The organism is Paenibacillus apiarius (assembly GCF_017052585.1).
GTDB lineage: Bacteria > Bacillota > Bacilli > Paenibacillales > Paenibacillaceae > Paenibacillus_B > Paenibacillus_B apiarius.
Window position 1 is genome coordinate 2,522,501 of record NZ_JAFFHZ010000001.1, and the last position, 461,373, is coordinate 2,983,873.

405 protein-coding genes, 10 tRNA genes, 1 rRNA gene, 1 other RNA gene, 7 pseudogenes, 2 CRISPR repeat arrays and 1 riboswitch (2 of these 427 only partly in view) are annotated in these 461,373 nt (G+C 50.8%); of the genes and pseudogenes, 321 read left to right on the plus strand and 103 right to left on the minus strand.

Features of this window, described 5'->3' with window-relative positions; all coding sequences use genetic code 11:
- The 36 genes from JSQ80_RS11520 to JSQ80_RS11695 all read left to right on the plus strand — a co-directional run.
- A 23S ribosomal RNA gene (locus JSQ80_RS11520) occupies nt 1-1,784 on the plus strand; it begins 1,144 nt to the left of the window's first position.
- Between the two features lie 125 nt (nt 1,785-1,909).
- Nucleotides 1,910-1,998 (plus strand) — tRNA-Ser (locus JSQ80_RS11525).
- A 23-nt stretch (nt 1,999-2,021) separates the two neighbouring features.
- Nucleotides 2,022-2,098: transfer RNA gene (locus JSQ80_RS11530), tRNA-Met, on the plus strand.
- 30 nt (nt 2,099-2,128) lie between these two features.
- Nucleotides 2,129-2,204 (plus strand) — tRNA-Val (locus JSQ80_RS11535).
- A 6-nt stretch (nt 2,205-2,210) separates the two neighbouring features.
- Nucleotides 2,211-2,286, plus strand: a tRNA-Thr gene (locus tag JSQ80_RS11540).
- 9 nt (nt 2,287-2,295) lie between these two features.
- A tRNA-Asp gene (locus JSQ80_RS11545) sits at nt 2,296-2,372 on the plus strand.
- Nucleotides 2,373-2,425: 53 nt separating this feature from the next.
- Nucleotides 2,426-2,501: transfer RNA gene (locus JSQ80_RS11550), tRNA-Phe, on the plus strand.
- 9 nt (nt 2,502-2,510) lie between these two features.
- Nucleotides 2,511-2,596: transfer RNA gene (locus JSQ80_RS11555), tRNA-Tyr, on the plus strand.
- A gap of 6 nt (nt 2,597-2,602) precedes the next feature.
- Nucleotides 2,603-2,678: transfer RNA gene (locus JSQ80_RS11560), tRNA-Lys, on the plus strand.
- A gap of 371 nt (nt 2,679-3,049) precedes the next feature.
- A complete protein-coding gene (locus JSQ80_RS11565; protein WP_206097558.1) occupies nt 3,050-4,585 on the plus strand; it encodes a chitinase in 1,536 nt (511 codons plus the stop codon).
- Between the two features lie 179 nt (nt 4,586-4,764).
- Complete coding sequence (locus tag JSQ80_RS11570; protein ID WP_206095378.1) at nt 4,765-6,420, plus strand: RNA polymerase sigma factor; 1,656 nt, start codon at nt 4,765-4,767, stop codon at nt 6,418-6,420.
- A 137-nt stretch (nt 6,421-6,557) separates the two neighbouring features.
- Nucleotides 6,558-7,979, plus strand: a complete 1,422-nt coding sequence (locus JSQ80_RS11575) for a VOC family protein (RefSeq protein WP_206095379.1) — start codon at nt 6,558-6,560, stop codon at nt 7,977-7,979.
- A gap of 132 nt (nt 7,980-8,111) precedes the next feature.
- Nucleotides 8,112-9,224 carry a PucR family transcriptional regulator gene (locus JSQ80_RS11580; RefSeq protein ID WP_206095380.1) on the plus strand — a complete coding sequence of 371 codons (1,113 nt, stop codon included), beginning with the start codon at nt 8,112-8,114 and terminating at the stop codon, nt 9,222-9,224.
- A 103-nt stretch (nt 9,225-9,327) separates the two neighbouring features.
- On the plus strand, nt 9,328-10,449 hold the full coding sequence (locus JSQ80_RS11585; protein WP_087434393.1) for an ABC transporter ATP-binding protein: 1,122 nt from the start codon (nt 9,328-9,330) through the stop codon (nt 10,447-10,449).
- 492 nt (nt 10,450-10,941) lie between these two features.
- On the plus strand, nt 10,942-11,880 hold the full coding sequence (hprK, locus tag JSQ80_RS11590) for an HPr(Ser) kinase/phosphatase (protein WP_087434394.1): 939 nt from the start codon (nt 10,942-10,944) through the stop codon (nt 11,878-11,880).
- A 43-nt stretch (nt 11,881-11,923) separates the two neighbouring features.
- Nucleotides 11,924-13,099, plus strand: coding sequence for a prolipoprotein diacylglyceryl transferase (gene lgt / locus JSQ80_RS11595; RefSeq protein WP_206095381.1), 1,176 nt, complete (start codon nt 11,924-11,926; stop codon nt 13,097-13,099).
- Nucleotides 13,100-13,104: 5 nt separating this feature from the next.
- Nucleotides 13,105-13,758, plus strand: a complete 654-nt coding sequence (ppaX, locus tag JSQ80_RS11600; protein ID WP_087434396.1) for a pyrophosphatase PpaX — start codon at nt 13,105-13,107, stop codon at nt 13,756-13,758.
- Complete coding sequence (locus tag JSQ80_RS11605) at nt 13,755-14,249, plus strand: acyltransferase (RefSeq protein WP_087434397.1); 495 nt, start codon at nt 13,755-13,757, stop codon at nt 14,247-14,249. The genes ppaX and JSQ80_RS11605 overlap by 4 nt, the downstream gene beginning before the upstream one ends.
- Before the next feature lie 206 nt (nt 14,250-14,455).
- On the plus strand, nt 14,456-15,694 hold the full coding sequence (locus JSQ80_RS11610; RefSeq protein ID WP_206095382.1) for a polysaccharide deacetylase family protein: 1,239 nt from the start codon (nt 14,456-14,458) through the stop codon (nt 15,692-15,694).
- Nucleotides 15,695-15,728: 34 nt separating this feature from the next.
- On the plus strand, nt 15,729-16,913 hold the full coding sequence (locus tag JSQ80_RS11615; protein ID WP_206095383.1) for an acyltransferase: 1,185 nt from the start codon (nt 15,729-15,731) through the stop codon (nt 16,911-16,913).
- Between the two features lie 525 nt (nt 16,914-17,438).
- Nucleotides 17,439-18,581 carry an ATP phosphoribosyltransferase regulatory subunit gene (locus JSQ80_RS11620; protein ID WP_240463626.1) on the plus strand — a complete coding sequence of 381 codons (1,143 nt, stop codon included), beginning with the start codon at nt 17,439-17,441 and terminating at the stop codon, nt 18,579-18,581.
- Nucleotides 18,582-18,619: 38 nt separating this feature from the next.
- Nucleotides 18,620-19,258, plus strand: coding sequence for an ATP phosphoribosyltransferase (gene hisG, locus JSQ80_RS11625; RefSeq protein WP_206095384.1), 639 nt, complete (start codon nt 18,620-18,622; stop codon nt 19,256-19,258).
- A gap of 55 nt (nt 19,259-19,313) precedes the next feature.
- Nucleotides 19,314-20,591, plus strand: a complete 1,278-nt coding sequence (gene hisD, locus JSQ80_RS11630; RefSeq protein ID WP_206095385.1) for a histidinol dehydrogenase — start codon at nt 19,314-19,316, stop codon at nt 20,589-20,591.
- Nucleotides 20,592-20,666: 75 nt separating this feature from the next.
- Nucleotides 20,667-21,275 carry an imidazoleglycerol-phosphate dehydratase HisB gene (gene hisB, locus JSQ80_RS11635; RefSeq protein ID WP_206095386.1) on the plus strand — a complete coding sequence of 203 codons (609 nt, stop codon included), beginning with the start codon at nt 20,667-20,669 and terminating at the stop codon, nt 21,273-21,275.
- A 3-nt stretch (nt 21,276-21,278) separates the two neighbouring features.
- Nucleotides 21,279-21,902 carry an imidazole glycerol phosphate synthase subunit HisH gene (hisH, locus tag JSQ80_RS11640; RefSeq protein ID WP_206095387.1) on the plus strand — a complete coding sequence of 208 codons (624 nt, stop codon included), beginning with the start codon at nt 21,279-21,281 and terminating at the stop codon, nt 21,900-21,902.
- Nucleotides 21,903-21,956: 54 nt separating this feature from the next.
- Entirely contained in the window at nt 21,957-22,697 is a 741-nt protein-coding gene (hisA, locus tag JSQ80_RS11645; RefSeq protein ID WP_206095388.1) for a 1-(5-phosphoribosyl)-5-[(5-phosphoribosylamino)methylideneamino]imidazole-4-carboxamide isomerase, read from the plus strand.
- 26 nt (nt 22,698-22,723) lie between these two features.
- Entirely contained in the window at nt 22,724-23,482 is a 759-nt protein-coding gene (gene hisF, locus JSQ80_RS11650) for an imidazole glycerol phosphate synthase subunit HisF (RefSeq protein WP_206095389.1), read from the plus strand.
- A complete protein-coding gene (gene hisIE / locus JSQ80_RS11655) occupies nt 23,479-24,174 on the plus strand; it encodes a bifunctional phosphoribosyl-AMP cyclohydrolase/phosphoribosyl-ATP diphosphatase HisIE (RefSeq protein ID WP_206095390.1) in 696 nt (231 codons plus the stop codon). The genes hisF and hisIE overlap by 4 nt, the downstream gene beginning before the upstream one ends.
- 366 nt (nt 24,175-24,540) lie before the next feature.
- On the plus strand, nt 24,541-25,491 hold the full coding sequence (locus tag JSQ80_RS11660; RefSeq protein ID WP_206095391.1) for a ribose-phosphate diphosphokinase: 951 nt from the start codon (nt 24,541-24,543) through the stop codon (nt 25,489-25,491).
- 204 nt (nt 25,492-25,695) lie between these two features.
- On the plus strand, nt 25,696-27,612 hold the full coding sequence (locus tag JSQ80_RS11665; RefSeq protein WP_206095392.1) for a tetratricopeptide repeat protein: 1,917 nt from the start codon (nt 25,696-25,698) through the stop codon (nt 27,610-27,612).
- 109 nt (nt 27,613-27,721) lie between these two features.
- A complete protein-coding gene (gene trxB / locus JSQ80_RS11670; RefSeq protein WP_206095393.1) occupies nt 27,722-28,687 on the plus strand; it encodes a thioredoxin-disulfide reductase in 966 nt (321 codons plus the stop codon).
- Between the two features lie 194 nt (nt 28,688-28,881).
- Nucleotides 28,882-29,832, plus strand: coding sequence for an ROK family glucokinase (locus JSQ80_RS11675; protein WP_087434411.1), 951 nt, complete (start codon nt 28,882-28,884; stop codon nt 29,830-29,832).
- 28 nt (nt 29,833-29,860) lie between these two features.
- Nucleotides 29,861-30,757, plus strand: a complete 897-nt coding sequence (gene rapZ, locus JSQ80_RS11680) for an RNase adapter RapZ (RefSeq protein WP_087434412.1) — start codon at nt 29,861-29,863, stop codon at nt 30,755-30,757.
- Nucleotides 30,758-30,768: 11 nt separating this feature from the next.
- The gene (locus JSQ80_RS11685; RefSeq protein WP_087434413.1) at nt 30,769-31,755 is read left to right on the plus strand and encodes a gluconeogenesis factor YvcK family protein; all 987 of its coding nucleotides are present in this window, start codon (nt 30,769-30,771) and stop codon (nt 31,753-31,755) included.
- Between the two features lie 6 nt (nt 31,756-31,761).
- Nucleotides 31,762-32,694, plus strand: coding sequence for a DNA-binding protein WhiA (gene whiA / locus JSQ80_RS11690; RefSeq protein WP_087434414.1), 933 nt, complete (start codon nt 31,762-31,764; stop codon nt 32,692-32,694).
- Between the two features lie 138 nt (nt 32,695-32,832).
- Complete coding sequence (locus tag JSQ80_RS11695) at nt 32,833-33,099, plus strand: HPr family phosphocarrier protein (RefSeq protein ID WP_019421956.1); 267 nt, start codon at nt 32,833-32,835, stop codon at nt 33,097-33,099.
- Nucleotides 33,100-33,290: 191 nt separating this feature from the next.
- On the opposite strand, the gene JSQ80_RS11700 is transcribed toward JSQ80_RS11695, so the two are convergent.
- Nucleotides 33,291-33,782 carry a hypothetical protein gene (locus JSQ80_RS11700; RefSeq protein WP_087434415.1) on the minus strand — a complete coding sequence of 164 codons (492 nt, stop codon included), beginning with the start codon at nt 33,780-33,782 and terminating at the stop codon, nt 33,291-33,293.
- Between the two features lie 301 nt (nt 33,783-34,083).
- Here JSQ80_RS11700 and JSQ80_RS11705 point away from each other — a divergent pair, with 301 nt between their 5' ends.
- The 6 genes from JSQ80_RS11705 to JSQ80_RS11730 all read left to right on the plus strand — a co-directional run bounded on the left by JSQ80_RS11705 (nt 34,084) and on the right by JSQ80_RS11730 (nt 40,151).
- The gene (locus JSQ80_RS11705; protein ID WP_087434416.1) at nt 34,084-34,854 is read left to right on the plus strand and encodes an SIMPL domain-containing protein; all 771 of its coding nucleotides are present in this window, start codon (nt 34,084-34,086) and stop codon (nt 34,852-34,854) included.
- 375 nt (nt 34,855-35,229) lie between these two features.
- A complete protein-coding gene (locus JSQ80_RS11710; protein WP_272491117.1) occupies nt 35,230-36,201 on the plus strand; it encodes an ABC transporter ATP-binding protein in 972 nt (323 codons plus the stop codon).
- Complete coding sequence (locus JSQ80_RS11715) at nt 36,198-37,049, plus strand: ABC transporter permease (RefSeq protein WP_087434418.1); 852 nt, start codon at nt 36,198-36,200, stop codon at nt 37,047-37,049. The genes JSQ80_RS11710 and JSQ80_RS11715 overlap by 4 nt, the downstream gene beginning before the upstream one ends.
- Nucleotides 37,046-37,864, plus strand: coding sequence for an ABC transporter permease (locus JSQ80_RS11720; protein WP_087434419.1), 819 nt, complete (start codon nt 37,046-37,048; stop codon nt 37,862-37,864). The genes JSQ80_RS11715 and JSQ80_RS11720 overlap by 4 nt, the downstream gene beginning before the upstream one ends.
- A 59-nt stretch (nt 37,865-37,923) precedes the next feature.
- Nucleotides 37,924-38,967, plus strand: a complete 1,044-nt coding sequence (locus tag JSQ80_RS11725) for an ABC transporter substrate-binding protein (protein ID WP_272491118.1) — start codon at nt 37,924-37,926, stop codon at nt 38,965-38,967.
- Between the two features lie 146 nt (nt 38,968-39,113).
- Nucleotides 39,114-40,151 (plus strand): hypothetical protein, encoded by a 1,038-nt coding sequence (locus JSQ80_RS11730; protein ID WP_206095395.1) that lies wholly within the window; start codon nt 39,114-39,116, stop codon nt 40,149-40,151.
- Here JSQ80_RS11730 and JSQ80_RS11735 read toward each other — a convergent pair.
- On the minus strand, nt 40,137-40,292 hold the full coding sequence (locus tag JSQ80_RS11735; protein WP_206095396.1) for a hypothetical protein: 156 nt from the start codon (nt 40,290-40,292) through the stop codon (nt 40,137-40,139). The two genes, JSQ80_RS11730 and JSQ80_RS11735, sit on opposite strands and share 15 nt — an antisense overlap.
- A 235-nt stretch (nt 40,293-40,527) precedes the next feature.
- Between JSQ80_RS11735 and JSQ80_RS11740 the strand changes: the two genes are divergently transcribed.
- The 6 genes from JSQ80_RS11740 (at nt 40,528) to JSQ80_RS11765 (ending at nt 48,452) form a co-directional block, all read left to right on the plus strand.
- On the plus strand, nt 40,528-42,834 hold the full coding sequence (locus JSQ80_RS11740; protein ID WP_206095397.1) for a helix-turn-helix domain-containing protein: 2,307 nt from the start codon (nt 40,528-40,530) through the stop codon (nt 42,832-42,834).
- A gap of 489 nt (nt 42,835-43,323) precedes the next feature.
- Nucleotides 43,324-44,070: a hypothetical protein gene (locus tag JSQ80_RS11745; RefSeq protein ID WP_240463627.1), complete on the plus strand. Its 747-nt coding sequence runs from the start codon at nt 43,324-43,326 to the stop codon at nt 44,068-44,070.
- A 59-nt stretch (nt 44,071-44,129) separates the two neighbouring features.
- Complete coding sequence (locus JSQ80_RS11750) at nt 44,130-44,411, plus strand: hypothetical protein (protein ID WP_206095398.1); 282 nt, start codon at nt 44,130-44,132, stop codon at nt 44,409-44,411.
- 424 nt (nt 44,412-44,835) lie between these two features.
- Nucleotides 44,836-45,795, plus strand: a complete 960-nt coding sequence (locus JSQ80_RS11755; protein WP_206095399.1) for an ABC transporter permease — start codon at nt 44,836-44,838, stop codon at nt 45,793-45,795.
- 16 nt (nt 45,796-45,811) lie between these two features.
- Nucleotides 45,812-46,723, plus strand: a complete 912-nt coding sequence (locus tag JSQ80_RS11760; RefSeq protein ID WP_087434426.1) for a carbohydrate ABC transporter permease — start codon at nt 45,812-45,814, stop codon at nt 46,721-46,723.
- A 124-nt stretch (nt 46,724-46,847) separates the two neighbouring features.
- Nucleotides 46,848-48,452, plus strand: coding sequence for an extracellular solute-binding protein (locus JSQ80_RS11765; RefSeq protein WP_206095400.1), 1,605 nt, complete (start codon nt 46,848-46,850; stop codon nt 48,450-48,452).
- A gap of 62 nt (nt 48,453-48,514) precedes the next feature.
- Here the strand turns inward: JSQ80_RS11765 and JSQ80_RS11770 are convergent, their stop codons facing one another.
- The gene (locus tag JSQ80_RS11770) at nt 48,515-50,815 is read right to left on the minus strand and encodes a helix-turn-helix domain-containing protein (protein WP_206095401.1); all 2,301 of its coding nucleotides are present in this window, start codon (nt 50,813-50,815) and stop codon (nt 48,515-48,517) included.
- Between the two features lie 784 nt (nt 50,816-51,599).
- Between JSQ80_RS11770 and JSQ80_RS11775 the strand changes: the two genes are divergently transcribed.
- From JSQ80_RS11775 to JSQ80_RS11805, 7 genes and pseudogenes are all read left to right on the plus strand, one after another.
- A complete protein-coding gene (locus JSQ80_RS11775) occupies nt 51,600-52,379 on the plus strand; it encodes a response regulator (RefSeq protein ID WP_206095402.1) in 780 nt (259 codons plus the stop codon).
- Nucleotides 52,380-52,809: 430 nt separating this feature from the next.
- Nucleotides 52,810-53,538 carry an ABC transporter ATP-binding protein gene (locus JSQ80_RS11780; protein ID WP_206095403.1) on the plus strand — a complete coding sequence of 243 codons (729 nt, stop codon included), beginning with the start codon at nt 52,810-52,812 and terminating at the stop codon, nt 53,536-53,538.
- Nucleotides 53,535-54,362: an ABC transporter permease gene (locus JSQ80_RS11785; protein ID WP_206095404.1), complete on the plus strand. Its 828-nt coding sequence runs from the start codon at nt 53,535-53,537 to the stop codon at nt 54,360-54,362. The genes JSQ80_RS11780 and JSQ80_RS11785 overlap by 4 nt, the downstream gene beginning before the upstream one ends.
- A 10-nt stretch (nt 54,363-54,372) precedes the next feature.
- On the plus strand, nt 54,373-55,140 hold the full coding sequence (locus tag JSQ80_RS11790; protein ID WP_206095405.1) for a hypothetical protein: 768 nt from the start codon (nt 54,373-54,375) through the stop codon (nt 55,138-55,140).
- A 236-nt stretch (nt 55,141-55,376) separates the two neighbouring features.
- Nucleotides 55,377-58,556: a lantibiotic dehydratase gene (locus JSQ80_RS11795; protein ID WP_206095406.1), complete on the plus strand. Its 3,180-nt coding sequence runs from the start codon at nt 55,377-55,379 to the stop codon at nt 58,554-58,556.
- Between the two features lie 1,079 nt (nt 58,557-59,635).
- Nucleotides 59,636-60,151: pseudogene (locus tag JSQ80_RS29990) on the plus strand (ATP-binding cassette domain-containing protein); the annotation flags it as partial.
- A gap of 278 nt (nt 60,152-60,429) precedes the next feature.
- Nucleotides 60,430-61,818, plus strand: coding sequence for a lanthionine synthetase C family protein (locus JSQ80_RS11805; protein WP_206095408.1), 1,389 nt, complete (start codon nt 60,430-60,432; stop codon nt 61,816-61,818).
- A gap of 202 nt (nt 61,819-62,020) precedes the next feature.
- Here the strand turns inward: JSQ80_RS11805 and JSQ80_RS11810 are convergent, their stop codons facing one another.
- Together JSQ80_RS11810 and JSQ80_RS11815 are read right to left on the minus strand one after the other, a co-directional pair.
- Nucleotides 62,021-62,614, minus strand: coding sequence for a hypothetical protein (locus JSQ80_RS11810; protein WP_206095409.1), 594 nt, complete (start codon nt 62,612-62,614; stop codon nt 62,021-62,023).
- Between the two features lie 67 nt (nt 62,615-62,681).
- Entirely contained in the window at nt 62,682-63,326 is a 645-nt protein-coding gene (locus tag JSQ80_RS11815; protein ID WP_206095410.1) for a M23 family metallopeptidase, read from the minus strand.
- Nucleotides 63,327-63,540: 214 nt separating this feature from the next.
- Between JSQ80_RS11815 and JSQ80_RS11820 the strand changes: the two genes are divergently transcribed.
- From JSQ80_RS11820 to JSQ80_RS11850, 7 genes and pseudogenes are all read left to right on the plus strand, one after another.
- Nucleotides 63,541-64,854, plus strand: a complete 1,314-nt coding sequence (locus tag JSQ80_RS11820; protein WP_240463628.1) for a helix-turn-helix domain-containing protein — start codon at nt 63,541-63,543, stop codon at nt 64,852-64,854.
- A 461-nt stretch (nt 64,855-65,315) separates the two neighbouring features.
- Entirely contained in the window at nt 65,316-65,564 is a 249-nt protein-coding gene (locus JSQ80_RS11825; protein ID WP_206095411.1) for an aspartyl-phosphate phosphatase Spo0E family protein, read from the plus strand.
- 106 nt (nt 65,565-65,670) lie between these two features.
- Nucleotides 65,671-65,809, plus strand: a pseudogene (locus tag JSQ80_RS29995) (IS4 family transposase); the annotation flags it as partial.
- A 373-nt stretch (nt 65,810-66,182) separates the two neighbouring features.
- Nucleotides 66,183-66,614 carry a hypothetical protein gene (locus tag JSQ80_RS11835; RefSeq protein ID WP_206095412.1) on the plus strand — a complete coding sequence of 144 codons (432 nt, stop codon included), beginning with the start codon at nt 66,183-66,185 and terminating at the stop codon, nt 66,612-66,614.
- Between the two features lie 139 nt (nt 66,615-66,753).
- Nucleotides 66,754-67,719, plus strand: a complete 966-nt coding sequence (locus JSQ80_RS11840; protein WP_206095413.1) for an ABC transporter permease — start codon at nt 66,754-66,756, stop codon at nt 67,717-67,719.
- The gene (locus tag JSQ80_RS11845; RefSeq protein ID WP_206095414.1) at nt 67,716-69,005 is read left to right on the plus strand and encodes a hypothetical protein; all 1,290 of its coding nucleotides are present in this window, start codon (nt 67,716-67,718) and stop codon (nt 69,003-69,005) included. The genes JSQ80_RS11840 and JSQ80_RS11845 overlap by 4 nt, the downstream gene beginning before the upstream one ends.
- Nucleotides 69,006-69,019: 14 nt before the next feature.
- A complete protein-coding gene (locus tag JSQ80_RS11850) occupies nt 69,020-69,688 on the plus strand; it encodes an ABC transporter ATP-binding protein (protein ID WP_206095415.1) in 669 nt (222 codons plus the stop codon).
- A gap of 774 nt (nt 69,689-70,462) precedes the next feature.
- Here the strand turns inward: JSQ80_RS11850 and JSQ80_RS11855 are convergent.
- Nucleotides 70,463-70,918, minus strand: coding sequence for a hypothetical protein (locus tag JSQ80_RS11855; protein ID WP_206095416.1), 456 nt, complete (start codon nt 70,916-70,918; stop codon nt 70,463-70,465).
- A 505-nt stretch (nt 70,919-71,423) separates the two neighbouring features.
- Here JSQ80_RS11855 and JSQ80_RS11860 point away from each other — a divergent pair.
- The 7 genes from JSQ80_RS11860 (at nt 71,424) to JSQ80_RS11890 (ending at nt 78,179) form a co-directional block, all read left to right on the plus strand.
- Nucleotides 71,424-72,449 (plus strand): LacI family DNA-binding transcriptional regulator, encoded by a 1,026-nt coding sequence (locus tag JSQ80_RS11860; protein ID WP_240464060.1) that lies wholly within the window; start codon nt 71,424-71,426, stop codon nt 72,447-72,449.
- Nucleotides 72,450-72,543: 94 nt separating this feature from the next.
- On the plus strand, nt 72,544-73,197 hold the full coding sequence (locus tag JSQ80_RS11865; RefSeq protein WP_206095418.1) for a histidine phosphatase family protein: 654 nt from the start codon (nt 72,544-72,546) through the stop codon (nt 73,195-73,197).
- 38 nt (nt 73,198-73,235) lie between these two features.
- Entirely contained in the window at nt 73,236-73,859 is a 624-nt protein-coding gene (locus JSQ80_RS11870) for a histidine phosphatase family protein (RefSeq protein WP_206095419.1), read from the plus strand.
- 33 nt (nt 73,860-73,892) lie between these two features.
- A complete protein-coding gene (locus tag JSQ80_RS11875; protein WP_206095420.1) occupies nt 73,893-75,188 on the plus strand; it encodes an extracellular solute-binding protein in 1,296 nt (431 codons plus the stop codon).
- A gap of 90 nt (nt 75,189-75,278) precedes the next feature.
- Nucleotides 75,279-76,580, plus strand: coding sequence for a carbohydrate ABC transporter permease (locus JSQ80_RS11880; RefSeq protein WP_272491119.1), 1,302 nt, complete (start codon nt 75,279-75,281; stop codon nt 76,578-76,580).
- On the plus strand, nt 76,580-77,422 hold the full coding sequence (locus JSQ80_RS11885) for a sugar ABC transporter permease (RefSeq protein ID WP_087434449.1): 843 nt from the start codon (nt 76,580-76,582) through the stop codon (nt 77,420-77,422). The genes JSQ80_RS11880 and JSQ80_RS11885 overlap by 1 nt, the downstream gene beginning before the upstream one ends.
- A gap of 40 nt (nt 77,423-77,462) precedes the next feature.
- Nucleotides 77,463-78,179, plus strand: coding sequence for an MgtC/SapB family protein (locus JSQ80_RS11890; protein ID WP_206095421.1), 717 nt, complete (start codon nt 77,463-77,465; stop codon nt 78,177-78,179).
- A 62-nt stretch (nt 78,180-78,241) separates the two neighbouring features.
- On the opposite strand, the gene JSQ80_RS11895 is transcribed toward JSQ80_RS11890, so the two are convergent.
- On the minus strand, nt 78,242-79,276 hold the full coding sequence (locus JSQ80_RS11895; RefSeq protein ID WP_336245844.1) for a LacI family DNA-binding transcriptional regulator: 1,035 nt from the start codon (nt 79,274-79,276) through the stop codon (nt 78,242-78,244).
- A 215-nt stretch (nt 79,277-79,491) separates the two neighbouring features.
- Nucleotides 79,492-80,073 (minus strand): ATP-dependent Clp endopeptidase proteolytic subunit ClpP, encoded by a 582-nt coding sequence (clpP, locus tag JSQ80_RS11900; protein ID WP_087434452.1) that lies wholly within the window; start codon nt 80,071-80,073, stop codon nt 79,492-79,494.
- A 314-nt stretch (nt 80,074-80,387) separates the two neighbouring features.
- On the opposite strand from clpP, the gene JSQ80_RS11905 reads away from it, so the two are divergent.
- The 3 genes from JSQ80_RS11905 to JSQ80_RS11915 all read left to right on the plus strand — a co-directional run bounded on the left by JSQ80_RS11905 (nt 80,388) and on the right by JSQ80_RS11915 (nt 83,929).
- Nucleotides 80,388-81,347 (plus strand): ABC transporter permease, encoded by a 960-nt coding sequence (locus JSQ80_RS11905; protein ID WP_206095423.1) that lies wholly within the window; start codon nt 80,388-80,390, stop codon nt 81,345-81,347.
- 84 nt (nt 81,348-81,431) lie between these two features.
- Nucleotides 81,432-82,973 (plus strand): extracellular solute-binding protein, encoded by a 1,542-nt coding sequence (locus JSQ80_RS11910; RefSeq protein ID WP_206095424.1) that lies wholly within the window; start codon nt 81,432-81,434, stop codon nt 82,971-82,973.
- An 80-nt stretch (nt 82,974-83,053) separates the two neighbouring features.
- The gene (locus JSQ80_RS11915; protein WP_240463629.1) at nt 83,054-83,929 is read left to right on the plus strand and encodes a carbohydrate ABC transporter permease; all 876 of its coding nucleotides are present in this window, start codon (nt 83,054-83,056) and stop codon (nt 83,927-83,929) included.
- Nucleotides 83,930-84,074: 145 nt separating this feature from the next.
- On the opposite strand, the gene JSQ80_RS11920 is transcribed toward JSQ80_RS11915, so the two are convergent.
- Complete coding sequence (locus tag JSQ80_RS11920; protein ID WP_206095425.1) at nt 84,075-86,417, minus strand: AraC family transcriptional regulator; 2,343 nt, start codon at nt 86,415-86,417, stop codon at nt 84,075-84,077.
- A gap of 121 nt (nt 86,418-86,538) precedes the next feature.
- Here JSQ80_RS11920 and JSQ80_RS11925 point away from each other — a divergent pair, with 121 nt between their 5' ends.
- On the plus strand, nt 86,539-88,599 hold the full coding sequence (locus JSQ80_RS11925) for a heparinase II/III domain-containing protein (protein WP_240463630.1): 2,061 nt from the start codon (nt 86,539-86,541) through the stop codon (nt 88,597-88,599).
- A gap of 596 nt (nt 88,600-89,195) precedes the next feature.
- Here the strand turns inward: JSQ80_RS11925 and JSQ80_RS11930 are convergent.
- The 4 genes from JSQ80_RS11930 to JSQ80_RS11945 all read right to left on the minus strand — a co-directional run bounded on the left by JSQ80_RS11930 (nt 89,196) and on the right by JSQ80_RS11945 (nt 90,732).
- Nucleotides 89,196-89,270, minus strand: a tRNA-Arg gene (locus JSQ80_RS11930).
- A gap of 166 nt (nt 89,271-89,436) precedes the next feature.
- Nucleotides 89,437-89,751, minus strand: a complete 315-nt coding sequence (locus tag JSQ80_RS11935) for a DMT family transporter (protein ID WP_087434456.1) — start codon at nt 89,749-89,751, stop codon at nt 89,437-89,439.
- Nucleotides 89,751-90,086, minus strand: coding sequence for a DMT family transporter (locus JSQ80_RS11940; protein WP_087434457.1), 336 nt, complete (start codon nt 90,084-90,086; stop codon nt 89,751-89,753). Before JSQ80_RS11940 ends, JSQ80_RS11935 begins: the two co-directional genes overlap by 1 nt.
- 61 nt (nt 90,087-90,147) lie before the next feature.
- A complete protein-coding gene (locus JSQ80_RS11945) occupies nt 90,148-90,732 on the minus strand; it encodes a TetR/AcrR family transcriptional regulator (protein WP_087434458.1) in 585 nt (194 codons plus the stop codon).
- A gap of 345 nt (nt 90,733-91,077) precedes the next feature.
- On the opposite strand from JSQ80_RS11945, the gene JSQ80_RS11950 reads away from it, so the two are divergent.
- From JSQ80_RS11950 to JSQ80_RS12060, 23 genes and pseudogenes are all read left to right on the plus strand, one after another.
- Nucleotides 91,078-92,133, plus strand: coding sequence for a sugar-binding transcriptional regulator (locus tag JSQ80_RS11950; RefSeq protein WP_206095426.1), 1,056 nt, complete (start codon nt 91,078-91,080; stop codon nt 92,131-92,133).
- Between the two features lie 36 nt (nt 92,134-92,169).
- Nucleotides 92,170-93,174 (plus strand): type I glyceraldehyde-3-phosphate dehydrogenase, encoded by a 1,005-nt coding sequence (gene gap / locus JSQ80_RS11955; RefSeq protein WP_087434460.1) that lies wholly within the window; start codon nt 92,170-92,172, stop codon nt 93,172-93,174.
- Nucleotides 93,175-93,490: 316 nt separating this feature from the next.
- A complete protein-coding gene (locus JSQ80_RS11960; protein WP_206095427.1) occupies nt 93,491-94,672 on the plus strand; it encodes a phosphoglycerate kinase in 1,182 nt (393 codons plus the stop codon).
- A gap of 78 nt (nt 94,673-94,750) precedes the next feature.
- Entirely contained in the window at nt 94,751-95,503 is a 753-nt protein-coding gene (gene tpiA / locus JSQ80_RS11965) for a triose-phosphate isomerase (RefSeq protein ID WP_087434462.1), read from the plus strand.
- A 1-nt stretch (nt 95,504) separates the two neighbouring features.
- Nucleotides 95,505-97,046 (plus strand): 2,3-bisphosphoglycerate-independent phosphoglycerate mutase, encoded by a 1,542-nt coding sequence (gene gpmI, locus JSQ80_RS11970; RefSeq protein WP_206095428.1) that lies wholly within the window; start codon nt 95,505-95,507, stop codon nt 97,044-97,046.
- Nucleotides 97,047-97,118: 72 nt separating this feature from the next.
- Nucleotides 97,119-98,405, plus strand: a complete 1,287-nt coding sequence (eno, locus tag JSQ80_RS11975; RefSeq protein WP_087434464.1) for a phosphopyruvate hydratase — start codon at nt 97,119-97,121, stop codon at nt 98,403-98,405.
- A gap of 301 nt (nt 98,406-98,706) precedes the next feature.
- On the plus strand, nt 98,707-99,030 hold the full coding sequence (locus JSQ80_RS11980; protein ID WP_418888900.1) for a PadR family transcriptional regulator: 324 nt from the start codon (nt 98,707-98,709) through the stop codon (nt 99,028-99,030).
- A 35-nt stretch (nt 99,031-99,065) separates the two neighbouring features.
- The gene (locus tag JSQ80_RS11985) at nt 99,066-99,761 is read left to right on the plus strand and encodes an HAAS signaling domain-containing protein (protein WP_206095430.1); all 696 of its coding nucleotides are present in this window, start codon (nt 99,066-99,068) and stop codon (nt 99,759-99,761) included.
- Nucleotides 99,762-100,619 (plus strand): DUF4097 family beta strand repeat-containing protein, encoded by an 858-nt coding sequence (locus tag JSQ80_RS11990; protein WP_206095431.1) that lies wholly within the window; start codon nt 99,762-99,764, stop codon nt 100,617-100,619. It abuts the gene before it with no gap.
- A gap of 79 nt (nt 100,620-100,698) precedes the next feature.
- The gene (gene pdxK, locus JSQ80_RS11995) at nt 100,699-101,520 is read left to right on the plus strand and encodes a pyridoxine/pyridoxal/pyridoxamine kinase (protein ID WP_087434468.1); all 822 of its coding nucleotides are present in this window, start codon (nt 100,699-100,701) and stop codon (nt 101,518-101,520) included.
- 97 nt (nt 101,521-101,617) lie between these two features.
- Nucleotides 101,618-101,854, plus strand: a complete 237-nt coding sequence (gene secG, locus JSQ80_RS12000; protein WP_087434469.1) for a preprotein translocase subunit SecG — start codon at nt 101,618-101,620, stop codon at nt 101,852-101,854.
- Nucleotides 101,855-102,088: 234 nt separating this feature from the next.
- Nucleotides 102,089-105,190: a ribonuclease R gene (gene rnr, locus JSQ80_RS12005; protein WP_206095432.1), complete on the plus strand. Its 3,102-nt coding sequence runs from the start codon at nt 102,089-102,091 to the stop codon at nt 105,188-105,190.
- A 435-nt stretch (nt 105,191-105,625) separates the two neighbouring features.
- Nucleotides 105,626-106,465, plus strand: a complete 840-nt coding sequence (locus JSQ80_RS12010) for an MgtC/SapB family protein (protein ID WP_206095433.1) — start codon at nt 105,626-105,628, stop codon at nt 106,463-106,465.
- Between the two features lie 145 nt (nt 106,466-106,610).
- On the plus strand, nt 106,611-107,084 hold the full coding sequence (gene smpB / locus JSQ80_RS12015; protein ID WP_087434472.1) for an SsrA-binding protein SmpB: 474 nt from the start codon (nt 106,611-106,613) through the stop codon (nt 107,082-107,084).
- A gap of 273 nt (nt 107,085-107,357) precedes the next feature.
- Nucleotides 107,358-107,722: a transfer-messenger RNA gene (gene ssrA, locus JSQ80_RS12020) on the plus strand.
- A 901-nt stretch (nt 107,723-108,623) separates the two neighbouring features.
- Nucleotides 108,624-109,436 (plus strand): hypothetical protein, encoded by an 813-nt coding sequence (locus JSQ80_RS12025; protein ID WP_206095434.1) that lies wholly within the window; start codon nt 108,624-108,626, stop codon nt 109,434-109,436.
- 24 nt (nt 109,437-109,460) lie between these two features.
- A complete protein-coding gene (locus JSQ80_RS12030; protein ID WP_206095435.1) occupies nt 109,461-110,255 on the plus strand; it encodes a hypothetical protein in 795 nt (264 codons plus the stop codon).
- Nucleotides 110,256-110,962: 707 nt separating this feature from the next.
- Nucleotides 110,963-112,150 (plus strand): IS110 family RNA-guided transposase, encoded by a 1,188-nt coding sequence (locus JSQ80_RS12035; protein WP_206095436.1) that lies wholly within the window; start codon nt 110,963-110,965, stop codon nt 112,148-112,150.
- Nucleotides 112,151-113,243: 1,093 nt separating this feature from the next.
- On the plus strand, nt 113,244-114,629 hold the full coding sequence (locus JSQ80_RS12040; protein WP_240463631.1) for an amino acid permease: 1,386 nt from the start codon (nt 113,244-113,246) through the stop codon (nt 114,627-114,629).
- Nucleotides 114,630-114,799: 170 nt separating this feature from the next.
- The gene (locus tag JSQ80_RS12045) at nt 114,800-115,099 is read left to right on the plus strand and encodes an AbrB/MazE/SpoVT family DNA-binding domain-containing protein (protein ID WP_206095437.1); all 300 of its coding nucleotides are present in this window, start codon (nt 114,800-114,802) and stop codon (nt 115,097-115,099) included.
- The gene (locus JSQ80_RS12050) at nt 115,099-115,491 is read left to right on the plus strand and encodes a type II toxin-antitoxin system death-on-curing family toxin (RefSeq protein WP_206095438.1); all 393 of its coding nucleotides are present in this window, start codon (nt 115,099-115,101) and stop codon (nt 115,489-115,491) included. Before JSQ80_RS12045 ends, JSQ80_RS12050 begins: the two co-directional genes overlap by 1 nt.
- A gap of 284 nt (nt 115,492-115,775) precedes the next feature.
- Complete coding sequence (locus JSQ80_RS12055; RefSeq protein ID WP_206095439.1) at nt 115,776-116,495, plus strand: YebC/PmpR family DNA-binding transcriptional regulator; 720 nt, start codon at nt 115,776-115,778, stop codon at nt 116,493-116,495.
- A gap of 128 nt (nt 116,496-116,623) precedes the next feature.
- A pseudogene (locus tag JSQ80_RS12060) lies at nt 116,624-117,266 on the plus strand (class I SAM-dependent methyltransferase).
- A gap of 7 nt (nt 117,267-117,273) precedes the next feature.
- Here JSQ80_RS12060 and JSQ80_RS12065 read toward each other — a convergent pair.
- Nucleotides 117,274-117,873, minus strand: a complete 600-nt coding sequence (locus JSQ80_RS12065) for a TetR/AcrR family transcriptional regulator (RefSeq protein WP_206095440.1) — start codon at nt 117,871-117,873, stop codon at nt 117,274-117,276.
- Nucleotides 117,874-118,204: 331 nt separating this feature from the next.
- On the opposite strand from JSQ80_RS12065, the gene JSQ80_RS12070 reads away from it, so the two are divergent.
- A complete protein-coding gene (locus JSQ80_RS12070; RefSeq protein WP_206095441.1) occupies nt 118,205-119,428 on the plus strand; it encodes an MFS transporter in 1,224 nt (407 codons plus the stop codon).
- Nucleotides 119,429-119,815: 387 nt separating this feature from the next.
- Here the strand turns inward: JSQ80_RS12070 and JSQ80_RS12075 are convergent, their stop codons facing one another.
- Entirely contained in the window at nt 119,816-121,252 is a 1,437-nt protein-coding gene (locus JSQ80_RS12075; protein ID WP_206095442.1) for an alpha/beta hydrolase family protein, read from the minus strand.
- Between the two features lie 987 nt (nt 121,253-122,239).
- On the opposite strand from JSQ80_RS12075, the gene JSQ80_RS12080 reads away from it, so the two are divergent.
- Complete coding sequence (locus JSQ80_RS12080) at nt 122,240-122,443, plus strand: hypothetical protein (protein WP_206095443.1); 204 nt, start codon at nt 122,240-122,242, stop codon at nt 122,441-122,443.
- A gap of 334 nt (nt 122,444-122,777) precedes the next feature.
- On the opposite strand, the gene JSQ80_RS12085 is transcribed toward JSQ80_RS12080, so the two are convergent.
- Entirely contained in the window at nt 122,778-123,278 is a 501-nt protein-coding gene (locus JSQ80_RS12085) for a hypothetical protein (RefSeq protein ID WP_206095444.1), read from the minus strand.
- Between the two features lie 135 nt (nt 123,279-123,413).
- Between JSQ80_RS12085 and JSQ80_RS12090 the strand changes: the two genes are divergently transcribed.
- Nucleotides 123,414-123,710 carry a hypothetical protein gene (locus JSQ80_RS12090; protein ID WP_206095445.1) on the plus strand — a complete coding sequence of 99 codons (297 nt, stop codon included), beginning with the start codon at nt 123,414-123,416 and terminating at the stop codon, nt 123,708-123,710.
- Between the two features lie 70 nt (nt 123,711-123,780).
- On the plus strand, nt 123,781-124,545 hold the full coding sequence (locus JSQ80_RS12095; RefSeq protein ID WP_206095446.1) for an exodeoxyribonuclease III: 765 nt from the start codon (nt 123,781-123,783) through the stop codon (nt 124,543-124,545).
- 141 nt (nt 124,546-124,686) lie between these two features.
- Here the strand turns inward: JSQ80_RS12095 and JSQ80_RS12100 are convergent, their stop codons facing one another.
- Nucleotides 124,687-125,448 (minus strand): YheC/YheD family protein, encoded by a 762-nt coding sequence (locus JSQ80_RS12100; protein WP_206095447.1) that lies wholly within the window; start codon nt 125,446-125,448, stop codon nt 124,687-124,689.
- A gap of 94 nt (nt 125,449-125,542) precedes the next feature.
- Between JSQ80_RS12100 and JSQ80_RS12105 the strand changes: the two genes are divergently transcribed.
- The 5 genes from JSQ80_RS12105 (at nt 125,543) to rnhA (ending at nt 128,243) form a co-directional block, all read left to right on the plus strand.
- Nucleotides 125,543-126,049, plus strand: coding sequence for a TetR/AcrR family transcriptional regulator (locus JSQ80_RS12105; RefSeq protein ID WP_206095448.1), 507 nt, complete (start codon nt 125,543-125,545; stop codon nt 126,047-126,049).
- Nucleotides 126,046-126,471, plus strand: coding sequence for a DUF3995 domain-containing protein (locus tag JSQ80_RS12110; RefSeq protein WP_206095449.1), 426 nt, complete (start codon nt 126,046-126,048; stop codon nt 126,469-126,471). Before JSQ80_RS12105 ends, JSQ80_RS12110 begins: the two co-directional genes overlap by 4 nt.
- A 312-nt stretch (nt 126,472-126,783) precedes the next feature.
- Nucleotides 126,784-127,170, plus strand: coding sequence for an aspartyl protease family protein (locus JSQ80_RS12115; protein WP_206095450.1), 387 nt, complete (start codon nt 126,784-126,786; stop codon nt 127,168-127,170).
- Between the two features lie 135 nt (nt 127,171-127,305).
- On the plus strand, nt 127,306-127,542 hold the full coding sequence (locus JSQ80_RS12120) for a DUF6953 family protein (RefSeq protein ID WP_087432243.1): 237 nt from the start codon (nt 127,306-127,308) through the stop codon (nt 127,540-127,542).
- 65 nt (nt 127,543-127,607) lie between these two features.
- Complete coding sequence (rnhA, locus tag JSQ80_RS12125; RefSeq protein ID WP_206095451.1) at nt 127,608-128,243, plus strand: ribonuclease H; 636 nt, start codon at nt 127,608-127,610, stop codon at nt 128,241-128,243.
- Between the two features lie 41 nt (nt 128,244-128,284).
- On the opposite strand, the gene JSQ80_RS12130 is transcribed toward rnhA, so the two are convergent.
- Entirely contained in the window at nt 128,285-128,707 is a 423-nt protein-coding gene (locus JSQ80_RS12130) for an Lrp/AsnC family transcriptional regulator (protein ID WP_206095452.1), read from the minus strand.
- A gap of 119 nt (nt 128,708-128,826) precedes the next feature.
- Here JSQ80_RS12130 and JSQ80_RS12135 point away from each other — a divergent pair, with 119 nt between their 5' ends.
- Nucleotides 128,827-129,597 (plus strand): MBL fold metallo-hydrolase, encoded by a 771-nt coding sequence (locus JSQ80_RS12135; protein WP_206095453.1) that lies wholly within the window; start codon nt 128,827-128,829, stop codon nt 129,595-129,597.
- A gap of 63 nt (nt 129,598-129,660) precedes the next feature.
- On the opposite strand, the gene JSQ80_RS12140 is transcribed toward JSQ80_RS12135, so the two are convergent.
- On the minus strand, nt 129,661-130,263 hold the full coding sequence (locus JSQ80_RS12140; RefSeq protein ID WP_206097564.1) for a DUF1349 domain-containing protein: 603 nt from the start codon (nt 130,261-130,263) through the stop codon (nt 129,661-129,663).
- Between the two features lie 134 nt (nt 130,264-130,397).
- Entirely contained in the window at nt 130,398-130,835 is a 438-nt protein-coding gene (locus JSQ80_RS12145; RefSeq protein ID WP_206095454.1) for a DUF7832 domain-containing protein, read from the minus strand.
- Nucleotides 130,836-131,068: 233 nt separating this feature from the next.
- Here JSQ80_RS12145 and JSQ80_RS12150 point away from each other — a divergent pair, with 233 nt between their 5' ends.
- From JSQ80_RS12150 to JSQ80_RS12210, 13 genes are all read left to right on the plus strand, one after another.
- Nucleotides 131,069-131,683, plus strand: coding sequence for a TetR/AcrR family transcriptional regulator (locus tag JSQ80_RS12150; RefSeq protein ID WP_206095455.1), 615 nt, complete (start codon nt 131,069-131,071; stop codon nt 131,681-131,683).
- A gap of 4 nt (nt 131,684-131,687) precedes the next feature.
- Nucleotides 131,688-132,599: an alpha/beta fold hydrolase gene (locus JSQ80_RS12155; protein WP_206095456.1), complete on the plus strand. Its 912-nt coding sequence runs from the start codon at nt 131,688-131,690 to the stop codon at nt 132,597-132,599.
- A gap of 45 nt (nt 132,600-132,644) precedes the next feature.
- Complete coding sequence (locus JSQ80_RS12160; RefSeq protein WP_206095457.1) at nt 132,645-133,478, plus strand: MerR family transcriptional regulator; 834 nt, start codon at nt 132,645-132,647, stop codon at nt 133,476-133,478.
- Between the two features lie 101 nt (nt 133,479-133,579).
- Nucleotides 133,580-134,608, plus strand: coding sequence for an NAD(P)H-dependent amine dehydrogenase family protein (locus tag JSQ80_RS12165; RefSeq protein ID WP_206095458.1), 1,029 nt, complete (start codon nt 133,580-133,582; stop codon nt 134,606-134,608).
- 28 nt (nt 134,609-134,636) lie between these two features.
- Nucleotides 134,637-134,990, plus strand: coding sequence for a hypothetical protein (locus JSQ80_RS12170; RefSeq protein WP_206095459.1), 354 nt, complete (start codon nt 134,637-134,639; stop codon nt 134,988-134,990).
- A 4-nt stretch (nt 134,991-134,994) separates the two neighbouring features.
- Entirely contained in the window at nt 134,995-138,099 is a 3,105-nt protein-coding gene (locus tag JSQ80_RS12175; RefSeq protein ID WP_206095460.1) for a stalk domain-containing protein, read from the plus strand.
- Nucleotides 138,086-138,304 (plus strand): hypothetical protein, encoded by a 219-nt coding sequence (locus JSQ80_RS12180; protein WP_206095461.1) that lies wholly within the window; start codon nt 138,086-138,088, stop codon nt 138,302-138,304. Before JSQ80_RS12175 ends, JSQ80_RS12180 begins: the two co-directional genes overlap by 14 nt.
- A gap of 162 nt (nt 138,305-138,466) precedes the next feature.
- Nucleotides 138,467-138,781 (plus strand): heavy metal-binding domain-containing protein, encoded by a 315-nt coding sequence (locus JSQ80_RS12185; RefSeq protein WP_019419785.1) that lies wholly within the window; start codon nt 138,467-138,469, stop codon nt 138,779-138,781.
- A 476-nt stretch (nt 138,782-139,257) separates the two neighbouring features.
- Complete coding sequence (locus JSQ80_RS12190; RefSeq protein ID WP_206095462.1) at nt 139,258-140,154, plus strand: YwqG family protein; 897 nt, start codon at nt 139,258-139,260, stop codon at nt 140,152-140,154.
- Nucleotides 140,155-140,192: 38 nt separating this feature from the next.
- Nucleotides 140,193-140,897 carry a response regulator transcription factor gene (locus JSQ80_RS12195; RefSeq protein ID WP_087432249.1) on the plus strand — a complete coding sequence of 235 codons (705 nt, stop codon included), beginning with the start codon at nt 140,193-140,195 and terminating at the stop codon, nt 140,895-140,897.
- A gap of 1 nt (nt 140,898) precedes the next feature.
- Nucleotides 140,899-141,834, plus strand: coding sequence for a sensor histidine kinase (locus tag JSQ80_RS12200; RefSeq protein WP_206095463.1), 936 nt, complete (start codon nt 140,899-140,901; stop codon nt 141,832-141,834).
- A gap of 127 nt (nt 141,835-141,961) precedes the next feature.
- Complete coding sequence (locus JSQ80_RS12205) at nt 141,962-142,885, plus strand: ABC transporter ATP-binding protein (protein ID WP_206095464.1); 924 nt, start codon at nt 141,962-141,964, stop codon at nt 142,883-142,885.
- Nucleotides 142,878-143,573: an ABC transporter permease gene (locus JSQ80_RS12210; RefSeq protein ID WP_206095465.1), complete on the plus strand. Its 696-nt coding sequence runs from the start codon at nt 142,878-142,880 to the stop codon at nt 143,571-143,573. Before JSQ80_RS12205 ends, JSQ80_RS12210 begins: the two co-directional genes overlap by 8 nt.
- Nucleotides 143,574-143,659: 86 nt before the next feature.
- Here the strand turns inward: JSQ80_RS12210 and JSQ80_RS12215 are convergent, their stop codons facing one another.
- From JSQ80_RS12215 to JSQ80_RS12225, 3 genes are all read right to left on the minus strand, one after another.
- Nucleotides 143,660-144,016, minus strand: a complete 357-nt coding sequence (locus tag JSQ80_RS12215; protein ID WP_206095466.1) for a DUF1904 family protein — start codon at nt 144,014-144,016, stop codon at nt 143,660-143,662.
- Nucleotides 144,017-144,188: 172 nt separating this feature from the next.
- Nucleotides 144,189-145,379 carry an MFS transporter gene (locus JSQ80_RS12220; RefSeq protein WP_206095467.1) on the minus strand — a complete coding sequence of 397 codons (1,191 nt, stop codon included), beginning with the start codon at nt 145,377-145,379 and terminating at the stop codon, nt 144,189-144,191.
- Entirely contained in the window at nt 145,360-145,998 is a 639-nt protein-coding gene (locus JSQ80_RS12225; protein ID WP_206095468.1) for a winged helix-turn-helix domain-containing protein, read from the minus strand. The genes JSQ80_RS12220 and JSQ80_RS12225 overlap by 20 nt, the downstream gene beginning before the upstream one ends.
- Nucleotides 145,999-146,282: 284 nt before the next feature.
- On the opposite strand from JSQ80_RS12225, the gene JSQ80_RS12230 reads away from it, so the two are divergent.
- Nucleotides 146,283-146,975, plus strand: coding sequence for an HAD family hydrolase (locus JSQ80_RS12230; protein WP_206095469.1), 693 nt, complete (start codon nt 146,283-146,285; stop codon nt 146,973-146,975).
- A 52-nt stretch (nt 146,976-147,027) separates the two neighbouring features.
- The gene (locus tag JSQ80_RS12235) at nt 147,028-147,804 is read left to right on the plus strand and encodes an endonuclease/exonuclease/phosphatase family protein (RefSeq protein WP_240463634.1); all 777 of its coding nucleotides are present in this window, start codon (nt 147,028-147,030) and stop codon (nt 147,802-147,804) included.
- Between the two features lie 86 nt (nt 147,805-147,890).
- On the opposite strand, the gene JSQ80_RS12240 is transcribed toward JSQ80_RS12235, so the two are convergent.
- Entirely contained in the window at nt 147,891-148,085 is a 195-nt protein-coding gene (locus JSQ80_RS12240; protein WP_087432257.1) for a cold-shock protein, read from the minus strand.
- Nucleotides 148,086-148,513: 428 nt separating this feature from the next.
- Here JSQ80_RS12240 and JSQ80_RS12245 point away from each other — a divergent pair, with 428 nt between their 5' ends.
- The 4 genes from JSQ80_RS12245 to JSQ80_RS12260 all read left to right on the plus strand — a co-directional run bounded on the left by JSQ80_RS12245 (nt 148,514) and on the right by JSQ80_RS12260 (nt 151,636).
- Nucleotides 148,514-148,714: a cold-shock protein gene (locus tag JSQ80_RS12245; protein ID WP_087432258.1), complete on the plus strand. Its 201-nt coding sequence runs from the start codon at nt 148,514-148,516 to the stop codon at nt 148,712-148,714.
- Between the two features lie 84 nt (nt 148,715-148,798).
- Entirely contained in the window at nt 148,799-149,029 is a 231-nt protein-coding gene (locus tag JSQ80_RS12250) for a cold-shock protein (RefSeq protein WP_087432259.1), read from the plus strand.
- Nucleotides 149,030-149,535: 506 nt separating this feature from the next.
- Entirely contained in the window at nt 149,536-149,976 is a 441-nt protein-coding gene (locus tag JSQ80_RS12255) for a MarR family winged helix-turn-helix transcriptional regulator (protein ID WP_087432260.1), read from the plus strand.
- Between the two features lie 10 nt (nt 149,977-149,986).
- Nucleotides 149,987-151,636, plus strand: coding sequence for a DHA2 family efflux MFS transporter permease subunit (locus JSQ80_RS12260; protein ID WP_206095471.1), 1,650 nt, complete (start codon nt 149,987-149,989; stop codon nt 151,634-151,636).
- Nucleotides 151,637-151,823: 187 nt separating this feature from the next.
- On the opposite strand, the gene JSQ80_RS12265 is transcribed toward JSQ80_RS12260, so the two are convergent.
- Entirely contained in the window at nt 151,824-152,546 is a 723-nt protein-coding gene (locus JSQ80_RS12265) for a M50 family metallopeptidase (RefSeq protein ID WP_206095472.1), read from the minus strand.
- Nucleotides 152,547-152,938: 392 nt separating this feature from the next.
- Here JSQ80_RS12265 and JSQ80_RS12270 point away from each other — a divergent pair, with 392 nt between their 5' ends.
- The 11 genes from JSQ80_RS12270 to JSQ80_RS12320 all read left to right on the plus strand — a co-directional run bounded on the left by JSQ80_RS12270 (nt 152,939) and on the right by JSQ80_RS12320 (nt 165,717).
- Nucleotides 152,939-155,209, plus strand: coding sequence for an EAL domain-containing protein (locus JSQ80_RS12270; protein WP_206095473.1), 2,271 nt, complete (start codon nt 152,939-152,941; stop codon nt 155,207-155,209).
- A 26-nt stretch (nt 155,210-155,235) separates the two neighbouring features.
- A complete protein-coding gene (locus JSQ80_RS12275; protein ID WP_206095474.1) occupies nt 155,236-156,987 on the plus strand; it encodes a thiamine pyrophosphate-binding protein in 1,752 nt (583 codons plus the stop codon).
- Nucleotides 156,965-157,375 carry a carboxymuconolactone decarboxylase family protein gene (locus tag JSQ80_RS12280; protein ID WP_206095475.1) on the plus strand — a complete coding sequence of 137 codons (411 nt, stop codon included), beginning with the start codon at nt 156,965-156,967 and terminating at the stop codon, nt 157,373-157,375. The genes JSQ80_RS12275 and JSQ80_RS12280 overlap by 23 nt, the downstream gene beginning before the upstream one ends.
- Nucleotides 157,376-157,580: 205 nt before the next feature.
- A complete protein-coding gene (locus JSQ80_RS12285; RefSeq protein WP_206095476.1) occupies nt 157,581-158,081 on the plus strand; it encodes a mismatch-specific DNA-glycosylase in 501 nt (166 codons plus the stop codon).
- 221 nt (nt 158,082-158,302) lie between these two features.
- Nucleotides 158,303-158,476 (plus strand): hypothetical protein, encoded by a 174-nt coding sequence (locus JSQ80_RS12290; RefSeq protein WP_176392732.1) that lies wholly within the window; start codon nt 158,303-158,305, stop codon nt 158,474-158,476.
- A gap of 406 nt (nt 158,477-158,882) precedes the next feature.
- Nucleotides 158,883-159,497, plus strand: coding sequence for a sterol desaturase family protein (locus JSQ80_RS12295; protein ID WP_206095477.1), 615 nt, complete (start codon nt 158,883-158,885; stop codon nt 159,495-159,497).
- A gap of 164 nt (nt 159,498-159,661) precedes the next feature.
- On the plus strand, nt 159,662-160,597 hold the full coding sequence (locus JSQ80_RS12300) for an ABC transporter ATP-binding protein (protein ID WP_206097565.1): 936 nt from the start codon (nt 159,662-159,664) through the stop codon (nt 160,595-160,597).
- An 11-nt stretch (nt 160,598-160,608) separates the two neighbouring features.
- On the plus strand, nt 160,609-161,373 hold the full coding sequence (locus JSQ80_RS12305) for an ABC transporter permease (protein WP_206095478.1): 765 nt from the start codon (nt 160,609-160,611) through the stop codon (nt 161,371-161,373).
- Nucleotides 161,370-162,344, plus strand: a complete 975-nt coding sequence (locus tag JSQ80_RS12310) for an ABC transporter permease (RefSeq protein ID WP_176392733.1) — start codon at nt 161,370-161,372, stop codon at nt 162,342-162,344. The genes JSQ80_RS12305 and JSQ80_RS12310 overlap by 4 nt, the downstream gene beginning before the upstream one ends.
- A gap of 301 nt (nt 162,345-162,645) precedes the next feature.
- A complete protein-coding gene (locus JSQ80_RS12315; RefSeq protein ID WP_206095479.1) occupies nt 162,646-165,258 on the plus strand; it encodes a winged helix-turn-helix domain-containing protein in 2,613 nt (870 codons plus the stop codon).
- Nucleotides 165,259-165,717 carry a MarR family winged helix-turn-helix transcriptional regulator gene (locus tag JSQ80_RS12320; RefSeq protein WP_206095480.1) on the plus strand — a complete coding sequence of 153 codons (459 nt, stop codon included), beginning with the start codon at nt 165,259-165,261 and terminating at the stop codon, nt 165,715-165,717.
- An 87-nt stretch (nt 165,718-165,804) separates the two neighbouring features.
- On the opposite strand, the gene JSQ80_RS12325 is transcribed toward JSQ80_RS12320, so the two are convergent.
- The gene (locus tag JSQ80_RS12325; protein WP_206095481.1) at nt 165,805-166,716 is read right to left on the minus strand and encodes a DUF3895 domain-containing protein; all 912 of its coding nucleotides are present in this window, start codon (nt 166,714-166,716) and stop codon (nt 165,805-165,807) included.
- 148 nt (nt 166,717-166,864) lie between these two features.
- Complete coding sequence (locus JSQ80_RS12330; RefSeq protein ID WP_206095482.1) at nt 166,865-167,518, minus strand: TetR/AcrR family transcriptional regulator; 654 nt, start codon at nt 167,516-167,518, stop codon at nt 166,865-166,867.
- Between the two features lie 226 nt (nt 167,519-167,744).
- On the opposite strand from JSQ80_RS12330, the gene JSQ80_RS12335 reads away from it, so the two are divergent.
- The gene (locus tag JSQ80_RS12335; RefSeq protein ID WP_206095483.1) at nt 167,745-169,382 is read left to right on the plus strand and encodes a formate--tetrahydrofolate ligase; all 1,638 of its coding nucleotides are present in this window, start codon (nt 167,745-167,747) and stop codon (nt 169,380-169,382) included.
- A 333-nt stretch (nt 169,383-169,715) separates the two neighbouring features.
- On the opposite strand, the gene JSQ80_RS12340 is transcribed toward JSQ80_RS12335, so the two are convergent.
- Together JSQ80_RS12340 and JSQ80_RS12345 are read right to left on the minus strand one after the other, a co-directional pair.
- Nucleotides 169,716-170,978 (minus strand): DUF438 domain-containing protein, encoded by a 1,263-nt coding sequence (locus JSQ80_RS12340; RefSeq protein WP_206095484.1) that lies wholly within the window; start codon nt 170,976-170,978, stop codon nt 169,716-169,718.
- Nucleotides 170,971-171,219 (minus strand): DUF1858 domain-containing protein, encoded by a 249-nt coding sequence (locus JSQ80_RS12345; RefSeq protein WP_206095485.1) that lies wholly within the window; start codon nt 171,217-171,219, stop codon nt 170,971-170,973. Before JSQ80_RS12345 ends, JSQ80_RS12340 begins: the two co-directional genes overlap by 8 nt.
- A gap of 274 nt (nt 171,220-171,493) precedes the next feature.
- On the opposite strand from JSQ80_RS12345, the gene JSQ80_RS12350 reads away from it, so the two are divergent.
- Nucleotides 171,494-171,799, plus strand: a complete 306-nt coding sequence (locus JSQ80_RS12350) for an MTH1187 family thiamine-binding protein (RefSeq protein WP_087432277.1) — start codon at nt 171,494-171,496, stop codon at nt 171,797-171,799.
- A 71-nt stretch (nt 171,800-171,870) separates the two neighbouring features.
- Here the strand turns inward: JSQ80_RS12350 and JSQ80_RS12355 are convergent, their stop codons facing one another.
- Nucleotides 171,871-173,697, minus strand: a complete 1,827-nt coding sequence (locus JSQ80_RS12355) for a glycerophosphodiester phosphodiesterase (protein WP_206095486.1) — start codon at nt 173,695-173,697, stop codon at nt 171,871-171,873.
- A gap of 327 nt (nt 173,698-174,024) precedes the next feature.
- A complete protein-coding gene (locus tag JSQ80_RS12360) occupies nt 174,025-175,290 on the minus strand; it encodes a Glu/Leu/Phe/Val family dehydrogenase (RefSeq protein ID WP_240463635.1) in 1,266 nt (421 codons plus the stop codon).
- A gap of 691 nt (nt 175,291-175,981) precedes the next feature.
- On the opposite strand from JSQ80_RS12360, the gene JSQ80_RS29015 reads away from it, so the two are divergent.
- The 3 genes and pseudogenes from JSQ80_RS29015 (at nt 175,982) to JSQ80_RS12375 (ending at nt 179,403) form a co-directional block, all read left to right on the plus strand.
- Nucleotides 175,982-176,386 carry a hypothetical protein gene (locus JSQ80_RS29015; RefSeq protein WP_240463636.1) on the plus strand — a complete coding sequence of 135 codons (405 nt, stop codon included), beginning with the start codon at nt 175,982-175,984 and terminating at the stop codon, nt 176,384-176,386.
- Between the two features lie 246 nt (nt 176,387-176,632).
- Nucleotides 176,633-177,919: pseudogene (locus JSQ80_RS30190) on the plus strand (IS1182 family transposase); the annotation flags it as partial.
- A gap of 536 nt (nt 177,920-178,455) precedes the next feature.
- On the plus strand, nt 178,456-179,403 hold the full coding sequence (locus tag JSQ80_RS12375) for an ETX/MTX2 family pore-forming toxin (protein WP_206095487.1): 948 nt from the start codon (nt 178,456-178,458) through the stop codon (nt 179,401-179,403).
- A 290-nt stretch (nt 179,404-179,693) separates the two neighbouring features.
- Here JSQ80_RS12375 and JSQ80_RS12380 read toward each other — a convergent pair whose 3' ends face one another.
- Nucleotides 179,694-180,806 (minus strand): citrate synthase/methylcitrate synthase, encoded by a 1,113-nt coding sequence (locus JSQ80_RS12380; protein WP_206097566.1) that lies wholly within the window; start codon nt 180,804-180,806, stop codon nt 179,694-179,696.
- Nucleotides 180,807-180,914: 108 nt separating this feature from the next.
- Between JSQ80_RS12380 and JSQ80_RS12385 the strand changes: the two genes are divergently transcribed.
- The 3 genes from JSQ80_RS12385 (at nt 180,915) to JSQ80_RS12395 (ending at nt 183,709) form a co-directional block, all read left to right on the plus strand.
- Nucleotides 180,915-181,790, plus strand: a complete 876-nt coding sequence (locus JSQ80_RS12385) for a LysR family transcriptional regulator (RefSeq protein WP_206095488.1) — start codon at nt 180,915-180,917, stop codon at nt 181,788-181,790.
- Between the two features lie 124 nt (nt 181,791-181,914).
- Nucleotides 181,915-182,616 (plus strand): response regulator, encoded by a 702-nt coding sequence (locus tag JSQ80_RS12390; protein ID WP_206095489.1) that lies wholly within the window; start codon nt 181,915-181,917, stop codon nt 182,614-182,616.
- Nucleotides 182,597-183,709, plus strand: coding sequence for a sensor histidine kinase (locus tag JSQ80_RS12395; RefSeq protein WP_206095490.1), 1,113 nt, complete (start codon nt 182,597-182,599; stop codon nt 183,707-183,709). The genes JSQ80_RS12390 and JSQ80_RS12395 overlap by 20 nt, the downstream gene beginning before the upstream one ends.
- A 50-nt stretch (nt 183,710-183,759) precedes the next feature.
- Here JSQ80_RS12395 and JSQ80_RS12400 read toward each other — a convergent pair whose 3' ends face one another.
- Entirely contained in the window at nt 183,760-184,053 is a 294-nt protein-coding gene (locus JSQ80_RS12400; RefSeq protein WP_087432284.1) for a hypothetical protein, read from the minus strand.
- 311 nt (nt 184,054-184,364) lie between these two features.
- On the opposite strand from JSQ80_RS12400, the gene JSQ80_RS12405 reads away from it, so the two are divergent.
- The 5 genes from JSQ80_RS12405 to JSQ80_RS12425 all read left to right on the plus strand — a co-directional run bounded on the left by JSQ80_RS12405 (nt 184,365) and on the right by JSQ80_RS12425 (nt 189,980).
- A complete protein-coding gene (locus JSQ80_RS12405) occupies nt 184,365-185,324 on the plus strand; it encodes a D-alanyl-D-alanine carboxypeptidase (protein ID WP_206095491.1) in 960 nt (319 codons plus the stop codon).
- Nucleotides 185,325-185,368: 44 nt separating this feature from the next.
- Entirely contained in the window at nt 185,369-186,142 is a 774-nt protein-coding gene (locus tag JSQ80_RS12410; protein ID WP_206097567.1) for an ABC transporter ATP-binding protein, read from the plus strand.
- Nucleotides 186,114-188,057: an FtsX-like permease family protein gene (locus JSQ80_RS12415; protein ID WP_206095492.1), complete on the plus strand. Its 1,944-nt coding sequence runs from the start codon at nt 186,114-186,116 to the stop codon at nt 188,055-188,057. The genes JSQ80_RS12410 and JSQ80_RS12415 overlap by 29 nt, the downstream gene beginning before the upstream one ends.
- A 154-nt stretch (nt 188,058-188,211) precedes the next feature.
- Nucleotides 188,212-188,604 (plus strand): hypothetical protein, encoded by a 393-nt coding sequence (locus JSQ80_RS30000; protein WP_206095493.1) that lies wholly within the window; start codon nt 188,212-188,214, stop codon nt 188,602-188,604.
- A 683-nt stretch (nt 188,605-189,287) separates the two neighbouring features.
- The gene (locus JSQ80_RS12425; RefSeq protein ID WP_206095494.1) at nt 189,288-189,980 is read left to right on the plus strand and encodes a hypothetical protein; all 693 of its coding nucleotides are present in this window, start codon (nt 189,288-189,290) and stop codon (nt 189,978-189,980) included.
- 823 nt (nt 189,981-190,803) lie between these two features.
- Here JSQ80_RS12425 and JSQ80_RS12430 read toward each other — a convergent pair.
- Both JSQ80_RS12430 and JSQ80_RS12435 read right to left on the minus strand, forming a co-directional pair.
- Nucleotides 190,804-191,793, minus strand: a complete 990-nt coding sequence (locus tag JSQ80_RS12430) for a glycoside hydrolase family 130 protein (protein ID WP_087432288.1) — start codon at nt 191,791-191,793, stop codon at nt 190,804-190,806.
- Nucleotides 191,794-192,169: 376 nt separating this feature from the next.
- The gene (locus JSQ80_RS12435) at nt 192,170-193,213 is read right to left on the minus strand and encodes a LacI family DNA-binding transcriptional regulator (RefSeq protein WP_206095495.1); all 1,044 of its coding nucleotides are present in this window, start codon (nt 193,211-193,213) and stop codon (nt 192,170-192,172) included.
- Between the two features lie 356 nt (nt 193,214-193,569).
- Between JSQ80_RS12435 and JSQ80_RS12440 the strand changes: the two genes are divergently transcribed.
- From JSQ80_RS12440 to JSQ80_RS12480, 9 genes are all read left to right on the plus strand, one after another.
- The gene (locus JSQ80_RS12440) at nt 193,570-194,097 is read left to right on the plus strand and encodes a hypothetical protein (RefSeq protein ID WP_087432290.1); all 528 of its coding nucleotides are present in this window, start codon (nt 193,570-193,572) and stop codon (nt 194,095-194,097) included.
- Between the two features lie 117 nt (nt 194,098-194,214).
- A complete protein-coding gene (locus JSQ80_RS12445; protein ID WP_336245728.1) occupies nt 194,215-195,693 on the plus strand; it encodes a methyl-accepting chemotaxis protein in 1,479 nt (492 codons plus the stop codon).
- A 104-nt stretch (nt 195,694-195,797) separates the two neighbouring features.
- A complete protein-coding gene (locus tag JSQ80_RS12450) occupies nt 195,798-197,435 on the plus strand; it encodes an extracellular solute-binding protein (RefSeq protein WP_206095496.1) in 1,638 nt (545 codons plus the stop codon).
- Entirely contained in the window at nt 197,347-199,233 is a 1,887-nt protein-coding gene (locus tag JSQ80_RS12455; RefSeq protein WP_240463640.1) for a cache domain-containing sensor histidine kinase, read from the plus strand. The genes JSQ80_RS12450 and JSQ80_RS12455 overlap by 89 nt, the downstream gene beginning before the upstream one ends.
- A 68-nt stretch (nt 199,234-199,301) precedes the next feature.
- On the plus strand, nt 199,302-200,933 hold the full coding sequence (locus JSQ80_RS12460; RefSeq protein WP_206095497.1) for a response regulator transcription factor: 1,632 nt from the start codon (nt 199,302-199,304) through the stop codon (nt 200,931-200,933).
- A gap of 292 nt (nt 200,934-201,225) precedes the next feature.
- Nucleotides 201,226-202,182, plus strand: coding sequence for an ABC transporter permease (locus JSQ80_RS12465; protein WP_087432295.1), 957 nt, complete (start codon nt 201,226-201,228; stop codon nt 202,180-202,182).
- A 57-nt stretch (nt 202,183-202,239) separates the two neighbouring features.
- A complete protein-coding gene (locus JSQ80_RS12470) occupies nt 202,240-203,163 on the plus strand; it encodes a carbohydrate ABC transporter permease (protein WP_206095498.1) in 924 nt (307 codons plus the stop codon).
- Between the two features lie 52 nt (nt 203,164-203,215).
- Nucleotides 203,216-204,691, plus strand: a complete 1,476-nt coding sequence (locus tag JSQ80_RS12475) for an extracellular solute-binding protein (RefSeq protein WP_206095499.1) — start codon at nt 203,216-203,218, stop codon at nt 204,689-204,691.
- A 259-nt stretch (nt 204,692-204,950) separates the two neighbouring features.
- Entirely contained in the window at nt 204,951-206,732 is a 1,782-nt protein-coding gene (locus JSQ80_RS12480; RefSeq protein ID WP_206095500.1) for an RNA polymerase sigma factor, read from the plus strand.
- Nucleotides 206,733-206,849: 117 nt separating this feature from the next.
- On the opposite strand, the gene JSQ80_RS12485 is transcribed toward JSQ80_RS12480, so the two are convergent.
- From JSQ80_RS12485 to JSQ80_RS12510, 6 genes are all read right to left on the minus strand, one after another.
- On the minus strand, nt 206,850-208,436 hold the full coding sequence (locus JSQ80_RS12485) for an FAD-dependent oxidoreductase (protein ID WP_087432299.1): 1,587 nt from the start codon (nt 208,434-208,436) through the stop codon (nt 206,850-206,852).
- A gap of 229 nt (nt 208,437-208,665) precedes the next feature.
- On the minus strand, nt 208,666-210,537 hold the full coding sequence (locus JSQ80_RS12490) for a bifunctional metallophosphatase/5'-nucleotidase (protein WP_206095501.1): 1,872 nt from the start codon (nt 210,535-210,537) through the stop codon (nt 208,666-208,668).
- Between the two features lie 195 nt (nt 210,538-210,732).
- Nucleotides 210,733-211,785, minus strand: coding sequence for a ribonucleotide-diphosphate reductase subunit beta (locus tag JSQ80_RS12495; protein ID WP_206097570.1), 1,053 nt, complete (start codon nt 211,783-211,785; stop codon nt 210,733-210,735).
- A 60-nt stretch (nt 211,786-211,845) separates the two neighbouring features.
- Nucleotides 211,846-214,200 (minus strand): ribonucleoside-diphosphate reductase subunit alpha, encoded by a 2,355-nt coding sequence (locus tag JSQ80_RS12500; RefSeq protein WP_206095502.1) that lies wholly within the window; start codon nt 214,198-214,200, stop codon nt 211,846-211,848.
- A 52-nt stretch (nt 214,201-214,252) separates the two neighbouring features.
- Complete coding sequence (locus JSQ80_RS12505; RefSeq protein WP_206095503.1) at nt 214,253-214,462, minus strand: hypothetical protein; 210 nt, start codon at nt 214,460-214,462, stop codon at nt 214,253-214,255.
- A gap of 852 nt (nt 214,463-215,314) precedes the next feature.
- The gene (locus tag JSQ80_RS12510) at nt 215,315-216,223 is read right to left on the minus strand and encodes a transposase (RefSeq protein WP_206097571.1); all 909 of its coding nucleotides are present in this window, start codon (nt 216,221-216,223) and stop codon (nt 215,315-215,317) included.
- Nucleotides 216,224-216,756: 533 nt separating this feature from the next.
- On the opposite strand from JSQ80_RS12510, the gene JSQ80_RS12515 reads away from it, so the two are divergent.
- Nucleotides 216,757-217,773, plus strand: a complete 1,017-nt coding sequence (locus tag JSQ80_RS12515) for a carbohydrate-binding family 9-like protein (RefSeq protein ID WP_206095504.1) — start codon at nt 216,757-216,759, stop codon at nt 217,771-217,773.
- Nucleotides 217,774-217,870: 97 nt separating this feature from the next.
- A complete protein-coding gene (locus JSQ80_RS12520) occupies nt 217,871-220,450 on the plus strand; it encodes a transglutaminase-like domain-containing protein (protein ID WP_206095505.1) in 2,580 nt (859 codons plus the stop codon).
- Nucleotides 220,451-220,639: 189 nt separating this feature from the next.
- Here the strand turns inward: JSQ80_RS12520 and namA are convergent, their stop codons facing one another.
- Nucleotides 220,640-221,647: an NADPH dehydrogenase NamA gene (gene namA, locus JSQ80_RS12525; RefSeq protein WP_206095506.1), complete on the minus strand. Its 1,008-nt coding sequence runs from the start codon at nt 221,645-221,647 to the stop codon at nt 220,640-220,642.
- 122 nt (nt 221,648-221,769) lie between these two features.
- On the minus strand, nt 221,770-222,723 hold the full coding sequence (locus tag JSQ80_RS12530; protein ID WP_206095507.1) for an alpha/beta hydrolase: 954 nt from the start codon (nt 222,721-222,723) through the stop codon (nt 221,770-221,772).
- Between the two features lie 189 nt (nt 222,724-222,912).
- On the opposite strand from JSQ80_RS12530, the gene JSQ80_RS12535 reads away from it, so the two are divergent.
- The 5 genes from JSQ80_RS12535 (at nt 222,913) to JSQ80_RS12550 (ending at nt 226,585) form a co-directional block, all read left to right on the plus strand.
- A complete protein-coding gene (locus JSQ80_RS12535) occupies nt 222,913-223,401 on the plus strand; it encodes a GAF domain-containing protein (RefSeq protein WP_206095508.1) in 489 nt (162 codons plus the stop codon).
- A gap of 142 nt (nt 223,402-223,543) precedes the next feature.
- Entirely contained in the window at nt 223,544-224,836 is a 1,293-nt protein-coding gene (gene hcp / locus JSQ80_RS12540) for a hydroxylamine reductase (RefSeq protein WP_206095509.1), read from the plus strand.
- A 194-nt stretch (nt 224,837-225,030) separates the two neighbouring features.
- A tRNA-Thr gene (locus JSQ80_RS12545) sits at nt 225,031-225,105 on the plus strand.
- Nucleotides 225,106-225,582: 477 nt separating this feature from the next.
- Nucleotides 225,583-225,687 (plus strand): YjcZ family sporulation protein, encoded by a 105-nt coding sequence (locus tag JSQ80_RS29045; protein ID WP_240463641.1) that lies wholly within the window; start codon nt 225,583-225,585, stop codon nt 225,685-225,687.
- A 379-nt stretch (nt 225,688-226,066) separates the two neighbouring features.
- Complete coding sequence (locus JSQ80_RS12550) at nt 226,067-226,585, plus strand: DUF3231 family protein (protein ID WP_087431822.1); 519 nt, start codon at nt 226,067-226,069, stop codon at nt 226,583-226,585.
- A 78-nt stretch (nt 226,586-226,663) separates the two neighbouring features.
- Here JSQ80_RS12550 and JSQ80_RS12555 read toward each other — a convergent pair whose 3' ends face one another.
- Nucleotides 226,664-226,906 (minus strand): putative holin-like toxin, encoded by a 243-nt coding sequence (locus tag JSQ80_RS12555; RefSeq protein ID WP_206095510.1) that lies wholly within the window; start codon nt 226,904-226,906, stop codon nt 226,664-226,666.
- Between the two features lie 56 nt (nt 226,907-226,962).
- On the opposite strand from JSQ80_RS12555, the gene JSQ80_RS12560 reads away from it, so the two are divergent.
- Nucleotides 226,963-227,835, plus strand: a complete 873-nt coding sequence (locus tag JSQ80_RS12560) for an N-acetylmuramoyl-L-alanine amidase (protein WP_206095511.1) — start codon at nt 226,963-226,965, stop codon at nt 227,833-227,835.
- A gap of 67 nt (nt 227,836-227,902) precedes the next feature.
- On the opposite strand, the gene JSQ80_RS12565 is transcribed toward JSQ80_RS12560, so the two are convergent.
- From JSQ80_RS12565 to JSQ80_RS12575, 3 genes are all read right to left on the minus strand, one after another.
- Nucleotides 227,903-228,199 (minus strand): phosphatidylinositol kinase, encoded by a 297-nt coding sequence (locus tag JSQ80_RS12565; RefSeq protein WP_087431820.1) that lies wholly within the window; start codon nt 228,197-228,199, stop codon nt 227,903-227,905.
- Between the two features lie 225 nt (nt 228,200-228,424).
- A complete protein-coding gene (locus tag JSQ80_RS12570; protein WP_206095512.1) occupies nt 228,425-228,763 on the minus strand; it encodes a L,D-transpeptidase in 339 nt (112 codons plus the stop codon).
- Nucleotides 228,764-228,925: 162 nt separating this feature from the next.
- Nucleotides 228,926-229,780, minus strand: a complete 855-nt coding sequence (locus JSQ80_RS12575) for a CPBP family intramembrane glutamic endopeptidase (protein ID WP_206095513.1) — start codon at nt 229,778-229,780, stop codon at nt 228,926-228,928.
- Between the two features lie 178 nt (nt 229,781-229,958).
- Between JSQ80_RS12575 and JSQ80_RS12580 the strand changes: the two genes are divergently transcribed.
- The 6 genes from JSQ80_RS12580 (at nt 229,959) to JSQ80_RS12605 (ending at nt 235,740) form a co-directional block, all read left to right on the plus strand.
- The gene (locus JSQ80_RS12580) at nt 229,959-230,654 is read left to right on the plus strand and encodes a response regulator transcription factor (RefSeq protein ID WP_240463642.1); all 696 of its coding nucleotides are present in this window, start codon (nt 229,959-229,961) and stop codon (nt 230,652-230,654) included.
- Nucleotides 230,651-232,111 (plus strand): ATP-binding protein, encoded by a 1,461-nt coding sequence (locus JSQ80_RS12585; protein WP_206095514.1) that lies wholly within the window; start codon nt 230,651-230,653, stop codon nt 232,109-232,111. Before JSQ80_RS12580 ends, JSQ80_RS12585 begins: the two co-directional genes overlap by 4 nt.
- A gap of 120 nt (nt 232,112-232,231) precedes the next feature.
- Entirely contained in the window at nt 232,232-233,206 is a 975-nt protein-coding gene (locus JSQ80_RS12590) for a diaminopimelate dehydrogenase (protein WP_206095515.1), read from the plus strand.
- Nucleotides 233,207-234,176: 970 nt separating this feature from the next.
- Nucleotides 234,177-235,043: an Mbeg1-like protein gene (locus JSQ80_RS12595; protein WP_206095516.1), complete on the plus strand. Its 867-nt coding sequence runs from the start codon at nt 234,177-234,179 to the stop codon at nt 235,041-235,043.
- Nucleotides 235,044-235,114: 71 nt separating this feature from the next.
- Nucleotides 235,115-235,279: a stalk domain-containing protein gene (locus tag JSQ80_RS12600; RefSeq protein ID WP_240463643.1), complete on the plus strand. Its 165-nt coding sequence runs from the start codon at nt 235,115-235,117 to the stop codon at nt 235,277-235,279.
- Nucleotides 235,280-235,524: 245 nt separating this feature from the next.
- Nucleotides 235,525-235,740 (plus strand): hypothetical protein, encoded by a 216-nt coding sequence (locus tag JSQ80_RS12605; protein WP_206095517.1) that lies wholly within the window; start codon nt 235,525-235,527, stop codon nt 235,738-235,740.
- Nucleotides 235,741-235,883: 143 nt separating this feature from the next.
- On the opposite strand, the gene JSQ80_RS12610 is transcribed toward JSQ80_RS12605, so the two are convergent.
- Together JSQ80_RS12610 and JSQ80_RS12615 are read right to left on the minus strand one after the other, a co-directional pair.
- Nucleotides 235,884-236,186 (minus strand): immunity 53 family protein, encoded by a 303-nt coding sequence (locus JSQ80_RS12610; RefSeq protein ID WP_087431812.1) that lies wholly within the window; start codon nt 236,184-236,186, stop codon nt 235,884-235,886.
- Nucleotides 236,187-236,191: 5 nt separating this feature from the next.
- On the minus strand, nt 236,192-237,076 hold the full coding sequence (locus JSQ80_RS12615) for a polymorphic toxin-type HINT domain-containing protein (RefSeq protein ID WP_206095518.1): 885 nt from the start codon (nt 237,074-237,076) through the stop codon (nt 236,192-236,194).
- 277 nt (nt 237,077-237,353) lie between these two features.
- Here JSQ80_RS12615 and JSQ80_RS12620 point away from each other — a divergent pair, with 277 nt between their 5' ends.
- From JSQ80_RS12620 to JSQ80_RS30015, 8 genes and pseudogenes are all read left to right on the plus strand, one after another.
- The gene (locus JSQ80_RS12620; RefSeq protein WP_206095519.1) at nt 237,354-237,611 is read left to right on the plus strand and encodes a copper amine oxidase N-terminal domain-containing protein; all 258 of its coding nucleotides are present in this window, start codon (nt 237,354-237,356) and stop codon (nt 237,609-237,611) included.
- 154 nt (nt 237,612-237,765) lie between these two features.
- On the plus strand, nt 237,766-239,631 hold the full coding sequence (locus tag JSQ80_RS12625; protein WP_206095520.1) for a DEAD/DEAH box helicase family protein: 1,866 nt from the start codon (nt 237,766-237,768) through the stop codon (nt 239,629-239,631).
- Between the two features lie 13 nt (nt 239,632-239,644).
- Entirely contained in the window at nt 239,645-239,971 is a 327-nt protein-coding gene (locus JSQ80_RS12630) for a hypothetical protein (protein WP_206095521.1), read from the plus strand.
- A 264-nt stretch (nt 239,972-240,235) separates the two neighbouring features.
- On the plus strand, nt 240,236-241,546 hold the full coding sequence (locus JSQ80_RS12635; RefSeq protein ID WP_206094201.1) for an IS4 family transposase: 1,311 nt from the start codon (nt 240,236-240,238) through the stop codon (nt 241,544-241,546).
- Nucleotides 241,547-241,755: 209 nt separating this feature from the next.
- Nucleotides 241,756-242,208, plus strand: a complete 453-nt coding sequence (locus tag JSQ80_RS12640; RefSeq protein WP_206095522.1) for a helix-turn-helix domain-containing protein — start codon at nt 241,756-241,758, stop codon at nt 242,206-242,208.
- 12 nt (nt 242,209-242,220) lie between these two features.
- Nucleotides 242,221-242,427 (plus strand): annotated as a pseudogene (locus JSQ80_RS30005) (helix-turn-helix domain-containing protein); the annotation flags it as partial.
- 146 nt (nt 242,428-242,573) lie between these two features.
- Entirely contained in the window at nt 242,574-242,711 is a 138-nt protein-coding gene (locus JSQ80_RS30010) for an IS3 family transposase (RefSeq protein WP_418888902.1), read from the plus strand.
- A gap of 72 nt (nt 242,712-242,783) precedes the next feature.
- The gene (locus tag JSQ80_RS30015; RefSeq protein WP_206095524.1) at nt 242,784-243,053 is read left to right on the plus strand and encodes a DDE-type integrase/transposase/recombinase; all 270 of its coding nucleotides are present in this window, start codon (nt 242,784-242,786) and stop codon (nt 243,051-243,053) included.
- A 220-nt stretch (nt 243,054-243,273) separates the two neighbouring features.
- On the opposite strand, the gene JSQ80_RS12665 is transcribed toward JSQ80_RS30015, so the two are convergent.
- From JSQ80_RS12665 to JSQ80_RS12685, 5 genes are all read right to left on the minus strand, one after another.
- Entirely contained in the window at nt 243,274-243,522 is a 249-nt protein-coding gene (locus JSQ80_RS12665) for a helix-turn-helix domain-containing protein (RefSeq protein WP_087431807.1), read from the minus strand.
- 9 nt (nt 243,523-243,531) lie between these two features.
- Nucleotides 243,532-244,008, minus strand: coding sequence for a DUF2975 domain-containing protein (locus tag JSQ80_RS12670; protein ID WP_206095526.1), 477 nt, complete (start codon nt 244,006-244,008; stop codon nt 243,532-243,534).
- An 86-nt stretch (nt 244,009-244,094) separates the two neighbouring features.
- A complete protein-coding gene (locus JSQ80_RS12675) occupies nt 244,095-244,895 on the minus strand; it encodes a DUF817 domain-containing protein (RefSeq protein WP_206095527.1) in 801 nt (266 codons plus the stop codon).
- Nucleotides 244,896-245,920: 1,025 nt separating this feature from the next.
- Complete coding sequence (gene msrA / locus JSQ80_RS12680) at nt 245,921-246,502, minus strand: peptide-methionine (S)-S-oxide reductase MsrA (RefSeq protein ID WP_206095528.1); 582 nt, start codon at nt 246,500-246,502, stop codon at nt 245,921-245,923.
- A gap of 177 nt (nt 246,503-246,679) precedes the next feature.
- Nucleotides 246,680-247,759, minus strand: a complete 1,080-nt coding sequence (locus JSQ80_RS12685; protein ID WP_087431803.1) for a M42 family metallopeptidase — start codon at nt 247,757-247,759, stop codon at nt 246,680-246,682.
- Nucleotides 247,760-247,928: 169 nt separating this feature from the next.
- Between JSQ80_RS12685 and JSQ80_RS12690 the strand changes: the two genes are divergently transcribed.
- Nucleotides 247,929-249,788 carry a cation:proton antiporter domain-containing protein gene (locus JSQ80_RS12690; RefSeq protein ID WP_206095529.1) on the plus strand — a complete coding sequence of 620 codons (1,860 nt, stop codon included), beginning with the start codon at nt 247,929-247,931 and terminating at the stop codon, nt 249,786-249,788.
- 232 nt (nt 249,789-250,020) lie between these two features.
- Here the strand turns inward: JSQ80_RS12690 and JSQ80_RS12695 are convergent, their stop codons facing one another.
- The 4 genes from JSQ80_RS12695 to JSQ80_RS12710 form a co-directional block, all read right to left on the minus strand.
- A complete protein-coding gene (locus JSQ80_RS12695; RefSeq protein ID WP_206095530.1) occupies nt 250,021-251,739 on the minus strand; it encodes a phospho-sugar mutase in 1,719 nt (572 codons plus the stop codon).
- 223 nt (nt 251,740-251,962) lie between these two features.
- Nucleotides 251,963-252,682 (minus strand): pirin family protein, encoded by a 720-nt coding sequence (locus tag JSQ80_RS12700; RefSeq protein ID WP_240463644.1) that lies wholly within the window; start codon nt 252,680-252,682, stop codon nt 251,963-251,965.
- Nucleotides 252,683-252,754: 72 nt separating this feature from the next.
- The gene (locus tag JSQ80_RS12705) at nt 252,755-253,156 is read right to left on the minus strand and encodes a DoxX family protein (RefSeq protein ID WP_087431849.1); all 402 of its coding nucleotides are present in this window, start codon (nt 253,154-253,156) and stop codon (nt 252,755-252,757) included.
- Nucleotides 253,157-253,264: 108 nt separating this feature from the next.
- On the minus strand, nt 253,265-253,729 hold the full coding sequence (locus JSQ80_RS12710; RefSeq protein ID WP_206095531.1) for a MarR family winged helix-turn-helix transcriptional regulator: 465 nt from the start codon (nt 253,727-253,729) through the stop codon (nt 253,265-253,267).
- A 143-nt stretch (nt 253,730-253,872) separates the two neighbouring features.
- Between JSQ80_RS12710 and JSQ80_RS12715 the strand changes: the two genes are divergently transcribed.
- The 5 genes from JSQ80_RS12715 to JSQ80_RS12735 all read left to right on the plus strand — a co-directional run bounded on the left by JSQ80_RS12715 (nt 253,873) and on the right by JSQ80_RS12735 (nt 259,247).
- The gene (locus JSQ80_RS12715; RefSeq protein WP_240463645.1) at nt 253,873-255,426 is read left to right on the plus strand and encodes a spore germination protein; all 1,554 of its coding nucleotides are present in this window, start codon (nt 253,873-253,875) and stop codon (nt 255,424-255,426) included.
- Nucleotides 255,427-255,447: 21 nt separating this feature from the next.
- Nucleotides 255,448-256,656, plus strand: a complete 1,209-nt coding sequence (locus JSQ80_RS12720; protein WP_206095533.1) for a Ger(x)C family spore germination protein — start codon at nt 255,448-255,450, stop codon at nt 256,654-256,656.
- Complete coding sequence (locus JSQ80_RS12725) at nt 256,657-256,884, plus strand: hypothetical protein (protein ID WP_206095534.1); 228 nt, start codon at nt 256,657-256,659, stop codon at nt 256,882-256,884.
- Between the two features lie 11 nt (nt 256,885-256,895).
- Complete coding sequence (locus JSQ80_RS12730) at nt 256,896-258,020, plus strand: GerAB/ArcD/ProY family transporter (RefSeq protein ID WP_206095535.1); 1,125 nt, start codon at nt 256,896-256,898, stop codon at nt 258,018-258,020.
- Between the two features lie 108 nt (nt 258,021-258,128).
- Nucleotides 258,129-259,247, plus strand: a complete 1,119-nt coding sequence (locus tag JSQ80_RS12735; protein ID WP_206095536.1) for an endospore germination permease — start codon at nt 258,129-258,131, stop codon at nt 259,245-259,247.
- A gap of 115 nt (nt 259,248-259,362) precedes the next feature.
- Here JSQ80_RS12735 and JSQ80_RS12740 read toward each other — a convergent pair whose 3' ends face one another.
- The 3 genes from JSQ80_RS12740 to JSQ80_RS12750 form a co-directional block, all read right to left on the minus strand.
- Nucleotides 259,363-260,139: a tryptophan-rich sensory protein gene (locus tag JSQ80_RS12740; RefSeq protein ID WP_206095537.1), complete on the minus strand. Its 777-nt coding sequence runs from the start codon at nt 260,137-260,139 to the stop codon at nt 259,363-259,365.
- 119 nt (nt 260,140-260,258) lie between these two features.
- Nucleotides 260,259-261,905: a response regulator transcription factor gene (locus tag JSQ80_RS12745; RefSeq protein WP_206095538.1), complete on the minus strand. Its 1,647-nt coding sequence runs from the start codon at nt 261,903-261,905 to the stop codon at nt 260,259-260,261.
- On the minus strand, nt 261,902-263,734 hold the full coding sequence (locus tag JSQ80_RS12750; protein WP_206095539.1) for a sensor histidine kinase: 1,833 nt from the start codon (nt 263,732-263,734) through the stop codon (nt 261,902-261,904). Before JSQ80_RS12750 ends, JSQ80_RS12745 begins: the two co-directional genes overlap by 4 nt.
- Before the next feature lie 153 nt (nt 263,735-263,887).
- Between JSQ80_RS12750 and JSQ80_RS12755 the strand changes: the two genes are divergently transcribed.
- From JSQ80_RS12755 to JSQ80_RS12795, 9 genes are all read left to right on the plus strand, one after another.
- On the plus strand, nt 263,888-264,769 hold the full coding sequence (locus JSQ80_RS12755; RefSeq protein ID WP_206095540.1) for a carbohydrate ABC transporter permease: 882 nt from the start codon (nt 263,888-263,890) through the stop codon (nt 264,767-264,769).
- Nucleotides 264,769-265,605 (plus strand): carbohydrate ABC transporter permease, encoded by an 837-nt coding sequence (locus JSQ80_RS12760; protein WP_087431795.1) that lies wholly within the window; start codon nt 264,769-264,771, stop codon nt 265,603-265,605. The genes JSQ80_RS12755 and JSQ80_RS12760 overlap by 1 nt, the downstream gene beginning before the upstream one ends.
- A 233-nt stretch (nt 265,606-265,838) precedes the next feature.
- The gene (locus JSQ80_RS12765; protein WP_206095541.1) at nt 265,839-267,140 is read left to right on the plus strand and encodes an ABC transporter substrate-binding protein; all 1,302 of its coding nucleotides are present in this window, start codon (nt 265,839-265,841) and stop codon (nt 267,138-267,140) included.
- Nucleotides 267,141-267,611: 471 nt separating this feature from the next.
- The gene (locus JSQ80_RS12770; protein ID WP_206095542.1) at nt 267,612-267,779 is read left to right on the plus strand and encodes a hypothetical protein; all 168 of its coding nucleotides are present in this window, start codon (nt 267,612-267,614) and stop codon (nt 267,777-267,779) included.
- Nucleotides 267,780-267,958: 179 nt separating this feature from the next.
- Nucleotides 267,959-268,624 carry a response regulator transcription factor gene (locus JSQ80_RS12775; protein ID WP_206095543.1) on the plus strand — a complete coding sequence of 222 codons (666 nt, stop codon included), beginning with the start codon at nt 267,959-267,961 and terminating at the stop codon, nt 268,622-268,624.
- Nucleotides 268,611-270,002 (plus strand): sensor histidine kinase, encoded by a 1,392-nt coding sequence (locus JSQ80_RS12780; protein WP_240463646.1) that lies wholly within the window; start codon nt 268,611-268,613, stop codon nt 270,000-270,002. Before JSQ80_RS12775 ends, JSQ80_RS12780 begins: the two co-directional genes overlap by 14 nt.
- Before the next feature lie 99 nt (nt 270,003-270,101).
- The gene (locus tag JSQ80_RS12785; protein WP_206095544.1) at nt 270,102-272,426 is read left to right on the plus strand and encodes a glycoside hydrolase; all 2,325 of its coding nucleotides are present in this window, start codon (nt 270,102-270,104) and stop codon (nt 272,424-272,426) included.
- 268 nt (nt 272,427-272,694) lie between these two features.
- Nucleotides 272,695-274,083: a dicarboxylate/amino acid:cation symporter gene (locus tag JSQ80_RS12790; protein ID WP_206095545.1), complete on the plus strand. Its 1,389-nt coding sequence runs from the start codon at nt 272,695-272,697 to the stop codon at nt 274,081-274,083.
- A 208-nt stretch (nt 274,084-274,291) separates the two neighbouring features.
- The gene (locus JSQ80_RS12795) at nt 274,292-275,155 is read left to right on the plus strand and encodes a M15 family metallopeptidase (protein WP_206095546.1); all 864 of its coding nucleotides are present in this window, start codon (nt 274,292-274,294) and stop codon (nt 275,153-275,155) included.
- Between the two features lie 198 nt (nt 275,156-275,353).
- On the opposite strand, the gene JSQ80_RS12800 is transcribed toward JSQ80_RS12795, so the two are convergent.
- The 4 genes from JSQ80_RS12800 to JSQ80_RS12810 all read right to left on the minus strand — a co-directional run bounded on the left by JSQ80_RS12800 (nt 275,354) and on the right by JSQ80_RS12810 (nt 279,273).
- A complete protein-coding gene (locus tag JSQ80_RS12800) occupies nt 275,354-275,578 on the minus strand; it encodes a small acid-soluble spore protein Tlp (RefSeq protein WP_087431790.1) in 225 nt (74 codons plus the stop codon).
- A 233-nt stretch (nt 275,579-275,811) separates the two neighbouring features.
- On the minus strand, nt 275,812-276,009 hold the full coding sequence (locus tag JSQ80_RS29050; protein WP_336245730.1) for an AbrB/MazE/SpoVT family DNA-binding domain-containing protein: 198 nt from the start codon (nt 276,007-276,009) through the stop codon (nt 275,812-275,814).
- A gap of 230 nt (nt 276,010-276,239) precedes the next feature.
- Entirely contained in the window at nt 276,240-276,923 is a 684-nt protein-coding gene (locus tag JSQ80_RS12805; RefSeq protein WP_087431788.1) for a GTP pyrophosphokinase, read from the minus strand.
- A gap of 112 nt (nt 276,924-277,035) precedes the next feature.
- Nucleotides 277,036-279,273, minus strand: a complete 2,238-nt coding sequence (locus JSQ80_RS12810) for an ATP-dependent helicase (RefSeq protein WP_206095547.1) — start codon at nt 279,271-279,273, stop codon at nt 277,036-277,038.
- Between the two features lie 335 nt (nt 279,274-279,608).
- Between JSQ80_RS12810 and JSQ80_RS12815 the strand changes: the two genes are divergently transcribed.
- The 3 genes from JSQ80_RS12815 to JSQ80_RS12825 all read left to right on the plus strand — a co-directional run bounded on the left by JSQ80_RS12815 (nt 279,609) and on the right by JSQ80_RS12825 (nt 281,944).
- Nucleotides 279,609-280,373 (plus strand): zinc ribbon domain-containing protein, encoded by a 765-nt coding sequence (locus JSQ80_RS12815; protein ID WP_087431786.1) that lies wholly within the window; start codon nt 279,609-279,611, stop codon nt 280,371-280,373.
- A 241-nt stretch (nt 280,374-280,614) separates the two neighbouring features.
- Nucleotides 280,615-281,403 carry a TrmB family transcriptional regulator gene (locus tag JSQ80_RS12820; protein ID WP_206095548.1) on the plus strand — a complete coding sequence of 263 codons (789 nt, stop codon included), beginning with the start codon at nt 280,615-280,617 and terminating at the stop codon, nt 281,401-281,403.
- 229 nt (nt 281,404-281,632) lie between these two features.
- Nucleotides 281,633-281,944 (plus strand): dipeptidyl aminopeptidase, encoded by a 312-nt coding sequence (locus tag JSQ80_RS12825; RefSeq protein ID WP_087431784.1) that lies wholly within the window; start codon nt 281,633-281,635, stop codon nt 281,942-281,944.
- Nucleotides 281,945-282,091: 147 nt separating this feature from the next.
- Here the strand turns inward: JSQ80_RS12825 and mscL are convergent, their stop codons facing one another.
- Both mscL and JSQ80_RS12835 read right to left on the minus strand, forming a co-directional pair.
- On the minus strand, nt 282,092-282,595 hold the full coding sequence (mscL, locus tag JSQ80_RS12830; protein ID WP_206095549.1) for a large conductance mechanosensitive channel protein MscL: 504 nt from the start codon (nt 282,593-282,595) through the stop codon (nt 282,092-282,094).
- A gap of 140 nt (nt 282,596-282,735) precedes the next feature.
- Nucleotides 282,736-283,635, minus strand: coding sequence for a diacylglycerol/lipid kinase family protein (locus JSQ80_RS12835; RefSeq protein WP_206097575.1), 900 nt, complete (start codon nt 283,633-283,635; stop codon nt 282,736-282,738).
- A 258-nt stretch (nt 283,636-283,893) separates the two neighbouring features.
- Here JSQ80_RS12835 and JSQ80_RS12840 point away from each other — a divergent pair, with 258 nt between their 5' ends.
- Complete coding sequence (locus tag JSQ80_RS12840) at nt 283,894-284,670, plus strand: sporulation protein (RefSeq protein WP_206095550.1); 777 nt, start codon at nt 283,894-283,896, stop codon at nt 284,668-284,670.
- A 76-nt stretch (nt 284,671-284,746) separates the two neighbouring features.
- Here JSQ80_RS12840 and JSQ80_RS12845 read toward each other — a convergent pair whose 3' ends face one another.
- From JSQ80_RS12845 to JSQ80_RS12860, 4 genes are all read right to left on the minus strand, one after another.
- Nucleotides 284,747-285,028 (minus strand): transposase, encoded by a 282-nt coding sequence (locus JSQ80_RS12845; RefSeq protein WP_087431780.1) that lies wholly within the window; start codon nt 285,026-285,028, stop codon nt 284,747-284,749.
- A gap of 137 nt (nt 285,029-285,165) precedes the next feature.
- Nucleotides 285,166-285,771: a TVP38/TMEM64 family protein gene (locus tag JSQ80_RS12850; protein WP_240463647.1), complete on the minus strand. Its 606-nt coding sequence runs from the start codon at nt 285,769-285,771 to the stop codon at nt 285,166-285,168.
- A gap of 82 nt (nt 285,772-285,853) precedes the next feature.
- Complete coding sequence (locus JSQ80_RS12855; protein ID WP_206095551.1) at nt 285,854-287,032, minus strand: MFS transporter; 1,179 nt, start codon at nt 287,030-287,032, stop codon at nt 285,854-285,856.
- 140 nt (nt 287,033-287,172) lie between these two features.
- Nucleotides 287,173-288,198 (minus strand): serine hydrolase domain-containing protein, encoded by a 1,026-nt coding sequence (locus tag JSQ80_RS12860; RefSeq protein ID WP_206095552.1) that lies wholly within the window; start codon nt 288,196-288,198, stop codon nt 287,173-287,175.
- A gap of 240 nt (nt 288,199-288,438) precedes the next feature.
- Here JSQ80_RS12860 and JSQ80_RS12865 point away from each other — a divergent pair, with 240 nt between their 5' ends.
- Nucleotides 288,439-288,627, plus strand: coding sequence for a hypothetical protein (locus JSQ80_RS12865; protein WP_087431778.1), 189 nt, complete (start codon nt 288,439-288,441; stop codon nt 288,625-288,627).
- 268 nt (nt 288,628-288,895) lie between these two features.
- A complete protein-coding gene (gene map, locus JSQ80_RS12870) occupies nt 288,896-289,678 on the plus strand; it encodes a type I methionyl aminopeptidase (protein ID WP_087431777.1) in 783 nt (260 codons plus the stop codon).
- Between the two features lie 67 nt (nt 289,679-289,745).
- Here the strand turns inward: map and JSQ80_RS12875 are convergent, their stop codons facing one another.
- Nucleotides 289,746-290,525 (minus strand): hypothetical protein, encoded by a 780-nt coding sequence (locus tag JSQ80_RS12875; RefSeq protein ID WP_206095553.1) that lies wholly within the window; start codon nt 290,523-290,525, stop codon nt 289,746-289,748.
- Between the two features lie 502 nt (nt 290,526-291,027).
- Between JSQ80_RS12875 and coxB the strand changes: the two genes are divergently transcribed.
- From coxB to JSQ80_RS12930, 11 genes are all read left to right on the plus strand, one after another.
- Complete coding sequence (coxB, locus tag JSQ80_RS12880; RefSeq protein ID WP_206095554.1) at nt 291,028-292,101, plus strand: cytochrome c oxidase subunit II; 1,074 nt, start codon at nt 291,028-291,030, stop codon at nt 292,099-292,101.
- 62 nt (nt 292,102-292,163) lie between these two features.
- The gene (gene ctaD, locus JSQ80_RS12885; protein WP_087431845.1) at nt 292,164-294,014 is read left to right on the plus strand and encodes a cytochrome c oxidase subunit I; all 1,851 of its coding nucleotides are present in this window, start codon (nt 292,164-292,166) and stop codon (nt 294,012-294,014) included.
- Nucleotides 294,011-294,631, plus strand: coding sequence for a cytochrome (ubi)quinol oxidase subunit III (locus JSQ80_RS12890; RefSeq protein WP_087431774.1), 621 nt, complete (start codon nt 294,011-294,013; stop codon nt 294,629-294,631). The genes ctaD and JSQ80_RS12890 overlap by 4 nt, the downstream gene beginning before the upstream one ends.
- 4 nt (nt 294,632-294,635) lie before the next feature.
- A complete protein-coding gene (locus JSQ80_RS12895) occupies nt 294,636-294,956 on the plus strand; it encodes a cytochrome C oxidase subunit IV family protein (RefSeq protein ID WP_087431773.1) in 321 nt (106 codons plus the stop codon).
- 113 nt (nt 294,957-295,069) lie between these two features.
- Nucleotides 295,070-295,978, plus strand: coding sequence for a cytochrome c oxidase assembly factor CtaG (gene ctaG / locus JSQ80_RS12900; RefSeq protein ID WP_087431772.1), 909 nt, complete (start codon nt 295,070-295,072; stop codon nt 295,976-295,978).
- Between the two features lie 85 nt (nt 295,979-296,063).
- Nucleotides 296,064-296,528, plus strand: coding sequence for a DUF420 domain-containing protein (locus JSQ80_RS12905; RefSeq protein WP_087431771.1), 465 nt, complete (start codon nt 296,064-296,066; stop codon nt 296,526-296,528).
- 238 nt (nt 296,529-296,766) lie between these two features.
- Nucleotides 296,767-297,495: a hypothetical protein gene (locus JSQ80_RS12910; RefSeq protein WP_206095555.1), complete on the plus strand. Its 729-nt coding sequence runs from the start codon at nt 296,767-296,769 to the stop codon at nt 297,493-297,495.
- Between the two features lie 49 nt (nt 297,496-297,544).
- Nucleotides 297,545-297,931: a GntR family transcriptional regulator gene (locus JSQ80_RS12915; protein ID WP_206095556.1), complete on the plus strand. Its 387-nt coding sequence runs from the start codon at nt 297,545-297,547 to the stop codon at nt 297,929-297,931.
- 29 nt (nt 297,932-297,960) lie between these two features.
- Entirely contained in the window at nt 297,961-298,866 is a 906-nt protein-coding gene (locus JSQ80_RS12920; protein WP_206095557.1) for an ATP-binding cassette domain-containing protein, read from the plus strand.
- Nucleotides 298,863-299,768 carry an ABC transporter ATP-binding protein gene (locus tag JSQ80_RS12925; RefSeq protein WP_206095558.1) on the plus strand — a complete coding sequence of 302 codons (906 nt, stop codon included), beginning with the start codon at nt 298,863-298,865 and terminating at the stop codon, nt 299,766-299,768. The genes JSQ80_RS12920 and JSQ80_RS12925 overlap by 4 nt, the downstream gene beginning before the upstream one ends.
- Entirely contained in the window at nt 299,761-301,026 is a 1,266-nt protein-coding gene (locus JSQ80_RS12930; protein ID WP_206095559.1) for an ABC transporter permease, read from the plus strand. Before JSQ80_RS12925 ends, JSQ80_RS12930 begins: the two co-directional genes overlap by 8 nt.
- Nucleotides 301,027-301,305: 279 nt before the next feature.
- Here the strand turns inward: JSQ80_RS12930 and JSQ80_RS29055 are convergent, their stop codons facing one another.
- Nucleotides 301,306-301,515 carry a CPBP family glutamic-type intramembrane protease gene (locus JSQ80_RS29055; protein WP_206097577.1) on the minus strand — a complete coding sequence of 70 codons (210 nt, stop codon included), beginning with the start codon at nt 301,513-301,515 and terminating at the stop codon, nt 301,306-301,308.
- A gap of 229 nt (nt 301,516-301,744) precedes the next feature.
- Here JSQ80_RS29055 and JSQ80_RS12940 point away from each other — a divergent pair, with 229 nt between their 5' ends.
- The 5 genes from JSQ80_RS12940 (at nt 301,745) to JSQ80_RS12960 (ending at nt 308,447) form a co-directional block, all read left to right on the plus strand.
- A complete protein-coding gene (locus JSQ80_RS12940) occupies nt 301,745-302,722 on the plus strand; it encodes a Gfo/Idh/MocA family protein (protein WP_206095560.1) in 978 nt (325 codons plus the stop codon).
- Nucleotides 302,723-302,754: 32 nt separating this feature from the next.
- Complete coding sequence (locus JSQ80_RS12945) at nt 302,755-303,741, plus strand: Gfo/Idh/MocA family protein (protein ID WP_206095561.1); 987 nt, start codon at nt 302,755-302,757, stop codon at nt 303,739-303,741.
- A gap of 744 nt (nt 303,742-304,485) precedes the next feature.
- On the plus strand, nt 304,486-306,129 hold the full coding sequence (locus tag JSQ80_RS12950; RefSeq protein WP_206095562.1) for a spore germination protein: 1,644 nt from the start codon (nt 304,486-304,488) through the stop codon (nt 306,127-306,129).
- 24 nt (nt 306,130-306,153) lie between these two features.
- Nucleotides 306,154-307,239, plus strand: a complete 1,086-nt coding sequence (locus tag JSQ80_RS12955) for a spore germination protein (protein WP_206097578.1) — start codon at nt 306,154-306,156, stop codon at nt 307,237-307,239.
- Entirely contained in the window at nt 307,236-308,447 is a 1,212-nt protein-coding gene (locus JSQ80_RS12960) for a Ger(x)C family spore germination protein (protein ID WP_336245731.1), read from the plus strand. Before JSQ80_RS12955 ends, JSQ80_RS12960 begins: the two co-directional genes overlap by 4 nt.
- Before the next feature lie 88 nt (nt 308,448-308,535).
- Here JSQ80_RS12960 and JSQ80_RS12965 read toward each other — a convergent pair whose 3' ends face one another.
- Nucleotides 308,536-310,530, minus strand: coding sequence for a methyl-accepting chemotaxis protein (locus JSQ80_RS12965; RefSeq protein ID WP_206095563.1), 1,995 nt, complete (start codon nt 310,528-310,530; stop codon nt 308,536-308,538).
- 369 nt (nt 310,531-310,899) lie between these two features.
- Here JSQ80_RS12965 and JSQ80_RS12970 point away from each other — a divergent pair, with 369 nt between their 5' ends.
- The 8 genes from JSQ80_RS12970 (at nt 310,900) to JSQ80_RS13005 (ending at nt 322,848) form a co-directional block, all read left to right on the plus strand.
- Nucleotides 310,900-312,285: an Ig-like domain-containing protein gene (locus JSQ80_RS12970; protein ID WP_206095564.1), complete on the plus strand. Its 1,386-nt coding sequence runs from the start codon at nt 310,900-310,902 to the stop codon at nt 312,283-312,285.
- Between the two features lie 180 nt (nt 312,286-312,465).
- Nucleotides 312,466-314,136 (plus strand): SWIM zinc finger family protein, encoded by a 1,671-nt coding sequence (locus JSQ80_RS12975; RefSeq protein ID WP_206095565.1) that lies wholly within the window; start codon nt 312,466-312,468, stop codon nt 314,134-314,136.
- Nucleotides 314,133-317,072 carry a DEAD/DEAH box helicase gene (locus tag JSQ80_RS12980; RefSeq protein WP_206095566.1) on the plus strand — a complete coding sequence of 980 codons (2,940 nt, stop codon included), beginning with the start codon at nt 314,133-314,135 and terminating at the stop codon, nt 317,070-317,072. The genes JSQ80_RS12975 and JSQ80_RS12980 overlap by 4 nt, the downstream gene beginning before the upstream one ends.
- 145 nt (nt 317,073-317,217) lie before the next feature.
- A complete protein-coding gene (locus tag JSQ80_RS12985) occupies nt 317,218-317,892 on the plus strand; it encodes an SOS response-associated peptidase (protein ID WP_206095567.1) in 675 nt (224 codons plus the stop codon).
- Between the two features lie 216 nt (nt 317,893-318,108).
- The gene (locus JSQ80_RS12990) at nt 318,109-319,056 is read left to right on the plus strand and encodes a PD-(D/E)XK nuclease family protein (protein ID WP_206095568.1); all 948 of its coding nucleotides are present in this window, start codon (nt 318,109-318,111) and stop codon (nt 319,054-319,056) included.
- A 74-nt stretch (nt 319,057-319,130) separates the two neighbouring features.
- Nucleotides 319,131-319,880 (plus strand): DNA-3-methyladenine glycosylase, encoded by a 750-nt coding sequence (locus JSQ80_RS12995; protein ID WP_206095569.1) that lies wholly within the window; start codon nt 319,131-319,133, stop codon nt 319,878-319,880.
- A 312-nt stretch (nt 319,881-320,192) separates the two neighbouring features.
- Entirely contained in the window at nt 320,193-320,633 is a 441-nt protein-coding gene (locus JSQ80_RS13000; protein WP_206095570.1) for an ArsR/SmtB family transcription factor, read from the plus strand.
- A complete protein-coding gene (locus JSQ80_RS13005) occupies nt 320,599-322,848 on the plus strand; it encodes a heavy metal translocating P-type ATPase (protein ID WP_206095571.1) in 2,250 nt (749 codons plus the stop codon). The genes JSQ80_RS13000 and JSQ80_RS13005 overlap by 35 nt, the downstream gene beginning before the upstream one ends.
- Before the next feature lie 69 nt (nt 322,849-322,917).
- Here the strand turns inward: JSQ80_RS13005 and JSQ80_RS13010 are convergent, their stop codons facing one another.
- Nucleotides 322,918-323,460: a GNAT family N-acetyltransferase gene (locus JSQ80_RS13010; RefSeq protein WP_206095572.1), complete on the minus strand. Its 543-nt coding sequence runs from the start codon at nt 323,458-323,460 to the stop codon at nt 322,918-322,920.
- Nucleotides 323,461-323,648: 188 nt separating this feature from the next.
- Between JSQ80_RS13010 and JSQ80_RS13015 the strand changes: the two genes are divergently transcribed.
- The 7 genes from JSQ80_RS13015 (at nt 323,649) to JSQ80_RS13045 (ending at nt 332,338) form a co-directional block, all read left to right on the plus strand.
- Nucleotides 323,649-324,944: a cell wall-binding repeat-containing protein gene (locus tag JSQ80_RS13015; RefSeq protein ID WP_206095573.1), complete on the plus strand. Its 1,296-nt coding sequence runs from the start codon at nt 323,649-323,651 to the stop codon at nt 324,942-324,944.
- Nucleotides 324,945-325,214: 270 nt separating this feature from the next.
- Nucleotides 325,215-325,931, plus strand: coding sequence for a DsbA family protein (locus JSQ80_RS13020; RefSeq protein WP_336245732.1), 717 nt, complete (start codon nt 325,215-325,217; stop codon nt 325,929-325,931).
- A gap of 22 nt (nt 325,932-325,953) precedes the next feature.
- Nucleotides 325,954-326,376, plus strand: a complete 423-nt coding sequence (locus JSQ80_RS13025) for a disulfide oxidoreductase (protein ID WP_087431750.1) — start codon at nt 325,954-325,956, stop codon at nt 326,374-326,376.
- A gap of 38 nt (nt 326,377-326,414) precedes the next feature.
- Nucleotides 326,415-327,689, plus strand: coding sequence for a methyl-accepting chemotaxis protein (locus JSQ80_RS13030; protein ID WP_240463651.1), 1,275 nt, complete (start codon nt 326,415-326,417; stop codon nt 327,687-327,689).
- A 212-nt stretch (nt 327,690-327,901) separates the two neighbouring features.
- A complete protein-coding gene (locus JSQ80_RS13035) occupies nt 327,902-329,644 on the plus strand; it encodes a glycoside hydrolase family 35 protein (RefSeq protein ID WP_206095574.1) in 1,743 nt (580 codons plus the stop codon).
- Between the two features lie 80 nt (nt 329,645-329,724).
- Nucleotides 329,725-330,567: an alkaline phosphatase family protein gene (locus tag JSQ80_RS13040; RefSeq protein ID WP_087431748.1), complete on the plus strand. Its 843-nt coding sequence runs from the start codon at nt 329,725-329,727 to the stop codon at nt 330,565-330,567.
- Nucleotides 330,551-332,338 (plus strand): DUF4091 domain-containing protein, encoded by a 1,788-nt coding sequence (locus JSQ80_RS13045; RefSeq protein WP_336245733.1) that lies wholly within the window; start codon nt 330,551-330,553, stop codon nt 332,336-332,338. Before JSQ80_RS13040 ends, JSQ80_RS13045 begins: the two co-directional genes overlap by 17 nt.
- A 409-nt stretch (nt 332,339-332,747) precedes the next feature.
- Here the strand turns inward: JSQ80_RS13045 and JSQ80_RS13050 are convergent, their stop codons facing one another.
- On the minus strand, nt 332,748-333,776 hold the full coding sequence (locus tag JSQ80_RS13050) for an alpha/beta hydrolase (RefSeq protein ID WP_206095575.1): 1,029 nt from the start codon (nt 333,774-333,776) through the stop codon (nt 332,748-332,750).
- 148 nt (nt 333,777-333,924) lie between these two features.
- Between JSQ80_RS13050 and JSQ80_RS13055 the strand changes: the two genes are divergently transcribed.
- The 5 genes from JSQ80_RS13055 to JSQ80_RS13075 all read left to right on the plus strand — a co-directional run bounded on the left by JSQ80_RS13055 (nt 333,925) and on the right by JSQ80_RS13075 (nt 338,575).
- Complete coding sequence (locus JSQ80_RS13055) at nt 333,925-335,481, plus strand: cobyrinate a,c-diamide synthase (RefSeq protein WP_087431745.1); 1,557 nt, start codon at nt 333,925-333,927, stop codon at nt 335,479-335,481.
- 157 nt (nt 335,482-335,638) lie between these two features.
- Nucleotides 335,639-337,489 (plus strand): asparagine synthase (glutamine-hydrolyzing), encoded by a 1,851-nt coding sequence (gene asnB / locus JSQ80_RS13060; protein WP_206095576.1) that lies wholly within the window; start codon nt 335,639-335,641, stop codon nt 337,487-337,489.
- Between the two features lie 152 nt (nt 337,490-337,641).
- Nucleotides 337,642-337,848 carry a spore coat protein gene (locus JSQ80_RS13065; protein ID WP_087431743.1) on the plus strand — a complete coding sequence of 69 codons (207 nt, stop codon included), beginning with the start codon at nt 337,642-337,644 and terminating at the stop codon, nt 337,846-337,848.
- Between the two features lie 13 nt (nt 337,849-337,861).
- Complete coding sequence (locus JSQ80_RS13070; protein ID WP_087431742.1) at nt 337,862-338,158, plus strand: spore coat protein; 297 nt, start codon at nt 337,862-337,864, stop codon at nt 338,156-338,158.
- A gap of 132 nt (nt 338,159-338,290) precedes the next feature.
- Nucleotides 338,291-338,575: a WGxxGxxG family protein gene (locus JSQ80_RS13075; RefSeq protein ID WP_087431840.1), complete on the plus strand. Its 285-nt coding sequence runs from the start codon at nt 338,291-338,293 to the stop codon at nt 338,573-338,575.
- Between the two features lie 92 nt (nt 338,576-338,667).
- Here JSQ80_RS13075 and JSQ80_RS13080 read toward each other — a convergent pair whose 3' ends face one another.
- Nucleotides 338,668-340,305 (minus strand): MDR family MFS transporter, encoded by a 1,638-nt coding sequence (locus JSQ80_RS13080; protein WP_206095577.1) that lies wholly within the window; start codon nt 340,303-340,305, stop codon nt 338,668-338,670.
- A 316-nt stretch (nt 340,306-340,621) separates the two neighbouring features.
- Between JSQ80_RS13080 and JSQ80_RS13085 the strand changes: the two genes are divergently transcribed.
- The 5 genes from JSQ80_RS13085 to JSQ80_RS13105 all read left to right on the plus strand — a co-directional run bounded on the left by JSQ80_RS13085 (nt 340,622) and on the right by JSQ80_RS13105 (nt 346,256).
- A complete protein-coding gene (locus tag JSQ80_RS13085) occupies nt 340,622-341,551 on the plus strand; it encodes a TetR/AcrR family transcriptional regulator (RefSeq protein WP_087431740.1) in 930 nt (309 codons plus the stop codon).
- A complete protein-coding gene (locus tag JSQ80_RS13090; RefSeq protein ID WP_206095578.1) occupies nt 341,533-342,270 on the plus strand; it encodes an energy-coupling factor transporter transmembrane component T family protein in 738 nt (245 codons plus the stop codon). Before JSQ80_RS13085 ends, JSQ80_RS13090 begins: the two co-directional genes overlap by 19 nt.
- 132 nt (nt 342,271-342,402) lie before the next feature.
- Nucleotides 342,403-343,011, plus strand: a complete 609-nt coding sequence (locus JSQ80_RS13095) for an ECF transporter S component (RefSeq protein ID WP_206095579.1) — start codon at nt 342,403-342,405, stop codon at nt 343,009-343,011.
- A gap of 15 nt (nt 343,012-343,026) precedes the next feature.
- Nucleotides 343,027-344,652, plus strand: a complete 1,626-nt coding sequence (locus tag JSQ80_RS13100) for an ATP-binding cassette domain-containing protein (RefSeq protein WP_206095580.1) — start codon at nt 343,027-343,029, stop codon at nt 344,650-344,652.
- Nucleotides 344,653-344,705: 53 nt separating this feature from the next.
- A complete protein-coding gene (locus JSQ80_RS13105) occupies nt 344,706-346,256 on the plus strand; it encodes an MDR family MFS transporter (protein ID WP_206095581.1) in 1,551 nt (516 codons plus the stop codon).
- Between the two features lie 109 nt (nt 346,257-346,365).
- Here the strand turns inward: JSQ80_RS13105 and JSQ80_RS13110 are convergent, their stop codons facing one another.
- Complete coding sequence (locus JSQ80_RS13110) at nt 346,366-346,839, minus strand: MarR family winged helix-turn-helix transcriptional regulator (protein WP_087431735.1); 474 nt, start codon at nt 346,837-346,839, stop codon at nt 346,366-346,368.
- 152 nt (nt 346,840-346,991) lie between these two features.
- On the opposite strand from JSQ80_RS13110, the gene JSQ80_RS13115 reads away from it, so the two are divergent.
- The 4 genes from JSQ80_RS13115 to JSQ80_RS13130 all read left to right on the plus strand — a co-directional run bounded on the left by JSQ80_RS13115 (nt 346,992) and on the right by JSQ80_RS13130 (nt 350,504).
- Nucleotides 346,992-347,987: an NAD(P)H-quinone oxidoreductase gene (locus JSQ80_RS13115; protein WP_240463652.1), complete on the plus strand. Its 996-nt coding sequence runs from the start codon at nt 346,992-346,994 to the stop codon at nt 347,985-347,987.
- A 23-nt stretch (nt 347,988-348,010) separates the two neighbouring features.
- Complete coding sequence (locus JSQ80_RS13120; RefSeq protein ID WP_206095582.1) at nt 348,011-348,709, plus strand: ABC transporter ATP-binding protein; 699 nt, start codon at nt 348,011-348,013, stop codon at nt 348,707-348,709.
- Nucleotides 348,709-350,019 (plus strand): ABC transporter permease, encoded by a 1,311-nt coding sequence (locus tag JSQ80_RS13125; protein WP_206095583.1) that lies wholly within the window; start codon nt 348,709-348,711, stop codon nt 350,017-350,019. The genes JSQ80_RS13120 and JSQ80_RS13125 overlap by 1 nt, the downstream gene beginning before the upstream one ends.
- A 68-nt stretch (nt 350,020-350,087) precedes the next feature.
- Nucleotides 350,088-350,504, plus strand: a complete 417-nt coding sequence (locus JSQ80_RS13130; RefSeq protein ID WP_206095584.1) for a DNA/RNA helicase — start codon at nt 350,088-350,090, stop codon at nt 350,502-350,504.
- A gap of 103 nt (nt 350,505-350,607) precedes the next feature.
- On the opposite strand, the gene JSQ80_RS13135 is transcribed toward JSQ80_RS13130, so the two are convergent.
- The gene (locus JSQ80_RS13135; protein ID WP_206095585.1) at nt 350,608-351,885 is read right to left on the minus strand and encodes a BaiN/RdsA family NAD(P)/FAD-dependent oxidoreductase; all 1,278 of its coding nucleotides are present in this window, start codon (nt 351,883-351,885) and stop codon (nt 350,608-350,610) included.
- A 139-nt stretch (nt 351,886-352,024) separates the two neighbouring features.
- On the opposite strand from JSQ80_RS13135, the gene JSQ80_RS13140 reads away from it, so the two are divergent.
- The 5 genes from JSQ80_RS13140 to nadE all read left to right on the plus strand — a co-directional run bounded on the left by JSQ80_RS13140 (nt 352,025) and on the right by nadE (nt 356,278).
- Complete coding sequence (locus JSQ80_RS13140; RefSeq protein ID WP_206095586.1) at nt 352,025-353,782, plus strand: two-component system sensor histidine kinase NtrB; 1,758 nt, start codon at nt 352,025-352,027, stop codon at nt 353,780-353,782.
- A gap of 36 nt (nt 353,783-353,818) precedes the next feature.
- The gene (locus JSQ80_RS13145) at nt 353,819-354,601 is read left to right on the plus strand and encodes a hypothetical protein (protein ID WP_206095587.1); all 783 of its coding nucleotides are present in this window, start codon (nt 353,819-353,821) and stop codon (nt 354,599-354,601) included.
- Nucleotides 354,602-354,664: 63 nt separating this feature from the next.
- Nucleotides 354,665-354,784: a spore protein gene (locus tag JSQ80_RS13150; protein WP_206095588.1), complete on the plus strand. Its 120-nt coding sequence runs from the start codon at nt 354,665-354,667 to the stop codon at nt 354,782-354,784.
- A gap of 160 nt (nt 354,785-354,944) precedes the next feature.
- Nucleotides 354,945-355,379, plus strand: coding sequence for a BrxA/BrxB family bacilliredoxin (locus JSQ80_RS13155; protein ID WP_087431729.1), 435 nt, complete (start codon nt 354,945-354,947; stop codon nt 355,377-355,379).
- A gap of 89 nt (nt 355,380-355,468) precedes the next feature.
- Nucleotides 355,469-356,278, plus strand: a complete 810-nt coding sequence (nadE, locus tag JSQ80_RS13160; protein ID WP_206095589.1) for an ammonia-dependent NAD(+) synthetase — start codon at nt 355,469-355,471, stop codon at nt 356,276-356,278.
- 582 nt (nt 356,279-356,860) lie between these two features.
- Here the strand turns inward: nadE and JSQ80_RS13165 are convergent.
- The 3 genes from JSQ80_RS13165 to JSQ80_RS13175 form a co-directional block, all read right to left on the minus strand.
- Nucleotides 356,861-357,274: a hypothetical protein gene (locus JSQ80_RS13165; RefSeq protein ID WP_087431727.1), complete on the minus strand. Its 414-nt coding sequence runs from the start codon at nt 357,272-357,274 to the stop codon at nt 356,861-356,863.
- A gap of 176 nt (nt 357,275-357,450) precedes the next feature.
- On the minus strand, nt 357,451-358,806 hold the full coding sequence (locus JSQ80_RS13170) for a Na+/H+ antiporter NhaC family protein (RefSeq protein ID WP_206095590.1): 1,356 nt from the start codon (nt 358,804-358,806) through the stop codon (nt 357,451-357,453).
- Nucleotides 358,807-358,902: 96 nt separating this feature from the next.
- Nucleotides 358,903-359,766, minus strand: coding sequence for an alpha/beta hydrolase (locus JSQ80_RS13175; protein ID WP_206095591.1), 864 nt, complete (start codon nt 359,764-359,766; stop codon nt 358,903-358,905).
- 225 nt (nt 359,767-359,991) lie between these two features.
- Here JSQ80_RS13175 and JSQ80_RS13180 point away from each other — a divergent pair, with 225 nt between their 5' ends.
- The 5 genes from JSQ80_RS13180 to JSQ80_RS13200 all read left to right on the plus strand — a co-directional run bounded on the left by JSQ80_RS13180 (nt 359,992) and on the right by JSQ80_RS13200 (nt 364,187).
- Complete coding sequence (locus JSQ80_RS13180; protein ID WP_206095592.1) at nt 359,992-360,381, plus strand: GntR family transcriptional regulator; 390 nt, start codon at nt 359,992-359,994, stop codon at nt 360,379-360,381.
- The gene (locus JSQ80_RS13185) at nt 360,378-361,253 is read left to right on the plus strand and encodes an ABC transporter ATP-binding protein (RefSeq protein ID WP_087431723.1); all 876 of its coding nucleotides are present in this window, start codon (nt 360,378-360,380) and stop codon (nt 361,251-361,253) included. The genes JSQ80_RS13180 and JSQ80_RS13185 overlap by 4 nt, the downstream gene beginning before the upstream one ends.
- On the plus strand, nt 361,243-362,244 hold the full coding sequence (locus tag JSQ80_RS13190; protein WP_206095593.1) for an acetoin ABC transporter permease: 1,002 nt from the start codon (nt 361,243-361,245) through the stop codon (nt 362,242-362,244). The genes JSQ80_RS13185 and JSQ80_RS13190 overlap by 11 nt, the downstream gene beginning before the upstream one ends.
- A gap of 67 nt (nt 362,245-362,311) precedes the next feature.
- The gene (locus JSQ80_RS13195; RefSeq protein ID WP_206097584.1) at nt 362,312-363,235 is read left to right on the plus strand and encodes an ABC transporter ATP-binding protein; all 924 of its coding nucleotides are present in this window, start codon (nt 362,312-362,314) and stop codon (nt 363,233-363,235) included.
- Nucleotides 363,219-364,187, plus strand: coding sequence for an ABC transporter permease (locus JSQ80_RS13200; protein ID WP_336245734.1), 969 nt, complete (start codon nt 363,219-363,221; stop codon nt 364,185-364,187). The genes JSQ80_RS13195 and JSQ80_RS13200 overlap by 17 nt, the downstream gene beginning before the upstream one ends.
- Nucleotides 364,188-364,312: 125 nt before the next feature.
- On the opposite strand, the gene bioA is transcribed toward JSQ80_RS13200, so the two are convergent.
- The gene (gene bioA / locus JSQ80_RS13205; protein WP_206095594.1) at nt 364,313-365,674 is read right to left on the minus strand and encodes an adenosylmethionine--8-amino-7-oxononanoate transaminase; all 1,362 of its coding nucleotides are present in this window, start codon (nt 365,672-365,674) and stop codon (nt 364,313-364,315) included.
- A 233-nt stretch (nt 365,675-365,907) separates the two neighbouring features.
- On the opposite strand from bioA, the gene JSQ80_RS29490 reads away from it, so the two are divergent.
- Nucleotides 365,908-366,033 (plus strand): hypothetical protein, encoded by a 126-nt coding sequence (locus JSQ80_RS29490; RefSeq protein ID WP_272491121.1) that lies wholly within the window; start codon nt 365,908-365,910, stop codon nt 366,031-366,033.
- A 171-nt stretch (nt 366,034-366,204) separates the two neighbouring features.
- Entirely contained in the window at nt 366,205-366,612 is a 408-nt protein-coding gene (acpS, locus tag JSQ80_RS13215; protein ID WP_206095595.1) for a holo-ACP synthase, read from the plus strand.
- A 228-nt stretch (nt 366,613-366,840) separates the two neighbouring features.
- Here the strand turns inward: acpS and JSQ80_RS29495 are convergent, their stop codons facing one another.
- Nucleotides 366,841-366,972 carry a hypothetical protein gene (locus JSQ80_RS29495; RefSeq protein WP_272491122.1) on the minus strand — a complete coding sequence of 44 codons (132 nt, stop codon included), beginning with the start codon at nt 366,970-366,972 and terminating at the stop codon, nt 366,841-366,843.
- 180 nt (nt 366,973-367,152) lie between these two features.
- Between JSQ80_RS29495 and JSQ80_RS29060 the strand changes: the two genes are divergently transcribed.
- Genes JSQ80_RS29060 through JSQ80_RS13230 form a run of 3 tightly spaced genes read left to right on the plus strand, consistent with a single transcriptional unit; the run spans nt 367,153 to nt 370,025 of the window.
- Nucleotides 367,153-367,566: a response regulator transcription factor gene (locus JSQ80_RS29060; protein WP_240463653.1), complete on the plus strand. Its 414-nt coding sequence runs from the start codon at nt 367,153-367,155 to the stop codon at nt 367,564-367,566.
- Between the two features lie 12 nt (nt 367,567-367,578).
- Nucleotides 367,579-369,543, plus strand: a complete 1,965-nt coding sequence (locus JSQ80_RS13225; protein WP_472850238.1) for an ATP-binding protein — start codon at nt 367,579-367,581, stop codon at nt 369,541-369,543.
- Entirely contained in the window at nt 369,540-370,025 is a 486-nt protein-coding gene (locus JSQ80_RS13230) for a hypothetical protein (protein ID WP_087431716.1), read from the plus strand. The genes JSQ80_RS13225 and JSQ80_RS13230 overlap by 4 nt, the downstream gene beginning before the upstream one ends.
- A 65-nt stretch (nt 370,026-370,090) precedes the next feature.
- On the opposite strand, the gene JSQ80_RS13235 is transcribed toward JSQ80_RS13230, so the two are convergent.
- The 4 genes from JSQ80_RS13235 to JSQ80_RS13250 all read right to left on the minus strand — a co-directional run bounded on the left by JSQ80_RS13235 (nt 370,091) and on the right by JSQ80_RS13250 (nt 372,340).
- Nucleotides 370,091-370,441, minus strand: a complete 351-nt coding sequence (locus JSQ80_RS13235) for a c-type cytochrome (protein ID WP_206095597.1) — start codon at nt 370,439-370,441, stop codon at nt 370,091-370,093.
- 140 nt (nt 370,442-370,581) lie between these two features.
- On the minus strand, nt 370,582-371,058 hold the full coding sequence (locus JSQ80_RS13240) for an Lrp/AsnC family transcriptional regulator (RefSeq protein ID WP_206095598.1): 477 nt from the start codon (nt 371,056-371,058) through the stop codon (nt 370,582-370,584).
- 71 nt (nt 371,059-371,129) lie between these two features.
- Complete coding sequence (locus tag JSQ80_RS13245) at nt 371,130-371,504, minus strand: DUF1634 domain-containing protein (protein WP_206095599.1); 375 nt, start codon at nt 371,502-371,504, stop codon at nt 371,130-371,132.
- Complete coding sequence (locus JSQ80_RS13250) at nt 371,504-372,340, minus strand: sulfite exporter TauE/SafE family protein (protein ID WP_206095600.1); 837 nt, start codon at nt 372,338-372,340, stop codon at nt 371,504-371,506. Before JSQ80_RS13250 ends, JSQ80_RS13245 begins: the two co-directional genes overlap by 1 nt.
- A 279-nt stretch (nt 372,341-372,619) precedes the next feature.
- On the opposite strand from JSQ80_RS13250, the gene mutY reads away from it, so the two are divergent.
- The 3 genes from mutY to def all read left to right on the plus strand — a co-directional run bounded on the left by mutY (nt 372,620) and on the right by def (nt 377,437).
- Complete coding sequence (mutY, locus tag JSQ80_RS13255) at nt 372,620-373,723, plus strand: A/G-specific adenine glycosylase (RefSeq protein ID WP_206095601.1); 1,104 nt, start codon at nt 372,620-372,622, stop codon at nt 373,721-373,723.
- Nucleotides 373,724-373,975: 252 nt separating this feature from the next.
- Nucleotides 373,976-376,753: an endo-beta-N-acetylglucosaminidase gene (locus JSQ80_RS13260; protein ID WP_206097586.1), complete on the plus strand. Its 2,778-nt coding sequence runs from the start codon at nt 373,976-373,978 to the stop codon at nt 376,751-376,753.
- A 153-nt stretch (nt 376,754-376,906) separates the two neighbouring features.
- Nucleotides 376,907-377,437: a peptide deformylase gene (gene def, locus JSQ80_RS13265; protein ID WP_206095602.1), complete on the plus strand. Its 531-nt coding sequence runs from the start codon at nt 376,907-376,909 to the stop codon at nt 377,435-377,437.
- Between the two features lie 58 nt (nt 377,438-377,495).
- On the opposite strand, the pseudogene JSQ80_RS13270 reads toward def, so the two are convergent.
- The 4 genes and pseudogenes from JSQ80_RS13270 to JSQ80_RS13285 all read right to left on the minus strand — a co-directional run.
- Nucleotides 377,496-378,341: pseudogene (locus JSQ80_RS13270) on the minus strand (formylglycine-generating enzyme family protein); the annotation flags it as partial.
- Between the two features lie 301 nt (nt 378,342-378,642).
- Nucleotides 378,643-379,854, minus strand: coding sequence for an ROK family protein (locus tag JSQ80_RS13275; protein ID WP_206095603.1), 1,212 nt, complete (start codon nt 379,852-379,854; stop codon nt 378,643-378,645).
- On the minus strand, nt 379,847-380,383 hold the full coding sequence (locus JSQ80_RS13280) for a chromate transporter (protein ID WP_206095604.1): 537 nt from the start codon (nt 380,381-380,383) through the stop codon (nt 379,847-379,849). Before JSQ80_RS13280 ends, JSQ80_RS13275 begins: the two co-directional genes overlap by 8 nt.
- Nucleotides 380,384-380,428: 45 nt before the next feature.
- Nucleotides 380,429-381,106 (minus strand): chromate transporter, encoded by a 678-nt coding sequence (locus tag JSQ80_RS13285; RefSeq protein ID WP_206095605.1) that lies wholly within the window; start codon nt 381,104-381,106, stop codon nt 380,429-380,431.
- A gap of 345 nt (nt 381,107-381,451) precedes the next feature.
- Between JSQ80_RS13285 and JSQ80_RS13290 the strand changes: the two genes are divergently transcribed.
- The gene (locus JSQ80_RS13290; RefSeq protein WP_206095606.1) at nt 381,452-382,930 is read left to right on the plus strand and encodes an arylsulfatase; all 1,479 of its coding nucleotides are present in this window, start codon (nt 381,452-381,454) and stop codon (nt 382,928-382,930) included.
- Nucleotides 382,931-383,491: 561 nt separating this feature from the next.
- Here JSQ80_RS13290 and JSQ80_RS13295 read toward each other — a convergent pair.
- Nucleotides 383,492-384,391 carry a transposase gene (locus tag JSQ80_RS13295; protein ID WP_206097588.1) on the minus strand — a complete coding sequence of 300 codons (900 nt, stop codon included), beginning with the start codon at nt 384,389-384,391 and terminating at the stop codon, nt 383,492-383,494.
- Nucleotides 384,392-384,988: 597 nt separating this feature from the next.
- Between JSQ80_RS13295 and JSQ80_RS13300 the strand changes: the two genes are divergently transcribed.
- Nucleotides 384,989-385,621, plus strand: a complete 633-nt coding sequence (locus JSQ80_RS13300; RefSeq protein WP_206095607.1) for a TVP38/TMEM64 family protein — start codon at nt 384,989-384,991, stop codon at nt 385,619-385,621.
- 137 nt (nt 385,622-385,758) lie between these two features.
- Here the strand turns inward: JSQ80_RS13300 and JSQ80_RS13305 are convergent, their stop codons facing one another.
- Entirely contained in the window at nt 385,759-386,376 is a 618-nt protein-coding gene (locus JSQ80_RS13305) for a superoxide dismutase (RefSeq protein WP_206095608.1), read from the minus strand.
- A 445-nt stretch (nt 386,377-386,821) separates the two neighbouring features.
- Here JSQ80_RS13305 and JSQ80_RS13310 point away from each other — a divergent pair, with 445 nt between their 5' ends.
- From JSQ80_RS13310 to JSQ80_RS13340, 8 genes and pseudogenes are all read left to right on the plus strand, one after another.
- Nucleotides 386,822-387,259, plus strand: a complete 438-nt coding sequence (locus tag JSQ80_RS13310) for a GNAT family N-acetyltransferase (protein ID WP_087431699.1) — start codon at nt 386,822-386,824, stop codon at nt 387,257-387,259.
- A gap of 134 nt (nt 387,260-387,393) precedes the next feature.
- A complete protein-coding gene (locus tag JSQ80_RS13315; protein WP_087431698.1) occupies nt 387,394-387,963 on the plus strand; it encodes a DUF402 domain-containing protein in 570 nt (189 codons plus the stop codon).
- Nucleotides 387,954-388,050 (plus strand): annotated as a pseudogene (locus JSQ80_RS29070) (ribonuclease HI); the annotation flags it as partial. The gene JSQ80_RS13315 and the pseudogene JSQ80_RS29070, both read left to right, overlap by 10 nt.
- A gap of 75 nt (nt 388,051-388,125) precedes the next feature.
- The gene (queG, locus tag JSQ80_RS29500) at nt 388,126-389,850 is read left to right on the plus strand and encodes a tRNA epoxyqueuosine(34) reductase QueG (RefSeq protein WP_272491123.1); all 1,725 of its coding nucleotides are present in this window, start codon (nt 388,126-388,128) and stop codon (nt 389,848-389,850) included.
- Nucleotides 389,851-390,001: 151 nt separating this feature from the next.
- Entirely contained in the window at nt 390,002-390,214 is a 213-nt protein-coding gene (locus JSQ80_RS13325) for a YneF family protein (protein WP_087431697.1), read from the plus strand.
- Nucleotides 390,215-390,265: 51 nt separating this feature from the next.
- Complete coding sequence (gene folE, locus JSQ80_RS13330; protein WP_206095609.1) at nt 390,266-390,859, plus strand: GTP cyclohydrolase I FolE; 594 nt, start codon at nt 390,266-390,268, stop codon at nt 390,857-390,859.
- A gap of 92 nt (nt 390,860-390,951) precedes the next feature.
- The gene (locus JSQ80_RS13335) at nt 390,952-392,016 is read left to right on the plus strand and encodes a DUF7309 domain-containing protein (RefSeq protein WP_206095610.1); all 1,065 of its coding nucleotides are present in this window, start codon (nt 390,952-390,954) and stop codon (nt 392,014-392,016) included.
- A gap of 134 nt (nt 392,017-392,150) precedes the next feature.
- A complete protein-coding gene (locus JSQ80_RS13340; protein WP_206095611.1) occupies nt 392,151-392,972 on the plus strand; it encodes a PhzF family phenazine biosynthesis protein in 822 nt (273 codons plus the stop codon).
- Nucleotides 392,973-392,985: 13 nt separating this feature from the next.
- Here JSQ80_RS13340 and JSQ80_RS13345 read toward each other — a convergent pair whose 3' ends face one another.
- From JSQ80_RS13345 to JSQ80_RS13360, 4 genes are all read right to left on the minus strand, one after another.
- Nucleotides 392,986-394,296, minus strand: coding sequence for a type II restriction enzyme (locus JSQ80_RS13345; RefSeq protein WP_206095612.1), 1,311 nt, complete (start codon nt 394,294-394,296; stop codon nt 392,986-392,988).
- A gap of 16 nt (nt 394,297-394,312) precedes the next feature.
- Nucleotides 394,313-395,149 carry a DNA adenine methylase gene (locus JSQ80_RS13350; RefSeq protein ID WP_087431692.1) on the minus strand — a complete coding sequence of 279 codons (837 nt, stop codon included), beginning with the start codon at nt 395,147-395,149 and terminating at the stop codon, nt 394,313-394,315.
- A 187-nt stretch (nt 395,150-395,336) separates the two neighbouring features.
- Complete coding sequence (locus tag JSQ80_RS13355; protein WP_087431691.1) at nt 395,337-396,773, minus strand: Fe-Mn family superoxide dismutase; 1,437 nt, start codon at nt 396,771-396,773, stop codon at nt 395,337-395,339.
- 132 nt (nt 396,774-396,905) lie between these two features.
- Nucleotides 396,906-397,928 carry an alpha/beta hydrolase gene (locus JSQ80_RS13360; protein ID WP_206095613.1) on the minus strand — a complete coding sequence of 341 codons (1,023 nt, stop codon included), beginning with the start codon at nt 397,926-397,928 and terminating at the stop codon, nt 396,906-396,908.
- 343 nt (nt 397,929-398,271) lie between these two features.
- Here JSQ80_RS13360 and JSQ80_RS13365 point away from each other — a divergent pair, with 343 nt between their 5' ends.
- Complete coding sequence (locus JSQ80_RS13365; RefSeq protein WP_206097590.1) at nt 398,272-399,021, plus strand: IclR family transcriptional regulator domain-containing protein; 750 nt, start codon at nt 398,272-398,274, stop codon at nt 399,019-399,021.
- A 33-nt stretch (nt 399,022-399,054) separates the two neighbouring features.
- Here the strand turns inward: JSQ80_RS13365 and JSQ80_RS13370 are convergent, their stop codons facing one another.
- Complete coding sequence (locus tag JSQ80_RS13370) at nt 399,055-401,418, minus strand: helix-turn-helix domain-containing protein (protein ID WP_206095614.1); 2,364 nt, start codon at nt 401,416-401,418, stop codon at nt 399,055-399,057.
- 445 nt (nt 401,419-401,863) lie between these two features.
- Between JSQ80_RS13370 and JSQ80_RS13375 the strand changes: the two genes are divergently transcribed.
- From JSQ80_RS13375 to thiC, 29 genes are all read left to right on the plus strand, one after another.
- Entirely contained in the window at nt 401,864-402,862 is a 999-nt protein-coding gene (locus JSQ80_RS13375; protein WP_206095615.1) for an ABC transporter permease, read from the plus strand.
- Between the two features lie 24 nt (nt 402,863-402,886).
- Nucleotides 402,887-403,768 (plus strand): carbohydrate ABC transporter permease, encoded by an 882-nt coding sequence (locus JSQ80_RS13380; protein ID WP_206095616.1) that lies wholly within the window; start codon nt 402,887-402,889, stop codon nt 403,766-403,768.
- Nucleotides 403,769-403,868: 100 nt separating this feature from the next.
- The gene (locus JSQ80_RS13385; RefSeq protein WP_206095617.1) at nt 403,869-405,368 is read left to right on the plus strand and encodes an extracellular solute-binding protein; all 1,500 of its coding nucleotides are present in this window, start codon (nt 403,869-403,871) and stop codon (nt 405,366-405,368) included.
- Nucleotides 405,369-405,402: 34 nt separating this feature from the next.
- Nucleotides 405,403-406,686: a Gfo/Idh/MocA family oxidoreductase gene (locus tag JSQ80_RS13390; RefSeq protein ID WP_206095618.1), complete on the plus strand. Its 1,284-nt coding sequence runs from the start codon at nt 405,403-405,405 to the stop codon at nt 406,684-406,686.
- A 194-nt stretch (nt 406,687-406,880) separates the two neighbouring features.
- Complete coding sequence (locus tag JSQ80_RS13395; protein WP_087431684.1) at nt 406,881-407,939, plus strand: PTS sugar transporter subunit IIC; 1,059 nt, start codon at nt 406,881-406,883, stop codon at nt 407,937-407,939.
- An 894-nt stretch (nt 407,940-408,833) separates the two neighbouring features.
- Nucleotides 408,834-409,847 carry an ABC transporter substrate-binding protein gene (locus JSQ80_RS13400; RefSeq protein ID WP_206095619.1) on the plus strand — a complete coding sequence of 338 codons (1,014 nt, stop codon included), beginning with the start codon at nt 408,834-408,836 and terminating at the stop codon, nt 409,845-409,847.
- A gap of 41 nt (nt 409,848-409,888) precedes the next feature.
- Entirely contained in the window at nt 409,889-410,836 is a 948-nt protein-coding gene (locus JSQ80_RS13405) for an ABC transporter permease subunit (protein ID WP_206095620.1), read from the plus strand.
- Complete coding sequence (locus tag JSQ80_RS13410; RefSeq protein WP_206095621.1) at nt 410,823-411,611, plus strand: ABC transporter ATP-binding protein; 789 nt, start codon at nt 410,823-410,825, stop codon at nt 411,609-411,611. Before JSQ80_RS13405 ends, JSQ80_RS13410 begins: the two co-directional genes overlap by 14 nt.
- A 93-nt stretch (nt 411,612-411,704) precedes the next feature.
- Nucleotides 411,705-412,799: a pyruvate dehydrogenase (acetyl-transferring) E1 component subunit alpha gene (pdhA, locus tag JSQ80_RS13415; protein WP_240464102.1), complete on the plus strand. Its 1,095-nt coding sequence runs from the start codon at nt 411,705-411,707 to the stop codon at nt 412,797-412,799.
- Complete coding sequence (locus JSQ80_RS13420; protein ID WP_206095622.1) at nt 412,796-413,779, plus strand: alpha-ketoacid dehydrogenase subunit beta; 984 nt, start codon at nt 412,796-412,798, stop codon at nt 413,777-413,779. Before pdhA ends, JSQ80_RS13420 begins: the two co-directional genes overlap by 4 nt.
- Before the next feature lie 25 nt (nt 413,780-413,804).
- A complete protein-coding gene (locus JSQ80_RS13425; protein WP_206095623.1) occupies nt 413,805-415,133 on the plus strand; it encodes a dihydrolipoamide acetyltransferase family protein in 1,329 nt (442 codons plus the stop codon).
- Nucleotides 415,134-416,576, plus strand: coding sequence for a dihydrolipoyl dehydrogenase (gene lpdA, locus JSQ80_RS13430; protein ID WP_206095624.1), 1,443 nt, complete (start codon nt 415,134-415,136; stop codon nt 416,574-416,576).
- The gene (gene paaA / locus JSQ80_RS13435; protein ID WP_206095625.1) at nt 416,569-417,555 is read left to right on the plus strand and encodes a 1,2-phenylacetyl-CoA epoxidase subunit PaaA; all 987 of its coding nucleotides are present in this window, start codon (nt 416,569-416,571) and stop codon (nt 417,553-417,555) included. The genes lpdA and paaA overlap by 8 nt, the downstream gene beginning before the upstream one ends.
- Entirely contained in the window at nt 417,552-417,893 is a 342-nt protein-coding gene (paaB, locus tag JSQ80_RS13440; RefSeq protein ID WP_087431676.1) for a 1,2-phenylacetyl-CoA epoxidase subunit PaaB, read from the plus strand. Before paaA ends, paaB begins: the two co-directional genes overlap by 4 nt.
- A 1-nt stretch (nt 417,894) precedes the next feature.
- Nucleotides 417,895-418,728 carry a 1,2-phenylacetyl-CoA epoxidase subunit PaaC gene (gene paaC / locus JSQ80_RS13445; protein ID WP_206095626.1) on the plus strand — a complete coding sequence of 278 codons (834 nt, stop codon included), beginning with the start codon at nt 417,895-417,897 and terminating at the stop codon, nt 418,726-418,728.
- 32 nt (nt 418,729-418,760) lie between these two features.
- Nucleotides 418,761-419,234 (plus strand): 1,2-phenylacetyl-CoA epoxidase subunit PaaD, encoded by a 474-nt coding sequence (paaD, locus tag JSQ80_RS13450; RefSeq protein WP_206097592.1) that lies wholly within the window; start codon nt 418,761-418,763, stop codon nt 419,232-419,234.
- 89 nt (nt 419,235-419,323) lie between these two features.
- Nucleotides 419,324-420,784 (plus strand): NAD-dependent succinate-semialdehyde dehydrogenase, encoded by a 1,461-nt coding sequence (locus JSQ80_RS13455; RefSeq protein WP_206095627.1) that lies wholly within the window; start codon nt 419,324-419,326, stop codon nt 420,782-420,784.
- A 31-nt stretch (nt 420,785-420,815) separates the two neighbouring features.
- Nucleotides 420,816-421,118, plus strand: a complete 303-nt coding sequence (locus JSQ80_RS13460) for an EthD family reductase (RefSeq protein WP_087431673.1) — start codon at nt 420,816-420,818, stop codon at nt 421,116-421,118.
- Nucleotides 421,115-421,513: a PaaI family thioesterase gene (locus tag JSQ80_RS13465; protein ID WP_087431672.1), complete on the plus strand. Its 399-nt coding sequence runs from the start codon at nt 421,115-421,117 to the stop codon at nt 421,511-421,513. Before JSQ80_RS13460 ends, JSQ80_RS13465 begins: the two co-directional genes overlap by 4 nt.
- Nucleotides 421,514-421,558: 45 nt before the next feature.
- Nucleotides 421,559-422,344, plus strand: a complete 786-nt coding sequence (locus JSQ80_RS13470) for an enoyl-CoA hydratase-related protein (RefSeq protein WP_206095628.1) — start codon at nt 421,559-421,561, stop codon at nt 422,342-422,344.
- 12 nt (nt 422,345-422,356) lie between these two features.
- On the plus strand, nt 422,357-423,712 hold the full coding sequence (locus JSQ80_RS13475; protein ID WP_206095629.1) for a phenylacetate--CoA ligase family protein: 1,356 nt from the start codon (nt 422,357-422,359) through the stop codon (nt 423,710-423,712).
- On the plus strand, nt 423,709-424,482 hold the full coding sequence (locus tag JSQ80_RS13480; protein WP_087431670.1) for an enoyl-CoA hydratase-related protein: 774 nt from the start codon (nt 423,709-423,711) through the stop codon (nt 424,480-424,482). Before JSQ80_RS13475 ends, JSQ80_RS13480 begins: the two co-directional genes overlap by 4 nt.
- Before the next feature lie 12 nt (nt 424,483-424,494).
- Nucleotides 424,495-425,286, plus strand: a complete 792-nt coding sequence (locus JSQ80_RS13485) for an enoyl-CoA hydratase-related protein (RefSeq protein WP_206095630.1) — start codon at nt 424,495-424,497, stop codon at nt 425,284-425,286.
- Between the two features lie 3 nt (nt 425,287-425,289).
- Nucleotides 425,290-426,150 carry a 3-hydroxyacyl-CoA dehydrogenase family protein gene (locus tag JSQ80_RS13490; protein WP_206095631.1) on the plus strand — a complete coding sequence of 287 codons (861 nt, stop codon included), beginning with the start codon at nt 425,290-425,292 and terminating at the stop codon, nt 426,148-426,150.
- Nucleotides 426,140-426,883 carry a 3-hydroxyacyl-CoA dehydrogenase family protein gene (locus tag JSQ80_RS13495; protein ID WP_206095632.1) on the plus strand — a complete coding sequence of 248 codons (744 nt, stop codon included), beginning with the start codon at nt 426,140-426,142 and terminating at the stop codon, nt 426,881-426,883. The genes JSQ80_RS13490 and JSQ80_RS13495 overlap by 11 nt, the downstream gene beginning before the upstream one ends.
- Before the next feature lie 4 nt (nt 426,884-426,887).
- Nucleotides 426,888-428,087 carry a thiolase family protein gene (locus tag JSQ80_RS13500; RefSeq protein WP_206095633.1) on the plus strand — a complete coding sequence of 400 codons (1,200 nt, stop codon included), beginning with the start codon at nt 426,888-426,890 and terminating at the stop codon, nt 428,085-428,087.
- A 67-nt stretch (nt 428,088-428,154) separates the two neighbouring features.
- On the plus strand, nt 428,155-428,586 hold the full coding sequence (locus JSQ80_RS13505) for a thioesterase family protein (RefSeq protein ID WP_206095634.1): 432 nt from the start codon (nt 428,155-428,157) through the stop codon (nt 428,584-428,586).
- Between the two features lie 168 nt (nt 428,587-428,754).
- Nucleotides 428,755-429,591, plus strand: a complete 837-nt coding sequence (paaX, locus tag JSQ80_RS13510) for a phenylacetic acid degradation operon negative regulatory protein PaaX (RefSeq protein WP_206095635.1) — start codon at nt 428,755-428,757, stop codon at nt 429,589-429,591.
- A 425-nt stretch (nt 429,592-430,016) separates the two neighbouring features.
- Nucleotides 430,017-430,130: riboswitch (TPP riboswitch) on the plus strand.
- A 391-nt stretch (nt 430,131-430,521) separates the two neighbouring features.
- The gene (thiC, locus tag JSQ80_RS13515) at nt 430,522-432,321 is read left to right on the plus strand and encodes a phosphomethylpyrimidine synthase ThiC (protein ID WP_240463655.1); all 1,800 of its coding nucleotides are present in this window, start codon (nt 430,522-430,524) and stop codon (nt 432,319-432,321) included.
- 183 nt (nt 432,322-432,504) lie between these two features.
- Here thiC and JSQ80_RS13520 read toward each other — a convergent pair whose 3' ends face one another.
- Nucleotides 432,505-433,134: a flavin reductase family protein gene (locus tag JSQ80_RS13520; RefSeq protein WP_206095636.1), complete on the minus strand. Its 630-nt coding sequence runs from the start codon at nt 433,132-433,134 to the stop codon at nt 432,505-432,507.
- Nucleotides 433,135-433,252: 118 nt separating this feature from the next.
- Between JSQ80_RS13520 and JSQ80_RS13525 the strand changes: the two genes are divergently transcribed.
- Nucleotides 433,253-433,951: an ArsR/SmtB family transcription factor gene (locus tag JSQ80_RS13525; protein WP_206095637.1), complete on the plus strand. Its 699-nt coding sequence runs from the start codon at nt 433,253-433,255 to the stop codon at nt 433,949-433,951.
- Nucleotides 433,952-434,168: 217 nt separating this feature from the next.
- On the opposite strand, the gene JSQ80_RS13530 is transcribed toward JSQ80_RS13525, so the two are convergent.
- Nucleotides 434,169-435,008 (minus strand): helix-turn-helix transcriptional regulator, encoded by an 840-nt coding sequence (locus JSQ80_RS13530; RefSeq protein WP_206095638.1) that lies wholly within the window; start codon nt 435,006-435,008, stop codon nt 434,169-434,171.
- 265 nt (nt 435,009-435,273) lie between these two features.
- Between JSQ80_RS13530 and JSQ80_RS13535 the strand changes: the two genes are divergently transcribed.
- From JSQ80_RS13535 to JSQ80_RS13550, 3 genes are read left to right on the plus strand one after another with little or no spacing between them, the layout of a single operon-like run.
- Nucleotides 435,274-436,503, plus strand: a complete 1,230-nt coding sequence (locus JSQ80_RS13535; RefSeq protein ID WP_206095639.1) for an N-acetylglucosamine-6-phosphate deacetylase — start codon at nt 435,274-435,276, stop codon at nt 436,501-436,503.
- A gap of 3 nt (nt 436,504-436,506) precedes the next feature.
- Nucleotides 436,507-438,231 carry a TIM barrel protein gene (locus JSQ80_RS29735; RefSeq protein WP_336245735.1) on the plus strand — a complete coding sequence of 575 codons (1,725 nt, stop codon included), beginning with the start codon at nt 436,507-436,509 and terminating at the stop codon, nt 438,229-438,231.
- Nucleotides 438,228-439,280: a Gfo/Idh/MocA family protein gene (locus tag JSQ80_RS13550; RefSeq protein WP_240463656.1), complete on the plus strand. Its 1,053-nt coding sequence runs from the start codon at nt 438,228-438,230 to the stop codon at nt 439,278-439,280. Before JSQ80_RS29735 ends, JSQ80_RS13550 begins: the two co-directional genes overlap by 4 nt.
- Before the next feature lie 974 nt (nt 439,281-440,254).
- Here JSQ80_RS13550 and JSQ80_RS13555 read toward each other — a convergent pair.
- Both JSQ80_RS13555 and acnA read right to left on the minus strand, forming a co-directional pair.
- Nucleotides 440,255-441,664: a hypothetical protein gene (locus JSQ80_RS13555; RefSeq protein WP_206095640.1), complete on the minus strand. Its 1,410-nt coding sequence runs from the start codon at nt 441,662-441,664 to the stop codon at nt 440,255-440,257.
- 230 nt (nt 441,665-441,894) lie between these two features.
- Nucleotides 441,895-444,621 carry an aconitate hydratase AcnA gene (acnA, locus tag JSQ80_RS13560; protein WP_206095641.1) on the minus strand — a complete coding sequence of 909 codons (2,727 nt, stop codon included), beginning with the start codon at nt 444,619-444,621 and terminating at the stop codon, nt 441,895-441,897.
- A 335-nt stretch (nt 444,622-444,956) separates the two neighbouring features.
- On the opposite strand from acnA, the gene JSQ80_RS13565 reads away from it, so the two are divergent.
- The 13 genes from JSQ80_RS13565 to JSQ80_RS13625 form a co-directional block, all read left to right on the plus strand.
- The gene (locus JSQ80_RS13565) at nt 444,957-445,952 is read left to right on the plus strand and encodes an amidase domain-containing protein (protein ID WP_206095642.1); all 996 of its coding nucleotides are present in this window, start codon (nt 444,957-444,959) and stop codon (nt 445,950-445,952) included.
- Nucleotides 445,953-446,089: 137 nt separating this feature from the next.
- Nucleotides 446,090-447,205, plus strand: a complete 1,116-nt coding sequence (locus JSQ80_RS13570) for a D-alanine--D-alanine ligase (RefSeq protein ID WP_206095643.1) — start codon at nt 446,090-446,092, stop codon at nt 447,203-447,205.
- 330 nt (nt 447,206-447,535) lie between these two features.
- Nucleotides 447,536-448,240: a response regulator transcription factor gene (locus JSQ80_RS13575; RefSeq protein WP_087431653.1), complete on the plus strand. Its 705-nt coding sequence runs from the start codon at nt 447,536-447,538 to the stop codon at nt 448,238-448,240.
- Nucleotides 448,237-449,715: a sensor histidine kinase gene (locus JSQ80_RS13580; protein ID WP_206095644.1), complete on the plus strand. Its 1,479-nt coding sequence runs from the start codon at nt 448,237-448,239 to the stop codon at nt 449,713-449,715. The genes JSQ80_RS13575 and JSQ80_RS13580 overlap by 4 nt, the downstream gene beginning before the upstream one ends.
- A complete protein-coding gene (locus JSQ80_RS13585) occupies nt 449,712-450,782 on the plus strand; it encodes a LolA family protein (RefSeq protein WP_206095645.1) in 1,071 nt (356 codons plus the stop codon). The genes JSQ80_RS13580 and JSQ80_RS13585 overlap by 4 nt, the downstream gene beginning before the upstream one ends.
- 26 nt (nt 450,783-450,808) lie before the next feature.
- Nucleotides 450,809-451,288: a PH domain-containing protein gene (locus JSQ80_RS13590; protein ID WP_206095646.1), complete on the plus strand. Its 480-nt coding sequence runs from the start codon at nt 450,809-450,811 to the stop codon at nt 451,286-451,288.
- Nucleotides 451,281-452,738 (plus strand): PH domain-containing protein, encoded by a 1,458-nt coding sequence (locus JSQ80_RS13595; protein ID WP_206095647.1) that lies wholly within the window; start codon nt 451,281-451,283, stop codon nt 452,736-452,738. Before JSQ80_RS13590 ends, JSQ80_RS13595 begins: the two co-directional genes overlap by 8 nt.
- Before the next feature lie 196 nt (nt 452,739-452,934).
- Nucleotides 452,935-453,230: direct repeats of the CRISPR family, unit length 30 nt.
- 359 nt (nt 453,231-453,589) lie between these two features.
- A CRISPR array of direct repeats spans nt 453,590-454,084; the repeat unit is 30 nt; unit sequence GTTTGTATCGTACCTATAAGGAATTGAAAC.
- 757 nt (nt 454,085-454,841) lie between these two features.
- Nucleotides 454,842-455,801 carry a hypothetical protein gene (locus tag JSQ80_RS13600; RefSeq protein ID WP_206095648.1) on the plus strand — a complete coding sequence of 320 codons (960 nt, stop codon included), beginning with the start codon at nt 454,842-454,844 and terminating at the stop codon, nt 455,799-455,801.
- A gap of 446 nt (nt 455,802-456,247) precedes the next feature.
- Nucleotides 456,248-456,643, plus strand: a complete 396-nt coding sequence (locus JSQ80_RS13605; protein WP_206095649.1) for a DUF3221 domain-containing protein — start codon at nt 456,248-456,250, stop codon at nt 456,641-456,643.
- A gap of 975 nt (nt 456,644-457,618) precedes the next feature.
- Nucleotides 457,619-458,533 (plus strand): phosphotransferase, encoded by a 915-nt coding sequence (locus tag JSQ80_RS13610; protein WP_206095650.1) that lies wholly within the window; start codon nt 457,619-457,621, stop codon nt 458,531-458,533.
- 304 nt (nt 458,534-458,837) lie between these two features.
- Nucleotides 458,838-459,098, plus strand: coding sequence for an LPXTG cell wall anchor domain-containing protein (locus tag JSQ80_RS13615; RefSeq protein WP_206095651.1), 261 nt, complete (start codon nt 458,838-458,840; stop codon nt 459,096-459,098).
- 286 nt (nt 459,099-459,384) lie between these two features.
- Complete coding sequence (locus JSQ80_RS13620; protein ID WP_206095652.1) at nt 459,385-460,062, plus strand: N-acetylmuramoyl-L-alanine amidase; 678 nt, start codon at nt 459,385-459,387, stop codon at nt 460,060-460,062.
- A gap of 218 nt (nt 460,063-460,280) precedes the next feature.
- Nucleotides 460,281-461,373, plus strand: the 5' portion of a protein-coding gene (locus JSQ80_RS13625; protein WP_206095653.1) for an FAD-dependent oxidoreductase. Its footprint extends 266 nt past the window's final position; 1,093 of the gene's 1,359 nt are visible here — the first part of the coding sequence; it begins with the start codon at nt 460,281-460,283; the stop codon falls past the right edge of the window.

The window sequence follows — 461,373 nt, forward strand, 5'->3', positions numbered from 1 at the left end:
TAGCTCACTGGTCGAGTGAATCTGCGCCGAAAATGTAACGGGGCTAAACGTATCGCCGAAGCTATGGCTTGCATCGTAAGATGCATGGGTAGGGGAGCGTTGTGTATCGGGTTGAAGGTAGACCGGAAGGACTGCTGGACTATACACAAGTGAGAATGCCGGTATGAGTAACGAAAAGACATGTGAGAATCATGTCCGCCGAAAGCCTAAGGGTTCCTGGGGAAGGCTCGTCCGCCCAGGGTAAGTCGGGACCTAAGGCGAGGCCGAAAGGCGTAGTCGAAGGACAACAGGTTGAAATTCCTGTACCACCGTAAGCCGTTATGAGCAATGGGGGGACGCAGAAGGATAGGGACGCGAGCTGATGGATGCTCGTCCAAGCAGTGAGGCCGGTCAGTAGGCAAATCCGCTGACCATAAGGCTGGGCTGTGACGGGGAGGGAAATTTATAGTACCGAAGGTCTTGATTTCATGCTGCCAAGAAAAGCCTCTAGCCAGGTGAAGGTGCCCGTACCGCAAACCGACACAGGTAGGCGAGAAGAGAATTCTAAGGCGCGCGGAAGAACTCTCGTTAAGGAACTCGGCAAAATGACCCCGTAACTTCGGGAGAAGGGGTGCCTCGGTAGGGTGAATAGCCCGAGGGGGCCGCAGTGAAAAGGCCCAAGCGACTGTTTAGCAAAAACACAGGTCTGTGCGAAGCCGCAAGGCGAAGTATACGGGCTGACGCCTGCCCGGTGCTGGAAGGTTAAGGGGAGTGGTTAGCCGCAAGGCGAAGCTATGAACCGAAGCCCCAGTAAACGGCGGCCGTAACTATAACGGTCCTAAGGTAGCGAAATTCCTTGTCAGGTAAATTCTGACCCGCACGAATGGCGTAACGACTTGGGCGCTGTCTCAACGAGAGATCCGGTGAAATTTTAATACCTGTGAAGATGCAGGTTACCCGCGACAAGACGGAAAGACCCCATGGAGCTTTACTGCAGCTTGATATTGGACTTTGGTACGGTCTGTACAGGATAGGTGGGAGCCTGCGAAGCCGGTGCGCCAGCATCGGTGGAGGCATCGTTGGGATACCACCCTGATCGTATCGGAGTTCTAACCTAGGACCGTAATCCGGTTCGGGGACAGTGTCAGGTGGGCAGTTTGACTGGGGCGGTCGCCTCCTAAAGAGTAACGGAGGCGCCCCAAGGTTCCCTCAGAATGGTTGGAAATCATTCGAAGAGTGCAAAGGCAGAAGGGAGCTTGACTGCGAGACCTACAAGTCGAGCAGGGACGAAAGTCGGGCTTAGTGATCCGGTGGTACCGCATGGAAGGGCCATCGCTCAACGGATAAAAGCTACCCTGGGGATAACAGGCTTATCTCCCCCAAGAGTCCACATCGACGGGGAGGTTTGGCACCTCGATGTCGGCTCATCGCATCCTGGGGCTGAAGTAGGTCCCAAGGGTTGGGCTGTTCGCCCATTAAAGCGGTACGCGAGCTGGGTTCAGAACGTCGTGAGACAGTTCGGTCCCTATCTGTCGCGGGCGTAGGAAATTTGAGAGGAGCTGTCCTTAGTACGAGAGGACCGGGATGGACGTACCGCTGGTGTACCAGTTGTCTCGCCAGAGGCATGGCTGGGTAGCTACGTACGGAAGGGATAAGCGCTGAAAGCATCTAAGCGTGAAGCCCCCCTCAAGATGAGATTTCCCAATTAGTAAGACCCCTTGAAGACGACGAGGTAGATAGGTTCGGGGTGGAAGCACAGCAATGTGTGGAGCTGACGAATACTAATCGGTCGAGGGCTTATCCTACTAACACAATTGATTCTAGAGCAAATGAAACTTTCGCGTTCAGTTTTCAAGGCGCAATGCCTTGTGTATTACTCGTAAATCACTTATAATACGGTGGACATGCGTTATTAGCACCTTAACTATGTGGGGAGATACCCAAGAGGCCGAAGGGGATGCTTTGCTAAAGCATTAGGGTGTAACAGCCGCGAGGGTTCGAATCCCTCTCTCTCCGCCAGAGTGATTACAAGTTTATAATATGGCGGTGTAGCTCAGCTGGCTAGAGCGTACGGTTCATACCCGTGAGGTCGGGGGTTCGATCCCCTCCGCCGCTACCATTACTTTCTTTAATTGAATACTTTAATTGTGGACGCTTAGCTCAGCTGGGAGAGCATCTGCCTTACAAGCAGAGGGTCGGCGGTTCGATCCCGTCAGCGTCCACCATATTATGCCGGTGTAGCTCAGTTGGTAGAGCGGCTGACTTGTAATCAGTAGGTCGTGGGTTCGACTCCTATCGCCGGCACCATTTTCTCAAGGAGCTGTGGTGTAGAGGCCTAACATGCCTGCCTGTCACGCAGGAGAACGCGGGTTCGAATCCCGTCAGCTCCGCCATTTTTATTTTTGAATGAAGATGGACGATATATAACCGTATTTCAATTAAATACGGCTCGGTAGCTCAGTCGGTAGAGCAGAGGACTGAAAATCCTCGTGTCGGCGGTTCGATTCCGTCCCGAGCCACCATGTAATTATGGAGGATTAGCGAAGTGGCCAAACGCAGCAGACTGTAAATCTGTTCCCGTACGGGTTCGGTGGTTCGAATCCATCATCCTCCACCATAGTAAGAGCCATTAGCTCAGTTGGTAGAGCACCTGACTTTTAATCAGGGTGTCGAAGGTTCGAGTCCTTCATGGCTCACCAGTTATGCCATCAACTTCAGTATATGCTGAAGTTTTTTTGTTTTATACGTTTTTGCACCGTAAGGACATGATATATGAACATGATTACAGCCGGGCTTGAGACAATCAAGCCCGGCTTTTTGATATGTGCGGATAAATAGAATAATATCCCTTTCTATAGATATTTATCCTTGCAACTATCTCCTGAAAAGTAGTTTATTAGAGATACAACATTTGTGACTATACTTTGAACTTTCGGAGACGTCTTCGGTGCCGCATGCCGAATTACGCAGCATTCCGGAAGCGAATGTCATTCTGACGGGGAGGTGATATTTGGCGGAAGCCTATCATCCTTAAAGAGCAAGATATCGAATTGATTGAGGGAGGAATATGATGAAAAATAAGGCAACGAAGAAAAAAACGTTTGTTTTTCTGTTCGTGTTGATCCTCTTGTTTTCCTTACTACCTGTAAGCGCTTTTGCAGCGCCGCACTGGTCGCCAAACATCTCTTATCAGACTGGCGATGTGGTCAATTACAGCGGCACTGCTTATAAATGCCTGCAGCCTCATACCTCGCTTCCGGGCTGGGAGCCGCCGAACGTGCCTGCACTATGGTCGGCGCAAGGGGGAGGAGATCCCGGCCCGGAACCGGATACTCAGGCGCCGTCCGCTCCGGCGAATCTCGCTGCTACCGGGTCTGCTTCGACGACCGTTTCGTTAAGTTGGAGCGCAGCTACGGACAATGTCGGCGTGACTGGCTACGATGTGTTAAAGAACGGGACGCTTGCCGGAACGACGCCTTCTACTTCCTATACAGTGACGGGGCTGACGCCGAATACGTCTTATACGTTCACGGTTAAGGCAAAGGATGCGGCGGACAACGTGTCCGCTGCAAGCAACGCCGTAACCATCACGACCGGCTCTGGAGAGCCGAATCCCAATCCGATAGCGGAAAAATTACTGATCGGATATTGGCATAATTTCGATAACGGCTCGACCGCCTTGAAGCTAAGAAACATATCGCCGTTGTATGACGTCATTCAAGTCGCTTTCGCCGAAACGACGGGAGGCGACCGCGCCACATTAAGCTTTACGCCGTACAATGCGACTGTCGCCGAATTCCAATCGGATATTGCCCACCTTCACAGTCAGGGCAAAAAGGTGCTTATTTCTATCGGCGGACAGAACGGCTCGGTCGAGCTTCATAACAATACCGACATACAAAATTTTGTGAGTTCTATGACGAACATCATTCAAACCTATGGGTTCGACGGGCTTGACATCGACTTGGAGGGCGGCTCGATTTCCCTTGGCGGCGGGGATACGGATTACCGCAATCCGACGACACCGAAAATCGTCAACCTGATCACCGCCGTCCGGCAGCTCAGCAACAATATCGGACCGAACTTTATGCTGACAATGGCGCCGGAAACCGCGTACGTGCAGGGAGGCATCGTTTCATACGCCGGGCCGTGGGGGGCGTACTTGCCCGTTATCCACGGGCTGCGCGATAAGCTGACATTTATTCATGTGCAGCATTATAACGCTGGCGGCAACGAGGCGCTGGACGGACGTGTCTATAATCAGGGCACGGCGGATTTCCATGTTGCCATGGCGGAAATGCTGCTGTATGGCTTCCCGATTAATCGCAATCCGAGCAACATATTCCAACCGCTTCGGGAGGATCAGGTGGCGATCGGCATGCCTTCCGTACCAAGCGCAGCACCGTCAGGCGGGTACACCTCGGCTGCGGACGTCGCCAAAGCGCTCAAATATCTGGTGAAGGGCACGCCGTATGGAGGAACGTATTCCTTGCAAAGACCGGAAGGTTATCCGAACTTCCGCGGTGTGATGACCTGGTCGATCAATTGGGATGCGACGAGCGGATACGCGTTCGCCAACAACGTAAAATCGGCTTTCAACTTTTGAGCGCTGAGAACATGAACATGGTTATCGGATTATGCAGCCGGACTTGAGAACAAACAAGTCCGGTTTTTTTAATTTTACGAAATCGTTGCAGAAGGATATGGGTCTCTAACGTTAAATATATGATACGAAGACAAGAACGGATGAGAGAATGCTTGGTGGTGAAAAACGGAGGGGTCATCATGAGGATTGAAGACTTGCGTTCGGAAAATCTAACAGATCTGGTTGCTCAGGCACGTCTTGGAGATCGGGAAGCATTCGGCGAATTGGTTCGGCGTCATCGGACCCAGATGCTGACGTGGGCTCGCCGAATTACAGGAGACGCTGAGACAGCCGAAGATATTGTGCAGGATGCGCTTCTGCAGACGCTGCAAAAGCTTAGCACGCTGAAGGAGCCGGATAAATTCATCCCCTGGCTGCGCACGATCGTGCGCAATCGCGCTTTGATGGAGTTAAGGAGCTCGGCCAGAGCACGCTTAACCGGATGGACAGGCTGGACAACGGATGACCGTATTGACTCGCCGGAGCAGACGATGCATCTGGCACAGCAGGAGGTCGAACGGCGCGCACACCTGATAGACCCTGCAGATGCAGCACTCAAGCGGCAAGCGTTGGCACAATTTGAACGGTTGTTCGAACGGCTTGGTGAGCGGGAGCGTGCTGTATTGCTGGCGCATGGATTTGCCGAATTGCCGATCCCGGAGGTGGCCGTCCTGCTGGGCATGAAGAGCGGCGCCGTCTATACTGCGTTGTCGCGTGCGCGCCGCAAGCTGACGGATGCGAACTTTCAAGCAGAGGTATCTCAATATGTAGCTGGCCGCCGTCAACGGGGGCTTCAGCGCTCCGGGATGGTAAGCGGGGCAAGATATCACTGGTTCGCTGGCGCGCGCAACACGATGGCCGCTACAATATTGGAGACGCTTCTGGCTACGGGCGTGCGCAACGTTTCCTTAGCCGATGTAATGGGGCTCTCTGGGCAAGCATTCAGCCTATACGCGACCCCCGGTATCGGGCTCAGCAGCGCGTATGCTTTCGATTGGGCGAAGGCCTCGAGATTCGGTTGGGGGAACCTGGGTTACTCGGCAGCCATATTTGGCGGAGCCGGTCTAGCTTTGCAGCGGCCGGACGATCTTGTTGGAGCAATGGAGCAGATGCAGGATTCTATTGTGCGCGGGACTCCGATTATCGCTTGGAACGTCTCGAGCGCTGAATTCGGCCTCATCTGCGGATTCGATGACGAAACAGGCGAATGGATGGTGACGGATACGACGGTAAGCGGCAAGCGCTTGCCATATGCCAAGCTCGGTCGCAGTCAACCGGGTGCCGAATGGTTCGTGGTTATACCAGGCACGCGTTATCCGGTGTCATGGCGGGATTCGCTGCACCGTGTCCTCGCACAAGCCGTTCGCCATATCCGCGGCCATGAGCAGGCCGTTCTGCCCGATTGCGCAGCCGGATTGAATGCATACGCGACATGGATAGAGGCTTTTCGTGAAAGCAGGACAGCCGAACCGCTATCTATTGCGTATCATGCGTCCTATACGGCTGAGGCGAGACGCAATGCAGCGCGGTTCCTGCAGGCACGACTTGCGGACGGCACGATACGTCACGTATGTAAGGAGACAGAGCCGGCCGTTCATCATGCCCGTGTCAGCTACACCATCGTAGCAGAGGCGTGGACTGCATTATCGCATTTGTTTCCACTGCCCTTCGGAGGCAATCCGCTTGGACCGGGGCTGGCCGAACGTGCTGTGCGGCTGCTGGAACGGGCGGCGGCGGAAGAGCGGCAAGCGGCGGACGCGTTGGAAGAAGCCGCAGATTGGCTGGATCGCAGGTAGTACAAAGCTGAATGTTACCATTCAAGAACGCCCTCATTAAAATATACGGCGATATGATGTAAGAAATAGCAAGGCAGGCGCATCCATATGAATGGAGGCTCTTACAGCCGAATCATAACCGTTCAGGAGGAGAAGCTATGAATCGAACGACAATCGCGGCAAAACAAGTTCATCCGGTTAAAAACCATATCGGTGGGGTATTCATGCATGTCAGCAATATGGAACGCTCCGTAAACTGGTATCACAAGTTATTCGGCCTGCCCAATCGCTCATCTGTAACCGACAAGGTGCATGAGATCGCCATGAACGGGGGAAGCGGCCTCGTGCTTGATCAGCACGGATATGATCGGGGACTATCGATGGCAGAACGGCCGATCCTGATGCTGCAATCCCCGGACGTGCATGCCGCATACCGATTCGCGAAGCAGAACGGTATACCGATCGAGTGGGAGATTGAACAATATCCGGGTATGGCGTTCTTCACGCTGCGCGATCCGGATGGCAATCTGCTTATGATTTGCGGCAATCCGGGCGAGACAGTAACCGGTCACGAAGAGGAGCCGGCGGGGACGGCAGCCGTCCAATACGATGGCGGCGGGACATGGCTTACGGTAAGAGGCAGCTCTACCCAGGGAAGATTGACACCGGAAGGTCTGGCGTTAACGGGCAGAGCGGTAACGGATGAAACCTTTCACACTCCGATTCGGATAGAGACAACGCTCCGCTTAGAGGCTGGATGCTTGCGTTTGCTATTTGGACCCCATGGTGAATTGACCTTTAACTATGGCGCATCTGCAAACGGGGGAGCAGGTGAAGAATTCTACGTCAATCACCCAAGCTTGCATAAGACATTCAGCTATACGGATAAAGGGGCTGTGCCATATGGGCAATGGGTGCGCATAGAATGGACGATTCGGGAACGTTCTATGGAAATTCACCTCGACGATCAATTGTTCCATGCTCAAGAAGGTTACTTCGGTGACACAGTCGGATTAGCCGGCATTGGATGTGACAATGGTCAAGTGACGGTTCGTTCCTTCTTCGCCGAGCCGCTTGCGGTGACCGCAGAAGTGCCTCATCTGGCCGTCTCAGGCGGTGGAGAGCCAATAGACGAATTGATTCCAGATCAAGTATGTCATCCGGTCATGACGGGAGAAGGACTCTGGTTGTCTTATAATGAGCACTGGGGAGATGCGCGCACGAAGGCGGAATACCCGGTCCCGTTTCAATGCCGGCTCAACATCCGGACCGATACGAACTCCCTCGTCCTGTATGGAGGCACTTCGGCAAAGGTCAAATTTCATACCAGCGGTGCCCTTAGCTTCATCGACCCGGTTACCAAAGAGGAAGCTTGGGCGGAAGGAAAGGGCGTGTTGCCGAATAAATGGACGGAAGTGGTATGGACAATGGAATCTGACCGGACGACGATTGCGGTGGATGGAGAAGTTAGGCTGGAGAGATCAGGCGATTTCTCAGGATGCACCTTCCGCCTTGGGGTTGGACCAGATCAAGGCAGCGCGCTCGTAGTGAATGCGATGGAGGTGGCAAGACTATCTTAATGTGCTGCAGCTTGAGACTCTGAGAGGAGGATCAAGCTGCTTTTATTATGCGAATGGGGATGCTGAAGGAAGACGCTCAGTTATGATACAATGGGACAAAAGAAGACGGACGAATGGGCGGAGTGAACAGTCATGGAAAAACAAGCTTTGCAGCTGCATATCGAACGAATTCTCGGCAAGAAATTGGTGCCGTTGTCAGTACCTGCCGAAGAGTGGCACGATTGGACGAAGGCGCGGGGCAAGGGGCGGCAGCCATCCGCACCTGCCGTTATGCATCAGCGTGACGGCAGGTGGCTGCTGCTATGGAAATCAGGTAAATCGACAACAGAACTCATGCAGATAGATGAACCTGCTTTAACGGAACAGGAACGGCAATGGATTGAGCTCGTCCTCTGGATGGAGCACCAGCCGAAGCCTTTGCATCCCAGCACGCATGCGGGCGATGAGCAGCAGGCGCTTATGTTGGGGCAATGGATTGCCGAACGGATGAGGGAAGGCGATGGAAGCGCAGAGGTTCCCGATACATTTTCCTGGAAAAACAAACTGTTCACTCAAGTCGTACCGTTTCTGCTGGTTGCCGAACATGCGCACCGGGAGGGACCCGGTTATAAGGATTTGTATAAATTGATGAAATCCTATTTTGGCGGCGAGCTTATTTTGATTCCGTTATCGGAAAAAGAATGGTTTATTTTATGCCCGGAGCAGCTTACACAAGCAAGCGAGAGCGATGATGACGATGATGAAAAGGAAACGATGGAAGAACTGCTGACATCGTTCTGTTACGGATTGTATGAACTGCTCGCCAATGAATGGGTGGGTGAAAGCCATTTTTCTATCGGGTATCCGTTTTCGCCGGTGAAGGGCATGCCCGCCGTCGTCGCCCAGCTGCGGGAAACAATCTATCTCGGGCGAACGTTTCATGTGACGGACAATATCCATCTGCCATGGGACCTGCATCTGGAGCGCTTGGTGAACAGCATTCCGGACGAAGTTCGCAAGCAATTCCTGCAACGGGTTGTGACGAAGGCGGACAGCTTCACGGATGTGGAGACGATGGCAACGCTTGAAACCTTTTTCCAATACGACTGCAGTGTAAGCGAGACGGCCAAACGATTGTATATCCATCGTAATACTTTACTGTACCGACTGGACAAGATAAAGCATGAGACAGGTCTGGATGTGCGCAAATTTACGGACGCCGTATTAGTGAAGCTCATTTTGCTATTGTACAAAGTCACGAAATAGGACATTCATTTTTTGTGCAACTTGTGTATAGTTATTTGTACATGGTTTAGTTAAGATATAAGTAACCGATTTCACGATAAACATGTTTAAGGGGGAAACGCACATGGCAGGCGTACGCTTAGAGCACATTTACAAAAAATATCCGGGTTCCGATAATCCAACAGTTAAGGACATCAATCTGGACATCCAAGACAAAGAGTTTCTCGTATTGGTAGGTCCATCCGGTTGCGGTAAATCTACAACGCTTCGTATGATTGCGGGTCTTGAAGAAATATCCGAAGGTAAATTGTACATTGGCGATCGCCTAGTTAATGATGTGGCTCCAAAAGACCGCGACATCGCGATGGTATTCCAATCCTACGCGTTGTACCCGCACATGAACGTGTATCAGAACATGGCGTTCGGTCTGAAACTTCGTAAATTCAAAAAAGAAGATATCGATAAGCGTGTGCGTGAAGCAGCTCGCATTCTGGATATCGAGCACTTGCTTGACCGTAAACCTAAGGCGTTGTCCGGCGGTCAGCGTCAGCGTGTTGCCCTTGGTCGTGCAATCGTCCGTGAACCTCAAGTGTTCTTGATGGACGAACCGCTTTCCAACTTGGACGCGAAATTGCGCGGTCAAATGCGCTCTGAAATTTCCAAACTGGCAAAACGTCTGCAAACGACAGTTATCTATGTAACGCATGACCAGATCGAAGCAATGACGATGGGTGACCGTATCGTTGTTATGAAAGACGGTATCATTCAGCAAGCGGCTGCTCCAGACATCCTGTACAATAATCCATTGAACATGTTCGTTGCAGGCTTTATCGGATCCCCGACAATGAACTTTATCAATGGTACGCTGTCCGAAGAAGGCGGCAACTTCCGCTTTAAAACAACGGGATTGGATGTTGTCGTGCCAGCTGGCAAAGCACAAGTGCTGAAAGAAAAAGGCTTCATCGGCAAAGAAGTTATACTCGGCGTGCGTCCTGAGGATATCCACGAAGAGCCTGTATTCTTGGAAGCATCGCCTACCAGCATCTTCACCGCTTCCATTGATGTTACGGAGAACATGGGTCATGAAATGTTCCTTTACTTGACAGGTATCGGCAAAGAGACGGTTATCGCACGCGTTGACGGCCGTTCCAATTCGAAAGATGGTCAAAACGTGAAGCTTGCCATCGATATGAACAAAGTTCATGTCTTTGATAAAGACACAGAATTGAACCTGTTCGAAAACTAATCAACGATTATACTGAGGCTAGCCATTCCGGCTAGCCTTTTTTGGTTTTTTTCAAACGTATACGACTGGAAGTGAATTTCCATTGTAAAATATGACAGTGAAATGTGCGGCTTGAGCGGTAAAATGACAAGGAGACTGTATTTGTCCAGTGGATCAGACTGTTTACCTGCAACCGCTGTGGAATTAGTTCAAACCAGTGTGCGAAATCCGATGAAACCAGCCGTAATGGGATGCGCCGCTGATCCGTTGCACAAAATCCAATGGATGATGCGATTGGGGAATTTGGTTGCGGTGTGGCTGTCAACAAGATTTCTAGATTTTTAGCATATAGAATGGTGATATGATGCTTGTCCCGCTTGCGCTGACATTGCGAGAACTGGCACATTGATCTGTGCGTCATTTTCCTTTACGATGATTACAATGAGGTAAGGGCACTTCGCCCCAAGGGGTATACAGATAATGAAGTGCCGCCAGACGAAGGAGTGAACGACGATGGCCAAGAAGGTGAAAGTTGCCGAAATGGTGGAGCAGTGCCACCTGGAGGTATTGGCTGGCGAGCAAGGCTTGAAACGACTGATTACAGTCGATGATCTGCATCGTCCTGGGCTGGAGATGGCCGGGTATTTTGAATACCATCCGAAGGAACGGGTTCAACTCATTGGCAAGACGGAATTATCTTTCTTTGAAACGTTATCGCCGGAAGCGAAGCGTGAACGGATGCAATTGTTCTGCTCTGAGGAGATGCCGTGCATTATCGTGACGAGAGGGCTCGAAGTGCCTCAGGAGCTGATGGACGTCTGCCAAGAACAGCAGGTTCCATTGCTGCGCTCTCAAATGGCGACGACGATTCTGTCGAGCCGCATTACGAACTTTCTGGAGAAAAAGTTGGCGCCGACCGCGACGATTCATGGCGTTTTGGTCGATGTATACGGTGTTGGAATGCTCATTTCGGGAGGCAGCGGAATCGGGAAAAGCGAAACCGCGTTGGAGCTAGTCAAACGTGGACACCGGCTTGTGGCGGACGATGCCGTAGAGATTCGGCAAACTTCCGATTTTCAACTGCATGGCTCCGCGCCGGAACTGATTCGGCATTTGCTTGAAATTCGCGGTATCGGCATTATTAACGTCATGACCTTGTTCGGGGCAGGAGCGATTCGGAACAACAAGCGCATCAGCGTGGTCATTAAATTGGAGAATTGGCAACAAGATAAGCAATATGACCGTCTCGGCATTGACGAGGAGACAACGCGCATCATTGATACCGATGTGCCGCTTGTGACGATTCCAGTGCGTCCCGGACGGAACTTGGCCGTAATTATCGAGGTTGCTGCGATGAACTATCGGTTGAAGCGCATGGGGTACAACGCGGCGCTGCAGTTCACCAATAAGCTGACGGAAACAATTGCTGAGGATATGGAAGATTTTGATTAATATCGATTCGTATGCATACTGGATAAATGAAGGAGTGTGAAGGATGGCAACACTGTTGCTCGATCCGATAGCCTTCCAGCTAGGACCGCTGAAGGTGCATTGGTACGGCTTGATTCTCGGCACGGCTGCGCTGGTCGGACTGTTGTTGGCTATTCGTGAAGGGAAGCGCTTTGGTGTTTCTCAAGATTTTTTCATGGATTTATTATTGTTCGGTGTACCTTCCGCTCTTGTCGGGGCGCGTGCGTATTATGTCGCGTTCAAATGGGATGACTATAAGGATGACTGGCTTGAAATATTTAAAATTTGGCATGGAGGCATTGCGATATATGGCGCTTTAATCGGTGCGGTCATCTGTGCCTTGATCTATGTAAGGAAAAAGGGTTACAGCTTCTGGCGCATCGCCGACTTCTGCGCGCCCGGGCTGCTGATCGGACAAGCGATCGGACGCTGGGGCAACTATGTCAACCAAGAAGCTTACGGCGGACCAGTCTCGGAGTCTTTCTTGCGCAACACGCTTCATTTGCCTGACTTTATCGTTAATCAAATGAATGTGAACGGCACGTTCCATCATCCCACGTTCTTATACGAATCAGTATGGAGCTTCGTGGGCGTCCTGCTCTTGTTCGGACTGCGACGCTTGCGCGGTGTTCGAAGCGGCGAGGTGTTCATCAGCTACTTGATCTGGTATTCAATTGGCCGATTCTTCATCGAAGGCTTGCGCACAGACAGCTTGGCCTATCAAGGAGCGGATTGGGTCGTATCCTTGGTGGATGCATTATGGTCGCCGATGTATGTCTTATTTGAACCAGGCTTCTTGGATCCCGAGTATGGCAACGTGCGGATTTCCCAGCTGCTGGCCATCTTCCTTATCGTAGCGGGAGTTATTCTGATTATAGTCCGCCGTGCAACGGGGGCGGCGAGCACCCTGTACAGCTCGCCGATTGTATCTGCGCCCGGACAGGCCCATGCTGCGCCTGTACAGAGTGAAGGCAACGGCAGCCCTCAGGCTGGTGACGCCAAGTACAATGCCGTCAATTCTGCGGCAGTGCAGGAGAATAAGTTCGAGCCCGATCGGGAGCCGGAAAAGGAACACATTGCGGATACCGATTCCGGGGCTCTCGAAGCGGACGCTGTCCCTGAACAGGTGAGCGAGGAGCCTGCGGCGGGCGATGCTTCCAGCCAAGCGCCGGGGGCTAACAGTGAAACAAAGGAGAATTAGCATATATGATTCAAACGGTATTATTTGATCTGGACGGCACCATTATCGACACGAATGAGCTTATCATTCAGACCTTCCTGCACGTGCTGAAGGATAAGACGCCGTCTCCGTTCGCGCGCGAGTCGATCATTCCGAGCATGGGGCTTCCGTTGGAGCATCAAATCCGTATTTTTACCGGGTTGGAGCAGGTGGATGATCTCGTGGAGGCTTACCGGGAATATAACATTGCCCGCCATGACGAGTTGGTGCGCGAATTTCCCCACGTTACCGAAGTCATTGAGACGCTGCATCGACATGGAATTCGGCTCGGGGTCGTAACGACGAAGATGCGCCTTACGACCGAGCGGGCGCTGCGCATGTTCGGACTGTATGAGCAATTGGGAACGATCGTTACCATTCAGGACGTGACGCAGCCTAAGCCTCATCCTGAACCGGTTCTTCGAGCCATCGAGGCGCTGCAGGCCGATCCGGCCACCACACTCATGGTAGGGGATAGTCCTGCAGATATTCAATCCGCTAATGCGGCAGGTGCGATATCGTGCGGCGTGGCTTGGTCGTTGAAGGGGGAAGCGGTTCTGCGGCAGTACGACCCTCGCCATATTATCCATGATATGCGCGATTTGTACGCGCTCGTCGGATTGGAGCGGGATGAAGGGTGAGAGACGTTGAGCGGCATCCCGTAGAAGGTCCGAACAGCTTGTGGCAAATATACCGTACGGTCAGTCCTTGGAAAGGCATGTGGAATTTCATATGCATCCAACTGGCCCGATATTGCCCCTCCTTGCGGGTCAAGCTGTGGATCTACCGCCGGCTGCTTCGTATGAAGGTGGGGCAGCACACGGCGTTCGGTCTGATGGCGATGGTGGATGTATTTTTTCCGGAGCGCATCGAGATTGGGGACAACACGGTTATCGGGTATAATTCTACCATTTTGGCGCATGAGTATTTGATTCATGAGTATCGGCTCGGAGCCGTTCGGATCGGCAGCAACGTCATGATCGGAGCAAACAGCACCATTTTGCCCGGGGTGACCATTGGAGACGGCGCCGTGGTAGCTGCGGGAACTGTTGTGCATAAGGACGTCTTGCCTGGTCACATGGTCGGCGGCAATCCGATGCAGGTGATCCGTGAGTCCTCCCGTTCATCTTAGAAACACAACGCTTCTAACAGACTAAATAGTATACCTGCAGACCGGAAGAAATGGCTAAGCCACAGCTTCCGGTTTTTGGTTTGTACCTCTATGTTTGATAAACGTGGACGCAGCGCAGAGCCGACTGAAAAATGGGAATGACATTGAAGGAGAATTATGCTAGTTTTGTATGTATGTAATGATAGGAAAATGAGGGAAATGGCATCATGTGGATGAAACGTATAGCAGTCGTATTACTGCTCATTGCTGTCTTGTGCTCCACTTTGCTTATTATGGACACGGATAGGGCAAGGGTATTATCGTACCGAATCGAATGGGAAGGCAACGCGCGGGAAGATAGAAACGCTATTCAGATTGGAGATGAATGGTACATTCCGACCGACGTGCTGGCCCAAGCCTACGGGATTCAAGTGCAGGCGAGGGGCAGCGAATTGCAGCTGTCAACAACGGCGAACGGGAAATCACATTGGAATTACAAGCCTATTCATTATCGAGATGAAGTCATTACTGTGATGTACCACAACATTGAGAAAAATCCGAGCCACGTGACGTTCATCTCGCCATACCAGTTGGAAGATCAATTGCAGCACATGCTGAATGACAATTTTCACTTTATTACGATGGAACAATACATAAATTTTATGCTCCATGGGGGAGCGGTACCGCCGAATGCTGTTTTATTGACTTTTGATGACGGGTATGAGTCTTTTTATAGCGAAGTATATCCTATCTTGTTAAAATATCGTTTAACCGCTGCCAACTTCGTCATCGTATCCTCGATCGACAACCGCAAGCAGATAGGGCGTCCCAAATTGAGTTGGGCGCAAATGCGGGAAATGAAGCAGCACGGGATGAGCTTTTATAGCCATACTTATGATTCACATGCGTACGCTTCCATCGATCAACGCGGAAAACAGAGGCCGATGTTGACTCACCAGCTGTATCTGGCGAAAGAACGGAGGCTGGAAACGGACAAGGAATATATAACCCGAATTAAGCATGATCTGGGAAAAGCTGAATTGCGGTTAAAGGAGATGCTCGGGAATGAGAGGAGCGTGCTTGCGTTTCCGTATGGTGCCTATAACCAGGACGTGCTCAAGGTGTGCAAGGAGCTTGGCATCGATCTTACATTTACGGTCAAGCCGGGCATTAACCAGCGCACGAGGCCGAATGGTTTCCGAATCAATGCCGGTAACCAGCAGATTCTTTCGGCTGATTTAATCGAACAAATGCGCAACCGGGGCCTAAGGACGAAGCTGTCACGCGCCAAGTCGCCGAACGTCGTCAAATGGAATGGTACGGCGTTGGGCTTCGAACGAACACCTGTCGTAAAGAATGGACAGTGGTATTTGCCGCTAGGCGAGCTTCGAAACGTCTTCGGACTGCGCTACCAAATCGATTCCTCTTTGCAAAGGGTGCGATTATTTACTGAAACCCGACAATAGAGAACAAAAGACAAACCGAATAGGGGGGATGGGAATGGCGGCACGCAAGGAGCGCATTACAACGATACCTATCGTTCGTGCGCTGGCCATGCTTGGTGTAATAAGTGTCCATGCAACCTCGGATGCGGCCGTAGAAATGACTCGATCGAAAATGTACTATGGGTACACGTTCTTTAATATTTTTTTTAAATACGGCACGCCGACGTTCATTTTACTGAGCAGTTTTGTTTTATTTTATAATTATGGCGGGCGGGAAATGCTCCAATCGTCTGTGCTCAGGAAGTTTTATCGCAATCGTCTGCGGTATGTCATTATTCCGTACATGCTTAGTTCGATCTTTTATTTTACGTTCGTACATACGACGATCTACACGGATCGAGGCTGGGATGAGATGATGCGCATATTTGCCGCTCAGATTCTAACCGGTTCAGCGTATACTCACTTATATTTTGTTTTCATCAGCATCCAGTTCTATCTTTTGTTTCCGCTCATGCTGCAGCTGTTTCGCTCACGTAAAGTTACGGCTTGGGCGATACCCCTTGGGCTGTTGCTCCAATGGATATTCGTCGTGTGGAATAAATACGACTTGCAAGTCGTGGCGAAGGGCAGCATAGCGTTATCGTATATGAGCTATTATTTCTTGGGCGCTTATTTGGGCTTGAATTACGAGCGCGTTCGTCCATGGTTAAGCTCGTTGGGGATGAAGGGCACGCAAACGTCTTACCGTATCGGAACGGCACTTCTGTGGGCAAGTTGGCTCGTGTGCGCGCTTCTGCATGTGCAGATTTGGTTCTGGACCCGTTCTACAGGGCAAATCATGAATTCGTTAGTTTACGAACTGTTATGGAATATCCATACGCTGTTATCGGCCATCGTTCTCATGCAATTGGCCTTTTATTTGGAACGCCGGCTTCCGGACTTGCTGCGCCGCGCGATGGTTCGATTAGGGGAGTTGTCCTTTGGCATCTATTTGGTGCATCCCTTCTTCCTTGCCGCGTATCGGCAGGTACCGTGGCATCAGGGCAAATCGCTGCTGTATCCGCTCTATTTGGCGGGCGGATATATGTTTGCTCTCGGCATGTCGTGGCTCGTCGTGTCGCTCGCGTTCAGTTATATTCCCTTTGCATGGGTAGGGTTGGGTGCTCCTCCAAGCCGTTCCTTGGCCAATAGACGCCGAAGCTCGATGGTATCTGTAAGCTCAACCAGCTCGGGCGCCTGAGAAACGTTCGAAAAGATGGATAAGTCGTCTGCGCATGTGCGCAGGCGGCTTTTTTCTTAACGTTGGATGAAACCATTCTCTGTATACGGTCATTTATCCTCTTGAAGCGTTGCGAAGGTGCCTTGAGCCGAGAAAAATGGGGCGTTAACGCTTTTTCTATATTTACCCTTTTGGCCACTCTCCCAATGTCTCAGACTGTGTGATGAAAGCTTGGTGCGTGGTGATTGAATTAAGAAGGATCAATCGATGTTTACCTACTCTGAAGCGATTAAAATCCGAATAGTTGGGAGAGTGGACAAAAGGTCGTTTCAATTCCCGCCTTAGCGGCAGAACGCGCGGTTTCCCACAAATGAACAGACTGAATAAGCCCTTCCTTAGGAAGGGGGCTCTGGAAACAAACTAGGGACGGGAAGGATTGACGCGTCGTTCGTTCCGTGATAATATACTTTTAAATTTCTTCATTTTGCTAATAAGGTAACTTGGTAATATATTAACACACTAAAGCGTTAAGAGCGGAGTGACAGGATGACAAAGCCAAGAATGTTCGAGAAACCTTCCGGTGTGCGTGATTATTTGCCAGAAGCCGTGCGCAAGCTGCGATATATCGAGCGCGAAGCGCTCCATACGATGGAATGCTGGGGATACAAGCAGCTTATTACGCCTACAATGGAGTTCTATGATACGGTAGGCACGGCAAGCTCCACTTCGGACCATAAGCTGTTCAAGCTCCTGAATCAACGAGGAACGACGATGGTGCTTCGTTCCGATATGACGGCCCCGATAGCGCGCGTTGTTTCTTCGCTGCTTGGCAAGGAGCCATTTCCGATTCGGCTGTCCTATCATGCCAACGTGTTTCGTTCCATGGAGGAGGAGGCGGGTCGGGAAGCCGAGTTCTATCAGACGGGGGCCGAACTGGTCGGGGACGGATCTCCGGAAGCGGATGCGGAAGTGATTGCACTGGCGATAGCGTGTCTGAAAGCGACGGGCATCGAACGATTTAAGGTTGCTCTAGGTCACCACGGATATTTGCAGGGTTTATTCCAATATACGCTGCCGCAGGGCGAGGAACCGCAGACAAGGCTTAAGCAGTGCCTGGTACAACGGGATGTGGTCGGCTTCCGCGAGCAGGTGAGCCTTTTGGATGTGACGGCTGAACGGAAGGAACGATTGGAAGCCGTGCTTCAGCTGCGGGGCGGCCGGAGCGTGTTGGCAACCGCGCGGGGCATCGCCGATGAGCCTGTGATGGAGGCTTCCCTTCTTCATTTGGAGCAGGTGTGGGAAGTGCTTGAAGCTTACGGTGTCAGCGAGCATATTGTGCTTGATCTGACGATGATGGGCGATTTTTCTTATTATACAGGCATGATTTTCGAGGGGTATGCAGCCGAGATGGGTTTTCCGGTAATGAGCGGAGGGCGGTATGACAATTTGCTGCAGCAATTCGGGCGTTCGGCGCCGGCTACCGGCTTCGCTCTTAAGACGACGCGCATTATGGATGCCATATCGTTCGATCGGCAGGATAACGAACGCGAAGCGGCCGCCATGCTCATCCAATATGACGTGCTGTGCCGCAGAGAGGCGTTGATGGAAGCGGCCCGGCTTCGGGCCGAAGGCAGAATCGTCATTACGCAGCGCGTGGATCGGTTGGATAAGCCGATTGATGTTGACTGATTGGGAATTGACCATAATACGGAAAGAGGGTGACGCTTGTGCAGGACTGGCTGAAGGTAGCTATGCCGAAGGGGCGTATTTACAAGCAAGCATCGGCTTTATTTCGCGAGGCCGGGCTGCCTGTCCCTGAGGATCTGGATGATTCGCGCAAATTAATTATCGACGTTCCTGCGGCGCAGATGCAGTTCATCATGGCGAAGCCGGTGGATGTGCCTACGTATGTGGAGTATGGCGCGGCGGACGTCGGTATCGTGGGTAAAGACGTGCTGATGGAGGAAAGCAAGGACGTATACGAGCTGTTGGATCTCGGCATTGCCCGCTGCCGCATGTCGGTTATCGGACTCCCTTCGTGGAAGCCGGTTATTCATTTGCGCGTCGCAACGAAGTATCCGAATGCCGCCTCCCAATATTTTCGGGAACAAGGCCAGCAGGTTGAAGTGATTAAGCTGAACGGTTCGATAGAACTGGCTCCGCTCATCGGGCTGGCGGATCGGATTGTGGATATGGTGGAGACGGGGAAGACGCTGAAGGAGAACGGCTTGGTGGAGCTGGAAGAAATGTTCGGCATCACGAGCCGCCTTATCGCGAACCGAGTGAGCTACCGCATGAAAAATGAATCTATTCAAGGGTTGTGCGATCGGCTCCAAGCCGTCATTCCACGGCAGGGGACATTGTAATTGCAGGGATTGTGTCATAGTAAGACATTGGATGGTGAAAATGGAGGGAGAAACGATGCGGATAGTGAAGGCGGCTGACTGGGGAATGACGCGTCAAGCGGACTATGGCACCCCTGAACAGATTGAAACGGTAAAGCGCATTGTGCGCGATGTGCGGCTAAAGGGAGATAAGGCTGTTCATGAGTACACCCTCATGCATGATAAGGTGGCGCTCTCTTCCGAACAGCTGCGCATTGCGGAGTCTGAAGTAGAAGCGGCATATAAGAGGGTGGAGGAATCCTTCCTTATTGCTATTCGTCAGGCCGCGGATAATATTCGCCGCTTCCATGAGAAGCAGAAGCGCGCCTCCTGGATGGAATTCCAGCCGGACGGTACGCTGCTCGGGCAGATTGTGCGTCCGCTCAAGCGTGTGGGTGTCTACGTTCCCGGAGGCAAAGCAGCCTATCCGTCCTCCGTTCTCATGAACGTTATTCCGGCGCAGGTGGCAGAGGTGCCGGAGATCGTCATGGTTACCCCTCCTGCAACCGGCGGCACAGATGGCATCGACCCGTATATTCTTGTGGCCGCGGCAGAAGCAGGCGTGAAGGAGATGTACCGGGTCGGCGGCGCACAGGCCATAGCCGCGCTCGCATACGGCACGGAGACGATTGCGCCGGTCGACAAGATTTGCGGACCAGGCAACATTTATGTGGCGCTCGCGAAGCGGGAAGTGTATGGCGCCGTAGATATCGACAGCATCGCCGGTCCTTCCGAGATTGTCGTGCTGGCCGATGAGACGGCCCGACCGTCTTACGTCGCGGCAGATCTGCTCTCGCAGGCAGAGCATGACGAGATGGCGTCAGCAATGCTTATTACGAATTCCCCTTCGCTTGCCGATGCCGTATCTGCGGAAGTAGAGCGCCAGCTTGCCGTACTGCCGCGCCGCGATATCGCTGCGAAGTCAATCGAGCAATACGGAGCGATTCTCGTCGTGGACGATTTGCGTGAAGGCGTGAAGCTGGTCAACAAGATAGCGCCCGAACATCTGGAGATCTTGACGGAAGATCCGATGGAATGGGTCGGGTCGATTGAGAACGCAGGGGCCATCTTCCTCGGCGCTTATAGCTCCGAGCCGGTTGGGGACTACTTTGCCGGCCCGAATCACATTATCCCGACGAACGGGACAGCCCGGTTCTCTTCTCCGGTCGACGTCGATATGTTCCTTAAGAAATCGAGTCTGATTCGCTACAGCAAGGAAGCGCTCCTTGCGAACGGCAAGATGATTATGGAGCTGGCGCGTCATGAAGGACTGGAGGCGCATGCCCGCGCCATTGAGGTTCGGCTGCTGACATGAACCTCGCGTCGAATGGAACATTGCGATAATCTGCAATCTGCGAATAATTTTTGGGATAGAAGGGCGGAACCCCACATGACACAAAATAATGCTAATCGCGTTCGCCAAGCGGAGATCGCTCGCAAGACGAACGAGACGGACATACAATTATCATTTCACGTTGATGGCTCAGGCAACAGCCGGCATGACACCGGCGTTCCGTTTTTGAATCATATGCTCGATTTGTTTACGAAGCACGGACATTTCGACTTGCAGGTCAAAGCGGTAGGAGACATCGACATTGACGACCACCATACGGTGGAGGATGTCGGCATTTGTCTCGGGCTGGCGCTGAAGGAAGCGCTTGGCGACAAGGCGGGCATTCGGCGTTACGCCTCCGTATTCGTGCCGATGGACGAGGCGTTGGCACAAGTAATCATTGATGTAAGCAATCGGCCGCATTTCGAATATCGCGCTTCCTATCCTTCTGCGCAGGTCGGCACGTTCACAGTGGAGCTTGTGCATGAATTTCTATGGAAGCTGGCGCTGGAGGCCAGGATTACCCTGCATGTCATCGTGCATTACGGTCAGAACACGCACCATATGATAGAAGCGGTATTCAAAGCGTTGGGGCGCGCATTGGATGAAGCGACCTCCATCGATCCCCGGGTGCAAGGGGTACCTTCCACGAAAGGGGTGCTCTAGCCCATGATCGCCGTCATCGATTACGGGATGGGCAATTTGCACAGTGTGAGCAAAGCGGTGGAGCGGCTTGGGTATGAGGTTAAGGTAACAAATTCCCTTGAGGAGATGTTAGCGGCGGACGGGATTATTCTTCCCGGAGTCGGGGCCTTCGGCGATGCCATGCAGGCTTTGCAGGACAATGGCTTGGACGTCGCCCTCCGCAAGGCGGTCGAGGCCGGAAAGCGGACGCTAGGTATTTGCCTTGGCATGCAGCTGCTCTTCAACGAAAGTGAAGAGCACGGGCAGCATAGAGGGCTTGGACTTCTGTCCGGACGGGTCGTGCGATTCGAAGGGGGTTCCTACAAGGTGCCTCATATGGGCTGGAACCCGCTCACATGGCGGCAGCCGGCGCACCCGTTGACGGAAGGGCTGGAGGAGGGACACGTCTATTTCGTCCATTCCTTCCATGTGCTTCCGGACTCGGCAAGCGATGTGATCGCAACCTGCTCGTATGGCGGGCATCAGGTCGCTTCCATAGTCGGGCGGGATAATGTATGCGGCATGCAGTTCCATCCGGAGAAGAGCGGTTCGCTCGGGCTGCAGCTTTTGGAGCGGTTCCTGAAGCTGACGGACAACGCAAGGAACTAAAAGAACAGAAACAGAAATGACTCGGTTACATCCAAACTAGGAGGCGAGCAGCTTATGGCGGCATTTACGATATATCCGGCCATCGATATACGAGGCGGCCGATGCGTGCGATTGTTGCAAGGCGATTACGGCCAGGAGACGGTCTATGACGATCAACCGGTGGAGGTAGCCCGGCGTTGGGAAGCCGGCGGGGCCGCTTGGATCCACCTTGTCGATCTGGACGGCGCGAAGGCCGGGCATCCGGTAAACGACAGCCTCATTGCCGGCATTGCGCGTACCGTCAGCGTGCCGGTTCAAGTCGGCGGCGGCCTGCGCACGCTACCCGATGTGGAGCGCCTGCTTGAAGCCGGCGTGGCGCGCGTCATCCTCGGCACGGCTGCCATCGAGGACCGCGGGTTCGTGGAAGAAGCGCTTGCGCGTTATGGAGGGAGCATCGCGATCGGGATCGACGCCCGCGATGGATATGTTGCCACGCGCGGCTGGCTCGAAACATCGGAGGTTAAGGCCGAAGCGCTTGCCGCCGAGCTTGCCGGCGTCGGTGCGGAGACTTTTATTTTCACCGATATTTCGCGCGACGGCATGATGAAAGGCCCGAACGTCGAGGCGATCGTCTCCTTGGCGAAGTCATCCGGCCGGACCGTCATCGCTTCCGGAGGAGTCAGCAATCTGGATGACCTGCGCAAGCTGTCCGCGCACGCGGCAGATGGCGTCGGCGGAGCTATTGTCGGCAAAGCGCTGTATACAGGCGACATTGCCTTATCGGAAGCGGTAAAGCTTGCGCTCGCCGCACAATAACGAATAGATGAGACGGAGGGGATGACATGTTAGCGAAACGGGTAATTCCATGTTTGGATGTAAAGGACGGCCGGGTCGTCAAAGGCGTTAACTTCGTCCAACTGCGCGATGCCGGAGATCCGGTGGAGCTGGCGGCGCTGTATGACCGAGAAGGCGCTGACGAGTTGGTGTTTCTCGATATTTCCGCTTCGGTGGAAGGCCGGGCGACGATGGTTGAGGTCGTTCGTCAGACGGCAGGGGAAATCTCTATTCCATTCACCGTTGGCGGCGGCATTTCCCATATAGATGACATGATGCGAATTTTGCGCGCCGGAGCGGACAAGATCGGCATTAACACGGCTGCGGTCAAGCAGCCTTCGCTTATTACGGAAGGGGCGCGCCGCTTCGGTTCCCAATGCATTGTCGTCGCGATTGATGCAAGGTATAACGATGCATGGGGCGATTGGGAAGTATATACGCACGGAGGGCGTACTCCGACCGGCATGCGTGCCGTAGCATGGGCTCAGGAAGCGGAGCATCTCGGTGCCGGCGAGATATTGCTCACGAGTATGGATGCGGATGGAACGAAGGATGGCTTTGACATTGGGCTTACCCGTGCCGTATCGGACAAGGTCGGCATTCCGGTCATTGCGTCCGGCGGAGCGGGGAATGCGGCGCATTTTGCGGAAGCTTTCGCGGAAGGATATGCCGATGCGGCGCTTGCGGCTTCTATTTTCCACTATAAAGAAGTATCGATAGCAGAGGTGAAGGCGGCGCTGCGAGAAAAAGGGGTGAATGTGAGATGACAGCAAACCAGACAGCTATTCAGTGGGAGGAGCTGGCAGACCGGCTGCGATGGAACGAGCAAGGCTTGGTTCCGGCGGTCGTGCAGGATGCGGCTTCCAAGCAAGTTCTGATGGTGGCATATATGAATCGGGAGTCGCTGCGTCTATCGTGCGAACTGGGGGAGACGGTATTTTGGAGCCGATCCCGCGAAGAGATATGGCATAAAGGAGCCACCTCCGGCAATACCCAGCGCATCGTGTCGATAGCGGCGGATTGCGATCAAGACACGCTGCTCGTGCAGGTGGTGCCGAACGGACCGGCCTGCCATACGGGAAGGTATACGTGCTTCTTCAATGCGTGCGCGGAGCAGGAGAGCAGCGGATCTGCCTCGCCGTTATCCATCATCTCCGACTTGGAAAGCATGATCGCCGAGCGTGAGGCGGAGCGGCCGGAAGGGGCCTATACGTCGTATCTGTTCGACAAAGGCGTCGATAAAATATTGAAAAAAGTCGGGGAAGAAGCAGCCGAGGTCATTATTGCCGCCAAGAACGGCGATAACGCCGAGCTGAGGAATGAGACGGGCGATCTGTTGTTCCACCTGCTTGTCCTGCTGCGCGAGCGCAAACTGCCTCTGGATGAGGTGCTGGCCGAGCTGCAACGGCGCCATCAGACACCACGGCGGGATACGTATGACGAGCATGGAAAAGTATAAGAGTATGCATTATCCAAGGCAGGACCGAAATTTCCAAAAAAATGATCCGATTTTTTATTTAACGGCTGTTCAGATACGGAGAAACTTGTTACGATAGATATAACAAACATCCATCTTTGGTAAGGGGGCGTGACGATTACTAAAGGAGTTATGGGTGTTTTTCTGTTGCGTTCTTTATGACTGGCTTTTCAGGAGTCAAGGGGTTGTCCGTTGCTAGAATACGGAAATCCAGGTATAATAAGATTAGAATTATTATTAATTGAAAACAGGAATCATTTAGAGCGGTTCCAACGCAAGCAGTCATGTCGTTGGGTGGAGTTTGAGGCCGAGGCATTCATTTTCTCAAATGAGGAGGAACCTTACCGTATGCCGAGTAGTAAATTACGCATTTTCTCCGGCTCGTCCAATCCGAAGCTAGCCGCACATATCTGCTCGGAATTGGGTGTGGCGCTCGGAAATGTGAAGCTGTCCCGCTTTCAGAGCGGAGAAATTTACGTCAACTTTGAAGAGACGATCCGCAATTGTGATGTGTTTCTCGTTCAATCCTTCTCCCATCCGGTTAATGAGCACTTCGTGGAGCTGCTCGTCATGATCGATGCGGCGAAGCGGGCCTCGGCCCGTACGGTGAACATTATTGTTCCTTATTACGGCTATGCTCGTCAGGAGCGGAAGTCGGCTCCAAGAGAGCCGATATCGGCTAAAATGGTAGCGGACGTCTTAACGACCGTCGGAGCGGGCCGCGTTATGACGATTGACCTGCATGCTCCCGCCATCCAAGGCTTCTTCAACATCCCGGTCGATCACTTGACAGCGCTTGATTTGATTAGCGGCTACCTGAAGGAGAAACAGATAGCCAGCCCGATTATCGTATCTCCGGATGCCGGACGGGCATCTACAGCAGAGAAGCTTGCCAATCAACTGGATTCACCGTTCGCTATTATGATTAAGAAACGACCCGCTCATAATGAAGCGGTCATTACGCATGTCATCGGAGACGTGAAGGGACGCACTCCGATTATTATCGAGGATTTAATTGATACCGGTTCCACGATTGTGAACGTGGTCGAAGGATTGAAGGAGCGCGGGGCGGAAGATGTGTTCGTATGCGCCACGCATCCGCTCTTTAGCGGGGAGGCGCTGCAGAAGCTTCGCCATCCGAGCATTCGCGAGGTTATCGTGACGGACTCGATAGCGCTGCCGGAGGGCCATTCCGGGGTCATTCGCGTGTTGTCGGTTGCGCCCATGCTTGCGGAAGCGACGCGTATCATTACGAACGGGGGCTCTATCAGCACGTTGTTTAAATATAAAGGCGTATAGGTAATTAATAGCAGGGGATTGTTTTCACCGATGGGACTTGTTCGGTGCTAACGCAGGCATCTTCCGTAACGGGGCTGTCTGCGGCAGCTTCAAGGACTCTTTTTTCCTGATGAAGGTTCGTGAAAGGGATGAGGGAAATGCGCGTCATTATGGTATACTGGAGGGTATGTGTACAAAAATGACGTGTCAGGAGGTGCCTTGGCGATGGCAGAACAGAAGCCACTGTGTACAAAAGAGAATCATGTGATGGAACAGGACAATGTGGTAGGGTTCCCGGCCGATGCTGTCGCGTTCTCGGAGCGCGCGGTAAAGTCGCTGGATCGGCTGCACTACGACAAGGCATTGAGATATTTTCGCAAGGCGGTTGAATGCGAGTCGGACAACCCGATTCACCAATGCAACTTGGCAGGGGCGCTCGCGGAAACGGGCCGCTTTGAAGAGTCGAATCAGATCTTGGCCTATATCGTAAATGAGCTCGATCCGGATATGAATGAGTGCTACTACTATATGGCAAACAACTTCGCTTATATGGAACAGTTCGAGGAGTCCGAAATGATGCTTGGGATGTATCTGTCCCGAGAGCGACACGGCGTCTACGCCGAAGAGGCGGAAGAGATGCTGGAAATGCTTCATTACGAACTGAATCGGCCTTTTGATCCGGCTCGCCGAACGAAATCAGCAGGAGACGCGGCTGCGGAAGACGAGTTGGCAGAAGGAAAAGATAGCGGAGCTGCTGATAGTGTGCACGGTGCCGGGGGGAATGGAACGGCGAATGAGCCGGATGAGCGGGGTACGTTAGAACAGACGGCCGAGGATCATGAGCAGGCCCGCCTGCTGTTGGAAGCAGGGCGATTTGTCGAAGCGGAGAAGGTTTTGCAGCGGATTTTGGAGGCCGATCCCGATTTTTTGGCTGCACGCAACAATTTGGCGTTAGCCTATTATTACATGGGCCGCTTCGACGAGGCGCGTGAGACGCTGAACGGAGTTTTGGAGCGGGACTTGGGCAACCTGCATGCATTATGCAATTTGGCCATTTTCGAGCGTCATGCCGGTCACGAGGATACGGTGCGGTCGCTGCTTGATATACTGGTCAAAATCGAGCCGTTCCATCGCGAGCATGTGTTCAAGTTGGCTACGACGATGGGCATACTCGACGAACACGAGCAAGCTTATCGCCATTTGCACCGCTTGGTCGCCAGAGGAATGCAGCGTGAGCCGAGCTTGTATCATTATGCAGCGGTGGCGGCATGCCATATGGGCCGATATGACGAGGCTGCCCGGTGGTGGGCGTCTTGCCGCCGGCTGGACCCTGAATCAGGGGTGGCGACATATTTTTTGGAGCAACTGCAGCAGCGGGGAGAAGGCGGACTCGATCCAATGCCAAGCTATCATTATCGCCTGCCATACGAGGAGACGAGCCGGAAGGCGCAGGAGCGCGCCGCTCGCTCTGCGGCCCGCAAACGGATGGAAGATCAGGCATCAGCGGTCGATGGCGAGGACTGGGAGCAGCAGATCAAATCCGATCCGCTCGTGCGCTCCTCCCTGTTCTGGGCGCTTCGGTTCGGCGAGCCGGAAGTGAAGCTCCAAGCGCTGCAGGCCATGAGCCTGCTGGCAGATGAGGAAGCGAAGGAAGCGCTGCGGACGCTGCTGCTTGACCCGGGCCAAGACGCGTATATGAAGCAGGTAACGCTATATGTCCTCCGCTTGCTGGGGGTTAAGGGACCTATCGACGTGCAGTGGGACGACGAACGGATACAAATAAGCAGCAATCATATCGCCAATCGTCTGCCAACTTGGGAGCCGCATTGGCAGCAGGTATTGGATACGGTGCGCGATTATATGAAAGAGGAATATGATCTCTTTCAAATGCACGATGCCGAGACACTGTGGATTGAATTCATAACTCGCCTCTATCCCGATGATGTGCCTCGCATTGCGAAGGCTTCGAGCTGGGCGGCCGCATTGGAATATCTTATTGCGAAGATGTACCGCCGTCCTCTTTCTTATCAGGACGTTGCCGTGCGCTACGAAGTGTCGGCGGCGACGGTTGCCAAGCATGTAAAGCGTATGGAAGATACCTGTCAGGTGGAAGATAGATTAAAGCAAACGTTAAAGTTCTAAAGATCACTTTTTTTAGACAAACTCTTAAACCTGATAATCGCGGAATACACTTTCCCTTTGCAAGCAAGCATTTGTTAGACCACACTATACTGAGGGAGGCCTCACTTCTATGGAAAACAAAGTATACAAATCGGTTGTAATCGGCACGGGTCCTGCAGGATATACTGCGGCCATCTATTTGGCGCGCGCCAGTCTGAACCCGCTCGTAATTGAAGGCCCGCAGCCAGGCGGCCAGTTAACGACGACGACAGATGTAGAGAATTTCCCAGGCTTCCCTGAAGGCATCATGGGGCCTGAACTCATGGACAATATGCGCAAGCAAGCCGAACGCTTCGGCACGGAGTTCAAGTCAGGCTGGGTTACGGGCGTGGACTTCTCCAAGCGCCCGTTCAAGCTTCAAGTGGAAGGCATCGGGGAGATCGTTACCGAGTCGTTAATCGTGGCGACCGGCGCTTCCGCACGATATTTGAACATTCCGGGCGAGCAGGAGAACTTGGGTAAAGGCGTCAGTGCCTGCGCGACTTGCGACGGCTTCTTCTTCCGCGGGAAGAAAATCATCGTTATCGGCGGCGGAGACTCCGCGATGGAAGAAGCGAACTTCTTGACCCGCTTTGCTTCCGAGCTGACGATCGTGCATCGCCGCGATGAACTGCGCGCTTCAAAGATTATGCAGGATCGCGCGAAGGACAACAGCAAGATCAAATGGGCTTTGAACCGGACGCCGCTTGAAGTCGTTGGAACCGGCATGGGCATTACCGGCTTGAAAGTGAAGAACAACGAGACCGGCGCCGAGGAAATGATTGAGACGGACGGCTTGTTCGTCGCTATCGGCCATAAGCCGAATACCGATTTCTTGAAGGGGCACGTTGAGCTGAACGACCAAGGCTATATCGTCGTGAAGCCAGGCACGTCCGAGACGAACATTCCGGGCGTATTCGCAGCCGGCGACGTCCATGATATGAAATATCGCCAAGCAATCACCGCCGCGGGCTCCGGATGCCAAGCCGCCCTCGACTGCGAGAAATTCCTCGAAGGCAGCATGGCGCATGACTGGAGCAGCACGTTGAGCAATTGAATCTGCTGGCAGTTCCGTCGGTTTACCCTATCACATTTTACATGAACGGAGCCCGCGGGCTCCGTATTTTTCATTATGATTTTCCGATTTTCGGATCCGTTTCGGCGGCAGGCCGTTCTCTTGACCTGACTAAAGGGTTCGCGTATAGTGGGAACTGAAGTACCATACGATTATGAGTAAAAGGTGGATGACGCATGTCTGAGCAAATCTACGTGGGTGTCGATTTGGGAGGTACGGCTATCAAAGTCGGTATTTGCGATGCGGAAGGACGACTTCTGCAAACGTTTGAAGGGCCGACAGAGGTTCCCAAAGGTCCCGATATCGTCATGGATAACATCGAAAAATATATTCGCCAAATCGTGGAGGAGTCGCCTTACGATTGGAGCCAAGTGGCTGGAGTCGGCGCGGGAGTTGCAGGATTTACGAATGTAAAGGAAGGCGTTATCGTGCTGGCGCCCAACGTAGGATTTAAGGATGTGCCGATTCGTTCCATATTGGAAGAACGTCTTGGCAAGCCGGTCAAGATCGATAATGATGCGAATGTTGCCGCGCTTGGCGAAGCATGGAGCGGAGCGGGCAAAGGAATCGACCACTGTGTATGCTACACGCTGGGTACAGGTGTCGGCGGCGGAATTATTATTCATGGAAAGATCGTTCAAGGTTTTGCCGGATTAGCTGGAGAGCTCGGCCATATCGCCGTTATTCCAGATTTGGAAGCGATTCAGTGCGGATGCGGCAAAATGGGATGCTTGGAGACCGTATCTTCGGCAACAGGCATTATCCGCATGGCGAAAGATGCCGTGGAACGCGGTGATCGCACTTCGCTTTCCTTGGTGGAAGACATTGCGGCCAAGGACGTGTTCGACGCTGCCAAAGCCGGCGACGAAGTGGCCAGCCGAATTGTTTCCCGCGCTGCTTATTACTTGGGGAAATCGATGGCCGCTGTTGCAGTGACTCTGAACCCAGAACGGTTCATTATTGGCGGCGGCGTGTCCAAAGCAGGCGAGTTCTTATTTGACCAAATCCGTGAAACGTTCATGAAACTAACACCAGATCCGGTTACGCGCGGCGTATCGATTGTTCCAGCGGAGCTTGGCAATGATGCAGGCATGATTGGTGCGGCAGGTTTGTTCTTGCGTTCGTAGTCGGCAACGGTAAGGGAGAGGACGAACGATGATCGAATCGACAGAGATGACAGCACTCGCGAAACTCGTCATTATTACTGGGATGTCCGGTGCGGGAAAGACAATAGCGGTCCAAAGCATGGAAGATCTGGGCTTTTTCTGCGTGGACAATTTGCCTCCGGTTCTCATACCGAAGTTTGCAGAGCTTATTGAGCAATCCAAAGGGAAGATTGGGAAAGTCGCGCTCGTTATTGATTTGCGGGGGCGCGAATTTTTTACGGCCTTATCTGAATCCTTAAATTATATCCGAGAGCACTATACGATTAATTGTGAAATTTTGTTCTTGGATGCGACCGACGCGGTATTGGTGCAACGCTACAAGGAAAGCCGCCGTCGCCATCCACTCTATCCGAACGGGCTGCCGCTTGACGGCATCAAGCAGGAGCGGAAGCTGCTGGAGGATCTAAAAGGCTGGGCGACTCAGGTTGTCGATACGAGCAATCTGAAGCCGGCACAGCTGAAAGAACGAATCGTGTCCCGGTTCACGCATGCGGATCAGAACACGATGTCGGTCAATGTGACCTCGTTCGGTTTTAAATACGGTGTTCCCATCGATGCGGACTTGATTTTTGACGTACGCTTTTTGCCGAATCCTCACTATGTCGAACAGCTCCGTCCTCGAACGGGACAGGATATTGAAGTATACGACTACGTCATGAAATGGCCGGAGACGCAGGCTTTTTTGACGAAGCTGCTCGATATGCTTAATTTCCTGCTGCCACAGTACCGAAAAGAAGGAAAAAGTCAGGTCGTAATCGGTATCGGATGCACCGGTGGAAAGCATCGTTCCGTAGCCGTGGCTGAATATTTGGGTCGTATGATCGGCGCCAGCGACACGGAAGTCGTTCGTGTGAGTCACCGTGATGCCGAGCGGGATCGACATTAGTGGAGGTCGCTATGGCACGAAAAGGAGAAGAGCGCAAGCTTCCGCGCATCGTAGTGATGGGAGGCGGAACGGGTCTGTCCGTCATGCTGCGCGGGCTCAAAGAGAAGCCCCTTGATATTACCGCTATCGTGACGGTAGCGGATGACGGGGGCAGTTCGGGCATTCTGCGCAGTGAATTGCAGATGCCGCCTCCGGGAGATATTCGAAGCGTGTTGACGGCGCTGGCCGATGTCGAGCCTTCATTGTCTGAAATGCTGAAATATCGCTTTCAGAGCGGTTCCGGTCTGGCTGGACATAGCCTCGGGAACTTGATTCTTGCGGCGATGACCGATATCACCGGAGACTTTGTATCGGGAATTCGGGAATTAAGCCGTGTATTGGCTGTACGGGGACGCGTGCTTCCGGCGGCTGCTCAAGCCGTGGTGTTGAAGGCGGAGATGGCCGATGGAACGATTATCGAAGGTGAATCGTCCATTCCGAAGGCAGGTCAACGGATTAAGAGGGTGTTCCTTGAGCCTGGGTACGTAGAGGCGCTGCCGGAGGCGGTCGAGGCGCTGAATCAAGCTGATGCCATTCTGATGGGTCCGGGGAGCTTATATACCAGCATTATTCCAAATCTGCTCGTTCCTAAGCTGGCCCAAGCAGTACGAGAATCCGATGCGGTCAAAATATTCGTATGCAACGTAATGACCCAGCCGGGGGAAACCGATGATTACGCCGTGAGCGACCATTTGATGGCCGTGCAGCAGCATGTCGGCACACAGATGTTCGACTACGTTATCGTCAACGACGGCGAAATACCGCCGCAAGTCCAGGATCGTTACGCTGAACAAGGCGCAAAGGCGGTTCATTTGGATTTGGATGAAGTAACGAAGCGAGGCTACAAGGTTATCGCGGACTCGTTGGTGTTGTTCCGAACATATTTGCGCCATGACGCGGATAAGCTTAGCCATCACATCTATCAGCTGGTGGAGAATTGGATGTTACGAAAGAGGTGAGTAAAGATGTCTTTTGCGGCACAGACGAAAAAAGAATTAACGATGGTTGAATCCGAACCGTGCTGCGAAAAGGCGGAACTGTCGGCGCTCATGCGCATGAACGGTTCAGTACAGCTCTCCTCGAATCGCAAAATCATTTTGGATATTTCAACGGAAAATGCAGCGATTGCCCGCCGCATTTATACGTTGATTAAAAAATATTTTCAAGTGCATACCGAACTTCTCGTTCGTAAAAAAATGCGCTTGAAGAAAAACAACGTCTATATCGTGCGCATCCCTACGCGCGTGCAGGAGATGCTCCATGAGCTGCACATCGTATCGGAAGGATTTCAGTTTACGGATGGTATAGAGAAGCGGATAATCGCGCACAATTGCTGTAAGCGTGCCTATTTGCGCGGGGCATTCATGGCAGGAGGATCGGTCAACAATCCCGAAGGATCCTCTTATCATCTGGAGATTTCTTCGATGTATGAAGAGCATTGCAAGGCGTTGGTGGATCTGGCCAATGAATTCCATCTGAATGCCCGATTCATTGAGCGCAAAAAGGGCTTCGTCCTATACATTAAAGAAGGCGAGAAGATCATTGAGTTCCTCAATATAATCGGTGCGCATCAGGCTCTGTTCAAATTCGAGGACGTCCGGATTATGCGCGACATGCGCAATTCCGTGAACCGCATCGTGAATTGCGAGACCGCCAACTTGAATAAGACGATAGGTGCTGCTGTCAGGCAGATTGATAATATCCGCTTGATTGAAAAGGAAATGGGCTTGGAGCAGCTCCCGGAGAAGCTGCGCGAAGTAGCTGAGGTTCGTCTTGCGCATCCGGATATTAACCTGAAGGAAGTGGGAGAGCTTCTTAAAGGAAAGGTGAGCAAGTCAGGCGTCAACCATCGCCTGCGCAAAATCGATGAGCTGGCCGAGCGGATCCGCAATGGATAACGAGTTGGGACATGAAGGGGAACACCTTTATTCCTAGTTTAAAATCGTTTATAATGCTATAATGTGATAAAATGAAGCAAAGTGGCGTAAATTTGTGTTAAAGTAAACTATACATGAAATATAGGGGGTATGATTCGCATGGCTCAACAACCAGTTGTCGTACGTTTGAAGACAGGATTGCACGCTAGACCTGCGGCCTTGTTCGTTCAAGAAGCGAATAAATATTCTTCGGATATCTTCGTTGAGAAAGAAGATAAGAAAGTGAATGCGAAGAGCATTATGGGGATCATGAGTCTCGCAATCAGCTCCGGTACGACCATTACCATTACGGCCGACGGTGCGGACGCCGATCAGGCTGTAAGCGCTTTAGTCGTGCTTGTGAGCAAGGAAGAATTGGAGAACTAATCATTACTTACGTGTTGTGACTTTTACGTATGAATGATACGCAGCTGTTACCCACAGCTACCCACAGAAGAGAAGAGCCTCAAGGCTCTTTCTTTTTTTGTGTTGCAGCCGATTAGGATGGCAGTTAGACATAACAAGGACCTGGACGAATGCCCAGGCCCTTGTTGCCGATTATGTTATGTGATCATGAATTATTGATTGAATACATCGATTGAGCCCTTAACGTTCCCTTTGATGCGCAGACGGTACGTTTCTCCGGCTTTCACTTTGTAAAAATAAAACGGTTCATTTTGCCAGCCGATTTTACCTGATATCGTTTGCTGATGGATCCAGCCGCTCCACGGAACATACCTTTCCAACTGTATTTCATAATTGGTGCTGTCTCCCGTATTTTTCTCCGAGCTGGCATTCACATAAATGGTATCCCGCACGGAGTCGCTCGGAATCGTGATATCCTCTTTAATTTGATGGCTGGATGTGGTTGAGAATGAGGACGACCATAAATATAAAGCCGGTCCGAGCGTCTGAAACGGTTTCTTGTAAGTCGCGGAGTAGCCGCTTTCGGGACCGTAGATGCGATCCGACTGGGCTTGATTGGCCGACTCGGCAAACAGAGAGGCAGGTGCTAGCATGCTGACGGCGAGCGCAACCAATAATGTTTGTTTTACCTTATTCTTGAACAACAGAAATTACCTCCTCTTTCAACAATTAGGGAAATGTTTGCGCTTCTAACATACCATGACCTGAAAGTTAGAAAAAGGTTAATCAAAGTAAAATATGAAAATTTATGTATTCTATTTCAAATATTTTATATCGAAATTTAAAATAACTTGCGTGGAGTCTGAACATTTCTGTTTTTTCAGTTACACCCGATTGATTTCTGAATCTTTGTTATGGAACGTGTGCAACATAATTTCCCTTGGGAACGTTTAGAAGACAAGAGGTTAGCCAATCTTATATCTAAACGATGCGGAGGGAATGGATATGGGTCAAGTTGGAGTGCAAATGACGCCTTGGCGTCGGACGGCTGTTGCTGTCGTGTTGGTTGGTGCGATGTTGGCAGGTGTATCAGGGGCGATTGCGCCTAATCCAGTGCATGCGGCAGGAGAGCAAACGATGCTGAAGGATACGATTAACGTGTCTGGCACAGGCGAGCTGGAAGTGACGCCGGATGTGGCGTACGTGGATATTGCGGTGGAGACCCGCGCCAATACGGCTGCGGAAGCGCAGCAAAAAAACGCGGCTGCATTCGATAAGGTGAAGCAGGTGCTCACCCAAAAATACGGGGTGCAGGACAAAGATTTGAAAACAACCAATTTCTCTGTAGATCCGGTGTATAAATATGCCGAGAATACGGAGCCGAAGGTTGTGGCTTATCAAGCGCAGCATGCCGTACGAGTGACTTATCGCGACCTTGCCCGCTTGGGCAATCTGGTCGATGCCGCTACGAATGCGGGGGCGAACCGAATTACGCAGATTAATTACGACACTGAGAAACGCTCCGAGTATGAGACCCAGGTGCTGGAACAAGCGGTGCAGCATGCGACGAAGAAGGCTCAAGCATTAGCGAAAGCGGCCAAACGGGAAGCAGGCACGGTGATTACGATTGTCGAGTCCGGGGCCGATTGGACCCCGGTGCGAATCATGACGGAGCAGATGAAGACGGCAGATTATGCATCGAATAGCTCTTCGGCTCCGCAAGGCGGATTGGTGAAGCTGCGCGCGCAAGTGCAGGTGCAATTTCAAATGAAATAATGAGGAATGAGAATAGCCCCCGAACGCAGATGAAATAGAATGCGGTTTGGGGGTTGTTTTTTGATGCCATAAGCCCTAGAATGTGAAAGGGGATTCGGAAAATACCGATTTCCTTCAAATAAGTGGATTGCAGACCTTAACATGGTGGAAATGCGTCAATCCCTTGAAGTTGGATGTATGTTTTTGTCGAAATTACGTAAAAATAGTTGTATCGTCAGAAAAAACGATGTATATTGGATATGCAAAAACGCCAACGTGATCTGGACGGAAAGCCATACCAATGGATATGGCTTTTTTTGCTTAATGGATAAGAACGTTACATTTCTCACAATACAGCATCGTTTCTACTTGATAGGCTGATGATATAAGGGGTTGATGCTAATGATTGAACTGGTAAATGTGGAAAAGCATTTTGCCGGGCAACCCGTTGTGCATCCTTTGTCGCTTACGATTGACGAAGGGGAATTTTTAACGCTGCTCGGTCCGAGTGGTTGTGGTAAGACGACCATTTTACGCATGATTGCAGGCTTTGAACAACCAACGACAGGCGAGATTCGGCTAGACGGAGAAAATGTTACCGATTTACCTCCGAATAAGCGCAATTTGAATCTGGTCTTCCAACATTATGCGCTGTTCCCGCATATGACCGTGGAGCAGAACATTCAGTTTGGCCTGAAAATGAAAAAAATTCCGCAAGCGGAGCAGCGCGAGCGGATTGCGGAAGCGATTCGGCTGACCCAGCTTACGCCGCTGGCCAAACGTTATCCGCATCAGCTGTCAGGCGGACAGCAGCAACGTGTCGCGATTGCGCGCGCCATTGCGAATCATCCCAAGGTGCTGCTGCTGGATGAGCCTCTCGGCGCTCTGGATCTGCAGCTGCGCAAAAATCTGCAGGGCGAATTAAAACAATTGCAGCGCAATTTAGGGATTACCTTCGTCTATGTGACACATGATCAAGAAGAAGCGATGATGATGTCGGATCGTATCGTTATTATGAATAATGGACGTGTGGAACAAGTGGGTTCCCCCAAAGATATTTACGAACGCCCGGAGACGTTGTTTGCAGCGACGTTTGTTGGGGAGAATAATGTATTTCATAAAGATCATATGTTTGCCGTTCGTCCGGAGAAGATTCGCGTTACGGCTGAACCGGAGGATGGGCGCAAATCGGGCATTATACAAGATATTGTCTATTTAGGAAACATTCATAAGCTAATTGTGCACCTTGCGCATGAGCAGACGAATGTGACCGCCGCCTTGGACTTCACGGATGAACGGAAATGGGAAATTGGACAACGCGTCGGTGTAAACTGGAACGCTCAGGATGAGGTGATGATCGGCCCATGAAACGCTCCTTCGGCATCATTGCGCCGGTCGTGTTGTGGCTAACGGTCTTTCTCGTCGTGCCGATGGTGGCCGTCATTGCCGTTTCTTTCATGCAACGCGACGAGTTGGGCAATGTCGTATTTTCGTTTACGTTGGATAATTACGCGCGCTTTTTTGACCCGCTTTACTTGGGCATTTATTGGGATACGCTGTGGCTGTCTGTATTGACGACGGTCATTTGTCTATTGCTAAGTTATCCGCTGGCCTACTATATATCGAATGCAAGTCCGAATCGGCAGAAGCTGTGGCTCGTTCTGATTACGGTTCCATTCTGGATTAACTTCCTCATTCGGACATACGCATGGGTGCTGCTGTTGCGGACGCAAGGCGTGGTGAACAATGCCTTAATCGACATTGGGCTTATCCAAGAACCGCTTCAAATGCTCTACACGAAAGGAGCCGTTCTGCTCGGGATGGTCTACACGTTCATCCCGTACATGGTGCTGCCCATTTACGTCGCTCTGGAGCAGATGGACAGCCGTTTGCTGGATGCGGCGAGCGATCTGGGCGCCACTAGGTGGAAGTCCTTCTGGCATATTACGCTGCCGCAGACGAAGTCGGGCATTATGACCGGAAGCGTGCTCGTGTTCATTACCACGGCAGGCATGTTCGTCGTTACCGATATTCTCGGCGGCGCCAAAGCGCAGATGCTGAGCAATATTATTCAGAATCAATTCCTGGGCGCGCGCGATTGGCCTTATGGCTCTGCGCTGTCGGTGCTCTTCGTGCTGAGCTCGCTCATTATTATTGCGCTGTTCAACCGGGCTCTTCGCTCCAATTATGAATCATCGAAGGAGGCGAGAGTATGAAGGCTGCAGGCAAAGGAAAGCAGCATCCGCTGCTCGCGTTTCATTCAGCATTGCTGATTCTGTTCATATATGTGCCGGTCTTGATGATTATCATCTATTCATTCAACGACTCGCGCATTAATTCGAACTGGAGCGGATTTACACTTAAATGGTACGGTTCGTTGTTCGATAACCGCCAAGTCATGGAAGCGCTCGGGAACAGCCTATCGATTGCCGTCATTTCGACGGTTGTGTCAACCATATTCGGAACAATGGCTGCACTTGCGCTGCGCCGTATGGCAAGCCGCAAGAAGCAAGGTGTCGTCGGCCTCCTGTATTTGCCGATTATTGTGCCGGATATTATTATGGGGCTGTCGCTGCTTGTCTTGTTCAGTCAATTCCAGATTCCGCTCGGGAAGCTGACGGTCATTATCGCGCATATTACGTTCAGTATCTCGTATGTGTACGTTATCGTATCGTCTCGCTTGGCCAATATGGGCAAGCAGTTGGAGGAAGCGGCTTCCGATCTCGGGGCATCGCCGTGGCAGACGTTCCGCTTCGTGACGCTGCCGTCCATCTGGCCAGGTGTTCTGGCTGGGGCGATCATGGCCTTTACCTTGTCGATTGACGACTTCATGATCAGCTTCTTTGTCGCCGGTCCGAACTCGACCACCCTGCCTATTTACATTTACGGCTTGGTCAAGCGAGGGATTTCGCCGGAGATCAATGCGCTGTGCACGTTGATGATTATCGTCAGCGTTGCGCTCATTGTGCTGGCCCAGTGGTTGTTGAACCGCGGCAACGGAAACGAACGGAGTTCCATGTTGCCGTTCTAATTTATTTTTTTCATAATGAAAATCTGCAGGAATATGCAGGATCAGAGAGGGGTAGTAAATTGAACAAAAAGAAATGGTTCGCGGTCGTATTGGCCGGGATGTTGGCACTTACCGCACTGGCAGGCTGCTCTTCGAAGCAAGAGACGCTCAATCTGTATAGCTGGGCGGACAACTTCGATATGGACATGATTAAGAAGTTCGAATCGGAGAATAACGTAAAAGTGAACTATGCCATTTTTGCCAACAACGAGGAACTGCTGGCGAAGCTGAAAGCCGGCGGGGCGAATTATGATTTAATCCAACCTTCCGATTATATGGTGGCAAGCATGATTAAGCAGGATCTGCTTGAGCCGCTTGACTTAAATCAAATTCCGAATTTCCAATACGCAGCGGATCGTTTCAAGAACCCTGAATTTGATCCGGGCAATAAATATTCCATCACGTATACGTGGGGCGTTACGGGGATCGCGTATAACAAAAAGTACGTGAAAGAAACGCCTGCGAGCTGGTCTGATCTGTGGAAGGAAGAGTATAAAGGCAAAGTGCTGCTGCTCGATGACAACCGTGAAATTATCGGCATGGCGCTGAAGAAAGCGGGCAAGTCGAATAGCTCGCAAGCTGAAACCGACATCCATGCAGCGGCTGACGATTTGCGCAAGCTGGTGCCGAGCGTGCTGGCCTTTGACACAGATAACATTAAGCAGAAAATGATCGCGGAAGAAGGCTGGATCGGAACGGTATGGTCTGGCGATGCGGCGGTTATCGCAGCAGAGAACCCGGATGTGGCGTATGTGGTGCCTGAAGAGGGCGGCACGATCTGGTCGGATAACTACGCGATTCCGAAGGGTACGAAAAATAAAGAGCTGGCCCAAAAGTTCATTAATTTCATGCTGGATCCGGAAAACAGCGCCAAGAACTATGAATCGATCGGCTACAGCAACCCGATCGTGAAGGCGAAGGAATTCCATAGCAAGGAATACTTGGACAATCCAATGATCAACCTGTCGGAAGATGAGCTGAAACGTACGGAATGGCTCATTGATGTCGGCAAGCATCTTCAATTGTATGACCGTCTCTGGACGGAATTGAAGAGCGGTCGGTAATAGAGATTCAAGAAGCTTGGTGGCGTAGACTCATAGTCTGCGCTATCAAGCTTTTTCTTTTTGCAAGATCTTGGGTTATGATGTCCTGTATAGGTTAGCCGCCGATCTTACCGGCAACAATACAAGCAGTAAAGGAGATTCTCTTGATGAAGAAACAAATTCTTGCAGCAACAGTTTTGGCCTTTGGCTTGCTCTCGGCCGCTCCGGTGTATGCCGAACAGCCTCTGGGTTTCCCGAAACCGGGTCTCATTGCTATCGCCGATCTGAAGAAAAGCTATGCAGAGGCAGCGACTAAAGCGGTGAAAGCATACGCGGACGGCAAAGTCTTTACGTTGGAAGAGGCATACAAGAACAAGTATAATGTCGATGACAAGACGGAGAAAGAGGTTTGGATTGTGCAGTCGAAAGACAGCGATGCCGTTGTGACTATTGATATGGATTCAGGTAAGGTGAAGAACGTATCGTTACATTTTGCGCCAGACGAGATAACGGGCAAATATGCGACACATGAAAAGAAGGTGCAGGCGTTTGTTAAAGAGCAGCAATTGCCTGAGTTTTCTCTTAAGGAAATGAAATTCGTCAAGTATGAAGACGGACCGAGAAAAGGCGAAGAAACTCTTCGCTTTGCAGGCGAAAAAGGACTGCAATTCATAATAATCAATGTTAAAACAGGCAAAATCGAAGATTACTTCGGCCTTATCTATAAGCTGGAGAAGGTGGACAATAAGCTGAAGCAATCGGCGGAGCAAGCGTTAAGCAAATTGATGGACAGGAAAGTTCAGCCGTTTACGGATGTGGAGCGGGAGATGACCAAGGGTGAGGAGCGATATGTGTTCAAAAGAATGGAAGATATGAAAAATGCCAAAGGCCGGGATGGCAAGCCGGTAAAACAAGCGACGCAAAACGTGCTCGTTAACTCCAAGGGCAAAGTGCTGCGAGCTTCCTTCATTTCAGAGCCCGAGGGGAAAGAACGGAAGAAAATCTCCCAAAAAGAGGCTGTTGCTGCCGCTGCGCCTGTCATCAAAACAATATTGGGCGTGGATGTCGGAACGCACAATGTAGAATTCGATTCCGATATTAGCATCTTAAGCTTCACCAGCAAAGGAAAAGACAAAATCGTCGCAGATTTCGATAGATTCGGTACATTGACGATGGTGGGCTACGACTTTTCAACCATTTGGTAGACGCCGAACCATATGAAGGTTAATGAGGCTGCCGGAGCGATGTTCCGGCAGCCTCAAAACATGTCCACAGGTGTCATATACAATCGTCCATACATAGCTGCCATCCCATGCGCCATGTACCAACACAAAGCTTGCCATCATTAAAGTCTCCTCTCATTATTTCTATTGTTCGATTATATTAGAATAATAATATAAATGACGTGATTACGCAACAATTATCATATGCTTGTCGATCAGATATAGTCGAAATTTGTCGAATTTTATATAGCGATAGAAATAAATATGTTATAATATAAAACGCTTACAACAGAAAGTATCCTTTTTCCTAGAACTCACATGCGCGAATTGACATAAACCGATGGAGGGGGACTGGAAAATGAGATGGAATCATTTTAAATCCAAGCTGCTGTTCAAGTATATTTTGTCGTACTTGTCGATCTTTCTGGTTCCTTTAATTATTATGACGGTTATCATTTATGAGAACGCGGTCAGCAACCTCCGCTCCGAAATCGAGCAATCGGGCATAAGCCACCTAGAGCAAGCTAAATTGAATATTGATGGCAGGATGGCAGAATTGAGCGATATCGCCGCGCGAATAAGCTTCGACGGCAAGCTTACGCCTTATATGGTGCGGCACTTCTATTATAGCGGCGAAGCGATCGAGGCACTGGACAAGTACAAAGCGAACAGTTCCATCATTAATGAGCTGTTCTTATATTTTCGCGGCGATGATATCATATATTCTTCAAGAGGGCTGATGTCGATTGATACGCTCGTCGATCACAGCTTTCCATTCATGAATTGGAACAAAGAGACATTCGTCAAGGATTTGAACTCGGTCCATATTCCGACGCTTCGTCCGTCCGATTCGGTTGCGGTGAATAACCAATACGGGAAAGATCGGCTGCTCGCTTATCTTGTTCCGATCCCGCCGAATCAGACCTATTCTCATGGCACGGTTCTGTATTTCATTGAAGAATCGATGCTCACCGGGCTGATGGACTCGGTACTCGGGAACTTTAAGGGGAATGCATATATCTTTGATATGGATGGCCATGCGCTTGCCGCGACAAGCCGTGGGGATGAGATGACTGAAGCGGATATGGCCAAGCTGGCCTCGATGCCGCCCGGCATTCATAGCGCAACATTCGGCAATGTGGATCATTCCGTCGTTGCGGTCAAGTCGGAAGCGAACGGTTGGACTTATGTGACAGCGATGCCATCGGAACAGTTTTTTGGCCGCGTCGTGCATATCCAGACGTTTATCTTCCTGATATTTGGCGTCGTCCTTATCTTCGGATCTATTCTGGCGGTGCAGTTGGCTCGGCGGCAGTACCATCCCATCCGCGACTTGATGGAATTCGCCAAGCTGAAGACGAACCCGGATAACGTTCTGCCGTCAGGGAAGTCCGAGTTGGAGTGGATACGGGAAACGCTGCTATCCTATCGGAATCAGGTTGATCTGCAGGAGCCGTATGCACGGAATCAGTGTCTGCTGACGCTGCTGAAACACGGGGCGCCGAGCCGTCAGGAAGCGGAGGATATGCTGCGCATGATCGGCGTATCCATGCCTGGGAACCGTTGGTTCGTCATCATTGTGGCTTGGGATTATAGTGAGGTATTGCCTTTATCCACGCGCAATCGGGGAATGCTATTGCAGAAGCTTGCCGAACTTCAACGAAGCGATGCGCAAGCGGCCGTATATGGCGTGGAATTGTCGCAGCCCGATCAACTTGCTCTTATCGTAAGCCTGACCGCGGATGAGACAGAGAAGGAACAGTTCCGGATGGAAGCAGTCGTCGAGGAGATGCAGCGCGCCATTTTGGAGCATGCTCAGGTCGTGCCTACGATGGGCGTCGGAGGTTGCCATGCCGGACCCGAGCAGGTGAATCAATCTTATATCGAAGCTGCTTCTGCGCTCGAATATCGGATCGTGAACGGGAAGGGCAGCGTGACCTTCTTTACACATCTGTCTCATGAGCGGGATCATCATTTCTGGATTGCCAAGGACTCGCTCATCAAGCTTGCACAGAGCTTGAAGCAAGGCAATGCCAACGTGGCGGTCGCAACTATCGGGGCCTTGTTCAGCAAGCTGCATAGTCAAGATATGCCGATCGCGCTTCTGCGCTGCATGTGCTTTGATTTGCTTAATACGGTGCTGAAGGCCGCATCTGAACTGGGGCTTGCCGAAATGGCCCAGCGCGTGCCGGATCTGGCGGGCTTCGAGACGCTGGAACAGCTGGAAGCGAAGCTGTGCGAGCTGGCGCTCTACATTTGCGGTCAAGTGGAACAGCTGCAAGAGACCGAGCAGCGCTCGCTCGCCGATGAAGTCATTGCATACATTGAGCAGCATTATACCGATTATGAGCTTAGCCTCGAGCGGCTTGCCGGGATTTATCGGGTGTCTGTCTCCTATTTGAGCCGTTCGATTAAGGAGAAGAGCGGACGGACATTCTCGCAATATGTGTGGCAGCTGCGGATGGATGATGTCGTCCACCAGCTTAAGAGCGGCGACGAGCCGCTGAAGGACATTATTTTGCGCGTCGGTTATTTGGATGTGCCGAACTTTATCCGCAAGTTCAAGAAGGAGACCGGCTATACTCCGGGCCAATACCGGAGGCTGTACGGGGCAGGCGAAGTCTCTGCCGACTTGGACGAGGATGGAATGAAGACAATCGTATAAAAATATCGGACCTATCTCCTCCTTGTAGTACGGCTAAGTCATTGTTTTCACCGCCAATCACAGGAGGAGAATTTGTCATGTGCAGTATCATTTTTCATTTGTGAATTGCAATTCTCTTTCTGCGGCAACGGGGTGCCGTTATCTTCAGTGTTATTTCGCTTTACAAATTAGAGGAAATATTATATATTATTTACAATTCCAACAAAAACGATAAAAGCAATCCTTAAACCCGCTTCCTTTACTCAACTCAATTTCCCCCTTATTTAAGGCACAACAGAATGAAAGTAATTTACTCGCTAACCATGAATGATCCCCTCAGATTTTCTTATCAAAGGACTCCATAGCCATTCTGTATTTGGCATTTCAACCAGATTTACAGATCAGAACATACACTCGGAAACTAAATCCTACAATAAAACTCTTTTTAATGGGGATTTCTTTGACGCTTTCGAAGTGGATTTATTTTACATTTCTATAAAAAGGAGGCTAATGAAAGTGAAAGGAAATAGGATCGAAAAAACGTTACGTATGTTGTTGGCTGTGCTTGTGATCGCCAATGTCTTTTTCAGCGCAAATTCTTTTGCCAAGGAGAGGAGTGTATTTCCCAGTAAGGAACAGTTTCTTCAAATGGTAAGAAGTGATTTCAATTATGTAAAATACAAAAAACAGTTGCTGAACGTTGAACCTAAACTGGTGAATGATCTTCGTGATGAGAACAATAAACCGTACGGTTATATTGCTCAATTTGAATTTGAATATGGGAATGAGGCAAAGAATACGATTCAATTCGCTTCGCTTCTCGCTTTTGCCTATGATGAGAACAAACAAGAAGTTGAAACTTTCATAATAGACTATAGTAATTCATATCCTGATGGAAAAATATACGTAAGAGATCATACTGAAAGTATTCTGCATTCTTACGCAATCAATGAAAACCTCAAAAAATATTTCTCGGATATTACTAAAGAAGCTCAAGTGTTACAAGAATTAAACAGCGATAGCGATAATATCTTATCCAATACATATTGCTGGCAATGTACAAAATATGAGGACAGAGGGGACAACTATGATGGAAAATGCGGGGCGCTGGTAGGAACAGCCTGTCTATTTGCAGACAAAATACCCATATACGGAAAACTTATATGTGCAGGGGCTACAATTATAGGTTGTTATGTGCCTCCTTATAAAATTTGTGTTGAGGGAAGATGGAATAGCAGGTGTCCTGTTGAGGATTGAAAAGGATGTTGTGCATGAATGTCCGATTTTTTAAATGCCTTTAAAATAAGGGGGTATTCATGAAAATTAAAGAATGGGCGCTTTCAATCGTTATACATGCTTTTTTAGGTTATCTATGGGTTCTTTTTGTTGATCATGTCTGGGGCATTGCTAATTCCATGGATAATATGATCTTAAGCGGTCTTATCTTATTATTAGGCACTTTTTTGTACGGACACATTGTAAATCGAATTACTCCGTTTAACAGCTACCAACTGACTCACCCTGTTAAGATTGCAGGTATCATTTCTTTTGGATTGGTCGTCATCGTCCTTGTGTTGGTATGTAAAGTCATAACTTGACCATCAATGACAATCGGCTTCGAGAAGCTGCATACCAGAATAAACATACGTGTGTGTTACCGGGCCGCCAAAGGTTCTCTTACAGGCGGTCTTTTTGCCTGCTTTCCGGGATTTTGAAGCAGCAAAGCAGGCAAATGTGTTGAATTTGTAGGTTATCGATAACATCAATTTTGACCAATTTCAATCCTTAAAAGCTCTTTCTTCCATTACTGTCCAAAAGCTAAAAATCCAGTAACTACGCGGGCTGAGAGCGCTTTTAAAATGACAATGCGGAATCTACATATTTACGGTACACCAGGTGGCTGCCTACAATAATACATGTAAGCGCTAGCAAAGAACGGAGCAACAAATTGCAAACGCAGCTGGCGCAGCGACAATTACAATTCATAGATACGCGAAACTTTGAAAGGAGGGAGTGGACACGATGCAAGGAAACGGACAGAGTGCCCTTTCAATGAACGTGGAACCGATCATAAAAAAGAAATCAACCTGGAGAAAAATGCTGCAAAACTGGGAGCTGTATTTGTTTATAGCACCTGCATTTTTTTACTTCCTTATTTTCCACTATGGTCCAATGTACGGGATTCAGATTGCTTTCAAAAACTTTATCCCGGCAAAGGGTATCTTAGGGAGTCCATGGGTAGGATTCGATCACTTCGAACGATTTTTTAACTCCTACTATTTCTGGGATCTGTTGTGGAACACGCTCAGCATCAGCCTGTACGAATTGGCGATTGGCTTCCCGCTTCCCATTATACTGGCATTGGCATTTAACGAAGTGAAGGACGGCTTCTTCAAGAGAACCGTGCAAACGGTAACATACGCGCCGCACTTTATTTCCGTGGTCGTTATGGCTGGTATTATCATTACGTTCTTGTCGCCTTCTTCTGGAATTATTATTCACATTTTAACTTCTATGGGCATCGATGCGCCAGCCTTCCTGACGGATCCAGCGTGGTTCAAAACCATGTACGTCCTGTCCGGTGTGTGGCAGAGTACAGGATGGGGAACCATCATCTATTTGGCAGCCTTGTCTGGTGTCGATCCACAGCTGCACGAAGCGGCGGTTATGGACGGTGCGAGCCGGTGGCAGCGAATTTGGAACATTAACATTCCGACCATTGTGCCGACGATTACGATTTTGCTTATTTTGAACATGGGCAGCATTCTGGGCGTAGGCTTCGAGAAAATCTTGCTCCTCCAGAACCCGCTTAACATGGAAGCATCGGACGTCATTTCGACCTTCGTGTATCGTTCCGGTCTTGTAGATGCTCAGTACAGCTTCTCCACCGCTGTAGGCTTGTTCAACTCGGTGGTGAACGCTATCTTGCTCGTTACAGTCAACCAAATCGCGCGTCGTACTAGCGAAACAAGCCTGTGGTAGAAGGAGGGAACGGCACATGGCTGCTGTCGTGAAAGAAACAAGAGCGGACAAAATATTTATTGTATGCAACTATATTTATCTTCTATTGGCATTCGTTATTGTAGCGTATCCATTGTTGTACATCATCAGCGCATCCATCAGCGATCCGAAGCTGGTCAACTCGGGTGAAATGTGGTTATTGCCGAAAGGAATTACGTTCGACGGTTACTTGAGGGTGTTTGAAAATGCCAAAATATGGTCCGGATATAAAAACACCATTATCTATACGGTCGTCGGTACGGCGGTCAACTTGTTCGTGACCTTGCCTGCAGCATATGCGTTGAGCCGTAAAGACTTCATCGGCCGCGGCTTCTTCATGGCCATGTTCATGTTCACGATGTTCTTCGGCGGTGGTCTCGTACCTGGATACTTGCTCATTAAAAACTTGGGACTCATCAACAGCATGTGGGCGCTCATTTTGCCAGGGGCGGCTTCCGTATGGAACATCATTGTGGCGCGGACCTTCTTCCAGTCCACGATACCGAAGGAACTGCAGGAGGCAGCGCATATCGACGGCTGTACCAACATGAGGCTGTTCATCAAAATCGTATTGCCGCTATCTGCTCCAATTATCGCCGTTATGGCCTTGTTCTATGGTGTTGGTCATTGGAACAGTTACTTCGGAGCTCTCATTTATTTGAATGAAGAGGCTAAATACCCGCTGCAAATGATTTTGCGCCAAATTCTCGTATTGCAAGAAATGTCGGCAGAGACAACGGGTGCGGCGGTTAACGCTTCGGTCGCTGCGGCGCTCAACAATAAAGCGGATGTCGCTTCGCTGGTCAAGTATGCGGTCATCATCGTCTCGACCTTGCCGGTCATCGCCGTCTATCCATTCCTTCAACGCTATTTTGTACAAGGGGTTATGATCGGTTCCGTCAAAGGTTAATCGTTATATCTTCGAAAGCATCAAGTTAACGTCAATAATAACCAAAGACTTCCAGGCTTTGATTATTATAAATATGCAAGTCCAAGAGGTATAATGATATTCATGAAAAAGGGAGGATCTTGCAATGCAAAAGCTAAAAAAGACATGGGCGCTTCTGTTGTCTATGACGATGATCTTCACACTTCTTGCCGGTTGCGGCAGCGCTTCTTCGGATACTGCTGGCGGAGGCAACAAGAGCGGTGAGGAAACTGCAAGCAATGTAAACAAGGAAGGCTTCCCGATCGTTAAAGAACCGATCACGTTGACGATGATGGGTCAAGATGCAGGTATTCAAAACTGGAAAGACATGGAGTTTTTCAAGAAAATGGAGGAAAAAACGGGCATCAAGTTTGAATTCCGCAACGCTCCTATTGACAGCTTTGATACAAAAAGAAACCTTGTATTTGCGAGCGGCGACTATCCGGATGTGTTCTTCTCGGGACAACTTCAAGCGTCAGACGAAGTAAACTACGGCGGACAGGGTGTCTTGATTCCATTGGAAGGCTTGATTGACAATTACGCGCCAAATCTGAAGAAGATTCTTGACGAGAATCCAGACATCCGCAAATCAATTACGACGCCAGACGGACATATCTACAGCTTGCCGAACATCGATTTGGATGCGGGATGGTATCGGGGTCCATTGTGGTACAATGGCAAGTTCCTGAAAGCTCTTGGAATGGACAAGGTTCCGTCGACGGTTGATGAGTTGTACACTTACTTGAAACGTGTCAAAGACGAGGATCCGAACGGCAACGGCAAGCAGGATGAAATTCCGCTCATTTCCGTTAAGCTGGATGATCTCCGGATGTGGCTGCTGGGATCCTGGGGGATTTATAACGAAGTCATTTATTCCGATAAGGAAGATAAAGTCCACTATACGCCGATGGAACCAGGATACAAAGAGTATTTGACATTCCTGAACAAACTGTGGAGCGAAGGATTGCTGGATAAGGAAACGTTCTCGCAAACGGACGAACAGAAGAAAGCGAAAGGTAAAAACAACCAAGTCGGCTTGTTCTCTGACTACCATGCGTACTTCACATTGGGTGGAGAACCTAGTATGACGGATCCGATGTACGCTCCAGTGAATAGTGACGTTCCAGCGGTAGCAGCGAAGCACCCGGGTCTGGCTAAAGGCGCATTTGCGATTACGAACAAAAACAAAAATCCAGAAGCTACGATGCGTTGGGTTGATTACCTGTACTCCACAGAAGGAGCAGAGTTGCTCAGCAACGGTCCAGAAGGCATACTGTGGGAATATACGAACAAAGACGACCATACGAAGAAATGGCTGGACGTGCCGGGCGGAGGCGATCGTGAAGAGTATCGTGCCACGTTGACACCAGACTACGGCGTTGTTGTTCCTAAGATTACGAACGCAGATACAAAACGAGGCTTCGGCGGGGAATTCGATGATTGGTTGAAGAAAGAAACCGATGAAAAGATTCTGCCTATTGCCAAAGTTCCATTCCCAAGCGTGTACTTGTCTCAAGAAGACCAAGCAGAAATGTCCAGCTTGCGTTCCGACCTGGATACGTATGTGAAGCAAATGGAAGCGAAATTCGTAACGGGACAAGAACCTCTCAGCAACTGGGATAAATATATTGAAACTTGCAAGAAAATGGGCGGCGATCGCATCGTAGAGATTTACCAAGCTGCCTATGACCAATGGAACTCCAATAAGTAATGGAATGAAAAATAACCGGGAGCCTTATGCTCCCGGTTATTTCTATATTACGGAACCTTATATCAATCTTCGTCGGCGTTTGCTGCTGCCGCTGACGCGTCGGTGGCATGCAGCTTGCGGTATTGGCCCGGGGTATACCCGGTTTCCTTCTTGAACTTGCGGATGAAGTTCGGCGTATCCATGTAACCGACGCGCACGATGATATCCTTCAATGGATCGTTGGTCGTCAGCAGCAGCCGGATGACTTCATCCATGCGGCGCTGCCAGATGTATTGCGAGAAATTGCTGCCTGTCTTCTCTTTGAAGGCGCGGCTCAAGTAGGATGAAGAGATAGAGTATTTCTGCGCGAGCTGCTCCAGGCTAAGATTGTAATTGGCATATTGCTCGTCGACATGGGTGATAATTTGATCCATGAGCGAATGCTGCTCTGATTCTGTATTCTGTTCCACTCTTTTACAGATCCTGGATGCAAGCGCGCTGAGCTTCTGCTCCAGCTCCTCCAATGATTCAAAGGAGGCCAGGTTCGGTATATCGTGAACGAACTCATCCATGCCAAGCTCTGCTGCTGACTTGAGCAGGGTGTTCAAAATATCGAAGCAAATGCAGCGCAAGAGCGAGATGGACAAAGACTGCATTTTCACATTGGCGAAAATGGTTCCAATCATCTGGACGGCGACGATCTCATTGCCGTGCTTCAAGCTCTGGACGAGCTTGAGCAGCGCATCCTTCGGTATCCAGAATGTGTCGTTAGCCGTCTGGGACAGCTTCTCGAAGTAGGTCGTGCTGCCCTTGCCGCTCGCCATGCGGCATTCCAATGCAGACGCCGCTTCGATGTAGGATTGATCCAGCGTCTCCGGACTTGGATAGCTGGTGCCAATTCCGAATGAAGGGATAAGGTGGGAACTTTCCATCACAATAACGCGCAGCGCTTCGACGATCTGCTCCATCCGGTAGTTCTGCGACAGCTTACCCTCCTCATCCTCGTACATGTTGACGATGAGCGCAATCTGATCCGACTGCGGCAGCTCGACGCCGTAAGCGTGCGCCTTGTATTCGGGAATCTCCACTTCGGTCAGGAGCTGAACGATTTCTTGGCGATCCTGAGCCGATTGCGGCATGCCGGGATATTCATCCCAGGCCATCGCAATGACGAAGTGATAACTGCCGGGCAGCTCGATGCCGAACATCTCCATCAGCCGCTCCGACTCCTGAGCCTCCGGTGTTCCATGCTTCAAGAGCATGAGCAGGAATTGATTCCGCGCATACGGCTCCTGAATATCGGCACGGGCGCTGTACTCGTGCAGCATCTGCCGAATCCATTCCAGCTCGTTGCGTGATTTTGCCGGAGCGGGAGCGGCGGAATCTGTGTTCAGCTTGGCGAATTCCATCAGATCATGGATCGGATGATACTGTCTCTTGGCTAGCAAGACTGCTGCCAAAATGCCGGCCAAGACGACCACAATGAAGGCAAGAATGAAGAACGTCTGGATATGAAAGACGCGCCCGAAAAACTGATCGCTCGGCATGGCGGTCACATACGTCCATCCGTTCAATTCGGATTTGACCGCGACGACGGAATGCGGACTGTTGCCGAGCGCCAAGCTATGGATGCCAGGCCCCAGTTCTGTCAGGACGTGCACCTCATCTGCGGGAATTGCGGTCCCATTATTGTTGCGCGCCAGAACCCGGCCGTCCTGATCGAAAATGTAGCTATTGCCATTAAAGTCATTCAAGATGGAGTCCATTAGTCCCGTAAGCTTGGATTCCTCCATTAAAAACAGCACGGTTCCATGCGGATAAGAGCTGTTCGGTGTAACAGGCACGAGATAAGCGAGCAACGACTTCTTGAGGTGCATGTTCGTGCTCACCGATTCCGCCGGACGCACCGTAGGATATCCAACTTCATTCAAATCCTTGACAATGTTTTCCCGGCTCCAATCCTCGAAGAGGTACGATTGATCGAACATCACATCCAGACTCGTTAACCCCCGGGAGGAATAAATGACGTCATCGCCGCGGAAATACAAGAAGACCTCGTCCAGGATTGAACTGTTCGCCTTGTACTTGTCCAGCGCTTGAATCGCTTCGCGTGTATAGTAAGGATGGCGCACCATATAGGGAGTCAGCTGCTCGTCGTAAGTAATCCGGGTGGCGATATCGCGCAGTTCGGTCATGCGGGTGTCGATATTTAGCTTCACTTGGTTCAACTGATTGACATTCGCTTGCTCGATTTCGGAGCGCAAGTTATTGACGGCGTTCTGATAAATGAAGAAGGTCAGCACTACCAACGGGATGAGAAAGATTAAAATATATGAAAAGATATACTTTAACAACAACTTCGACTTGAAGTGATTCCAGTTCATTCTGCATCCCCCTGTGATTCATGTCTGTATACAAAAAAACGGATATGACCGATAGCTCGTCGGGATCCGATAAAGTGCGCAAAGAGGCGAGATTGTTCAGATTGTTATAAGAACGGCAACAGTTTAATTGTAAACGATTGCACCTGTAAAGGGAATGGCAATGCTTATGGAGGCCGTTGAAAAAGTCCCTTTTTGCCTACGAAGCATATCGAAATAGGCGTTAATCATCTGTTTTTATCTAATTTTAAGGTTCACTTCAGTTTTCTTTAATGTAGCTCTAGTATTCTGATTATGGACCGAATGACAGATGAGTTCTTGCAGAGGAGGGTTGCCAAGCAAACGATTACTGACCTTGGTCAGCCGGAGTCATCCGTTGCACAAGGAATCCGTTTCATCTTTCTCATGGTTTACAGTTTACCCCTAGAACATATATAGGCCGCATCGTTTCGGAAGCGATGCGGCCCTTTTTTTGTTTTTTCCGTTTTCGTGACGGGAATGGGGCTGTGCTTTTATAGGTGAAAATTGCAGCGAGTACAATAATAATTTACAAAATAGGGGGTTGGAGGTAATATAATAGTAAACTGCAAGGGAATATTTGTATAATCAAAAATAACGCAATTATCCGACGGTTGCATACACCCTCATCTTTATACTACTGGAATCCACTAAGCTAACTTACACTTTCAAGTCACAGACCTATCTTTCAGCTTCATTGAAGACTAACGCAGGAGATTAGACCCGCATATCCTATAACATTTTTCAAAAACCAAGAAATAGGCCAATAGTGCGGAATGTTTTTGAAAAAAAGTGGAAAAAAGGAGGATTCTTTGGCCCCAATGATGTACATTTAAGCGTAATATTTGGAAATATTTATGCGGAAGGTGCGTGTATGGAAAGTATCCATGTTTTACATGTCGAAACGGATCCGGAATGGCGTCAATTAATCGGCGAATATGTGAAGCAGCAGCACGATATGACCTATGTCGCAAGTGTAGAGACAGAAGAAGAAGCGATTCGTTGCGTAGAACAGTCAACTGTGAATGTAATTGTTATAGATGTAATGTTGACCCCGCCACATTACGACGGACTTGATGCCGTGCAAAAAATTTTGGAGAGAAAGAATATTAGTGTTATCTTCTTATCCTCAGTCAGTAATTTCGAAGTGATTGCAGACACCTTCAATGTTGGAGCAGTTAATTTTATTATGAAACACCATTATAAAGACGTCATAGAAGCGATTCGCGACGCATATCATCATCGTGTGGCGATTCATCCCGACGCTGCTCCAGTTCTTTGCGATGAGTTCCGAAGGCTAAGACTGGAAGTGCTGCAACGCTTGCTTACACCGACTGAGAGGCAGGTTATAACTTATTTACATGAAGGCTATTCGAAAAAAAAAATAAGTGAAATGATGCATGTAGGATTCGAAACTACCAAAACACATGTGAAACATATTCTTTCAAAGTTACAAGTGTGTAACAGTAAAGAAGCGGTTAGAGTTGCAAAACATCGGGGTTTTTTTGGAATGAATCTAATTGACAGAGAGAGTGGGAGGAAAACATAACCCTATGAAAATATTATAAGTTGGTTAATATAGGAAGGGGAGACCTGTTCAAGGCTTCCGTGGGATGCTGGGTTAGATGTACCTGGCATTTTTACATGCACACGAGTATGCACCATTCATAAGAAGGGAGGGATAAAGATGGCTAACAATCCGTTCGATTTAGATGTTCAGGTAAATAAATCAAGTGATAAGTTCGAACCAATGTTTACGAGCCTGTCAGGTTGTGATAAAAGATTTACTACGGGCTGCACGGAATCGTGTATAACGAAAGATAAAGGTTGTTTCACCAACACTTGTTTTAATTTATGCTAATTACGGTTTCTCGGTTAATACTTAATGAGTGAATTTGCGATAGCGTTCCATGTTAGATGTCCTCACTCTGTTAAGTGTTTGAGTGAGGACATCTAACGTCTGGACGAGGAGGTTGTACATGTCTGATTTCATTCTTGAAGTGGAGAATGTAACAAAAAAAATAGGGAAGAGAACCATCGTGACTGAAAGTTCCTTTACGCTGGAAAAAGGAAAAATTTATGGGTTTATAGGTCCGAATGGTGCCGGAAAGACGACGTTAATGCGTATGATGACAGGACTAATACAGCCGACCAGCGGGCATATTCGCATTGGCTCATTCGATCTGTACAAAGAGCGCGCGCAAGCTTTATCCCGAATTGGCGGTATTATTGAATCCCCAGTATTTTTTGAATATATGACCGGGAGACAAGTGCTGCGTAATTTATCTCGCCTCCATCCTGATATTTCTTCATCTGACAGGGAAGCTCATATTAAGAATTTGTTGGAATCTGTGGGGCTTGAGTCCAGAGGGGATGACCGCGTTAAAACTTATTCTCTCGGGATGAAGCAACGTCTAGGCATTGCCCAAGCGATGTTAGGTACCCCTGAAATATTACTATTAGATGAGCCTTCGAATGGTCTTGATCCCATGGGGATGCACGAATTGCGCAACATTATCTTCAACCTGCGCGATACGAAAAACTTGACTTTTTTTGTGTCCAGCCACTTGCTTGATGAGCTGCAGCAAATGTGTGATCAGCTTATTATTATTCGGGAAGGGACGATCATTTGGATGGGGAATATTGGAGATATGGTGTCAGATGGAATGCGATTAGAAGATGCATTCATTGAGTTGATGAAATCATGACTTCATTGATATACAGTGAATTTGAGCGATTATGGCAAAGGAAATGGGTGTGGATCATTTTCCTTGCAATCCCTGTTGTCTCCTATTTTACAGCAAGTTATTTCTTATGGCTTAATAGCATGACTTCGCCTGAAAGTATGAATTATACGCCATCAAGCAAGCTTATGTTCTCGGGACTAAGTTTGTATCTTCCTATTATTTGTAATTTTGCGGTTTTACCTTTTGTTACAACTATTTTTACTGAAGAATTCCGGAGAGGTCAACTTCGTCTCCTTTTTTTGCGTCAGTATTCAAGGGGAAGAATTTTTATTAGTAAGATGATTGTGCTCTGTACCACCGTATTGTTGCTGTTAATCGTATTTGGAATATGTATGGGAATAACTGGTCTAGTAAGACTTCCGGCAGCAGTTGGCATTACGCAGGGTGTATATAATCCATCCATTGCAACCGACACCATTTTCCAAGATACATTGAAACAATATTTACTTGCTTATGCAACGCTGCTTGGGCTTTGCAGTCTAACGTCATTTATTGCCATGTACTGTAAGGACGTTACTTATGCCATAGGTATTGGATTCGGCTACATCATTATTCCATTGATCTTTGAACGGCTTATTTACGATTTTGGCGCTGGGATGCCACCCTTATTGAATGGTATTATTGCACTTGTTTTTATCCCGCTTATGCAGAGATACGGGATTCATCATGCGTTGGTTGGAAATAACTTTGTGCTTGTACTTCTACTTATCATATTGCTTGTCCATATTGTAGCGTGTGTATGGCTCGCATATCGTCGGTTCGTTTACGAAGACTACATGCATTAGGAGTGGTGTCATGATTGGATTATGGATGAGTGAGCGGGAACGAATCTGGAAGAAGAAGAGAGTGCTCATCTTATGCAGTGCGTATTTGCTTATTCTTGCAATATATATAGCAAAACTTATATATAGTGGTGTGGGGTTATACGATTATGGCGAGGGTAAGGCTGCATTGCACAACCTCAACTTGTCTTGGTTTGTTCTGCAGGATATGTCATTTATCATTCAAGCCATCATACTGCCTATATTTGCTGTTAGCACCTTGTGCGATGAGCTTCATTCAGGTTGTTACCGACTGTATATGCTGCGTCCGTATCGGCGATATCAACACTGGAGTATCAAATTGATTGCGTTGTTAGAGGTTGTTTTGGTTTTTATCATAGGTACATACGTTATTTCAATGATTTCAGGATGGATATTTTTGCCGCATTCTCAATCGGCTATTCTCTATCATACCACCGAACCAATTGGTTTTTGGGAAGCTAATTTGTATACCATAAAGCTGTATTTGATGCATGTCCTTACATGCTTATTAATGATCATGATGAGTAGTGTGATTTGCTTTTTTGTCCCAGTGTCCGTTGTAGCTTTTATGATCATATTTTGCTTTCCTTTCCTAATGAGTGTTATCAATTCAGAGTTCATTATTATGAACAACCCCTTTTCTATAGTCCTTGATGTGTTGAGTCCGACGGGTCATTCCATTTTTTGGGTGTATATACTTGGCAGTTTGATGGTGACTTCTTTTATAAGTTTTGTGCGGTGGCAAACGAAGAGTATTTAAAGTTTGTTTTAACAACAGCATTTAATTGGGATTTCGTTCGCAGTAAGGGGAATTCCTGAAACCCTTGTTCCTATATTTTGTAGTGAAAGTCAGCCGGCTTTTAGGATAGCCAATGGATGGAGCTTCAACGATTGCTAGAATCGGAAGGCTTCTTTTTTTTTAGACATTTCGGTAATGTATTCAAATCCGTTCTGATAAGCGCAAGCTCCGATAAATCGATTTTGGAGGAATTATACATGTCACGGGAATTATTTTCTTATCGAACTTTAGATTTTTTTATGTTACGTGCTCCTCTGTTAACTCTGGAACGATTCAAGGAATACTTTTCTCCTGATTGGGAAGATCCAGAGGAGTTGCGACGGGCTTCCATTGCTCATCTCATCGAGTTATCCCAGACTCCTGTAATACGAGAAGCGATAGCGGTCTCTAGTCCAAGCTTGCTAGAGTCGTTAGGCCATCTGAGTAACGAAGGAAATCCCCGTAAGCAGGGACAAGTAATTAAAGGTTTTATGCGGTATTTAATTCGAATGATGACTCGGCCTACACCGTTTGGCTTATTTTCTGGCGTTACCTATGGACAGTTCGGTGAACAGTCTCAAATTGAGCTTGAAGATATCTCTGCCTATCGTAAGCGGGTCCGACCGGATATGGAATGGTTGTTGAAGGTTGTGGAGAAGATAGAGCGTCAACAAGCGGTTGTCAAGCAGCTTAGAGTGCAACGTAATTCTCTCATATACAGACAAGGGGAGAGAGCGAAGATTCCGTATACGACGCGATATGGAACTCTTAGTCTGGGAGAGAATGATAGCGTTTCAGTACGTGCTTCGATGGTATTCGATGTGGTCATGGAGGTATGTGCGACACCCATTTCTTATCTTGAACTCGTTAACCATCTCCAATCTCAGTTTGGAGAAGCGAGTGAAGAGACAATTCATCGCTACGTTTGGGAGCTGTTCGAGCAGGAATTTTTGGTTTCTTCACTACGTCCTCCAACTACGACAACCGATCCCTTTACTTATATCTTATCTATTTTGGAACCTGTGCAGGGTATGGATGAACTGAAGAGAGAGTTACTCCAAATATGTGATGAGATTCGGAGTTATGAAAAACTATTGATTGGCGAAGGGGAAGAGATGCTGCAGACCTTGCAGCAGAAGATGAAACAGATCGTTGATGTCTCTTCCACGCTGCAGATTGACATGTCTCTAGAAGATCGTTCTATAGTGTTACCTGAACGAATTCGCAAAGATGTGGAGCGTGTTGCGGAGTTATTGTCTTGCCTCTCTTCGGGCGAGCGCGATAATCAGCATTTAGAAGAGTACCGCTTTGAATTTTTAGAAAGGTATGGTCCGTATCGTGAAATTCCGCTATTGGAGATGCTCGATGATGAAATCGGACTAGGGCCGCCAGCGACGTATCGTTATCCCAAGAGCAGAAAAAATATAAAAAATCCCCCACCTGCTTATGATACGAAACAGCAACAATGCATGATGAGATGGTTAGTAACTTGTTTAAAAAGGGGAGAGTGCGAACTGGTTCTGACTGAAGATATGATCCAAGAAATGATGGAGGAGAAAAGCGGTAACGTGCGTCCTTCGTTACCATCGATGGAACTGTATTTTTTACTTCAAGCACGCCATGCACGAGATCTGGATAGTGGGGACTATACATTAATCTTAGGGCCAAATCCGGGATCGACCGGAGCAGGGATGACGTTTGGCAGATTTATTGATATGTTCGGAGATTCATTCAAGGATATGTTTGGCCTCATTCAGCAAGAGGAACAACGGTTAACTGCGGACAAATTGATTACGGAAATTTCATATTTGCCAAGTGCAGGGAGAGCAACAAATGTAGTCTTGACAGAGAATTTCCGGGAGTACGAAATGGGGATTGGTACAAATCCAAGGTTGTCGGACGACCGGGAAATCTATATAAATGACTTGGTCGTTGGGGTTGACAACGATCGTTTCTACATCAAGTCGCTTCGTCATAATCGAGAAGTTATTCCCACGGCTGGGCATATGCTTAATATTATAGATACCCCCAACGTGTATCGTTTCTTGCGCGAAGTCAAGCAGCAAATGTATCGAAGATGGAAGATGGTGGATTTTGGAGCGCTTGCCGAGTCGCCATACATACCGCGTATCCGTTATAATAATGTAATTTTGAGTCCTTCGACATGGAAAATCAGGATAGACAAGGAACAAGAGGGAGAAGCGACATTAGAATTGAAGCTGCGGGCTTTCTGTAAAGAATGGAACGTACCGCGATATGTGCATATGATTCAGTTCGACAATCGAATCTTGCTTGACCTAGAGAATCCTCTGCATGTGGATGAGGTGTGTAAAGACTTGAAGGCCGAAGGTGAAATCGCGTTGATTGAACATCTTGGCGGATTTGATAAACATCCGATTCAGCGTAGCGATGGCCGCTTGATGGCCGAATTTGTATTTCCGCTCGTTCGACGAGTTCCGGGCGAGGAAGAAATGATGGAAGAAGTCTCGGTTGCAAGACAATCGGATTTGAAGGCAGAGGGATGCTCCAACCGACACATTGAAGCCGGACAACGAATCGTTCTTCCGGGCGGCTCTTGGTTTTATGCCAAATTATATGGATTGGACAGCCGCCAAGATGAATTTTTAGGGCGATATTGGGAAGCATTCTGTCGACAGTGCAGAGAAGTTGGCATCATAGATTATGCATATTATATCAGATATACAGATCCCGATCGACATATTCGGGCGAGGTTTCACGTGCGTTCTGAACAGGGAAGTGTGGATCTACTGCCTTTATTCTACCAATGGACGACTACTTTACTCCACGAAGGGATGATTTCAAAAATTGTCATTGATACGTACGAGCCAGAAATTGAACGTTATGGCGGGCCGCAGTTAATGCCTTTGGCAGAAGCAGTATTTTCATATGATAGCGATGTCTCCGCACAATTGGTGTATTTACTAAGATTTAATCAGATTCAGATGAGCCAAGAGACGGTTGCGGTGCTGAGCGTGGTAGAACTATTCCGCCAATTCGGCTACTCTGATGAAGAAATGAATGCTGTACTTAATAAGCAATATGATGTGAAGGAATATCTGGATGAGTTCCGTCAGGAGCGGAGAATGTTGATCCAATTGTTAGGGGGGGAGCATGAAGATTTACAGTCCGCTCACGCTGATGCTTTCGCTGTTTATAATGTATTGAACGTAAGAGCAGAAGCTGTTAAACGTTATGCGGGTGAAATATACAAGCAGCAGGACGCGTTGACGAACACGATGGAAAATATCCTGCTTAGTGTCATCCACATGCATATGAATCGTCTGCTTGGGGTTGATCGGGATAAGGAACGGAAGATCATGATTCTGGTTCGACACGCGGTGAATAGCTTGATTCAATATCGGAGGAAAAGGGGATGACTCAGCAACAAGAAAACTCAGAGGCGGGAAACCCAACGATGTGGAGGTCTTTCAAACAAGGCTGGAAGTTACTCAAAATGATGTTTCAGATGAGTAAACGATACACGATATTAAGTTTGATTTTTTACATCCTCCAAGGGGTTACGCCCGTCGTTACACTGCTGGCAACTCAGAATCTATTGAATAGTGTTTCTATGGCTTGGGAGTTGGGAGAAGCGTGGTTGATGAAGCAATTCATCTTTTTCATGCTTGTCTATGTCTTCAAGAACATTATCGAAGCTGTTCATCGATATGTAGAAGGCAATTTCCAGAACTATATCACTCAATCCTTAAACGTTATGATTTGCAAGAAATCAACTACGCTTGGGTTACAGGACTATGAAAATCCTACAGTATCTGATCAACTAAAGCGTGCGCAACAAGAGGCGGGTTACCGCCCTTATCAAATGCTGACTCTAATGATGGGAATTGCTTCAGGCGTCATTACAGTAATTTCATCGGCCGTGCTGCTGATTTTATGGAAATGGTGGGTCATGCTTGTATTGATTCTGATATCTACCGTGTCCATTTATTCTATATTGAAGATAAATCGGGAGCAATTCAAGATTGACATGGAGCGTACGCCATTGAGCCGCCAAACGTGGTATACGACGTATTTATTGACGAATGACCGTAGCTTTAAGGAAATAAAAATGTTTAAGTTAGGCTCCTTTTTATTACAACGATATCGTGATCTGATGCAAAGTTTCTTTATTATAGATCGGCGTATGCTGGCAAAGCGCATGCGGATTACGCTCATTTATGACTTGTTGGAGTTAGTTGTTTTGATATGGTTGATCGGTCTTGCCTTGGGGGAGGCGTACATGGGAGAGATTCTGATTGGCAGTTTATTCGGATATATTCAAGCAATCACATTGACACAAAGTCAGATGCACTCGATTGTGCAAGGGGGCGTGCAATTTACCCAAAACAATCGTTACTTGGATCAATTATTTCTTTTCCTGACGCTCCCCAGCTCAGACCCCGCACAACTTCAGTTGCAACTGTCTCCCCAATCGGAAGATTGTAACGAACCCAGTATGCGAATTGAGCAAATTTCACTGGAGAATGTGTCATTCCGATATCCGGGTAAGCCATACGATGCGGTTCAGAATGTTTCACTGACGCTCGAGAGGGGGAAGACAGTGGCGTTGGTTGGGAAAAATGGATCGGGAAAGTCTACATTGGTTAAATTGCTGATGCAGTTATATGGAGGATATAACGGTGTCATGAAAGTAAATGGCCGTAATTTGCTTGAGGTGGACCTTCGGGAATTCCAGGAACGAATTGGTGTTGTTTTTCAAGACTTTGTACAGTATGAGATGTCGGCCCGACACAATATTGGATTTGGTTCGCTTGAGAAGTTGACGAATGATTCTGAAATAATGAATGCGGCTAAGTATGCAGCGATTGATGATATCATTGAACAATTACCCGAGGGATTGGGTACGCAGCTTGGAAGATGGTTTGAAGACGGGCACCAGCTCTCGGGAGGACAATGGCAGCGGATCGCCATTGCGCGTGCGTTTATGCGAAATGCTGACGTATACATTTTGGATGAACCCAGTTCCTTCCTGGACCCGATATCGGAACGAGATTTGTTCATGTTATTCCGTGATCTGATGAAGGAGCGGATTGGTATTTTTATTACTCATAGATTTGGTTCAGCTCGTCTGGCGGATCAGATCTTAGTTATGGATCAGGGGCGTATTATTGAATCAGGAACGCACCAGGAGCTCATGACGCTAGGGGGAGTATATGCAGAGATGTTTAATGTGCAGGCCAGTCCCTTTAAGAATGAAGAAGATCCAGAAATGTTGGAAAGGGTTGGTTCATGATGGTAGAACTAGTACGTAATGATTCTGCACAATGGCTACCGGTGGGATGTGAGTTAAGAGAGAGGGTAGAAGAGGTTCTTCGTGACATCGCAGAGCGGTACAAGGACCCAGAGCAAGTACGCCAACGAATGCGCGAAGTACCGCCGGAACAATTGGATGGAATGAATTATGCTAGGTGGAGAGATGGTAGCTTGGCAAGTGGATTTCCAGGAATATGTTTATTGATGGGACAAATGGATCACTTGTTTCCACATGAGGGTTGGGATCTGATCGGGCATAGGTATTTAGAATTACTCCAGAAAACGATTGAAGAAGAAGGGATACAACATTTATCCCTCTATAACGGTTTGGCTGGTATCTTGGTCGGGATCCACTCTTTATCACGTAAACGGACACGTTATCTTAAAATGATGGATACTCTCGCAGATTTGTATGAACAAAAGATGGGGTTTATCATTGACCGTATCCGATTTAACTGGAACGAGGGAAATATGATGATGGGGGATTACGATGTAATCCAAGGGTTATCTGGGATGGGTCGTGTTGCCCTGTTGTTCAGTGAACGTCCCGGGATGAGGAAGATATGGGAGGATACAGTGACACTATTTCATCTGTATTGTGGAGAGAAGGAGATTGCAGGGCAGCTCGTTCCTTCATGGCATGTATCTTCCATGAATCAGTTTCGGGAAGAGGAGAAAGTGAAATATCCGAATGGAAACTTCAATCTGGGCTTGTCTCACGGGATATCCGGACCTCTAGCTTTCTTGAGTGTTTCCTATTTACATGGGTTACAAGCTGAGTCAGTCGCGTCTGATCTTCATACGTTAGCGGAATTCGTATGTAAATGGTCTATAAGGAAGGAGAAGGGTACCTTCTTTGCAGGTCGAATCTCGTTCGAAGAGTGGGAGCAGGAGCGGCTATTGCCTAGTGCCGAACTAGAATATCGAGATTCTTGGTGCTATGGTGTGCCAGGAATTGCGAGGTCGCTATGGTTGGCAGGGAAAGCCTTGCAGAATGAGAAATGGTTAGAAATAAGCTTGCGGGCGTACATGGAAATTTCCAATCGAGCGCATATGAAGGGAGGCTTGACATCAGGGACGTTGTGTCATGGTGTTGGTGGATTACTTCATTTAATCCAACGCATGTATTCGGATACGGGGCATGAAACATTGCGTTCCATGCGCGACCGATTTGCCAAGGATGTGCTCGACTTGTACGAGCCAGGTTCGTTATTCGGTTATTATGATGAGAGTTATCAGATGGGTGATTATACGAAAGTGGACGAGGCAGGGTTTCTGACAGGGGCGTCGGGTGTGGCTTTGGTTCTTGCTTCTTTACTTAGTGACCAGAGTCCAGATTGGGATCTAGTGCTTATGATACAATAGCGCCTCGCAGGGTAATCGTTAGAGATGTATTGAAAATCGTTGTTCTCACACAATACAAGGGAGAGAAGAAGTAAGAATACGGATACCAAGGGCTTCGTTAATGAAGCCCTTTTCGTTGCAGCGTGCCCAGAGGCACGCATTATTTAGTTGGTGAAAGTCCAACCGAAAGAGGGACTAAGCCACCGGCCCATCCTGGAGCTTGTTATTTAGCGAGCGTGCCGGTTACAGGCTCCACGCTATCGATAAGCAGTGTGTCTTGCAGCACCGTTACGCGCTCTTCAACTTCCGACTCCATTAATTCCTCGAGGCTGTCACTGTATTTGCCTGTTATGCCGATGTGATACCGTCCATCCGCCTCTTTCAGATTGACCTGCAAGGCGAATTGAACAGAAGCGAGCACGCCGAACGATTCCTGTTCCTTGAACGTGTATGTTCCGTCAGATCCCTTCTGAAAGTAGGAGTCAAATATTCGCAGGGCTTGTTCCGCGCTATAATAATCCTGCAGCGATTCCGTGAGTATTTGTTTGTCTGTCTCCGTCAAGGTGAGACGCTGCGAGTAACGGAGCAGTTGATTTGTCCAATTCTCAACGTCCCGCAACCATAAGAACAAGGAGATTTTGTTCGAGGTTTGAAGCAGATCGCCTGCTAGCTTGTCAGGAGCCGTCACACGGATGACATCCAAAATAGTGGCGACCGTTACGGATGTGTTCTTCTGTTCCTTCGCTCCCGTTTGCATGGAGGAGCTGCACCCTGTAATAAGCAAGATTGCCATACATACCGCAATTATTTTTTTCATTTTTCATGCACCTCGGTTAACAACATCTGCCGTACCCATCAGAGGACGGGAATGGCACTGTTTATTTTCATGTGATGGATTCGAACGGAATGCCTTTGGCCACTCGTTCTTCCATGCTCATGTCACGGATCTCCTCCATGCTGTAGAACACTTCAAGTTCATTGTCGTGATCGGCTTTTTCAACGGGGGCAGTGGAGGCAGGAACGTTATTTTTATATCCGGGAAAGAAATTGGAGATTGGATCTACTGCAGTCGAAGAATTATCAGTCAAGCAAGCTCCGCTGCATTTTCTCGTTTCGAAATGCAAATGAACCCCCTGCGCTTGGCCCGAGCTTCCCATTTCCCCCAGCTTGGTCCCCTTTCCCACGTTATTATTCGTTGATACCACGGGGGCTTTGTTCATATGTGCATATCTGGACTGATAATTTGTATTATTAATGGAATGATGAATGTAGACAACCCATCCATAACTGGTGGACCAACCGGCTCGCGCGACTCTTCCGCCATAGAAGGCCACGATAGTGTCGCCGGCTACACCGGCCCTTCTGCCTCCGATATCGATGCCTTTGTGAGCATTTCCCTTAAAGCCTTGTGTAATTCGGGTTGAATCAGGCACCGGCCAATGGTATGTGCTCGCTGCGGATGCCGTTGCCGAAAGGGAAGCAAAGCTTAATGCAATCAGTACGAACACAGTCACAAGCCTTCTCACCATAACAAATGCCTCCTTTGTAGTTAAATTTACCCATATCATAATGGGTACTGCTTGTGTCTGTATATCAATTGTTGGGCTTTAATTTATTGAATGTTTTTATCGGCGAGTAGAAAATGAAAAATTCTGTTGATGGGTTGAAAGCATATGGTTTTTGATGTGCTTATTGACCAGTGGACGTTTACAGAGATTGGGATTTATAGTAAGGTGTTAATAAATGAATAGGGAATATTTGTATGTAAAATGGGGCTCGAAAGAAGGTGATGATATGGGTTCTGAGCTGAGGCGCGTAGGTGAATTGATTCATGATTATCGGAAGAGGGCGGGCTTCACACTCCATCAGTTGTCAGCCCTCTCGGGCGTTCCAAAAGGAACAATTTCGAAAATCGAGAGAGGCGAAACGAAACATCCCGAATTAGACACCGTTCTGGCGTTATCATCTCCATTATCGATTTCATATGAAGATGTTGTGAATCATTACGTTGTAATGGAGAAACGAAAAAATATTTTGCACCATATGCTGTTAGAGGCCGTTCGGGTTAGCGACATGAATATCATTGCGAAGGTAGCCGCCCGTTTTCTAGAATGCGACGGTGTGGATAGTTATGACCTAGTAGAGGAACTCTACAACATAACCGGTTCGGTAACTGATGAAATGATCAAACTTGGTTTATTTGAACTTCTCTCGAAATATGCCAGAGAGCACGGAATACAACCTTTTGTGGCGAAAGCTTTATTCCAAAAGTACTTGATTGAACGAAATGATTTCAGCAAACTGGATCTTACTTTTCAAGCCGGAACATATTTATTACTTTACGTCAATTTTTTATCGGAAGAAGAGAAGGTACTGTTACATTTCAAACTAGGTTTTCATGCATACGCGCTGCAACTTTATGAGAAGTGTATCCATCTGTGTACTTATATCACCAAAGAGAATGATGGCGACCGTCTCACGAAAGCGCGTGCCCTACTCCTTATCTGCAATTCATACTACTATTTAGGCGAATACTTTATGGCTGAACAGTATCTATGTGAATGCAAAAAGTACCCTTTTCCCGAGATTCAAGAAAATATTAAGCTTAACGAGGCTGCAATACAAGGTAAAAAGGGAAATAGAGATCACGCAATATTGCAACTTAAAATATGTTTAGATCAATCCTCACCAAATACTGCGATTCATGTTATTAACGAACTTCTCGAACTATACCTCCAGAATAAAGATATCGAAGCAATAGAACACTTGATAGGAGATGAAACTCGAATACTGAACGCTGATTATCATACACCGTTTAAAAAATCAGAGTTGGCTTTATATTTTAAATTAAAAGCCGGTTACTTAATATTAAAAAAGCGATTTGAAGATGCAATTGATTGCTATATAAAGAGTGCAGTATATTACTCAGAAATAAGAGCTTATAGCGATTCAAATGAATGCTTTTATTTAGTGTTCAAATTGCTATCCAATGAAACAGTTAATGTATCAGTAACTGCTCAGTTAAAAGAAGCATATAATATGCTGCGTAAACTGTAATTACTGCAAAGGCGGTGATTGGTATGTACCAGAAAGTTCTGCAAATAGGGTTAATAATTACAACTTTGCTGTTTTGCGTATCACCTTTCATAAGTAATCAAGATAGGAATAACATTACGTTAGATAATAGTATTAACAAGTTCGGATATAGTTCTTTTTTTGGGGGCGATATTGGTGAGCCCGGCGGCTGGTGATAATATAAGATGTGCGAGGTGTAAGATCGAAACTCAATCGATCTTACATCTTTTTTTGTGCGTTTATGGTAAGTAACCTTCATTTTTTCTTTAAACTAATAATCAAAAAATGTCTAATTATTAGAATTAAAGTCGAAAAGTTTTAAAATATGAAAAATTTTAGAGAATATTGAAACATGTTTTAAATTGAATATATAAGTACTACTTCAAGTTAACTCTGATTTGCTTTTAAATTCGTTGTGAAGGGAGGGGGCCAATCCAATTTCGATGAATACGCAGGATGAAGAATTAGTACTTATACAAAAAGTTGAAGATTTACGTCAACGCTTGGTAAGAACAGTAGGTAGCATTAAAAGCTTTAATGATGAGTATGTTGTTGAACTTAGTCAGGAACTTGATTCATACGTGTTACAGCTTCAAAAAAAGAATTACTCTCTTAAACTAAAAGATAAGGGAAAGGCAGGACCTTTGTATCCTCCGTTCTATAGGAAATCAAAATTGGAAAATTTAGACTAAAAATCAATGGGATATAAAAGAATTTAAGGGGGTGATAGATGAATTAAGTAGCCAAATGTAAGGCTGGAAAATATGTTGAACTTTGGCGATTCATTTTTTCCATGTACGTAGTAAGACCGTAGAACTGTTAGCCAATGTCCATGATCACACGACCGGAAAGTATGTCCGGGGATTTCGTATGCTAACCCTAGGTTGATGGAAACATGTTTATCCCGCTACGCTTTTCGCTGCTCGTTCGGCTAAAAACAATCGTTCTTGTTTGTTCGTGACCGTCGCAACAAGCAACACTGCCTTGCGTTGTTGTCAAAGGATCTTGAGCTGCCTGATGAAGAGATCATTCGGATTTACAGTACCGTTCAAGAGGTACTGATTCTTACGGAAAAGAAATTTTCTAGAGCTTTTCGACAAGTTTATCTCCGTTTTTCCCGAGTATATCAAGGGTTTGTTAGCTAGGTATGAGAAAGTTGAGTTATATAATATTCATTTAATGTACTTCTTTGTGATAACATAGAATGTGTAGGGAATTATTGGAAAGAAGCATGTGTAGATGCTAACGTGCATCTAATCCGTAGTTAATATTTTTTTGTATCATATCAAAACTAGGGAGGTAACTTTTCTATGAAAATGAGTGTTAAATTAATGTTTGGAACAGCAGTATTGAGTCTCTCTCTTGTGGTTGCTGCAGTTCCTGGATTTGCCTCGACTTCACACCACAAGGTTTCGGGCGGCTGGAGTGAAACGGGAGGATATTATATCAATGTTCCTAGTGGTTTTGTTGGTACTTTAGCTTCTAGTTCTCCTGAGAAACATGAAGGTAAACGACTATCGCAAGAGATTACAGGCAGTGGTGACTACCGTTATGCGGCATATGGCGAAACTACATGGAAAGATACTTATCATTATACAACTGCTCGAATGGAAGATAATAAGGACAATGTTCGGTCGACAAGTGGGAGACAATGGGGTACCGGCTACACCACTGCACAGTCCCCTTGGTACACTCCTAAATTATTTGAATGGACACAAGCCCGAACTTATTGGGGAAATTAATTTTTAAACCGGCTAGAGGGCTGCTGCATGTGACTCGTTTACAAAGATAATTTGCTAGGAGGCTACTTTATCTCGAAGAAAAGGGAGATAAAGCAGCCTCTAGTATAATGCTTAATCTGTAGTGAAATGAGGAAAGCAGATGTTTACACTGAGAAGAAAAGATATTATTTTCACCTTGCTTTTTTTATGCCTTTATATAATTTGTTACCTTTTTCTAACTTATATCGATAAGCAAGAAAGGTTCAACGAATTGTCCAATGGATTCTATTCTAATCATCATGCTGTATTAATTAATAACGGTGATAACGATTGGGTCGAAACTGAGCTTTCACAATCCAGTTATCGACTGTTCATAGAATATAATGATACCTACCGCTTTTTTATAGATCATAGTAGTGATTGGTCCCCTCCAATCGAATCTGGTCGTTTTTTTAGTCATGAAGAAAAGAAGCCGGTAGCGGTTATTGGAAGGGAAATGTTAGAGTACTCCAAAGATAGTAACGGTGGGAAGCATATATCGTTTAATGGAGAAAGCTATGAAGTAATCGGAATTATGGGTGCATCATTCGCGAGTCCAGTTGACTATCTAATCTTGCTATATCAACCTGGTCAGACGCCTTTAACACCTGATATGCGAATTATTATTGATAGTGATCATAAATCAACGGTGACTGAAATCACCGAAAATCTAATCAAAAAATTTCCTATGATCACTCTGATTGAAAGTGCACAAAAAGGGCTATCGAGAACGGCAAATATCCCCTTTCTATATCGTTTGCTAATTTTTGAGTTTTATCTCCTTTTGTTCCTTAGTGCATTAGCATTTATACGGTATTGGTACGAATCAGAAAAGAAAAAGCTGTATATTTTATTCATTATGGGCATTTCGAAAAATAAAATTAATCAACAGTTATTCTTTAAAGTCTCCATGTATATTACTGTCCCGGGAGTTATGATGTGTTTATTCATTTCTATTTTTGATTCTGGATCATTTTTAAAACAACTGATAGGGATAGCCATTCTTTTCCTGATTAGCGCCTGCTCTTTGTTAAGCCTGTTTCTCAGAACTAATTCTTCATCAAAAGGTGGTGCAATCAGCAAATGATCCTAAACGAACTAAAAATTTTTTTAAAAAAGCATAAATTATTAACGATGATTCTTTATCTTCAGCTTACTTTATTTTTTATAATTATAGGAACCTTCATTTCTTTTATCGAACAGCTTAATTATGAAAGTAATGGTCTTCAACAAATCTATGAAGGAAAGTCCATCTATCAGTTACTTGATGGTTATTATGATGGTGAAGTGTACCAAGATTTTGTTAGCCAGCCGGGTTATCTCGAACGATTAAAAAACTATTACAATGAACTAAATAATACAAATGATTTTGAATATCTAGCTATGTTCAATCACCATATCCTATTAAACGATAATGGGCTACCTGATGAGTTTATTGAGGGTTATGAACAAGGCAACAGGAAGTACCAGACAAAGATAGAAAATGCTACATTTACCGCTGTTAAATCGTTTCAAATGAATAAGCAGGCACTTGACTTTTTTGGGTTAGTTGCAGCAGAAGGAACGATTTGGAGTGAACATGATTTTAAGGGGTTCGAGGATACTGTACCAGTATTGTTGGGAGCTTCTTATCGAAATGTGTTTCACATTGGCGATGAAACTACTATCAATTTCTATAATAAGTCATTTAATATCAAAATTATTGGGTTTTTAAAGGAAAACAGTAAGCTTTACTTTAATAATGATACGGAGTTTTACTTAGACAAATATATCCTACTTCCTTATAGAGAGTATGATAATAAGCCTATTTCAGAAGTAGATGAATTATTCCAACAAGCTAGCTATTTTGCTATGATCAACGGCTACATTGTAACAGACAATGACCCATCAAGTATCGAATCAATGATGCAGCGGATTAACGCGATTGCTCAAAAATCATCTATTGGAAGTTATTCTTTTATCGGTCTGAATCCACATATCCTAAAATACAGGGGTTTAATGACCGTTTTACAAGAAGATAAAACCTTAGTCCAAACTGTATTTCTCTCTACAGCTCTATTAAATTTAATTATTATAATTAGCATTTTATTTCTACAACAGAAAAAGAGATTATCATTTTTCGCAATTCATTATATCAATGGGGCTACTAAAGTTGGACTTATAAAAATGCAGTGGATCGAAATATTTAGTGTTATACTGGCTGCTTATTTAACAAGCTTCATTGTTTTAGATCAGATTCTTAAAATCGGTGATTTTAAGACACAGTTTATTATGTTTTTAATTTGTATCTCTATGAGTATTATCATTTGCCTGTTGCTGGCGATTAAGCTTTGGTTTCGCCCAATTATGAAAGATATAAATATCGGGGATTAAGGAGGTACAATACGATGATTGAACTCGTAGAAATAAAAAAAAGATTTATTGATGGGAAACAGTACACGAACATCTTAGAGAATGTAAATATTCATATCCATCAAGGAGAATCTATCGCTATTAAGGGTAAGAGCGGTTGTGGAAAATCTACTTTACTCAATATTTTAGCAGGCCTGCTTCCATTCGAAGAAGGTGACATGCTTTTTAACAGAACCAATATTTCACGGTTTACAGCAAAGCAACTGGCAGAATACAGAAGGAATCACGTGGCTTATATAACGCAAAAGTTCCACTTGCTAGATGATCGAAATGTTTTCGATAATATTGCACTACCACTGCAATATCTCAGGATACCTAGAGGAGAAATAAAAAGTAGGATTGAAGAAGTTCTACATGATTTGGATATGGAAAATCACATCAAAAAAGACATATCATCATTATCAGGTGGAGAACGTCAGCGAGTAGCAATAGCCCGTGCCATAGTTAAAAAACCTTCAATATTACTAGCTGATGAACCTACTGGTTCATTGGATGAGGTAACCGAAGAATCCATATTGAGGATATTCCATGCCCTTCATCAGAAAGGAATGACAATAGTGATCGTTACTCACGATGATACTGTTTCAAGTCATTGTCAACATATATATGAGCTTCACCATAAGAGACTGCATCTTGTGAGTTAGTCTGAGTCCGATAGTCAAGAATACATCTCGAGAACTTTTATTTATAGAAATCTCCTTTGTTGAGGCGTTTATTGATAACGCGAAAGTAACTCAACAACAGGAGATTTTTTTACTTTTTTCACGAAGCAATAGCAATTTTTATATACATGAATCAGTCAATTATTCATTAACGATCTATTCACTTATCGTCAGGATTATAGAACGGATCTACTTCATGTTAATAAACGGTTTTTTGTTTGTTTCAGTTTTGGTGTAACAAAAATCGATTTGTCTCATGGTACTCATCAGACTCTTATTCATATGTTTTTCATGTAATACGTAAAAATATAGCGTAAAATAAATTAACCCTTTTCATTTATGTTTTTCGATACAGGAATTACCAACAAGCGATTGCTCAAGCTTATTCGTAAAATTCCGGGGTAATGGAAGAAGACAGTGGGCGAATACGAGAAGATAATTAAATTATCGCCTCCAAGCATGAGATCATGTTCAATAGACGAGCATATTGTACAGGGCTGGCGCAACTACTCTATCAGCCAGACTGGCTTAGCTAAGCTGGATTGGGTATATCATATAACGATTCGCCCGATGATAGGCCAAGAAGAAGAGACAGCGAAAAGGCGGATGAGTTCGATGCAAAGAGTACGGCACTTAGTTAAACAATATGGATTAAAAGGCTGCTATAATCTGTATGCATATGTATGACGAATATCGGAAGCTGGATAAGGGAAACCTCGCGTATGGTTTGAAGAGGAGGGGCTAAAAAAAGTCCTTTTACTCTGGGCTTACTTTATTCAGTATGTCCTTTATTTTATCTAAATCAAAATTATTTTCTATTTCATAATAATTAATTATATCATTTTTATCCCTGTAATTAATTATTGTTATTTGACTTTTATCGTCGCTCAGAGCCAACAGATACCTTCTTTCACCTTGTACTCTTACATCTATCCAAATTTCTTTATCAGTAGTATTTTTACCTCTCTTCAAATTCATTTCAGATAATATCTCCAAAATTCGGTTGATATCCTTTTTGTCTTTTGTGATTATTTCATTCTCGTTAGAGGAAAAATAAAATTCTAAAGATGAAACTTCTTTGTCTTCTATATTATCCATAATTGATTTCTTAAAAGTAGTACTAGGCTCCATTAAGTTTTGAATATCCTGAAAATTTAAGATAATGACCGTACCAATTAGTATACAAGCACATATAATTAAACGACGTATCATAAAAAACCTCCATAGCTTGTAACGAAATGATATTCCCCCTCTTCAAGGCCGGCTAGTATTTTTGCGGGAAGGTACCTTGAATAGTTCGATACGGCAGTATAAAAATCCTTTGGAAAAGACCAGTTAACCAGGTAATAATTCCGTTCTTAGCCTTACTTGTTATTGTTTATGGTTTTAATCAGCCATGAGCTGAATATATCTGACTGTTCCACATAAAAGCCTCCTTTCTATATATATTTAAGGAGATTTTTATTTATAACTAACAATTAAATGTATGAATTCCTATGATGTAGAATTGTTTCATCATATATGCAACAGAAACATGACTTGTTTCAGAGAAAGAGGGACGTTTCTCATTTGTTTTTCACGGAATACATAAAAATATAGCCTGAAATAAATTAACCCTTTTCATTTATGTTGATGTGTGGTTTAATGTTTATGAAACATGTTTCAGTAATTTCAGATTTTTGTTTCATGGTAATATAGGGGGTATTTCGTGGCCAATATGAAGGATGTCGCCAAATTGGCTGGTGTATCTCCAGCAACTGTATCAAGAGTATTGTCGAATAAAGGAAACACATCGCAAGAAACAAGGGCGAAAGTCCACATGGCGATACGGGAGACCAATTATGTGCCTCCTGGGAACGCCAAGACTCCGTCAACCAACAGCAGGACCATATGCTTAACCATCGCAAGGAATTCGATGGACATTTTCGGGAACCCGTTCTTTGACAGCGTGCTATATGGGTTATCGAGCGCAGTCGAACAGCATAACATGGATTTGCAGTTTGCAGTGTTTCACTGTGTAGAGCGGCAGATACAGAAATGCTTGCGATTGTACAAAGAAAAGAAGGTAGATGGATTCATATTGACCGGGGTGTTGTCGGCCGACAAGGAACAGCTGTTGAAAGCGCTTCATAAGGAGTATATTCCCTTCGTGCTGATCGGACGCACGTTCCATCACGACGTGTTCTCCGTCCATAATGATAACATGCGGGACGGATACATGGCGGCCAGACATCTGATTGAAGCAGGGTACCGGAAGATCGTCGTATTTACGCAAGATACGAAGCTGGACGTGTTCGGAGCGCGAATTTCCGGTTATAGGCAAGCCGTGCAGCAATTCGGATTGGATGCCGGCCCGCAACGCATCGTCCAGGTTGGTTCGGAAGAAGACGACATTATGGAAGCGCTGCAACGTCTGCTGGAGGAAGGGATTGCTTTCGACAGCGTCATGGCGACAGACAGCGTGGTGTCGCTCAGCGTGCTGAAGTTCTGCCAGCTTAAAGGGCTGCGCGTGCCGGAAGATGTGGGGATTATCGGATTCAACGACGCGCCATACTTGGTCAAAGTATCTCCTACGCTAAGCTGCGTGGAGATGAACGGGGCCAGCTTGGGAGCGGAGGCATTTCATCTATTGAACGAGCTTATCGATCAGCCTCAAGCGATGAGTCTCAAAAAAAATGTAACGCTGCCATCAGAGCTCGTGATTCGCCAATCGACCGGCAGGATCGAATCCAAGGATAAATAAGACAAAGACACAACAGGCATAAGAACATAGACGCTGCGCGGCAGTACCTGCAGGAGTCACAATTCAAGCAACGGAAGTGAACAAGGGAGCGATTATGGAACTGTATCTTGTGCGGCACGGGCAGTCGGTCGGCAATACGATGCCGGACCGGGATATGCCTGATTCGCCGCTAACCGAGCGCGGACTCGCGCAAGCCGGGCGCGTGGGGATGTATTTGCGAGACAGAGGGATTGCCGGCATATTTGCCAGTCCATTAATTCGGGCGCTGCAGTCGGCGCAGCCTCTGGCTCAACTGCTTCAATTACCGGTTCAAGTACGGAAGGAATTATACGAAGTGAGGGAGGGCGGCCAGTACATAGGGCCTTCGCTGCAATCGTTATCGGAATGCGTCCCGGAGGCGGCGTTCCAAAATACGATGGAGAAAGACGGATGGGTGTATCCGGGAGGAGACAATCACGAGATCGTCGTGCAGCGTGCGCGCGAAATGCTGCGGCAGCTAAACATGTGCGGCGAGGAGCGGATCGCGGTGTTCTGCCATGGGAATTTTAACGAGTATTTGATACGTGAGGCGTTAGGTATCGCTTCTTCGGCGCATATTCGGTTTCCCCAAGCGAATACGGGCGTTACCCATATCATCTTCCGCGAACATGCAACAGAGCTAATCAAGCTGAATGATACGACTCACCTTGAAGCCGGTCAACTATCCGATCAACAGAGCAGCGTGAATACAAAGAGAGCTGCCCGCTAAGCGGATGATGATTTCAATGAAGAGGAGAACATTTTATTATGCACTTATATGTAATTCGACATGCGCAATCGACGATGAATATCGGACAGGGAGGCGGACCGAACTGCAACTTATCGGAAATAGGACGCTGGCAGGCGGATCAACTTCCGCCCTTGTTCGGGAATATTCCGTTACAGGCCATCTTCTGCAGCCCGCTGCGCAGAGTGATTCAGACGGCAACGCCGCTTGCGGAGGCCAAAGGCTTGGATATCGTGCTCATTCCCGAAATGTCTGAAATCTTCAATGAGGAATGGAAAGATTACCGCGATTATGAGTGGGAAAGCTGCGGGCAGGTGCTGGCTGAATTCCCGCATGCGCAATTTGCGGATTACCAAGATGTAAACCAAAAGTGGTGGCCGGCTTGGCCGGAAAATCACGCAATCGTTCGAAAGCGCGTACAAAAGTTTGTCGACGCGAAGCTCAAGGCTTATTACGGGACGGATGCGCACATTGCCGTATTCGGGCATGGCCAGACAACCGCCGATATGAAACAAATCGCCAATCCAGGCGACACGTACCCTGTCTACAATGCAGGTGTTGTGCACTTTATTCTTGATTCCGAAGGCCAATGCGAATCGGTAACGTTGCATAAAGACCACCTCGGTCAGCACGTCTACGAATAATAACGACGTTCATTTCAAGGGGGACAACTCATCATGGCTAAGAAAATGGTATTGCTGCTGCTCTCATTGACGGTCATCTTGTCGCTTACGGCTTGCGGCCCGAAGCGTGACGCTGAACAAGCGAAGCCAAATGCGGACGCGAAGCAGCAACAACAGGAAGGCGACATGCCGCCAAAACCGGACAAGCTGAAAGTGTGGGGGGCGGAAAATGAGCCGGAATTAAAATCGTTGCGGGCCATTACGGCGAAGTTCACGGAGAAGACCGGCATTGCGGTCGAGGTTGTTCCATTCAACCCGCGCCAACAAGCGAAAGCCTTTTCACTCGATGGCCCTTCTGGCCGTGGTCCCGATCTATGGAGCGCCACGCATAACTCGATGGGCCGCAATGTTCTGCAAGGCCTGGCTGAACCATTCCAAATCAGCGCGGAGCAAATTAGCCAGTACTCGCCAGAAGCCATTCAAGCCGTTACGGTCGATGGCCAAATCTACAATCTGCCGATGGTTGTCGAAACGACAGCGTTGTTCTACAACAAGGAGCTGATGCCGAAAGCTCCGGAGACATGGGCCGAGCTTGAAAAATTCGCGCTGGAGTTTACGGATGCATCGCAAGATAAATACGGCTTCCTATTTGATGCAACGAACTTTTATTACTCTAACATGTTCCTGCAAGGCAATGGCGGTTACATTTTCGGATACAACAAGGATAAGGGCTATGATGTCGATGATATCGGATTGAATAATGAAGGCTCCGTAACAGGTGCAGAGCTTGTGAAGTCATGGTTTGAAAAAGGACTGATCCCGGCGTCGATCAATGGGGACGTGCTCGATGGCCTGTTCAAGGAAGGGAAAGCCGCCGCCGTCATCTCGGTTCCATCGTCGATCAAGAACTACGAGGATGCGCTGGGAGACAAGCTGGGCGCCGTTCCGCTGCCGAAGCTGGATAACGGGCAACGTCCTCCTTCCTTCCTCGGAGTGAAGGGTCTGGTGCTGTCTCCGTTCTCCGACCATAAAGAATGGGCTACCGAGCTGGCATTGTTCATTACGAACGATGAGAACGGGGCGAGCCATTTCCAAGCTGCCGGTGAAATCCCGGCGCGCCCCGGCATTCTGGAGAGCGATCTTGTCAGGAAGCATCCGTATTTCTCGGCGGTTGCGGAGCAAGCGAAATTCGCTACGCCGACACCGAACAATCCGGAAATCTCTCAAACGTGGGAGCCTATGAAAAATGCGCTTGTCTTCTTGGCAAAGGGACAGAACACCAAGGAAGTATTGGATGAAGCTGTCGTGCAAATTAAAGAACAAATCGCCATCAATAACGCAAGCAAATAGGACGGAAGCAGTCGGATGGGGATACTTCTGCCGTATCCCCATCCGCATCATGGATGCTTCAAGGGATACACATTAGGAGGCTTGATTAGATTGGGAGAACTACATGCGCGAACCGACAAGCCGCAAATAAGCGCACATCATCCAAATTTGGCGATGCTGCTGTCCATCATTCCGGGATTGGGGCAAATCTATAACCGAAGATATATCAAAGGAACTCTCTTTTTCGTTTTGTTTTTATCATTTTTGGGAGCTTTTTCCGACTTTTTGAATATTGGTTACTGGGGGTTATATACGCTGGGGACGATTCAAGGGGTTGATGATTCCCGGTCGCTTCTCATTCAAGGCATTATCTCGGTTATATTGACGGTGTTTCTCATCGGGTTCTATTGGATCAACCTGACCGATGCGCGGAAGGAAGCCTGCAAGATTCGCGAAGGCTGGAAGATTACCTCCATGCATGAAGGCTTCAAGCAGGCATGGGATAAAGGGGTTCCGTATGTGCTTGTCGGGCCGGGGATCTTCATGATTATTTTCGTGCTTATTTTGCCGCTACTGTTCATGGTTTCATTGGCATTTACGAATTACAACATATATAACTCGCCGCCCCGCTTTCTGCTGGATTGGGTGGGGCTCGACAACTTCAAAAATATTTTTGCCGTGCCGATATGGCGCAATACGTTCTTCTCTGTCCTCTCGTGGACGATCGTGTGGACGTTTGTGGCGACGACGCTGCAAATTTCGCTGGCGCTGTTTTTGGCGGTCGTCGTTAACGACAAGCGCGTCAAATTCAAAAAGTTTATTCGGACGATGCTCATTTTGCCGTGGGCGGTGCCCGCATTCGTCTCCATTCTCGTATTCGCCGCGATGTTCAACGACCAATTCGGAGCCATTAACCGGCAAATACTGGCGCCGTTCGGCTTGGCGATTCCATGGATGTCTGATCCGCTATGGACGAAAGTCGCGATTATTATCGTGCAGGTATGGCTTGGCTTCAGCTTCGTGTTCGCTTTGTTTACAGGCGTGCTGCAAAGTATTTCAAGTGACTGGTATGAGGCAGCCGAAGTCGATGGCGCAACCAAATGGCAAAGATTCCGCTTCATTACGCTGCCGCACGTCCTGTTCGCGACCGCGCCGCTGCTCATTATGCAGTATACGGGCAATTTCAATAACTTCAACTTGATTTACTTGTTCAACCAAGGCGGGCCTCCGGTTCGCGGGCAGACGGCAGGTTCGACGGATATCGTTATCTCGTGGGTATACAAGCTTACCTTTGAAACATTGAATTATAACATGGCTGCGGTCATTTCCATCATCCTTGGTCTGATTGTGGCAACAGTCGCCTTTTTCCAATTCAGGAGGACTCGTTCGTTCAAGGAGGAGGGTAACGTCTAATGGGTGCGAAATGGAAATCAAGACTGGAGCTTACCGGGATTTATGCGTTCATTCTGTTCATGTTTATCGTCATTATGTATCCGCTTTTATGGGCTTTGGGTGTCTCTCTGAATCCGGGCACAAGCTTGTACAGCGCCAAGATCATTCCTGAAAATTGGTCGTTGGAGCATTATTCGTGGCTGTTCACGGACCCGAATAGTCAATACATGCTGTGGTACAAAAATACCCTCATCGTAGCCAGCTGGAAAACCGTATTGTCGCTCATCGTGACGACGTTTTTAGCGTATGCGTTCTCGCGGTACAACTTCAAAGGGCGCAAGCATGGCTTATACGCGATTTTGCTGATCAAAATGTTCCCGGTGCTTATGGGGATGGTTGCCTTATATATTTTGCTGAACATTTTGGGGCTGCTGGACACGCTCGCGGGCTTAATCTTGATTTACGTCGGGTCGTCGATACCGATGCATGCGTTTTTGATCAAAGGTTATTTCGACACGATTCCGCGTGACTTGGATGAATCTGCGAAAATTGACGGCGCGGGCCATTTTCGAATTTTCTTTCAAATTATTTTGCCGCTGGCAAAACCGATCTTGGCTGTCGTGGCCTTGTTTAATTTCATGACGCCGTTTATGGATTTCTTGCTGCCGCGCATCGTGATCCGCAGCTCGGAAAACTATACGCTTGCCGTTGGTTTGTTTAACCTGGTCAATCAAGAATTCAGCAACAACTTCACTCGTTTTGCCGCGGGATCGATGCTGATTGCGATTCCGATCGCTGCCGTATTCCTGTTCCTGCAGCGATTCCTCATTTCCGGCTTGACGGCGGGCGCGACGAAAACGTAATTGAACTTGGCATTGGGAGCGGCGAGGGAGGGGGAGATGAATGACAAGCCCTTGGATTGTGGATCCAGCGAGCATAGGCTTGCGGCTGATTCTCTCGCTTGTGCTCGGAGGCATTATCGGATTCGAACGAGAGATGAACCAGCATGCCGCCGGATTCCGCACCAATATATTGGTATGCATCGGTTCTACGCTCATTATGCTGCTGTCTGTCTATGGCTTCAACGCCTTCGTCGATGAACCGAATGTCCGGATCGATCCGGCCCGTCTTGCTGCACAGGTCATTAGCGGCATCGGGTTTCTCGGCGCAGGAACGATCATTCGTACGGGAACCTCGGTAAAGGGGTTGACGACAGCGGCTACGCTATGGGTGATGGCTGCGATCGGCTTGGCGGTAGGCGCCGGTTTTTATTTTCCGGCAATCCTGACGTGCGGGCTCGTATTCGCCTCTTTGCAAGTGTTGAACAAGGTGGAGCTTCGGTATGTAGCGGTGAATAAAGCGCATTCGATTCACCTGATTACCACTGGCGCAGCCGGGGCGCTAGGCACGATATCGGAGCAATTGCTCAGCGCGCGGATAGAGATTAAGAAATTGAATGTGGAAGATGGCATAATAGACGCCGCTGCAGCCTGGGGAGAGAAAGAAACGCTGCCGTTGCACATTGCGATGACGGTCGTGATTCCGAAGAAAATGCCGCTTGGCGAGTTTGCCGAGCTGCTGAAAGCAATACCGGGTGTGAAGGCAGTCAAGGTTGATTGAATTGCCGCGGCAATAGATGATGACGCCGGAGTATCATATCCCGGCGTCTTTCTCATCAAATATTAGGTTTTCGACAGACTGTTTCTTCGCTGTGTGGATTGCCGCACGATTAGCTCTGAAGGCAGAGTGACCGTTTTGTTCTTGTTGATGCGCTCGGGGTCGTCCAGCAGCTCGATCAGCAGTTCAAGCGCTTCTAAACCGAGGTGCTCCCCTCTAATCGTGGTACAGCTAATCGATGGCGATATTTTATTGAGGAATGCCGCGTCATTGAAGCCGATAATGCCGACATCTTCCGGCACGCGCAGGTTGCGTTCGCGGCAGTATTTCAGCACGCCGAGCGCCATGACGCTGTCGGCTGCGATGATCGCATCGAATCCTTTTCCGCCGGAGGTATACCGATCCAGAGCCTCCATCATGTGCGCTTCTTCCGATCCGAACAAGATAACGCTGTCGTCACCCGATTCCAAGCCATTGTTGTGCAGCGCCTGCTTATATCCCGCGATCCGATCGCGCACGACATCCAAATCCAAGCTTTCGGTCAAAAAAAGAATGTGCCGATATCCTTCGTCAATTAAGTGCTGCGCGGTAACGTATCCGTCACGAAAATTATCGCTATGGATGCAAAAGATGTTATGCTGCAGACTGCGTCCGATCATGACAAAAGGGACGGAATGCTGTTGCAGGCTTTGAATCAGCGTGCTTTTATCCGCCGACAGCACTCCTGACAAAATAAAGCCGTCCACTCTTTTATCTTTAAACAATTTCAAACATTTTTCGACTTGTTGTTCAACAGAGCGAAACGTTGAAATTTGCAAATCGTATCCGTATGTTTGGGTAGCGTTAGATAAACCTAGAAGCACATTGGCATAGTATGGATTGCCGAAAATTTCACCCGGATCGCGCGCAATCGTGTAGCATATGGTTCGAGGTCCGGCTGCGGGGAACCTTTGCTGTATATGTTGAGTGGGCACGTATCCCAGCTCTTGTATCGCCTTTGCCACTTTTTCGTTCACTTCGGAGGATGTGTTCCCCTTGCCTGTAAGCACCCGCGATACGGTCGCTGGCGAAACACCCGCTACACGCGCTATATCTCTCACCGTTGGCAAGTTCCCACCTCCTATTCTGCAAGGAAATTATCATTGAAGCATCTCTATTATTTAAGCACATATTGTAATACGGTGAAAGCGGATAGAAGGTCCATTGATATTTCAGCATACAGCAAACAAAAAGCTGCCGTCTGCGACGATACGCAACACGAGCAGCTTATTTATGTTCATTTTGCTGTGATGAAGGATGAAGCCGATGCGGCCAATTAAACGCTGCCGAGCACTTTGTCGACCAGGCCGTATTCCAGCGCTTCCTCCGCCGACATGAAGTAATCGCGATCGGTATCTCTCTCGATTCGTTCGAGCGGCTGACCTGTGCGATCCGCCAATATTTGATTCAGCTTGTCGCGCATCTTCAGGATGCGGCGGGCCCGGATTTCAATATCCGACGCTTGCCCTTCGGCGCCGCCGAGCGGCTGGTGAATCATGATTTCGCTATTCGGCAGCGCAAATCGCTTGCCCTTCGCTCCGGCATTCAGCAGGAATGCGCCCATGGAAGCGGCCATGCCTACGCAAATGGTAGAGACGTCCGGCTTGATGTGCTGAATCGTATCGAAGATGGCCATGCCGGCCGAGATGGAGCCGCCTGGACTGTTGATATACAGATGAATGTCTTTCTCCGGGTCGTCAGCAGCCAAGAAGAGCAGCTGTGCGATAATCGAATTCGCCACTACGTCATTGACTTGAGTTCCAAGAAAGATAATGCGGTCTTTCAGCAGTCTGGAATAAATGTCATAGGATCGTTCTCCTCGATTCGTCTGTTCGACAACTACAGGTACGTAACTCACGATAATCCCTCCTCAGCTTCCTTAACTAGAATATTAACCAAATCCTGGACCGTTAAACGTAAGTCCGATCCAATGAATTACGAGCTATAGCCATATCATAACGAATTTTTTTTAAAAAGTCAAAGATGGTCAAACTATTTTTTATTTACGAATCACGGGCAAATGTGTTTCTATTAACGAAAAAATATAGGCTGGCCTATGTTATCATTTTTTGCACTGCATTTTTAATGGCACAAAAAATGAGCATCAAAAAGTGAACGTTTCCATGCCATGAGCCTGTGACCTAAAATGGGGACACAAAGGAGGTGACGTCAATGTCAGCAAGAGCATCCTCTTACACTCCGGACATTCAGGCAAGAGGGAACGGAAGATGGAGACGCATAGGCAAGGTGTTTTGGAACGAGAGGTTTCTGTGGCTGATGGCCCTGCCAGGCCTATTGTTTTTTATTGTGTATAAGTATCTTCCGATGCTTGGTGTAGCAATCGCCTTCAAGGATTACAATTTGATGCTCGGCATTTGGGACAGCAAGTGGGTGGGCCTGAAGCATTTCTACCGCATATTCGAAAATCCGGATATCGGCCGCATTTTTTTGAATACGCTCATTATTAGCTTCTATCAAATTGTATTCGCTTTCACGATTCCGATCTTCTTGGCGATTATGATTCATGAGGTATCCAAAAGGTCGTTCAAGCGCGTGCTGCAGACCGTCTTCTACATGCCTCACTTCCTGTCTTGGGTGGTCGTGGCCGGTATCTTCTACCTGATGTTCCAAAGCGACGGCGCCGTGAACAACCTGTTGCTGGATATGGGCTTATCGAAAATCGATATTTTGTCCAATTCGGACAACTTCCGGTTCATGCTGGTGCTGCAGGTGATCTGGAAGGAGTCGGGCTGGGGCACGATCATTTACTTGGCGGCGCTCTCCAGCATCGATATGGAGCTGTATGAAGCGGCGAAGATGGATGGTGCCGGACGGCTGCGCCAGATATGGAACATCACGCTGCCGGGCATACGCAGCACGATTGTCGTCCTGTTCATTTTGCGGCTGGGCAGTGTGCTGGATGTCGGCTTCGAGCAGATCTTCCTGATGCTGAACCCGTCCGTCAGGGACGTCGGGGAGGTCATCGAGACGTATGTCTATCAAGCGGGGGTCGTCAACGGCAACTTCAGCTTCTCGACGGCGGTGGGGCTGCTGAAAGGCTTGATTGGGCTGATTATGATTTTCGGCGCCAACAAGCTGGCGAAACGCATGGGGGAGCGCGGCGTATTCTAAAGCCGGTTGCTTCCGCAATTTGTAAGTGCTTACATCATAGAATGCCCATCATGATTTTACAATGAACCTAGGGAGGATGTAATCATGAAATTACCGGGTAAAAAAGTGTTGTCTCTCATCTTGGCATGTACAATGGCGGCCAGCCTGCTGGCGGCTTGCGGCAATGGAGGAGGCGCCAAGGAATCGAATGCGGGCGGAGGTCAGAGCGCGGGCGAGGACGGCAAGAAATACAGTGTCTCGGCGATGAATATTTTGTTCGGCGCGGCGCCTCCGACAACGAACAGCACGGGCATTAAGGCGATTGAGGACAGATACGGCATTGAATTCAAATATATTCCGGTGGCCGCTGGCGATTACACAAATAAGGTCGGCGTGACAGTAGCATCGGGCGACATGCCCGATTTGATGCTGATGGAAGACCCGAACGCCAATTACTTCAACTGGGCGGGCAGCGGCATGTTTTTGCCCATCGAAGACTACATCAAGGATTATCCCAATCTGAGCAAGATTCCGCAGGAAATCTGGGACATGCTGACGTATGAAGGGCATATTTACGGCGTTCCGCGTCTGCGCGGCATTCCGTTCCACGCGATGGTCATTCGTCAAGATTGGCTCGACAAGCTGGGCTTGAAGATGCCTGCCAATTACGATGAGCTGTATGAAGTAATGAAGGCGTTCACGCTGAACGATCCAGACGGGAATGGGAAGAAAGATACGTATGGCTTTGCGTTGGATGGCACGTTCAGCGGCTTCAACGGCCTGTTCGGTTCATACCGGGCGCTCCGGTTCGGCTGGTTCGAGGATGGGCAAGGCGGCATCACGCATGGGTACATGATGCCGAACGCGAAGGATGCGGTGGCATTCCTGGCGAGAGGTTATAAGGATGGCCTGTTCAGCCCGGACTATACGATCAAGAAAGGCACGCAGGCCGACGAGGACTTCTTGACCGGCAAAGCGGGCATTATCGGCAACTGGGCGTACACCGCCTTCAGCAAAGCCCGCTTCGACAAGGCTTACAGCGTCAACAAAGATTTTCGCGTCGCATCGGTTCCGCCGCTGACGGGCCCGGACGGCTATAAAGGCTATGGGAAGTATCACGGTTTCTATGGGTTCTTCGTTATGCCGGCAAGCCTTGGCAAAGACGAAGATAAGGTGAAGAAGCTGCTCTCCATCCTGGACGATCAGATCGGTGACGAGGGCGCCGAGTTCATGAAGTGGGGCGTGGAGAATGAGCATCATAAGCAGGAGAACGGACAGAACGTCCTGACCGACAAAGGCTTGATCGAAGGCACAGGCAAATATGTGCTTACCAACCATGCGGCAGAGGGAGAATGGATATATAACCCGGACGATTGGGACGAATTGAAGAAAATGAAGGATGAGAACTTCAAAGTCGCGATGGAAGGCGAACCGTACAGCGATCAGTCGATCGGCCTCTTCTCGCCGACATACAGCGAAAAAGGAAAAGAGCTGGATCAATTCCTGACGGACCAAGTGAACAAGATCATTCTTGGCGAACGCCCGGTTGACGATTACGACAAGATCATCCAGGAGTGGAAAGGCAGAGGCGGAGAGCAGATCATTAAGGAATTCAACGAGGCTTACCAGAAGCGGAAGCAGGGCTGATGGAACAGGCTAGGCAATAGTCCGTTGCCGCCGTGCGCAATGCTTGAACCGGCGCGGCGGCAGGAAAGGAGTGAGCATCATTGTTACAGCGCATGAGGAGCGGGGATCGGTGGTTTAACGCCATCAACATGACTTTGCTTACTGTTTTGGCCGTGGTCACGATACTTCCGATTATTCACGTATTCGCGATGTCGTTCGCAACGACGGAGGAATCGCTGTCAGGCCGGTTCATCCTCTGGCCGTCGACATGGACGACCGAGGCATACCGTTACATCTTTGATACGGGCGTATTCTTCATTTCCTTGAAAAACACGGTGTGGCTGACCGTTATCGGGACGCTCATCAATGTCATCCTGACCGCACTGCTGGCCTATGTGTGCTCTAGACCGCAGTTCAGCGCCCGGCGCGTCATTATGTTCCTGGTGCTGTTCACGATGCTGTTCGGCGGCGGCATGATTCCGACGTACTTGGTGGTCAAGGGCACCGGGCTGATTAACTCCCTGTGGGCGCTTGTCCTTCCGGGAGCGATCTCCGCCTTTAACATGCTCGTTATGCGGGATTTCTTCGAATCGTTGCCGGAGAGCGTCATCGAGTCGGCCCGAATCGACGGCTGCGGAGATCTGCGGATATTGGGGCACATCGTATTCCCGTTGTCGCTGCCCATTCTGGCTACGTTCACTTTGTTTTATGCGGTGGGCAACTGGAATCAATATTTTTCGGCGATTTTGTATTTGAACGATCCGGACAAATGGCCCTTGCAAATTTTATTGCGGCAAGTGGTGCTCGTCGGTCAAGCCGACATCTTTTCCAATCTGGATCCGAACGTGCCGCTCCCGCCTTCGGTATCGATTCAGATGGCGACGGTCGTGCTGGCTTCGTTCCCGATCGTCGTGCTTTACCCGTTCCTGCAGCGTTATTTTGTGCAAGGGTTGACGCTCGGCGCGGTAAAAGGATAGTGATGAGCGAAGCAGCAGGCGTTCTCAGGTAACGTCTGCTGCTTATTGGCTTGGATGCGGGAGGCGCTGCGAACGCTGGAAGAACTCCGGCAGGGGGCCGTCCCGGCAGCCTGTGCAAGCCAGTGTCCGGTATCCGGATATTCGGCTATTTCTCTGACATCTGTTTGCGATATTGCCCCGGTGTCGTTCCGGTCGTTTTCTTGAATGTGCGGATAAAGTTCTGGACCGACGTGTAGCGGAGCTTCTCGGCAATGTCCTGAATGCGCATATCAGTCTGGAGCAGCATGTCCTTCGCCCGATCGATGCGGTACGTAATGACATAGTCCACGAAGTTGCGGCCGGTATGCTTCTTGAACAGCCGGCTGACCTGGAATGTATTCAAGCCGATGGCGTCTGCGCATTGCTGCAGCGAAATGTCTTGATCGTAGTGCTCATGGATGTAGGTGACGATGCGCCCGATCAGCTCCGTGTGCTTCGGATGAGCCTGTTCGTCAAGCGCCGCCTTCAGACGTTGGAACACCTCCGTCAGGAAGAAGGCTTCCACATCGCCTAATGTCTGCTGCGCGGACAAGGTGCTGAGCAGCAGACGCTGCAGCTCCGGCTTGAATTCCATGCCGTGATGCTGCTGCATGCAGCGCAGAATAGAGCCGAGCAGCTGGGAGAAGAAGCCGTGCACCGAATCTACGGAGAAGACGGCGCCTTCCTTCAGGCCCTCCATGAGATGAATGAATTCGGCCTGCGCCGGCTCGAGCTTCGCAGCTTTTAAGCCATCCAGAATCTTATAGGTGGACTCTGCAATATCCTCCAGCTGGATGCTCATGGCAGGGTCCAGCTCATGGATGAAGATGGCCTGGTCTTCGTGCAGCACGAACCGGTAACGTGAAGCTTGTTCCGCTTGCTTGTAGGCATCAGGCAGCCCGCCGAGTCCTTGCAGCGAATAGGAGACGGACAAGGTGACGGTTAGTTGCAGATACGTCTCAATGGCATGCAGCAGGTCGGCGCTGGCTTGCTTCAGCACCTCCGGCTCCAGCGGTGTCTGATTGGCAATAAAAACGGCGAATTGCCCCGGCTTCATCATGAGCGAGTGCGCTTGGCCATAACGATCCGCCAGCTCAAGCGCCATGTTCTCGACGGCGAAGTAGAGCAAATATTGATCATCATGCGGATATTTGGCATGCAGCTTCCATGTATCAAAGGTGAGCAGCATGATGGCGATATAGGAGGCATTTTGGCCGTATTGGATGTCGGCGCGCGCCTCATGCTCTTGAATGCTGCCGAGCAAATATTGATGCAGCGTATGCTGCTCCATCTTGTCGCGATAGCGGATCAGGCTGGTTTCGAGCTGCTGGTTTTCGCGTATTATCGTTTCGATGGCCCGGTGTGCTTGCTCCATTTCATTGCATCGTTCCTGGCCAGCCGGTTGATCGGATGAACGGAGCGGCTGAATGGCCTGAGTCAGCTTGCGGACCGGTCGGTACAAGTTCGTTGCGGCGCGCAGAGACAGAAATGCGGCGATGGCAACGAAGCTTAACGAAATGCCGATGGTCAGCCACTGCACCCGGTTCGCGCTCCGGTTCAGCTCGGCTTCCGAGATCGCGGATATGTAGTACCAATCCTGATTCCGGGAAGGGAGAACGCTCAGAACGGAAGAGACTCCATTCAGCCGGGTGCGAATCTGTGCCAACGGCTCGGCGGTCTTGATCTGCTCCAAGTTGTCGAGGCTGATTGCTTTGCCGATCTGCTTGCGGTCGGTATCCAAAATGATCTGGCCATGCCCGTTTACCACGAAGAGGGAGAGTGTGGAATACGTATTTTTTGCCGACATCTGATTGCCGAGCGTATCGGCATCGAGATAAGCGATAATGGCACCGGTAATCGACTTCTTCTCGGTGGAATCCTCGGCTACGGGCCGGATCAGCGTCAATACGTTCCGGTCGATGCGCTTGTTGGCCGGAATGCTGGTGCGCGTGTCGATCCACACGCCTTGCAGCGAGATGCGTCTGGCCATGTCCAACGCGAGCGGGTCGCGGAACTCTTCCTCGCTCAGCAAGTGATTGTCCGAGGTCAATATGCGCGCGGACTGGAAGGAATAAAAATCGAGCTCGATGACATGCTCCATGCCGCTGCGGATGTTAACGAGCACGTTCTGAAGCTGCCGCACCACTTCAGGGTGGCGCGCGGACAGCTCCTTCATCGCGAATTGGGCCAGTATGCCGGGATAGGAGCGTTTATCGGAATATGTGTATTGAAGCAGGAGCTCGTCGATTTTTTTTATCTGGTCGTTCATCTTGCTCTGGGCGTGCCGGAGCAGAGTCGTATTATACAGAGTGGCTTGCTCCCGTATCGTAGAAGTGAGGACATTCGAGATGGTCAGCCCCAATACGAGTACGGGAATGGTCGCCAATAGCAGCATGGAAATGAGCATCTTTTGTTTATGATGGACAGGACGCAGCAGATGGGAGACTTTTTTGGTCATGGCGGCAAGCAACGGGCGGCCCCTCCTAACATGATCTAGAAGATGTTGGGGTAAATATGCTTTAGTATAGCACAAATGTAAGCGCTTGCGTTTAATTCCAATGCAAATCAAATGATAATAAGGAGAGGATTATATGCTGGTTGAACGGTATAGTCTGGACCTGCTACGAGAGAAGCTGATTCCATCCGCTCGATTTGAGCCATTTCCTAAGGCGGCATGCCGGGAAAGCTGGTTGCGGCTGCCCGGTGATATCCGGGCGTACTGGATTGCGCAGGGAGAGATGTTTTTTCATGCAGAGTGGCCTATGCTGCCGGCTTCGTTGTACATGGATTACGTCCGTACAGGCAATCGCACGCGATACCAGGAGGTCCATTTTGCGCGCCGCAAGGCGTTGGTCCGCCTCGTCTTGGCCGAGAGCATGGAATACGATGGGCGCTTTCTCGACGATATCGTGAACGGCATCTGGGCAATATGCGAGGAGAGCACGTGGTGCTGGCCGGCTCATTTAAGCGATATTAAGCGCGGGGAGGTCTGGGCGTTGCCCGATATCGACGAACCGGTCATCGACTTGGGGGCGGGGGAGACGGCTGCGCTGGTGGCTTGGGCGTACTATTTGCTGCGGGAAGCGCTGGATGCTCATTGTCCGCAGCTAGGCAAGCGCGTCCGCCGGGAGCTTCATGCGCGAATGATAGATTCGTACGAGCGGGAGGATGGTTACTGGTGGATGTCCTTCCAGCCTGACATGCTCGTCAACAATTGGAATCCGTGGTGCAATTCCAACTGTCTGGCTGTGCTGCTGCTTATCGAGGAGGATGAGGGCCGCCGCGTCTCCCTCGTCCACAAGGCGCTTCGCAGCTTGGACCGCTTTATCGCTTCCTATGAAGAGGATGGCGGATGCGATGAAGGGCCGGCTTATTGGAGCCGCGCGGCTGCATCGCTTTACGATGCCCTGCAATTGCTGCATAGCGCGACAGGCGGAATCGTATCCGTGTTCGATGATGTGAAAATTAAGAACATGGCCAACTATATTTTGCATATGCACATTGGCGGAGATGCGTATGTGAACTTTGCCGATTCTGCCGCGAAGCTCGCGGTTCCGGCCGGATTAATCGCTCAATTCGGACATGCCATCGGGGATACGCGATTGCGGGCGTTCGGGCAGCATGCATATCGGCAGCAGCGGGAGTACCGCTACTGGGAAAGGGAGGAAATCCCGAGCCTGCAGCGGATGGTGTCCGAGCTCTTCTCGATGCCGGAAGCCGATGGGAGCGAGTCGAGGTTGGAGCTGCCGCTTGATATATGGATGGCTGGCGTGGAGGTGATGGCGGCGCGGGAGCGGGGGAACGGGCAAGGCTGGTTCCTTGCGGCCAAGGGCGGTCATAATGGAGAAAGCCATAATCATAACGATATTGGCAGCTTCATCGTGTATGCCGACGGCAGTCCGCTATGGATCGATGCAGGGGTCGGCACATATACGGCGAAGACGTTCAGCCCGGATCGCTATTCGATCTGGACGATGCAGTCCGGCTATCACAACGTTCCGTCCGTGAACGGAATCGAGCAAGCGGCGGGCAGTCAATATCGAGCCGGTTATGTCCGTCATGAAGCAGACGGTGAGGTGTCCCGTCTTGCCATGGACATTGCTTCGGCCTATCCCGCCGCTTCCGGCATACGTCAATGGACACGCACGTATACGCTGCATCGGGAGTCAGACTGTGATGCCCGCACCGGGGAGTGCAGGGGAAGTGAGGCTGCAAGCGCCCCGCCGTACGCCATGCTTGAACGAGAGGGAACTGCTGCAAGCGCCCAACCGTACGCCGTGCCTGAACGAGAGGAAGAGACTGTACGCGCCTCGGCTCAGAATGCGCAGGAGCAGGGTGTCGGTATCCCATCCCATATCGTTTTGGAAGAGGCGGTGGAGCTTGCCGAGCCGAGCCGGAACGTGGTGCTGAACTGGATGTGCGCTCATGAACCGCACGTACTGGCCGGGACCATTGTGCTGCATCATGAAGCGGGCAGAGGGAAGGCGCGCATGTCTTACGACGAGACGTTGTGGGATATCCGGGTGGAGCCGATTGCATTGGAAGACGAGAGGCTGCGCGCCGCATGGGGCGACACGCTCTATCGTCTGATCATGTCCGCGCGGCGTCCGATACATGCGGAGAGCTGGCAGTTCGTGCTGAAGCGGGCGTAGGATTTCACTAAAGTGCGAAGTCGTCACTGAACAGACCAGGCCGGATTCGGGTTGTCATCATGCGCCGTTGGGCTGCGAGGACGGATTTCCGCCTCCCTTGGACAACTGCTGAACTGCAAATGTGCATCTGTTTTCGGGATATAGAGGACTTTTAGGCAATTGAACTGCAAAAGTACAGCAGATTTCTTGATTCAAGCCATTTTGGTAGTTTCAGGGTGATTTTAGCTGTAGATTTGCATTTCGTTGGGTGAAAAAAAGAAAAATAATAAATTAAGATGTACATTTGCAGTTCGTAGCGCTCGAAATCGGTTACGAGTGTGCGAGATTAGGGAGGAACTGCTCGAATCAGCTATTCGATTAGGCTGCTATAGAAAGCACGTGCCTTCGAACATCTGAGTTCTGAACAATAGGAGAGAATGAGGAGCGATTGGGATACGCGCGTGAGTTTTGCAGAGTCGCCTTCTGCCAGAATGGTATAATTGAAAAAAACACCCTTCTCCGTCCCCCTATGCGTAAGGAGAGGATCAAGATGCTTTCGACTTATGTAGCCTATATACGTACGAATGCTTCATATCAAGGCACCAAGAAGATGCAATTGGCGCGCCCGCAAGGAATCGAACCTTGATCTCAGGCTCCGGAGGCCTACGTCATATCCATTGGACCACGGGCGCATGTGTATAAAAGGTGCAAGAGTTATTATAAAACAACTATGCGTAAATTGCAAGCAGAGGTTGTTCTATAATGTTGGAAAATTTCCTGTTTGAACAGGCGGACAGGGAGCCCTCGCTTTCATACTGAATTCGAACAAAGCAAGGGACCCATTCTAAACAACAACCTCTAAGTCGTGAGACGAAGACCGATAATGCCGATAACGATGAGGCCTAAATATATGAATTGCGTCCGGCTGTATTTCTCCTTGAACCAGAACAAGCTAACCAGCGTAATGCCGACCGCGCCGACGCCGGCCCATACCGCGTAAGCCACTCCGGACGGGATAACGGACATGGCGTGCGTGAGCAGCCAGATGGAAGCGGCCAGTCCAAGCGTGATAATGACGAGCGGCGTTTTTTTCTTAAATCCGTCCGCATATTTCATGGCAATGACCGCAATAATCTCTTCAAATCCCGACAGTATCAAATATAACCAAGCCATTATGCGCCTTCCTTTCCATTCTTCTCTTCATTGGGAGTAGCCAGCTTCATGCCGACGATGCCCCCGAGCAGAATGAGCAAGAACATAATTTGCAGGGCGTTGAAATCCTCGCCTAAAAAAATCCCTGTTACATAAGTGCCTATCGTTCCGATGCCGACAAACACCGTATAAGCGATTGCGACGTTAAGCTTTTTATACGATTGGATGAGCATTAAGTAGCTCACGGTAATCAAGATGACGACGATGATCCATTCCCACGTGTGGGTTGCATACTTCAGACCGGACGCCCAAATGATTTCCAGTATCGCAGAACCAAGCACGAGTAGCCAAGCCACTTTTATTACCCCCTGTGTCTGTATCGAACTGGATGACTCGCGTAAACATGACAGCCGTTAGTTATTTCAGCGAGCGCTGAATAAAGGAGAAGAGTTCATCCTTCAACGGCTGCGGGTCCACACGGCCCTGTTGAATATCTACAAAATAATAGGTTTCCGCCGTCTGCTCGATCATGTTGATGATCATGCGCACGACGGACATGCTGTCGGATTGCAGTGACACCTCCCCATTCTGCCGCGCTGCCGCAAGCTGCTCCGCGAACCAATCATAATAAGGCTGATAGATGGCTTCCCACTTCGGAAAGGAATGATGGAGCGCGAGGCCGGAGTAGCATAAGAGAATGACCTCCTTGTACTTGGACGTCATGTCAAAAGATGCGCCGATGACCGCCTTTAATTTATCCCAGAAGCTGTCGAGCGGTTCGGCTTCCGCCTGTACCAACGACAATAAATGCTCAAGAATATGCTCGGCTACGGCCGGAACGATATCATTCTTAGTCGGAAAATAGATGTAGAAGGTTCCTTGTGCGACGCCTGCCTTTTTCACGATGTCACCGACGGAAGTCTTTTGGTAGCCTTTTTCGGAAATAAGTTCGATTGCGGATTGCAGCAGCGCTTCGTATTTTGCTTCTTTCTTATAGTTCACGTATACACCGCCCACTTTTTCAAAAATGACTGACTGTCATTCATTTTACACGACATGAACTAAAAAGTAAAGCAGGCACAACTCATTGTGCGCAATCCAAAACGGAATTATATAAAATGAATGAAAATTTGTCGTTTTAACACGAAAAAATGATTATTGAAGGGATAGGCGATTTTATCCTGCAAAGCTAAGATGTAAACCTATGAATAAGTTTCACGATGCTTGTCCATTCTAGATGCGGGACACTTGCAAGATGCACAATTATTCGGTAGAATAGTGGTGGGACAAAAAAAGTTGTGATGGGACGTTTTGAGTCCAATGGTTGGGAGATCAGGAGTGGAGAGAATGCGTGATTGGTTAGAGATACAGAAACGACTTCTGCCCGAACTCATTGAACTGTTGAAGAAGCGTTACACCATCCTGCATCAAATCATGTTGTCCGAAAGCATCGGAAGAAGAACGCTGGCAACATCATTGCAGATGACCGAGCGTGTGCTTCGTGCCGAAACCGACCTCTTGAAGGCGCAGGGCCTGATTGAAACGGATAGCACGGGTATGCGAATCAGTGAAGAGGGACGGCAACTTGTTAAACAACTGGAGCCCTTCATGGGCGAGCTGCTCGGAATGCGCCAGCTGGAGGAGAGTATCCGCCAAGCATTTGGTTTGAAGCAGGTTATTGTCGTACCGGGCAATTCGGATGTATCGCCTGCCGTGAAGCAAGAGTTGGGCCAAGCGGCGTGCAAGGCGCTCAACAGCGCTATGGGCAAGGAAGACGTTGTCGCAGTAACCGGCGGCTCCACGTTGGCTGCCATGGCAGACCAATTAACGAGTTCATCGCCGCTGAAAGGAATCTGGTTCGTTCCGGCGCGTGGAGGGCTTGGCGAGAGCTTGGAGCATCAAGCGAACACCATTGCTTCCACGATGGCGAAACGGCTGGGCGCGCAGTATAGATTGCTGCACGTTCCCGATTTGCTGAGTGAAGAGGCATACCAGTCATTGAAGCAAGAGCCTAACATCCAAGATATATTGCAGGTTATCCGTCAAGCGCGAATCGTCGTGCACGGGATCGGCGATGCCTTGGTGATGGCGAAGCGGCGCAGTGTGGATGATGCCACTGTGCAGCAGCTAGTGGAGGCGGGAGCGCTCGCCGAAGCGTTCGGGTACTATTTTGACCGGGACGGGCGTGTCGTACATACGATGCTTACACTAGGCTTGCGTCTAGAAGACATTTCCCGCACCGAGGTCGTCATTGCTGTCGCGGGAGGCAAGAGCAAGGGCGAGGCTATTACCGCAGTGCTTCATTCGGGTCATGAAGACATTCTGGTCATCGACGAAGCGGCAGCGGAAGAAGTTGTGAACCAATGTGGTCTCGATGTGCCTTCGGGCCGTCTTGAGCTATAAATAATTAAACCTTTTACGGAAATGGGAGGAATCATCATGGTGAAAGTTGGTATTAACGGCTTTGGTCGTATCGGACGTAACGTATTCCGCGCGGCTCTGAACAATTCGGAAGTAGAAATCGTTGCAATCAACGATTTGACAGATGTAAAGACACTGGCTCACCTGTTGAAATATGACACAACTCACGGCGTTTTTGACGCTACGGTTGAAGCTAAAGAAGGCGCGCTGATCGTTAACGGCAAAGAAGTTAAAGTATTTGCAGAGCGCAACCCTGAAAACCTGCCATGGGGCGCTAACGGCGTAGAAATCGTTGTTGAGTCCACTGGTATCTTCACAGCGAAAGACAAAGCAGAAATGCACTTGAAAGGCGGCGCGAAGAAAGTTATCATCTCCGCACCAGCTACTAACGAAGACATTACAATCGTTATGGGCGTTAACGAAGACAAGTATGACGCAGCTAGCCATACTATCATCTCCAACGCTTCTTGCACAACGAACTGCTTGGCGCCATTCGCTAAAGTATTGAACGACAAATTCGGCATCGTTAAAGGTATGATGAACACCATTCACTCCTACACTAACGACCAAAACGTGCTTGACCTGCCGCACAAAGACCTTCGCCGCGCGCGCGCAGCAGCTCAAAACATCATTCCTACAACGACGGGCGCAGCGAAAGCCGTATCCCTCGTATTGCCTGAATTGAAAGGCAAATTGAATGGTATGTCCATGCGCGTTCCTACACCTAACGTGTCTGTTACAGACTTGGTTGTAGAACTTGAGAAGAACGTGACGGTCGAAGAAGTGAACGCAGCTTTGAAAGAAGCGGCTAACGGTCCTTTGAAAGGCATCATGAACTACTCCGAAGAGCCATTGGTATCCAGCGACTACAACGGCAACCCAGCTTCCTCCACTATCGACGCGTTGTCGACGATGGTAATTGGCGACAACATGGTTAAAGTTGTATCTTGGTACGACAACGAGTGGGGCTACTCCAACCGCGTAGTTGACTTGACAGCTTACATCGCCAAAAAAGGTCTGTAATTATATAGCTTGACAATCAAAGAGGAGTAACCGAATGCGGTCTCCTCTTTGATCCATAAGCAAGGCATGTCGAGAACCGATACGGAATATTGCATCGTCATAGTTATAGCGAAGCCTGTCATTATGCGATGATAACGAATTTTTATTATAGATAGAACCGATTGATACAGAATCATACACATATCGAACACCGTAATGTAAATACAGATGATATAGAGAAAGAATGATGGAACCATACAGAATAACAGAACCTGACAACGATTCTTTCTAAGAGAGGCGTGAAGCGGTTCAAGCACACGATAGGAGGAACACGGGGATGAACAAGAAAAGCGTACGTGATGTAGACGTAAAAGGTAAGCGCGTATTTGTGCGGGTAGATTTCAACGTTCCATTGGAAGATGGGAAAATTACGGATGATACACGGATTCAAGAAACGCTGCCAACCATTAAATACTTGGTGGAGCAAGGTGCGAAGGTCATTCTGGCCAGCCATATGGGCCGTCCAAAAGGCGAAGTGGTTGATTCCATGCGTCTGACGCCTGCTGCGATCCGCTTGGGCGAATTGCTCGGCAAACCCGTCAAGAAGCTCGATGAGTCGATTGGCGAGACCGTGAAGGCCGAGATTGCTACAATGGAGAACGGCGACGTGGTTGTATTAGAGAACGTTCGTTTCCATAAAGGCGAAGAAAAGAACGATCCAGAATTGGCTAAAGCATTCGCGGAGCTCGCGGATCTGTATGTGAATGACGCGTTCGGTGCAGCGCACCGTGCCCATGCGTCCACAGAAGGTATCGCGCATCACTTGCCAGCCGTGTCCGGCCTGTTAATGGAAAAAGAACTGTCGGTATTGGGCAAAGCATTGTCCAACCCGGAACGTCCGTTCACCGCTATCGTCGGCGGATCGAAGGTAAAAGACAAAATCGATGTTATCAACAAAATGCTGGAGATTGCTGATAACGTAATCATCGGCGGCGGCTTGACGTATACGTTCTTCAAAGCGCAAGGCCACGAAATCGGCAAATCGTTGGTCGACAACGAGAAGCTGCAGGTTGCGCTTGGCTTTATCGAGAAGGCAAAAGAACTCGGCAAAAACTTGTACCTGCCTGTTGATATCGTCGTATCTGATGACTTCAGCGCAGATGCAAACACCCAAATCGTGCCAATCGACAGCATTCCAGCTGAATGGGAAGGCATTGACATCGGACCGAAGACGCGTGAAATTTTCGCTGATGTCATTAAGAACTCCAAGCTCGTCGTATGGAACGGACCAATGGGCGTGTTCGAAATTGAACCATTCTCTCACGGCACGCGCGCAGTAGCCGAAGCATGTGCGGAAACGCAAGGCTATACGATTATCGGCGGCGGCGACTCCGCAGCGGCAGTAGAGAAATTCAAGCTGAAAGACAAGATGGACCACATCTCCACAGGCGGCGGCGCTTCCCTTGAGTTCATGGAAGGCAAAGTATTGCCGGGCGTTGTGGCGCTGAATGATAAGTAATCTAAGCAGTTAGCAACTAAACAAGTAGGCGGCAGCGGCTATTAAGCCGCTTCCCTTACGTGTAGAGGAGTGATTCACGTGAGACAACCGATTATCGCAGGGAACTGGAAAATGTTCAAAACGGTACCGGAAGCGACTGCCTTTGTAGCGGAAGTGAAGGGCAAAGCGGAAGTAGAGGGCGTGGAAAGCGTCATCTGCGCGCCATTTACGAACTTGCCTGCGCTTGTTGAAGCGGTGAAAGGCACGAATATCAAGATTGGCGCACAAAATCTTCACTTTGAAGATTCCGGCGCATTCACAGGCGAAATCAGCGGTGCGATGCTGAAGGACCTTGGCGTACATTACGTCATCATCGGTCACTCCGAGCGCCGCGCTTATTTCGTTGAAACGGACGAAATCGTGAATAAGAAGGTGCACGCGGCATTCCGTCACGGATTGCTGCCAATCGTATGCGTGGGCGAATCGCTCGAAGAGCGTGAATCCGGCAAGACGAACGACGTCTGCAAAGTGCAAACGGAAGCTGCTTTCCAAGGCGTGTCTGCGGAGCAAGCGAAAGATGTCGTCATCGCATATGAACCAATCTGGGCGATCGGCACAGGCAAATCTTCTACTGCGCAGGATGCGAATGAAGTCATCAGCTACATCCGCAGCGTTGTTAAAGGTTTGTACAACGATGAAGTGGCTCAAGCGGTCCGCATTCAATACGGCGGCAGCGTGAAGCCGGAGAACGTGCGCGAATATATGGCGCAAAGCGACATTGACGGCGCATTGGTAGGCGGCGCGAGCTTGCAGCCAGCTTCCTACGTCTCCTTGGTGGAAGGGGCGAAGTAGAATGTCTGCACCCAGACCTGTTGCACTCATCATCATGGACGGCTTCGGACTGAGAAACGTAACTGAGGGCAACGCCGTTGCTCAAGCAAAGAAACCGAACTACGACCGCTATATGGACATGTACCCGCACACCACACTGACAGCTTGCGGCGAAGCGGTGGGCTTGCCTGAAGGGCAAATGGGCAACTCCGAGGTAGGACATTTGAATATCGGCGCCGGCCGTATCGTGTATCAAGACTTGACCCGGATTACGAAGTCGATTCGCGAAGGCGAATTTTTCGATAACGACACGCTGCTCGGCGCGGTACGCCATGCGAAAGACAATAACAAAAACTTGCATCTGTACGGACTGTTGTCTGACGGCGGCGTGCACAGCCACATTGACCATACGTTGGCCATGTTGGAACTGGCAGCAAAGGAAGGGCTGAAGAATGTGTACATTCACGCCTTCCTGGACGGCCGTGACGTAGCTCCGGATAGTGCGATCAAGTATATCGAGCGTCTGCAAGCGAAGATTGACGATATCGGCGTCGGACAAATTGCAACGGTTCAAGGCCGCTACTATGCAATGGACCGCGACAAGCGGTGGGAGCGTACGGAGAAATCCTACCGCGCCATGGTATATGGCGACGGACCGAAATACAGCGATCCGATTCAAGCGGTGAGGGAATCGTATGAGAACTCCGTATTTGACGAGTTCGTCATGCCGACGGTTATCGTCGACGAGCAGGAGCAACCGGTAGGTCTCGTGCAAGACGGCGATGCGGTCATCTTCTCGAACTTCCGTCCGGACCGCGCGATTCAATTGTCGCAAGTATTTACGAACGAAGACTTCCGCGGTTTTGATCGCGGGGACAAGTGTCCGAAGGATCTGTACTTCGTCTGCCTGACGTTGTTCGCAGAGACGGTCGGGGGCTTCGTAGCCTACAAACCGAAGGAGCTTGACAATACGCTTGGCGAAGTGCTTGTCCAACATGGCAAGAAACAGTTGCGTATTGCCGAGACGGAGAAATATCCGCACGTTACGTTCTTCTTCAGCGGCGGCCGCGACGTGGAACTCCCTGGCGAAAAACGCGTGCTTATCGCGTCGCCTAAAGTTGCCACGTATGACCTGCAGCCTGAAATGAGCGCGTACGAAGTGGCGGAAGCTGCGGTGCGCGAGATCGAATCCGGCGTGCACGACACGATCATTTTGAACTTTGCGAACCCGGATATGGTCGGACACTCCGGGAAGCTGGAGCCGACGATCAAAGCTGTGGAAACAACGGACGAATGTATGAGCAAAGTCGTGGAAGCGGTGCTTGCTCAAGGGGGCGTCTGCTTGATTACGGCGGACCACGGCAACGCGGATATGGTCTTTGACGAAGAAGGCCGTCCGTTTACGGCGCATACGACAAATCCGGTTCCGTTCATCGTAACGGACAAGAACGTCACGTTGCGTGAGGGCGGCATTTTGGCCGATATCGCACCGACGATTCTCGATTTGATGCAGCTGCCGAAGCCGGTCGAAATGACTGGCGAATCAATGATTTCCAAGAAATAATCGGATGGATTTTGTACGTTGCCTATCATGCATTATAATAAATACAACAAAGAATAAAGGAGTTGTACAACCATGACAATGATTATGGACGTTTATGCACGCGAAGTGCTTGACTCTCGTGGTAACCCTACAGTTGAAGTAGAAGTGAAATTGGAATCCGGCGGATTTGGCCATGCTATCGTGCCATCTGGCGCATCCACTGGCGCTCATGAAGCAGTTGAGCTTCGCGACGGCGACAAAGGCCGTTTTTTGGGCAAAGGCGTAGAAACTGCCGTTAAAAACGTAAATGAAATTATCGCGCCTGAAATTATCGGCATGGACGCTCTTGATCAAGTGTTGATCGACCGTACGATGATCGAGCTTGACGGCACGCCTAACAAGGGCAAATTGGGCGCTAACGCGATTCTGGCTGTATCCATGGCCGTAGCGCGCGCAGCGGCTCATGCGCTTGACATGCCTCTCTACACATACCTGGGCGGATTCAACGCGAAACAATTGCCAGTGCCAATGATGAACATCATCAACGGCGGCGAGCATGCGGACAACAACGTAGACGTTCAAGAATTCATGATTCTGCCTGTTGGCGCTCCTAACTTCAAAGAAGCGCTTCGCATGGGCGCTGAAATCTTCCACAACCTGAAATCCGTACTGCAAGGCAAAGGCTTGAATACGGCTGTAGGTGATGAAGGCGGCTTCGCGCCGAACCTCGGTTCGAACGAAGAAGCTATCCAAATCATCATTGAAGCAATCGAAAAAGCCGGCTACAAACCAGGCGAAGAAGTATTCTTGGGCATGGACGTAGCTTCCACCGAGTTCTACAAAGACGGCAAATACACGCTGGCTGGCGAAGGAAAATCCTTCACTTCCGCTGAATTTGTTGACTTGCTCGCTTCTTGGGTGGACAAATACCCAATCCTTACCATCGAAGACGGCTGCTCCGAGGACGATTGGGAAGGTTGGAAATTGCTCACTGACAAATTGGGCGGCAAGGTTCAACTCGTGGGTGACGACTTGTTCGTTACGAACACAGAGCGTCTGGCAAGAGGTATTTCCGAAGGCATCGGTAACTCCATCTTGATTAAAGTGAACCAAATCGGTACGCTGACAGAAACGTTCGAAGCGATCGAAATGGCAAAACGCGCAGGCTACACTGCAGTTGTATCCCACCGTTCCGGTGAATCCGAAGACAGCACAATCGCAGACATCGCAGTCGCGACAAATGCGGGTCAAATCAAGACGGGTGCTCCTTCCCGTACGGATCGCGTGGCGAAATACAACCAATTGCTCCGCATCGAGGACAACTTGGGCAGCGTATCCCGCTATGATGGCTTGAAATCCTTCTACAACTTGAAAAAATAAGACGTGACCGCGTTAGCGTAACGTTATATGAGAAGCCGGACTCCATTGGAGTTCGGCTTCTTTGTTATGCCTGTGCCTGCTGAATCGCCTCCATCGCGCACTCGCCGAAAGGCGGGATCGATCTGGACCTGAGGCTAGTTTTGATGAATATCCCTTGTTGAATGGAAGGACGGACGATATAATTATTGCTAGCTACTATTTAATGAACAATACTGAATGATGTATATAACGATTGGCTCAGGGGGTGACGGATTTGAAAGAGATCATTCAATTTAAAAAGGGCGTGCTCGGTCTATGCGTCATGGTGCTCATTAATCAACGCGACCGTTATGGCTTTGAATTGGCGCAGCAGATCTCGAAGCATGTGGAAATCGCCGAAGGGGCCTTATATCCGGTACTCCGCCGCATGGTAGCGGATGGACACTGCACCACTTATTTGCAGGAATCGACGGAAGGGCCGCCGCGCAAGTATTACAAGCTTACTCCGGCAGGCAAGTCGTATATGAATGAGCTGGTGTCGGAATGGGAGAGCTTCGTGTCGGGAGTAGCTGTATTGCTGGCGGAAGCCGCGGATGGAGATGCAGATGTAAATTTGGAAGCTAATCCAGAAGCAGACGGGAAATGAACAAGACTAAACGATAAGATTTAGGGGTGAGACAGGTGCATAAAGAATATTTTCTATTAAAGCTGAAGCTTGGACTGCTGCCGCTTCCTGAGGAGGACCGGAATGAAATACTGGCGGAATATGATGCGCACTTTGAATTCGGCAAGCAGCAGGGACGCACGGAGGAAGAAATCGCGAAGGAATTGGGCGATCCGGAAGAGCTTGCAGTCGAGTTGTTAGGGGACCGGGACGAGAAGCCTTCCTTCTCTAGTGGACCCATGAATGCCCAACCTATGAACGGAGGCAATGACATGCCGCCGCCTTGGCAAGGGATGAATCCTCAGCCAGGGATGCAGCATGGCTATGGCAACCATTGGGACCATGGGCAAGGGAACCATTCGATGCCGTATCCCCCGGGGCCTGATGCGGGCGCAATTCGTTCTCGCACCGTATTCGGAATCATAGGCGTGATCTTTGTCAGCATAATGATCGTGCCGTTGTTAATCGCGGGCTGGGGGGTATGCATTGGCATGGGCGCCGCAGCAATCAGCTTGTTAGTTTCTCCGCTACTGTATGTCGTCAAGCTGGCGTTGGGCGGAGTCTTTTATGGGGCGGAAATGTCATTGATCGTTCTCGCGTTCGGAATTGGCATTTTCCTGGCTCAAGCAATGGTCTTTTTGTTCCGTATTTATGCGCGGATCAATATGGGCTATATCCGCTGGGTTGCTCATGTGGGAAGGGAGAGAAGATAGATGAAAAAAGCATGGTTGAATCTGCTGGGCATCGGCTGCGTCGTGGCAGGCATCGCAGGCCTATTCTATTTTGGAATGGATAAACTATTATATTCCCAGCTTCCCGGCTATAACTACAGCATTGCGATAGAGCCTGATTTGAAGCAGATTGCAATGGAAGCGGGCCGGGGCGATATTAAAGTGAATTGGCACTTTGACGACCAACGTAAAATTGAACTATACGGGCAGGCGCCTGAACAGACGATACAGAAGCTTGGCAATACAAAGGTTGAAGATGGCGTGCTCCACCTTGTATTTTTCGATACCGAAAGTGAGGAATGGATGAATTTGTTCGAGTTCAATTCCCGTCAACAGCACCATGAGATTCATATTCATGCGCCGAAGGAATTCGTTCTGGATCGTTTTCAAGCACGGCTCTCGATGGGGTCGTTCGTGATGACGAACGGACAGGTCAAGCACCTCGATGCCGAGAGCAACTTGGGTCAGGTGATTGTGAAGCAGGTGAAGGGTGAACAGGTGAAGTTGAAATCGGATGCCGGGAAAATCGTAGCCGAGAACGTGGATGCTGCGATTACAGCCAATGCTTCGTTGGGTGAAGTAAAGCTGCTGAACACGGTGAAACCGGTCGAGGTAGAAGCGAGTGCGGGCAACGTATTTATTGAACAGCAGAATCCTCATCCGATACAGGCATCAAGCAATTTAGGCAACATCAAAATATTGGTTTCCCCTTTGTTCGACGGAGTGTATGATGCAAGAGCGAATTTGGGCAATGTATCCTCGCCGGAATCGAAGATGAAGAGCAATATGGTCATTCAAGCGCGCACGGACGCCGGCAATATTTCCATTGTCGAAAAATAGCTTGTCAACTCGAGATATGCCGCTATAATTCGGTTATAATGGATGTATACAATGCGGCATATAAAGGGGTTACGAAACGATGAAACCAATCATGAAAGTTCTTACGTTAGCAGGCTCTGATTCCAGCGGCGGCGCCGGCATTCAAGCAGACTTGAAAACCTTCCAAGAACGCGGAGTATACGGTATGACCGCGTTGACGACAATCGTGACGATGGATCCGGACGATAATTGGGCGCATCGCGTCTTTCCGGTGGAGCTGTCCACGATTGAAGAGCAGTTGAAGACGATTCTGAGCGTCGGTATCCAAGGGATGAAGACCGGCATGCTTGGTTCTATCGATATTATTGAGCTTGCGGCGCGCACGATCGAACAGCATGACATACCGAATATCGTCGTTGATCCGGTTATGGTGTGCAAAGGCGCGGACGAAGCGCTTCACCCGGAGACGAATGATGCGCTGCGCGACATTCTCGTGCCGAAGGCAACGGTAGTGACGCCGAACCTGTTCGAGGCGGCACAGCTTGCGGGCACAGCGCCGATTCGTACCTTGGACGATATGAAGCAGGCGGCGGCGGTTATTCAGGAGTTGGGCGCGCGCTATGTGCTGGTGAAAGGCGGCTCCAAGATTGGCTTGCCGACGTCGATCGACTTGCTGTATGACGGCAAGGACTTTGAAGTGCTGGAGGCCGATTTAATCGACACGACATTTACTCACGGAGCAGGATGCACATACTCGGCGGCGGTGGCCGCAGAGCTGGCGAAGGGGCATGGCGTCATCGAAAGTATCCATACGGCTAAACGCTTCATTACAGAGGCGATTCGGCATTCTTTCCGCCTGAACCAATATGTGGGCCCTGTGCGCCATAATGCGTTGCGTTTGGTGGAGCACGGAGAGGAATAGAGTTATAGGGTTCTTGCCGGCTGCATAACGTTGTGTTACAATAAGAATACTGTTTTTATGCTTTTCGGACGTGTAACACGCATTAGGAGGTGTAACTATGACAATTTTTTTGAAAATTCTGCTTGTCATCTTTTCGATTGGCTTGATTAGCATTGTGCTTCTGCAGAAAGGGAAAAGTGCCGGCCTGTCAGGCGCCATCTCCGGCGGTGCGGAACATCTCTTCGGAAAGCAAAAGGCACGTGGTCTGGAGCTGTTCCTTCAGCGTGCGACAGTCGCTTTGGCGGCTGGATTCTTTATACTTTCTATGGTAGTTGCTTATTTTGTAAAAGGATAACGTATATATGCGAACGCAAGGCGGGGACGAGGTCCTCGCTTTTTTGTATTTGGCGTGGATTTTTCCACAGTAAGGAGGCATTATTGGTGCAAATAAGAACATTTTCAGGTTTTTGTCCCAATGGGCTGAACATGGTGGCGATGAGCCGGGATGTAACCATTTAATTTCGTGTATACTAGGTTATATATTGGTATACTGTATCATGCAGGTCATGGCAAGGTGTGAGGTGAGGTTATGATATCGGAACAACAGTTGTTGGACTTTATGCGTGAAACCGCTTATAAGCCGATGACCTATCAGGAATTGGAACAGAATTTTTCGATTGAAGGCGCGGCTGAATTCAAAGCCTTCTTAATTATGCTTAATCAGTTGGAGGAAGAAGGAAAGGTCATTCGTACCCGTTCGGATCGCTACGGGGTGCCTGAGCGCATGAATTTGCTCCGGGGACGCCTGCAAGCGCATGCGAAAGGATTCGCCTTTCTTATTCCCGAAGAAACGGGTCATCCCGACGTATATATTCATGCGAATGATTTGAAGACAGCGATGCATGGGGATACGGTGCTTGTTCGCATCACGAACAAAACGTTTGAGAGCACGCGTATGGAAGGTGAAGTGGTGCGCATCGTCAAGCGCGCCGTCGAGCAGATTGTTGGAGTGTTTCAGCATTATGAATCGTACGGCTTTGTAGTGCCGGACGACAAGCGGATTAACCGCGACGTATTCATTCCGTTGGAGGATACGCATGGAGCCGTTACCGGACAGAAGGTTGTTGTCCGTATCGTCAATTATCCGGAAGGCAGAGCGGCGGCACAGGGGGAAGTCATTGAGATTCTTGGGCATAAAGACGACCCAGGCGTCGATATTTTGTCGATCATCCGCAAGCATCAACTGCCGGAAGCCTTTCCTGATGAGGTGATGGCGGAGGCGGAGTCTGTTCCGGATTCCATCACGGAAGACGAGATTGTAAGCCAGCGCCGCAGAGATTTGCGCGGTTTGAATATTGTGACGATCGACGGCGAGGACGCGAAGGACTTGGATGACGCCGTCTATGTGGAGAGGCTGCCGAACGGCCATTACAAGCTCGGCGTCCATATCGCCGATGTCGGCTATTACGTTCGTGAAGGTTCGGCGCTTGACCGCGAAGCGTATGCGCGCGGTTGCAGCGTCTATCTGGTTGACCGCGTCATACCGATGCTGCCGCATCGGCTGTCGAACGGTATTTGTTCGCTTCATCCGCGGGTGGACCGCTTGACGCTGTCCTGCGAGATGGAGTTCGACGAGAAGGCGAAGCTCGTCAAGCACGATATCTTTCCGAGCGTGATCCGGACGGTAGAACGAATGACGTACAATAATGTGCGCAAGATTGTCGAGGACGAGGACCCGGAAGTGTCGGCGCGATACGCCTATTTGGTCGACAACTTCATGCTCATGAAGGAGCTGGCGCTGAAGCTTCGCGGCAAACGGATGAATCGCGGCGCCATTGATTTCGACTTTCAAGAATCAAAGGTTATTGTGGATGAGCAGGGCAAACCGATCGACATTATTAAGCGCGAGCGCTCGATCGCGGAGCAAATGATTGAAGAGTTCATGCTGGCGGCGAACGAAACGGTTGCGGAGCATTTTCATTGGCTGCGCGTGCCGTTCTTGTATCGGATTCATGAGGAGCCGAATAGCGAGAAGCTGTTCAACTTCATGTCCTTTGCCGCCAACTTCGGCTATGTCGTGCGCGGCAAGGGCAACTCGGTCCATCCGCGCGCGCTGCAAATGTTGCTGGAGGAAATTGAAGGGACACGCGAACAGACCGTCATAAGCACGATGATGCTCCGTTCGATGAAGCAAGCGAAGTATGATGCGGAGAGCACCGGCCACTTTGGCTTGGCGGCAGAGTTCTACTCGCACTTTACTTCGCCGATTCGACGCTACCCTGACCTCGTCATTCACCGTGTCATTCGCGAAGTAATCGACAGCGGCGGTACTCTTCCTGAAAAGCGGTTGGAGCAGTTGCATGCGCGCATGCCGGACATAGCCCAGCAATCATCGGAACGGGAACGCGTCGCAGTAGATGCCGAGCGGGATACGGAAGCGCTCAAGAAGGCCGAATTTATGCTGGACAAGGTGGGCGAGGAATTCGACGGCATCATTAGCAGCGTGACAAGCTTCGGCATGTTCGTAGAGCTGGATAATACGGTCGAAGGGCTGATTCGTCTCAGCGAATTGTCAGATGATTACTACCATTTCCATGAACAGCATATGGTGCTTATCGGCGAGCGGACGGCGAATATGTTCCGGATTGGCGACGAGGTCCGCATTCGCGTGGGCCGCGTCAATATGGAGGAGCATACGATTGACTTTGAGCTAGTGGCAAGCACGCCACGCTACGGCGGACGTGATGCGCGGGAATTCGGCTTTGAGCAGCGCAAGCGAGGCCGTGGCGGCGCAGGCGGCGGAGAGCGAAGAGGCCGCGGCAACGGACGCGATTCTCGTGAAGGACGCGGAGGATCGCGTGAAGGACGCGGAGGGCCGCAACGTGGAGGGCGTGGTGCTCAGCGCAACGGGCAAGCAGAGCGGACAGGTCGGGGCGGCGCGCCAGATCGAGGACGCCCGAATCGACCTGAAGCGAATCGGCCGCAATCCAATCTTCAAGAGCGACGCGGAACCGCGCAGGCGGACGAAACGATATATAATGAGTACGGCGCAGGCGGAGAGCAGCATGTCCGCGGCGGACATGGACGTTCTCATGTGCAGGAACGCATGGAGGATGAGCATACGGAACGCTTTGAAGGCCAGATGACTCATGCTGCTGAAGCTGATGAGTTTGACGGTGAATGGTATAACCAAGGCGAATTCCGGGCGCGTCAGAACCAGAATGGCCGTAACGGACGCCGCAGCGGAGATAGACCTTCAGGAACCCGTTCGCGTGGCAAGGGAGGTATTCACCTTGGTCAAGGCAATGGAGCCGAACAGTCTCAGCGTTCCCGTGGCGAGAAAAACAACAACGATAATGCGAACTGGGTTGACAACCTAATCGCGAATGCGGAAAAAGAGGCGGATCGCGGTCCACGCTCTTTTGACTTCGGTTCCGGTCGCGGCGGTTATGGGCGTTCGAGCCAGAACGACAATAACGACCAGAGTGGCGCCCGTGTCGGGGACTACCGCTCAGGCCGGGAGAAATTCGGCGCTGGCAAGAAAGGGCGCAAAAGCACCTCCGAGAGCGGAATATTCATTGGCGAATCTGCCGCAAAAGCACGCAAGCAAACGAAGGAAGCGGGGCAAGCTGCACGTAAGAAAGGCAAAGCGAACAGCAAAACCGCCAAGTTTGTGCGCAAGAAGGGATAAGCTAGCCGTTTGGAAGCTCGTTTTTTAGGTCGAAAATGAACAATGGGGCGGTCCTCTGCGGAGGGCCGTTTTCATGAGGGAAAATGTTTTACTGACGAGGTCGGTTTTTTTACTTCATCCTTCAGGATAAGGAGTGGGATTCTTTCTTAGTCTCACTCTCCCCTTTATTCAGAAGAGCAGGAATAACAGCATTCATTCATGCAATTGCAATGTTCATTGAGGCCGGACTTCCCTTCCGTAACTGGACCTTATCATCATTCTCCCGTAGCAACGAAGAGGTTAGCATTGAGGATAACACTTACTTTTCGTATATACAAGTGACATGAAAAGTTTGAGTTGAAAAATCACTATGGGAGTTATCATATAAGCCCTTTCTGCATACTATGATATAATGTACATAATCTACATTGAGTTACAGAGATGGGGTGAAGCCAGATGAGTCCTTCAGATATTTCCGTCTACCACGTCGTGCTGCGCATGGTGCTCGCCTTAATATTGGGCGGCTTTATCGGATTGGAGCGGGAGAAACGAAGTCAAGCTGCCGGGCTTCGCACTCATATGTTGGTGAGCTTGGGATCGGCTTTGGTTATGCTTATTTCGGTGTACGGCTTTCCTAAGCTTAGCGGCGATGACAAGGCAGATGTCGATATCGCGCGTATTGCCGCTCAGGTAGTCAGCGGTGTGGGTTTCTTGGGAGCGGGCACGATAATCCGCAATGGCACAAGCGTCAAAGGGCTGACGACGGCAGCTTCGCTGTGGGTATCCGCTGCGATTGGGCTGGCCTGCGGTGCAGGGTTTATTTCGGCTGCGCTTGCAGGGTGTGGATTATCTCTGGTCGCGTTATGGGTATTGAACAAGTATGACATTAAGAACCGCGTGGCGCACCGCATTCATCAGCTTGAAGTAATCGCTGAAGAGCGCGAAGGATGGCTGACCGAGATGACGGCGGAGGTGGAGCTGCAGGGAATGTCGGTTCGCAGCATCCGTATGCGCAAAGAAAGCAATGGCTTGAAGTCGTGGACGAAGCGGTTGAGTCCCGAAAAAGACGAAGAACACTTCGATGAACCTGAACATGATAACGACGATGAGGTTGATATGGAAGGTGAAGGCGAGGCAAGCTCTTCTGTTATCAATCCACGATCGGATGCTTCGAATGAACCGCGCCAGGTAAGCATTGAATTAAAGGTGTTGGCTGAGGATATGAAATCGATCGCGGCATGCTGTGAGTCGCTGCTTAGCATGGAAGGCGTCAAGGATGTTCGGATGATTTCGTAAAGCGGGTTTGAATACATTAGTAACTCTCTTGAGTCTGATGGCTCTTTTTTGATACAATATAAGAAGTTGTATACTTATAGAGGTACAATAGCGAATCGTATTCTCGCTCGGAGATTGTATTTTGTTGTAACGTTGGAGGACAATCATGGGTAAAAAAAGTGAGAACAGAGTGCTGGCCCAGAACAAGAAGGCGTCCCATGATTATTTTATCGAGGACACTTATGAAGCAGGCATGGTGCTGACAGGTACGGAAATTAAGTCGCTGCGGATGGGGAAAGCTAATATTAGCGATTCGTTCGCGACGATTCGTAAAGGCGAGGTATTCATCCATAATATGCACATCAGTCCGTTTGAGCAAGGGAATCGGTACAATCCTGCGGATCCGACGCGTGCGCGCAAGCTGCTGCTGCACAAGGCGCAGATTAGCAAGCTCATCGGGCAGACGAAGCAGGAAGGGTATACGCTTGTTCCGCTTAAGATATATGTGCGCAACGGCTTTGCGAAGCTGCTGATTGGCCTCGGCCGCGGGAAGAAGAATTATGATAAACGCGCAACAGAAGCCAAGCGTGATGCGGACCGCCAGATTCAGCGGGCGCTGCGTGAGAGGCAGAAGTATTAAGGGCTATGGTGCTGGCTTATATCATTTCTCAGAAGTAACCAAGGAAAAGGCATGTAGCGTTGGCAACAAGTTGACTAACATCTTTGCCTTTCATGTGTTATAATAAACGTGTCGGCAACGATAAGAAGCTTATGCATCAAGCCGTTGCTGCTAATCGAGTGGATAGCTTTGACAACTGAATAGTGTGGAATGTTACACTATCTATGTCTTAACTTTTTCTCTTAATTCAAGACCCAACTCCCCAGATGGGCGAGATGTGTCGCTTATCATTATGGGGGCGTTCTTGGATTCGACGGGGATAGTTCGGGCTCGGGTAGCGGGTAGTGGGGCTGCGGCCACTTCAACAACGCGAACGCCAATTTAAACGGCAAACAACAAAACAACTACGCTTTCGCAGCTTAATAACCTGTGAGCGTGCTCCTGCTCTGCATCGCCCATGTGCCGGGATAGGGGCTCAACTTTAGTGGGATACGCTGTCACATCTCCGCCTGGGGTGTGCTGAAGAAGACAATCAGGCTGACCCAAAGCATAGCCGGTTACGGGGCGATGCTCGGGTGACATCAAAACTGTGACTACACCCGTAGAAGCCTTTGTTGCGTTATCTTCGGACAGGGGTTCGACTCCCCTCGCCTCCACCAAAACCTGAAAAAACCGACCGCATGAGGTCGGTTTTTTGTGTTTTGGTGGAGGTAATAAAGGGAGTAGAACCCCTGAGCGGGTTCGCCCGCGCGCAGGCAGTGGATGAGAAGCTACGAAGGAAAGCCTCAGCGAACGAGCACGGCGTTGATATCCAACCTCTAATATCGTCGACGGAGGATAGGCATCGGCAGCAAGTGAATGGAGATATCAACACCCCCTCGCCTCCACCATCATGAAGCCGACCGCGCGAGGTCGGCTTTGTGCTTTGAACTATAACATTGCTGGACTGGCAAGCTTATGCTTCAAAACAACAACGGCAACATTATACTTCAAACTTCAGCGCTACATATTTATGATTAAAAACGTCGCTAATTAGAGATCCCTTAAATAGTTCTTTATAAAAAACTCATCCGTCAGAGAAAACGAGTCTCTAGAATCACTTCTAAGGCTCGTTTCGTGTTTAAGGAGACATATTTGTATCCCCTAAAATCTTCAGTTTCTAAAGATACGAACTTTTGCATAGTCTCTAAAATAGCGGCTTGGTTTTATTTTATGTCCCCAAGTTCTTGTCATTTTGATTTGACAAGAACTTGGGGACATTTCCATTCTTGACAAGAAGGTGAGGACATTACCGATTAACAAATAGCGATGTCGAATAATGATCTTACAAGGCAACTCACTGATAGATCATCACAAGCTGGGTAAATTAATTACTTTTTACGGACGACAAGAACATATTTGCTATTGTTCTCTCAGGTTTCTACCGAGGCCGAGTACAAACCAGAGAGATGATCGCAGGAATACTTTCGTCCATATTTTTGATCCGGTAATCTGGAATATTTCGGTTTACATATAAATACATTTAAGGCGTATACCATTCTATTTGTGGAGGAATTGCTCATGCCTATCTTTTATCCCGACAATGAAAAACGCAAAGTCCGACTTCTGGAACTGGCCACCGATACGCAAAACTTTTTCTACGAAGCGACGGCCGACTATGAGGACTTCAAAAAATTATGCGAGGTAGTGAATAAGCAAATTGTTGCCGTTTACAATGAAGCTGGATTGAAAGCGCCTGGCATCAAGCAGGTTGATGTGATCGAGCTAGCTGGTATCACAAAAGACATTAGCAGTAAGGATAAGAATTTGGAAATTGCTGAGATACTTCTCGACGTCGCCAGCTTCGCTGGAACTATCAAATATTTCGCGCCCGCTGCTACCAAATTGCTGGTGCGCTCAGGTGTGATGGCGGAGGAGACCGCGGCAAGAATCCTGGCTTCCTTCACTGTGCCTTTTATCGGCAAAGAGGTGGAGATTACAGCCGGAGGTTTGGCCGGCAGTTTATTGAGCGGCATCTTAGGGGGAATAGCCGTGGGCGGCATAGATCTTGGCCTCGACGCCATCAATGGAGCCAAAGCCAAAGAAAAATTGCGGGGCGGGCTGCATACGCTGTATCCAGTGCGGACCAGCACGCGTCTTTCCCTCGACAAGTCGAAGGGTCTACTTGATTCGATACGTTCAGTAAAAACAACGCTCGATGCGATCAGCGGTGCCGGGTTGCCTCTTACCGATGCCGTGATTAAAAACCTGATCAAAAAAGACGTGCAACCGGCAGTTGAGGCCGATAAAAATATTACAAAAGGTACTGTTACAGTCGAACTGAACAAATTTGACCTTTCGAGAACTTCATGGACTGCAGAGGATATTCATTGATCGTCATCAGAGAAGGAGAACGATATGTCCATCTTTTTTCCAGATAATGAGAAGCGGAAAAATCGGCTGCTGGAACTGTCGGCCGACACACAAAACTTCATCGCCGTTTCAAAACAAGATTACGAACAGTTTAAAAACCTAAATGCGGTAATCAATCAGAAAATTGCGCAATTGTATGCCAATGCCGGATTGACGCCTCCTGGAATAACACAGCTCGATATATTAAAAGCCGCGGGCGCTGCTCAGGAGGTCAACACGGCTGATACGGCCGTCGAAATTTCCACTATCTTTCTGGATGTGGCCGGCATGGCCGCAACGACGCTTTACCTTGCTCCCGGAGTCACCAGTTTCTTGGTCGGATCAGGTATTCTAGAAGCGGAAACGGCCGCAACAGTACTAGGTACGGTATTCGGCACGGAAATCGCAGTCGGCACTATTGCCGGAGGATTGATCGGCGGACTCATAGCAGGCGCCGTCATCATTGGTATCGGCCTTGCTATCGACGCTATTAAAGGCGCAATATTACGCGGAAAACTGCGTGAAGGCCTCCATAAGTTGGTACATATCCGCACCAAGGCCAAACTACATTTGGATAAAGCGGCGAAGCTGGTCGCATCCCTAGACTCGGTCAACCGCACTTTGGACGCCTTGCTTTCCAGCCATATTCCTTTAACCGATCAAGTGATCCGAAACTTGCTGACAAAGGATGTCGTCCCCGCGATCGAAGCGGCCAACGCAATTACGCTATCTACCGTCACCATTGAATTGAATGTTCTTGATCTACACCGCAGGTCTTGGACAGCCGAAGATTACGAGTGACATACAATCGGCTTCCGGCAGAAAGTATTCTTTATCGAACGGGTATCTTCCGTTAGCCCTTCTTCCGTAGCAGGTGATTTAAAAGTGGTTTGTCTCGCAGATCCGAATACGCTGCAGTTCAGTACCACATGCCCGGTTATCAAAGCCGATGGTTACGTTTATTGGCCATACAGCTTTATGGATAATCGTTACGGCATGGCGATCGTTGCCTACGACCAATCAGGCCAGGCCGTAAAGCGTTGGGATAAAAAAGGCGCTCGTTATATCAAGAGATATGATACAGAGCTGGTAAACCAATTGCTTAATTCTGGGAGGCCAGTCCAGCGCGGAAATTTTCCATACAAACCGGCAGACCGAGATTCCTTTGGTTCAATGCTTCTCTGTCTGCTGGTTTCCGTCAAACCGATCACAAAGTGTCCGTTATATGCTGCTCTCCGCCTTTGTCCTTCAGACATTACATGCCGCTTTTCGTATTATTAGGTCAACCGGAATTTCTGGTTGGCCTATTTTTGTAGGTGTATAAAGATGGCGGTAGCCGGGAGAACGTGCGGCTTTTAGGGGGAAACCCCGGAATAAAAACTGTTCTCCCACTACCCCCAATGACCATGTTTGAGCTGGTTGAGACATTGAAGATCTCGTATCACAAGCGAAGCTATGGGTTTGGAGCCATCGTGGGAGTGCCGGCGAGTATCATTAAGGAGGGTATTATGGAACCGGTAATAGGAATGGATGTATCAAAAGGAAACAGTGTCATTCAAGCTTTTTTATGGCGAAATGAACCCTACGGGAAAGCAGAAAATATTCATCATAATGAGCAAGGGTTAGAGCGGCTCAGCGCTTTGTGTACAGAATTAAAAGCAAGAACAGGAACAGAGCCGGTAGTTATCATGGAAGCTACGGGGCATTATCACCGAGGGGTTGTTGGTTATCTGACTCGGAAGGACATTCGTCATATCATCCTTAATCCGCTACAGTCCAAGCGAGCAAAAGGAATGGGGCTTCGTAAGGTGAAAACCGACGAGGCAGATGCTTGGAGCTTAGCCGAAATGTTTTACAGAGGAGATGTATTGCCACACCGTGTCTGGGATGAGTCGTACATGGAACTTCAACACGCTACCCGCCAGCATGAGTTTGTTACATCGTTATATGTACAAGCCAAACTCAACACTAGAGCACTGTTAGATCAAGTAATTCCGGCTTATGAAGGAGTGTTTAGTGACCTGTACTCGGCTACATCACTACAAGTGTTGCAGAGCTGTTTACAAGGGCAAGTGGATGATGTCGAGATTATAGAGAAGCTCCTAACAAAACATGCTGGAAGATCTCGCAGTCAAAGCGGGATAAGAGAGAAGTCGATACGAATAGAAGAGGTAATAAGTAAGTGGAAGGAAAAGTGGACAAGTCCATCTCAAACGGAAGCGCTGAAAGGGATGATTACGCTGCTTCTAACATTTCAAGCCCAATTGAAGCAGCTAGAACAACAAATGGAGGATATATCTGTTCAACTACCAGAGGTGGATTTATTGAAATCCATTCCTGGGATTGAAGAAAAGCTTGCAGCGGCTATAGTAGCGGAGATAGGAGATATTAAGCAGTTTAGCCATGCTAAGCAACTGGTGGCTTATGCGGGGCTAGATCCGAGTGTGCATAGTTCAGGGAAATTTACAGCTAGCAGTAACCGAATAACGAAGCGTGGGTCAAAACGTCTGCGTAGATCGTTATATCTAGCGGTACAGTGTGGACTTCGGCAAGGAAATAACAGACGGTTAGCATCGTACTATGAACGAAAAAAGAAAGAAGGCAAGCCTTACAAGGTAACGGTGATCGCTTGCGCCAACAAGCTACTGCATCACATTTACGCTATCTTGAATAGAGGCCAGCCTTACCAAGCATAAACTTATTCAATTTTAAAAAAACTCCACGCCAATGGAGTTTTTTTGCCATGCTCAAAAACCAGTATATCAGTAAATCATTAAATCACCAAGAGGATAGCTTGCCAAATATTAGCTGGTTTTTATTTTATTCCACAAGTTCTTGTCATTTTAGTGCTTCCGAAAGATCCAGAAGAAGCCAAATGGTCATCACCGATATGATGAAGCCTCAAGCCGGAATGAACACCGTTTGAATAATTTGTTGTATCCCATTTGTCCAATGATAAAATGAAGAAGTAGGAATTTCCGCTTTGAACAATAATATTGCCGTAGCGGCAAACTAATGCTTCAAAGGACACTAGATGCCCTACTTAACCAGTTACATGAGAATTCTATGTAACATGCATTATGTTATGTAAGACGCAAATGTAATTGTAAATAACGACAGGATATGATTCAAAAAATTACTACCGGCAGTATTATGGTTCAATAATTATGTCGTTGTCTCATAATCAAGTGATTCATCCTTATAAATTCGGCAATTTATTGCTTCAAAAAGCGGCAATATAATAGTTCAAATCACAGGCTTTTTGCATTGGAGGCGGGATAAAGGGAGTAGAACCCCTGAGCGGGTTCGCCCGCGCGCAGGCAGCGAAAGAGATGCTTCAAAGGAAATCCTCAGCGAACGAGCACGGCGTTGATATCCAACCTCTAATATCGTCGACAGAGGATAGGCTTCGACAGCAAGTGAAATGGAGATATCAACACCCCCTCGCCTCCACCAAAAACCTGAAAAAAACCGACCGCATGGAACCCCTGAGTCAAACATACAACACAGGATTAGCAGATGTTTTCCATTTTCGACCTCAGTTTATATCGTTAAAATACAGATTTCGGATTTGAACCTTAATAATTTATGGTTAGAGAGTAATAATCGGTTATAACACAATAAATGGATGGTATCCAGTGTGATCTAGCTCACAAATAACATATTTCTTCCTATGATAAATTCTTAAAAAGAATGTCAGCATGGAAGTGGTGCGCAAAATAATGAATGGTTCAATTGTTGGAATACTATATATGTCTTTTGCGTGCGCACTGCATAGGAGGAATAAAATTGAATCAGCTTTTCCGAAAAAAATCACTGAACCTCATGCTTGCTCAAAGTGAGAAAAAAGAATTAGCACGGGCGATGTCTTTGCTGGATTTAATCTTCCTTGGCGTAGGCTGTGTAATCGGGACTGGGATCTTTGTTGTTACAGGTGTCGTTGCGGCAGAATCTTCAGGACCAGCAATCATGTTATCATTTGTTATAGCAGGTATTGCCTGTGCGCTCGCTGCATTCTGTTATGCAGAGTTTTCTTCAGCCGTACCCGTCTCAGGAAGTGTATACACATACACGTATGCGACATTAGGTGAATTGTTTGCTTTCCTTATTGGATGGGATCTCATGCTTGAATATGTTATGGCTATTTCTGCCGTTTCTACGGGTTGGTCTGCATACTTTCAATCATTGCTCTCAGGCTTTCATATACAAATTCCCGCCATTATCTCCTCCGCTCCTGGTGTTGGAAAAGGGGGAATCATTGATTTACCAGAAGTTCTGATCATATTGTCCATCACAGCACTCGTTAGTAAAGGCGTGAAGGAAAGTATTAAGTTTAACAATATGATGGTTTTTGTAAAAATAGCTGTTATCTTACTATTTATTTTTGTGGGGATCTGGTATGTAAAACCTGAAAACTGGGTGCCTTTTGTACCCTTTGGATTTAATGGGGTTATAACAGGTGCAGCTACGGTGTTCTTTGCCTATATCGGGTTCGATGTTATTGCTACGGCATCGGAAGAAGTGAAGAATCCTAAAAAAACGATGCCCATTGGGATTATAGTGTCCTTGCTCATTTGTACCATTTTATATATGACCGTATCTGGGGTATTAACAGGGATGATTTCGTATACCAAGCTAAATGTTGGCGCACCTGTTGCATTGGCATTAGAATCGGTAGGACAAAACTCTATAGCGGGCATCATTTCAGTTGGGGCGGTATTTGGCATTACAACCGTTATCCTTGCATTAATCTATGCGCAAGTTCGATTATCCTACGCAATGAGCCGTGATGGATTATTACCGAAAAAGTTCTCAAAAGTAAATGCAAAGACCCAGACTCCATTCGCTAACACGTGGTTAACCGGGTTTGTTGCCGCAGGCATTGCAGGTTTTATTGATCTAACAACACTTGCGCATTTAGTGAACATGGGCACATTAGCTGCGTTTACTTTAATATCCATCGCAATTATCGTCTTGCGCAAGAAATTCCCTGAATTAAAGGCTTCATTCCGAGTCCCGTTCGTGCCAGTGCTGCCAGCCATTAGCGCGTTGCTTTGTCTTTACCTTGCGTCCAGTTTGCCCTTAATCACTTGGATTTCATTTGTCATATGGATTGGTATTGGTGCGATTATATACTTTATTTATTCACGTAAGCATAGTAACTTGAATCCATAAATTGTTGTATTCTGAATATCCAATTGTTTATTCACTTGAAGCCGGCCGTGCAAGGTCGGCTTTTTGCTTTACTCCTTGATATGTTAGAATGTTATTAAGTTATTACATTAGTACATTAGTAAGGTATAACTTTGTGCGTATGGATCATACTATGAGAGGAGTACTTTATTATGAATGGTGTGGTCAATATGGAAAAAGGTCGTGATAGAACGAAGACGACTCGATACTCTCGCAAAATAGGCCGAATGGGAAATAGTTTAGGGATTAGTTTGCCAAAAATGCTTGCAGAGAAACTGAATGTTGTACAGGGTGACGAAATTGAATTTATCGAAAACGACCAGGGAGAAATCGTAATCAAAAAGGTTCGAAAACCGAATCTGCCTGAGAATGTGCGGCCTGAAGTGCTTGAGGCGTTTTATGATGTTTTTAATGAAGATCAGAACATATTCAATGATCTAAGGGACCGATAATGGTAAAGTATTTGACCAAAGAAGAAGTGATTGCCGGGCATTATTTCATGATGAAGCAGATGCAGGATATGGAACAAGCGGGTGTTAAGGACCATTCTCTTCTTGAATCGGCCGTTTATAGACCGCAGCAAAGCCTATTTGGTGAGGATGCGTATCCGACATTATTCGAGAAAGCAGCTGCGTTGGTGGATTTTTTGGCTAAAAACCATTGCTTTCACAATGGTAATAAACGAACCGCTTATTTGTCTGTAAAATCATTCCTTCAAATAAACGGCTATCAACTGAAAATGGAACGGGAATTTGCAGTAAATTTCATGGTGGATCTTGTGAATGGGAAGTACTCTGTTGAAGATATGGCTCAAATTTTTGTAGAAAATGGTATCAAGAAGTGAAAACGGGGCGTCTGGGGAGTGTAAGGGCATGAGTAAACAGGATATCTTGTTCAAAACGGAGAAGTATGTATATCGAGTGGCTGGCCTATTAATGCAGAACGACAAGATTTTTATTACAAAGACCGAAGAATGAGACAGGCTATGCTTTTCCAGCACCTCCAATCCCACGCAAGTTAAAGCGCAATCCATAAATACCTAAAGTTTTGATATTTGCCCAAGCCCTTTTTACGAGATATAATTATGATGATTGTGCACATTCAATGTGGAAAGAGAGCGAGAACAGTATGGGGCGTAAATGGAACAACATTAAGGAAAAGAAAGCATCCAAAGATACTAATACAAGTCGTATATATGCTAGATTCGGAAGAGAAATTTACGTGGTGGCGAAGCAAGGCGAGCCGAATCCGGAATCGAATCAAGCTTTAAAATTCGTTGTTGAGCGTGCCAAAACATACAACGTGCCAAAAGCGATCATTGACCGTGCGATTGAGAAGGCAAAGGGCGGTTCGGATGAAAACTACGATGAACTCCGTTATGAAGGCTTCGGACCTAACGGCTCCATGGTTATCGTGGACGCATTAACGAATAACGTGAATCGTACGGCATCTGAGGTTCGTGCCGCATTTAACAAAAACGGCGGCAGCCTTGGAGTGAGCGGATCTGTAACTTATATGTTTGAACAGACGGCGGTCATTGGTTTGGAAGGCAAGACAGCAGATGAAGTGCTGGAGATCTTAATGAATGCGGACTTGGACGTTCGTGATATCTTGGAAGAGGATGAGGCGGTCATTATTTACGCTGAGCCGGATCAGTTTCATGCTGTTCAAGAGGCATTCAAGAATGAAGGCATCACGGAATTTACCGTAGCGGAGCTGACTATGCTTCCACAGAGCTATATTACGATTACAGAAGACGTTCAGGCTCAATTCGAGAAAATGATAGATGCGCTGGAAGATCTGGACGATGTTCAACAGGTGTACCACAACGTTGACCTTGAAGACTAATGTAAATAAGGAGGTTTCTCGGACAGGAATTTCATTCCCTGACCTCCACCATTAAAAAGTCGGCCGAAAGGTCGGCTTTTTGCAATGACGCGCGAGAGTTGAACCCCTGTCAGAAGGAGGTACATGCTATGGAAACAACAAACAAGTTTACCGGTAAAGCAGATACGTATTCGAAATATCGCCCGAATTATCCGCAAGAATATATGAATTATTTGATTTCATCGAACCAATTAAATTCCAACCATAATATTGCAGATATAGGTTCAGGTACGGGGATTTTTACTCAACAGCTGCTCGACAGAAACTTTAAAGTATTTGCGGTTGAGCCGAATCGCGATATGAGAACGATTGCAAAAAAAGCATTAAGCAGCTATGCAAATTTTATTTCGATACCAGGAACGGCCGAGCACACCGGTATCCCGAGTTCCAGTGTTGATCTGGTAACGGTTGCGCAGGCTTTTCATTGGTTCGACAAAGATAGATTTAAAATGGAATGCCAGAGAATATTGAAACCAAATTCGAATGCAGCCCTTGTTTGGAACAGCAGGGATACCTCAAGCCTTTTCGTACATGAAAATGCGGAGATATGCAAAAAGCTCTGCTCCGGGTTTAAAGGCTTCAGCGGTGGCATAGATGCATCGCCGGACATATACAAGGACTTCGAATTACAACCCATTTATTGAAGCAGTGACTGAGCTTTTCATAAAATATAGCAGGGACAACATGATTGTCATTCCCAATATTACACGAAGCTACATAGGGAAAGTGTAGGTGACCGCTACAAAGTCTTCTCTAAAAGCAAGCCGTTCAATACAAGTGATAGGCTGTGTAACGCTTTGGGCAAGCCCGCCTCGGCATCCTCGGAGTTTGCGATCCAAAAAGCAGTGTCCATGAGTCCCCCATTCAATAGACGGGCTAAAGCTTCAGGGTCCGTCGTTGCAATAATCCGATCCTTCATCAATTGCCCAAGCATATCAGCCATCGTCGCCAGGCAGTGCGACTGAGATGATTGAGAATAAGCATTGCCCAGTACCGAAGGCGCGTCTCTTAGCACGATTCGTTGGATTTCCGGCTCAAGCGCCATGGCGAGATAGGCGCGGCAACGACCAACAAAGCCCTCCCAAGTTCCTTCCGCCGTATCAGAGATACTTTCCAATCTGCTATCCATTTCAGCATCGATTTCTTTGACAACAGCTTCCAATAAGCCTTTTTTGTCTCTAAAGTGATGATACAGCGCACCGCGCGTCAGGCCCACAGAAGCTGTGAGGTCATCCATGGATGTGTCTGCATACCCAATCGTGCCAAAAGCTTGCCTTGCCGCGCTCACCAATTTGGCGCGTGTTTCTGCAATCATTTCCGATCGTGCTTTTCGAGCCATTGTGCCTCCTGCTTTCATACGTTTTTTATGATAATCTTCTTCGTTGGTAACCAACCACGTGTTTCATATTGTTCGACATCCGAAAGAACAAGTCCTTTGAAATTCAGCAGTTGTATCGGTGTTCCCCCGCAGGGAAGCCGATACTAGAGATATTAAAATTCACGTTGACATACGTCGCGTATGTTTATATAGTAATCACATACATCGCGTATGTCAATTTATTTCACCTGCAGGATAGTATAAGTTTTTTACATCTAACTCTAATTAAAAACGAGGGGAGTTCAAGAAATGAAGAACGTAATTCCAATCGGCGTCTATTCGGGGGTGCATTATGCCTAATCTATATCGTGAGATATTCGAAGCCCCTGGTGCAAAGGGATTCTCGGCGGCAGGCTTTGTCGCTCGGATGCCTATATCCATGATGGGCATTGGCATTGTTACTATGTTGTCGCAGTTGCGCGGCGAGTACTGGCTCGCTGGTGCTGTTGCAGCTACCTTTGCGTTGGCGTCAGCTTTAATGGCCCCTCAAATTTCCCGCATGGTGGACCGATTGGGGCAGTCCCGCGTGCTGCTGCCGGCCACAGGGATCAGCGTAGTATCCATTGTCTGCTTGCTGCTGTGCACTAGATATCAAGCACCGGACTGGACCCTGTTCCTGTTCGCATTACTGGCCGGGTGTATGCCCAGTATGTCGGCCATGGTACGCGCGCGCTGGACCGAATTGTATCGGGGTTCGCCTAAGCTGCATACTGCCTTTTCCTTTGAGTCCGTTGTAGACGAACTCTGCTTTATTATTGGTCCGGTCATTTCTGTTGGATTGAGTATTATGCTCTTCCCTGAAGCGGGTCCGCTTCTGTCGTGCGTATTTCTAACGATAGGGGTATTTCTGTTCACGATGCAAAAGAGTACCGAACCAACCGTGCGTCCCCTTAACCCTAACAGCAAAGGGACCGTGATCAAGATTGGTTCATTGAGGGTGCTTGTGTACACGCTGGTTGCCATAGGCACCATATTTGGCACAGTGGACGTCGTGAGTGTGGCTTTTGCAGAGAACCAGGGAAATACGATAGCCGCTAGTATCGTACTTTCCGTCTACGCTATCGGTTCATGCTTGGCTGGCCTGGTTTTCGGCACGCTTAGACTGAGCACTCCGCCACACCGCCAGTTTTTGCGGGCTGTTGCAGTATCGGCCGTCACGATGCTTCCGCTATTCTTCGTGGACAGCATAGCTAAGCTGGCATTCGCTGTCTTTTTTGCTGGGATGTCCGTGGCTCCGACTATGATCATCACTATGGGGTTGGTAGAAAAAATCGTTCCCGAATCCCAGGTAACGGAAGGAATGACCTGGGCAATTACAGGCTTGGGCATCGGGGTTGCTCTAGGCTCGGCCGCAGCAGGATGGGTTGTGGATGGCCTTGGCGCACGGGCAGGGTTTACTGTGGCCATTGCAGCGGGATTGATTGCTCTGGCCATCGTGCTGCTTGGTTACAGATCCCTCCGGTCAGCATACAATCACGCATTCATGAGCCCGGAGGATCGTTCACTCAAGTACTAACACCGAATAAGTATCACGCATCGCAGATAGCAGGCTGGAGCAGGTCGGCCCCGGAGCCCTTCAGCACGATCTGCTTCCGTCCGGCGTTCAGCCAGACTTGAAAGGTCTCGTTCGTATTTCTGCGAATGGTTGTAACCAACTCATCAAATGTGTATCTCCAAACGGGGCTGGCGAGCGCCAAGGCTGGGACTTTTCACGCCGATCTGTTCCCACTTCCTCCGCAGATCAGGAGAGACGGTCAAATATGAGGCAGCTGCAAGCAGATCTACCCGCCAATCGATCCATCCATCAAAACGGTTCTGCATAGCAACACCCATTAACACCAAACAAGATTTCAGTTTCCCCGGATAACAGCAGCGACCGCTGAGGTCGGAGGAGCACCACTAGTTACTGAAATTTTACTTCCGGATATTGCGCATTCGGTTCATCAACCAGATTGCCTCCGCTTTCTTTCAAATGCTTGTTGAAGAAATCCAGCACATATTGATTCGTGATGAAGGCGCCCCGTTTGCCATTGATTTTTCCCGTCATCCCGGTTAGTTGAATCAGGTCCGAAAAAAGCTGAAGGTCGGTGAAATTATAGTGGGCGGCTCCTTCCACATAAATCACGCTTCCCTCATGCTGCTTCACATTCTCCATAATGGACAGCTCATTTGCAATTTTGTCCCGCAGCCCTTTTTTATTTTTGTATTTTTTTACATTGTCGATAAAATCGCCTGCTTGCATGAACAAAAACGGTTTGTTTATATGCTCTCTATTCTTCAACTCATACAGCGTGCCATCCATATTTATTCCGGCTCTGATGTCGTCATTCAAATACAAGGCATTGAAAGCCGTTGCGCCTCCAAAAGAATGCCCCATCATTCCGATGTTGTTCACATCCACTTTTCCTTCAAATATGCTCCGTATCGAGCCAGAATTCATTTTTTTGAATCGGCTGATAACAAACTTCACATCTTGAGTCCACACCTTCCCAATCCTGCTGCCCTTATCATAAAAATTATCTCCGGTCAACACCGTTTCGAAACCAGTCACTCTTCCGTCAGGAAAAGCCGTAGCCGTGGTGCTATACGTATGATCGATTGCCGCCACAATAAAGCCGTGACTGGCCAGATTCTCGGCTTGCGAGGTATGCAGCACCCTGCCGGTTCCCATGCCATGACTGATCAGCACCAAGGGGTAAGGCTGTGCAGTAGGCCGTATTTCGGCATCTTCATAAGAATTGCTGCGGATATATCTCCAGTAATCGAACGCAAATTCAGGAAGTTTGAAATTTTGGGAGTATGCTTGCATGTACTTTCTAAATACCGTTTTATCTTCGGGAAAAAGCAAGCTGCTCTTTTTATGTTTCACATGCCCGGCCGGATACCAAACTTGAACCATTAGTTCTCTCTTGTCGCGGTGGTTTTCGGTGAAGATCTCAGCGCGGTCGTCATCAATAAAATGCAATGTTTGAGTGCCTACTTCATATAAACCATCGGGCTTAGGCAAATTGAAAACAGGCAGATATAAGGATAAGCAGATGGATACGCCAATAAGAACGATTGTTAATGAATAGAAGCCATATTTTAATGGCCTCCACATCTTTAGATTGGCCGTGTTTTTTGAACGCCTGAACAACACTGCACATAACAATAATACAGCCATGATATATACAAAAACCAACTGCCATCGATACCCCTCAAAACACAATTGAACGAGTAAAATGATGCTGCTTGCCATGCAGATAACCGTGCTTGTTTTCCGGGTTATACTTTTGGAGAACCACAGGTCTGACAGTAAAGCCAAACAAGAAAAAATTAAAAGGATTTCAAATAATCTCATATGGTCCCTCCTTGTACTCAAGTAGGTCTTGCCATTAACGGTTCTATTGTAGGGCTTGAAGGTTAACTTGAAAGAATGGTTCGTTTAAAAATCGTTTAAATTACCGGATAAACGCGGCTTTATGTTTCCTTAACCAAAGTAAGCCCTGTTGCAAAATAGGCAGTGGAATAAGGGGGGGCAGGTGGTGAAATAGCATATGCATTGTATTTTATGCAGCAAATTGGCCTTGTTGCAGTGATTGGAGCGGAATTAAGGTTAGGCCCTTAGACATAATCCAATGAAACCGGCTGGAGTGAGGAATACGCCGCTGTTTCACTTACAAAATCCAATGGATGTAAGAAAGGGGAGGATAGACAGGCCTTTTGGACTATCTCTTGAGGGGTTTATATACATATATCCAGGAACGCGGGTGTTGCGAGATGGATCCGCTGCTTGTTCAGAGCTTGAATAAGGAGCGGGCGATTGCCGTTTCTTACGCTGAGAACGATCCGGAATTAGTCTGGTTTTGGGCTACCTTCCTTTATCACCTTCACCTATTATCGCGAAGAGTGATGTCTTGGATGGAAGAATGTATAATAGGCGGTCATTTTGCGCGCAAGATCATAAGACTCCGATCACTGAAAGTTAAAATGCGAAAGGTAGAACTCAACAAAGAAGAGAATTATTATCCACAAAGTTTCTGCTCTTTAATCTCTATTGCATGCAGTTAGTATACCTAGAGATTTGCTTATGTGAGCCAACATTTTCTGTTATATGGGAGATGCCCAATGTACAGTACTTTATACATTCTTAATATATCGTGTCTCGTGAGTGATCGGTATTAATAGATAATCGATTCCCAATAAATTCACTTTGCACCAATGTCTTTTTTATAGGCGTTTCTTTCTGAATATTTTTTAATATAGAAGTGAAAATCATGGAAGACATATACCAATAGTTGACAAAAAAACATTACATTGTATACAATGTAATGTTGAGGTGGATTAGATGTCGGTTGGTTCAAAACCTGAAACTTTCCGTCGTACGAAACTATTGAATTTTCTACGGAATCAGATGCAAATTGTTCAGGAAGCATCCATGTCCATACAGATGACAGGTAGCGATCCGAGTGATTATGTTGAGATGAAAATGAGTGTTTTGCGACCATTAATGGATGAGTTTGGTGTAACAGATGAAGAGATATACCTATAAACCCATTCCCGAATAGAACATTTCAATTTGAGACGTTTTATAATTTGATTTTTTATGTCCATAGCATGTCTTTCATCAAGTTATGACTAGTGTTGATCAATGTACGCTATTAAGAGAAGGAGGTTAAAAGGAATGGATAAATCGAAACTTTATTTCATTTCCGATCTACTACTTACAGTTTTAGTTTTTTATACTATTTGTAGTCTTGTAAGTAGTTTGACGGTAGGATTACTTTCTTCGGTGCTTATAGTATTTTTGATAGTCAGACCATTATTAAAAAAGCTGTTTAAAATAGAATTTAAATAACCCCCCAGCAATGGGGGGGATTTTATAGTTATTTAACTTCTTCGTATTTGACAAATGCAGCAGGGTAAGAAGACTTTGTATTTTGAGTAATTGTGACTCTCAAACCTTTTATTTCACCTTTGGCTATCCGTTTTAAGACACCTTCATAATATTCGGCTTTTCTGCTGGCTAGATCTTGTGAAAAACCTGCTACAGCTGACACTGCTAAGCTAGTCCAAAAATTAGCTTTTGTCATTGCAAGTGCAATACCAACAATAATTGCATCGAAACCAGCGCTTCCAGTAGATGGTACCTTTTTGTCAGCAAGCTTTTCAATTGTCTCTTTAGTTAACATGGAAGATTGAGTTATTGGTGTTTTGTCATCTCCTGGCTTGTTCGGATCACAGGAAGTAGCAGGGTACCACCTTGAAGCAAGAGCCTGATTTGAACCAAATGGTACTGTTACAGCAAAAGCAACAGTAAAAGCAACACAACCAAGAATGATTTTTTTTAAGAATGAAGCCTCCCTAACTAATTTATTTATGCTCATACGAACATAATCCATATATTCCCTATTGATACTGAAAAATCCTTCTTAAATTTTATTAAAATTGGGATTTATTTGATTTTTTTGGAGTTTCAAGGTGTTCAGGGTATCGATAGGCCTAGCAAAGGAGAAATAACGTTGAAGAAATATAAAATGATGTTCGCAGTTCTGCTGACATTAATCCTATTCGCATTGGCCGTATCCCAATCCACTTTTCTCCAGCGTGCCACGGCTCGATTTACAGCTTCCATCTATGTCACTTTTCAGCATTATGATATGAATTTGGAGTTTCAAAAAGTAGAGTATGCTGGTGCATTTGGCGGTTATTCCGTTAGATATAAAGATAAAAAAAGCGGTAAGGCTGTCTCTCTGCTGGTTGAATCCGATACGCTGCCCATCGTGGTAGGATATGATTCTCTCGATACTCGGCCTTAACCGGCTCCCAGTCTATCATCCAGCTATGTTACACTAATGAAAATAGCAGACAGCAAGGAGATAGACGCGAATGAAGCTGGTATCTTGGAATGTGAACGGCCTGAGGGCGTGCGTGAAAAAAGGATTCAATGACTATTTCCGCGCGACGGAAGCCGATGTATTTTGCGTGCAGGAGACGAAGCTGCAGGAAGGCCAGATTGCCATGGAGCTTGGCGATGAATATGAGCTGTATTGGAATTATGCGCTGAAAAAGGGGTACTCGGGAACTGCCGTTTTCACTAAAATAAAGCCTGTATCGGTACGATATGGGATAGAAGAAGATGAAGAGCCGGAGGGGCGGATCATCACGCTTGAGTTCGAGTCCTTCTATCTCGTGAATGTATATACACCCAATTCCAAGCGAGATCTGTCCCGGCTGGAAGAGCGGCTGGAATGGGAGGAACGGTTCAGACATTACGTTCAGCAGCTGGATGCCTGCAAGCCTGTCATTCTGTGCGGGGATATGAATGTGGCCCACCAAGAGATCGACTTGAAGAATCCGAAGTCCAACTGGAACAATTCCGGCTTTACTCCGGAAGAGCGGGAGAAGATGACCCGATTGCTGGACGCTGGATTTACCGATACGTTCCGGCATTTCTATCCGCAGAAGACCGATGCCTATTCGTGGTGGTCTTACATGCCCAAGGTGAGGGAGCGGAACATTGGGTGGAGAATTGATTATTTCCTAGTCTCCTCAAGATTGAATCCCTTATTAATCGATGCGCAAATCGATTCTACTATTCTAGGCAGTGATCATTGCCCTGTTATTCTCAATATGGCCGACATTGAAACATAAATCCGAGGGCTGGCGCCTCTTCTAGCGAGAGGGGTTCCAGCCCTACGGAGCATCGGGACCGTCCTATTATGACAATCATGAAGACAGATAGAACCGACCACGATAGGTCGGCTTTTTTGCATGTCTAACGAGCGGAGGAAGTTAAGCAGGACCGAGCCTGTTATACAGTTTGCGGATGCAGTCCCAACATATTTTCTCGGGCCGCATATTTACTTCGATAATCCATGGTTTTACTTGTTGATCCATTCCGATATCGATTCCCAACAGCTGAATCCCCTCATATTTCTTTTCCAACCGCTTGCAAATGTGCGCTCCCAATCGATTTAATGCTTCCTTCGTATATTGGATACCGAACGGGCTGGTGTAGGGAGCCAATAAGTCCTCAATGGGCATCGGGGTTCCGCCGCTGCGTATATTCGTGACGATTTTGTCCGGCTGGGCGACGCGGCCAAGAAATCCTTCATTTTTCCAAGTGCCGTCGCTTTGTTTCTTAATCATCATCCGAATGTCAAAGGGGCGTCTGTTCCATTGGAGCAGATTGATTCCTTGCTGGACGATATAATTTTTGTTCACCTGATTTGCCAATACATAGGAGTATAGCTGTTTCTCGGAATTAAATGTTTCTTGCCGAGTTCCCTTATGAACGCGGAAGAGCGGTTGATTATTAGAGCCCTTGCTGTCAACCTGCATGACTCCCACGCCAAAAGCGCCTCGATTGGGCTTTACATAGACAGATGGAAACAGCGACAGCATGGAATGCAGGGAAGCTTTGTTTAATTTCATCGTGTAGGGCAAATGAACGCTAATATCATGATCCTTCTTTAGTTCAACATAATGGTCCCACTTGGGCCCTTTTGCAGGCACTCTCGGTTGGGCAGGAACGTCGGCAGTCCTTTTATTCACGGTTTAGTCCCCTCGCTTCGGTATTTAGAATATCGTATTCGGCTGTGTGCACAGGATTGCGAAAAGGAGCCAGAAAGGCCAGAAGTACTTTGCAATGGGGGGAAGCGAGTCCCTTCTGATTGAAAAAATGGCGAGGGAGCTAGGCTGCAGCAAAAGCAGCTTCTATTGGTACTTCGGCAACCGGGAAGAGTTCATTACATGCATCGTAAATGACTGGGTGGAGCGAGCGACTAATGAAGTAATTGATCGCACCCTCACCGAAGAGAGCATTGATACTCAGATTAAAAACCTGCTGACAGCGATGTTTTCGACAACGGAAGCTGGAGACTTTGTTTTTTATTTGCGGAGGTTAGGGCAAGAACATGAACGATATCAACAATGGTTAGATACGATAGAACACAAAAGGATAGATTTCATGCTCTTTCTTTTGCAGGCAAAAGGGCTGTCCTATCAATCCGCCCAACAAAAAGCGTTCGTCATTTATCACTTTTACTTAGGCTGGCATGAAAGAAATAAACATCGTAAACATTTGGATGACACCGCCAAGCTGGTCGAGCTGTTATGGAATACCACAATTGAAACGAGCGAGGTGTCCGAATGACGAGCGTATTATCCACTTTTGCAGGCTGTATCTTTACTGGTTTAAGCATCTTGCACTTGTATTGGATGTTCGGGGGGAAATGGGGCAAGGCGGCCGCTATACCTTGCAACGGAAGCAGGCCGTTGTTCACTCCAAGCACATTCTCGACTTTTATAGTTGCCTTGTTATTGGCAGCTGCAGCTGTTATCGCCTTCGGTCTTTCGGGAGGAACGAACGTCATTTTGCCTGCATGGATGTACCGCTGGGGCGGGTGGAGCATCGGAATCGTGTTTTTGCTGCGGTCCATCGGCGAATTCCGCTGGGTCGGTTTTTTCAAAAAGAAGAAGGGAACTGCCTTCGCGAGATGGGACTCTATGTTATTCTCACCTTTATGCCTGCTATTGGCGATTTCTGTAATAACAGTCCTCGTGTTTGAACCGTAAGAGCTATCATCGGATGTGGTTCATGGTATAATAAGGCTGAGAAAATGGAGGTGATAAGATGCGTTGGGCAGAGGTGCAAGAGAGGTTTCCAAATGAATGGGTTGTGTTAGAAGCGACGAAGGCGCATTCCAAGGAAGGACAACGATACATTGAAGAAGTCGTAGTGATAGACAAGTTCGATGACTCAACATCTGCAATGCGTCGGTATAGCGAATTGCACAAGCAGGAGCCTCATCGCGAATACTGTTTTTTTCATACTTCACGTCCCGCTTTAGTGGCACGTGAACGTTACGTTGGAGTGCGAGGGCCTAAATGAAAATAAATATAAATCATGGTCTTCCTTTTGTAACCGTCACCATTCAATTTCGTGGACAGAAACTGACGCTTAGGAAAGTTCTGTTAGATACAGGTTCCGCAGGAACTATTTTTAACGCTGATGTCGTTGGGACGATCGGAGTTATACCTGAATCTGAAGATATCGTAGATACCATCCGAGGTGTCGGTGGTGTGGAATACGTATACACGAAAAATTTTGATGCTATTTACCTCGATAGGGTCTGTTTAGAACATTTCCAAGTGGAGATCGGGAGTATGGACTACGGAATGGAGATTGAAGGAACCATTGGTTTTGATTATATTCAAGCTGCAAATCTGATAATAGATTCGTCCAGCATGCAGATCTATTCACTCACGCGATGACTTTATAATTATCACGCTCGAGCGAATCACGTTGCACAACAAGATTCTACTGCGTTACTCTTGAAAGAGCCGACCGCATGAGGTCGGCTCTTTGCGTACATACTTTGGATTAGAAACATAAGGAGTGGAACCCGCATGGAAGTGACAGCGCAACAGGTTGCCGAATGGATGGTAGCAGAAATTAAATTCAAAGGGGTCGTCTATCAAAGCGATGTGATCGCTTATGTAAAAACGCATTTTGGAGAAGAGTTTGTGTTTGTGAATGAAAATGGGAATGCCTCGCTGTCCAAAGATGTGAAGAAAGCTTTTCGCAAGCTGCATGGCGGCAAAATCGCATGGGACAGAGACGGTTTTTCCTGGGGGTGGACGTAATATCATTCGATATGCAAGTATAGAGAGGAAGCAGTGACAGCGCGGAGGAAGAGGGAGATAGGCAAATGGCAAAACAAAAGTACTATGTCGTATGGGTCGGCAATCGGCCAGGCATTTATACGAATTGGACAGAATGTAAAGAGCAAGTGGACGGACGCAAGGATGCGAAGTATAAATCCTATCCTTCTAAAGCGGAGGCGGAACAAGCCTATCGTGAAGGTTGGACCAAGCATTGGGGCCAGAAGGGGTCCGCTAAGAAACAGACTCAACCTGCCTCACCCAAGTCCAAAGAAACGATTGATTATGATAGCATTTCAGTTGATGTAGGAACGCAGGGGAACCCGGGGCCGATTGAATATAGAGGCGTGAATACGCAAACCGGCGAGGTCATATTTGCCCGTGGTCCCATTCCGAACGGTACGAATAATTTAGGTGAATTTTTAGCTATCGTCCATTCCTTGGCTTACTTGAAAAAGAAGGGCAGTACCCAGACCGTATATAGCGACTCCAGAACCGCTTTAAAATGGGTGAGAGAGAAGAAAGTAGCTACGACATTAGAGCGGAATGAATCCACAAAAGAAGTATGGGATCTGGTGGACCGAGCTCTGAAATGGCTGCAGACCAATAGCTATGACAACAAGGTATTAAAGTGGGAGACCCAAGACTGGGGAGAAATTAAAGCCGATTATGGAAGAAAATAACCATAAGAGCACCATGCCAGGTGCTCTTGTTTGTATTTCGCTCATGTTAAGTTGTTCTTATTAATCACAATAGACAACTTATAATTTACATATTTATTTAATTCAGTCAGGAACAGATCCAATTCCTCATTAGACGGAAACCTGCACTCTAGCAGATAGCAGCCCTCGCCGCTAATTTTGAAGTTGTTCACCAAATAAGAACGTTGTGTCTCGATAAACGAGAGAAAGGGACGGTGATTGAATTCCTTTGTATAAATATTGATAAAAGTATGGACGGGTTTTCCTGCTTTGGCATGGTTCAGCCGAATGGTATATCCTTCGATTACCCCTTCTTCCTCCAGCTTAAGCAAACGGTTGGCGGTTGCCTGGCCGGTCATGTGAATTTTTTGCCCCAATTCCTTCATCGACATGCGGCCATTCTGCAATAGTTCTTCCACAATTCGTCTGTCCGTGTTATCCAGCATTCCTACCAACCTCTTTCATTTTTCAAGTAAACCGTACATTATTCATGATTTGATCGATGTTCCGTATTATTGCTTTCATATTATCCTATAGGAGGAGGTTGTTAAAGGAGGAGTAGACCGTGCAGATTAGACAAATAAGAAACGCCACCATCGTTCTAAACTATGGTGAGATGACCTTTTTAATCGATCCATTTTTAGCCCCGAAAGGGGCATATCCACCGTTTCCAAACACTCCGAATCAAGAACTGGCAAATCCGACCGCCGAGCTGCCAATTCCAGTGAATGAAATTATTCAAGTCGATGCGGTTATTGTAACCCACTTGCATCCGGATCATTTCGATGCGGCTGCTGTCGAAGCGCTGCCTAAGGATATTCGCATGATTGCGCAGTCCGCACAAGATGCGAAGGTCATAGAGGAAGCGGGATTTCATAACGTGGAATGGTTGGATAGCATATCCGAGATTGGGGAAATTCGGCTGCATCGGACGGCTGGAAAACACGGGGTGGGCCAGATCGGCCACTTAATGGGCGAAGTATCGGGAGTGGTCTTTTCACATGCGGATGAACCGACGCTCTATATTGCAGGCGATACCATTTGGTGCAATGATGTTCACGCAGCGATCCACGCGCACCATCCTGAAGTGATTGTCGTCAATGCAGGCGCAGCCCAGTTCCTAGAGGGCGACCCCATTACGATGACGAAGGAAGATGTCTATCGAACATATAAGGAAGCTCCACAATCGACCATTATTGTGTCCCATATGGAGTCTGTCAATCATTGCTTGTTAACAAGAGAGGAATTGAAAGGCTACATTGCAGACAAGGGGCTCTCCTCTCATATACTCGTGCCTACCGACGGAGAATCGCTTTCCTTCTGTTCATCGCACTAATAGGTAAGCACCCGACCGCATGCGGTCGGGTGTTGAAGTTCTATATGCTTGTGATACAACAAGTTATCTATTCTCAATGGAAAAAGAATGAAAGCGCGTCTCGAAACCGCCATTCGGGGTCGGGCTGCAGCAATAGATGCCTACTTTGACGGATTGTGGATGCTGGTCTTCATGCAGATGAGCGATTCGGATCTGTTCCCACTCATCAGGGTTACCCTGCGTCTTGGCCGATACGATATAATCGCCGTTCTTGCGCTCGACTCGGAATGCCAGAGGTTCCGTGACATATGCATTCTGGTAATTCCGAGTGGACCAGTCCGAATACCCATAATTCGTGACGACCGCTCCCAAGTGTGATGGGCCGTCCGGTATATATTCAAGCGATGTCTTTAACCAACATGTGTCCGACACCATTACGAATAGGCCTGCTTGATCATAGGTTGACATGGGCTTCATGCTCAGCGATGCCTCTGCTGTGAAGTCCGTCTCAACCGACTCGTAAAAGACATGTCCGTTCATTACTTCGAAGCCATAATGGGTTTTCAACCAAAAGTCGGTTTCGGATTGCGTATGGACGCGCAAAGCATCATCTGTCACGTTCCAATGCTGCGGTTCGTTCATTATCGTAAGCTTACCAACGGAATCAGGGATATAAGATATATTTATCATGGAATTACAGCCTCCAGCTTAATCATTTCATATGTTTCATCGTCCAGCGCGTGCATTCAACTGTACATTGTCCAGTGGGACCCACTGACACTGCGGAGAATAGTCCAGTTCAGCTCTTGAATAGACAAGGCTTACTTCGCGTTCGTGTTTTTCCAGTCCATAAACCGTTGATCGATTACTTCTTTCAACTGAAAATAATTGTCCCACGTATCCTCTACATGATAGAGAGTAGAGGCATCCGAAAATGTATCTTGATAGTCTTCTAAATAGGTGCCATTCTCAAAATCAAAATAAACCGTTGCAAATCGATTTCCCTCATCGCTTAACATATCATCGGCCAGAACCCCGTCCCAGTTCATATAAATCTGTGTTCCGGTTAGTTGTCTTTGCTTGAAAGCCGCAATATCTTCTTCGGCATCTTCCTCAAAATCAATGCTATATAACCCATGCTCTATCATCCATCCTAAAAACAAACCAGTATGGACAAATGCTTGCTCGTTAGGCAAATCTGCGGGAAAATCACCGTCGTAATGATATTTAGCCTTGTCGTAGACGCACGTATCCGACATTTCGTTCAGCTCCTCTGCAACTATTGGAAACGTTTCGTTTAGATTAAAACGCAATGTTTTCCAGTATTATAGAACATCCGTTCGCGAATATCAAATATCAACTGTAAAAATAACCGTCATACGTATTTTTTTAGAAGATGTGCTTTTTTAAATCATATTTTTGATTGACTAATTAATCAAAATTAATTACGATTGCCTTATGAAGAACACTTCTGTCAAGGAGGATGAACACCATGTCGCCCAGAGTGAATGAACAGAATCAGCAAATTCGTGATAAACGCAAACAGCAGCTGCTGGCAGCCGGAGCGAAGGTATTTGGAGAGCGGGGCTATGCAGGCACGAAAGTCAGCGATATTGTAGGGGAAGCTCAGCTAAGCCACGGCTTGATTTATCATTATTTTTCTTCCAAGGAAGATATATATATGGAGTTAGCAAAGATGGCATTTACTACTTCCTATGACACGATTCATCAGGCTGTGAACAGCAATGGAAGTCCTTATGAACGTCTAAAGGCAATGACGGAAGAGATTCTTGCTCACACCCGGGAGAGCGGTTATTTCTTTCTGATCGCGCTGCAAACCAATACGTCCAAGACGGTCCCGGAGCAGGCATCAGCGATCTCAGCAGAATATTCGGCCAAGAGCCTGGAGTTGCTCACGCATCTGTTCCAGCAAGGTCAGAAGCATGGGGAATTCATCAAGGCGGATCCATCACAGCAAGCTCTTATGTACACTTCGATGCTGAACGGTGTTGTGTTTACCCGGTTAACCTATCCGTCGTTGGAACGCTTTCCGCAAGTAGATCAAATCTTGAGAGCTTTCATTAATACTTCGTCTGTAAAGGAGTGAGTTGATGGATACGAAGGTTTCATCCATATTTAGAAGCGATAGTATGCGAGCACACTTTACAGCTGCTTATGACCAAGCGCTGAGCGAGTGGCCAGTTTCTTACGAATCCTGCTTAGTTACAACTGACTTCGGAACTACTCATATGATCAAATGCGGCAATAAGTCGAATCCGCCTCTGCTGCTCATTCACGGAATGACCGCGACTTCTCTCATGTGGAGCGCAAACATTGCCGAATGGTCCAAGGACTATTATGTTCATTGCATTGAAGTCCCTGGAGACTTTGGCAAAAGCACGCTCGTCAAGCCGCTATCAAGCAGAGCAGCAGCAGCGCAATGGCTGTTGGAGCTGGTCGGGGAGCTGCATTTGGGCGCGTTTCATTTATTGGGGCATTCCATGGGCGGTTTTTTGTCTTTGAATTATACGGTAGCGCATCCGTTGCGGGTACGTTCGCTGGGGCTGCTGGCACCTGCCGGCTCCTTTGCGCCGCTGTCAAGGATGTTCTATGTAAAGATGTTCCCTGCTGTGATGTTCCCAATACAGTGGTTTATTGATCGCGCATTCAAGTGGTGCATGTCGAAGCATAATAGTCTGGAGCTGCTGCCAGAGTCTTACAGAGCGCTCCTTGCAGCGAGCTACCAGAGCTGTGCTCCTCGGCTCGGGCTGCTTCCTGCCGAATTTACAGAGGGAGAACTATCGCAGCTTCCAGTCCCTACCTTATTCGTGGTCGGGGAAGACGAAGTCATTTACCGCCATTCCATCAAGACGGTTCAAGCGAAGGCGAGCCTCATTCCAGATGTCACAATCGCAACCATCCCTAGGGCAGGGCATTTCTTAAGTATCGAACAGAAACAACGGATTAACGAGCTTGTCATTGAATTTCTCAGGCAACACCCTATCAGTACCCACAACGTATAGGATTAGGCGGATGTATCGCATTAATCGAGAGGGGGTATCCTCGTCATGGATAAATTATCAATCGGCCGCATGGCCGAATTGAACCACACCTCTGTCCAAACGCTGCGTTATTATGACAAGCTGGGTCTGCTAAAGCCTGAGTACGTCGAAGAGAGCACCGGTTACCGCTACTATGCGATTAAACAATGCGCCAGACTGGACATGATTAACTATATGAAGTTTTTAGGCATGTCATTGGACAACATTAAGGCATGGTTCGATACCGAAGACGTCGAATCTATCCCCGCGATGCTGCGGCAGCAAGCGCTCCTCATCGAACACAAGCTGAAGGAACTGGATCAGATGAAAAAAGCGGTCCATGTCAGCATCAAAAATTACGATACCTATATGAATGCTCCGGGAGACGGGCACATCGTTCTGCAGCATGTCCCAGCGCGCAAAATTTATTGTTACGACAGCAAGGTGAACATTTATGAAAATACGCTGGAGACGTACGAATACATTTTACGGGAACTGCGGGCGCAAGCACTCGTCAACCATTTGCCGATGGCTTACTTTTGCAATGTCGGCTCCATTATCCGTCAGGAAGCGATGGAACGGGGACAATTCGTATCGACAGAAGTTTTTCTGTTTGTAGATTCCGATTTTGAGATGCAAGCAGGTGTTGAGATTATCCCGGAACACGACTACCTGTGCATTTATTGCGATAGTTTCTTTCATGAGCGGGAGTATGCGGGCAAACTGTTCGAGCAGGTTCAAGAGCACGGCTACGAAGTGATTGGCGATTACATTTGCGAAGTGGTGGTGGAGCTGCCGGTATTTCATCATGACGAGCGGAATATGTTTATGAAATTACAAGTTCCTATCAAAAGGGATTGACTCTATAGTAACTATAGAGTTTATGATAAGGACATAGGAGCTCCCAAGTATCAATCGCATAATAGTTTGTGAAAAATATAACAATACAGGAGGTTGTCCACATGAAGGAAAAAATTAGAGTCATTCAATACGGCTGCGGTAAAATGGGACAGTTTTTTCTAAGATATCTGTATGAAAAGGGTGCGGAAATCGTAGGGGCGATCGACGTGAATCCGAACGTCGTCGGCAAAGATGTGGGCGAGGTTGCAGGCTTGGGCGTGAAGTTGAATGTGCCTGTCCGTTCCGATGCCGAGCAAGTATTCAGGGAATGCGATGCACAGGTTTGCATTATTTCGACGACAAGCTTGCTGACGGATACGTATGCTGCGTTTGAGCTGGCGGCCCGCTATGGCGTGAACGCGATTAGTACTTGCGAAGAGGCGTTTTATCCATGGACAACCTCTCCAGCCCTGACTAACCGTCTGGACCGGCTTGCCAAAGAAAACAATTGCACCTTAACCGGATCAGGCTACCAGGATGTGTTCTGGGGCAACTTAATTACGGTATTGGCGGGCGCGACGCATCAGATCACCCGAATTGAAGGCAAATCCAGCTACAATGTCGAAGAGTACGGCATTGCGCTTGCGGAAGTCCACGGCGCTGGCTTGACGCTCAAGGAATTCGAGGAGAAAATCGCAAGCAACAACGATCTCCCGTCCTTCATGAGAAACGCCAACGAGTGGCTGTGCTCGCAGTTCGGATGGACCATTAAATCAATGGATCAACAATTGATTCCGATCACGCACGATCAAGATCTGCATTCAACTACGCTCGGCAGAACGATTCCTGCTGGCGATGCCACCGGCATGACCGCCGTCGTCACGACCGTCACTCATCAAGGTCCGGTCATCGTGACGGAGTGTATCGGCAAGGTATACGCCGAGAACGAAGTGGACCACAACGATTGGGTCATCAAAGGCGAACCGAAAACGGAGGTTAACATCTCTTGCCCGGCCACTGTCGAGCTTACATGCGCTACGGTCGTCAACCGCATTCCTGATTTGCTCCAAGCTCCGGCTGGCTTCTACACCACCGAGAAAATGGCGCCGGCCCAGTACCGCACCTATCCGCTTCATTACTACGTAAAATAAACCGAATAGTGCAGAAGAAGGCGACAGCTTGTCACTGTCGCCTTTTTTAGCCGCAGCAGGAACGCCATTAATGGTGTTCTTTTTTGTATCAAGAGGCGTTGGCGGAGAAGCCCGCCTCCGCCCAACATGCGCCAACCCTTTAGGGCAGCGCTCTGGTCAAGCTGCAGAAGAACCGAAAATATGCGCAGTTATGCCGCCTCAAGGGAGTATCGCGGCAGCATTCATCGAAGCCCAGCCCGTTTCCTTAAGAAAAGGGTTAAGAAATCCGCCGCGGATTTGTCACAATTTATTCAGAAAATACGCAACATTTTCCTGCTCCCGTACGTCTAATTATGAAGGGAAAATTTTCTTATGGAAAGATGAAAGTAAACTGGGAGGATGAATACGTGAGAAAGCTATTATCTGGAATTGTGGCAACGTCACTGGTATTTTCTTTAATACTGCCGACCACACAATTGAATGCGGCAGCTGCCATTTCCGTCTATGTTGACGGATCGAAGCTGGCGATGGATCAACCGCCCGTGCAGTCTAGAGGACGGGTGCTGCTGCCTATGCGCGCCATTTTTGAATCATTGGGCGCAAGAGTGTCTTATAACTCGAGAACGAAAACGGTGACGGGCAGCAAGGACGGCACGACCGTTGTGCTGAAGCTTGGCTCCAAGTCGGCGACCATCGACAATATGAACGTAAGCTTGGATGTGCCGGCCAACACGCTGAGAGGCAGAACGATGGTGCCTGTCCGCTTCGTCAGTGAGGCATTGGGCGCCTTGGTGAGCTGGAACGAGAGAGGCAAAACGGTTACAATTACGACTCCGGACCGACCAAGCACTCCGGATAGACCGAATAGACCTGATACATCCGATGACGTAAGCGGAGTGAATAACGTATATGCGCAGGTGGTAGGGCAACAGGGCGATGGAAGCGACTTGAAAGTGAGCTTCTCCAGAGCGCCGTATGAATACAACGTGGATCACTACCGTGTCCTAGTTGTCAAATCGTCGAGCTCGTCTTCCTTTAATTTGTCCAAGGCTCGCTCCGTGTCTTCCAACAATTATACGACGGCTTATCCGCAAGGCGATGATCCGAGCGTGCGGCTGGATTCCCGCGCGCGCGACGTGGACGGGGATTATATCCGCAACAACCAAACGTACAACGTGTACGTGGTGACGGTTGGCAAGAGAAGCAGCCAGATGGCGCTTTCTTATCCGTCCTCGCAGATTTCGCTGTCTGACAACGGCGTGTCGGCGGCGAGCAATGTTCAAGTGCGCGATGTCGCGGACTATGGCGACGGACGGGACATGAATGTAAGCTTTACGAGACCGCAAAACGACAACAATATTTCGAACTACCGCATTCTGGTCGTGAAGACCAGAGACGCGAATCGATTCGATACGTCAATAGCGAATGGCGTCTCCAGCCAGAACTATACGACCGTGTACAAATCGGGCGGCACAACGCTGACATCGACGCTAAGCTCGACCGCAAGAGACACTTCGGGAGATTATATCCGCAATGGAGTGCCATATACGGTATTTGTGTTGTCGGTCAGCAATACGAATTCGTACTCGAATAAGCTGTCTTCAGGATCTGCCTCGATGACATTGGGTCAATCGGTCGGCTTGCCTGTCATTACGAAGGTTAGCGATGTAAGCAACTATGGAGATGGCCGTGATTTACAGATTAGCTTTAATCGGGCATCCGACGAATCGAAAGTAAGCTATTACCGGATTTTTGCCGTGAGATACCAAGATGCCAGCAGCTTCGATCTGACGGAGGCCAACAAAGTATCTTATGGCAGATACCATGACGTGTCTAAGACCGGATACAGCATCACGACTACGCTGCCTTCCAGCATGCGGGATGTGCATGGATCCTCTATCCGCAACGGAGAAACGTACCGCCTATTCGTAATGGCGGTGTCCAATAGCGGGGGCTCCTATAACAATGCGTTGTCAAACGCTTCGGATACGGTTACGCTGTCGAACAATAGTATCGTCAGCGGCGTAACCAATGTAACGGCCAGCGACGTGAGCGACTACAACGACGGCCGCGACCTGCGGGTATCGTTCAACCGGGCTTCGGATGAATCGGACATCAGCCAATACCGCATCATGGTCGTGAAGGCATCCAATGCGAACCGCTTCGATCTGTCAGCGGCGAACAACGTATCGAGCTACAATTATACGGCTGTGAACAAGACCGGTGGAAATATTAGCTTGGCGCTGAATTCCAATGCAAGAGATGTGGACGGATCGGCTATCAGGAACGGTGTGAGCTACCAAGTATTCGTGTTGTCCGTAGGCCGAGGCAGCTATAACAATGCGTTGTCCAGCCCGTCCGGAACGATTACGTTGTCGAACAATTCGACGGTGTATTCGGCAACGAACGTGTCGGCCAGCGACGTGAGCGACTACAACGACGGCCGCGACCTGCGGGTGACGTTCACGCGTGCCGCTGATGAAGCGAACATTAACCATTATCGCGTCATGGTTGTGAAAGCCGACAAGGCAGGCTGGTTCGGCGTTTCGGATGCGAATAATGTGTCCAGCTGGAATTCTACAGTCGCGAACAGAACAGGCGGCAACCTTGGCCTGACGCTGGCTTCCGATGCCAAAGACGTTGATGGCGATCGGATTCGCAACGGCATCAGTTACCGTGTATTCGTATTGTCCGTAAGCACGGGCAATCAGTCGAGCAACGCTCTGTCGTCTCCATCCCCGGCGATTACGCTTGCGGGCACTGCTGCAGTGGACGCCGCGGCGAATGTAACGGCGAATGTGACGGGCAGCTACGGCAGCGGACGTGATATCGAGGTAAACTTCATGGTGCCGTCCAACGAAGCGAACGTTGCTGAATACCGCATCATGGCTGTTCGTTCAGATCAAGCGTATGCGTTCAATCTGTCGAGTGCCAATAATGTCTCCGCCTCGAACTATACGAGAGTATCGAAACAGGGCGCATATATCAGGCAACAATTAACGGACTCGACTCGTGATATATACGGTGATGTGATTCGGAAGGGCGTGCCGTACCGCTTCTTTATTTTGACGGTGGCCGATGGAAGAACAGGCACGATTAACGCGCTGTCATCCTCGTCCGGAGATGTCACTCTCGCTGATCAATCCGTGCAGGCGGTTAGCGGTTTATATGCTCAAAGAGAGGGCAACAACGACTTTAGTGTCACTTTTGTCAAACCAAGCAATGAGAGCGGCATCGCTTACTATAAAGTAATGGCCGTTCCTTCCGGCAGCGCGAGCAGCTTCACGCTGGCCGATGCGGACCGGACGAATTCGAATGCTTCCAAGATGGTGAGCGTTAATGGCGACACCAAGGCATGGTTTAGTTTGTATGATACGGATGCATTCGGCAACCCGCTTACAACGGGCACTGCTTATAGAGTATTCATCTCGTCTGTCGTAGACGGGCGCACTACATCCATTAATGCGTTATCCGCTTCATCCAACGAGATTATTATAGGTGAAGGTTACTAAGAAGCATGTATTATCCATGCACCTGACCGTACCAGACGAAGCCCCGGAATCTATTTCCGGGGCTTATTTCTTTATTTTTATAGAACACGAAAAAGGAGGGGAAGAGGAAGACGGGAAGGTGTCGGACTGGCAAAATGCTGACGATACGGCTTCATGCTTGCACGCCTGCCATGCGATGATTGCAGTCAGGGCTTATCCTTGCTAAATTGTCACGTTCGGACTCCGTTTTGTCACCATAATCGATGTATATGAAACGAAAGGAACAAGTAAAATATACTTATAGATACGGGATACAGCCTTGTGCTCATATGAGCAATGTATAACAACTTGATTCAATCCACATCTATACTATTGGAGGAATGGCAAAATGATTATAACGACAACTTCTACGATACAAGGTAAAGAAATTGTGGAATACATTGACGTTGTCGCAGGTGAAGCGATTATGGGCGCCAATGTGGTGCGGGATATTTTGGCCTCCGTGCGCGATATCGTGGGCGGCCGTTCCGGAGCTTATGAGAGCAAGCTGAAGGAAGCGCGTGACATCGCCATGGAAGAAATGAAGGTTTTGGCCAAGCAAAAAGGAGCGAATGCGGTCGTCGGCATTGACGTTGATTATGAGGTCGTGCGTGAAGGCATGTTAATGGTCGCGGTCAGCGGGACGGCAGTCATTGTGCGCTAATTATGAAATGGTATTGAGATTTTGTGCATGTTGAGGGGACACCTAATGGGGTGTTCCTTTTTATATTGTAACGTGATCGCAGAGGGCTGCAGTGAAAAGCCTGTACATTTTCCAATGGAATGGATGGAGCGGAACGGTAGACGGTAAGTGCTGCAGGAACAGGCTGTTTATCGGCCCGCATCCAATTGGTCTGAGCTGGGAAGCGTGGATGAAAGGATAGCTCGTAGGAGAGACCCGCCGCAAACGATCGGCCTTGTAGTATAGAAAGCCCCCGCCACACATTCAGCCTCCGACGACGCCACTGGGGCACCTGGCATTCCTCCTCGCTCAGCAGACCATGCCCAGCCTCGGCAGTCCCCGGAACACCATAAATGCAACCTGCGGCTTCCTCCTGCGACCCTTTGTTAAAACAGTTGCAACGAAGGTTCGGTCGTAGGACAATGGAATCAAGGGAGATGTAATAGGGAGGCCACAAAATGAGCATGAATTTGGACAATCCAATGACGATAGAGTTAAAGAGGCATCTGGAGGAGCGAGAGCTAACCGCGGCAGAACACTACTTGTTCTCCGCGTGCAAGCAAGGAGTTCGGCTTGACTTGGCGCAACCGGACGAGTACGAACGGACTGGCGGCTCGCGCGTCGGCGGATATCCGGATCTGCCGGAGCTTACGGCTTGGCCGGTGACGGAGGACGGCACGAAGATGACGTTCCTCGCCCAGCTCAATCTGGCGGACATTGCGCCGCATGACAACGCCCAGCTGCTTCCGCAGCAGGGGATGCTCTATTTCTTCCTCGGCATGGATGAGCCGGCCTACAATATCGAGCACCGGGTCATCTACGCAGAACGGGCCGGGACACTGCAACTGCAGAAGCCAGATGGCATTACCGCGCTGCAGGAAGACAAGGACGGTGAGGAATTCCGGCCGTACACGGTACGCGCACGATCCTCGCTGGAGCTGCCGAACTATGCGTATGTGGATGAAGATGCGCTTGATATCGAAGACATCGAGAGCTATTACGATCTGATCGATGAACTGGCTGACACCTCGGCGCACAATTGGGGCTGCATGTTCGGCTATCCGGAAGGACAGCACGACGACGCGGAGGTGGAAGCGGCATTGATGCTGATCCTGAACGAAAGTTATGATTACAGCCCGGAACGATCGCTTCAGAAGCTGACGGCTCATTTCGGCGGTGACCGGGAGCGTGCGGAACAAGAAGTAAAGGATACCATAATGCTGCTTGAGATCGACAGCAGCGATCCGGTTGGCTTTTCATGGTGGGACTGCGGGGTCATCCACTTCTTTATGCGCAAGGAAGATATGCTGAAGCGCGATTTTTCCCGTACTTATTGCTCGCTGTATTCGAGCTGAACCGCCAATGCAGTTTTTTCAGGAAAGGTGAGAGGGTCATGCGACAAGAACGCATACTGCTGGTGGAGGACGACATTTCGATTGTTGAAATGCTGACCAATCATTTGGCTAAGGAAGGGTTTCACGTCACGGCGGCGCACGATGGGGAAGAGGGAGTAACGAGGTTCCGGCAGGATTCCTTCGACATGATTGTGGTCGATCTGATGATGCCCAAGCTGGATGGCATGGAAGTGATTAAGCTGATTCGCGCGACGAGCTCCATCCCGATCTTAATTATGTCAGCCAAGGATAGCGACGTAGATAAGGCATTGGGACTGGGATTCGGCGCGGATGATTACATTGCCAAGCCGTTCTCCCTCATTGAGCTGACGGCAAGAATCAAGGCGGGGATCCGCCGCGCCACGGCGTACTCCCATTCCGTTCAGCAGGAGGAACGCGGAAATGTGCTTACGTTCGAGCAGTTGACTGTCGATTTGGATAATTTCTCCGCCATGAAGCAGGACGAAGACATCAAGCTGACATCCAAGGAGTTCGATATTTTAAAGCTGTTCATTACCAATCCGAATCGCGTATTCACGAAAGCGCAAATTTATGGCTTCGTATGGAACGATGACTATATGGGCGATGAGAATGTCATCAACGTGCATATTCGGAGACTGCGCGAGAAGATCGAGGATAATCCGTCTGAGCCAAAATATATAAAGACGTTATGGGGAATCGGATACAAGTGGGCGGGCCATTGACATGACAATTGCGTTGGCCGCCATCGTCGCCGTTCTGCTGGGCATCATCGCCATGCAATATGTGTTCAACCGAACGAGAAGCGCGGGCATTCGGCGTCTTCATGAACAGTTGAACCGAATCGTCAACGGCGGCACAGGGGAGAAGCTGCTGCTCGTGACGGATGATCAGGAGCTTATACCGCTGCTCGTTGAAATCAACCGCCTTCTGGAGCGCAACCAACAATCATTGGCTAGCCACGCCAAGACCGAAATCGCGATGAAGAAGATGATTTCGAATATTTCGCACGATTTGAAGACGCCGTTGACCGTAGTGCTCGGATACTTGGAAACGATAAATCTGGATATGCAGATGAGCCAGGAAGAACGGGCCTCAATGCTGTCCAAAGTGGAGAAGAAGACGATTGAAGTATTGGAGCTCATTCATAAATTTTTTGATCTGGCGAAGCTGGAGTCGGGGGACAAGGACATCCCGCTGACTCGAATCCATCTGAATGAGATTTGCCGGACGAACATGCTGGCCTTTTATGACGTGTTGACGGCGAAAGGCTTCGAGGTTCATATCGATATTCCTGACCAGCCGCTATATGTGATGGGAAATGCCGAAGCGATGGATCGGATATTGAACAATTTGATTTCCAATGCGATTCAGCATGGGGGAGACGGCAACACGATTGGGCTGGCGTTGCGGGAAGACGGGGATTGGAGCCGAATAGAGGTGTGGGATAAAGGGAAAGGCATTAAGGAGCTGCACCGGGATCAAGTTTTTGAACGGATGTACACGCTTGAAGATTCCCGGAACTCGTCGTACCAGGGCAGCGGCCTGGGGCTGACGATCACGAAGCGGCTGGTCGAGAGCTTAGGCGGGACAATCCACCTGTACAGCAAGCCGTATGAGAAGACGGCCTTTTCTTTTTCCCTGAAGAAAATACGTTATTAGTCAGCCTTTTGAACATGCAAGCTGAGCCGTGCGGTCCGCTTAAGAAATTCGTAAGAATCGGGTAAGAAAAAAGAGAATTTCACCCCTTACAATAAAGATAAGTGAAGGAGCGAAAGGGGAACCAATCATGACCTGCCTGTTGAGAACCAACCAGCTAACGAAGACGTTTCAAGGCAAAGAAGTCGTCTCGAACGTTAATATGAATATCCAAAAAGGGGAAATCTATGGCTTCCTCGGACCCAATGGAGCCGGCAAGACGACGATCATGAAAATGATTACGAATCTGGTGAAACCGACTGCCGGCGAAATCGAGCTGTTCGGGGAAAAGCTGACCGATACTTCCTATCATCTGCTGGGAAGAATGGGCACCATTATCGAATATCCGGTCTTCTACGACAAGCTGTCGGCCAGAGACAATCTGGAGCTGCATTGCGATTACATGGGGTACCACAATAAGCAAGCCATCGACGAAGCGCTGGAACTGGTCAAGCTGACGAATACCGGCAGCAAAGCGGTGAAAGACTTCTCCCTCGGGATGAAGCAGCGGCTTGGCATCGCAAGAGCCATTACGACGAAGCCTGAATTGCTCATGCTGGACGAACCGATCAATGGACTTGATCCGGTCGGGATTAAGGAAATCCGTGACTTGTTCAAAATGCTGAGCAAGGAGTACGGCATCACGATCTTGATTTCCAGTCATATCTTGGGGGAAATCGAACAGATGGCGGATACGATCGGCGTTATCAATCACGGTAAATTGATCGAGGAAGTATCGATGGAGCAGATCCGGGAGAAAAATACGGAGTACATCGAATTTACGACGAACGATTGCAAAAAAGCGGCGTTTCTGCTGGAGAAGCATCTGAATGTATCCAACATGCGCGTAATCGACAATCAGATCATTCGCGTGTACGATCCGTCCGTGCCGCAGAGCTCGATTACGAAGACATTGGTCATGAACGATGTCGTCATCGAGTCGATTCACAAAAAGAACAGCTCGTTGGAGGACTATTTCCTGTCCTTGCTGAATGGCGGTGGCATCGTTGCGTAAGCTTATAAGCTTGGAGCTGAAAAAATTCAAGATCGGCAGATATATTCGCGGCGCTCTCATTGCGAACGCCGCCATTTTGGGCATGGTGCTGCTGATGATCTACGGGGCCGAGTATGCGGACGAGACCGTCTTTACAACCTATTCCGAAGTGTTCACCGGCATCGACACCTTCGTGAGAGGCACGTTTATCGTGTTCGCCGCCGTGTTGTTGTCGCGCTTCATTATTGATGAATTCAAAAACAAGTCGATTACGGTGCTTTTCATGTATCCGATTAACCGGAAAAAGCTCATTTCGGCGAAACTGCTCATCGTATTCTTGTTTACGTTCCTGTCCATCATCATCTCCGACTTGATCGTAAGCGGCGCTGTACTGGCAATCAACGGGTATACGCACAAAATGAGCGAGCCGTTAACAGCCTCGATTCTGACGGGCGCTTTGATTAGCTTCGGGATGAATGCGCTGGCAGCCAGCTGCATGAGCCTCATTCCGCTTTATTTCGGGATGAGAAGATATTCAACGGTAACGACCATCACTACATCGCTGCTCATCGTGCTTATCGTCTGCTCGAACAATGGCGGGGTGTCGCTCAACAACATCATTATCATCCCGATTACGCTGGCCATCATGGGCGCTTTTGTCGCCTATGCCGCGCTCAGAAACATCGAGCATGTCGATATCAGCAAATAGAAAGAACGAAAAGAGCGCCCGTCAGAGGCGCTCTTTGTCATGAATCTCACCAGGAGAAGCAACGAATCTTGTAAGCCGGAAAAATATTATTGGCTTGCCCCGTCCGCAGCTTCCGGAATGACGGGCACGCCTTGCAGCGGCTTCCCTTCCTTATAGTACAGCGACGGGGTGAGAATGACGTAGAATATATGGACTTGGTCATATCCATGCTCTTGCAATAGAGCGTAGAGCTTGGAAGCGACCGCATCATGCTTCTCTTGTTCCCGCTGAAACATATAGATCTCGACAGACAAGGGCGAGTTGGCGACGGGGATCGCGTGTATCAGCTCGATCTTCACGATCTCCGGCGGAATATGGACGGTATCGGCAACCAGGTGGATGACTGCTGATGAGATGCGTTCGACAAATGGCTGCTTAAACCCTTTAAAACGAATAAACGGCATAATATCATCCCTACTTTAAACTCTAGTATCATATGTCATTGTTTATATATTTAATTACCATTACGTATCATAACACAGGTTGTCCCATTTACGGAATAGTTGTCTCGATTCGAACTGCGTTTGTCTCGCCCCGCAAGGAACGATATGCGTATTATTCCTAGTCTATTCATAGTCAGCGAACCGCTGCCGCGTTTTGCGCGAACACGCTGCGGGCCGCAAAGAGACAGACGGCACAGACGGCTGTATATATGACCATCAAGGTCTGGAACGAGGAAAGATCGAGAATGATGCCGGTAAAAATGAGCGACAGCTGCAGCACCGAGGTTTCAATCATCCGTTTTAACGAGAAAAAGCGGCCCAGCGCATCTTTGGAAATGCGCACCTGCGCCTCCGTATTGGACAGCGGGATGAATAGCCCGCCGGCGAACCCGAATACGGCAAAGCCGATAATTTGAACCGGCATGACCGGAATAATCAGGATGAGCAAGCTGCCAATGACCAGCATGGCCCCGCCGAAGAGCAGCGCGGATGTGCTCATACGCTGCGCAAGCTTCTTCATCGCCAAGCCCGCGATCAGGATGGACGTGCCCTCCACAGCATAAATGATCCCTTTCAAGCCGTCAAAATCATTGGCTTCGCTCAGCTCAATGGCAAATACATTGAAGCCGCCAATAAATAAAAACGGAATGCACGTCATGATGAGCAGAGCCTTGACCATTGGCTCCCGCCGCATAAGCGGGAATAACTCCGAGAAGGAGGCTTTGGCACGCGCTCGGTGCGTAACGTTGCCGAGCTGCGACCGGTCAAAGGACAGCATGCACGTCAAAATAATCAATACGACGTAGGTGAGCCCGGAGATGACATAAATGTTCTGCAAAGACAGAACGGACAGCAAGACGCCGCCGATGGCGGTTCCGAAGATGCGGGCAATCGTAGTCAGATTGAAATTGAGCATGTTCGCCTTCATTAGCTGATCCTCCGGCACAATGACCGGCAGCGCGGCATTAACCGTCGGAAAATAGAATGACGAGGATATGACAATGATCAGTTGAAACACGACCATATACCAGACGTTCTGCTCCCATATGGCGGCGAGCATAAAGCCGATGGCGGCGATCCGCAGCATGCCGCTGTATAGCAAAATCTTCTTCGGGTGAAACCGGTCGATGATATTGCCGGCGTACGGGGCCAAGAAGATGCCGAATACAGCCCCCGACACCAGGATGAACGACTGCAGGAAGCGGGAGGACAATTGCTCGCTTAAAAACTGCAGGCTGCCGATCGTGCCAATCCATGCCGCCAGTTCGGATACGAACACCCCGGATAAAATAAGCCACATATTTCTATTCGAGTTCGCTGTCATCGTGCTCTGTGCCCTCCTGTCCGTTACCGAATGCCGCCGCTTGGCCGCCGCTTCGTTGAAATCCGATCAGCGACATCATGTAAGGCTTCGCATCTGCAGGCCCATTCGCTTCCTGCTGCTTGAAATGCTTGCGGTACAGCTCCTTAAATTCCTTCAGAAAGGCGCTAAACTGCTCTTCCGTCGCATGAAATTGATAGGTGGCCGCCAAGTTTTTCTTTACGTCTTGGTGATGGCTCTGCAACTGAAAAGCCTCGCCCGGCGCCTTCTCGATTTCTTGCCGCGTCGTCAGCACCGTTTCGAGAAAGACTTGCCGGGACGTCTCGATGAGCTCATGGCTCGGCAGCAGATCATCGCTCGGAATGAACCTTCTCGCCACTGCTTTATAGAACTTCTGCATAATGCCGTTCTTTTCTTCCACCCGCACGATATGCACGATGCCGTGCTTCTCCAGCTCCTTCAGATGAAAATAAATCTTGGTCTTCGGAATGGCGAGAATTTCGGCCAATTGCTGCCCCGTGTACTCTTGTTTCACCAGATTCATCAATATTTTCGTACGCAGGGGGTCGCTGATCACTTTCAATTTCTCCAGCGTGTCAATAATAAACAAGTCCTGTTGCATTAATGTGTTCACCCTTTTTTTAACGTTCAATTTTATTTGATTGTTCAAATTTATCATTCCTCACCAAGGGTGTCAATTCCAAAATGACAACGATACCTTAAATTGACCCGGACAGGATTAGCGCCATGCATTAGAAAAGAAATATAAAATTCGTTATGAAGTTTCTGCACACAGGGATGGAAGCGGTTGCGCGAATTAGCGTACAATGAGAATATAATGTCGGGGAACGTGGGAGGCGAGTGCTGCAAGCCCCGTAATCTGATGATGATGGAGGGGGAATACGCATGGCGATTAAAGCGATTGCATTGGATTTTGACGGGCTTATTTTAGATACGGAAACGGCAAGTTATTTATCCTTTCGCGAGATATGTCAGGAGTACGGACACGATATGCCGCTTGCCGTCTGGAGGGAGTGGGCCGGAGGAATCCGCACCTGGCCATTGGCGTGCGAATATTTGGAAGGGCTTCTGGGCAAATCAGTGGATCGCGAAGAGCTGCACCGCCACCATCGGGCCATATACAATGAGATGATTGCGGAATGGGACGTGCTTCCAGGCGTGAGGGAAGTATTGGATACGGCCGGAAGGCTGGGCCTCAAAGTCGCGCTTGCTTCCAGCGCTTCGGCTGCGTGGGCGGTGAATCATGTCAAGCGCTACGGCTTGCTCGATTATTTCGATTTTTTGCAGACGCGCGACAATGTGACCAAGGTCAAGCCCGATCCCGAAATCTATTTGAAGGCGGTGGACGGACTTGGCGTAAGAGCGGACGAGACGATTGCGTTCGAGGATTCGGTGGTAGGAACACAAGCGGCGAAGGCAGCGGGACTCTATTGTGTCGCGGTGCCGAATCATGTTACGGCGAATTGCTCGTTCGATCACGTCGACATTCGGTTATCATCACTTCTTGATATGGGACTGGAGGATATTATCCATACTTTGGAGAAGGGCAATCCGGTGCCCCAAGAAAGTGATATATAGACACAGTACACAGTCACAATAATTAGGGGTGAGAGCTATGGACGCTACGTTCATGAGTTTTAATTTGCGATACAACGAGATCCAAGACGGGGAAAATGCGTGGCCATACCGGGTTGACAAGGTGGCCGAGGTAATCCGGAGCCACGAACCCCTGATCATCGGGACTCAGGAGGGTCTTCACCCGATGCTGCTCGATATGGAGCAGAGCTTGCCGCAATATGGTTTCCTTGGCGAGGGGCGCTATGGCGGACATCAAGATGAGCATAATGCCATTTGGTATGATAAAGAACAGCTTACAGTGCTCGAACACGGACAATTCTGGTTGTCGGAGCAGCCGGCTCGCCCAGGCAGCATAAGCTGGAGCAGCAGTCTGCCGCGTATTTGCACATGGGCCCGGTTCCAGCTTGCCAAAGATTCTGCCAGTGAATTTATCGTGTTCAATACGCATCTGGATCACGAGAGCGAGGAAGCCCAAGTGAACGGAATTCGCCTCGTTCGGCAGCACATGGAGGAGCAATTCCGCAAGCGCGCGCTTCCTATGATATTGATGGGAGACTTCAATTCTACGCCTGACAGCCCTGTCCTGAACGTTCTTCGCTCCAATCCGGACGGCAGTGTTCTGTCTTTGACAGACGCCTATTCGGCAGCCGCCGGCAAGGTCGGGGCCACATTCCATGACTTCCAGGGCGGAGAAGACGGAGAGGCCATCGATTATATTTTTGTGTCCAGTGACATTCGCGTTATAGCGACCAAAGTAATTCGGGATCGGGTAAACGGGGGATACCCTTCTGACCATTACCCGGTAGCGGCGCGCGTCTCGATGAGCTGACAGACTTGCCCCGCGTACCCGGGGATTGGATGCAACAGCGGCGGCGTTTCCGGTGAACTGCCGAGAAGCGCTAGCCGCTATCGGGATCACCTCGTATGGTACATAAGAGGAGGAAGCATCTTCGTATTGATTACCATTGATGACTGACAGAGGGGACAGCTCGGCGTTTTTTCAAACGTGAGATTTTCTCTCATCCAGCAAGAACAGTCCTCACTGCTGCAACTCCAAATGGAAGTCTGCTCTTCCGGAACCGGCTCGACATTTTTTTTAGAATAATACATCGCAAAACCCTCCTTGCGTATTATAGGGGCCGCGGGCAATGGGCAATGAAAAAGAACTGCCCGGAGGACAGCCCTTTTTTAATTGGCTACAGTCTTGCCACGCAAAAGCGGATTGCATGAGTTCATGGAACCACTCCATATATAGTATGTGAATTAAGTCCTGAATATATGTTAACTATTTGTTCAACAGGCCTGTGCACGAGAAAAAGGGGCTGCATGCATAGTTTTCCAAAAAAATTTCCAATTGGCCGTCCGACGACTTGCAAATCGCATTTTTATATGGTATCATTATGTCAATTGCTAAATTTGAACCACGCTTCACACATTGAAAAGGGTATCATTTTTACGATGGAACTTTTTTCAATGTGTGAATTTTTTTAAAGTTGAAAAAATAAACATGTTATATTTCCTTTTGGAGGTCAAGAATTATGCAAACAGGTACAGTAAAATGGTTTAACGCAGAAAAAGGTTTTGGTTTTATCGAAGTTGAAGGCGGCAGCGATGTATTCGTACACTTCAGCGCGATTCAAGGCGAAGGCTTCAAATCGTTGGACGAAGGACAACGCGTTCAATTCAACGTGGTACAAGGCAACCGTGGACCACAAGCTGAGGACGTAACGAAGCTGTAAGCTAAAGCCAGACGACTGCTCTTGACATGTGTGAAGAGCAGTTTTTCTTTTGGTTGCAGGATCAAAAGAAAGGGAGGGGTAACGATGAATTATCGCAAGAAGCCATTAGAAGAGATTCCGGAGGAAAATACGGCCATCTGGTCTTGCACGAAAGAAGGCTGCAAGGGTTGGATGCGCGACAATTTTGCATTCGAGAATGAGCCGACTTGTCGGCTATGCAACTCTCCGATGGTCCGTGATATGAAGATGCTACCGTTACTTGTTAACCCGAATGGCGATCTGAAATCGATCAAGAAGGGTGTGCAGATCGATTAGCTGTTCCGATAACAGCATTCCTCTGCGTAACGAGACGGATTGACGGACGACGTATCATTGTGGTTGTGAACAGCCTCCGCCATGTAGAAGGACACCTCAAGAGGTGTCCTTTTTGCGTTATCTGCGTGAATTGAAGGTTATTTCCAATTGGCCTAAGGCTACTCGAACCCGGGATACTTTGCGGCTGCCTTCAAGGAGAAGCTCGGGGTCAGCCGGTGCGAGGTCATTCGGCAGCATCGGCGATAAACAAGCTTTCTTCATTGGAAGAGGGCTTTTTTCTATGATCAGGAGCGAAACCGGTTGGGAACGGCGCCTTGTGTTACCGCATTGGCGGCATTTGCGAAACAATAAGAAAATGAACATAATACGTTTATTTTGACATAAATCCGGCCTTTCAAGGCCGGATTTTCTCGATTGACGAGTATAACATTCGAGATATATACTACTAAATAGTTTACTGCTAATTATTTTAACTTTAAAATAATTGTCGAAGGGAAACGATTTCGATGCCGGTAAAACCAGAACTGCTTGAACTGTCCACCCTGTTTAGGTTGCTGCTGAAACGGATGACGAAGGAATGGAACAAGCGGATGATTGCGAACCTTTCGTTTTCGCAGTTCCGCATCCTTTATAAGCTCAATGAAGGGGGGAAGAAGAAAGTCTCCGAATTGGCGGAAGCATTGTGCATTACTTCTGGAGCGATTACCGGAGGCACGGATAAATTGATTAAAGAGGGATTGGCGGAGCGGAGAAGAGCGGAGGATGACCGCAGGGTCGTCTACATTTATATTACGGATAAAGGCAGAGAAATTGTGCAATTGATGCTGGAGCGTCAAAAAGAAACGATCTCCATGTTTTTTGCAAGCTTGCCGAATGAAGACGTCGGGCACTTGAAACGAATTTTCACTCAAATTTTAGAAAATACAGAGGGACAGCCAAAGGAGTAGAAGAAAAATCGTGGAACATTTGTCACATAAACGAAAATTGACCATTATGATGGCCATTATCGCAGCGATGTTCTTCTCTGCGATTAATCAGACGATTGTCGGTACGGCGCTGCCCCGAATTATCGCCAAGCTTGGAGGCATGGATTATTATACATGGGTAATCACCATTTATATGCTGACCTCGACCATTGCGACGATATTAGTAGGGAAGCTGTCCGATATTTACGGGCGCAAGCCGTTTATTCTTTCAGGCATTATATTTTTTATGATTGGCGCTTTCTTGTCCGGAACCTCGGCGGATATCATTCAGCTTATTATTTACCGCGGGATTCAAGGGATTGGAGCCGGGATTATTATGGCGACCGCCTTCACTGCCGTCGGTGATTTGTTCGCGCCGCGCGAGCGGGGCAAATGGACGGGAGTCATGACCGCGGTGTTCGGCTTCTCCAGTGTCATCGGGCCGGCATTGGGCGGTTATATTGTGGACCATATGGATTGGAAATGGGTGTTTTGGATTTTCCTCCCGTTGGGCATCGTTGCCTTCCTGATGATTCTCATCCTTTTTCCGAAGGTGGAGCGCAAGCAATCGGAATCGATCGACTACGCGGGTTCATTATTCCTGACGTTGACAATCGTGCCGCTGCTCCTTGCCTTCTCGTGGGCAGGCACGCAATATGCCTGGGACTCTCCGCAAATCATCCTGTTGTTTGCCGGAACGCTGGTCTCGCTGCTCATCTTCCTGGTTGTGCAGACGAGAGTGAAGAGTCCGGTGCTTCCGTTGTCATTATTTAAAAACGGCATCGTGACCATCTCGAATGTCATCGGATTTTTGATGAATGCGGGTATGATGGGGGCGCTGATTTATATTCCGTTTTTCGTGCAGGGCGTAATGGGCATCTCTCCGACCTATTCCGGTTACGTGACGATGCCGATGTCCATCTTCATGGTCATCTCCAGCGCAATTAGCGGTCAACTGATTACGAAGACGGGGAAATACAAACGATTCGCGCTCGCGGGCATGCCGATCATGATACTCGGCATGGTTATTATGAGCTTCATGGACAGCGTATGGATGGCTGTCGTCAGCATGATCGTATTCGGCTTCGGTCTCGGACTCGGGATGCCGGTCTTCACGCTTGCTGCGCAGAACGCAGTGCCGCCGCAGCAATTGGGCGTCGTCACCGCCTCCTCGCAGTTGTTCCGCAACTTGGGGGGAACGATCGGGATCGCCGTAATGGGCACCATTATGTCTTCACAGATAACCAGCAATCTGGAAGAAGCGGCCGCTTCGGGCAAAATGGTGGATTTGTCGCAGTTGGATCCAAAGGTTGCCGAACAGCTTCAAGCGTTTCATAACCCGCAAATGCTGCTGGACCAACCGAAATTGGAGCAGATTCACCAGAGCATGCCAGAGGCGCTGCAGTCGATCTTCTCGCAGATGATAGATATGCTGCGCGATGCGCTTAGCAGCTCGTTATCGACGGTGTTCTTATCCGGTGCGGCGCTGCTCGCCGTTGCCTTGGTATTGGCTTTCTTCTTGAAGGAGATTCCGCTGCGGATGTCGAGCCGCGCGTCTTCCGCGCAAGAGGATGGCGCGTCCGCGGGCCAGACTGGCGATGAACCGGCGAAGCAAGTGTTGTTGGAGCAAACGGCGGAATAATAAATGGAATAAGACGGAAACGTGCATGGCGGCGTTATCAGACCGGCGGCGGGCGGGGCAGGAGACTGTTCCTGTCCCGCCATTTTTGTGCTTTAGGCCTTTCGAGGCTCTGAAGGAGAATCAGGCTCGTCTCTCAGTCCATTTTCCTCTTCGAAAAAGGGGCGGGCCGGTTGAATCGCATAAAAGGTCACATCCGTCTTGCATACTTGGAACGCTCGAATGCCGATCTCGTTCCTGCCGCGGACCGGCGGTTGGAATGGAAGAACAATCCCATGGCAACCCGGGCGCACGCTATCGCCACAACGGTGAACAGAAGGGACCAGAAGACGGCGGGAATGAGCGTGGCTTCGCTTAGATTGGCCGCGTCGCCCGCTTGCGCAGGCTGCTGGATGGACGCAACGACAAGGAACAACGGCCCCAGGACGGATTCCACCAAGCAAATAAAAGCGACCAGCAAATAATAAAAATCGCGCAGCCAGCGCCAGGGCGCGAAATATATGGTTGCGCTCAGCGCGATGAACCCGATGCACCACGTGACCCCGAATGAATTGCGCACGAAGAAGAGAACGCTCGCCAGGGCCAATACGGTTACTGTAATTAAACCGGCTTGCTGCTTTCCGCGCGAATACATATAGAACAGCAGCACAGTGAACAAGGCGGAAATGATATACCCCGCAAGGGAGATAGGAATGAACCGCCACGAATGGGCCACGGACGAGTAGGTGACCCCGCTGTGGTCGGCGAATAGATGAATATACTGCACCTTGCCGGATAAAATCAGCGTAACGATTGCATGGCCGAATTCATGCACTAATGTATCGACGTTCCGGAAAAAGGACGAGAACGGAATCCAGCGCGTCAAGATGGCTACCCCGGCGATAAAAGCGATTGTCTTCCACCATTTATTCATAAATAATGATCAACCTCCGCAATCCAATTCTTCATACCGAGCATATTACAAAGGCGATGTCATGTAAAATACATTGTAGATTTGGATGGAAATAATTGAGAAAAAAACGATAAACATGTCGTCCAAGTTCTGTTTTTGTCGAATAGACAGTACTATTGGCGTAAGTTGTTTACAAGATCGGCAAAAGTAGTATACTTGTTCCGTATGAAACTTCTTCCAAGGAAACTTTCGCCTTTTACCTCACCTTAGAACATCCCTCTACTTTATTTTCACGATTATCGCGTAGACAAGAACGAAATATAAAGGGAACCGGCGGACGATATGCTGGCGCTGGCGCACTATATTCTGCATGAGAAGGACATGGGTCAATGAAGTGAATCGGGAGGGAAACCATGGAACTGAATCGCGTGATTCAGCGGCGAGCGCAAGATGAAATGATCGAATGGATCGACTCATCCAGGCGAAGGGCTAGAGAGTCAGGCTTGAATTCGATGAAGATCCCAATGTTTCGCAGCGTAATGACGCAATCGGAACTCATTTGCAAGCGCTTAGCTTATGAGGAAATATTGTCGGTCATCCGTTTTTTCATAGACAAATTGTTGAATCAGCTGCAGGGAACACCCATTATGATCGTCATCTCCGACGAGAAAGGCTACATGCTGGAATTGGCCGGAGATGAGACGATGAAGCAAACGGTTACGCAATTGGGCATTAAGGAAGGCGTGCAGTTTGCGGAAGAAGAGTGCGGAACGAACGGGATCAACCTTGCTCTGAATCATCGCAGTCCGGTGCAATTAATCGGCACTCAGCACTACCATCAGTTCTTTCACTCCAAGGTATGTTATTCAGTGCCATTTCATTATACAGATATCAACAATTTACTAGGAACGATTTCCATTATGACATCGCTCGAGCAAGCCCATCCTTATTTCTTGACGATGCTCATTACGGTAGTTGATTCTATCGAGCGCGAACTCCTTCTCCGCAGGCAGAACAGGAAATTAAACATTTTGAACCATATCATGATGGACACGACCCGCAACGGCATTATCATTACCGACAGAGAAGGACGCATCATGGAATTCAATACGTATGCCGAGAATCTGACCGGTCTCACGAAGGAACAATTAATCGGCCGGCCTGTAATTGATCTGGCTCCAATGGGGCCTTATATCGACAAGGTGATTCGGCACGGAGACAAGCATGAAGATATCGAGATTGTCATCGATCATCTTTCTGGTCAGACCAAGTGTGTCTGCTTATTTGATGCGTTGCCGATTCTGGATGAGTACGACAACCCGATTGGGGCGTTCGGACAGTTCCGGGACATTACGGAACGATACGAGGCAGAGGAACGGTACAACTATCTCGCTTATCACGATGATCTGACCGGGCTCCCCAACCGCAGGCATTATAACGATCATTTAAACGGACTTTTGACGGAGGCGAAGAAGAACAAGCATATGCTTGCCGTCCTTTATCTCGATTTGGACCGTTTCAAGCTTGTCAATGATACGCTAGGTCACAGCAAAGGGGACTATCTTCTGCAAAAAGTGGCCGAGCGTCTGCGGAAATGCCTGCTGGACGAGACCGTGACTCGTATGGGCGGGGACGAGTTTTCCATCTTGCTGTCCAATGTAAGAGACTCTAACGACGCGGTGCAGGCCGCGCAGCAGGTGCTCCAGCTGTTTGAACAGGATTTTGTCATTGACCATTACCAATTCCGGCTGTCGACAAGCATTGGCATCTCGATTTATCCGCATGACGGGCTGGATGCAGAAACGCTGCTAACGCATGCGGACATGGCCATGTACCAGGCCAAAGCGATCGGGAAAAACCGGTATATGGTCTATACTCCGTCGATGGTTCGTCAATCCCACGAGAAGCTGACGATGGAGACGGATCTGCGCAAGGCGGTGGAGCATCAAGAGCTCGTCTTGTATTATCAGCCCCAAGTCAAGATACGAACGGGCGAGATCGTCGGCATGGAGGCGTTGCTGCGCTGGAAGCATCCGAAGAATGGGCTCATTCTGCCGGCTGACTTCATACCGTTGGCGGAAGAAACGGGCATCATTGTCCCCATTGGGGAGTGGGTGCTGCATGAGGTTTGCCGTCACATGTCGGACTGGGAGCAATCCGGCTTGCGGCCGATGAAGATTTCTGTCAATTTGTCGCCTTACCAATTCCTGAACAGCAACTGCGTAGATTCCGTCGAGCGTGTGTTGAAGCGCACCGGAATCAATCCGCGGCAGCTTGAGCTCGAAATTACGGAGAGCATGACCATGGATGTAGAACAAGCGACTCCGATCACTCATCAACTCCGTAATTTGGGCGTGCAAATTAGCATCGATGACTTCGGGACAAGCTACAGCTCGCTGAATTATTTGAAAAAGTTTTCCGTGCATCGCCTCAAAATCGACCGGTCGTTCGTGAAAGACTTGGCGAGTGAAGAGCATAACCGGCAAATCGTTGGCACAATCATTACGATGGCGCATAAGCTTGGGCTGGAGGTGGTGGCGGAAGGAGTGGAGACGGCGGAACAGCTGTCCTTCTTGTCCGAACAGAGGTGCGATGAGGCGCAAGGCCATCTGTTCAGCGCTCCTCTGCCGGCCCATGTCATTGCAGAGAAGCTGCATGGGTCATGGTCCAAGCCGCTGAGTTAATTTAAATCGAAAAGGAGTTATCATCTATGACGAAGGTCTATTCGCTGCTTGTAGAACATTTTCGAAAATGGGGGGTTACCCATGTATTCGGGATTCCTGGAAAATCAATTTCGCCGTTGATGCTGGAATGCGAGACGCGCGGCATCGAGTTCGTGCTCGCACGGCATGAGGCAGGAGCGGGATTTATGGCCGGCGGCTATGCCATGACGCATCAGACGCTTGGTGTGGCCATTGGCACGTCTGGACCGGGGGGAACGAATATGCTCACCGCTGCAGGACAAGCCCAAGCTTATAACATGCCCGTTCTGTTCATTACCGGCCAGCCTTCCATCCGTGATAGCGGGAAAGCGTTAGGGCAGGATTCGAGCCCGTTCACAACCGATCTGGTGAAAATGTTCGAGCCTGTCACGGTATTCAGCGCCCGCATTGAGCGGGAGGACCTGGTAGCCCGGTATTTGCAGCATGCGGTGGAGCAGGCCTTGACTGGCGTAAGGGGTCCCGTTCATCTATGTGTTCCGTTCGATATATTGATGGCGGATATAGAACCTTTCGACCTGCCATTGCCAGAGAGCCGCCGCCGAGTCGTGTCGCCGGACGTTGAAGCCGTCATTCCGCTGCTGGAGCAAGCGAAGAGCCCGGTTCTATTCATCGGCAAAGGCGTGTTGGCCGCAGAGGCATGCGATGAAGTGCGCGTCATCGCGGAGCATTGGCGAATCCCGGTGATTTGCACGCCCGGCGGGAAAGGAGCGTTCCCTACCCGGCATCCGCTTTGCCTTGGCAACTTCGGGTTGGGCGGGACGGAGCAGGCCCGCGCCTACTTGAAGTCGGGCGTCGATCTCATGCTGGCCATCGGCACCAAGCTTAGCGATATGACGCTGTCCGGCTTTACAGAGGATATGGCTCCGGAACAAATCGTACATTTTAATTATGACTTGACCTTTGTAGGCAAATCAATTGCTGTGCCTACGCTGGCTGTTCCCGGCGATGCCAAGCTGAATTTGCAGACACTCATCCAGAAGGCTGGCGCTGCTGGGAAGGCAGGACCGGATGAGATGGAGGTTCCGCTGGCTAATACGGCAGCTGCCGCTTCTGCGACAACTGCAGAGGCAGGAAGTTGCCAGTCTGCCGCCTCATCCGTCGATACGGAGAGCTGCATGTCTGCTGTGACCGCCGTACAGGCCTTGCGGAAGGCGCTGCCGGATGAGGCTGTCCTGTTCGGCGATGACGGCAGTCATACGTTCTATGCTATCCGTCATTACGACATACGGGAAGCAGGCACGTTTTATTTTGACGATGTGTTCGGAGCGATGGGACACGCTATCGGCTATGCCATCGGCGCGAGCATCGGTGCCCCGGACAAGCCAATCGTCTGTTTGACTGGCGATGGATGCGCCATGATGCACGGCAACGAGATTTCCACCGCGGCGAATCATCAGGTTCCCGTCATTATCGTCGTATTGAACAACGGCCGCTTGGACATGGTCGACAAAGGGATGTCGTATCTGAACGGCCGTTCTGTCGGCGCAATATATTCGAAGCCCCTGAATACCGTACTATATGCGCAGTCGATGGGGGCGGACGCGCATTGCTGCCGGACGGAAGCAGAGATCGTCTCATCCGTGCAGGAGGCGCTGAGAACGAAGAAGCCGACGGTCATTGAAGTGATGGTCGATCCTTTGGAGATTCCGCCGATATTGACCAGATTGCTTAGTATGGACGATAAGCAGAGTGAACAAGCGCAAGGAGGGGAATGGCTTGGCTCAGAACCGCATGAATGAGCATCGGTATGAACGGGGCTTGGAAGTGTTTCAACACATGGCCGGAGCAAAAGGAATGGCGGCGTTGGAGAAGGTTCGCCGAAGTTATCCCGATATGGCCGAGTTTATTATCGCTAATGGCTTCGGGGACATTTACGCCCGTCCTGGACTGGACTTGAAGCAGAGGGAATTGATTACGCTGTCGTCCCTTATAACTCAGGGAGCTGCCGAGGAGTTGACGATGCACGTGAATGTGGCATTGAATGTCGGGCTCACCCCGGAAGAACTGATCGAGGTTGTCATACAATGCACGGCCTATGCGGGATTTCCGAAGGCGCTCAGCGCGTTCAATGTCATGATTGGAGAATTCCGCAAACGCGGGATTGAACTGACGGCAGGCCCAGCCTAGATCGGGACGTTCCATTTAGATAAGGGCAAGCGGCGCAGGGAGTTTTTCCTTGCGCTCTTTTTATTTGCCGTAGACGATATGGCCTGTATATGGCAGTTATGGCGTGTGCGCTGACAAGCTTCAATAACGAGCGGCTTGCTATTTTTAAGCACATGTAATATAAATGCATGTAAATACATGCGCGGCAATTCAGGAGGCGAAGCATATGAATTCAATACCGGATCATCTGGCGCATGAGCTGTCCATCCTGTTCGTCGGCTATAATCCGAGCTTGAAGTCGGGCGAGACGGGGCATCATTATGCCAATCCGCGCAACCGCTTCTGGCATATCATCCATCGGGCCGGGCTGACGCCGCGGCTGTACCGGGCAGAAGAGGACGGGGATTTGCTGGAGCTGGGCTACGGCTTCACGAATATAGTGGCGCGTCCGACCCGTACGGCGGCGGAGATTACGTCTAGGGAATATGAGCAGGGCCGGGACGGGCTCCGGCACAAGATTGAAACATATAAGCCGAAGACGGTCTGCTTCGTCGGGAAAGGGGTATATGAAGCGTACAGCGGCAGGAGAGACATAAGCTGGGGATACCAGCGCGAACCAGTCGTTCCCGGCGTGCGCGAGTTCGTCGCTCCTTCCTCAAGCGGCTTAGTCCGTATGAAAATAGACGAAATCGTTGCTATTTTTAAGCAGATCTGTTCCACACAGTGAAATGGGGACCTGGTTTACTTTTGTTATTAGCTCTGAGAAGGAGCATTGGCGAGCATTATTGCAAGCGCCCCTATTTGCAAGCGTTGTCACGGTGAATGCGCAAAGCAGAGAGGGCCTCAGTCTTTCTCGCCCTGTTTTCCTAATCATTCCTCTGTCTTTATACTTATACAAGAGTGTAAGTGTTTCGGATAGATGACTAATGAGCGAGGAGTGGCTTTTACTTGAGTAATGAAAATGTGTTAGACCGCCGGAATGAAATGCTGAGACGAAACATTCAGCAATATCTTGTCCAAGACAATCAACACGGCCTGAGCGCGCAGGAGCAGCACTTCCTGCAGCATATGATTAAAGAGCTGCATCAGAACATGCATGAGATGAATGCAAGCCATAAATAGGACGGATATCGAAGCGCCTGCACGCAGCAGGCGCTTTTTTTTGATTATGACAATATAAAGAATACTTTTGGATATTGTACCGGGGCATGGCAACTCCGCTCCGCTTGACCTTAGATCCACGCTCCCCAACGTTCTGAAACGCGTCATCATGATGTGAGTGAGCCATCCGAATTGTCCATTTTACATGTCCTGATTGAAGGGGAGAACGAGCAAAAGAGCGGCTAACACGGTCTCCCTCCCGGTTGAGGAGACAAGCCGTTGATGCGGCCGCAGTACTAATTTCGGGATCAGGGAAGTAAATTGGAAGTAGAATCGGCACACGGGCCATAGTAAGTACGGTATTCGAAAGCCCGTGGCCGCCCAGGGAGAGAAACGTACAGTCCGAACTCGAGGAGGATCAAATCAGATGCGGGTGTACGTCAAAGAGTTTTTCACGTTTGTCGACATCATCCTCACACTCGTCGCAGGGCTCGTCTGTCTCGGCTTCACGATACCGCACCTGGCGCGGGGAGCGGCTTGGATCGCTCTCGTTGCAGGCATGATTGCTTACGCGCTCAGCGAATACGCCATCCACCGCTACCTCTTTCATTTGAAGCCGCCGCGCAACGCCTTTCTGCGGAACATGCTAAGACGTCTCCATTACGACCACCACGTCCAGCCGGACAATTTGAAGCTGCTCTTTTTGCCGGTTTGGTACAGCTTTCCGTTCATCGCCGTCGCTGGCGCCATCGCCTTTGCCGTTACGGGTGAATGGGGCTTAACGCTTGCGGCCGTCACCGGGGTCATTGCCTATTTGCTTTATTATGAATGGGTGCATTTTCGCGCTCACCGTCCCATTCAGCCGCTTACGCCATGGGGGCGTTATATGAAGAAGATGCATCTGTGGCATCACTTCAAGAGCGAGCATTTCTGGTTCGGGGTCACCAATCCGGTCATGGACAAAGTGTTAGGGACGTACAAAGACGAGAAAACGGTGGCACGCAGCGAGACGGTGCGAGATTTGGAGAAAGGCGGGGATTGAATAAGTGGAGCGTCTGCCCGGACTGAAGGCAGGCGCTTTTTTGTGCGGATGGGCCAAGAGGATATCGTGGGTTTCTTTCATATCCGCCCCGCAAATCAACCGATCGGTTGATTCGCGATGTTTTCCTTTCCGGTACGATAAGTTTCAGGAGGGGATTTTCTATGATACCGATGTTGGAAATGAATCATGTATCCAAGTTTTATGACGATTATCAAGCGCTGAAGGACCTTTCCTTTCAAGTGCATGAAGGCGAAATTTTATGCTTCCTCGGGCCGAATGGAGCGGGCAAGAGCACGGCCATTCACATTTTGTCCACCGTGCTGCGCTACAATGAAGGCCGCATTTCGTTCCGCGGCAAGCGAGTGGAGGAGCAGTTGTCCCATTATAAAAGCAAGCTCGGCATCGTGCCGCAGGATTTAGCGATCTATGAGGACGTTACGGCGGAGGACAACGTCAGGTTCTTCGCTTCGCTGTATGGGCTGCGGGGCGACATGCTGCGCGAGCGGGTTGCCGAAGCGCTCCGGTTCGTCGGGCTCTATGATCGGCGTGACGATAAGCCGCGCGCTTTCTCGGGAGGAATGAAGCGGCGTCTCAATATGGCTTGCGCCATTGCCCATCATCCGGAAATATTGATTATGGACGAACCGACCGTAGGCATCGATCCCCATTCGCGCAATCATATTTTGGAATCGATTCGGGAGTTGAGGGATCAGGGCAGCACCATTCTCTACACGACCCACTACATGGAGGAAGTGGAGGAGATCTCGACCCGGATTCTTATTATCGATCAAGGAGAGGTTATCGCTGCCGGGACGAAGGAAGAGCTGAAGGAGCGGCTCGGGGATGAGAAGTGGATCGAGGTTGAACTGGAAGACGCCAGCGAGCTGCCGGAAGAGCGGCTGTTCCGCGTCGATGGCGTTAAGCAAGTGGAGAAGCACGACAATCTGCTGCGCATCGCTACGGTTAAAGGAATCGAGAATACGGACAAACTGATGGCCTTTTTCGTTAACCATGGCATCAAAGTAAAGCACTTCACCAGCTTGGCGGCAAGCCTGGAGGCCGTCTTTCTGCAGCTGACAGGCCGCAAGCTGCGGGATTAGGAGGGAGAACGATGGTACAATTCGTTCAGTCGATCCGCGGATTCGGCATGCTGTGGAAGCGGGACTTCATGAATATGCTCACCAGCCCCGTGATGCTGCTCACCAATACGTTGTTCCCGCTGCTGCTCATTCTCATCCTTGGGTATCTGACGAGAGGACAATACGGCGATAAGGTCACCTCATACGATTATTACGGCATTACGCTGCTCGTCTTTCATGGTTTGAATGTATCCATGACGGCTTCCAACAGTTTCATGGAGCGAAAGCTGCGGGCGAGCAACATGAGAGTGCTGTACTCACCTGTTCGGACATCGTGGGTGTATTTGTCCAAAATATTTGCGACCTTTGTCTTTACGACCTTATGCATGGGGTTGCTTGCGGTGCTGCTCACGGTCTTATTTGGCGTTCATTTCGGAGGACAAGCAGCGGTTTATGTATTCGTCGCGCTGGCGCTTTTTCACTTATTTTCGGCTGCGCTCGGCGTCTGGTTTTGCTGCTTGTGGAAGAGCGAAGAATTAGCGAACAAAATATTAAACGTCGTTAATAATGTGCTTGCCTTGATGGGGGGACTTTTCTTCTCTTGGGACAGCTTGGGCAGGACAGCGGAAACGCTATCGTACTTCTCGCCTGTCAAGTGGGTGGCGGATGGATTGTTCCGCATCGTCTATGACGGAACCCTGGCGAGCTTCGCACCGCTGGTCGGCGGATTGCTGATCGGAACCGCGCTGCTTCTGCTGGGCTGCAAATGGACGTTTCGAACGGAGGAGATGGTATGAATGCATTTGGATGTTTAATGCGGTTGAATATGCAGAGAATGGCTAGCCGCAAAGCTTATTTGCTTGTTACGTACCTGATGATTGCGCTGGCGATTGCAGGGGCCGTGCTGCTGGCGAACCACGGCGGGATGAAGGTAAAGCTGGCTGTCGTCGGGACGCTTGACCGTCTGTCGGGCCTTGATCGGTTTCAAGTGGAGAGTGTGCACGACGCGCCGCCTGTATCTGCGCTCGTCCGTCAGAAATATGACGGCATTGTCACGGTGCAAGCAGATGGGGCGTTCGAGGTGTTGACGATCAAGGGAGAGAAGCTGGAAGCCGAGATCAGGGCCGTCTTGGCGGGTGGAACGATGCCGGATGAGCCGCAGCGCGGCATTGGCACGACGATGATGGGCTTTTTGCTCATGATTTTGCTCCTGCAAGGCGTCATGTTCCTCACGCTGTTCGGCGAGGATCGCGAGAGCGGAACGCTGCGGCGTACAGCTGTAACTCCGGCTGGCTTGAAGGCCTACCTTGGGGCTCAGTGTCTCGTTGCCTTCCTTATGCTCTATGTGCCGACGCTTGCCATAATAGGCGTCACAAAGCTCGGATTCGGCATGGAGCTTGGCTATTCGCTGCCAGCCATCGCAGCGCTGCTTGTCGTCCCCGTCCTGCTCTCCGTTGGCTTCGCTTTATTCGTGATGGCGGCGTGCCGCAGCAGCGACAATGCGGTCATGACGGGCGGAGCGCTGACCGTGATCACCTGCCTCGTATCCGGCACGGTATACGCGGTGACGAATGAGCAGGCATGGTGGAAGTACATCACAGAGTGGCTCCCGCAGACGCAATGGATGAGCGTGGTAGGGGATCTGGAACAAGGACATGCGGCGAGCCAATGGCTCGGTCCGCTGTCATACGTGCTTGCCTGGGTTGCCGCATTTTTGATTGCGGGCTGGGCCGTCTGTGCGCGCCGATATCGGGCAGGACACTACTAATGCGTGGATCAATAAGGCCCCTTTTCAGCACCGAGAAGGTTGCAAGAACCCGAAGAAGGAGGATCGGAGTGCAGGCGAGACTGCATGAGCACCGGACTTCGAGGGTGAATGCAAGATTCGACGTCGAATCTACTTTCTGTTACACTTCGTGATCAAAAGGGGCCATGAATGGGATGAACAAGCGGTTCATGGATAAAAAAGCTTCTCTGTTCATGCCAAGCACCGTATGATAGAAGACAGAAGCGCAGAATGGGAGCCGCAGTGATCCCAGATTGCCAAGGCAGAGTTAGGAGTGGAACGTGTGAAGCTGATAGCGACCCGATTGAAGCCGCCCGCCCCCCGCGCCAATTATGTGATGCGGAGCCGGTTGACATATAAGCTGCAGCAGATGGCCGAATGCAAAGCGGTCGTCGTGCAAGGCGCCGCCGGAAGCGGCAAGACGACGCTCGTGACATCGTTCCTGGCGGAGCACCCGCAGCAACATGTGCGCTGGATCTCGCTGGAGCCGGAGCATAACGATGTATATACATTCTGGTATTACATGCTGGAAGCGATGCGGACCGACTTGGGCGAGGAATGGGAAATGCTGTCGGAACGACTGGAAGCGATGCCGCAGCAGCATGATCTTCACAATATGTTGGTTGTTATTGTAAACAGGCTGCAAGCGGTAACGGATTTAACCTTGATCTTGGATGATTTCCATGTCATTCATGAGCCGGATATAACGGATACGTTGACCTTCTTCATGAAGCATACGCCTGATTCGGTCCGGTTAATCTTGCTTACCCGGACGACGCCCCCACTCTACTTCGGAGAGTGGATGATGTCAGGGAAGTACATGGATATTCGGGAAGAAGAGCTGCGGTTTACGGAAGAAGAATCGGCGGCCTTCCTTCAGCATACGCTTGGCGTGCGGCTTGCTCCCGATATTGAGCGCAGGCTGATCGAGCGTGCGGAGGGATGGGTTGGCGGCATGCAGCTCATGACGCTTGCTCTGCATCGGAAACGAAATGTGCCCTCAGCCGAGTTGCCGGAGCTGAATCCGTACATGATCGAGTACTGGTCCAATGAAATTTTAAATTCATTATCGGAGGAGGAGAGGGAGTTCCTGATCGCGACCTCCATCCTTGGGTATTTCAATGATGCGATATGCAAGCATGTGCTGAACCTGCCCGAGGCGCGAACTCTTCTCAATAAGCTGCTTGATCGTCACTTGTTCATTATGACCATTGATGAGCAGGAGGGAATATACCGTTACCATCACTTGTTCGGTACCTATCTGCAGAAGAAGTTCTCCGAATGGGAGGACACGAAGCGGCAGGAGCTGCATGTGCGGGCAGCCGACATATTTGAGCAATGGGATGACGTGGAGGAGAGCATTAAGCATCGATTGTGCATTGACGACTATGAAGGGGCGATGCGGCTGTTGAAGCAATGGGGAGCGAACGTGCGCGGCTGGGCATATTTGCGTCAAATTCCGGTTCCGGCGTTGACCGGCAGCTTTGATTTATTGTTTCAGCGGCTGTTTTTGCATTTCTGCAATATGGAGTTCGAGCTATGCGCCCAGATGATGAATCAGATTCGGGAGAACGTGCGCAGCGATATGCTGGATCGCCTTACGCTCATTTACCGTTTCTTCTTGGAGGATGCAGCGTTAGAGGAAGAGCTGACCTCCGCATCGCTCATGGAGAGCTTCGAGCGGGCAGAGATTAGCGAAGGCACGCGCACCATCATCGATATTACAGGCGCCATTATGTTTATGATGAGAGACCGGTTTGCGGAAGGGCTGAAAGGCCTTGAACGCGTGCTGCGGTCGGAGGTCCAGACGAGCAATCCGTATATTCGTTATGTTGCTCTCATCCTCAAGGGGCAATTAAAAGAATTGCTCGGCGAATTAAAGGAGTGCGAGCATGTATATGCGTCGCTTTTTTCCTTATTGCAGAACGCTCCTTATTTATCGGCGCTTAGCATGAATAGCTATATCGGGGTCGCGGGCATCTACTTGAAGACGATGCGTCTGGACGAAGCCGAACAGATGCTGAACGAAGTGCGGAAGCAGTCCGAACGGTCGTATGTCTCTATGGAGCGGGGCTATTTAATTAACGTGATTGAACTTCATTTGCTGCGGGGCGAGAAGCGTGAGGCATCTGAACGGTTGGCAGAGCTGTGCGCTTACGATTATTATCGGCAGCCGTCCGCGAGCGCTTCGTTATTGAAGTTCCAACGTCTGCTCGGAGCTGTCGATTCCCAGTTGGCGGAACGGTTCCTCTCCTATATGAATGAACGTGCGGGTGAAGGCAGTTATATGCGTTATGAAGACAAGCTCGTCTATGCCCGCCTGCTTGCGGACCAGGAACGATGGGAGCAAGCATTGCAATTGATAGACGACGTATTGGAACGGACGCGCAAGCACAAGGTGAAGGTGCTGTTGACTGAGGCTTTGCTGTTAAAGTTCGAGCTGCTGGGCGAAGCTCCGATGGAGCGGAACAGTCAACAGGCACGCGAGCGCGAAAGGCTGTATCTGATGCGGGAAGCCGTCCATTACAGCTACGCCAACCGGTATTTTTACCCGTTTGTGCTGGCTGCCGCATTCCCCCATGTTCGCAAGCTGTTGGATACGTTAGGCAACGACTTGAATGCTTCGGAGAGATCGTTCCTGCTGGAGCTGCTCTCGTACATGCAGCCAGGGCGCGAAGACCGCAAGCTGCTGAGCGATCGGGAGCTGGAGGTGCTGCAGGTGATGGCAAGCGGCGCATCGAACAAGCAAATCGGCGAAGTGTTGTGTATTTCGCTCGCGACCGTAAAAACGCATGTGCTGAACATTTATGGCAAGCTGGACGTATCCAAACGGATCGAAGCCGTAGAGAAGGCGCGCCAAATGGGCTTGCTCGTTGATGAGGGTGGGGTGACTTAGTTGGAAGATACTTATTTGGATTCTATCGAGGTGCTCCTGTCTCAGGTTGTACGGGCGTATAACTACCAAATGATGAGGATGGTCCAAGATGCCGGGATCCATCCGGGGCAAATGCCGCTGCTTCTCCTGCTGCACGAGCAGGATGGCCGCAGCCAGAAGGAGCTTGTCGACAAGATGAAGGTGAAGCCGGCAACCATTACGGTTATGCTCAACCGGATGGAGAAGTCGGGACTCATTGAAAGGCGGGCGGATAGCGTAGACATGCGCGTGTCACGCGTATATTTGCAGCCGCAGGGAAAAGCCGTAATCGGCCATGTCGAGCAGGTAGTGCATCAGATTGAGGAGCAGTGCTTCGCAGGGTTCCGCGAGGAGGAAAAAGTGCTGCTCAGGCGCTTTCTTCAGCATATGCACCACAATCTGAGCGCAGCAGGAGCATCAAACGGGCAGGATGAAGAATAAACCGCAATCCATACAGGCTGTTCCCTTGGCGGGAGCAGCCTGTCAAGATCTGTGCGGGGCTGCCGTGTCTTCGCTTGCCGTCAAGGATTATTCAGGAATAAAGTAACTTCTATCTTCTTGATCCAATGCTTGAACGGATGCATTCGGATAGCTCTGTTCGATGAACCTGCATACCTCGGCGTATATTTTGGGCTTTCCCGTCATAAATCGCTCTTCATCAGCGTGTTGTTCCCGTATCAACAGCTCGCACATCACCCTTGCGCTCCGCACGCCGTCCGCAATATATGCCCGTATCGGTGCGTGAAGTGACGCGGGCAGTCCAGAAGATGCAGCTGCCGGCTGCGGTGCCGCCGGTTCTTCCTGCCATGTAAACAGGTCCAATATGATATCGTCAGCGGAAGTTGAGTGCTGTACTGGAGGGCTGTAATGATCAACCAATGCCTTACGTACGGGGGGCTGTTGCCGCAGACGCTTCACTTGCCGGTCCAATAATGGCAAGCCCAGCTTCAAATGGGACATTACATCTTCCGGCAAGCCTTCTATTCCCAATATTTCCGGATTGGGCTGCCAACCGCTCTTCATTTTGATGAGCATTTCATCCAATTCATAGTCGATCGCATCGAACCCTTTTTTGATCGCGGATACCATGGAAGCATCGATGCCAAGGTGCTCTTTTAAATGTTCAATGCCGAATTTTTTGATTTCGCCGGTCTTTTTATGCTCCACCTGGTGCTGATAGCGAAGGGAGCGGCCACATTCGCAACGAAGCTCGGGAGAGACTGCTCCTGCGTCAATATATCCCGTGTATACCCATTCGTCGAGTAGAGCTTCAATGTCCTCGGGATCGGCATTCTCCGGAACATGATAGCCTTTGTCCTTGGCCATCGCATTGGCAAATACCGTTCGCCGTGAACGAACCAACTGTTTGGACAGAAAGTCACGCTGTTGTTCATTTAATTCAGATAGAATGGAATCCCGTTCCTCGACAGTTAAAATCAAGCTTTATCCCCCCTCGATGCGCCGCTTGATCGATTCCGTGCGCTTTCCTTGGCGGCAGTGCCGCCTATAACGTCTTCTATTAAATTGATCCTTAAGAAGAGGGTACCACGCTTTGCGTTAAGCCGCCATTCCATCTTGAGGGAGACAATTACCGCTGGCGGTCGCGGAGCATCCATTCCAAGGAGATAAATACGCGCTGCAGGAAGTCTCCGTCTCCGCTCGCGTGAGCGAGAAACAGTCCGCCTTCCCAAAGCGATATGATAAGCGCCGCGGTCTGCTTGACAGGGAGAGCAGCGTGAAGTTCGTTTTTGCTTTTGCCTTCTATTAGGAGCTGTTCTATGGTGAGTGTTTGCTGATGGATGAAATGCCGGATTTTAACCCGTACGGCTTCGCTTTCTCTCGAAGTCTGAGCGTGCAAGGTGAGAAACGGGCATCCAGCTTGGCAATTTCGTTGCAATGATTCGTATGATAGCATGCGGAGAATGAATTCGATTCGGGCAATGACCGGGACATGATGCTGGGACACGATGGAGGCAATGCCTTCATGATAGTGGTTTACAAGCTGGTCTAAAACAGATAACAGGATATCCTCCTTATTTTTAAAATGATAATAAATGTTGGCTTTCGACACGCGGCTGGCATTTACGATATCGTCAATGCTCGTCTGTTGATAACCGGATGTCAAAAAAAGCTGTGAGGCAATCTGCAATACGACTTCTCGATTGGACGTTTTTCGAACTCTATGGCTACTATTTCTTTTCATATTCGTAATGTAAGATTTTTCATGCACCGTTGTCAACATGACTTGTCTTCCTCTAAGGAGGGATTTCACCCTGCAGATGCAGATAAAACTACACTTTACGTTTATATGTGCATATGTTTGAAATGGGCACTTTGCCGCCGTGCCGAAGTCTGGAGCCGGGCATGGCTTTTTTTGTGTGTCGGAACGTATAGCTTCGTGACGGCAACCATGTATAATAATAGGCAGATAGAGTCACCTATTACCAATAGAATCAATGGGAGGAATCATGAAACCAATCGTTGACGTGGCGGCGCAGCTAGGAATTGCGCAGGAACAGCTTGAGCTTTACGGCAAGTACAAGGCCAAGTTAGGACGCGAAGTGTGGGACGATATCGCCGGACGGCCGGACGGCAAGCTAATTCTGGTGACGGCCATGAATCCTACGCCGGCCGGAGAAGGGAAGACACTGACGACGATCGGGCTGACGCAGGGCTTGAATCGTATCGGGCGGCGAGCGGCTGCCGCTCTGCGGGAACCGTCCCTTGGGCCCTGCATGGGCATGAAAGGCGGCGCGACCGGAAGCGGCAGTGCGCAGATTGTTCCGGCAGAGGATATCAATCTTCACTTTACCGGCGATATTCATGCGATTACCGCGGCGCATAATTTGCTCGCGGCGTTGTTGGATAACCATCTGCATCAAGGCAATGCGCTGCGTATCAACCCGTCGCGCATTATGTGGAAGCGCGCCGTGGATATGAATGACCGCGCTTTGCGCAACATTGTCATCGGCATCGGCGAAGGCAACGGAGTGGTGCGTGAGGACGGATTTATGATTTCAACGGCTTCGGAAGTGATGGCGGTACTGTGTCTTGCGGAAGATATGAACGATCTGCGGGAGCGGCTGGGTAAAATAGTGATTGCGTATAACGATAGCGGCGAGCCGGTATCCGCCTCCGATCTGCAGGCGATCGATGCCATGTGCGCGCTCTTGAAGGATGCCATTCATCCGAATCTCGTGCAGACGATCGAGGGCGATCCGGTGCTTGTGCATGGCGGCCCGTTTGCCAATATTGCACATGGCTGCAGCAGCGTGCGCGCGACGAGATACGCGTTGAAGCTGGCGGATTACGTGGTGACCGAAGCGGGATTCGGGGCGGATCTTGGAGCCGAGAAATTTATGGACATCAAATGCCGTCAGACGGGGCTTTATCCTTCGGCGATCGTGATTGTTGCGACGGTCCGGGCCATGAAGTTCAACGGCGGCGTGCCGAAGCAGGAGCTTGCCCATGAGCAGGTCGAGGCGGTGCGTGCCGGCTTCTGCAACGTAGAGCGGCATATTGCGAACATGCGCCAGTTCGGCGTGCCGGTGCTGGTCGCAGTGAACCGGTTCGCCACGGATACCGAGGCGGAGCTGGAAGCGGTAATGGCCTTATGCCGCGATGCCGGTACGGAAGCCGTCATCTCTGAGGCTTGGGATAAGGGCGGCGAAGGCTGTCGGGCGCTCGCGGAGCGGGTGGCTGATCTGGCCGATCAATCCGGAGCGAAGGAGAACTTCCGTCTACTCTATCCGGATAACATGTCGCTCGAGGACAAAATCGCCACGATCGTAACTCGCATCTATCGCGGGGCCGAGGTGAAGTATCGTCCGGCAGCGAAGCGCGCCCTGGAGGAGCTTGCTCGCCGCGGAGCGGGGAGTGTGCCCGTCTGCATGGCGAAGACACCGTATTCGTTCACGGATCGGCCGGGCGTGCTCGGTGCCCCAGAGGACTTCGCGATCGAGGTGCAAGATATTCGTTGGTCGAGAGGCGCAGGTTTCGCAGTCGTGCATACGGGTCAAGTGATGACTATGCCGGGTATGCCGAAGGCCCCTGCGGCGGAGCGGATCAAGCTGGACGATCAGGACCGTATCGTCGGGCTGCTGTAAGTAATCGAAGCGTCTAAAGTGTACGCAATACTGGAGTGACTTCGGTGCCACGGTTGGGAAGAGGGAGGACAAGCGGAAGCGGGGAATTTGCTGAAGGCGTAACGCCGCTTGCCGCCAGCTCCACACGTGATTATACGGAATAAGGACTTGGTTTCTAATAACCAAGTCCTTATTTTTTGCCTTTAGGCTTGAGCTTAAGTCTGGCTGTATACCTTGAATCATCCTTCATTGGGTTTTATGCAGCGGAACCGCAGTGTCTGCCTTACAGAGGCAGGTTTCATTGGAAATCATCCAGTAGTTTCACGCTCTCTCCGTGCCAGTCACTCTTTTCAATTATTGCGGTATTGCGGAATAAATGCGCTTTTCCCCTTCGATGGCTTGGATGGGCGCAATGTTCTGCGTAAATTCAAGGGTTCCCCGATAACGGCCATCGGCATCGCGTACGGCAAAATAACGAATGAGCACATATTTGTCTTTCATCCGGATCCAGAAATCCTCCACATCCTTCGCCCCTGCTTTGAAATCGGCCAATAGCTGATTCACGACATGCACGCTTTGCGGCGGATGGCAGTTCTGTACGGTGCGGCCGATGACGGACTTCGTGCGGGTAAAGATGCGCTCTTTACCGTGAGAATAGTAACGAACGACATCATGTTCATCAATGAATGTAATATCGACTGGAAGATGATTCAGCAGCAGCTCCAGCTGCGCCAAGGACAGCAAGCCGGTCTCCAAACGGATGAACCCTTCGCTTAAGGCTGTATCCTCAGCAGCGGTTTGCGCGCGTGCGGGCTTCCATACGCCTGCAGGTTCGGTGAGGCAATATCCGATATCCCCGCTTTCGGCAGCGATGCGCAGCCACTCATCTTCGGTTAATGTTTGCAGCGACATCGGGAATAATATATTTTCTTCTTTAAAGATCATTTCGCTCAGTTCGTGAATGATATCCTGCAATTGCGCAGCAATGGTCTCCTTGTCCAGACTGCCGTCCTGCGGATAGTCGATAATCGCCTGCTTCACGGTCTTCAGCGCGGCGCGTATGCGATCGTCAACGCCCCACATCACTTGTGTCGGACCGTTAATGCCGTATTTCTCAAGATACGGGAATAGCAGGTTCTCCTTGCGGCTGTAATGCTTATCGACATCCATCAGCAGATTCAGGTCCTCCAGCAGCTTTAAGCGGTTCCGCTCACTGCTCTCCTGCTTGAAACGCTCCGTATGAAGGGACAGCTTGAATTGCGCAAGCTGCTCCAGTTCGCGATTTTCCAGCTTGAACGTATGCACCGGATGGCCCGGTTGTTCCTCCGGCTGCGAAGGGCGGTGAATCTCTTGAATCGAGCCTTTGAATACGGCCGTGTGCACGGAACAGAGACGTTGCACTTCTTCGACCGGAATGCCCTCCTCCTTCATGAGAGCATGCTCCATCGCCGAAATTTCCGCTACAGTGACATCGCCCACCGCTTCTTCGAACCGGGCTTTGACTTCCTCTACGCTCTTGCCATCGTGCAGCTCCTTTATGATCTCCTTCAGCAGTTGCTGGCGTTGACGGTTGGTCGAATCGACGCCGTGCTCGCGATTGTTAATCATTTCACTCATGATGACGCAGCTCCTTTCCGATAACGTGGTAGCCTTCGCGTTCGAACGTCCCGATAATGTGGTTCAAATCCTTTCCCCGGGCCTTGGCGCCCAGTGGAATGGTCATGATTCGCCCGGCCGTGTTCAATATCATGGGATTCGCCATCTGATCGAATCCTAGTGAATGCATGATGCGTATGACGTCAGGGTCTGATGTGCATAAGTCATAAACGGATTTCGTCAAATCCAGTGTTTTATTCATGGTAGAAGCACCTCTAATGGATTAGGAAATGAACAGGGTCAAGTTCATCATGGGAATGAGAACTATTCTCATGCCTGTAATGCTACAATAGCACGGATAACTTGACCCATTTGTGATTGTACGCACAAAGTTGATGACATTGTGATGAAGGAGGAATTGAGGTTAGCCGATTGTTGAGGTATGATGGGGACAAAGGTAATTTTTCGGACAAAGGCCATCTCGGAAGCACTGCTTTCGGATGGATGAACATTTATGGAAAAAGGAGTTGGGAACGATGGCGATAGCCGAGATTACCGTAATTCCGGTTGGCACGGGTTCCACGAGCTTGAGCCGCTATGTCGCCGACATGCAGCGGGCGATTGAGCAAGTAGAGGGGATTACGTACGAGTTGACCGCAATGGGGACGATAATTGAAGGGCCGCTCGACCGCTTGTTCGCGGCCATACAAGCCCTGCACGAGAGCCCGTTTCAAGCGGGGGCGAAGCGCGTATCAACCGTTGTGAAGATCGACGACCGCCGGGATAAAGCGTCTTCGGTCGTACAGAAGCTCGAATCGGTGAGAGAGAAGCTGAATGCGTAATGAAATGAAACGGCGTCCCGTCTTTGCGCATCAGCGCTAAGCAATAGGGACGCCGTTTTGTTGATGCAGCGTTACTGTTTATGATCCGACGTGAGAATAGGTTCGTTCAGCAGTTCAATCGTATCTCTTGCATCCGCGGAGATATCCGTGATGATGCCGTCCACGCCGAGGGTATAGAAATGCTCTACCTGTTCGGGGTCATTCACGGTCCATACATATAACGGTTTGCCGGCCAGCTTGGCGGAAGCCGCCAGCCGCGGTCTGGCAAAAGCCTCCTCCACGACGAAGAAATCGGCTTCGAAGCGGCTAAGCTGTGCAAAGGTAGCGTATATAACATAACCGACCTTCAGATCGGGAGCTGCCGCCTTCACTTGCTGAATTAAATCGTATTCGAGGCTTTGCACCACGATGTCATTCTCCGCCTTATGGCGTCGCACCGTATCGACAAATAGGGGGACGTAATTATATTCGTGTCCATGCGTCTTTAATTCGATATTTAAACGAATGCGTCCCTTCGCAAATTCCAACACCTCATCTAGCGAGGAAACATGCCCTTCGAAACCACCTTGACGCAACGGAATTTTCTGTAATTCATTCAACGTCAGGTCAAACACATTGACATTTTCCCCTGAAAGCCGCTTAAGGTTTTCATCATGAATGACTGCGAGCTTATGGTCCTTCGTCTGCAGAATGTCCAGCTCGATATAATCGGCTCTGGCTTCTATGGCGCCTGCAAATGCGCCGAGCGTATTTTCGACCCCGGACTGGACATCTCCGCGGTGGGCCATAATGATAAATTCATCCTTGGCCTCACCTACGTCGGTAAGCAGCGCCGATACCCCCCAGCCGATAGCGATCAGGACAAGCAAGCCGAATGTCGCCAGCTTCGGACGATGGCTCTGAATAAAGCCGCGGCGCGTTTCCCTGCTTTCCCACACGGTAGCACTGAGTCCATCCGTCTCGATGGAGATGGCGTCCTTGCCTGAATATTTGACGTACAGGCGGGTAATCAGTGTAATGAACAGCGGAGTCATCACCAAGGTGAGCGCGTAGACACCTATGCTAATAATGACGCCGAGCGTCGTAACGGCGGCCGGCGGAATGCCCGTGTCTTCCGGGAGCAGCCACAGCAGCGCGGTTAGAACGAGGAGAAAGACAATGACGGCAAGCGCAAATACGAGCACCCACTCCAACACGGCTCTCACAATCGACCATTTGCTCTTCCAAAATAATCGGCTGCTCTTCCAAACCGCATACCAAAATCGGTTCGTATTTTCCAGGACGAGAATGGGCAGCGCATAAATGCATAGGCAGTTCAGCACGAGAACAATGAGAAAGAACAAGAGGAACATGACGGTGCCGAATCCGGTCTTCAACAATTCCCCGGTAATAAAGTTCGGAATCGTGACATTCGGCAGCAAGGAAGGACCGAAGCCGGCATCAAGCAGCGGAACCAAGAGCAGCAAGTACAGGGAAAGCCCGAAGATTCCGATTCGCCATAATCCGGGCAGGCGTGACAGTGCCTTCAACAGCACGGCGCGAATACGCGCCTTTTTGCCCTGCATTCCGTAATAGGCGATATAGATCAACACCGCAAATTCGGTGTAAATGAGCATCATCGCCACTGGCGCCATAAGGATCAGGCTGAGCAGCCCGTAGCGGCTGAAGACGAAGCGAAGCAGATCGTGATTGGCCGCAGCGTTGAAGCCGCCCAAATCGAGCATTTTGTTGAAGACAACCGAAAGCAAAGGAATAAACAGCCCGACAGTCATCAGCTTGTATGCCAGTTCAAACAGGAGAAAAGGTCGATGCGCATGCTTCCATACTTGCAGGATGTCCCGTGTAGTCCGAAAGGAGAATAACCGGGATTTCTTTTTGGGTTGGGTCATGGCATTCATAAAATTTGTTTCCTTTTAATTGGTATTGTTTATTATTTATTCATTATAGACTACGATTTTCTTTGCACCAAGGATTCAAATTTAAGGAAAAGGCTGAGCGGAAACGGGAGTTCGGCGTCATGAAGACGATTGGCTATACGCCCTGAAGTTTCGGGAGGATGTGCTGTGTTGAGCTGCGGGAGTCGCTGCTGTCTTCGCTTGTTGGACACGGTCATCGGCGTTCTGGCGGTTGTGCAGCGGCCCCAATAAGGTTGATAAGAAGAGCAAGACACCCGCCCTTAAGGGCAGGCGTCTTGTTGATCAATGCGAATGCCTGCTGTCGGCCAATTATACCCAGCCACGAGCTCGCATAGCTTCGGTAACGCGCTGAAGCGAAATCATGTACGCTGCCGTACGCAAGTCAGTTTCATACTCTTTTGCCATATTACGAACTGCGTCGTATGATTTCACCATATTAACCTGCAGCTTCTCGAGGACTTCCTCTTCGCTCCAGTAGTAGTTCATCAAGTTCTGCACCCATTCGAAGTAGGATACGGTTACGCCGCCAGCATTGGCCAAAATATCCGGAATAACGATGCAGCCCTTCTGATTGAGAATGGCATCCGCTTCTGGCGTTGTAGGCCCGTTCGCTGCTTCGGCGACAATGCGCGCTTGCACGCGGGACGCATTCTCTTTCGTAATGACATTCTCCAACGCTGCCGGAATCAGAATATCTACATCAAGCTCCAGCAATTGCTCATTGCTGATATGATACTGCACGCCATAATCCAAAATCGTCGCTTCATCTTTCAACTGTTCGATGCGGTTCAAGTCAAGGCCGTTCGCATCGTAGATTCCGCCGCGGGAGTCGCTTACCGCGACTACGGTCGCCCCGAGGTCGGTCAACAGGCGCGCCGCAATGCGGCCGGCGTTGCCGAAGCCTTGCACCGCTACGGTTGCTTTCTCCATCGGCAGCTTGATATCTTCCAGCGCCGATTGAATGGCGTAGACACAGCCTTGAGCGGTCGCTGCATTCCGTCCTTGCGAACCCCCGATAATAATCGGCTTGCCGGTAATGACACCAGGAGAATAATGACCGCGCAAACGGCTGTACGTATCCATCATCCAGCCCATGATTTGCGGGGTGGTGTATACGTCCGGAGCCGGGATATCACGTTCAGGTCCTACGATGTCCGCGATAGCTTCCATAAAGGCGCGGCTGACGCGTTCGAGTTCGCCTTTGCTCATTTTACGCGGGTCGCAAATGACGCCGCCTTTACCGCCGCCGTACGGCAATCCAACAACGCCGCATTTGAACGTCATCCACATCGACAGTGCCTTAACTTCATCTAATGTAACGTCAGGATGGAATCGAATGCCGCCTTTTGTTGGGCCAATCGCATCATTGTGCTGCGAACGGTATCCGTCAAAAATGCGTACCGAACCATCGTCCATCCGAACGGGAAAGCTCACTGACAAAACGCGCTTAGGCTTTTTCAACAATTCCGTTACATGCTTGGGCAATTGTAATTTCGCGGCTGCAGCGTCAATTTGCTTCTGTACGATTTCGTACGGGTTTAGCACTTCTGCTTGTTCACGTTGTAAAATTTCCAAGGCTCATCACCCATCCTCTCAAGCTATATAGGAACACTTTTCAAACATTATACTGTCAACGTGCGTATTTTGAAATACATTACGTATCAAAATTCATAAAAAAGTTAAAAGATTATTTTACATGGGGTGATAAATTTTCTTACATTGAATTATTCTTTTATGGCTATAAAACCTTTTTATATAAAAAATATGTCAATATAAAGCGCTTTCTTCGTCCTTGTCAAGAGGACAAAAGGATGAAAATCAATGATGCATAGGAAATAGTTGACGTGAAACTACCCCTGCAGCAGAGCGGATTGAAGCTGTCAAAGTCTGTCCTTACTGGGAGGATGGTTGTTTTGTGCGGAAATGGGCATATGGATAAAAAAACCATATATATTGTGATTATAGCATCGCAATTGTGCTCCAATCCGGACTTCTATTTCAAAATGGAAATCGTTCGTTTTTTCGTATTCGTTTATGGCTTCGTTTATTTGCAGTTGTGACCGGGCTGCCCGGACGTGGCTACTTGGAGGTGATAGCCGTGACCATATTCGCTATATTGTTGACTGTCCTGGAAGCCGTTTATACAAATTATATATATTAATTAGTTTTATTAGGAGATGAAAATAAAAAAAAAGGAAATATACATACTCTGCTGAATACTATAACAGTGGTTGACCAAAAAATACCATGGAAGGATGCGTGATAATTGAAGAAAACCCCTATGTTTCTCCTGTCTGCATTGCTAAGCGCTTCATTTGTATTAGGTGATGTTGCTCTTGCTGCTGCCGCAGATGTTTCACAGACTCGTCCGGCACCATATGCACCATTGGTAATGCAATCTGGTAATGTTGATGTTGAAAGTTCACAGATTACCAGATTAAGTCGAGATGAATTTTATGCTCGATATGCTGAACTCACTGGAAAAAGCATTAGTCAAGTTAAATCAGAATTGGCTAATTCTGAACAGAAATCTCCTCAAATGCTCGGAGATCAGTATTACCAAACATTTGATGCAGAATATACATCAAACATTGATCTTGGTGGAGGAGTTAAAGTAAGAGCTGGAATTCTTGTTCAAGTAGAAGAGTTTATGTTTGGGCACTGTCATTAAGAACTTCACAAAAGGATCTATACAAGCTTCAGGTAAACTCCAACTTTCGTATAGTGGATATGCTGAGACTGCAATTCAAGAGGGCGACACTCATTCAGGAGAAGTGAACTTGGATCTTTGGGAGATACTTCATCTTGGTTGGAGTAAATCTCACATGACAAACAAAACAGATTACTACAGAAAACACTTTAGTGGCAGTGGTCAAATCTCACCGAACTAATAAAATTAATGGGGGCTGTCCCAAAAGTCATTGAAAATGACTATCCAGGCGGCGGACGTCATAGCTACCATCCTAAAATGCTCACGAAAATCATCATTTACGCTTATACATAGCGTATTTATTCTTCTCGTCAAATTGCCAAAGCGGTGCGTGAGAATATTCCATTCATGTGGCTTGCCGCCAGACAACGCCCGGATTTTCGCACCATCAATCGTTTTCGCTCCGAGCAGATGAAGGATGTGCTCGAAAAGATTTTCACGTCAATCCTTGGTTTCCTTGTTGAGGAAAAATACGTCAAGCTGGAGCATTACTTTGTAGACGGCACGAAAATCGAAGCCAATGCCAATAAGTGTATACCTTTGTATGGAGCAAAGCCGTGGTGAAGCACAATGCCAGATTGCAAGACAAGGTAAAGATGTTATTTGCAAGCATTGAAGAAGCTGAGCATCAGGAAGAGCAGGAGCTACAAGGGCAAGATTTACTGGAGCTTGGTGAATCGAGTGAAGTCACAAGCGAGAAGTTGACTGCCTCGCTTGGAGAAATATGAACATCATCTGGAAGTGCTCGGAGAACGGAACAGCTACAGTAAAACCGATCCGGACGCTACCTTTATGCGAATGAAAAAAGATCATATGCGAAATGGGCAACTCAAGCCCGGCTACAATGTATAGATTGGCACAGAAAATCCGTTTATCGTCGGATACAGTTTGCATCAGCGTCCTACGGACACACGTTGCATGAAACCTCATTTAGAGAAAGTGAAGGGTGCGCTGGGTAAGCTGCCTGGAACCGTTATAGCAGACGCAGGTTATGGAAGCGAAGAGAACTATGCCTATTTGGAGAAAAAAAAGTAAGCAAAATCGACAATCGGAAATATGATGAACAAACGGATACATGGACATGTCCCGGTGGACACCCCCTCGACTTCCGGTATGAAAGCAAGCAAAAAACCGAGAGTGGATATGAAATTCAACTTAGGCATTACCGAAGTCGGGATTGCTCGAATTGTCCTCTCAAAGCAGCCTGCGCAAAGGCAAAAGGGAATCGGGAAATCCGGGTAAGCATGAAGTATCTCCGCTATAAGCAACAAGCGCGAGAAAAGCTGCGAAGTGAAGAAGGATATGCCTTGTCGGTTCGACGAATGATAGCCGGAAAGTGTATTTGGGCAAATGAAAAACAACAGAGGATTCAGACGCTTCCTGCTTCGAGGCCTGTCGAAAGTAAGCCTCGAGGTCGGGTGGCTTTCCCTTGCCCACAATTTGCTCAAGCGGGCAGTGATGAAGCAAAAAGGTCGAGTATGGGAACAAATGTAGCCCTTAACTGGATCTTTTTTTGAATCTAACGGTCATCTCACAGGTAGTAAAAAACTACTTATGGGACAGCCCCTTCAGATTGAAGACAAACTCCCGCGAAATACTGCAACCGCGGGAGTTCTTTATGTTTTTCATCCATACTTTCAAATATGAAATTGAAATTATCAGATGGGCAACCGGTCTTCCAAAGCCAGATCGCCATTTTTTGGGGTTCATGGCAGCTGAAAAACGAATTGGGACATATGTACGGCTGTTGGTCACATCGATAAATGGCTTCACGTCTGACCGAATCACATTTTCATTTTCCCCCTTACGTTGTAATCGTATTCGCGGCAGCTCCTGCAGGTGAGATACTTAATGCCATTAACACCGCTGCAACCGCAAAAGGTGCGAAATGTGAAATATCTTTAAAAATAATGCTTACACTTATATTCTGTGACCAAAAATGTATCTTTTACAATATATCCCCATTTTGAATCCGCTTTCATAGTATAATATAAATGCGCGCGCAGACTAATGCTTTAGGAGTGAAAATTATGAAAATTCGATTCAAACAAAAAAAGCTTTTTCTAATGACTTTGGGGATCCTGCTGGGTTTATCAAGTACCATGTTTATGGGAAGTAATGTCATATCTGCTCAAGATGCAAACATCACAAACGTGGATGCGCAAATGGACAAAATTTCAGATTTTTATTTTCAAAATGAGCTCTATAGAAAAGATTTGCCTGAATATCCTGGAGCGTATCATTATCTTAGATTGGATAGTAAAAAAACAGATATGGACTTAGACTTAAAAACAAGTGATTTAAAAAATATGACGTATAGTGATTTACATCCAGAATATGTAGGTGAAAATGAATTCGATAATACGCATAGCGATATAGATCAAACATTCACAACAGCAGCTTATTCTCATCAAGTTACAAATTCCGCTAGTACGAATGTTTCTGAAGGATTTAAAGTAGGAGGAAAAAGCACGATTTTTAAATTGCCTATTCTCTTAACAGGTGGCATTGATATTACCGCAGAATTCAACTCTGCAACGAGTACGACAAATACAGTTACAGATACTAAAACTTTAACTGCTTCACCGCAAAATATTAAAGTGCCAGCTGGTAAGAAATATTTGGTTACAGTGGATATGGCAAAAAAATCATTTAGTGGAGATGTAGACTTTACTGCAACTGGGAAAAATGTGAAATCAAAACTTGATATGTTAGCAACTTATTATGGGCCAGGATTTCCACGCCCAAATAAATATCCATCACTTACCTTTGCAACAGCTGATATGTGGAAAAAATTATCGAATAGTCAACAAAGTCAAGTAGGCGGGGTGAAATTTGATTCGGGTAAAAATCTTGTATTGAACGGGAAAGCAAAGGTAAACGGAATTTTCGGAAGTAAACTGCGCGTAAGCGTTTACGATATTACGGATTCCAAAGTATCTCCTAAACCTGTTCAGCAGAAATTCATAGAGCAATGAGAGTATTACTCGAAAAATTCATAGATTTAAGAAGGTCAATATGTTTCCAATACCATTGTTTATGGCTATCTGGGGTCTTATCATAGTTCCAAGATAAAGTGATTCCAACGGAAGGTGTTCCTGTTCCGTTGAATGTTAAAGTACCAGTAAGAGCCCCCTCTTTGTGAAAGTAAGCTCCTGAGACTGAACTCGAGTCATTCCTTCCAGAATCATCATGTGCTTTCATTACTGGGTTAGGCCGCAGCAATGAGCTTACCGCTCATTGCTGCGGAAGCGCCGTGCCTCCATCGTTAGGAGACGTTCACCGATGAATGTCTCGGTCCGACATATTTGGCCTCCGGCCGGTAAATGACGTTATCGCCGGCCTGCTCCAAAATATGAGCGGTCCATCCCACTGTGCGGCTGGCGGTAAACGTCGGCGTAAACAGCTCGCTCGGCATGCCGATGGCCCGCATGATGGCAGCTGCGTAGAACTCGACGTTCGTGTAGAGCCCTCGCCCCGGCTTGTACTCGGCCAGCAGCCGGACGGCGGTATCCTCCACCAGAAGCGCCAGATTCAGCCACGGATCGTGAGACTCCATCAGCCCAATGCGCTGCTTCAGCGCCTCGGCGCGCGGATCTTTCGTCCGGTAGATGCGATGGCCGAATCCCATTAAACGGCGGCGTTGTTCCAACTGCTCCCGCAGCCACGGCTCCACCCGTTCGGGCGCTCCTATCGCTTCCAGCATGTCGGTCACCGCGGACGGCGCTCCGCCGTGCAGCGGACCTTTCATAGCGCCGATTGCCCCAGTCAAGGCCGACACGATATCCGACTCGGTAGATGCGATGACGCGGGCTGTGAAGGTCGAGGCGTTCAGTCCGTGTTCCATCGTCAAAATCATATACGCCTCGAGCGCATTGACGTGAACGTCCGACGGAAGTTCGCCTGTCAGCATATATAAGTAATGGGCCGTATGATTTAACGATTCATTCGCTGGGATGCTCGTCATGAGCGGCTGTCCGCTCTGAGCTCGATACAGATTCGCGATCAGGGCTGGCATCATCGCCGTGATTGCGATGGCGTGATCCGCCTGCGGCGTTCCCTCGAACGGCTTCATGCCCAGCGAAGAAACGGCCGTCCGCAGTTGACTCATCAAATCCATATCGGAAGGAATCTGCTTGAGACAATGGATGACGGGTTCGGGAAGCTGTCGATAATGCACCCATTTCGCCTTGAAAGCCGTCAGCTCGGCCGGTGTGGGCAGCGAGCCGTACCACAACAAATAAGCAACTTCCTCGAAGGAATAACGAACGGCCAGTTGCTTCGCCTCGTATCCCCGGTACAACAGAATACCTTGATCTCCATCGATAAAGCTTAACTCGGTCTCGGCAGCAATAACACCCTTTAACCCTTTATCAACCATCAAATTCCTCCTCCTCAAATTATGATTTATTATATACAATGAAACTGATTAAAAATATTGAAACATTTCTATTGATTTAATAATGAATTTTAATCAGGAGGGCTCGCAATGGATTTAAAATGGATTCATACGTTCGTGCATGCGGCGGCCCAGGAAAATTTTCGGCGGACCGCGGAAGAACTGTATATTTCCCAACCGACGGTCACGATTCAGATGAAGCAGCTGGAGCAGTATTTGGGCTGCCAGCTCTTTGCAAGGGTGGGCCGGCGCGTGCAGCTTACGGAGGAAGGACGCCGCTTTTTGCCGCATGCGAAGCATCTGTTGGACGTGCATCAGGAAGGGCTGCAGGATTTGCTCCGCTTCAAGCAGGGCTTCTCGCGCAGCTTGAACTTGGCGGTCTCGCCGCTTGTTGCTGCCTATCTGATCCCTCATGTGCTTAGCCAATACGTTGCCGCGAATCCGGATGTGGAGATTCAGGTGCAGGTGCTTGAATCTAAACACATTGCGGATGCCGTGCTGCAAAATCAAGTCGATCTCGGTTTGTCGCGCATGTGGGCAAGCGACGATCGGTTGTCGTGCGAGGTGATGGGCGAGGATCAAGTCATACTGGTGGCGCCGCACGACGGTTATGATAATGAGGGCGCCGCCCCGTTGGAGCTGGAGGAGCTGCTCGCCAGACATATGCTGCTCACCTATAATCATCCGGAATATTGGGAGCCGGTCATGCAGGATCTGCAGATGAGGTATCCGTATATGAGAACGATGCTTGTCACGCAGGTGCATGTGACGAAGCGTTTTATTGAAGAAGGTCTCGGTATTTCGTTTTTGCCCGAAATTACGGTGCGGAGAGAACGGATGGAGGGGCGTCTTCTGCAGGTGGACTGTCCAGAGATGAACCTGCCGACGACGCGGACGTATTCGATTATGAAGCGCGATGTGACGGAAGGAAGGCTTTTTTTGGATTTCTTCCGCACTTTTATGTAGTCTGGAGATGGTACACTTCTAGCTGCCATTGCGTGAGCTTGGACATGCGAGTTGAACCTCGGAGAAATTCAAGGTATTCTATTGCCAGATAATTGCCGGGAGAAAAGGCAAGGAGGAACGGAACGTGACGGACATCCTTATCGTCGACGACGACAAAGAAATTGCCGAACTGATTGAAATTTATTTGAAAAATGAAGGGTACCAGTCCATAAAAGCGCACGATGGCCTTGAGGCATTGAAGGTGATCGAACAGCAGCGGGTGGACTTGGTCATACTGGACGTGATGATGCCGAAGCTGGACGGGCTTGCCGTGTGCATGAGGATACGCGAGAAGCAGGCGACGCCTGTGCTGATGCTGAGCGCGAAGGCGGAGGACATGGACAAAATTATGGGGCTCATGACAGGCGCCGACGATTACATGGTAAAGCCATTTAATCCGCTGGAGCTGGTCGCGCGCGTCAAGTCTTTGCTGCGGCGCGCGTATCAATTGAATGCCCAGCTGCAGGTGAATGCGGAGCCTCAAGGTATCATTCGCATGCAGGGGCTGGAAATCAACAAAGAGACGCATTCGGTGAAGGTAGACGGACATGTCGTTCATCTGACGAGCATGGAGTTTGATATTTTGTATTTGATGGCCGGGCATCCCGGACGGGTGTTCAGCGCAGAGGAATTGTATGAGCGCGTCTGGAAGGAAGGCTTTAACGGATCGCACAATACGGTGGCGGTTCACATTAGCAAGCTGCGGGACAAGCTGGAGTCGAGCGGCGGCAAGTTCATTCAGACCGTATGGGGGGTAGGGTACAAGATTGAACAAGCCATGGTATAAGAGCATTCGCTGGAAGCTGTTGTTTACGTTTGCTTTCAGCATCGTGTTGACGCTGGGACTTCTCATGCTGCTCTTCAGTGTAGCATCTCTGATGTATACTGATTTGCGCATACCGCTTGTCAGAAGCTTACTCAGGTTTGCCGCGGATAATATAGGCGTGATGCCGTCGCTTGTTCTCGCAGGACTGGCGCTGTTTATTTTCGTCTATTTCTTGCTCAACCGCCGGCTCATTAAAAACGTGGAGAAAATAACGGAGACCGTGCAGCGCATTGCGGATGGCAATCTGGATGCGCAATGCCACATCAAGTCCGATGACGAGTTAGGGCGTCTGGCTGACAATATCAATATGATGACACAACAGCTCAAAAGGTCTATCGAGGAAGAACGCCAAGCGGAGCGCACCAAAAATGAGCTCGTGACCAGCGTATCCCATGACTTGCGTACGCCGTTAACCTCCATTATCGGATATCTCGGGCTGGTGGAGCAGGATCGGTATCGGGATGAAGTGGAGCTGAGGCATTACACGAACATTGCATATGAGAAAGCGCAGCGGCTGAATGTCATGATTAACGATCTATTCGAATATACCCGCATGAACGGGGGGATGGCGCTGCGGACGAAGCCGCTGAATGTGGCCGAAATAGCGGGGCAGCTGTGCGTGCATTACCGTTATCCAATGGAGCAGGCGGGGCTTTCTATCCGCATGAACAGTCAGGCGGATCATTACTGGGTAGAAGCGGATCCGGACAAGCTGGTGCGGGTGTTCGACAACTTGTTGACAAACGCGATTAGCTATTCTCAACCGGGCACCTTGGTGGAATTAAACCTGCGGCGCAGCGGGAACCGGGTTGCCATCACCGTGAACAGCTGCGGTGAGCCGATCCCAGAGCAGGATCTGCCTTATATCTTCGATCGGTTCTACCGGGTAGAGAAGTCGCGTTCGGAGGAAACGGGCGGCTCCGGCCTCGGGCTCGCCATCTCCAAGACAATTGTGGAGCTGCATGGCGGCACGATTGCGGCTGCCAGCGATATCGAGAGCACCCGGTTCACGATCGAGCTTCCCTGTATCGCCCCGCCGTCCGGCAATGGCTGAACAGACGAGAACCGAAGGCGTGGAAATACGGCCTTCGGTTCACTCTTTATTTATATATTGTGGCAATGGTTTCCCGATTGCTCCATCATGTCCGAGCGCTCCGTGCGCACCGGCATATCCGCACGTTCCACACGGTTCGTGTGCATCTGCATCCCCGAGCGCTCCATCCGATTCATGCGCTCCTGCATGTCAGCGCGCTCCATCCTATGCGTATCGTTCACTCCGCGATCACGGTACAAGCCAGCATCGCTTCCCGCGAGCTGAGCGACTCCTTGATAGACGGTTGTGCCTAATAAGAGGCTGCCTCCTAAGATGAGGACAGAAGCAATGATGTTACGTTTCATGGGTGTACCTCCTTCATGATGTTCCAACTATGATACCTATATCTCCATTATAAATCTCTTTATCCGAAACACCCCCTGCTAAAGTCCAGTTCGGCCGGGCATAGAAATAGAATTGCGCTTTTTTTCACAAAATCGTAAATGAATTGTTATTTCCTTCTGCATGCACCGCTCCATATTTCAACTTCATCTTTTCTTCATCTTTTATTAACTTTTCTTCATCTTTGCTTAGGACATTGTTAAGGCCTCTCCTTTATCATTACGATTATCAAAACGCAATACGAGATCATAATGATTAATTGAGGGTGATCGCAGTGAAAGTCAGGATGAAGAAATGGTTGTTTATAGGCGGAGCTTTAGCTTTGGGCATTTGGATAGTTATTCATCCATCTTCTAGCCATATTAAGCATCTCGTGAATAAGGTCTTAGAACATATAGAGGTATCGACCGGCAACCGGGCGTTTGCCATGGAGGATCTGTCAGCTCAGTCTGCCATCGTAATGAATCAAGATACGGGGGAAATTTTGTTCTACAAAAACGATCAAGAACGGAAGGCTCCGGCCAGCACGACAAAAATGATGACGGCGCTGTTGGCGCTTGAAATGGCGGATATGAATGCGGTGGTGACCGTCGGGAAGGAAGTGCTGAGGACAACACCCGGGGAAAGCGTGGCCGGGTTGACCTTAGGACAGCGATTGACGTGGAAGCAGCTCCTGGAAGCGATGATGCTGCCCTCGGGCAATGATGCGGCGCGCACGATTGCCGTGCAGTTGGGGCGGCAGACACGACATGATGGTTCGTTGAACGAAGAGGAGGCCATGGCCGACTTCGTACGGCTGATGAATAAACGGGCGGGAGAATTGGGGCTGCGCAACACCCATTTTACGAATCCGCATGGATTGCATGACACGAATCATTATAGTTCGGCCCAGGATTTGGCTGTAATAGCGAAGGAGGCCATGAAGAATGAGCTGTTCCGCAGCATCGTCGGCCAGATTGCGGCGGAAGTGAAGCTCGTCTCTTCCGAGCCGGACGCGGTGATACGGACATATACGAACCGGAACCGTCTGCTGCAGGAAGACAGCGGCTACTATTACGAGGGCGCGACAGGGGTGAAGACCGGCTTTACGGACGAAGCGGGATACTGCCTCGTTTCTTCCGCCGAGCGGGAGGGACGCCGGATTATTGCGGTCGTGCTTCATTCGAACGCTGACAGCGTATGGAGGGATTCTCTGGAGCTGCTCGATTACGGATTTGAGCACTTCGGAGCATAGCCTTCACAATAAATCAACGTGGGAGTTTGATAAAGATGTCAACGATGTCAATGGTAGAAATAAAAGAGTTATGCAAAACGTATGCAGGGAAGATAAGCTACGAAGCGCTATCCCATATTAATGTCTCGCTTGCGGAAGGGGAATTTGTCGGAATAATGGGGCCGTCTGGAAGCGGAAAGACGACTCTGATGAATATGATCGCGACAATTGACGCTCCAACATCGGGCGAAGTGCTGATTCATGGAAGCAATCCATTCCATTTGTCACCGGAGAAGCTGGCCATATTTCGTCGTCGTGAGCTGGGATTTGTCTTTCAGTCCTTTAATTTGCTAGGAACGTTGACGGTAAAGGAAAATATCGTGCTTCCCTTAACATTGGATGGGGTTAACGTAGAAGAATTGAATCGCAGAGCGGAGACTGTCGCGGAAAAATTGGGGATAACCACGATATTGCATAAGCGAACCTATGAAATATCCGGGGGACAGGCCCAACGCGCGGCGATAGCGCGCGCCATCATTCACCGTCCTAAGCTGCTGCTGGCCGATGAGCCGACCGGCAACTTGGATTCCAAAGCATCCCGCGACGTGATGGAGACGATGTCCAAGCTTAATAAGGAGGACGGAACGACGATGATGCTTGTTACTCATGATGCGATGGCGGCGAGCTATTGCGATCGCGTCGTGTTTATCAAAGACGGCCGGCTTCAGCATGAAATTTCACGCAGAGACAAGCAGCATATTTTCATGCGCAATATTATGGATGTTCTATCTGTGCTAGGAGGAAATCGAGATGACCTTTTCACAGTTGGCCTATCATAATATCGTTCGCAATAAACGAATGTATGCGGCGCATTTTTGGAGCAGCGCGTTTTCTGTTTTGATGTTTTTTACCTATGCCTTGCTCCTGTTTCATCCGGATTTGGATAGCGAGCTTGCGTCATCGAGCGTGACGATGAGCCGGCTGGGGACGATGGGACTGCGCGTATCGCAAGTTTTACTTGTTATTTTCTCATTTTTCTTTATCTTGTATTCTGTTGGTTCATTTCTCAAGACCCGGAACAAAGAATTCGGCATACTGATGATTCACGGGATGTCTCCGCGGCAATTCCGCAACCTGGTGTTTACCGAGAACATGTTGATTGGATGCGCCGCCAGCGCGACGGGGATTGGGCTTGGACTTTTATTTTCCAAATTCATTCTGGCTATGATTTCAAAGTTATTGGCGATAGACAAAGGTCTTTCGTTCTATGTTCCCATTCAGGCGATCGGTGCCACTCTGGCAGCCTTCTTGGTTCTCTTTATTCTCATTTCCTTGGTTACTTCCAGAATGGTGAAAGTCAATCGGGTTATTGACTTGCTGAAGGGATCGGAGAAGCCCAAGCCGGAGCCGCAAGCATCGGTGTGGTTGGCGCTCTTGGCCATTGTTCTCATCGGAGCAGGGTACATGGCGGTGTTTTCCTTTGCCACGGGGTTGAATTATTCCTTGCTGGTGCTAATGTCAGGCGTCGGGCTGGTCGTCGCGGGAACGTATTTCTTGTTCACTCAATTAAGCGTATATGTGATGCGCGCGCTGAAGCGAAAAGAACGGATGTATTTCAAAAAGACGAACCTGCTGACGTTCTCGGAGCTTGCGTACCGATTGAAGGACAATGCGAAGCTGTTTTTTATTGTCGCGGTTATTTCCGCGGTCGCTTTTACAGCTATTGGCACGTGTACCGCGATCGGACATCAAGGCTTGGCGGAAATGAAGAATCCGTATGCGTTCACTTATTACTCTTACAAAGGAAATGAGCAGGCAGCCGGGCATGCTGCAGAAATAAATAAGCGGCTTGAAGAGGCGAATGTTTCATACCGGCAAGGATCCGCTGCTTTGAAATATGCCGGGAACGATTTGACATTCATGAAGCTGTCCGACTATAACAATATGGCTGCAGCGCTCGGCTACGAGACAGAGACGTTAACACAGGACAACGAGGCTTTCGTCGTTCCTACTTCCGTGTATCAGGAAAGAATGTATAGCAATCAGGGTACGGTTGATGAGGTTCAATTAACCGAAGGAAAGACGAAAATGGCATTCCAACTCATCAAGGCGGCCGCACACCAGGTGCTTCCGCAAGATTATGGAATCATTCAGCTCGTTGTCGTATCGGACGCCATGTATGACAAGCTGCCGGATAACGACCGGGAAGGGAGATCTTCTTATACGGTACATGGCTTTGTCGTGGACCATTGGGAGAAGGCGGGAGCCGTGACGGATGAATTAATGACATTTTTCTACCCTGAGAATCAGAATAGCGACGAAGAAGGGGCATTCTCCTTTGTTGCGTTGTATCCTCAATGGGTTATGGCCAAGCAGGCCAATGGCTTGTTATTGCTTGTCAGCGTATTGATCGGAGTCGTGTTTTTCACTTTTGCCGCAAGCTTCTTGTACTTCCGTCTCTATACGGATAGGGAACGGGATCAACAGCAGGTGGAATTGCTGTCCAAAATCGGGTTGACCCGGAAGGAACTGCATCGGGTGGTGACGCGTCAGCTTCTCATTCTATTTTTCTTGCCGATGCTAGTTGCGGTCATTCATAGCGGAGTCGCCTTTGCTGCATTGCAGCAGTTGGTCCATTTCTCGGTTGGAAAAAGCACGATAACCGTGCTCGCGAGCTTTTTCTCCGTGCAAATCGCCTACTTTCTCGTCATTCGGTGGCGGTACCTCCGGCAATTGCGAAAAGCGATGGTATAGCAAGCCTGAACGGCAAAAGCGCAGTTGTTTTGTCCGTTAGTCGCATTTGTAAGGAATTAGAGCTGTTAAAGTCAGATTGTTGAAAAAAACCGTTTTTTCAGTTCATTAACGTTTCAATATAATATTATATGAGTAATTTTATGAGAGACGTGTGGTGATTTTGTTGAATAGCAAGCAGTCCGAAAATAAAGCTCATAATGAAATGGAACTTATTTGCATGGATTTATTGGTACCTCAAGATCGCCTGCTACGCCTTATCGATAAACATGTGGATTTCTCTTTTATCAGGGAGAAAGAAAAAGAATTAGAGAAATCCGTCAATGAGGATCGAGAGAACCACGGAAAAAAGCCCCTTCCTCCCCGGAAGCCTTCCGGGGAGGAAAAACTACGTAAAGTAAGTCAAACCGATCCTAAGTGCGGACTTATGAAACGAAACGGTAAACCGGAGGCATTCTGTTATCTCGACCATCGTACCGTCGACCATAAATATAACATTATCACCGATGTCCATGTGACACCTAGCCATGTTAATGATGCTACCGTCTAGGTGGAACGCCTCAAACAGCAAATCCATTTCATTCGACGCTGTAAGCCGTGGCGTTAGATTCGGGGCCTTATTATGCGATCTTACACTAAAGCTAGAGATCGCTGCGGCTATAGCGGAACGCAATACTCCAACGCGCCCTGGTATTTTTCCAAAGAAACAGTCAGTTTATCTACCATGCAGAAGAAAATGGCTACATGTGTCCCGCAGGAAGGCTGGTGTATACGACTACCAATCGACAAGGGTATCGGGAATACACGTCGAACGCCGAGGAGTGTGCAAACTGCCCCTGCTCAATCAGTGTACGAAATCGGCCAACCACCAACGCAAGATTGAACGACATATGGGAAGAGAGTACAGAGAAGGTCGCTCAGTGTGCCGGAAAACCTTTTCCGGAGAGGCGGCCTATAAGTTGAGTCCTCAAACGATAGAACTTGGTCAAGCGTGTCATCCAGGGAGAATTGTCGGTTCTTCCTTTTCGCTCATCTTGGTTGGACAACTTGTCCGTCACCAACTGGACATTATGCGTTAACAGTAACAATACATTTTTCGATAATATATCAAAGAAATTCCGAAGAAATAGTAAATTATTACTATTTAATTTTCCCATTATTCGACATACTTTTTATTTTTACAAGCTTATACTATTATTTGTATACAATAGTAGAAATTTAAGGAGGTAAATTATGAAAAAAATCACTAAAGTGTTGTCTTGTGTATTATTGGCGTCAATGGTATTATCAGGTGTAGCAACTGCAGCACCTATTGAAAAAAATGATTCCTTGTCGGAATCGCAAAATATAGTATCTACTATTACTTCTAATGAGGATTACCTTAGCAAACCTATTGTTGAGTTTGATCCAAAATTCAAAGAAATGGCAAAGAAACAAGGATTAGATCCAAGTACTATCATTGCAGGTTACAAAGTCATTTACAAAAATCCTTCAAAGAAGCTTACAGCAGCACCTTTTGCAAGTGATCCTTACTATATTAAAGATGGTAATATGGATCAAATAACTGGTAATGTTATTCATAGAGCTAGCGGTGTTGGGCCAGCACCTTTAAGCATGCAGTATTCAACGCAACTCTCTTCAACATTTTCTACTGAAGTAACAGCTGAAGCAGGATGGGATGGAGCAAAATTAGCTGGAAAATTAGGAGCTTCGTTTACGGTAGGAGAAACATTTACAGATAGTTACGGACCAATTAATGTTCCAAAAGGGAAAAAATACACTATTTACTGTGCGCCAACGTATAACTACTATACATTTGATTTATGGAAAACTGGTTTGCTATGGGATAGCCGAATAGGATCGTATTATTATAAAGAGCCAACTGGGCTTTACTTCTATTATCAAGACGTAACTGGATGGGGCTGATTACCCATTAAATTTCTAAGAAAATGAGATAATGCTATGAAAAAGTATTTGTTACTATTACTTTCTGTTGTATCAATTTTGAGTATTATATGGAGCCTAATCTTATTAACAAATAGTACAACATGGGGCTTTAATGATGCATTCAATCTCTTTAATGTAGGATACGCAAATGTAAAGACAGACACAGATATATTAGGAAAACTAATTGATTCATGTGTTTGGAAATACAAAATTAAGGGTATGTTTTTCTTTATACTCGGACTCAGTATATTTCTTGCATGCTTTAATAAATATATTGAAAAATCTCAATGATATTGTCAACTATAAATGAGTAAAACCTGATACAAAAAATACCAAATGCTGAGTCAGGCCAGTTTTAACCGCTTTTGAACCACTTGAAAGGGAATACCTTTCTGTCCGCAGTCGTAAACATACTGGACAACATCAAGTTTGACTTACATACGCACGACACGAAGGCCATCGCCTAATAAGCAAAGTATATGTGGTCATAAAAATGCTCGTTATTTCTTCAAATTATACGGCTCTGTAGAAATTTGAACACTCATCTCAGCATATGATTGGGCGCCAATAACTAAATTTACATTAGAGTGCCGTTGCCTGTGCTACATCGCTGCAATTGCGGGGTTATATGGCATAGGTGGCGCAGGAAGTCGACAGAAAGCAAAAATCCTCTTAAGCAGACCGTAAACCACGGTCTGTCTTTAGGGGATTTTCGTATTGCCATAGGGTTATATAGGGGTTACAAAGAAAGCGAGTGTACCGTAAGGTCCTTGACTTGCATTCTTTGTGGTTGCATTAGGTATTACTTCACGCGAGAGTTATTCTTCACGAAATCGATAATTTCATCGACATAACCGAATGCCAGCGCCGTTACTGTATCGGCAGCGCCGTAGTAAATCGCGATGCGGCCTGTTGCGGCATCGACAAGCGATGCGCAAGGGAACGCTACGTTAGGCACGTCGCCTACGCACTCATACAGCGTGGATGGCTGCAGCAAGTACGGTTCGCTGCGGTATTTCACTTTCCATGGTTGATCCAGGTCGAGAATCGCAGCGCCGAATGCGTATACGAAGCCGTTACAGGAATTCAATACGCCATGGTAAATCATCAACCAGCCTTCGCTTGTCTCGATTGGAATCGGGCCTGCGCCGACTTTCTTGCTCTGCCAGCCGCCGAGCGGCGCCATTACATGACGATGGCGTCCCCAGAATTCGAGATCAGGGCTTTCGCTGTAGAAGATATCGCCGAACGGAGTGTGGCCCGTATCGGACGGACGGCTTACCATTGCATAGTTGCCGTTAATCTTGCGCGGGAACATAACGCCGTTCCGGTTGTATGGCAAGAATGCATTTTCTAATTGATGGAATGTCTTGAAGTCATGCGTGTATGCCACACCGATCGTCGGTCCGTGGTAAATGTTGCACCAAGTAACGATAAAACGATCTTCAATCCAGCATACGCGCGGGTCATAGCCCTCAATGAAGTTCCCGATCTCAGGATCGTCGCATTCAAACTTAAGTGGCTCTGGGTTGATGTCCCAGTTCAAGCCGTCTTTACTGAAGCCGGCATGCAAACGCATATAGCGATTGCGGTCGTCACAGCGGAATACGCCTGCAAATCCGCCTTCGAATGGAACGACAGCACTGTTGAAGATACTGTTCGAGTTAGGCAGCAAGTCGCGTGGGATAACAGGGTTTTGGCTGTAGCGCCACAATACGTCGCGATGGCCCTCTGGACGTTCTTCCCATGGCATGTTCGGAATGTCTGGACCGATGATTTTAATTTGGCTCATGATGCAAACCTCGCTTTGCGTTAATTTTCATGTTGAACCTGTGCAGCATAAGTACAATGACATCGTTGAGACCTTGAGACTAAGGTTGAGAGCCTTGTTAGTTATTGTCGTCATGTTACATCGTCAATAGACCTGTGCCGCAACATGTTGCTTGCAGATGTTCGCAATGTTTCCTTATGATCGCGAAGATCATCTGGTGTTCGAACACTTGCTTGCATCCAATTTCAACCGGTAAATCCCCTTGTGGGAGCGGTTACCGTATACCTAAAGAGTAAAACAGAGTGTCCATAATGTCAAGTTGGTTTTGGGCATTTTACATCCAATATTGTGTGCAAAATACCTGAAATATGTGACATTTATTGTGCAAATGTAAACTCTAAACAGGTTGTTGAAACGAATCGCGCCAGATAATGTCGACGGCAAGGCGAACGAGTTCCTTCGGACGGCTGATATTGCCCATGCGCCATACGATTTGCTCGCCAGCCCGCATGCCAAGCTCTTCCTTCGGCACATGCACCGTCGTTAAGGAAGGCTGAACGAGCATCGCTTCGGTAATATTGTCGAAGCCGGTCAAGACGATATCGTCCGGGATGCGCAAGCCTGCATTCCGGATAACCTGCATCATTTCAAGCGCGATGGCGTCATTGACGCAGACGAATGCCGACGCCTTGTGCTTCATGGCCGTGAACGCTTCCTGAAGCTCGTCTTCATTATAATAATGCCGTTTCATCGTGTTAATGATGCAGCACGCTTCATTCACTCGCAAGTCGGCTTCGCGCAGCGCTTGCTGGAACCCGGTCCAGCGTTCCCGATAGCTCAAGCACGAACCGATGTCGCCGACGAACCCGATCTGGCGGTGTCCTTGCGCAATCAATGCCCGCGTTAACGTATATACGCTATGGGCGTTGTCTACCAACATAATATCGCTGCGCAAGAGCCCCAAGTTGAATTCGGCATGTGTATCGATAAATATGGATGGAATGCCGGCCGCTTCAATCACTTCATAGTATTCACGCAAGAAGGGCCCGATCATGATGACGCCGGCCGGCTTCTGCTGCAAGAACAGCGCAGGCAGCCGCAGCTCTCTTTCTTCTTCCATATCGACGATGGTCATTGCGAGCGTATAGCCGGCCTCCTTCAATGTCCCGTTCAAGCCTCTCAGGAAGGTTGACCAATAATGGTTGCCCATATAATCCGAATGGGTGAGCAAGGAAACGAGCCGATTTTTCGCAAGCGCCGATTCCGCCGGGGGCAGATCCTGTTGAAACTTCGTATAGCCGAGCTCCAGCGCTTTCTGAATGACGCGGCGTTTCGTATCCTCGGGCATGCCCGGATCGTTGTTGAGCGCCTTGGAAACGGTGTTGCGGGACAAGCTTAGCGCATCGGCGATATGCTGCTGTGTAATCTTTGATTGTGCCATTTATTCATCGCTCCGATTGGTGGTTGATTAGCAAACCGATTTTACGTTCCGTGTTAAGTTAGTATAAGTATAAAGGAGGTTTACATTTTTGACAAATGTAAAGTTACAAAACAGATCGTGATGAAGGACGATTATGACGAACGAACAGTTGTATAAATTATACATGAATAATTGCACATATAGGTCATTAGTATGATTTTTGGCAACTTTGGTTGGCATGAAGAACAAGCTTTCTTACAATGTAAATAGATGCTTTTTCAGAAAACAACACTGTGTTTTCATTATTTGTACATTCATTATTTCAAACCCGTGACCGATAATTACAACATCATTTACATAAAGGAGCAACTTGAGAAATGCACAAAGTGGTAGGTCACGAAGCGGATCGCAATGTTTTTCAATCCATTTGGACAACGGTATGGAAGGAAGAGGGGTATGAAATAGAGCCTTCGGCCCATACGTTGGCACAAGTTCTGGTCTTTAATGAAGCTAATGTTCCTGTCGGCACATTTGAGTTAAAGCCGTACCACTTTGACGGAAGTCCTTTGAACGAAATCGCCCCGTTTCGGGAGCAAGCCGAAATTGCTGCCGATCCTTGCTCTGTGGCTGAAGTCGATAAGGTTGCTTTGCTGCGTGAATATCGAGGCCAAAATGTTTCGCGTCTGCTATCATCCATTGTCCATTATGCAAAGCAGTATAACATTGTTCATTGCGCCTGTTTAATGGAGCCAGTATTTGCCCGCGCTCTGCGCATTTCATTTCATGTGCCGATGCGGCAAGTAGGCAAGAAGACATATTATAAAGGAGATGATGTCGTTCCGACTCTGATTCATGTCGGCGATATTTGGCGCGATCCTGAAGCCTATCCATGGTTTATTCGATGAGCTGCCACCAGACTGGTTGGCGTGAGCATTAATGGCATTTATATTTCATATTGTGAATATATGAAAAGCATGTTGAACAACCTCTTAAACTCGAATGATAGAAAGTTGGTAGATGGCGTGAATGAACATTCAATACTGGACCAGCGCAACCGATTGTTTGTCAAAATTATATGGGCCATGCTCGGCATTGGCATTGTTGCGGATGTGGCGGCGGGAATTACAGGAGCCATGCTGTATATGTTGACAGGTATCGGGGCTGCCGCTTGCGGCTTGGCTACCTTTCTGACCTATAAGCGCATCGGCACACAGTACATCATGTACCTGATTCCGGTATTTCTGTGCTCCCTCGTATTGATGTTGATGATATCGGATCCGAATCCGATTTTTAGCACGTATTTATTGTTATATGTCGTCATTGGACTGATGACGCTATATCAGAATTACCGTCCTATCGTGTTTACCGGGGTTATTAGCATGGCAATGACGGTCTATGTCGTAAATGATCCGGTTCTGGGCAAACAGGTGTTTGAAGGCGAGCCGCTGCTTTATTTATTGATGTATTTGCTTTTTGTGACGATCGCGCTCAGCGCATCGGCTGTCTTCAGCGAAAGGCTGCAGCGTCAAGTGCTCGTTCGCGGTACGGAGGCGCTGAGGACGAAGGAGCGTGCCGAAGGGCTGCTTGAGCAGATTCAATCTTCGATTACGATGCTGGACGAATTCAGCCAAGAGCAGAAGGGGCGCGCGGAATCGACCGGAGCCATCTCTCGCGAGGTGACGGGCACATTCGCCCAGATCTCGTCAACTATCGAGCGGCAGACAGATAATCTGCACGGTATCGGCAGCTCGGTGCAATTCGTGGAGCGTGCCGTGGGCCATGTTGCGGACGGAACGAACCATCTCGAACAGGTGGCCTCGGCTACACGCCAGCTGGCGGAGCACGGCAGCGGGCAAATTGATGCGCTTGTCGGTGAAATCGACCGCGTGGAGCGAGTCGTGCGGAAGACAGTGGAGCTGATGAACGATCTGAACGCGCAGACGGAACAGGTGCGCGATATCGTAAGCACGATTAGCGACATATCCGCGCAGACGAATCTGCTGTCCTTGAATGCGGCGATCGAAGCGGCCCGCGCGGGCGAACACGGGAAAGGCTTCGCCGTCGTTTCTGGTGAAGTCCGCAAGCTGGCCGACCATACGCGTGGCGCTACGGAAGATATTACGTGCATTCTCGGATCGATTGGCGCCCAGATCAATGAAGCGGCCGGGCAGGTGCAGCGCGGTCAATCCGCCGTCACTTCAAGCGTCGAGGCGACGGGAGAGGTTGAGCGCATCATGCGCAGCATGACGGAGAACACGGATATGGTAAGCCGCCAGTCCGAAGCGATGCGCGAAGCTGTGCAGGAGCTGCAGCAGCAATACGCGAGCATGGCGGAAGGCGTGGTCACCGTTACGGACAGCACGGAGCAGCACATGGCTTCCGTCGAGGAAGCATTGGCCAATATGGAGCACCAGCACAGTGATATTAAGGCCTTGGTCGACGGGTACACGCGGCTGGATGAGCATATCAGCGACTTGAAACGGTTGTCGGTGGAAGAGTAGAATATGCTAGGCTAAGGTCTATCAGGATATACATTCTGATAGGCCTTTTTCTATATTTGACGGCATGGTGCAGCGCCATTGCCGGCGAAGGGAGAGATGTATGCATGCGAGGGCATAGATTTGGAATAACGGCATCGGGGCGTGTTTTGAAGGCGTTTGCACAGGGGAGGAAGCTTGTCCTGTCCATATGTAAACCTGCCATAGTTATAGGAATGGGCTGCGCGCTATCCATGTCCCTGATCAGCTGTCATTCGGCGAACTTGGAACAAAAAAATGTGGAGCGGGACGTGTCCAGCCCAGCGGTCACGGTCATGTTGAACAGTCTCGGCATCAGCTTCCCCGAGCCGTTGACGGAGAATGACAATCCCTATTTGTCGTACATAGAAGCGAAGACCGGCCTTAATGTCGAAGTTATCATTCCTCCGTCACACCGATACGAGGATCGCGTCGGCGTAATGATGATGTCGAACCATACGCCTGATCTCATCAGCATATCCGATCCGAATTGGGTGTCTCATTATGCGCGCAAGCAGATGCTGGCGCCCCTCGACCATTTGATTGCGCGCTATGCCCCGCAGCTGAAGGAGCGGATTCCGCCTGAAGTATGGGAGCAAGTGTCTTTTAACGGGCAGGTGTATGCCATTCCGAGCCTGAATGAAGCGGAAGGTTTGGAGATGATGTACGTCCGTAAAGATTGGTTGGACCGCTTCGGACTTAAGCCGCCCGAGACGCTTGAGGAGCTGGTGGAGATGATGCGGGCTTTTGTTGCGCTCGATCCGGACGGCAATGGAGTGCGGGACACGTACGGCACCAGCTTTGTCGAGGATTTCGGGCGTTCTTCCCCGTGGTTCGGCGCATTTGGAGTTCAGCTGAATCAATGGGTGGAGCGGGATGGCAAGCTGGTGTATTCCAATATATTGCCGGAAATGAAAGACGCCCTTGCCTTTTTGCGCGGGCTCGTGGAGGAAGGGCTCGTTGATCCTCTCTTTCCAATACAGACGCAACGGGGCTTGGAGCGGCAAGTAATGGAGGGGGGCCTCGGACTGTTCACGGGCACATGGTACGATACCCGCGGCGTGCTGGAGAAAAGCGCGGCGCGTCATCCGCGCGCGGAATGGATTGCGATTCCGTATCCGCAGGGGCCTGGCGGCACCGGCATTTATGCCTTGCCGGCGGTGCGTTCCTATCAGGTTATTCCGGCATCAAGCCCGCATGCCGTCGAAGCGCTGAAGCTCTTGAACTTTATTTCCGGAGAGGGCCGCGACACGTTAAAGTTCGGATTCGAAGGGGAAGTGTGGGCGTGGAAGGACGGAAAAAGGGTGACGAACATGGAAGCGCACAACCGTGACCAGTACCGCGGATTGTACGCCAATCTGTCCGACATTCCCGATGAAGGCTATACGCAAAGCAGGCTTGATGCGCTCGGCATGCATTATCACTTACATGACAACCTGCGCTATATGGCCGCTTATGTGCGGCCGAGCGCTTTTCAATCGCTTCCGACTCCGGCGATGACCCGATACGCGCCGCTTCTGCTGAAGAAGAACGATATGTTAATCGATATCGTGCTTGGGAATCGGCCGCTGGATGATTTCGAACGGTATGCGGCGGCGTGGTTGGCCGAAGGCGGGGAAGAGATGACCCGCGAAGCGAATGCGTGGTACCAATACAGCAGGAATCGGGCCGGTTCGCCGGCATTCCGGCAAGAAGGGAGTGATGGCCATGCTTCAGGCTCTTCTTAATCGGTTCCGCCAGCGCATTCAGTGGCGTCTGACCGTCTATTTTGTGCTCATTCTCGTGCCGCTGCTGCTTACGGGCTGGTTCTCGAATGAGCGTTCGCAGCAGCTGCTGTTGTCCGAGACGACGGCACGAACGGAAAGCGCGATGCATGCCTTGATGGATAACATCGAGCTTGTGCTGCAGAACGTGGAGGAACTGTCAGCCATGCTGTCGACAGACCCGGAAATGAACGCCACGCTGGCACAATCCAGACAGGCTGTTGAATCGAAGGACGTGATGGCGTTCGTCCGCATGAAACGCCAGCTGTCCGATTTTTTGTCCATACACCCGATGTTCTCGCAGATTGCCGTCTATCATGATCATTCCAATTCCGTCATCTCCACGGCGCATGGCGTACTGCCCGTCACCCGCCCGGATGAGCGCATATGGCTGCGGCAGACCTTGAATGGGATGGGGACCGGGATTGTCTTCATGCTGCCCGATGAGCGTATTGGCGGCGGCAAGCCGTTCGGCCAAGTGTTCGGTGCGGATAGTCTGGCTGTAGTGCGTTCCATGGATATTTATAATCCGAACCGGGAACGGCATGCGCTCATTATTAGTCTTAATACTGCGCGCATACAGCAATATATCCGTTCCCTTCTGCCTTCAGCGCAGGCGGAGATTCATCTGTACACGGCCGATGGAAAGTGGGTAACGGGAACAGCTCCGCAGCCGGAATCGTACGACAGCTATGCTTCTTACGCCGAGAAGAACGACCAGGTGCTCATCCGTGCAATGTCGCCTTATTACGGCTGGTCTTTGACGCTGGCTCAGCCGAAGGATGAAATTTTCGCCCAATCCTATCAATTGGAGCATTATGCGGTCTTCATGATCGCTTTGAGCATCGTGCTTGCTCTAGTTATGGCGTTCAGCATTTACACCAGCATCGCCGCCCCGATGCGGAAGCTGGCTCGCGGCATGCGGGCCATGACCGGCGGCAACCTGGACGTGCGTCTGGAGTCGGACCGGCAGGACGAATTCGGCATGGTGACGCATCTGTTCAACCATATGGCCTCGCAGCAGCAGCATCTCATCCAGGATCACTATGAACAGAGCTTACGGCTGGCCAACACGGAGCTGAAGCTCCTTCAATCGCAAATCCATCCTCATTTTCTGTACAACACGTTAGACTCCATCTATTGGATGGCAAAGCATTCGGATGCGGAGGACATTTCGGAGATGGTGCTGCATTTGTCGCGCTTTTTCCGGTTGAGCCTGAGCAAAGGCAAAGACGCGCTCACCGTGAAGGAGAGCCTGGAGCATCTGCACGCGTATGTCCGTATTCAGCAGCTGCGGTTCATGGAACAGTTCCGGGTCGAATATGACGTCGACCCGCGGGCCGAGCCGCTGCCCATCGTGAAGCTGCTCGTGCAGCCAATTGTGGAGAACGCGATCATTCACGGCGTGGAGAAGGCGGCACATGAGGCGCTGCTGCGCATTACGGTGCGGCTGGAGGGCGCGGGGCCGCAGCGAGCTCTCACCATCGCCGTGACCGATTCGGGTGCGGGGATGAATGATACGGCGCGGGAACGGCTTCAGCGGCGGCTGTCTGCCGTGCTGCAGCAGCCCGTGCGGCAGGGAGTGCAGCCGGAAGGAGATGCGGCTGCGGGCTACGGGCTGAGAAACGTCGCGGCGCGCATGCGCTTGAATTATGGCCGGCATGCCGATATCCGCATCGACAGCGTCTTGGGGGAGGGCACGACGGTTACGCTTGTTTTGCCCTTGTCAGAGCCTTACGAGCCGAAGGCCGCAATGGCATGACATGTCATGCTTGACGGTCTGGAATAGTTGATTCTGCCTAATGAGGATACAAGGAAGGATGAGTGGCCATGAATTTATTAATCGTGGAAGATGAACCCCGCCTCCGCCACAGCTTAACGGACATGATGCCGTGGGATCAAGCGGGCATTACGGGAGTCACGGCGGCAGCGACTGCGGAGGAAGGGAGGCGCTGGCTTCAGGTGAAACGGCCGGACATTTTGCTCGTGGACATTCAACTGCCGGATGGGGACGGCCTCGCTCTGGCACGGCAAGCGGTGGAATGGAACACTGAGGTGAAGACGGTCATCTTGAGCGGACACGATCATTTTCCTTATGCGCAGGAAGCGCTCGCCTTGGGCGTCAAGCAATATTTGCTGAAGCCGGCGGGGCAGGAGGCGATTGTGCAGGCCGTCTCGGAGGCGGTCGCGGAGCGCCGCCAAGAAATTCAGCGCAAGCATGACTACGCTTCGCTGCGGCAGCAGTGGCATGACCACCTGCCGGTGCTGCAGCAGCGCACGCTGCGCTTGGGCATGGAAGCAAGCCTCTCTGCCGACATCTTCCGCCATCGGATGGCGGAACTGGGCATAGACTTTATGCAGGAGGAGCGCTATGCCGTCATGGTCATCGAGCCCGATCCGTTTCCAACCGAGCGGATGCAAGCGTTCGGCGAGGATATGGCGCTTATTCATTTCGCCGTCGGCCAGGTGGCGGAGGAGACGCTGAGGGCGATGGGGGCCGGGTCCGCTCTGCTGTGCCGTGACGTCGATAAGCCGATCGCCATTCTATTCCGGCACGCCCCTGGCGATAGCGCGGCGGCGGATGGCGATGCGATGATCGGCATCCATGCCATTGCCGGCAAGATGCTGGAACACATCAAGACGTCGCTCAAGCTGACGGCTAGCGCAGGCATCTGCTCTGGGCACGGGCGGATTGGGGAGGTGCCCCGTTTGTATCGGGAAGCTTGGTTCGCCCTGAACCAGCGGCTCGCACATGGGGGCGACATCGTCATTCCGTATCGGGAAGACGGGCTCGCCCGTACAGACGGCGATACGGCTGCTGCCATCCAGAGCGGGCCATGGGAGCGGGAGCTGGATATCGCGTGGAGCACGGGCGATGAGCAGCTTGCGACTGAGGTTGCAGAGGCTTGGATTGGCGCCGTGTGCGCAGTCGAGCAGACAGAGACGCTCAAGGAGCAGATGGTGTTCCTGCAATCCTGGATCGTCACGTGGATTCGCAAGCAGGGGTGGTCGCTGCACGAAGTCATGCAGGAGGACGCGAAATGGTTCCACCACGCCGCGGAACTGCGCACGAAGCAGGAATGGGGCGACTGGATGCGGAGTGCGGTGCAGCGCATCGGTGTGCAAGCAAGCATGGTCAGGCGGCGCGGCGGCAACCGGCTCGTTGCGGAAGTGAAGGAGCTGATTGACCGGGAGCTTCATACCGAGCTTACGCTGCAGGGGGTGGCGGATCGGCTCTTCATGAACGCCTCCTACTTGAGCAGACTGTTCAAGCAGGAAATGAACCGCCCGTTCTCTGCCTACTTGCTGGAGCGCCGTATGGAGCGCGCCAAGGAGGTGCTCTTCCAAGGGGAGAGGGTGTATGATGCCGCCTGCGCAGCCGGCTTTCGCGACGTCAGTTATTTTACGAAGGTATTCCGTAAATATTGGGGAGTCACACCTAGTGAATGGAAGCGGGGATAATGCAGGCAGAAGAGGGCGTGACGGCCATTTCGCATAGCCATCAATTTACCAGAAGAAGTCATGGCTCTCCCGTGTTCCTTGGGGCCGTCTTCTCGTACGCTATAAATGCGAGTTCAAAAAGTCGGCTTTTAACACACCGGGAAGGTTGCATGAACCCGAAGCACATGCTCTTCGAGGTTGAGCGGCAAGATTCGATGTCGAATTCGCTTCCCGGTACCTCGTGATCACAAAGGGCTTTTTGAACAATCTCTATAAGGGAAGGGCATGCATAGTCGAGAAAAGGATGGGGCTGATGGATATGCAAGAAATGGACAATGCTCCGCGATCGCCGACGCGCCGTTACTGGCGCAAGCTGTGGAGCGACGTGCGCAAGGATTGGGATTTATACATCGCGCTTATACCGGGCGTCGCCTTTCTTCTATTGTTCAAGTACACCCCAATGTATGGCGTCGTCATCGCCTTCCAGGATTTCAACATCTTCAACGGAATTTCGGACAGCCCGTGGGTCGGATTAGACCATTTCGCGCGGCTGTTCCAATCTTCGAAGTTTGCGCAGGTATTCTGGAATACGCTCATCATTTCCGTGCTGAAAATCGTGCTGCTTTTTCCGCTTCCGATCCTGTTGGCTATTTTGATGAACGAGCTGACGAAAATGTGGTTCAAACGCCCGGTGCAGACGATTATTTACATGCCTCACTTCTTGTCTTGGGTCATTGTCAGCGGCTTGTTCATCGACCTGCTGTCCATCAACGGAGGTCTCGTCAACCGGATGATTGAATGGTTCGGGGGAGAGCCAATCAAGTTCTTCCTCGACAACAGCGTTTTTCGTTGGCTGCTCGTCGGCACGGCTGGCTGGAAGGAGGCGGGCTGGGGCACAATCGTGTACCTGGCAGCCTTGAGCTCCATCGATCCGCAGCTTTACGAGGCGGCGAAGATGGACGGCGCGAACAAGTTCAGGCAGATATGGCACATTACGCTGCCAGGGCTTGTTCCGGTCATCCTGCTCATGTTCATCCTGCGGCTTGGCCACATGCTGGAAGCCGGTACGGAGCAAATACTCGTCATGTACAATCCGGTCGTCTATAACGTATCGGACGTCATCGGAACGTATGTGTACCGCACCGGTCTCGGTGAACAGAATTACAGCTTCTCGGCTGCTGTGGGCCTGTTCGAATCGGTTGTCGGCTTCATCCTCATCATGAGCGGCAATTATATTAGCCGGCGTGCGCTCAACCGCGGCATCTGGTAGAGAGCATGTTGCCCAGACCAATAGCGGTGCGCCACTATGGAAGAAAGGAGGCACGGCATGAAGACGGGACGAAAGAAGACGGCAGCGAAGCCGTCCACGATCCGCATGTCGGCGGGAGAACGGGTCTTTCACGGGATGAATTATCTCTTTTTTGCCCTTGTATCATGGACGACGCTGTTTCCGTTCCTCAATTTGCTCGCCAAATCGCTCAGCAGCGAAGAGGCGGTATTATCGGGACGCGTGTCCTTGTTTCCGGTCGACATTCAGTTCGGCACTTATTTGTATGTTTTGAGCGACTCCAAATTTATGAACGCTTTCATGGTATCCGTTGCGATAACGGCGGCGGGCACGGCTCTCGGATTAATTATGACGGTGATCGCAGCCTATCCCTTGTCCAAGCCGCGCTTGCGCGCACGCAAATTCTTCATTTTGATGTACGTGTTCACGATGCTGTTCAGCGGCGGCCTCATTCCCACCTACTTGCTTATGCACCGGCTGGAGCTGATCGATACGCTGTGGGTGCTCTTTTTGCCGAGCATGATTAGCGTGTTCAATATGTTAATCATCAAAAATTATTTCGAGTCGCTTCCCGATGAGCTGGAGGAGTCGGCCAAAATGGACGGCGCATCCAACCTGACGATTCTATGTCGCATTACCGTGCCTTTATCATTGCCGGTGTTTGCGACGATTGCGCTTTTTTATGCGGTCGGCTTCTGGAATGATTATTTTGCCTCCATGATTTACATCAACTCGCCAGAATTGAAACCGCTTCAGCTGTATTTGAAGGAACTGCTTATCCACTCCAACATCACCTATCAGGACGGGGGGCATGTGCCGAATATCGATGCCGTCATGAACACGACACCCCAGGCGATTCAAGCGGCTTCGATTCTCGTGGCAACCTTGCCCATCTTGCTCGTTTATCCGTTTCTGCAGAAGTATTTCGTGAAAGGGGTGTTAATTGGTTCCGTTAAAGGTTAATGGCATGAAGGATTGCTATAGCAGAACAAAAGAAAAGAGCGGAGGAATGTTCATGCGGCGTAATCAGATCTGGATATCGATCGTAGCGATTATCGCAGTGCTGTCGCTTATCGGCTGCAGCGGATCCAAGCCCGGCGAAGGAGCGGATGGCGGGGAAGGGGGAGGCAAGCAGCTGCGCCAATTAATGCCATTCGACCGGTTCGAGCCGAATGGCGACGCGGTCGCACAATATTTGAAGGAGAAAACCGGCTATTCGGTCAAATATGAAATGCTGCCGGCAGAGAATGCCGACGAGAAGCTGAATCTGCTTATGGCGAACAAGGAGGCGTACGACATCTTGAAGCTGGCTCCGGCACAGTATTACCAGCTCGTGTCATCCGGGGCGCTGGAGCCGCTTGACGATGTAATTGAGAAGTATGGGGCGAATATGAAGCAGGTCATCGGATCCGATTCTTGGGAAGGCGCGCGCTATAAAGGCAAGACGTATGCCATCCCCGAGACGGGAGGCGGCAGCGGAACGGCATCGTATGCGCTCGTCGTGCGTCAGGATTGGCTCGATGAATTGAATCTGAAGGCCCCGACCAATCTCGACGAATTCGTCACCGTACTGAGAGCTTTTAAGGAGAAAAAAAATGTAATCCCGTTGACGGGCGGTAAAGTACCCGTGCATCCTGATATCGCAAGCGTCTTTGGCTTAACGACGGCATGGCTGGAACGGGACGGCACAATCATTCACTCCGTCGAGGCGCCGGAGATGAAGGAATACCTCGCCTTCATGAGCATGCTGTACAAAGAGGGTCTCATCGACTCGGAATGGGGCATTAACACGGCGGATAAATCGATCGAGAAGGTGGCAAGCGGCAAGGCTGCGATGTACAGCCCGGGCTGGTGGGTGGCGCCGAACCTCGTGAACGCCTTGGCTAAGAATTTCCCGAAGGCGAAGCTGGAGATCATGCCGGTGTTGAAGGATAAGAACGGCGTGGCACGAGTAGGATCGGCTGGCAATACGATCAATTATTTCATTGCGGTGCCGAAGTTCGCCAAGCACAAGGAAGAGGCCGTCAAATGGCTAGACATGAAATTTGACAAGGACATCTTCAAGGGTATTGCCATCGGCGAGGAAGGCGTGCATCACAAGTTCGAGAACGGCGTCTATACGCCCATTATGCCGAAGTTCGCCGACGATCGCAGCAACGCGAGCGCGTTCCTGACGGGTGTGGACGAAAAGAACTACCCGATATACTGGCAGGCGCGTCTGAAGAAAAACCCGGTCGTGGAAAGCTACTTCGCCACATTCCAGAAGAATGCAGAGGGGCTGCTCGTCATCGATCCAATGAGCGCGGCGCCGCCGATTCCGGACATCTCTAAAAACGTGCAGCGGCTGAACAAGTACCAAGAGGACACGTTTATCAACTTCATCAGCGGGACGGAGCCGCTCGACAATTATGATCAGTTTCTTGCCGAATGGCGCGCCCAGGGCGGCGAGGAGATGGTGAAGGCCGCCAATGAGTGGTATGCCAAGCGCTAAAATAGTAAATGTGCGCAGGTGCGCATTCCGAAATAGCTAAGCAGGCGTGTCATGAGATAGAGATTGCACTGTCTGGCGGGTATCCGCTGGGCGGTTGCAGTCTCTTTAGTTTGAGAGCGCATCTCTTCCGGTGTTGCAGCCTCAGAAGGGTTGTCTTACACGGGGGATATATACCAGAAGTCTCCGTTTTGCTAAAATGTCAGAAATCATTCCTTTCTGGAGTCAATGGAACAGGTCATCAATATAACGAGGTGTTTGAATGAACGACGTGCCAATTACGGACTGCAAACAAAAAATCGGGGCTGAGGGGCCGCCTGAGCTGGATGAACTGGATGAGATGGATGACACCATGCTGGTACAGCGTGCGAAGCAGGGCGATCGGGAAGCATATGGCGAGTTGGTGCGCAGGCATCGGGCCAAGGTATATGGGTACGCCCGGTCTATCACGCAGGAGCCATTTCTGGCCGAGGACGTGGTGCAGGATGCGCTTATTCGGGCGTTCCTGCATATCGGTACGTTGGTGGATGCCGGACGGTTCCTGCCATGGCTGCATAGAATTGTGCGCAATCAGGCATACACGAAGCTGAAGAGCAAGCCGATTGCCCAAGAGCGGCCATTCACCGTCTTGATGCGGGGGATGGAAGAGGAGCCGGATGAGGGACAGTGGCACAGTCTCGATTACATTTTGCTCCGGCTTGCCCGTTCGGAAGCAGAACATAGCAAGCAGGAAGCAGCTCCCGAAGAGAGACTCATGCGCAAGGAACTGCTTGAGACGATTAGCGGCATGCTGCGGTGCTTGAACCCGAAGGAACGGCAAATATTCGAGTCCCATTTCTTCGATAATTTGTCTCCGCAGGAAATCGCTAGACTGTTTCATCTATCGGCTGCCAATGTATACCAAATATTATCCCGTTCCCGAAAAAAAGTCGTTCAGGAAAAAATCCGAGTTTCCGTTGATCACTATGTTATGAACAGGAAGGATATGGGATGCATGAAAACCAATCTGCTGCCTGACTCCGGCATGCTGGCCGAAACATTCACGTGGACGTCTGCGGCTTCTGCCCTGTACGGCCTGTTGTCCTATACGGACAAAAAGGAATCGCTTTCGAGGATTATGGGATTGAGCGGATATGCGTTCCGCATCAACATTTGCCCAGGCGATGTCAACATTGCCGGGCCGACCATTTACGATTTTAGGAAGATTTTGTCCCAAGGCTTGCGCAATCTCGGGTTCCAAGCCCGTATCGTCGATGTTGCGTCCTTGAAGCTTGGGCCGAACACCAATTTGGTGGATGCGTCCATGCTTACGCCGGAAGCGAAAACGAAACGAAAATTGCACGAGGCGCTTCCCGAAGCGCTCAACCTGATCCATGACTCCATTGATCGGGGCCTGCCCGTGCTGTCGTGGGATTTATTCGTACCTGAGTTCGGTCTCATCTATGGTTATGACGACGGCTCGCGAAAGTTTATGGCTGTAGAATGCGGCAATGAGGAGCATATTCCTTATGATCATTTGGGGCGGGGGATTCTCGAAGATTTATTCGTGCTGGCGCTTGATGAGCCCTATGCAATAGATGCACGAGGCCAACTGAAGGGAGCGCTGCAATTGATTCTGCATCATTATCACGGCAGGGAGGAACGAATTCACAACAACGTGCATGGCTTGGCCGCTTATGATGCATGGGTGGAAGCGTTCCGCGGCGGGAAGGTCGAACCGAACGGCAATTCCTATAATACCGCCGTCGTTCAGGACGCCCGGCAGTACGCGGCACAGTTCCTGAATGAACTAAGCGGGACGTGGCAGGGCGATGCCGCAGCGGATAAGCGCATCCGCAACATAAGCAAGGAGGCTGCTGGGCTATATGAGCACATGGCCGCGCAGCTTCAGGAATTGCGGCAACTGTTTCCGTTCCCTGCCGGGGGGGAACCGAACGATCCGGAGCAGGCTGAGCGCGCCATCGCGATTTTGCAGTCGGTCAAAGCGCTGGAAGAGCAGGCCATCGTCTTGTTGGAGCTGATGGATTCGGAATTGAGCAGATAAGGAAGACGGGAACACCCTTAGCAGAAGGGGGATCCCCGTTCTATTTTTGTGGAAATACGGAAGGAAAGCAGGACTCCCCGCTCGACACAAGCGCAAGCGGGGAGAAGCGGAGGCCGCTTAGACCGGACGGGTGGATGGCCATTGCAGCTCGATACCAATCTGCTGCAGCAGGCGCTGGTACGCTTCGAGATGTTGCTGCTCACTTCGCACTGCGCGCGGCGCGATGTCTTTGTTCAAGGCGTACGCCACAAGGGCGCCCGCCGATTCGCCAATGTTCCACTCGGCTGGATGCAGCCGGTAGCAGCCGTTGGTGATGTGGGTTGTGCCGATATTTTTGCAGGCCGGTATGAGATTGTCCATGCGCACGGGCAGTAGACTCCCAAGCGGAATTTGAAACGGCAGGGAAGAAATATCGATGTAGTTGTTTCCGCCCGTCGAAGGGTGAAGATCGATGCGGTAGCAGCCGATTCCGACCGAATCCGGGAACGTTTCCGCAGGCTTGCCTTGGCGGAAATCGGTTGAGATGTGCTGCTCCAAGACGGTGAATTCGGCTTGAATACGTCTCGATTCCCGGACGTAGGGGTACATCGCCATCCCGTCTGCCGTACCCGCGACATCGTGGCGGACTCTCAGGCCCGGATAACCGCAGCCTCCGTCATGCCGAGGCGCCTCAGTCTGCATCCAGTATAGCAGCGACAGGCTAAGCTGCTTCGCATCGTACAGATTCCGTTCTTTTTCAGCCTCGCTAACATCGATAATCGAGCCGAGCCAATAATCGTTCTGCGGCCAATTGACGACCGTCACGGCACGGGGAACGGCATCGGCGGCCTGGTCATACAACGCCGGATCGGTGATTTGCCGGTAATGGAACAGCGGGAACGACCCTTGCTCCCTAAAGAGCGAGTATTTCACCGGCTCCAGAGTGGACGGCTTGACACCGGTCCAGCTCAGCAGGCGATCCGGCCAGAAAGACGGCTTATATTGGCGCCAGAAATCATAGCGCTCAGGTTTGGCAATCGTATGGTCTTCGCCTGCTTCGTAATCGACGGCGAAGCAGTAAGTGATGCCCTGCATGTTTTGCGGCTCGGCCGCACCCGGAACGGCATGCGGTTCGCCGGTATCACGCTGCGATTCCGCGCCGGTAATGTACTCCGTGCCGGATAAGGCGAGCAAGTCGCCGCATTCGGTCGCATCGAGAAAATAGGGCGCCGTGCAAGCATATGCGTTTCCTGCCGCGTCCCGTACAGTGACGGCGCGAATGCGGTCGCCTTCGACCTCGGCGCTAACCGCGCGGCATTCGGTGCGGATGGTGAGCAGGCCGCTATGTACATATGGGAATAGCATCGTTTCCAGCACGTGCAGCGCAATGCGCGGATCGTGACACAAGCGGCTCACGTTGCCGTTGCCGGGGTTCAAACGCTGATTCGAGCGAGCCTTCGCGTTAAGCGGAAGATGATCCCGATAGTAGCGGCGTATTGCATTGCGGAACTGCCGGTACGTCTCCGTGCATCCGAACTGCTCAATCCACGGATGTTCGTCCGGGGGAACAAGCTGGCTTGTCAATTGCCCGCCGATTCGGGCAGTCTCTTCTGTGAGCAACACTGTCTTTCCCAATCGACAAGCGGCCAGTGCCGCAGCGCAGCCCCCCACGCCGCCGCCAATGATAACGAGGTCAGCTTTCCATTCAGACTTTTGTTGTGTCATAATATTCTCCTCCTCGCAGCATGTTTTCCAATCATTACCTATCATTATTATAAGAAAGCGGAAGGCAGCTGGATAGCGAATTTCTTTGCTATTTGTGGTAATTGGGATACGTATTTCCTTCATATGAAAACAAGACACGCTGGCCGGGGGGAATGAGGCCGTGCGTGTCCTGCCGTGGGCACCGGGGGAGTGGGTGCAGGAAGTTAGCTATATGAATGGTTGAGGGCGTTTATTGACGAATACGCTGCTCGACCTTGGCCGTCAGTTCTTTTTTCGACTTGATGAACTGCTCGACAAGCTCGTAGAGAGTGACGCCGGTATTAAGGGACTTTTTGTCCTTGAACGCGGCGTAGCCGTCTCCGCCCGCAATGAGGAAATCATTCGTCGCGACGCGATATGTTTTATCCGCAACAAGAGCTTCGCCTCCTACCTTAACGTCGGTGACACGGCTGCCCTTTGGCTGCTTCTTGTCGAAGGAGAAGGTCATGCCGCTAATTTGCGGGAAGCGTCCGGAACCGGAGTCGATCTCGCTTACGCCGTTCTCCAGCGAGGTTTTCAATTCATTGCCGCTCACTTCCACGACAGCTAGCGTATTCGGGAAAGGCAGCACGTCATACAGGTTGCGCTTCGTTATATCTCCGGCAAGGATGGATGTGCGGATTCCGCCGGAATTGGTCAGCGCCACATCCGCCTCGAAGCCTGGCATGCTGCGAGTCCGCTCCAGCATTGCATCTGTGATTAGATTGCCGAGGTTCGTTTCTGCTGCACGAATTTTGGTACGGTCTCCCTCAAGCTTAACCGCTGCCGTTGCGATTTTTTCATTCAAGAGCCCATCCGTCTTTTGCTTCAAGTCATCGCCCATCTTGGCAATGCCTGCATCCGGTTCGGTCTTCTCGTCATATTCAAGCAATCCGCCGGAGAAGTGGACAAGCGCGCCGTCATGGTAGAACAAGTCGACACGCCCGAGGGATTTGCTGTACTCCCAGTCCTGCACGATGTAGGTGCCGTTCACGAGCTCTGGCTCGGCAATGCGTGTATGGGAATGTCCACCGATAATCAGATCGACGCCTTGGACCTGCTTCGCGATTTCACGGTCTTCCGCCAAGCCGGAATGGGAGACGATAATGACATGATCCGCTTGCTTCTGCAGCCTAGGCACCCACTCCTTCGCGGCCTCCACTGGATTGGTAAATGTGAGCCCCTTCACGTTGTCCGGATGGGTGACGATTGGCGTATCCTCGGTAATGAGGCCGAGGAAGGCGAATGTTTTTCCTTCGATTTGCTTGATGACATACGGCTGGAGCAGCAGCTTGCCTTGTTCGTCGAACACGTTGGCGCCAAGCACTGGGAACTTGAACAGCTTGCTGGCCTTCGTCAGCTGCTGGTGACCGAAGTCAAACTCGTGGTTGCCGGCCACCATGAAGTCATAGCCGATGGCATTGACGAGAGGGGCAACCGACTCGCCTTGAGACAGATTAACATAGATGGTGCCTTGAATCATGTCACCCGCATCGATCAACATGGTGTTCGAATTTTCCTCCCGCAGCGACTTCATGAGCGTGGCCAGCTTGGCGTAGCCCATTTCTTTAGCTTTTTCATCATCCAGAATGTGGCCGTGCACATCATTCGTATGGCCAATCGTAACATGCAGCGTAATGGCATCGCCCAGCGCCTTGAAGAACTGCTCGCGGGTAATCAGGCCCGTCAGGCCGTTGTCGAACTGCAGCGAGAGTCCTGCCTTCTTCGCAATAGCTTGCAGCATGTCTGCGTCTGCAGGCTGGTGGATATGCTTCCATTGCTCTGCGCTTACGATGCTTTGCTGCTTGGCCCATGTGAGCGCCTTGGCTCCCCAATGCCGGATAGATGGATCGGCGGCTTTCACCGTTTGTTCCGTTCCTTGGACACGCGCCAGCATAACGACCGCTTCAGCCAGCGTAATCGGACGTTCCAGTGCCAAATCATCGTTCGATCCAGAAATAAAGCTCTTCTCCTGCATCCACTGAACGTGATTAATGGGCTGTAGGGGAGCGGCATATAACGACCCGGCAAAAATAGATGGTAAAAGTGCTGTCAACGCTGCGGATACGCCTATCTTTTTCATTCTTCCAACCGACCTCCGTTTTTTTGTTTCTATATGAGCTGCTGTAAATTGATCGTAGGACAAGGGGGGGCGGGGAACAATGCACGCTTTGTTAAATGGATACAAAATTTATGTAAAGACATGAGGCGGCGTATATAAAAAAGCTGTCCCCGTACACATTGATGCGGGGACAGCCTCTAGCTTTATTTATTTGTATTACAGCTCGTCGAAACCGTTCTCGTCGCCGACTTTGCCGTAATTGCGGGACTTCGCTTCGAAAAAGTCGGTCTTCGTCGCATTCAGCGCCTCGTCGGAGAACGGCTTAATCCACGGCATACAGTTGACATCTACGCCATCGTATGCTTTTTCCATGCCTATCAGGGTCAAACGGCGATTGGCGATATGCTTGATATAATCGCTCAGCTCGCGCAGGTCGATGCCGCGCACATTTTGCAGCGTATAATGCGCCCAGTTCGTCTCCAACTGCACGGCGCGGTCGATCGTCTCATAGACGAATTTCGTATTCGTTTCCGTGTTCAGTTCCGGGAAGTCGCGCAGCAGCTGCTTGAACACTTCGCCGAAGAAGTAACAGTGCTGATTCTCGTCACGCTGAATGTATGAAATCATCTGGCTGGTCGCCATCATCTTCTGATCGCGCGCCAGGTTGTAGAAGAAGGCGAACGTGCTGTAGAAAAAGATGCCTTCCAGAATCAAGTCCGCGACGAGCGCTTCAAAGAACGTCTGCGGCTTCGGGTTGTCGCGGAACGCCTGATAAATGTCGGCGATGAACCGGTTGCGTTCCAGCAGCACGCGGTCATGCTTCCAATATTCAAAGATCTCCTTCTGCTCTTGGTCGGAAACCAAGGAAGAGAGCACATAGGAATACGATTGATTATGAACGACTTCCTGCTGCGCAATGATGGCAGCGATGGCCTCCAAGGAGGAATCGGTGAAATATTTTTTCACATCTCCGACGAACATCGTCTGCATGGAATCGAGCACTGCCAGAAGCGAAATGTTAATCTTGAACGCGTTCCGCTCTTCGGGATCGAGCAGCGGGTATTGCTGCGCATCCTTGGACATCGGAATTTCATCCGCAATCCAGTGGTTGAGCAAGAGAACTTTATACAATTTATACATATGCGGCATGCGAATGTCGTCCCAGTTCAACACGCCGGAGCATTCTCCCATAATAATGCGCGTCGATTTGTTCGGCGCTTCTGTATTGAAAATGAGCTGACGGGTGAGATCGCGATCAAGTAGTGTCATCATGACTCTCCTTTTCTGATAAAAATGGATACTGTATGTATCCATGGCGCGCACGTAAGTTTACGAGCTGCAGGATTCGCACTCTTCCACGGTCAAAGCTTGACTGCGCACGTAATAGGTGGACTTCAGGCCTGCTTTCCAAGCGTGCAGATGCAGCGCGAGGAAGTCGATCGCCCGAATGTCCGGGCGCACATACAGGTTGAAGCTTTGTCCTTGGTCAATGTGGCGCTGGCGGGCGGCGGCCATATCAATCGACCAGTGCTGATCGAGACGGAATGCTGTCTTATAGTACCAAATCGTCTTCTCCGACAGGTCCGGAGCCGGATTCGCAATTTTATAGGTCGTCTTCTCTTCATAGCTTAACAGCTCATATACCGGATCAATGCTCGCCGTAGATCCTGCGATGATAGATGTCGAACCGTTCGGTGCGACGGCCATCAGCCAAGCGTTACGCATGCCGTTCGCTTTGACCTGCTCGGCCAACTCGCGCCATTGTTCGGTCGTCACTTGGGGACCTGGGCGGGTGCCGGTCGTATATTCACGGTCAGTGAAGTAACGGCCGTTCTCCCATTCCGATCCGGCAAAGAGCGGATAAGCGCCTTTCTCTTGAGCGAGCCGCATGCTTGCCTGGATAGCCAAATAACTGATGCGCTCATATAAATGGTCGTTGTATTTGACGGCCTCTTCGCTTTCCCACGCGATGCCTTCCAACGCAAGCAGGTGATGGAGACCGAACGTGCCGAGTCCGATGGCGCGGTAGCGGCGGTTCGTGTGCTGAGCCTGCAGCACTTCAATATTGTTGATGTCAATTACGTTATCGAGCATGCGAACTTGAATCGGAACGAGCCGTTCGAGAACGTCAGCGCGAACGGCGCGCGCTAAGTGAATCGAGTTCAGGTTGCAGACGACGAAGTCGCCTGGAATTTTGCTGACGACGATGCGTGTCTGTCCATCCCTCGTGACAAGCTCTTCCTGCTCAACGACCGTCGGCGACATATTCTGCATAATTTCTGTGCACAGGTTCGAGCAGTAAATCGTGCCGTGCTCCTTGTTCGGGTTGGCGCGGTTCGCCGAATCCTTGTAGAACATGTACGGTGTGCCCGTCTCCAGCTGGGATTTCAAGACGCGCTTCATAATGTCGATGGCCGGCAGCGTAATGCGGGACAGATTCGGGTTTGCCACTGCCTCCGCATATTTCTCGCGGAAGGAGCCTTGGCCGCGCGTTTCGTCGTAGAAGTCCTCCAAGCCAAGCGGACGGCCGTTCTCATCCTTCCAGCCCAGCGTCTTCTTCACTTCATGCGGGCAGAACAGATGCCAATCCTCACGCTGCTCCACCGCTTCCATGAACAGGTCGGGGAGGCTGATGCCGTGGAAAATGTCGTGTGCTCGCATGCGCTCGTCGCCGTTGTTCAGCTTCAAATCAAGGAAGGACAGGATATCTTTGTGGAACACGTCCAAGTAGACCGCAATTGCGCCTTTGCGCGTGCCAAGCTGGTCTACGCTGACGGCAGTATTGTTCAACTGGCGGATCCATGGAATGACGCCGGAGCTCGTATTTTTATGGCTGCGAATATCGGACCCGCGCGCCCGGACTTTGCCGAGATAGACGCCGATGCCGCCGCCCATCTTGCTTAAGCGGGCTACATCCGTATTGGAATCGAAGATGCCCTCGAGCGAGTCGTTCACCGTATCGATGAAGCAACTCGATAATTGCCCGGCAACCTTTTTGCCTGCGTTCGCCATCGTCGGTGTCGCCGCAGTCATGTATAGGCTGCTCATCGCCCAATACGCTTCCTTCGCCAATTCCATGCGGCGTTCCGCTGGCTCCTGATGCATCAGGTACATGGCGATAATCATATAGCGCTCCTGCGGAAGCTCCATCGTGCGGCCTTCGAAATCCGTTGCCAAGTAGCGCTCTGCCAAGGTCAAGAGGCCAATATAATCAAACAACTCGTCGCAGGCAGGCGTGATGGCCTGACCGAGCTCGCGTATTTGTTCCGCCGTGTAGGCTTCGAGCAGTTCCTGCCGGTAAATGCCGCCGTCCGCCAATTGCTTGACGAGCTTGTAGAAATCTCCGTAAGGATTGTCTGGATAGCCCTTGTAATTGCGGTGTAACGCGGCTTCTTTATATAGCTTCGTCATCAATGAACGCGCCGCAACGAACTTCCATTCGGGTTCTTCTTTTGTGACCATTTCGAGAGCCGTCATGATGCATGCCTGCGTAATCTCGGCAGCTTGAACCGTGCTGTAGCGCAGCTTGGAGAGCACGCCGCGATGCCAGCGTTCGCGGTTCAAATGGGAATAGGGGACCATGATCCGCTCGCCGTAGCGCATAATTCGCTCCGAATCGAAAGCAAGCGAGCGATTGTTGGGTTTCAAAACGGTCTGAACCGTATGGGCTGGGGTCGTATACATCCGTGTTCTTCCTCCTCGAACATCAGTTTTACAATAATGCAAGATTCGACGCCTAATGACTCTTGAGACGCTTCGCACTTCCGGGTCCATGAAAAAACCGTTCCTTTACCGGAATAGGATCGGGAACGGCAGCATGCCGTATGTATCGTAAAGCTTGGGCCAACACCACTAGCGTTGGCATGACGAGCGAGAATGTCACGAAGAGGTCGTCATGATAATCAAGGCATGTCAAGCCAAGCGAACGCGCGTGCGCAATCGTCATCCTATGCCAACCCGCATAAGAATGCAGGGGGACGGCATAACTCGCACGGCCTGATCATAGTCTCTATCCGCGAGGGGGTTTCGAACAGAATTTCTGTCAATACTCAATATGTTGTTGTGCATATGTAAATATACTACAACATATAGGGTATGTAAATAGGCTTGAGGTGATAAATCTCACGGGGAATAGACCAGATTTTTAATAATTTCATCTTAAGAAAACACCAGTGCATAACAAGAACCGTCATGGTGCAGAGAAGGACATTTTTTTTAAATGAGATCATAATTGAACGCTATGAAAGGGCATGTACAGTTTATATTTTTTGAGGATAAGATTGCGAAAAAGCTCGGACCTTAACGGAGGGCTGGGGAGAATAGAAGCGGGCAACTGCAAGCAACTATACGAAGTCTGTGGCCGTGTTCCGCCTTAATGACGAAATGGCTATCGAAGGCCGGGCTGGTTCAGCCCATACAGGCTATGTAAGAGAGATGACTCTCTCTTTAAGTGCTTATAACCATTCTCCCCTTAACTCAGGTACGTTCCATGGTGAGTATAACCGACACCCATTTTTCATGTATGCGAGCGGTTAGACGACAGTTTAAACTCTGAATCAGACTGACACAAGAAGCGAAATGCTATATGTGCAAGAAGCGCATAAATTGTTTGTGACATTCCTTGTATGAGATAGGCACTCGCAAGATATTGGGACACGATGTCAGTTAACAATACAATTCCCAAGGTTTCACTAAACGATAAATGAACCACCGCATTCGGCGTGCATTTTTCCACTATAGAGCATGTAAGAATGCGTGTTGGGTAAGTGTTGCATAGACGATTTATCCTAGATGTAATCTAGGCAGCGGCACGATGACTGATGCGATAAGTGGTGGGAGCAGGCGGGGTGGCAGGGGAAAAAGACATGCACAAGTGCAGTAATTGCTCCCACATGGATATAGGACAGGAAGCCGCATTTTGACGAAAACAGAATTCATCCAAGTACTTCTGAAGATATGTAATCCCAATGCCGTGAAACGTCCTATTCATCCAGCAGCGTGCTCTGATGAAGGTATTGTAGAGGCGACCGCCGCGATGAACCCGAAATGGTTGCCGAATGATGGATACTGTGGAACAACTCCGTAAGACATGATGATCGATAAAGCGGTCACGCGCGGAACGCAGCAGCACTTTGTGAGCAACGTGATTCCGTTCAGCAAGCTTCATCTTCACACCCATAGCCTGCCCTTCTGGCGTGATGGATTCAGCAACGATGAGGGGATATTCCCGGGGATGAAGGTCTGCTATCGAGCGATACGACCGGCCATAAAATGCAATAAATCCATTGACATCATCTTCAAGCAATTGATCGGCTTCGCCATGGCTCAAGGCAGCTCGGATCTTGTGCAGCATAGACCAAGCGGTCTTGTACGTCACCTCAATAACCGCGCTCAGCTTGACGGCATTTACTCCGTTATCGGCATCGGTATGTGAGACAAGCCAAAACGCAGTAATCCATTTACGTAAGGAGGTTCGGCTGCCTTCCAAAACCGTTCCGGCCGTCAATGAGGTCTGATGGCTGCATACGCGGCACTGATACAGGGGAAGTCGGCGTGTCCGAATGACATAGGCATAAGGATGCCTACAACGCGGGCAAACAAAACCTTGCGGCCACTTCAATTGAAACAAGAAGGGTACGCATGAAGTTTCCGTAGGAAAAAATCGCTGCAGTTCCGCCAACGTTTTGACAGACTTCCACTCTTCCATAAAGACATCCTCCTTAAACAAAATAGGAACACGTGTTCTTTTTTTATTGTAACAAACAAATGTTTCCATTTCAAGTGGTTGTCGCTTTTTGTTATCTTTTTTAACTGTCCGATATGGAAACGAGGGGATTTGAAATTTGCTGATATTCTGAGTGCTGGGGAGAATAGTTATAAGACTTCTATGGTGATAGTATGCCTCTGGAGAGTTCGGTATAGAGAACTGCTGTGGCAATAGTATATCTCTTGAAAAATACACAGTATGGAGACTTGCTGCGGGTGGCAGTATGTCTCTGGAAAATTACTGTATTAGAGGAACAGTTCACATTCCCGATAGGATTATGCTGCAAGCAAGATGCTAATGGAGATGAATGGATAGTTGTTCATCTTAACGATTTGAGATATCGATAACTTTTTTTCTGGAAATGTGCCTCATTCTATTGAATATGCTTTCATATCCATCTAGTATTAAGGTGAATCAGCCATATTTTTTTCTCCAGCACATCACATTTATTCAGCCTTGAGGAGGATTTAGCGATGGATAGAAGCGGTGTACCCGAGCCCATAACGGCGTTCATGCCGAAGCATTATGTATGCCTGCGAGCTGCGGAGGCATTGGAATTGGACGGGCGGTTGGACAAGCCGTTCTGGGAGCAGGCCCCTTGGACCGATGATTTTGTTGATATTGAAGGAGATTTGAAACCGTTGCCGAACAAGCGGACCCGGGTGAAAATGCTCTGGGATGACGAATATTTGTATTTTGGCGCCGCCATGGAAGAGGATCAAATTTGGGCGACGTTGACGGAGCGGGATTCTGTCATTTTCTACGATAACGATTTTGAAATCTTCATCGATCCAGATGGAGATACCCATAACTATTATGAGTTCGAGATGAATGCCTTCAATACGATATGGGATCTGCTGCTGCCGAAGCCCTATCGTGACGGAGGACCGCCCATCAACTCTTGGGATATCAGAGGCATCAAAACGGCGGTGCATATTGATGGGGAGGTCAATAATCCCGATGCTGACAACCGGGGGTGGAGCGTCGAGGTTGCCATGCCTTGGAGCGTACTGAAAGAATGCGCGCCAGAAGGGCGGAAGCCTCATCACGGGGAGTATTGGCGCATCAATTTTTCGCGTGTCGAGTGGAAGACTGAGGTCAAGGACGGAAAGTATGTAAAAACAGTCAATCCGGAGACGAATACCCCGTACCCGGAAGATAACTGGGTGTGGAGCCCTCAAGGAATTATCAATATGCATTACCCTGAGCTGTGGGGCTTTGTCCAGTTTGCCAATGAGCCAATGGAGTTCGAAATGCCAAAGGACGAGCTTATTAAATGGGAGTTGAGGAAGCTCTACTACCGGGAGCGGCAGCATTATGCGGCACACGGATGCTATTGCAATGATTTTGCCGTGCTGAAGCATGATGATGCGTGGGGCATCGATCCGATTATCGAAACGACTGGCGGCCTGTTCCAAATTTCTGCGCGCTCGCATGATGGCCAGCGGTGGATTCGGATTCGGGACGACGGGAAAGTATGGAGCGAATAACGAGGCTTGCATTGTTCTGAAAAATTGCTGTATGCGGCATGGGCGAATGTTGTCGTTCGCGATTGACATTTTACGTATGAGGCTGGTGAATTCAGAAATGACATACACAACAGATGAAAAAATGTTACTCCGTATTGAAGAAAAATTTCAATATAAACGGAACTTGGCCAAGCACCGGGATCGGGAGTTGTTCGGTGTCTTTGACCAATCCTTGACCGCTGAAGAGCGTGTCCTGCTGAAGTTTTTGTATGCCTATATGCCGCTTCACGATCTGGCGGATTATGACGGCCATTTTTTTCTGGCGCACATTCGCCAGACCTTGCACACACGCGAACTGGTGCCTTGGGGAAGCCGAATTCCGGATTACATGTTCATGAATTTTGTATTGCCATATCGCGTAAACAACGAGAATGTAGACGGCAACCGGGAGGTCATATTCCGCGAGCTGTATGACCGTGTCAAAGATAAGTCCATGAAGGACGCTATATTGGAAGCGAACTATTGGTGTCATGAGAAGGCGACCTATGTCGGGACCGACCAGCGCACCGTCTCCCCGCTGACCTTAATCCGTACGACACTGGGCCGTTGCGGGGAACAATCGACACTTGCCGTCGCCGCGCTGCGCAGTCTGGGCATTCCGGCACGCCAATGCTATACGCCGCGTTGGGCTCATTGCGATTCGAACCACGCGTGGGTCGAAGCCTGGGCGGATGGAGAATGGTACTTCCTCGGAGCGTGCGAGCCGGAAGGACGTTTGAACGAGGGCTGGTTCAAGGCGCCTTCACGCAGAGCTATGCTCGTTAACACGCGCGTGTCCGCAGATTATAACGGGCCGGAAGAAACGTGTTCGGATCATTCTTGGTATACGGAAATCAATCTTCTAGGCAATTATGCCCCGCATAAGACGATCACAATTAAGGTCATTAATGAACAGGGGGAACCTGCACCTGCGGAAGTGCATTTTCAAATGTACAATTTCGCGGAGTTCTACTCTGTCTCGACATTGCCAACGGATGAAGCCGGGATAGCCAAGTTCACGACGGGATACGGAGATTTGCTTATTCATGTCCGCAATGAACAAGGCTGCGGTTGCCGCAAAATCTCGGTCGGTGAGGCGGATGTGTTCGAGGTTGCGATTGAATCGAAGCGGATGCATGCTGGATCGCTGGATTGGGATATGGTGCCGCCGCCTGAAATCCCGGATAATAGCGATGACATGATGACGGATGAAGAACGTCAAGGCAACGATCGCCGGGTTCAGCATGGGACGGCTGCACGCGCTGCGTTTGAAGCCGCGTTCTGGAATTCGGAACAAGCCGAATCGCTTGCCAGGGAACTGGACTTGCCAGCTGAACGGGTACGGAAAATCATGCTGACAGCTAGAGGCAACAGCTCTGAAATTGCTGTGTTTTTGCAGGAACAGACACCCCGCCATGGCGAATGGGCGCTCAAGCTCTTGGAGTCACTGCGCGAGAAGGACCTGCACGATACGATGATCCCGTCCTTGGTAGATCACTTGGAAGGCGCACTCCCATACCGCGAACGAGTGGAGGAGGAAACTCTATTTGTGCCATATGTGCTTTGCCCGCGAGTTCATTTCGAGATGATTGCGCCGTACCGTGCATTTTTCCAGCGGAAGATTTCCGATACGGACAAACTGAGATACGCGGATAACCCGCAAGCCTTGGCAGACCGGCTGGCACGAGAGATTACGATCGTGAGCGATCTGGACAGATATACGGGCATGGCTACACCAGAGGGCACCTTTGCACTGAAGAGCGCCGATCGGTTAAGCCGCGATATTTGCTTCGTCGCCATTGCGAGAAGCATAGGCATTCCGGCGCGTCTAGAGCCGCTTAATGCCCTGCCTCAGTATTGGCAAGCAGGTGAGTGGCATGATGCAAGCTTCCATACCGATCGGCCGGAAGCAGGCGCTGCCGCCGATTCAACGGCAGGCGGCTATGTCCAATTCAGCCGCAGCGGCGACGAGGGCGGACAAGAGGCAGCCTACTATCAGAACTTTACGATTGCGCGGCTCGAAAATGGCGTTTATCGGACGCTTACGTTCCCGTTCGGGGAAAAAGACGTGTACGATAAGCCGATTGAGGTTTTGAGCGGGGAGTACCGGATGACGACGGGCACGCGTCTGTCGGATGGGACAGTGTTGGTTCGCTTGACCTTTTTCACGGTGCCGGTCGGAGAAGTGGCCCTTGTGCCAATCGCGTTCCGCCGGGAAGAGGTTCACGTTCCGGTGATCGGAGCGGTTACCGCAGAACAGTGGAGAGTGATTACAGAGGCAGCGGCGCTTGATATTCCGCAGCAAGGACTCGTGCTGGCATGGCTCGATCCGGAGCGGGAGCCTTCGAAGCACCTCGCTCGCGAGCTGCGCGAGTTGAAGCCAGAGCTGGATGAATGGGGCGGTCGGATTGCTCTAATGGTTGAAGAGCAGCGAAACCGCGGTGAATTCAATATGGATGGATTGCCTGCCCGCATGTCTTATGATGTGGATGCGGAAGGTGCCTGCTTGCAAGTCATTCAGCCTTCCATAACGGAATGGAACGGCCAAGAGTATCCGCTCGTTCTCATTGTCGATCATCAATACCGGGTTCGTTACCAATCCCAGGGCTATAAGCTGGGCATTGGAGCGGATATCGTCAAGACCGTCAAGAACATGTAGGTCGCGGGAGGGCGTGGCCGGAATACCGGAATACCGGAATAACAAACGCAAGGCACGTTTATCGGGAATAAATGATAGACATCATCTATCATGCATACACAGAGGGCGGCCATAGGCCGCCCTTCGTCTTTGATAGCTTAATATAACGCGCAATGCATATTGTTCATCAATTTAATTGTAACGGCTAGTTTACCAGCTGCGTTGATATGATTTCGGCGCTGCAAGCTTGGCCCGCAGAACCTGTGCGGCATGTCGCGGCCAATACGGATTGCGAAGCAGCTCCCGTCCAAGGAAGACGAGATCCGCCCGATCGTTATGCACGATCTCTTCGGCCTGCGCAGGCTCGGTAATGAGACCGACGGCACCTGTGGCAATGCCCGCCGATTGGCGAATGGCGTGCGCATACGGAATCTGGTAGCCAGGGAACACGTCAATTGGATGCGGAACGACTGCCCCGGAGCTGCAATCAATTAAGTCAACCCCTTGATCCTTCATGCGTCGGGCATAGTCGATGTACGCTTCGAGGGCGTTGCCGCCTTCGGCATACTCGTTCGCGGAAATCCGCACGAATAGCGGCTTGTTCCATGCCACGCGCACCGTATCAATCGTTTCGCTCAGGAAGCGATAGCGGCCTTCTGCGTTGCCGCCATAACCGTCCAGCCGTTGATTCGTAAGCGGGGACAGGAATTGATTAATCAAATACCCGTGCGCACCATGAATTTCAATGACGTCGAATCCGGCTTCCTCGGCACGGCGCGCCGCGTCCGCAAATGCTTTGATCGTCCGCCGGATATTCTCCTGCGTCATTTCCTCCGGCAGCGCATAATCCTCGCTGAACGGAATGGCAGAGGGCGCAATCAAGCCGGGCACGGTCGCCTTGCGTCCGGCGTGAGCGAGCTGAATGCCGATTTTGCTGCCGTGGACATGAACCATGTCGGTCAACCGGCGCAGTCCGTCGATATGCTCGTCGCTCCATATGCCCAAATCCTGCGCGCTGATACGTCCCTCCGGAGTGACGGCCGTCGCTTCTACCATAATCAGCCCGACTTGACCGACTGCCCGGGACGTATAATGAACGAGATGCCAATCGTTCACCAGGCCGTCTTCGTTACAAGCGTACATGCACATCGGTGACATCACAATTCGATTCGGTATCGTCATACCGCGTAAAGTTAAAGGTTCAAATAAACGGGGCATGAAAAATCCCTCCATATATTCATGGTTGTGGTTCCAATCCCATTATACCCCTGCATGTATGATGAAACAAATGGAGCTTTTCCTTGACACTGCACACCTGCTGTTTACGCTTTGCGGCGCAGTTATTCGAAATGCTCCTGCACGATGTTCCGTACGGCACGGTCCAGCCAAGCAAGGCAGTCTGCCGTTACTTCTTCGCGATTCGTTTCATTCAGCAACTCATGGCGCGCGTCGGGGTACAGTGTGCATTCAACGTGCTTCAAATTCATGTGGCGATAGAGGTCCGCCAGATGGAGCACGCCTTTGCCGTACATGCCTACTGGATCGGCATCTCCCGCTATGAGGAAGATGGGCAGCTCCTTCGGTATTTTCTCCATCGTTTCCGGCCGATGTATATGCCGCAGCAGCTTGAAGAAGTCCCGATAGAAGCCAACCGTGCTTAAGAAGCCGCAATGCGGATCGGCAACATACTTATCCACTTCGTCCTTGTCGCGGGTGAGCCAATCGTATGGAGTGCGGCTTGGATTAAATTTGCGGTTAAAGCTCCCGAAGGCCATTTTGTCAATAAATGAACTGCGGTGACGCGAACCGCGAGCGCTGGAGAGCAGCTTCGCCAGCCCGGCACCGGCCAATATTTCTGGACCGCGCGGCCCGTTGCTGCCGCATAAAATGACGCCGTTGATATGATGGGCATGCTCCGTTATGTATTGTTGCGCGAGAAAAGAGCCCATGCTATGGGCAAATAAGAAAATCGGCAGCTTTTCATGGTTTTTGCGAATAATCTCGGTCAGTTGGACCATGTTGCGCACCATCCAGTTGAAGCCGTCTTCGCCGATATAACCTAAATCTTCTTCGCAAGCCGCAGTCTTCCCATGACCTCGGTGATCGTTGGCGTATACGATATATCCGGCAGAGGTAAGCGCCGAGGCGAATTGTTGATAACGTCGAGCCGTTTCCGTCATCCCATGCGCAATCTGCACGACTCCTTTGGCTTCATGCGCATTCTCTGGCCTCCAGCAGTACACATAAACCTGGATACGCTGTGGATCGGTAAACGTGAACGTGTTCGTTAACATGAGAGATGCCTCCTGTTCTTGCTCCTATTATCTTCATTATAGTTAGGGACATATCGATAAAGCTATGGATAGTTTTGTGTCCATCTCAATGCAGGCCTGCTATTCGCCAGAGGCGCCTCTTGTGATATGATACGTCTATAATCTCTCTATGGACCAGCAAGACGAGCAATGAGGAGGCGCTCTGAACACATGTTTACACCGACAATGTATACCGGAAACCGGGAGAAAGACTATCCGCTCATCACACAGCAATTATCCGCATTGATACAAGGGGAACCGAATCTCATTGCGAACTTGGCAAACGCTTCGGCGTTGCTCTGGCAAGGCTTGAAGGATATAAATTGGGCAGGCTTCTATTTAATGGACGAGGCCAGAGGCGAGCTTGTGCTCGGGCCGTTTCAAGGAATGCCGGCGTGCGTGCGCATTCCGATCGGGCGCGGCGTTTGCGGTTCGGCGGCCAAGGAACGGCGCACGTTCATTGTTCCGGACGTGCATGCTTTTGCGGGGCATATTGCTTGCGATGCGGCTTCCCGTTCGGAAATCGTCGTCCCGATGGTGAAGGATGGCAAGCTGATCGGGGTGCTCGATATTGACAGCCCGATTACCGATCGCTTTAACGAGGCGGATCAAGCTGCGCTGGAGCAGATCGTCGCTGCCTTGATGTCGGAATCGGAGTGAACCGGGATGACGGTCCGGTTCAAATGAATGAAATTGATTTCGTGCTAAATTGTTCATCCTTTGTGTGATCGTGCGCACTCGACGCGACTTCCATATTTAGTATGTTGGAGTCAGAAATCCATTTTGACAGGGGGAATCGTGAATGTTCTGTCATCAATGCGAACAGACGCCAGCGGGCGGCTGCAAAGTCGTCGGGGTGTGCGGCAAGGACGAAACGATAGCAAGTCTTCAGGATACGATTGTGTTTGCTTTGAAAGGCATCGCGGCCTACGCAACGCATGCGCGGCAGCTTGGCTATATCGATGAGGAGGTTGACGGTATTACGCATGAAGCGCTCTACATGACGTTGACCAACTCCAATTTCAATGTGCAGGAGCATCTTGATATGGCGATGAAGGTAGGAGGCGCGGCCATACGCATCATGGATGTGCTGGATCGGGCTCACACCGGGCACTTCGGCATTCCCGAGCCGGTCACGGTCCCGCAGAACAAGATTGAGGGCAGGTCCATCGTCGTGACCGGACATAACTTGTATGCATTGGAAGAATTGCTGAAGCAGACGGAAGGCAAAGGCCTCCACATTTACACTCATTCCGAAATGCTTCCGGCACACGGCTACCCAGCGCTGAAAAAATACCCGCATTTGAAGGGCAACATCGGTAAAGCGTGGTACGATCAACGCCGTCTGTTTGAGCAATACCCCGGCGCAATTTTGGCTACCACGAACTGTGTCATGCCGATAAAAGGCACGTATGCCGATCGGTTCTTCTCCTATGAGGTGGCCGGGCTCGAGGGAGTGGCCAAAATCGTAAATGACGACTTCACGCCGCTTATCGAGCGGGCGCTTGCGTTGCCAGCGGCAGACGTGGACAGCGGACAAACATTGACAACGGGATACCACCATGAGACGGTGCTCGGGCTAGCGCCAGAAATCATCCAAGCGGTCAAGGATGGAAAAATCAAACGTTTCTTCGTCATCGCGGGCTGCGATGCGCCGGGCAAGGGCGGCGAATATTATCGCGAGCTTGCGACATCGTTGCCGAACGATACCGTTATCCTCACGACGTCCTGCGGCAAATTCCGCTTCAACGATGTTGAATACGGGACGGTTGCGGATACGGGGATTCCGCGGTACATCGACCTGGGACAGTGCAACAATTCCGGTTCCACGGTCAAGATAGCTCAAGCGCTCGCAGATGCTTTCGGCTGCAGCGTAAATGAGCTGCCGGTCTCGATCGTGCTTTCGTGGTTCGAGCAGAAGGCGGTTGCCATCTTACTGGGCCTGTTCAGCTTGGGCATCCGCGATATTCGCATCGGACCGAAGCCGCCGGAATTTATTTCTGAGGGCGTAATGAATGTGCTGACCGATCTGTTCGGCCTGAAGCTTATTGGCGACGCGCAGGAAGATATGAAGGCTATGCTCCGTCTTGTCTAGATTTTTAATGGACTAGATTATTGACCTAGTTAAACATCGTAAATAAAATAGAATGAATGATTGTGGCAACAATGAACGCGAAAAGTGGAATAGGAGCAGCAGATACGCACTTTCATTATGTAATATATAGAAAATATGAAGAGGGTATTGCAACTTTTCGCCAAATTATATATAATAGTTTTCGTTGTTAAACTGCTGGTGTAGCTCAGGGGTAGAGCAACGCACTCGTAATGCGTAGGTCGGGGGTTCAATTCCCTTCACCAGCACCACTTACATGTCGATAACGGCGCGGCTTCCGGGATTCCGGGGGCCGCGCTTTTCCTGTCCAAAAATCCAAAAATCCAAAAACCCAGTCTTCTAACATTCTTCTATCCTTTATCTAAGTAAAGCATCCAATGTAACAAATCGAAAGGGAACGAATATATTCCATAAGGTTGCTCACGTGACATATACCTATGAATGTATTGTCAGGGACTACTCTAATCAGGGAGATGTAAGCGAATCCTCTAAATACCTTTGTTATTTATGCGCGTATATCTGCGCAGTATGCGGGAATGATTGTTTGAAACATTCTGATAAAGAATCACAAGAATGCGGAAAATGTGCCTCCGCTGCTCGGAAGAGGTAAAGGATTCGTGAAATCTGACTAATCTACTCGATAGTGGGCAGTAACCAAGTCAAACTGCGACTCAACACAATATAATGAGGATGTACCAAGGTACAAAAATGAGAAGGAGGTCTTCCCCATGGGTGTAGCTGCAGGAGGAGGTTACGGTTCTCTCTTTACTTCTACAGGTGTAATATTGGTTCTCTTCATTCTTCTAGTGATTGTTTCTCGCGGTTTCATTTAAGTTAATTATGCCATCGTAATGGTTTACATTGCTATCTCTTCGCCGGTGTTCATTTATAAATCCTGCTTACTTAGCAGGATTATTTTTTGTCCAAATTAGGACGCTCCCTACATCTGTGTAATAGTATGTACTACAAAATGTGCTGCCATTTACAACCTCCAAAGTGCTTGGGGATATGATGAATCACTGATTGAAACGACAAGAACGGAGTTCGAGATTCTGCTGCTGGTAAAAACTTATGTGGATAAAGGCCCCTTACAAAGGCAACATTAACATCGGAAGGCAACAATGCTACCAGAACTGCAGCTGCAAATACCGCCACCTAACCCAAAGATCTGATAACAAATCGGCTTACAAAATTGACAAGGAGATGTTAAAAATGGGTATTTTAAGCGGCAATCCCAAAGATGAACCCCTTCACTACGGTGAAACGTATGATGTATGGGCATTCTCGGTGAAAGCGAAAGGAAGCATTTCCGTTTATCAGGCTTACCATTATCACGCCGGGGACAAGGATCTAAAAAATATATTAGACGATTTGATTAATCAAGCGGAACTGGAAGCCAAAGAATGCGATCAGATTTTAATTAACAATGGCATAGCTGCTATTCCGAATTTCCCTAAAAGGCCGGAAGCTAAACTTGAAGAGATCCCCGTTGGCGCAAGACTTGCGGATCAAGAAATTACGCCTATGATTGCAGCTGACACTGCGGCCAGCATGGTAGCATGCAGCCAGATAATGGGGAAATCGATTCGAGAAGATATTGGAGCGCTATTTGGAAAATATCATTTGACGAAAGCGGCATTAGGTTTAAAAATTCTTCAGATGAGTAAAGAAAAGGGATGGTTGGTACCGCCCCCGTTGCATGTAAAAAGACCGGAGCTTGTTGAAAAATAACGAGTAAGATTATTTTAACCACTTACATGTCGAGGGTGTAGGGCTTTCGGAGGATTTGTTTGTATTCGGCTACCGCATCTATTTTCTGGAGCAGCGCAATCTCCCTTTGTCTCCATCATGATAACATATAAATAGAAAAGGAGCCGTGCGCGAACACGACTCCAATGCAATAGCCGCTTCAGAGTCGGAGACCGTTACCTTTGCCGGGGGCGGTTTATTTCTTTTTGTGACAAGCGCAATAATTTTCACGACAAGCCCCAGCAGCCCGGCTATCAGCGAACGGAAACCAATCATGAAAAGCAATGCGTCTTTAACCTCCACAGGCGTTCACCTCCCTTCCAGGAGACTCAGCCAAGGCCGCCAATAAAGCCCTTTTAATGCCTATCTGGCATTCGATCCGGTTCGATGTACAAGTTGCCATTAGCGCGTCCCATTGCCAGCCCATGGTCCCGCAATGGATTACCATCCATAATACCGACAACCTCAAAGGAACTGCCGAATCGCATGCGCGATATATTTTGGATGGCAGCGGCGGGCGGCAAGCATCATGGCACTATACCGTGGACGATATGGACATTTTCCAGCACTTGCGCGACAACGAACAAGGATGGCATGCTGGAGACGGCGGCGGTCCGGGGAACAAGGCGAGCATCGGCATTGAAGTATGCATGTTCATCGGAATGAAAACGGATGTTGCGTGGCGGAATGCAGCTTGGCTGGCTGCCGTTCTTGTTAACCGGCACAAGCTATTGGCTGATCGCGTAGTTCCGCATCAAAAATGGTCGGGTAAGCTGTGCCCCTCGCAGCTGCTTCCGTATTGGGGCATGTTCACCAATATGGTCAAGGAAGAGTTGCAAAAGCTTCGGAAGCACACCAATGAGGTGGTTATCGAAGTGAATGGGGCAAAGGCTGCGCAAGGCATTTTTGTAAACAACCTTGTGTTTGGGCCAATCCGGGACATCGGTGCGGCGTTAGGCGAGTCAATTGGATGGGACAATGGCAGTAAAACGGCGTCAGTTAACGGCCATAATGTAACCGGCGGGCAACTGATCGGCGGGAAGGCGTATGCGCCAATACGGGCGTTAGCTGAAGCTGCTGGCGCAACAGTCAGCTGGAATGAACAAGAGAAGAAAGTCGCATCCAACGGTAACACACTGATCACGCAACAGGATTTGCCTTCTCAATATCCCCTGATCATATTAACCCCGGAGAAGTCCGGGGCTTTTCACCGCATACACAAACGTAAGTAATCCAATTAATTTCCCGGTTTGATACGCCAAAAGGAAAGGGAATACTGCTCCCATATCCCTCCATTGATTATATAAAGAAAGGAAGCAGGAATAACTCTCTAATTCCAAAGAAGGGAATCCGGCGGTGAAAAAAGCGGCGTCGAGGAAAAAAACCAGGATGAAAACCGAATTGTCTATAGGTGGATTCTTGAGCGGGCAATCCGTCCAATCTTTCTATCATTTCATCAGTTGGAATGGCAAGGGTAACACAATTTTGATCGACATGAGCAATAAATCCATCGTGTGAGTGACCATCATTTGTTCGTATCCCTACATATTTATTCATGCAGGTCCAGCAGATGTGCTGATAATAATTTGTATCCATAGATAACCTCCTGGGCGTTTAATCTCATCAATAGTCTATGGATTATAACCCATATTGCTCACGGCAATAGCCTATATAACGGAAACTCATGCTTGGTCTGAGGGGGATCATGGAGCCGTGGCGATAAGATCATACGTGACATGGATCAAAATATGTACAGCTCATGGCAGGAATGACAGTGGGAAGGACGAACTCAGGCAGGCTTGGAGGGTGTCGTGGCCGTGGCTATGGGCGAATGGTCACTCTGGTGTGTACGGGCACAAGCGAGGCTAACTGAAGTACATCTTCGTTATACATTCGGACACATCCATGGGACACTTGCCTGCCAATTGAGGAAGGAGCATTCGTGCCATGAATGCCGTAATGCGGCTTCGACAAGCCTAGCCAGAACGCTCCGAATGGTCCGCCTGGGTTGGGCTGTTTATTGATGATAGTATATTCGCCGGTCGGAGTTTGGGTAAGCATCTTCCCGATCCCAACGGGGAACTCCCTGACTACGATGTTTCCATCCAAGAGATATAGCTTGCGGTCCGACAGGTCGACAATAATCCGGTATTGTGGCATAACGTCCACTCCTTTTCCATTAGAGTATGCCAATCGGATGGGTGTTGTTAAAATAGGGAGTAGCGAAAAGCGTGCAGAAGAAGTGTCGCAAGATACCTTATCTGCACGCTTTTTTGAGTTGCAACAGGGCAATGTTGTGCGTCGTGGCTGACAACCATCCACCTATAGGCTGGCGGTTTTCCCGGAGTTGGGGGCCGCCGTCCCGGAATCGGATAGCGAACGCCACACAAGCACGGCGGCAACGCTCCACAGGAGGAGCGTGACGATGCCTGACTCGCCCGCGACATACGTCCAGCCAACCTGCTTGTGATAGAACAGCGCTTCGAACCAGCTGCGGCTATGGTTGATGGCCGTATGCATGATGACAGCGGGCCATAGGCTGCCGCTTTTGTGCCGGATCCAACCCATTACGACGGATAACGGAAATATCATCGCCGTGAACAGCGCAATCGTCACGAGCGGAAGTCCGTCCTCATTGTAACCGTTCAAGTAGAACGGGTAATGGAATACGGCCCATACGGCCGCTGTAATCATAATCGCCTTCTTCGCGCCCATGTCCCGAGTCAGTATTGGCTGCAAATAACCGCGCCAGCCGATCTCCTCGGCGAAGGAGAACAGGGTCATCATGATGAGCATGTTCGGGCTGAAAAAGCTGCGGGCAATGACTTGGAAGTAAGCGGACATGGTCATGCCATTGCTAAATTCATGGGCGTCCGGCAACGCTATGCAGCCAAGTCCCCATGCTGCGGCAAAACCTGCCATGACCGGAACGGCGGATAACAGGGCGATGATATACCAGCGCAGGCTGCCGAGCTTCGTCATGCCTGTTGACAACAGCGTCTCTTTCCGTCTTGGCCTGAACAGAAGCAACAGCAGCACCGCGATGAGCGGTGAGGCTTGGCTGACGCCGACAAGCTCGAACACGCCGCTCAAGTTGGCGGCCAAGGTCAAGCCAAGCACTAGCACACTGTATAAAATTGCTTCTTTTTTCCAATTCGAGTTAATGGTTGAATTCATGCAATATCGTTCCTTTCTTTGCCGATCACGCGGGATGTATCTTACATGCGGAGCTTCATCCATTTGTCAGCTTACACCGCAATTCTCAAGAATTTATAAAGTCGGCTCATTTGCTCCGCAGAAGAATATTGGATTACACTGAACAGAAGGAAAACGTTGGGCGGGGGAGACGGAGAACATGATGACAACGAGCATTTTGCTTGTCGATGATGAAGAAGAGATGACCGTGTTCATACGGGATGCGCTGGTGGATGAGGGCTATGCGGTACGGGCGGCTTATAACGCGGAGCAAGCGGACCGCCTCATTTCGGAGCGGATGCCGGATTTGATCGTGCTGGATGTGATGATGCCCGGCACGGACGGATTTCAATTTTGCAAGCAAGTGCGGGATCGCGTCGAGTGCCCGATTCTATTTGTTAGCGCCAGGGAAAGTGAAGCCGACCGGATCTACGGATTGGCTGCCGGGGGCGATGACTATATCGTCAAGCCGTTCAGCCTCCGGGAGCTGAAGGCGCGTATTGAAGCGCATCTAAGGCGGGAACGCCGCAGCACGCAGCGGCGGGACAGCGGGCTGCTCAAGTTCGGCTCTATGACGATTGATGTCAAGGGATATGAACTGCGCTGCAAGGGGCAACCCTTGCTGTTGACGAGCCGTGAGTTCGCCATCGTGGAGCTGCTTGCCTTGCATCCGGGACAGGTGTTCGCGCGCGAACACATTTATGAGCAGGTGTGGGGGCTGGATGCAGTGGGAGATGACGCTACCGTTACGGAGCACGTCAAAAATATCCGGGCCAAGATGGCCGCAGCAGATCCCGAATCGCGTTGGATCGAAACCGTATGGGGCGTTGGCTACAAATGGGGGGCTAGTTCGTGAAAGCTCGCTCTCTGAAACGCCAATTCATCATTTATTTCAGTCTGGTCGTCGGACTCAGCTTTATTTTGACCGCGGCCGTATGGGCAACAATCTTATGGTTGATGGTACAAGGACAAGCAGATTGGATTAGACCTGCCAATTATTATGAAAAAAAAGTGCCGCCCATCTGGCAAGTCGTGAAGGCGGAGGGGGACCGCCTGTTGCAAGAGGGCGGAGGAGCACCATTAGAACAGGTTATTGACAGCAACGGGATGTCCTACGCGATTGTGGATCAGTACGGATCGCCTGTGTATGGGACACTGGAAGGTCTGCAGCTTGACGGTGGCCACGAGTTGATTGCGCAGCTTAATTCTACCCAAATGATCGATTCCAGCCATGCGCGCTCCGTGATGCCAATCGTAAATACGGCAGGTGAATTGAAGGGGGCGGTCATTCTCTCGTATGTGCTTGCCGTAACCGCCGGAGACGAGCCAAAGAATCCATTTACAAGCCTATTGGTAACGCTTATTACGCTCTTGCCATTCCTGCTTGTTATCCTGTTTACTTGGTTGTTCGGCAGGAGATTCAGCCGCCAGCTGAGCCAGCCGATTCAAGCGTTGATCGAGGGAACGAAACGGGTGCAGCGGCGTGATTTGGACTTCAGCTTCTCTTATGAAGGCACGACCGAGATCGCCCAGCTGGTAAAGGCTTTCGACGAGATGAGGCGGGAACTGTCTTTATCGCTCCAGCGCGAATGGAGGCTTGAACAAGAGCGGCGTGATATGGTAGCCGCCTTGGCCCACGATTTGCGAACGCCGCTTGCCATTGTGCAGGGTCATGTAGAAGGATTGCTGGAGGGCGGGGCGGATCGCCCGGAGCGCTTGCAGCGCTATTTGGAGACGATTGATAAAAATACGAAGCGCGCTGCGCGGTTAGTGCAGGAGATGAATATGGTATCGGAAATGGAGACGCCGGAGTTCCGGCTGAACCGGCGCGCTGTGAACATCAGGGCGTTCATGGAGGACAAAGCATCTGATATCGAACGGCTGTGCGGGGAACGGGACATTCAATTCGTATACACTTTGGAAGACAAACGCGAAGAGCGGACTTCCGTGCTGTTCGATCCGGACAGGCTGTCGCAAATGCTGGATAACCTGTTTGCCAACAGCATGCGGTTCACCCCGGCAGGCGGAACCATATCGTGGAAGACCGAATTGACGGAATATAGTCTTATGATGAAAATTACGGATACCGGGCCGGGATTCCCTGAGCACGCGCTGGATACCGTGTTCGATAAATTTGTTCAGGGCGACACGTCGCGTTCGCGCCATAAAGGCCACGCGGGACTAGGCCTGTACATGGCAAAGCTGCTGACCGGGAAGCACGGCGGCGTTATCCAGGCTTCCAACCTTGACGAGGGCGGCGCTTGCGTGACGTTGACGCTCCCGGGGCAACAACGGGAGCGCCGTAACCCGTAAAGCGCAGCGCAGGCGTAGTGCGCAGGAAGTGCAATATGTTCTTCGAATAATCTATGTTTGACTGTGGAAATCCATATTATACTAGAGAAAGATCTGTGATTACGAAAGGAGCAACACCATATGACAGCAATTCGCATTGGTATCGTAGGTTATGGCAACCTTGGCAAAGGGGTCGAGAAATCGATTCGCCAAAATTCAGATATGGAGCTCGTCGCCATCTTTACGCGCCGCGATCCGCAATCCATTCAAGCGAACGTTCCGGTCGTGTCGCTGGACGAAGCCGAATCATACAAAGGCAAAGTCGATGTTATGATTCTGTGCGGCGGTTCGGCAACCGATCTGCCGGAGCAAGGGCCGCAGCTTGCCCGTATGTTCCATACCGTCGACAGCTTTGATACGCACGCCCGCATCCCGGAATATTTCGAATCCGTAAATTCGGTAGCGGCAGCGAACGGACACATCTCCGTCATTTCGACGGGTTGGGATCCGGGCTTGTTCTCGCTTAACCGTCTATTGTTCCAATCCATCTTGCCGGAGGGCAATGAATACACGTTCTGGGGCCGCGGCGTAAGCCAAGGGCACTCCGACGCTATCCGCCGGGTGGAAGGCGTCAAGAACGGCGTGCAATATACGATTCCATCGGAAGAGGCGGTGGCGCAAGTCCGCGCGGGGCAAAATCCGAAGCTGGCGACACGGGACAAGCACGTGCGCGAGTGCTTCGTCGTAGCTGAAGCAGGTGCGGACCAAGCGCGTATCGAAGCAGAAATTAAGTCCATGCCGAACTACTTCGCCGACTACGATACGATTGTACATTTCATCAGTGAGGAAGAGCTGAAGGCGAACCACTCCGCCATGCCTCACGGCGGCCTTGTATTCCGCAGCGGCGTCACGGGTGAAGGCACTTCGCAAATTATGGAGTTCGGACTGAACCTTGGCAGCAATCCGGAGTTTACCGCCAGCGTGCTCGTGGCTTACGCGCGTGCCGTCTACAAACTGGCTGCGCGCGGAGAATCCGGCGCGCGCACGGTATTCGACATTCCGTTCGGCCTGATGTCTCCTAAGTCACCGGAGCAATTGCGCAAGGAGCTTCTTTAATCTTATATATCAAGGATTTACAGCCCTGAATCGAATTTTGGTTTGGGGCTAACGCCATTATGCGGGCAAGTAAGGGATCACTTCATACGAAGGAAGGATCGGGAGGTCTCGGTCGGCATGCGCCCGTTCTGGCAATGACCTGCGGTTGTTCGGCGGAGCGGGATATGCACTCAATATCATAAAAAAAGTAAGCGGCCTAATCAGGGCCGCTTTTCTATGCCCAAAGCTTCACGAACGGATTGCTGCAGCAATTTTAAGAATATGACATGACATGAGGTCGCTGAATACTCAGCGGCTTTTTATTATGCAGCAGCGGATCGGCAGACGTCTACCGTTTTGGGCAAAGGATGGTGGGGGAAATGAAGTTGCTGGAATGGTTACCGGCTACAACGGTAGATCACATCTACCCGTTAGAAGAATACCTGGAATTGGTTCAGGATGAATGTTCACGAATGAAGGGAAGGAAGCATGGGTAGTGAGAGCCGCACATGTATGTGATTCCATCGAGTGTGACTTAGGACTGCAACGGCACCAGAAGGGCGAGGCGATAGAGTAAGTGTAAAACAGGTAGCCCACACTCTTCAAGATTCAGAATAAGAGCCTTGGGGAGCGGAGGGGGAGCCTTTTCTAATAGAGCGACTTCCCAAAAACTTTTTTTGGTCAATTAATAGCAGTAAATAGGAGGTGAGAGACGTGGCGAAAGCACCGACAAAGGGCACAGTTAAACGAGCAACGAGCGCTGACATGAAGGCGCTCGTCATCCATAAACCGCAATACAACAGGCTTTGTAGATTCAACCATCCGATCTACGATGAGATATTGTCTTATAGAATGTCATATTAACACGGAATATTGTCATCATTGTCTAGTACTATGCTGACGGCAATCCTCGTATGCTTATATAGCAATTCACTAAAACCAAAAACACAAGGTGAACTGCGGATTACAATACAAAAGGGTGGTTAATGTTTTGAAAAAGTTTTCACTAATGTTTCTCATTACTGTTATGTCTCTATCTTTGTTGTCTAGTTTTAATATTGGTTCTGTATCTGCTAAGGCCAGCTATGCGAGTACACTAGAAATGGTTAAATTGAGTCACTATTCTTATTTTAATCTTGAAACTGGTCGATTGGGTTCATATTTGAACAAACCCGGAAAAAAAACTTTGTTTAAAGAATTGAACTCCTTAAGTAAGAACTATAAAAAAGAAATCACCACATTCGACACAATGAGGGATTGGGTAGTAGTTGACAGGATGGGGGATAGCAATCTAGGGTTCTTTGGTATTGCATTTAAAAATCCCCGGGTTAATGAAATTGTCATCGCCTTCCGTGGTACGCATGACTTTTTAGACTTTAAACAGGATTTTGATTTAGCAATGAATCGAGCCAGTGCTAGGGAGCAGTTGGCTCCGGCACAAATCTTTGTAAAGGGAGTGGCAAATAATAACAGAGGCTATAAAATATCGCTTACAGGTCACTCATTAGGCGGTTGGATCGCTCAGTATATGGTCTATAGAATAAACGAATATGGAATTATTGACGACCGTATACTTAAAAATGCCGAGACATTTAACGCGCCTGGATATTGGAAACCTAGCAGAAGTGATAAAAAATATGCCAGTTTAATCCGCAATAATCAACATTGGAATAGAGTAACGACTAGATATAGCGACCCGATTAATTTTATTGTCAAAGGAGATCTAGTCAGTGACTTCCTGTTCGATGGGCACATAGGAAAGAAGAGAAAGCTATATGCATTAGGATATGATGGAGCTCATAGTATAAAAAGTTATTATGCACAACCGTATAAGGAAAACGGTAATTTACCAAAGTAATACGATGCTTTAACACCGTAGATAACCCAACGCCCACTAAAGTCATCATACGTCGGTGGGCGTTTTTTCATTTGGAACATGTTTCATATCATAAGACATCTACAATTGAATCGGTTTGTAAGTACCAAATAAATGGTAGTGCATACGCTCCGGTGCGGGCCGTAGCCGAGGCGGCAGGTGCAACCGTGAGATGGGATGGGAAGGAACGAAAGGCCGTCATTGACAAACATGCCTAATGACAATAGCATAATCTATGTCTTCCCCTTTGTGGGGATGTGGATTGAAATATATAGTATTTTATTAGGAGCCGCTATGGGGAAGCACCCCTGCGGCTCTTTTTACATTAATTAGACATCGATAAATCAGTGGTTTGGAGCGTAATTACGACATCCATATTACATCTGAATATAAATATATTTTCTATTAAAGGAAGGATTTAGTATTTATGTGTAGAACATATACATTAAAGGAGATGATATTTGTGTCAAAATTAATTAAAATCACTGCAATTATTTTGGGCGCATCTATGATCTTCATCAGTTTGCCTAGCCAAACAGAGGCTACAGTAGTAGCATGCTATCCAAAAGTTTTAGAGAAAACAGAAAAAGTCGGAGGAAAAACTAAGAAGTACTATAAGCAGATCTGCAGAGACAGAGATGGTAAGGTCACGGTTACAAGATGGTACGAAATAAAATAGTCATCATACAAATAGCCGTTGGGAAGGCATCCCACGGCTATTTACATAATAAAATCCACAAAGACAGGACTTCGTAGCATCCCTGCCTTTGTCCAGTTCCACGTTTAAACTGCTCTCGACGGACTAATTACCGCAACAGAGAATCACTGATATCTATCTACGCTTGAAGCCCATTGCCTAAAACAATTTAGTATTTCTTCTAAATTCATTGCCCCGCCAGCACCCTGAAATACTCCGTCCCTCACAATGCAGTAAAACCAATCTTGATCGTCTCTCTCATCTTCTATCGAATCAAAATGTTCATTCTCTAAATAAGTATCAGCCAAATTGATTTCAACAGACCAACCGGGATTATCAACAGTATCAATTTTCACACCATAGGAATGTTCCCAATCACCGTTACAGTTTTGATAATACCAGTTCTGAAGCCATTTTAAAGTCTCCAATGTCTTTACCTCCTCTTTGGAATTTCCTCTGGATATGCTGGCCTAACTCCTCCAGGGATCGACTTACCATTAACATGAGGTGTAGGTACATTTTGTTTTGTTATCTTATTAATGTGACTTTTTCCTATTCCATCATAACGTTGCACCTTATCAAATCCACTTGGATTCAATGGATTAGATTTATAGGTCTCATAATTAGTAACTGTCTGGGTTTTAGGATCTCTTTTTAGAACCGTATGATCTCCTGTGGCTTGTGGATCAGACTTCATGAAGTTTTTAGCTTTTCCGGTATTTTTCTGAACAACATTACCAATCCCCTTAGACGTCTGGCTATAGCCTCCACCTCCGCCTGTAGGTGCTCTCATCGGTACATTTCTTATTCCCCCGGCTCCACAATTATGTGTCCATATTTCCAACTCCGTTACGAAATAGTTATGTACTCCTTCGACACGGAAGTTATATACGGATGTCTTAACATTCTTGATTTTAATACGATCAATCGGATACAGTTTGCCTTCTGGATTCTGAAGCAGGTCTCCCACCTTCAAATACCGTGCTTCCAACCACCCTTGGCCGGGCACCCAGAACGGATGCTCTTCCGTTGTCGTTATCGTCATTCCTTTGACGGTAATCTGATACGTCTCAGCGGCCTGTCTCTGATATAACTCAATAACCGTATTATATCCTGTTTTTCCTGTTAGTTCATCCTTCGTTAGAACAAAATCACCAATGCGGATTTGTTCTATAGGCTTGAATCCTGTCTTCGTTTGTACCGGCGTGCCGGCAGAGAAGCAATGCAAATTGCAATTAGCGATGGATTGAGCAGAAGCAAGAGGAATACTGGTGAATGAAAGGATAAAAAATAACATCAAAGCAATTAATTTTTTCATGTTCTTCTCCTTCTCATAAAAGAAATTTAACCGGATACTGCGTTCATGATTAGTTACGGAATGTTGTCGTCCATGAACTTCATGTCCATGCTCCGGTTGAGATCAAGCAAACAGACAATAATCATTTCTTTCCCCCCTTATCGCGTCACACAGCAATAATTGTCTATATATGGGATGACGGATGGAATATGTCTTGTCAAAAAATGACGTTTTTGAGTATAACAAAAATGGTGATTTATGTATTTAAAGTTTTGTAATAATTACCTAAATGATGGATTTGCGAAGTAAACGAAAAAAGGTTGTCGAGGGACCGCTTATCAACGGCTACGTATTCGCGCCGGTTCGGACGGTCGGGGAAGCGCTCGGCGCTAAAATCGGATGGGACGGTAAGAACGCCAAATTCAATGGAAAGCCTGTGCCTAACTGTAGGTTTATTGACGGTTCGGCATATGCTCCGGTTCGTGCGCTAGCGGAAATGATCGATGCAATGGTTAAATGGAATGGGTCAGATAAGAAAGTCATCATAAAAAAGTAAATATTTTGCCCCGTAGTTAAAACTGCGGGGTGTATTTTCCAGAGTGGTCTTGTTTAATAAATTTCCTTATTGTAACAACTCAATTAGAGGTATTTAGTCCCAATTGTCGAAAGGTTATGTATCTATAACTTAAGACAAAAGGAGTAGAGTTGAAGTGAATCTCACTTATTTTATTGAATCTATGCCTAATATTGAGTCTAATAGTGATTTACGAGAACCACAAATATTGGCCTACCAAGCTATATACGATCATTTTGTTCATAAAAAAAATAGCGAGCATGCTGTAATTGTATTGCCAACAGGTGTCGGTAAAACTGGACTTATGGGCATAGCACCATTTGGTATTTCATTTGGGCGTGTTTTAATAATAACCCCCCAACTCGTTATTAAAGATGCAGTATTAGATTCTCTCGATCCTGAGCACCCACAAAACTTTTGGATTTCAAGAAAAATATTTACCAAATTTGAAGATTTACCATCAGTAATTGAATACGATTCTAAAACAAGTGATTGGGAATTACAGGAGTCTAATATTGTTGTGTTAAATATACATAAATTACAAGAGAGATTAGACAGTGCTTTGATAAAACGTGTTCCTACTAACTTTTTTGACATGATAATAGTTGATGAAGCTCATCATTCAACAGCTCCAACTTGGGAAACATCAATGAAGTACTTTTCTGAATCGAAAGTAGTGAAACTTACAGGAACCCCTACAAGAAGTGATGGTGATAAAATTGAGGGGGAATTTATATATAAATATCCACTTAGTCAAGCAATGGCGAGTGGATATGTAAAAAGTTTAGAAAGAATTCATTACGTTCCAGATCAATTGTTTTTAACCCTTAATAAAAACGATCAGACTCTGTACTCAATTGAACAAATTAGGAGTATGAATTTAAAAGATGAAGATTGGATTACTAAGTCGGTTGCGTTCTCTAGAGAATGTAGTTTAAAAGTTGTAGGGGAAAGTTTAAGACTCCTTGATGAGAAAAGAACGACCGGGTTACCACATAAGATAATTGCCGTAGCATGTAGTATTTGGCACGCAGAGCAATTACAGCAGTTGTATGAGGAGCAAGGAAAAAGTGTAGCGTTGGTTCACAGTAGATTAAAAAAGGATGATTTATCATCAAGGTTAAAGGCTATAGAAAATCATAAAGTCCAAGTGGTAATACATGTGGCGAAATTAGGCGAAGGATATGATCATAAATATTTATCTATTGCTGCAATTTTTAGGCCGTTTAGAAATACACTTCCCTACGAACAATTTATAGGCAGGGTTTTAAGGTCGATCGATACTGATGAAGCCTCAACTCCTGAAGATAATATTGCTTGTGTAGTCCACCACAAAGAATTGGGACTAGAAGAGCTATGGAAGTTTTACAAGGAAGAAAAAGAGAAAAGTGATGTTATAAAATATATTAATCGTGAAGAAGAATCATTGGAGAGAGTCTCCCAAAAAAGAATTGAAAAGACAACAGGATTAGTCTTAGAAGACGGCGAAGGTAAAACTGAAAGAGATACATTTATCGACACTCAACTGTTAGAGGAACGAAATGCAAGACAAAAAGCGGAGATTGAAAAGATAGAAAAATTGAAAGAACTTCTTCCTGATATCCCAGAAGAAGCACTGAAACAAATGATAAGACGTCAGGACGAAGGGAATCCTTCTTCAAAAATATTGCGTCCAGATAAATTTCTTTACAGAAAGAAAAGAAGTTTAGACGATCGGATAAAAAAAGAAATGGTACCGGAATTAATCTTAGAATATAATATCTCAAAAGAGGGAACTGATTTAAATTCCTCAAGAGTTTTTAAAGGGAAATATAGTTGGATCCCTAAACGGATCCCAAACAATGCAGGGATGCTCGCTGCATATATTGAGTTTCGAGTAAATGAACTGGTGGGCAATGATGATCGATCTACATGGAAACCGGAAGAGTATGAAGCTGCTTTACAACGTGCAGAGGAGATTTATTCATTACTGAAAAAAATTCTTGAATCAGAATTAAAATAAAGGAGTGTTATAGTTGAATCAGGAAATTAAGGCGCTTCATGATTTAGAATACGGTCATGTGTTAATGCCATCTGAACTTATAAATAACGCTAAGTTACCCAACTATGAATATGTAAAATTCTCTTCAAGCCCCAAAGGACTCGTTGCTGAGTGTATGTGTGTCCTCGAAGATGAAACAAGGGCTATCTTCAATTATTATTTTGATGATAAAGACAGACTAATGAAACTGACAGCGGTACAAGGAACAAATGTTGAAACGCTATTTGATAGAAAAGATGAAATATCTAAGTTACGAATGCAGTTGTGTTCTCTTGATAAAACACCACAAACAACTGGGTGATGGTGTATACTGGAAGTGAATCTGATGCTGAAGCAGATTCGGAATTCCAAAAAGAGCCGTTGGGAAAGTGATATGCTCCCCTTAAAGTCAATGTCATTAAGTTAACTACTTTAGAATCCCGATTGCCACAAGATTTATGGTAATTGGGATTTCTCTATTGATTAGGTAGACATAAAAAATACTTCACAAAAAGAAAAAAACACTTGACAAAGCTGGGGAATCGGCGTCCAATCCTTAAAGACACTTTTCAAGGAGGAACGCTGAATGAAAACGACGCTTAGACCTTCAAAAATCAAGGAAATTTTATCAAACAATATCAAATCAATGGCAGCTACACTGGATGACTATGTTAGGAGACCTGGTCACGACTTTTCAAGAAACCGAAAACTAACTTTCGAGACTATGCTTCAAATGCTAATCGGTATGGGAGGGAATAGCCTTTGTAAGGAACTCTACGAATGGTTTTCTTTTTCTAAAGATACAGCATCGGTTTCAGCCTTTGTCCAACAACGCGAAAAAATATTGCCAAGCGCTATAGAAACCTTATTCCACAGATTTGTTGCATCATGCGATGAAAGCGTGTTGTTTAATGGGTATCGCTTATTTGCAGTAGATGGTACTGACTTACGACTGCCTACAAATCCGAACGATTCAGAATCGTACATGAAAAATGAGAGCAATACTAAGGGGTATAATTTAGTCCATATTGACGCCATGTATGATTTGATGCGGCATGTTTATGTAGATGCGTCTGTCCAACGGAAAAAAGGGATGAACGAACACAAAGCCCTTGTCACTATGGTAGATCGATCTAATTATTCAGGAAAAGTCATAGTTATAGCAGACCGAGGCTATGAATCTTTTAATAATATAGCCCATTTTCAGGAAAAATCATGGAATTACATTATACGTTCAAAGGAGTCTTACGGAATCATTTCTAAGTTAGCTGTACCAGACCAGGCCGAGTTTGATATCCAAGTCACACTGTCGCTAACAAGACGACAAACTAAGCAAACCTTGTCCTTGTTGAAAAAAGACCCTGTCCGATATCGTTGGATACAGCCACATACAACATTTGATTATCTTTATCCAAAAGATGATCGCCTATACGATTTGTGCTTCAGAGTTGTCCGCTTTGCCATTTCTGATGTATCATATGAAACAGTTTTTACAAATTTAGATTCCGGGAATTTCCCGCCTGATACAATTAAAGAACTCTACAATAGGCGTTGGGGCATAGAGACCTCCTTCCGAGAACTCAAATATGCTGTAGGGCTAGTGAATCTACATAGTAAAAAGCCGAGTTCCATGCTACAAGAAGTATTTTCTCGTTTCATCCTTTACAACTTCTCTGCCTTAATTGCACATCAAGCTCAGATTCCCAATGAAGCAACCAAGCGAATCAACTTCTCGGCTGCGATGCTTATTTGTAGGCAATATTTTAGGGATAAACTCTCAGAAGATAGTCTTCTTGATCTGATTGCAAAACATCTATCTCTAATACGGAAAGGCAGAAAATTCCCACGATTCCAAAACCCAATATCTGCTGTTGGGTTTACCTGTAGGGTATCATAGACAACTCCAAGTTGAGAGTGACTACGTCACAGATGCAGGTAGTGCATCTGTATTTGTCATGCCAGAAATATAAAATTAGCGGACGACTAAGCTTATAGTCATTCACCAATTTTACATCCGCAGGTCATTACTCTATTAACTTAATGACATTGCCCTTAAAGTAGACAGGTGAAATAATAAAAACCTTCTACTATAAGGGGAGCTTTGTCATGAGAAGAGAATGGAGTGTGCAAGAGAAACTGGCGGTGTTACAGGAAATTGAAAATGGTGAAATGGGATTAGAGACCGCCGCCAAAAAGCACGGTATCGGAACAACTACATTGATTGAATGGCGAGATCGTTATGAACTATACGGATATGAAGGGTTGGAACATCAGACCCACAACAGAAGTTATTCTGCAGAGCTCAAGCTTCAAGCGGTCAAAGATTATCTATTTGAGGAATTATCACAAAGTCAAATTATCCGTAAGTACAAGATTGCCTCTCGAACCCAACTCCGTAATTGGATTAAGAAATATAATAGTCATAGCAGCTTAAAAACCTATGTAGGGGGAGCGAAAGCTATGGCTAAGGGGCGGTCTACAACCTGGCAAGAACGAGTGGATATTGTCCTTTATTGTCTTGCCCATGACCACGAGTACCAGAAGACAGCAAACCAATAAGTCTCTTACCAGCAAGTATACCAGTGGGTAAAGAAGTATGAAGCTGGTGGCAAGGATGCTTTGCGAGATGGACGAGGACGAAAGAAGGCATCAAAGGAGCTATCCGAAGTAGAGCGCCAAAAGCTGGCGATGAAGAAGTTGGAATATGAGAATGAACGGCTACGGGCGGAAAATATTTTCCTAAAAAAGTTACAAGAATTCCAAAGGAGGCGACGCTAAGCCAACACCGACAAGAGATGGTCTACCGTGCCATTGAAGCCATTCGACAAGCAGAATCATTAAGCGTGCAGTTGCTGTGTGAAATCGCAGGTATTTCACGGTCCAGCTATTACAAATGGTTGAACCGTAAACCCAGTTCCCGTGAAATGGAAAACCAACAACTCTCTGATGCCATGATCTCCCTCTATGAAAAGGTCGGCGGCATCTACGGTTATCGTCGGTTAACCCTTCATTTGTGTCGGGAAACAAAGCAAAGGATTAACCATAAACGCGTAACCGCCTGATGAAGCCTGGCAGGAATCCAATCACTCATTCATAGAAAGAGAAAAAAATATGCACAATCATTCCCACAGCAAGTGGCTGAGAATCTATTAAACCGTCAATTTCATGCTGATGCACCAAATGAAAAGTGGTTAACCGATGTAACAGAATTCAAATACAGAAGTGGCCAGAGGGCTTATTTAAGCGCCGTTTTGGATCTTTATGATAACACCGTTGTTTCCTATGTTCTCGGACAATCAAACAACAATCGTCTTGTATTTCAAACGCTACACATGGCCTTAAATCTGCTCCAGACAGTACACCTATGCTACATAGTGATCGTGGCTTTCAGTATACCTCTTTAAGCTTCAAGAAGTTATTAGATGCCAATAAATTAACCCAGAGCATGTCCCGGGTTGGCAGGTGTATTGATAATGGCCCAATGGAAGCATTCTGGGGAACTCTGAAATGGGGTGCAGTTCAACGCATCCCGCGGCTCTTGGTTTATTTTTTTATCTGATTCTGACTGCTAAAATAATTAGACAGACAAATCCTAAAAATATTGGTGCAGAAGCTAATCGATATTTAATCTTCATCTTGCAGTCTCAATCCTTTTACATAATCGGATTCATTTTTTTTATATTCTAGAATGTCCCCTGGTTGACACTCTAGAATTTCACATATCTTTTCTAAAGTCGAAAAGCGAACCGCCTTCGCTTTTCCATTTTTCAGGATGGACAGGTTCGCCATCGTAATTCCGACTTTCTCCGAAAGTTCGGTGACGCTCATTTTTCTTTTTGCCAACATAACATCAATATTAATGATTATCGCCATAAGAACACCTCAGACTGTCAAATCATTTTCTGATTTGATTTCAAGTGCATGTGTTAGCAGTTCTTGAAGAACAGCTGCAAAAATTGCTACTGTTGAAGCGGCAATAATAATGACTACTCCAACGATTGCGATTGAAGTATGCAGGACGAGCTGGAATCCAAGGAATGCGAAGCCTATGAGATATAAGATGGTTATCGTAGCCGCACAATGTTTGATATGCTTCAATGACTCTACAGCGAATTCAGAAAAAGCATTTTTCTGGTCGATATAATAGAGCAGCTTCAGAGCGTGATATAGAGCAATATAAAACGGTATCGCAGTAGTATATACAACGATGAGCACAGGATATATCAAATAGGCATAATCAGGGTTCAACGCTGCACGATTCGTAGCGAATCCTGGCAACCAGAATATACACAGAATAAGAGCCGTAATCCCAATAATGGCAATAGCCAGTTTAAGGATGGCTGTTTTTCTTCGCAGCATAAAGCACCTCACATTAAACTAATGACTATAGCATATCATTATATTTATCTTTTATAAATTTAATGTTTATTAGTAAATATATATTTTTAATCAGGTGCGTGAATCGGCTGCTTCTTTTCCTCGGAGCGCCCTTCTTTCACATGCTTTAACTGAGCGACGATCATGAAGGAAACGATGACAAGCAAAAACCACGAGCTGAATTTCCCCCACTGAACGAAATTCCAACCGTTTGCTTGATGCGGATAGCGCCAAGCGCCCAGAAACGTCCCGATATTTTCTGCTACCCAAATAAAAAAACCGATTAACGCAAACGACAGCACGAGCGGCATCCGCCGCGTCACGCCCAGAACCGTATACTCGACATATGTCCGAAAGAAGACAGCGAACAGCAGGATGGTCAACACCCAGCGCAAATCAAACATGAAGTGGTGGGTCATGAAATTGAGGTAAATCGCCGCGCCTAGCGGCACGGTACACCACGGCTTCGGATATCGGTGCAGCGTCACTTGCAGTCGGCGCCACGCCTGACATAAGTAACTTGCGACGCTCGCATACATGAATCCGCTATAGAGCGGCACGCCGAACACTTTTGACCATCCGTCGAGCGGGTACGTCCATGATCCCATTTGAACTTTGTAAATTTCGAGCACGAGCCCGATCAAGTGGAACACGCAAATTACCTTCAGCTCGTCGATCGTTTCTATCCCGGTTCGGATCATGATGATTTGCACCGAGATACAGACAAGCAGCATGAAATCGTAGCGGTGCATGTACGGAATGTCTACCACTCGCGTGAACGCGAGCGTCGCAAAAATAATGGCCGGGAACAGGCATGCCAGCGCCTGCTGCCAGCCAAACTGGACAAACGATTTGAGTTTAAAAGCCATTCTATAGTTCCTCCTGCGTTGGAATCTGTCTGACGGGACGTTGCGGCCTTCGAACAAGTTCCTTGATATAGCGGCCATGCAGCTAGACAGGTACTATCATAATCGGAGACATCCTTTTGGTCAATAAAAATTTATTGTTAAACGATAAATTTTTATTGTATTAATTTATGGGAATCGGATTGTATGGAGTGTTTACACTTGATATAGATAGAATTTCTACGCCACGAGAGACACAGTAGTAGTAAAACATCGATCAGTCAGATGACATGGCGATTTGGTGCTTTTTCTTTTTTTCAAAGAAAGGGTTTTACGAGAGGTTTGATGATGCCGTTGTGTTAACATCAGGCGAGAAGGAATCGTTTTGCGTCACTTAATAATCGCAGCGTTACATCGTCTAAGCTTATAGAACGCGCTTTCACAGCGAAAACATGTTCCGTTTACTTATAATTTTACTTGTTTTGGGTAAATTCCCTTATATCGAAAAATGTACGTCTGGACGAAATGACTTATGGAGCAGAATGTAGGAGCGGATTCACAGGATTGTCAGAGCACAAGGAAAGCCCATGAACCAAGGCGAATATGCCGAGATTCATGGGCTTAGGTTAGGAGGTTAGTACGGTTATCCCTACGTGAAATGCTTTAGCAAGTCAATCAATGGAGGAATAACTGCACCCAAGAATCCTAATACCGCGATGAAAATTGACATATCAATCACTCCTTGCTAGGTTTGCCAAGAAACTGTTATGTTTCTTGTACAAAATATATCGGCATGGAAACTCTGATCTTTTACGGTTTTATAAGGAAAATTACAAAAAAAAATCATTTTTTTAACAAAATAAAAAATAGATTATTTAGTTCAGGAAAGAATGGGAGAGATAAGACCCGGAGTGCCCAATCAAGTAACATAACTATATAATCGGTGTTCATGCTGCAAGCTGACGTCTGTCCAGAACAGATGTAAGCTTGTTTTTTGTCAGTCTGTAACAGGCGATACCTGCCTGCAGCAGAGAACGAATCGAAGGTTTTTACTGTCCCCAATGCTTCGCAATAAATTCATCCCGGCCTGACTTGGCGCGGTCTTCCTTGTAATGCTCCGGTTCCTTGCGGTAATAGTCTTGATGATAATCCTCTGCGGGATAGAACGGCTGGGCATCTGCAATCGGCGTGACGATGGGCTTGTCGAAGCTTCCGCTTGCAGCAAGCGCCGCCTTCGAGGCTTCGGCTTTGCGGCGCTGTTCCTCCGAATGAACGAAGATGGCCGTTGTATACGAATGACCCCGGTCTTGAAATTGACCTTCGGCGTCAGTAGGGTCAATCTGCGCCCAGAACAGCTCCAGCAGGCGTTCATATGCGATGACGGCAGGATCGAACGTAATCTGGACCGCTTCGATATGCCCTGTCGTTTGCGACTTCACTTGCTCATAGGTCGGGTTCGGAATGTTTCCTCCCGTATAGCCGGAGACGACGCTATGCACGCCGTCCCATTGATCGAACGGTTTGACCATGCACCAGAAGCAGCCGCCTGCGAATGTCGCCGTCTCTTTGCACGCCTCTGGAGCGGAAGCGCGTTTCTCCTCGCGAGAGTTCGCTGATTGTGGATAAGACATGTGTGAGTTCCTCCTTGCTTTGGAAGTATCAGTAGTTCCGTGGTTGCCAGTTGATGTAGATGTTTGGGAAGAAAGAGCGCGGCCCTCTTTCCTTGAGGAGAGAGCCGCGCTTCGTGTTAAATATTTGCTGTTTGAATCCCGGCTGTGCGGGTTAAAAATATCCGTTAATTCAATCCGTTACGCACGTTCCACAATCGTGTTGTATGTCGTGCGGTCTGTATGCTTCACGAGCTGAATAAGCAATTCCTTCGCCGCATCTATGTCGTCCGTATGAACGATGGAAGCCGGAGTATGAATATAGCGTCCGCAGACGCCAATAACGGTGGAAGGCACGCCTTTATTGCTCAAATGAACTTGTCCCGCATCGGTTCCCCCCGGGGATACGAAGTATTGATATGGAATCTTGTGCGTATCCGCAGTATCTTGGATAAACTCAACCAAGCCGCGATGCGTAATCATCGTCGGGTCGTAAATGCGGAGCAATGCGCCCTTGCCAAGGTGGCCGAACGAGTTCGGATCGCCCGTCATGTCGTTCGCCGCGCTGCAATCAAGCGCGTAGAAGATGTCGGGCTGAATCAGGTTCGCCGCCGTGCGCGCGCCGCGCAAGCCGACCTCTTCCTGTACGGTTGCGCCGGCGAACAAGATGTTCGGCAGCTTGGCCTGCTCCCGGTGAAGCTCCTTCATCAGTTCAATCGCAAGGCCGACGCCGTAGCGGTTGTCCCATGCCTTGGCCATGATTTTCTTCGGATTGAGCAGCGGGGTGAACGGGCAGACGGGAACGATTTGCTGGCCCGGACGGATGCCGGCTTTCTCTGCCTCTTCACGGCTGTCTGCGCCTACATCGATATACATATGCTTCGTGTCGACAGGCTTGTTCGCCGTTGCTTCATCGAGCAAATGCTTCGGAATGGAGCCGACGACACCCGGAATCGGGCCGTTCGGCGTAATGACTTCCACTTGCTGCGCGAGCACGACCTGTCCCCACCAGCCGCCAAGCGGCGTGAATTTCAGCATCCCGTTCGGCGTAATCTGTGTCGTCATGAAGCCGACTTCGTCCAAATGACCGGCCACCATGACGCGGGGACCTTGCTCATCGCCGCGCATGACGCCGAAGACGCTGCCGAGCGCATCATGTACGAATTCATCCGTATATTTGGATAATTCTTGCTTTACCAGTGCGCGAAGCTCTCGTTCAAAGCCCGGAGCGGAAGGGAATTCTGTTAAGGTGCGGAATAAATCTAACGTCTCTTGCTGCATCGAAATATGCTCCTTTCATAATAAACCAATCATTATGTAACTTAAGTATGAACCGTTCCAATTGCGGATGCAAGCTTTAGAAACGAGAAGTAAAAACCTGATTTTCATTTCATTTTATGGCGGTCAACATGAGCACACAAAAATAGGAGCTTAAAAAGGAGGATCTTTTTTGCATCATTCACTTATCTCTTTAGTCATCGTGCTCTTTGTAGCCTTCATCACGCCGATCGCGCTGCATCGGTTGAAGCTGACGCTCGTCCCGGTCGTCGTCGCGGAGATCGTGATGGGGCTTATTATCGGCAAAAGCGGATTCGATATTGTGCATCCGGACCAATGGCTGTCGATGCTCTCGACGCTCGGATTCATATTTCTGATGTTCTTGAGCGGATTGGAAATCGATTTTGCCGCTTTTGCGGGGAATAAGAAAAGAGAGCAGCTCGATAACGGGAACACGGCTCCGCACCCGCTTGCGGTATCCTTTCTCATCTTCGTATTCATTTTCATCCTGTCCCTCGTCCTGTCGTATTTGTTCGTATGGGCAGGCTTCATTAGCAACGTGTTCCTGATGACGCTTATCATTTCGACGATTTCGCTCGGGGTGGTCGTGCCGACATTGAAGGACGCGCATATCATGAAGACGAACATCGGACAGATTATTTTGCTTGTCGCCGTCATTGCCGACTTGGTGACGATGGTGCTGCTTGCCGTCTTCGGCGCTCTATATGGGGAAGGCGGACCCAATTCCTGGCTGCTGCTCCTATTATTCGGTGCGGGCGTGCTGTTGTTTTTCGTAGGAAAAAGGTTCAAAAACCGCTCGTTCCTGGAGTCAATGTCGACGGGAACCGTGCAAATCGGGATTCGTGCCGTCTTTACCTTGATGATGGTGCTGGTGGCCTTGTCGGAAACCGTCGGAGCGGAAAATATTCTCGGCGCATTCCTTGCCGGGGTGCTCGTGTCCCTGTTGTCGCCGAATCACGATCTAGTGCAGAAGCTCGACTCCTTCGGATACGGATTTTTCATTCCGATCTTTTTCGTTATGGTTGGTGTTGAAATGGATTTATGGGGGCTGTTCGGCGATTGGTCGATTTTCATCTTGATTCCGTTGTTGTTCGCGGCGCTTCTTATCTCCAAGGTCCTTCCGGCGGCATTGCTAAAGCGCTGGTACGACTTCAAGACGGCGTTGGCGGCTGGATTCCTCCTTACCTCGACGCTATCGCTTGTCATTGCGGCAGCCAAAATCGGGGAACGTCTGGACATAATTAACGGGCGCATGTCAGGCGCGCTGATTCTCGTCGCGGTCATTGCGAGCATCATATCGCCAATCGGATTCAAGAAGCTGTTCCCCGGAGTGCGGCAGGAGGAGGCGCGCAAGAAGATCGCGTTTGTCGGAGCGAATCAGATGACGCTCCTTGCCATGAGGGATTTGAATGCCAACCTGTATGAGGCGAGCTTGTACCGCACGGCGGAAGAGACGGAGGAACTGGCGGAAATGAATGAACATGCATCGTCGTTGGCATCCATTTCGAATATTTCCGGCTATACCCCGGAAGCGCTGGAACGAGCAGGCATGCTGGATGCCGATATCGTCGTCATGGCAACGGGGGAAGAACGGCGCAATGCCGAGCTGGCTGTCTGGGCACAGTCTGCGGGCGTGGAACGCATTATCGCAGCCGTCGCCTCACCAAAGCTTGAAGAATCGTTGCGCCACCGCGATATCGACGTATTCTCGGCGCTGTTCTCGGCGAAGACGCTGCTGCAGGCGCTCATTGAGTCGCCGGGCGTCATACGCATTTTGAGCAATCAGGAGACGTCGCTGTATCAGATAGATTTAAATAACCGCAAATACGACGGCATGCGCATTCGATCGTTTCCATTTACGGGTGACGTCATCTTTGTCCGCTTATTCCGCGATCAAGATTCTATCGTACCGCATGGGGATACGACGCTCAAGCTGGGCGACCGTCTAATTATGACCGGTTCGGTGGAGTATATGGAGGAATTGAAGCGCGAATTGGAATATTCAGTGTAGGGCAACCACGAATGAGGAGGCAGTGCCAACGCTGGCCGACTCTTAGACTCACTCTCCCGGCAGGTCAGGTAATGAGAGCGCCTGACTGAATGGGAGAGTGAGCGAAAGAGGCAATTAGGCCATTCCCGTTCCACTCTGGAATTTCACGGTTAGCTGCTCCTGCCCAACCGATAATACAAAAAGGCTGCCGACGTATAAGAGCATACGTCGGCAGCCTCTTTGTTTATGCAGATTATTTCTGCGCTGCAATAAAAGCATCGATATTGGACATGACGTCCTCGGTAACGCGCTGCAATCTTGCTTGGGCGTCCTCGCCGGATGTGCCCTTCACTGCGAAGTACATCTTAATTTTCGGCTCCGTTCCGGATGGGCGCAGACAGAACCAGCTTCCGTCCTCCAAGTGGAACTTGAGCACGTTCTCCTTCGGCAGATCATACAATCCTTGCGCGAAGTCTTCCGTGCGCACAATTCGGACGCCACCGGCCGTGCCAGGCGCTTGGCCCCGCCAATTTTCCATAATGCCGCCGATAACGGCCACGCCCTCTACACCTTTCAGCGTTCGTGTCTGCAGGCCTTCCAAGTAATACCCGTGCTCCGCGTACAATTGCTGCAGCACCTCGTACAGCGTCTTGCCATGAGCTTTGTAGTATGCGCCCGCCTCGCAAATAAGCATAGCGGCGATGACCGCGTCCTTGTCGCGGGCATAATTGCCAGCCAAGTAGCCGTAGCTTTCTTCGTAACCGAAGATGAACGTGTGCTCGCCGGTCTGATCGAACGCCGTCATTTTCTCTCCGATATATTTGAAGCCGGTCAGCGTATTAAATACGGTCATGCCGTGTGATTTCGCAATGGACGCGCCAAGCTCGCTCGTTACGATCGTTTTGATGACTGCGCCGTTCGCAGGCAGCGTTCCCTTCGCCTTCATTGCATCGAGCAAATAGTGCACCATAATGGCACCGGCTTGGTTCCCGGTCAGAACGACATACTCGCCATTCGCGTTCTTCACGACGGTCCCCATTCGGTCTGCATCCGGGTCCGTGCCCATAATGATGTCCGCATCCCAAGCCTTCGCTTGTTCAATTGCAATGGTGAACGCCTCGCGTTCTTCCGGATTCGGAGATTTCACGGTAGAGAAGTTCGGATCCGGCTTCTCCTGTTCCGGCACCACGCGCACCTGCTGGAACCCGATGCGCTCCAACACGCGCCGTACCGGCATGTTGCCTGTTCCGTGCAGCGGAGTATAGAGAACGCGGAATTGCTCGCTCGTCCTGCGCACCAGCTCTTCATTCTGGCTTACTTGCGCAACAGCCGATATGTACGCCGCATCCATATCTTCCCCCAGCCATACGAGCAAGCCCTGCGCCTCCGCTTCCTCACGGCTTAACTTGCGGATAGCTGCGAGCGAAGTCACGCCGCGAATCTCGGCAATGACGCGGGCAGCTGTCTCGGGCGTAATCTGCCCTCCGTCGTCGCCATACACTTTATAGCCGTTATATTCCGGCGGATTATGGCTGGCGGTAACGACAATGCCTGCGTTTGCCTTCAACTGGCGCACCGTGAACGACAGCTCCGGCGTCGGGCGCAAGCTCTCGAATACATACGCCTTGATGCCATTGCCGGCTAATACCAGAGCCGCCTCAAGCGCAAATTCAGGCGAGAAATGCCGGGAGTCATAAGCAATGGCGGCTGATGGGGAAACCGTTGTTTCCTTTAAATACTGGGCAAGTCCTTGCGTGGCTTTGCCGACCGTATAGACGTTCATGCGGTTGCTGCCCGCGCCGATTACGCCACGAAGACCCCCTGTGCCGAATTCCAAGTCTTTATAAAAGCGATCCGTAATTTCGCGTTGTTCGCCGGCGATGCCTTGCAGCTCCGCTTTTGTCGTCTCGTCGATATGAGGATCGTGTAACCACGCGTCATAATTTTGTTGCGCACGAAGTGCCGTATCCATTCGTTGATTGCCTCCTTCAAATCATCTTACCGTGCATTGATCTATTGTACTGGAATTTGCAGAATCCTGCATGTGAAAAATCACGCACTAATTCCATCGTACGCAGCCGGGGGACAGTTATATGACTTCATGTATGATATGCAAAAAAGAAATAGACCACTCGCTTGCAGATGGAAAGATCTGCAGCGGGCGGTCTATATAGTGAAGAGTGGTTAATCGTTCATTATGGCAAGTCGATGAGCATGATATGAGAGTCTTGCTCGAATTGCAGCTTAAGCGACTGTACATTCCGGATGCGGGCGTCATCGCGGCGCTCAAGCGTCGCTCCGTCATCGAACCGGACTTCTCCCTCGATGATGAACATGTACAGGGCTCGGCCCGGCTTCGTTTCGTACACAAGATTTTGCCCTGCCGCGAATTGTCCAAGATGAAGCGTGACATCCTGATGGATTCGCGCAGTTCCGAGTTCCTCCGCCCGATTGGATACGACCGGAACTAGTCGATTCTGTATCGACTCCATGCCATAGGTGAACGTTTCATAGGATGGCTGGAGCCCCATCTTTTCCGGTAGAAGCCAGAGCTGCAACAACTGCAGCGATTCGCTGTCCGAAGCATTGAATTCGCCGTGATAAATGCCGGTGCCGGCACTCATGCGCTGAATTTGACCCGGCACGATAATTTCCCGATTGCCTGTCGTATCCCGATGCTCCAGTTGGCCTTTCAGCACGACGGTGACGATTTCCATATCCCTGTGCGGATGCAGATCGAAGCCTGTTCCCGGGGCGATATGATCATCATTCAATACCCGCAGCGCGCTGAACTGGATATTGTCCGGATCATAGTAGTCGGCAAAAGAAAAGCTAAAATGGGTTTTTAACCATCCATGATCATTGTGATAGCGTTCATTCGCCCGTCGAATCGAGCGATTCATCGTTTCCTTCATGACGATTCCTCCTCAATATTATAGAGTGTCCAAGCTGGCAACGGTTCAAGAGCGTTCAACGGCCGCTCCCGCTTACCCTTGCAGCATAGCATCTATGGAAAACGAACCAGCCCCGATTAGAGCCACTGCAATAACCGTCGCAATAAGAATGACGTTGTATTCAATCCCGTTCTGAGTGACCCAGTATCCGTTGGCCCCATGAACTTTCACAATCGCGACCAACATCGTGCCGACAATAAGCGCGGCGCCGACCCATGTGAACAAGCCTAAACCGAACAGCAGGCCGCCAGCCAATTCCGTCATTCCGGCCAGCAGCGCCATAGCGACACCCGGCCGCATTCCGATGGATTCAAACCAGCCGCCAGTGCCTTTCAGGCCGTGACCGCCGAACCAGCCGAACAACTTCTGTGCGCCGTGTCCCATCATCGTTGCTCCGATAATAATACGGATAAGCAATAAACCGTAATCTGCCATCATACCTATTTTTCCTCCTCAAATTGTAACAAATATAATTAAATAAAACAAAGATTCTTGAATTCGAGACATTAAGCCTGATAAGACCCCTCTTGCAATCAAGAAGGGCTAATCAGGAGAGGCCGCGCTCTGACCCAGCGTTTTCAGGAGCTGAATCAACTGCTGCTTCTCGTCTGCAGTCAAGCCTTTCATGGATTCATGAATGGCTGTCGCATGCTTCGGAAAGATGGCTGTCATGACGCGTTCGCCTTCTACCGTCAACTCCGCATAGATGACCCGGCGATCTTGTTCGCAAGGACGCCGCTTGATGTAACCTTTGTTCACGAGCTTATCAATGACGTAAGTCATCGTCCCGCTAGCCAAGAGCACTTTGCCGCCAATCTGTTGAATGGGAGTGGAGCCTTTATGATACAGCATTTCCATCACTGCGAATTCTGACGGGTTAAGCTGGTAATGCTTCATGTCATGCTGCGCGTGATCCATTAATGTTTTCGATGCCCGCGAGAGCACGACGAACAATTTAAGGGATTGCTGCACATCGGCATCCATCGATTCCAACCGATTCTCATGCATGGTTATTCACCGCCTTTACATTTGCCACCACTAATGTCTTGAATAATAATATCTTGAATACGAGATAAATTTATCATAAGCCGCTGCAGTTGTCAACTTATAATTTGCCGATATTTATGAAACCCTATCATGGAAACGAAAGGATGACAAGGAAAGGCGTGATCATTGTGCCATCGGCAATGCCGTTGCAAGAGGCGTCGGATGCGGATATGGTCTGGTCTTCTGACGGGAAAGAAAATGTAAATCATTTAGAAGCGATATTTCACCATTGTTCGGACATCGTGTTCTTTTCCTTTTCATTTCAGGGCGGACAACAGGCTTCTTTAATATATGTCGACGGTATGGTGGACAATTTACAGATTGACGAGCATGTCATCGAGCCGCTCGTTACACGTTATCAGCACGATCCGGAGGAGGACGGCGTTACGGTCGGCAGTGTCCGGCATACGTTGACGGCGGTGAAGGTGAAGACACATTCGACTATGCAGGAGGCAGTCGAGCTGATCTTGTCGGGCATGACGCTCCTCATCCCGCATCAATGCGACACCGCTTTCTCTATCGAAGCGATCCAGTTCGACAAGCGAAGCGTGACGGAGCCTGATTCGGAATCCGTCGTCCGGGGGCCGCGGGACGGCTTCGTCGAGACGATGCAGTCAAATACGAGTCTGCTTCGCCGCCGTATCCGCTCCCCGAAGCTTAAGATACAACCGATTAAACGGGGGAAGCTGACCCATACAACGATCAATCTTGTATATATGGAGGGCTTGGCAAGCGAGCAATTGCTGGAAGAGGTGAAGCGGCGTCTGGACAACATTACGTTAGAGAGCGTGTTGGATAGCGGGTATGTGGAACAATGTCTGGAGGACAATCCGTATTCCCCCTTCCCGCAGCTTCTGACGACCGAGCGCCCGGATGTTGCGTCGTCCCATTTGCTGGAAGGAAGAGTTGTCATTCTGGTGGATGGCTCTCCGGTTGCGCTTATCGCTCCTGCGTTGTGGGTGTCCTTTCTGCAGTCGCCCGAGGATTATTACGAGCGCCACTTTTTTGGAACAATTGTACGATGGTTGAGATATACCAGTATATTTGTGTCTCTTCTCGGACCTTCCATATATGTGGCCGTCATCTCGTATCATCAGGAAATGATACCGACTGCCCTCATCCTGACGATGGCGAAAGCGCGGACCCAAGTGCCGTTTCCCGCATTGGTGGAGGCGCTGCTGATGGAATTTATGTTCGAAGCGCTTCGTGAGGCCGGGGCCAGATTGCCGAAGCAGGTCGGCTCTGCGGTAAGCATCGTGGGCGCGCTCGTAATTGGACAAGCCGCGATATCGGCCGGGCTTGTCTCCGCTCCGATGGTCATGGTCGTGGCGATTACGGGTGTCGCCTCCTTCATTGTGCCGCACTATAACCTGGGTATTTCCGTGCGGCTCCTCCGCTTTCCGATTATGCTGCTGTCGGGATTTCTCGGGCTTATCGGAACGATGATGGGCTTCATTCTGCTCGTGACACATTTGCTGACGTTGAAATCATTCGGCGTGCCTTATTTAACCGGCGTCGCCCCATTCAGAACTTCGATGATGAAGGATATCCTGATTCGGCAGCCGGTATGGGCAGAGAACATGATCCGCGAAACCGATCAAATGCAAAACGCGGAGCAATCATCAGACAAAGCAAATCAAGGGAATGGATTGGGCTGATCTTGGAATGGAGGGGGTTGTATGATGCGAAAAGCGGTTCGTCAACCATGCCGATATGCGGTGTCATTCGGTATCGTCATGTTGATGCTGACCACACTTACCGGCTGCTGGGATCGTACCGAGCTGGAGCAATTGTCTATCATTTTGGCTGCCGGTCTGGATTCAGACGGCAACGGAGGCGTGAAGATGACGCTCCAGGTATTCGTGCCGAAGGAAGGCGGCAGTGGCGGGCAGCAGTCCGGCGGCGAGCCGAAAAAGGGAGGTGAAGGCGGGGGGCAGACGACGGTTTTCTCTGCATCGGGACCAACCTTGGGTCATGTGCTGTTTGATTTACAGAATAAAATGCCGCGCTATATCTTTTGGGGACATGCGGAAGTGTACGTCATAAGCAAGGAATTGGCGTCGAAGGGGGTGTTGGAGCACTTCGATTTCTTCCAACGATTCCAGAGTCCGCGCGAGCGCGCGCTTATCTTTGTTGCCGACGGCCAGGCAAGTGAATTCCTCAAATCGCCGCCGCAGCTGCAAAATACCGTGGCCGAGCTGTTCGAGGATTTGGGGAAGTCGCGTGCCGTTTGGAATATCAGCTTACTGGAAATGGTCAAAATGCTGAGCGGAGATTCGGGAACGGCCTATGCGCCATTTGTCGAGTGGAGCAACAGCGAGCTTGGGGTCCAGGTCCCTTCCGTAAATCAGCTGGCCATTATAAAAAAGGACCGCTATATTGGCGGAATGTCCGGAGAAGATATGCTGGGGGTCATGATCCTGCGAGGTGAAAAACGGCTGTCTGTCTCGTATTGCTCGGAAGGAGAGACCGCACATGATTGTCTGACGCTGCGTCTCAGGCAGAACCGGATTGATATCGAGCCGCGATGGGACGGGCGCAAGCTGACAATGCGCATCAAAATATTTCCATTCATGGACGCGATACAGAATAACAGTCAGTTTGACGTGTCAAATGCAGCAGAGGCGCATAAGGCGCAGCTCAAGGCCAATCAGAAGATTAAGCGCATTATCGACCATTCTATCATGATTTCGCAGACACAATGGCAGGCGGATGTGTTCGGCTTCGCAAAATATGTCCACCGCAAATATGCGAAGGAGTGGAACCGGACGATTAAGCAGAATTGGGAACGAATCTATAAGGATATGGATACGGAGATTACGGTGGAGTCGCTTATTGTCCGCCCGGGCAGCATTAGGGAAAATTTGAAAAAGGTAGGTGAGCGCTAAATGACGTACCCCTTTTTCGCAGCCATGTGCATTCTAATGATCCTGAACGGCCTGTTCGAATGGACGAGACGGCGCAAGACGCCTATTCGGGAGCTGCGCGCCTTCTTCATCTTGTCCGCGCTGGGCTGGGCCGTTGTTTTGTATATGGGCATTTTTCACAAGGGTCCGACGCCGCGTGATTTAATCGATTTCTTTTTTATGCCAGTCTACTTGTGGCTGAATGGTTGAGGGAGGGAGATATGGAACAAGGTCGCATTACTTGGCCGCAGCTTGGCATGTTGATGTATTTGATGGTGGGTGCAACTTCCGTGCTTATCGTTCCTTCAGTGACGGCTAAGTATGCCCATCAGGATTTGTGGATGACGCCCTTCATCGGTTCGGTAGTCGGCTTTGCGTCACTCTATATGGCGCTCAGACTGTATCGGTATTATCCGAATCAGTCGATCATTCAGTACGGCGAGCATTTACTGGGCAAATGGATCGGCGGGACGGCCAACCTCGTATGGCTCTTCTTCCTCTGGCAGAATACAGGGGTGATTTTGCGGGAATATGGGGAGTTTATCGTCGGTTCTGTCCTGCTGCGCACGCCGCAAAGCGTCGTGAATATCTGCCTCATCTTCGTATGCGCCTTGGCAATTCGCGGGGGCATTGAGGTGCTTGGCAAGTTTGCCTTGCTGATTGCCCCGCTGTTCTTGGGATTTGTCATCTTCATTCCGTTGCTGTTGACGCCGGAAATGGATGTCTTGCAAATCACCCCGGTGCTGGAAAATGGCTGGAAGCCGGTCCTGAAAGGCTCCCTTCTGCCAATGGAGTGGTTCATGGAATTTGTGCTCGTCAGCTTCATCCTCCCTCATGCGACCGGACAGAGGAGCCCGTGGAGATGGCTCAGCCTGCCGATTGTCCTCATGCTCGGCACAATGGTGCTGCTGAATTTGACGTGCCTGTTCGTGTTCGGCGAACTTACCTCCATGTATACCTTTTCCGTATTCAATGCGGCAAAATATATCAGCTTGGGCAACATCATCGAACATATCGAAGCGATTGTAATGGTTCTGTGGATAATGGGCGGATTCGTTCAGATCAGCTCATGGTTTTACATACTAGTCATCGGAACGGCCCAGTCCTTCCGCATCCGTGATTACCGTCCGCTAGTGTTCCCCATCGGCATTCTTATCGTGGCAATGAGCTTATGGATTGTGGATGATATATCGGAGATGACGAAGTTATTCACGACAAGCGGGGCGGTATTTGCAGCTGCGGTACAGATTTGTTACCCGGCCTTGCTTCTTTTGATCGCAATGTGGAAGCATAGGACCAGAGAAACGAAGTATCGGGAACAGCGCGATTCGTCTTCAGCCACATGACGGACCGAGCGGAGGCCATCCGTCCGCCGTCCGTAAGAATGTGTTGATACGTCGGGGCGATCGCTCTTGTCTTATAATTTTAACGATACGACAGTGAGGTGAATTCTTGTGGAAAAGGGCCGCATTACATGGCCGCAGCTGTGCTTGCTCATGTACTTGGCGGTAGGCTCTACGTCAGTATTGATTATTCCTGCCATTACCTCGAAATTTGCGGGAAATGATCTGTGGATTTCTCCTATCATTGGCTCCAGCACGGGATTTCTGACGATGTTTCTGCTGCTTAAGCTTCATCATTATTATCCGGATCAGACGATGATGCAATATGGCGAGCTGTTGCTTGGCAGATGGATTGGCGGGGCAGCCAATCTCGTATGGCTGTTCTTCCTCTGGCATGGCGCGGGGCTCATACTGCGGGAATACGGGGAATTCATTGTCGGCTCGGTGTTGTTGCGAACGCCGGAAAGCGTGGTTACTATCTGCCTTATCTTCGTATGCGCCGTAGCGATTCGCGGGGGCATCGAAGTGCTGGGGAAGTTTTCGCTCTTGATTGCTCCACTGTTTGCTGGTTTCATTTTTCTGACTCCGGTCCTGCTTCTCCCCGAACTCGATGTTCATCATATCACTCCGGTGCTTGAGAAAGGGTGGAAGCCGGTATTCGAAGGGGCGGTCACTCCGCTTGTCTGGTTCATGGAATTTGCGCTTATCGGCTTCATTATTCCGTTTGCAACAGGGAAGCGCAGCAAGTGGAGGTGGAGCGTCATTTCCGTCCTGCTGATGCTCTTGACAATGCTCGTCACCAATTTGACGTGCTTGTTTCTTTTCGGCAATCTGACGTCGTTGTTCACCTTTCCGATCTTCGTTGCTACCCGTTATATTAGTTTGGGCAATTTCTTCGAGCACGTGGAGGCGATCGTGATGGTGTTGTGGGTCATGAGCGGATTCGTTCAGATGGCGGTATGGTATTACGCGCTCGTTATCGGCACGGCGCAGTGCTTCAAGCTGAACGATTATCGCCCCCTTGTCTTCCCGCTCGGAATTCTTATCGTTGCCATGAGCATCTGGATAGCGGACAATATTCAGGAAATGATTGATTTGTTCATGACGTCTGAGCCGTTTTTTTCGGGAACGGTGCAGATCTTATATCCGGCCCTGCTGTTGCTGCTCGCCTGGTGGAAGCATAGGCGGAACGATTGCCCGAATGCCCAAAACGGCCCGTCTCCTTCATAATCGCTGCAGTGGCTTACGTGTCTCGCTGGTTATCCTTCTCTGAATGTGTACGGCAAAAGCAGCGGGGCAATGGCGGAGACGGGAAGTTGGGGCGGAGGATTACCTGCATCATTGTTTAGGGCAAGAAGATTGAATTCGCGTCGCTGCGACGGCTGAACGCCAGGGATAGGGCGAGCAGCGTCAACAGGGCAGCGAGGCCATAAGCGGTATAGGCAATGCTCGTTATGTCCTGCTGCTTGACAGCAATGCCGATATAAGCCCACACGAAGATGAGCACGAACACCGGATCGCGGTTCGGCCCGCCGACAACCCAAGCAATCAACGCCCCGATTGCCAGCAACAAGACGTTCCACGCTTCCTCTCCGAGGCCGAAGCCGTTCCACTGCGCGTCATACAGGACGACTGCAACGTTGACAATCGTCACTGCGCTAATCCAGCCCAAGCAGATACTGAACGGCAGCCGGATCAGCCAGCGTCCCGCCGCCGTGGAGGTTCCCGCTTTGCGCAAATTGCTATAAATAAAGATGAAGCTCGTCAATAATCCAATCATGGCGATGAGAGACAGCCATACTTGCGTATGCAAGTAATGCCACAGCATTATCCAACCGATGTGGAACAGGCAGCTGTAGATAAAGACAGGACCGATAGCCCGTACGGAAGGCTGGACGTCCTGTCCGGGAAGCGCTTGATAGACAACGAATCCGGCCAGCAGCGCATAAATCAGTATCCAAATGCCGAAGGTATAGCTTGCGGGTGTAATCAGCACTGGAAACATGGCAGAAATGTCCCCTGTCGTCTTTCCACCCAACGGCACGGTCTCGGCCAGCGCGTTTACGGCCAATACGCCGGCAAAGGCGAGAATGTTAAGCCATTTGCAGTTAAAAGCGCGCATATCGCTCCCCCCTCGGTTGTTCAAGAAACTCGCTTTATGAACACGTACTATTACAGAATATACCCGAACCCGTCCAAAAATAACGGGGAGAAGAAAGATTGCATGAGATATTTTACATATTATAGCTCGGATTTTCGTTTCCGATAGGCGTTTGGAGATATGCCCACCACTTTTTTGAACACCTTGCTGAAATATTTCTCATCCTGATAGCCAGCCATTTCCGCAACCTGCGCGATGCGAAGGTGCGGGTTCAACAGCAGCATTTGCGCTTTCTCGATTCGAATTTGCGTTACATAATCCGACAGGTTGATGCCGAACTGCTGCTTGAATTTGCGCGAAATATATTCGCGGCTCACATAGAAGCGTCCCGCCATATCCTGCAGTGACAGCTCCTCATGATAATGCTGTTCAATATATTTGGCAATGTCAAAAATAATATGCTGCTCCTGCCCTTGATGGCTGAGCAGCGCCGCCGACAGCGCCGCCAACGCCGTCTGCCAGGCGTCCTCCCAGACGTCCCACCGCAGCTCTTCCGAGCAGTCGCTATCGGTCAACGGATCATGCTGCGCCAGCTGGGCGATCAACTGATCTGCGGCATCGGGGGCCACCTCTTGGGCAATGCGCATACGGAGCGCCGCCCATTCCTTGAGCCACGTCTGCAGCATATGCGGCGTTACCGCATGCAGGGAGCGCACGGCATCGACCCAGCGGCGGACGGCGCTCTTCAATTGCTCGGCGTGGCCGCTCTGTACAGCCAGCTTCCATGCTTCTTCATAAGAGGCGAGCCGCACGGCTTTGCTGGCAGCGGAAGCGCCGGCATCTTTAAACGCGCGGCTGCCAGGCGCAGCATGAATATGCGATGTGCGTTCGAGCAGGTTGCGATGCGCCAGCGCAGCTTTGGCCCCGGCATAAGCATTCTGCATTCCGGCTGGAAAAGCCGCTTTCTCGCTTACGCCGAAATGCAGCTTGCGCTGCATCGTCTGCTGCAAGCCTTTGTTCACCTGCTGCAGGACCGTTTCGATCCCGTCCGTCTGCTTCCACATGACGAGCACCAGCTCGTTCGGCGCACTGGAGTAGCGGAAGACTGCGCCGTGCGATTGCGCGTCTCGGTTCACAATCTCGTTGGCGATATTGAGCAGGGAGTAATATAGGAGCTGCCGGTTATCGCCGAATTTATGGCGGAACGTCGGATGGCACACATTAATCGCCGCAACGGCAATCTGCACTTCGTCTATGCCGGTTGGCAAGCCGAACTCGTATTGAAGCCTGCGCACATTCGCCTCATAGACGGAAGGATCGTCGAGCAGGCTCGACCACAGCTTCTCTGATAAGAGAGGCTTGAATTCGTTCACCTGCATGCGCTGCCGGTGCAGCGCGGTCCGCTCTTCTTCGTCCTGAAGCCAGGCGGCGACGGCTTTGGCTACAGCTGCATTAATCGTGTCTGGATCGATGGGCTTCAATATATAGTCCATTCCTCCGTGCTGCATCGTGTGCCGCACCAACGCAAAATCATCGTGTCCGCTTATGGCAATCAGCTTGCTCGCGGGGGAATGCCGGCTAATCCACTCCATTAAGGCGCTTCCGCTCATATTGGGCATCATCATGTCTGTCATGACGATTTGCGGCTTCTGCGAAGAGAGCAGCTCCACGGCTTGCTGTCCGTCGGCCGCTTCATAAATCTGGTCGATACCGTGCGCATCCCATTCCACAAGCAGCCTGATGGCGTCACGGACATGCTTCTCGTCATCAACGATCAATGCTTTCATGATTCATCACGCTCCATCTTCATGTGTATGACGATGCGGGTGCCTTGCGGTTCCGCAGCTTCCACCCTCATGTCGGCATTACCGCTGCTGAACAGCTTGAGCCGGATGAGCACGTTGACAAGGCCGATACCGGAGGAGGCTTCCCCCGTTACGAAATGATTGCGGGACAGCGAGTGTGTCGTCGATGTACCCGGCTGTTCCGGATGAAGCTCGCGCAGCTTCTCGTTGAGCTCAATCCGGCGCTGAAGCGGCATGCCGCGTCCGTTGTCCTCCACGATGAGTTCGACGAGCCCGTCAGGTTCATCGATAAAACGACTGCGAATCATGAGCTTGCCGCTTGTCAGTCCGCGGTCGAGCCCATGCTTGAAATAATTTTCGACGAGCGGCTGCAGTGTCATCTTGGGCACGAGAACGTTCAAGGTCGCCGCTTCATTCTCGTAGGCGGCCTCGAAGGTATTCTCGAACCGCTGCGCCTGCAGCCGCAAGTATGCTTTCACATGCTCGATTTCCTCGCGCAGAGTGACGATGCTCTGATCGGTATACATGCTGTAACGCATCATCTTCGCCAGAGCAGTCACCAGCTTGTAGATATGAGGCGCGTTCAATTGCAATGCCTGTGTGCCTATCGATTGCAGCGCATTGTTGATGAAATGCGGGTTAATCTGGGCCTGCAGCGCTTTGAGCTGGTTCGTTTTATTGGCAATCTCAAGCTGATATTCACGCAAAATAAGATTGTTGATCATGTCCATCATATTGCGGAACCGCTTCGAGACGACGCCGATTTCGTCATTGCTGACCGGCTGGATGTCCACGCGCAAGTTGCCGGTCTGAACCTGGTTGATATAGCGGACAAGCTGGCTAATCGGCTTCGTAATCCGCAGTGAGACGATAATGGTAGCCGCAATGATGACGACGAGCGACAGAGCGATGAGCAGCATATTGATGACCGCGGCGCGGTTCGCCTCGCGCAGCAAATAGGATTGCGGGATTTGCTTGACGAGTGTCCAGTTGGCGATAGGCGTTTCGATTCGTTCATGGATGAAAATAGAGTCATTCTTTTCAAAATGTCCGTTTCCATTGTTTCGGAAATCGGAAGGGGCATACCAGTCTTCATGGAGACGCTGTCCGATGAGCCGGCGATCGCCGGCATAGAACACGTCTCCTTCATCGTTTAGCAAATAGATGTGCTCTTTGTCCCGTTGGAACAATTGATCGATAATATCGGCGAGCGCACTTACCTTCACATCGATGGATAAGACACCGATCTCCTCCTTGGAAGGAACGCGGTAAATTTTCCGATGCAAAGAAAACACCTGCACGCTCGGAAAATAATACGGCGAGGTGGCGAAGCCATAAGTCTGGCTTAAATGTGTCGGTTGCATGCCGATGCCATCGCACGCATATTCCAGCGCCGGACCGTTCGGCTCCTGTTCATGCAAGCGGCGCGGCACGTTCTGGATGACCAGGGTGGCGCGCTTGACCTCGTTGCGGTATAAGTACACCTGCCAAATGTCGCGCATGGATGCCGCAATATTTTGCAAGGTGATATACGAATAGGACTCGAACGTGTAATCGTCGTATCCCCGGCTTAATTGGCGAAAAAATTCAAAATCGGTATAGACCGTCAGCGAAGCGCGATTTATATTCTCGAGGAAGTTCGCAAGATTGGTCTTGCCTTGAAAAATCAACTGATGATTTTCTTGTATGGCGCGTTTTTTCAGCGAATCCGTCGTGTAGCTGTAGGAAATGACCATCGTTGCTACAGTAGGGACGATGGTCGCAATGAGCATAAATGTAATGAGCTTCGTCCGAATACTGTTCCATCGCATAACATCGTCTCCTCCGGTTCAAAGTGTACCTTTTTCCTTGCGGTCAGGTCAATATATTCCACCTTTTCGTTCATCAGCATCAGTGGCAACCGCTTTCATAAAACCCCATACTGAATGTACAACACTTACTTTACACGCAAAGGGGAGAGTCGGATGTCGCGCAAAGCATGGTCTCAAGTTGGACAGCAGCTCTTTTTCATCGGCCCGGCGGCATTCTTTTTTACATTAATTGTCGTCATTCCGTTCCTGCTTGGCATGTATTATTCGTTCACTGATTGGAATGGGGTATCGGGTACGGTTGCTTGGGTGGGATTGGATAACTTTACGCAAATTTTCGCAAAAGACTCGGATTTTTTTCCGGCCTTCTGGTTTACGACTAAATTTACGATTGTGGGCGTTGTTCTGACGAACTTGCTCGGCTTTGCGCTTGCTTACGTGCTTACGAAGCCGCTCAAGCTGCGCAACGCGCTGCGGACTGTATTTTTTATGCCGAACGTGATCGGAGGTTTGCTGCTCGGCTTCATCTGGCAATTCATCTTCGTCAAAGGCTTTTCAGCCATCGGCGATGCGACGGGAATCGGATTCTTTAACCTTCCATGGCTCGGTGACGAGATTACCGCGTTCTGGGGAATCATCATCGTGTTCGTCTGGCAGACGGCCGGCTACCTGATGGTTATTTACATCGCAGCGATGACGAACGTGCCGAAGGATGTTATGGAGGCGGCGGAAATCGACGGCGCGACTCGCGGACAGGTGCTGCGTCACGTTATCGTTCCGCTCATCATGCCGGCAGTGACGGTCTGTTTATTCTTGGCAATTTCGTGGTCTTTTAAAATGTTTGACCTGAACTTGTCGCTCACGAAGGGCGGGCCGTTCAAGTCGACGGAATCGGTCGCGTTGAACATTTATTTGGAAGCTTTCCAAAATAACCGTTACGGTCTCGGCACGGCGAAAGCGTTCCTGTTCTTCATCATCGTTGCCGTCATTACTCTTATCCAAGTACGCATCACGAAGAGCAAGGAGGTGGAGGTGTAATGGAATCAGTCAAAAAATACGGCAGACGCACATTCGTTACCGAAGCAGTCATGATTATCGTCGGATTGATCTTTCTTGTCCCCTTCTACTTCCTGCTTGTGAACTCGGTGAAATCGTTTGGCGATCTGCTGTCGAACGCCGCCAGTTGGCCGGCGGCATTCGAGTGGAGCAACTACCAGCGGGCATGGGAGATTACGAAGTTCCCGCAGGCATTCTCGAATTCGTTCATCATTACCGCGGCAAGCATTTTGCTGATTGCGCTCTTGAGCGCGATGGCCGCTTATCGTATGGTTCGGCGCAATACGCGGTTTAACAAAGCGCTGTTTATGATTTTTGTCGCGGCCATGGTCATTCCGTTTCAATCGATTATGATCCCGCTCGTGAAAGTGACGGGCATGATTCACTTGACGGACAGCATCGGCGGACTTATTATATGTTACCTTGGCTTTGGCGCACCGCTTTCTATCTTCCTCTTTCATGGATTTGTGAAATCTGTGCCTGTGGAGATTGAAGAAGCGGCAGTAGTAGACGGATGTTCGCCGTATGCCGTATTCTGGCGCGTCGTGTTTCCGCTCTTGAAGCCGATGTTCGTTACGGTCGTTATTCTGAACAGCCTATGGATTTGGAACGACTATCTGCTGCCGTCCTTAATGCTGCAAAGCGCAGAGCATCGCACGATTCCGCTCGCGACGTACGCATTTTTCGGACAATATACGAAGCAGTGGGACTTGGCGCTGCCGGCGCTTGTGCTCGGTGTCGCTCCGATCGTCGCTTTTTTCTTGGCGATGCAGAAGTATATTATCGAGGGGATTACGGCAGGCTCAGTGAAAGGATAATCAGCCGCACATCAATCGGACAAGTGACTGCAAAGGTCAATGAATTCCACCTGTTCGGTCAATTCTCTCGGTGTAAACGCTTGCACGAAGGGATTATACTGAGCGTACGGCATAATAGAAGCAAGAGTATGTTCTAAGAAACAATACAGAACGTTCCGAGAACGGCTATCAGTAAGCTAGCGTGTCAACAATAGGGCAAGCTGGTTATGTACACAGATGGGGAGGTCTTTCTAATGAAACGAATGGCAAAATGGTCTATGCTTATGCTGTTGGCAGTGTCGGTCATGCTGGCGGGCTGCGGATCCAAGGACGCAAGCTCTGGCGAAACAACAGGTTCGACCGGCGGAGATAATGGCAAGCAGGAAGTCAAAACAGTTAAAATATTTCAATTCAAAGTTGAGATTGCCGAGGCGCTCAATCGCTTGAAGGCGGAGTTTGAGAAAGAGCATCCCAATATTAAACTGGACATACAAACGGTCGGCGGCGGTGCCGATTATGGAGCGGCGTTGAAAGCTAAGTTCGCGGCCAATGACGCGCCGGACATTTTCAATAACGGCGGTTACCAAGAGATGGAGACGTGGATGGAGCATTTGGAAGACATGTCGGGCGAGGCATGGGTCAAGGATGTCATTCCACTCGCGAAAGAGCCGATGACGAAAGACGGAAAGCTGTACGGCATGCCGATGAATCTGGAAGGCTATGGCTTCATCTACAACAAAGATTTATTCCAGAAAGCCGGAATTACGGAGCTGCCGAAGACGCTGCCGGAGCTGGAAGCAACAGCGAAGAAGCTGCAGGATGCGGGCATCACCCCGTTCGCGAACGGGTATCAGGAGTGGTGGATTTTAGGGATTCACACCTTGAACGCAGCGTTTGCGCAGCAGCCGGATCCGAATGCGTTCATTCAGGGCTTGGGTGACGGAAGCGCGAAGTTCAAAGGCAATCCCGAATTTGAGAACTGGGTGAACATGCTTGACGTGACCGCTAAATACGGCAATAAAAATCCGCTTACGACAGACTACAATACGCAAGTAACCCTGTTCGCCAAAGGCGAAACGGCGATGATGCAGCAAGGCAACTGGACGCAAGTGCAGATCGACGGCATCAATCCCGATTTGAATCTGGGCGTGCTGCCAATGCCGATAGACGAGGATGCCGCGAAGAACGACAAGCTGTTGGTCGGCGTTCCGAACAACTGGGTCGTGAACAAAAATTCGCAGGTAAAAGAGGAAGCCAAGACGTTCCTCAACTGGATGGTCACTTCCGACATCGGCAAGGAATATATCGCGAAGCAGTTCAAATTCATTCCGGCGATGACGACAATTACGGCTACGGCTGACGATCTCGGCGATATCGCGGCTGATGTAATGAAGTACAGCCAAGAGAACAAGGTGCTGAGCTGGAACTGGTTCAAATATCCGGACGGGGCGACGCAGGAGTTCGGCAACGCTATCCAAGCCTACATTGCAGGCAAGTCTGACAAAGACAAGATGCTGGACGACTTCCAAAAAGCTTGGGATAATTTGAAAAAATAACTTTTTGTACAGTGGCCTCTGCGTTGCGCAGGGGCCGCTGTTCGATCATGAACGCTAATGAAAGACTGCCGCAATGAGGTTTACGTGCTGTTGCATGGGATAAAATCCAGTGCAGCAGCACTTTTTTTGGCACCTCCTGCCGCTGCTTGATTCCCTCTTTTGTTCACTCTCCCCATGGTTCAGGTACGCAAGGAATGACATTCTTCAAGACATCCCCTTTCCTCCTGATACAAGGGTCTATTCATCATGAATAACATCTGGATCCGTTTTTGGGCACGCTGCTTTCTGAAGGAAGGGGAGAATGAAACAAGGGGCGGCTGAACCGAAATTTCTCCAGTCCTGCACAATTCAAATAGTTAATAAGTAAGGTGAATCATTAACGGCATGAAATAAATACCATTTATTTCAATATAACTTTCATCCGATCCGGTGTATCTAATCTACCAGAATACGATGACGAGGAAGGGAACCATGCATGTGGATATGGAACTAGAGGTGAGACGGGCTCAGCGGGGCGATCATGAAGCATTTGTTCGTCTGATGCGGCAATGGGAACGGCAGTTATACAGAATCGCCCAGTCTATCGTCAAGCGGGAAGAGGATTGCGCAGACGCGATGCAGGAAACGGTGATTGAATAATCGTATTGCACGAAACCTTCCTAATCTTAGATTATGATCAATAATGATTGCAAGGGCAGGCGACCGATATGTCGGCTGTCTTTGTCTTGCATGGTTTTGGATTCAATATAAATTCTTGTATCATAAATAAAATAGGAGAACAAATCCATACTGCCATCTACACAGCAAGGAGATATCACATGAACATATTGATTGCGGATGACGAGCCGCATATGCTGAACATCATACAAGCTTATTTTAACCGGGAAGGCTTTCGGACTTATATCGCCGCAGACGGCGAGGCCGCATTGAACGCGTTCTACAACGAAGCTATTGATTTGGCCGTTCTTGATTGGATGATGCCGAAGGTAAGCGGCATTGACGTATGCAAGGAGATGAAGCGGCGCAGCGGCGTGAAGGTGCTGCTGCTTACGGCCAAGGGCGAAGCGGAGGATGAGCTGAAGGCGCTGCACTCCGGGGCGGACGATTACGTGCGCAAGCCGTTCGATCCGCGCATCCTGATGCTGCGGGCCAAGAAGCTGCTTCAGGTCGAGGAGGGCGTCCGCTTAGGCAATCTGACCGTTGACATGCAAGGCTACAAAATATACAAGGATGGATCGGATATTCAGGCGACGAACAAGGAGTTTCAGCTTCTGAAGACGTTTATAGAACACAAAGGCCGTATTTTGACGCGGCAAACCTTGCTTGATCAAGTATGGGGCTTTGATTACTTCGGCGACGATCGTACAGTAGATACCCACATACGCAGGCTGCGCGAGAAGATAGGAGAGCATTTCATCAAGACGCACCGCGGGGTGGGCTACAGCCTAGAGGTGCCCAAGGATCTGCTGGATGCCGATGAATAAGCTGAGCCGGAAGCTGTTTGTCCGTTTTTCGCTCATTGTAGGCCTTGTGCTGATGCTGACTTATCTGGCCAATACATTTCTGCTGCCCAAATATTATTTGCACCAGAAAAAGGCGAATTTAGCCGAACTGACGACGATGCTCGACAATCTGGAAGGGAATGAACTGCAGGCAGACATCGAACGATTGGAGCAGTCTTATGGCGTCACGATCGTGCATATCCCGTTAATGCCGGATATCAATGATCTGAATGAAAATGTAAAGCTTGCGCTCGGCCGGAAAGGCATTACGCTCAGCAAGTTCTGGATTACGGAAGAAAATGTGGCGAAGCTGGAGCAGCAAGAGACGGTTCACAAAATATACAGCCAGACAAAGCTCAAATCGAGCTTTCTCGTCACGTTCATGAACAAGGAGAACGAGCTGTATGTGATCGGAGAATCGGTTGCCCATTCGGATGAGACGCTGCAGATCGTCAATCGGTTCGCTTTATTCATTTCTGCCGGGGCGCTGCTCGTGACCTTGCTGCTGTCTGCTTGGTCCGCAAGGCGGATTCTCCGGCCTCTTGCCGAGCTGAAGGAGACGGCCGAGGACATCGCGGAGCTATCGTTCCGCAAGGCCGATATTCAGACGGGCGACGAGATCGAGGCGTTAGCGGCAAGTGTCAATGCGATGAGCGACAAGCTGGAGCAGGCGCATCGGGAGCAGCATACCCGCAACGAGAACTTGCGCGGCTTCATCTCCGACATCTCGCATGAGCTCAAAACGCCACTTGCGCTAATCAAGGCATATGCGGCGGGCATGAAGGATGGGTTGGACGATGGAAGCTATGCCGATGTGATTGATCGCCAAGCAGATGATATGACACGGCTGGTAGAACGTTTGTTGCAATTGTCCAGACTACAAGCAGAGACTTATGAAATGGCTTCATTTGACTTTATGGAGCTGTTGGCAGAGACGGCAGGCAAATATCGCGCAGCCATTGTGCAGCAAGGCTTGACGATCGACGTAGACAACGGCGGCATTCGACATGCCTGCGTGATGGCCGATCGCGGCAAAATGGAGATCGTGCTGAATAACCTGATAACGAATGCAATCAAATATGCCGCAGGCCCGGATATTCACATTGCGGTACGGTTGCGGGACGCACGCTTCACATTCAGCATCCAAAATAGCACCGGCGAGTGGAGCGAAGCCGAGCTGGAACGGATCTGGGAGCCATTCAGCGTGGCGGAACGATCGCGCAGCAAGCAGCTGAGCGGTACGGGACTCGGCCTGTCGCTCATCAGGACCATTATGCAGAAGCATGATGCCCCATACGGTGTCCGCGTTTCAGACGGCGTGATTGAATTCTATTTTTCTCTTCCTGTCACATTGGCGTAACAAAGAACGGCTATGATGATGCATGCATTCAGTAATATAAGAGGCTGCTCAAAAAGTCCCCTTTTGAACACGCATTATAAGCACAGGAGGCATGCATGAATGAAAAAATCATTACTATCCCTATTGGCGGCTGTCATGGCTTTAAGTATGTTCACTGGCTGCAGCGGCCAAGAATCCGTTAAGGCCAAGGCGTCTTCACGTATTGCCAAGACGGTCAACGCGCCTTACACCGACTTCACGTACGAGGTGGATCCGGCGACGTTCGATATCGTGATTGACAGAGACGGTGTGAAGGAGCATGCGTCCGTGCCCATGAAGCGGCACAACTTCACCGAATTGAAAAAAGAAGCCAATCGCGTGGAATGGAAGTATCCCGCCGAACAGGTAAAGGTAACGGTTGAGAAGAAGGAGCGCTATCTCGATATTCGCATTCAATCGACGGGAGCGGAACGATTCACATGGCCAACCGTACAGGCGGACAGCTATATGCTCCCGCTGTGGGAAGGCAAGCGGATTCCAAGCAGCGACTCCAATTGGAAGAGATTTTTGCGGGATGAGACGTTTACTTGGAGCGATTCGTTTTCAATGAATTTCATGGCTATGAATATGAAGCATTATGCGCTCCTCTATGTAGTCGAGAATCCGTTCAACAATGAGGTGTCATTCGACACAGAACCGAATATTGGCTTGGCGTTCACCCATGAGTACCCGTCCATTAATCCGAAGAAGGAATATGGGTTCCGGCTTTATGTGACGAATAATGATCCGGTTGCTGTTGCGAAGCTGTACCGTCGATACGTGCAAGAAAAGCAGGGCTTCAGGACGCTGGCCGAAAAGGCGCAGGACAATCCGGAAATTAAGAAGCTGTATGGGGCGCCGCATATTTATATGTGGAACAATCAGCTGCTGGCAACTAGCAACATTCATTGGCCAGCGATGAAAAAGAAGCTGAATGACCCGATCTGGACGTGGATTGCGGAGCTCGCCGAACGTTACACCGAGGATGGAACGCAGGAACTGAACAGTGTGCTGCGGGAGGCGAAGACAGAGCCGTTGAACGCTTATCACAAGCGTGTCATCGTGAAGGCGTTGAATCAGGTGATGAAGCTGGAGCAGCTGTACCGTCCCGACCGCTTTCCGTCGGCAGACGCCGCATTGCTTAAGACCATTGCCGGAGGCGCAGATAAGCTGAGTGAGCAGAAGTTGTATGCATTCAACAAAATCCTGCTGAAGAGCGTGTTGCGGGATGCGGTTGACGAGCCTTCGGAGTGGGGACAAGGCCAATCGACGGACTTGGTGGAGGACATGCGTCAGGCGGGAATCACGAAGGCGTGGATTGGCCTGCCGAACTGGGCAGACGGGCTGATGAATCCGTCTTTTGTCGAGAAGGCTGCCAAGGCGGGTTATTTAATCGGGCCGTATGATTCCTACCATTCGATTCAGAAACAGGAAAATAAAGATTGGAATACGGCTTATTTTCCGGACAACACGCTGTATGAACAAGCGACTATCACCAACAAGAATGGCAAAAAAATCGGCGGCTTTCTTAATCGGGGGCGGAAGCTGAATCCTGCCCTATCGCTTCCGAGCGTAAAGCAGCGGGTCGATAGTATTTTGCAGGACGGTATTATGTATAACTCGTGGTTCATTGATTGCGACGCGACAGGAGAAATCTATGATGATTATTCGCCGGGGCATGTGACGACACAGGAGCAGGATATGAACGCGCGTCTGGAGCGGATGGATTATATCGCGAAGGAGAAGCATATGGTCATTGGCTCGGAAGGCGGCAATGACTTTGCGAGCCGGGTTATCGCTTTTGCCCATGGCTTGGAGACGCCGGTCATTAAATGGAGCGACAAGGATATGCGGGAAAATAAGCAGAGCCGTTATTATGTTGGCGCCTATTGGTCTGGACAAGGAGGCATCCCGGAACGGTATGTGAAGCAGGTTCCGATCAAGGAATTGTACCAGCATATTTACGTTGACCCTGTGTATACTTTGCCGCTGTTCAAGCTAGTTTACAACGATTCGGTGATCACGACCCATCACTGGGAGTGGGGCAGTCTGAAGATCAAGAATAAGGCAGCCGAACGTATGCTATACGAGCTTCTATACAACGTGCCGCCGCTCTATCATCTCGATAAGGAAGAATGGGAGAGCCATAAAAAGGTGATTGCCGATTATTTGACCGTATGGTCGCCCTTCCATGCCAAGGCTGTAACGAAAGAGATGACAGCGTTCCAGGCGCTGTCACCAGACCGGCTGCTTCAGTCTGCAGAGTATGGTCCCGATCTGAAAGTGGTCGTTAATTTCTCAAACAAGGATGCAGCTTACGGTAATGATACCGTCAAGGCGCTGTCCGCCATCATATATGATGGCGATAAGCGCACCGTATTCAGCGCCGCCGCTCCGGAAAAATAAGGGCCATCAACATGAAAGATCCAATGAATCCCGGCCGCTTTGCTTATATTGTGTTGGACTTACCCATAGGAGGAGTGAAGTTTTTCGATTTTTCACATATACATCGAATAGAGCGCTTCATCGTGTGAACCATGAAACAAAATCGGGTCTGATTGGCTGACGGGAAGCGCCTTCGCGAAAAAAAAGAGTTGACGATATCCGTCTCCGTTTCTATAATACCTATTAAACAGGTAGGGATTATAAGACAAACATGCGGAGGGGCATAACCATGAAAGAACAATCTTGGGTTACCTTGCAGGACTGGAACGTCTATGCGAGTTGGGGATCTGCCTTGCTGCTCGTTATCGTACTCTGGTGGCTCGCTAAAAATAAGGTCGGTTTCGGACTTCGGGTGTTGCTGGCGATGGGATTCGGCTTAACGCTTGGAGCTATATTCGGGCCGGCTTCTGCGGACATAAGCATTTTAGGCTCGATCTATGTCAGCCTCATCAAAATGGTCGTGATGCCGCTCGTCTTTGCGACTATTATTACGAGCATCACCTCGGTTAAAGATCCGAGCGTACTGAAGAAGCTTGGCACGAAGACCATTGCGCTCTTTCTGATTACGACCGCAATAGCCGCCGTCATCGGTCTCGGCACGGCGCTGGTCATCGATCCTGGCTCTGGCATCGCACAAAGCTCGGAGGCGGCGCAAAACTTCGAGCAACGTGAAATTCCGACCTTCAAGCAAGTGCTGCTTGATCTGGTCCCGTCCAATCCGGTGAACGAGATGGCTCAGGGCAAAGTAGTTCCTGTCATCATTTTCGCCGCCTTTATCGCGGTTGCGATTACGCTGGAGGGGCTGCGCAATCCGGATAGGGTACAGCCGGTAAGAGCCTTCTTTCAATCTTTTTCCCATATTATGTTCCGGGTAACAAAGTTCGTTATTAAGCTTACGCCATACGGGGTACTCGGTTTAATGACGTCGATGGCTGCCAAATATGGTCTGTCGACGCTGAAAGAATTGGCTTGGTTCATCATCGCCGTATACATCGCGTGCTTCATTCATATGATCGTGACATTCGGCTCGCTGGTTACCTTCGGTGCCCGCGTCAATCCGATCCGCTTCTTCAAGAAGGCTTATCCGACGATGGCGGTCGCCTTCACGACCCGCAGCAGCTATGCGACGCTGCCCGTGAATTTGGAGGTCATTACGAAGCGGATGAAGGTATCGGAACGAATTGCCAGCTTCGTCGCCCCGCTCGGAGCCACGATTAACATGAATGGCTGCGGGGGGATTTATCCAGCGATAGTGGCGGTGTTCATCGCCCGCGTGTATGGCATCGACTTGAACATTGCCGATTACTTGCTCATTATCGGCGCTGCTACCATCGCCTCTGTCGGTGTAGCAGGCGTACCCGGTCCGGCTTCGATTTCGACGACTGTCGTCTTAGTGCAAGCGGGACTTCCGCTGGAAGGCTTTGCGCTCGTGCTTGGTGTAGACGCCATTGTGGATATGGCGCGTACGGCAGTGAATGCAACCGGGACAACGGTAGCTTCTCTATTGGTCGGCAAGAGCGAAGGAGAGTTCGACCGCGAAGCTTTCAACCGTGATGAGGACGATGATATCGAATATGGCCATGACACTTCGGCCGATAAAGGTGCCGTTACGGTATAATGACCCAAATGGAAATACACCTCCTCTGAATCGTTGGTGACGATTTAGAGGAGGTGTATTTTTGCTTGAATCTATGACAAGATATGCAGCCGTTAATAGATAAGATTGCCGCTTTATCCTTGTTGTCGCGCTATTCGTAATAGACTATGAATTACGATATAATAGACTCTCAGTCTATCAATCCGAGACTGGGAGAGGGGATTACGACATGAGCCAGAACGGAATGGCGGCCAAGTGTATCGTCTTTGCCATGGGCACGGCGATATTGCTGAGCGGCTGTCAGGCGGCCGATAACAAAGCTGCGGAAGGAACTTCTGCACAATCCGGACAAGAACAGGTTAATCCGGCACTGACGCCGTCGCAAAATAAGGAACAAGGCAATGAACAGGGTACCGATACCGGGGAAAACGAGGCAAACGAAACGGAGCAGGATGCGGTTGCGCAAATGAAATCACAGTATGCGTTAGCGGCGACGACGGAAGAAATGGATGGCAAGGCCGTCGTTACGAATGCGGATTCCGTTATGGTCGTGGTGAACAAGCAACGCTATTTGCCAGATGGATACGAGCCTGCCGATTTGGTGGAGCCGAATGTGAAGTTCTCATTTGCAGAAGCGCATGAGAAACGCCATCTCCGCAAGGAAGCGGCAGACGCATTAGAGTCGTTGTTTGCTCAGGCCGACCAGGACGGCATTACACTCAATGCTGTCTCAGGTTATCGTTCTTATAAGCGGCAGAAGTCGCTCTTTAATCACTATGTGGACACACAGGGTGAGGAATATGCCTCTCGCGTAAGCGCCATTCCCGGAACGAGCGAGCATCAGACGGGGCTGGCGATTGATGTATCCAGTCCGAGCGTAAATAACGTATTGGAAGAAGAATTCGGCGATTCGGCAGAAGGGAAATGGCTCGCCGATCACGCACATGAATTCGGATTTATTATTCGTTATCCGAAGGATGGGGAGGTCATTACCGGTTATGTGTACGAGCCTTGGCACATTCGTTATGTAGGCAAGGAAGCGGCGGAAGAGATTTATAAGCAAGGAACGACGCTTGAGCAATTTTTGCAATAATTCCAGTTATACGGACGTATCCTGATGAGAGCCCGAAGCTTGGCCCGCCAAGCTTCGGGCTCTTCTGTCATGAATCGGGCCAGAGCGGCTTCGCTGTGAGCAAGTTCCGATTCATCTGGCAGCACGGATCATCCGGGAGGGGAGTGGATGCCAATCCGCCTCTGCCAGCGCATCATCTCTGTGGTAACGCGGTGTGAACTACGACTGGGCGTCCGAGATTTCATCCCGGCGCTCATCGGCCAGCCCTTCAATACTGGAACGGCGGCGTTCATTTTTCGCTTGAAGCGCTTCTCGTTCCGTCACACTGATTTCATCGGCGTGCTCCGACAAATATTGCGCAGACTCGTGCAGCTTCTGTACGGTATTGTCGATGACATGCTGTTGGCGCACCGCGTTATTGGCGCGGTTATCCGGCTTGGCCATGTGCGTGTTCCTCCTTAGCATTGCAGAAATGATAATGATGGGACGCTGAAGACAGGGGTAACCACGGGCTCCAGCGTCACGATTACGTTATGTAATCCGTCCTTTTTTTATCCAATCGCCGGGTAAACGGTTCCGCCGAACCATAAGCATGGAGTAACCAAGTTGAAAGGTTTTCAAGCAAAGCCTTGAATCATCTGGAAGTGAGGCTGAGGGCTCTGGGGAATGCGCAGTGATTAGGAAGTTAGTGGGGGGCATTTCGGTCTAAATGCAGTTTCGGAATGTCTTATTTTGCGAATGATGAGTTCCCCCGTCTGTTCTTTTACTTCCATCTCGAATGTATCCCCATATTGAGCATGTAATTTGCTTAAAATCTCTTTGGGAAGAATAAGGCCATAACTGTTTCCGATTCGCAGCAGCTTGCGTTTTTTCACAGAGATTCACCCGCTTTCTTCTTACTTGTCAGTTTGTATATCAGTACGAATGTCATGTGTCCGGCGTTCCATATAATAATCAGACGGGGCATGCTATCCAGGATGTATGCGGCATCATCGGCGCGAAGGAGGGAATGAATCGGGGGACAATAGATAGAGACGCACATGGCAACCCCGCCGTGACTGCGGAGGGATTCCCATGACACGTCCCGGTAAAAAGAAAAAGGAGATTATTTGGCATTCTCAATCGATAGCCCGCCTTGAATGCTCTGCACCCAATCTTCGTGATTGTAAGACAGAATCTCCTTGCGCAGATCCAGCATTTTGCGATCCAGTTCATCGACAGCCTTGGCGGCCTCGGTCAATTCTTGGGTCACATGCGGCGGAACCTGCTGCTCGAACTTGTAGTAAATGATATGCTCCATGCTGGCCCAGAAATCCATCGCCAGCGTGCGCATTTGAATTTCCACATAGATCCAGCGCGTATCATCAAACAGAACGAGCGGAACTTGAACGATAACATGCAGACTTTGATATCCATTGGGCTTCGGATTGGCGATATAGTCCTTAATCTCCACGATGCGAATATCTTCGCGTGTCTTCAAATGATCCAGCACCATATAAATATCCTTGATGAAAGCGAACACGATGCGCATGCCAGCTACGTCATAAATCTGATTGACGATGGAATCGAGCGTTAAGGGATAGCCCTTGCGCTGCAGCTTGCTGAAAATGCTGTTCGGCTCCTTCAGACGCGTCTTAATATGCTCGAATGGCGCATATCCGTTTCGGATTTTCCACTCGGCTTGAATGACCTTAATTTTCGTTTCCAATTCTTCCAGAGCTAATTGATACAATGTGGGCAGCTGCTTCACTTGCTCATACTGCTTCTTGATCATTTCTGTCATCGACATGTGTATCCCCTCAATTGGTACGGTATTGTAAATCGGATTATTCCTATACGGCCATGGACTCCAGCTGGACATTTTTTTCTTTGCTATGTCTATTGTAACGGAAACAGGGGTCCTATTTCAAAGCCACGGCTTCTCCCCATGCCTCGCGAACGAATCGGCTGACTTCTGCCTTCTGCCCGTGTACGATGGCCGGGGAGCTGATATACAACCGTTTTTTGGCGCGGGTGACCGCTACATAGGCTAAGCGTCGTTCCTCTTCCAGCAGCATGTCCTCCGTTCCGTCAGAAGATATAGCTGCGGTGTGTGCCGCAGCCTTCCGGTCCGGCGGCGTTTCTGTGCGCAGCGCGGCGCGGTGCGGCAGAATGCCGTCCGAGGCGCCGATAAGGAACACGGTTGGAAATTCCAAACCTTTGGCGCGATGAATGGTCATGAGCGTAATGACATCCTCCTGCGGTCCGGCGGCTTGACGTCTCATATTGCCCTGACCTGCGGACTTTCCGCCCGTGAAGGCCCGCCGCTCCTCCTGTTCCGGATGCATGGCCATGTAACGTTCCTTCAGATCGTCGATGTGGCGAAGGAAGGCGTCGACGGAATCGAAGCGCCGGGCGGAAGATTCAAGCTCTTCAAGCGTATCCGCGGAGCTCTCCTGATAAGCGGTAGCCTGCTCACCGGATAGGGCTGCCGTAAACTTATCGTAGAATTCGCGCCGCATCTCCCGGATGGCGTGATGAGGCTTCATGGCAGCGAGCTTCTTAATCAGCTTGATGCGCGACTTGATGCCGTCCCGCTGGAACTTGGCCAGCTGCATCCAATAGTGCAGGTGGATGAGCGGATATTTCTTCGCTTTCTGCTGTTCGCCATCGCGGATGACGCGCATTCCAGCTTCCCGTGAAATATATAATGCAGCCACGGCGCTTTCCATAGCTTGGATGTCGCGTGGATCTACAGCGAGCCGTAAATGGTCGATTAGCGGACGCACCAGGCTATGATCATAGAAGAGCGGTTCCGTCCCGAATTGGCGGAAGGGCAAGCCCTGCATCGTGAAATGCTCCACTAATGCCCGGCTTGTATGCGCGGTCCGGTAGAGCACCGCGAAATCACGCCAGGCATGCTGCCCATTTGCAACGAATGCTTGAATCTGCTCCGCAATGCGCTGCGCTTCTTCCTCTGCGTCACGCGGTCGAAGATAGAGCGGAGTTATCGGCTCTCTTTTTTCTGTTGATCCATCCGTCATTTTTGCCGTGTGATTGGCATTTGTATTTGCGTTCATCCCGGCCGCCGCGCGCATAAGCTTAGGCAGACGTTCTTGATTGCAAGCGATAATGGCGTTCCCGAGTCCGACGATGGGAGCGGCCGAACGGAAATTAATATTTAACGTAATCTGGGCCGCATCGGGATAACGTGTCTGAAAGCCGGTAATATAGTGATGACACGCTCCATTAAACGTATATATCGTCTGATCGTCGTCGCCGAACACCGCCAAGTTCCGATGCCCGTCCGATAGAAGTTGAAGTAATTCGTATTGAACGGGCGTCGTATCTTGGAACTCGTCGGCCATAACATATTGAAAGCGGCGCCGCAGACGCTGCAGCAGCGAGTCGTCTTCTTCCAGCAAGCGCAGCGTATCCAGCAGCAAATCGTCAAAGTCTTTGCCTGCCTGGGCAGCCTTCTGTTCTTCAAAACGAATCATCGCCCGCTGCATATCCTTTCCACCGGCATTCTGCGGCTGCCATTCCGTGGGCAGAGCGCGGCGTGACTTCAATGAGGACAATGCGGCGAGCACAGTCTCCGCCTGGAACTGATCATGAAGCCCGAGCTCCCGGAGCACGCGCTTCATCATGCCGTGACGCATCCGCTCTTCCGCGATTAGCTTGAATGGCGGGGCATAAGCCTGCAGCAGGACGAGCGCGAAGGAATGGAAAGTGCGCGCCTGCACGCCCCGCGCCATGGCGGCGGTCACGCCGGGAAGCCGTGCCAGCCGCGTGCGCATCTCCTGCGCTGCCTTGTTCGTGAACGTAACAAGCCATAATGCCTCGGGCTTTATGCCCCGCACCGCCATAAGATAAGCGGCCCGCGCCGTCAGCACCGACGTCTTGCCGGAACCGGCACCGGCCAGGCAGAGCAGCGGGCCTTTGTCATGGCGCACGGCATTCCGCTGCGCTTCGTGCAGGTGAATTCCCTGCTGGGCGAGAGCGGTAAAGAACGATTCGTCCTCTCCCGCTCTCCCGCTTTCGTTCCGCGCGGTTAAGGCAGCTTGATCGGCAGCTGGAATGGCGCGCTCCTTCAAGGCTCCGACAGGACGAATGTGCCAGCGGGACGCAGTCGGGCTTGATGAAGTGGGAGTGGTCAATGTCGTGCATCTCCTTTATGATAGAAATATGCTAATATGTTAACTTGTTTCAATTCGGTGTGGAACGCTACGATAGAGAACCGTACGCAACGATACTTCTATTATAACTTGAGCGGGATCGGACATGGTATACATGTTTTCTTGCATGGACGCATACGTTGTTGTAGGACAATAGCAGTATAGCGCAACATGTTAGCCCTATTACGCGTATGAAAAAAGGAAAGCGGCAGTTTCGATTCATTTTCTCGAGTGTATATGTTTACAGGCATATGTAATTGTGTAGAGCGCCGAGAACATGTGTTAACTACGTGGTATGCGAAAGGAGGGGCTTTAAGATGAACCGCCTGATTCAAAAATTAAAAGAAGGTGCCTCCAAGGCATCGGTAAAAGCGCAAAATGTTATGGAAATCAATCGGATTCATTCCCAAATTACGGCCCGTCGTAAGGAAATCGACAGCAACATTTATAACATTGGAGAACTTGTATACGATGCTTATAAAAAGAATGATTTAACGATAGCCGAATCAGGCATTATGGAGATCGGCAAAGTCAATCTGGCACTTGAAGAAGAGATCAAGCAGCTGGAATGGAAGATGAGCGAGCTCCGGCGCGAGAAGCGGTGTGAATGCGGCGAGATCGCTCCGATTACTGCCAAGTTCTGTTCTTCTTGCGGAAACAGATTGCCTGAAGCGCCTGCTCCGGTTCTGGAGGAGGATGAGGAGCAGGAAGAGTTGATTATGCAAATGAAAGAGCCATCGTTCGCGGAGACAGACGAAGACGACGGCTACGAGCCGCTTTATTCGCAGGAGAAGGCATATCAAGATCCGGATTTCGATGTGTACGAGGATGAACCGGAACGTTATACGTACAAATCGCCACAGCCCCCCCAACCGAATGCGGAGAAGCCGCAATCGGCTGAGATGGTCAGACCGATGTACGAGGAAGCGCACAAAAAACGGGACTTGAATGTCACCGTAGGCGGCCGCCGTCTTCCGATCGGACCTGACGGGGAGCTGTCGATCCGCCGCTGTCCGAATTGCAACAGCTATGCGGATGTGGATGCGAAATGGTGTGAACGCTGCGGTACGCCCTTTGTATAAGAGACATGTTCTCCATTTAGAAGATCTGTAATTGCTCAATTCGTTATTCAGAGGAGTCCGAAGCAGGGCATAAATGCTGCGGGGGCTCCTCTTTTTGCATCGTATACATCCGACAAATTTCGACTTTTTTTCGATGAAAATGGAAACGAACTGCGATACAATGGAGGTTGGGGAAGCGTTGGGTGGACAGCCTCGTACCCTGCTAAGAGAAGGACTCGCAAGGAATATAGGAGGCAGTCTTATGGAAGGACTCATTTTACATTTGCGCTCGCTCGGATTTACGGAAATGGAAGCGAAGATTGTCGTCAGTTTATCCGAGCAAGGGGCAATGACTGGATATGAAGTAGCAAAGAAGCTGGGGGTATCTCGCTCCAACGTGTATGCGGCGCTGCAGCGATTGGTCGATCAAGGTCTTATTTTGCATCAAGACGGGGAACCCTCTTATTACGCGGCATTGCAACCCGAGGAGCTGACGCGGATTTTAGCGTCCCGGCTGGAGTCATCTCTCCACTATGTCAAGCATCATATGCCGGCTACCGCAGTGGATGAAACGTCCTTTTATAGTATAGAAGGAGAGCGGGCCGTTAACGAAACGATCAGGCGGGCGCTGCTCGAAGCAAAGCGCGAGATAATCGTGGATGTATGGCCGGAAGAGGCTGCTGAGCTGAGGGAGCAACTGGAGCAGGCAGAGGCGCGCGGTGTCAAAGTGCTGTGGTCTATCGCTGACGCGGAAACGGAAGCAAGACGGCTTATCCGAATCCAGGCGGATACAGCTTCTGAATCCGGGATACATAACGAATCACGCCATTTTGCGTTCGTTATCGATCGCAAAGAGACGCTTATCGGTGCCCGGGGTGAAGGAGTGGCCACGAAGGCGCTGCTGACCGAACACGACGCTGTGACGAATTTGGTGCTCGGCCGATTTGTGCAGGACATCGTGTTGTATGAATTGGAGCAGGTGATGGGACCGGATTTGAAGCGGACGTTCGGTGAGCGGCTTGACCATATCATAGACAAATATTTTGACTAATTGGCGACATTTGTGAAAATTACAACAAGTTCCTGCAACGAAGTCAGATGTGCTTCGTAATATAGGATACAACACCAGTGTCGCTTTGCAAGGCCATGGCTAAGCAATGTATGGTTTGCAAGGCTTTCGGATATGCTATCGACTTATAGTGTCTGTTCAAAAGTTTATATTTTGAACAACCTCTTATATAGGGAACCGAGCTAAGCGACAGTAATGAGGAGGACACAGAATGGAATGCATCGTACATTTTGAAGTCGTTCATCACGGCGCGGAGGATGTCGCTAAGCTTCGCGGCTTAGTCATGACACCTAAGGGAGAGAGACCGTCCCCGCATGATTTAGAGCAGATGTTCAGCTCCATGGGGTATGATGTTGCATGCAAGGATGAAGACAGCCTCGTGTTCATGCCGAAAGGCACAGGAAGCGATGTCGAGGAAATACACGTCAAGAAGCTTGATATGGGGGAGGAAACATATACCCCAGACGCCAATTTACGTGCCATTGCGGAACAATTGATGAGCAAGCCGAATCGGCCGATGTAACACGGCCGCCGTGCCATAACATAAAGGCCTTCTCCTGATCGTACTAGCTTGTACAGCAGGAGAAGGCCTTTATTGTGTCAGATTGCGGAAGATTGCATTTCGAAACGGAGGGGAAACGCGCTGGTTGTCTAGTTTGCGATAGATTGCTTATGCTTTGGCCTCGGCTTCATTCAGCATAGATGTGCAATGTCCGCAGCGAACCGCCTCTTTCGGAATTTCGGACAAGCAAAATGGGCAATCCTTCGTTGCCGGTTCTGCAGGGGCCTCTGGCTCCTTCTTGCGGTGGAGGGCGTTGATGCCCTTCACGATAAGGAATATGGAGAAGGCGACGATAAGGAAGTCGATGATGACATTGATGAACTGGCCGTAGGCGATAACAGGCACGCCGGCTGATTGGGCTTGTGCCAATGATTGTATCGGTTGGCCGTTCGCAAGCGTCTGGTTTGGATCAAGATTGATGAACAAGTCTTTGAAGTTCACCCCGCCAAGCAAGACGCCGAGGGGCGGCATAACTATGTCATTGACAATGGAAGTCACGATTTTGTTGAACGCGGTTCCGATCAGGACACCGACTGCCAAATCGATTACGTTCCCGCGCATGGCGAATTGTTTGAATTCTTGAAAAAACGTTTTAACTTTGGGTTCTCCCACTGGGTGCAGCCCCTTTCTCGTTCAATATGTTCCACATAATACTTACCCCGATTTATAACTCAGAAACGGGTCATTCGCAAGTTCTAATATAAGGAAGAACCGGTGATTCTCAATGCCAGACCCCAGCCGGGCGTGGCGGGCTACTCTTTGGGCGGCACAAGCAGCTGCAGTCTTCCCGGCGCGATAACGGCCTGCAGCGGCGTCATGCCCGAACGTTCTCCGTCTCCGTAAGTGATCCTGGGGATGGACGATTCGATATGCACCTCTTGACCACGCAACATGGTGACGTATGGCAATTCCACATGCTTTCCAGTTAGCACGGTCGGGAAAAGACGCAGCAGTGTCCGGCGGTTGCATCCATGTACGATGCAAATGTCCAGCTCCCCGTCATCCGGCATTGCCTGGGGGCATATCCGGATTCCTCCTCCATAGGAGGGAACGTTGGCTATCGCCGTTAACCATACGTCTTTGTAACGGCGCTCTATCCCATTGACGCGCACGTTCGCGTCGGCAGGCTTGAATCTGGAGAGCGTCTCTGCTGCTCCGATTAAATAAGCGGCAGAGCCTAAGCCCAGCCGGTTGCACCAGCGCTTGTAGCAGCTGCGATTGACCGTCTCTGCGACGTCAGCGTCGAAGCCTGTAGCGAGCGCGGTCAACGTCCATTCTCCGTTCAGTTGGATAAGGTCGACGATCCTGCGCCGGCCGTGCAATATTATATTTAATGCGCTTAACGGTTCAGTGGGCAGATGGAAGCCGCGCGCCGTATCATTGCCCGAACCAGCAGGAATAACGCCGAGTGCAACTTCTGTGCCGGTTAAGAGGGGCAATAGACGATGTATGGTTCCATCTCCGCCAATGACGATGACTGAAGTTCGAGGGTGGCGATCGATGTGCATTCGAACACGCATTTCAGCTTCTTCCGAGGTCGCAGTGACACAAGCGGTATAGGAGGTGCCGAACCGTTGGAGACGGGCTTCGATTTCACGCCAAACCCGTAGTCCCTTTCCGTGTCCCGCATTGCGATTTACTACAAACAACATCAAAATTCCATCTCTCCCATGTTAGCCGAATCATAGACGTTTCATACGGACATATTTAAATGAATCTCGTTGTTTATGCTGATTTGTCGCTCTTTCATAATAACAAAATGAATAGAGTTTGCGTGAACTATTTGTAAGGAAGTTATTTTCATATAGCAGGGAAAAAATGTGTATTCGTCGAATGGATGAAAGAGAAGAAACATTTTCCAATTTCAAACATATACGTTGGTGAATAGTTCAGGGGAGGGGAACATAGACATGTCCATGTTCAACCGTTTCTTAACGAGCATCGGCATTGGCGCGGCCAAGGTCGATACGATGCTTGAACGGGGGCGTTATGCTCCGGGGGAAGAGGTGCGCGGCGTAGTCAAGATACGCGGCGGCCAAAGCGCCCAGCAGGTAGAGGGCATACGCTTGCTGCTCATGACGCAATATGCCCGTGAGGCAGATCGTGTCCGGCAGCATATTCATTGCGAGTTGCAGCGGTACGGCATCAGCGAGGCATTCACCATTGACGCCAATGAGACGCGGGACGTTCCGTTTTCCATCCGGCTGCCGCCGCAGACCCCATTAAGCATTGACAATACGACAGTATGGCTCAAGACGGAGCTGGATATAACGAGCGCATTGGATCCAACGGACAATGACCGGATTGAACTTATTCCGAGCGTGGAGCAAAGCATCGTCATCGATGGGGTCAACCGCCTTGGGTTCCGCTTGCGGAAAGCGGAATGCGAATATGCCCCGCGCCTTGGGGGCAAATATCCCTTTGTTCAGGAATTTGAATTTGTGCCTACGGGTTATTTTCGCGGAGACTTGGATGAGCTTGAATTGGTCTTCCTTGGAACGGAACAATATTTGGGGCTGCTTATTCAGATAGACCGTTCGGCGAGGAGCGCCGGGGGATGGTTGAATGAAGCGGCGGCCACGGATGAATGCTTCACTACATTCCGATTGACGAATACGGAGTGGCGGATGCTGGGGGCGGAAGGATTCGCCGGAGAATTGGCCGAACGTATCCGGCAGATGATTTAACAGCGGAACGCGGGCAATTGAATGCAGTATGCGTAACATGACAAAAGGGGGCACCGCCCCCTTTCGGCAACAATGATTACTTGTCTCCGCGATCCTGATGTTTGCGCGGATGTAATTGCTTCGGAGGCTCTTCCTTGTCCTCCGCTTTCGGAACGAGCCGCGGGTCAGTCCGACCGTCATGGTGGTTGTCGAAAATGAATTGTTTCAGTTCCCATTCCGTCGCTCCAAGCTGCGGGTCGGAAGGATAGGTCTGGCCGCGATGCAGCACCTCTTCGCGTCCCCATTCGTTGGCGTATATGCCATCTACCTCCACGCGATCGCGTGATATTGGATGCATCTTGTGGTTTTCTTTCGACATGCGGGTAAGTTGCTCCTTTCGTCCTCTCGATTCAAGCCGGTGAGCAGTTGCCCCAATGTAGGCTATACACCCATAAGTTGCCCCGTTGCCGGGAAAATATCCTTCACGTCATCAACGGTTAGCGCCGTTAAAGGGGCCTACAGATGATAGCGCGATTCGAGCTTCTTACCCCCAAACCATAACAAGACAAGCGCCAGAACAGCAACGGCAATCCGCCAAGGCTGGTGAATGAAGCCCTGCCAATCGTGGCCGATAAAGGCCATCAGGAAAATAACGACCGCCTTGCCTGACATGACCGCAATCACGAAGGTCCGAAACGGAACGGTACTAATGCCGGCCGCAATATTGATAAGCGAGGAAGGCGTAAACGGAAAGCAATACAAAATAAAGAGAGGCGTAAATCCCTTTTCCTCCATCCAATGAAAAAAACGCTGAGACGAAGGCATGCGTTTCTGAATATACATCCCGAATCGTCCCCCGAACTTGCGCGCGAGCCAAAAAACGATGCACGAACCGGCGCACACGCCGATCCATGAATACAAGAAACCGAGCCACAGTCCGTATGCGGCGGCATTGGCCATCACAAATACGATGAGCGGAAGAAAGGGCAGGAATGCCTCTACTAACGGAAGCAAAATGCCCGGCAAAGGTCCCAAGTTCGAATACTGCTCAAGCAAGCTTTCGACTTGCTTCATATCCAGATGCTTGAGCATGGAAATCATATCATGCAGCCACTGCCACAATATAAATCACCTCATTAAAACGGGTTGCGTCGAATCTTACAAAGGCATTACGTTCATGGATGCGAATAGATGCAAAAAGCTGCTACCGCTCTGCGAACCAGCGCGACGGGAACAGCGTATAGACCAGCGCGATGACGGCAAAGAGACCTGCGCTAATCCATACGACGGTCGCTGCCGAGAAAGCGCTGGCGAGCACGCCGCCAATTACCGGGCCGATGAGCACACCGATGCCTTCCACGGTAGAGAGCAAGCTCCAGCCAAGCCCTTTTTGCCCGGGCGGAACGTAGAGCGCGAGCAGCGCATTCCACGCCGGCAGCACGGCGGAATACGATAGGCCGAGCACGATGGCCAACCCATAGGCCACAAGCTTGGATGGCTGCAGCGACAATGATGCAAGAGTGAGTCCGAATATGGCAAAGCCCGTGATGAGGAACGGTTTGCGTCCGACTTTGTCGGACCATTTGCCCATCGGGACAAGCCCTAGCACCGTGCAGCCGCCTCCAAGCAAAAGCAATATGGAATACTGGCTGCTCGATAGCGAGAGAGTATCCGCAGCGAAGGTTGGCAGTATCGGGACCAGCATGCTCGCGCCTAACGTCTGTAATATCATGCCTGGCAGAAGCGGCTTCATCGCTTTCAGCTTGACACGCAGCGCTTCCCATTGCTCCTTGAATGGAACGGTGTTGACGTTCGAATCGGTCTGTTTCCCGCCGGGGACGAAGAAGCTGAGCAGCCAAGCGATGGCGGCAAGGCTGACGATAAGCCAAAATGACAGACCGGGACGGTGATCAATGACCAGATTGAGCACAACCGGACCGGAGCCCATCCCAACCAGCCAAATCATATAGAGAAAACCCATCTGGGCGGCCCGCTGCTCTTCTTTCACTTTGGTCAAGCAAACGATCCACACCGGAGATATGCCGACTCCATACAACGCGGCGGCAGTGATAAATATCCAGTTATTCGCGCCGTAATGGAACAAAGCCACGCCGATAAGCGAAATAAGCAATCCGACATTAATGATAAGCCGGGCCGATAACCGATCAAGCAAATAGCCGATTCCGGTCTTAAGCACGGTATCTGTCAAATAATGTGCGGTGATGGCCGTTCCAATTATAGCCAAGCTTATATGCAGCACATCTTTTCCATAAATAGGTATAAACGACACCAATGCCGCCCCGCGTACAAACTCCACCAAAAATAAAATGACGGCCAGCAGTACGATATCCCGGCCTAAACCCAATGCGCGAATCCCTTTCAAACGCGAACGCCCCTTTCCTGCTTGTACCATTATAACGCGGGGTTACAGGTGTTTCCAGCAAACCTCCGTTACGGTCATGTTAAAAGATTGTATGGGTGCTTGACCTGCGATGTCTTCATAAATGGACCGTCTGAGCAAGCTTAGCTGCAGGAAGGAAGCAGCCATTCTTCGATCCAACGCTTCGGGTGCCGCCAGCGGCATACCCGCGGATTGCCCGCAAATACAACAGTCAATCCATGAGAGGGGATGACATATATAAGCTGTCCTCCATGTCCTACAGCACAGGCTGCGTCATGCGAGCCGAGCCGATGAACCCACCACTGATATCCGTAATGGCCGAATGCCGGCAGACCGGAGACGTGCGGCTGAAGCGATTCGCGAATCCACTCCACAGGTATGACGGCTGTAGAGGAAGGCGCTCCTTCATTCCGACTGTCTGCAAGACGCTTGCCATCATTGAGGATGAGCTGGCCGAAGGCGAGCATGTCTCTCCCCGTCAGATGCAGACCGATGTGGCCGGCGGCGTGTCCATCCGGCGACAAGTCCCAGCGGTATTCCGAGATTCCGAGGGGACGGAACAGATAATGCTCGGCATATTCGTCCGCGCGCATGCCGGTGCAGCGGGTAAGCAGCACGGACAGCAAGTGGGAATCGATGCTCCGATATTGGAACTTGCCATGCCGTTCGGGATGTACCGGAAGGCGCAGCGCGAAGCGAAGCCAGCTCGAGCTGTTATGGAAGCGGTGAATCCAGCGTTCCCCCAGTTTATTGCCCGTCTGCCAATGCAGGCCTGATGTCATCGTGAGCAGGTGCTTAAACGTAAGATTGCGCCATCCTTCATTGGTTATTGAGCGAACGGGCATGTCAGCTTCCAGATAGGGGAGAATTGGCTCTTCTGGCAGCGGCATGTCGCCGCGATGCACCGCGATGCCGATTAAGGCGGACAGAAAACTTTTCGTGGCAGACCGCAGATCATTCAATCTACCCGGCTCTCCGCCATTGTAATATTGTTCCGCTGCGATATGGCCGTGACGGGCGATTAGACAGCAATAGAGGCGCGGGAACAGCTTAGGCAGCCGCTCCAATGCTTTTTGCAGGTTGACCGGATTGATATGTACCTCAACCGGCATCGCAGATGGCATACGTACAACGCTTTTCTGATTCATGCTGAGCACTCCTGTTTATAAGTTGTTATACGTTAAATGGCAATACAATGGATAGCGTGCGTTGTATATCCTTTAGGATGCCCAATGGAGAATTGGTTAAGAAGGATTGTGTGATTTTGCAGTGCAGATGAATATGATATAATAGGACTAAAAGGTTGCAAATTCCAGAATGAGAAGCGATACGTCCAATTGATTCTCCGTTGCGGAGCATGATCTACAACGCTTTGGGAGGGAATTTTCATGGCAACAAAAGGTCACAACGAAGTGAAAGAAAGCTTGTTGGAGATGACGCGCATTTTCCGTCCGAAAAATCCTCGGAAATTTGTGAAGGAGTACATCCGGAAATACCGGATTATGGGAGGCTATGAAGACGAATTAACTCAGCTTGTAGAGTTGGAATTGGGGAAACTGGACACAAGTGTTTCCTAAGCAACAATGGCTTTGATGCGACACAAGACAGAAAATTTGGATAGAGGGCGTTACGCTTTCGTTTCGACTTGACATATGGGAACTGCTGAACAGGGCGCACCGAAGATCTCGGTTGCGCCCTGTTTGCAATATTGATACATGTTGCAGGCTATAGACTTTGCATATGGAAATATAATATTTTGGAAATAGAAGATATTTGGAAATGGCTTCTACTTTGAATAGGTCGGGTCATATATTAAACATTGGGAACTGTCAAGGAGGGAATGTCATGGGCGAGACAAAGACCGATATGCAGCTGGAGCTGATGCAGAAGGCAGGACATTTGGCAGCGCGCTGCCACCGTGAAGTTGCTTCACGGCTCGCTCCGGGTGTAACGACGCATGAAATCGATCGGTTTGTGGAACGATGGCTTCACAAACACGGCGCTTCGGCTGAGCAAAAAGGCTATTACGGTTATCCATATGCCACCTGCGCCTCCGTTAACAACGTGGTGTGCCATGGATTTCCAGACGCGCGCGAGCTGAATTCGGGTGATATTGTGACGATTGATTTCGTCGTTAATTATAGAGGTTGGCTTGCCGATATGGCATGGACATATCCGATTGGACACGTGCGTCCCGAAGTGAAGCGGCTCGTTCAGCATACGCTGCATGCGCTTCGTCAAGCGATTAAATTGGTCATTCCGGGCACCTCGATCGGCGATATATCAAGTGCGATCGGACGGATCGCCCGCATGCACGATTACGGAATCGTAACAACATTGGTCGGTCATGGCATTGGTCAGGACATGCACGAGCCGCCGGAAGTGCCGAATGACGGATGGTCTGGCACGGGCCCGATGCTGGAATCAGGGATGGTCATCACGTTGGAACCCATCTTCACGCTCGGCGCTTCTGGAGAGGTCATGCTCGGACATGACGGATGGTCGGTTCTGACCTGTGACGGAACGTGGGGAGCGCACTTCGAACATACGGTCGCCGTCACGGATAGCGGCCCGCGCGTGCTGACCATGCTTCCGTTTACACCTGGCGGCAGGCACAAGAACTTATAAGCATGCATTCTCCTGACGAATTATACCGTCTATTTAAATAGGAAATAATTCCTTGGATGAGAATGAGTCAACGCAACAAGTAGCGGCGAATGTGGTACATGATATCATCCTGCGCCCATTGAAGCGATTCATCCGGATATGCCTTCATAATATATGGGGTCAGCGCATTGAACAGGTCCATATTGGCGCTAATGTAGACGTGCTTGACTTCCGGAGCTCGCTCTCGAATAAGGACATCAATCGTGTGCAACAATTCATCGGCCAAATCATCGCTTCGCTTCAAGGTGCGCATTGGACTGGATGGTGTCACGAAGCGAGGGGGATTGCTTTTAGCTTCTTCATCCATTTGCCAGCTCGTTTCAATTCGTCCCATGCCTTGCTGCTCGCGCCTATTCTTTCCCCCGCGTCCGCTCGTGCCAAGCCCGGCTCCATCCAGCGTAAGAGAGACATAAGCATTGTCGTGCAGCTGCAGCACGTAAGCGACCGCCACTCCGTCGATGTTGCCGACCGCGTTGCTTACGGGACGATTGATGAACATCGTCGAGAGGCTGTGTCCGTTTGAACCGATCATATTGTTCTGTTGTTGCCGGCTTTGGGCGCGGTATCGACGGGCATTCCCATTGGATTGGGATGACGGCTGCGTCGATTGTGCGGTTTGAGAAGACTTGATCTTGCGGTCGGCATAATTTCCCTTCGTGTTGCCGTCCGGTGATTTTGACAGCTCGGCACGGGATCCGGCGCAGGCGCCTAAGAACAACCCGGAACAAATCATGATGATGGCAAATGTGACAAAAGCGCGAACCCGGCGGTTTGGCCCAATTAATTTATGAACAAAGTTTGAAGACACGGCTTTGACCTCCTTCATGTTTCTCGATTATTTTTTGAAAAAGAGCAGGGAAGTATGCAGAATGAGATCAAAGATATCGGAAAACAAAGATGAAATGACAAAAAATGACTTCCTTCGACACAATGTTCAAATATGTTTTGTCACCTGTAATCGATTACAAACATTGATTTGGCGCGGCATTTTTAGATTCTGAACACTTTGTGAACTCAACGGGAAACATTGACAAATAAAATTATGGAAATTATATTTAGGTAAGTGATTGTATTAATTGACAGGATTACAACATCCGTGCTAGAGCCGGTGACTCGCTTTGACCGGCCGGATCAGCATGCGCATCTGATCTTTTATCTAAGGTATTTGCATGTGGAGACGGCCAACCCGGGCTTTCCGTGAGGCAAGCAGGAGCATATGTTCACTCACCATGAACGCGCATATGCCACGAGAGGTCCGCAAGGGCATGAGATGCGGTAGTCAGCGAAAATGTACAAAGTGGGGTTGATCAATGATGAAACGGTGGCATGCAGTGAAGCGACTCCTTCCGTTGTTTGCCGGGCTCGTCTTGCTCCTAAGCGCTTGTGGTCGCGCGGATTTGTCTACTCTCAACCCGCAAGGGCCGGTTGCAGACAAGCAGTATGGTTTGATGCTGTTAGCGATTACGATTATGACGATTGTTGTCGTCGCCGTGTTTGCGATTGCGATTTATGTCGTCATTCGCTATCGCAGACGCCCAGGACAAGACGAAATACCGAAGCAAATCGAAGGAAACCACAAGCTGGAAGTGATCTGGACGGTAATTCCGATACTTCTCCTTATCATTCTGGCCGTACCGACTGTGAAATACGTTTTTGCATTTGCCGAGGACTATAGCGGCGACCCGGATGCTGTCAATGTGAAGGTAACCGGTCATCAATTCTGGTGGGAGTTCGAATATACTGACTTAGGTATTAATACGGCCCACGATCTGGTCATACCGAAAGGCAAGAAAATCGCAATCGAATTAAGAACGGCTGACGTGCTGCACTCATTCTGGATTCCCGCCATTGCCGGCAAGATGGATACCAACCCTCAAGGCAACGTGAACAAGATGTTCATCGAGGCTTACGAAGAGGGCCTCTATCGTGGGAAATGTGCGGAATTGTGCGGACAATCGCATGCATTGATGGAGTTTAAGGTGAAGTCTGTAAGCGATGAAACGTTCAAGGCTTGGGTAGCTGAGATGAAAGCGGAACCGAAAGCGTTTGAAGGTGACCCTAAGGTTGCTGAAAGCTTCAAGCAGAACTGCTTGACTTGCCATGCCATTGACAATGCGCCAGCTCTTGGGCCGAACTTGAAGGGCTTCGGCAGCCGCGAGGCTGTTGCTGGAATCATGCTTAATCGCGAAACGGTGGATGAACCTATTGAGCAGGCGGTAGTCGAAGAGCAGCTGCGCCAATGGATCACGGAACCGCAAAAGGTTAAGCCGGGCAATACGATGCCTGCGTTCAAAGAGCAGTTGTCTGAAGAAGAACTGGATGGCATTGTGAAGTACTTGGCGGAGTACAAGTTAGAGTCCTTGAAAGAATTCAATAAGCAATAGTATAGCATCTTCTAGGGGAGGTAACGACCTTGGCTCACACGGTGAAGCGTCATCGCGGCTTAATGGATTGGCTGACGACGGTCGACCATAAGAAGATAGGTATTCTCTACCTTGTTGCCGGAGCATTGTTCTTCGGAATAGGCGGTATTGAGGCTATCTTAATCCGTATACAGTTGATTAAACCAATGAATGATTTCGTTGACGCCCAGACGTTCAACGAGCTGATTACGATGCACGGCACGACGATGATTTTTCTTGGCGCCATGCCGATTATTCTTGCACTAATGAATGTTATCGTTCCTCTGCAGATTGGCGCGCGCGACGTTGCGTTCCCGTTCCTGAACGCGCTGGGCTTTTGGACATTCTTCTTCGGGGGGGTGCTTCTCAACCTGAGCTGGCTTATCGGCAGCGTGCCTGATGCGGGCTGGACTTCCTATCTTCCGCTTGCGTCGGTAGATTACAGCAATTCGCACGGAGTTGACTTTTATACGATAGGGTTGCAGATATCCGGTCTCGGTACGTTGATAGGCGGCATTAACTTCCTTGCAACCATTATCAACATGCGTGCCCCAGGAATGTCCTTCATGCGCATGCCGATGTTCACTTGGGCGTCATTCATAACGTCCGCATTGATTTTGTTCGCTTTCCCTGCCGTTACGGTAGGCTTGATTCTGCTTATGTTCGATCGTCTCTTCGGGGGCAACTTCTTCTACGTGCCGAATGGCGGCAACGTGGTATTGTGGCAGCATATATTCTGGATTTTTGGCCACCCGGAAGTGTACATTCTCATTCTTCCGGCGTTCGGGATTATTTCCGACGTGGTCAGCACATTCTCGCGCAAGCGCTTGTTCGGTTACAGCTCCATGGTATTCGCGACGGTGCTAATCGGATTTTTGGGCTTCATGGTTTGGGCGCACCATATGTTTGCTGTCGGTCTTGGACCTGTGGCGAATGCGTTGTTCTCCATCGCGACGATGCTGATCGCGGTACCGACAGGGATTAAAATATTTAACTGGCTGTTTACGATGTGGGGCGGTTCGATTCGCTTCACAGCGTCTAATATGTACGCTATCAGTTTCATTCCGACGTTCGTCATGGGGGGCGTTACCGGGGTCATGCTGGCATCCGCGCCGGCCGACTTCCAGTTCCATGACACCTATTTCGTCGTAGCGCACTTCCACTACACGATTGTAGGGGGGCTCGTGCTCGGGCTGTTCGCAGGTCTTCATTTTTGGTGGCCGAAGATGTTTGGCCGCATGCTTAACGAACCATTGGGCAAAGTAACATTCTGGTTATTCTGGATTGGATTCCAACTGACATTCTTTATCCAGCACTTCTTGGGCTTGCTTGGCATGCAGCGCCGTGTCTTCACCTACTTGCCTAACCAAGGCTTCGATAAGATGAACTTGGTCAGCACGATCGGTGCGATTATGATGGGCCTTGGTGTCATCTTGTTCTTGGTCAACGTCGTCATTACATCGATGAAGCCGAAGAACCTGGGCAACGACCCATGGGAAGACGGACGCACGTTGGAGTGGACGATTCCATCTCCGGCACCGGAATACAACTTCAAGCAGACTCCGCTTGTGCGCGGTTATGATGCTTGGTGGAAAGAGAAGATGGAAGGCAACAAAGAAATGCCTGCCGCCGAGCCGGTAGGTCCGATTCATATGCCGTCCCCATCCATTCTGCCATTTATAATGTCCGTCGGCTTGTTCGTCGCAGGCTTCGGCTTTATGTTCGCTAAAGATGACTTTGGCAACACGGCTTTGAACTTCTTGTTCGGCAATCATATTATCGCAGTGTTCGGCTTGCTGATTACATTCGGCTGTATGTTCCTGCGTTCGGTTAAGGATGATCACGGTTATCATATTGAACCGGAAGAGTTGGAACAGAAGGGGGTTAAAGCATGAGCGCGCCTGCACATCACGCAGATGGCCAATGGCCTCACGAACCGGAAAAAGCGACGTTAGAAGGCCGCAATAAGGTAATCGGCTTCTGGTTGTTCCTTGGCGGAGAAGCAGTGTTGTTCGGAACCTTGTTTGCGACGTTCCTTGCGCTCCGCAACCAAATCGGTGACGGACCTTCCGCGAACGAACTGTTCAAACTGCCGATGATTGGGCTAGTTACCGCCATATTGCTAGTCAGCTCCTTGACGAGTGTGTTTGCTATCCAAGCGATGCATCGCAAGGAAGTCAAAGCAATGCTTAACTGGCTAATCGTAACCGTTATTCTTGGTTTCTGCTTTCTTGGGATGGAAATTTACGAGTTTGTTGAATATGTGCATGAAGGCCATACCTTTACGACAAGCGCCTTCAGTTCAGCTTTCTATACGTTGGTCGGGTTTCACGGAGCTCACGTGGCATTCGGTGTCGCGTGGATTTCGATTCTGATCGCGCAAGTCCGTAAAAAAGGGTTGAACCTCGTTACGGCGCCGAAGGTGTATGTCTCGGCTATTTACTGGCACTTTATCGACGTCGTATGGGTATTCATCTTTACCGTCGTTTACTTAATGGGAAAGGTGGGCTAAGCGAATGACAGCACATGATATGGCACCGGACAACTCGAAACGCCGTCATAAGCATGAAGGTAAACAAAAGCATATTATCGCTTTTATCTTCTCCATCGTGCTGACGTTAATCGCTTTTGTAGCCGTAGGCTCGGTAGGTGAAGTGAACCCGACGTTTACGGTAATCCTGCTTCTCGTTATGGCGGTCTTGCAAGTCGTGATTCAAATGGCATATTGGATGCATATGAAAGATAAAGGTCATATGCTGCCAATTGTATTTATGATAGGCGGAGCTATCATTGCCTTTACAGCAATTGTCATGTCCGTATACTGGGTATGGTGGTAAGCGAAGGCAGGCATGCTGCACAAGAGGGGACGCATTTAGCGTCGCCTCTTTTTCCATAATGGGATAAAATGTGGCGAAATGGTGGCGATAACGAGGGAAGGGAATGAACATTCATGTTCGGTTTAACGAAATACTTCAGTTTGTATGATGTGTGGAGTCCGTTGTTTCTTGTCTCTTCGGTGCTCGTCATCATTTTATATCTTGGGGTGACAGGTCCGTTTAGAGATCGCTTCGCTAACTCGGAGCCGGTATCCTTAAGGCAGAAAGTCATGTTTATCGCAGGCGTGCTGCTCTTTTATCTTGCTCAGGGCGGACCTATTAACATGATGAGTCATATGATGTTTACGTTTCATATGCTTATGATGGCCCTGTCGTATATTATTGTGCCTCCGCTCATTCTCCTTTCCGTGCCGGGCTGGATGTGGCGTTTTCTGCTTGATCGGAAGCCTCTCAGACGATTGAAGAAGTTTACTCATCCGATATTGAGCGCTGTGCTGTTCAATGTATTGTTCTCGTTCTACCATGTGCCTGTCGTGCATGACTATGTCATGACACACTATACGGAACATATCATTTATTATATTGTGCTGTTCATTGCGGCTGCGCTTATGTGGTGGTGGGTCGTAGCACCGGTTCCCGAATGGAACACCCTTGCCGATGTGAAAAAAATGGGCTACATTTTTCTAAACGGGCTTCTCATCACGCCGGCCTGTGCGCTCATCATCTTTGCAAGTGATCCGTTGTTCGCCACGTATGTGGACAAGGATGCATGGATTGAGGCAATGGGCTATTGCATTTCGGGCGATCCGGCCGCCATGCTGGCAGCGTTCGACGGTCCGGAGTTTTTCAACTGGTTCAATCCGCTTGAAGATCAACAGCTGGGCGGCATCCTCATGAAGCTGATTCAAGAGACGATGTACGGTTGTATACTCGGCTATGTCTTCGTTCATTGGTTCCGCAGAGAAGGCAAAGATGATGACGATTTTGTGGAATTGATGCCGGAAGGGCAGATGAACTCGTAGAAATCCTATATAATGATAACGGAGAACAAGCGCAAAGGTTAGCATAAAGCACCTTGTTGAATGAGTTGAGGAGGGCGTTACTTTCGTGGATTTATATAATTTGATGCCAGCGGTAAGCACATCGTTCATTGCCATCAGCGCGATTCTCGTTGCTATCGGTTGGGCGCTAATCATCAAAGGCAAACGGGAGCAGCATAAGAAGACGATGGTGGCGGCCGCCGTGGCGGCGCTTCTGTTCTTTATCATTTATGTATCCCGGACCATTTTTGTAGGTAATACGTCATGGGGCGGCCCGGATGATTTGAAAGTTTTTTATTTGATCTTCCTGCTATTCCATATCGTATTGGCGACGGTTGCTGCCGTATTCGGTCTCGTAACGCTGTATACCGGCTTCAAATCGCGGTTCAAAACACACCGCAAGCTGGGGAAAATCACATCTATTATTTGGTTTGCTACGGCAATTACCGGAATAACGGTATATAGCTTATTGTATTTGCTGTATCCGGGCGGCCATACCAAGCCGGTCATTGACGCGATATTTGGTCTCTAACCACATAATAGGTTCTACGGATAATCCGTCCTGCTGTGAGATTCGTTCACGGTGGGACGGATTTTTATGTTCACGTCACGTTCTATGGTGTTGACAATAAAACAGCAAAGTCATTATACTGTGTATAAAGATATATACAGTAAGCACAGTGAGCGCAGTATACATGACATACAGCACAGCAAGTATGGTGAGCTGCACACATACGGAACGGAATCCGTTGCAGAAAGAGGGATGAACAGTGGGCAATCGATATAAACAAGCATGGGCGCTCGTCAAAAATGATCTCGTACGCTTCAAGTGGGGATTTGTTATGACGCTGCTGTTCAGTATGTATATGAGCGTTACGAGCTTGTTCATGTTGAATGGCGTATTGGGTAAAGGCGGAGAAATGTATCGATTTCTAAGCGGAACGTTGGATTTTGTCTACTTGATTACGCTGCCTAATATGGGGTTTTTCTTTTCACGCCGTTCGATGCGTTATTTACAGGAAGATTCATATACAAAATGGATGATAAAGCTGCGCACCTTGCCGATTGACATTCATACGATCGCCTTATCTCGCATCATGATGATGGTCGTTGCGTTTACGTTGAACATGACCCTTTTTATTTCCATTCAGGTTATTTTTAGTCCTGGATTGAGAGCGGAGCTGGGACCGGTCTCCATAATGGCTTATGCATTTATGCTTATCGCATTTTCCATGATTATCAATATGACGTTCATCATTATGGAGTTGAGCTATAGCGGAAGCAAATATTTTAAGAGTTCGTTAATTATACTTGGATTCACTACCTTTCTAGCCATAGCCATTGCTCTCTCGGGCGGAAGCTTCGTCCTGACAATCGTGTATGTCGCCAAGTACTACTCATGGGTAAGCGGCATTCTTGCATTAGGGGTGATTACACAAGTATTGACCCTCGGTATCGTCAGGGCAAAGAATGCGATTCGCAAGCGAGATTTGGTATAGCGCTATGACAATAAGCAGAAAAGCAGATCGCAGGAGGTGGTGAGAAGCGGTGTTTATGCCCATTCAAATTAATGATAACAGTTCGGAACCGCTGTATGCGCAAATTACACATCAGCTTCGAGCGCTCATTTTGAGCGGCCATCTCGAAGAGGGGATGCTTCTTCCATCCATACGCGAATTCGCCAATCAGCTGCAATGCAGCGTGATTACGGTAAGAAGAGTATATCAAGATTTGGAAAGCGAAGGGTTGCTCCGGACGAAGCAGGGGACGGGAACATTTGTCGCGGCGGTTCATGCGGAAGAGCGGACGCGTTATCGGCGGCAAGCGGTTGAGCAAGCGTTGGAAGAAGCGGTTGATGCCGCGCTGCGCGTCGATATATCGCAGGAAGAATTGGAACTGCTGCTGCAAGAAGTGATACAGCGGAAATGGCATTGAGCCCATTCGGAGCAAGGAGGGGAATTCAAGTGGAGGAGAACAACGTCATTACATTGCAAAATGTCGTGAAAACGCGGGGGAATACAAAAATAGGTCCGCTTAACATTCATATACCGCAAGGCTGTGTCACGGCGGTTGTCGGCACGAACGGTTCGGGAAAGACGACGCTGCTGGGCATGTGTATGGGCATCGTTCACGCAGAGGAGGGACACATCACCATCTTTCAAGAGAAGATCCAACCGGAGCATGATGCTGTTTTAAAAGCGCGTATCGGATTTGTCAGTGAATATCCGAATCCAGATGATAATGATTTGACGGCGGATCAGCTGGCTGCCTTTACGGCACAATGGTATCCGAAGTGGGATTGGCAATTTTATCAGCATCATATGGCGAAATACGAAATCCCGCCGAAGCAGAAACTGAGCAAGCTGTCGAAGGGGATGCGCAGGAAGCTGGACTTGATTATCGCCATGAGCCCCCAGCCTGAATTGCTGCTGCTCGACGAGCCGTCTTCCGGCTTGGATCCATTATCTTGGCGCATGATGATAGAAGATATGCACCGCTATTTGCAGGACGGGCAGCATTCGATTGTCATCGCAACGCATATTATTGAAGAAGTGAAGCGCCTTGCGGATTATATCCTGTTCATGTACAAGGGGCAGGTGCTCCAAATGGTCGAGAAGGACGCGATGTTCGACGCATGGAAAGAGTTCCTCGTTGACGGCGAAGCTGCAGATTATGACCGCATTCCCGGACTTGCGAAGGCCATTCAGGAACACTATGGCGTACGTCTCATTGCGAATGATGCGGCTAAGCTGGAGGCTTATTTACAGGATCACGATATTCCGACGCTGCAGACAAAGGGTCTGGAGCTGGATGATATATTGGCATATTTGATTGAATTGAATGACGAAGGGAGAGCTGCAAAACGATGAAGCCGTTACAATTACAGGAAGTCGTTAAGCAATACGGCGACAAGACCGCCGTTAACGGTCTTAGCTTTGAAGTGGAAGAGGGTGAAATTTACGGGCTGCTCGGAGCAAACGGGGCCGGCAAGACAACGACGATGCGGATGGTGCTCGGACTCATTTATCCCGATGGAGGAACTATCCAGTATGAGGGCAAACCGTTTCATAGCGGTTTATCCCGCATCCTCGGTTATTTGCCGGAAGAACGCGGGATGTATCCGAAGATTAAGGTAAGCGAGCAGGTTACTTATTTGGCTCAACTGCGCGGCATGTCGCGCAAAGAAGCGGACAGCAATCTGAAGTATTGGCTGGAGCGATTCAACGTTCCGGAAAATTACAATAAAAAAATTGAAGAGCTCTCCAAAGGGAATCAGCAAAAAATCGGTTTTATCGCATCGATTGTTCATAAACCGAAGCTGCTCATTTTGGATGAGGCGTTCAGCGGTCTTGATCCTGTAAACGTAGAGCTGTTGAAGGAAACCGTCAAGGAGCTGCGCGATCAAGGAACGAGCATTCTGTTCTCGACGCACCGGATGGAGCATGTCGAGGAATTGTGCCGCAACCTGACCATATTGCAACAAGGAAAGGCGGTTCTGCAAGGCTCGCTGCGCGATCTGAAATCCCGTTATCCGCGTGAGCATGTCGTGCTGCGCACGAGTGGAACGGTGGAAGGTCTGCAGAGTATTGCAGGCGTAAGCGAGGTGGAGCGGACGGATGACGGCTACCGTCTCCGCATTGCCGATGAAGGGGCTGCTCAGCATATTTTGCAGAAGGCAATGGCCCAAGTGAATGTACAGCAATTCGAGTTGAAGGAGCCGACATTGAACGAAATCTTCATTAAGGCAGTTGGGGGTGAGTCAAATGCATAATGTACGGACCGTAATTGGATTTACGCTGCGCACGAAGATGATGACGAAAGCGTTTCTCGTCACGACGATTATTTTGGCGCTCATCATTAGCTTAGGCGTGAATTTGCCTTATATCATTTCATTGTTTTCAAGCAACGAGCCGACTGCCATCGGATTGATGCAGGGCAAGGATGCTAAAATCGAGCAGTCGTTGGCGCAATATTTCGAGAAGCAAGAGAAGAGCGACCTCAAAATCGTCCCTTATGCCAACGCTTCCGCAGCAGAGTTGAACAAGCAGGTGGAAGACGGAAAAATAGAAGGCTATCTGACATTGGAAGAAGAGCAGGCCGGAGCGTTTCCGAAGGTTGTATATCACGGGGAAGATGAACTCGGAATGGAGAAGCAGTCGACGCTGACGAATGCGTTGACGCTGATTAAGACAGAGTGGCTCGTGAAGGATTCGCTTACGCCGGAGCAGATTGCCGAGCTTAGCAAGCCGGTGTCGCTAGACTCGAAGACGATCGCGAAGCCGGGAGAAGAAGCGGAAGAGAATCCGGCGCATAAAGGTATCTCGATCATCGTCGTCATGGTGCTCATCGTCCTGTTGTTCATGACCAATACGATGACTGGCAACATGATTGCTTCCGAGGTGACGCAGGAGAAGAGCTCGCGCATTATGGAAATTCTGATTACGAGCGTGTCGCCGCTTGCGCAAATGTTCGGCAAAATCATCGGCATGTTCGTGCTGGGTCTGCTGCAGATCGGGGTCTTTCTTGGGGTCGTCCTGCTGAACTTGATGTTGCCGCATAATGCCGCACCGCTCAAGGATTTGAACTTCGATATGTCCATGATTGACTGGTCGGTAGTAGGCGGCGGATTGCTGCTCTATGTGTTGGGATACTTCCTCTACGCGACGTTGTTCGCCGCGGTCGGCTCGATCGTGAGCCGGACGGAAGACTTGGCGCAGGCGATCATGCCAATTACGATGCTGACGATGGCTGCCTTCTATATCGCGATCTTCAGCGTGTCTACACCGAATTCAATGCTGGTGAAGGTCACCTCTTATATTCCGTTCTTCACGCCGACGTCGATGCTGCTGCGGATTGGAGTCGGCAACTCGGCATGGTGGGAATTCTGGATCGGCGTCCTGATTATGATTGTATCGGTCGTCTTCTTCGGCTGGCTGTCGGCGAAGATCTACCGCACTGGCGTGCTTATGTACGGCAAGCGCCCTTCGTGGAAAGAAATTCGCAAGGCGATGAAGGCGTATAAGATATAAAAGAGTGTAGAAAGCTTGTGAGTAGCGGTTATAGTTGAGACAAATGTAATGAATAGTTGAGACTTTTTCAGTATATGTTTGAGACAAAAATGGGCCCTTGATTCGTCAGAAATAGTGATGGATCAAGGGTTTTCCTTTTTTGTTAAGTGGCTTTGTCCAACAAAAAAACTCCAGTTATAAATGAGGTGAATCGTTTTTTGCTACTTTATGAATGCTTATTTTTATAAATAACCGCATAAAAAAGTGCAGCTGCAAATGTAAGTGTTGCGGCTACAACCATCAAAGAAACCTTACCCGATGTTTGAATCCCCATAGAATACCCATGATGATTGCCGACTTAAGAAGAGTGTGCTTCTTTTGAAGTTCGGTCAAAAAGAACGCTCTCCATCCCAATTCTTTACCTAAAGGGCCGCTAATGAGATTTCGTATAAATAAAATGACGAGCGTTGCAGGTGATAAAATGAGTAACTCCGAAAAAGGCTGGTTGATTGTAGATACCGATCATCAAAAGACTCCCGATTAACACGAAGGCTTGAATCCCAACAGCGGTTAAAACGGTTGATATTTTTATTCTTTCGCTAAACTGATTCTTAATAAAGCTGAAAAATGTTTAAAAACCATGCGCCATGGAACATTTTTCTTGTTGCGGGAAGGAAACACCGGTCTGCTCGTAGAAGTGCTCTAGCAGGTCGAAATCAAACCAAGGAGCGAGTCACATATGAAAATAGCGGTTGTTGGCTGCGGAGGCATGGGGCGCGTGCATGCGCTTGAGTTTGCGAAAATGCCGAACGTCGAGCTGGTCGGCGTATGCGATATCGTGCCCGAGTTGGCGGAGTCGTTGGCGCGGCAGACGGGAACGTCCGCGTTCGCCTCGTTCGATGCAATGATGTCGTCCGTGAAAGCGGACATTGTTAGTGTGGCGGTGCCGAGTTATTTGCATAAAGAGCTTGTCATTCAAGCTGCTGCAGCGGGAAAGCATGTCATTTGCGAGAAGCCGATTGCGCTGAATGTGGAGGATGCCGAGGAGATGGTCCGCGTATGCGAAGCCAACGGAGTGCAGTTGTTCGTGGGACATGTGGTGCGCTTCTTCCCGGAATATGCGCAAATAAAGCATCAAATAGATGCCGGGCAGATAGGCAAAGTCGGTGTCGCGAACGCGAAACGGGTGGGCGCTCACCCTGGCAACGTCAAAGCCTGGTACAAGGATACGGACAAGAGCGGCGGCGTTATCGTTGACCTGATGGTGCATGACATCGACTTCATGCGTTGGACGCTTGGCGAGGTCAAGTCGGTATACGCCATGAACAAATACGATGACGACATGGATTATGCGTTAGTGACGCTCGTCTTTGAGAGCGGCGCCGTTGCCAATATGGAAGGATTCTGGGGATACCCCGGATCGTTTCACTATGCGGCGGAATTCGCCGGTACCGCAGGACTGGTACAGAGCGACAGCCTGAAGGCGCAATCGCTGCAAATTCGCAAGAGCGGTGCGGAGGCGGACGGAGGCAATTTCGTTGAAATTCCGCAAAGTCCGGGATACCGCAATCCGTACACAGTGGAGCTGGAGCACTTTATCGGATGCATTCGCGATGGCATTGAGCCGATTGTAACGGCCTGGGATGCTTGCAGGGCGCTCAACATTGCCGCAGCTGCTCAGGAATCGATCCGGACCGGCAAGGCGGTTCTGTTGTAAGCAACCGCAATTCAATGGGGAGGGCTCGTGACATGAATGGATTGAAGGTAGGGATGATTAGCTTCGCGCACGGTCATGCGTACAGCTATTTTCACAGTTTGAGACAAATACCTGAGGTGCAAATCGTCGGAATTGCGGATGAGGTGCGCAGCCGCGTTGACGGCATCGTCGGCGAATTCGGGGTGCCGCACTTTGGTGATTATCGCGAACTGCTGGCGCAGGACGTGGATGCCGTCGTCATCTGTTCGGAGAATGCGCATCATGCGCAAATGACGATCGATGCGGCCAACGCCAAGAAGCATGTGCTATGCGAGAAGCCGCTCGGGACGACGCTGGAGGAGATGGAGCGCATGATTGCCGCCTGCAAGGACAACGGCGTGCAGCTGATGACAGCGTTCCCATGCCGCTACTTGGCAGCAGTTGTCCGCGCCAAGGAAGCGATAGACCGGGGCGACATCGGGGATATCGTCGCCATCAAAGGCACGAACCATGGCGGCAATCCAGGCTCTTGGTTCGTTGACAAGCAGCTTTCCGGCGGCGGGGCCGTCATGGACCATACGGTTCATGTCATGGATTTGATGAATTGGCTGCTCCAGTCCAAGGCAACTGAGGTGTACGCGTACGCCTCTACATTGTTCCAGGACGACCTTAGAGTGGATGATGCCGGCATGGTTCACATCAAATTCGAAAACGGCGTCTTTGCAGCACTCGATACGAGCTGGTCGCGCCCGAAATCGTTCCCGACCTGGGGCGATGTAACGATGGAGATCGTCGGCACGAAAGGGGTTATTTCCGTCGACGGCTTCGCGCAGCACAACGATCTGTACAGCGATGAAGCGGGTAAAGGCCAGTGGACATATTGGGGCGACGACATGGACGCATATATGGTGAGGGACTTCGTCCGTGCGCTGCTGCAGGGCGAGCCGGTGCCGGTCACGGGCGAGGATGGCTTGCGTTCGACGCAGGTGGCGCTTGCGGCGTACGAATCCGTGAAGCTCGGCCAGCCGGTCGCGTTATAGTACAGAGATCTTACGGGTTAGAGCATTATAAAAGCTTTATTTAGGGGGCATGCCGCTGCGGGTATGCTCTTTTTTGCTGAAAAACGCAAATCTGTCCGATTTGACTGGAGATTTTCCAATGAATGCTCTGCCGCTCGTGACGTATCACTCCGTTAGAGGTTATGAACGTCAAGTAACATCCCGCCAGCTACCGTACTCATCTTCATCGCCTTTTACTCATTCTCCCACACGCTCAGAAACAGCTTTTTGCTTAGAAGTCTAATTAACTTAGTAAACCAACCTGGAGGGCAGCCTAGATGCAATATTAGAATCGCAGCAAAACCCAGAGCACAAACTAAGATAGAGGCTTAGACACAGACTGAGGTAGAAACGGAGGTACAAACTGAGATACAGATTTAGAAAATAGAAACTAGATGTGAATCTAGAAACATAACCCTTCTGGAGATGGAGTTAGAGTCGGCAAGTGGTACAGAGCTGTTTCGGAATATGCTGTTGTCACAAAAAGGCGGCCATTTCTGACTCAATGGGAGAGTGAACCTAAGGGCTTGAACGAGACTATAAGCGCTCAGGGCACAGAAGCGGTAACGAATGAGGGGGCTTCCCTCGGCAAATGACTTGCATAAGCTGTACGCTTGCACATACACGGTTGGCGTTATCATGGCCAAGAATGAATAACAGGACCGACGCTATGCCAATGCATAGGCTATGTGACTACAACGCATATTACTGAACAGGTGATCATGAATGTGGAATATGTTTGTTTCCTATCTTCCGAGCTGGAGCGTTCTCTTGCAGGCTGTGATTGCGGTGTCCATTCCATACGGCCTTTCAAGGATAATTTCCAAGGCCGAACAACCCATCGATGAAAAGACTGGACAAGAAGCCGGGGATCAAACTCCGCAGCCTGACTTCACGGGGAAGCTGGATGCCGATTTGGATCGGGTGCGAACCGAATTCGGACATCAATCGGATTTGAATTGTCGAACGTTCTGTCTGGGCAATACCAACCAGCAGGCAGCGATTTTATTTGTGAACGGCATTTCCGACAGGGATTTGATTGATAAGCATATATTAAAATCGCTCATGGGCGACCTCGCGTTGGCCGGGCATGACCATGCCCCGGATTCGCCTGCTCCGTCTTACACGGCACAATATATTAAAAACAACATATTGTCCGTCGGCATACTGAAAGAAGTCGATTGCTTGGCCGATTTATCGACCGAATTGCTGCGGGGGCATACCGCGCTGCTTCTTGACAACAGCCCGGAGGTCATTATTCTCGGCACGAGGAAGGAGATTACGCGCAGCGCTAAGGAACCCCCTTCGGAAGCGCTGGTTAGGGGACCGCGTCTCGGCTTCAACGAGAGCATTTGCGACAATACGACGCTGTTACGGCAGCATGGTGAAAATACTAAATTGACTATAACCCAACTCCGTGTCGGGCATCGCGTGACGAAGGAACTCGTTATTGCATACGTCGAGGATATTGCCGATTCGAACTTGGTCCAAGAGGTTCGCGAGAGAATTGAACGGATTAACCTTGATGACATCCAAGATACTGGATACATAGAACAGTTGATTGAGGACGATTTCCTGTCTCCGTTTCCGCAGGTGCAGAGCACGGAACGGCTGGACCGCGTTCTGGCAGCATTAGTGGAAGGAAGAATTGCCATTTTATTGGACGGGACTCCCTTCGTCCTCATTGTGCCGACGACCTTCAACATGCTGCTGCAATCGCCCGAGGACTATTATGAACGGTGGATTCCGGGGACGTTGGTTCGCCTGCTGCGTTATTTTGCCGCATTCGTGTCCACATTCGGCCCGTCGCTATACATATCGTTCATATCGTTCCATCAGGGACTGATACCGACTAAGCTGGCGCTCTCGATTGCGGATACCCGGGTGGGAGTGCCATTTCCGTCTCTGATTGAAGTGCTCATTATGGAAGTGGCGTTGGAAATCTTGCGGGAAGCGGGACTTAGACTGCCGAAGCCCATCGGTCAGACGATTGGGATCGTTGGCGGACTGGTTATCGGGGAATCCGCGGTTCAAGCCGGGATCGTCAGTCCTATCATGGTTATTGTAGTGGCGGTTACCGCCATATCCTCGTTCGCGATTCCCCAGTACAATGCAGGCATTTCGTTAAGGGTTCTTCGTTTCATCGCCATGATTTTCGCAGCCGTATTCGGACTGTACGGGGTAGTGCTGTTCTTCTTGATGCTGTGCAGTCATCTGGTCAAGCTGAAGAGCTTCGGGGTGCCTTACATTAGTCCGGCAGCTCCATATCGTCCTCAGGATTGGAAGGATTACCTCGTGCGAGCGCCGTTCAAGCTGATGAAGCAACGTCCGAAGATGATGAATACGAAAAGTCCGGTACGCAAGAAGTAAAAGGGGAGCGATGGAATTGTGAGAATGGCTGCAAAAGAGAGCTTAACGACTTATCAAGCCGCTGTATTAGTGAGTAACTTCATCCTTGGGGTCGGAATTCTAACGCTGCCCAGAACCGCTACCGAAAAGGTGAAAACGCCAGATATATGGCTTTCCGTTATTATCGGAGGATTAATTGCCATGCTTGCCGGCGTCATTATCGTCAAGCTGAGTCAGCAGTTCCCGGAAAAGAACTTTTATGAGTACACCGAACATATTGTCGGCAAATGGCTTGGCTGTATACTCAATCTGGTCGTAATCGGGTACTTCGTCGCGACCTCGAGCCATATGGTGCGGGCATTGGCGGAAGTGACGACTCTGTTTTTGCTGGAAGGGACGCCTCACTGGGCCATTATTATGGCGTTCATGTGGGTAGGGCTCTATCTTGTTATAGGTGGATTGCCCGCCATTGCCCGTCTGTTTGAAATCATTTTTCCCATTACCGTCATCATTTTTTTTATGATCGCGGTTATGAGCTTGAAAATATTTGATGTCAACAATTTGCGCCCCGTATTGGGGCTCGGCATTGAGCCCGCACTGAAAGGGGTAAAGACAACGGCGCTTTCTTTCACCGGATTTGAAATCATGCTCGTTGTGCATGCCTATATGCAGCGTCCAAAGATGGCGGCCAAAGTGGTGCTGATTGGGATTGCGGTTCCGCTTCTCTTCTACGTAACGACGGTGATCATGGTCATCGGGGCGTTGACGGTAGATGGGGTGGTCAGCCGCACTTGGCCGACGATTACGCTCATCCAAAGCTTTGAATTTCCCGGGGTATTCTTCGAACGATACGAATCACTATTGCTCGTTATATGGGTGATGCAGATTTTTACGACTTACGTCATCACTCATTATGCGGCTGCCATGGGGCTGGCGCAAGTCATGAAAAAAGACATTCGCCCGTTTTTGTATATTCTGCTGCCTGTTATTTATATCGTGGCAATGCTCCCTAAAAATATTAACGATTTGTTTCATTACAGCGACTTCATTGGCAATGTGGCATTCGTCATGTTCGGGGTGCTGCCCATTGTCCTGCTCGGAATTGCTAAAGTAAGAGGTGGTAAGACGTGAATCGGAAATGGTATAGAGTGAAGACTCCATTGATATGGGGTGTCATTGCAATGTTAATTCTGTTGACAGGCTGCTGGAGCCGCAGGGAAATCGAAGATTTGGGCATGACCATAGGCGCGGCTGTGGACATCGGCGAAGAGACAAAGGTAGAGCAAGAGCTGGAGCAAAAAGGCGGTGATTACAGCAAAAAAAATGTCCTGACCCTTACCTACCAAGTGGTCGAACCCGGGCAGAGCAGCGGTACGGGCAAAGGGGGAACGAAAAACAAGAAAGGCTACCGCAACATCACGGTAACGGGAGACTCCCTGTATGAGTCGACGCGGGAGATCTCGCTGATACGGGCGCGGCCCATCTTCGGCCGGCATTATAAGGTTATTGTAATAAGCGACCAGATCGCGCGGACGATCAGCTTGCATCGGCTCCTTGACTTTTTCATGCGGGAGCAGGAGTTCCGGCCGAGCTGTCTTGTGTTAATCAGTAAAGGCGAGGCCAGCAAGACGCTTGAGCAGAAGGATAAGACCGAGTTTCCCTCGATGCGGCTGCTTGGAATTACAGACAACCAGTATCGGAGCAGCCGGTTGCTGCCGCAGATGACATTGACGAAGGTTCTGCCGGAAATCAATGCGAAATCCAGCTTCCTGCTGCAAAACGTCATTACCGCCGAAGGAGATGTAAAGGTTGCCGGAGCAGCCGTGATATACGGCAAGACGGGCAAGCTGATCGGGTTTCTCGATGAGGAGGATCTTGAGTCAATCAATTGGATAAAAGGAACGGCGGAGGGCGGTGTTGTCAAAGCATATGACTCGCGGACCGGAAAGGTGATCGTCTACGAAATCACGTCGTTAAAGAGCAAGATTCGCCCCCATGTAAATGGGAGCCGCATTTCCTTTGATGTGCAGATTGAATCGGATGGCCGTATCGGGGAAGAATGGACGAGCGGGAATGACTTCGACAACCGCATCATCAGGCAGGTGGAGGCGGATACCGTCAAGATGGTGAAGCAGCGGATAGACGAGATGCTGCACAAAGTGCAGAAGGAGTATCGCGCAGATGTCATCGGGCTGGGCGAACAAGTGAGAATTCATTATCCGCGGACGTGGGAAAAAATAAAAGGGGAGTGGGACGACATCTTCGCTGATGCATCGATTCGCTATAATGTGAACGTGACAGTGAAAGAATTCGGCACAACGAGTATCAAAATACAATAACGAACAGGCAGGAAGCGCGCTCAAAATAAAGGACGTAAGGAATATATCCCTACGTCCTCTTCTTTAAGCTGCTCGTCTGCCAGAGGCATTATCGCTTGCCGTCCGGCTCCATATTCAGCTTGAAGCCTGCAACCAATGATTGCAGCTCCTCGGCGATGCTCGACAGATGAACCGCGGATGCGGCAATCTCCTCCATCGATGCGTTCTGCTCCTCGCTGGCGGCGGCCACCATGTCCATCTCGTTGGCCGTATCGTGGCTCATGACGCTTACCTCGTCGAAAGCGACGATCGTCGCTTCATTCGACAGCGACAATTGCTCGCCCACGCGGGCGACCTGGCCAAGCTGCTCGTCAATGCTCGCGATTGCGCTGTACATGTCGGCGAAGCAGTGTTCGACGGACTGCGTCAGCTCGCTGCCGGCCGAGGCGGATTCCACGCCTTCTTCCATGCGGCGCAGCATGAGACGGGTCCGATCCTGTATATCGCCGATAAGCGCCGCGATCTTGCCGGCAGCGGTTCCTGCCTGATCTGCCAGCTTGCGCACCTCCTGAGCGACGACGGCGAAGCCGCGACCTTCTTGACCGGCTCGCGCAGCCTCGATGGCGGCGTTCAGGGCAAGCAGGTTCGTCTGCGAGGCGATAGCTTGAATGAAGCCGGTAATGCCGCTAATTTCCTCTGCCACTTTGTTTAAAGTCTCCGTCTCTGCTTTGGAGCGGTTGGAGTGGTCGAGTATGGCATCCATTTGCTGCTTGGCAGCGCTGAGCGCTTCCTCGCCGGTATTCGCCAATTCATTGATATGCTGCGACGCTTCCGCGCTTTCGTGCACGATGCGGAGCGTATTTTCCAGCTCTCTGCGGGTAATCTCCGCCGTCTGCTTAACGGCTTGTATGCTGCTGTTCATGTCGGACGACTTCGCCGATACCTCCTGCATGGAGGCGGCCACCTGTTCGATCGTGCTGACGTTCTGCTCCGAATTGGCGGACAACTCCTGTGAAGCGGCTGAGACTTGCTCGGAATGGGAGCTGATTTCAATCAGCACATCGGACAGCGACTGCGACATCGTATTGAAATTGGCTTCCAACTGACCGATCTCATCGATCCGCCCGTTCTCTGCGATACGAGCGGTTAAATCACCTTGAGCGACAGTGTCTGTTACCGATTTTAAACGCATAATCGGCACAATCATCCGCTTGATGAATATCCAGATGAACAGACCGATGAGTCCGAGCAGAAGGGCGATAAACAGGGCCGCGATCCACTGCAGCTTGCTCGTCTTATCCGTAATTTCGCTCCAGTCCAGAACTGAAACGACGTTCAATCCGAGAGCATTCCGTTTGTCATAGCTGTAATATTCCTTGCGGCCTTCGCCCGAGAGCATGAACGTTCCTTGCGCTTGCTTGCGCATGTCCTCGAATTGTTCGCCCTTCACGGGCTCGCCCTTCTTAAAGCGCGGGTGGGACATCGTGACATTGTTGCGGTCGAATAAACTGACATACCCCCGATCACCGATCGTGAATGAGCCGACCATGTCATTCAAGTTATCGATCGCGACATCGATGCCGGCTACGCCGGATCCGTCTGCAGTCGTCTTGGAAAAGGTAATGACATAGCCGCCGGTCATGGCATCGATATATGGATCCGTTATGGCCAGCTGCCCTTTCTGTTTCATGGCTTGTTTGTACCAACCGCGTGTAGTCGGATCATAGTCGGTCTTTGCGTTTTCGGAAGAGGTGTAGAATCTCCCTTTTAAGGAAACAAATGCGGCGAGCACATTATTCGAATCTTTTGCGACATGGCGAATGCGGTCGTATATATAAGTGTCGCGGTCTTGTCCAGGGGGGATGGTAATGTCGGCAAGACTGTTTATCGTAACGGAGAAATCTTGGTGCGTCTCATTAAACAGTTGGTTCATCATCGTGGTGACCTCGTCAACTTGGGATAGCAGTTCGCGTTCCAGCTGGTTGCGGGCCAGTTGTGTCAGGGTATAGCTAAGTAAAATAGAAGGAATGACGACAAGCGCAATGAGAAGAAGCAACATCTGTTTGGATAAAGATGTTTTATAACGGTCATATAACTTTTTCATAATGAGTGGTAACTCCTCTCTAGGATGAAAAGATAATGAAATCATGTTGCGGCAACAGTATTTATCGGTATCCTGGGAAAAAAGTGTATATGGTAACCGTTCTCAAAATTCATGTAAATATTGGCATGATAAAAATGGGGAATATTGAGATTCGACTCATGTTCATGGAGGTGATTATGCAAACGTTTACAATTGGTGAAAGTATCCGATTTCGTCAAAAAGCAACACTTTTTCTCATCAACAGCCGTTATAAGAAGTAGTGCCTTTCACAATCATATGAACCTATGCGGATAGAAACGCAGTCTAATCGTTAGGTATCGGAATAAGGCAACGAAATGATACAACAGGCAGTTGAGAGAGGAGAAGCTTATGAAGCCAGTATTTGAATCAGGAAAAGGCCGCTTCGGTTTTGGTATGTTATTCGTTTGTGCCATGCTGATCCTTGCCATATCATGGCCGGGAAGCATGCATGCCCAGAGCAATGCCGCGGCAGCTTCATTTAAATTGAAGGCTGCGTCCAAATCATTATATCTCGTCATTGGAAAGGAAACCGATCTTCCTAAGGTGAACGCCCTATATAAGGACGGCAGAATCGAGGACGTGACGGGATCCGTCACGTGGCAGCCCAGTTCGGATGTGTTGAATATCAGCGGAGGCAAGGTGAGCGGCAGATATGGCGCCTCAGCGAAGCTGAAAGGCACATACGGCAATCAGACGGTTACCGTTCCCGTTCGTATACAGGAGGATTTCGTGAAATATGAAGCGGATCCGTCTCCCGTCACATTAAGTGCGGGTTCCTCTAAGCCGATTAAAGTAACCGGTTATTACGCCAATGGAAAAAAAGTATCGATCGGAACTAAAATCCAATGGAAATCCGGAAATGATCAAGTTGCGAGGGTAAACGGCGCAACGATAAAGGGAGTGGCGGAAGGCAGTACGACCGTTACGGGCGTTTTAGGCGGGCAAAAGTTCGAAGTTTCCGTGCAGGTGACGCCGAAGATTAAAAAACTAACCGTAACGCCTGCGAAGCTGGTGCTGACTCCCGGTAAATCAGCCACTTATTCCGTTCAGGCGGTTTACGAAGGCGGGCGCACGGTGGATGTCTCCTCACAAGTGACGGCTAAAGTCGCCGGCAAAGGCATTCAAGTGAGCAACGGCACAGTTACGGCGGCGGGCCAGTCGCAGGGGCGTGCCAGCGTAAAACTGTATTATGGAGGAAAAGGAGTGTCACTTCCAGTCACCCTGCAGGAGAGCTTGGCGAACATCGAGGTGCAGCCTACGTCTCTCGTGATTGGAGCCGGATCCTCTAAGCCCATCAAAGTGATCGGCACTTATTCCAGCGGTAAAAAGGTGTCGCTTGCAAGCAAGGTCGCATGGACATCCGGAAACGCGCAAATCGCCAAAGCAACAGGCGCCAGCGTAAAGGGGCTGACGGAAGGCACGACGAAAATCGTCGGCGTTTACGGTGACCGCACATTTGAAATCCCGGTTCAGGTCACGCCTAAGCTGCAGAAGCTGACGGTCACGGCATCGAGCTCGAAGCTTGCTCCATATCAAACGACGACTTATCGGGTAAAGGCCGTGTCCAGCAGTGGAAACAGCACCGATGTAACGTCGCTCGCCCAGTCCAAGTCAAATGGCAAGGCGACCGCCAATCAGGGCACGATTACCGCAGTGAGCAAAGGCAAGGCCGTCATCACATTTACATATGGCGGCAAAAAAACACAACTGCGTATAACGGTAGAGCAGCATTAAGATATCAGATGCTCGCTTATGATAGCGCAAGGGAAAAGTTCGCCCAAACGGGTTGTTGATCCAATCAACAGCCCGTTTTTCGTTGTCTTTCCTTCTATATTCCGCTTATTTTGTGTAAACTGAAAGGATATAGAATGCGGCTTTCGGGGTAGAACGCCGTCAAAGTGGAGGTACTTGTGGTTGTCACAACTGGGACTGTCCGTCAATGAATTCAACCGTTTAACCGAGCAGATGAAGCGCCGCTTCAGCTATTCCACGCTGGAACAGGGCTGGCGTTATTACCGCAAGCAGGCAGTATCCGGGATGCACGCAGAGACGGATGCGGATATTCGGACGGTGGCGAAGCCGGAGGCCAAGACAAGCAAGGAGCAGTGGATAACGGCGGAGGTGCACGAAACGAAGCGCTACCGTGTCCGCTTCAACGTGAAGCAGGTGAAGCGGAGCGAGTGCACATGTCAGGACGGCGGCTACTGCAAACATATGGCAGCCGTGTTTTTCCAGCTGTGCGAGCAGACTGGAGGCAAGCCGGAATTGTATTTGGCGGAATTCCGTCAAGTATATATCGAAGAGGAACGCCACCGTGCGGCTGTGCGGAAGCGGGCGGAGCAGAAGGCGGAGCTTGAGCGCCGCAAGCAGGTGAGGCAGTTAACCTTGAACCCGTCTGGCCCAGCCAAGGAATGGCATGATTTTTTTCATAAAAAGTATGGCAAGGCATTCACCGACTTCCATTCTCCAGTAACCGACATTGTGAAATGGACGAAGGATGAGCTGTACCGCGCGGCCGCTGCATTGCCGAAGCCGATCGTGCCGCTGTACCGCATGCATGTGCTGTTGTTCCTCATTCAACAGCTGTCCATCCGTTATCGGAATGGAGGCCCAACCGGAGTTCAAGGCAGGGATGCTCCCGCTGCAGATGTCGCGGGCCCGTGCATGAACCAATTGCAAGCTTTAGCCGAATCATTCACGCTTTCCTCCATACCGTCTGCCTACGAGAAGCATGTAACCGATCTCGGCGTAATGGCAGAAGCGATTGCTTTCTCGGAGGAGGAATCGCCCGTGGACGGGCTGGAACCGTTCGCTGTGCTATGGTCTACGGTGCTGAATCGGCCAGAGTGGATGGAGGAAGCTCGACAGCGGCTCGAGCGGATGCTTGCTCCCGCATCTGCACTGCGTCCCCGCCGGAGGGACGCCATCCGCGCCGCGCTCCTTCACCTTGAGGTGATGCTCGGATTTGAAGAGCAGGCGGTGAAACGCTTGAACGAGCTGACGTACTATAAGGAGCCGGGGCGTTATTGGATCTATTTGCATGAGCATGTGCGGCACAATCGTCTGGATCGTCTCGCAATCTGGCTGGAGGCGCTCGCCCCTTTCGTGCGGCAGTCAGGGCGCCGTGAAGATATGAAGCAATATTGGCAGTTTTGGGAGCGGGTGTATGAGCAGGCGCATGACCAAGCCGGAATGGAGTCGCTTATCTTAACGTTAATGCCGGGTGTATATCCTTATTTGTCTGCCTTTTTGTTGGATCGGCAGCGCTACCGAGATTGGGCGGAGATTCAATTGCTGCAGCGCATCTCTCCGGAAGAAGTGGCGCCCTCAGAGCTGGACATTGTGGAGCGCGCCGCGCCGGAAGTGGTGCTGCCGCTATACCATCAGGCTGTGGAGCGGCATATCGAGGAGCGCAGCCGCGAGCATTACCGCGCTGCGGTCAATCTTTTGCAGCGCATGCATCGATTGTATGAGAACATTCACTCGCTTGCCGTATGGGAGCGGTATATGGATGGCCTCTCCGATCGTTACTCCCGCCTGAGGGCGCTGCAGGAGGAAATCAAAAGAGGGGCGCTGATTGTATGATAGAGCGAGCGTTGTCTTGGATGGTGGAAATCCGCAGGCGCGGGGATGGAAGCTTCTTTATATTCAATACCGGATTGCTGCGCAATATACAGGCGCTTAAGCATATGCTGTTCGCTTGGCACGCCCCTTCCTTCTACGGCACAATGCTGCGCACGGAAGAGGACGATCGGAAGGAAGGGATCGTGGTGACGGCATCCGAGCTGCTTGAGATGGTGACGCAGCCGGCTTCGGTCCGTTGGGCGGAAGTGGTGCAAGGGGGCAGCTTCCGCGTTGCGGCACGGACCGCCAAGCTGTATGAGAAGATTGTTGCCGAGGGGCGATTCCAACCATCTTTCACCAAATGGAAGCAAGGAGCATTCGGATGGGACTTGCTGTTGACGGAGTCAGAACAGGCTGAACAGGCTGAGCTTCTCGAGCAGGCCCGCGATTTGAAGAGTGAGGGTGCCGGATTGGCGGATTGGTTTGACGGCCTGATGGCTGAACAGCTGCAACAGCGGGATGAACATTCGGTCTTGTGGCGGAGGGCGGTAAGTGCCAGACCGGAATTGGAAACGTTGCGTTTGCCTGCGGAACGTTCTCCTTGGTGGGATGAGCGGGATTGGTTGAATTCCATCAGATGGGAAAGGGACGACACTCCGTTCCGTGTCATCCTGCGGTTGGACGAACCGGAAGAAGACCGCGGCCCTTGGCGCTTGCATGTGCTTGTGCAAGACAAGAACGATTCCAATCATCAGCTTGCTTGCAGATTTGACGGCGTGGAGGGGACTGGTGATGAGGAGACGGAAGCTCGTATCTCTCCGGCCATCGGATCGTTTCCGGATACATGGATGCCGTTCATCGCCCCGCGGCTCAAGCGGGATGTCGGGAAAGTGCTGCAGATTTTGCCGTGGCTGGCGGAAGGGGATGACAGCCGCCGCTTGAAGACGAGGTTGAGCGAGACAGAGGCATGGCAGTTCCTTGCTGATGGCAGCCTGCTTCTGGCGGAAGCGGGTTTCCACGTCGTAGTGCCTGCCTGGTGGCAGAGGGTTCGCCAATTGAAGACACGGCTCAAGGCCAAATTAACTTCTTCCTCCGGCTCCTCTTCGGCATCGATGATCGGTTTGGAGCATATGGTGCAGTTTGATTGGAAGCTGGCGGTCGGAGATTTGCAATTAAGCGAAGCCGAATTCCGCTCGCTGATTGAGGAGGATCGGAGGCTTGTGCGTCTGCACGGTCAATGGATTCAATTGAATCCAGAAGAAGTGGAGCAGATTCGCAGCATGATGAAAAAGGTCGGGAGCGAAGGAGTCACCTTGGGCGAAGTGCTGGAGCTTCACTTAAGCGCGGAGCGGGCACGGCTTGAGGAGGAATTGGGCGAGGATGTTCTGCAGCGTGACAATGAAATGCGGCTGGAAATGGAATTGAACGATCAGCTGCAGCAATTCATCGGCAATCTGCAGCACCATTCGTCCGTTCCGCAATGCGAAGCGCCAGCCGCGCTTCAAGGATCGCTGCGCGCCTATCAGGCCGAGGGGTACTCCTGGCTAATGTTCATGCGTCGCTTCGGTCTCGGGGCCTGTCTTGCTGATGATATGGGGCTCGGGAAGACGATACAGTGGATCGCTTATCTTCTGCGCGTGAAGGAAGAAGCGCCTGTGGGAGGCCCGTCGCTGCTCATCTGCCCGACATCGCTCATCGGCAATTGGCAGAAGGAGCTGCAGCGCTTTGCGCCCCAATTGCGCGTCCGCTTGCATTATGGTCCGAACCGAACCAGAGGGGCGGTTTTTTTGAATGAGATCAAGGATGCCGATGTCGTCATCACGACCTATACGCTTGCTCTGCTGGACCGCGAGCAGCTGCGGATGACAAAGTGGAATTCGCTATGTCTCGATGAGGCGCAAAATATTAAAAATCCGTATGCCAAGCAATCCGTGGCAATCCGCAAGCTGGACGCGCATCACCGGATCGCATTAACGGGAACGCCGATGGAGAACCGCCTGATCGAGTTGTGGTCGATTATGGACTTTCTGAATCCGGGTTATCTCGGCACGCTGTCGCAATTCCGGCGAACGTACGTCAATCCGATCGAGCGGACCCATGATGCGGAATGGACCATGCTCGTGCAGCGGCTCGTACAGCCCTTCCTGCTGCGCCGCTTGAAGAAAGATCCGGAGATTCAACTGCATCTGCCCGAGAAAAGTGAATCGAAGGTGTATGTGCCGCTCACGGCGGAGCAAGCGTCCGTATATGAACAGACGCTGCAGCAGTTGTTCGGCGACCTCGAGCAGCTCGGAACGATGGAACGCAGAGGGCGTATTCTTGCGGCGCTGACGAAGCTGAAGCAGGTGTGCAATCATCCGGGGCTGCTGCAGAAGGAAGCGTCGGCCCGTTCGGGGCCGGAGCGTTCCGGCAAGCTAATCCGCTTGCTCGAGATGCTTGCCGAGCTCAGGGCCGAGAAAGAGCGCAGTCTCATCTTTACCCAATATGCGGAGACCGGCCGGCTGTTGCAATCCGTGCTTGCAAAGGAGCTCGGGGAGCAAGTGCCTTTCCTGCATGGCGGGGTGGCGAAGGCGGAGCGGGATAGCATGGTGCAGCATTTCCAAGACGAGACGCTGCCTGACGATGAACGTCCTGCCGTATTCATATTGTCCCTGAAGGCGGGAGGAACGGGGTTGAACTTGACGGCTGCCAATCACGTTTTCCATTATGACCGCTGGTGGAATCCCGCGGTCGAGAATCAGGCGTCTGACCGTGCCTACCGTATCGGGCAGACCCGGAACGTGCAAGTATATAAGCTGATCGCTCTCGGGACATTGGAAGAGCGGATAGATGATATGATCGAGCAGAAGCAGGCATTGAGCGAGCAAATTATAGGCGCCGGCGACAAATGGATAACAGAGTTGTCCACGACCGAGCTCAGGGAGTTGTTCGCGCTGCGCAGCCAGTGGATGGACTGAGCATCTGACAACATAGGAATCCAATCAAGGAAGCACTCTGCATCAATGGCGCGGCAGTGCTTCTTTTTTTGCGGCGGCACCACCTTTTTCTTGAATAATATTCCTTTATTGACAAACAATACGTTTCAAGAGGAAGGTGATGAGGATGTGCAGAAGATTTTCACTGGCAGCAGATTTACCGGAGGTTACGCAATATTTTCAAATTAGCAAAGTGATGTTCCCTTACAGGCATCGGTTCAATATCAGCCCGACGCAGACGGTTCCGGTCGTGCTGCAATCAGGCGGCGAGCGGATACTTGACGAGTACCGATGGGGATTGGTTCCGTTCTGGGGTAAAGACTCGTTGAATGCGGACCTGTATTCGGTGCATGAGAATTCTGCCTATTGGAGAGTCGTTGAGCGGCAAAGATGCATCATACCTTGCAGCGGGTTCTACTATTGGCGGCAGGCAGGAAAGAAGAGCTATCCGATGCGGGCTATCCTCCGGACGAGAGGAATCTTCGGAGTGGCCGGATTGTATGATATATGGAAGGATTCGCGCGGCGAGCAATACCGGACTTGCACGCTGCTGATGACTCGGGCCAATGAACTGATTGCGGAATTTGATGCGCGGATGCCGGCGATTTTGGAGCAGAGCGAGGCGGAGGCTTGGCTGAACAGCGAGACGACCGAGGTGGAGGCGCTGGCTCGCATGCTGCGTCCCTACAACCCGGCGCGCATGAATGTTTATCCGGTGTCGCCGCTTGTCAATAATGATTTGAACGATACTTCGGACTGCATCAAGGAGATGGATTTGAAAGTCGCATGGGTAAAAAATTAATACTGTGCCAAACCGAAGCCGCTGCCCCACCGGGAAAGCGGCTTCGCCGATCCCGCATGTACGGGTTGTCATGGAGGAGGCTTCTTCGAACCAATACCTATCGGTATAATAGACTCGAGATGCAAAGAGTCGTTCCTTCCCTATCGAAGAGGCCCGGGGTCCAACATGACGGGGAAGCCTGAAGCCGATGGGAACGATGAAAGGAGTGGATATACCTTGCAGCGAAATCCTTACCCGGAATGGTCATGGTCGCCGTCGCGGCATACGTTGTTCGAAGAGTGCCGCCGCAAATATTACTATCACTATTATGCCGCGCATAATGGCTGGCTGCCCGAGGCGCCGGAGCTGGCGAAGCAGGCATATCGCCTGAAGCAGATGACGAATCTGTATTTGGTATTCGGAGATGCGATGCATAAAATGGCGGAGACGACGCTGATGCAGTTCAGTCAAGCAGGTCGCCTGCTGGAAGCGGATGAGCTGACGCGGCGAGTGCGCAACTTGTTGAATCAAGCGTATAAGGATTCACTCGATCAAGCGGCATGGCGGGAGCAGCCTAAAAAGCGCACGATGCTGCATGAAATGTATTATGACGGCGAACTGCCGCACCACGTGACCGATACGATTAAACGACGCATTCCGATTTTGGCCGATCGGTTTTTGGGGAGCCGCAGCCTGCAGCAGTTCGTACAGGAGCCGCACGCCCGCATGCTGGAAATCGAACGGCTCAATACGATCGAGGTAGCGGACACGAAAGTGTATGTGAAGCTTGACTTCATGTTCCGCCAAGACAATCGTCATGTCATTGTCGATTGGAAGACGGGGCAGGAGGATGAACGGAACAAGACGCAGCTGAGGCTGTATGGGCTGTACGTCCATAGGATGTATGAAGTGCCGTACGAACGCCTTGATATACGAACGGAGTATTTGTTGAGCGGCCAATGCTATGAGGATCGGGTAGAAGGCGAAGAGATGGCGGAGCTGGAGCGGCACGTGGTCGCCAGCATCCAGATGATGAGAGACTATTTGGCGGAGCCGGAGATCAATCGTCCCTTATCGGCAGAGTCCTTTGAGCCGACGGATCATGCGCGCCGTTGCCGCCGCTGCGCGTTCCTTGAAATTTGTGAGTATGGACAGCGGTCGGAAGACGCATCTTCCGCTTCTTGAATAGGGACGCTGCATATCAGCAGGTTGATTGACAGGACAACCGAAGCAATCTTAATGAATAAGGAGGCGGGCAGATGTCAGAAGAGCCGGTAAGGCGTTCGGAACGGATAGAGGACTCTATAGGTTCGACGTTATGTTTGCCGCTGCCGCCAGCCGGGCGATACAGCCGGGCTTCGTATCGGCATGATGCTGTTACGCTGGCCGTTACGCTGCTCGGCAGTGTGCTTGTCCGACGGACGGAAGCGGGCATCATCAAGAGCCGCATCGTAGAGACGGAAGCCTATGTCGGTCCAGAAGATAAAGGATGCCACGCCTATAATGGACGGCGGACGGCACGGACTGAGACGATGTTCCATGATGGCGGAACGGCCTACGTCTATTTCATTTACGGCATGTATCATTGCCTGAACGTGGTGGCGAACGCAATAGACCATCCGGAAGCGGTGCTGATCCGCGCAATCGCGCCGGAGACGGACGGCGATGAGGCGAGAATGAAGCAGTTCCGCCACATTCGCTCGCGGAAAGCGGCTGACCTATGCAACGGTCCGGGAAAGCTCTGTCAGGCGCTGCAGATCGATAAGCAATGCAACGGCATAGATATGACGCAAAGCGAGGAGCTATGGGTGGAAGGCGGAACATGGCCGGGTGCGCACAGGATTATGTGTGCGCCGCGCATCAACATTCCATATGCTCAAGAATATGAGAGTAAGCTGTGGCGGTTCTATGTGAAGGAAGATCTTTACGTATCGGTTAATGACAAGCAGGCCGTGCCGTTCACGGCGGCTTGGAGCGCCTTGTACGAAGACGACGGAGCAGACAAGTAAAGGCCCCGCAGAGAAGATGGCAAGACGTTAATCAAAGGTGTATCCTGTCGTTCGGCAATGCTGATTGCCGAAAAGGGGATGCGCCTTTTTTTACTGCGATACTCCTTCTCACAGTCTAAGTTTTCATAATATTAAAATATTCGTTTGAATTTGCGATTAAGTCGTTGTATACTGCTATTAAAGAAACATTCAAACATTAGTTTGATTATTGTAATGTTTACGATTACCATGCAAATGCAGCTCTGGTGGTTTTCAATTTACATGCTTAATATTTAACCAACTTTACAACAATATACAGGTGAGGTGACGCTAATGGCTGCGCGGAAATTAAAAAAGTCCGACGAGAATGGGCTTGACAACGTAAAAGACGATGTCTGTGAAATCGTATGCTACGATGCCGAGAAGATTAACTCCTTAAAAGGGCGCGTAGAAGACAACGAAGTGCAGGGGATGGCGCAGATGTTCAAGGCGCTGTCGGATCCGACACGCATGAAAATGGCATGTTTGCTGGATGAGGGTGAGGAATTGTGCGTCTGCGATATGGCGATATTGACCGGACAATCGATAGCGACGACATCCCATCATTTGCGCCTGATGAAATCGCTTGGCATCGCCAAGTCGCGCAAGGAAGGGAAGAACGTCTTTTATACATTGAATGACCATCATATCAGCACGCTAATTCGGATGACGCTTGAACATCTCAGGGAGGAGCATTGCCATGACGACACGGAGCATTCCACAACAAACCGATGAACGAGTAGCATATCGTGTCCAAGGGCTGTCTTGCGCCAATTGCGCGAAAGGGCTGGAGGAGGAAATCCGCCGCCTCGACCATGGAGACGATGCCGTACTTAATTATAACAGCGGCACGCTTAAGCTGAACCGCAACATTGATATGGCCAACGTGAAGCGCATATTGCGAACGGATGGAGCCAGAATTGCCGAGCCGGGAGCAGGGGCAGGCTCGAAGTCGAATGGGCATTCTCATCCCGGGGGCCACAGTCATTCCCACGCTCATGGACACGACCATGGTCATGATCACGGCGATGCCCATGGCGATGGCCACGGACATGATCACAGCCACGGAGACATGAAGAAGATGAAGTGGTTCCTCGGAAGTTCCGGACTTTTATTTATTTCTACCTTTCTATTGGACGGCCGGATTCCGAACGGAATTCTTATCGCCGTATATTTGTTGGCTATGCTGCTAAGCGGTCATGTTACGTTCCTAAAAGGCTTGAAAAACTTGATTCGCCTGCGCTTCAATATGGATACGCTCATGACGGTGGCTTTGACCGGTGCAGTGCTCATCGGGGAGTGGAAGGAAGCAACGCTCGTCGCTATTTTGTTCGGGTTGAACGAACTGCTTGAGGGCTATGGGATGGAGCGTGCGCGCCAGTCGATGGAAGCGCTGCTTGCAGTAGCGCCGAAGCAGGCAACGGTACTGCGGGACGGACAATCGATGACGATCCCGATCGAGCAGCTCGTCATGGGCGATACGGTGCTTGTCCGCCCCGGAGAGAAGATTCCTTCCGACGGTACGGTGCTTGAAGGGCACAGCGCTGTTAACGAGGCGGCGATAACAGGGGAGTCGCTGCCGGTATCGAAACAGGATGGCGATGTAGTGTTCGGGGGCAGCGTGAATACGGACGGCGTGTTGAAGGTGCGGATTGATAAAGCGTACGAAGATTCTTCGCTCGCGAAAATATTGCATCTCGTGCAGGAAGCGCAGGATACGAAGACGCCGACGGAATTGTTCATCGACCGCTTCGCGAAGGTGTACACGCCAATTATTATGATTGTGGCCGCGCTTGTCATTCTCGTGCCGCCGCTGCTGTTCGATGGAGACTGGTACAAGTGGCTCTATCAAGGGTTGGCCGTACTCATTGTCGGCTGCCCGTGCGCACTGATTCTCTCATCGCCGATTGCTATTGTGAGCGGGATTACCCGCACTGCCCGCAACGGCATTCTCGTAAAGGGCGGCGTTCATTTGGAGCAGCTTGGCAAGATTGAAGCGCTCGCCTTCGACAAGACAGGCACCCTGACCAAAGGGGAACCCGCCGTGCAGGCGGAATCGATTTACCGTCCGGAGCAATTCTATCAAGTGGTCGGAGCGGTGGAGCAGGCTTCGTTGCATCCGCTCGCCAAAGCGATTATGCGTTACTTGGACACGAAGGGCGAAGCGGCATTCCCAGAGCCGTCGCATAGCGAGACGGTTCCGGGCGAAGGCATCCGTGCGATCATCGAAGGAGCGGCATATTGGGTAGGCAGCGAGCGCGTCTTGGATAAGCTGGCACCGCAAGGAGACGCCGCGGATCGCGTCCGGAGAGCGCGTGAAGAAGCGGAGCAGCTGAAAGCGCGCGGTCTTACGCTCGTAGTAGTCGTCTCCGAGCATTCCCAAGAACCGCTCGGGTTGTTCGGACTGGCGGACGAGATCCGCGAGGAGAGCAAAGATACGATCGCGGCGCTGCATGCAGCGGGCGTCAAGCATACGGTGATGCTGACCGGAGACCATGCGCAGTCGGCACGGCAAGTGGCGGACAACGTGGGCGTAACCGATTGGCATGCGCAGCTTCTGCCGCAGCAGAAGGTTGAGAAGATTAAGGAGCTGTCGCAGAAATATCGCGTCGCCATGGTCGGCGACGGCATCAATGATGCGCCGGCGCTCGCGTCGGCACAGCTCGGAATCGCGATGGGCAAAGGCACGGACAGCGCCGTTGAGACAGCCGACATCGTGCTCATGCAGGATCATCTTGGCAAGCTTCCGATTGCGATTCGCATTTCCCACAAGGTGAATCGGATTATCCGTTGGAATATTGGCATTACATTGGGCCTCAAGCTTGTCGCATTACTGCTTACCATTCCGGGATGGCTGACGCTTTGGATCGCCATTCTGTCCGATATGGGCGCGACAATATTGGTTACCCTGCTCGGACTTACGATTTTGCTGGGCAAAGATCGTGAATAAGCATCTTATGATCCAGAAGGCCGCTACCCCTCCTTTACGGGCGGGGCAGCGGCCTTTTTCGGTGCAGAGCTACATAGGGGAAGTTATTTTTTCGTAAATGTTATATCCGCTCGTATGGTTTCCTTTATACTCATATCCCATGCTCTGGTAGAAGGCGTTCAACGTGGGATTGCTTGCGATGCAATCCAAGCGAATCCGGTCTTTACCCGGGAACAAGATTCCATGCTCTACCCAGTTCATGATTGCCGCGCCGATCCGCTTGCCGGCATAATCCCGATGAATGGCCAATCGATGCACATAAATGCTGCTATCGTGCCCCTCATCACCCCATAACGCGCAGTCCCATTCACTCGGCTGCCGCAGCAGCATGACGATACCAGCTATCTGAGCCCCCTGCTTAAAGATAAACACGTTTCCGTTCTCAATCGCACCCGTCGTATTATGCGTGTCTACACCGTCCAAAAGTCCGCTCCATTGGCTAGAGCCTCTGCTTCGCAGCCATTCGGCCGTCTGCACCAACAGCGATCTCACTGCGCCCGTGTCTTCTGGTGCGGCTTGAGCGGCTGCGATATCGTCGGATATCCTATTGTATATTATTGTAAATTTGCTCATATCTCCATTCCTTTCGAGATGTTTTGCGGGTCCATATTAATGATATTTTAGCGCATCCTGCCCGCGCGGCAAAGCGCTGCGTGAACGGTGCCCGGAACGAAGGGTATACAATCTGGAGTAAAAAGTTGGATCGCCGGGAATCCTTAACACCATAAACCAACTGTTACTGTTAAGGAGTGGGCGAAGCGATGAAAACCATTGCAACCGATGGCCAGGGAGAGCATGCGGCACATCAGCCGCCGGAGGAACGGCCGAACCGGACATCAGCCGCCGCAACCTGCGCCAGAGGAATGGCGTGTGCCCTTGTTGCATTGCTGCTGGCAGGCTGCGCCGATGCGATGTCTGCCTCTACGGGAGAAGCGGCGTTTCATGCGGGAGAGCCGCTCGTGAATGAACAGGTTATCCATGCGCCATGGATTGCAACGAAGAACACGGTGCGTGTCAATACGGATGATCCGGTTAAAGCGGCTGTCACGGTTTCACGCACGGTATGGCCCGCGACCGGCGATAATCAGCGGCCGAACGGAGTCGTGCTCGTGCCGGATGACGACTGGGCGATTGCCATGGCGGCTGCTGATTTGATTCATTTTCCGAATAACGGACCATTGCTTTATATAAGAAAAGACGGCATTCCTGATGAAACGCTGTCCGAACTGAAACGGCTTAAGCCGAAAGGCTCTCCGGAAAATGGCGGGGTGCAGGCGATTGTGGTCGGGGATGCGGATGCCAGCGTCATGGAACAACTCAAACAGCTTGGCTTGAAGGCAGATGTTATAAAAGGAGACGAGCCTGCGAAGCTTGCCGCCGATATCGATGCTTACTATACGCGGGCGAACAAGGAACAGCCGCGATCGGTCATCATTGCATCGGCAGATGATGCGAAGTTCGCCCTGCCTGCCGTCAACTGGATTGCCCATATGCCGGAGCCGGTGCTCTACGTCAGCCATCAAGGAATCCCGCAGGCGACAGCCGATGCGCTGGCGAAGCGGCGCAAGCATGCGGTCATGTATGTGATTGGGCCGGAGCAAGCTGTGCCGGCAAGGGTGGCCAAGGAACTGGAAGCGTTCGGCAGAGTCGTGCGTATTCAAGGAGAGGACCCCGTACAGCAAGCAATCGCGTTCGCCAAATATAAGGATGTCAAGACGGGCTTCGGCTGGGGCATTGTATCTCCGGGTCATAACTTCTCCTTCGTGCGGGAAGGAGAGGAATGGTTAGCCATTGCTCAGGCCCCGTTCGCGCATATGGGCAAGCATGCGCCGCTGCTATTGATGAGCGGAGGTAAGGTTCCGCACGAGGTGCGGACGTATCTTGAGTCCGTCCGGCCAAGGTACAATACAACGCCGGTGGAAGGGCCTTATAATGCAGCTTGGCTTACGGGAGCGGAAGGAAGCGTGATGCCGAGCGTTCAAAGCGAGGTCGATGCCTTGCTTGAGATTGAACCCAAGCAGGCAGAGAGCAGGGGCAACCCTCACGGGGGACATTAAGAGTACCAAGATGGAGAGCTTAGCTATGGATTGATATGGCTAAGCTCTCGTCATGTCAACCGGGCCTAATACTGATTAAGTATGGAAGGATTTAGATTATAGGACAAATATATAATACCTATCCCTATTATAGGGTTAATCTATATAAGATGGGATATGTTAACAAACAATGGCGTAAATCACGATTTTAAAAGATTTTTTTGACAAAAGAAATGGAAATATGACGAGCTTTCCAGTACATTTAAAATGGGTGAAAAAAAGTTAGAAGAGGTGAATGTATTGGCAAAATCATCATCGCGCAAAAGTAAAAAAGGAAACGAACGCATGTTTCTCATTATGCTGCCGATTGCCATTATCGTACTGCTCGGCATTATTTTTGTATTGAATAGACAAGGGGAGAAAATTAAAACGGATGAAATGGTGAACAAGCCGGCGGTAGAGTTCAATCTTGAAGGCCAGCCGACGCTCGGCTCGAAGGATGCGAAAGTGTCGGTCGTGGAGTTCGGCGACTACAAATGCCCGGCCTGCAAAATTTGGACAGACGAGGTCTATCCCAAATTAAAAGCGGATTTTGTAGACACGGGCAAGGTGTCGTTCACTTTTGTGAACAAGCTGGTCATTCCTAAATCAGAGTTGGCTTCCGAAGCGGCGGAAGAAGTATTTCGCCAAAACCCGGAATCGTTCTGGACCTACCATCATGAATTGTATACATCCCAGCAAAATGAACAAAAGGATTGGGTGACTGTTCCGTTCCTTGTTGATTTGGCGAAGCGTGTCGTTCCAGAAGTGGACGCAGGCCAGCTGGAGAAGGCTTTGAACGATCGCACGATGCAGGGGAAGGTCGCAGGTGACGAAGAGATGGCTCACAAAGCCGGAGTAACCGGCACGCCGACCGTCTTCGTGAACGGCAAAGAATTTACGGGTGAATGGGATAATTACAGCCAATTGAAAGAGTTTATTGAGACGGCGCTGAACGAAGCGAAATAATGGATGGGGGCGTGGAAGCGATATGATGGTTATTCGGCGTTACGCTTTGCATTTCGCTTGGCTCGTATCATTTGTTGCGGCAGGCGGAAGCTTGTACATGAGCGATATTTTGTTCTGGGAGCCGTGCAAGCTGTGCTGGTTCCAACGTATCTTCATGTATCCGCTGGTCATTCTGCTTGGCATTGCCGCCTATCGGAATGACCGCAGCATAGTGCGTTACACCTTGCCGTTATCAATAATCGGAGGACTGATCTCGACCTATCATTACATGGTGCAAAAAATTCCCGCAATGGCTGACACATCGCCTTGTCGCTCCGGCATTCCTTGCAATACGGATTATTTGGATGCGTACGGATGGATTACGATACCGCTTCTGGCATTCGTTGCTTTTTTACTCATCACGATACTGCTGCTCCTTGCGAATAAGCACGAACCACAAGAATAGAGTGCGACGGGTTATCATCAATACATGGGGGAGATAGAATGATGAAATTCGGACTGCAGAAGAAAATGGTGTTCGGCATGCTTATCGTATCTGGAGTAACCTATGCGACTAGCGGTTTCTTTATTTTCGTGCTGAAGCCGTATCTTGCCCCGAATATGGGTGATTTAGCGTATGATGCGATTATTTTTATGCTCGGCATATTTTGGACGTGCTTGCTCGGATGGCTGGCTGCAAGCTTGATTGTGAAGCCGCTCATTCAGTTGACGAAGGCGGCGGATGAAGCGGCTCAGGGCCGGTTGAGCGTAACGCTGCCTACCTACCGCTTCCATGATGAAGTTCGGGTCTTGACCGATTCTTTCGGCAAAATGATTCGCAATCTCCAAGGGATGATTGCGGAAATAAAAAGCAGTGTGGACATTTCGACGCGCAATACTTCCATGCTTGGCGACGCGATGACGCATGCGGCAGAGCAAATTGAGCATATATCGCGTACAGCCGAGGATATGAACCATGGCGCAGAGCAGCAAGCGGTCTGGACGGCGCAGTCGGCTGCATCGGTAGAAGAAATTCATGCCTCCGCAGTCGCTGTGCGGGAACGGGCAAGCGAAACCGAGCGCATGACGGCAAACATGCTGGATACGCTGGCGGAGAGCGAAGATATTTTGAAATCGATCATGGACGGGATGCTGCGCGCCGCCGAAGCGGGACAAGCTTCGATTGACACCGTGCAGCGGTTGAACGAGCAGGCCGAGCAGATCGGCGATATATCGATTGCGGTGCGTGAAATTGCGGACCAGACGCACTTGCTTGCCCTGAACGCCTCCATTGAAGCGGCCCGCGCCGGAGAACAGGGAGCCGGCTTTGCGGTCATTGCGTCCCAAGTCCGGAAGCTGGCTGAGCAGAGCGCGGCAGCCGTCAGCAACATCAACGAGCGGATTGTCCAAATGCAGTCCCAAGTGGTGGAGGCCGTGGGTCTTATTACGGCTCAGGTCGAGACGGTAAGTCTGGAAGCTGGGAAGAAAGATGACGCTGCCCGTGCGCTCAATACGATTGCCGAAGTGACGAAGCAGGCGTCCACAGCCGTGCATGACATCGCGACGTCAGTCGGCCAACAGACGGAACGCTTCGCGACCACGTTGCAGCAGACGCGGCAGATGGCCGCCGTCGTCAATGAAATGGCGCTAGGCACGCGCCAAGTGGCGAGCGCAACGCAGGAGCAGACAGCCGTCATGGAGGAAATGGCAGCTTCATCCGACGTGCTGCGTGATCAAGCGGGCCGCCTGAAAGTGCAAATTGAAGCGTTTAAATGCTGATTAGAAACTGCAAATTGAGATTTTATGATTGTGACTTGCACGCTTTTGAGTGATGCAAGTCATTTTTCTTGCAACATTTGTGCATATAGAAGTAAATAAAATGCATGTTCAATCTCTAAAAAAACGCTATCATGAAGATACAACGGAAGTTGATCATTTCTTGCATGCGACTATTTAAAGAACTTACCGATAAAGCAGAAGGAGAGAGGCTCATGACAACGCTTTCGTACCAAGGCAAGCAATTTTTTGCGGATGGCCAGCCGATTCAACTCATCTCGGGGGCGGTTCATTATTCTCGTGTCGTACCGGAGTATTGGGAAGATCGCCTGCTTAAGCTGAAGGCGCTTGGCTGCAATTGTGTGGAAACATACATTGCGTGGAATTTGCACGAGCCGCGGGAAGGCAGGTTCAATTTCGAAGGGATGGCGGATATAGCCGAATTCATTCGCGTCGCAGAGAGGGTGGGGCTGTATGTCATTGTTCGCCCGAGCCCGTACATTTGCGCAGAATGGGAATTCGGCGGCCTCCCGGCTTGGCTCTTGAAGGACGAAATGCGTCTGCGCTGCAGCGATCCGCGTTATTTGGACAAAGTAGCCGCTTATTATGATGCGCTCCTTCCGCAACTTACGCCGCTGCTTGCCACGAATGGGGGTCCGATTATCGCGGTGCAAATCGAGAACGAATACGGCAGCTACGGGAACGACCAAGCCTATTTGCAGGCGCTCCGCCAAATGCTCATTGAGCGCGGCATAGACGTGCTGCTGTTCACCTCCGACGGACCGCAGGACGATATGCTGCAAGGCGGCATGGCGGAAGGCGCGTTGGCAACAGTGAATTTCGGCTCCCGTGTGGAGGAGGCCTTCGACAAGCTGAAGGAATATCAACCGGATGGACCGCTCATGTGCATGGAATATTGGAACGGCTGGTTCGACCATTGGTTCGAACAGCATCATACCCGCAATGTTGAAGATGCAGCCAAGGTGCTGGACGACATGCTGCGCATCGGAGCATCGGTGAACTTCTATATGGCGCATGGCGGCACGAACTTCGGCTTCTGGAACGGGGCGAACCACGGAGGCAAATACGAGCCAACCGTCACGAGCTATGACTATGACGCGGCAATTAGCGAAGCAGGCGACCTTACACCGAAGTATCATGCATTCCGTGCAGTGATCGGGAAGTACGCGCTGCTTCCTGAAGGCGAACTGCCGGCGAACACGCCTAAAGCAGATTACGGCACGGTGCAGGTGTCGCGGAGCGTGTACTTGTTCGACACGATCGCCGCAATGGCGGATGCGAAGACGAGCGTATGTCCGGAGCCGATGGAAAAATACGGCCAGAACTACGGCTTTATCATGTACTCCACGCGGATTTCGGGACCTCGTCCGGAGAGCCGCTTGACGATTCAAGATGTGCGTGACCGCGCTCTCGTCTTCCTCGATCGGAAGCTGGCAGGCATCATCGAGCGCTGGGATCCGAAGTCCATTCCGGTCATTATTCTGGAAGGCGGCGCACAGCTCGATATTCTCGTGGAAAATATGGGACGGGTCAACTACGGCCCAGAGCTGTATGACCGCAAGGGCATCACGCACGGCGTGCGCTTGAACGGGCAGTTCCTGTTCCACTGGGAGGTGCGCAATTTGGAGTTGGAGACGATTGACGGCGTGAACTTTGACGCGCCGGCTTCGAAGCTGTCAGGAGAACAGCCGGGCTTCTATGAAGCCACGCTAACCATTGAAGGCACGCCGAAGGATACGTTTCTGCGTCTCGATGGCTGGAAGAAAGGCGTCGTCTTCATCAACGGCTTCAACCTGGGCCGTTATTGGGAAGCAGGTCCGCAGCAGACGCTGTTTGTGCCTGCGCCGATATTGCGCGGGGGCGACAACCACATTGTCGTGTTTGAACTGCACGCAGCGGGAAATCCGCTTCGTTTCGAAGCGGAGCCTTCCTTGTAAACCGGAATCAAAAACGAAAATAATGTGAACGTCCCTATTTTATGAAGAAAGCCATTTTTCAACATAAGGGGAGAACAAGGATGAGTGAACGCACACGTATCGTCAAACGCGTATTTATTCTCGGCATGGACGGGGCGGGGAATTGGAACGAGGAGGCCTCCACTCCGAATATGGACCGCATTATTAAGCAGGCGGGCGTCATGACGCAGCACGCACAGACGGAACTGCCGACGATAAGCGCTGAGTGCTGGGGCGCGATGCTGCATGGGGTGACACCGGATCGGCACGGTGTCAACAACGATATTGCTGCCGCAACGCCGTTTCCGCAAGATTCCCCTTATCCGTCGTTCTTCCGAGTCGCACGGGAAGCGGATGCCGCGATGAAGCTGGCTTCGTTCACGGCTTGGGCGCCGATTAACTTCGGACTGGTGGAGGACGGACTGGATATTTATAAAGCTTCTGCCAGCGATGCGGAGCTGACGCGGCTAGCAACCCAATATTTGCGCGATATCGATGATATCGACATCTTCTATTTTGCCATTGACCTGCCTGATGCGGCAGGACACCGCTATGGATACAGCACAGCAGAGCACGTGCAGTCGATCGGGGCGGCGGATGAGATGTTCGGGCAAGTGCTGGACGCGATTGAAGCAAGGGAATGGCTGGACGACAGCCTCATTCTATTCGTCACGGATCACGGCGGCGGCGGGGCGGTGGCCACTGGCCACGGCAGCGGCCATCCGATGGATCAGACGATATTTTGGGGTTGCGCGGGTCCGGGGGTGAACCGTTCGGCCCGGCTTGAGGGCTTGACGTTCAAGGACACGGCAGCTGTCGTTGCGGCGGCGCTCGGCCTGCCGATTCCGGCTGCTTGGGATGCGCGCTTGCCAGAGGATTTGTTCATGCGTGAAGCCATCGTGTAATCGGGAAAAAGGGGAGATGCGCGAGATGACGATGTATGTGGGCGTAACAGATATGTTCCATAAGGAAGTGCGCAGCTACAGCGAATGGAACCGGTATGCGGCAATTGCGGAGAAGCGGCATCAGAGCGTCGTCAGCTGCAAGCGGGACAGCGCGGCGTTCCAAGTATTGGTGTCGAGCGATGAGCCGTTCCTGCTCGCGGCGAATGCCGATACGCTGTTCTGGAAGGGCGGAGCGCTCAATATTGCTCGCGTAGAGGTTGCGATTGAGGGGGCAGCTGTTCAGCCGGACGTGAAGCTGATCGGGTTCATGCGAGACGATGATGGAACGCCGAAGGCAGATTTGCTGCTCGAAGATGCACACCTGCGGGTGGAAGCGCGCCAAGTGCAGCCGGTATGGGTGGAGCTGACGGCGGATGAGGCAATGATAGCGGGGACGTACCATGGCCGTGTCCGCCTGTTCACGCATCACATGTTCGCCGATGAGCAGTGTGCCGGCGAATGCGCGTTCGAATGGGTCGTGGCGGAAGAGACGCTTCCGGAAGCGAAGGATTACCGTTTCTATCTGGACTTGTGGCAGCATAGCTCGAATATTGCGCGGAAGTATAAGACCGGTCTCTGGACAGAGGAGCATTTTGCCGTATTGGATGCTTATTTGGACAGCATGAGCAAGCTGGGGCAGAAGGCCGTCACGGTCGTCGTCTCCGAGGTTCCATGGTCTGGGCAAATGTCCCATAACGACCGCGACCCGTCAGACTTGTTCGAATACAGCATCGTATCCGCGCAAAAGGCGGCGGACGGGACATTCCGTTACGACTTCTCCGCCTTGGATCGCTACATCGAGCTTGGGGAGAAGCACGGCATATCGCGTGAAATCGAAGTGTTCGGCCTGTTGAATATTTGGCAGGACCCGCATGCGGGATACGGCGCGTTGGCCGAAGGCGCGCCGGATGCGATTCGTGTCCGCTATTATGATGAGACGAGCGGAACGTACCGTTTTATGCGGGAAGAGAGCGAGCTGCGGGCCTACGTTCAAGCGCTGGAGGCGCACTTCACGTCGACGGGGCGTATGGAGCGAGTGCGTATTTTGGCGGACGAACCGTCAGATTACGACCTTTTCAATAAGAAGCTCGCTTGGCTGCGCCAGGCGGCGCCGGCTTTTAAGTATAAGGTTGCCATCAATCACGCGGAATTCGTGGAAAAAGGGATGGAGGGTGTGTCCGACTACGTGCCGAGCTTCTACTGTGTCGTGAAGGAGCATGAACGTCTGATGGAGCAGCGCCCGTCGATTGACGGTACGCTGTTGTACTACGTCTGCTGCAGCCCGGACCGTCCGAACACGTTCCTCGGTTCGCCAGCGATGGAGAGCCGGCTCGTTGCGTGGTATGTCGAGCAGCTTGGACTGGATGGCTTCTTGCGCTGGAATTATACAGTATGGCCGGATCAACCTCTAGAAAAGCTGGCGTACCGCTCGGAGATTTGGAAAGCGGGGGATACGAACTTTGTTTATCCTGGCCCGCTTGGCAAGCCCCTTTTGTCGTTGCGCTACAAATGGCTGCAGCGCGGTATCCGCGATTTTGAGCTTATGCAGCTGCTGAAGGAACGGGGCGAAGGCGAACGAGTCAAGGCGGCCTTGGAACGCGTGTTCCGCTACAAGCGGCTTGCCGATTGCGATCCCGACCGCCGTGCCAATGCAGAGTCGATGTACAGCTTGAATGCCGCCGATTATGATGAATTGCTGCTCGGGGACGGGGCTAAACGAGGTGGAAATTGATATAGAGGCTGTTCCTGCGGTCATATAGACCAAGGGACGGCCTCTTGTTTTGCATGTAAGGAAGGCATCATGTAAGGAAGGCATGCTGTGAAATGGTCCTTATGTTTACTCTCCCGTACATTCAGAAAGGATAAACGTTAAGGATAAGCGCACACAGGCTTCAAATAGATTGCCATGGGCATATAGGCTGCCAATTATTGATTACAGTTACCCAAAAAGCGATATAGGGCAAACCGCCTTCTGAAAAAAGGGGAGAATGGAGCAAAGGGTCGGCGGTTGGAGCGCCTCCCCTTCAGTCTGAACGAGCTGCTGCTCGAACGGAGTAAGTCGCAACAATGCGGAGTCATGCCTTACTTTTCGATAGCTGCTTCTTTATAATGCGGTCCCATCTCCATACTGAGGTTCTCTGTTAGGTGGCGCCTTGCAGGATTGACCCTCCTTCGTCCGGGACGAACTGCTCCGGCGGTGTATCGGACACTGGCATTCTCGCGGTTACGGGCTGCTCCAATTCCTCTGGATGCGGCGTTCCCGCCACTTGCAGGACGAAGTCCGTAACCTTGGCTTCATACTGTTCCTTATTTATACAATAGGAAACACCGTGTGTGGCCCCTTCCACCAGCACGAACGCTTTCGGTTCCGGCTTTGCGTTATACATATCGAGACTCATGCGGGTGGGAACGAAAATATCCTTGCTGCCATGAATGAACAAAACCGGCAGCTTGCATGTTCTCATAACGCGAATGGGGCTTACATCATCCAGCATAAATCCGGCTTTTCGCTTCAACAAGCGATTGATGAGCGGCATGATTGGCCATGCAGGCATATGGTTGAGCTTAGTGACCTGATGATAAATCAACTCCGTTAAGTCCGAATACGGGCAGTCCGCAATAATGAACCGGACCTGTGGACGATGAATGGCGGCATACTCGAGCACGGTGCCTCCGCCTAGCGACTGGCCGTGCAGTCCGATCGCGCAGTCTTCGCCTTTGCGGGCGATAACCCAATCTACCCATGCTTGCATATCGTTTTTTTCGTTGAATCCGAAGGTGGTATACTTCCCCTCGCTCTGGCCGTGACGGCGCTGATCCACGAGCAGGACGTTAAAGCCAAGCTTGAAGAACATGGCCATGAATTGGGCGGACCAGGCAAGTGCCGACGTATAGCCGTGGACGATGATGATGACGCGTCTGGACGCAGGAAAGGATTCGATATAATACCCATGAAGCGATAAACCGTCATGACTGCGGATGAACAGCTCTTCTTTATCGCAATCGTCATACTGCTTTTTGGTGAATACCTTATGATGTTCGAGTAAATCAAGGCACTGCTCATAGGTAGAGCCCTTCATTCGTGTCATCTGATAAACGGCAAAGTACGGAATTATCCAGATGGACAACAAGATGAACAGGACGGTGCCGCCTACTATCGGAAACCACATGCCAATTCTCCTCCTTAGTTCCCATTGTACTGACTTGCTTGTGCATATTAGGGTGTGCAATTCCTTCCCAACTTACACCTGCCATTCGACAGTTGGCGGAAGAGGTTCAGGTTCTGTACAATGGGAAGATAAGGCGCGAAAATGGGGGATGACGTTGAATTCGGAAGAGCATGCAATTCAGAAGGAACACAACGCAAAGGCGCGAAAGGGACGGGAAGAAGGAACGGTGGGGAATTCTACAAGTCCCGCTCGAAGGCTGCTTATAGCCGGAACGGGTAGCGGTGTCGGCAAGACGACCGTGACGCTCGGCATAATGAGGGCCTTAACGCGCAGCGGCTGGAAGGTGCAGCCATTCAAGTGCGGCCCCGATTACATTGACCCGACTTATCATACCGCAGTGACGGGCGTTCCGTCGCGCAATCTTGACAGCTGGATGTGCGGTCCAGACGGCATGCGGGACATCTTCATCCGGGGAGCGAATGGAGCGGACATTGCCATTATGGAAGGCGTCATGGGCCTATATGATGGACGCAGGGCGGATTCAGATGAAGGGAGCTCCGCCTCCGTCGCGAAGCAGCTGGATTGCCCGGTGCTGCTCGTCATTGATGCGTCTGGCATGGCAAGAAGCGCTGCCGCCATGGTAGCTGGCTTTCAACATTTCGATGCAGAGCTTCGCATTGCCGGAGTGATTGCCAACAATGTCGGCAGCGAGGGGCATGGCAAGCTGCTCCGGGAAGCAATTGAGTCCGCATGCAATGTGCCGCTGCTCGGCTATGTGGTGCGGGATAAGGAACTGGCCGTGCCGGAACGGCATCTGGGATTGGTCCCAGCCATCGAACGGGGAACGCTCGACTCCCTGTTCGACCGCATGGCTGATGCTGTCGAGGCGCATACAGATCTGGATGAACTAGTACGCATCGCAGAGTCGGCTCCGCTGCAGAGCTCGAGCGGCATAAGCTTCAAGGCGCCGGCAGGCAGCGCTGTTCCGAGCGGGCAGGACAGCTCGTCTGCCGTACGGGAGGCATGGAAAAAGCCCGGCGCAATCCGGGAGCCGCTGCGTTTGGCGCTCGCATATGACGCGGCATTCCACTTCTACTATCCCGACAACCTGGAGCTGCTCGAAGCGTACGGATTCGAGCTTGCCCGCTTTTCGCCGCTGGCAGATGAGCCGGTTCCCGAGGGGGTCGACGGCTTGTATATCGGCGGCGGTTTCCCGGAAGCGTTCGCGCCGGAATTGGCGCAGTGCGGCCGGGCATTGGCGTCCATCCGCCATGCGATTGAGGCGGGTACACCGACATTTGCTGAATGCGGCGGTTATATGCTTCTGACGGAGCGGCTTGTGTTGACGGATGGCTGCGTCCATCCGCTTATCGGTATCATCCCTGGCGAGACGCGCATGGGAACGAAGCTGGCTGCGCTCGGATACCGCGAGGTGACTGGGGAAGCAGGCAATTTCATGCTGCCAATCGGGCAGACGGCACGTGGACACGAGTTCCATTATTCTACAATTCACGTAGAAGAGGAGCGGGCGCTCCCTCCGGCATATCGTGCCCGCGGACTGGCCGGAGAGCGGCCAGAGGGAGCGGTGCATCGAGATGGTGCCCAGCTGGTGGCGGGTTATACACACATTCATTTCGGGTCGAACTCCGCTATTGTTACTAATTGGAGGCAAGCCTGTGTCGCATTTCGTCAAAAACGTTTATAATGGTTCCTAGGACAAGCCCCGCCCATGCGGGGTCTTCCGCTGTTCATCGAAGAAGAATGAATGCAAAGGCATCATATGAGGGCGTTAACTCTATCACTATTTAATACTTACAACTGAAACGTTACGCTATGCTGATAAGCGAAAGGATTTGGAACAGATGTGTGGCATTGCCGGTATATATCAATTTCATGATCAACAACCTTCTGAACATATCGTCCGCAGCATGATGGATTTAATTCACCATCGCGGACCGGATGATGCGAAGCTGTGGATCGGCGACCGCGTCGGTCTCGGATTTCGCCGCCTATCCATCATTGACGTCGCCGTTGGGGCACAGCCGCTCAGCAACGAGGACGATTCAGTATGGATTATATTTAACGGCGAGATTTATAACTATTTGGAGCTGCGTGAAGATCTGATTCAGCGCGGCCACCAATTCAAGACTCATACGGATACGGAAGTTATTCTTCATTTATACGAAGAGCACGGATCCAAGTGCGTGAATCATCTGCGCGGCATGTTCGGATTCGCAATCTGGGATCGCAATAAGCAGGAGCTATTCATTGCGCGCGATCACTTCGGCATCAAGCCGGTCTATTATTTCATGAACGAAGAGATGTTTGTCTTCGGGTCGGAGATTAAGAGCCTGTTGGCCGTACCGGGTGTGCCGCGTCAGGTGAATATGAACGGCTTGTATAATTATTTGACGTTTCAATATGTGCCGGATCCAGAAACGATGTATGCGGGTATTCACAAGCTGCCGCCTGCGCATTGCATAACGATTCCGCTCGGCGGCAAGCCCGTCATTGAGAAGTATTGGGACCCGATGTTCGAGCCGGTGGATCGTCCGCTGACGCACATTATCGAGGAAATCCGCGACGTCATGCGCGACTCTGTGGAGCATCATCTCCATAGCGAAGTACAGCGCGGCTGCTTCCTCTCCAGCGGTATCGACTCTACTATCACATCGACTTTGATGCGCTCCATCGAACCTATCAAAACCTTCAGTGTCGGCTTTGAAGGTCCGAACAATGAGACGGTCATCGCACGCGATACGGCCAGACAGATTGATACGGAACATTATGACCGCATGATTACGCAGGAGATGTATTTTGATGCGGTGCCGCGCGCCATTTGGCATTTGGATGAGCCTGTGGCCGATCCGTCCGCGATTGCCTTATACGAGGTGGCGCGATTGGCGAAGGAGCACGTTACTGTCGTGCTGTCGGGCGAAGGGGCCGATGAACTGTTCGGCGGATACCGCATCTACCGCGAACCGCATTCGTTGCGTTACTTGTCCTGGATGCCGGAAGGCATGCAGCGTGTGATGAACCGGATTGTGCGTTCCGTTCCATTCTCGTTCTACGGGAAAAATTATTTGCTGCGCGGAACGACTCCGCTGGAAGAGCGGTTCTTGGGCAATGCGAACATTATGACGGACGATGCGAAGGCGGAGCTGCTCCGTGCAAGCGCGGAAGAACTGTCAGCCTTCACGAAGCCGTTCGATATTGCGCGTCAATATTATGACCGCACGCGTCACCTTGATCCGGTGTCACGCATGCAATATATAGATATGAACCTGTGGATGCCGGGTGATATTTTGATGAAAGCGGACAAGCTCACCATGGCTCACTCACTTGAGCTGCGCGTGCCGTTCTTGGACCGCAAAGTATTCGATATTGCGCGCCGCATCCCGGCTCAATACCGCATCGCGGAAGGTACGACCAAATACGCGTTGCGCAAAGCGATGGAAGGCATCATTCCGGATTCGGTTCTGCATCGTCCGAAGCTTGGCTTCCCGGTTCCAATGCGGGATTGGCTGCGCACGGAGCGAGCAAACATCATGTGGGAAGAGCTGTCTTCCAGCGGCATCGATCATATCATTAATTTGACGACGGTCGAGGATATGTTCCGCCGGCATAAGAACGGCCAAGGCGACTACTCGCGCAAGATTTGGGTATTGTATGTATTCGGTCTGTGGTACCGGACGTATATGAGAAAGCAGTAGTTCTGTAAAGGCTCAAAGACTAAAAAGCGATCAGAGCTTAATTTCCGGCAAGCTTAGGCACTTCTCCATAGGAGAGGTGCCTTTTTGATCTTGTTGAATAATCAATTGCTGCATTCCACAAAATAATCCTTGATTGTGAAGGAGGTGTAGAGATGAACAACAGACAGCTGGGTGCGCACGAAACGTTGGAAGTGCATGAACTCCTGAACTTCAAAAATGTATGCATGACAAAAACGAAAACAATGATGGGCTTGGTGTCCTGTCAAGAATTGCGGGGATTGATGCAAGAAGACGTCCAAAACTCCGCCAAAGCCATTCAGGATTATCAAGCTCTATTGTCCCGGGCAAATTACACGTAAAAGGAGTGTCTCCATGAATCCGATCGTAGAAAATCTGACGGGTATGAATCCGTTATCCGATCAAGTGATTGCAACCGATATGTTATTGGCATCGAAGTCCGGCATCAAGGACTTGGCTGTTGCGATAACCGAGTCAGCCACGCCTGAAGTCCGCACCGTATTGAAGTCTCATTTGGATACGGCTATCGCCTGTCATGAAAAGCTTACCAACTATATGATGAACAAGGGATATTATCACCCGTACAATGTGAATGAGCAGTTGCAAATCGACATGCAAAGCGCCAATACCGCATTGGGACTTCAGCAATAACATGCATCACCAAATCCAAAGGCACCCAGGAAATTCGGGTGCTTTTGATATATTCATGGCCGTGCCGCATAAGGATTGGATCATATGGGTACTTTACAACTGTGTCCCAATCTTACACCGGAGGTGAAAAAATTGAAAAAACGATTATCAGCTATTTTGTTAATGGCATCCATTTCTATGGTGCTTGCCGTTCCAGCCTTTGCAGTAGATGGTGCCACTTACGATGGCGGTATGAACACCAACGCGAATAATGGTTACAACGCCAACACGACTGGAAATTACAACACAGGCAACGTCAGAACCACCGCTGTAAATGGCAACCGAGGAAACAACTTTGGTTGGCTTGGTCTGCTTGGATTAATTGGCTTAGCAGGTCTGCGCAAAAGAAACGATGAATATTCCGGTCAACGTTCATAAGTTGTAACTTATCGGTACTTAGCGATCCAGAAGTATTATGAAAAGCAAAATGCAACCCAATGACACAGTATAATGTCATTGGGTTGCATTTTTTATGAGTTGGAAGCGGACGCCTGCGGATGCGAATGTCCTTCCATTGAAGCCTTGTCTTCGGCTCCCCGCTTGCTCTTCTTGTTCATTCCGTCACGGGAGATCCGGCCGTTGCCGATGAGCAGCGAGACGAAGATGCCGAGCACGATAAATCCCAATCCGGTCAGAAACACGGTGGAGAAGGAGGAAGCCCATGCTTCCTTTACGGTATCCAGCAGGTTCGTTTTTGCCTCTGCCGGCAGTGGTATTTGATCGCTGTTGATGAGCATTTGATACAGCGTATTCGAGTCGGTGCCGGTCTTCTCCAGGACGGTCTGTGTCATTGCATCCGCGCTTGCCTTGGCTTTGGCTATATTGGTCGCGATGACGGCGTTCATGATGACATTGAACAGCGTCGTTCCGATCGTGCTGCCGATAGAACGAAAGAAGGTCGTTGCCGAGGTGACGGTTCCCAATTTTTCACGCGGAAACGCATTTTGCACGACAATGGTAATAATCGGCATGACAAGCCCGATTCCGAAGCCGAGCACCGTCATGTAGCTATAGGCCGTAAGCTGTGTCGTATGAACGCCCATTGTGCTCATCAGCAGGAAGCCGATGGAGCCGATCAGCATCCCGGCGGCCATTACCGAACGATAAGGGATGCGCAATACGAGGCGGCCGGCGATGACACTTGCGATAATAAGCGCAATCATCATCGGCGTCATCGTGGATCCGGCTTGGGTCGGCGTCACGCCAAGCACGCCTTGCATGAACATCGGCACGAACATGATGGCTCCGAACATGCCGAGACCGACTAGAAAGCCGAGTGCGACGGATACATTGAATACGCGGCTCTTGAACAAGGACATTTCTATAATCGGTTCTTCCGCCCGGCGCTCGACGACAACGAAGAGAATGAACAGCAGCAGCGCGCAGGCAAAGATAAGAATGCTCGTGGCCGAAGTCCAGGCATATTTATCGTGGTTCAGAGACAACCCGAGCAGGAGCAGCACGATGCCTGGAATGAGCGTAAAAATGCCGAGCCAGTCAATGGACACCTTTTTGGTCTTATCCCGCGGCGCATCTACCGCCTTCATCCCGATAAAGATAAGGGCGGTGGACAGCAGCCCGAACGGCACATTAATTAAGAAAATCCAATGCCAGCTGATATTGTCTACGATAAATCCGCCAAAGAACGGGCCGATAACGGAACTGAGTCCGAATATCGCGCCGAAGATGCCTTGCCACTTCGCGCGCTGCTCGGGAGTGAACATCATGCCGATAATCGTCTGCGACATCGGCATGAGCATTCCGCCGCCAATCCCTTGAATAGCCCGGTAAATGATCAACTGCTCCATCGTGGTAGCCGTGGCGCATAGTCCGGAGCCGACTACGAAGATAAGCCAGCCAATCAAATATATAAATCGGCTTCCGAATAAGTCGGCAAGCTTGCCGGCCAGCGGAATAACGGTAGTGGAGCAGATCATATAGGCTGTCGTAACCCATGCAAAGATCGCAAACCCGTTTAAATCTTTAATGATGGTCGGCATAGCCGTGCCAACAATAGTCTGCTCAAGGGAACTGAAAAACATCCCCATTATTAGACCGAATAAAACCATATTGCGACGAGACCGGGTATGGTCATTAGTCATCGTCATTCGCCAATCACCTTGCTTTCGTACAGTATGTTTTTGTTCTTTGCAGTCGCCTGCGGACCTGAGCATCATAACAATGCGACCTCATCATTATCATGCTGAAATTCACAGCTGACTTTCCAGTCAGACCAAATGGCATGTTGATACTATAAATCCCGTTGACCCGAAAGTCAAATGTTTTGTAACTAAAATATTTCTTTCATATATGCACTTGTGGTATGGTTATTTTATTAAAAGAACGCCTCCTTGACTTCGCAGTCATTGACGTATCGGTCAAGTGATCAATGATGTCAGGTCAATCAGGTATGGAGGACATGGCATGGAAGATAAAAAGAGTCAGATTATGGAGACCGCACTTGCGTTATTCGCCGAGAAGGGCTACCATAACACCTCGATTCAAGAAATTGCGGATCGGATTGGCATTGCCAAAGGCTCCGTCTATTCGTTTTTTCGTTCAAAGGAAGAGCTGCTGATTACGATATTCGATCATTATCATCAATTGATGTATGAGATGCTCCGCCATACGCTGACTGAGAATTTGCCCCCGCGCGAAAAACTGGAAAAGCTGATTGGCATTTCATTAGAACAATTCAGGCGCTTTAAGCTGTTCCTGACGATGCAGCGCAAAGAATCGCATTTGCATCAGAAGCGGGAAATTCGCGACATGGTGTTCGAGTTCCGGGCCAAACGTTTTTTTGCTTTCCGGCAAGTTGCAGCCGAAGTATACGGGAAGGAAACGGAGCCATACTGGATCGACCTAGCGACAATCATTAGTGGTATGACCTTTGAGTTCATGAATTATGCGGCGTTTGATCGGAAGAATGTGGACTTTGGCAAAGTGAATCATTTTATTATCAACGTGCTGGATGCGTCTGCGGAAGCGCTGGTGAAGAAGAAGGCGGAACCCGTCTTGACGCTCAGTATGATGAACGATTATATCCGGGCAGGGAAAATCGGCTTGTCGGACGATCAGCAGCATCTGCTGCAGCGAGTGTGGGAACTAAAGGATGCGGTGCTGCAATGTCCCTGCGGCGTCAAACAGCGGGAGGAAGCGGAGCAGGCTTATTCCACTCTGGAATCCGAAGTGCTGCGGGGCAATGCGGGTGGAGTCAATGCGCGCGCAATGGCGCTGTTTCTCGGCTCGTTGCCGGATGAGTCTATTCAGCGGACGGCGAAGCAAGTGCTCGCTGCCTTGCAATCTCCGCGTTGGAGCGAAGGGGAAGGCAACCCATGCGCGCGTGGCTGCTGAACTTGGACCCGATAACGAAAGGGATATGGCTTCTGAGCACTGGCCTTGCCGCGATTGTCACCCTGAATTTGACGTGGCAATCCGCATGGTTCGCGGCAGTGCTTGCGATAGGCCTGTCCGGAGCAGGTTGGCCAATCGGCCGATGGGGCAAGACGCTGCTCTGGCTGCTAGGCTTCGGGCTTCCTCTCTTTCTGTTTCAATGGCTCGTCCTGCCCGGGGAGACGCCATGGCTGCGTGCAGGCGGGCTTGTCTTGACGGCGGAAGCGTGCCGGGACTCGCTGACGCTGACGCTGCGTGCGATGACGCTGTTCCTGTCATCGCTCCTGTATGCCTCCACGACAGCGCCGCGCGATGTGGTCGTGGCGCTGTCGGGTCATATGCGGCTGCCGGACCGCTTTGCGTTCGCGGTCGCGATTGCCCTGCGCTTCGTGCCGCTGCTGACGGAGGAAGCGGCACGCATTCGCCACGCGCAGCGCATGCGTCAGCTGGCGCCTCCGCGCGGGCTCGGCGAGCGGCTGGGCATCGCCCGCCGCTATGGGGTAACCGTGGCGGCGAATGCGCTCCGCCACGTCCAGGAGGTGGCGACCGCGATGGAAGTGAAGCGGTTCGGCGCGGCCGCCACGCGCACGCATTGGCGCAGGCTTCGCTTTACGCCTGCTGGAATTGGCGTCGCGGCTGCCTCGGCCGCGGCGGCGGCCGCGACGTGCTTGTTCGGCTAGGGCAGAGAAAGGGGCCCGTGCCCCGCCCTAGCCTCGCCACATTATTGCTTGCAATTCCTTCATAAGGCTTGTAACGTTAAAATTGGATTATTCCAGAGATAATGTTGTCAAGGAAATGGAGGAATCATACGCATGCAACATGGACCCGCCGAACGATTCTCTTTGCGTTCGTTAACGTTGTCTGAATGGGTGCTGATGGCGCTCTTGGCCGCAGCGAATGGCGTGCTTACAAGCGGATTGTCTTGGGTGAACAAGTTGCTTCATTCTATGGGCGGCCCCATGCTCACGTCATCGATTGTCGGGTTATACATGATATACGGACTGCTTGCGATGTATATTATCCGCAAACCGGGTGCAGCGCTAATGACCTATGCGCTTGGCGCTTGCATTCAGATTCTCGTCGGCACCGCATACGGCGCCTGGTCAGCGATTGCCGCGGCCGCTTGCTATGCAGTCGTGATCGAGCCGCTTTTTTATTTGTTTCAATATCGCCGTTATAATTGGAGCGCCATGTTATTTGTCGGCGCTGCGGCAGTGCCGCTCTGGTTCGTCGTGTCCGCCTTCATGTTCGGGTACATACAGTACGAGTCATGGGTGCTCATCGTGACGTTGTGTATCCGCTGTGTGAGCGGCATGCTGCTCTGCGGCGCGCTTGCGAAAGTCATCGGCGACCGCTTGGCGCCGACGCGGGCGGTCCGTCCCTTTGCGCTTGGCCGCCAATATCGGGAACACCAAGGGTAGGAGGACAACGATCTGATGGGGCAATCTTTAAGCCTGAATGAGGTCATGCGTGCCGAACGCGTGACCTTTACCTATTTAGGAGAGTGCGAGCCAGCGCTCGAAGACTGCAGCTTCCGAATCTATGATGGTGGAATCACGCTTATCGCCGGTGGCAACGGCAGCGGCAAAACAACGCTATGCAAGCTGCTTGCGGGCGCGATGCAGCCATATGAAGGAACGGTTCGCGGACTGATTGATTCGGCACCGGGACACATTGCCCACCCTCCTCTTGTGGGATTCGTGCTGCAGGAGGCGGATGGCCAGTTCGTCATCGGGACCGTCGAAGATGAGCTTGCCTTTGCGCCCGAGAATTTGGGCCTGCCGCGCGATGTCATTGGCAAGCGGGTGGAAGAGCAGCTGCATCGAGCAAGCCTTGCTTCGCTGCGGCATCGGCAGGTGCATCAGCTGTCCGGAGGGGAAAAGCAACGGACGGCAGCCGCTTCGGTATTGACGTTGGAACCCGACGTCCTCATTATGGACGATGCGTGGAGCCATATGGATGCGTCGGCTCGCCGACAGTTGGAGGAATCGCTGCAAGCTTGGCATCAACCAGGCCGTACGCTCATTTTGGCCGTATCGCGGTTGGACGATATGGATTGGAGCTGGTTACGCGATGCGCAGCTCCTGCTGCTTTGCGATGGGCGAATTGTTTTCGACGGCCGACCGGCTGGGCTGCAGAGCGGTCAGACTGAGAGGCCGGCAACAGAGGACGCCTCCGATTGCCATAACCTTGCTGCCCTAGGCCGCAAGGCGGGAGTGCTTCCTTCCAGATCCGTCTCTATGCCGCACAACGCGACGAAGGGCCATGTGCGACCCGGCAATGCGGTAACTGAGTGTGCAGCGGAGCACGCATGTCCTTCAGATGAGGCTGGAGTGTTGCTCGAAACATCCGGGCTCCATTTCCGCTACCGGCACCGCGCTCATTCTAGTTCGTCACGTGAATATGCGCTCCACAATATCACTTTTCGGCTATGGCGAGGGCAGTGCGTCATTATGCACGGTCCGAACGGTTCGGGGAAATCGACCCTTTTCCGCATACTAACGGGAGGAATGCCATCCAAGGCTGGGTATGCGAGCGGAACCGTCATGCTGGAGGGTCGTCCGTACTCGCAATGGTCGACTTATGATCTTGCAGGGCGCATCGGCTTTGTCCCCCAATATCCGGAGAACGGCTTGTTCGCCGATTCGGTGGAGGAAGAGATTCGCCATGCCGTTCAAATGGCGCTGCGCAGCAGACGTTCACGCCACATGGGCGGCAGCTGCATGACAAGCCAGACTCTTGATAATCAGGTGGAGACATGGCTTGATCATTACGACTTGAGTTCGGTTCGGCACCTTCACCCGCATGACCTGCCCACCGGAGCAAAGCGTCTCTTAAGTCTCGTTTTGGCCGTTATCCATGATCCGCCCATCCTGCTGCTGGACGAACCGACTGCATCGCTTGATGTCCGCCACGCCGAGGCGGTGCGCGATTGGTGTCTCACACAAGCGGGGAAGGGGCGGGCGCTTATCGTGGCAACACATGACCCTATTTGGGATCAGAGGCGGCATTCGTGTTTGAGACATGCATATATGGATAGAGGGAATCTTACAGTTGATTAATATCAGTTTTTGAACAGCCTCTATAAGTATAGAGATGGAAAGGAAGGACTTTCATGGGCAATGCAACTTCCATGCAAGCGGGACGCAGCCGTAAATTGGTAACCCTGGCGCTGCTGCTGTCTACATTTCTTGCAGCTATCGAAGTGACGGTCGTCAGCACCGCCATGCCGAAAATCGTATCCGATTTGGGCGGTCTGCAACTAATAAGTTGGGTATATGCCGCCTATTTGCTGACGACGGCTGTATCGACGCCGCTGTTTGGCAAAATGGCTGACTTATATGGACGCAAGAAAATTTTTATTTTCGGTTCGGCCTTGTTCGTTGCAGGCTCCATGCTCTGCAGTTTGTCGATGAACATGACGCAGATGGTCATTTTCCGCGCGATTCAAGGGATCGGCGCCGGAGCCGTGCTCCCGGTCACTTTTACGATTGTGGCGGACATTTACACGTTTGAGGAGCGGGCCAAGATTCAGGGGCTGTTCAGCTCCATATGGGGGATTGCGGGGCTGGTAGGTCCGCTGGTCGGAGGATTTTTCGTCGATTCGCTGTCCTGGCATTGGATATTTTTCTTTAACGTTCCTTTTGGCATCGTATCGGTCTGGATGATTATCGTCTGCTTCAAAGAGAAGGTGGAGCGAAAAGACAAGCCGGTAGACTATGCAGGCGCTGCTACGTTTACAATTGGGATGACCGCATTCTTGTTTGCAATTATAACCGGAGGACAGAGCATTGCTTGGAATTCGCCGTGGATGGTGCTATTGCTCGGAATCGCCGCTGTTTTTCTCGTCATGTTCTACTTTATTGAAGTCAAAGCGCCGGAACCAATGGTGCCGTTTCAGCTGTTTCGCATTCGAGACATCGCCGTATCGAATTTGGTCGGGTTTTTGGTCAGCGGCGTTCTCATCGGGATCAACTCCTATTTGCCGCTCTGGATACAAGGGGTACTCGGGAAAAATGCGACAAGCTCCGGCCTGTCCTTGACGCCGATGTCAATCGGCTGGCTCATTGGTTCGATTATTGGCGGGCGGATGCTCATTAAGAGCGGAGCGCGCTTGACCTCTTCCATAGGGATGACCTTCATCGTCATTGGCTCCATATGGTTGACCATGATTACCGGGGCGACATCGGTGTGGGTGATCGTTGCGCTGATGACCATATCCGGCCTTGGCTTCGGTTTCTCGATTACCGTCTTTACGATCATCGTCCAATCATCCGTGGAATGGAACATGCGCGGGGCTTCGACGGCGCTGAATACGTTCGTGCGAACGTTGGGTCAGACGCTTGGTATTGCGGCCTTCGGCACGTTCTTGAATGCCCGCATTGCCTCGCTGGTGAGCACGGCGGGACCGGAAATTGCCGCGAAGATTTCAAGCGACGATCTGAACAATTTGTTGAACCCCGAGAGCGCAAGCAAGCTGGCTCCGGACGTGATGAGCATTTTGCGCGAGTATTTGGAAACGGGGCTGTCCAATGTATTCGCCGTTATGGCGGGGATCGCAATCATTTGCTTCGGGTGTACGCTGTTGATGCCGAAGTCGAAAACAGGCAGAGGCACGACTCAACCAGGCAACAATCCAAGCTCGGCAAGCCATTCCGCTTCATAATGAATGCAGCCGCGCCGCCATGAGGCGGGGGGGAAGGAACTGGATACTTGCCCGTATAACGAAGAAGAAACGGCGAATAGGACTTATTCATCTGCCGTTTCTTCTTCGATTAAGAGCCTTTCTTCGTGATGAGACTCAATTTTTCTGCTTGAATACCCAATTTCTTAAGCAACGAAATGGCTTGTTCCTTTTCTTCCAAGGTCAGTCCGCTCATGGCGCGCCGCAGCGTCTGCGCTTGCTTGGGGAACATGGCATTCATCTCTTCGTGTCCTTTATCGGTCAACTCCGCGAAGATGACGCGGCGATCTTTGGCGCAAGGATGTCTGCGAAGCAGGCCGTTGCGCTCCAGCTTGTCGATGACATAGGTGACGTTGCCACTTTGCAGCAGGAGCTTTGCCCCGATTTGTTGTATAGGCTGAGGTCCTTTATGGTGAAGCATTTCTAATACAGCAAAATCAGTAGGGTTGAACCCTTCCACTTTACATCCCGCGGCGGAATGGTCTGCGACACTCTTGAAAGCCTTGGAAAAGACGCGGAACAGATGCAGCGATGTTTCGGTCTCGCGATCGATTCGCTCAGACATTCGAATCCCACCTTATTAGATTAGTTACGTAGTAATCGTATAACGGAAGCTGACATGACTAAAATATCATTTATCACAATTGTGAAAGAAAGAACAAAAAAATTTTAAAATGTTCAAATTCTTTTCATAATGTAAAAAGGAGGCGGAACGAGTTGAAGCACGATGGGTACGCTGAAATGATCGCTTGTCAAGTCGGAGAACAACAGAGACTGTATTGGGGGGTATGGAACAAACCCTTATTGAAGCCCGGGGAACTGCTTGTCCGTATTTACGCTACGGCCCTGAACCGGGCAGATTTGCTGCAGAAGCGCGGCAAATACCCGGTTCCGGAAGGGGCTTCGCCCATATTGGGGCTGGAAATGTCAGGTGTCGTTGAAGCCATCGGCGAAGGCGTTTCCGGTTGGAGCATAGGCGAACGGGTATGCGCGCTGCTTCCGGGAGGCGGCTACGCCCAATACGCGGCCATTCCTGCGGACATGGCGATGCGCGTTCCCGGCAATATGACGCTGGAACAGGCGGCTGCCGTGCCGGAAGCCTATTTGACGGCGTACTTGAATCTATTTCAGCTTGGACATTTGCAAGCAGGGGAATCGGTGCTCATCCACGCCGGCGCAAGCGGAGTGGGGACGGCCGCGATTCAGATCGCCCGCGCTGCGGGTGCGCGTGTGGCCGCAACGGCGGGCTCCGAGGAGAAGTGCGAAGTAATCCGGCAGCTCGGTGCCGGGCTCGCCATCAATTACCGCAAGGAGCCGCTTGCCGAGTCCGTGCTGCATTGGACGGCACAAAAAGGAGTTCAATTGGTGCTCGATCCGGTCCTTGCGCCGTATTGGAAGGAACATCTTCGATGCATGGCAATGGACGGTCGTCTCGTGCTGATCGGCACGCTCGGCGGCTCCAAGGTCGAGGTTGATTTTATGACGGTCATGCTGCGCCGGCTGCAGATTATCGGCAGCACGCTCCGCGGTCTTCCGCTTGAGCGCAAGGCCCGGCTAACGGCCGAGTTCGCCGCCTTTGCAATGCCGCTGTTCGAAGCAGGGCAATGTATGCCTGTCGTGGATTCGGTCTGGCAGCCTGATCAAATAAATGAAGCACATGAGCGTATGGAACGTAATGAAAATGTAGGGAAATTGGTGTTAATCGTGCCATAAGGCTGGGGAAGGGGAAATTCCTCTTGATAATTTTGGATACAACTATTAAATCGGCAGGATACGATAAAGGCGAAGCCAAAATACACGACATTGCCTTTCAGGTCGAGGCCGGCCAATTAGTCGGATTAATCGGACCGAACGGTGCGGGGAAGAGCACCACGATCAAGTCGATACTTGGAATTATGCGTGACGTGCACGGAACCGTGCAAATCGGCGATGGCAAGGGGACCTATGCATATGTTCCGGAACAGCCGGTGCTGTATGATTCCATGACACTGTGGGAGCATCTGGAGCTGGCTGCGGCAGCGCATGAGCTGCCGCCTGGCGAGTTCGAAGCGCGAGCAGAGGAGTTGCTGTCGGAGTTCCAAATGACGGAGCAGAAGCATCATCTGCCTACCAGCTTCTCCAAAGGAATGCAGCAGAAGCTGATGCTTATCATCGCCTTCCTGCTGCGCCCTTCTCTCTATATCGTGGACGAGCCGTTCGTGGGATTGGATCCGCGCGCGACCCGACGTTTTCTCCGAATGCTTGACAAGGAACGACAGCGCGGGGCAGGCGTGCTGATGAGCACGCACGTGTTGGATACAGCCGAGCGCGTGTGCGATTCTTTCGTGCTCATTCATCAGGGGCGGATTGTTGCCCGTGGAACATTTGAAGAGGTGCGGCAGACATGCGGATTGCCCGAGGGGACATTGTTTGATTGCTTTGAGGCGCTTACCTAATGGCTAAGCAGCGCTCAATTGGAGCGATGGAACCATGGACGCTGGCTGCCCGTCGTTTGAAGACGAATGCCGTCTATCAATGGAAGGCGCTGCGCACCGTATTGGATTGGACGGTATGGCTGTATATCGTCATTCCGCTGCTGCTGCTTGGGCTGAAGTTCTACTATAATTGGTGGACGGATCCGTTGCCCGCCTCGTGGATTGCCGGGCCGTACATCCTCTATCTCCTGCCCTGTATATTGCCCGTCATTATGGGGATGGTGCATACCTGGTCGGAAGGGGGAGACATTTTATTTCTGCGGCAAAAATCGACATGGTGGAAACGGTTGGTTCTATTCGGATTTCTCGGCTACACCATTCGCAGTGTGCTGTTCACCGGCTTCGTGCTGCTCATCGTCTCGCCATGGCTCTTTCGCGGATATGGCTTGCCCATTGCTATACTGTTAAGCTTCGGCCTTAGCGTCAGCGTATTGTCCGTTCTGACTGCATTGCTGCGCAATCGCGTTCATGTCACATTTGGCGGTTGGCGTCGATGGGGGATGTCGTGTATCGTTGGCCTTCTGTCCGTTGGGGCATTCGGCTTTTCATTGTACTTGCTGCAGCTGCACTATTTGCTCCAGCTTAGCTGGGCCGCCATACTCGCGGTCTCTGCTATCCCGCTTTTGCTATGGCGTCTGAACGCGCGGCATACGTTCGACCGGGACGTCGAGCTGGAAGGGGAAATGAAGCTGCGCTTGACAGCCTTGCTGCTGTCCCGCAGCGTAGACAAGCCGACGCGGAGCAAACGTAAGCGCCCGCTCCTATTTCCGAAATCCGGCTATTTTATGAAGCGAAAACATGGCGGTCAGCAAATCGGCGCAATTGCCGTCAAATCATTGCTGCGCAGCAGGGCTCATCTGCTCTTTTATATTCAGCTTACCATGGTTGGTCTTGGAGCTTCGTTCGCAGCTTCCCGGTTCGGGCTCTTTCTCATTGTTGTGCCTGTATTGTACATCATACTCAGTTACTGGCTCAGCATGTATTGGCGGGAGTTCATTGAAGGCGATGTCCCTGCCATGTTCTCATTCCGTTCCGAGCAGCTCCATAAAGCGGCACAGCATATGGTGAAGGTGCTTTGCGCCGTTCCTGGAGCGTTATGGGCATTTGCCGGGGGCATAGCTGCGACGGCGCCTCTCATAAGCATCGGCTGGGCGGCAGCCGGAGGTCTGGCAGCGGCGTATATCGGAGGCATTGTCATTATGATGACCGGTTGGAAGGAGAAGCGCAAACAGGCGGAATCCGAACCCGCAGACGATAAGCCAGGCCAATAATGTGCAGGGTATGTTCCTCTTCAACTCGGGCATATTAACGAATAACTCACCGAATAGGAGGAACGAGTATGCCAGAAGCTGCCATTCGGTTCCGGTTCACGGATGCCGCAAGTGCCATGTTGGCATTTGATACGTTGGAGGAATTGGGATACACCCCTGCATATGACGGAGATAGCCATACGGAACTTCATGTGCATGTGGAAAAAAGAGATCTCACGTCAGCGCTCGAGATTGCGGAGGCGCATGGCGGACAGCTTGTAGAGGAAGCGGACTTAACCGAAGTGTCCCTTATGAATCAGGCTTACGGCATGGACTTGATTCCGATTCCGGCCCATGTCGTTAATGAAGATTGGGCTGACGATGATCGTTATGCAGTCAGGAATCGCGCTCCGAATCATGACGACTTGTCGCATCGGGACGAAGAGGCATTCGGTTGGATCGATGACGAGACGACCAATCAATTTCCGGGCGGCATTCATATCTGAGTCGCTGAAGTTACGATAATCATCTTTCAAAGTTTGTTTATGAAATAAGGGCAGTTCCGCTAATTTCCCCGGGAGGGGGAGCGCGGACTGCCCTGTTTGCTCGTTATTCGCGATATTCATGTACGGCTTGCGCCGCGTGCTTGCCGGCTGTATAGCCTGTCGCAAAGGCCGCAGTAATGTTGTACCCGCCTGTGTAGCCGTGAATGTCCAATATTTCTCCGCAAAAGAACAGCCCGTTCATTTTCCGGGACTGCATCGTCTTCGGTTCTAGCTCCTTCAGGTAGACTCCGCCTCCAGTTACGAATGCTTCTTCCAGCGAGAGGGTTCCGTTCACTTTGATCGGAAATGCTTTCATTAGACGGCATAAATCCTGCCAAGGCTGCTTCGGAATATGATCGTAGGTTACCGCGTCATCGATTCCTGCTTGCTGCAACAGAATCGGGATGATGCGCTCGGGCAGCAGCAGCTTGAGTACGTTTTTTATGGCCTTCTTCGGTTCTTGCGCGCACAGCTGCAAAGATTGATGTTCAAGCTCGGCCAGAGATAGATCAGGGTGAAGATCGATCGTCAAATTGACGGTCTCGCGTCCCGAACGCTTCAATTGCTTGACGACGAATTGGCTGCAACGAAGCGCAGTCGGTCCAGATATGCCGAAGTGAGTAAATAGCAGATCACCCTCGTGTTCAACCGCTTTTTTGCCCTTCTCATTCCATACTGTGACCCGGACGCCGCGCAGCGACAGTCCTTGCAGCAGCTTCTCCCGGATGAAGTAAGCATTCGAAGTAAGCGGCACCTCGGTCGGATACAATTCGGTTATCGTATGGCCTGCTGCCGTGGCCCAAGCGTACCCGTCGCCGGTGGAGCCCGTATGGGGTACCGACTTGCCGCCGGTTGCTACAATGACAGCGTTGCTGTACAGCGTAGCCCCGTTTTTGAAACGTACGCCTTGCACCGCTCCTTCTTGATACAATACGTCTGCAACCGGCTGATTGACAAGTATCGTGACGCCAAGTCGGCGCACCTCGCCGATCAATGCTTCGACTACTGTCTTGGCTTTATCTGAAACTGGAAACATCCGTCCGTTATCTTCTTCCTTCAAAGCAATGCCCAGACCTTCAAAAAAACGGATAATATCCCGATTATTAAAGTGGGCGAAAGCGCTGTGTAAAAACCTTCCATTTCCCGGAATGTGTCGAATTAATTCATCTTGATCTTTGTTGTTAGTCACATTGCACCGTCCGCCGCCGGAGATGGCGAGCTTGCGTCCGAGCTTGTCCCCTTTGTCGACAAGGACCACGCGCCCGCCGTGTTCAGCGGCTGCGATGCAGGCCATCAGGCCGGAAGGGCCTCCGCCGATGACGATAATATCCGTTTGTTCCATAACGTTCTCCTTCATTAATTGTTCTTACTTTATTGTAACGCAAAAATCGAAACTTGACGAAAAGGAAGTGTTGCTCCATTGTTAATAAAGAATGATATATCCATTGCATCTTTACCTAACTTTATAGAGGAGATATAACATGTACGTGGCCCTCAAGGAAACCCTGCTGCAAGTTCTCATTGCTTGTATTCCGGCGTTCTCTTGGCAGCTCTGCTCCATCAAGCCGGAGCGAGCGGCGCGAGCGCCGGTTATTACTGGACTGACATCTGCTTTATCCGTATTTCTTTGCATGGTGTTCTCATTTTATATGGATACGGCGCAACCCTTTGATTTCCGGTTGCTTCCGTATATGCTCGGGATTTGGTACGGAGGTTACCGTATCGGGCTTGTCATCGCCTTGCTCTACCTGATCATGGTGTTCGGCTTTCAAGGATTTCAACAGCCGCAAACGATTTGGGGCGATGCGCTTATTTATTTAACGCCGTTTATTTTTGCTTTCATTAATAAATTCCGGCAATCTGGATTGCGGATGCGCCTATTTATTTTTCTTGCCTTTTCCTTGCTTGGTATTCTGCTTTATTACGGTTTTTATGCAACCGCTTCACCGCATGAAAAGATATTTTCCTTCACCGATTGCAAAATGATGCTGTTCATGGCTATGTTCGCTATCGCATTTCTGGTTACCGCCAGCCTGCTCATTTATTTGATTGAAGAAACGCGGGAGAAGGCTTTTTTGCAGCAAGGATATCAGACGGTCTCCCGGCGGTACCGGGAAGAAGTCGAGAAGGTTAGTCAAATATTGAATACAGCGCCGCTGTGCGTAATTGCTATTGATATCGAAACGAGAATTACGGCACTTAACGATAAAATGATTGAAGGAATCCTGTTGCAGGTGCCCAATGTCACACGGGCTGATTTAATCGATCGGCCGCTAAGCGAATTGCTGCAGAAGATGGGGGACAATCCGAATCAGTTCATCATTCTGGAGGGGGCTCTGCAAGGGGGAATCGTGGACGGGGAAGTAGCCCGGTTCGGAGATCGGGAGTATTACATCCTTGCCAATGCCATTCGAAGTCAGGAGACGGGAGAAGTCGTCGGGGCAGTCGGCATGGCGCACGATATCACGGAGCTGACCCAACTGCGCACCGAAATCGGCAATATGGAGCGGCTTCATCTGGTTGGGCAAATGGCTGCGAGCATTACTCATGAAATCCGCAATCCGATGGCTGTTATTCGCGGTTTCATGCAGCTGATGCAAGAGAAGAGCCCTGATAATTTGCAAAATTATTTTCATATCGTAATGGATGAGATTGACCGGGCGAACGGAATCATTAATGATTTTTTGGCGCTGGCACAAAATCGAATCGTAGAGAAGGAACAAGTCCATCTTCACGATATCATTCACCAGCTCTCTCCGCTGCTCTGGGCGGATGCGAACCTCCGCGGTCAGCAAATCGTATTCCGGCTCACCGAATACGATTCTATTCCGACGCTGTACTTAAATACCAAGGAGATGAAGCAGCTCATTCTGAACTTGGCGCGGAATGCGATGGAGGCGATGGAAGCCTCTGATACGGAGGGGGTGCTGACTTTAGAAACGGTACTCGTTCCGCAAGGCGTCCAGCTTCGGGTGCGCGATACGGGACCGGGCATTCCTCAGGCAGAGCTGGAGAAGCTGTTCGAGCCTTTCTACACGACCAAATCAAAAGGAACGGGGCTCGGCCTGCCTTTGTGCTTGAGCATTATGGAGCGGCATAAGGGGACGATCGAGGTATTCAGTTCGGATGAAGGAACCGTCTTTGAAGTGACGTTCCGGTTACATGCCGACGATTCGGAGGGGAGTTGCCCATCACTCAATGATGCTAAGGCCCCCGCAACCGCATTGAACCTATCGTAAACGTTCGTTATGATGGAGCATATGGGGGGGAGCCGCATGAATGTGCTTCAAATCGGAAATGTAACAATCAATTGGGAGTTGTTTGTCAGCTTTGCCTCTTTTCTGATTGCGGTCTTGATCATTTCACTTCGCTCACGCATGGAAGGGCAAGCTTTGCGTCATTATACCGACTGGGCGCTTACGGTAGCAGTTCTGTTTATTTTGAACGAAAAGCTCGGATTTCTTTGGGATTCCCCATCAATTATATGGCAGCAGCCGCGCACGCTGCTTTACTTGAACGGAACTTCAGCGAACGGCACTATGCTGCTCCTGCTGGGAATAGCCGTATGGACGACTATATATGTGCATAAAGGCAATCTTTCATATAAGGTGCTGTTGGATCTGTTGGCTCACGGGATATTTACGTGGATTGCCGCCTATGGCTGGATCTACACGCTGAACGGGGCTAATGCCCCGGGCTTTACGCCGCTGCCATTGCCAAGCGGATTTACGGCTCACGGGCTGCCTCCGGCGGAAACATTGGCCTGCCTCGTTCTGCTCGCCGGTATGTGGGTGCTCCGCCGCCCGTTGGGCACACTGGCGGATGCCCAGCTTGGCTTTCTGGCAGGAGGAAGCCTCGGCATGCTGGGCAGCTACTTCAAGCCGTACGATTCGCTCTGGCTTGGATTGGGAAATGAGCAATGGCTGTATGCCGTCATGTTGGCCGCAGGCTATGTCGCTGTGCGCCACCGTGAACAGATGCAGCGGCAAGATTCGGCAAGACCAGTTGCACATGAACGGGCTGAACCGGAGCCGGAGGCTGACGAGCAGACCTTATGAAAGGATAGGCTTCCCTTTCCTTGCGCATAATAGAAGCGACATAGCGGAAAGGAGGCCCATGCGATGAACAGTCAAGACTCGAAAGCGCAGGAGCGTCAAAAGGAAGAAAACCGTAAGAACAAGTCTGACGGAAACATTGTCGTAGATAAGAAGTTGGATGGACCTAACCGTCCTTCCACGTAACGGTTATGGGGTTATGCGAGGGACAGCGAAGATTCCGATCGCGGGATCTGCGGCTTTCCCTTGCTTTACGTCGCCGCAAATGGTTAAATATTTAACGATAGCTTATATCGCAATAAATCTATCAACGGAATTATTTTTATAAGGTAAGGAGTGAGCACTGATGTCCATGTCTTTTGAGCAATATATGAGTGATATGGTTCAGCCAATGCGCGACGAGCTAACTTCCATCGGCTGTGTTGAGCTGCGTACAGCAGAGGAAGTGGAACAACAATTGCCTGCAGCGAAGGGCACCGCATTGGTTGTCGTGAATTCGGTATGCGGGTGTGCGGCTGGACAATGCCGTCCAGGCGTGCGTAAAGCGCTGGAACACGAGGTGACACCGGATCATTTGTTCACCGTGTTTGCCGGTCAAGACAAAGAAGCGACGGCGAAGGCCCGCGAATACTTCGCGCCGTTTCCTCCGTCTTCTCCATCCATCGCATTGATGAAGGATGGCGAGTTGGTGCATTTTATTGAGCGTCATAGTGTAGAAGATCGCTCGGCGGAAGATATCGCAGCAGATTTGAAGGCTGCATTCGATCGCTTCTGCCGTTAAGAAGACGAAAAGCATGCACTGATAGCCCCGCGCCGTTATGGTGCGGGGATTTTTACAAAGAGCAGCAGGAATAGGAAGGAGACGAGACGATGAGCTTACAACAAGACATAGTGAAGCGATTCGGCGTACAACCGCAAATTGATGTGAATGCAGAAATCCGCAAGCGCGTGGACTTTTTGAAGCGATATGTGAAAAATTCCGCAACGGCGGGACTTCTCATTGCGATTAGCGGCGGAATAGACAGCGCGGTCGTTGCCGGTTTGTGCAAGCAAGCGACGGATGAGCTGACGAACGAGTCGGGACAACAATATATGACACTTGGCGTGTTTCAGCCGTTCGGCAATCAAGCGGACATTTCGGACAGCTATGCCGTGGCGCAAGCGTTTGGACTCAAGCATACGGTGGAGACGAACATTGAAGATGCGGTGAACGAGGTGACGCTTGAGGTGGAGCAAGGCTTCAAGCAATTGAACCAGCCGCGCCACCTCAGCATTCCGGGCAAAGGGAACGTGAAGGCGCGCGTCCGCATGGTGACGCAATACGCTCTTGCCTTTGACTTGAATTTGCTTGTCGTGGGCACGGATCATGCATCCGAAGCATTAACCGGGTTCTATACGAAGTGGGGCGACGGCGCCGTGGATATTACGCCGCTATCTTCACTCAACAAACGTCAAGTTCGCCAATTGGCAGCTCATATGGGCGTTCCAAAGAGCGTGATCGACAAGGTGCCGACGGCCGGTCTGTGGGAGGGCCAGACAGACGAGAAGGAGCTCGGCATTTCCTACGACCATAATAGCGACTATTTGGAAGGCAAAGACGTGCCTGATGATGTGCGCGAGAAAATCGAGCGCCAATACCGCAAGACTGAACACAAGCGCTCGCCCATACCTGGAATTTAGCCAGTGCTGCGTGCCGCACCCTGGAGGCTTTGACAAAAGCTTCGGGGTGCTTTCTTTTTTTGCTATGCTGTGCTGTGCAAGCAAGAGGGCGCTATCATGCTGGGCTGTTCTACCCTTCGTATTATCCTTTGCTCAATCCCCCCTTTCCTCAGAAGTACGCTTATTTTTGTTAACGGGGTGCCGTCTGAACATCCAGGTTCCTTCCTTTTGCTCAATCTCCCCTTCCGTCAGAAGCTGTTTTCTTTTGTTAATTGGACCGCAAACGTAAAATATCCAAAAGGGACCAATGCGAGGCATTACTCCTCTTTTTCCGTTTTTCCTGAATGAAGGGGAGAACGGGCATAAGCGAAGAAATACGATAGGTTTGTCCCGTCAGAGCCAACTCAATCCGCTAGTGGCAATCACTGAACTACATTTTGCCGGGGTTGGTGACATTGGATTTCATGCCGTGCTTTGCACTCTTGCCGCTCCTGGTGAAAACAGTGCGGTTTAAACACTAACTATACAAAAAAAGGTGAAGCAGAAGTGATGTCTGCTCCACCATATTTTTTTGGTGCTATTATTTTACGAAGTCTGATATGGTTATACTGCCTGAGGCATGCCGACGGTTGATTCGCGGGAGAACAATGCTGTCAATCGAGGACGCTGCTCTGGTGAAGCGCATTGCTCGGAGATTAGCTTGCATGCGAGGCTGCATGCTTGTTCCATAGCCGCCTCGGAGCCGGCCGTAACGAGCAGGCCGCGTGAGTCAACATAGGCAATCAGCATCTCGTCCGCACGGAGGGTGCTCTTCAACCGCAGCGGAGATTCGGGATGATTCAATTCCTCTTGACTGTAGATCAGGATACTGTGCTCGGGAAACAGGGCGGGTTCAACAAACCGGACATGGCACTGTTCCACGGAATGCCTTGTAAGCGATACCAACAATTGCTGCAACGCGAAGATGGATTGCTGCCTTGCAATGCTTGTGCTCGGGGCCGAATAAATGGTTGTCATATGGTATCCTCCTTGCTGCTTGCTGTCCTCCCAGACAACGGCATATCTGAAAGATTACCCGTATTTTATCAGAATGAAACAAAAAACAAGCGAACGGAATGTGGCACATTTGCGAAATTTGAGCACATGAAAAGGCCCTTATCCCGTTCTAGCTTCCGGCGTCCGGTCCGCCGCGTCTAGCTCGAGAGAGAAGAGGCGCGGCGGACAGTGTGCGAGCGGCGTTGATTCAAGCAAGACACGAGCAGCGTCCACAGCGGGATGCTCCATAAGAAGGCGGCATAGGGAGCATATGAATGAACCGGAACGTTCAATATGGTGCCGCACAGCACGGCCAGCATATTCCAAGGGATTATGGCCGCGAAGACAAGCGCGGTATCAGCCACGACCCGGGATAGTTGCTCCTTCGGGAACCGCTCGGACCAGAGCGGGAGCACGCCTCGTCCCGCCATCATGATTGGAAGTGTCTGCGTACAGGAGACGAGGGCCAGCGCGAGTCCGTATAGACCGACTCGGGCGGTCGCTCCGGACATCGAAGTGTTCTCTCCGATAAAGGCGGCCATATAGGGTTCCAGACTTCGCGTCGATTCCAAAATTCCATTAAACGCCCCGGCCAGCGCGATTAACAAGACAAGCTCAATGACTGGCAGCACCCCCTTCGTATGCAGAGAAGGAAGCGCGGCATTTTCGTATCCGAAGAGCATCCCATTCAGCCAGGCGGATGGTTCCGTTCCTTGCAGCCAAGAGCCGATAATGATCGCCGTCACGCTGGCCAGCATGAAGGCATAACGCGTTTTCCAACGCAGCACAATCGCAACGACTAAAGCCGCAGCGGGTGCAATGAGCCACGGACTGAAGGTGAAACTGCTGCGGAACGCCTCCATTCGCAGCGCTTCCGCTGGCACCGACCAGCCTCCTGCGATGTCACACAACACAAAGATAAACGTGGCGGTCGCCAAGCCGAGCAGTGTCGTGGGCACAAACGCCGGATATTGGCGTCCGACGGTCGTTCCGGCCGAATCGGCGACGAGGCGATGCGTGCTCGAAAACGGAGAGGTGCGGTCTCCGACGAATGCTCCCGAGACTAGCGCCCCGGCCATTAGCGGCAACGGCACTCCGGCGATTGCCGCTACCCCCATCATCGGAATGCCGACGGCGCTAAGCGTTCCGGTCGATGTGCCTAGCAACATGGAGAAGAGGGCTGAGAACCAGAACGTCAGGGTTGTCATGAAGGCGGGAGCAATCCACTGCAATCCTTGTTCGATCAGGTACGGAATCGTGCCGCTCAAGGTCCATACCGGTATCATCAGTCCGACCATAATGAGAATCCAGATGACCTCTATCGTATGCTTGGCGCCTTCGCGCATGTACCTGAAAAGAACGGGCCAAGCAGTGCCTTGCCGCCGAGAAAGGGCAGTCAGGCTTATAAAGCCGGCGGCAAAGCCAATAATAAGCGGGATATGCAATAAATAAGCTGCGGCAAGTCCCGCAATCGTTATCAAAATGACGGTGATTAATTGGCGCTTCGTTAACATGACGGTAAAGCATCTCCTGTCTTCATGTCGCTGATGCAGTTGATGCAATTCGAAGGTGCGGTATGAATTGGCAAAGTATGCGATGATGACATGCAGCTAGCGGGACTGGGCTTGCAGCCAACTGGCCGTGGCATCCAGCGCCGCTTCCAATTCCGGAGTCGTGCCTCGGAATGGGTGAACGGCGTTAAAGGTGTGTCCGCCGCCTTCAATCGTAATCCATTCTGCTGCCGGGTAACTCGCAACGAGACGGGCCGATCCGTCACGGAGGCCTGGCAGGTCATCCGAGCCTTGAATGAGCGCCATAGGAAACGAGGCGGAGGCTACACGGCCGATCAGGTCATATCGTTCGCGGTTGGCTTCCAAGTCTTCAAGCATGACACGGTCAAGCGGCAGCGCTTCGCCGGTGCGCGCATTGACGACCTTCGAACGCCCGGATGTCCGCATCTCTTGCTTCTGCTCGGCGGTGAACAAATCCATATTGGTTACACCGTTCCATGTAATGACGCCTGCGATTTCCTCTGGATGTTCGAGCGAATAGAGCAGGCTGCTTGCTCCGCCGCGGCTGTGTCCCAGCAGGTAGACAGGCGCTTCCGGGCCGATGTGACAGCCGGGAGCGGCCTGCTGCAACCATTGATTGAAGTCCCCGCTGCCAATCCACTGAAGCAAAGCAGTCAGATCCTCCTGCTCCCGCTCATACGTGTTGACGGCAAAGCGTTCGGGCTCATCAAAGCGGTCGAGCGATGGACCGACACCGTTATATGTAAAATTGAAGGTGATCGTGAGCAGGCCGCTTCGCTCTGCCAACTGTTCCGCCGCATAGGGGAACATGCCCCAGTCTTTAAAGCCTTTGTAGCCGTGAGCGATAATAAGCACGCCCTGCTTCTTCTGCTGCTCCGGAATAAATACATCGCCGCGCAGCGTACGATGTTCCTCCCAGCTTTTTTCAAAAGAATGTCTCATTAATCCTACCTCCTTGCTAGTACAATATTCACGCCTCATTGTAACATAGAACATCTGCAATGGAGCACGCAACTCCTAATGTAAAGATTATTTAATGTGCGGTCATTTCTACTTTTGCAACGGGCGAATCGAAGCTTGACACGTGCATATACGGAGTGTACTATGTGTACTAGTTGAAGTAGTACACTATTAGTGCCGCGAAATAAACGGAGAAAGGAGGATGTCATGTTTCGTTTGCAAGAGCGAAGTGCCACACCCATATACGAACAGATTGTGGAGCAAATGAAGGCTCTGGTTGCCAAAAATGTAATGCAGCCCGGAGATAAAGTGCCTTCGGTGCGTGAATTGTCCTCCATGCTGGTCGTTAATCCGAACACGGTCAGCAAAGCGTATCAGGAGTTGGAGCGTCAGGGAGTCATCGAAACGCTGCGGGGCAAAGGCACATTTATCGCGGAATCGGTTGCTCCACCCATGGCAGAGGAGAGGCTGATGAAGTTGAAGGATGAAATGAACCGCATTGCCGTAGAAGCGAAGCATCTGGGGCTCGAGCGGGAGGAGTTCATTGAGATGGTTAAACAAGCATGCGAGGTATGGTGGAGGGATGATGAATCATGATGCAAGTCGATGCTATACATAAGGCGATTGACGGAAGACCGATATTGCGGGGGGTCAGCTTCACGATTGAGCCCGGCCGTATAACGGGCCTCGTCGGACGCAACGGGACGGGGAAGACGACGCTGATGCGGACGCTGGTCGGCATATACGATCCGGATCAGGGCCGCGTTGCCTTTGAGGGAATGGACATCCATAAGTATCCGGAACTGAAGCGGGATGTCGTATTTGTCCCGGATGCGCCCGTGGCGCTAGACATGTACACGATTCGGGAATGCGCCGCTTGGTATGGGCAGATTTATCCGAACTTTGATCTGTTTTACTTTACCGAGGCGATGGAACGGTTCAAGCTGCCGTTGAATAAACGGGTCCGCACGTTGTCCAAGGGGATGAAGATGCTGTTCAGCACGGCGCTTGGCCTGTCAACGAAGGCCCGCCTCATTCTGTTCGACGAGCCGACGAACGGCGTCGATGCCGTAGCCAAGAAGCAGCTGTTGAGCCTTATCGTCGAGTCGTTGCGCGAGGATTCTTCCATTCTCATTTCGTCGCATATGTTGAACGAGCTGGACCGGATCGCGGACACCGTCGTGCTGCTGCGGGATGGCCGGACGGACGAGGCATGGGACTTGGAGCGGCTGCGTCAAAACATGAAGAAGCTGCAGGTTGTCTTTACGGAGACGGAACCGCCTGCTTGGCTGCAAAGGGAAGATGTATTCGTGCTGCAGCAGGTAGGACGCGTATATACCGTCATGCTGGAGTCGGACGAGGCGTTCGCCGCGCTGGAGCGGAACAATCCGATGCTCGTTGATGAGCTGCCGCTCTCGCTGGAAGATTGGTTCACGTGGAAATCGGGGGGTGACGGCGATGCAGCGTAGTATTTTCGTGCGGGCGTTATGGTGGAAGGAATATCGACAGACGCGGGTGCTGCTGTGGCTGATGATACTGGTCGGCTTTTTTTCAACGGCTTACCTGCACATGCGGGATTTCTGGTTTGGTTCCCAGCAAGTCCTTGAGAGACAATTGGAGTATTTGGCAAAAACACAGGAGTCGAATTGGTTGCTGCTCACCGATTATGGCGGTTTTCTGCTGCTGCTTGTGCTCGGAGGTTTTTTGCTGTCATTGTGGCAGCTTGGCCATGATCGCCGCAATCAAGTGAGCGAGCAGACGTTTGCGCTTCCTTATTCACGGTCGGTTATCTACGTGACAAAATGGATGGTGGGTGCCGCTTATATTGTACTTGTCGTTACGGTGAGCATGGCGTTGGATATACTCGTGCTGAAGCTGTCGCAAGCCGGAGCATATGTGCACATCATCGATTTTGCCAGCCGCGGATTTCACATTATCTTCGTGACGGTTGCGACCTACACGTTTACGCTGTTTATCGGTTCTTTTACGGGTTCATGGACGTCGCAGGCGGCATTTTCCATCATCAGTCTATATTTGCCTGAATTTTTTCGCTTGATGCTGTCCAATCTTATGTACGTCTTGATGGTACGCCCCGAATACCAAGAGCTGCGGATGCGTGGAACGTTCTGGGATAAGCTCAATGTGATGAATTGGGTGCTTTATGAGGGTGGGCATTATCCATACGCGTTCGTCGGAATCGTCTCCTTGCTGCTGTTTATTGCGGGCACGGTCCTCTTCTCACGCAATCCGCTCGAAAATAATGGCAAGCTGGTGCTTTTTCCTATGCTCGAGAAGGTATTCATTGCCGGATTTGTATTGTGCTCGGCATTGCTTTGCGGCAGTCTTCTAAAAAGCGCAGCTTTCTCCGGCCGCATTGGATATGCGGTAGGCGTTGTGGTTGGAACTGTCCTCGGTTATATCATTATCCGGACATTGACGCGCATGCGTATTCGGATTTAGAACGATACAGCGTGAACAACGAGTGCAGGCTAGGAATTAAGACAATGTCGCAGGAGGTAATGCCTTGATGAGCGCAGAGACCGTACTCCAGCTCAGAAACGTGACCAAAAAAATCGGGAAGCGCACGATTGTGGATCAGGTGTCGTTCGACGTTCCCGCAGGAGAAGTGTTTGGCTTTCTCGGGCCGAACGGAGCAGGAAAGACGACGACCATTCGCATGATAGTGGGCTTGATTTCAATGACCACAGGGGAAATTTACGTGAAAGGCATTTCCGTGAACAGGCAATTCGAGCGTGCCATGACCCACATTGGCGCGATTGTGGAAAATCCGGAAATGTATAAGTTTCTTACCGGCTATCAAAATTTAGTTTATTTTGCGCGGCGGCATACCGGCGTGACGGCCGACCGAATTGATGAAGTCGTGAAGCTTGTCGGGCTGCAGAAGCGGATTCACGAGAAAGTGAAGCGCTATTCGCTGGGCATGCGGCAGCGGCTTGGGGTTGCGCAGGCGCTGCTGCATAGACCATCTGTCCTTATCCTGGACGAGCCGACGAACGGGCTCGATCCGGCGGGAATACGCGAGCTCCGCGATTATTTGCGAACCCTTGCGCGGCAGGAGGGGATAGCCGTCATCGTCTCGTCTCATTTGCTGTCTGAAATGGAACTGATGTGCGATCGGATCGCCATTATCCAAGCTGGAAAACTGATAGATGTTCGCTCTATGAATGATCTGAAGAATAGGGTTGCCCATCGTATCATCGTTGAAGTCGAACAGCCTGAGCCGACGAAAGAGGTTCTGACTGCAATGCTGCCTGACATCGCCATGGCTGTACAAGCCGGACAATTGGAGATTACCGCAGACCGCGATCGGATTCCGGAATTAACGAGAGCGTTAGTCCAAGCGGAAATTGACGTATACGGCATTCGGACGGCGAATCAATCGCTGGAGGATCGATTCTTGGAGCTGACGAGAGGTGAGCAAATTGTCTAATTTCTATAGACTTGTTCAGAACGAGAATATGAAAATCGTTCATCGTCCCCGCACATGGGCCATGGTCGGGGTATTGATTCTCTCGCTTCTGTCATTGACGGCAATTTTGAAAATCGATCAAAACCCGAATATACAAAACAACAATTGGAAGCAGCATCTTATAGAGATGAATCAACGGCTGCAGCAGCAGATAGATGAGAAAAGCGCGGGTGCAAGCCAGGACATGAAGCTCCAACTGGAAGGCGAGATTAACAAAAATTTATACTATATTGAACACAACGTGAACCCATACGAAGTGACGATATGGAGTGTAGTGAATGGAGCGTCCAGTTTACTCGTGCTGATCACCCTCTTGACTGTTATTGTGGCAGCAGATATGCTTGCAGCCGAGTATTCATGGGGGACGATCAAGCTATTGCTAGTTGGTCCGGCTTCCCGCACTAAAATATTGTTCAGCAAATATATATCTACACTCCTGTTCGCACTATTTTTACTCGTGCTGAATTTCATTGCTTCTTTTGCGCTGGGCGGGATTGTTGATGGATTCGGCGCCGTCTCCCGACCTTCCCTTGCGATTGGCGCTGGCGGAATGGTAGAGGAAGGCTCGATGCTCATTGCCGTTGTCCAAAATTATGGTTTCAAAGCGATAGAACTGATGATGTATGTGACGATGGCGTTTATGATTTCTGCCTCTTTTCGCAGCTCTTCCATGGCGATTGCCTTCTCGCTGCTGTTCATGCTTCTAGGCAATTCGATGGTCAGCATGCTAAGCAAATACGAGTGGGTCAAATATTTGTTGTTCGCCAATGTGAACTTAAGCCAGCACATAAGCGGCACGCCGATTCGTCCGGACATGACGATGCTCTTCTCCGTCTCCGTATTGTTGGTCTACTTTGCGGCCTTTCATTTCGTTTCTTGGATCGTATTTACGAAAAGGGATGTTGCCGGATAGGGAAGGTAATTCTGTGTTATAAAACATAAATGATGCTTCATAGTTAGAGAAGCAGGTTGAGAAAGGGCAGAAATGAGAAGAGCGGGCGGGAGCTGATTATACAAGCTCCCGCCCGCTTTGGCGTTTTAGCCCAATACGCGGCGGAGCACACGCTTGGTGCGTGCGGCGATGTCGCGTATGTCGTCTGGCGTGGCGCATAGCGGCAGCCAGTAGTACAGGGTGTCGCCGAGCGGGCGGAGGATGAGTCCCTCCTCGAAGCCCGCTTCGTACATGGCCGCCCCGATGCGCCGCTCGGGCGGGAAGGAGCGGCGGCGTTCGGCATCCTCGTACAGGTCGAACGCCGCCACGAGCCCGAGCTGCCGCGCGTCAGCCACGTGCGGCAGCCGGGCAATATCGCCGAGCGCTTCCGCGAGCGCGGCGATGGTATCTTGCGCCCGTTCGAGGGTGCGCTCCGCCTCGAACAGGCGCAAGGAGGCCAATGCCACGGCGCAGGCCACCGGATTCCCGGTGAAGCTGTGCCCGTGGAAGAACGTCTTTTGCGTCGCGTAATCGTCGTAGAACGCGTCGTAAATGTCATCGGTGCACAGCGTGGCGGAGAGCGGCATGATGCCGGCGGTCAACCCTTTGCTCAAGCATATGATGTCGGGGCTGACCCCTGCGTGCTCGCAGGCGAACATCTTGCCCGTCCGCCCGAACCCGGTCGCCACTTCGTCCGCGATGAGATGGACGCCGTACGCCGTGCACAGTTCACGCAAGCCCTGCAAGTAAGCTGCCGGCGTCATAATCATCCCGCCCGCGCCTTGCAGCATCGGCTCAACGATGAAGCCGGCGAGCGTATCCGCCTCGCGCTCGAACAGTTCGCGCACTTGTGCCAGCGCCGCTTCCGCCACCTCGCGTTCGCCTTCCGGACCTGCCGCTCGCGCTTGGCGGAGATCCGGCGCCGGCATGCGGTGCGCATGGAACAGGAGCGGCTTGAACAGCGAATGGTACAGCTGGACGCCGCCAACGCTTACCGCGCCAAGCGTATCGCCGTGGTAGCTGCCGTCCAGGAAGGCGAACTTCGTCTTCGACGCGCGGCCGATCTGCTGCCAATATTGGAACGACATCTTGATGGCCACCTCCACCGCGGTGGAGCCGTTGTCCGAGTAGAACACCTTGTTCAGCCCCGCGGGCGTGATGCTGACGAGCTGTTCGGCCAACTCAATGCCCGGGGCGTGTGTCAGCCCGCTGAACATGATGTGATCGAACCGATCCAGCTGTTGCCGAATCGCTTCCTTGATGCGCGGATGGCCGTGTCCGTGCAGATTGCACCACCAGGACGATACCGTATCGTAGAACCGCCGTCCATCGGCATCATATATGTAGATGCCTTCCGCCCTTTCGATGAGAACATGATCGCGATCGGCGTAATCCTTCATTTGCGTAAACGGATGCCAGACATAAGACCGGTCTTTGCGCAGCAGCTCTTGCTTTATAGTCTCCTCCATTTGTTACCAGCTCCCTAGCGAAAATTGATTTCAATTAACAAATTCATATTGTTAACCTTATTATATAAATAATAGGTTAACAAATGTTTCTCGCGCTAGCAATACATCGTTGGATGACTGCAGCGGGGCGGCCCCCTCGGTCTGCAGCCTAAATAAAAGATTAGGCCGAGGGAGGAGCAGGATTTCATTCGGGGGGCGCTTATCTGTTTCCCACCACGTATGCGGCTGACGCGATGCGGAACGTGCTCTTGGCCGGATGGTCCACCGGCGTTATGTTGGACTGTGTCGTCTTGCTCGCCTATAGCGCCGTGACGATCTGCGTCATCAACAATCTGGTCAAATGGCGGATCGGCGAATAGCGCATGAATGGGGAGCAGGCCAAGCCGAACATTGCTTCCCTCCGCGCTTGATTCTCATGCTGCAGCAGTTGTATGCTCTTTATTAGTGCGTGTACAAAAGGGACTGCCGAAATCCTCTCTTTTGTTAGGGGGTTTACGACATCCGATGATAGAAAGGGAAGAGGCGGCGCAATGATTTATGGAATCGGACATGACATATTGGAATTGGAACGTGTAACGCGCCTTCTGAACGGCAAGAGTAAAGACCGCTTCCTGCAGCGGGTGCTGACGCCGGCGGAGCTTGTGGTGCTGAAGCAGCGGGAAGCGCGGATGGCGGAATGGGTGGCGGGCCGGTTCGCTGCGAAAGAAGCGGTCGTCAAAGCGCTCGGTACGGGAATAGGCAGCACGATCGGCTTCCTGGATATCGAGGTGCTGCCCGATTCGCACGGCAAACCGCACGCCCGTGTAAGCGATTCGGCCTGGAACCGCCTTGGCTTGCCCGCAGAATCCTATCGCGTTCACGTCAGCATTTCGCACCAGCCGAATTTGGCTTCGGCACAGGCCATCGTAGAGCATCGGCAACACGATGGTCGCACATAAGAAGGTAGCAAGGCAGCCACACACATCGAGCTTCGAGAATAAGCGGGGCAGAGCAGGGCTCAAGGGCAGCCTCTATTTCCCCTTGCACTTGGATGGAAGAAGTCCTGTTCCCCGTGGAGGGAGCGGAATCGGCATGTGAAGAATCTATTCGCTCAAACAAGTCATCACGCTGCTTTGGATGAATTGGACCACTTCATCCAGCGATTTTTGCCTCGAATCATACGTCTTCTAATACGTCTTCGCTTCAACCATTACGATATGCATCACTTTGTCATCGCTACGCATAAAGCCGCATAAATTGGGGGCGAGAATGGCGAGCGGGACGACGGGATCGCGGCACAGCTTGTGTTGCAATCTCATAATGCATCCTCCATAATGGGTGGTAATTCATTCGCTTGCAGACAACGGCATAACTCCTCTAGGTGACAACTGCCTGTCACATGTCACATGGGCTGGCGATGGCGGACGTCCGTCTTTGCCGCGGAGAAGTGCAGGATATAAAAATCCTGATGAGACAGAAAGGAGTTTGCTTGCGGACATATGGAGCATACGATTCTCGTCGTGGATGACGAGCCGCTAATACGTGAATTGATAGCGGATTATTTGGAGGATGAGGGATATGCGGTGCTGCAGGCGGCTAATGGAGCGGCAGCCGTCCGCCTCCTGCGCCGGCGGGCAGTGGACTTGGTCGTTCTGGATGTGATGATGCCGGGGAAGAATGGGTTCGAGGTATGTGAAGAAATCCGTTCCTTCTCCAATGCGATCATTGTCATGCTGACCGCCAAAGCGGAAGAGGACGATAAGCTGACCGGTTATGGGAGCGGAGCCGACGATTATGTCGCGAAGCCGTTCAGCCCGAAGGTGCTGGCAGCGAACATACGCGTGCTGCTGCAGCGCTGGAGTCATGCGGAAGCGGCTGGCGGTGCGGAGGAGACGGGCTTGGTTATCGATTAGGCGGCCTATGAAGTGCGGGTGGACGGATCCGTGCTCCCGTTGACGGCGAAGGAATTCGAGCTGCTTCGCTATTTGTCGCAGCATCCCAATCAAGCGCTTACACGCGACAGCATATTGGGACAAGGTATGGGGAATGGACTATTTCGGGGATGTCCGCACCGTGGACACGCACATCAAGCGGCTGGGCCGCAAGCTGGGCGAGCATGCGGAGCGCATCGTGACCGTAAGGGGGAACGGATACAAATACCGATGAAAAAGTCATTATTTGCGGGCAAGCCGCGGCTGGCCGTCAAGGTGTACTGGACGACAGCAATCGGATTTTTGTTGTTCACCGCATTGTTCATGCTGCTCCAGCTCATTTTCTTCGAGCCGTACTCGCTGACGATGCGCTCCAACGAACTGAAGAGTGATTTTCGGGCCTTATATGACGAGCTCCATGGACAGCATATCGATAAGAACTGGATGGCAAGGATCGCTTCCTTTGACGTGGAGCACTATTCCTTGACGGGGGTGGTGGAGAAGCGGGGGAAGGACGTTCGAGTATTTTTGGGTGAACGGCCTCAGAAGGCCGCCCGTGTACGCCAACAGGACGATCCAAGCCTCTATATTTTCCATACTTCACCGGGTGCTGCTGTCACTCCAGGTACTCCAATGAAGATAACTCCTATCGCTCCTGTGACGCCATACAAAAAAGTGGATCTCATTCCAACAACGCCGGCCTCCTGGTTCAGTCCGGATACGATGCGGCTGAATTTCGTGCTGGAAGAGAAGCTGGGCGACATGCTGCAGTTGCCTCTTGAAGACGGTCTTGCCGTCGAGCTGTTCAAGCAAGGGGCGCAGGACAAGAAGAACGAGCGGATTTGGGCGGCCCTAGCGCCTCTTTCCGAGGAGAATGATGCCGAACGCTACATGATTACGGTATCCACGCTGCAGCCGGTCTCGGATGCCTCCTCGCTATTGGGCGTCTTCTATCGCTACTTCTACATTGCGGCGATTGCGCTGCTGCTTGGACTTGCGTTGTTGTTCACGCGCATGATTTCGCAGCCGCTCGTGAAGCTGAACGAGATGGCAAAGCGCTTGGCGCGCCTGGACTTCTCCGCGCGTTCGGACATCAAGCGCGGGGATGAAATCGGGGAGCTCGCGGATACGTTCGAATTCCTCGCGACCGAATTGAAGGGTACGATGCAGGAGCTGCGTTCGGCCAACGAGCAGCTGCAGCGGGATATCGAGAAGGAGAAGCAGCTGGAGCGGCTGCGCAAGCGCTTTGTCGCCAGCGTATCGCACGAATTGAAGACGCCGCTCAGCTTGATTCAGGGCTATGCGGAAGCTTTGCGCGATAATGTGGGGCAGGGGGCGAAGCGGAACAAATATGCTTCGGTTATCGTGAGCGAGTCGGAGCGCATGTCGCGGCTCGTCCATGATTTGCTCGACTTGTCGCAGCTTGAGAGCGGCAAGTTCCGTATGCAGTGGAGCGAGGTAGCGCTCCGGATGACACTGCGCATCGTCCTGCAGGCGCTGGAGGCATTGGCGGCGGACTGCCGCGTGGCGTTGGTGTGGAATGTGCCGGAGGAAGAAATATTCGTGCATTCGGATGAACAGCGTCTGCAGCAGATTTTGACGAATGTGCTGACGAATGCGCTTCGCCACACGCCATCGGACTGCCGTGTGGAAGTGAGCGTGCGCTGGCCGCAAGACGGTGCTGGCAATTACGTTCAGGTTGAAGTGTATAACGAAGGCGAGCCGGTGCCGGAAGAGCATCTGCCGCACATATGGGATGCGTTCTACCGTGCGGAGTCCTCGGGGAATCGGGCCTCTGGCGGCAACGGCATCGGGCTTTCGATCGTGAAGCATTTGCTGGAGAAGCACGGGAGCGTCTATGCTTTCCGCAATGTGGATGACGGCGTGCGGGTCACGTTCACGCTGCCGGTATCGGATACGATGGAGAACGCCGGACAAACGGGGAGTGTTGCAAAATGAACGGTTCGCGCTGGATGAGAAGCAAAATGTACATCGCCGTATGGGCGGTGCTGGCGATTTCGCTGCTGCTGCTAATTCAAGGGAATGGGGAGAAGGCAATTTCCGGCGTCATTGTCGCCGGCATTGTGTACGCCGTTGTCAAATATTTCGGCGCCAGACAGGCGGAACAATCGACGGCCCAGGAGCAGCGCAGCTATGGCATTCTCGTGATTTGCGAACAAACGGACGGGGATGGGGATGAAATTCAGCATGAGGATCTGCTCGATGAAATATTTGCCGCGGGGAACGTTGACATCTCTTATCAATGCTCGGCGGAAGAATTGAGGGAGTGGAATCCGGCGCTTGACGTGCCGCAGCTCCCTTGCTTCATGGTGTTGAATGGAAGCAGTGCGGAGGAGCTTGAGGATCAGGTTAAGCAACCGCTCATCTATAGCTCCAATCATCAGGAAGTGATTCGTTTCATTCAAGAAAATAAGCTATAATACAGCGATAGGCCGCACACCATAATACAGGTGTCGGCCTATCGCCATATAACGGAGGGTTGCGTTTATTTCTTGCCCGCCAACCACTCGGCAACCTTCTCAATGTCGGCTTCGTCAAGACTCTTGCCGAGCGCCGGCATGCGGTTGCCGCCATTTTTAACCGTATTCACGATATCTTCTTTGCTTAACCGTTCTCCTACCTTCTGCAGATTCGATTGTGCGCCCATCAGCCCCTGCATCTCATCGCCGTGGCATTGCATGCAGCGCTGCTTGTAGACGGCGACGGCGTCTTCAGGGCCTTCAAGCGCCTTGGAGCTTGCACTCCCTCCGCCTCCGCAGCCGGCAAGCAATAGACCTGCAGCAAGCAATCCGATCGCGACCAGCGTATAACGTGAAGATGTATATCGTCGCAGCATCGCATATCCGCCCCTTTGTACCCAGTGCCCTAACGGGCAGTGTCTATGATCTTGTATACAATACAGTATAGGAAGTTTTTCCAACCCTAGGCAAGGCGTTATGCGCATTGTTGCCAGAACGTTCACATCTGCTCCAGAGCTTACAGCTTCATGCCCATACGGCTCTTATAACGTTTGATAAGAATTTGAGTCTCTACGCTCATAATGCCCGGCAGAACGTACAATTTCTCCTTCAGAAATTGCTCCATCTCGCGGTTCGTGGCAAACAGCCCATGCATATGCAGCTTGCTCGGACCGGTCATATGATACAGGCTGGTCACGCAAGGCTCGCCTGCGAGCTCATCAGCCGCCTGCATTAAAAACTTCGGCTCTACCTCCACATTAAAAAAGGCGGACACGCCGATGCCGATTTTTTCTGGATTGATGACGATCGTGAATTTCTCCAGCACCCCTTCTTCCATCAGCGCATTCACCCGGGCTTGAACGGCGACCCGCGACAGGTTTACTTCTTTGGCCAAGTCGGTGTAAGAAATGCGGCTGTTCTCGTGAAGGAGCGATAAAATGGTTTTGTCGATCTCGTCAAGCGACGAGGCGGGAATGTCGTATGGCTTGTGCATGCGCAGCACCTCCGTTGGGAAATGGGGTTGCTTGGTGCTTGGCCGGCCAGGAATCTGGATGCGGCAAACAATCAACCGATTTTTCCGAGCGTAAAGCTTATTATGAGAATAAGGAACACGAGCGACGTAATCGCGACGTATAAGTAATCTTTTTCCTTCAGAAATACAAAAATCGAGACCAATACGCGGAAGACCGGGGTCAATATCAATAGGGACAGTCCCCCCATCATGATAGCATAGGCTTTACCTTCGACGAGTCCGGTCACAATTCCTGTCACCGTTGTAGGGTAAGTTTGTTCGGGATAACCGCTTTGACCGGTAATCAAAAACAGCAGCAAGCCCGTTACAATGACGGCCGCGCTGGCTAGCACGCCGATACGCAAAAAGGTGCTGACGGCAGCTTCGACATCATACATTTTCTCGTCTTTTGTCATTGGTTCATTCATTACATACCACCCAATCCTTGTACAATCATTTGAACTGCGACATAGGCAAGTATAGGGATGAACAATTTGCGAATCGTCTTGTTCTTCAAGCGCTGCATGATTCGCGTGCCGATCGTGGCGCCGGTCAAGACGCCAAGCGCAACCGGGGCTGCAATTCTGGGATCGATGTCTCCCCGGAACAAATACACGCCGGCGCTTGCCGCCGCGGTAACGCCCATCATCAAGTTGCTTGTGGCGCTTGATACTTTAAGCGGGAGCTTCATGAACATGTCCATCGCCATCACTTTGAAGCTGCCGCTGCCGATGCCTAGCAAGCCCGAGATGACGCCGGCTCCATACATAACGCCGAATCCCCCGTATGGATTCGCGACATGGTAATGCACCTCTTGCTGCAGCGCCTTGTCATAATAATGGCTGTGCAGCTTAAGCTTTGTCGCCAACGGATGGGGCTCCGTTTTTTCGGGCAGCTCATCCTTCGCCTTCTTAATCATGGCCAAGGCGGAGTAGAGGAGCAGCAGTCCGAAAATGACGTACAGCCAGTCGGGCGCGATGATGGCGCCGAGAAAGGCCCCCGATATGGCGCCGACCGTAGTGGCTATTTCCAAGAACATGCCGACACGCAAGTTCGTAATGCGGTCTTTGATATAGGCGATGGCCGATCCGCTCGAAGTAGCGATGACCGAGATGATGCTGGCTCCAATAGCGTGGTTGATGTCCACCCCGAACAGCAGAGTGAGCGCAGGCGTCACGATAATGCCGCCACCCAGGCCAAGCACGGACCCTACGATACCGGCAAAGACGGAGATGAGTAATATCTTCAATGCAAAAAGCGTCAACAGCAGTTTCTCCCTTCCATGTTTATTCACGGATGTGACAATAACAAAATGAAAACAAAATACAATATTTAATTACGTTATTTATATAAATGCCACACCTTTATTTCATTATATATGATAAAATCGATTTTATCTTTCTTTTTGTATAACAAAAACATGAATGTCCCACAGTTGTTCTTTGCTGGAAAGGATTGAACTAATGATAAAGGTTGTATATCGTTAATAGCATGAATGATTTAGTATGTGCATTATTCATCATTTGGAGTGGGGGAGGCCGTCATGGACGAACAGAAGCGTTATTTTAGCCGCGAGCTGTTGATATGGTATCGGGCCAATCGTAGAGACCTGCCTTGGCGGCGTCATAGCAATCCGTATTACACGTGGGTTTCCGAAATTATGCTGCAGCAGACGCGGGTCGAGACGGTGAAGCCGTACTTCGAAAGATTCATTGCAAAGTTTCCGACGGTGGAGGCGCTTGCCGATGCGCCTGAAGAAGAGGTGCTTAAGGCATGGGAAGGGCTCGGCTACTATTCGCGTGCGCGCAATCTGCAGGTGGCGGCCAAGGAAGTGAAGACGCAATACGGCGGCCAAGTACCCGACGACAAGGCGAAGGTATCCGCCTTGAAGGGCATTGGGCCGTATACGTCCGGTGCCATAATGAGCATCGCGTTCAATCGACCGGAGCCGGCGGTGGATGGCAACGTGATGCGGGTGCTGTCGCGCTATTTCCGCCTGCATGACGATATTGCGAAGCCGGCTACGCGCGCCCATATGGAGCATCTGGCGCAGGAGCTCATCCCGGAAGGCTGCGCTTCGGACTTCAACCAAGCGCTGATGGAGCTTGGTGCGCTGGTTTGCACGCCGAAATCGCCGGCCTGCCTGCCGTGCCCGGTCATGGAACACTGCGCGGGCCGCCTGGCGGGCGAAGAGCTCGAGCTTCCGGTGAAGACGAAGGCGAAGCCGCCGAAGCCGGAGCTCCGTTATGCGGCGTTAATTGCCGGCACGGGCGAGCATGCAGGCAAAGTGTTGGTCCGGCAGCGTCCGGCGACCGGATTGCTTGCCAAGATGTGGGAGCTGCCGCATCTGCTCGTTCCGAAGCAAGCCGGGCTCATCGGGATGAGCGAGTCCGAGGCGATGGATGTGCTGCGGGGCGGCTTGCTTGCGCAAGGAATTGACGCGGTGCCAATCGATAGATGGGTTGACGCGGAGCATACGTTCAGCCACATTCATTGGCAGATGCGCGTCTTCCGCTGCGAACTGCGGGAACTGCAGGAATTGAAGGACAAGGACCGGACTGCCTACCAGTGGGCGGGGCCGGAAGAGATGGAGCAGTTGGCATTTCCGAATTTATTTTTACGTATATTAAACGATTATTTTCAGTAACCCATAAGCGGTTTTCACGGAATTCCTTTCAGTGGAATAATTAAAGGTTTGGTAGATTAATTAAAGGCGATTGTCCGAATGGGGACGATTGCCCTTTTTTTTATCGCGCAAACGTTTACAATGGACATGTCGAATGGTGGAAGCGTTATCTTTTTTTTTTGATTGCGCTTCATTCCGGTTACGACGAAAAACAGACAAAGACCATTTCCGTGAGAAAAACATGCACAATGGACAACTTGGAGGGGGATTATGATGAAACGTTCGAAACCAACTGTTCTTTCCCGCAATAACATGAAACGCAAATTTGCAGTATTGCTCAGTACGGCGATGCTTGCCGGGGCGCTCACCGGATTTGCCGGTCAAGCACACGCCGCGCAGCCTCATTCGTCCCATTGGTATCCGGACACCTTGCTGGAGTGGTCGCCACAGACCGATAAGGATGCGGCATTCAACCGCAGTTCGGTGAAGCTGAATGCCGAACGGGTGCAGGGCCATAAGGTGAATCCGCATGCAAAGACGGAGCCGAAGGTCATGGCGCTGGCGTCCATGTACAAAAATACAAGCGGCGCGCCTTCGCAAGGGAACGATCAGTTCCACGGATATGCGTTCAGCTACTGGCAATACGTAGATAAGCTCATTATGTGGGGCGGTTCAGCAGGGGAAGGACTGATCGTTCCTCCAAGTGCGGATGTCATTGATGCAGCACATAAAAACGGCGTTCCTGTATATGGAACCGTATTCCTCCCGCAAACCGAGCATGGCGGCAAAATCGAATGGATGCGCGACCTGCTGCAGCAGAAGGAAGACGGCACATTCCCGGTCGCTGACAAGCTGATTGAAGTTGCAAAATATTACGGCTTCGACGGTTGGTTCATTAACCAAGAGACGCAGGGCGGAACGCCGGAAGACGCACGGAATATGCAGAAATTTTTGAAATATATGCAAAAAAACAAGCCGTCTGACATGGATGTTATCTGGTACGACTCCATGATCAAAGAGGGGCCGGTGAAATGGCAAGGCGCGCTGACGGATAAAAACAGCATGTTCCTCCAAGACGGGGAAGAGCGTGTGGCCGATCATATGTTCATCGACTTCCGTTGGCAATTTAAGAAAGAAGGAAAATATGATTACATCACGCCGTTCCAGAACTCGCCACAGGCTGCAAATGGCTTGAAGCGCGATCCTTACGAACTGTATGCCGGCATGGACTTGGAAGGCGGCGGCGGTTATCAGGGCGAATATAACTTCCCGGTCTTGTTCCCGGAAGAGGGCAAAGCAGTAACATCGCTCGGCCTTTATCGTCCGGACTGGGCATTCAATACGTCCAAGACGAACGAGGAGTTCATGGAAAAGGATCAGATTCTATGGGTAGGGGAGAACAAGAATCCGGCGAATACCGTGGAAAACGGTAAAGCATGGCGCGGTATTGCAAACGATGTCGTGGACAAAACAGTGATTACAAAAGCTGATTTCATTACCCATTTTAATACGGGGAACGGCAAGAACTTCAGTGTATTCGGGAAAACGGTGCGCGACCGCGAATGGTTCAACCGCAGTCTGCAGGATATATTGCCGACTTGGCGCTGGATGGTTGACGAGCAAGGACAGAAGCTTGCGCCAAGCTTTGATTTTGACAAATCGTTCTATGGCGGCAGCTCGCTGAAGCTAAAAGGAACGATCGCGCCAGGGGCGACGACGAATGTGAAGCTATTCAAGACCGACATTGCAGCAACGACTGCTTTGCAAATGTCGCTCATTTATCAAGCGAATGAAAGCGAGTCTGCCGACATAAATATCGGCGTGGCTTTTGAGGGAGCGCCGGATGAGTATAAGATCGTGAAGCCGTCGTCCGCCAAAGCGGCTGGTGCCAAAGGCGATTGGACGCGTGCAGTCTACGACTTAAGCCCGTATGCAGGCAAAAAGATCGTTGGAGTATCCGTGCAAGTCGAAGGCAAGACAGGAGATAACCTGTACTCCGTCAACTTAGGGGAGCTGGCTATACGCGACCTGAACGAGAAGGCGGCGGCAGTGGGGCAAGTATCCGACATGAAGCTGCTCGAGAATGATTTCCGTGACGGCATTTATGCAGATGCGCGTCTGACATGGAGCCCGCTGGGCGACGATGTGATGTATTATCAAGTGTACCGTGTCATGCCGGATGGCTCCCGCGAGTTCGTCGGCGCGACAGGCAACAACTATTATTACGTGTCCGAGATGAAGCGCAGCGGCATGGAGAAGGAGACGCAGCTCGCGGTCGTGCCGGTGAACCGTCATTATGACGAGGGCCGTGCGGCCGTGGAATCGTTCGAGTGGCCGGCATATCCGACGCCGAAGGCGGACTTTGAGGCCGATATTACCTTTGTAGCGCCGGGCGAAGCTGTGCAATTGACGGACAAATCGACCGAAGTCACGACCGAATGGGAATGGAGCTTCCCTGGCGGTACGCCTGCTTCCAGCGCGGAACGCAATCCGAAGGTGAGCTATCTGGAAGAAGGCACGTATGAAATTACGCTGAAGGCGAAAAATGCAGTCGGCGAAGACGTAATGTCGAAGTCCAAACTGATTACCGTATCGAAAGAGGCGGCATTCCGCTCGGAGGATTTGGCAGTCGGAGCGAAGACGGAGGCGTCCAGCTTCGTGAATGACAGCGAAGCGCCGGAATTTGCCGTCGATGGAGAAATGAGCACGAAATGGTGCGCCGTTGGAAGCGATGAGCATTGGCTGACGGTTGACCTTGGTCAAGCGCGCGATATTACCCAGTTCGTCGTTGATCATGCGGAAGCGGGCGGCGAATCGCCAGCCTTCAATACACGAGAATTCAAGATTCAGCTAAGCATGGACGGCAAGGACTGGAGCGATGCCGTAACTGTGACCGACAACGAGAAGGGCACAAGCAAGCACGCGATCGCGAAGACAGAAGCGCGCTACGCCCGCCTTGTCGTGCAGAAGCCGACGCAGGGTGGGGATACGGCGGCCCGCATTTATGGCTTTGAGGTGCTTGGCTTGAAAAACAAGCCCGAGGCAGAATAAATATATCATGTGAATCGTTCACAAAGATGAAAGGCAGGCCGGAAGCAGGTTCCGGCTTGCCTTTTTCTCTCCTTCCATTTCCATCTTGTGTTATAATCAGAGCAAATTAGAACCGCGTGGCAGTGTCAATGGCAAGATAAGGAGTGAACGAAGATGGCGGTGCGTACGATTCTCCCTTTCGGAGAGGCGGTATTGCGAAAAAAATGCAAGCCGGTGACGGAAGTGAACGGACGAATTCTGTCCCTGCTTGACGATTTGAAGGAAACACTATACGCAGAGGAAGGCCGGGCGGGATTGGCAGCGCCGCAGATCGGCATTCTGCGCCGGGCGGTTGTCATGGACTGTGGCGACGGATACCGTGAATTCATGAATCCGGAGCTGCTGCATGCAGAAGGGGAGCAGGACGGGATGGAGGCGTGTTTGTCCTTCCCGGGATATTACGGAAGGGTCAAGCGATACGATTACATTCGGGTTCGGAGTCTCGATCGCAGCGGCGAGAGAGTCACGCTGGAAGCGGAAGGGTATCTTGCCCGCTGCATCCAGCATGAAATGGATCACTTGGACGGCGTCCTATTTGTAGATCGCGTAGTGGATGACTTCATCATTCACGAAGCGACGCATCAGCGCGTGTCCCTGCTCGACGTGTTGCGCGTAACCAACCGGAATGTGCAGCCTACGCAATGACGCTCCCATAATCGTAGAAGTCCTGCTTTCCCTTGAGGAGAGCAGGACTTCTTTGCTTTTACAAGTCTTTCGCACATCGAAAGCCTATATTTCCGGTAGAGCTATCCGGTGTATTTTTGCTCCGTGCGCCCACGCGGTAACGGTTGCAGTATGATTTGTGGCATAAATAGGAGCCGCCCTTCATTGTGCGCTCGATTCCGGCTTGGGGACCGCGCGGGTTGACCTCCGGACCGCGTTCCGACGGATTGGCGGTAAACCAATCGGCACACCATTCCCATACATTTCCTGCTACGTTGTAAAGACCGTAGCCGTTTGCTTGATACGCATCGACCGGAGCCGTTCCGACATAACCATCGCTTGCGTTGTTTTTCACCGGGAATTTGCCCTGCCAAATGTTGCAGCGATGCTCTTGATCCGGCTTTAATAAATCGCCCCAAGGGTAGCGTTTGCGCTCAAGTCGCCCCCGTGCCGCGAATTCCCACTCGCTCTCGGTCGGGAGCCGAACCCCTGCCCAATTGCAGTAAGCTTGGGCATCATTCCAGGACACGTGCACGACGGGGTGATTCATCCGTGCGGCAATCGAGCTGTCCGGCCCTTCCGGATGAAGCCAAAATGCGTCATGAATGGCCAGCCACCACGGGGTAGATGCAGGGCTGCCGATAGCGCCCGCTATCACACTCTCCGAGGCGAGGAGGTGAAACACAAATGACCAGCCGAACCGTTCTGCCTCGGTAACATAGCCCGTCGCCGCGACGAAGCGGGCGAAGTCTTCGTTGGTGACGGCGAATGGCGAGATTGCGAAGGCATCAACGTTCACTTGCCGCATCGGCCCTTCTCCGTCTGCCGGGAAAGCCTCTGCATCCTCTGTTCCCATCCAGAACGATCCGCCCTGCAAACGGACGAAATGCTCGGAAGCAGGAGGCTGGGCAATCATGCCCCCGGAAGAGAGCATCCCCGTATGATCAAGCAGCCTTAAGGCAGCGTCGGCTGCTGCGCTGGAATAAGGACTGTCGGCATCCTGATTTAGATGAGATGAAGCATGCACTCCGGAGCAACCAACGGAAGCCGGTTGCTTGCCACCAGCAGCTTGGGGCTCCGCGGAGAAAGCAGCGTTGCGTTGTGCTGCGCAGCATGCCTTCAGTTCCTCCGCTTGGGAGGAACGATTCATGCTGTTATCTATCTCGTTGTCCATCATCATGACCTCCTTATACTGCTGTGATGCAATCCAATATCATAAGGCCGGCCCCGATGGCCAACGCTTCCTCTCCGTAGCTTCCTTTGCTGAAAACAACCTGATATTGCGGATAATGATACGTTTTGCGAATGGCCGTCTGGGTAGCGGTATAGAAAAACATGTCGTTGGAGCTCATTAGCGGCCCGCCCAATACGACCTTTTCAGGATGAAGAACATTCAGCAAATTTGCAAGGCCGATGCCGAAATAGGTGGCTGCTTGGGTGACCAGCTCCGTTGCGAACGGATCGCGCCGTTGTAAAGCCTCCATAATGTGCGAAAACGTAACAGATTCGGAGCGTTTCACCATTTGTTCCAGCAAGCTGCGGCGTCCCATACGGAGGCCCGCGTTCGCTTCCCGTTCCAAAGCATATACGGTGGCATAGGAGTCCAAACAACCGTAATTGCCGCCAGCCGAGCGATGCGGAATCCCGTCCGCTTGAATGATCATCTGGCCTAATGCGCCCTCCATATCAACCGCACCGTATATCAGCTTGCCTTCGGACATCATAGCGGAGCGAAGCCCGATACCAACATGGACGTAAAGCATATGCTGCACATTCAAGGAACGGTTCGCCCAGGCCTCTGCCCGTATCGCCGTGTTTGCGCCATTATCAAGCTTGATAGGCATCTTCAGGCTCTCTTCCAGCTTAGAGATAATGGGGACGTTCTCCCAGCCAGGCGCTTCGAAATAACTCGGATGCAAAATAACGCCGTCAAACCGGTTCAAAGGTCCAACAGCGCCTATTCCCAAGCCGAGTACATCCTCTGCTTCCAATTGATGCTTCTCCAACCAAATTCGTATTTGTCCCGTTACTAACGCCATCAAGGTTTCAGGCGTCATTTGCCGATTCATCGTCCATACGAACGACTCCAGCTTCGCCCCTGACATATCCAGCATAATAAGCCGGGAAGATGTGCGCGAAATGTCCAAGCCGAAGGCGTATCCGTATTCCGGGCGCACGCGATATAATATCGGACGGCGTCCGCCTGTCGAGACGCCTAGCCCGCTTTCTATGATGCAGCCAAGCGAAACAAGCTCTTCCAGCACACGAGTAAGCGTGCTGACCGTGAGTCCGCTGTCCTGAAGCAGATCATGTTTTGAGATTTCATTTGTGCGGCGTATTTGTTGAAACACTTCCTTGCCTTTCAAGGAAGTTATGCGTTGTTCCAAAGTCTTAACCATATACGATAATCCCCGCTATTCCTGACAATAGGATGACGGCAATCGGATGCATGCGGAGCTTCATGAGCGCCAATATGGCACAGACGAAGATGCTGACGGGAAGAAGAAATCGCCAGTTCCATCCGGATGCAAAGTCGGAGTGCATCGTCATGTTGACAGCCGCATAAGCGATTAAGGCGATGACTGCCGGCTTCATGCCGTCGAGTGCAGCTTGCACCCAATGATTATCATACACGCGGTAGAAAATAGTGGCAACCAAGAACATGATAAGAGTGGAAGGCAGAACAATCCCGAGAGACGTAATTAAGCTGCCGGCCCAGCCTGCGGCCATGTAACCCACATAGACGGCGCTGTTCATCGCAATCGGGCCTGGAGCCATGCCCGCAAGCGCAACCGCCTCCGTATACTGCTGACCGGTCAACCATTGATGCGACAGCGCCTCATGCTCGATGACGGGCAGCATAGCGTAACCGCCGCCGAATGATACAAACCCCAATTTGAAAAATGTCCAAAATAAGTCCCATAACATGCTGCATCCTTCTTTCTGCGTGAATATGGGGTATATGGCTAACTTTTATCCCTGAGCTTGCTTGGATTGGTGTTGATGATTTCCCAGCTTTACATTTGAATCTGAAGGCTTGATTTTGGAAGCAGTGCCGCGGCGGTCATGTTTATGATTGCCATGTTGATACCATTCCATTGCGAGTCCGGCTGCGGAGCCAATAGCGAGCACGAGAATTGGATGAATGGGTGTCCACAGAAGCAGCGCCGTCGAAGTTAGCGTAACGACCCACGCAAAAACATTGCGGAGCGATTGCCGGCCGAGTCGAACCGCCGCATAGACGATCAAGGCGATTACGGTTGGTTTGATGCCAGCGAGCGCGGCTTGAACGTAAGAGTTATTCCGGAAGCCGGTTGCACCGGCGCATAACAGCAGCATGATTACGATCGTGGGCAGCGCAATGCCGATTACGGATACGATTAGTCCGGGAATGCCTGCTACACGAAAACCGACGAGCGCCGCGACGTTGACTCCGATTCCGCCGGGTGCGGCTCCAGATAAAGCCGTAATCTCGCTCATCTCATTGGTGCTAAGCCATTTGCGTTTTTCAGTCAGCTCTCGGTCGATTGCGGGTAATATCGCATAACCTCCCCCGAAGGTGGTGGGTCCAATTTTCGAGAAAATAGAAAATAACTGGAATAGAAGGGTGCGCTTGGGTACATTCAGCGTATTTGTTGCCTGTCCGTTCATAAGGTAATCATCCCTTCATGGAAAATAAAATCCTTTCAATACTAAGTATAGCTTACTTTATTTCGTTTTGGAATAAAGAAATGGCTGTCTCATAAAAATGGGCAACTCGATACTCTTTGGAAATGGGAGCTGTACAGTTGAGGGGCGGTGCTAGAAGCTTGATGAAACACGAATAGATTAGAGTCGCTATGATTGGGTATATTTATCCTGATAATTTTGACCTGGGCGAGAGGCGTATTGAGAAATTGATAGTTGCAGCATACTTTCATTCATATTAGTATTAAGTTGCACGAGAGAAGGAAAATGTTGCGATTATTTAGTCAATATAAATTAAGGAGACTGACGATGACGCACATGAAAACCACTTCCAAAGGCCCGAACGTATTGCTCATCACGGTTGATCAGATGCGATTCGATAGCTTGAGCATTGCGGGACATCCGATTGTAGAAACGCCGAATCTGGACGAACTAGCGCGCACGGGAGTCCGTTTTGACCGTGCTTATTCGGCGACACCGACATGCGTTCCAGCCCGTGCAGCCATCTTTACTGGACAGTCGCAGCGTTCTCATGGACGTGTCGGTTACCGGGACTGTGTTCCATGGAACTATGACACGACGCTGCCGGGTGAATTGGCGAAGGCAGGCTATCATACGCAATGCGTGGGCAAGATGCACGTGTATCCCGCACGCAGTCTGCTAGGGTTCCATAATGTTGTCCTGCACGATGGGTACTTGCACCATAACCGTTACCGCCATAACGTCCCCGCACAGGAGCACTTTGACCAATTGGACGATTATTTAACATGGTTAAGAGAACGCGTGCCGGGAGCCGACTTGACTGATCTCGGCTTGGACTGTAATGCTTCGACGGTTGCGCGTCCTTGGCATTTGCCGGAGATGCTTCACCCTACGAACTGGTGTGTGACACAATCGATCGATTTTTTGCGCCGACGCGATCCGAGTAAGCCGTTCTTTCTTTGGATGTCGTTCGTACGACCCCATCCGCCGTTCGATCCGCCGCAAGCTTACTTGGATTTATATAAAGATATCGAGATTCCGGATCCCCCTGTCGGGGACTGGACGGATAATGAAGATCCAACACAGGAAGGCCTTAATCCTGTCACGTTCCGAGGCAATGTGCCGACGCGGCGGTTGAAATATGCCATGGCTGCCTATTATGCGTTGATTACCCATCTGGATCACCAGATCGGACGGTTCCTTCAGGTGTTGAACGAATACGGGGAATTGAATGATACGATCATTGTGTTCACATCGGATCATGGCGAATTGTTGGGCGATCATAACCTGTTCCGCAAGTCGCTTCCGTATGAAGGCAGTACGCGGGTTCCGTTTATCATAAACGATCCTGGCAACCGTCTCGGCTTGAAGCGGGGCACTGTAGCAGAAGAGGTTGTGGAAATGCGCGACATTATGCCGACGCTGCTGGATGCTGCCGGCGTAGCAGTGCCTTCAAGCGTGGAAGGGAAAAGCGTTATCGGGATAGGTCGTGGAGATGATGATACGGATTGGCGTGATTATCTTCATGGGGAACAAGCCCAGGGCAATGCATCGAATCATTGGGTAACGAATGGAAAGGAAAAGTTTATCTGGTTCTCGCAGACGGGAGAAGAGCAGTATTTCAATCTGGAGCAAGATCCGAATGAACTGCATAACGCCGTTAACGATCTGGGCGCTCAGGAACGCGTGGGGCATTGGCGTTCAGTGCTTATTCGCGAGCTGGAAGGGTGCGAAGAAGGATATAGTGATGGGGAAAAGCTCGTTATAGGGCGCAAACCAATAGCCTGTCTCTCTCATATATTATGAAGATAACGGTTTGAATCAGGTCAGGGGGTCACGCGAGTGACTCCTTTTTACATTTTTGTTCTCCTCTGTTGTATCGTGCTGGGGGAGAAGATACTCTCTATTCGAATCTTATGGCCACTCTCCCCTTCGCTCAGATTACAACGATTCATGATTACCCCAAATGCTCAACCGTGCAGTTATGGGGCATTAAGTGCGTAGTCGAGTGCCTAAGCGAATGGTAAGAAGGCATCAAGAGCGTACACAAGTGCCTAAGCGTATGGTAAGAAGGCATCAAGAGCGTACTAAAGAACCTAAGCGTATGGTGAGAAGACATCAAGAGCGTACTCAAGTGCCTAAGCGCACGGTAAGAAGGCATCAAGAGCGTACACAAGTGCCTAAGCGTATGGTAAAAAGGCATCAAGAGCGTACACAAGTGCCTAAGCGTATGGTAAGAAGGCATCAAGAGCGTACTAAAGAACCTAAGCGTATGGTAAGAAGGCATCAAGAGCGTACTCAAGTGCCTAAGCGCACGGTAAGAAGGCATTAAGAGTGTCCTCATTGCTCAATTATGCCGTATGGCGGTTATGCAGCTGCGTGACGGGCTGCGCAGTCTGAGGTGTAGCGTTGAATTGAAAAGGTAGAAGACATACATGAAGAAAGTAACTTATCCCATGTGGAGGCAAGAGCGGTGTCTGAATTATAACGGAAACAAAATTCATCCAAATACCTCTGAAGATACTTGGCTCCTATCCCATGAAATGTTTTACTCATCCAACTCCGTGCTTGATCGAATGCTGAGTATAGGGGGCCATGGCGATCGACCCGAAAACGCTGGCGAACGATAGACATTTCGGAAGAGATCGGCGAGACATGCTGAGCATTGAAGCAGTCACATGCGGAGCGGAGCAGTAGCTTATGGGACACGTATTCCCGCTTCACAAGCTTCATCTTTACATTAAACAACTGCCCATCCGGTGTGACGGATTCGGCGATAATAAGGGGAGTTTCCCGAGGATGAAGGTCTGCTGTTGAAGGATATGAGTGGCCATGGAAGGCCACAATGCCTCGTATCTCGCCCTCGAGCGGCTGGCTGGCATCGGTTTGGCTAATCGCAGCTCGGATCTTGTGGAGCATAGACCAGGCAGTCTTGTATGTGACCTTGACAATAGAGCTGAGCTTCACTGCATTTATTCCAGCATCAGAACGGGAAACGAGCCAGAACGCCGTAATCCATTTCCGCAGGGACGTGCGGCTGCCTTCCATAACTGTCCCTGCAGTAAGGGAAGTCTGATGTTGGCAAGATCGGCACTCGTACAGAGGGAGTCGGCGCGTTCGAATGGCATAGGCATGGGGATGATGGCAACGTGGACACACAAATCCTTGCGGCCACTTCAATTGAAACAAAAAGGGTACACAAGAAGACTCTGTACAAAAATAGCGTTGCAGGTTCTCAAAAGTGTCGAAAGCTTGCCATCTCTTCATCGGATTAACCCCCTCAATCCATTCTAATAAAAAATCATAAAATTGGAACATATGTTCTTTTTTTATTTTACCAAACAAATGTTCTTGTTTCAAGATTTATGTGCGTTTCTTGCAAGACTTTTGCTGGAAATTTTTTTATTAGTGAATCTGCAGAAGAAAATCATTCACTAGCTACTGAAATTAGCAACTACTCAGAGCAAACATCCTGAATGAGCGGGAGAGTAGGGCTAAGAGTTTTTTGAAGTATAGTCGTGCCCAAGCGACTGAGGATGTGAACATGAGGTTCGGAGGAAGAAACGGAGGAGGTTACACTGATTTAAGGTGTGAGGATGCGGCAACTATACAGGGTTCGAAGTAATTTGCCGAGATTGATTAGTAAAAGCAGAAGTAGCATCCTGAATGAGCGGGAGAGTAGGGCTAAGAGTTTTTTGAAGTATAGTCGTGCCCAAGCGGCTGAGGATGTGAACATGATGCTCGGAGGAAGAAATGGAGGAGGGTACACTGATTTAAGGTACGTTTGCTGTAAAAAGCAAGGGTGTATTAAGATGTCACTAGCTGAATTGCGGTCAGCCGGAGATGTCGAAAAGAGGTGGCAACTTGGGGAAATGGATAACTGTGTCGGTATATTTAGTGGTGGCAGCCGGAATTTTTATTTATCGGGAGGAGGTTTTGGCATGGGCAACGGGAGTGCGGTCAGCCGGGGATACAGCTATGATGTTGAACATGTTTTTGGCAGCTGCGCTCATCTCGTTATTCCCTGTCATACCATTCGGCATAGTCGGGGGGATGATTGGAGCGACATACGGCATATGGACGGGAGGATTGTTGAATATGGCCGCCTCGACGTTGGGCGCGGCTGTTATGTTCCTCGCTGTACGGCGCGGATTCGCGGAACAAGGCACGCGATATTTACAGCGTGTCGCTCCGCTCCAGAAGCTGAACGGAATAATGGAGCAGAACCCGGTGATGACCGTATTGATTGCCCGTACCGTTCCGATATTGCCTGCTGCGGCTATCAATATTTATGCGGCGCTGATGTCCTTGCCGTTCCTTTCCTTTCTTCTTGCTACGGCGCTGGGCAAGTTGCCTGTCATGTTAGTGTTTGCCTTTGTGGGGGAGCAGTTGCTTGAGGATTGGACCCAGGTGCCGATGGTGCTGCTTATTTACGCCGTATACTTGGCGGGTGTCTATGCGCTGCATCGCCTTGCGCTGCGTCGTCGGAAGGCGTAAGCTCTGCGTCAATCCAGTTCATACGGGGTTGGCATGTCCGGTCACTCGTGATACATCCATATGCAATAAAAAAGAGTGCCGTAATGGCACTCTTTCTTCATGAAGGCTTCTTTTTCATAAAGAAACCGATTCACTCATTACTTGTTCAATGCTGCTTCGTAACGCTTTTCAACAGCAGGCCAGTTCACTACGTTCCAGAACGCAGCGATGTAGTCAGGGCGCTTGTTCTGATATTTCAAGTAGTAAGCATGCTCCCATACGTCCAAACCGAGGATAGCAGTCTTGCCTTCCATCAATGGATTGTCTTGGTTAGCCATACTGGATACGGACAATTTTCCATTTCCGTCAACTGCTAAAAACGCCCAGCCGCTGCCGAAGCGAGTTGTAGCCGCTTTTGCAAAGTCTTCTTTGAATTTGTCGAAGCCGCCGAGTTCTTGGTTGATCGCGTCTGCCAGCTTGCCGGAAGGGTGTCCGCCTGCGTTAGGACCGATTGTTTCCCAGAACAAGGAGTGGTTCGCATGTCCGCCGCCGTTGTTGCGAACAGCTGTGCGGATGCTTTCAGGAACGCTGTCCAAGTTAGCAATCAGTTCGTGCACGTCTTTGCCTTGCAGTTCAGGAGCGGACTCCAGTGCTGCATTCAGGTTCGTTACGTACGTATTATGATGACGATCGTGGTGAATCATCATCGTCGTTTCGTCAATGTGTGGTTCCAATGCATTGTTGGCATATGGAAGCGGTGGTAATTGATGTGCCATCGTTCATACCTCCCAATAATATGTAAGTGTTCTCCTACTAATTAAACATGAAGCGGCGGAATAAATCAACATAAATGTTGCAAAAGTCTTCTGCCCTTTTTCTTCCGACTTTATATCATTACCCCCAATTTCATCCATTCAAACATGATTATAAGCACAATATTGCTTTAACTAAAATGCCACATTTACCATAAAATTAAACCTTTGGATCGTATAAGGAATGTAAACGCTTTATATAAAGCGTTTACAAGAGAAAAAAGGCGATTTTTCTGTGTTTTTTATGGAAATTGAGTGATTAAGGAGGAATTTCGCGTTTTTTGTCGTATTTGTAAATGTACTATACAATAATAAATGACATAGAGATTGATGTTACCAGGCGTAGACAGGTGTGAGACAGAGAGACAACCCGAACAGAAACCAAGCTCAGGATGAGGGAGAGTAAGACATGAACGTTCGATCCTTTCGTTTGTCGGATTATCTTCCGGCTACCCAGTTATTGATGGCATCGTTGTCAGAGGAATGTTGTGAGAAGACGTTGGAAGCATTCGCGCGTCAGTTATCCTTGGATGGTGAGCTTGTGCTCGTCGCCGAGCAGGAACAGAGTAACGGAGAGCAGGCCATTGTCGGGCTGGCTATCGGTACCATTGATCGCAATAACGGGTACTATTACCGCCTTGCCGTCCAACCGGATTACCGGAGTCAAGGGGTAGGCAAAGCGCTGGTAGCGGGATTGGAGCAGAAGTTCCAGCAACGCCGCGTCAAGAACATTATGATTGCCGCTGATGAGCATACGGAAGTCGTATTGCCTTGGTTCGAGGCATTAGGGTACGGAGCTAAAGATGTCTTGCGCTCTTTGCAGCAGCTTCGGATTGTAGCCGGTTAATGGCTGTTGCATCCACAGAAATAGACAACCAATGATTGTATCTTAAGGCATATCTTTTCAACCGTTGCAATCGGAGAGAAGATATGCTTTTCTATTAATAAAGTGAAAAAGAACGCAAAAGCCGAGGAATAAGCATGGATCGTTATGAGAAAGCGCTTGTGAAAAGTTTCAAACACGATGGTCACCTGCACCGCATGTGGCTGGAGAACTGGCTTGTGCCCTCTGCAAAACGGCATCCGGATCATGCGAAGGAAGATATGCATGTGTTGATTAACCGGCAAACTCCAATTCAAGAGTCTGACGGCAAGCAGTGGGTAAGCAGAATTCCGGCAGTCACCTTTTTTATCCCGAAGCAGTGGTTCAATGTCGTCGCATTAATTGAAGATGCGGGAGTGCGGTATTATTGCAATATTGCTTCTCCGCCGTATCGATGCGGGCAGACGTTGACCTATATCGATTACGACTTGGACGTCATCCGCATGACGGACGGACAGGTGCACATCGTCGACCAGGATGAATACGAACAGAATCGCTACATTTACCATTATCCCGAGCTGGTGGAACGTAAAGTAAGTGCGGGCTTGGAGTGTCTTCTGAATCGTATACGGCTCGGAATGGCTCCATTTCATGAGGATTCGGTATGCTCGTATTATGAAGATTGGAAGCGGACTATCGCAGCCACAAGCGATGAAGACGAGAACTAAGACGTTACACGGACGGCGCCTGCTCAGGGAATCCGGGTCCCAGAGGCTGGGGCCGTTCTGTTTCCCGGCGGTCACCGCCAGGAAATGCATGAGACGGCGAGGATACGGCGAGTAACCCAATGATGATGTTCTGGGAATTATAGCAATAAGGAGGTGAACGGGATGCTCGAATCGATGAAGCCGCAAGACGCACTGGCAAGGCCGGTCAGCTGGCGGCCGCATGCGGAACCAACAACCAGATGGCACCAGTTGAAACAGGAAATTATTGAAGCGGCGCCTTCGCTTGGTATTGACCAAGTAGGCTTTACGACGGCAGACCCGTTCATCGAGCTGAAGGCGCGCCTTCAGCATTCGGTCGATCAGGGCTACGCCTCGGGTTTTGAAGAGCCTGACTTGGAGAAGCGGACTCGGCCTGAATTGCTGCTGGAAGACGCGCGTTCCATTATTGCCATAGCGGTAGCCTATCCGTCCAAGCTGGAGGGGGCTCCGAAGTCGAAGCCCGGCTCTTACCGAGGCTTGTTCGCGCGCACCGCGTGGGGTATGGATTACCACCATGTGCTGCGTGACCGTCTGCAACGGCTTGAGGCTTTCATACGCGAGCGGGTGACGGATACGGAGCTGCGGATGAAAAGCATGGTGGATACGGGGGAACTGAGCGACCGGGCGGTGGCAGAACGTGCAGGCATCGGTTTTAGCGGCAAGAATTGCTCGATTATTTCGCCCCAATGGGGATCGTGGATTTATTTGGGGGAGATGATTACGAATATCCCATTTCCCCCCGATCACCCAGTGACGGAGGATTGCGGCGAGTGCACGCGATGTCTCGATGCATGTCCGACAAGCGCCTTGGTTGGACCAGGTCAGCTGAATGCGCAGCTCTGCGTATCGTTCCAGACTCAATCGAAGGACATGCTGAGCCATGAAATGATGGTGAAGATGGGCAATAGGCTTTACGGATGCGATACATGCCAGATTGTATGCCCCAAAAATAAAGGGATGAATTGGACGCATCACGAGGAAATGCAGCCGGACCCTGAACAGGCCAAGCCTTTGCTTGTGCCGATGCTAGAGCTGTCGAACCGGCAGTTCAAGGAGCAGTTCGGCACAAGCGCCGCCGCTTGGCGGGGGAAAAAGCCGATCCAACGCAATGCCATCGTAGCGCTCGGCAACTTCCGCGATCGTAGCGCTGTGCCTGCGCTAAGGACGCTGCTGGTCAGCGACACGCGCCCGGAAATCCGGGCAACCGCGGTTTGGGCACTTGGTCAGATTGGCGGCCCGGAAGCGTGGCAGATTTTACAGCAGGCTCAGAAATGCGAGGAGGATGAAGCCGTGCAACAGGCTATTCAAGAAGCGAAGCAACAATTTGCGACGCATGTGGAGCCGCTATATGTGCAGGAGATGGATTCGCCCATCGGTTCATTGACGCTTGCCGCTACGGCAACCGGACTGTTCGCCGTCGAGTTCGGAGGCGTGCTCGAGGTGGCGGAGGCGCTGCAAGCGCGTGCGGCGCGCGAATACGGCAAGGTGGCCCTGCAGCGTCATCCAGAGCGTCTGCAGGAGGCGCGCCGACAGCTGGAGGAGTATTTCGCAGGTAAGCGGCAGACGTTCGAATTATCGCTTGACTTGCAAGGGACTTCTTTTCAAAAAGAGGTATGGCGTGCATTGATGGAAATTCCTTATGGGGAGACGCGATCCTACAAGCAAGTTGCGGAAGCCATTGGCAATCCGAAGGCTGTGCGTGCCGTGGGCGGAGCCAACAACCGCAATCCGATCTCTATTGTGGTGCCATGTCACCGTGTTATCGGAGCGAATGGACAGTTGGTAGGTTATGGCGGGGGCATGAACAAAAAAGAAATATTATTGCAATTGGAAGGCATTTCATATTGAAATTGCGTGTCTCGCCTTTTTTAATAGGGGATATTTGTCATACGGAGAGGGACATGCTATCATAATTGCGGTAGAGCTGCACAAAATCGCGCTTTTTTACGTATGAATGTACAGCTTCTAAACTAGATGATGTTGGGGTGACCATGGGCAGATGTGGTATTGGATAACAGGAATCGTAATGCTCATCGTGGGCGTTATTATCGGCTTTGCGGGCGGTGTGTTTTATTTGCGCAAACAAATGGAGAAGATGCAGTCCGACCCTCAAATGCTGCAGAAGATGGCGAAACAGATGGGGTACAATTTGAATGCAAAGCAGATGCAAAAAGCCCAGCAAATGATGAAGAACAATAACAAGAAGAAGTAACCGTACTGTGCGGCACTTGAGTCGTGCGGCACGACGAAAGGAGGAACGGTCGTGGCTGGCTTGAAGGATTATGTTAACAAAAAGGTTGATACGAATCGCGAGCAGATCGAGTACCACGTGAAGGAAATTCTGAAGCTTGTCGGAGAGGATGTCGAGCGGGAAGGATTGCTAGAAACTCCGGCGCGTGTGACCCGTATGTATGAAGAGATCTTCGCGGGCTACGAAGTCGATCCTCGGGATGTACTAGGGGTAACCTTTGACGAACGGCATGAAGAACTTGTTATCGTAAAAGATATTACGTATTATAGCCAATGCGAGCATCACATGGCGCCGTTCTTCGGCAAGGTGCATATCGGTTATATTCCAAGCGGCAAGATTGCCGGCTTAAGCAAGTTGGCTCGCTTGGTTGAAGCGGTGTCGCGACGTTTGCAGGTACAAGAACGGATTACCTCGCAAATTGCTGATATAATGGATGAGGTGCTGCAGCCTCATGGTGTGATGGTTGTCGTCGAAGGCGAGCATTTGTGCATGTGCGCACGCGGAGTGAAGAAGCCTGGCAGCAAAACCGTCACATCGGCGGTGCGGGGCATCTTCCGAAGCGACGCAGCACAGCGCGCGGAATTTTTGTCTCTAATTAAGCAGTAATTAGGTCAAGTGGGTTTAACAGAACAAATGGAACCCGTTCCGGGCAATGGAACGGGTTTTTTGATTTCAGACGGGAGGAATGAGAAGAGCTCATGACACAGGCAAACATAGAGCAGTTGGAAGCAAATGCAGGTCAGGAGACGGAAATGACGGAACGGGAGGCCGCTTGGTCACGGTTATATGAAGCAGCCTCGGCATTCAAAAAGCAAGGCAGCTGGAACTGGATGTCCGAAAGCCGTATTTTCGGCGTATTGAATCCTGAAGACGGTGAGGTTGGCTATTGCAGTATTATGGGAGCGAGCGAAACCTTGTTCGGCCTTGCCGTGTTCCGCGGCGGAGAAGGCTTGGAAAGCTTGCATGATATGCTATTGGAGCGTGACGAGCGGTATGCTTGGCTTCACCGCCAAAAATGCATGATGGCTACGTATGAGGACCGCACGGATTTGGAAAAGCATGATTTGGCGCAAATTAAGGAGCTTGGGTTCCGCTTCCGCGGCCGCAACGCGTGGCCGATGTTCCGTGCTTATGATCCGGGCCTTGCTCCATGGACGCTTGATGAGAATCAGGTTCGGTTCTTGACGATTGCATTGGAACAGGCCATGGATCTAGCGGCTCGGGTGAAGAAGGATGAAGAGCTGCTGACGCCGCCGGCTTCGGGGCAAGTGCTCGTCCGGGCGCAGGAGAATGGAGAGTGGATTGACCGGTGGATCGATCCGGACTTTGTGTTGAAACGTCCGGTGAAAGTAGAGTTCGACAATCAGGAACGTCTGAACGATATCATCCGCCGCTTTCCGAACAAGAAAGGTCACTGGGAGACGGAGTTCTTCTATGCGCCGGTAGCGGTGAAGGGAGAAGGCGATCGTCCATATTATCCGCGTCTTTGTCTGTGGGTAGATCGGCTGACGCGGTCGGCAGTCGGCTTCCATGTTGCCTATGACAGCAATTTCGAGCAGGAATTCTTGGATCATTTCTTGCAGCTTATCGAGGAGAAAGGGGCCCGTCCGCAAAAGCTCGTCATCCGCACGAATGATGCGGTGGACTTGTTCGAGAAGACGGCGCAACGCTTGAAGATTCGCATTGAGCGTGAACCGCATCTCGCCTATCTGGAAGAAGCGCGAGGAGATTTGTTCGAATATTTCACGAAGCAGGAAGGGTAATGCGGCGCAGGTAAGCCAGTGTTATCATGAAGGATAAAAAAGCAATTATCAGGCATCTCTTCGCCATAAATGGCAGGAGGTGCCTATCTTCTATAAAATCATGTATGATAGGAGAAATAGAGGGAGGGGTACATATGAAATTGTTCACTGTGGATGCATTTACGGATACGCCGTTTCGTGGTAATCCCGCAGCTGTATGTCTGCTGGAACAGGAGATGGACAGCGAACGGATGCAGCAGATCGCAATGGAGATGAATTTGTCGGAAACGGCGTTCATCATCCCATTGGAAGAAGGAGACCGCTCCCGCTATCGCCTGCGCTGGTTCACGCCGGAGGTGGAAGTAGACCTGTGCGGGCATGCAACGCTGGCGAGCGCGCATGTGTTGCGAGAGCAGGGGCTTGCCGAGGGAGAACGGATCGCTTTTGAGACGATGAGCGGCACGCTCTACGCCGTCTATGGGGAGAATGGACAAATCACGCTTGATTTTCCGGCTTCATCTATTGTTACGGTCAGTGATGAGGCTCTGCAGGGACGTTTGGAAGAAGCGCTGGGCTGCTCTGTACGGGGGATGGCGCGCAGCCGCATTGAATTGCTGGTCGAGGCAGACTCGGAGCAGACGGTGCGCAAATTAAAGCCGGCATGGGAGAAGCTCCTGCGCTGCGATGAGGAAGTAATTGGCGTAATCGTGACCGCTCCTTCGGCTCCGGGACGGACGGATGGGGCGGACTTTGTCTCCCGCTGCTTCTTTCCAAGACTCGGTGTAAATGAAGATCCGGTAACAGGCTCCGCGCATTGTACGTTGGCCCCTTATTGGGCGCAGAAATGGGGAGGAACCTCGTTCGTCGGAGAGCAATGCTCCACCCGCGGAGGAATGGTGCAGGTAGAGCTGCAAGGCGAGCGTGCATTGCTGACCGGTCAGGCCGTCACTGTGATGAAAGGGGAATTAACGATTTAGCAGCGGGAGCTAGCTAGACCATCAGATGCTTCAGCCATGAATACCATGCGAGAATGGACTGCGCACGCCGCCGCTCGGTCGAAGGCTGCAGCTCAATGCCATGACGGCGCATCAGTTGCACCGCTTCCTCATCGGGTACTTGACCGTCACGGTGCAGGCATTGCAACAGGATATCGCGGATGGCCGGCTTGGAGAAGAGCTTGCGGACGATAGCTTCATGCCGGCCTTGCATCGGCAGCTGCATCAACTCTCTTCCTTCAGCGGTCAGCCGGACGGCAATGCCGTCAGCAGAACGGTAGGTCTCGATTAGTCCGTAGTAGATGCCGACATTGGCATAGTAGTCGGATTGCCGCGGAGCGAACCGGTATATCCGGTGAATATCCGCCTTCAGCAAGTCCTCTTCCGTCAGCAGCTCCATGATGTTCATAAAACGTTCGAACGAGTTCGCTTGCGGGAAGGGGGCTGAATCCGGCTCGGCCTCCACTGGCGTTTCTGCGGCAATGGCCAAAATACGCTCCTTCGTCAGCCCGCCCTCAATCCGGTACGCACAGCTGCGGACAAGCGAAATGGAATCATAACGGAGCGGTTCAGCAAACTGATATTCAAACAAGTAATAGATTCCGTCCGAATACAGGAAATAGATTGGAATGACCGGTTTCGTCAGCTGCGGGCGCTGGTTAAGCGCCCGATAAGGATAGTAAAGCTGACGGACGCAGAAATCCTGCGGAATTTTATTTTTAGCCTCCAAAATGAGAATTTCCCGCATCGTTTCAAATCCGGCGTCAATCTCCAACTGCTGGCTCCGTTCTACGTGAAGCGGTTCCAAATACGATCCTACATAAAAAGAGAATTCCGGCGATCGCATGCGCCCGCTGAACGTTAATTCGAGCGGTTCGGAGCTGTCGATACCGCGAAATCGATGCAGCATATCGGTCATGTGGGCGGTATGAAGCGCGTTCGCTTCGCTGGTGGAGCTTGTCCCGTCGGCTTGGATCGTCTGAAAGGCAGGGAAGCGAAGATACGCTTTCTCTACCGCAATGTTTTCGATAGGATCAAGCGGGTGGAAAATCGGAAACGGGGCGATAATGTATACGCCGTTCGATATAGGCAGGATGCCGAGCTTATGATCGGCAAAGCAGGGCGAGAGCTCGCCAGAGGAGTCGAATTTGCACTGCAGGCGTGCTTGCGCGCCGGGACGCAGCCTATTGATTTGATCGGTCGTAATCGTGAAGAAACCCTGCGTTTCAATGTGTTCCATAATCCGATATTGCTCGAACAGCTCGTTCCAGATCAGGTCCTTCTGTCTCAGCCTGCTTGTCGCCACTTCCGCTTTCCCTCCTTCAATGAAGATCGTAATTCAGCACCAGCACCTCGTCCACGTTGCCGCGGGCGCTTGCCTTGGAATTGATATTGCGCCTGGCTTGAACGATATGGATATGAAAATCATCATATAGCTCCAAAATAAAGTCTGTCGCATGATTGGACAGCATGACATACACTCCGCGATCGCTCAGTTCCCGGAACACTTCGGCTAAGCGCCTCTGCTCCTCCCGGCCGAATCCTTCCTTGGCATACGAAGTAAAGGCGGCGGTCTTCGTCAACACATCATAGGGCGGATCGAAATAGACAAAATCCCCAGCTTGCGCCCCGTTGACAGCCGCATTGAAGTCCCCTTCCGTAATACGGATGTCGGTGCGATTGAAATAGGCGGATATATCCCGAATTGTATCTTCCTGCACGATATCGGGCTGCTTGTATTTGCCGAACGGCACGTTGAACTGTCCCGCCGCATTGACCCGGTATAGGCCGTTATAGCATGTCCGATTCAAAAAAATAAGGCGCGAGGCCCGTTCAACGGGAGATAGCCGCGCATAAGCTTCCGCATCGCGGTCCCATGCCCGCACTTCATAGTAATAGCTCTCTTCATTCCGATGGCTGCGGAGGGCTTCAATAAGCTGCTCCGGCTGCTGCTTTATCGTACGGTAGAGGTTGATGAGCTCCGGATTGACGTCGTTAATGACAGCTCGCCCAGGCGCGATATTGAACAAGAGCGCCGCGCCGCCGATGAACGGTTCGAAATAAGAAGCTTGGTCCCAATTTATTTGCGGCAGGCGGCTATGGATTTCGGAGAGCAGTTGGCGCTTGCCTCCTGCCCATTTTACGACCGGTTTCAGCAAATCACCCCACCCCTTTCTGTTTATAATGTAATCGTTATTCTGCACAAAAACAAAAGAAAAAAGCGGCGGTGGGGCCGCTTAGGCCGCGGATAGTCGTGTGAGGCAATAGAAGCCGCACATGAGTTCGCGTTTGTCTTCTATTGTACAGAACGAAGGGGGAGAGGCGCAACAACGAAAACGGGGAGCTTCAATAAGGCGTCCACTTCAACTTGCGGGCTTGGCAGAAGCGCTCGGCCACGGCTGGCCAATAGACGACATGCCACCAGTCATCGATATATTTGACGCGCTCATTTTGGTGCTTCAAATAATAAGCATGCTCCCATACGTCAAGCGGAAGCAGAGGAATGACATCCCATTGCGACAAATTCTGATGCTTCTCTGCCTGCAGGATTTCAAGCCGCCGGCTGCGCGGGCTCCAGACAAGGATGGTCCATCCGCCGCCTTCCACCTTTTCAGCCGCTTTGGAAAATTGCTGCTTGAAGGCGTCGACGCTTCCGAAATCATGCTCGATCTGTTTGCGCAAAGTGCCTGTAGGTTGCCCGCCGCCGCGCGGATTCATGATATTCCAGAAGATCGTATGCAAATAATGGCCGGCACCGTTAAAGGCAAGCTCATTTTCCCAATATTTAATCAGCTCGAAGTTGCCGGTACGGCGTGCTTCGGCAAGCGCGAGTTCGGCTTTGTTCAAGCCGTCGACGTAGCTTTGATGATGCTTGTCATGGTGAATCCGCATCGTGGTCTCATCGATATAAGGCTCGAGCGCGTTATAAGCGTAAGGCAGCGGAGGCAGGCGATGCCCGCCGATAGGGACAAAGGCTTCATCCGCTCGCTCCGAGGATTCGTAGCTGGATGCCGAGTCTGGCGGCGGCTGGTTCGTGGATGGGGAGGAGGGAGCGGCGCCGTTCACATATTCGTCGCCGCTGCTTCGCGCATAAGAAGCGCTGAATACTCCTGCGGGTGCTGCCTTTTGCCGTCCTCCGCCGGGGTGCCAAGCCCGAGAGTTACCGATGTAGGCGCGTACGCCGGATTGCTGATGTGACGTATTCACGGATTCGTACAATTCCTCCTTGGCGTCAAATGCCGATGCAGTCCAGTTCGGCATTCCGCTATTTTGTAGGCTCACTTGGTATGGGGAAATAACTCCCGTGTCCATCGCCGCGTGGATGTGCGCCGCCGTCTGGCTAGGGCTTACCGAAGTGAACGGTGTCTGTGTGAGCTCGTGCACGACGTTCAGGAAATACTGGGACTCACTCGCAATGTGATCGAGTACAATCGGCGCAAGCGGGACGCTCTTCACCGCTTGACTATGCTGCTTTATTTGTCCGAGCTGCTGCAGGAATTGCTCTGATTGATACACGGATGCTTTCAACAACAGATCGAGCTGTTGCTGATTCGCCGCGTCGGGCGCATGCGGATGATTCAAGACGCTGTCCAACCATGCGGCGGCGGTTGCCGCAGTCTTGGCGAAGACCTGCTCCCATTCCAGCAGCAGTTGAACATACACATCTTCAAGCTGGGGCACGATGGCCCTGATGACCTCGGTATGCTCCTCCTCCTGTTTCTTCCAGAATACGATTTCTTCTAGCAACCGAACCGGCATCAGCGGTCCGTAAACATGCAGCAATGCACTCCCTCCCTACATCCCAAGCTCCTCTATTTAGTGTATTATCAGCATAGGTTGGACTATGAGAAAGGCTGCAAGAAAACCTCGGGCAGAGTGGGCCGAGGAATATAGAACAACCGTAAACCACCTGGCTTACGGTTGTGCAATCATATATCCTTTGTCGGTATGATAGGCTGCGTTAAGAAAAGCGGCCGCTTTTCCCAAATACTCCTTGCGGTGCGTCCGATAAATGAGTTCGTGCTGAACATCCGGCACTATCCATGATTCCGAAAGCTTATTCGACTGGCGGGCGGCAAGCTGCTCTGCTATTTCATAGGGAGCTTTTGTATCCGCAGTACCGTGAATGAAGAAGGTAGGAATAGCGTAGTTAGTCGCCTTTACTTCATTGTACGGAATTTGCTGCAGACTCGTGCCGTTCAGAGCGGGAAAGAAGGCGCGCAGCAAATCGAGCGACGGATGCTTCGGCAGCGAGATGTACTGCGTTAAGTTATGATATAGCGTGTCGGGTTCGAGCAAGAACGTGCTGTCGAGTATCATGGCATCGATATCTTGAGAGAGGAGCGATGCTTGCAGAGCGGTACCCGCTCCCATGGAGAAACCCCAGACAACGACATGCTCCGCTCCGCGTTCCTTGGCAAGCTGTACGGCGCCGAGCAGCTGCTCCTTCTCCAGGCGGCCGCCGGTCGCCTTCGTCTTATGCTGTTCGGAAGCAAATCCGTAATCGAACATGACCACATTATAATCAAGCCGATGGGCAAATTGCGCCAAGTCATACATCGGCACCCAATATTCTTCCCGGTTGGCTCCGTAGCCATGACTGAATATTATCGTGCGTTTGGACGGTTTATCGGAAGGGATGTACCAACCGTCCACCAAGGTGTGCCCGTCCTTGGCCGGGAATGCAATCGTGTCATAACGCATGCCCTTGGCCTCCATCGGATTAGAGAAGAGCGGAGGAACCTGTGGATTGGCGAACATCCATGCAATAAAGCCATGCAATGCCAGAAAAATAAGAAGCGCGGCAAACACCGTCGACAAAGAGAGCGCGATCGCCACATGCTTCAATCGAATGCGCCGGGCGGCGGCAGGCGCAGATCCGGAAGGGGCAAACCATTCGGGATGAAGCGGTGGAGATGTTACGATAGGTGTATTCATAGGCATGACCTCCTCCAGGATGTGTTGGCAACGATGATGATGCTTTATTTCGACAAAAACTGATAAGTGTAGAACTAAAGTCCCTAAAGGGGGCCCGACCTTGCAAGCGTTTCAAGCTGTACTACCATCGTATGCGCTAAACCGCTCAGGGTCAACGAATATGCGCGATTTGTAAGGTGGCTGTAACGTTGCCGTAACATTGAAACATCGCTGTAAAAAATGTCGAAATCAGGACGTTAGTCGGGGGTGCGAAATGGAGCGCAATCTCTTTACGACGAAGGAAAAGGACGTTATACTAGATGTAACAAAGTTTCATTCTATGGAACGAAAGAGGGAGATTCAGGTGGAGGAACGCGGGAAATTAACTGTCCGCGCGGTAGAACGCGCACTTGATATATTAATGTGCTTCGCGAATGAACGCGATATGAGCTTAACGGAAATTGCATCTCAAGTGGGCTTGAATAAGAGCACGGTCCATAGGCTTATGGCGACGCTGGAGGAGCGGGGATTCGTTATCCGCAATGGCGACAAGTATCGATTGGGCTACCGGATATGGGAGCTTGCCGCGAATTTGACGCAGGTAGACGACCCGGCCCAGCTGCTGCTGCCGGAAATGGAGCACCTGCGCGATCAGATTGGGGAAACGGTGAGCTTATACGTAAGGGATGGCAAGGACCGCATCCGCATTCAAGCGGTGCAGAGCAATCAGGCGATTCGGCGGGTTGCGCCGGTAGGCGCCAAGCTGCCTCTCTTTGTGGGAGCGTCCAGCAAAGTGCTGCTTGCCTTCGCCGAGCCGTATGAGCGCGATGCCGCGCTGCAGGATTCGGGCTGGCCTCCGAGCATGGAGCGGGAGACGTACTTGAGCCAGCTCGAAGAGGTTCGCCGTCTGGGATACGCCGTCAGCGTGGAGGAACGGGAACCGGGTGCGGCGGCGGTATCCGTACCGATATTCGACCGGAGTCATCAGCTTGCCGCCGCTCTGTCCGTATCCGGACCGGTGAGCCGGATGTCATTGGAAACGCTGCGTGCCTGTGCGCCGCAGCTGATGGAGGCGGCACGCCGAATGGAGACGATGCTGCGCACGGTGATGTAGGTTAAGGTTAATAAACAAGGACACAGCCGATTATTAGGCATGTGTCCTTGAGTGCTGTTGCCGCTGCTTGGAATGCTGCTGCCGATACTGTCCCGGCGTCATGCCTTCCTGCTTCTTGAATAGGCGGTTGAAGTACGGCGGCTGGTATCCAACCGATTCGGCGATTTCGTTAATTTTCATATCGGTGGCCAGCAGCAGCTCCTTGCACTTGTTCATCTTGACCATTGTCAAATAATCGATGAAGTTATGGCCCGTCATTTGTTTGAAGGCTCTGCTTAATTGCGAGGCGCTGATTCCAGCCTCCGCTGCGCACATATCCAATGACAGGTCGCACATATAGTCCTGTTGGATGCGTTCAAGCAGCGCTTCTGCCGCCTGCTTCATCGGTGCGATGTAGCTTCGCTTGAGCGAAGTGATATAGGGCTGAACAATCTTAGTCCGGAACCAGCTGAGTGTCGCCCTCGTATCGCGCAGTCCGCTCAATTCTTCCTGCCAGCTCGAGCCGAATACGGCATAAGGGTTGTGTCCAAGCTGAAGCATCGAACGATGAATGCTGCCGATGAGTCTCATCAACCCTTCATGAACCATCCATTCGGCGCCTCCGCCAGCTTGCAGCGCGTTAACGAACCGCTCCAGACTTTCCATTGCTTCCTCTTCGAGCCCCATGCTAAGCGCGTGTACGATTCCAAGCTCCAAATCTACCGGAGATTCAACAGGATTAGGGGAATGCGCCAAAACATGCTCCGCTTCAAGCAGCTGGTTGCCCAAGCCGAAGTTGCGGTAGCTGATGGCGCGCCGCGCCTGCTCCATTGCGTGCGGAAGATCGAGCCATCTGTCCGTGACCCGGCTCGCCACAATCGTAACATAGACGCGCAGTGTATGGTGAAGCGCCCGCATCACGCGGTCGCCCAAGGCCAATATCCGCCGGTGCGAATCCTCAAGTCCGCCCTCACTCTCCATAAACAAGACGAGCCCGAAGGAACCATCCAAAAAGTTCATGACGTGCACATGCCCGCACTCCGCTTCCTCCATGGACAACTCCTGCACCACATTGATCGAGGCGTAGGTCAGGAGATGCATATCTTTGTCCGACATCGGCGTTCGCGTTTCCTCGGCGTTGTGCAATTGGACGACGACAGACGCGAAGCGCCGGCCATCGATATCGAGCGCAAGGGAGCGAAGCTTTTCCTTAATTTCCGCTTCTTCCATTGTAATGGCCTGCCCTTGCACGAATTGGGTAATGTAAGCTGCGCGCATGGATGGGATCGCTAAGTTCCATTGTTCCTGCAGTGATTCATTGGCGAAATGGTACTCCTTCCACTCCTGCTCAATATAGTCCAATTCGTTGCGAATGCCATTCTCCGGCGTGCGCCAAGAGCTGACCATCTCGATAACGCGGCGAATCGGATTGTAAATGCGGCGCGACGCGAACCAACTGATGAATAATGCAGCCGCCAGTGCGATGCAAGAGAGCAGCACCATGAATTGCGTATACGGCCGTGCCGGCGAGGTAATGACCGATAAAGGGGTCGCGGATACGTAAGACCATGTTTCCCCAAGTGTATTAAACGAGGCGGTTTTGACCAAATATGTTTCTCCGTCAAGCTTTACCTCGACATCCCCGTCTTGCGTTTGATTCTCCAGCGTCGGAGTGCCGGCATGAAGCCGCTCGTCGCGAATCACTTGCATCAGTCTCTCATCCGTTGCGCTAGTATTGGTGCGAGCGGCGATATTGCCGTTTGCGTCTACAATAAAAGATTGCCGATCCGCAAGGGAGAAAACGTGCAGCTTCGCCGGGTTGATAAAGATGACGATAGCGCCGTAGGCGTCGGCGCTGCTGTTGTAAGGCAATTTCATGACGATGGCATGCTTGGTGCCTGCTTGGCCGAAAGGGCGGGCAAGGCCGTGAGTCCAATACATGTCTGGAGGCGGATCCAGCAGCTCGGACCATTGTCCGGCAACTTCTGGCTGCTCCAGCTGCCGGACCCCGAGACTCGGGTGCAGCAGTTTATTTTGCTTTTTTACGTATAAAAATACTTGATCGATGAGCGGCACCGCATTTTCAAGCACGGACAAGGTCGATAAGATCTGCTCCGTCTCTTCAAACCGATCGACGAAGTTCATGTCGGCAATGGTCGAACGGAATTGGGGCTTCACCGCCATATGCGAGACGAACGTAACCAATTGGGAGAACTGCTCGTCAACCTGATTGGCCATATCGTTGAGCTCCAACTGGTGCTTGTTGTTAAACTGCTTTACGAGATGCGCATTGCCGGCATATAAAAAAGCCGAACAGATGACGGCAATGGGGACGCACGTCAGCACAATGGCAAGCATGAGGCTGCGCCAATACAGCATTCCTTTGGATTGTAGACGGTCGATCAAGCTTGCTTTCACATATCACACATCCTTGGACGTTATGAGCTTTTTACTATTGTAAAACAATCCTTTAGCAATGAAAAGGCTTACAGTGCGAAGTGAAGCCAGTGCAAAAAAAGGCGATATCGAGGCCTTCAAAGATAGGCGATCGTGTGTTGGGACAGGTTGTATGTCCAGTTGGAATGTGCGATTTCGCGTGGTCAAAAAAGTGCAATCGCCGGAAATCGTTGCTCCAACAGAAAAATGCGCAGCGGGCAGGAACAAGGTGGAAGCCGCATAGCAGCGCGTAAAGTTGGGAGATTTCACATGGTTGCAGCGCAGCTTCGGATGAAGCGGCAAGAAATTCAAATTGCAGGCAACGGTGACAGCGTTTACATTTTATTTACTGACCTGGTTGCGATGAAATTAACCTGCCGTGAAATGACGCATGGAACAAACAAGGAGCAGAAGAGAGGGATGGCATATGACTACAGGCAACTTGCCTCGGGATACGGCTATGGAACGTACGGGCGCGGCATCTTATCCGGATCAAACGCGAAGCAAACCGGAAGGCAAGCGCTCGTTGCTATGGAGGGATGTGCGGCGCGATAAATATTTATACTTGCTGGCACTTCCGGGAATTTTGTTTTTCATTATATTCAAATATATTCCGATTACGAACCTGGTCATCGCATTCCAAGATTATTCCCCTTACTTCGGGGTAATGGGCAGTCCCTGGGTGGGATTCGAGCATTTTGCGAGATTTTTCGCCCATGATGACTTTTACATCTTATTGCGCAATACGCTCGGCATCAGCTTGATGAATTTGGTATTCTTTTTTCCGGCTCCGATCATTTTGTCGCTCATGTTGAATGAGGTGCGCAATGCCATCGTGAAGCGGACTGTGCAATCGCTTATTTACATTCCGCATTTCTTGTCTTGGGTGCTCATTTCCGGTTTGACCTTCCTAATGTTCTCGCAATCGGAAGGGTTGGTGAACAAAGCGCTCCTCAGCATGGGAAACGACACGTTCGACCTGCTGACCAATCCGGATTATTTTTGGGGTCTGTTAACCGCGCAATCGATTTGGAAGGAAGTCGGCTGGGGAACGATTATTTTTCTCGCCGCCATTGCGGGCATTGATCCGCAGCTGCATGAAGCGGCTGTCATGGACGGCGCAGGCCGCATGCGCCGCATCTGGCACATTACGCTGCCGGGCATGCGCAACGTCATTATTATCCTGTTCATTCTGCGGCTTGGCGCCATTATGGATACGGGCTTCGAGCAAATCTATCTGATGATGAACGCAGCGGTCTCCAATGTGGCGGAAGTGTTTGATACGTATGTGTACCGCATTGGAATCAAGCAAGGCGAGTTCAGCTACAGCACCGCCATCGGGCTATTCAAGTCGATTGTCGGCGTCATACTCGTCGTATCCGCCAACAAGATTGCCAAGAGATTCGGTCAAGACGGACTATATTAACGAGCAGGAAGGAGACGAACGATAATGGCGGACAAAGGCTGGCGCAACCGCGTCTTCAACATTACGAATATTACGGTGCTCATTTTGATTGCTTTGGCGACCGTATTCCCGATTTATTATACGATTGTTCTATCCTTTACCGACCCTACGGAGTATTACAGCAAGCCGCTTATTCTGTTTCCCGAAAAATGGACCTTGGATGCATACCGGTACCTGCTCTCCAACGGGTTGTTCGTCAGCGCGCTCGGGGTAAGCACATTTCTGGCTACGGTTGGAACCGCGCTCAGCCTCATTGTGACGGCAGGGCTTGCCTATGCGCTGTCGCGCAAGCGGCTTCGGTTCCGGGGGGCGATGATGTTTCTTATTTTGCTGACATTCCTGTTCCAGCCAGGTCTGGTGCCGGCCTATCTCATCGTCCGCAACTTGGGTCTCATCGACAGCATCTGGTCGTTAATCTTGCCCAGCTTGACGAGCGGCTGGTATGCCTTATTGATGAAGGGCTTCTTCGACAGCATCCCGGACAGTCTGGAGGAGGCAGGGCGAATTGACGGCTGCAACGAAATCGGCGTCTTCTGGCGCATTATGCTGCCATTGTCGCTGCCTGCGCTCGTCGCCTTCGGTTTGTTCTTCGCGGTAGGATATTGGAATACGTATTTCAATGCCTTGATGTACATCAACGATCAGAACGGGTGGCCGCTGCAGGTTCTGCTGCAAAATATGCTGGTCGATCCATCGACGATGGGCGGGGGAGCGGGAGTCGAGAGCTTCCGTGCCAACCGGCAAATGCCGACCGAAACGCTTAAGATGGCTGCCGTCGTCATTGCGACAATTCCGATTATGCTCGTGTATCCGTTTTTGCAGAAGCATTTTGCCAAGGGCGCAATGGTCGGCTCCTTGAAGGAGTAGGGTCAGGAAGCAGCGCCCTTACCGGAAGATGGTTTTGACGCCAGTCTAACCTATACATGAAGGCGCAAGTGGAATTTAGTATAAAAAGGAGGTCGCTATTATGAAAAAATGGCTTAAAACGACGTTGCTGCTCACGCTGGCAGGATCAATGCTGCTGACCGCTTGCGGCAACAACAACGCCGGCGACAGCGGCGGCGTGACCAATATCAAAACTCAGGTGATTAACTATGCGCCGGAGTTCATCGGTCCGGACAACCCGCTGTGGCAGGAATTCGAGAAGCGGACGAACACGAAGCTGAACATTACGTGGCTCAGTCCGACCACGGCAGAGGATAAAATAAACGTCATGCTTGCTTCGGGTGACTTGCCGGACCTGACCTACGTGGAGACGCTCGACAATTCACAACTGCGCAAAATGATTGATCAAGGCGTATTCTGGGATTTGACGGAGCTGCTGAAGGAATATCCGAACTTGAACCGCAAGGAATTCGAGGTGATGTGGAGGGATTCCAAAATCAACGGTAAAAATTATGGCGTACCACGATATTACCCGGCATACGGCGGAGGAATATTCCCGATGTTCCGCAAGGACTGGCTTGATAAATTGCAGCTGCAGGCGCCTGCGAATGTAGATGAATTCCGGGAGGTGCTGAAGGCGTTCAAGACGAAGGACCCGAACGGCAACGGACAGGCGGATGAAGTTCCGTATGCAGCGACGCCCGGTTCGATGGGCTTTTTATACAACGTATTCAATGAAACGCAAGGCAACTGGAAGCTGAAGGACGGCAAGCTCGCGCCTATTATTACGGAAGATGCCTCCCGCGACGCATTGCTGTACATCAAGCAGCTGTTTGACGATGGATTGCTGCCGCCGGATTTCGCCATCATGAAGTTTTCTCAAGTGACCGACTTAATTCGCAGCGGCAAGGCAGGGGGCGTCGGGTATTCGATGAACCAGGCATGGATTCATACGGAATTCATCCGCAAGACCGATCCGAATGCAGACTTGATCCCGCTTGCTTCGATTGAGAACAAAGCGGGCGTGAAGTATACGCCTTCCGGCGTCCCCTATTACGGCGTATTTTTGATACCGAAAAAAGTCCCGGAAGACAAGATGAAGAAGATTCTTTCCTTCCTGGATTACGGGTACGGACCGGAAGGGAACACACTTGCCTTCTACGGCGTGAAAGACGTACACTACAAGGAAGAGAATGGGAATAAAGTTCCGACGGAGCAAGCGAAGAAGGACATGGTCGGCGACGGCAACATGGCTTCCATCTTCCACTTGGTCAGCGACGATATGGCGATTAGCGCTATCGGCATGCCGGATGATTTCTACAAGCGCAACGTCGACATTGTAACGGAACGGAAGAAAGTCGATGTGCCGCAACCGGACCGCGGCCTGTTCTCTGAGAAATTCAATCGGTATTTCCCTGATATTCAGAAGAAGGTCGACGACATGCGCACGAAGGTCATCATCGGCAAGGAAACGATCGAGGCGTATGACAAGCTGATTGAGCAGCTCCGCAACGATGCGCAATTGAAGGAAATTACAGACGAGATGAACGAATATTACGCGAAGCGCCAAGCGGAACTGTAAACAAAGAGCACCTACAATAGGGAGATGAGGAAACGTGCAGCAAGTTACTGCGATTGTGATTGGAGCAGGGGACCGGGGAGCCCGGGCGTATGCCCCTTATGCACTGGACAATATGCATGAGGTCAAGATTGTGGGCGTGGCCGATCCGAACATGGAGCGGCGGCGCAGCTTTGCGGAAGCGTTCGGTCTGCCGGACTCGCAGCAGTATGATTCGTGGGAAGCGATTCTCGGGGAGAAGAGGCTGGCTGATGCAGCCATTGTCTGCACGCAGGATCGAATGCATTACGAACCGACGCTGCGCGCGCTTGAGCTGGGCTACCACGTGCTGCTCGAGAAGCCGATGTCGCCGGAACCGAAGGAATGCGTCGAGATGGAGCTTGCCGCCCAGCGTCATAACCGGCTGCTCACGATATGCCATGTGCTGCGGTACACGCCGTTCTGGACGGCGATGAAGCGGGAGATCGAGCGTGGCGCGATTGGAGACATCATCTCCATCCAGCTCAATGAGAACGTCGGGAACATGCACATGTCGCACAGCTTCGTCCGCGGCAATTGGCGCAACAGCGATCAGTCGAGTCCGATGATTTTGCAGAAGTCGTGCCATGACATGGACATCCTGGCTTACCTGATGAATGAACCGTGCGTGCGCCTCAACTCCTTCGGTTCCTTGATGCATTTCCATGAAGGCAACAAGCCGGAGGGAGCGCCTGCGCGCTGCATCGAAGGGTGTCCGGCGGAAGCGGGCTGCCAATATCACGCGCCGCGCTATTATTTGGGCGAAGGGATCGGTTGGGCGCGCAAAATTACGGATGACTATACGAAGGAAGGCATTGTGAAGGCGCTGTGGGAGGGGCCTTACGGCAAATGCGTCTATCAGACCGACAACAATGTCGTTGACCATCAGGTCGTCAACATGGAGTTCGCGAGCGGGGCGACGGCGATGTTCAGCATGTGCGGCTTCACGCATGACAATACACGCATCGTGCAGGTGATGGGCACCAAGGGAGACATCCGCGGCAATATGGAGGATGACGGCTTCGTCATTCATGACTTCGTAACGAAGGAAGAGCGGACGATTAAGGTGCATACGCCGGAGACGGGACACGGCGGCGGCGATTCCGGCATCGTGCGGGCGTTTCTGCAGGAAGTGCGCAGCTTTGGACAGAGTGGCAGCGCGGGCGAGAGCTTGTCGTCGGCATCTGTGTCCGTGCGCAGCCATTTGATGGCATTCGCGGCGGAGAAGTCACGCCTTAACGGCGGGCAGGCGATCGATTTGCAAGCGATGTATGACGAGCTTGCCGCGCAGCCGAGCGCATAATCGTTTATTTGCCTAAGAATTAGGAAGCAGACACGCCCTAGCAATAGGATGCGTGTCTGCTTTTGCTATGTTAGGATACCATTATATAGCGGATGAAATACAAGAAAGGCCCTTGATACAATGGAATTGCAACGTTTTCAACTTATGCGCGACATAAAAATGGGCCAATTGAAAACTAACGGGGGAGAGAATTCATGCAGATTATTCAGGGAACGGCGCTGTTATTGCTTGTATTATCCTTGTTCAGTTTGTTCAGCTTCAAGGCCCCGAACGGCATGAAGGCGATGGGGGCACTGGCCAATGCGGCCGTGGCAAGCTTCCTCGTCGAAGCGTTTCAAAGCTATGTCGGCGGCGATATGCTGCAGATTGCGTTTTTGAAAGAGGTAGGCGTTGCTGCGGGCGGCATGGGGGGCGTTGCAGCCGCGGCCCTTGTCGCGCTTGCGATGGGCGCGTCTCCGGTGTATGCGATGATGCTGGGAGTGGCGTGCTCCGGACTCGGCCTCCTGCCTGGCTTCATTGCGGGCTATCTCGTCTCCTTCCTGGTGATGCGGTTCGAGAAGAAGGTGCCGGCCGGGCTCGATTTGGTGGCCTGCATCGTCATTGCGGCTCCGCTTGCAAGGGGAGTTGCGGTGTTGATCAGTCCGCTCGTTGATATGACACTCTTGAATATCGGCAGTATTATTTCAGCCACGGCAACAAACAACCCGATAGTGATGGGGATTATACTGGGAGGCGTTATTACGGTTGTCGCTACGGCTCCGCTCAGCTCGATGGCGCTAACGGCGATGCTCGGATTGACGGGCCTTCCGATGGCGATCGGCGCGCTGGCGGTGATGGGCTCGTCCTTCATGAATTTTGTCTTCTTCCACCGGATGAAGTTCGGTGACCGCCGCACGACGCTTGCGGTAGCGATTGAGCCGCTGACGCAGGCGGATATCATATCCGCCAACCCAATACCCGTCTACATCACGAATTTTGTAGGCGGGGCCGCCGCCGGAGTCGTCGTGTCTCTATTTGGACTTATCAACAATGCGACAGGGACGGCGACGCCGATTGCCGGCTTGATGGTGATGTACGGCTTCAACGATCCGCTCCCGGTGACGATCGCCGCCGCCTTGTGCGCCCTGGCCGGAGCGACTGCGGGGTGGCTCGGCTCCGTCGTGTTCCGCAATTACCCGATTCGTACCGTTATGGATGTCAGGGGCGTGCCGTTGAACCAGGGAACCAGCAATGGCACGGTACGGCAAGAGTAGGGACAAGGATTGATTTGTGAAATCGAGGGCAGCTAGTGGGCTAGGCATGTGGAACTGCAAAAATACAGGTTAAAACATGAAATAGTATCTTTTGGGCAGCGTGAGATGCAAAAATACAGCTAAAATGACCTCTTTTTACCGAGTAGCGATATTTGATGCAATTGTAATGCGCTTTTACAGCTCAATCGGAAAATGCCGAGAGAAATGCGGAGATAAGATGCACTTTTGCAGTAACGGCAGGACAGCGTGTGATGAATATACCGTCGGGACAACATAAGAAGTGTAGTATTTTAACCTTGAATGGCTTCGCGCCTTTCAAGGTTTCTTTTTTTTGGAGGGGTCAGCAAGTCAACTATTTAACTACTTGCAGGGAGGGCAGGGGTAGGGATGCTTGCAAAATCGCAGAGCAAGCAGCGTGAAAGTCTCTGTCTATAACTTTTATCACATTTTAAATTTAAAATGTGTCCAAATATTGACACTGTTTATGACTCCGTGATATTATAACGTTAAAATAACGCACTATCAAAAAAACGTAGTATGATTTTTTCACTAACCATCCTCACGACCAACACCGAATCTGTGTTATGCACTCCATCACGATATCTGCACATTTCCAAATCCTTTATGCAACATACCCGCATCCGGTCTTCAAAGGCACAGTTCTCGCAATGAAGAAAGCGCATTCAACTATGAACCATTGTTCAACTGAACGAACGAGCCAGAGCTATCAGGACTTCCTTCCGTAAAGACATTGAGCTAGAGCAAACGGATATTCCCGCCCAGATGACTGCAAGATTTCAATTCCACTCAGACAACTCGCCGATACGCTTTTGTTTACTACCCACTTTGAAAGCGCAAACAATTACAATTCAAATTGTAAAGGAGCGAGCTTGGATGAAACAACTCTTTTCTATTCTCGCCGTCTGTTCTTTGCTGCTGCTGGCGGCATGCGGGTCCGTCAACGAGCCTGCGGCGGCAGGCAAGCACAACGACGAAAACGCCGGGAAGAAAGTAATCAAAATCGGTATCGCGCAGTATGCAGAGCATCCTTCGCTGGATGGGGCCAGAGCGGGCTTTCTGCAGGCGCTGAAAGATGCCGGGTACAAGGAAAACGTCAATTTGCAAGTGGATATGCATAATGCGCAGGGAGACATGAACAACAACATGACTATTGCGCAGAAGCTTGTCGGAGACAAGAACGACCTCATTCTGGCGATTGCCACGCCGACCGCGCTGGCGGTTGCGAAAGCGACGAAAGACATTCCCGTCCTATTCACGGCCGTTACCGATCCGGTCGCATCCAAATTGGTCAAAACCCTCGAAGAGCCGGGAGGGAATGTGACAGGCACGCGGGACACGAACCCAGAGGCGATTAAGAAGACGATGGAAACGATGAAGAGATTTTTTCCCGATGCAAAAAAAGTAGGGGTGATATACAACTCCGGGGAACAAAACTCCGTCGTCAACATCGCTAACGTTAAGCAGGTGCTGCAAGGCGGAGGGCTGGAAATCGTTGAGGCAACGGTCACGAACAGCTCGGAGGTGAAGCAGGCTGCCGATTCGTTGGTGGGACGGGCGGATATCATTTATTTGCCTTCGGACAATACCGTTATTTCGGCTCTGAGCTCGGTCGTGTCGGTGGCGAATGCCAAGGATATCCCGTTGTTCTGCGAGAGCAGCGAATCTGTCGGACAGGGCGCCTTCGCATCGGTGGGATTCCAGTACTACGATTTGGGATACACGACGGGCAAGATGGCGGTAGAGGTGCTGAAGGGCGCATCACCAGCCCAAATGCCAGTCCGTTTCTCCGAACAGCTCGATCTCATGATTAATCCCAAAGCAGCGGAAGAACAAGGCATTACGTTGACGGAGGACATGAAGCAAGGCGCAATCCTGATAGAGAAATAAATCGGAGCAATAAATCGTTCCATTTTTAGGAGGATGCTATCGTGCTGTATGCGCTGACGGGTTCTGTTGAAGCAGGGGTCATTTACGCGTTGATGGCTCTGGGCGTTTACTTGACGTTTCGAATTCTCGATTTTCCCGACCTGACCGTCGACGGCAGCTTTGCCACCGGCGGGGCCGTAGCGGCGGTCATGATCACCAATGGATACTCCCCTCTGCTCGCGACGTTGGGCGCGATGCTGGCGGGATGCGTGGCAGGCAGCGTAACCGGGCTGCTTCATACGAAGGGCAAAATCAATACGCTGCTCTCCGGGATTATTTCGATGATTGCTTTGTATTCAATCAACTTGCGGATTATGGGAAAGGCCAACACGCCGCTATTGGGCGCGGATACGTTGTTTACGGAAATTTCATCCTTCCTTTCCAGTCTGCAACCGCTCTCGATTCTGGCGGCTGTAGGGGTGTCCGTCCTATTAATCAAATGGGCAATCGACTGGTTTCTCGATACGGAAATCGGCTTGGCCATCCGTGCGACCGGCGACAATACGAAGATGATCCGCAGCTTCTCCGCGAACACCGACAACATGAAGATTATCGGGCTGAGCCTCTCCAACGGTTTGGTAGCGTTGTCAGGCGCCTTGATTGCGCAGTATCAAGAATTTGCGGACATTTCGATGGGAATCGGGATCATCATTATCGGATTGGCTTCGGTCATTATGGGCGAAGCGATCTTCGGCCATTCTTCGATTCGGCGGGCGACCTTCGCCGTTATCGGCGGGGCAATCGTCTATCGCTTGATTATTATGTTCGCGCTCCGCATCGGGCTCGATCCGAATGATTTAAAGCTGCTGACCGCCTTTATTGTGGTGATTGCGCTCGTGTCGTCGCGGATGATCGATACATGGAAAGACAGACGGGTGCGGACCACGAAGGAGGAGCCGCTTGCCGTGGCCGGTCAAGGAGCAAGGGGGGAGAGCCATGCTGAAACTTAACGGGATCCGCAAGGTGTTCAATCGCAGGACGGCGAGCGAAAAGATAGCTTTGCAAGAGATTAATCTGAAGCTTCATCCCGGCGACTTCGTCACGATCATCGGCTCCAACGGGGCAGGCAAATCCACGTTGATGAACATCATATCCGGAGGGATGGCGCCGGATAGCGGCACGATTGAGATCGACGGTGAAATGGTGACCGGCTTGTCCGAATACGAGCGCGCGCGCAAGATCGGGCGCGTGTTCCAAGACCCGATGGCAGGAACGGCGCCAACGATGACTATCGAAGAGAATTTGGCGGTTGCTTTCTCGCGCGACAAGAGCCGCACCCTGCACAGGGGCGTGGACAAGAAGCGTAAGGAGCTGTTCCGTGAACACTTGGCCTCGCTGCATCTCGGGCTTGAGCACCGGCTGACGGCGAAGGCGGGACTGCTGTCCGGCGGCGAGAGGCAGGCGCTCAGCCTGCTGATGGCGACGTTCACGCAGCCGAAGGTGCTGCTGTTAGACGAACATACGGCAGCGCTTGATCCGGCGCGGGCGCAGCTGATTACGTCGCTGACCAAGGAAGTGGTGGAGCGTTCCAAGTTTACCACGCTGATGGTCACCCACAACATGCAGCAGGCCATCGAACTGGGCAACCGTTTGATTATGATGGACGCCGGCCAGATTATTCTGGATGTTCCGGAGGAGGAAAAAAAGCAGTTGACGATTGAAGATTTGTTGAAGAAGTTCGCCCTGTTGAAGGGCGTAGCCGACGACCGTTTGCTCTTGGGATAGATGAACGGAAAGCCGAAAGGAGCGATAGGAATGATTCATAGTCAGGGGCATTCGCCGACCCCGCTTATCGAGGAAATCGAAGAAATCGAAGAAATGGCGATGAAGCATGACAAGCCGCGCGGGTTGCAGGAGCCGTACCAAGTGTTGACGCCGGATGGGGAGCTTCGCCATGGAATCGAGGGGGAAATTGACGAGGCTCTGATGGTGAAAATGTACGAAAACATGGTGCTGGTGCGGATGTTCGATCGGAAGGCGGTTAACCTGCAAAGACAAGGCAGGATGGGCACCTATGCCCCATATGAAGGGCAGGAAGCTTCGCAAGTGGGCAGCGCAATGGCGCTGTCTCCCGAAGATTGGCTGTTCCCCAGCTACCGCGATCACGCCGCTGCGATTACGCATGGGCAGTCGCTCAGCCGTGTCCTCCTGTATTGGATGGGGCATATGGAAGGCTCCGTCAGTCCGGAAGGCCGGAAAATCATGCCGCCGTGCGTCCCGATTGCCACCCAGCTAACGCATGCCGTAGGAACGTCATGGGCCGCCAAGCTGAAAGGGGAGAAGCAGGCAAGCATTGCTTACTTTGGCGAGGGGGCGACCTCGGAGGGCGACTTCCATGAGGCGTTGAATTTTGCCGGCGTGTACCAAGCGGCCACCGTCTTCTTCTGCCAGAACAACGGCTATGCGATTAGCGTGCCATTTCATGCCCAATCCGCTTCCCGGACGATTGCCCAGCGCGCGGCCGCTTACGATATGGCAGGGGTCCGCGTAGACGGGAACGATATATTTGCCGTATGGCTGACGGTCCGTGAAGCGATTGAGCGGGGTTTGAGCGGCGGCGGACCGACTCTGATCGAGGCGGTCACGTTCCGCTACGGGGCGCATACGACGAGCGACGATCCGAGGAAATACCGCGATCAGGCGCGGCTTGCCGCGGAATGGCGGGAACAGCGCGATCCCGTGCAGCGGCTGCAGCTGTATCTTCAAAAGCGGGGGTTATGGAGCGCGAAGGACGAGGAACAACTGCTGGAGCGGGTCACGGGCCTGATCGAGGATGCGGTCGCCGAGGCGGAGAGCTATCCCAAGTCCCAGCCCGCAGACATGTTCAAGCATGTGTGCGCCGAGACGCCTTGGCCCGTTGCCGAGCAGCGGGCACAGAGCGGCCTGTGCGCGGAAAGGGAAGGTGAGCCATGAGTCGCAGCATGACGATATTGCAAGCGGTAACCGAAGCGCTGGACCAGAAGCTGGCCGATGATCGGCGCGTCATCCTGATGGGGGAAGACATCGGCGTCAACGGGGGCGTATTCCGGGCGACCGACGGACTGTTCGGCAAGTATGGCGAAGAACGGGTTGTCGATACGCCGCTGGCCGAAGCCGGAATTATTGGTTCGGCTATCGGGTTTGCGCTGAACGGCTTGGTTCCTGTAGTCGAAATTCAGTTTCTGGCCTTCATATATCCCGGCTTTGAACAAATTATTTCCCATGCGGCGCGGATGCGCTATCGAACCCGGGGGCAGTTCAATGTCCCCATGGTCATACGAACGCCTTACGGAGCGGGAATCCGTGGTCCGGAGCTTCATTCGGAGAGCGTAGAAGCGTTTTTTGTCCATACGCCCGGGCTCAAGGTGGTCGTGCCGAGCAATCCTTATGATGCCAAAGGCTTGCTGATCAGCGCGATCGAAGATCCCGACCCGGTCATTTTCCTTGAGCCTGCCCAGATCTATCGCGCTTTCAAAGCCGAGGTCCCGGAGGATATGTACCGCGTTCCTTTGGGCAAAGCGAGCATCGTTCAGGAGGGCAGCGATGCGACGATTATTTCGTGGGGAGCCATGATGCGGGTGGCGCTCGCGGCGGCGCAGCAGATGGAGCAGGAGAACGGCTGGTCATGCGAAGTGATCGACCTGCGCTCGCTCTATCCGCTCGACCGGGACACGATTGCCGAATCCGTCAAGAAGACGGGACGCGCCATCATTGTCCACGAAGCGCACAAGACGGCCGGTGTCGGTTCTGAAATTATTTCCTTAATCAATGATGAAGCGCTTATGTATCTACGGGCGCCGGTAAAGCGAATTACCGGATTCGACGTTCCGGTTCCGCAGTTTTCGCTCGAAGACTTCTACGTGCCGACGGTAGAACGGGTGAGGCATGGAATCGCAGATACGATCCAGTTCTGACCGTTGTGGAGGAGGAAGAACGAGAATGATGGAGTTTAAGCTCCCCGATGTGGGAGAAGGCATTCACGAAGGAGAAATCGGCAAATGGCTGATTAAGGAAGGAGAACGGGTCAGCTGCGACCAGCCGATCGTCGAGGTGCTGACGGATAAAGTGAACGCCGAATTGACCGCTCCGGCAGGGGGCGTGGTGCGTAAGCTGATGTTTGCCGAAGGGGATAAGGTCGAAGTGGGAGAGGTGTTATTTCTCCTTGACGAAGAAGGGAGAGCAACCCTCGGCGGGATCGGGGAAGCGGAGCAAGCTGCCGCTGCGCCTTCGCCCGCTGTGTCACCGCCCGCTGAATCGCGCATTGCTTCCGTCCACCCGCCAAGGCGGGCCCGGGCTGCGCCTTATGTCCGCCAGCTCGCGCGGCAACTCAAGATCGACATGGAGCAGGTGACGGCAGGCGGCGCGGACGGGCGCATAACCGAAGAGGATTTGAGGCGTTATGCGGACACCCGGGAAGCAGGCGATCCGGCATCCGCAGTTTCCGAAGCAACAGCTTCAGGCCGCAGCGGATCTGACGGCGGCGTTGCTCTGCAAACGCATCACCCGTCCCGGCCCCCGGCAGACTCGGTATCCGCCGCCCGAATGGACAGCGAGACGCCATCCTGTGCCGAAGAGCGAATCCCGCTGCGGGGCGTACGCCTGAAAATCGCCGAACGGCTGGTCAAAGCGGCGACAATCATCCCCCACGTCACGCAGGTGGATGAGCTGGAAGCCGATGCGCTGCAAGCGCTGCGGGAACGTCTGCAGCCGATTGCGGCCGAGCGGCAGGTGAAATTGACGTACTTGCCGTTTTTTATCAAGGCATTGGTCATTGCGCTCAAAGAATTCCCGGCCTTCAATGCTTCGCTTGACGACGGGAGCAAGGAAATCGTATTGAAGCGCTACTACCATATCGGAATTGCGACCGACACGCCAGACGGACTGATTGTCCCGGTCATCCGGCATGCCGACAAGAAGACTCTTTTTCAATTGGCGGAAGAAATCGCCCGCTTGACGCTGCAGGCGCGGGAAGGAAAGCTGGCGCTTGAACAGATTACCGGCGGCACCTTTACGATTAGCAACGTCGGGCCGATCGGCAGCTTGCTGGCCACCCCGATCATCAACCATCCGGAAGCGGCCATTTTGGCGCTGCACAAGATGGAGCCGCGCATGGTCGTGCGCAACGGGGAAGGCGTCATTCGGCTGATGATGAATATGGCGCTATCGTTCGACCACCGGCTGATCGACGGCGCGGATGCGATCCGTTTTACCAACCGCATGAAGCGGCTGCTTGAGCATCCCGACTTGCTATGGGCGGAGATGGTATAGATGGTAGTCGGCGAAATTGCAGTAGAAACGGATGTCGTTGTCATTGGCGGAGGACCGGGCGGCTATACGGCAGCCATCCGGCTGGGACAGCTGGGGAAATCCGTCGTGTTGGTGGAAAAAGAGGAGTTGGGCGGTGTCTGCCTCAACTCGGGATGCATTCCGTCCAAAGCGTTGATTCACGCGGCCGGACTGCTCCATGACGCGAAATCGGCGTCCAAGATGGGAATTCGGACGGAAGCGGCTGCGATCGCTTTTGATTTGCCAGTCTGGCAGGAGTGGAAATCCGGCATAGTCCGCAGGCTGCGCGGCGGCGTCGGGCAATTGTGCGCCGCGAACGGCGTGACGGTCGTGGAGGGCAGCGCCGTCTTCCTGTCTGCCGATCGCATCGGGGTGGAGACGGACTCCGGCTTTGAGACCTACAAGTTCCGGCATGCTATCGTCGCGACCGGCTCGCGGCCGCACATCCCTTCGTTCGCGGAAGCGGGCGATCCGCGCATCCTGACTTCGACGGAAGCGCTGCAGGCTGCGCAGCTTCCGGTCAGTCTGGCGATTGTAGGCAGCGGTTATATCGGCATCGAATTAGGCATGGCCTTCGCCAAGCTCGGCTGCCGGGTGACGCTCATCGAGCGGGAGGAACGAATTCTGCCGCTCGTGGACGCCAGCCTCGCCGAGGAAGTGAAGCGACGCGCCGGCAAGCTGGGTATGTCCGTCAAGACGTCAACGACGGTGCGGACAGCCGTCGCGCATGAAGACCGCGTCGAGCTGCACGTGGAATCGCAGCGGCAGGGGGAGGAAGTCATCGCCTGCGACAAGGTCTTGGTGACAATCGGGCGCGTCCCGAATACGGAGACGATCGGGCTAAGCCAGGCGGGAGTCGCCGTGGATGACCGCGGCTATGTGGAGGTAGATGCGGAGTGCCGCACCAATGTGAGCCATATCTTTGCGATTGGCGACATCACGCCAGGCCCCGCTCTGGCCCACCGCGCCGCGAAGCAGGGCACAGTCGCCGCAGAGGTAATCGGCGGGCTGCCGAGCGCCGTGGACTCGCCGTATGTTCCGTACGTCATTTTCTCCGATCCCCAGATTGCCGGGGTCGGGCTTACACGCGAGGAAGCGCAGCGGCAGGGGATGAAGGTGAAGACAGGGCGGTTCCCGTTCCGCGCCAACGGGTATGCGCTTGCTGCCGGGAAGACGGACGGCTTCGCGGAAGCGGTCGTCGATGCGGACTCTCACCTGCTGCTGGGCATGCATGCGGTAGGTGCGGATGCCGCCAACTTGATTGGCCAAGGCGCAATAGCGCTTGAATTGGCAGCCAAGGCGGAAGACGTGGCCCTTACGGTGCATCCGCATCCTACGCTTAGCGAAGGGTGGCTGGAAGCGGCCGCCGCCGCCTTGGGGCATGCCATACACATCGTTAATGAAAGGGGGCTGGAGCATGAGTAATCGAACGGACCCGGATAAAACGCTGGATGACGAGCGATTGACGCACTTTCTGGAGCGGATTGATCGGGGTGACAAAATCGAAGCTGACGATTGGATGCCCGACGATTACCGGAACCAGTTGATCAAGCTCATATCGATGCACGGCGTGAGCGAAATTATGGGGGCGCTGCCCGAGAAGGAATGGGTGCCAAAAGCTCCGACCCTGCGCCGCAAGCTGGCGATTATGGCCAAGGTACAGGATGAAATGGGACACGGGCAGCTGCTGCTGCGTGTCGTGGAGGACCTGCTCGCTCCGCTCGGCAAAAGCCGCGAGGATCTGCTGCAGGATCTGTTCTCGGGAAGATTGAAATTCCACAACGTCTTCCATATGGAAGCTCCTACGTGGGCGGATGCCGGCGTCATTGCCTGGCTGGTGGACGGAGCTGCGATCATCACTCAGACGATGTCGCTGGAAACATCTTATGCGCCGTATGCCCGCGCGCTCCAGCGCATCTGCGCGGAGGAGAAGTTCCATGCCCAGCACGGGGAGAGCATCGTGCTTGAGCTGGCCGAAGGAACTCCGGCGCAGCGGCAAATGCTGCAAGACGCCGTGACCCGTTGGTGGCCGTCCTTGCTGATGTTTTTCGGACCGCCGGAAGGCGGCACCGTCTCCAGCAATCAGCTGCTGAACATGCGCTACAAGATTCGCTCGCAGACGAATGAAGAGCTGCGGCAGGCCTTTTTTCATAAATATGTGAACCGCATTTACCATCTTGGCTTGACTCTCCCGGACGACACGATCCGCTATGACGAAGCAGAGGACGTCTGGCATTACCGGCAGCCCGATTGGGACCGGTTCGTGCAGATTGTGCGCGGCAACGGACCTTGCTCGGCGCAGCGGCTGCGGCTGCGGAAGACGTCATATGAAGAGGCGCAATGGGTGCGTGACGCGATGCTGGCCGCACCGCGCGCAGAATACGTGGCAGGAGGAAGCATATGAACAGCGCACACGAGGAGCAATTTGCCGTCTACGAGGTGTTCAGCCAGAAAAATCCGGCTTCCGGCTTCGCTCATCAGTTCAGCTTGTTGGCGCCCAATCATGAGGCCGCGTTGATGATGGCGCGAGAGAACTTCATGCGCCGCGAGCCCTGCATCAACATCTGGGTCGTGAACCGCGAGGATATTCACGGACTGACCCCGGAAGAGCGCTCAAGCCTGGAGCGCCTGGACAACAAAAGCTATCGCGAGACGAAGGGCTATGGCGATGTGCAGGCCAGATGGCGCCGCCACAAAGAAGCGTATGAGAGCAAAGCGGCTTTCACGCAGAAAGGGGGCTGACATGTCCGGACATTCATATGTGGAGACGGCTGAAGAGGCCAAGCAGAGCCCGGAATATGCGCGGGCCTTGCAGGAATTGTTGTTTCAAGTTGCAGATGACGACTATATTTTGGCCTACCGGGGGGCGGAGTGGTTAGGGCTGGCCCCCCACATCGAGGAGGATGTCGCATTCTCGTCGATGTCGCAGGACATGATGGGGCACGCGGTAATGCTGTACGAGATGCTGGAGGAGATTGGGGCCGGCAAGGCGGATGATCTGGCGCACATGAGGAAGCCGGATGCGTTCCGCAACGCGATTCTCGCCGAGCGACCCAACGGAACGGGCGATTACGCGGACCAGCCGCATTATGACTGGGCTTATGCAATTGTCCGCTGCTGTCTGTACGGTATGTTCAAGCAGATCCGGCTGGAGGCCTTGACGCATTCTTCTTATGTCCCGCTCGCGCAGGCCGCAGGAAAAATGCAGCGCGAGCACCACTATCATTTGCGGTATTGGCAACTGTGGTTCAACCGGCTGGCGGGCAGCACGGACGATGCGCGCGCCCGGTTGAATGCGGCATTGGAACAGGTGTGGAGCGACGTCGGCGAGTTGTTCCTGCTCGGCAGAGCGGCGGCTTCTATCGTTAACTTCGGCTTAATCGCGGGCGAGGACGATTTGTCGCAGCGGTGGATGACCGCGGCGCGGAGCATGCTTGCGGCGAACGGGATCGATTGGCCGGGGGATTGGGGCGTTCCTGCACAGAAGGGGCGCGAAGGGCAGCATACGGACGATCTGGCGCAGGCCGTCAGCACCATGTCGGAGGTATACCGGCTGGACCCGGCTGCCAACTGGTAAAAGGGGGAGTTCCATTGGTGCATAATACGCCGATGCTGGCGGAAGAGCTCATCTGGCAGCTGCTGCAGGATGTCAAAGACCCGGAGATTCCCGTCATCAGCATGGTCGAGATGGGGATGATCCACAAGGCGGCCGTCGAGGACGATGCCGTTATTGTCGAGGTGCTGCCTACGTTCGTCGGCTGTCCCGCCTTGGACATCATGAAGAACAGCATCAATGAGAAGCTGCGTCCGGCCGCGGGCGCGCGCGGGGTGCAGGTCAGCTTCGTGCTGGAGCCGGCATGGACGTCCGACCGGATTAGCGACGCAGGCCGGGAGAAGCTGCGTTCATTCGGCATCGTTCCGCCGCCGCGCGGGTGCCGGCCGGGCGAGGCTTGGGAAGTGCATTGTCCTTATTGCGATTCACCGTACACCCGGTTGGACAATTTGTTCGGCCCGGCGGCTTGCCGCAGCATCTTGTATTGCAAGCAGTGCAAAAATCCGTTTGAAGCGTTGAAGTCAATCTGAACGCGAATGAATGTAGAGGAAGTTTTTTGAACAACCTCTGAGCGTCTATCGTCTTTGTACGCCAGGGAGAATTGGGAGGCAAGGGTATTATGGAAAAAAGCATGCAAACGGTACAAGTGAAGTCGATGTTCGTCAACGGAGAGTGGATGCAGGCGGAGGGCGGCGGCACGCTGCGCGTCATCAACCCGGCAACGGGCGAGGAGGCGGGGACGGTCAGCTACGGCGACGCGAGGGATGCCCAAAAGGCCATTGAGGCGGCGCATCAAGCATTCAAAGACTGGTCCCGCGTGACCGCACGCGAGCGCTCGAAATATCTGTACAATCTGTACGAGTTGGTTCGCAGCCACCGTGACGAGCTGGCGGGCATCATTTCGGCCGAAATGGGCAAGCCGCTGCGGGAAGCCAAGGGCGAGGTGCTTGGAGCAGCCGACAACTTCATGTGGTATGCGGAAGAAGCCAAGCGCGTATACGGAGAAACGATCCCGTCATCAGTGCCTAACAAGCGGATTATGGTCAACCGTCAGCCTGTCGGCGTAGTGGGTGCCATCACCCCGTGGAACTTCCCGGTGAACATGGTGGCCCGCAAGATTGCGCCGGCGTTGGCAGCAGGCTGCACGGTCGTCTTAAAGCCTGCGGAAAACACGCCGCTAAGCGCGATTCGGCTGTTCGAGCTGATTGAGCAAGCCGGCTTCCCGAAGGGAGTCGCCAATCTGGTCATCGGCAATCCGGAGTCTGTCGGGCAGGAAATGACCGACAACCCCAAAGTGCGCAAGATCGCCTTTACCGGCTCGACGCGCGTCGGCAAGCTGCTGATGGAGGGAGCGGCCAAGCACGTCAAGCGGGTCAGCCTTGAATTGGGCGGGCATGCGCCGTTCATCGTGTTCGAGGATGCGGATCTGGACGCGGCCGTCGCGGGATTGTTCGAGAGCAAATTCCGCAACTCCGGACAGATGTGCATTTGCACGAACCGCCTGTACGTGCATGAGTCGGTGGCGGAGGCCTTCAGCGGGAAGCTGATCGAGCGGCTGAAAAAGGCGAAGGTGGGCGACGGACGCAGCAAAGATACGGAGATCGGGCCGCTCATCAACCAACGTGCGCTGGATAAGGTGCTCCGCCACATCCGGGACGCCGAAGACAAAGGCGGGCGGGTCGTGTTCGGCGGCAATCGGCTAACCGAGGGCGAATACGGCAAAGGCTTCTACTGCGAACCGACTGTGGTCGCAGATGTAACCAAGGAGATGGACATTGCGAACGAAGAAACGTTCGGTCCGGTCGTGCCGATTATGCCGTTTACAGACGAGACCGCCGTCATTGAGATGGCCAACGATACGACATATGGTCTGGCTGCATACGTGTATACGCAGAACAACAGCCGCTGCTTCCGCCTGGCCGAAGAGCTGGAATACGGCATCGTCGGAATTAACGACGGTTCCCCCACCCAGACCCAAGCGCCGTTCGGCGGATGGAAAGAAAGCGGAATCGGACGCGAAGGCGGCCGCCATGGGCTGGAAGCGTTCCTGGAGACGAAGTTCGTTTCATTCGGCATTTAAAATATTTGGAGTTATAAAGGAGGAATTTACAATGGTCAAATTGATAGCGATTTATCGCAAGCCGGAGGATATGGAAGCTTTTGATCAGCATTATTTCAACACACATGCGCCGCTCGCGGCGAAGATGCCTGGTCTCGTAAAAATGGAAGTGGGCAAAATCTATGGTTCGCCGGGGGGAGAAAGCGATCTGCACCTGATTGCGGAGATGTATTTTGAATCGAAGGAAGCCTTGAAAGCAGCGCTGTCGTCCGCAGAGGGCCGGGCATCTGGTAAGGATCTGATGGGATTTGCCGGCAAGGTAGTGTCGATGCATATGGCGGAGGTTCATGAGTGAGCCGCTCGCCTAACCGCAACCGATTTAACGACCTTCTCGGGATAGTAGTCATGCAGCTGCATGACGATGGCTGCATTATGCAGATGAAAATTCGGCCCGAGTTCCATAACAGTATTGAAGGTGTCGTTCATGGCGGCGTCACCAACACACTGGCTGACGCCGCCATGGGTCATGCTGCTGCACCCCCGGTAGACGGGGTGCAGCAGTGTGTAACCGTGGAAAGTAAAATCAACTATTTGTCCCCGGCTGCCGGGGAACTGCTCGTCGCGGAGGCCAAGGTGCTCAAGCGCGGAGGCAAGCTGATCGTGACGGAAGCCCGCATCACCTGCGATGGCAAGCTCGTCGCGTTCGCTTCGGGGACATATGCGCGCGTTCGGCCGAACTGGCGGGAGTAAAGCGCGACAATACGGATAGCGGAAGGACAGTTGGGGATGGAGCATATGGAGCAATCAACAGTCAAGTTGGAACAAAACGGACAGGTCGCGCTCATTACGCTAAATCGGCCTGATGAGCTGAACGCCTTCAATTATGCGGCGTTGGTGCGTTTGGGCGAGATTGTCGCGGAGATCCGGCAGAACCCGCAGGATATTCGCGCCGTCATCCTCACGGGAGCGGGCCGCGCGTTCAGCGCGGGGGCCGATCTGAAGGAGCGGCGCACGCTGAATGAGCAGCAGGTGCGCCGCAACGTGCGCGCGATTAGGAACGTGTTCACCGCCGTGGAACAGCTTCCCCAGCCGACCATCGCGGCGGTGAACGGGTATGCCTTCGGCGGCGGCTTTGAGCTGGCGCTTGCCTGCGACTTTCGCTACGCCGTTCAGGACGCCCGCATGGGTCTCACTGAGGTGAGCCTGGGCATCATTCCCGGCGCGGGCGGAACGCAGCGGCTGCCGCGGCTTGTCGGTCCGGCGAAAGCCAAGGAACTGATTCTTACCGCCCGCAAAATCACCGCTCTGGAAGCGCTCCAGCTTGGGCTGCTGGGCGGGGTCGCAGAAGATGCGGAACGGCTGCGTCAGATGGCGATGGCATTGGCGGACGAGATTATCGCTAACGCGCCGCTTGCCGTCTATCAAGCGAAATACGCGATTGACCGGGGCGGCAGCGTCGATCTGCATTCCGGCTTGGAGCTTGAGGCACAGGCATATGAATTGATAATCCCGACGAAGGATCGGGCGGAGGCCCTGTCTGCTTTTGCGGAGAAGCGAAAGCCTGTCTTCCGTGGGGAGTAGGGGGGAAAGCGTTTGATATTCAATGTCGAAATGGAAACGATGCCGCGTCAGCGGCTGCAGGCGCTTCAACGGGAGAGACTCCGGGGAACGGTCAGGCGGGCGTATGACAATGTGCCCTTTCATCGGGCGGCGTTGGATCGGTCCGGCCTTGCGCCGGAGGACATTCAGTCTCTGGAAGACTTGCGGCGCCTGCCGTTCATGCGGAAGTCCGATTTGCGCGAGCATTACCCGTTCGGTTTGTTTGCGGCAGGGATGAAAGACGTGGTGCGGATACACGGATCATCCGGCACGAAAGGCAAGCCGGTTGTCGTGGGCTATACGAAACGAGACATTGAAGCCTGGGCCGAAATTGTCGCGCGCGCGATTTGCTGCGCGGGCGGCAGACCCGGGGACATCTTTCACAACGCTTATGGCTATGGTCTGTTTACGGGGGGACTCGGTCTGCACTACGGCATTGAGCATCTGGGCGCGGTGGCCGTGCCCGTGTCTGGAGGGAATACGCCCCGGCAGATTACGCTCATTCAGGATTTCAAGCCGCGCGGACTGTCAGGCACGCCGTCTTATGTTTTGAACCTCGTGGAAGAAATGAAGAAGCAGGGCATCAATACGCGCGAGACGAGCGTAGAGTACGGTATTTTCGGAGCGGAGCCATGGTCGGAGGAGATGCGCAGCCATTTGGAGGAAGCGCTCGGCATCAAGGCGCTCGATATCTATGGCTTGAGCGAAGTGCTCGGCCCCGGCGTTGCGATCGAATGCTGCGAGGCGCAGGACGGCTTGCATATCGCCGAGGATCACTTTTTGGCGGAAGTTATCGACCGGGAGACGGGCGAGGTGCTTCCGTATGGACAAGAAGGGGAACTGGTGTTCACTTCGCTGACAAAAGAGGCGTTTCCGGTCATTCGTTACCGCACGGGCGATATTGCATCGCTCAACCCCGGCACATGCAAGTGCGGCCGCACGACAATGCGGATGTCGCGGATTAAGGGAAGAGTGGATGACATGCTGATTATTCGCGGCGTCAACGTCTTTCCGACCGAGCTGGAAGCGGTGCTGCTGAACTTCAATCAGCTTGCTCCCCATTACCAGGTCGTCATTGAACGCGACAACGCCCTTGACCGCTTCGAGGTTCATTGTGAAATCACGCCCGAATACAGGAACCGGATCAGCGGGCTGCAGGAAAGCAAAGAGGTGGGCGAACTGGTGAAGGAGATGGGAAAGGCGATCAAATGCTCGCTCGGCATCTCGGTCGTGCTGCATGTGAACGAGCCGAACACCATTGCCCGCAGCGAGGGTAAAGCGGTCCGCGTCGTTGACAACCGCAGCCGGGCGGCTGCTGCCCAAGAAAGTAAAGGAGTGGAAGCGGGATGACGAGCCGTTACGTTAATCTATCGTCCGAGGGCGCTGTTGGAATGATTGCCCTGAACCGTCCGCATGTGCTTAATGCCTTGAACCGCGATCTTATGGAGGAGCTCGTTACGGAGCTTGAGCGGATGGATCGGGACGACGGCATCAAGGCGATTGTGCTTACGGGCAACGAGCAAGCCTTTGCCGCCGGGGCAGATATTAAGGAGATGGCCGACGAATCGGCCGTGTCGATGCTGCTTCAGCGGCAGTTTGACGTGTGGGATCGCATCGGCGGCATCGCGAAGCCGATCATCGCAGCCGTGAGCGGACATGTGCTCGGCGGCGGCTGCGAGCTGATGATGAGCTGCGATCTGGTCGTGGCTTCGGACACGGCGCGATTCGGCCAGCCGGAGATTAAGCTGGGCGTGATGCCCGGCGCAGGCGGGACGCAGCGGCTGACCAAAGCCGTCGGCTTGCGCAAGGCGATGGAGCTGCTTCTGACCGGGGATACGATGACGGCGGAAGAGGCCTTGCGCTGCGGCTTGATCAACAAGGTGGCGCCAGTCGAGGTCTACTTCGGGGAAGCGTTGAAGCTGGCGCAGCGCATTGCCGCCATGCCGCCGCTTTCCGTCCGCCTAATCAAGCAAGCGGTGCGCAAGGCGCAGGACCTTCCGCTGGCGGAAGGACTCGATTACGAGCACCATTGCTTCCATCTGCTGTTCGCGAGCGACGATCAGAAGGAAGGAATGCAGGCTTTTCTGGAAAAACGAAGTCCCCAATTCAGAGGCAGGTAGGAGGCTTGGACGATGTACGAGACGATTCTATACGAAGTATCCGACGGCGTGGCCCAAATGACGATGAACCGGCCGGATAAGTACAATGCCTTCACTGGGCAGATGATTGCGGAAATGATAAACGCGCTGAAGCAAGCGGGAAAAGACGAGGCGGTCCGCTGCATCATCCTTATGGGGGCGGGCAAAGCTTTCAACGCGGGGCAAGATTTGGGCGACGTGCAGGGAGCGGACACGCAAGGCGCAGCGCCGAATCACGGCGATGTGCTGCGCGAGCGTTACAATCCGCTCATTATGCAGCTCCGCAACACGGAAAAACCGATTGTCGCCGCTGTCAACGGCGTGGCTGCCGGCGCGGGGATGAGCATCGCGTTGGCTTGCGATCTGCGCATCATGTCGGAGAAGGCTTATTTTGTGAATGCGTTCGTCAACATCGGACTCGTTCCCGATTCGGGCGGCTGTTACTTCTTGCCTCGTCTCGTCGGCATGGGCAAGGCGCTGGAGCTGGCCATGACCGGAGAGCGCATATCGGCGGATGAGGCGTATCGCATCGGTCTGGCCAATCGAGTGTGCTCCGCGGAGCAGTTCACCGCTGAAGCCGGGCAGCTGGCCGCTAAGCTGGCAAAGCTGCCGACGCGCGCCATCGGGCTCATCAAGCGGACGATGCACAAAGGGCTGGACATGAATCTGGCGCAGACGCTCGAGCACGAAGCGTACGCTCAGGAAATCGCGGGAAATACGGATGACCACAGGGAAGGAATCCAAGCTTTTTTGGAGAAGCGGCCTCCCGTGTTCAAGGGGGTATAGCGCATGGAGGTTACTCATCCGGTAGGCGTAGTTGGCGCAGGCACGATGGGAGCGGGAATCGCCCTCGTCTGCGCGAGACAGGGCCACCGCGTTTATTTGCACGATATCAAGCAGGATATTTTGGATAAAGCGCAATCGTATATCGCTTCCATATTGACGAAAGATGCTGCGAAGGGGAGCATTTCAGAGGAGCAAAAGCAGAAGACGTACGAACTTGTCGAGCCTGTTCAGGATATCGCCATGCTAGGAGAGTGCGGTATCGTCATCGAGGCGGTGCCCGAGAAGCTGGAGCTGAAGCGGGCGATTTTTGCCCGCCTGACGGAGTTGTGCCGAAGCGACGCGCTGTTGCTGAGCAACACATCGTCCCTTTCGATTACCGAGATTGCAGGCGGCTTGCCCCATCCCGAGCGCATCATCGGTTTTCACTTTTTTAACCCTGCGCCCGTCATGCCTCTCGTTGAAGTGATTCGCGGCCACAGGTCGGGGGAAGAAGCAACGGAGGCCGCCTATCGGTTCGCCAAAGAGCTGGGCAAGGCGCCTGTCCTGGCTGCAGACTCGCCCGGCTTCATCGTGAACCGCGTGGCCCGCCCCTACTATAACGAAGCGCTGCGCATCATGGGGGACCGCATAGCGGGCGCGGAGCAAATCGACCGCATCATGAAGCAGGCAGGGGGCTTTAAGATGGGACCGTTCGAGCTGCAGGATTTAATCGGAATCGATATTAACTTTGCCACGACGGAGTCCGTCTACACCCGTTTTTTCCACGAAAGCCGCTTCAAGCCGAGCCGTATTCAGCAGCGGATGGTTCAGGCGGGCAGCTTGGGCAGAAAGACAGGGGAGGGTTACTATCCATATGACAACTAACGCGGTGTTGTTGGCCGGATCCGGCCCCTTGAACGCGGAACTGCGCGGGCTGCTGGAGAGAAGCGGCTATCGGGCCGTTTCTTTGACTGAAACGGAGGATAGCGGTTCCTCCATCGAGTTTCGGTGTGCCGTGGAAGTGAGCAATTATGATTTGGAGGAAAAGCAGGCCAATATTCGGAATATGGAGCGGCTGCTGGACCCGGAGACCCCGATGCTCGCCACCTCGCTTGCCATTACGGCCACCGAGATTGCAGCATGGGCGCGGCGGCCGGAGCGGGTATGCGGATTCGGCACGCTTGCTCCGCTCGCGGAGCGGGATCTTATTGAGGTGGCTCCCGCCCTGCAGACGGCAGATCATATGCTGAAGCAGAGTGAAGTTTTCTTCCGCTCTCTGGGCAAACATGTGGAAATCGTTCAGGACGAGGCGGGGCTGGTATTTCCCCGCATCCTTTCCTTACTCGTGAATGAAGCGGCCTTTGCCTTGATGGAAGGGACTGCCTCCGCGGCGGATATCGACACCGCCATGAAGCTGGGAACCGGTTATCCGCAAGGTCCGCTCGAATGGGCCGACCGCATCGGGCTGGATGATGTGCTGGCGGTGATTCGCGGACTGCATCGCGACTTGGGAGAGGAGCGCTATCGGCCTGCGCCGCTGCTTCGCAAGCTGGTGCTGGCGGGCCGGGTCGGCCTGAGAAGCGGCCAAGGCTTCTATTCATACGACAATGGAGGTTGACGATATGGGAACGCCTGTAATTATTGATGCTGTGCGGACGCCGATCGGACGGTACGGAGGAGCGTTGAAAGACGTGCGTGCCGACGATTTGGGCGCCGTGGTCATTAGCCGGCTGCTGGAGCGGAATCCGGTCGATCCCGGGCAGATAAGCGGCGTTATTTTTGGCTGCGCCAATCAAGCGGGGGAGGATTGCCGCAACGTCGCCCGGATGTCGCTGCTGTTGGCCGGGTTGCCCGTGGAGGTGCCCGGCGTAACGGTGAACCGCCTCTGCGGCTCCGGCATGGAGGCGGTCAATCAGAGCGCTTACGCGATTATGGCGGGCGCCGGCCACGCTTATATTGCCGGCGGAACGGAGAGCATGACGCGTGCTCCGCTGGTGATGATGAAGCCGGAGGCAGCTTTTCAGCGGGGCCATCAGCATATATACGATACCACCTTGGGGTGGAGAATGACCAATGACAAGCTGGCGGCCGCCTATCCGCCGATCAGCTTGGGCGAAACCGCGGAAAACGTCGCGGAGCAGTACGGCGTCAGCCGGGAGGATCAGGACGAATTCGCGTTGTCCAGCCAGCGGAAGTACGCCGAGGCCCATGCGGCCGGAAAGTTCACGGATGAGATCGTTCCGGTGGAGATCGCCGGGCGCAAGGGGGCGACTTCTCTGTTCGAGCAGGATGAGCACCCGCGTCCCGAGATATCGCTGGAGCAGCTGCAGAAGCTGAAGCCGGCCTTCAAGCAAGGGGGAACCGTCACGGCGGGGAATTCTTCCGGCCTGAATGACGGAGCTGCGGCGCTGCTGATTATGGAGCAGGAGACAGCACGGTCGCTCCGATTGCGTCCGCGCGCGCGGGTGGTCGCTTCGGCGGCTGCGGGCGTCGATCCGGCCGTGATGGGCATCGGCCCCGTCCCGGCTGCACGCAAGGTGCTGCAGATGGCCGGGCTGTCGGCCGGGGAGATCGACTTGTTCGAGATCAATGAAGCATTTGCCGCTCAGGCCGTTGCGAGCGTCCGCGAATTGAACATCGACCCCGAACGGGTGAACGTCAACGGCGGGGCGATCGCGCTTGGCCATCCGCTCGGATGCAGCGGCGCCCGGATACTGACGACCCTGCTCTATGAGATGGAGCGGAGGGACGCCCGTTATGGTTTGGCCGCGATGTGCATTGGCGTGGGGCAAGGCATCGCCACGATCATCGAGCGGGTATAGCGGTGACGCCTGTACACGCGAGTTGAAAAAGGGGCCTTTTTAACAACCTCGATAAGGAGGAATCGACATGAAGCCAGGATTGCACCCAGGAGCAGCTGTATCATTTGACGTGACTGTGACTCCGGACATGCGGCCCGCTTTTGATGGAATAGTAGTGCATGAAGTGATGTCTACCGTCGTGATGATCTATTACATGGAGAAGGCGGGGCGCGAGATAATTGTGCCCTTCCTGGAAGAGTGGGAAGAAGGCTCGGGGTACGCCGTTGACATCAAACACGTCGGACCTGCTGTGGTGGGGCAAGTCGTGACGTTCCGCGCCGTATGTTCCGAGGTTGCGGCGAAGCGCGTCATTTGCCATGTGACTGCCGAGACGGATTTCAATCTGGTGGGGGCAGGGTTGTTTACGCAAGCGATTTTTGACAAAGAGGCCGTGGCGCAGCGGTTCATGGAATTGCGGCAGAAGGTGGAGTCTGGGGAAAAGGGGGAACAATGGCATTAGCCACGCATGCGGGCAAGCGTTCCTTGACGGCTGCGGCCTGACCTTGAGGGCGTTCGTTTATCGAATCAGGCGGCACAAAGCGTTTTACTCCACAGGCTTATGTGATACAATTTGACAAGATGCAACATTTGCCAAATATAGAATGAATCGAACTAGGAGTGGGTGAACGTGAGGCCGCAATCTATGCTGTTTACCATTTACGGCGAGTACGTCCGGCATTACGGCAGTGAAATTTGGGTCGGGAGCCTGACCTGTTTAATGGGGGAATTCGGCTTGACCGAACAGGCGGTCCGGGCCGCTATCTCGCGCATGCTGCGCCAAGGGTGGCTGGAATCGCGCAAGGTGGGGAATCGCAGCTATTACTCGATGTCTCCCCGCGGCAAGAGGCGTCTGGACGAGGCGGCGGCGCGAATTTACAAGCAGGAGACCGACAAGTGGAACGGCAAGTGGTGCATTGCCAGCTACAACATTCCCGAGAAACAGCGGGGAGTGCGGGATCAGCTCCGCAAAGAGCTGGCGTGGCTTGGATTCGGCATGTTGACGACGAGCACGTGGATTAGCCCGAACGATCTTGCCGACAAAGTTAAGGAGATTGTGGAATCACACGAGATTAGCGACCATGTGGAAATTTTTCTGGCGGATCATGTCGCGTGGAGCACTCCTAGACAGTTAGTGCAGAAATGCTGGAACATCGAGGATATCAACGCCGCATATGCGGAGTTTATCGACGAGTACCGGCCGGGGTATGAAAGTTTGCTGAGCAAGGCGGAAAAAGGGCAGGCAGTTCCAGATGGCTGCTGTTTCGTGGAAAAGACCAAGCTGGTCCACCGGTATCGGAAGTTTCTGTTTATCGATCCCGATTTTCCCGAGGAGCTGCTGCCCGATGTTTGGCTCGGCAAGGAGGCGGATCAGCTGTTCCAGAACTACTACGATTTGCTGCACCCGGGAGCCAGCCGTTTTTTTGAACAAGTATACGAATCTTCTCCCGATGCGCTGCCAGATTGATGGCTTTTGCATACCCAAGATATAATCCCTAACCATTCAATTCGGAGCGGCCGGAACCGAAAGGCGGCAGTTAATGCGGTGTTCAAGAGGCAGCTTTTTTGCGGGCTTTCGTGAACGTCTTGCTTCCATGCTTTAAAGTGAGTCTGTGTAAGTCTGCATATGCAGGCTAATGAAGGTGTACCCCGGGTTCCTCGTCCTTAGCGGATGGGGCCCTTTTTTATTTTGCACAACAAGGAGTGTGGTGGATGTTCCGTGCGGCGGCGGGTCGTAGCGAAAGTGAGGCAGGCGATCGGATTAACCATGTTTTAGAGGCTGACCCGCGGGCTCTTGTCACTGCACGTATGAATTATACATTGCACAAATTTGCGCAATCCTGTATTGTAAGGGTATTGGCAGTGAAATATTGCCAATTACGACTTACATATAAGCGTTACTAGGGGAGCCCCGAGCGTGGGCTGAGACAAGGTCGCAATCAAGACTTTAAACCCTTTGCACCTGATCTGGATTATACCAGCGTAGGGAAGTAATCGGCATAGCAGGGATGCTTGGGCTTGCTTTAATATAAGCTTGCCTGCGCAACACTCATTTTATGGGATAGCCGGTTCCTTTCGGGACCGGCTTGTTTTGCGTCTATATCGAGTTTTTATCTAGCTATTTATCAATGACGCAAAACGTGTCTCCTTTGCATGGGAGCTGCCCCTTCATCTTAAGCAATCACTTCATGCGAGGTTCCTTTCTGCGTTTCCGACAACCATGACCTGACAGTGTGCAAAGTTTGCAGCAGCTTGCAGACAAAGGGGATGCGGCTTTAACGGCAAAGCCGTTGAGCAGCCCTTCTCAGCCTGCTAATGCCTCGTGAACAAGCATTAGCAAGGACTCCCGGCAGCGCTTGAATGGTGTAAGCAACCCATTTCAAGGAGGAATCACGTCATGTCTCATACGCTACATCCCCATTCAACGGAAGCTGAACCGCGCGTGTTATGCGCTCCGTTCCCCAATAGCCGGAAGGTATACACGCAAGGATCGCGTCCCGATGTGCTCGTACCGGAACGGGAGATTGCGCTGGCTTCGACAGACACGCCGACCGGCATCGAACATCACGAGCCGCTGCGAGTCTACGATACGAGCGGTCCGTACACGGATGCCGCGTATTCGGCAGATATCCGCCGCGGCTTGCCGCCGCTGCGCAACGCCTGGGTGCTCGAACGAGGCGATGTCGAAGCGTACGGCGGACGCCATGTGCAGCCGGAAGACAACGGCTTCCGGACACCCGAAGCGGTCCGCGTGGCGGGAGCCGAAATCTTCCCGCAGGCCGGCCGGCGGCCGCTGCATGCGCGATCTGGCGGCAACGTGACGCAGATGCATTACGCTAGACGCGGCATCATCACCCCGGAGATGGAGTTCGCCGCTATCCGCGAAGGGGTGTCGCCGGAATTTGTGCGGGATGAGATTGCGCGCGGGCGGGCGATTTTGCCTGCGAATATCAATCACCCGGAATGCGAGCCGATGCTTATCGGCAGCAAGTTCCACGTGAAGATTAACGCTAATATCGGCAACTCCGCCGTCGCTTCGTCCATTGATGAAGAGGTGGAGAAGATGACGTGGGCCATTCGATGGGGAGCCGATACGATAATGGATCTGTCTACCGGCAAAAACATTCATACGACGCGGGAATGGATTATTCGCAACAGTCCGGTGCCGGTCGGCACGGTGCCGATTTATCAGGCGCTCGAGAAGGTGGGCGGACAAGCGGAGGAGCTGTCCTGGGACATCTACCGCGATACGCTCATTGAGCAGGCGGAGCAAGGCGTCGATTATTTCACGATTCATGCGGGCGTGCTGCTGCGTTATATTCCGCTGACGGCCAAGCGCATGACCGGGATTGTTTCCCGCGGCGGCTCGATAATGGCGGCCTGGTGCTTGGCGCACCATGAGGAGAATTTCTTGTATACGCATTTTGAGGAAATATGCGAAATCATGAAAGCGTACGACGTGTCGTTCTCCTTGGGCGATGGCTTGCGGCCGGGCAGCATCTACGACGCGAACGATGAAGCGCAATTCGCCGAGCTCCGCACGTTGGGCGAGCTGACGAATATCGCTTGGAAGCATGATGTGCAGGTCATGATTGAGGGTCCTGGCCATGTGCCGATGCACAAAATCAAGGAGAACGTCGACATTCAAATGGAAATATGCAAGGAGGCGCCGTTTTATACGCTTGGACCGCTGACGACGGATATCGCGCCGGGATACGACCATATTACGTCGGCTATCGGCGCGGCCATGATCGGCTGGTTCGGCACGTCGATGCTCTGTTACGTCACGCCGAAGGAGCACCTTGGGCTGCCGAATAAGAACGACGTGCGCGAAGGAGTCGTCACTTATAAGATAGCGGCACATGCCGCGGATTTGGCCAAAGGGCATCCGCGCGCCCAGCAGCGCGATGATGCGCTGTCCAAAGCGCGCTTCGAGTTCCGCTGGCGCGACCAGTTCAATCTGTCGCTCGACCCGGAGCGGGCCATGGAATATCACGACGAGACGCTTCCGGCTGAAGGGGCGAAGTCAGCCCATTTCTGCTCCATGTGCGGACCGAAGTTCTGCAGCATGCGCATTACGCAGGATATTCGCGAGTATGCCCGTGAGCATGGACTCGAGGATGAGGCGGCCATTGAAGCGGGCATGAAGGAGAAAGCGGAAGAGTACCGGATGCGTTCGGCAGAAGTTCCAAGTTAGCGAGGAGCACGATTCGATTAGGAAACTGCCTAGAATTAGAGAATCACCGTGTTGGGCGGTTCCCGGCAAATCCAGCGGCTGGGCGGGACAATCATGCGGCGCGGAGATGCCGAACAGGCGATGGATTAATGGGTGAAAAAGGAGATAAAGACGGCTGTCAGGCCGTCTTCTTCCTTTATCGCGTTACGTTTCAGCCCGGTACGTATGGCCGAGCGCAGGGCTTAGCCCGAAATAATGGCGGAAGTTATAGATGAGCGGATTCCACTTTGACGGGTCCACATGGCTGCCGTCCGCCATAATGCCGGGGTGCGCGTGAATGGATTGCGCCTGCGTCTCGACAATCGCGAAGAACGAAGCGTATTCCGGGATCGTCACGTTTCGCACCTCACACTCGATTTGGATGGGGCACTCTGCGATTCTCGCTGGCGCTACGGCAATGGAAGGAACCGGCGTCAACCCGGCGGCGTTGAACTTGTCCGGTTCGTACCGGAAAGCCTGGGCTTTATAGTCGGGCACAGGGTGCTTGCCTGTCAACGGGGCGAGCTTCTCCACTTGCCTCCATAAGGAAGCGTCAGGCACGTTGATGACAAGCTGCGGCGTGCGCTGCACATTTTCTATGCATTTTCCTCCGAATCCCATTCCGAGCACCAGGTTGTGCCCAAGCGCCCATGAAGATGAAAGCGGGCTAATGTTCGATGTCCCGTCTTGATTCAGTGTCGTTACTAAAATAACGGGCATGCCGTAATACAATATTTTCGGATCGATCGGAATGGATGGGGATACCCGGTTGTTTTCCGGCGCTGCGCAATTCATGGTTACATCCTCCTGAAATATTTATCGTTGTTGTCGTTCGTACAAGTTTATTGTAGTTTGCTGACGTTTCAACTATCATCGAAATATGAAATACATTTCTGCTGGAGGTGTTCAACGAATGAATGTGCCTGTTAATGTGCCTGTTAATGTCTCTGTCATCGCATCGCTGCTCAGCGATGCATCCCGTTCTGCCATGCTGACGCATTTGCTGGACGGCCGCTTCCATCCTGCAGGAGAGATGGCGCTGGCAGCGGGGATAACGCCCCAGACCGCCAGCTTTCATCTTGCCAAAATGATGGAGTCCGGCGTTGTCGTTGCCGAGAAGCATGGGCGGCACCGCTATTATCGCATTCAGAAATCCGCGGATGCGGAAGTTATTGAACAGCTGCTGTCCCTGACGGGACCGGTTCAGATTACATCGCTGAGACAATCTGTACACATGGAGAAGCTTCGCCAAGCGCGCATGTGCTACGATCACGTTGCAGGCGAGTTGGGCGTATCCATTGCGGAATCATTGACAGAAAGAGGACTGCTGAACAAGAACGGGTCGGAGTTCGTCGTCACACAGACGGGCGAAGCGTTTTTCAACGATTTTGGACTTGAATTGACGGAGTTGAGGAAGAAAAGACGTTCTTTTTGCCGCTGCTGCCTCGATTGGACCGAACGAAAGCATCATGTGGCGGGAGCGCTGGGTCAGGCATTGGCTGAGCGTATGCTGCAGCTGAATTGGCTGGAGCGCGATTCGTCCAGCCGCGCGGTGCATATTACGGAGGTGGGCAGGGAGCGTATATCCGATCTGTTCCACATTTCGCTTTAATGACTGTGATTACGATGTGACCGAGAATATTCTTGCTCTTCATGTTGACCAGTGCTTTGTCGCGATACCGCATCGGGTGCTGAAAAACAGCCCGTCCCACGCTATTATCATACAGTCCACATGCCATTTAGCAGCTCAACCCTTGGATTCTATTGTACATTTTCCAATGGGATATTCGAAGACTGCAACCACACCACAGAAAACAGTGCAAAGTCAGCTATATTTTTGCCTTGCGGCGGTATTCGTTCGGAGTCATGCCAACAAGGGACTTGAAGGTGCGCGAGAAGTGGGATGCATCTTTAAATCCGGCTTGAAGTCCGATATGGGTAACGGTTACGTCGGGAAAGGTCAACAGAAGCATCTTCGCCTGACTGATGCGCCGTCTTGTCACATATTCGAAGATCGTCAAGCCCGTTACTTGCTTGAATGATTTAATGAGGTGGTATTTGCTCGCGTGCAGCCGGGCTTCCATGTCATCCAACGACAGATCGTCCTCATGCAAATGGGTCTCCACATACTCCACTATCCGCTCAGCCCATACGATCGGCTTGGAAGAGTCTTGTTGCCCGGTTCCGAATGTGGATTCACACTGTTCATACAGGAACAAAAATAAATCCAAGAGTGCCGTACGGAGCCGAATCTGAGCCACTTTGCCTTCTACTTCATAGAATCGGTGCAGCCGGAAAAGCAGTTCCTCGGCTTCCGCGCGCTGCTCATCCTGCAGCCGGAGATGCTTGTTCCGCAGGGCGCGGAACGGCTGCAGCACATCAAAATCGCACAGCGGCTTGCACCATGCTTCCGCTTCGCACGGATCGAACAGCATCGTCGTGCGGACGTATGCCTCGCGCCTATCCGGTATAGGGCCGTGTCTGGCCATTCCATTCATAATAATAATGTCGCCCGGAACGAGCTGCAGCTGTTCTTGCCCCAACAAATACTCGCAGCGTCCGCTGTGAAACATATACACTTCATATCCGAAATGCGTATGAAATGACGAATGAATCGGCTTCGTCGTGCGATAGTCCAATGAAAGTATCGGAGTAGGAATAAGCGGCAACGCGAGCCCTCCTTTCGTCGGAATCCTCATATTTCCATCATAACCGAAACGGCGGGCCAGAGGAAACGAAAGAGCGGCAGTTTCATTGTCTGTTTGCTGGCCTCATATTGGCATTGTACGGCCCACTTTCGCACAATGTTGGCGTATTGCAACCTATCCGTTGTAGAAGCGCGGCAGCCTTTCTATAATCAGACTAAGCATGGAAGAAAAAGCATATTTTTGAATGGAGGCACGTCTTCATTTGCACAGAGAGGCGGGAGGATGCATGACTGTAATCGAGGGATATTGTCTGCTTGGCGGCGGGTTCAGACGATGGGATATAGGCGATGATGGGCGCGTTGCGGCGGTTCACAAAGTTCATCCCCTCTTTTTTGCATCAACCGATTCACAGGAGCCGGTTGCGGCTGGAGCATCGGACGCATGGCCCGGCACTATCGGTTCTGGGCCACAGTACAGCTTCATTGCTCCGGGACTTATCGATCTGCAGCTCAACGGCTGTTTCGGCATCGACTTCAATCAGACCTCCCTTACGGCCGGGCAGGTTCATGAAGCTACGCGCAAGCTGTGGCGGCATGGCGTTACCACGTATTATCCAACAGTCATTACGAATACGGATGACAGCATTGCGCAGATCGTGTCCACGATTGCGGCAGCGTGCGAAGAGGATGAGCTTACGGCGCTTAGCATTGCCGGGATTCATTTGGAAGGACCTTATTTATCGATGGAAGACGGGGCGCGCGGAGCCCATGACAAACAGTATATTTGCCCGCCGGATATGACGCAGTTCGCGCGTTGGCAGCAGGCATCCGGCGGCCGCATACGTCTCGTCACCCTGTCGCCGGAGTGGGAGGAAGCGCCAGCATTCATCGCGGCTGCTTGGGCAAACGGCGTTACGGCATCCATCGGACATACGTCGGCATCGCCGGAGCAGGTGCGCCAGGCCGCGCAAGCCGGCGCGCGCATGTCAACGCATCTCGGCAACGGAGCGCACCTCATGATGCCGCGCCACCCAAACTATATATGGGAGCAGCTGGCGGACGAACGCATCTGGACGTGCGCCATCGCGGACGGATTCCATCTGCCCGCTTCCGTCCTGAAGGTATTCCAGCGCGCCAAGCCGGATCGGTTCGTTCTGGTCAGCGACGCGGTCTACTTGTGCGGCTTGGCGCCCGGCCCATACCGGACGCATATCGGCGGCGACGTTGTGCTGACGCCGGAAGGACGGCTCCAGCTTGCTGCCGATCCGCGCATGCTGGCAGGATCGGCCCAGCTGCTCCCGCACGGCATTGCCCATATGGTCCGGACATGCGGATTAGCGCCTGCGGAAGCGTGGAGGGCCGCCTCCCTGCGGCCGGCCATTGCCATGGGGGTGCCGCAGCGGCATGGGCTTGAGCCGGGCGCGCCCGCGGATGCCGTGGAATGGAGCTGGAATGAGGATGCGGCGATTCGGATTCAGCGGGTATGGAAAGCAGGACGACTCGTTAAGGAGGAGTGAGAAATGATGAATTTGGCTGACCTCCGTCCAAGGCTTGGGATATTGACTGACGAAGTGTCGACGCATATGGACGAAGCGCTGGCTTGGATAGCAGGCAAGGGATTGGCCCGCGTCGAGCTGCGCACGATGGACGGGAAGAACGTGATGGAAGTTCCGCTGGAGCAATTGAAGGATCGTGCGGCACAGATTAGCGGCTTGGGGATGACGGTTTCTTGCCTTGCATCTCCTGTATTCAAGTGTGCCTTGAGCCCATCTCGCAGGGTGGCGTCCGGTGATACATTCGGGCAGGCGGAGGAGGGGATAGAGGTTCACTTTGCCATGCTGGATCAGGCGTTTCGTGTCGCTAAGATGCTCGGCACAACTCGAATCCGCATTTTCTCGTTCTGGAGGGAAGAGAACCCGGATGATTATTTTGATGAGATCGTCCGTCATTTGCAGTGGGCCGCCAAGCGTGCTGCACAGGCGGGCATGCTGCTTCTGCTTGAGAACGAGCCGGCCTGCAACGGAGGCTTCGCCGCCGAGGTGGCCGCTTATGTCAGAGCGGTCGGCTCACCGGCGTTGAAGGTGCTGTGGGATCCGGGGAACGAAGCTTACGGCGGAAGAGAGGCGTTCCCTGCAGGCTATGGATATGTGAAAGACGTGCTAGGCCACGTGCATCTGAAGGATGCCGTCTATATTAACGGCCAAGGCGTGTGCGTTCCGCTCGGGCAAGGCAACGTCGACTATGTGCAGCAGCTGCAGGCGCTTCGGCGCGACGGATACGGGGGGGATTTCACGATAGAGCCGCACGTCGTGCCTGAGGGCGGAACAGCGGCAGACGGCGTGGAACTATCCCTCCAAGGGCTGGCGCAGATCATCACAGCCATGCGCGCCTGTCCGGAACCCAGGCCGCTGGAGCCGCTGCGGCAGGATGCGTTGCAAGTGCGCGTCTACGAAGCGCGGGGGCAGATGGGAAGAGCTGCGGGGGAAGCAGTCGCGGACCAGATACGCAGCCTCTTGAGAGAGCAGCGTGAGGTGAGGGTCGTGTTCGCGGCCGCCCCGTCGCAGAATGAACTGCTGCACGCTTTGACCGAAGCGGACGGCATCGATTGGAGCCGGATAACGGCGTTCCACATGGACGAATATATCGGTCTTCCCCCCGATTCGCCGCAGCGATTCAGCCAATATTTGCGTGACAGGCTGATCGATATTGTGCAGCCGGGCCGAATCCACTATATCGGGGCGGGGAACGTCGAATTGATAGAAGCCGAATGTCTGCGTTATGCGGAGCTGCTGCGGGAAGCGCCGCTCGACATCGTCTGCTTCGGCATCGGGGAGAACGGGCATCTTGCCTTCAACGATCCGCCTGTTGCCGACTTCAACGATCCGATGCTTGTCAAACCGGTTGCGCTTGACGAGGCGTGCCGTCAGCAGCAAGTGAATGACGGCTGCTTCGCCACAATCGCAGACGTGCCGACGCATGCGCTTACACTCACCATTCCGGCGCTGCTGTCAGCGCGTTATCTGTACGGGGCCGTTCCCGGGCCGCGCAAGCGTAGGGCGCTGCATCAAGCGATGCACGGACCGATAACGCATGCGTGCCCGGCCTCGGCGCTGCGCATGCATGAACATTGCATTCTGTTCGTCGATGCGGAGGCCTTCTCATCCTCCAATCCGGCTGCTTCGATTCATTCGATTGATTCGGCGGGTAACAGCCACACCACTCTAATGGAAGAAGAGGTGTTATGATGACTTATTCCAACGAACGGAAGCTTCGCTTCGGCATTATCGGCGCGGGCGTCATTATGCCTTCGCATATCGATGGCATACGCAACAACGGAGATGCTGCCGAAGCAGCGGCTATCTTCGACATCGATATCGACAAGGCCCGGAACGCGGCTGAGAAATATGATATCCCGGTTGCAGTTGCCGACATAGATGAGCTGCTGAAGCGGGATGATATCGATGTCGTCAGCATCTGCTTGCCAAGCGGCCTGCATGCAGAGGCGGCGATCGCCGCGGCGCAAGCAGGCAAGCATGTTCTCTGCGAGAAGCCGATCGACGTTACGTTGGAGAAGATCGACAGCATGATTGCGGCCTGCAGACAATATGGCGTGAAGCTTGGCGCCGTATATCAGCGCCGCATGATGCCAGCCGCCATCGCGGCGCGCGAGGCAATTGCCGCAGGCAAGCTCGGGCGGATGGTGCTGGGTGACGCCTATCTGAAATATTACCGCTCACCCGAGTATTATAAGAGCGCCGGCTGGCGCGCAACATGGGAGCTTGACGGCGGCGGCGCGCTGATGAATCAGGGTATTCACGGCCTCGACCTCGTCCAATGGATGATGGGTGATATCGAGTCCGTCTTCGCCTACGCCGCACCGCTTGTGCGCGACATCCCGGTGGAGGACACAGCGGTCGTCGCGGTCAAATACAAAAGCGGCGCCTTCGGCGTCATCCAAGGGGCGACAAGCGTCAACCCGGCACAGGACACGCGCTTCGAGCTCCACGGTGAATTAGGGACAATTGCGTTTGGTGACGGCGGCATCGCGGCTTGGACCTATCCAGGCGGCGAGGAGGATATGCCGCAGCTCGGCACGGAAGCAAAGCAGTCGCCGGGAAGCGATCCGCGCAGTCTGTCCGCCGACGGGCATGCGCTGCTCGTCCGCGACCTCATCGAGTCGATTCGCGAAGACCGCGAGCCGGCGGTGTCTGGCGAGGAGGCGCGCAAGGCGGTGGCGCTCATTCTGGCCATTTACGAATCTGCCCGCACCGGCAAGGAAGTCCGGCTCGGCTAACGTATACATTTATCGACTTACGTTATTGCAGTAAAGGGCGGGGGGGATTTGTCGATGCTCGAACCGCGGTTGGCTTACAACTGAGGCGTTATCCCGAGAGCTTCGTGCCGAGCAAGCAGTGCGATGGCCTTCTGATGATTGGAAAAGCAACCCCGCCCTACTAGCTCAAATACGATTGATGCTAATCGAAAGATTTATCTGTCATTGAAGATAGATGATGAGCGATATCGCGGGGTTTCGTTGCATTGGGTTCGATTAGTAGTCGGCACTTCGATGCCGGCAGGCTACGCATGTGTATTGCGCTGTTTTGTTTACTCTCCCGCTGCGTCAGGAGAGATGCGGTTTGCCTGGCAATTTCAGAAGATAAGACTAACAGCTATGATCGGATCAAAGCATCAAACGTCCTGCAGAGTTGCGCTGCATTCCCTGAATGTATGGGAGAGTGGATCAAGGCGTTAAACGATGACCTATTCGCTATGCTTATCTGAGTGACGTGCAGAGTGGACCAAAGCATCAATCGCCCGGCAGAGTTGCGCTGCATTCCCTGAATGTATGGGAGAGTGGATCAAGGCGTTAAACGATGACCTATTCGCTATGCTTATCTGAATGACGCGCAGAGTGGACCGAAGCATCAAACGTCCTGCAGAGTTGCGCTGCATTCCCTGAATGTATGGGAGAGTGGATCAAAGCGTTAAACGATGACCTATTTGGTAATGCTTATCTGAATGACGATGACGCGCAGAGTGGACCAAAGCATCAAACGTCCGGCAGAGTTATGTTCCATCCTCTGAACGAATGGGAGACTGGCACAAGGGCCGAACGGCGAATGCGGATTATGCAGCTCAGCAACTCTTTCTGGCCATAAAATCGTTATTAAAAGATGGGCTGGGGAGCTCGGGTTCCTCAGCCTTTTCGACTCTATACCCGTTCGCTTGTGGCGCGGCCGTTCCGGCACCGGCGCCGCGTCAAAAGGGTCATGCAGCAAGTAAAATAATCATCGCGACGAGTGTCGTAACAGCGAGGCCGGTGACGACGGGCACGAGATTGCGGCGCGCCAGCTCGAACGGACTGACGCCGCAGATGGCGGCGGCCGGGATGAGCGCCCACGGAATAATCGTGCCGCCTCCGACCCATATGCCTGCCACTTGCCCCAGCGCCGTCAGCGTATCCGTCCCGCCGCCAATGGCGGTGCCGAACAACGCGGCTATGGAGCCGGCGAGCGATATGCCGGAGAATCCGGAGCCGTCCAATCCCGTAACAGCGCCTACGATCGTAAGTGTTATCGCTCCCACTGCAGGATGGAGCGGCACGCTGTAAGCCAGCGCCAGACCAAGATCGTTCACGATTCCGAGCGAGCTCTCCGGCAGCGCTTCGGCGAAGATTTCAAAGAAGGCGGAGTCGCCCAAGTAGAAAAAGGCTGCAATCGGAATAACCGGACCGAACACTTTAAAACCGAACAGGAAGCCGTCGACCAAGTAGGAGGTCGTCTGCTCCAACGCCTGCTTGCGGTGGGTAAGCAACGCTACGAGGATAAGGATGACGGCGGCTGTTCCGCCGATTAGAGCGGTTGCTTCGCCACCCTGCAGGTTCAAGCGGAACAGCATTATGACGTCGATGACAAACAAGCCGGGAATGACGAATGCGAGTAACGTCCTCGCCAATCCGGACAACGGCACGCGCGCGACATCGAAGCCGCTTCGTTCGCCGGCTTTCGTCAAGCCGGTATTCATCGTCAGCCGGCCTGATCTTAAATCCCGCCGCATCATCCAGAAGGCCGCGACGGTCGTCACCGCGCCCATGATGGCCACGAGCGGCACACTTGCCAGCAGCACGCTCTGCACTGCCAGTCCGGCTGCATCCGCAGTCAGCTTCGGAGCGCCTTGGATGACGAAGTCGCCCGATAGCGCGATGCCGTGGCCGAACAGGTTCATCGCCATCGCGACCGCCAGCGGAGGCAGCCCGACGCGGATGGCTGCGGGCAGCAGAACGGCCCCGATTAGGGCGACTGCCGGTGACGGCCAGAAGAAGATGCTAATGGCCATCATCAGGAGGCCCAGCGTCCAATAGGCCATCGAAGGGCCGCGCATCAGCTTCGTGAAGGGGGAGACCATTGTCTCGTTCACGCCTGAAGCGAGCAGAACCCGACTCATGGCGACGATAATAGAGATAATGAGTATCGTGCCGAGCAGCCCTTTTATGGCGTAAATAAAGCTCGTAAAAATACCGCTGACAGCGGAACTGACGGAAGAGGTTGCAAGCAATCCGAGTATAAATATACCGGCCATGCAAATCAGCGTCGTATCGCGTCTCATGACGAGAAAGCCGATGATAAGTCCGATAAACAGAAGGTACACCCAATGGATTCCGATTAAAGCAACACTCATCTTACCACCTCCAAAAATGGACTAAAGGCTTCGTGAGTCGTTTTTTATCCTATGCATGAGCCTATCCATTGGGAAGAGGGAGAAGTTATGAAAGCGGTATTTTTTTAATTAGGAAACGACGCGGACGATAGCAGTTTGAAGCATATCGGCTATTTTGCGCAAAAAAAGCACTCTCGGCTTCAATCCGAGAGTGCTGGCAAACTTACTTTATTTAAAAGTAATGCCTGAGATTACGCATGCGAGCGTTCCTGTGCGATCATTTGGCGCAATACGGTCTGCAGGATGCCGCCGTTATGATAGTAGTCCACGTCCACCATGCTGTCGAGGCGGGCTGTGGCAGGGAACTCGAACGTCGTGCCGTCTTCGCGCGTCGCGATAACTTGCAAGGTCTGTCCTGGTTGGATGTCGTTCGACAGTCCTTGAATATCGAACGTTTCGCAGCCGGTCAGTCCGAGCGTTTTCCAGCCTTGGCCATCCTGGAATTGCAGCGGGAGCACGCCCATGCCGACTAGGTTGGAGCGGTGAATACGCTCGAAGCTCTCCGCGATGACGGCTTTCACGCCAAGCAGGAACGTTCCTTTCGCCGCCCAGTCGCGGGAGCTGCCGGTTCCGTATTCTTTGCCTGCGAGGACGATAAGGTTTGTGTCATCGCCTTGATATTTCATCGATGCGTCGTAAATGGACATGACTTCGTCCTGCGGCAAGTATTTCGTAACGCCGCCCTCGGTTCCCGGAGCGATCTGGTTGCGGATGCGGATGTTCGCAAACGTGCCGCGCATCATCACTTCATGGTTACCGCGGCGGGAGCCGTAAGAGTTGAAGTCTTGGCGGCTGACGCCATGGTCAATCAAGTATTGGCCCGCAGGGCTGTCTGCCTTAATGTTGCCTGCCGGGGAAATATGGTCGGTCGTTACGGAGTCGCCTAATAGCGCCAGTACCCGTGCCGCCTTAATATCCTTAATGTCGTTCAGCTCGGAACCGAGGTTCGAGAAGAACGGCGGGTTTTGAATGTATGTCGATTTGGCATCCCATTCGTACAGTTCGCCTTCAGGAACCGGAATGTTGTTCCAGCGTTCGTTTTGCGTAAACACATTCTCGTATTTCGCACGGAACATGGCTGGACTAATCGCTTGGGCAACCGCCTGTTTAATTTCTTCGGAAGAAGGCCAGATGTCTTTCAAGTATACAGGCTGATTGTTCTGATCATAGCCAATCGGTTCGTTCGCCAAGTCGATGTTCACCGTGCCTGCAAGCGCATATGCGACGACAAGCGGAGGAGAAGCAAGGTAGTTCGCCTTCACTTGCGCATGCACGCGGCCCTCGAAGTTGCGGTTACCGGACAATACGGCCGCCACCGTCATATCCTGATCGGCAATCGCCTTGCCCACTTCATCCGGCAATGGGCCGGAGTTCCCGATACATGTCGCGCAGCCATATCCGGCCACATGGAAGCCAAGGGCTTCAAGAGGCTCGATGAGACCCGCTTTTTTCAAATATTCGGTTACGACCAGCGATCCTGGAGTCAAGCTGCTCTTCACATAAGCCGGCTTCTTCAAGCCGCGTTCTACTGCCTTCTTCGCTACCAAGCCGGCGCCGATCATGACGCTAGGGTTGGATGTGTTCGTGCAGCTTGTAATCGCTGCGATGACGACTGCGCCGGTTGTTAATTGGCTCGTTTCGCCGTTCGGATGGGTTACCGGAACTTTTTGTTCGATTTTTTCGTCGCTCAGCCCGTATCCGCCTTTGTCAATCGGCGTGCGTACGATGTCGAGGAACGATTTCTTCATCTCGGTCAATTCAACGCGGTCTTGCGGACGCTTCGGACCGGCCAAGCTCGGCACGATGGAGCTCAGGTCGAGCTCGATGATGTCGGAGAATACCGGATCCGGCGTGTCCGATGTGCGGAACATGCCTTGCGCTGTGTAATAAGCTTTGACGAGCTTGATTTGCTCTTCGGAGCGTCCGGTTAACCGCATGTAGTTCAACGTTTCTTCATCGACAGGGAAGAAGCCGATCGTCGCGCCGTATTCCGGAGCCATATTCGCTACGGTAGCGCGGTCCGCCAAGCTGATGTTGCCAAGTCCCGGACCAAAGAATTCCACGAATTTGCCAACAACACCTTTTTTACGGAGCATTTGCGTTACGGTAAGCGCCAAGTCGGTCGCTGTCGCGCCTTCCGCCAAGCTGCCCGTCAATTTGAAGCCGATAACCTCAGGCGTAACGAAGTAGAGCGGTTGACCGAGCATGCCGGCTTCCGCTTCGATGCCGCCGACGCCCCAGCCCACAACGCCAAGACCGTTAATCATTGTTGTATGCGAATCCGTACCGACGAGGGAATCAGGGAATACTTCGGTAGCGCCGTCTACTTCTTTCGTTGCGGCTACGGATGCCAGATATTCCAGGTTAACTTGGTGCACGATCCCGGTAGCCGGAGGTACGGCTCTAAAATTATCAAATGCCGTCTGTGCCCAGCGCAGGAACCGATAACGCTCTTCATTGCGCTCGAACTCGACGTTCATGTTATATTCCAACGCATCTTTGGAACCGAAAGCATCGACCATAACGGAGTGATCGATAACGAGATCGACCGGCACGAGCGGGTTAATCCGTTTTGGGTCTCCGCCTGCTTGCTTCACGGTGTCGCGCATGGCGGCCAGATCGACGACGACCGGAACCCCAGTGAAGTCTTGAAGCACGATGCGTGCGGGAATGAACGGAATTTCCTTATTCTCATCACGTCCATCCGCCCAATTGGCGATTTGATTGACGTGTTCCTTCGTAATCGCGCGTCCGTCGAATTGGCGAATTGCCGCTTCAAGCAGCACCTTGATGGAGAAAGGGAGCTGATTGACAGAACGGTAGCCTTGGGATTCCAACGCTTCCAAGCTGAAATAACGGTACGCCTTGCCGTCGACGCTAAGTTCGCGCTGTGCGGAAAATGCATCTGTTCTTGCCATAGAAAAAACCTCCTTCTTGGTTTTGCAAAAGTGTATTGCGTAATTGCATCTGGCTGTAAAGTAGTGTAGGTTGTTTCTTTTCTATCTTTGTTTCATTAGATGGAACATGATTTCATAATTTCTTCACACCTTCAGTATATCGCGTTCCAATGAGGCCGTAAAGAGCTTTTCCTGCAAAAAAATGCCTCATTTACGGCTAGCTCAGCTTCTATTTGCAAACGTTCGACATGTGGTTGATAGTTCCTGCATACAATGGATAGCAAAATGCCGCCGCTTCAAGACAGCCTGTCCAAGCTGGTGAGGCCATGCGGCATGTCGGACAAGGAGGCAGTAATATGCGGCAGGATTGGAAAAATACGCTCTATTTATATGTCGATCAGCACAATCGAACCGAAGTCGAGGACAGACAACATGCCGTCTCGGCCCCTATTGCGGATATGGACTATGTGCTTAACGCGAGCGATCGGGCTAAAAGGCTCAAGTCATGGTATCGGGAGCGCGGCACGTCTCCTTTGAAGAGCGAGACAAAAGCCAAGCTCGTTCGGACTCATGAGGGTGACGGGGAAGTGACGGTTGACGTCGAGTTCCACATTCAGCGCGTCTGCGAGCAGCAGGGCGTGTCGCTTTTCGATGAGCGGATTGAAAGGGAACGTTTGACCTTAATGAAGGATGGCGACGGATGGATTATCGGGCGAGTCGAAACACCGGCGCTTGAGCGGCGCGGCAAACGTCTCAAGGGAGAGGCGCACGAGTATGAAGAACGGGGATTTCGTTCCACGCCATTTTTGAACCGTAACGTTCTAGGCGGTGTCCGGACGGCCCGGGCTGTGCCTTACCGCCGCGATAGGGCGGTAGAATATGCCGAGCAGTGGTGGAATGAAGCCAATCCGCGTTTTCTTAGCTTTGAAGTCGATTGCACCAATTATGTCTCCCAATGTCTCTTTGCAGGGGGAGCGCCTATGAACTATACTGGTAGAAGAGAAACGGGCTGGTGGTATAGAGGCATGGTGAACGGACAGGAAGCCTGGAGCTTCAGCTGGGCGGTCGCCGACAGCTTGGAACGGCATTTAACGAACAGCACGAGCGGTCTTAGGGCTGAAATGGTCAGCCATGCAAGCGATTTGCAGCTGGGGGACATTATCGCCTATGATTGGGACGGCAATGGCCATTACCAGCATAATTCAATCGTGACGGCATTTGATGTTAGCGGCATGCCGCTTGTTAATGCCCATACGACGAATAGCCGGCATCGCTACTGGGACTATCAGGATTCCTACGCTTGGACGGAATCGACGCAATACCGCTTTTTCCATATTGTAGATGCTTTCTAGCTGGAATGCTTTTCGCGCATGTTCAAAGAGTCGGATTTTGGAATAACCTCTAAACGATATGCACCTTGACCTGTGAAGCGTTAGACCCGGATCTTTGGAGAGGACAACAGGCGCTCGAGGCGCTGACGGAGGGAATTATGGGACAACAACAGAAATTGCGCGTCGGCTTGGTGTACGGCGGCAAATCGGGGGAGCATGAAGTATCGCTCTCGACGGCTTTCGCCGTAATGGGGGCACTGGATTACGAGAAATACGAGATTGTTCCTTTCTATATTACGAAAATGGGAGAATGGCGCGTCGGCGAACTGCGCAGCGCGCCGTTTCATGATAAAGCAGAGCTGGCGCTGGAATCTTGTGCAGGACGCACCGTGCGCGCGATGGAGATACTGTTCGCCCGCTTGGACGGAGCCCGCGGTCCAGCACACGAAGCGAGCTGCGAAGTAGATGTCATGTTTCCGCTTCTGCACGGTACGAATGGCGAAGACGGCACGATTCAAGGCCTGTTCGAAATGGCGAATGTGCCATATGTGGGCGCGGGCGTGTTGGCGTCTTCCGTCGGGATGGACAAAGCCGTGATGAAGCAAGTATTCGCTCATGCGGGTCTGCCACAGTGCAAATACGTACATTTCATCCGGGCTGGCTGGGAGCATAATCAAGCGGATGTTATCGCACAGATCGAGAACGAGCTCGGCTACCCGTGCTTCGTCAAGCCGGCCAATCTCGGTTCTTCGGTCGGCATCTCCAAAGCGGGCAATTATGGCGAGCTCATCCAAGCCATCGAAACGGCATTGCGCTATGACCGCAAAATCGTGGTGGAGGAGTTCGTTGACGCGCGCGAGGTGGAAGTGAGCGTGCTCGGGAACGACGAGGCTCAGGCGTCCGTGCCGGGCGAAATCGTCTCCTCGAACGATTTCTACGATTACAAGGCGAAGTACATTGACGGTAAATCGCAAATTGTCGTTCCGGCTCCGCTTGACGAGGAACTGCTTGACAGGCTGCGCGATATGGCGGTGCAGGCGTACCGAGCTATCGATGGCTCGGGCTTGTCCCGCGTGGATTTCTTCGTGTGCCGCTCGGATATGCGCATCTTCATTAATGAAGTGAACACGATGCCGGGCTTTACGCCGTTCAGTATGTACCCGCTCATGTGGAAGGAGACGGGGATCGCTTACAGCAAGCTGCTCGACCGTCTGATCCAGCTTGCGTTGGAACGCTATGCAGTGAAGCAGCAATTGAATTACGAGAGTGTGTAATTGCCATGATATATAAATAATAATGGGGCGGATGCCGTTTGACGGCAGCCGCTTTTTTCATGGCGGCAGGAAGCGGACGTTTTGGGGCTTTTGGGTCACGCTGAAGGACGGAGTGAAGAATTAATAGGTAAAATAGGCGAATCCTGCCGGTATGGACCCGCGGGATTTTTGCGTTTCACGGAAATGGGGGGAACATTTACAAGCAAGCGGCTGCAAATTCGGCAGGATGAACGCTTTATAATAGAAGAGACCCGTTTTATAAAGAAAGTATTAAATTCGACGAAGCCTTCCTAATATAGCGATATACTTGAAAATAAGGAGAGGACGAATATGCCAGCACACTTATTGCTTGTTGAAGATGATAGAGAGATAGCCCGTATCGTGCAGGACCATTTGCGCAGGCAGGGCTATAAAGTCACGTGGTCCTCTACGGGGCTGGAAGGTTGGGAGGATTTTCACAACGGCTCCTTCGACTTGGTTATGGTCGATTTGATGCTGCCGGAAATGGACGGATTCACTCTGTGCAAAAATATTCGCCTGAGCAGCAATGTGCCGCTTCTTATCATAAGCGCGCGCCATGAAGACGAAAGCAAGGTGAAAGGGCTGGAACTGGGTGCAGATGACTACGTCACCAAGCCGTTCAGCCTATCCGAGCTATCGGCGCGAATCAGCTCGCACTTGCGGAGATTTCGCCGGTACGAGAGTGAGGAGGTTCAGCCCCGCTTCAAAAAATACGAGGGCGGACTCATTATTGACGAAGATAATCAGCTCGTCACGCTGCACGGTCAACCGATCGCGCTGACGTCGAAAGAATGGGCATTGCTGCAGCTGCTGGCCCAGAATCCGCAGCGGGCTTTTTCAAAGAAGGAATTGTATGAGCATGTGTGGCATCAAGTCAACATCGAGGGCAACAACACGGTATCCGTTCATGTTAAAAGTCTCCGCACCAAGCTGGAAGAGGATATTCGCGACCCGCTATACATTCAGACTGTATGGGGAACAGGCTACCGCTTTATCGGCGAGCTGGCGCCATGAAAATAAAGCATTGGCTGATGGTGTCCTTTCTCGTCGTCATGCTGCTGCCGGTCGTTGCCGGTCTCGTATTTTTTCAACTCGTTCAAGCCTATGACGAGCGCCAAGAATTCAAGGAATACGTAGAGGTGACGGGACGTCTGCAGGAAATAGAGCTATTGCTGCAGGAAGGCGATCTGTACCGGGTGCAGCCTGCAGAGAAGTTCCAAGCCGTGCAGAACGCGGCGAGCCGCTCGCTGAAAATAACTTTGTACCGTGCGGATGGCGTAACTGTATTTTCTTCGAGGGCGGATAATCTTGCTCCGAAGCTGTATCGGGTGAATGCCTCGATTCTATACGAGCATTTATACGAACTGCGCAAGTCCCATCGCGCCTATACGCTCAAAAAGCCTGTTTTTCATCAGGATGAGCTGATTGGCTTCTATGAGATTACGATAGTCCGGGATCAGTGGCTGGAGGCGTTTCAACTTCGGACGTTGCTTGTTGCTGTTGGCTGGGGATTGTTTTTTCTGCTCTTATACGGAGCGGCGTTGTTCGTCATTCACCGCAAGCTGAACCGTCCGATGAACGGGCTGATGAAGCAGATGGCGGCGTTCGCGAAGGGCGAAGCCGTGCCGGCCGTGGCCAGCGTTGCGAAGGATGAGATGGGCGAGCTTATCTCCCGTTTCCATGCGATGCGTACCCAGATTGAACGCGCGCGCCAACATATCGCGGAAGAACAGCGGGAAAGAGAGTATATGGTGGCCTCGCTGTCCCATGATTTGAAGACGCCGCTCACCTCGCTTCATGCCTATGCGGAAGCTTTGCAGCAGGAGGAGGAGTTATCCGAGGAAGAGAAGCGGGAATATTACGCTGTTGTGTTCGACAAGATCGAGCACATGAAGCGGATGCTGGACAACTTGACGATGTATACCGCTCTGAAATCATCTGCGCAGCTCGAAGAACGGGTGGAAGTGGATGGCGACGAAATGTTCGACATGCTCTTTGCCGGATATGGCGAGTTGTGCGCGCAGCGCGGCATCCGGCTTACGACGGAGACCAAGGTTACGGGCTCTTACCTGATGAATGCGCAACAAATGATTCGGCTTGTCGATAACCTCATGAGCAATTCGATTCGGTATACAGGAAGCGGCCAGTCGATCTGGCTGGGAGCCTGTTCGCCGTCTGAGCCGCTTCCGCCTTGGATTTTCCCGGTGATGGCCGAAGAGGTGCGGGCATGGAGAGGCGGCGGCTTGCTCATGCTCGTGCAGAATCAAGGCGGGGCGATTCCGCAAGAGCAAATGGACCGTATATTTGCACCGTTCTATCAAGCCGATTCTTCGCGGACGAAGGCTCATACGGGGAGCTCCGGGCTTGGCCTCAGCATTGCGCAGATGATTGTGGAGAAGCATGACGGCGAGATCCGGATTTGGTCGGAGGCTCCATTCGGGACGCTTGTGGCATGTCGTTTTCAAGCAAACAAGGAGGATCCATCATGATGATTCGTAGCGGACTGAGCTTACTATTAGCCAGCAGCATATTAATAAGCGGATGCCAAGGAGGGACCTTGGGCTTGCAGCTGTCCGGCGAGCAAATCGTCGACAAGGTGCTGGAGGAAGGGAAGGGCAAGATCTCTTATTATGCCGAGAGCACAAGTGTTACCTATGAAAACGGGAAGCGGACAGACGAATTCAAGATGAAGGAATGGCTTGACGCGAACACAGACAGGAAGCGGATCGAGTTGACCACTGGCCATGACAGCAGCATATCGGTGAACGACGGCCGGCAGATCATTGTGCTGGACCGCGTGAAGGGGAAGGCTTTCCGCGTGCAGCTGGATGATCAGGCGCAGCCGCTGACGCAACGGGAGCAGGTCAAGGCGCTGCTGGAGTCGCTGCGGAAAAGTCATGAATTTGAAACGATCGGGGAAGAAAAGGTTGGAGAATGGAATACAATTCATTTCAAGGCCACTGCCAAGAAAAAGAGCGATCTGTTTCAACGCATGGAGCTGTGGATTGATCCGAAATCATGGATGGTATTGAAGAGCGTCTTTGAGAGCGGGCCGATGACATCGGAATCTTTGTATACGAAGCTGGATCTGTCTCCTCAATTCACTGACGATACGTTCACGTTGGAGATTCCCGATGGCGTTGCGGTGCGTGACATCGACAATGCCAATCAGACGAAGAACGTGTCGCTGCCGGAAGCGGAGGCGGCGCTGGGCCAATCGTTTCTGCAATGGAAATCGGTCGGAGGGAAGCTGGCCGGCATCGAGCTTTACGATATGCAGGGCGAGTTGAAGCGAACGGAGATTACGCTGAATTATTGGAAGGATGACAAGCCGTATTTTACGATGAGTGTATTCCCTATCCCGGACGATACAGGCGATAAGATTAACAGTTATTACGGTGAAAAAGTGGAAGTCCGCGGCAAGCCAGGCTCGTATTCAGATACGATGCGATCGGTAATTTGGGATGAAGGCGGGTTACGATACATCATTTATCCGGAGCAAACGGACGTGACACGGGAACAGGTGCTGTCCATTGCAGGCCAATTGCAGCAATAATATATCCGTTGTGAAGGAGTTTTGTTATGTATAACAGACTGACACATAGACTGCATCCCGATTACGTAAAGGCGGCGCGGATCCGCGCTTTTCTTACCCATCTCGTTCTTTTCGCGATGGTTGTGGCCTATGTGCTCGTTGCGCGCGATCAAGGGTGGGTGTTGTATCCGGCCCGGATTGCGCTGGTTCTATTTCTTGTTACATCTATATGGTATATTGTCATCTCGCCTGTGCTGACCTACAGCTATTTCAAATACGAGGTGCGGGAAGAGGAAGTGGAGATTCAATCGGGCATCTTCTTCCGCAAGCACATCCTGGTGCCCATGACTCGCGTGCAGCATGTAGAAAAAGCTAGCGGACCGGTGCTGCGCAAATTCGGGTTGGCCAAAATATCGATCGCAACCGCGGCCACGACTCACGAAATTGAGGGGCTGCAGGCGGCGGCTGCCGAAGCGTTGAAGCAGCGCATTGCGGTACTCGCCCGGGTGGAGGACGACGATGAATAAGGACACGCGCCTGCATCCGTTGTTTATTTTGTTTTCTTTGGCGGACACGGCAACGAAGCTGTGGCCGGTGCTGCTTCTCTTTGCCTTTAAAGGGGCGAAGAACTCACCTCTATTTCTAATCATGGGCGGCGGCGTCCTGCTTCTGTTCCTCATTGCGGACGTAATCAAATGGCGCAGGTTCACCTATCGGATAGAAGCGGATAAGCTGATTATCCGCCACGGGTTGTTCATGCGGGACGAGAAGACGATTTACTTCAGCCGCATCCATTCGGTGCGGGTGGAGCAGCCGCTGCTGCCGCGCCTGTTCGGCATGGCGCAGCTGAAGATTGAGACGCCCGGCGGCAGCGCGGAGGCGGACGGCGTCCTGCCGGCGTTGACGCGTGAGGCGGCTGAGCAGCTGCGCAGCGTGCTGATGCGGCAGGGCAAGGAAGCGGAGCCGTCTGGCGAAGCCGGGGCCGCGGAAGCGGAAGCTCGGGAGCCCCGGGAAGCAGCCGCAGCTCCGCTTCCGGGCCATGACGTCCGCATGACGGCGGGGCAGCTGTTCGTCGCGGCGCTCAGCACGATGAACTTCGGGCTCGTACTGGCGTTCTTCGCCGGAATCATCTCGTTTGCCGATGATATTGCGAAGTTTATCATCCCGCAGAGCGTGTTCGATAAGCTGCGGCAGTTTTACGAGACGAGCGTGTCCGGTCCCATGTCCATCCTCGTTACAATTGCGGGAGCGCTGCTCGTATCGTGGCTTTTGTCGACCGCGCTGTACATCGTCAAATATTATGGCTTTACGGCAGAGCAGCGGGATGGGGAGATCCTCATTACGAACGGACTGTTCGAGAAAAAAATAAATTCGTTCAAGCCGGAGCGCGTGCAGGCGATTGTCGTGAAGGAAAGCCTGCTGCGGCAGGCGATGGGCTATGCGGAGATCGAAGTCCGCGTCTTGTCGGCGGATAAGAAGGAGGCGTTGATGCTGCATCCGTATGTTCCCGTGCGGGAACTTCCGGCGCTGCTGTCCCGGTTCATTCCGGGCTTTGACATCGGCTCCGTGCAGCACCATGCGCCCCGGAGGGCCTGGTGGTACTATTTTCGTTATCAGCTGCTCTTCTTGGTGCTGGCCTTCCTGGGACTATATTGGTTCCAAGGGCCGCTAGCGTATTGGGTGCTGCTGTTGCTTCCCGTGCTGCTGCTGACGGGTTACTTAAGCTTCCGTGACGAAGGAGTGGGACTGCAGGACCGGCAGCTTATCGTGCGGAACCGGATTATCGCCCGCAAAACGTGCTATGTGCTGCGCCCGCAGATCGTGGCGCTGAAGCTGGGCCATACGTATTTTCAGGAGAGGAAGCAGCTGCAGTCCCTGACGGCCCATCTGTTGAACGGCGATTCTTATTCGCTGACCTGCCTGGAGGAGCGGGATTTGCAGGGAGTGTGGCATTGGTATCGCAAAAGGAAAAGGTAGAGTACAGACGTGTCGTCGATCGCCAATCGCGTAAAAAGTGCGGGGGATCGACGACACTTTATTTTTCAGAGAGAAAAGGAGCTTGGTCGAGCTGGGAGTAGATTTGCCAATGAATTCAGATTTTTTATTTTCGTCTAAATGTGGGGAGGAGAGCAATGGCGATGTGGCGAATGCTTTAAGGACAAGGCTTTTTGGGGTTTTGAATGTACATATAAGGAATTGAAACTGTCTTCCTTCCCGTCGAATCGCTTATTAATGCCAAGTTTTGAATGTACCTATAAGGAATTGAAACGCCACCCACGTTCGTTCTTCTCGGTTGACGTGGGATTGTTTTGAATGTACCTATAAGGAATTGGAACTCTGAAATCTCTATTGCCTCTTGAAGCAACGCGGGTGTTTTGAATGTACCTATGAGGAATTGAAACATTCAACAAGTCGATCCCGTACTTCATCTGGCTTCTGTTTTGAACGTACCTATGAGGAATCGAAACATGGTGAATTGAACAATTAATAAAATAACGAGCTTTAAGAAACGAGCTTGTAATTTTATTACAGTGTTATATTGTGTACGTTGCAAGGATAAAAGATAAATAATTCTTAACCAAGACTTTTCCTATTAAGTTGGAAAGAAAAAGTTCTTTTGTGGATCAGTGTCCTCTATAATGTCGTCGACCTCCAATAGCGTATAAAGTACGGGAGATCGACGACATTTTATTTTTCTAAGGAAAATGGAGCGTTTTCGAGCTAGGATGTCATTTTGTAGTTTAAATGAGATGTTCCCTTTTTGATGAACATTGGAAGGAGAATAAGGGATACTTGTCGAAATGCCTTTAAGAGCAAGGTTTTTTTGGGTTTGTATCGTACCTATAAGGAATTGAAACGCCGCCTGCCCGAAGGAAGGCGTTTGTGTCAGCCTGCGTTTGTATCGTACCTATAAGGAATTGAAACATGAATACGTCTGCCGTGATGCCTGCTTGAAACGTGGTTTGTATCGTACCTATAAGGAATTGAAACTTTTTTGAATCGAACCAATTTCGCAGTGGTTCAAAGTTTGTATCGTACCTATAAGGAATTGAAACTTATAATCTCTTCTGCTCGTTTCTTCAATGCTTCTGCCGTTTGTATCGTACCTATAAGGAATTGAAACAGTCAATCGTACATTCCAGTAATGGCCTCGTTTTCGTTTGTATCGTACCTATAAGGAATTGAAACGTGATTCCGTAGATAAGTGCGTTTATTGCTGTATCAGTTTGTATCGTACCTATAAGGAATTGAAACGCTTAGCGACCAAGCTTACTCTGTATGCAATCCCGGGTGGTTGTATCGTACCTATAAGGAATTAAACTCTGCCCCAATGCCACAGTGGGCCCACACGCTCGTCCGGTTTCTATCGTGCCTAAATTCAAAAGGAATGCAGGTACAATGAACAGGCTGAATAATATAACTAAGAAGCTGACGCTTGCTAGAGACAGACGTTAGCTACTGTTTGTTACGATTTAACCTAACTTTACGCCTTAATTTCGAGGACAAAATCATCAATCAGGACAGAAATTACCTGCTTCAGATATCGCTTTTATAAAGATTATTAAACGATTTATAGCAATTTCTCCATTTGTGCAAATCATAAAGGTTCACCTCCTGCTTTTATTCTACGAATCTAGCAATCAATGCCTTGTGTTCAGAGAATCCCGCAAATATGTTTTTTGGCAGTTCCAACCTTTACGCTTGAATTCAGGTTTTCCTCATATCGTTCCCCTAAAGCAAGAACTGTATATTATCTCTTCGCTCATCTTCACATCCTTTTACCATTCTGAGCTCCCTCTTCATATAGGTATTGAAAATGACTGTTCGCGGCAAAAATCATCCAAATATTAGATATTATTGTAATTCATTATGACATTCGATGTTTTTGTCATATTAACGAAACACAATATAACAATCCTTATTTCATGCAAGATTCAAAGACATGTTATCGTGAAAATGTCTCGATAGTTAAAAATATCTAATAAGGAAAGGAGTGAGAAATGAGAAAAGCAGCGGGCATAAGTAATCAACCATTGCAGCAGGAAATTCAACTTTATTAAGATTGGGAGATGAATGTGTATGAATGCCAAAATAAAATTTCTAACAGCAATCATGATGTTAGGTGCTACATTTCTGATGTCGGCAGGAAACATTGCCAGTGCTGACACGGAAGCGATGAACGTAAATAACCAAGTAAGATTGTCCAACTATCAGGCGGTACAGGTTGTTAATATCGAACAATCAGCCAGAAAAGTAATTCCCAATTATGTGCGATATATTCATAACGGTTTGCATCCTAGTGTCAGAGTAGATGTGCTTGATGTGAAATTAATAAATGTGGAAGAAAAAGGTGCTGTTCCAGATTATCCGGTTACATCGGAGCTCATTCAAAGAGGACCGGAGAAATTGGTCGAGACTTTAACGCATGATGCGATTAATAGTAGTTCTTCCGGTGAATTAACGGTTTCGCATACTTTTCAACATGGCGTATCGAACGCTTCCACTCTAACGAAATCTATTACCCATAGCCATAAAGCTGGCGCTAAATTTACTTATAAAACAAAAGCCGAATTTTTAGGCACAGGAGCAGAAGTTGGGGGTGAACTCGCATATGAATATACGAATTCAAATCAAAGCGGAACATCTGATGCAAAAACAATAAATTATGTCATCAGCTCATCTGCATCGGCAAAATTGCCGCCCATGTCCAAGGGGACTTTGATTTCAAGTGTATATTCATCCCCCGTCGTTTATAAAATAAAGAGCCAAAGCTACTTTACTGGAGACGTTCAATTTTCTTACATTTTATCGGACGATGCTCCGGGAGCCGTCCGGACTTTGACTGTTCCATTGTATGATTTATTTGGCAGAGGGGATGAAAATAACGATGTTGCGTTTAAAGATAATCTGTGGGCAAAATCTGTTTGGGATGCTACGGGTAAACAGACGAAAGCATTGATTTTTGAAGGTGCTTCTATATTGAAAATGGACCAGCAATACAGAACGGAGACATACTTGAAGGATGTAAAAGCGCGTTAAGCAGCACGACCTGTTCTTGTGTTTTGTCTAACCAATTGAAATTCTCCCCTTATATTGGTTGCATGTAGAAGCTGAATCATAAAGGTTCACCTCTTGCTTTCACTCTGTGAAACTAGCAATGAAATTGCATGGATTAGATTTCAGAGTCTCTCGAAAATATGTTTTTTACAGTGTTAGCAACCTTGCAAGAATAGATTTTTTTGTAGCCAAAAGAGTTCGTGGCAGGTGGATACTGGAAGTAAATCATTATTGCATAAGAATAATGATTGGTAAAGATGAAATGGATATGATACCCATCTTTTTAATAGCACTTAGGAGCTTGTTCCTAAGTGCTATTTTTATTACTTTGTGACAAAATTATGAAGTATTTGGAAAAATCAAGGATTAACTGCTTATAAAATAGAAATAGGAAAATGTAACCAAAAAATACAAGGAGGTTCATAACTATGAGCACAAAAAAGAAAGTAGTAGCTGTAGCAACCATTCTTACTTTAGGGTTAGGTTTTACAGTAGGATTCACACCGGCTTATGCGCATTCAGACGAATCTTTATCGAAGAGCACTCCTATCTCATCTGTTGAGAAACAGGAACAATCACCCTTCACTGGATATATCATGTCCATTGGCGACAAGTATATGACTGTTGCAGATACTCCCACAAAAGAAGAAGCAGTGCAAGGAGATTGGAGAGAGCTAGTCGATCAAGGCAAAATATTAATTGTTCCTATTCCAGAAGATGGAACATATGTGATAGGAGATAGATTGAATGTCTATTTCAAAGCAATGACTACGTCACTTCCACCAATTGCGATTTCACCTACTATTGAAAAAATAGTAGAGTAATTTATGTGCAAATGCTGGGTTTTAGCTGACATCAGGGGCATAATAGTCAAGACCCCATTTAGCGGCATTGAAAAAAACTAGGCTATAAGCTGCTTCCGGTATGTTACCGGGGGCAGCTTATTTAGTTTTTGTTGTGGTCGACGAGTCAACGAGACATGCTGATTTGGGTGCTAACCTGTCGTGGTAGGCATGGGACGTGTATTGGAAGCCTTGATCGCTGTGAACGATCAAGCTGCGCACGTCTTTCTGCTTTGCAGAGGCTTGTTCAAACGTCTTCAGCACGAGTTCATTACTGTTACGTGAACATAAGCCACAATTTCATTATTGAACAAATCTTTTATCGCCGAGAGGTAAATCCATTGTCCTCCAACCCAATACTGGGTAATATTTGTCACCCAAATCTCACTTGATTTTGTCGCGCGAAAATCCTGTTTTAATAGATTCTTTGCTACACGCTCTCCGGTCGAAGATACTTAGTTATTGCGATGCTTCCGGCGAATCTGTGAACGTAGGCCCAAGATTTGACTGAGCCGCAAAATTTTCTTGTGACTCATCCACACGGCATGGGCTTGAAGTAAGAATTCGGCGGTATCCGTAGACGCCTGATATAGCGTTCATATAGCTGCTGAATAAGTTCTTTCCTTCCTCGTCCCGATCAACATCTTTACGCTTTACAGGTTCACCTCCTGCTTTCATTTTATGAATCTAGCAATGAAATTGTATGGACTGCTTTTCAGAGTCTCTCGAAAATATGACCTGCATTATGACCTTGCAAAGGAATTAAGTCAGAGCAAACAAAAAGACAAGCCTAGATATGGGACATGGGGAAGTATACCGGATTAAGGCTTATCCAACCTTTTTAAACGGAAGGATGCTATATTATATTTAACGGTTCTATGAACATAACTTCGATTAGCCCGAAGATGTACGGTTTGTACAAAAAATAATGTGTAAACGCAGGGGAGGTATAGCAGGGTGAATAAAATTTTTAGCGAAATACCGGATGCCTGTACATGGAACATCGTGGAGGCTGTTCATAAAGGTTGGTCAAAAGATAAGAAGTATTATATCAGAGCTATAGATGGCAGAGATTTGTTACTGAGAATGGCGGACATATCCCAATATGAGAATAAGAAACGGGAATTCGAATCTGTAAGAAAGCTTGATGATATTGATATATTAATGTCCCGGCCGATTGATTTTGGAATTTGCAATAACGGTCAGTCCGTATACTCTTTATTCACGTGGGTCGAAGGAGAGGATGCGATGCAGGTTATTCCTGCACTAAGCGCTAAGGAGCAATATGGGCTCGGCGTTAAAGCAGGGGGATTTTTAAGGAAAATGCATCAAATTCCTGCAGAGAACAATCAGACGTCTTGGGCAGAGTATTATAATGGAAAAATAAATAAATATATATCGAATTATAAAGCATGTGGTATTCATTTAAAGGGTGCAGATAAAATAATCAACTATGTTGAACAAAATCGATATCTATTAGAAAACCGTCCACAGTCTTATCAACATGGTGATTATCATGTCGGAAATATGATTGTTACAAAGTCTGGTGAACTGGGTATCATTGATTTTAATAGGTGTGACTATGGCGACCCATGGGAGGAATTCAACCGTATTACTTGGTGTGCAGGCATGAGTGGAATATTCGCATCGGGCCGCATTAATGGATATTTTAATAACGATGTGCCCGATTTATTCTTTAGATTAATGTCTTTATATATTGCAAGCAACCAACTTTCAACAGTTCACTGGGCGATTCCATTTGGACAAGAAGAAGTTGATATTATGCTGGAACGAGCCGGAAATGTTTTGGATTGGTATGATGAATTTCAAACATACGTGCCGAACTGGTATTTGCCAAACTACACTGAATGAGCATATACCCTTTGAGTCCCTTGAGTATCTATCAGGGAAGTGAATTAATTAGGATAGAGGTTACTTTCTGGGTACAAAAAACATATGATTGTTTTTGTCGTCGACCCCCAATAGCGCAAAAATTCCGGGGTATCGACGACAGTCCGTTTTTACTCTAAAACCTGTAATACCAAGGGTAAATATGTTAAAGTGGTTTTTGAACATCCTTGACTTTCCCATTGTTTCTTTTTCTAAAATGCCGCTATCATAGCTTTTTTACGGGTTTGCAACGTACCTATGAGGAATTGAAACAGGAAGCCAAAGAATGGTTACGCGTGGACGGTACGCGTTTGTAAAGGGCAACCAGGATGGAGAGTCTGACAACAATTCCGACAACGAGGCAGACGCCGGAAATGCAGATGTGAATGGCGATACTGACGCGGTTACGGAATCGGACACACCGAAGGGCACATTGCCGCAGACCGGTGAGGAAGCACCTGCTTCCCCAATCATAGGCTGGCTCTTGTGTGCCGCCGGCGTTGCATTGTGGTACGTGCGGAAAAGAAACAAGCGAGACGCAGCATAACGCTATTTTTTCAACCGCCAAGGATAGATTCCTTGGCGGTTTTTAGCTATTGTTTGCAATGCTCATCGAGAAGGGGAGGTGTTGGAGGAAGCTGGACGTATATTTTACATCTTGATAAACAATCTTTTGGCACGGGACAGATGCAATCGGCGCATTCTATCTTCTCATCATAAAATTTACTATGGAAGATAGAAGCTGAACATCATAGCGATGAAGTCACTCTTTCTTTCGCAATCGGATTTGTTTTCTTCCAGATCAAATTTTTTCTGAAGAGAGCTGATGAAAAGTGACTATCGAAATCAAGCAGCGATTGCTTCCCGACGGGCGGCCGAACAAGCCGAGCCGACCGATGACGCCGCAATATATTACCGTTCATAATACGGATAATACCGCTCCCGGGGCTACGGCCGAAGCGCATAGCCGTTATATATTGAACGGGAGCGGCGGAACGCAGACAAGCTGGCACTACACGGTAGATGACCATGAGATCTACCAGAGTCTGCGGGATAATGAGCAGGGCTGGCACGCCGGCGACGGCAGCGGCCCCGGAAATGCGTCATCCATCGGCATCGAGGTCTGCATGTACCAGGGAATGGACGAGCCGTTGGCATGGCAGCGGGCCGCGGAGCTAATCGCTCTGCTGGCCAAGCGGCACGGCATCGGGCTGAACGCTATCGTACCGCACCGCCACTGGAGCGGGAAGGCGTGCCCGTCCCGTATTCTCCCGCGGTGGCAGGAGTTTATGCAATTGGTAGAAAAGGCAATGAAGGCAAGCGATAAGCTGGTTCCACCTGATATCATCGGCCACTGGGCGGAAGCCTCAATCAGAGCGGTGATTGAGGCCGGAATTATGGTGGGCCGCGACTCCGGAAATTTTGAACCGAATCAGCCAATCACCCGCGCCGAGGTGGCTGTGGTCGCTGAGCGGCTATTGAGACGTAGTGCAAATAAGCCTGGAGAATGAGGCAATGCCCATAACAGATCGCCGGAGCACAAGCTTCGGTGATTTTTTTGCCTTTTATGCGGTAAATCATAGATTTAGAACACTCAGAAAATAATAAACATAATTTTCGGATATATGGAAAATTATTTTCCTGAAAGCATTTACATTAAACTTTTTGTCTGATAGGCTAAGGGTAAGCAGCAATCATACATCACTTAATCAGAAGGAGCGAGGACGGTATGGGGAACAGGCTGAAGTATGATGTGGTGGTCATGGGCGGCGGCATATCGGGAGCGATGGCTGCCGTTGCGGCATCCAGCTTGGGAGCGAAGACCCTGATTGTGGAGTCGCACGGATTTCTGGGCGGGACGCTTACCGCGAATGGGGTAGGCCCGATGATGACATTCCATGCGGGAGAGAAGCTTGCTATTCAAGGGTTTACGGATCAGTTGATTGAACGGCTGAAGAAGCAGGGCAAGTCGCCGGGACATATTTTCGATACGGTCGGCTTCACGTATTCGGTTACCCCGTTCGATGCCGAAGCGATGAAGCATGAGCTGGAGCTGATGGTCACCGAGAGCGGTGGGGAGATTCTGTATCATACGATGCTGGCCGGCGTGAAGACCGAGAGCGGACAAATCGTCAGCATAACGGTATGCAACAAATCCGGTCTGAGCGATATCGAGGCGTCCGTGTTCATCGACGGGACGGGAGACGGCGATTTGTCCGTCGGCGCGGGAGCCGAGTTCACCAAGGGCAGGGAATCCGACGGGGCCATGCAGCCGATGACGTTGAAGATGAAGATGTACAACGTCGATATTCCGAAGGTAAAACAATATATTCACGCCCACCCGGAAGACTTTCCTCTGTATCAGGGCGACACGTCCATTATCGAGAAGGCGCCGCGCTTGTCGGTAGGCGGGTTCGACAGCCTCTTCAAGCTGGCGAAGGAGAGGGGCGAGATCTCGATCCAGCGGGAAAATGTGCTGTTCTTCGAGACGAATAACCCGGGTGAGGTCATTATGAATACGACCCGGATTCTCGGTCATGACCCGACAGATGCATTCAGTCTGAGCAAGGCGGAGATGGAAGGCCGGAAGCAGTGCCGCGAGCTGGAACTGTTCGTGCGCAAGTATATTCCGGGCTTCGAGCATGCGGTCGTGGAATCGACCGGCCCGAGTATCGGCGTTCGGGGATCCCGCCAGATTAAGGGCGTGTATACGCTGACGGCCGAGGATCTGCTGGAGCAGCGGATGTTCGAGGATACGATCGCGCATTCCGGTTATCCGATCGATATCCATAGTCCGGACGGCGAAGGAACGAAGCATCAGA

What these genes read in the sequence shown, in the direction of transcription:
- JSQ80_RS11565 (WP_206097558.1), top strand. Translation starts at nt 3,050, where the DNA reads ATGAAAAATAAGGCAACGAAGAAAAAAACGTTTGTTTTTCTGTTCGTG.
- JSQ80_RS11570 (WP_206095378.1), top strand. Translation starts at nt 4,765, where the DNA reads ATGAGGATTGAAGACTTGCGTTCGGAAAATCTAACAGATCTGGTTGCT.
- JSQ80_RS11575 (WP_206095379.1), top strand. Translation starts at nt 6,558, where the DNA reads ATGAATCGAACGACAATCGCGGCAAAACAAGTTCATCCGGTTAAAAAC.
- JSQ80_RS11580 (WP_206095380.1), top strand. Translation starts at nt 8,112, where the DNA reads ATGGAAAAACAAGCTTTGCAGCTGCATATCGAACGAATTCTCGGCAAG.
- JSQ80_RS11585 (WP_087434393.1), top strand. Translation starts at nt 9,328, where the DNA reads ATGGCAGGCGTACGCTTAGAGCACATTTACAAAAAATATCCGGGTTCC.
- hprK (WP_087434394.1), top strand. Translation starts at nt 10,942, where the DNA reads ATGGCCAAGAAGGTGAAAGTTGCCGAAATGGTGGAGCAGTGCCACCTG.
- lgt (WP_206095381.1), top strand. Translation starts at nt 11,924, where the DNA reads ATGGCAACACTGTTGCTCGATCCGATAGCCTTCCAGCTAGGACCGCTG.
- ppaX (WP_087434396.1), top strand. Translation starts at nt 13,105, where the DNA reads ATGATTCAAACGGTATTATTTGATCTGGACGGCACCATTATCGACACG.
- JSQ80_RS11610 (WP_206095382.1), top strand. Translation starts at nt 14,456, where the DNA reads ATGTGGATGAAACGTATAGCAGTCGTATTACTGCTCATTGCTGTCTTG.
- JSQ80_RS11615 (WP_206095383.1), top strand. Translation starts at nt 15,729, where the DNA reads ATGGCGGCACGCAAGGAGCGCATTACAACGATACCTATCGTTCGTGCG.
- JSQ80_RS11620 (WP_240463626.1), top strand. Translation starts at nt 17,439, where the DNA reads ATGACAAAGCCAAGAATGTTCGAGAAACCTTCCGGTGTGCGTGATTAT.
- hisD (WP_206095385.1), top strand. Translation starts at nt 19,314, where the DNA reads ATGCGGATAGTGAAGGCGGCTGACTGGGGAATGACGCGTCAAGCGGAC.
- hisB (WP_206095386.1), top strand. Translation starts at nt 20,667, where the DNA reads ATGACACAAAATAATGCTAATCGCGTTCGCCAAGCGGAGATCGCTCGC.
- hisH (WP_206095387.1), top strand. Translation starts at nt 21,279, where the DNA reads ATGATCGCCGTCATCGATTACGGGATGGGCAATTTGCACAGTGTGAGC.
- hisA (WP_206095388.1), top strand. Translation starts at nt 21,957, where the DNA reads ATGGCGGCATTTACGATATATCCGGCCATCGATATACGAGGCGGCCGA.
- hisF (WP_206095389.1), top strand. Translation starts at nt 22,724, where the DNA reads ATGTTAGCGAAACGGGTAATTCCATGTTTGGATGTAAAGGACGGCCGG.
- hisIE (WP_206095390.1), top strand. Translation starts at nt 23,479, where the DNA reads ATGACAGCAAACCAGACAGCTATTCAGTGGGAGGAGCTGGCAGACCGG.
- JSQ80_RS11660 (WP_206095391.1), top strand. Translation starts at nt 24,541, where the DNA reads ATGCCGAGTAGTAAATTACGCATTTTCTCCGGCTCGTCCAATCCGAAG.
- JSQ80_RS11665 (WP_206095392.1), top strand. Translation starts at nt 25,696, where the DNA reads ATGGCAGAACAGAAGCCACTGTGTACAAAAGAGAATCATGTGATGGAA.
- trxB (WP_206095393.1), top strand. Translation starts at nt 27,722, where the DNA reads ATGGAAAACAAAGTATACAAATCGGTTGTAATCGGCACGGGTCCTGCA.
- JSQ80_RS11675 (WP_087434411.1), top strand. Translation starts at nt 28,882, where the DNA reads ATGTCTGAGCAAATCTACGTGGGTGTCGATTTGGGAGGTACGGCTATC.
- rapZ (WP_087434412.1), top strand. Translation starts at nt 29,861, where the DNA reads ATGATCGAATCGACAGAGATGACAGCACTCGCGAAACTCGTCATTATT.
- JSQ80_RS11685 (WP_087434413.1), top strand. Translation starts at nt 30,769, where the DNA reads ATGGCACGAAAAGGAGAAGAGCGCAAGCTTCCGCGCATCGTAGTGATG.
- whiA (WP_087434414.1), top strand. Translation starts at nt 31,762, where the DNA reads ATGTCTTTTGCGGCACAGACGAAAAAAGAATTAACGATGGTTGAATCC.
- JSQ80_RS11695 (WP_019421956.1), top strand. Translation starts at nt 32,833, where the DNA reads ATGGCTCAACAACCAGTTGTCGTACGTTTGAAGACAGGATTGCACGCT.
- JSQ80_RS11705 (WP_087434416.1), top strand. Translation starts at nt 34,084, where the DNA reads ATGGGTCAAGTTGGAGTGCAAATGACGCCTTGGCGTCGGACGGCTGTT.
- JSQ80_RS11710 (WP_272491117.1), top strand. Translation starts at nt 35,230, where the DNA reads ATGCTAATGATTGAACTGGTAAATGTGGAAAAGCATTTTGCCGGGCAA.
- JSQ80_RS11715 (WP_087434418.1), top strand. Translation starts at nt 36,198, where the DNA reads ATGAAACGCTCCTTCGGCATCATTGCGCCGGTCGTGTTGTGGCTAACG.
- JSQ80_RS11720 (WP_087434419.1), top strand. Translation starts at nt 37,046, where the DNA reads ATGAAGGCTGCAGGCAAAGGAAAGCAGCATCCGCTGCTCGCGTTTCAT.
- JSQ80_RS11730 (WP_206095395.1), top strand. Translation starts at nt 39,114, where the DNA reads ATGAAGAAACAAATTCTTGCAGCAACAGTTTTGGCCTTTGGCTTGCTC.
- JSQ80_RS11735 (WP_206095396.1), bottom strand. Translation starts at nt 40,292, where the DNA reads ATGATGGCAAGCTTTGTGTTGGTACATGGCGCATGGGATGGCAGCTAT.
- JSQ80_RS11740 (WP_206095397.1), top strand. Translation starts at nt 40,528, where the DNA reads ATGAGATGGAATCATTTTAAATCCAAGCTGCTGTTCAAGTATATTTTG.
- JSQ80_RS11745 (WP_240463627.1), top strand. Translation starts at nt 43,324, where the DNA reads ATGAAAGTGAAAGGAAATAGGATCGAAAAAACGTTACGTATGTTGTTG.
- JSQ80_RS11750 (WP_206095398.1), top strand. Translation starts at nt 44,130, where the DNA reads ATGAAAATTAAAGAATGGGCGCTTTCAATCGTTATACATGCTTTTTTA.
- JSQ80_RS11755 (WP_206095399.1), top strand. Translation starts at nt 44,836, where the DNA reads ATGCAAGGAAACGGACAGAGTGCCCTTTCAATGAACGTGGAACCGATC.
- JSQ80_RS11760 (WP_087434426.1), top strand. Translation starts at nt 45,812, where the DNA reads ATGGCTGCTGTCGTGAAAGAAACAAGAGCGGACAAAATATTTATTGTA.
- JSQ80_RS11765 (WP_206095400.1), top strand. Translation starts at nt 46,848, where the DNA reads ATGCAAAAGCTAAAAAAGACATGGGCGCTTCTGTTGTCTATGACGATG.
- JSQ80_RS11770 (WP_206095401.1), bottom strand. Translation starts at nt 50,815, where the DNA reads ATGAACTGGAATCACTTCAAGTCGAAGTTGTTGTTAAAGTATATCTTT.
- JSQ80_RS11780 (WP_206095403.1), top strand. Translation starts at nt 52,810, where the DNA reads ATGTCTGATTTCATTCTTGAAGTGGAGAATGTAACAAAAAAAATAGGG.
- JSQ80_RS11785 (WP_206095404.1), top strand. Translation starts at nt 53,535, where the DNA reads ATGACTTCATTGATATACAGTGAATTTGAGCGATTATGGCAAAGGAAA.
- JSQ80_RS11790 (WP_206095405.1), top strand. Translation starts at nt 54,373, where the DNA reads ATGATTGGATTATGGATGAGTGAGCGGGAACGAATCTGGAAGAAGAAG.
- JSQ80_RS11795 (WP_206095406.1), top strand. Translation starts at nt 55,377, where the DNA reads ATGTCACGGGAATTATTTTCTTATCGAACTTTAGATTTTTTTATGTTA.
- JSQ80_RS11805 (WP_206095408.1), top strand. Translation starts at nt 60,430, where the DNA reads ATGATGGTAGAACTAGTACGTAATGATTCTGCACAATGGCTACCGGTG.
- JSQ80_RS11810 (WP_206095409.1), bottom strand. Translation starts at nt 62,614, where the DNA reads ATGAAAAAAATAATTGCGGTATGTATGGCAATCTTGCTTATTACAGGG.
- JSQ80_RS11815 (WP_206095410.1), bottom strand. Translation starts at nt 63,326, where the DNA reads ATGGTGAGAAGGCTTGTGACTGTGTTCGTACTGATTGCATTAAGCTTT.
- JSQ80_RS11820 (WP_240463628.1), top strand. Translation starts at nt 63,541, where the DNA reads ATGAATAGGGAATATTTGTATGTAAAATGGGGCTCGAAAGAAGGTGAT.
- JSQ80_RS11825 (WP_206095411.1), top strand. Translation starts at nt 65,316, where the DNA reads ATGAATACGCAGGATGAAGAATTAGTACTTATACAAAAAGTTGAAGAT.
- JSQ80_RS11835 (WP_206095412.1), top strand. Translation starts at nt 66,183, where the DNA reads ATGAAAATGAGTGTTAAATTAATGTTTGGAACAGCAGTATTGAGTCTC.
- JSQ80_RS11840 (WP_206095413.1), top strand. Translation starts at nt 66,754, where the DNA reads ATGTTTACACTGAGAAGAAAAGATATTATTTTCACCTTGCTTTTTTTA.
- JSQ80_RS11845 (WP_206095414.1), top strand. Translation starts at nt 67,716, where the DNA reads ATGATCCTAAACGAACTAAAAATTTTTTTAAAAAAGCATAAATTATTA.
- JSQ80_RS11850 (WP_206095415.1), top strand. Translation starts at nt 69,020, where the DNA reads ATGATTGAACTCGTAGAAATAAAAAAAAGATTTATTGATGGGAAACAG.
- JSQ80_RS11855 (WP_206095416.1), bottom strand. Translation starts at nt 70,918, where the DNA reads ATGATACGTCGTTTAATTATATGTGCTTGTATACTAATTGGTACGGTC.
- JSQ80_RS11860 (WP_240464060.1), top strand. Translation starts at nt 71,424, where the DNA reads ATGAAGGATGTCGCCAAATTGGCTGGTGTATCTCCAGCAACTGTATCA.
- JSQ80_RS11865 (WP_206095418.1), top strand. Translation starts at nt 72,544, where the DNA reads ATGGAACTGTATCTTGTGCGGCACGGGCAGTCGGTCGGCAATACGATG.
- JSQ80_RS11870 (WP_206095419.1), top strand. Translation starts at nt 73,236, where the DNA reads ATGCACTTATATGTAATTCGACATGCGCAATCGACGATGAATATCGGA.
- JSQ80_RS11875 (WP_206095420.1), top strand. Translation starts at nt 73,893, where the DNA reads ATGGCTAAGAAAATGGTATTGCTGCTGCTCTCATTGACGGTCATCTTG.
- JSQ80_RS11885 (WP_087434449.1), top strand. Translation starts at nt 76,580, where the DNA reads ATGGGTGCGAAATGGAAATCAAGACTGGAGCTTACCGGGATTTATGCG.
- JSQ80_RS11890 (WP_206095421.1), top strand. Translation starts at nt 77,463, where the DNA reads ATGACAAGCCCTTGGATTGTGGATCCAGCGAGCATAGGCTTGCGGCTG.
- JSQ80_RS11905 (WP_206095423.1), top strand. Translation starts at nt 80,388, where the DNA reads ATGTCAGCAAGAGCATCCTCTTACACTCCGGACATTCAGGCAAGAGGG.
- JSQ80_RS11910 (WP_206095424.1), top strand. Translation starts at nt 81,432, where the DNA reads ATGAAATTACCGGGTAAAAAAGTGTTGTCTCTCATCTTGGCATGTACA.
- JSQ80_RS11925 (WP_240463630.1), top strand. Translation starts at nt 86,539, where the DNA reads ATGCTGGTTGAACGGTATAGTCTGGACCTGCTACGAGAGAAGCTGATT.
- JSQ80_RS11935 (WP_087434456.1), bottom strand. Translation starts at nt 89,751, where the DNA reads ATGGCTTGGTTATATTTGATACTGTCGGGATTTGAAGAGATTATTGCG.
- JSQ80_RS11950 (WP_206095426.1), top strand. Translation starts at nt 91,078, where the DNA reads ATGCGTGATTGGTTAGAGATACAGAAACGACTTCTGCCCGAACTCATT.
- gap (WP_087434460.1), top strand. Translation starts at nt 92,170, where the DNA reads ATGGTGAAAGTTGGTATTAACGGCTTTGGTCGTATCGGACGTAACGTA.
- JSQ80_RS11960 (WP_206095427.1), top strand. Translation starts at nt 93,491, where the DNA reads ATGAACAAGAAAAGCGTACGTGATGTAGACGTAAAAGGTAAGCGCGTA.
- gpmI (WP_206095428.1), top strand. Translation starts at nt 95,505, where the DNA reads ATGTCTGCACCCAGACCTGTTGCACTCATCATCATGGACGGCTTCGGA.
- eno (WP_087434464.1), top strand. Translation starts at nt 97,119, where the DNA reads ATGACAATGATTATGGACGTTTATGCACGCGAAGTGCTTGACTCTCGT.
- JSQ80_RS11980 (WP_418888900.1), top strand. Translation starts at nt 98,707, where the DNA reads ATGGTGCTCATTAATCAACGCGACCGTTATGGCTTTGAATTGGCGCAG.
- JSQ80_RS11990 (WP_206095431.1), top strand. Translation starts at nt 99,762, where the DNA reads ATGAAAAAAGCATGGTTGAATCTGCTGGGCATCGGCTGCGTCGTGGCA.
- pdxK (WP_087434468.1), top strand. Translation starts at nt 100,699, where the DNA reads ATGAAACCAATCATGAAAGTTCTTACGTTAGCAGGCTCTGATTCCAGC.
- secG (WP_087434469.1), top strand. Translation starts at nt 101,618, where the DNA reads ATGACAATTTTTTTGAAAATTCTGCTTGTCATCTTTTCGATTGGCTTG.
- rnr (WP_206095432.1), top strand. Translation starts at nt 102,089, where the DNA reads ATGATATCGGAACAACAGTTGTTGGACTTTATGCGTGAAACCGCTTAT.
- JSQ80_RS12010 (WP_206095433.1), top strand. Translation starts at nt 105,626, where the DNA reads ATGAGTCCTTCAGATATTTCCGTCTACCACGTCGTGCTGCGCATGGTG.
- smpB (WP_087434472.1), top strand. Translation starts at nt 106,611, where the DNA reads ATGGGTAAAAAAAGTGAGAACAGAGTGCTGGCCCAGAACAAGAAGGCG.
- JSQ80_RS12025 (WP_206095434.1), top strand. Translation starts at nt 108,624, where the DNA reads ATGCCTATCTTTTATCCCGACAATGAAAAACGCAAAGTCCGACTTCTG.
- JSQ80_RS12030 (WP_206095435.1), top strand. Translation starts at nt 109,461, where the DNA reads ATGTCCATCTTTTTTCCAGATAATGAGAAGCGGAAAAATCGGCTGCTG.
- JSQ80_RS12035 (WP_206095436.1), top strand. Translation starts at nt 110,963, where the DNA reads ATGGAACCGGTAATAGGAATGGATGTATCAAAAGGAAACAGTGTCATT.
- JSQ80_RS12045 (WP_206095437.1), top strand. Translation starts at nt 114,800, where the DNA reads ATGAATGGTGTGGTCAATATGGAAAAAGGTCGTGATAGAACGAAGACG.
- JSQ80_RS12050 (WP_206095438.1), top strand. Translation starts at nt 115,099, where the DNA reads ATGGTAAAGTATTTGACCAAAGAAGAAGTGATTGCCGGGCATTATTTC.
- JSQ80_RS12055 (WP_206095439.1), top strand. Translation starts at nt 115,776, where the DNA reads ATGGGGCGTAAATGGAACAACATTAAGGAAAAGAAAGCATCCAAAGAT.
- JSQ80_RS12065 (WP_206095440.1), bottom strand. Translation starts at nt 117,873, where the DNA reads ATGGCTCGAAAAGCACGATCGGAAATGATTGCAGAAACACGCGCCAAA.
- JSQ80_RS12070 (WP_206095441.1), top strand. Translation starts at nt 118,205, where the DNA reads ATGCCTAATCTATATCGTGAGATATTCGAAGCCCCTGGTGCAAAGGGA.
- JSQ80_RS12075 (WP_206095442.1), bottom strand. Translation starts at nt 121,252, where the DNA reads ATGAGATTATTTGAAATCCTTTTAATTTTTTCTTGTTTGGCTTTACTG.
- JSQ80_RS12080 (WP_206095443.1), top strand. Translation starts at nt 122,240, where the DNA reads ATGTCGGTTGGTTCAAAACCTGAAACTTTCCGTCGTACGAAACTATTG.
- JSQ80_RS12085 (WP_206095444.1), bottom strand. Translation starts at nt 123,278, where the DNA reads ATGAGCATAAATAAATTAGTTAGGGAGGCTTCATTCTTAAAAAAAATC.
- JSQ80_RS12095 (WP_206095446.1), top strand. Translation starts at nt 123,781, where the DNA reads ATGAAGCTGGTATCTTGGAATGTGAACGGCCTGAGGGCGTGCGTGAAA.
- JSQ80_RS12105 (WP_206095448.1), top strand. Translation starts at nt 125,543, where the DNA reads ATGGGGGGAAGCGAGTCCCTTCTGATTGAAAAAATGGCGAGGGAGCTA.
- JSQ80_RS12110 (WP_206095449.1), top strand. Translation starts at nt 126,046, where the DNA reads ATGACGAGCGTATTATCCACTTTTGCAGGCTGTATCTTTACTGGTTTA.
- JSQ80_RS12115 (WP_206095450.1), top strand. Translation starts at nt 126,784, where the DNA reads ATGAAAATAAATATAAATCATGGTCTTCCTTTTGTAACCGTCACCATT.
- JSQ80_RS12120 (WP_087432243.1), top strand. Translation starts at nt 127,306, where the DNA reads ATGGAAGTGACAGCGCAACAGGTTGCCGAATGGATGGTAGCAGAAATT.
- rnhA (WP_206095451.1), top strand. Translation starts at nt 127,608, where the DNA reads ATGGCAAAACAAAAGTACTATGTCGTATGGGTCGGCAATCGGCCAGGC.
- JSQ80_RS12130 (WP_206095452.1), bottom strand. Translation starts at nt 128,707, where the DNA reads ATGCTGGATAACACGGACAGACGAATTGTGGAAGAACTATTGCAGAAT.
- JSQ80_RS12145 (WP_206095454.1), bottom strand. Translation starts at nt 130,835, where the DNA reads ATGTCGGATACGTGCGTCTACGACAAGGCTAAATATCATTACGACGGT.
- JSQ80_RS12150 (WP_206095455.1), top strand. Translation starts at nt 131,069, where the DNA reads ATGTCGCCCAGAGTGAATGAACAGAATCAGCAAATTCGTGATAAACGC.
- JSQ80_RS12155 (WP_206095456.1), top strand. Translation starts at nt 131,688, where the DNA reads ATGGATACGAAGGTTTCATCCATATTTAGAAGCGATAGTATGCGAGCA.
- JSQ80_RS12160 (WP_206095457.1), top strand. Translation starts at nt 132,645, where the DNA reads ATGGATAAATTATCAATCGGCCGCATGGCCGAATTGAACCACACCTCT.
- JSQ80_RS12165 (WP_206095458.1), top strand. Translation starts at nt 133,580, where the DNA reads ATGAAGGAAAAAATTAGAGTCATTCAATACGGCTGCGGTAAAATGGGA.
- JSQ80_RS12185 (WP_019419785.1), top strand. Translation starts at nt 138,467, where the DNA reads ATGATTATAACGACAACTTCTACGATACAAGGTAAAGAAATTGTGGAA.
- JSQ80_RS12190 (WP_206095462.1), top strand. Translation starts at nt 139,258, where the DNA reads ATGAGCATGAATTTGGACAATCCAATGACGATAGAGTTAAAGAGGCAT.
- JSQ80_RS12195 (WP_087432249.1), top strand. Translation starts at nt 140,193, where the DNA reads ATGCGACAAGAACGCATACTGCTGGTGGAGGACGACATTTCGATTGTT.
- JSQ80_RS12200 (WP_206095463.1), top strand. Translation starts at nt 140,899, where the DNA reads ATGACAATTGCGTTGGCCGCCATCGTCGCCGTTCTGCTGGGCATCATC.
- JSQ80_RS12205 (WP_206095464.1), top strand. Translation starts at nt 141,962, where the DNA reads ATGACCTGCCTGTTGAGAACCAACCAGCTAACGAAGACGTTTCAAGGC.
- JSQ80_RS12215 (WP_206095466.1), bottom strand. Translation starts at nt 144,016, where the DNA reads ATGCCGTTTATTCGTTTTAAAGGGTTTAAGCAGCCATTTGTCGAACGC.
- JSQ80_RS12220 (WP_206095467.1), bottom strand. Translation starts at nt 145,379, where the DNA reads ATGACAGCGAACTCGAATAGAAATATGTGGCTTATTTTATCCGGGGTG.
- JSQ80_RS12225 (WP_206095468.1), bottom strand. Translation starts at nt 145,998, where the DNA reads ATGCAACAGGACTTGTTTATTATTGACACGCTGGAGAAATTGAAAGTG.
- JSQ80_RS12230 (WP_206095469.1), top strand. Translation starts at nt 146,283, where the DNA reads ATGGCGATTAAAGCGATTGCATTGGATTTTGACGGGCTTATTTTAGAT.
- JSQ80_RS12235 (WP_240463634.1), top strand. Translation starts at nt 147,028, where the DNA reads ATGAGTTTTAATTTGCGATACAACGAGATCCAAGACGGGGAAAATGCG.
- JSQ80_RS12240 (WP_087432257.1), bottom strand. Translation starts at nt 148,085, where the DNA reads ATGTATTATTCTAAAAAAAATGTCGAGCCGGTTCCGGAAGAGCAGACT.
- JSQ80_RS12245 (WP_087432258.1), top strand. Translation starts at nt 148,514, where the DNA reads ATGCAAACAGGTACAGTAAAATGGTTTAACGCAGAAAAAGGTTTTGGT.
- JSQ80_RS12250 (WP_087432259.1), top strand. Translation starts at nt 148,799, where the DNA reads ATGAATTATCGCAAGAAGCCATTAGAAGAGATTCCGGAGGAAAATACG.
- JSQ80_RS12255 (WP_087432260.1), top strand. Translation starts at nt 149,536, where the DNA reads ATGCCGGTAAAACCAGAACTGCTTGAACTGTCCACCCTGTTTAGGTTG.
- JSQ80_RS12265 (WP_206095472.1), bottom strand. Translation starts at nt 152,546, where the DNA reads ATGAATAAATGGTGGAAGACAATCGCTTTTATCGCCGGGGTAGCCATC.
- JSQ80_RS12270 (WP_206095473.1), top strand. Translation starts at nt 152,939, where the DNA reads ATGGAACTGAATCGCGTGATTCAGCGGCGAGCGCAAGATGAAATGATC.
- JSQ80_RS12275 (WP_206095474.1), top strand. Translation starts at nt 155,236, where the DNA reads ATGACGAAGGTCTATTCGCTGCTTGTAGAACATTTTCGAAAATGGGGG.
- JSQ80_RS12285 (WP_206095476.1), top strand. Translation starts at nt 157,581, where the DNA reads ATGAATTCAATACCGGATCATCTGGCGCATGAGCTGTCCATCCTGTTC.
- JSQ80_RS12295 (WP_206095477.1), top strand. Translation starts at nt 158,883, where the DNA reads ATGCGGGTGTACGTCAAAGAGTTTTTCACGTTTGTCGACATCATCCTC.
- JSQ80_RS12305 (WP_206095478.1), top strand. Translation starts at nt 160,609, where the DNA reads ATGGTACAATTCGTTCAGTCGATCCGCGGATTCGGCATGCTGTGGAAG.
- JSQ80_RS12310 (WP_176392733.1), top strand. Translation starts at nt 161,370, where the DNA reads ATGAATGCATTTGGATGTTTAATGCGGTTGAATATGCAGAGAATGGCT.
- JSQ80_RS12330 (WP_206095482.1), bottom strand. Translation starts at nt 167,518, where the DNA reads ATGTTGACAACGGTGCATGAAAAATCTTACATTACGAATATGAAAAGA.
- JSQ80_RS12335 (WP_206095483.1), top strand. Translation starts at nt 167,745, where the DNA reads ATGAAACCAATCGTTGACGTGGCGGCGCAGCTAGGAATTGCGCAGGAA.
- JSQ80_RS12340 (WP_206095484.1), bottom strand. Translation starts at nt 170,978, where the DNA reads ATGAGTGAAATGATTAACAATCGCGAGCACGGCGTCGATTCGACCAAC.
- JSQ80_RS12345 (WP_206095485.1), bottom strand. Translation starts at nt 171,219, where the DNA reads ATGAATAAAACACTGGATTTGACGAAATCCGTTTATGACTTATGCACA.
- JSQ80_RS12350 (WP_087432277.1), top strand. Translation starts at nt 171,494, where the DNA reads ATGGCGATAGCCGAGATTACCGTAATTCCGGTTGGCACGGGTTCCACG.
- JSQ80_RS12355 (WP_206095486.1), bottom strand. Translation starts at nt 173,697, where the DNA reads ATGAATGCCATGACCCAACCCAAAAAGAAATCCCGGTTATTCTCCTTT.
- JSQ80_RS12375 (WP_206095487.1), top strand. Translation starts at nt 178,456, where the DNA reads ATGAAAATTCGATTCAAACAAAAAAAGCTTTTTCTAATGACTTTGGGG.
- JSQ80_RS12380 (WP_206097566.1), bottom strand. Translation starts at nt 180,806, where the DNA reads ATGGTTGATAAAGGGTTAAAGGGTGTTATTGCTGCCGAGACCGAGTTA.
- JSQ80_RS12385 (WP_206095488.1), top strand. Translation starts at nt 180,915, where the DNA reads ATGGATTTAAAATGGATTCATACGTTCGTGCATGCGGCGGCCCAGGAA.
- JSQ80_RS12400 (WP_087432284.1), bottom strand. Translation starts at nt 184,053, where the DNA reads ATGAAACGTAACATCATTGCTTCTGTCCTCATCTTAGGAGGCAGCCTC.
- JSQ80_RS12410 (WP_206097567.1), top strand. Translation starts at nt 185,369, where the DNA reads ATGTCAATGGTAGAAATAAAAGAGTTATGCAAAACGTATGCAGGGAAG.
- JSQ80_RS12415 (WP_206095492.1), top strand. Translation starts at nt 186,114, where the DNA reads ATGACCTTTTCACAGTTGGCCTATCATAATATCGTTCGCAATAAACGA.
- JSQ80_RS12425 (WP_206095494.1), top strand. Translation starts at nt 189,288, where the DNA reads ATGAAAAAAATCACTAAAGTGTTGTCTTGTGTATTATTGGCGTCAATG.
- JSQ80_RS12430 (WP_087432288.1), bottom strand. Translation starts at nt 191,793, where the DNA reads ATGAGCCAAATTAAAATCATCGGTCCAGACATTCCGAACATGCCATGG.
- JSQ80_RS12435 (WP_206095495.1), bottom strand. Translation starts at nt 193,213, where the DNA reads ATGGCACAATCAAAGATTACACAGCAGCATATCGCCGATGCGCTAAGC.
- JSQ80_RS12440 (WP_087432290.1), top strand. Translation starts at nt 193,570, where the DNA reads ATGCACAAAGTGGTAGGTCACGAAGCGGATCGCAATGTTTTTCAATCC.
- JSQ80_RS12450 (WP_206095496.1), top strand. Translation starts at nt 195,798, where the DNA reads ATGCGAGGGCATAGATTTGGAATAACGGCATCGGGGCGTGTTTTGAAG.
- JSQ80_RS12455 (WP_240463640.1), top strand. Translation starts at nt 197,347, where the DNA reads ATGCGTGGTACCAATACAGCAGGAATCGGGCCGGTTCGCCGGCATTCC.
- JSQ80_RS12460 (WP_206095497.1), top strand. Translation starts at nt 199,302, where the DNA reads ATGAATTTATTAATCGTGGAAGATGAACCCCGCCTCCGCCACAGCTTA.
- JSQ80_RS12465 (WP_087432295.1), top strand. Translation starts at nt 201,226, where the DNA reads ATGGATATGCAAGAAATGGACAATGCTCCGCGATCGCCGACGCGCCGT.
- JSQ80_RS12470 (WP_206095498.1), top strand. Translation starts at nt 202,240, where the DNA reads ATGAAGACGGGACGAAAGAAGACGGCAGCGAAGCCGTCCACGATCCGC.
- JSQ80_RS12475 (WP_206095499.1), top strand. Translation starts at nt 203,216, where the DNA reads ATGCGGCGTAATCAGATCTGGATATCGATCGTAGCGATTATCGCAGTG.
- JSQ80_RS12480 (WP_206095500.1), top strand. Translation starts at nt 204,951, where the DNA reads ATGAACGACGTGCCAATTACGGACTGCAAACAAAAAATCGGGGCTGAG.
- JSQ80_RS12485 (WP_087432299.1), bottom strand. Translation starts at nt 208,436, where the DNA reads ATGACACAACAAAAGTCTGAATGGAAAGCTGACCTCGTTATCATTGGC.
- JSQ80_RS12490 (WP_206095501.1), bottom strand. Translation starts at nt 210,537, where the DNA reads ATGAAAAAGATAGGCGTATCCGCAGCGTTGACAGCACTTTTACCATCT.
- JSQ80_RS12495 (WP_206097570.1), bottom strand. Translation starts at nt 211,785, where the DNA reads ATGACACTACTTGATCGCGATCTCACCCGTCAGCTCATTTTCAATACA.
- JSQ80_RS12500 (WP_206095502.1), bottom strand. Translation starts at nt 214,200, where the DNA reads ATGTATACGACCCCAGCCCATACGGTTCAGACCGTTTTGAAACCCAAC.
- JSQ80_RS12505 (WP_206095503.1), bottom strand. Translation starts at nt 214,462, where the DNA reads ATGACGATTGCGCACGCGCGTTCGCTTGGCTTGACATGCCTTGATTAT.
- JSQ80_RS12510 (WP_206097571.1), bottom strand. Translation starts at nt 216,223, where the DNA reads ATGGAAGAGTGGAAGTCTGTCAAAACGTTGGCGGAACTGCAGCGATTT.
- JSQ80_RS12515 (WP_206095504.1), top strand. Translation starts at nt 216,757, where the DNA reads ATGGATAGAAGCGGTGTACCCGAGCCCATAACGGCGTTCATGCCGAAG.
- JSQ80_RS12520 (WP_206095505.1), top strand. Translation starts at nt 217,871, where the DNA reads ATGACATACACAACAGATGAAAAAATGTTACTCCGTATTGAAGAAAAA.
- namA (WP_206095506.1), bottom strand. Translation starts at nt 221,647, where the DNA reads ATGCCCCGTTTATTTGAACCTTTAACTTTACGCGGTATGACGATACCG.
- JSQ80_RS12530 (WP_206095507.1), bottom strand. Translation starts at nt 222,723, where the DNA reads ATGTTAACGAACACGTTCACGTTTACCGATCCACAGCGTATCCAGGTT.
- JSQ80_RS12535 (WP_206095508.1), top strand. Translation starts at nt 222,913, where the DNA reads ATGTTTACACCGACAATGTATACCGGAAACCGGGAGAAAGACTATCCG.
- hcp (WP_206095509.1), top strand. Translation starts at nt 223,544, where the DNA reads ATGTTCTGTCATCAATGCGAACAGACGCCAGCGGGCGGCTGCAAAGTC.
- JSQ80_RS29045 (WP_240463641.1), top strand. Translation starts at nt 225,583, where the DNA reads ATGGGTGTAGCTGCAGGAGGAGGTTACGGTTCTCTCTTTACTTCTACA.
- JSQ80_RS12550 (WP_087431822.1), top strand. Translation starts at nt 226,067, where the DNA reads ATGGGTATTTTAAGCGGCAATCCCAAAGATGAACCCCTTCACTACGGT.
- JSQ80_RS12560 (WP_206095511.1), top strand. Translation starts at nt 226,963, where the DNA reads ATGCCTATCTGGCATTCGATCCGGTTCGATGTACAAGTTGCCATTAGC.
- JSQ80_RS12565 (WP_087431820.1), bottom strand. Translation starts at nt 228,199, where the DNA reads ATGGATACAAATTATTATCAGCACATCTGCTGGACCTGCATGAATAAA.
- JSQ80_RS12570 (WP_206095512.1), bottom strand. Translation starts at nt 228,763, where the DNA reads ATGCCACAATACCGGATTATTGTCGACCTGTCGGACCGCAAGCTATAT.
- JSQ80_RS12575 (WP_206095513.1), bottom strand. Translation starts at nt 229,780, where the DNA reads ATGAATTCAACCATTAACTCGAATTGGAAAAAAGAAGCAATTTTATAC.
- JSQ80_RS12580 (WP_240463642.1), top strand. Translation starts at nt 229,959, where the DNA reads ATGATGACAACGAGCATTTTGCTTGTCGATGATGAAGAAGAGATGACC.
- JSQ80_RS12590 (WP_206095515.1), top strand. Translation starts at nt 232,232, where the DNA reads ATGACAGCAATTCGCATTGGTATCGTAGGTTATGGCAACCTTGGCAAA.
- JSQ80_RS12615 (WP_206095518.1), bottom strand. Translation starts at nt 237,076, where the DNA reads ATGAAAAAATTAATTGCTTTGATGTTATTTTTTATCCTTTCATTCACC.
- JSQ80_RS12635 (WP_206094201.1), top strand. Translation starts at nt 240,236, where the DNA reads ATGAAAACGACGCTTAGACCTTCAAAAATCAAGGAAATTTTATCAAAC.
- JSQ80_RS12640 (WP_206095522.1), top strand. Translation starts at nt 241,756, where the DNA reads ATGAGAAGAGAATGGAGTGTGCAAGAGAAACTGGCGGTGTTACAGGAA.
- JSQ80_RS30010 (WP_418888902.1), top strand. Translation starts at nt 242,574, where the DNA reads ATGGAAAACCAACAACTCTCTGATGCCATGATCTCCCTCTATGAAAAG.
- JSQ80_RS12665 (WP_087431807.1), bottom strand. Translation starts at nt 243,522, where the DNA reads ATGGCGATAATCATTAATATTGATGTTATGTTGGCAAAAAGAAAAATG.
- JSQ80_RS12670 (WP_206095526.1), bottom strand. Translation starts at nt 244,008, where the DNA reads ATGCTGCGAAGAAAAACAGCCATCCTTAAACTGGCTATTGCCATTATT.
- JSQ80_RS12675 (WP_206095527.1), bottom strand. Translation starts at nt 244,895, where the DNA reads ATGGCTTTTAAACTCAAATCGTTTGTCCAGTTTGGCTGGCAGCAGGCG.
- msrA (WP_206095528.1), bottom strand. Translation starts at nt 246,502, where the DNA reads ATGTCTTATCCACAATCAGCGAACTCTCGCGAGGAGAAACGCGCTTCC.
- JSQ80_RS12685 (WP_087431803.1), bottom strand. Translation starts at nt 247,759, where the DNA reads ATGCAGCAAGAGACGTTAGATTTATTCCGCACCTTAACAGAATTCCCT.
- JSQ80_RS12695 (WP_206095530.1), bottom strand. Translation starts at nt 251,739, where the DNA reads ATGGATACGGCACTTCGTGCGCAACAAAATTATGACGCGTGGTTACAC.
- JSQ80_RS12700 (WP_240463644.1), bottom strand. Translation starts at nt 252,682, where the DNA reads ATGAAGGAAACGATGAATCGCTCGATTCGACGGGCGAATGAACGCTAT.
- JSQ80_RS12705 (WP_087431849.1), bottom strand. Translation starts at nt 253,156, where the DNA reads ATGGCAGATTACGGTTTATTGCTTATCCGTATTATTATCGGAGCAACG.
- JSQ80_RS12710 (WP_206095531.1), bottom strand. Translation starts at nt 253,729, where the DNA reads ATGCATGAGAATCGGTTGGAATCGATGGATGCCGATGTGCAGCAATCC.
- JSQ80_RS12715 (WP_240463645.1), top strand. Translation starts at nt 253,873, where the DNA reads ATGACAAGGAAAGGCGTGATCATTGTGCCATCGGCAATGCCGTTGCAA.
- JSQ80_RS12720 (WP_206095533.1), top strand. Translation starts at nt 255,448, where the DNA reads ATGATGCGAAAAGCGGTTCGTCAACCATGCCGATATGCGGTGTCATTC.
- JSQ80_RS12725 (WP_206095534.1), top strand. Translation starts at nt 256,657, where the DNA reads ATGACGTACCCCTTTTTCGCAGCCATGTGCATTCTAATGATCCTGAAC.
- JSQ80_RS12730 (WP_206095535.1), top strand. Translation starts at nt 256,896, where the DNA reads ATGGAACAAGGTCGCATTACTTGGCCGCAGCTTGGCATGTTGATGTAT.
- JSQ80_RS12740 (WP_206095537.1), bottom strand. Translation starts at nt 260,139, where the DNA reads ATGCGCGCTTTTAACTGCAAATGGCTTAACATTCTCGCCTTTGCCGGC.
- JSQ80_RS12745 (WP_206095538.1), bottom strand. Translation starts at nt 261,905, where the DNA reads ATGAAAGCATTGATCGTTGATGACGAGAAGCATGTCCGTGACGCCATC.
- JSQ80_RS12750 (WP_206095539.1), bottom strand. Translation starts at nt 263,734, where the DNA reads ATGCGATGGAACAGTATTCGGACGAAGCTCATTACATTTATGCTCATT.
- JSQ80_RS12755 (WP_206095540.1), top strand. Translation starts at nt 263,888, where the DNA reads ATGTCGCGCAAAGCATGGTCTCAAGTTGGACAGCAGCTCTTTTTCATC.
- JSQ80_RS12760 (WP_087431795.1), top strand. Translation starts at nt 264,769, where the DNA reads ATGGAATCAGTCAAAAAATACGGCAGACGCACATTCGTTACCGAAGCA.
- JSQ80_RS12765 (WP_206095541.1), top strand. Translation starts at nt 265,839, where the DNA reads ATGAAACGAATGGCAAAATGGTCTATGCTTATGCTGTTGGCAGTGTCG.
- JSQ80_RS12770 (WP_206095542.1), top strand. Translation starts at nt 267,612, where the DNA reads ATGCATGTGGATATGGAACTAGAGGTGAGACGGGCTCAGCGGGGCGAT.
- JSQ80_RS12775 (WP_206095543.1), top strand. Translation starts at nt 267,959, where the DNA reads ATGAACATATTGATTGCGGATGACGAGCCGCATATGCTGAACATCATA.
- JSQ80_RS12780 (WP_240463646.1), top strand. Translation starts at nt 268,611, where the DNA reads ATGCCGATGAATAAGCTGAGCCGGAAGCTGTTTGTCCGTTTTTCGCTC.
- JSQ80_RS12785 (WP_206095544.1), top strand. Translation starts at nt 270,102, where the DNA reads ATGAAAAAATCATTACTATCCCTATTGGCGGCTGTCATGGCTTTAAGT.
- JSQ80_RS12790 (WP_206095545.1), top strand. Translation starts at nt 272,695, where the DNA reads ATGAAAGAACAATCTTGGGTTACCTTGCAGGACTGGAACGTCTATGCG.
- JSQ80_RS12795 (WP_206095546.1), top strand. Translation starts at nt 274,292, where the DNA reads ATGAGCCAGAACGGAATGGCGGCCAAGTGTATCGTCTTTGCCATGGGC.
- JSQ80_RS12800 (WP_087431790.1), bottom strand. Translation starts at nt 275,578, where the DNA reads ATGGCCAAGCCGGATAACCGCGCCAATAACGCGGTGCGCCAACAGCAT.
- JSQ80_RS12805 (WP_087431788.1), bottom strand. Translation starts at nt 276,923, where the DNA reads ATGTCGATGACAGAAATGATCAAGAAGCAGTATGAGCAAGTGAAGCAG.
- JSQ80_RS12815 (WP_087431786.1), top strand. Translation starts at nt 279,609, where the DNA reads ATGAACCGCCTGATTCAAAAATTAAAAGAAGGTGCCTCCAAGGCATCG.
- JSQ80_RS12820 (WP_206095548.1), top strand. Translation starts at nt 280,615, where the DNA reads ATGGAAGGACTCATTTTACATTTGCGCTCGCTCGGATTTACGGAAATG.
- JSQ80_RS12825 (WP_087431784.1), top strand. Translation starts at nt 281,633, where the DNA reads ATGGAATGCATCGTACATTTTGAAGTCGTTCATCACGGCGCGGAGGAT.
- JSQ80_RS12835 (WP_206097575.1), bottom strand. Translation starts at nt 283,635, where the DNA reads ATGTTGTTTGTAGTAAATCGCAATGCGGGACACGGAAAGGGACTACGG.
- JSQ80_RS12840 (WP_206095550.1), top strand. Translation starts at nt 283,894, where the DNA reads ATGTCCATGTTCAACCGTTTCTTAACGAGCATCGGCATTGGCGCGGCC.
- JSQ80_RS12845 (WP_087431780.1), bottom strand. Translation starts at nt 285,028, where the DNA reads ATGTCGAAAGAAAACCACAAGATGCATCCAATATCACGCGATCGCGTG.
- JSQ80_RS12860 (WP_206095552.1), bottom strand. Translation starts at nt 288,198, where the DNA reads ATGAATCAGAAAAGCGTTGTACGTATGCCATCTGCGATGCCGGTTGAG.
- JSQ80_RS12865 (WP_087431778.1), top strand. Translation starts at nt 288,439, where the DNA reads ATGGCAACAAAAGGTCACAACGAAGTGAAAGAAAGCTTGTTGGAGATG.
- map (WP_087431777.1), top strand. Translation starts at nt 288,896, where the DNA reads ATGGGCGAGACAAAGACCGATATGCAGCTGGAGCTGATGCAGAAGGCA.
- coxB (WP_206095554.1), top strand. Translation starts at nt 291,028, where the DNA reads ATGATGAAACGGTGGCATGCAGTGAAGCGACTCCTTCCGTTGTTTGCC.
- ctaD (WP_087431845.1), top strand. Translation starts at nt 292,164, where the DNA reads ATGGATTGGCTGACGACGGTCGACCATAAGAAGATAGGTATTCTCTAC.
- JSQ80_RS12890 (WP_087431774.1), top strand. Translation starts at nt 294,011, where the DNA reads ATGAGCGCGCCTGCACATCACGCAGATGGCCAATGGCCTCACGAACCG.
- JSQ80_RS12895 (WP_087431773.1), top strand. Translation starts at nt 294,636, where the DNA reads ATGACAGCACATGATATGGCACCGGACAACTCGAAACGCCGTCATAAG.
- ctaG (WP_087431772.1), top strand. Translation starts at nt 295,070, where the DNA reads ATGTTCGGTTTAACGAAATACTTCAGTTTGTATGATGTGTGGAGTCCG.
- JSQ80_RS12925 (WP_206095558.1), top strand. Translation starts at nt 298,863, where the DNA reads ATGAAGCCGTTACAATTACAGGAAGTCGTTAAGCAATACGGCGACAAG.
- JSQ80_RS12930 (WP_206095559.1), top strand. Translation starts at nt 299,761, where the DNA reads ATGCATAATGTACGGACCGTAATTGGATTTACGCTGCGCACGAAGATG.
- JSQ80_RS12940 (WP_206095560.1), top strand. Translation starts at nt 301,745, where the DNA reads ATGAAAATAGCGGTTGTTGGCTGCGGAGGCATGGGGCGCGTGCATGCG.
- JSQ80_RS12945 (WP_206095561.1), top strand. Translation starts at nt 302,755, where the DNA reads ATGAATGGATTGAAGGTAGGGATGATTAGCTTCGCGCACGGTCATGCG.
- JSQ80_RS12950 (WP_206095562.1), top strand. Translation starts at nt 304,486, where the DNA reads ATGTGGAATATGTTTGTTTCCTATCTTCCGAGCTGGAGCGTTCTCTTG.
- JSQ80_RS12955 (WP_206097578.1), top strand. Translation starts at nt 306,154, where the DNA reads ATGGCTGCAAAAGAGAGCTTAACGACTTATCAAGCCGCTGTATTAGTG.
- JSQ80_RS12965 (WP_206095563.1), bottom strand. Translation starts at nt 310,530, where the DNA reads ATGAAAAAGTTATATGACCGTTATAAAACATCTTTATCCAAACAGATG.
- JSQ80_RS12970 (WP_206095564.1), top strand. Translation starts at nt 310,900, where the DNA reads ATGAAGCCAGTATTTGAATCAGGAAAAGGCCGCTTCGGTTTTGGTATG.
- JSQ80_RS12980 (WP_206095566.1), top strand. Translation starts at nt 314,133, where the DNA reads ATGATAGAGCGAGCGTTGTCTTGGATGGTGGAAATCCGCAGGCGCGGG.
- JSQ80_RS12985 (WP_206095567.1), top strand. Translation starts at nt 317,218, where the DNA reads ATGTGCAGAAGATTTTCACTGGCAGCAGATTTACCGGAGGTTACGCAA.
- JSQ80_RS12995 (WP_206095569.1), top strand. Translation starts at nt 319,131, where the DNA reads ATGTCAGAAGAGCCGGTAAGGCGTTCGGAACGGATAGAGGACTCTATA.
- JSQ80_RS13000 (WP_206095570.1), top strand. Translation starts at nt 320,193, where the DNA reads ATGGCTGCGCGGAAATTAAAAAAGTCCGACGAGAATGGGCTTGACAAC.
- JSQ80_RS13005 (WP_206095571.1), top strand. Translation starts at nt 320,599, where the DNA reads ATGACGACACGGAGCATTCCACAACAAACCGATGAACGAGTAGCATAT.
- JSQ80_RS13010 (WP_206095572.1), bottom strand. Translation starts at nt 323,460, where the DNA reads ATGAGCAAATTTACAATAATATACAATAGGATATCCGACGATATCGCA.
- JSQ80_RS13015 (WP_206095573.1), top strand. Translation starts at nt 323,649, where the DNA reads ATGAAAACCATTGCAACCGATGGCCAGGGAGAGCATGCGGCACATCAG.
- JSQ80_RS13025 (WP_087431750.1), top strand. Translation starts at nt 325,954, where the DNA reads ATGATGGTTATTCGGCGTTACGCTTTGCATTTCGCTTGGCTCGTATCA.
- JSQ80_RS13030 (WP_240463651.1), top strand. Translation starts at nt 326,415, where the DNA reads ATGATGAAATTCGGACTGCAGAAGAAAATGGTGTTCGGCATGCTTATC.
- JSQ80_RS13035 (WP_206095574.1), top strand. Translation starts at nt 327,902, where the DNA reads ATGACAACGCTTTCGTACCAAGGCAAGCAATTTTTTGCGGATGGCCAG.
- JSQ80_RS13040 (WP_087431748.1), top strand. Translation starts at nt 329,725, where the DNA reads ATGAGTGAACGCACACGTATCGTCAAACGCGTATTTATTCTCGGCATG.
- JSQ80_RS13050 (WP_206095575.1), bottom strand. Translation starts at nt 333,776, where the DNA reads ATGTGGTTTCCGATAGTAGGCGGCACCGTCCTGTTCATCTTGTTGTCC.
- JSQ80_RS13055 (WP_087431745.1), top strand. Translation starts at nt 333,925, where the DNA reads ATGACGTTGAATTCGGAAGAGCATGCAATTCAGAAGGAACACAACGCA.
- asnB (WP_206095576.1), top strand. Translation starts at nt 335,639, where the DNA reads ATGTGTGGCATTGCCGGTATATATCAATTTCATGATCAACAACCTTCT.
- JSQ80_RS13065 (WP_087431743.1), top strand. Translation starts at nt 337,642, where the DNA reads ATGAACAACAGACAGCTGGGTGCGCACGAAACGTTGGAAGTGCATGAA.
- JSQ80_RS13070 (WP_087431742.1), top strand. Translation starts at nt 337,862, where the DNA reads ATGAATCCGATCGTAGAAAATCTGACGGGTATGAATCCGTTATCCGAT.
- JSQ80_RS13080 (WP_206095577.1), bottom strand. Translation starts at nt 340,305, where the DNA reads ATGACGATGACTAATGACCATACCCGGTCTCGTCGCAATATGGTTTTA.
- JSQ80_RS13085 (WP_087431740.1), top strand. Translation starts at nt 340,622, where the DNA reads ATGGAAGATAAAAAGAGTCAGATTATGGAGACCGCACTTGCGTTATTC.
- JSQ80_RS13090 (WP_206095578.1), top strand. Translation starts at nt 341,533, where the DNA reads ATGCGCGCGTGGCTGCTGAACTTGGACCCGATAACGAAAGGGATATGG.
- JSQ80_RS13095 (WP_206095579.1), top strand. Translation starts at nt 342,403, where the DNA reads ATGCAACATGGACCCGCCGAACGATTCTCTTTGCGTTCGTTAACGTTG.
- JSQ80_RS13100 (WP_206095580.1), top strand. Translation starts at nt 343,027, where the DNA reads ATGGGGCAATCTTTAAGCCTGAATGAGGTCATGCGTGCCGAACGCGTG.
- JSQ80_RS13105 (WP_206095581.1), top strand. Translation starts at nt 344,706, where the DNA reads ATGGGCAATGCAACTTCCATGCAAGCGGGACGCAGCCGTAAATTGGTA.
- JSQ80_RS13110 (WP_087431735.1), bottom strand. Translation starts at nt 346,839, where the DNA reads ATGTCTGAGCGAATCGATCGCGAGACCGAAACATCGCTGCATCTGTTC.
- JSQ80_RS13125 (WP_206095583.1), top strand. Translation starts at nt 348,709, where the DNA reads ATGGCTAAGCAGCGCTCAATTGGAGCGATGGAACCATGGACGCTGGCT.
- JSQ80_RS13130 (WP_206095584.1), top strand. Translation starts at nt 350,088, where the DNA reads ATGCCAGAAGCTGCCATTCGGTTCCGGTTCACGGATGCCGCAAGTGCC.
- JSQ80_RS13135 (WP_206095585.1), bottom strand. Translation starts at nt 351,885, where the DNA reads ATGGAACAAACGGATATTATCGTCATCGGCGGAGGCCCTTCCGGCCTG.
- JSQ80_RS13140 (WP_206095586.1), top strand. Translation starts at nt 352,025, where the DNA reads ATGTACGTGGCCCTCAAGGAAACCCTGCTGCAAGTTCTCATTGCTTGT.
- JSQ80_RS13145 (WP_206095587.1), top strand. Translation starts at nt 353,819, where the DNA reads ATGAATGTGCTTCAAATCGGAAATGTAACAATCAATTGGGAGTTGTTT.
- JSQ80_RS13150 (WP_206095588.1), top strand. Translation starts at nt 354,665, where the DNA reads ATGAACAGTCAAGACTCGAAAGCGCAGGAGCGTCAAAAGGAAGAAAAC.
- JSQ80_RS13155 (WP_087431729.1), top strand. Translation starts at nt 354,945, where the DNA reads ATGTCCATGTCTTTTGAGCAATATATGAGTGATATGGTTCAGCCAATG.
- nadE (WP_206095589.1), top strand. Translation starts at nt 355,469, where the DNA reads ATGAGCTTACAACAAGACATAGTGAAGCGATTCGGCGTACAACCGCAA.
- JSQ80_RS13165 (WP_087431727.1), bottom strand. Translation starts at nt 357,274, where the DNA reads ATGACAACCATTTATTCGGCCCCGAGCACAAGCATTGCAAGGCAGCAA.
- JSQ80_RS13170 (WP_206095590.1), bottom strand. Translation starts at nt 358,806, where the DNA reads ATGTTAACGAAGCGCCAATTAATCACCGTCATTTTGATAACGATTGCG.
- JSQ80_RS13175 (WP_206095591.1), bottom strand. Translation starts at nt 359,766, where the DNA reads ATGAGACATTCTTTTGAAAAAAGCTGGGAGGAACATCGTACGCTGCGC.
- JSQ80_RS13180 (WP_206095592.1), top strand. Translation starts at nt 359,992, where the DNA reads ATGTTTCGTTTGCAAGAGCGAAGTGCCACACCCATATACGAACAGATT.
- JSQ80_RS13185 (WP_087431723.1), top strand. Translation starts at nt 360,378, where the DNA reads ATGATGCAAGTCGATGCTATACATAAGGCGATTGACGGAAGACCGATA.
- JSQ80_RS13190 (WP_206095593.1), top strand. Translation starts at nt 361,243, where the DNA reads ATGCAGCGTAGTATTTTCGTGCGGGCGTTATGGTGGAAGGAATATCGA.
- JSQ80_RS13195 (WP_206097584.1), top strand. Translation starts at nt 362,312, where the DNA reads ATGAGCGCAGAGACCGTACTCCAGCTCAGAAACGTGACCAAAAAAATC.
- bioA (WP_206095594.1), bottom strand. Translation starts at nt 365,674, where the DNA reads ATGGAGGAGACTATAAAGCAAGAGCTGCTGCGCAAAGACCGGTCTTAT.
- JSQ80_RS29490 (WP_272491121.1), top strand. Translation starts at nt 365,908, where the DNA reads ATGCGGAACGTGCTCTTGGCCGGATGGTCCACCGGCGTTATGTTGGAC.
- acpS (WP_206095595.1), top strand. Translation starts at nt 366,205, where the DNA reads ATGATTTATGGAATCGGACATGACATATTGGAATTGGAACGTGTAACG.
- JSQ80_RS29495 (WP_272491122.1), bottom strand. Translation starts at nt 366,972, where the DNA reads ATGAGATTGCAACACAAGCTGTGCCGCGATCCCGTCGTCCCGCTCGCC.
- JSQ80_RS29060 (WP_240463653.1), top strand. Translation starts at nt 367,153, where the DNA reads ATGGAGCATACGATTCTCGTCGTGGATGACGAGCCGCTAATACGTGAA.
- JSQ80_RS13230 (WP_087431716.1), top strand. Translation starts at nt 369,540, where the DNA reads ATGAACGGTTCGCGCTGGATGAGAAGCAAAATGTACATCGCCGTATGG.
- JSQ80_RS13235 (WP_206095597.1), bottom strand. Translation starts at nt 370,441, where the DNA reads ATGCTGCGACGATATACATCTTCACGTTATACGCTGGTCGCGATCGGA.
- JSQ80_RS13240 (WP_206095598.1), bottom strand. Translation starts at nt 371,058, where the DNA reads ATGCACAAGCCATACGACATTCCCGCCTCGTCGCTTGACGAGATCGAC.
- JSQ80_RS13245 (WP_206095599.1), bottom strand. Translation starts at nt 371,504, where the DNA reads ATGAATGAACCAATGACAAAAGACGAGAAAATGTATGATGTCGAAGCT.
- mutY (WP_206095601.1), top strand. Translation starts at nt 372,620, where the DNA reads ATGGACGAACAGAAGCGTTATTTTAGCCGCGAGCTGTTGATATGGTAT.
- JSQ80_RS13260 (WP_206097586.1), top strand. Translation starts at nt 373,976, where the DNA reads ATGAAACGTTCGAAACCAACTGTTCTTTCCCGCAATAACATGAAACGC.
- def (WP_206095602.1), top strand. Translation starts at nt 376,907, where the DNA reads ATGGCGGTGCGTACGATTCTCCCTTTCGGAGAGGCGGTATTGCGAAAA.
- JSQ80_RS13275 (WP_206095603.1), bottom strand. Translation starts at nt 379,854, where the DNA reads ATGGTTAAGACTTTGGAACAACGCATAACTTCCTTGAAAGGCAAGGAA.
- JSQ80_RS13280 (WP_206095604.1), bottom strand. Translation starts at nt 380,383, where the DNA reads ATGTTATGGGACTTATTTTGGACATTTTTCAAATTGGGGTTTGTATCA.
- JSQ80_RS13285 (WP_206095605.1), bottom strand. Translation starts at nt 381,106, where the DNA reads ATGAACGGACAGGCAACAAATACGCTGAATGTACCCAAGCGCACCCTT.
- JSQ80_RS13290 (WP_206095606.1), top strand. Translation starts at nt 381,452, where the DNA reads ATGACGCACATGAAAACCACTTCCAAAGGCCCGAACGTATTGCTCATC.
- JSQ80_RS13295 (WP_206097588.1), bottom strand. Translation starts at nt 384,391, where the DNA reads ATGAAGAGATGGCAAGCTTTCGACACTTTTGAGAACCTGCAACGCTAT.
- JSQ80_RS13305 (WP_206095608.1), bottom strand. Translation starts at nt 386,376, where the DNA reads ATGGCACATCAATTACCACCGCTTCCATATGCCAACAATGCATTGGAA.
- JSQ80_RS13310 (WP_087431699.1), top strand. Translation starts at nt 386,822, where the DNA reads ATGAACGTTCGATCCTTTCGTTTGTCGGATTATCTTCCGGCTACCCAG.
- JSQ80_RS13315 (WP_087431698.1), top strand. Translation starts at nt 387,394, where the DNA reads ATGGATCGTTATGAGAAAGCGCTTGTGAAAAGTTTCAAACACGATGGT.
- queG (WP_272491123.1), top strand. Translation starts at nt 388,126, where the DNA reads ATGCTCGAATCGATGAAGCCGCAAGACGCACTGGCAAGGCCGGTCAGC.
- JSQ80_RS13325 (WP_087431697.1), top strand. Translation starts at nt 390,002, where the DNA reads ATGTGGTATTGGATAACAGGAATCGTAATGCTCATCGTGGGCGTTATT.
- JSQ80_RS13335 (WP_206095610.1), top strand. Translation starts at nt 390,952, where the DNA reads ATGACACAGGCAAACATAGAGCAGTTGGAAGCAAATGCAGGTCAGGAG.
- JSQ80_RS13340 (WP_206095611.1), top strand. Translation starts at nt 392,151, where the DNA reads ATGAAATTGTTCACTGTGGATGCATTTACGGATACGCCGTTTCGTGGT.
- JSQ80_RS13360 (WP_206095613.1), bottom strand. Translation starts at nt 397,928, where the DNA reads ATGAATACACCTATCGTAACATCTCCACCGCTTCATCCCGAATGGTTT.
- JSQ80_RS13375 (WP_206095615.1), top strand. Translation starts at nt 401,864, where the DNA reads ATGACTACAGGCAACTTGCCTCGGGATACGGCTATGGAACGTACGGGC.
- JSQ80_RS13380 (WP_206095616.1), top strand. Translation starts at nt 402,887, where the DNA reads ATGGCGGACAAAGGCTGGCGCAACCGCGTCTTCAACATTACGAATATT.
- JSQ80_RS13385 (WP_206095617.1), top strand. Translation starts at nt 403,869, where the DNA reads ATGAAAAAATGGCTTAAAACGACGTTGCTGCTCACGCTGGCAGGATCA.
- JSQ80_RS13395 (WP_087431684.1), top strand. Translation starts at nt 406,881, where the DNA reads ATGCAGATTATTCAGGGAACGGCGCTGTTATTGCTTGTATTATCCTTG.
- JSQ80_RS13400 (WP_206095619.1), top strand. Translation starts at nt 408,834, where the DNA reads ATGAAACAACTCTTTTCTATTCTCGCCGTCTGTTCTTTGCTGCTGCTG.
- JSQ80_RS13410 (WP_206095621.1), top strand. Translation starts at nt 410,823, where the DNA reads ATGCTGAAACTTAACGGGATCCGCAAGGTGTTCAATCGCAGGACGGCG.
- pdhA (WP_240464102.1), top strand. Translation starts at nt 411,705, where the DNA reads ATGGCGATGAAGCATGACAAGCCGCGCGGGTTGCAGGAGCCGTACCAA.
- JSQ80_RS13420 (WP_206095622.1), top strand. Translation starts at nt 412,796, where the DNA reads ATGAGTCGCAGCATGACGATATTGCAAGCGGTAACCGAAGCGCTGGAC.
- JSQ80_RS13425 (WP_206095623.1), top strand. Translation starts at nt 413,805, where the DNA reads ATGATGGAGTTTAAGCTCCCCGATGTGGGAGAAGGCATTCACGAAGGA.
- lpdA (WP_206095624.1), top strand. Translation starts at nt 415,134, where the DNA reads ATGGTAGTCGGCGAAATTGCAGTAGAAACGGATGTCGTTGTCATTGGC.
- paaA (WP_206095625.1), top strand. Translation starts at nt 416,569, where the DNA reads ATGAGTAATCGAACGGACCCGGATAAAACGCTGGATGACGAGCGATTG.
- paaB (WP_087431676.1), top strand. Translation starts at nt 417,552, where the DNA reads ATGAACAGCGCACACGAGGAGCAATTTGCCGTCTACGAGGTGTTCAGC.
- paaC (WP_206095626.1), top strand. Translation starts at nt 417,895, where the DNA reads ATGTCCGGACATTCATATGTGGAGACGGCTGAAGAGGCCAAGCAGAGC.
- paaD (WP_206097592.1), top strand. Translation starts at nt 418,761, where the DNA reads ATGCTGGCGGAAGAGCTCATCTGGCAGCTGCTGCAGGATGTCAAAGAC.
- JSQ80_RS13455 (WP_206095627.1), top strand. Translation starts at nt 419,324, where the DNA reads ATGGAAAAAAGCATGCAAACGGTACAAGTGAAGTCGATGTTCGTCAAC.
- JSQ80_RS13460 (WP_087431673.1), top strand. Translation starts at nt 420,816, where the DNA reads ATGGTCAAATTGATAGCGATTTATCGCAAGCCGGAGGATATGGAAGCT.
- JSQ80_RS13470 (WP_206095628.1), top strand. Translation starts at nt 421,559, where the DNA reads ATGGAGCAATCAACAGTCAAGTTGGAACAAAACGGACAGGTCGCGCTC.
- JSQ80_RS13480 (WP_087431670.1), top strand. Translation starts at nt 423,709, where the DNA reads ATGACGAGCCGTTACGTTAATCTATCGTCCGAGGGCGCTGTTGGAATG.
- JSQ80_RS13485 (WP_206095630.1), top strand. Translation starts at nt 424,495, where the DNA reads ATGTACGAGACGATTCTATACGAAGTATCCGACGGCGTGGCCCAAATG.
- JSQ80_RS13490 (WP_206095631.1), top strand. Translation starts at nt 425,290, where the DNA reads ATGGAGGTTACTCATCCGGTAGGCGTAGTTGGCGCAGGCACGATGGGA.
- JSQ80_RS13495 (WP_206095632.1), top strand. Translation starts at nt 426,140, where the DNA reads ATGACAACTAACGCGGTGTTGTTGGCCGGATCCGGCCCCTTGAACGCG.
- JSQ80_RS13500 (WP_206095633.1), top strand. Translation starts at nt 426,888, where the DNA reads ATGGGAACGCCTGTAATTATTGATGCTGTGCGGACGCCGATCGGACGG.
- JSQ80_RS13505 (WP_206095634.1), top strand. Translation starts at nt 428,155, where the DNA reads ATGAAGCCAGGATTGCACCCAGGAGCAGCTGTATCATTTGACGTGACT.
- thiC (WP_240463655.1), top strand. Translation starts at nt 430,522, where the DNA reads ATGTCTCATACGCTACATCCCCATTCAACGGAAGCTGAACCGCGCGTG.
- JSQ80_RS13520 (WP_206095636.1), bottom strand. Translation starts at nt 433,134, where the DNA reads ATGAATTGCGCAGCGCCGGAAAACAACCGGGTATCCCCATCCATTCCG.
- JSQ80_RS13525 (WP_206095637.1), top strand. Translation starts at nt 433,253, where the DNA reads ATGAATGTGCCTGTTAATGTGCCTGTTAATGTCTCTGTCATCGCATCG.
- JSQ80_RS13535 (WP_206095639.1), top strand. Translation starts at nt 435,274, where the DNA reads ATGACTGTAATCGAGGGATATTGTCTGCTTGGCGGCGGGTTCAGACGA.
- JSQ80_RS29735 (WP_336245735.1), top strand. Translation starts at nt 436,507, where the DNA reads ATGATGAATTTGGCTGACCTCCGTCCAAGGCTTGGGATATTGACTGAC.
- JSQ80_RS13550 (WP_240463656.1), top strand. Translation starts at nt 438,228, where the DNA reads ATGATGACTTATTCCAACGAACGGAAGCTTCGCTTCGGCATTATCGGC.
- JSQ80_RS13555 (WP_206095640.1), bottom strand. Translation starts at nt 441,664, where the DNA reads ATGAGTGTTGCTTTAATCGGAATCCATTGGGTGTACCTTCTGTTTATC.
- acnA (WP_206095641.1), bottom strand. Translation starts at nt 444,621, where the DNA reads ATGGCAAGAACAGATGCATTTTCCGCACAGCGCGAACTTAGCGTCGAC.
- JSQ80_RS13565 (WP_206095642.1), top strand. Translation starts at nt 444,957, where the DNA reads ATGCGGCAGGATTGGAAAAATACGCTCTATTTATATGTCGATCAGCAC.
- JSQ80_RS13570 (WP_206095643.1), top strand. Translation starts at nt 446,090, where the DNA reads ATGGGACAACAACAGAAATTGCGCGTCGGCTTGGTGTACGGCGGCAAA.
- JSQ80_RS13575 (WP_087431653.1), top strand. Translation starts at nt 447,536, where the DNA reads ATGCCAGCACACTTATTGCTTGTTGAAGATGATAGAGAGATAGCCCGT.
- JSQ80_RS13580 (WP_206095644.1), top strand. Translation starts at nt 448,237, where the DNA reads ATGAAAATAAAGCATTGGCTGATGGTGTCCTTTCTCGTCGTCATGCTG.
- JSQ80_RS13585 (WP_206095645.1), top strand. Translation starts at nt 449,712, where the DNA reads ATGATGATTCGTAGCGGACTGAGCTTACTATTAGCCAGCAGCATATTA.
- JSQ80_RS13590 (WP_206095646.1), top strand. Translation starts at nt 450,809, where the DNA reads ATGTATAACAGACTGACACATAGACTGCATCCCGATTACGTAAAGGCG.
- JSQ80_RS13595 (WP_206095647.1), top strand. Translation starts at nt 451,281, where the DNA reads ATGAATAAGGACACGCGCCTGCATCCGTTGTTTATTTTGTTTTCTTTG.
- JSQ80_RS13600 (WP_206095648.1), top strand. Translation starts at nt 454,842, where the DNA reads ATGAATGCCAAAATAAAATTTCTAACAGCAATCATGATGTTAGGTGCT.
- JSQ80_RS13605 (WP_206095649.1), top strand. Translation starts at nt 456,248, where the DNA reads ATGAGCACAAAAAAGAAAGTAGTAGCTGTAGCAACCATTCTTACTTTA.
- JSQ80_RS13615 (WP_206095651.1), top strand. Translation starts at nt 458,838, where the DNA reads ATGGTTACGCGTGGACGGTACGCGTTTGTAAAGGGCAACCAGGATGGA.